Origin of the sequence: Streptomyces lacaronensis, assembly GCF_047337785.1 — a bacterium.
GTDB lineage: Bacteria > Actinomycetota > Actinomycetes > Streptomycetales > Streptomycetaceae > Streptomyces > Streptomyces lycopersici.
Genome location: NZ_JBLHDK010000003.1, coordinates 9,108,576 through 9,561,766 on the forward strand (window position 1 = coordinate 9,108,576; position 453,191 = coordinate 9,561,766).

Sequence of the window (453,191 nt, forward strand, 5' to 3'; positions counted from 1 at the left end):
CGGGCGAGAAAGTACAGGTGGGGTTCCCTGCCCTCCAGGTCTGCGATAATCGCGCCGGGTGTACATCGGATCTGGTGACGGAGGATGCCAAGCACCTGGTATCCAATTTCCGCCGACGTGCGGATCGCGTCCCACCACAGGCCTGTCGCGATGGCCTCGTGTTTTCCTCTCGGTGGAATCCATGCGGGTAGCCACTGGCGGAGGCCGTTCATCGGTCTGCACGGACGAGTTGGCCGAGTACGCCGGTGAGGTCGGCGTGAAGCCGCTGGGCCGACTCGGGCGACAGCACAAGTGAGCGGGGAGCGGAGGGGGTGGCCCGAAGGTAGCGGGCGAGCGGAATACACACGTCTCCGTCGGCCAGCCGGTGTACCTCATCGACTACCGGACTGCGCCCATGGTGGGACAATGCCGCTGGCGAGCCGGCGACGCAGGTCTGATTGCCTCCGCTGCGCTTGGCATCGCGCAATGCCACGTCACACTCCAGCAGCAACTCGGACAGGTCCCCGGGGATCAGGTCGGTGCAGGCGGCCACACCCATCGATACGGTCTGTCCGGTAATGGTTACTGCCGAGTCGCAGCTGGTCATGGCTTGGACCGACAGGCTGCTGATGTGGGTCTGGATTCTCTGGGCGACCGCCAGGGCGCCGTCCAGGTTGGTGTCGGGCAGCAGGATGAGGAACTCGTCACCGGTGTGTCCGCCGTAGCGGCCGACGATGCCTCGTTCGCCACTGTGTTGGCGTAGCGCTGTTGCCGCGGCGCGGAGTACGGCGTCTCCTGCGGGGTGACCGTAGAGGTCGTTGATGTCCTTGAAGCGGTCGAGATCGACCAGGATCAAGGCCAGGGGCCATGGCCTATGGCGGGCTTGGAGTAGTGCTTGCGAGGCGTCGTGGTTCCATCTGCGTCGGTCCAGGACACCGGTGAGCTCGTCGGTTAAAGGGGTCTGGCATGCCGGGCAGCGGGAGCCTCTTCCGGGCGAAGGTTCCTCCTGCTGCGTGTCACCTCTGGGTAAGCCGTTGGCCGGTGGAGGGGGCTGCGGCAGTGGGCGGGGGGTGGCAGTCATCGGTTTCTCCCCGCGCTGGAGCGCTGGGACCCACGGACGGCCGTTCACGCTGGATTTCAGCGGCCCCGCCCTGGGCGGGGCGGCCGTTTCGCATTGCGCTTTGACTGGTCCCCCGTGCTCAGCCAGAGACGCCAGCGGCTGACTCGGTCATCGACTGGTGACCGATTGCCCCAGTGTGGGTCCTCGGTGCTCCTGCGCATGACGTAGATCAATTGCAGGTTGACTGGCCGGATGATTCGTTCAACCAGTGGTTGATGCGTGGCGGTGCGTGAGTCTAGACTCTGATCCGTCGGGGCTGTCAACCGGTGGTTGAAAACTGGGAGTTCGCGACAGCTCCGGCCAACGCGGTGGAGGTGAGGGCCCATGTCCGATGCCGAGCCGAGTGCGACTCTGGCCGAACGACTGAACCGCCTGTTCGACAGCATCCGTCCGGATGGTCCGAAGGGGCGCGCATACACCAATGGTGAGGTAGCCGAAGCCGTCAAGCAGGCGAACCCCAGCATCCGGGTCGGAGGTGCGTACCTCTCGGCGCTGAGGACCGGAGCGAAGAAGAAGCCTTCCGTCGAGCTGCTCACGGCTCTGGCGCGTTTCTTCGGGGTCCCGACGGCTTACCTGCTCGAGGAAGCCACCGCTGCCCAGACCGACGCTGAGATCGAACTCGCCAAGGTCGCTCACAACCTGGGAGTCCGGCAACTCGCCCTTCGGGCCTTGGAGCTGACCCCCGAGGGCCTTGCGGCGGTGACGAAGATCGTCGAGCACGTGCTGGAGACCGACAGGACACCACCAAAGCCACCTGAAACGAAGGACTGAGCATGTGAACCGGGCGAGGCCGGGGGGCGTGGATGCTCGTCATGGTCTGGAACACGACCAACCAACAGCGGCACGGTGATCCGATGGACCTGAAGGCAATGCGCCGTAGTTGCAAGGCGCTCGTCCGGGATCTCGACCTTCCTGTCCCCGCCGAGCCTGACCAAGTGGTGGCCGCCTTGTGCGGGCGCATGAGGCAACGGCTCAACCGAGCCGTACATCATCGCCTTGTCTCTTTCCCCCCGGACACAGTCAGCGGCCTATGGGTGGCAACAGACAGCGCGCACTACATCCTTTGTGAACAGAACACCAGCCCCTGGCACCAACTACTCATCACCTGCCATGAGTTCTGGCACATGGAGGCAGACCATGAGGCCACTCCGGCTTCCGGAGAAGACTCCACCCGCCTGGTGTTCCCTTCCCTGGACCCTGACACCGTGGCCCGCATCGTCGCCTCTCGTACCCATTGCAGCAACGTGGCAGAGGAAGAAGCAGACTTCTTCGCCTCATTACTGATGGCGAAAGTAAGCCGCTGGTTACCAAACGAGACCTGGACTGTGCCCGATTCTCCCGCAACGGCAGCGGTTGTCCGTCGGCTTGAGACTTCCCTGGGACGATCCCCGGACCAGGGGGAACTGTGAACAACCCGAACACGATCTACTGGACCTGCTCCTTAGCCGGCTGGGTTGGAGTGTGCTTCAAGCTCCGTGACCTCCGCCACTCCCCTCGCAGCCCGCTGAAGAGGGCCGTGTGCATCACACTTGCCCTTGCATCGACTTCTATTTTCTGCGCCGCCCCTTCCTCCGTAGCCGTGATCAACAAGACCACTGGCGTACCGAACCTGGCGGCACTATTCGTGTACATCATCATCGTCATGATCAGCGCCTCCGCTCACGTCATGCTCGCCTACTGGCTGCACCCCCTGGACCGTGCACGGCAGGCCGCCCGCCGGTGGACGCTGACGTATGCAGTCCTGATTACAGTCATGATCGCTCTGTTCGCAGCAGGTGACGCTCCGGTCGAGCGCCGCCTGGACTTCGATACCTACTACGCCAGCGCCCCCTACCTTCGCGAATTCATCCTGCTCTACCTCGTCGCCCTGGCCGCCGCCACCGCCGCCATGATGGGACTCTGCTGGAAGTGGGCCACCCTGGCCGGACGACCCTGGCTGAGCCGCGGCCTTCGGATGAACGGGATCGGCGCGGCTGGCGGCCTCGCTTTCAGCCTCGCCAAACTCACAGCGGTGATTGCCCGCTGGTGCGGCACGGACTGGGACGGGCTCAGCTCCGACCTGGCCCCGCGATTCGCCGCACCCGCAACCATATTCACGGCCATCGGCGTCGCCTTGCCATCATGGGGCCCGTATCTGACCCGTATGCGTAACCAAGCCACCCGGCACACCGCCTATCGGGAGCTGTACCCGCTCTGGAACGCTCTGCGCCAGGCCTCACCAGCGATCGTGCCCGCGGCCCGGATCCCGCGCGGGGATTTCGAACTGCGCCTGATCCGCCGGCTGGCAGAGATCAACGATGGTCGCCTCGCCGTGCGCTCCTACATCGACCCACGAGTCAAGGGCCTTGCCTTGCGCCTCGGCCAAGAGGCCGGCCTGACGGGCTCCGCGCTCCACGCAGTGGTAGAAGCAGCCCGACTCAAATCCGCCGTGGCCGACAAAGCTCGAGCCATGAAGTTTCCCTCGGACGCAGCAGCCGACCGCCCGCAAGGCGGGACCGATGGGATCGGAGAACTCTCCTGGCTGGTGGAGCTGTCACGCGCCTTCGTGAACTCCCCAGTCGTCAGTGACGTACTCGTTCAACTCCAGAAGGACAGGGAGGAAGACGCCCTTGACTCGTCTCAGGAAGGGTAACGAGCCTGCTGCCAAAGACAGGGATACCGGCACCATGCGCCCCCTCACTCACGCTGTCGTCCTCGGCGGAGGATTGGCCGGGACACTGGCCGCCGCCGCGCTGGCCGGCCACGTGGACGAAGTAACAATCGTCGAGCGCTACCACCTTCCCATGGGCCCAGGCCCCCGCAGAGGAGTCCCGCAGGCTCGCCACGCCCATCTGATGTGGTCAGGAGGTGTCCGCGCCATCGAATCGCTCCTGCCCGGCATCACCAGCCGCTGGATCACCGCCGGCGCCCGAAAAGTCGGAGTACCCAACGAGCTGGTTTCCCTGTCCGCACAGGGCTGGATGCGACGTGGGCCGCAGATGCAATTCCTCATCATCTGTAGTCGCGACCTTCTGGACTGGGTCGTACGAGATCAGGTACTCGCCAATAACCGGATCACCCTTGCTCCGCCCGGCCGGGCCGTAGGACTCCTTGGAAGCGCCTCGCGTGTCACCGGCGTGCGGGTGCGCAACGAACAGAACGATCAGGAAACCCAACTGCACGCCGACTTCGTCGTTGACGCCACCGGCCGCACCTCACAGGCCAGCCAGTGGCTGGTCAGCCTTGGACTCACCACGCCGGCCGAGAAAACCGTCGACTCCGGCCTCACCTACGCGACCAGACTCTTCCACGTCCCGAAAGGCACGCCGACCGACTTCCCCCTCATCAATGTGCAGGCCGACCACCGAGCCGCCCGTCCCGGCCAAACCGCCACCCTCATCCCCATTGAAAACCACCGATGGTTGGTCACCCTCTCCGGGACCCGAGGCGGCGAGCCTTCCACCGACGCACCCCGCTTCGTCGACTTCGCGCGCAGCGTGCGACACCCCATCGTCGGTGACCTGATCGCCACTGCCCACCCTGACGGTCCCGTCTATGGTTCCCATAGCACCGCCAATCGCAGGTGGTACTTCGAACGCCTTCACCAGTGGCCGGACGGATTCATCGTTATTGGCGACGCCGTTGCTACGTACAACCCGATCTATGGCCATGGCATGTCAGTCGCCGCCCACGGCGCCGTGGCATTGCACCGCGAACTGGCACGGCACGCCATGCGCCCCGGAACTGCCCGCCGTATCCAACGCGCGATCGCCAACACCATCGAAGGCGCATGGACGACGGCAACCAGTCAGGACATGCTCTATCCCCTAGCCATTGGCGCACAGCCCACTGTGACGGCGCGCTTGCTACAGCGCTATGTGGACCGGCTCGTCAAGACTGCGAGCGACCGTCCAGCGGCCGCAGAAGCCCTCTACAGCGCCTTCACCCTTTCCAAGCCGATGGCGCATCTAGTGTCGCCGAAGGCGGTCCTCGCCACTTTCCTCGGCCCCATCCGGCCCACACTTTCTAACCCTCCCCTGAGTGACGAGTACTATTCTTCGGGTGACCTTCATCCCTGAGTGAATAGCGCAATCGGAAGTTGCTGGCTCGGTTGTTGAACGGCTGCGCTGTCACCGGGCCTGGTAGGGCGCCAGTCCCCGCCCACCTTGGCCGGGGATGAGTCACCCATCCGAGTGCGCGGTCAGAAGATGAACGCCGAGCCTGTGGCTCCGCCAACCGGCTTACCGAACGGCTTTCCAAACGGGGGACCTGCTAGGGCGGCAGCCCCGGCTCCCGCCTTGTCGCAGGTCTGAGCTTTAGCACCCCTACCTGGGCCGTCCGCGACTTTTATAGTGCCTAGGCCCTTGAACAATCATGTGGGGAGGAGATGGGCTGTGGGAGGAGTTCGGCAATTCGATTCTTGTTGCTAGAGATTGGTCAATTGCTTGGCGCTGGCCGGGTTTTGACGGTGCGGGTTGAATCCTCTTTTGGTGCGTCGCCTTCCCGCTGTGGCCCACGAAATCCTTAATAGCTGAAATGATCAGCTGCGGGTCGCGTGATTGCTGATGAACGCGGAAAAGGGGAATGGTCGGGTGGATCGTGGAGAAACTCGCCGCCGAACTGTTGTATTTCCGCCGGTATTTGGGAGAATGGAAAGGTGAGGACGTAGCGCATCAGGGCGCGCGTCGCAGGCGATCGGAGAACGATCGTGGCAAACCGGAATTCCGAGAACGAGAAGGCGAGTGCACCGCGCGGGGACGTTACCCGAGAGGACATGGCGCGCGTGACAGCGGGAGACTTCACGGACTTGAACGACTTGGCGCGGCGTTACTGCCGCGTGGTGGATTCTACGCGCTCACGCAAGCGCGCGAACGGCAGCGCAACCGTCATCAAGAACGGGTATGCCCCCTACGGCACGGATGACGTGAGCGACGATGTCACGCAGGACGCCGTTCTGATCTTCGCGAAGCGGCTGCGGAAGATCATTACCTCCTGCGCCGTTTCCGCTGTGTGGGTGGAAACGCGCGAGCCGTGCGCGTGGCAGTACATACGTAGGGACGGGGAGACGATCATTGTCACCCGTACGACGCTGCACCGGTGGGCCGTTCGTGATGCTGCTGCTCGCAACGGGTACCGGCTGGACGTGAAGCCGGAAGAAGTTGACACCATTCCGGGGGCTCAGGCCATGCGCGGCATGCCGCACGCGGAGACGCTCCCCGCACTCGCGGTGACCCCCTGTCTGGCCGGTTACAGCGGGGAAATCTTCCGGTCCGCATGGGGCGACGGGCGCGGCTACCCGACTCTCAAAGTGATCATGGACAACGCAAATTCTGTCGATGATCTCGGGCGCGGCGGAGTGCTCGGGAAAGCAGCGCAGGCCATCCATGGCGGACCCCGGAACTCCTCCTCGAAGGTACAGCGCACCCGGGATGCTGCGCGTGAGGAGTGGCGCAAGCTGACTGCGGAACTTGACGCCGTGCGCGATGAACTCGTGTACCAGTCCGCACGACCGTCTCATTCCGCCTAGCGCGGAGGAAACTCAGCAGGGGTCCCGGGTCGGTAGACCCGGGGCCCTGACTCATGTTCAAGTGGGCCAGTTCTTGAAACAGGATTCTCATGATCGGTATTTGGGCGTGCGCGGGCGCCGTATTGGTGTGAGGGCAGAAAGATGACCGCCCGCTCGTTGCTCGCATGTTGAGTGCCGGGCCGACCGCCGTGCCATGCGGATTGCAGGTGCGGCATACCGGCCGAGTGAACCGGCCCACGCGTGCACTTGAATGCGACCGGGCGCTTCCCGAAAAGATCTTGAAAGAGATTCGCTCAAGATCGGGAATCGGGAGATTCCGGGTTGCGTATTTGATCATGAAGAGATTCTTCCGTGATCGGTAATCGAGGGTGTCTCGCTGCCGTATTGAAGTGAGAGCGCGTGGACGCCAATTTGGTGCGGCGCGTGTTGCCTCGCTCATGAGGACTCAGCGGCTCGCCGTATGTGATGGCATGCCCGCAAGGGCTGTTGAAATCGCGCCGCGTGCGAGGAGTTCCGTGCTCCCCTGGAGGGAGGAGATCATGAACATCACAGGAGTTCCCCTGGGGGACTTCTGCGCGATCACAGATGATGTGTCATGCCGTAGGTACGGCGGAAACGTCGTCGTGGCCTCGGATGCGCACTCTGGGTATGGCAATTCCATCACCGCACGGTTACGGGTGATGGACAGCCGTGGTGCGGGGGCACGCACGGCCGCGACCGGGCGCCACGGACCGTATGCCTGCTGGCACGCGTATCGCGATGTGCTGTGGAGCATGTTCGCGGCCTATCCCGACGCTCGGGCCCGGACGGCACTGGAGACCTACCGGGGCATCTCAGGGTTCGAACGCGACTATCCGGCCACCGGTGATCACAATGTCGGTTCAGCCATGTACCCCGCGTGCATAGCTGACCTGTGCGTTATGGGCGGCTGCGGTGACCCGGAGCCGCTGGTCGCACCGACGGTTGGTGACCTGGCCGCCGTTGAAGAGGCCGTGCCAGTCACGGACGACGACAGCATCCTGGCACGCATCGAACGAGAGCTGCGGCGTGCGGATCGATACGCCCCTGAACCGCTGGTGTTCGAAGGGCCTGAGTCCCTGGCCGGTGTGCCAGATCTGGCCTACAGCGGACGCTGAACGGTCGCCGGACCTCTGCGGAGGCTGCGCAGGGTTCTGGCCGTAAGGCCAGGACCCTGCCTCCTCTCCCGGGCAACGTGCGTACACCGAACCGGTCGCATTCATCCATGCGACCACTGAACCGCTCTGCCGTGCGTCCGGCTGGCCCGGGCGTACCCACGGCTGTTCAGCGTGAACAGTCAGTTCGGTCAACTACGAGGGAGGAGTGTGCGATGTGTGAGCTGTGCGAGATCCTGGACGGCCGTAGTGGCGGGTCGGCCGTGCCGATGCAACCGCCGGAGGCGGGGCCCACTGCGTCGCCGCAGATTGTCGGCATCCCGGTCACCGAGAACGACGACGGCACCGTCACCCTGACCCTGGATCAGGAGCAGATCCCCAGCATGCAGCTCCAGCTGGCGGTCGGGGCCATGGTGCTGAGCGGGCGTGACCCGTTCATCGAGTGACAGCGTGTCCCGACCGGTCCCCGGCTGTGTCGGGGACCGGTTCGGGCTGCGGGCCTGAATCGATCAGATCGGAGAGTGACTGATCTTGACGGAGAACGATGACGCGATTGATGTGCTGACGGTTGCTCGGATTCAGGGGCAATGGCACGCATGGAGCGTGGCGCTGGATGAGTGGCTTCCCCTGCCGCTCACTGCCGAAGCCACCGACCACGACGTCGAGCAGTTCTACGCGGCGCGTGGCATCCCCATCCGGATCGCGGAGAGCCAGCACACAGGATGATCCCCGTTTCGCCCGGCCGCCCAAGGCTGGGCCGGGCTCTGAACGGGTCTTATGGACGAGTGCTCCACCGCGTGGGCCCGAGACCTGTCTCGGGCCCACGCCCATGTCCGGCGACCTTGGGAAGGGGGATACGGACATGAGCGCGGCAAGCAATATTTGGGGCGCCGCTCCCCAGACAGCGCTCTGGTATGGCGAGATCACCTTCGGCCGTGACATCACCGATGACGACGGCGCGCTGATCGGCACGGAGACCGACTATACCTACGGGTACAGCAACGACCCGCTCCCCGACCCCGCAGCCATGTGCCCGCAGGGCTTCGAGGTACTGGAGGAGAGGCTGACGCAACTGCATGAGCAGGTCGCGTTTAGCAGGAACAGCGCAGTCCAGGACAGCGGGGAGTGTGAGTTCCGCGTATGGCGTGAGAACGGCGACCTGATCGCCTCTCCTGGCACGTACGAAGAGGCTGCTGACGCGCTGCGCGAGGCCGTCCAGGCTGACATTGACCGTTATGGCACGCAGAACGCGGCGTGCGGCGTGCTGTCCACGTACGGCTACAGCATCGATGTCGTCGAGGGCGATCGGTGCGTCACGCAAGACTTCATGATTAACCACCCCGATTGCCCGTTGGACGATGCGGCCATCGTCGAGGCGGGAGAGTAAAAGAACAGACTGAATCGAGCGGGACGAGTGATGCCCGGAGAAAGGAGCATCTCATGCATATGAGCCGTGACGGTGAACCCTGCCATGTGGAGATCTTCCGGCGCGGGCAATGCGAGGTCATTGCTGATGGTGGCGACGATCAGGAGCCTTTGCCTGAAGGCGTGCAAGGGATCCTGAAGGCAAGCGGATTCGTTGAGGAGACAGTGCCGCCGCTCTACAGCTGGTTTCAACTGCCGCCGAATCTGGGTCGGAGAGAGGAGAACGCTCGCTCTGGTCGTGCGCTCACAGCACTAATGGAGGCAGGTTACTTGGTCGCCTTCGATCCGGACCTATCCGATGACGGCGACTGAGCTCGTTTGCTCCTTCTTCTAGTGCGCGTCGGCTTCGAGAGAGCAAACGGGCGGATGTCCCGCCCACGACTCAAAGTAGGTGTTCCTATGGGCGGTTCGAACCGCCCTTCGGCGGAGCAATCCAGCATGTGGCTGACCCGAAGAGGAACCGGGGTTACCACTATGTGGTGGCCTGGGGAGTAGACCTAGGATCGTACGCCTATTACATCGAGATGAGTTGTGCCGAGGCAGAAAACGATGATGCTCCCAAGAACGCCATCTACAAGGGGCGTGACGGACGTTGGCGCACAGTTGATGAGTTGCGCGACGCCCGACAAATCCAGCGGTACGAGGACTACGTGGCCGCGCTCACGCGGTACGCAGAAGATCTGGCTGCCGAACGCCGCCACCGTCGCTAGCGCTGCTGCATAGTGCGGGGTCCAGTCAGTGCAGGCTTCCAGCAGAGATGTTCACTCCGTCTTGGAGCAGGCGCCGCACCACGCCGAGGTGCTTCATTCGCCTGGACCGTCGCCTCTCAGCACACGCTCCGCCGCGGCTTTCATCGGTTCTCGTGCACGATGCCTCGCGCTCCCTGGACAAGGATCATGCCGATGGTCGATTCACAAGAACTGCTCAGGTTCCTTATCTGCGGCCAACTTGCACGCGATGACATCGCACGTGAGTACGGCCCGCCGAGCCAGCTCTCGGAGGAAGAGCGGAAGTGGCGGCACGACGACTTGCTCTCTGCGTTCTCCACCTACTTGGAGCACCGTGTCATGGGTGTCGGACGCACGTGGCAGGAAGCGCTGCGTGACGCTGCGGTTGCCGGACGACTCGGGTTTGACCTGCCTGCCGATGCCGGCGAGGTGGTATTGGCGGAGACGCGGGAGGTCCTGCGGCACGGCGCGATGACGGACTGGGTCGAAACCGAGGACGGCGTGGCCCTTCTCGATGGCTGCTGGTGATGCGAGATTGTCATGGCCATGCCTTGAAAGGAGCGGTGGTGATTCCTGTTCATCCGTCCGAGGAAATGCGCGACCGGTACGTGCAGAACATCATGGCGACATGGTGGTCCGCCAGCGCGGAGCAGCAGGAGCGTGGACATACTTGGTATCGCACCGCGCACGATTTGGCCGCACAGATCAGCGGAGGCGACGCGAGACGCGGAGCCGGTGTGATCGCAGCGCTGTCGGCCAACAAGTCCTGGCATCAGAATGTGCGATTAGCGCGCCAGGCGTGTGGTAGCGGTGTGCTCTCCGGCCACTTTTCGGACGCACTGGCCAAGGCTGCTGCGATCATGGCCGGAGCGGATCCGGCTGACGTACTTCCCATGGACCGCAAAACTGGCCACTTTTTCCAGTGCATCGCTGACCCGGACGATCCCGAGGCGGTAGTCATCGATCGTCACGCGCATGACATCGCCGTGGGTGAGAGATACGGCAATCGCGATCGCGGGCTGTCTTGTGCCAGTCGCTATGAGCTGATCGCGGACTGCTACCGTGAAGCCGCGCTGCGACTGGGTGAGCTGCCCTGCACGGTTCAGGCTGTCACATGGGTCGCCCACACTGAGCATGTAGCCGACACCGTTCCTCGTGGGCCACGTGCACGATTCTGATGACTCCAGACTCCGTCATCAGGCCCTGGCTCAGACCAATCACAGCTCCGGCAGCGTATTTCGTCTGCATTCCACGCTGCCGGGTCGCCCCGACCCAATGGGGCGCATGCCCATTTCCCTCTCATGGTTTACGCGGCACGAGAGGGAAATGGGCCCTTGTACGCAGTGCTTCACGCCCGCACGCCTTTCCCTATCCCTCCCTCGCCCTGCGGGTTGGGCGTGCGGGTCTGCGGCACTGTGTCAATTAATTCCCGACCCTGAGAAAGAAGGGAGAGCGCGCGTCCTGATGGTAAACGCCGACCTACTGCATGAGACTGTGCAGCATATCCGAAACCACCCAGACACATGGTGTCAGTTGGACTATCGCCGTGGCCCGGCAGGTTGTTTCGCTTACCACGCAGCTCTGCTTGCTGGAGCGGAGCTGGCCAGCCCAGAACCAAGTGTCTCGCAGGCAGATTGCCGCGCCTATTGGCCTAATCACGATGACCGCTTGGCCTTCAACGAGGCCGCTCGCAAGCTGGGCTTCACCGAGCGCGACTACATCAACATCTCTGATTTTGCTCGCCGCGCTCTCGGGATCGACAGTCACGCCGCTGACGAACTGTTCGAGGCCACCAACACGTTGGCGGACCTGGAGCGATTCGTCCAGGCGCTCACCGTCGACTCTGCCTCCAGGCGCCGGCAGTGAGGCGACGTTGCCTCGCCGACGGCGTCCTGCACACGCTGGGTCCGGGCCGCACCCAGAAGTAGGTAAGTCGGCGGGTCCAACTACTCCTCCCTTCTCTTCCCATTCATCAGGGGGCACCAAGACAGATTCATCCTTGTCCTCGGAAAGGAGCGTGATGGTATGTCCAGGGAAACACTGGAGTGGCTGAACAAGAACACGCTGATCGGGTTTACCGAGAAACGGGGGACGGCCTGGCATTACCGGCGCAGTTTGCAAGGCACTGAACCCAACCACTACTCCGGGGCGATTCCGGTTGAGGATGTCAAGCGACGTCTTTTCGGCTGGGAGGCTGTCTCCAGCCCGGTGTACGTGGAGAGCCCGCTCACCGGAGGCCTGGAACGGGCCTCCGATAGGCGGGCGTACGTGCGCAGCGACAATGGCTACATCCTGGGGTACTTCGGCGAGGGCTACGAACCTCACCCATACGACGAGTGGCTGATCGACAAGATCGCCAGCCTGCTGGACGCTGAGGTGTCGATCGGCTCGGCGGGGCTGCTGCGCGAAGGTGCGGTCGCGTGGGTATCGGTTGAGGTCCCCGAGACCATCACTACTCCGGAGGGGGTTGAGTTCCGCCCCAACCTCTTCGGCGCCACCTCGTTCGACGGGTCTCTCACGACCACCTTCAAGCGAGCCGTGACCAACATCGTGTGCGACAACACCATGGGCGCGGGCCTGGCCGAGTCCGGACAAGAGATCAAGATCAAGCACTCACGGAACTCGAAGCTGAGGCTTGCCGAGGCCCGCGAAGCGCTCAACCTCATCTACCAAACCGCAGACCGGTTCTCGGCAGAGGTCAAGCACCTGTGCGAGACCACTGTCACGGACCGGCAATGGGACGCTTTCCTGGACGCCCACACGCCCATGCCGGAAGACAAGGGGCAGGCGCACACCCTGGCGGAGAAGAAGCGCGACACACTGGCCAGACTGTGGAATCACGACGCCCGCGTCGTGCCCTGGCACGGGACCGCTTATGGAGTTGTACAGGCGGTCAATACCTACACCCACCATGAGCAGGCCGTACGTAACGCCCAGCGCGCCGAGCGCAACATGCTCAGGGCTATCACGGGGGATATCCACAAGGTGGACCACGCCACTCTGGCCACGCTGGCCACCGTGCTCGACGACACGGGCCTCATGACGACGACGTAGCACCGCTTGCTTGCGGGGCACCGGTACAGGCACGGCGGCGCAGAAGGAACGTCACATCCAAGCCTCCGCTCGGGGAGAGTCTGCTCTATGCACCTCCCCAGTCCGGCAACCCGCCAAGTCCTCGGAGCCCTTAGGAGCCACACGACAGCGTCGAGTCGGACAGGAGAGGAGAAATGGCAAAGACAGAGTTAGTTGACATCCCCTTCATCGGCATCATCAGGATCGAAGTCGAGCCGCTGCACCTTCCGGATGGGGCAGTCCAAGATGCGGTAATCGAAGGCATGCGTACGCATCTTTCGACGCATATGGCAGAGGCCTGGAAGTCAGGTGGATCCGGTGGGTTCACCCCTCCGGTAAAAGTCGAGGTGACCAAGCTGTTCGAAACCTACCCGCTGTACGTAGAGAGCGCGCCGGATCGGCGCGAGCGTCGGCACCAGCAGGTGGAATGGCAGCTTCAGTGGACGAGGGCCGGCCATCCGACCTCTGATGGGGTGGACGGGGCCGAGGAGGGCGACGACGTTCCTGCGCTCATTGAGGAGTTGGAGGAGTACGGCATCGAGGCCGCTCGCCAGCACTCAGGCGGCGAGTACATGGTCGCCGAGATCGAGCTGGAGGGCGGATACTTCCTGCGTTCATCACAGCCAGCTGGCTCGGACGAGGGCTACTTCTGGAGCATTGAAGACCACAGCGGGGAGCTCGTACTGCAGGGCCGTTGGCCGCAGAGCGATGCGGCCCAGGCCGCGCACTGGATCGCGCTGATGCTCCTGGCATTCGGCTCCATTACGCCCCGGTTCTGACCCACAGGTGCGCGCCAGATCGGACTCACCCACCGCGGCTCTCGCGATGGCCGATCATGAATGGCCGAGTGATCTGGTCATCGGCGAGAGCTGCGTGAGCTCTCGATGATGCCGCGCCGCCGCCGCAGGCTCGTCGACCGGTATGGACTCGCCCCATGGTGCTTCAGAAGCTGAGGATGAGTTCGTCCTCCTGGCCCAAGTGGCTCCGGGGCGACGCTGACGCTGCCGCCCCGGAGGCCGAGATGGCAGGTTGCGATCATCTGTCACCGCAGGACAGCGCCTGCTCGACCCACCAGCTGGCACACCGTGATCACAAGCGCTACTCCAGACGAAGGAAGGTGATCACCAACTCCTGTTAGGGACTACCTCCGTACATGCGGGACACTATCCGCACCTGTCGGAGGTGGAGCGCTGTGAACATCGACTTGAGCAAGGCGATCGGGACCGCTGAAGAACTGCTGGCGGAGTTGAAAAAGCTCGACGGCACTGAGGTCGACGAGGCGCCGACCCGTGCCGCCAAACGCCAGCACACCAAGCTGAACCGTACGTTGCTCCGCCTGTCCCACCTGGGGAACCGCGCGTCCGTGGAAATCATGGATACCTACCACGATTTCAAGCGTCGGGATGACCCAGTGGAGGAGAGTGACAAGGAGTGAACGACCTGACCGAAGCCTTGTTGCGTGATGTGGCCAGCCGCCTCCAGAAGGCCATCCAGGCCCGGGACTGTCCCGCGATGGTTGCCCTCCACGGTCGGCGCACCTTGTTCCTGTCCGACTACGACTACCTGCGAGACGAGGCCGCCGCCGTGGCCTTCGAGAACCGCGTCGCCGAGACGGCGCGGCAAATCAACACGACGCACTGGGTGATGGTCGTTCCGCAGGTGTGGCTGGTCACCGGCGGTACGGTGGCCGCCCGTGCCGTCTCCAACCACCCTCTGCGCGAGGGCGAGCAAGAAGTCATCACTCTCATGACCTTCGATGTCGACGACGGAGTGGACTACGGCTTCGTTCCCTACACCCGGCGCCCCAACGGCGCGCCGGTTTTCGACGAGCCGAAGCTATTCACCGACCCTATCCGGCCACGGCCCGAGATGCCCGGCTTCACGCTGCTCACCCGCCTGATGCACGACGACGGCCCCGAGACGTCCCTCGGCTGATTCCAGCGCAGCGGCATCTCCGGCAACTCGGTGTACCGCTCCGTAGTGCCCACAGCCATCAGGCGCGGCCGTGTCTGACCCCAGTGGGGGTCAGGCGCTTGGAACACCCGGCCCCTGCTGACAGCCAGCTCGGACGGCTCCCGTCCGTACGAGCTACTTGCCGTATGTCCGGGCGCGGCCAGCGATATGCCCTCCGGGTCTCTCACCTGGACGCCATGCCGCCGGACGCGCGCTGGATCGAGCCCATCTGCCCAGACGGTAGCGCGGCCTGCTCGACAGCAGTCCCCGTAGCGAGGTGCCGCCCGTTTCCGTGAACGTCGACTTCGACGCTGCCCGGACCCCGGAGCCGATATCCACTCCATCCTGTGCCCAGCGGCTGCGCATCTCCCTCACCACGTCGCAGAACAGCGGTGCCGTGGCACAGCGCCGGTGAATCAACAGAGTGACCAGGCACGAGCGCGTCGTTTCATCCGCTGTGCCTGCGTACGGGGTCGCTCGGCCGCCACGCATCGCTACCTGAACGAAAGGATTACTTGTCATGCCGCGTGCCCCCGCGCCGCTGGTCAGCTGCGTGCCGGCTTTTGCCCGGCACAACGCGTTTCCCCCACGGGTTGGATGGCCCGCCAAGGTCCACGCCGCGCTACGGGAAAGCCCTCAGGCTCTCTCCCGGCCCGACGCCGCCACGATGCTCGGCGTTGGCTCCTCGATGGTCAGGCCCATGCGTTTCTGGTCTCACTCATTTGGTCTCATCCGCTACGGAGAGAGACTCAGACCGCGACCGGTGTACCCGACAGCCCGCGGGCACTGGCTGCTTGACGAGGACGGGGCCGACCCCTACCTCGAGGATCCTGCCACTCTTTGGCTGCTGCACTGGTGGCTGTTGAGCGGACAGCCCTGCTATGTCCCGACGTTCTTTCACCTGTTCGCCAACTGGTGGAAGTCGCGCTTCATCCGGAGCGAACTGCGTGCCGCTGTGCAGCGTGCCGCTGTTGCCACCGGGTGGCCGCGGCCCGGTGACGCCCTCATCAGCCACGACATCACCGCACTGACATCGATGTACGGCACGACCAGCGTGGTCACGTACTCGGCCAGGTCGGTCGAGGAGTACGTGATCAATCCCTTCCGCCAACTCGGGATCTTGAATCTGGCCCCTGACAGTGGCTTCACCGAGTGGCCCGCTGCGGTGCGGCGCGACAGGGGGGAGCTGGTGGTGGACCGAACGCGGGGCAACATTGCGCCGCGCACGGTCCTGGCCTACGCCTGCCTGCAATACGCGCAGCAGAGTGGGCCGGACCAGCCCGGCGCCGTCGCACTGGCGCGACTGCATACCGACCCTCGGGGACCCGGTCGGCTGCTGCTGGCCGACGAGCACTCGCTGCGCACTGCACTGGAGGCTGCCGCAGAGCACCCCGCCGGCAGGGACATCGCGCTCGTGGACTCCGCCGGAGGAGATCTCCTGGCCCTTGATGACTCACCGCGCACGATCGCCGACAGGCTTCTGGCTTCCTACTACCACTGCCCGAGCGGACCGGAGACCTACTTCTGAACTTCTGGCGAACGCAGCATTCCAACTCCAATGAGCATCGCGTGGAGGTTGACATGAGATCGAAAACTGCGGTGGCGCCTGGCAGGAGACTCTGGATCATCACTTCGAGAGAGGACGTGGCCCTGAAAGTCACATACATCGAGCGTCCGACTGACCCCCTGCAACTGCTTCCCTTTATGGGACTTCACCTCATCGCATTGCGCGACGGTCTACCTGATTGGGGTGGCCAACTCATCGCCATCACCGACAAGGCTCACATCCGCAAATACTCCGGTGAGATCGCCGAGTTCTCTCTTACGGAGACCGTCTTCAAATGCGTACAAGCGAAATAGGACGTACAGAATCCCCTCATGGGGGCGTAAGAAGCGCCGCGCGACCCCCTGAGCCCCCTCACCGAGAATGGGGGATGTGCACGTGATGTGTTGCGTCCGTGTCTTATCCCTATACAGCTCTGGTGACTGTGGTTGCAGGCGCTGCAAAGAATCTGGGCCCCGCCGCTCTACGGTCATGCTTCGCTCTTGACCGACGGTCGCGGGCCAGGCACCCGGTTGCGTAGCTCAGTGGTAGAGCGCCGGTCTTATAAGCCGATGCGGTCGCGGGTTCGAATCCCGCCGCAACCACTTCCGCCTAGGCCATCAGAAGGAGTCCAGCGTCATCCTGGCTATGCACGGACCGCCGCTTGAGCTGGTCGGGTGGCACCAGCGTAGTCGTCTCCCTGGTGGCGATAGGGCGCGATCTTGATCTTTTGTCCGAAGTTCGGCGCGTTGATCATTTGCCCCTCGCCGATATAGAGGCCGACATGGTGGATTCCCTCATCGGGTGTTCCGTAGAAGACGAGGTCGCCAGGGACCAGTGGTTTCCCCTGAGGAACTCGGGGTCCAGTCTGGAACTGTTCTTCTGCGGTGCGCGGCAGGGGAATGCCTGCTGCGGCGTACGCCGCCTTGGTGAGTCCCGAGCAGTCGAATCCTGCGTCCCCGTCTGCGGGTCCGTTGCCTCCCCATATATACGGCAGTCCGAGCTGGCCTTCGGCGTAGTCGATCGCTTTTCTGGCGGCGGGACTTGCTTCCGTCGTGCCGCCGAGGCCCGAGGGGTTCTGGTAGTCGTGTGCTTGGGCGAGGACCTTGGCGACGTACCACTCGGCAGGGTTGTAGGTGAGGATTGCCTGGTGGAGGTTGCGTCCGCCACGGGCGCCCGAGTCGCACAGGTAGGCGACCGCGGTGTAGATCGCGTCCCGGGGATTGTACGGAGAGGGTGCCCGTGTCTCCTGCTGTGGTACCGGGTGTTTGGCGGTGACCGCGTCGAAGGTCGGCTGGAGGAATTGCATCGGGCCCTTCGCTCCTTTGGTGTTGGCTGCGCTGTGAACGCCGGGCAGGGTGGAGCGGCCGTGGTCGGTCTCGACCTTGCCGATGGCGGCCGGAATCGACCAGTCGAGACCGGGGCAGGTGGTTGCCGCCTGCTGGTAGAGCGTGAGGTAGTCCGGCGGGATGTCGGTAAGGGCGGTGTGGCTGGGCTGGCTGCCGGCACTTCCGCCGAAGACCGATAGGACACTGCTTGCCCCGGCGGCGGCCAGAGCGACCACGAGGAGCACCGCTCCGAGGATCGAGATCCCGATTTTGGCCATGGATCACCTCCGGGACTGAGCAGATGAGGGGGCCGGTGCCACTGGAGCAGGCGGTGGGCTGCTTGTGGTGGTGCCCGTATTGGCGAGGGTGATCGGGGCGAGATGTGGCCAGGCGTGGCCGAGCTGGGCGAGCTTGAGGCGGCGCTGAGGGGAGTTGGCGGTGTCCAGGGGCAGCCAGCGGGCCACGGCGGGGTCGCTTTGTTCAGGGTGGGCGACGAGGTCTGCGCTGGTGGTGGCCAGCGGGACGAGAGAGGGCTGGTCGAGGGCTGCCAAGGCCGCGGTGAGGGCGCGGCGCGCCCTGTTTTCGCGGCGGGTGCTGGGTAGCCAGAGCAGAACCGGTGTGGTGATTCCGGTGGTGGCGGCCAGCCGCGCGTAGCGGCTGACTTTGCGGGCTACCACGCTCAGCGGTTCGGTGCCGAAGTCGTATTCGAGGAACCATTCGATCTCGGTGGAGTGCTGGCGCCAGCGGCCGTAGGCGTCAGGGCGGACGATGTCGCCGAAGTGCTTGTGGCAGCGGGCCTCGGACCACCAGGCGGTCAGTTCACCGTCGGTGTCTGCTCGCCGGGTGCGTGCTGAGAGGGCGGTGAAGAAGGTGTTGACGCCGATGGTGTGGGCCAGGCGCAGGGAGTGGGCGATGCCGATGGCGCGGTCGTGCCGGTAGCCCAGTTCGTGAAGGTCGAGCCCGTCTTCGCGGGCGAGGAAGGTGGCCCCGACGGTGTCGAGGACGTAGTGCATGGGGGCGCTGCCGGCGGTGACGAAGGGCTGGAAGCGGTCGAGCACCCGCCACTTGTAGAGGCTGAGCAGGCGCAGGTTGGCCGCTCGGGTGGTGGGCCAGGCCAGGGCGGCGATCTGGTGGCTGGTGAAGACCTTGTGCTCGAACAGCATGCGCATGAGCCACCGGTCGCGGGGCGTGAGGTGCTTGGCGAGTCGGGCGAGGTGATCGCTGGTGGTGGCCGAACGCGGTGCGGGCCGCTGGGGCATGTGCCCGCGCAGGGAGCGCTGGGGAGTGGGATTGCTGATCACAGGATGGTTCACCTCCGGTAATGAGGGGTGAGAGGGAGCAGAGGGCGCGGTGGGGGCCACCGCGTCCGAGTGTGGGATCAGGCTGATGTGGGCGTGTCCGGTTGGCCGCGTCCGGGTGTTCGGCGTGGGTCGATCCGCGGTGGAGTGCTGTCGTCGTTCTTGCGCAGTGGCTCGGAAGAGGGCTGGGGGCGGGCGTTGCGGGCCGCTGCGGCACGGATCTGCTTGGCCCGCCCGGGAATGGGCGGCGGGAGTTTCTCGGTGACCGCGGTGAAAGCGGGGGCTTCGGCTCCCTGGAGTACGGGGCGGACCGCAGCGTGGAAGACATCCAGGTTGGACAGATCGTGTGCCGTCAGGCGCGGCTCGGTGTGGCGGGCCAGATGTCGGGCGTCTTCCGGGCTGGCGTTGAAGATGATCTTTGTACGGGCGTTGGTGCTGATGCCTTCTTCCAGTTCCTTGGGGAGCTGGCGCAGGTACTGGTGGGCGAGCGTCATCGACAGCCGGTACGCGCGGGCCTCGGCGAGCATGTCGCCGAGGGAGTAGGGCAGATGGAGGAAATTGTGCGCCTCGTCCATGTACAAGCTGGCGTCGTGGCGTCGGGCTTGGGGGATCCGAGCACGGGCGGTGGTGGCCTGCCAGGCGCGTGCGACGACGATGGAGCCGACCAGGTGAGCGGTCTCGGAGCCGAGTGCGTCCTGGGCGATACGCACCAGGCAGATCCCGCCGTCGAGCACCTGGTTCATGTCCACGGTTGAGGGCCCGCCGGCGAGGGCTTCACGGACGAACGGGCGCAGCAGGAAGGCACGTACTTTGTTGAGCAGCGGGGCGGTGACCTGAGCGCGGCCCGGATCGGACAGGTCGCCATACCAGGTCCAGAACCCTTTGAGCACTTCGTCGTGCAACTGGTCGATGGCACGCTGCCGGAAGGCGGGGTTCGACAGCAATTTGGGGAGGTCCGTCAAGACGGGCGTGCCGGGCAGCGCGCGCAGAGTCAGCAGCGAGGCGCGCAGGATGTCGTCGGTACGCGGGCCCCAGGACGCGGCGTAGACACGGGAGAAGATCGACACAAGGTTGTCGACCGTGCGCGGTCCGTCTGTTCCCTCCAGGGGATTGAGCACAGGCGGGCGGGCCCTGCTGTCGGCATCGAAGAGGACTACTTTCTCCCCCAGCTCGGTCGGCAGACGCATGAGTAAGTCGCTGACCAGATCGCCCTTGGGATCGATGACCACCAACCCGCGCCCGGCCTCGGCGTCGGTGAGGATCATCCGGGCCATCAGCTCGCTCTTGCCCGAGCCGGTGGCGCCCAGGATGTGCAGGTGGTGCCGAGCGTCGGGGACGCGCAGCCCGACAGGACGGAGGTGACCGCTGTCGGTCACCCCGATCGGCCGCACCGCCGCCCCGGCGTTCGCGACGCCCGGCGGAGGTGGCACCGCCCTCGCTCCGGCTCGTTGCAAACTCGGGATGGACTCGTCCCACGGCAGATGCGCCAGCGCGGCGAGTTCCGGGACGGACAGCAGATCGCCAGCGCCCAGGCGCCGTTCGGCCAGACGAGGCAGCACATGGCGGGGGCGTAGGCGGGTGCGGCGGTAGTAGTTGTACTCGGTGAACGTGGCGAATGCGGAGGCGATGGCATGGCTCCGGCCGCGCATCCGGTCTCGCGCCTTTGCTCGCTCCTCGGCATTTGCCGTATCGGGCACGGTGGAGGTGACCGCATAGCGGATACGGGTTTCGTACGGGACGCCGCGCTGCTTGGCCACAATCACCCGGTCCTCCGCAGCGATCTCTAGAGCCGTATGCGGATCCAGGACCGGAGCGCCTCGCGAGGGGCGGGGCCGGGGCTGGTGGCCGGGCGTGAGCAGATCCAGTAGACGGCTGACCGGCCGGGTCGACCGCCCGGCGCGGGCGTGTCGGGCGGCCCGGCGGGCCTTCTTCACCCGGCGTCCGGCCACCGGCCGGGCCAGTACTTGCACCGCTGCCCGCTCCTGAGGGCCGAGCCCGACCGGTGCGCCGAGCAGGGCGCGGACGGGGTCGGTGGGGAAGTCGGTGCGGATGGGCAGTGCCTCGCTGCGTGCCAGTTTCAGCTCGCCCCCGGTTGTGACCATGTGCCGCCCTGCTGGTGGTGTTGTGGGCAGCGGACTGGTGACGGGAGCGGTGCGGGTGTGGGTGCCGGGCCAGGCGGACTCGATCGCCCGCTCGATCATGCCCGGTGGGATCTGGCCGGGCACCCACACCTGGAGGCGGACGGTTTCGCGGTCGAAGAGGTACTCGAAGGCCAGGTGTGGCTGCCCGGTCAGCCACCGGCGCCAGGCTGGCCGCAATAGACCCACCAGGTTGGCCCACAAGGCCGGGGCTCCGGTGGCGTCCACCGTGGGCGGAGGGAGGATCTGGATGACCCGCGCGTCGGCGACCAGGCGCTGCTGGCAACGGCGTCGCCACCACCAGCGCGCCCACACCAGCACCACGGTTCCTGCGGTTGTGGAAGGCGCGGCAACCAGTCCCCAGGTGACCGCCCATTCCTGGAGATGAACCAGTACGGCGTGCACCGCTCCGGCAGGGTCGCGCAGATAGTCCCCGATCGGGGAATCCGGCACCTGCGAGCCGGAGAAGTTTGCGATGAACGACGAGGCCGGTGAGAGGAGGAGAACAGAGGGATGGAGCATGGCGCAGGACACCTTCCGTGAGCGAAGCATCAGGTGGGTCGGTGGCCATCAGGCGGCGCGCTCGTGCGGTTCGAGGACACTCGGCCCTTCGGACTGGCCCGGCAGGCGTGGTTGATCGCCGGGGATCACCCGCGGCGCCGGGCGCGTGCCCGAACGGATGTGGGCGTGGCGTTCGGCGTCGACCTCGGCCTGCCACGAGCGGAAGGTGCGGCCGTTGAGCCGCTTGAGAAAGTGCGGAATGCGGTTGGCAGGAATCCCGACGAGCCGCGGACCCAGCACGGCGAGGAGATCGTTTGCTTCCTGGGAGTGCCAGCCCGCGGCGGCGATGGATTCCTCATCGGGGAAGACATCCGCCACCCGGTCCCGCTCAGGATTTAAGGCGGTGTCCTGGGTGCCGCCGAAGCTGAACACCCACAGGAAGTTGTCCGGCGGGTCCGGCTCCACCAGGGCGCGGAACCTGGCTACTTCCTTGGTGTAGGCGTAGAAGTTGACTTCTGGCCGGGCGCGGATCACCCGCAGCCAGCTGAGGGTATAGGCGTCGGTGAAGAAGTCGCCCGAGTCGTGGATACGTATCCAGACCCCGCGGAACTTCTCGGCGCCGAGTTCGCTGATCATCGCCTGTTCCCAGGCGGGTAGATCGTCCAGGACGAAGCGCAGGTTCGCCTCGTGCTTGGCTTTGACCACCGGCCAGGTGTAGGTGCCGTGCCGGGCGTAGCAGACGTGGCGGCAGATTCCTGCGGAGGGGCAGGTGTTGTAGGTGCGGCCGTCCGGGAGCCGACCCGCCCAGGCCGGCAGTGTCCAGTTCCACGCGCCGATAGCGCGCATTTCCCGGTTCTGGGTCAGCAATGGCGACGGTGGCGATGGGGGCAGACGGGATGGCGTTGATGAAAGGAAAGGCATGAGAGAGCGCCCTTCGAGTGAAGAAGCAGGTTGAAGCGTCGCTGGCTCTGGAGAACTGCGGCATGGGGGACTGCACAACCGCATCCCCAGCGACCTGATCGTTCCGAGAAGGCTGGTCAGGCGATATCAAGATCGATCTGATCGCTGGGGTGGTCCGCGAAGCTGCCTGCTGCCTCGGCGTGGTCGAGGTCCAGGTACGGTTCTTCGCCCTCCGCGACAGCGCTGCTTTCGGCCAGGGCGGCGAGTTCGGCAGGATCGGTGGTCACCAGGCGGTGCTCGGTGGGTGAGGCGATCGCCTCGAAGGCCACTCGTTGGGTACCTGTGGAGAGCAGCCCTTGGCCGCGATCGGCTGAGAGCAGGAACTGGCGTTCGCCGTCGGACAGGTTGAACGTGGAGGTGATCTCGTCGATGGCCTGTGGGGCTTGGCGCAGCAGGATTTGGGTGGCGGCGTTGGCCACGATGGCCTTGCCGAGGTCGGAACTGAGGACATCGGCGCTGTCCTGGGTGGCGACCGTGAGCCCTGCCCAGCGTTTGCGGAAGGACTTGGCCATGCGGAACAGGAATTCCGCTCCGGCGGGCTCCTGCATCAGCAACCAGGCTTCGTCGACGACGACCAGCCCGGGGCGGCGCAGGGCCGGATTGGACACCCGCCGCCAGACCGAGTCCAGGGTCAGCAGTGTGCCGATCGGTTTGAGCTCGTCGGCCAGGTCACGCAGCGAGAAGGCCACGAGATGGCCTTCGGGCCTGCTGGTCGTCGGGCCGTCGAACAAACCGGAGAAGGCGCCGCGCACATACGGGTCCAGCCGAGCGGCCAGATCCTGCGCTGTGCGGTTCTTCGACTGTTCCAGGACGGCTGCCAGATCGGCGAGTAATGGAGCGGGGCGGGTCCAGGTCCGCGGGTCGGTCGTGATCCCGGCGCGCTGGTAGGTCGCGGCAATCGCCCGGTCCAGCACAGCGCGCTCCGTCGGCGTGAGCGTGCTGCCCAGCAGGACGCCGATGACCGTGTGCAGGAACAGAGCCCGGCGGATAACGGCATCTCTGGGCGCTGTGCGCCGCCCGTCCGGCCGGGTGTGCAGGGGCAGGTCGAAGGGGTTGAGGCGGACCTGCTCGGCGCCGAGGTGGACGTACGTGCCGCCGACTGCCTGGGTGAGGCGCGCGTATTCGTCTTCGGGGTCGATGACATGGATCTCGATGCCGCGGTAAAGCGACCGTAGAAGTTCGAGTTTGGCCAGGTAGGACTTGCCTGCGCCGGAGCGGCCGAGAATGACGGAGTTGTGGTTGTCCAGGGCGAAACGGTCCCAGTGCACCAGCCCCTGCGAGCCGATGTTGTACCCGTACAGCACCCCGGTGGGGGCGCCGGCAGAGGTGGGGTCGCTCGGGGGCAGGTCAGGACTGGTGAAGGGGAAGGCCGCCGAGAGCGCCGCAGTGTCGAAGGTACGGCGCATCCGTATCAAGTCCAGGCCCATGGGCAGGCAGGTGACCCACCCTTGCAGGCTGCGGTAGCTGGTCGGTTTGGCGTCCAACAGCAGGCTCGCCGCCAGCGAGCGGACGGCGGCGACCTCGTCCTCCAGTTCCTCGGTGTTGGCTGCATGCACGGTCAGGTAGAGCCCGACGCGGTAGAGCTTGCCTTCGCCCCGGGCGATGCGGGAGGACAGCTCGTAGGCGTCCTCAGTGGCGGCTTCCACGTGCGGGTCGCGCAGCCGGCCTTTCTGCTCCGTGTAGCGGCGGCCGGATTCGAGCTTGGCTAGCTGCCGCTTGAGGCGGGTGCTGGCGGTGACCGGGTCGATCGGCTCGATGTGCACGCTGACGTCCACCCGGCCCGGGTAGGTCAGCAGGGGTTGCAGCCATCCGGGGTAGACCTCGCGAGGGAAGCCGGTGACGGCGAAGGAAGCCACCTGTTCCCCGCCGATCTCCAGCTGCCGGGGGCTGACGGCCAGTGCATCGGGAGTGAAGGCACCAGCGCTCGTCATGGGCGCGTTCAGGCGTGAGGCGCGTGAACGGCCAGCACGCTTGCGGTTCATCGTGATTCCCTCCCCGCTGGCCGGTCGTGTTCGGCCTCGTCGCTCTCTGGGCCGGAGGTGCCCGGGCGTTCGAAGGTGCGCAGGGCGGTGTCGTCTTCGGGGACCGAGGCGATGGTGATTACGTCGTCGGCTCCGGCGAGGTGGGAGGAGACGGGGACGAGGCTGTGGGGGTTGCAGGCGGCGGCCAGCACCGCGGTGGCCTGCCCGGCATCCAGCGGAGTGACGACGATCCCGGTCGGGCCCAGCAGGTCGGCCGCCTCGCCGAGTCGCCGCACCAGGCGGGCTTCCGCCGCCCGGCGCGCCGCCTCCACCGAGGGCTGCGCGGAGTCTCGGGACCGCGCGCGGCGGGTGAAAGCCGCGAGTGGTGAGGCGCCACCGAGCCCGTCGACCGCACGCTGCGGCCCCAGCGGTTCGCGCAGAACGAGCAGCACTTGGCGGCGCAGCAGATCGCTCTGGGTGCCCAGCTGGGCCAGATAGTCGGCGTGTTCACGGGCTGCCTCCTCCAGCGCCGGGTGCGGCAGCCTGGGCGCCTGCTCGCGGAGCTCGCTGATCTGCCCCGTCAGGTCCAGACGCTCGGTACGTACCAGCACCTGGACCGGGGCGGTGAGGGAGTGCAGGTAGCGGCCAAAGGCGGCGGTCAGGGATTCCTGCTCGGCCGGGGTGCGCAAGGAGAAGTTGACGGTGGAGCACACCGCCACTGCCGCGACTCCGTCCGTGCCGAGGTCGACCACGCCGGTCTCAGTGATGCCTTCGGCGGGGAGCTCCAGCTCGGCCGGAGCAATGTCCCACTCGGCGCGCGTGTCTCCGGAGTTGCGGGTGACCCGGCTGGCCAGCCAGGCAGGGGCCGGGAGGATGCCTTCGGGAGCGGCGACTCGATAGCGGGGGCTCATGCGCTGGCGGATGGCAGCCAGTGCCAGCCGGTCCAGTGAGATGCCGTCCCGCCGCCCCAGGGCCAGCAGGACGGTGGCCACCGCGATGGGGATGGCCAGGACCGCGAACACCGCCAGCGGCACGAAGTCGCGGGTAGTTGTCCAGGTGCCGTAGAGCACGATGCCGGCCACCGTGAGGATGAGCAGCTGGCGGGCGGTCAGGCTGCCCAGGACGGTGTCCTCACGGTCGACGTCGGCGGGGATGCGTACCGGCTGGGTCATTGCCGTTCACCTCCTTCAGTTCCTGCGTCGTCCTCGACTGGGTGGCGAAGGGCGGTTGGGGGGTGGGGAGCTGAAGCGCGGTGGAGGTGGCGCGCTGGTGCGTTTCTGCGGGCGCGGAGTGGCGGGATCGGATATCGGTGGGCGGAAGGCCACTGGTGCGGGTTGATCACGGGTCCGTCGGGGCCGTGTGGGCGACGGATCAGTGGGCGGTTGGAACCGAGGTCGGCCCGGTGGCGTGGTGGGGCGGCCTGCTCGGGCGGGTGGGGGTGTGCCGGATCCGGGTGCGCGGAAGGAGGGCGAACCGGGTGGTGTCGTGGGCCGGGGCGTGGGTGTGGAGCGCGTGCTGGCCGGGCCGTCGTCGGATGGGCCGGTGGGGGTGCGGAAGGTGGGCATGCCCGGCGGGCCGATCTGCGGACCGAACCGCGGGGTTGCTCCGGGTACGGGTTCGCGGAACAGGGCCGGTCCGGGCGGGCGGCGCCGGATCACCGGCGGGCTGGCCGCCCGCGTGTCGCGGCGGGTCCGAGCGGGGATGGGTGTGCTGTTTCTGCCGGTGCGGGATCGCGGGACTGCACCGAAGGCGCTGGTTGAGTTCATGCCGCGCAGTGCTCCGAAGGTTCGGGCGGCGATGTAGGTGCGCACCAGGCTTCCGGTGATGGAACGCCGGTGGCTGCCGCGGAGAGAGCTGAGAATCCAGAAGGGGATCTTGAACAGGATGTACATCAGGGCCAGGGAGACGATGAGGTCGACCAGGCCTGACTTGTTGGGGCCGAGCAGGGTGAAGCCGTCGGGGTCCAGAAACACTCGCAGGGCGGTGACCAGGGTCAGGGACTGGGCGAGTTGGACCGCCAGCAGGCCGAAGAAGCAGCGCCACCACCAGCGGGCGATGCCGTCGGTCTGCGGCAGGGCGTGGCACATCAGGGCCAGCGGTGCCCCGGCGATCACGATCATGGTCAGAGCGACGCGTACGGCGTAGGTGACCAGGAGTGCCACCAGCATCCCGGCGATGAACACCTGCATGAAGATGATGAAGATGCCGCCGTTGATGGAGCTGAGGATCAGGTTGCGCAGCGTCTTCGCGGCGCTGTCCTCGTCCACGCCCTCACCGAGTACGGCTCGGGACAGGGCGTTGGCGATGGCGATGGCCTTGTTGGCGACGAACAGGGACAGGGCCGCGGCCAGGAAGCCCAGGACGATACGCGGGGCGATCTCCTTGATGGAGTAGTGGGTCTGGACGGACTGGTAGGCCATCACCACGATCCCGGCGATCATGATGAGCATGCCGTAGCAGGCCAGCATGATGTGCCAGGAGTTCGACCACAGCTCGCCGATGCGCGGTAGTTGGTCCAGGGTCGGGGTGGACAGCAGGGTGTTGCCGAGAAGGTCCAACAGCGGGTTGAGTGCCTTGGTGACCAGGCCCTTGAAGAAGACGGTGATGGCGGCGTTGATCCCGTCGACGATCCAGCCGACGACACCGCCAGGGTCGCCCCCGTCACCGTCGCTGCTGTCCGGTTCTTCGGTCGGCAGCGGAACGGAGCTGGCCCCGCTGCTGCCGGGCTGCGGAATGCAGTCCGACCGCGACGACCCGCCCGACGGAGAAGCACACGGATCCCCCTCGGTCGTCGAAGGCGCTGCGGTGGGAACGTGAGGAATCCCTGGCGACGAGCCCCAGGACGACGCACTCGGCGCCGGACTGCGGGGCGCGGCTGAGGCGGTGCCGGAAGGTTCAGGGGAAGGCCCGCCGGGTGCGGCCTGCGCACCCGACGCCAACAGCCAGCCAAGCAGCACCGCGATGACCACCACCGCGAAGCCCGAACCCAGGGCCCGCATCCGGACCACTGGCCGGCGAGAGCGCGCTCCGGAGGCTCTGTCGAGCGCGCCGTACCGGCGGGCCACGGGCGGAGAGGGCGGCGGGGCGGCGGGCATCAGGCACCCACGATCCCTTTGAAGATCTCCACCACCAGCGGCGCCAGAGTGGCCAGCCCGTACCCGAAGCCGGCGCTCTTGAACGAGGACTTGGCCTTCTCGACTTCACCCGGGTCACCTGCGGCCAGGATGTACCGCACGCCCCCGACGGTGAGGAACAGGGTGGCCAGACCTGCCAGGATGCCCATGATCCAGTTACGGAGGTTGTCCAGGACCGTGTTGATCGACTTGGCCAGCGCCTGGACCCGTACCGGCTCGGCCTGTGCAGCCGACGTCAGCAGGATCGACACCGCGACAACAAGGCAGACGATCAGCAGGAACCGCCCCGCCCACGCAGCCAGGCGTTGCGTGGAGCGTTGCTGGCCACCCTGATCGGCGCGGGCGGTGCGATCGCGTCGGCAGCGGCGGGACAGCGATGATGTCAGGCGCATCGAGGCACCTCCGGAGACGGCATGGACGATGCGGCGGGTGAACTCCCCCCGCACCCGAGAAGGCCGGTCCTGGGCCGCGGATTGGACAGCGGATCCCGAGCTTTCTGCGTGGTGCTCGGCACGGCATCATCTGGCGAATTACTAACGGAGCGTGACGAGCCTGAGCGGAGTTGTCGGGCGGGACGGTCGGGGTCGGCGAGCACGCTGGCGGCCACCGGGTCGTTCGAGTCGGTGTCCCGGGTTTGATCGCGTATGAAGGCGATCAGTCGGCGTTCGGCACGTTGGCGGGCCTTGTATGCGGCGTCGGTCGTGGTCCGATTCGCGACCGCCCAACCGGTAATAGAGGACTCCTCCAGTCGGGTTGCGCCGATCAGGTCGGCCTCGGTCCGAGTCAGGACCGACTGGCGGACTGCCTGGGCGAGGATGAGGTCCGGGTGTCCCCACGGGGGCCTGGGCGGAGAGGAATGGAAGCCGTGGGCCACTGGTGTGGGGGCGTCCAGGGCCTCGGACAGGGCGGCGTGCCCGGCACGATAGGCCGCCCATCGCAACCGCACGAGCACCCGCGGCCGGTTCAGATCGATATCCGCCAGGGCGGACAGAAAGCCGGAGAGGATCTCCGCGTGCACGTCGAACGCGTCGTCGGGATACCGGGCTGCCAGCCATCGCGAGGCGCTTGCCAGGGCGGGCAGCGCCATTCCGGTGCACGCCAGAGTCCAGGTGGCGCCTTCATCCCGGGAGCGCTGCACCAGGTGGGTCCACACGGCATCGCGGGTGTGGCGGGGGCAGCGGCGCTGCAACATGCGGCGCCGCAGCTCATTCAACGGGACTAGGCGGTTGGGCAGGCCGGAAAATTTCCGGCCGTCCACCGACAGGGGATCTGGCCCGGTTACCAGCCAGGTAAAGCACTGCCGAGCTGTGTCCAGGGGCAACTGCTGGGCTTGACGGCGATGCGAGCGACGGGCGTGGCGCCTGCCAGTCATGAAACTCCCTCCTTCACACAAGGAGCGAAAACGACGCATCCATGAATCCAGGCAGCCGACAAGAAATAGCCAAGAGGGCAACAAGGCGCTCACCTTGTGCGCCGTCGACATTGCTAAAGAATTCCTAATTATGGCCTGAAGACGATCACGTGGAGGCAGCTGGGCACGGCTTCGGATACCCGCCCTTAGCCGCCCCTTAAGCTGCTTTGACCTGCTGTTTTATGTGCTTGGCAGATGTTTCCTAGTAGTGCGGTAGGCCCCTGGGGCCGAGCGTTCCGGGTCCTGCATTCGACGCGGACGGGGGGCTCGGAGGCGGAAAATTTCTCGAAGAAAGCGCGGAGCGCTGCCGAGGTATTGCCTGGGGACCAGTGAAGAACCGGTTTTTCTATCTGTCGGCATCCTGGCGAAGAACCCCAAGAGAGCGTTCGGATCAGGCGCGACCTTAAGGGGCGGGAGGGAGTTCGGCCCGACGGTGTCCAAAACCGGACCGGATCCCGGTCTTCTCTGGTGTCCATGCAGCGCTACGGATCCCAGGAGTACGGGTATGACACGCAACCGACGAGCTACCAGGCCACTCCAAGGCGGAGAGAGGCGACACCAGGACGACCCCTCTGGCCGACGGAACAGCGGGGGCGCCCAGGCCAGTTCGCCCTGGGCCGCACTAAGGGGGCACGGGGCGCGCCCCGGATCGGTCTGGCCGGTCGCATTGGAGCAGAGCCCGGATGCAGACGTCCTCCCCGGGTGGCTTCTGGGGGCCATCGTCAAGATCATCGCCCTCTACAGCGAAGCCGGGCAGCAGGTGCTGCTCCTCGCCCCACCCACCCGCCACGGTGAATCCACAGATGACCCAGAACGTTCTTCAGGCCCGCCTGAGTCAGGACCCGGTCTGCTGACCGGACTGACCGACGCGGCCCAGACCGCGGCCCGACTCGGCCGTACCCTCCACGTGCGCACCGCTCTACCCGCCAAGAGCCGGCTGTCCGATCCCGGACTCACCCACCAGTCGGGGTTCGGACTGCCCCCGCAGCCGCCCGCCCCGACACCGACTCACACCGACTTTCCTACGGACCCGGGCTCGACCGCAGTCGGTCCGGATCGCTACGACGTTGTGATCACGTTCGTCGACCCACGAGACCCCAACTGGGTCCCCGACACACCCTGGCGCAATCTCCTGATGCCGAACGGGTCCGTGGCGTTCATCACCCACAGTGACCACCAGCAGGGGCGCCTGATCGACCCCAGCAGTCTGCTGACGCACACCGCGCACCGCGCGGGGCTCACCGCCCTCGATCACGTGGTCCTGCTGGAGACCCCTGTCCGTCGCAGCGGCCTGACCGCACCGCCGCCTCGCGCGTCGACAGCCCTGTTCCCGCAACGTCAGGCCGATTCTTCGGAGGCGCGCCACATGCGCATCCACTCTGACCTGTATCTGTTCGCGCATCCGCGGGCCGAGGTAGCTGCTGAAGCCGGGGAGGCGGGCTGATGGCTGACCAAGTCCCGCCGCTGTGCTGGGTAGGCCCGCCGCTGTCAGTGTGGGCCACCGGACAGCATGATGAGTCCCTCCAGCTCGCGCGTGGCCCCTACGTGCGTGCCACGGTCCAGGACACCGCCCGCATGCCCCCGGCCATCGCCGGCTACGCCATCGCCACATATACTCGCCCCGGCGACACCGTGCTCGACCCGGAGTGCGGAACCGGCACGGTCCTGGTCGAGGCCCTACGCGCCGGACGACATGCCATAGGGATCACCCGCCACCACCGGTGGCGGGCCATCGCCCGTGCCAACATCACCGCCACCAAACGTGATGGCGCTGTGCCGGATGGAATGGTCCTCGAGAGCCCACCCGACGCCACCGCCACGCGCCGTGCCGGGCTGGCCAGCCACAGCGACCTGCTCCTGACCACCTGGCGTCCCCCTCTGCGCTCGTGCGTGCACTCGGCGGATGAGTTCGGCACCGGCACGGCTGCCAAGGAGGCCGCGGCCACTGACCGTCTCCATGCGCTGCTGGCCTCCTTCCAGGCGCTGATCCGACCCGGCGGCCATGTGATCGTTGTGGTCCCGCGATACCGCAGCGGCGATGTTCTGCTTGACCTGCCGGGTCATGTAGTGCGTGCTGGGTGGGCGGGCGGACTGCTGCCGGTGGAGCGGTGCGTCGCGCTGCTGGGTGAGCTGCGCGGCTCCCACCTCGTAGCGCGCGCCTCGGTGGCCCAGCGCCGCAGCGTCGCTCGCCACGGGCGGGCCCACGGGAAGCCGATCATGCTGACCGCGCACCAGGATGTGCTGATCTTCCAGACCCCGCGGCGGACCGCCGCCGGAGCGTTCTCCGTTCCACCGCCTGGGCCTAGCACGCTTCGCCGTCGTGAGCGGGTGGCCGTCTCATAGAGGAGAGCCGCCGCATGATCCTCCGTATTACACGGACGGTTCGTCACCGCTACTGACTTTGTTGGCGTGATGTCGTCATGGTGAGTCCGGTTCCTGCGAGACATCCGTCGATGAGTTCGCTGCGGTACTGGATCTGGCGGAGACCGTGTCGAAGCGTGGTGATGAGGTGGTCGGGGTCGGTGAAGGCGGTGTTGGTCTGGCTGCTGCGTCGCAGCAGGGACCAGATGCCCTCGACGGGGTTGAGGTCCGGTGCGTAGGCTGGCAGGAAGTAGCAGGTGATCCAGTCGTGGGTGTCGATGAACTCCCGCAGTCGGCGGTCCTTGTGGACGTTGAGGTTGTCCCACACGAGCACAAGGGGTGCGGCGAGTTGCTGATGCGCGGCGATGAGCAGGTCGCGGTAGTCGGTCCAGGTGAAACTGCGTCTGCCGCCCCGCTTGTGATCGACATGCCGCTTGGGCCGGTAGATCAGCCGTGAGCGTTCACCCGGCTTGTAGCAGGCCAGGGCAGCGACGGAGAAGCGGCGCTGGGAGCGTCCCCGGACCCGGATGAGGGGTGTGCGTCCGCGCCGGGCCCAGGTCCGTGCGGTGGGCGGCGTCATCGAGAAGCCGGCCTCGTCTTCGAAGCACAGCCAGGCGTCGAGCGCCGCCACGGACCTTCCACCTGCGGCCAGGTCTCCTTCACCCATCCCGCCACGGCCTCCTCGTCGCGCTCGACCGCCCGGCGGGCCGGAACCTGGTGACTGAAGCCGTGCCGGTGCAGCATCTGCGCGATCGCCGACAGCGTCATGCTCTTGTGGAACCGGCGCCCGATCAGCGTCTTGATCCTTGCCAGTGTCCACGTCTGGTCCGGCCAGCCGTGCGCGACCGGCCCCTTGGCGAGCTCCTGCTCGAGCACGGTGAACAGGGCCTCACTCAGCTTGGGCCGTGAGACGGGCCCGGCAGACCGCAGCCCCTCGGTGCCGGCGTCGTGCCAGGCCCGGCGCCAGCGCTGCACCGAGCGCACACTCACCCGTAAGTCCTTGGCGACCTCGACGTTGGAGGTACCGGCGGCGAATCGTTCCGCGGCCTCCAGCCGGATCCGCTCTCGAAACGCCTGCCGTCCAGGCGTCAGCCCACCACCCTGCGGATATCTCATACAACCGGCATACCGCGACGATCACACATCGTCAGCCCCCAACGACATCACGCCGCAAAGGTCAGTAACACCGGAGACGCGGTCGAGGCGCTGGCCTTGGGCTGCTCGCGTCAGTGAAAACAGATGATCCGGGCATCCCGTGTCCAAGAACGCGTTGAACCTCGGTCTTTTGATGTGAGGGAGGACACCGACCCGGGAGTGCAGATGAGGCTGTTGAACCTGGACAAGATCACGTTGGGTGTGTCGGGGACCTGGGCAGGATTTCTGCGGGATTGGGACCGGACGCTGAGGGCGGGGAACTATCCCGAAACCACCCGCTACAACTACATTTTGGCCGTGGCCCAGTTGGCGCGATACCTGGATGGTATGGGCCTGGAAGGCGCAGAGGGAGCGCAAGATCCAACGAGGGTCAAGAAGCCGCACATCGAGGCATTCCAATCGTGGATGATCAGCAGCCGGTCAGCTGCGACCGCGCTGAACAAGCACAAGGCGCTGCAGCAGTTCTTCAAGTGGTTGACGGTCGACGAGGCAGAGATCGACCGCTCGCCGATGGAACATGTCAAGCAGCCTAGGACCGCCCAGAAGCTCATCCCGATCATGCAGGACGACGACACATCCAAGATCCTGGCCACCTGTAGAGGTAAATCCTTCATACAGGTCCGTGACGAGGCAATCATCCGGTTGCTGTGCAATACCGGTGCGCGCTTGTCCGAGGTCGGCTTCCTCAAGGTGGAGGACATCGATCTGAACACTGACTCGGTCCATTACCACGGGAAGGGCAGCAAGGACCGTCGCGTACGCTTCGGCCACCGAACCGCTCGAGCCCTCAGCCGCTACCTACGGGCTCGTGCCCAGCACAACGGCGCGATGCTGCCAGACCTATGGCTTGCCGACCGTGGCGGTCGGCCACTGGCCCCAAACGGCATCAAGATCATGATCAGGCGACGCGGGCTGGCCGCTGGACTGACCGGTATCCATGCCCACCGCTGGCGGCACACCTTCGCTCACGCGTGGAAGCGGGCCAGGGGTGACAGCGGTGACCTGATGCTGCTGATGGGGTGGACTTCCGATGACATGCCTCGCCATTACGGTGCCAGCGCGGCAGCGGAACGTGCCCAGGAAACCCAAGTCAGGATGGGAATCGGGGACCATGTCTGAACCTTCTCAAAGCCGAGTACCTAAGCCGGGTCTGACCGCACAGCAACGGAGGTACCGGGCGAGGACGGCTGCTCACGCGTCCTGGGCGAACACCAGCGACCGAACGGCTCGCACGGCGGCGGGTACAGCGGCGTTCCTCGAGCGGTTCGAACGCCAGGTGGACCCAGAGCACGCTCTCCCAGCCGAGGTCCGCCGACAGATGGCGGTGCATGCCCGAACGGCTTACATGTTGCGACTCGCGCGCCGCTCCGCTGAGGCGCGGCGTCGAAGGCGCAGCGAGGGATGATCGCGGGACGACGGGCCGCAGGCAGGACGTACGGTGACCGGGACGCGATCGGATAGAAGTCGGATGTGCGTGTCCCGGCCGCCTGGTGGTGGCGCCAGGGCGCCGCGTGTGGGCCTCGAATAATCGTCGCTCCTGGTCAAGCGGCATATCTGTACTCGTTGATTACGCCGCCGAGGATGCGGGTGTGCAGGGCTTTGCGGCTGGCCGGTTCCAGGACTGGAGGTGGTTGTCCGTGAGCTTGGGGAGGCAGTTGGTAGTTGGCATCGGGCCCGGTGGGGGCGGTGCGCTGGCCTGGAACACGGCGTCGAAGGCGTCGGTGTACTTGCTGTCGCGGTCCCGGATGAGGAAGCGCAGCGAGTCCGTGCGTATGTCCAGGTCGGTGGTGAGGTTGCGGGCTTGCTGGGTGGCCCAGGCAGCGGTCGGGTGTGCGGTGACGTCGGCGATGTGCAGGCGCCGGGTGCGGTGTTCGAGAAAGATCAGAGCGTAGAGACGTTGCGGGCTGATGGTGTCGATGTGGAGGAAGTCGCAGGCGATCGGGCTGGTGGCCTGCGTGGAGAGGAACTCGCGCCAGGTTGGGCCGGTGCGGCCTGGTGCGGGGTCGATTCCTGCGGTGTGGAGGATCTGCCAGGCGGTGGAGGCGGCGATCGGGTGTCCGGGCCGGGCCAGTTCACCTTGAATCCGGCGGTGGCCCCATCGGCGGTTCTCGTGGGCGAGGCGCGGTGGGAGGTTCTTGACGGCGGCCTGTGTGGGCGGCCGTCCGGGACCGCGGCGTCGTCGGGAGTAGTCCCATCGGCGGGCGACGAGGTTGCGGTGCCAGGCCAACAGCGTGCTGGGTGCGATGGGGAAATCCTTGGCCCAGCGGTGGCGGGGGATTGGTGAGGACAGGGAGGCGAACCACAGGCGGTTCCGCGGGTTCGTACCGTGCTCGTCCTTGTAGTTGGCGTCGTAGCACGGCGTTTTCATGGCGCAGGACCAGAAGTTCGGCCTCCTTCGAGGTGTCCCGCCGCAGAAACATCGTCGGGACGGAGAGAAGGCGTCGAGTCACCTGGTACAGGAGCGACACGATTCCCATCATGGTCGCAGCCCTCTGCACGCCGGGTGGGGCGTTTCACCAGCAGCGATGAATAACCGAGCCCCACAGGCACGGTCGCTGTCGGTGAAGCTCGGCTTGCCGACCTGACGCTGCAGGACCAGCAGTTGGTACCGGAGGACGAGGATCTCGGTGTCCTTTTCTCTGTCGCTCATCGGCAGGAGGCGTAGGAGCGCCAGGGCGTTGGTCGTGGCGAGGTAGGGCAGGCGCAGCGGCACGACAGATCATGATGCCGCCCCGGCCCTTTGCGGGTGAAGGCACTTGGGCGAATGTCGAGGAGAACCGAAGATCCGTGATCAGGCTACCGACCTGCGTGGATGATTTATCGGCACCCGCAGGCGCTACCAGGATCCACGCACGACCAGGCTCTGACGGACTCTCGTGCTGCCAGCGGAGCGAGTGGCGTCCGACGGGTGGACTGCGGTTGGGCGCCCGTCCGAGCGCGACTAGCCTGCGGCTATGGCCCTTGGAACACCTTCGACCCAAAAAGTGCGCACCCGCACAGTGCGCGAACTGCTCGCAACCGGCAATTCGTCGTATTCTTTCGAGTTCTGGGAGCCGAGGAACGAGAAGGGCGAGCGCAACCTCTGGAACGCGCTGCGCCGGGTCGAGGCGGTGGCCCCGAGCTTTGTCTCCGTGACCTATGGGGCCGGCGGTTCCACCCGGTCCGGGACGGTCAAGGCCACCCAGGAGATCGCGGCCGACACCACACTTACGCCCGTCGCGCACCTCACCGCGGTCAACCACACCATCGCTGAACTGCGCAACATGATCGGTCAATACGCCGATGCCGACATCAGGAACATCCTCGCGGTGCGCGGTGACCCGCCTGGCGACCCGATGGGTGAGTGGATTCCGCACCCGCAGGGTGTGCGGTACGCTGCCGACCTGGTCCGGCTGATCAAGGAGTCCGGGGACTTCTGCGTCGGCGTCGCCGCCTTCCCCGAGATGCACCCGCGCTCGACCGACTGGGACACGGACATCCGGCACTTCGTGGACAAGTGCCGCGCGGGCGCCGACTACGCGATCACCCAGATGTTCTTCGACCCGGAGCACTATCTGCGGCTGCGCGACAGAGTCGAGAAGGCGGGCTGCGACACCCCCATCATCCCCGAGTGCATGCCTGTTGTGGGCATCAAGCAGCTCGACCGGCTCCCGCAGCTCAGCAACGCAGTCTTCCCCGCAGCCGTGAAAGAGCGCATGCTCGCCGTCAAAGATGATCCGGCCACCGTACGCTCCATTGGCATCGAGTTCGCCACGGAGTTCTGCGCGCGGCTGCTGTCCGAGGGTGTCCCCGGACTGCACTTCATCACGCTCAACAACTCCACGGCGACACTCGAGATTTACAGGAGTCTCGGATTGCATCAGCAGTCGTGAGCAGGAGGGCAGTTGTAGAAGACCATCAGCCGCTGAACTTGGATGCGTGATGTCAGCTTCTGCTCCCGGCGTCCACGGAATGACCGGGGGATTCCGCCTTGATGGGAGCAGGTGCACCCTCCGCTCGACCTATAGCGATCCAGCCGTCACCGCACACAGTGAGGGTTTTCCGTCTTGATCAGTTGGCGAGTTCGAGGGCGACGACGGCTCGGACGACGGCGGTGATCCGGGTGGTGCTGCAGCGGAGCTTTCGCAGGATTCGCCAGCACTTAAGTTATCCCCGGGACCTCAGCCACTCTCATCTATGTCTGAGACGAGCGTTACTCGCGCCCTCTGCCTCTCGTTGAGTCAGCGCTATCAGCGGTAATTCTTCGACGAGAGTGAACGAGCGCAGTGGCATACAGCATCACGGCCAAGCCGCCTGGTGGGCAGGGCACCTGGACCGTCGTCGACCGCGCCTACCGCACCGTGGCCCCGGTCGAGGAGTGGTTGGAGGCCCACCGCACCGCGTGGTCCCCAAACACGGTCCGCTCCTACGCCACCGCGCTCGCGCAGTGGTGGAGCTTCCTGGAACAGCGCGACGCGGCTGACGAGTGGCGGGGGGTCGGTGTCCCGGCCGTGACCGCCTATCTGTCCTGGTTGCGCAACGGCCGTACGGTCGAGCACGCCCTGGTCTTCGGGGATGACGGCCCGCAGGCTGCGACGCTGGAGTCCCGGCTCGCCGCGCTGGTCTCCTTCTACCGCTGGCAGGCGGCGGTGCACGACGTGCCGGTCGCCGACCGGCTGCTGCGCGGCGCCCCGCGCCGGGCCCCGGGCCGGGCGACGCTCTCTCACCTGGACTCCGGCTCGGCTCCGGCCGCGTCTTCGCTGGTGCGGGTGCGCCGGACCGCTCACCGGGACCGGCCACCGGTACTGCTGCCGCGGCAGATCCAGGAGATCCTGGACGGCTGCGCGGTCTGGGACGACGAGCACGGCGAATGGCAGGGGAATCTCCGCGACCGCTTCCTGTTCGCGCTGCTGGCGGAGAGCGGCGTGTTCTCCGGGGTTCGAGCTCTGTCTTAGCGGCTCGTTCCTCGCGTTTGCGCAGCTCAAAGGCTGATGCAGGAACGCTATCGAGTGCGACAGGTGTAGTGCAACGCGGCTCGCGGGGGTTCACCTGTTGTGGTGAGCGGTGTTGAGCTCGGTCATGAGCTCGCGGTTGGTCGCGCGGGCGGCAGCCAGGTCGTCATCGCGTTCTTCGAGCTGGGCACGCAGATCGAGGACCTGCTGTTCGAGGTGGGTGATGCGCTGTTGGAGGGCGTCGATGTCGATGGGGGCGCCGAGGCCGGACTCGCGCCAGACCTGCGCGCCGAGGGCTTCGGACAGGCGTTGTTCCAGCAGCCGGTTGCGTGCGTCGAGGCGGACGGCGCGTTCGTGGGACGCGAGCAGGTCGGCTTGAAGCGAGGCGCGCGAGACGGCAGGCCCGATGGCGGCTGCGTCGGCTGGCGGCACGGCCTCGGCGGCGTGGACCTTCTCCAGCAGGTCGTGGTGCCGGTAGAGGAAGCTGCGATCGACTCCGGCGGCGCGGGCGATGCCGGAGACGGTGATCTCGATGCCTTCGGCCGCTGCTTGTTGGATCACGGCGGTGACGCGTTGGCGGCGGCGAGCGGAGTCCGCTTGGCGTCCCTTGCGCATGCTGTCGCTGCGTGGAGTTGCGGTCATGCGGTTTCCTCCAGAGGCGCGGTGGGCCCGACGCGGAGGGTGGGCATGCCCAACGACACAGCGCGGTGCTTTCGCACCACCGCGACAGCCTCGTCGATGCGGGCCTGCTCTGCGTCGTCGAGATCGGACAACCCGGTCTTGATCCTGCTGATCAGGCGTCGGATCCGCGCGATCTCCTGCTCGGTGGGGGTGGCATCAAGCCGGGCCCACTCGTCGACGCCGTCGACCGCAGCGGCCAGGCGTTCCCTGGTGCGTAGCAGATCGTCCAGATAGGCGGTCAGATCTGGCAGGAAGGAGACGTCGGTGCGGAAGTGGTCGCAGCCCACGCAGCGGAACCGGACCGGGCAGGCCCCGCCGCCGGCCTGGACGTTGGAGGGCTCGGTGCAGCGGCCGTAGGGGACGGCGACCTCGCCGAGGGCATAGCGGGCGTGTTCGGACTCAAGCAGTGCCGCCGCCTGGTGCCAGATCCGGTTGCCGTGGCGATCGAAGCTCAGCGCGGTGACCTTGTCGACGGCGTCGCGGCGGCGGTCTTCGCCAATGCGGTAGTACCCGCGTGTGACGTTGAGATTCCGGTGATCAAGCAGGTCGGCCAGGACGTCGATGGGCACTCCGGCATCGGCGTGGCGCTGGGCATAGGAGTGCCGATAGGCATAGGGCACCGCCCGTGCGCTGTCGAACGTCACGCCGTCGCGAGTGCGCAGCTCGCCCAGGCCGTCCACCCAGAGGCGGTGGCGGCCTTCCAGCATGGAGATCGTCATCGGTCTGCGGCCGTCGGGGTTGCGCCTGGGGGCCGGCAGCAGTTTGAGCTCGGCGATCGGGGTGTCGCCGAACTGATCGCGGACCCGCTGCTGTTGGCTGGTGATGACGGCGGCGGTGGCGGCGCTGATCGGCAGGCGGCGGCCCAGCCGGTCGGCCTTGGCGTTGTCGTAGACGAGCACGGGGCTGCCGTCCTTGTCGTGTCGCAGACAGTCGAACGGCAGGGCGACGATGTCCTCGGGGCGCCGTCCGGTGTCGATGGCGATCTGGACAGCGGCCTTGACCTCGGCGGGCTCCAGGCTGTTCAGGTTCGCGCAGAGCACCGTCATGATCTCGGCGGGCAGATCGCGGCCGGGTTCGCCGCGCTCGGGCTCGGCGGGGATGTCGCCGATGCCGACGGTGAATGCGCCGGAAAGCCCGGCCGCGACCTGCCCGGCCCGGGTCAGGCCGCGGGCGTGGATCCCGGCAAGGGCCGCGCGGGCTCCGCGGCAGATCACGTTGCGGCGGTATCGGCTGATCTGCCCGGTCGATTCCAGGAAAGCGAGCCGGTTCAGGAAGTTCTCGATGTCGGACCGGCCGAGGGCCGTCAGGTGTTCTCCCTGGTCGGGTCGCAGGTGCAGGACTTCGGACAGCCGCGCCAGTGCTTTGACCTTCTCCCGGACGTTGTTGGCGCCGGCGCCGCGGTGGCGGGGCAGTTCCTCAGCGGCCCACAGCTTCGCTGCGGCCCGCAGCCAGCTCTGGCGGATCCCGGTGAACGACAGCCGCCCGGGATGGCCGAAGACGCCCAGGTCCCAGTGGTCTTTCGTCTGCTCGCTGCCGGGGTCGGCCAGCGCCCGGCGGATGTCGCGGATCAGGCTCCGCGCCAGTGCGCGGGCGGGCCTGCCGGCGCGAACCCGGTCGACGTCGCACTGCGTGATCGATACGGCTTGCTGGTGGCGCAGCGAGTCGGCGACCGCGCGTAGGCTCACCTCGTTGACCTTGGCCCCGTTGCGGACCCGCTGCTGGAGGCCGAACAGCATCTCGACGACCACCAGGTCGGGCAGTCCGCGCAGGCTGACATGACCGCTCTCGGCAACCGCCGACGCGGTGAGACACCAGTTCTGCTGGTCGGTCCCCGGGACGCGACCGATGACCGCTCGCCATCTGACATAGTGCGTCGGGCACAGGCCGTGCTCGCTCTCGGCGCGGCGGACGCAGGCTGCGACGATGCACGGCCCCAGCGCCGGCAGCGGCTTGACACGGGGATCGGCCAGGAACCTCTCCACCGACAACCCTGGGGTGCGGCGCAGACGGCGCAGATGAGCCTGACACAGCCCGATCCGCGTCCGTGACCGGCCGCCCGCCGGCGACATGCGCAGGCAGCCGGTAACGGCGCACTGGGACGACACCGGCGGGGCTGGTGGCAGCTGCGTGGCGGCGTCGATGTCCTCCAGGCTCATCCCGGCCCTGGTCAGCCGGGTGAGGCACCGATGACACAAGCCGCCGCTCTTGGTGCCGTGGGCGGTGGCCTCGCATCCATCCACCCGACACAGCGTCCGCCCCAGCAGCGGGTGCCGCGCGGGAAGTGACAACAGCCGCACCGCCGGATCCCAGCCAGCCTCGGCCAGGAACGCCGGATCCAACAGCCCGGCCAGCGTGGCAGCCGTCCCGGACAGTACGGCACCGTGAAGCACATGCGTCATCGCATACGACGCCTCGGCTGACGGCGCCGCCGTCAGCGGCATCGCGGCGGTCATCGGATGGCTCCGGCCTGCTCGCGCGGGCTGGGCACCTGGTCGACCGCGGCCCGCAGCCGGGAGGAGTCAGGATGCACATATACCTGCGAGGAGGTGATGGAGGCGTGTCCGAGCAGTTCGGCGACCACGTCGACACCGCATCCGGCGTCGGCGATGTTGCTGCCGCAGGCGTGGCGCAGCTGGTGCGGCCGGACCTGAGTCGCCAAGCCGGCGCGGGCCGACAGTGCGGCCAGCAACTCGCCGATCCCATCCGGTCGCATGGGAGCGCCGATCTGCCCGGCGGACAGGTTCACCAGCACGAAGTCGCTGTCCGTGGCCTGCCGAACCCGCAGGCGTTCGAACTCGTAGGTGTCAAAGGCGCCGACGGTGACGAAGTCCAACGGGACCGGCCGCTGTCGTCGGGACTTCGCCCAGGCCCCGTTGGGGTTGTCCTCGCGCCGGACCACGTGCAGATGGGCCCGGGCGATCTCGCAGCCCAACGCGCGGGAGTCGAACAGCAGATGGACGTCGCTGCGGCGGAGCCCGCACAACTCGCCGCGGCGCAGCCCTGCCCGGGCCATCAGCAGCACGATCAGCCGGTCCCGGGCCGAGCGGCAGGCCCGCAGCAGCGCGACGATGTCCTCCTCACCGGCCCGGTCCACCGCCGTCTCCGGCTCGTGCAGCCGGTGGCGGGCCCGCATCCGCCACGTCATCGACCCGTCCTCGCTGCGGGCGGCCGCCGGCAGGTCGCAGTCGTCGGCGACCTCGTAAAGCAGCGACACCAGATCCGAAGGCCCATGGCCCTCGGCGACCGCGTGCACCACCATGCCCCGCACCGCGGTGAGCACGCCGTTGATCCGCGACGGCGAGCGAGCCGCCCGGACGCCGGGGCCGGCCAGCACCACGGACGCGCGGGCTGCCGAGCCCGAAACGCTCGGCCCGGCATGGGCCAGCCACGTCATAAACGACCCCAGCTGCCCGGCACCGGTCTGCCAGGACCGGCCCGTCCTGACACACCAGCGCAAGAACAGCGCGATCGCGTGCGCGTACGCCTTCGTCGTGGATTCCGCGCCGTCGCGTCCGAACCGCTGATGCCTCAGGAAACCGTCGGCGACGGCTACCACCTGCAGATCTTCATCCAGCACCGTCCAGTACCGCTGACCGGACGGCAACCTCACCGGAAAAGCCCGCACTTGTCTTCACTCACTCCCGGGTTGACAGCCTGAAGGACTATCAGCCACGAGCACCACACCCCCGGAGACGTGCCGCACCATCGCCTCGATCCATTCGATCAAGCGACATAGCGCAACAGGCTGCGAAACCCCGGAGAAGGGATGCGGATCGGCGAGGCCCTGGGCCTTCGGATCAGCGACTTCGTCATGGGTCGCGGCGGGACGCCGTACGTGGGGATCGTCCCCCGCGAGGGCAACGCCAACGGGGCCCGGGTGAAGATGATGCGCCCCCGCCGCGTCTACGTCGGCACCGATCTGGAACGCCTCTACGCGGACTACCTGACCCAACTCTCCTTGAAAGCTGCGGAGTTGGGGCTGCCGATCGGTGCCGACGACATACTGTTCGTCAACCTGCACCGGCCCCCGTTCCTCGCCGCCCTCCGGGAGGGAACGGTCCGCGACAAGATCGAGGCCCTGCGGCGCCACGGCATCGGCCCCGCAGGCTGGACCGCCCATTGGTTCAGGCACAGTCACGCCACCGCGCTTCTGCTGGCCGGCACCCCGGACTGGGTGGTCTCCCGCCGCCTCGGTCATGCCCACGTGCAGACCACGCTGGACCTTTACGGCTGGGTCAGCGAGGACGAGGCCTTGCGGGCGGCGGCGAACTGGAAGCAGTACACCGAAGGGTGGCGTGCCGACCATGACCGGTGACCGTCTGATCTCCCTCCGCGCCGGCCTCACCTGCGACGTCGATCCCCTCACCCGCCTCCTGGCCGACCTCCCGGCCGACTGGCGGGGCGAGGTGATCGGCCCCGGCATCGAGGACTGGGCCACGCGCATCGCCTGCGGTCGCGGCCGCCTCCTCAAGCTGCACGGCGTCCGTCCCGATCTGCGAACGGAGATCGCGTGGATGGCGCACTGGCAGTTCCGCGACGGCGTCCAGGTCTCCGTCCCTGCGCTCGGGCAGCTCGCCGAGGCCCTGGCCTGGGCCGATGTCACCGGGCGGCCCCTGCCCCCCCTCGCTGGCCGACACCCCGAGGGACGACCTCGTCAAGCTCTACAACACCTGGTTCCACGCTCGGAACAACCGCCTGCCGTCCCCGACCGGCGGCCGGGAACGCTTCGAGAACCTCCTGCGTTATCCGCGCCTGGCCCTGCAGGCGCGTCTCCACCCGGGAGCCTGGTGGGAGCTGGACACCTGGAACCCGCGTTGCGATCCCCGCATCCCACTGCGCGACCGCGAACCGCTGGCCACCACGGGGTGCTCGCCAGGATCGGCCCGGCTGCCCTGGGTGCGGGACGCGATCAAGTGGCACCTCGGGACCCAACTCCAGTCCGGGGCCCTGACTTGGACCACCATCGTCGCCAACCGCATCCTGTCGCTCCTGCGCTTCGACCGGTGGCTCGCCACGCTGGACGAGCCCGCCGCCGCGGTCGGCGACCTGTCACGCGCTGCCGGCTTCGCGGCAGCGTTCCGGCTGTGGGCCCAAGACCCGGCCAACCGCCCCGGCAGCCGCCGCGCAGAGCGCACCTCGGTGCGGCAGATCAACCAGGACCTGCGCGCCATCGCCGAGTTGATGGCCTTCCTGATCGACAACCGCCCCGAGGCGGTGCGGGCCCTGGGCCCGACGCCGTGGGACGAGCTGACCGACACGCACCCGGCGGTCTGGATGCGGCAGGTCGGCCGCCTGCGCAACCAGCCACCGCCGGTCGTCGAGGAACACTTCGTCGACGACCACGCCCTCGCCCAGATCACGGCCTGCCTCCCCCTGCTCGGGGAACCGGGCACGCACACCGCGACCGCGTCCACGGCGGACGGCGAGAAGACCCTCATGGGCGGCGGTGACCCGCAGGCGACGCGCATGCTCCTGCTGCAGATCCTTACCGGACGCCGGGCCAGCGAGATCTGTCTCTGCCTCTTCAACTGCCTCTCCCCGGCCACCGACCGCGCCATCGAGGCCGCCGAGGGTGAACAGGTCGCGCGTTTCCACTACGCCCAAAGCAAGATCGACGACGCGCCGGACACCATCCTGGTCGACGCCGAGGTCGTGGCCGTCATCGAGGAACAGCAGCAGTGGGTGCGCGAGCGCTTCCCCGCGCGGGAACCGCGCTTCCTCTTTCTCCAGCGTCTGGCGAACGTCCACGGCACCAAGCCCTACGGAAGAAGCAACTACGGAGCCGTGCTATGGAAGTTCAGCGCGCAGGCCAAGATCGTGGACTCCGCCGGACGGCTGGTCCGGCTCAGCCACACCCACCGGTTCCGGCACACCAAGCTCACCCGCCTCGCCGAGCTCGGGCTACCGGTCCACGTCCTGCAGCGGTATGCCGGGCACACCAACCCGACCATGTCGATGCACTACGTCGCCCGCCGCGAGGAACACGCCGAGCAGGCGTTCCTGGCGACCCTGAAGTTCAAAGCCGACGGCACCCGCGTGGTCTTCTCTCAGGAAGACCATGACAGAATGCACCTGTTCGACCGCGCGGACCGGTTCCTGCCCAACGGCTACTGCCTGTTGCCGCCCCTGCAAAGCTGCGAGAAGGGCAACGCGTGCTTGACCTGCGGGGTCTTCGTCACCGATGACAGCCACCTCGCCACCCTCCAAAGGCAGTTGGAGGAGACGAGTGCGCTGGTCGAGCGGACCTCCGCGCAGTTCCACCACCGTCATGGCCATCCGATGCCCGCCGACAACGTCTGGCTGATCCAGCGCGAGGCCGAATGCGATGCCCTGGTCAAGCTGCTGACGGCGATGCAGGCCAGCCCCGGCCGGGCCGTCCAGGGGGCCGGCAGCCCCGGCACTCCGGTCCCCGTGTCCATCGACCTCACCCGCCACCGGAAGCCGCAGCCATGACCGACCAGCGCCAACGCCGCATCGACACCCTCGGCCAGGCCGCCCGCCGCAAGTCCGAAGCCAAGACGAAGGCGGCCGAGATCGCCATCCGCTCCCTGATCAAGCGCGGCGAGCCGATCACCTTCCAGGCCGTCCAGCGCGAGGCCGGCGTCTCCCACTCCTTCCTCTACACCCATCCCACCCTGCGCGATCGCATCGAACAGCTCCGGCAGCAGAACCAGGCCGCATCCCCACGGCCCTCGGATGCCGCCAGCGAGAACAACATCGTCCTCGCGCTCACCACGGACATCGCAAGGCTGAAGAAGCGACTCCGCGACCAAGACAAGGAGCTGCGAGAGGCGCTCGCCCAGGCGCACGGCGAGAACCTCGAACTCCGACGCGAAGTCGCACGCCGCGACGGCTCCGTGCCTCCCGCGCAGACCAGCATCATCGGGCCCTGCTGACCACGTCGCAGCAATCTCAGGAACAGTGCAACCAGGAGAAATACGCCGACCTCAAGATCAAACCGGCGATAACTCAAGAATTGGCGTGTGCTGACCATGCTCCGCCTCGACGTGCGCTGGGCCACCCGGCTCGTGCGGGCGCTGCTGGCCCTCAACCAGCACGAGATCGCCCGCTGACAGCCGATCTTCACCGCAGACAGGCCCCGACGACCAGCACGAGCACGACTCATCCACCCATGCCACCCCCGTGACCTGCACGTTCAGGATGAACACAACTCAATGCCTCAAGCAGAAAACCACGACCCAGACGTAATCGAAGATCGTCAGTGGCACAAGATCGACGTTCTTCAGAAGGCATTCCTGTGCCGGTTCCGGCCGCCTCCGATTCCGCGTCCAGGCTGTCCAGGCAGGAGGTCAGACGCGGCCCTCCCGGCCTGGCTGACCAAGAGGTGTCGCTCGACACGCATCGAGCAGTGATCGAGCCCGTTGCAGGCGTGGCCAGTCGATCATCTGTCCGTCCACGCGCACTGCGGCGCCATCGGAGTCCCCGGCGGCCTGCACGACCCGCCGGGCCCATTCCAGCTCGGCGTTCGTCGGTAGCCATGCCTGGTGAACCACATCGACCTGTCGAGGGTGGACGCACATGCGACCGCCGAAGCCCAGCCCGCGACTGCGCTGTGAGACGGCGGCCAGACCAGCCTCGTCACCAAGGTGGGTGTACACACCGTCGAGCGGCGCGGGCAATCCGGCCGCCCGGGAAGCCCCCTGAGGTCTGGGGGCAGATCCGAACCAGCAGGTCAGCTTGGGTGACATAATTCCCGGCACCCACAGGGCTGATCAGTCGGGTAGCGGGGACGCATCCGCGTCCCCGCGCCCTAAAAACCGTTCCCGTCCGAGGCCGCTGTTCTTGACACCGCCGAACGGCGCGGTGGGCTCGTTGACATAGGCGTTGACTCCTACGGTGCCGGAACTGACCTTGCGGGCCAGCGCCTCACCACGATCGGGGTCGGCCGTCCACACCGTTCCGCCCAGTCCGTACTCGCTGCTGTTGGCGATGGCGATCGCTTCCTCCTCCGACCCATAGGGAATCACCGCCAGCACCGGCCCGAAGATCTCCTCCCGCGCGATGGTGCGCGCTGTCGATGTCGCAGAAGACCGTCGGCTCGACGAACCAGCCCTGATCGAGACCCTTGTGCCGGTCGCCCCCCCGTAGTGAGTCGTGGCCCCTCGCTGAGTCTGCTGGCGACATACCCCTCGACACGGTCGCGTTGGCGCGCCGACACCAGTGGTCTTATCCGGGTGGCGGGGTCCAGCGGGTCCCCCACAGATAGGGACGGAGTGACGGTGTTTTCCACCTCCGTGTACCGGGAGCGGGGGCGGGGACGGTGGTGACCTGAGCCACCTTCGAGGGCACCTTCAGCCAGACCGGACAGCCCGCCTCCTGCACGGTCTTGTGGTGGATGGCGCTGTGCCACGACTCCACCGGCGTACTCGACCTGATCCAGGCTCGTTCCGTCGAACAAGTGGTGCAGTCGGCGGTCGAGATGACCCAGGATGCCCAGGCTGCTGGCCACGACGAGCGCCGTCGCGAGCAGGGAACCTTTATCGCGGCCGCCGCTTCGTTGGGCTACACCCAGTCCGCGGTGTCCCGGCAGATCGCCGCGATCGATCAGGCTGCGGGTGCCGATTTGCTGGAGCGGCGGCGCGGCGGCGTGCGGCTCAGCCCGGCCGGGTCGTTATGCGCCGCGCGACGACCGTCCTCGATGAGATCGACGCAACCCGCGCGCGAGCTTTCTGGCCTGCCCGGGCAGGCCGGCACGGTCCGTCTGGGATGGTTCCTCAGCGCAGGCGCCTTCCTGCTTCCCCGCGCCCTGGCCGCCCTGCGCCACACGGACCCCGGCCTGCACGTCGTCGGCCGGGAGGGCAGCATCCCGTCGCTGGTGCGCCTGCGGGCTGGCAGCCCCGACCTCGCCCTCACGTAAGCCCCGCAGGCGACTCGTTCGTTCGGGCAACAGCCGGCGTCCCGGCTGAAGCGCGCTGCCCGTGCGGACGTGCGGGGACGTCCGGCGGTCGGGGTGGTCGGCCATGTTCCCGCCTCCTGCGGGCGGCCAGGATGGTGAGCGGATCGTCCCGGCCTGGCCGCAGGGACATGCGGCGGCCGTGGCGCGGCGTCGGCATAGCGATGAGGTGAGGCGATTGAGCAAGATTGTGGCCGTGGTCTCGGGCGGGATCGACTCCGTCACCATGGCGTACCACCTGAAGGCCCAGGGGCACTCCCTTCACGTTGTGGCCATCGATTACGGGCAGCGACACCGCAAGGAATTGGAGTTCGCGCGGTTGGCTGCGGGTCGGCTGGGGGCCCCGTACGAGGAGGTCGATCTCACCGGCGCGCGCAGTGTGTTCCGTGGCTCCTCGCTTACCGATTCCGCGGTGGATGTCCCGTCGGACCGGGGCCCTGCGCGTGGCGGCCCCAATATCGTGCCGAATCGGAACGCGCTCCTGCTGTCCGCGGCGTTCGCGCTGGCGGTGGTGGTGAAGGCGGAGGCGGTTGCGTTCGGGGTCATGGCCGACGACGTCGGGCCGTCGGACACCTCCGTGGAGTTCATGAGGTCGTTCATCGCGATGGAGCGCGTGGCCACCCGTGGTCACGCGCACCCCGATCTCGACCTGATCACTCCCCTGATCGAGTTGCACAAGAGCGAACTCATCGCCATGGGTCACAAGCTGGACGTGCCCTGGACGCAGACGTGGACCTGCTTCCGCGGCGAGGACCTTCACTGTGGCAGGTGCGCCGCTTGTTGGGAGCGGCGCGAGGCGTTTACGGCGGCCGGTGTCGAGGATCCGACGGTGTATGCACGGTAGAGAGCGGATGTGAGCGTGTCAGTCTTCGAAACACTGGAGTCCGAGGTCCGGTCCTACAGCCGGGCCTGGCCCACCGTGTTCAACCGCGCAGTCGGGAGCCGACTCTACTCCGAGGGCGGAAGACCGTACCTGGATTTCTTCGCCGGCGCCGGGGCTCTCAATTACGGCCACAACAACCCGTTCCTCAAGGAGGCGTTGGTCGAGTACGTGATGGGCGACGGCGTCACCCACTCGCTCGACATGTTCACCACCGCCCGGCGTGGTTTCCTCGAGGCCCTGCGCGACAGGATCCTCATCCCGCGCCGGCTCGACTACAAGGTGGTCTTCCCCGGGCCGGGTGGGGCGAATGCGGTTGAGGCCGCCCTCAAACTCGCCCGCCGGGTCACCGGCCGGGTGCCGGTGCTCAGCTTCACCAACTCCTTTCATGGGATGACGCTCGGCGCACTGGCGGTGAGCGGCAACGCGCGGAAACGGAGCGCCGCCGGGGTCCCCCTGGCCCATGCCACCACGCTGCCGTACGACTCCTATTTCGCGGATGGTCCGGACCGGTTCGGGGAGGTGATGCGTCTGCTGGCGGACCCCGGCAGCGGCCTCGACCTGCCGGCTGCGGTGATCGTGGAGACAGTGCAGGGCGAGGGCGGGATGAACGCCGCGAGCGCCGAGTGGCTCCGACACCTGTCCGAGCTGTGCCGGAGCGTGGGGGCCTTGCTGATCGTCGACGATGTGCAGATGGGCTGCGGACGCACCGGCCCCTTCTTCAGCTTCGAGGAAGCGGGCGTCTCCCCCGACATCGTCTGCCTGTCGAAGTCCATCGGTGGGTACGGTCTACCGCTCGCGCTCACCCTGATCAGGCCAGAGCTGGACGTGTGGTCACCTGGCGAGCACAACGGCACGTTCCGCGGCGTGAGCGCGGCGTTCGTGACCGGGGCGCGAGCTCTGCACACCTACTGGAGCGATGACGCGCTGGAGGAGCGCACCCAGGCGGCCGGTGAACAGATGGGCGCCGCTCTGGAGGACATCGCGGCGGACTATTCAGGGACCGGTCTGCGGGCCAAGGGCCGTGGCCTGGCGAGGGGGCTCGATTTCTCCGGGCTGGGGAACTCCGGAGAGGAGGTCGCCGCGCGAGTGTGCGCGGCCGCCTTCGAGCGCGGACTGCTCATGGAGACCTCGGGTGCCCGGGGCTACGTGGTCAAGCTCCTTCCCCCGCTGACCACCGACGAGAACGAACTCGAAGAGGGGCTGGCCATCGTCGCCGAAAGCGTGAAGGCCGTCGTGTCCCATCGTCATGAAGGAATGGCTCTGTGAAAACAGTGATACCCACCGTGAACATCGAGAAGTGGTGGCGGACCGGGTCGGCGGAGCGGCGAGAGACCATCGCACAGCTGGACGCCGCCCTGCGGGGCACGGGCATGTTCCTCCTGGAGGGACATGGCGTGCCGCAGGAGCTGATGCGCGAGCTGCGCGCCCGTGCCCGCGAGTTCTTCTCGCTGCCCCGGGAGGTCAAGGCCCGGTGCGGCATCGAGGCGGCCTACGACAGCGGGTGGCTGGAGATGCATCCGGCCGGCGGCGTGGGGGTCGAGCACGAGCCCGGCATGGAGCCGGATGCCGCGGCTCCCGATCTGCATGAGTCGTTCTACCTGGGCCCCGGCATCCGGACCGGGAATGCCGTTCTCGACCGGCTGTACTACCCGGCTAATCGCTGGCCCGAGGAGCTTCCCGCGCTGAGGGCCGTGGCGGATGCGTACACCGCCCACATGGTCCGGCTGGCGGGCGAGATCAATGTACTGCTCGCCACGGTGCTCGGGTTGCCGGAAGACTACTTCACCACCCGTGCCCGGCAGGCGACCTGGACGCAAAACCTGAGCTGGTACCCGTCGCTGAACTCGGTCGGGAGTGTCGCGAGCGGCCAGTTGCGCAACGGCCCGCACACTGACCTCGGCACGTTCACCCTGCTGAGTCGTCAGCAGGGGGTGGGCGGGCTGCAGGCGTGGAACGAGGCCGACGGCTGGTTCGCGCCTCCGTACAACCCGGATGCCTTTGTCGTCAATCTCGGCGACCTGATGGAGTTGTGGACTGATGGGCGGTGGCGGGCGCTGAAACACCGGGTGCTCGGTCCGAGTGCCGAGGCGCCCGACGAAGAGCTGCTGTCGTTGGTGTTCTTCTACGAGACCGATCCCGGGACACTGGTCCAGCCGCTTGCGCCACCGGTCGGCGGTGGGGCCGGTCACGCCCCTGTGGTGGCCCGTCACTCGATCCTGAAGAAACTCGGCGCGCGACAGGATTTGGCCGCGGCTCTCGGCTGACCCCGCTCGACACCCCAGACCGCTGCCGCCGGCCAACGAGCCCGGCGGCAGCGGTATGTCGTCGCTAGCTATCTGGTGCGTGCGGATGGCGCGTCGGTCAGGGTCGGCAACACGGCGACCGCGGTCGCGACGGGGAAGAGCAGGCACAACACGGCCGACGCGCCGTATGCTCCGCTCAGGGAGGCCCCAGCTGACGCGCCCACGGCGAAGCCGACGGTCATCATGCTGGACGCGAGGCTCTGCGCCTCGTTGTCGCAGCCCTTCGGTGTGAGTTCGCCGATCCGTGTGTAGAAGCCGGCGAAGGACGAGCCGACGGCGACACCCGCGCCCAAGCATCCGGCCAGCACCAGCGGCGGGTCGGCGCGCAGGGCGAGCCCGAGTACGAGGACGCCGACGGCGAAACCGCTCAGCAGCCCGGCGAGTCCGGGCATACGCCGCGCCCGGGTGGCTCCGAGAGTGAGCGAGCCCACGATGCTGCCCACCGAGAGTGCGCCGAGATACCAGCCGCTGCGCGCGGCCGCGTCATGCTGCTGAGCCGAGATGGGCAGAGCCACCTCGGTGGCGGCGAGCACCGCGCAGAACAGGAACTGCGCGGCGAAGACGACCAGCAGCGGACGGGCGCGTGCGATCCGCGCCCACTGGCCCGAGTGCGGCACGGGCCCTGGCGGCCGCAGCCGGTGTACGGCGGCCAACTGGACCACCGCACCGGCCATCAGGGCGCCGATCGCGGCGAGTGGCGCGGCGGGGGAGACCGCCGTACTCAGCAGGCTCGCGAGCACCGGGCCCACGATGAGCGCGATGTCCATCAAGGTGGCTTCGAGCGCGTTCGCGACGGGCAGGGAGCCCCGGCTGGTGACGGACATCCAATGGGTGCGCGTGAGGATGCCGACCGGCGGAAAGCACAGGCCGGTCAGCATGGCGGCCAAGAGAAGGGCGGCCAGCGGCAGATGGGCCGTCACCGACGCCGCCAGGCCGCCCAGACCCATCAGATAGCCGACGAGGCAGCCCATGAGGACCGTGTGCAGTGAGTGACGGGTGACGAGCCGGGCCCGCATCGGGTTGCTGGCGGCGCTCGCCAGCTGCATCGTTCCCAGCGTCAGCCCGGCCGCCGCGTAGGAGTAGCGGGGCGAGACCAGCAGCAGCGTGGTCACAGGGAACATGCTGACCGGAAACTTCGACGCGGCGCTCGCTGTCGCCAGCCGCCGGGCCTCGGCCGTCGACAGCAGTCCGCGATAGACGCCCGGGAATCCCGAGGCGCGCCGGGACGCGCGGTCGGTGTCCGTTGGCGGCGCTCCGGCGGCTCGCAGGTCCGGCCCCATCTCAGCTCCGCACGGGGCTGCGGTCGATCTCCAGTGTGACCAGGGACCTGATGGTGGCCAGGGTGCTCAGCACGCTGTCCTGGTCCGGGCCGGTGACATAGGCACTCACCGGGATGGCTGTGCTGTCCTTGGTGGTGGGGATGTGGTCGCCGGGTTCGGCATCGACCATGAGCTTGTCGATCCCGGGGACCCCGTCGAGCTTGTCCAGACCGTGTACGGCGACCAGGGTGCCCGGAGCGTCGTCGTTGCGGAGGATGAGGGAGCCGAGCGCGGCCGAGAAACGCGGACGCGCCTCCATGAGCGCCGGGCGTCGGCCGAGGTAGCACTCGATCGCGTCGTGGAACGGCCGGATGTCCGCACTGTGCCTGGACCACATCTCCATGGCGGGGCCGCCCGGCTGCCGGGCACCGATCTCCATGAGATAGACCCCGTCCTCGTTGTACTTGACCTCGGTGTGGCTGGGGCCGCGTCGCACGCCGTAGGCATCGAGAACACGGTGCACATAGCTCCGCAGCCGCTCCCACGCGGGATAGCCCTCGTCGAGCTGAAGCGTCTCCCAGACGGGGAAGTCGTAGTCACGGCCGTCCGGCTGCCGGTACTCCCACATGTCCACGACCTGGTGGGAGCCCTCGGAGCTGTAGCAGTTGACGGCGACTTCGCGACCCCGCACATACTGCTCGACCAGCCACTCGGTGACTGGCTGCCCGAACACGTCGTGGGTGACCGCCTCGTCGAGCCGGCTCAGCGCGGCCTCGTCCGACATCACCATCGTCCCCTGTGAGCAGGACCCCATGGTGGGCTTGACGATGACGGGGAAGCCGATCGCACGGGCGGCGTCAGGGATCTCCTCGACCTTGCTCACCAGCGTGAAACCCGGTACGGATATGCCTGCATCGACTGCGTGGGAGCGCATGGCGGCCTTGTTGCGCCGGGCCCAGGCGAGGTCGTGGTCATTGCCGGGCACGCGCAGGTCCGACGCCAGCATGTCAGCCAGATACACCGACGCCTCAATGGCTGGGATGACAGCCTGGACGTCGAGACCGGTGGCGGTTACCTTCCGTACGATGTCGGCGCGTTCCGAGGCGTACACGGACAGGTCGTCGCCCTCGGCGTGACCTGGCGACTCGGCGCTGTAGTCGAGGGTGTAGACGGACAGCACGGTGAATCCCAGCTCGCGGGCGGCGTCCTTGTACGCCGCTCCGTAACGAACGGGGTCGACCAACAGGACCGCCGGAGCGTTCTTCGTCATGCGGGGTTCTCCTCCACTGCTGCGACGCCCCTCGTCCGAGGGACCGGCTGCGAGCCTGCCGCCCCGCCCGGCCGGGATGGAGGTACTCCCGGGTCGGTCTGCGGTCGCCCACGTCTGGCCGGTTGGGTCGGCAGGCGTCCGTTCGGGCGCGTGAGGGTGTCCTCGTGGACGCCATGTGGTCGCTCTGGTCCGTGCGATATGGATGGAAGAACGGACCTACGGTCATCCTCCCGCGCTGCCGTGGGAGCCACGATGAGGTCATGAATCCCGAGTTCTATTCGAAGGTCGCCGACAAGTTCGGCGGGTACTCCAGCGGAGCGCGGCGGACCACCGAATTCCCCGACGGGGATCCCGAGGAGTGGTTTGACCGGGCCGCGGTGAGCGCCGCGGGCGCCGGAAAGAGGCTGCTGGACGTCGGGTGCGCCGACGGGCGCAATCTCCTCGCCATCGCGCCTGAGTTCGGTCAGGTCACGGCCATCGACCTGTCGGCGGAGATGCTGCGATCCGCGGCCTCGCACCAGGCGGAGTCCGGACTCGGCCATGTCTCCTTCGAACTGCGGGACGCCCTCGACACCGGCTACCCGGACGAGGCGTTCGATGCCGTCACCTCGCGCCGCGGCCCGCTGTTCCCCCAGGAGTTCCGGCGCGTTCTCAAGCACGGCGGCTCGCTGGTCTACCTGGGGATCGGCGAGCAGGACGCGCTGGAGCTGAAGACGGTTTTCGGGCGTGGCCAGTTGTACGGGCGATGGGATGACGCGCCGATACTGCGGGCGGAGCGACGGCGGCTGGAGGAGTCCGGTTTCGAGGTCGTGCGGGCGAAGACCTTCTTCTACGACGAGTACTTTCTCTCCCCGGACGAACTGAGCCGGTTCCTGGAGCTCGTGCCGATCTTCGAGGACTACAACAGGGATCATGACAAGGAGCTGTTCGACCGCTATGTCGCACGGGCGTCGAGCGAGCGCGGAGTCCATCTGGCCAGACACTGGTTCCTGTTGCACGCGCGCAAGTGCTGAGTCACAGAGAGAACGAATCGGCGGGCCGGCCCGGAGAGTCGTCTCCGGGCCGGCCCGCCGGTCTACGCCTGAGCATCGGGCAGCCGGAAGGGCAGGGTCATGCCCTCGAGAGCGGCGGCGCAGTGGCAGTCGCGTCGCCGGGGCAGATGCTCCACGGTGCGCAGCACCAGATCCCGTAGGTGCTCGGAGTTGGCGGCGAACACTCGGAGCACATCGTCCTGCTCGACGCTCTCCGAGGCGTCCATGCCCGCGTCGAAGTCCGTCACCAGAGCCAGGGACGTGTAGCAGAGCCCAAGTTCGCGGGCGAGCACGGCCTCGGGGTGGCCGGTCATGTTCACCAGCGACCAGCCCGCTCGGGCGTATGCCTGGGACTCCGCGCGGGTGGAGAACCGCGGGCCCTCCACCACGACCATGGTGCCGCCGTCGGCCACCTCCGCTGCAGCCGAGGTGGCCGCCTTCAGGACGCTCTTCCGTCCGTCCTCGCAATACGGGTCGGCGAACCGTACATGGACGGCTCCCTCGTCGTAGAAGGTCTGGGCCCGGCCGCTGGTCCGGTCCACGAGCTGGTCCGGGATGACAACCGTCCCCGGGGGCAGGTCCCGGCGCAGGGAGCCCACGGCGCAGGGCGCCAGCACCCGTCGGACACCAATCGATCGCAACGCCCATATATTGGCCCGGTAGTTGATGCGGTGCGGTGGGAAGCGGTGGTCGCCGCCGTGCCGGGGCAGAAAGGCCACCCGGCGGTTGGCCACGGTCCCGACCGCGGGGTCCTCCGACGGACGGCCGTACGGAGTGTCCATGGGGATCCGCCGCGCGTCGGACAGCAGTTGGTAGAAACCGCTGCCGCCGATCACCCCGATCTCCGCCACCGTGTCCGTCAGGGTGTTGCTCATGAGCGCCTCGCTTCCGGCGTGCTTCTTGGGACGGTTTCGGCCCCGTCGGCCGGCACGAGCACGAGCTGGTCTAGGGAGCGCGCTGTGGGGTAATGGGTGCTGCACACAGCGCACGGATCGTCGTCACGCCTGATGGCGACGGTCTGCCACCCTGCGGCCGAGGCCGCGTCGAGTTCGGCGCTGGTGTCGTTGAGGAAGACGAGAGACCGGGCGGGCATGCCGATGGAGTGGGCGATGTACCGGTAGGACGCGGGGTCCTGCTTGGGACCGGCGTCGGTGAGATCGAAGTAGCCGTCGAGCAGACCGGTCAGATCACCCGCGTCGCTGTGGGCGAACCAGTCGCGCTGTGCGGCCTTCGCTCCCGAGGAATAGACAAATGGAGCCAGGCCCGCGCCCCGCCAGCGTTCCAGCGCGGCGGGGACCTCGGGATACACATGCCCGTGCAGTGTCCCGTCCGCGTAGCCGTCGGCCCAGATCAGAGACTGGACGGCTTTCAGCGGCCTGGCTTTGACGTCGCCGTCCGACCAGGCCAGCAGGGTGCGGACGGCAGCGTCTTCGTCCAGCGATGGATCGTCTGCGCACTCCTGTACGTCCCGCAGAAGCTCGGCGTGTACGGCGGTGCCACGCCGCTGGGCGAACCAGGGGGCGATGCGGTCGCGGGCATAGGGGAAGAGCACCTCGCGTACGTGCCCCGCGGAGCCGACCGTCCCTTCGATGTCGAGGACCACCGCGCGGACCCCGTGGCGGCGGATTATCACATCAGGCATGGGGGTCTGCCAGCAGGTCGTCCAGAGTGGGAAACCTGCGGGCGAGGGGATCGCCGGTGAAGTCCCCGATCCACCCGTCCTCGGCCTGGAAGAAGCGGATGGCGCAGAAGTCGGGCTGCCGCCCCATGTCGAACCAGTGGGCCGTGCCGGCCGGTACGGACAGCAGGTCGCCCTCCTCGCACACCACCGCCAGGACCCGGTCCGCCAGGTGCAGGTAAAAGCAACCGGTGCCGTGGGCGAAGAAGCGCACCTCGTTCTCGCCGTGCCGGTGTTCGTCGAGGAATGCCTCGCGCGCCTTCGCCGCGCGTTCGCGCCACGCAGGGGTGTCCTCGGGGCGGAGTTGGACGACGTCGACCAGGCGCAGGCTCTCCTCGGCGCACAGCGTGTCCACCTCCGTCCGGTAATGGGAGAGGACTTCCCGCTCGGTGGCGTCGGGCGGCAGAGAGCCGCGGACGGACCAGTGGCGCAGGGCCACCGAGTGGTCCCGCAGGACGTCGGCGATACGGGGCCGGTCGCGGGTGCGGAGCAGGACGTCGCCGGGCCGAGAGTCCGGCATGACCTGGAGGAGTGTCATGGATTGTCTTCCGTTTCGTGGGTCAGAACTTCTGGACCGGGGGTGCTGCTCCGCCGTCGATCACCAGGAGCTGACAGATGGCCTCGATGCACTCCAGCCGGTTGCGGGCCTGCGCGAGGTCCTCGCCCCAGGCCGTCACGCCGTGGTCGGAGAGCAGCAGGCAGGGGGGTGCGTCGGGGGTGTCGGCGTAGTGGCGGGCGATGTCCGCGGCGATACGGGAGACATCGGGCCAGTTGGGGAAGACGGGCACGTCTGCCGTCGAGGGGTCGGCGAGGCCGAGGCCCTTCAGCAACTCGAACTGTTTCAGCCGCAGCAGTCCGGTGTGCGTGGTGATGTTCGTCCGGCAGGCGATCGCGGTGGAGTACGGCGCATGGACATGGATCACGGCGCCCGCGTGCGCGGTGCGGTACAGGGCTGTGTGGATCGCCGTTTCCGCGGAGGCGCGGAGGGCGTCGGGGGCGACGGGCCGATCGGTTCTGGTGGAGACGACCGTCATGTCGCGCGCCGTGAGCTCGCCCTTGTCACGGCCGCTCGCGGTGATGAGGATCAGGTCGTCGGCGCCCTGAAGACGCATCGAGAGATTGCCGGAGGTGCCCGGCATCCAGCCGCGTTGGTACAGCAGCGCGGCGAAACGGGCCAGCTCTTCACCCGTGCGCCGGAAGGTGTCCCCGGCGGTGGCGGTGCTCATGCGACCAGCTCACACAGAGTGTATAGGTGATAGCGGGACAGACACGTCCGGCCACCCAATCCCTTCAACTCCACGATGGTGACGAGCCGTTCGGCCCGTGCGCCGCTCATCGCGACCAGCCGGGCCGCAGCGAGCAGGGTGCCTCCGGTGGCGAGAACGTCATCGACGCAGAGCACCCGCTCACCGGGGAGTATGGCTCCCTTCTGTACCTGAAGGCGACTGGTGCCGTACTCCAGTCGGTACGAGACCTCATGGACCGGTCCGGGGAGCCTGCCCGGCTTGCGGGCCAGGGTCAGGGGCAGCCCGGTCTGCGCCGCGAGCGCGGCTCCGAGCACGAAGCCGCGGGCTTCGACGGCGAGGATGCGGTCGACGTGGCCGTGGCTTTCGCGGATGACGCGGGCGGCCAGGCCGCCGAGCATGCCGGGCTCCGCGTAGAGCCTGACCATGTCGCGGAAGGCCACCCCCGGGACCGGGTGGTCCGGGACGATGTCCAAGAGCGTCTCGATGTCCCGTGGACGCGGGCCGCTGTCGTGTTCGCCAGACGTCGGGGAGGCCGGGAGGTGTCGGGGGCGTCGGGTCGTCTTCTCGGACACCAGCGCGGTGATGAGCTCGGCGGGAGTGATGTCGAAGGCCGGGTTGTGGACCGTAGCGCCGACGGGGGCGAGGGCGGTTCCCGCCAGGTGCGTCACCTCGTCGGCGGCGCGGTCCTCCACCCGGATCCCCGAGCCGTCGGGCAGGGCGCGGTCCCAGGTGGACTCGGGGGCGACCACGATGAAGGGGATGCCGTGGTGCGCGGCGGCCACGGCTAGGCCGTAGGTGCCGATCTTGTTGGCCGTGTCGCCATTGGCGGCGATGCGGTCGGCGCCCACAAGAACGCAGTCCACCAGGCCGCGGCTCATCAAAGCGGCTGCGGCCGAGTCGACGCAGAGCCGGTGTGGCACTTTGGCCTGGGTCAGCTCCCAGGCCGTCAGTCGGGAGCCCTGCAGCAGCGGGCGCGTCTCGTCGACCAGCACCTCCTCGATCCGTCCACGCTCGGCGAGTTCGAGGATGGCGCCGAGAGCCGTGCCGACGGCGGCGGTGGCGAGGCGGCCCGTGTTGCAGTGGGTCAACACCCGCAGCGGCCGGTCGGGGAGCAGCGCCTCCACCACTTCGGCAGCGCGGCGCACCATAGCCTCATTGGTCGCGATGTCCTCCGACAGCATCGCCTTCGCCTCGGAGAGGACGGCCTCCGGGCCCGCCGCGACCCGGCCGAGAGCGCGCTGTACGCCCCGGGCCAGGTTGACCGCGGTAGGTCTGGCGCCGGCGAGGCGTGCCGCGTCCGCGCGCACCGCCTCCTCGTCGACACCGGTCGGGGAACGGTGGGCGTGCGCGGACAGGGCGACGCCGAGGGCGCCGGCGAGCCCGATGGCGGGGGCGCCGCGGATCGCGAGGGTCTTGACGGCGTCCACGACCTGGTCGACGCTCTCCAGGCGCAGCGTCCGGTGTTCACGGGGCAGGGAGCGCTGGTCGATGGCGATGACCATGCCGCCGTCCCAGGCCAGTGAGGGGGTGCTCGGGGTCACGCGCTTTCCTCCTTACGTCTGCCTGTCGCGCCCACGACGGGAATCAGTCCATGGCGGGCGGCGACCAGTAGGCGCGGACCCACAGCGGGTCCATGCCGAGGTGGTGCGGGCCATACCGGTCGGGTGTGCCGGCGATGGCGAAGGCCGAGCGGGCGGTCAGTTCCCGCGCGCGCCGGAGCCGGTGACGGGTGAGTGCGTCCCGTATCTCCCGGTCGTCGGGGGATACTTCGCCGCCTGTCTCGGGCAGCAGGGCGTACTGTCCCGCCACGAGCAGTGCCGCGTAGGCCGCTTTCTCGCCATCGACTACGGCTCGGAAGAGGTGAGTGCGCGCGGCGTTGCGGTCGGGGCCGAGCAGGTTCCGGACCATCCGGTCGGCCAGGGCCGGTGGTACATCGCCGGCTTTTGTCTCCAGGTCGGCATAGCGCCGGATGTCTTCCTCGGTGGGATCGAGGATCTCTCGGACGGAGAGGCTGGGTTCGTCGGGCGCGGCGCCCTCGAACGGCACGGCGGTGTCCTGGGCGCGGAGGTCCAACGCGTACCAATGCTCGTCGTACGAGGGAGTGCGGCGGTAGTGCGCGGTACGGAGCTGGGCCAACACCTCGGGCGGTGTGGCGGGGTCCTGGTACACGCCCAGACGGATGCCGGTCGAGCCTTCCAGTGCGCTCAGCTCCCGAAAGAGGCCCGGGCGCGTTCCGCCCACAGCGTGCGCGGCGTTGAGCGATGGGATGCCGGGGTCGTTGACGAAAGTGAGCTGGTAGTCGACGCCGTCGAGCAGCATGTCGAGACAGAGACCGAACAGCATGTCATTGCGCAGCCGGATCAGGGAGCGCACCAGGCGGGCAGTCGGTTCGGGTCCATGGCGCGGTACGGCGGTCGGAGTGATGGACGGAGTACCACTGCGCAAGGTCATGGAGGCGGCGGGCTTCCTGCGGCGGAGAATGGTTCCGCGCGGTAGTGGGCGACGGTCACCACGTCTCCCGCGAGTTCGCTCAAGTAGGTGAGACGCGTCGGACTCTTCGCGGCGGGTGCGGACCGAGCACGACTGAAAGGCATGGACGTCCGGGTAGCCGCGAGGGCGGCGACGCGCCTGTCGTAGCGCTCCCGTACGGCGCGTCCCCGTGCGGAGTCCGTCCAGGCCGAGACGAGGACGTGATCGCCGCGGGGGATCCGCAGCCCGGGTAGGTAGGAGTAGATGTTGAAGTGGAGGAGCCACAGCGAGGGCCCCGGGGGCAGTTCGGCGCCCTTGACCTCATGCAGCAGTCGCCTTCGGATGGCCCATCCACCGTGTGCCGTGGCCAGACCAGACCATCCGTGGACGCCCGCCTCAGGGTCGATGCACACATAGTTGAGGTGGTGTGCGTCGGCGACGGACCCGTAGATCAGCCGTGCGTCGCCGACAGCGATCAGATTGCTCACCTCCGTGATGTGCCTGGTGACCGTGTGCACAAGGCTGACCTCTTGGTCAACGAAGGGAGAGGCGAATTCCATGATCGAGGAGTCGAGCATGTAGGGGAAGAGAGCCGGGTCCATGATGGACGCGCCGTCGAGATGGGACACGGACGGATTCCTGTCGTGGGAAGGCGGAGCCGGCAAGGGCCGCGACCAGGAGCCACCGCCGGGGGCCGGCCGGTTCGGGCCGCCGGGCCCCTGCCGCCGGGCGCGGGTGTCAGAGCCTGATGAGAGACATCAACTCAGCGCGGAGCCCGCTGTCGTCACCGAATCCGCCACGGAAGGCCGTCGAGGTCATCTGTGCGCTGGCCTTGATACCGCGCATCGTCATGCACAGGTGCTCGCCCTTGCCCAGCACGGCGACATCCTCGGTGCCGCTGAGGTCGGAGATCTCCTGAGCAATGTCCGCGACGAGACGTTCCTGCACCTGCAGACGGTGGGCGTGCCGGTGCGCCACCCGGGCGAATTTTGACAGGCCGAGCAGGTAGTTGGTCGGCCGGTAGGCGATGGTCACCGAGCAGTTGAACGGCAGGAGGTGGTGCTCGCAGAGCGACCACACCTGGATGTCCGAGACGATCACCACCTGGCTGGTCGAGACGGTCTCGAAGAGCGTGCCGGTCGAACCGGGCTCGTAGTTGACGAACTCACGCCACCAGCGGGCAAACCTGTCGGGGGTGTCCCGGAGGCCGTCGCGGTCGGGGTCCTCCCCGATCTCCTTCAGCAGCCGCCTTCCTAGGTCGACCAGCGGATCCTCCTCGGGGACGCCGGTGAATCCTGACTGTTCGCCAGGGGGCTGGGTGTGCAGGGACATTCATACGCCTCTCTTTTGTCCCCATACCAGGGTGTGTAGCCTCGTGGTGATGTTCCAGCCGCGTTCGATCGCCGCGGCGGCGAGATTCTGCAGGTGCTCGCTGACATGCTCTGGATCCTGCCCTTCGGGCATGATCCAGACCGATTCAATGCCCATGTCGGATACCAGCCCGGCCACTTCGTCGAGGTCCGCCTCCTCACGGCAGACGAACTTGAACGCCGCCTGCGGAAGCCGGGCGAACCGGCGCAGGGCGGCTGGGACGATGCGCTTGCGCGCCGGATCACCGGAATGGGACAGCTTCGGCGACACGTTGAAGCGCACGCCGGCCTCGACGAGCCGTGGGTCCGGTATCCGAGTCCCGTTGGTCTCGATCTCCACCTCGACACCACTGCCGGTCAGAGTATCGATCAGCTGGAGCAATCGCGCTTGCTGGCTGAGGGGTTCCCCTCCAGAGATGACCACCAGGTCGACTCCGAAATCCATCAGTTCCCGGGCCACCGAGGTGACGGAGCGACGGTGCAACTCCACTTTGGGGTCGTACTTGATTCCCGCGTCGCTCGCCCCCTGCCAGTCCCAGGTGTAGGGGGTGTCACACCAGCGGCACGAGAGATTGCATCCGCCGAGCCGGAGAAACGCGCATCTCCGGCCCAGCGAAGGGCCTTCACCCTGTACGGTTTCAAGTGGGGCCGAATATCTCATTGACGACGAGTTCGGTTTCCACGGGCATCACCTCCTTTTGTCGGTCTCCACCCGGCGGCAACGGCGCCATGGGCTCAGGCGACATCAGGGCGGTATTCCGCCCAGGTTTTGGGCGTTTCGGAGACGCGTACGGCGGTCAGCTCGGGAAAGTCCCGCAACCACTGGTCATACAGCCAGATGGCCAGGTTCTCGGCGGTGGGGCTTCCGTTGATGATGTCATTCAAATGGCGGTGGTCGACGGTTCGGTCGAGCCAGGACTTGAAGGAGGACAGATCCCCGTAGTCACGGACGAAACCGGTCGGCGTCAGATTCTCCTGGGCAGCGGACAGCTCCAGTTCCACGACGTAGTTGTGACCGTGCAATCGGCTGCATTGATGGTCCTCGGCGAGGCCGGAGAGCTGATGGCTCGCGGAGAACTCGAACCGTTTCGTGATGCGCAGCGTCACGCTCTGAGTGCCTTTCATGTCGGCGTTTCTCTGCCATTGAGTCTCGGCAAGAGGAAGGCGCCGCGGGATGTCCTTCCGGTCAGTCTTCAGGACAGCGGGCGGCCCGTCCTGTCGCACATCGATGTCCGTCGGGCCGGGTGAGCCATGGTGGAAAGTTCCGTTGACCGACGTAGCGGCGCCCTTGGGTCGCCCGCTTCACCGTTGGCCCGCCGCGCGGCCCAGGTGTAGCCCTCCCGTATGGCGAACGCCACGGCATGGGCCCGGTTCTTCAGGTGCATGCGTGTCATGATGCCGTGGAGCACGCCCTTCACTGTGCGTTCCGAATAACTCAATTGGGCGGCGATTTCCCGGGTGCCCAGCCCTTTCGCCACAAGTTCGAGCAGGCTAAGTTCACGGGGACTGAGTTTTCTCACTTCCTCGGACGTGGATCCTTCGCGTCGCCGTATGCGCTCCATCTGGGTGAGAAGTCGAGTGAGCAGATCGGAGGGGATGTCCCCTTCATGCCTGGCCGCTGACTCGACTGCCCGCACTAATCGTTCGGCGGTTTGCGGGTGCCGATGAATCATCCGTGCAGTTCACGCCGCGTGCTGGTATTCGTGGAGGGTTCCGCCGAGTGGGTCTGTACGGTCTTCGGCCCTGTCGCACATTCGGTGGTGACGGAGCGTCCTGAGGGTCGTTGATATCCCGTGAAGGATGTCAACGAGCTTGTGCAGACGGTGTTTTCGGGGCTGTCCCCGCTGGTCATAGAGGAGGTCACCGACGAGGGCGAGCGGATCGTGGTGCGGGCCCGGACGCCGACGAGGCGGCGGTCTGCCCGACGTGCGGGGCGCCGTCCGGGCGGGTGCACGGCTATCAGCTGCGGACGGTGGCCGACGTGCCGGTCGACGGCCGGCGGGTGGTGGTCCGTGTGCGGGTGCGGCGCCTGGTGTGTCCCACGCGCGGCTGCCGTCACACCTTCCGCGAACAGGTGCCCGGAGTCCTGGAACGATACCAGCGCCGCACCGCCCGCCTGGCCAGGCAAGTCAAGGCCGTGGTCAAGGAGTTACTGACTTTGTTGGCGTGATGTCGTCATGGTGAGTCCGGTTCCTGCGAGACATCCGTCGATGAGTTCGCTGCGGTACTGGATCTGGCGGAGACCGTGTCGAAGCGTGGTGATGAGGTGGTCGGGGTCGGTGAAGGCGGTGTTGGTCTGGCTGCTGCGTCGCAGCAGGGACCAGATGCCCTCGACGGGGTTGAGGTCCGGTGCGTAGGCTGGCAGGAAGTAGCAGGTGATCCAGTCGTGGGTGTCGATGAACTCCCGCAGTCGGCGGTCCTTGTGGACGTTGAGGTTGTCCCACACGAGCACAAGGGGTGCGGCGAGTTGCTGATGCGCGGCGATGAGCAGGTCGCGGTAGTCGGTCCAGGTGAAACTGCGTCTGCCGCCCCGCTTGTGATCGACATGCCGCTTGGGCCGGTAGATCAGCCGTGAGCGTTCACCCGGCTTGTAGCAGGCCAGGGCAGCGACGGAGAAGCGGCGCTGGGAGCGTCCCCGGACCCGGATGAGGGGTGTGCGTCCGCGCCGGGCCCAGGTCCGTGCGGTGGGCGGCGTCATCGAGAAGCCGGCCTCGTCTTCGAAGCACAGCCAGGCGTCGAGCGCCGCCACGGACCTTCCACCTGCGGCCAGGTCTCCTTCACCCATCCCGCCACGGCCTCCTCGTCGCGCTCGACCGCCCGGCGGGCCGGAACCTGGTGACTGAAGCCGTGCCGGTGCAGCATCTGCGCGATCGCCGACAGCGTCATGCTCTTGTGGAACCGGCGCCCGATCAGCGTCTTGATCCTTGCCAGTGTCCACGTCTGGTCCGGCCAGCCGTGCGCGACCGGCCCCTTGGCGAGCTCCTGCTCGAGCACGGTGAACAGGGCCTCACTCAGCTTGGGCCGTGAGACGGGCCCGGCAGACCGCAGCCCCTCGGTGCCGGCGTCGTGCCAGGCCCGGCGCCAGCGCTGCACCGAGCGCACACTCACCCGTAAGTCCTTGGCGACCTCGACGTTGGAGGTACCGGCGGCGAATCGTTCCGCGGCCTCCAGCCGGATCCGCTCTCGAAACGCCTGCCGTCCAGGCGTCAGCCCACCACCCTGCGGATATCTCATACAACCGGCATACCGCGACGATCACACATCGTCAGCCCCCAACGACATCACGCCGCAAAGGTCAGTAACGGGCGCCGTGGTCGAGCGTGTCGTTGTCTGCCTGACGTCGGCATTCAGTGATCAGAAGGCCGAGCCCGCTCTTCGTCAGGTGGTCGCGGACGGGGCCGATCGCGGAACGCGCCCTTTCCATGACCGCGCCCCGGTCAGCGGCCTGGGGGATCGTCCTCAACGAGATCGACCATACCCAGGACTCGGAGGGCGTGATGGACCAGGTGCTGGATCTGCTGCCACAGGACCGCGCGAATACCGAGGCAGCGGCCGTGTGAGGACGGCCGTGAAAAGTGCGTCCGGCCACTGATGGCGAGACGGCTGCGTGGGCAGTGGCTGCCCGTCCTGTGCCGTGACGGTCCCACCTGGCACAGGCTGTAGGGACCGTCCAGGGCGCCTACACCGGTCCGGTGCGGGCGCGAGTTTGCAGGTCAGAGCCCCTTATCTGCCCGTCTCCCAGATGATGCCTCTGATGTGGACGGCGTCCGCCATCCTTTCTGACCTTGACCGGGGTCGTCGCCGCGTTCGTCCTGTGGTGGGGCAACAGGCGTCTGTACTGAGGCGGACACAACGGTGGGGTGAGGCGCGGGACCCTCACCGATCCGGCGGACGAGACACCCTCCTCGATACCCCATCCCACGCGTGACGTGTGCCGTGCCCGGCTCACGGTCAAGCCGGAGGTCCGTGGCCTGCGCGGTGACGACGTCGGGACCGGCGAGAGTCAAATGACAGATACCGGGACAGGGGTGCGACCCGCGACCTTGGAATGAGTGACATTGCCATTGTCGACCAGCCGTAGTACGTCGCCGCGCCGCGGACTCACCATGGCCCCGCGTACGGCTTGGAGGGTGTTTCTCATGGTCACCACCGTGAGTGTCTGGCTCGTAGGATTCCGCTTCCGTTCAGCTCAGGGCCGGCTGGTCCAACACTTCTACGTAGTCCCCGGGGCGGCCGACGCAGAGGCCGCCTGTGAGATCGCCACGTGCAGGGCGTACACGTCTCGCGAACGCGCCCTGCGCGGCGGACTCGACATCGAGGAGGCCTCCGCGGAGACACGCGAGGTCGTCCGCGACAGCCTGGGCATCTGGAGCCTGGCCGACCGGGATCTCTCTGTCGTGTGTTCCCCCGGGAGATCGGCCAGGACGCTGGAGCGAGCCCCATGGGCCGCCCTCACCCGTGCCGTCTGACCGCTGAGGGCCGCGAACCGTAGAGAGGAACAGGATCGCGTCGGCCCCGTGGCGACGTCCGCTCAGCGTAGTTTGCGGTAGGTGGCACGCAGGTCATGGATCCACGCCTCCGGGTTCTCGTAGGGACCGAAGTGACCGCCCTTCTCGTGGACGTACACGTCGCGGATGTCCGCGTAGAACTGGCCGCCGCCGGCCTTGAAGATCTCGACGCGCTCCTCGGCCGAGGCCGCCCCGGGGGAGGAGTCGCCCAGTAGAAAGGTGAAGCCGGCCGGGGCCTGTACATACGGTTTCAAGTCGTTGACCGGCTCCGGCGGATACAGGTTCGCGTTCTTGTAGGCGCGGATCGACGATCCGATGGCCTCGTTGGCCCAGTAGATGGTGGCGAACGTCAGGACGTCGTCGGCGGGCCACTCGGCGTCGAAGTCGGCGTTGCGGTCGCTCCAGGACTTCCACCTCTTGAGCACCCAGGCCAGCAGGCCGGCCGGGGAGTCGTTCAGGCCGTGAGTGAGAGTCTGCCCGTCGAGCAGATGTGCGGCCACGTGGGAGACGTAGGTCCTGTCGCGCCGCAGGAGCCGGGCGCGCGTGGCTTCGGGAAGGTCCTCGGTCCGCTGGCCGCCGGTGAGGTCCCAGAAACGGTCGCCCTGGAACATCGCGGGCGGCATCTCGTTGCCGAGGTGGATGCCGTAGAGCGTGTCGGCGTATTTGTGACCGAGCCGGGCGCCCACGAGCGCGCCGTAGTCGGCCGCGCCCACCCCGTACCTGTCGTACCCCAGCACGTCGGTCATCAGGGTGTGGAAGCGGTCCGCCATGCTCGCGTAGTTCTCCCTGTGATTGGTCAGCGGCGTGGAGAAGCCGAAGCCGGGCAGGGAGGGGACGACGACGTCGAAGGCGTCGGAGGGATCGCCGCCGTGTGCGGCCGGGTCGGTGAGCGGTTCGACCACCTTGTGCCAGTGGTGGTGGGTCCAGGGCCAGCCGTGCATGAGGAGCAGCGGGATTGGGGCGGGCCCCCGGCCCCGTTCGTGGATGAAGTGCACCGGAGTGCCCCCGACGTCCACGCGGTGCTGGTGGAAGGCGTTGAGCCGCGCTTCGGCGGCGCGCCAGTCGAAGCCGTCGGCCCAGTACTCGACCAGGGGCTTGAGGTAGGCGGTGCTCAGGCCGTAGGTCTCGTCCTCGTTCTCCGGGTCGGGTGCGAAACGGGTGGCCCTCAGACGGGAGCGCAAGTCGTCCAGGACGTCCTGGGCGATGTCGACGGTGAACGGTTCGAGGGGGCGGCCGGGGCCGGATGTGCTCATGGTCTCTGTTGTCCTTCGCTTGCCGAGGTGCCGGGGCGGGTCAGTAGGTCAGGTCCACGCGCACACGTGTGAGCACGAGTTCGGCGATCTTCCATTCGCCGTGCGTCTTCGTGAAGCGGGGCCGGTAGTGGCCGTATCCGTGCATCTCGGTGAACTGCGGTTCGCCGTCGGCGTCCGTGCGGGCGGGCCGCCTGATCAGGTCCTCCATCGCCCACACCCCGCGGGCCGATGTCGCCGACTCGACGTCGATCAGGTCGGAGAAGAGATGGTGTACGAGTTCGGCGCCGGGGCCGACGCTCCGCGGGATGGACCGGGCGATCTCCTAGGGGCTGTTCATCCGGCGCAGGACGGTCCCATCGGCGTTGTACGGGGTGAAGGTGCCCTCCGGAGTGAACAGGGAGGCCACCTCCTGCCATCGCTGGTGGTCCGCGGCGTATACGTAACGCGCCATCAGGCGGCGCAGGCTCTCGATGATGTTCAGGTGTTGTTCGATGCCATCCATCTGTGGTGCTCTCTCCTCGTCGGCCGCAGGCGCGTAAGCTTGACGGCCGCTTGAATGGACCCGATAGTCCATTCAGTCTGGCGCTCGAGAATGGACCGACAAGTCCAGAAGTTGGTGGCCCAGGGCGCGGCCGATGGTCGATTACGGTCGTTCTGTTCCCGGCCGGGGCGGCCCGAGAGCGGGGGCTTGCCGGGGAGGCAGACCCCCGCGCGCTCACCGGCCGAGGAGGTGACCCGTCCGCCCACCGTCTCTGCCGCCCCCGAGGCGGGAAGGAAGCTGCTCCCGCGCGCATCTCTCTTCGCGGACCGCGGTTCATCCGGCCGGCTGATGCGGCATGGCATTGTGCAGGGCGGTCCTTGGCCGGGCAGCGTGTGCGATCCGCCGACCCGGTTGGCCGGAATGCTGTCGCGCCGATCGCCGTCGTATGCCGTGGTTGGTGGGTCGTCTCCTCCAGTCGTCCGTGGGGGCTGGCCGGACCGGGTTCACCGGGATGGCCCGCTCGCGAGGTGATCGGCGCTTGCGTGCTCGCCGGCGAGCACGCAGCCCGAGGCTGGGATTCTCGTGGTGCGGGGGTCAGGGCAGCAGGAGCAGCTTGCCGGTGGTCGCCCGCGACTCCAGGTCGCGGTGGGCCTGGGCGGCGTCCTTCAGCGGGTAGTGCCGGACGTCGCTGGGCTTCAGCCGCCCTTCCTGGACCAGGTCGAACAGCTCCGAGCTGTGGCGCAGGAGCGCCTCGCGGGTGGGGATGTGGTCGCGGAAGACCGGATAGCACAGCTTGATGCTGTGGGGCAGCTCCCGCATGTCCACCACGGGGACCGCTCCGATGACGGCCCCGTAGTACATCAGCAGTCCGTGCGGGCGCAGCACCTTCATGGAGGCGCGGAAGGTGGTCTCGCCGCCGCCGTCGAACACGGTGTGCACGCCCTGGCCGCCTGTGATCTCCAGGACCGGCTCCACGAAGGCGTCCCCGGTGGAGACGACCGTGTGGTCCGCCCCGTCCCGCCGGGCGAGTTCCGCCTTCTCCGCGGTGGAGACCACGCCGATCACGCTCCCGCCGCGGGCCTTGATGAGCTGCGTCAGCTTCTGGCCCAGCCCGCCGGCTGCCGCATGTACGAGGGTCGCCTGGCCGGCCCGGACGTCCGCAGCCTCGGTGACGAAGTGATGGGCGGTGATGCCCTGCATCATCAGGCTCGCCGCCACCTCGTCGGAGATGGTGGCCGGTACGGGTACGGCGTCAGTGGCGGGCAGCACGATCCGCTCGGCGTAGGAGCCGTAGGCGTACACCCAGGCGACCCGGTCACCCACGGCGAAGTCGGTGACGCCGTCCCCGACCGCGCTGACCCGGCCCGCCCCTTCTACTCCCGGGACGAAGGGCAGCTCACCCGTCGCCGCGCCGAGCCGGCGCGCCCCGGTGTCCATGAAATTCACCCCGGCCGCGGCCACGTCGACTCGGATCTCACCGGCCCCGGGTTGCGGATCCGGGCGCTCGGACAAGCGCAGTTCCTCCGGCCCACCGAGGGTCTCCACGACGATTGCCTGCATGGCACAGCACCTCTCAGTCGTTCTTCGCTGTCGTGCGTCGTTGTCACGATGCTCCGGTTAAAGTGGACCTGCAAGTCCAAAAAAAATGGAAAGAGGGCGGTGTCATGACGACCGGCAGAGGGACTGTTTCGCGACTTACCGCGAAGGGGGCAGCCACCCGGCGCCGCATCGTGGAAGGGGCGGCGGAACAAATTCGTGAGGGAGGAGTGACGGGAACCACCCTGGACGACATCCGGGCCCGCACGGCGACCAGTAAGAGTCAGATCTTCCACTACTTTCCCGGCGGCAAGGACGAGCTGCTGTTGGCCGTCGCCGCGTGGGAGGCCGACCGTGTGCTGGAGGACCAGCAGCCCCATCTCGGCGATCTGAGCACGCTGGGCGACTGGCAGGCGTGGTGGGACTGGCGCGACGCGGTCGTGCGCCGATACGAACAGCAGGGGGTCAACTGCCCTCTCGGCGTGCTGATCACGGAGCTGGGTCGCGGCAGCAGTGCGGCGCAGGCGCTCACCGGACAGCTGCTCATGCAGTGGCAGGCCGCTTTGCGGGACGGCGTCCGGTGCATGCAAGCCGCCGGCCGTATGGATCCGGGGATCGACGCCGATCGGACCGCGGCCGCGCTGGTCGCCGCGGTGCAGGGCGGCGTGACCATCCTGATGTCGACCGGCGGCATCGGGCATCTGGAGGCTTCCCTGGACACCTTGCTGACCTTGCTTCAGGCGCCTTGAGCCGGTGAGGCGGCGGCTCGTGCCGTGGATCCGAGCAACCGGTTAACACGGCGTGCGGGTCGCCGGGGGCAACGCGTGGGACCATGTCGCCGCTGCTGACGGCATGCTCCTGAAGCGTCCGGTTGTACGCTTCACGCGGTTTCAGCGGTCGAGGACAGAGGGAAGAGGCCGCCATGAGTGAGTCCACAGGGGGTCCGCCCGCAGGGAGCGCAATCCCATCGCGGCGCTGGTCCGGGCGCTGGGGGCGCTGGCCGAGCTGGACCCGCCCGCGGTCGGTGTCCGCCAGTTGGCTCGCCTGCTCGACGCGGCGCCGAGTTCCGTACGGCGCACACTGGAAGCGGCCAAGGATGTCAGCCTCGTCTCGGTGACGCCGGCAGGGCAATGGGAACTCGGCTGGGAGATGTACCGTCTCGCCGCCATGGCGCAGCGGCGCAGGCCCTTCCAGGCGGCCGCTGAGGTGCTGGAGGAATTGACCGAGCGCACCGGCGAGACGGCGCTGCTCGCGGTGTACGACCCGCAGAAGAAGGCCAGGATGTTCGTCGCCGCCTCGCAGAGCTCGCACAGCGTGCGCTTCGTGCCCGACCTGTTCACCTGGCCGCCCGCGCACGCTGGCGATTCTCGCCCACCGGCCGGAGGAGGAGCGCCGGGCGCTGTACGCCGACGGACTGCCGACTCTCACCGGGACGACCCTGACCACCGCGGACGCTCTGGAGGAGGCTCTGGCCGAGGTCAGGAGGGAGGTGTGGCGGTGAGCCATGACGAGGTGAATCTCGGAGCCAGTGCGGTCGCCGCCCCGATCCGCACGGGCGCCGGAGTCGGCAGCAGTGTGGCCGTCATTGCGACCGCGCAGCGGTTCGACGACGCGATGCGGCGGGACGCCTCCCGCGACGTGCGGTGGGCCGCGGAACGTCTCGGCAGTCGGCTGGGTGATCCTCTCTCGGGTCTTGAGGCCCTCCAGTAGCCCGAGTGCTGGGTGCCCAGCGAACGGTAGACGAAGGGGCGCCGCCGACGGGCGGCGCCCCTTCGTCATGTCCGGACACCCCGTCGAAAGCGCAGTTCACGGCCATGGCGAAAAGCGGTACGACCTCTGGCCGCCCGCATCGTCTCCGAGGAAATCCTGTCGACTCCCAACCGTTGACGCATACATTCGTTCCCTTCTGGCGTCCATGGACGGACGTCTCGCTGGGCCGCCCGGGACGGGGCGATCCGCTTCCGCCACTGCGCAAAGGAGCGCATGCCATGCCCTCATCAGCCGCCGCACGAGAATTCCGTGCGCACAAGAGAGTCCTCGGCACCACCGTTGTCTGCGCGGCGCTCGGATCGTCGGGCGCCTGGTACTACAACCAACGGGATCTTCTACGGGCCGGTCAGCGACGCCTTCGGCGTCCGGGAGAGTTCCGTGGCCCTCGCCGGACTCCTGGGCACGGCGATAGCGCTCGCCATCGCCCTGCCCTTCGGCCAGATCGTCGACCGGGTCGGGCCCCGCCGGGTCGCCCTCGTCGGTATCCCCGTCCTCTCGGCCACCGTCCTCGCATTGGGTCTCTACCGCGGCCCGTTCGCCGGGTTCTTCGCGCTGTGGACCCTGGTCGAAGCCCTCGGGCTGGGCGCGGGGCCCACCACGTACACCCGCATCGTCAACGGCTGCTTCAGCGCCGCCCGCGGCAGAGCCGTCGGTATCACCCTCGCCGGGCTCAGTATCGCCGCGTTCTGCCTGCCCGCCCCGCTCGCCTGGGTGATGTCGGAGTGGGGATACCACACCGGCTACCTAGTGCTCGGGCTGCTCACCCTCCTCGCCTGGCCCCTGGTCTGGCTGCTGCCCAAGGACCACACGGCCGCCGCACGTCACCAGACGGCCGGCCCCGGGGAGCAGTCACCGGCCGCGGCACTCGGCACGACGGCCGGACCCGGCGGAGGACGACCGGCCCCGGCGCCTGTCCGGCTGCCCGGCTGGGACGCCGCGGCCGCCTTCAGGTCCCCGGTCTATCTCGGCATGACGATCGTCTTCGTCGTCGGCTCGATCGCGGTTACCTCGGTCTTCGTCCATCTGTCGCCCATCATGCAGAGCCGCGGCATGAGCGCGGTGGAGGCCGCCTCCCTCGTCTCCCTCGCCGGTATCGGCGTCATCGTCGGACGGGTCGGCATCGGCGCCCTCATGGACCGCTTCTTCCCCACCGGATGGCCGTGGGCATGTTCGCCCTCACCTCGGCCAGGGTCGCCCTGCTCCTGCTGCCCGCCGACCCCCTCGCACCTGTGGCCGCCGTGGCCCTCGCATCGCGCTGGGCCCAGAGGGCGACATGGTCTCCTTCCTGGTCGCCACCTACTTCGGCCTGCGCTCCTACGACACGCTGTACGCGATCTCCTACTCCAGCTTCGCCTTCAGCGCCCACCTCGGCCCCTACGTCGCCGGTGCCCTCCACGACGCCACCGGCACCTTCACCACCGGGCCGGTCGTCGCTCTCGTCCTGCTGCTGGCTGCAGCGGCGGCCGTGCTGTTCATCCCGCGCCGCAGCCTGGTCGAACCTCGGGCCCACGGAAGCCGAACACCGGCGGACGGGCGCCGCCGTCCAGCCGTCCTGACCACCCCGTCAGACCGGTGGCCGGGAGCCGCGGGCACACCCCGCCCCACCGGTGCCGTGCGAACGCGCGGCGCCACCGCGGCCCCGGACACCGGGACCGCCCCGTCCGCCCGCGGACGGCAGGCACGGAAGGAAGAAACATGGCGGGCCCCCTGTCCGGAATGCGGGTCGTCGACCTCACCTCGGTCATCATGGGCCCCTACGCCACCGCGATCCTGGGCGACCTCGGAGCCGAGGTCGTGAAGGTCGAGACGGCCTCCGGCGATGTCGGACGCCAGTGGGGACCTGCACGCCACGAGGGCATGAGCGCGATTACCCTCAACCTCCAGCGCAAGGTCGAGACGGCCTCCGGCGATGTCGGACGCCAGTGGGGACCTGCACGCCACGAGGGCATGAGCGCGATTACCCTCAACCTCCAGCGCAACAAGAAGAGCGTGCTGTTGGACCCCAAGAGCGACGAGGGCCAGGCCCGACTGCGCGACCTCGTCCGCGACTGCGACGCCGTCGTGACGAACCTGCGCCCCGCGTCGCGCGAACGCCTCGGTATCACCTACGACGACCTGCAAAGCGTAAATTCCGCTGTCGTCCTGTGCACGGCCCAGGCCTACAGCTCCACCTCACCCCAGAGGGACGAACCGGCCTATGACGACATCGTGCAGGCCGCCTCCGGCCTGTGCGACCTCTACCGGCGGATCGACGGCGAACCCCGCTACGCGCCCTATGTCATCGCGGACAAGGTGTGTGGGCTGATGATGGTGTACTCGCTGTTGGCCGCCCTGCTGCACCGGGCGCACACGGGGGAGGGCCAGTGGGCGGACGTGTCCATGGTCGACACCATGCTCGCGTTCAACCTCGTCGAGCGCCTGTCGGGGCACACCTTCGTCCCGCCCGAGGGCCCCTGGGATGGAACAGGGCCCTCGTCCCCGAACGCCGGCCAGCCGTGCCCGGGACGGCTGGATCTGCCTGATGCCGTACTCGGACCGCAACTGGCGGAACTTCTTCACTCTGATCGGCCGCGAGGAACTGGGCGCCGACCCGAGGTTCGCCACCAACGGCGCACGCCACGTGCACATGAACGACCTCCAGCTGGTCGTGGCCGAGGTCGCGCCGCAGCGCACGGTGGCGGAGTGGCTGAAGGCCTGCCGGGACCGGGGCATCCCGGCCCAGAAAGTGCTGGACCTCGACCGCCTCGACGAGTCCGAGTACTTGACGCGGCGCGACTTCCTCCAGCACCGCACGCACCCCACCGAGGGGGAGTACCTCGGCATCCGCTTCCCCGTCGACTTCTCCCGCACCCCGGCCGACACCTCGGGCCCCGCCCCCGCGCCGGTGAACACAACGACAGCGCCGGAAAACCGGCAGCGTCCTCATTCCTTCGCCGGATGGCGACCGGTGTACAGGGGGCGGTCACCGCGGCCCGTCAGCGGGACTTCGCCCACCTCGTGTCGAAGACTGTCGTCTTTCGGGCACATGGCGATCCCGAGGAATGCCAGATGTACCCGAAGAGCACTGAACAGTGACCTGACGGGCAGCATCACCCGGACACGGCCCAGTGGGGTGTGAGAAAGGCCGGAATTCGGGCGGACGTTCGCGCTATGACCCGGCGTTAGCCTGGATTGTGAGGAGCGGCAGCTCCCCTCATCGCACAGATGCCGGGGCCGCGGAAGTGTCCCGTGGAAACGTGTGAACAGTGACAACCGACCACGAGGAGAACTGGGTCGAGATGCTGCCCCGGGGGCACTTCGACCTCAGCGAGCAACTCGGGCGCTGGCGCGATATCCGCACCTCCAAATTCCCGGCCGAGGTCGTGGCGGACATGGACCGGCAGGTTGACGAACTGGTGGCGTCCCAACTGGCTGACAAGGTCGTTCAAGTCGGTGACGAAGCACCGTCGTTCACCCTCCCGAATTCCGTCGGAGAGGCCGTCGGTCTCGATGAGCTGACCGCGCGGGGGCCCGTCGTCATTTCTTTCTACCGCGGAACCTGGTGTCCTTTCTGCAACCTCGAACAGCGGGCGCTTCAGCAGCACCTGCCTCAGATCATCGAGTGGGGGGCGCCCCTCGTCGCGATCTCCGGGATGACGCCGGACAACTCGCCTGACCATGGCGGAACGGCTCGGCCTGACCTACGAGGTGCTCACGGACCACGGCCTCGCTGTCGCCCGTTCCTACGGCTTGGTGTTCCGGCTTCCCGGCCATCTCGGCGAGCTCTACGACAAGCTCGGACACCCCCCTGCCGCGCTGCAACAGCGCGGCCGACGACAGCCTGCCGATCCCGGGCACCTTCGTGACCGACAAGGACGGCTTAGTGAGGTTCTCCCACGCGACCCGAACTACATGTACCGAGCCAGTCCGGCGGACGTCATCGCAACCCTGCGCGAACTGGCTTGAGAACGGCTCGCGTCCGCGTCCGATCCTGGTGGAATCGCCAACAGGATCGCGTCCCTGCGGGGTGTGCACACGTGGTTATGCTCGATGCACCGAGAAACACCGGTGCATCGAGCGGCGACCGGTGACCGAACGAGGGCCTCGGCAGCGGAAACAGCCGAGATACCGAGAACCACCCGAGAGCAACGGAGAAACGCATGGACCGCCGGGCAGAACTCGACAAAGTGGCGGACGCGTTCGGCAAGGCGTGGACCGAGGGATTGTGGGACGAGTACTTCGCCCTGTACGCGGACGACTTCGTCTTCGAGTTCCCCTCGCCGCCGCACACCGGGCGCTGGTCCGGGGAGGAAGCGGTGGAACACCGTGACCAGTGGCGCGCGGCGTTCGAGAACAGCCGTTTGACCACCACGGGCGAGGACCTGCGCCTGTACGACGGATCCTGGGTCGTCACTTGCAACCACGGAGAGGGCGTCCTGCGCGGCAAGCCCTACAAGGGACTGCTCACCACCGTGCTGCACCGTATCGACGACGAGGGCCGAGTCGTGGAGTACCGCGAGTTCCTCGGCGGACTCACCAAGCCGGTCTCCTGACCCCGCACACCGCTCAGCCCAGGAGTGAGCGGAAGTCCTGTGGCAGCGCCGGTCCGTCGAGGCGGCCGAAGACCGGGTTGGGGAAGTGCCCGCCGGCGATGATCTGTCCCGGACCGGAGAAGTCACGGGCGAGACGGGCCTTGGTGCGCCGCGCGAGCGTCCCGTCCGCGTCGGCCATGAAGCTCATCTCCGGGTCGGTGAACTCGATCGGGCAGTGCACCGCGTCGCCGAGGATGATTGCCCGCTCGCTGCCGGAGCCGATCACGAAACTGGTGTGACCGGCCGTGTGCCCGGGAGTGGCGAACACCGTGACGCCGGGAACCGGGCTGTCACCGTCCTGGACAAGCCGCAGGTTGTCACCGAGCACCGAGAGCTGTGTCTCGCTGGGTGCGGTGCCGGTATCGTCCCATGGCGGGCTCTGCCAAAACGTCCACTCCTCCTCGCTCACCACGTGGACGGCGTTGGGGAACGCCGCATCCTGGGTGTCCCCGAGCGTCGCCCAGCCCACGTGGTCCACGTGCAGGTGTGAGTAGAGGACGGTATCGATGTCCGCGGGCTCGACGCCGACGGCCTTCAAACTGTCCAACAGTCCGCCGCCGAAGGCGGTGCCTTCCAGGGCGCCCCCGGACACCTCTGCCAGGTTGACGGAGTGCGGCCCCCAGGCCAGGTCGACGAGGGCCTTGCGGTTCTCCGACTCGATCAGGAAGGAGCCGAAGCTCATGACGAGCCACCCCTCCTCGTCGAGGAACTCGCCGTGCCGCTCCCACGCGTCCGGGGCGGCGCCGACGAACTGGGTCGCCGGGCGCTGCCTGGTGGCGCCGTCGGGAAGGTAGGTGACACGGACTGCTCCGACATCGAGCGTGCTGCGACGGGCGATCCGAGCGGGCATGGTGATGCGTCCTTCCGCGGTGGGGAGAGACAGCCGTATCGGGCCGCCAGGTGTGTGCCCGGCACGACGCTGCCGTGGACGACGTTAGGTGTTCGCTTCTCGGAAGGGGAGTACGCACAAAAAAGTAAGCATCCGCCGCGCTCGGCACACATGGGTGTGCGCCGTCGGCACGGACGGGACGCATGCTCAGCGGCGGCGACCGCCGGAACCGCGGTTGGTCAGCAGGCCGCTGAGAGTCTGCACCGCCGGCGAGGAGTCGGCGGCACGGGTGGTGATGTGGATGTCGCGTGCCAGGCCGGAGGGTTCGGACACCTCAAGGAAGGTGACGCCGTTCCTCGGCACGGCCGCCAGACCGGGTACGAGGGCCACCCCGAAGTCGGCGGCCACCGACAGCAGCAGCAACTCGTAGTGGTCGGAGCGGAAGGCGATGTCCGGCTCGAAACCCTCCGCGCGGCACAGCAGTTCGGTGACCGCCTGGAACCCCTCGCTGGGCAGCGTGGACAGCCAGGTGGTGTCCGCGTAGTCACGCAGCCTGGCCGTGGTCTGCCCGGCCCGGTGGAGGTGTGGGGGTACGGCCAGCAGGAGCCGGTCCCGGTGCAGCAAGGTCTGGCTCAGCCCGCGCAGATCAGGCCCCGGCAGATGCCCGTACTGGTGGGTGACCGCCAGATCCAGGTCGCCGGCCGCCACGGCGGGGATGGCGTCCTCGGGCTCGGCCTCGGTGAAGGAGAGCGACACCTCGCCGTGCCGCTGCCGGAAGGCCACCAGTGCTGGCATCACCAGGCTGGTCGCGGCACTGCTGAAGGCCGCCACGCGCAGCCTGCCGCCGCGCAGTCCTGAGACCGCCTGGACGGCCTCCTCGGCGGCGGCCAGCTCGGCCAGCACGCGGTGGGCGTGTTCGACCAGCACTCTGCCCGCGTCGGTGAGGCGCACACTACGGGCGGAGCGCTCCAGCAGGGCGATGCCCAGCTCCTGCTCCAGGGCGGAGAGCTGCTGCGAGGCGGCCGAGGCGGTGCATCCGGCCAGTTGGGCGGCACCGGCGATGGAGCCGGTGCGCGAGACGTCCCGCAGGAGGCTGAGCCGACGAGCATCGAGCATAAGGAGAACATACGCTCAGGCGAAGCAGATGGGTATTCTTCTGGCGCTCGTGGTGCAGAAGTGTGGGCGAACACCACGACGAAACGGGAGATCACATGCTTCCCTCCGCCGACGAGCCGACCCGGACGGCCACCCCCCAGCGCGCCGTGCGTTCCCCCTCGCTGACCGACCTGCGGCAGGCATGGGGTGTTGTGAGGGCCCTGTTGCTCCCCACTCCGGTCCATCCCGGCACCCTGGGGCCGCCCGGCAGCGATTTCGCCCTCAAACTCGAATCCCTGCAACCCACCGGCTCCTTCAAGGTGCGCGGTGCGCTCGCCGCGCTGTCCGCCCTGGAGGAGGGCACCCGGGTCGTCACGGCCTCCGCGGGCAACCACGGGCTGGGCGTGGCCTATGCGGCGCACCTCCTGAGCCGCCCCGCTACCGTCGTGGTCGCCGAGAACGCCTCGTCCGCCAAGGTCTCCCAACTGCGTCGCTTCGGCATCGACCTGGTCCGCACCGGCACCTCCTTCGACGAGGCCGAGGCTCATGCCCTGCACCTGGCGGAGCGGGACGGACACTACCTCTCCGCGTACAACGACCCGCACGTCATCGCCGGTCAGGCAACCATCGGCCTCGAACTCGACAACCAGCTCGACGAGGAGCTGACCGTCGTGTGCGGGGTGGGCGGCGGAGGACTCGCCTCCGGACTCGGCCTGTGGGCCTCCACACGTCCGGGGGCGCGGATCGTCGGCGTGGAGGCCGAGGCGTCCACGGCGGTGAGCGCGGCCGTCAGGGCCGGCGGACAGGTCACCGTCGACATCGGTGAGAGCCTGGCCGACGGCATGGCCGGCAACATCGAACCCGGCGCGGTGACCCCGCAGCTGATCGAGCGGTACGTCGACGACCTGGTGACCGTCAGCGAGCCCGAGATCCGTACGGCGATCCGTCATCTCGTCACCGAGCGGGGCTACGTCGCCGAGGGGGCCGGTGCCGTCGCCGTCGCCGCGCTGCTCGCCGGCAAGGTATCCGTGCGCGGGCGCGCCGTGGCCGTGGTCTCCGGCCGCAACATCACGCTGCCCGCGCTCACGGCCGCCCTTGGCTGAGAGCCCGCCCGGCCCCCGCCAGCGCAAGCGCAGCTTACGCAGAGGCGTAGCGTCACCGTCTGCTCGCCGCAACGACGAGACCTTACGCTCTTGCCACCGGCCGGGCGCCGGAGGCATACCTTCCGCCCGGCCCGGGCCGACGAGCTTGTCGGCCGTACACCTCAACAGACGCCCGGATGGAGACCCCACTCCGTCCCAGGCCCTCCCTGTATCCCGGTGCTCCGTCGCCGACCGTGACGGAGCACCGGTTCCCGCGAGAGTTTCCCCACGTCTCCCCCTCCCCGGCACCCGCTCCGGCTCCTTGCTTCCCCCGTCCCTCCGTGCCCCGCATCCAGGGAGAAACCATGATTCCCACCGCTCACTCGTCCCCTTCGCGGCGTTTCATCCCGTGTATCCGTGTAGTCCTGGCCACAGGGGTCTGCCTTGCTCTCGCCGCGGCCTGCGCCAATCCCCAGGACACGACTACCGCGACATCCGAATCCGACGCGACCGGGAAACCGGCCGCCGTGACGGCCGAACGCGACCCCGCCCTGTACGCCATGGTGCCGGAGGCCTACAAGAAGGCCGGGCGGATCCAGGTCGCGACCAACGCGCCCTTCGCACCCTTCGAGATGTTCTCCGCGGACGGACAGAAGAAGCTCACCGGGCTGGAAATCGACCTCGGTCACGTCCTCGGACAGCGTCTGGGCGTTCCGTTCGAGTTCTCCCAGCAGCCGTTCGACGGTCTGCTGCCCGGCCTGCAGGCCAAGAAGTACGACGTCCTGATGGCCGCCCTGTTCGACACCGCGGCACGCGAGAAGAGCATCGACTTCGTCAACTACGGCCGCTCCGGCTCCGTCCTGCTGGTCCGCAAGGGCGACCCCGGCGACGTCAAGACACTCGACGACCTGTGCGGCAAGCAGGCCGCAGCCCAGACCGGCGCACAGCAGATCTCCCTGCTCGACCAGCAGACGAAGAAGTGCGTAGCGGACGGCAAAAAGGGCGTCACGGTCAGGACCTATCCGCAATTCTCCGACGCGCTGCTGGCCCTGAAGACGAGCAAGACCGACCTGATCGCCGGTGACCTCGGCGCCCTGCGGTACGCGGCCAAGCGGGACACCTCCGTCGAGGCCGTCGAGGACCCGGCCGCGCCCAACGGCTACGACCCGCAGTCGATCGGCATCGGACTGCCCAAGGGCCAGCCGAAGTTCCGCGAGGCCGTCCGCCGGGCACTGGCCGACCTGATCGAGGACGGCAGCTATCGCAAGATCCTCGACACCTACGGCGTCGGCAACATCGCCGTGGACAAGCCCACCGTCAACCAGGTGAGGAGCTGATGGACATGGCCACCATCCCCTCCGCCGCGGCCACACGCGCCGCCGTCCACGACGATGACCTCCCCGTCCGCCGGCTGAGCAGGCCGGGCCGCACCGTCGCGGCCCTCGTCGTGGCCCTGTGCGTTCTCGGCATCGCCTGGAGCTTCGCCACCAACCCCGCCCTCGACTGGGGCACCGTCGGCGCTTATCTCTTCGCCCAGCTCACCGTCAAGGGCGTCTGGGTGACGTTCTACCTCACCGTGGTGAGCATGGTGATCGGCGTGGTGGGCGGCACCATCGTCGCGGTGATGGCCCTGTCCGACAACTACGTCCTGCGGTCCATCGCCGCCGTCTACACGGCGCTGTTCCGAGGAACACCTGTCCTCGTGCAGATCATCTTCTGGGGCTTCATCGGTGCGTTCTTCCCCAAGGTCACCCTCGGCATCCCCTTCACCGACGTGGTCTTCTACTCGGCTCAGACCAGCAGCCTCGTCTCCGCGACCACGGCGGCGATCCTGGCCCTGGGACTGAACGAGATCGCTTACGCGGCCGAGATCGTGCGCGGCGGCATCGACTCCGTCGACCACGGCCAGCGCGAGGCGGCCTCGGCCCTCGGCCTGCGGCCTGCGGTGACGATGCGCCGCATCGTGCTGCCCCAGGCGATGCGGGTGATCGTCCCGCCCATGGGCAACGAGGTCATCACCATGCTGAAGACCTCCGCGCTGGTGTCGGTGATCGCCGGCAACGACCTGATGACCAACCTCCAGCAGGTCTACTCACAGAACTACAAGGTCATCCCCCTGCTGGTGGTCGCCTCCATCTGGTACCTGGCGCTCACCGCTGTCTTCACCCTCGGCCAGCGCCAGCTGGAGAAGCACTACGGCCGGGGCATCGGTTCCAGGAGGGCACGATGAGCACGCTGATGGTCGACGCGGTCGACGTACGCAAGTCCTTCGGTCACCTGGAGGTACTCCAGGGAGTGGACCTCACCGTCGGCAGCGGAGAGGTCACCTGCCTGATCGGACCCAGCGGTTCCGGCAAGAGCACGTTCCTGCGCTGCATCAACCACCTGGAGCGCATCGACTCCGGACGGCTGTACGTCGCCGGCGAACTTATCGGCTACCGACGGGCCGGCAACCACCTGCAGGAACTCTCCGAGAAGGAGATCGCCGGCCAGCGCAGCCGGATCGGCATGGTCTTCCAGCGCTTCAACCTCTTCCCGCACATGACGGCGCTGCAGAACATCACCGAGGCGCCCCAGCGCGTCCTGCGCCGCACGAAGAACGAGGCCGAGCAGGAAGCCTGCGAACTCCTCGACCGCGTCGGGCTGTCCGGCCGGGAGGACCACTACCCGGCCCAGCTGTCCGGCGGGCAGCAGCAGCGGGTCGCCATCGCCCGCGCCCTGGCGATGCAGCCCGAACTGATGCTCTTCGACGAGCCCACCTCCGCGCTCGACCCCGAACTAGTGGGTGAGGTGCTACAGGTGATGCGAGACCTGGCGAGGTCCGGCATGACCATGGTCGTGGTCACCCACGAGATGGGGTTCGCCCGGGAGGTGGCCGACCAGGTCGCCTTCCTCGACGGCGGACGCGTCGTCGAGCGTGGATCGGCCAGTGACGTCCTCGGCTGCCCGAGCCACGAGCGCACCCGCTCCTTCCTCTCCCAGGTCCTGTAGGAGAACCGCCATGACCGCATCCGAACCTGGCCCCGCCGTCCCGCTCGGCGAGCAGGGGCTCGACGAGGTGGTGGAGCTGTGCCGGGACCTGATCCGCATCGACACCAGCAACCCCTTCGACGGAACCGGCCCCGGGGAGCGCCGCGCGGCCGAGTACGTCGCGCACCGGCTGGACGAGGTGGGCATCGGCAGCGTCATCCTGGAGGCGGCACCGGGCCGCGCCAGTGCGGTGGCCCGGATCGCCGGACGGGACCGTTCGCGCCCGGCGCTGCTGCTACACGGCCACCTCGACGTGGTGCCGGCCGACCCCCACGACTGGTCCGTCGACCCCTTCGCCGGCGAGATCCGCGACGGCTTCCTGTGGGGCCGCGGAGCCGTGGACATGAAGAACATGAACGCGATGATCCTGGCCGCCGTACGACGCCTCGCCCGCAGCGGCGAACTGCCGGCGCGGGACATCGTCCTGGCCTTCCTCGCTGACGAGGAGGCGGGCGGCGCCCTGGGATCACGCTGGCTGGCCGAGCACCACCGCGACCTGCTGGACGACTGCGACCAGGCGGTCAGCGAGATCGGCGGCTTCTCGGTCGACCTGTCCGACTCGGTCGCGGAACGGCGCGTCTACCTCGTCGAGACGGCCCGCAAGGGCGTGGCCTGGCTGCGCCTGCGGGCCCGCGGCACTCGCGGCCACGGCTCGATGATCACCAAGGACAACGCCACCGTACGGCTCGCCGCCGCCCTCACCAGGCTCGCCGACCACGACTGGCCGATCGACCTCACTCCGACCACCGCCCGCATGACCACCGAGCTGAAGAACCTGGCCAGCATCGACGCGGGCCTCGACGACCTGGACGGTACCCCGTTCGCCCCGGTCGCCGGGCTGGTCAGCTCCGCCCTGCGCAACGTGGCCAACCCGACCGTCCTGCGCGCCGGCGACACCGTCAACGTCATCCCCACCGAGGCGCAGGCGCTGGTGGACGGCCGCTTCGTACCGGGCCGTGGCCAGGAGTTCCTGCGCGAGGTCGCGAGCATCGTGGGGCCCGGCATCGAGATCGAGACGGTCGACTACACCGAGTCCGCCGAGTCGGCCCCGGAAGGGTCGCTGATCGACGCCATGCAGCGGGCCCTGAGCGCGGAGGACCCGGTGGCGACGGTCGTCCCGTACTGCTCCTCCGCGTCGACCGACAACGTTTCCTTCGCGTCGCTGGGCATCGAGGGGTACGGCTTCGCCCCGCTCCGGCTGCCCGCGGGCTTCGACTTCGCCCGGATGTTTCACGGCACCGACGAACGCGTGCCGCTGAGCAGCCTGCGCTTCGGCGCGCGGAGCCTCTACCGCTTCCTGACCGACCACTGAGATGCCGGTCCCGGAGACACCCGGCACACCCGGCACGCACCGGGCTCCGGTCCTCCGGCCACGACGAAAGAGCAGGGAACATGACCCTCCCCGATCTCCCGACCCCGGCCGAGTACGTTCTGGCGGCGATGTCGTGATCGAGTCACTGGCGGTGCTCGGCGTGCGTACCGTCTTCGGTATCCCAGGGCAGCACGCGCTCGGTCTCTTCGATGCGCTGGGGCGCAGTTCGCTGCGGTTTGTCTCCAACAGGATCGAGAACAACGCGGCCTTCGCCGCCGACGGACACGCCCGTGTCACCGGCGAGGTCACTCCGCTGCTGCTGTCCACCGGGCCCGGCGCCCTGACGGCGCTGGCCGGCCTCCAGGAGGCCGCGGCCGCCTCCGCCCCGATCCTGGTGATCAGCAGCCAGATACCGCGCGCCGGACTCGGCGGGGCGCGGCGTGGCTTCCTGCACGAGCTGCCCGACCGGGCCGCGGTCGTCCGCGGCGTCGTCAAGCACGCCAGGCTGGTCAGGTCCGCGTCCCAGATCCCGTCCGCGATCGCCGAGGCCTGGCGCGCGGCGGCGAGCGCACCGTGCAGTCCGGTCTGGGTGGAGATCCCGCAGGACGTGCTGCTGGAGCCCGCCGATGTGCCTCCCGTACGCGACCTGTCCGGGTCCGCCGCACCGCTGGAGCCCCGCGCCGAGCTCGTCGCCGAGGTGGCCCGGTTGCTGGAGGGAGCGGCCAGCCCCGTCGTCGTGGCCGGCGGCGGTGTCGTACGCTCCGGCGGCCGGCCCGCGCTGCTGGAGCTGGCCGAGAAACTGCACGCCCCGGTGGTCAGCACGTTCGGCGGCAAGGGCGCCTTCCCCTGGAACCATCCGCTGTCCCTGCAGTCCTGGCTGGAGGACCGGCACATGACGGCCTTCCTGGAGGACGCGGACGTCCTGCTGGTCGTGGGCTCCGGACTGGGCGAACTCTCCAGCAATTACCACACGTTCACCCCGCGCGGCCGGGTGATCCAGATCGAGGCCGATGCGGGGAAGCTGGAGTCCAATCATCCCGCGCTCGGCATCCACGCCGACGCCCGGTCCACCCTGCGGGCACTGACCGCCGCGGTGAGCACCCGCGCGGACGGAGCCTGGTCCCGGCGTGCCGTGGCCGAGGTGCTCGCCCGCGTCCACGACCGGCTGGACAAGCAGGAACACGGCGCAGGACGCTTTCCGCACCTTCCGGCGCACCACCCCCGCACAGCGGCAGGCGGCGCTGCTGCGCCTGGTGGACGCGCTGGAGGAGGCCGCCGAGGAGTTCGCGGACGCCGAGTGCCGGGAGACGGGCAAGCCCCGCCGCCAGGTGCTCGAGGAGGAGATCCCCCAGTGCGCCGACCAGTTGCGCTTCTTCGCGGGGGCCGCCCGGCTGCTGGACGGGGCCTCGGCCGGTGAGTACGCCGCGGGACAGACCTCGCTGGTGCGCCGTGAGCCGGTGGGGGTGTGCGCGCAGATCACTCCGTGGAACCACCCGCTGATGATGGCCGTGTGGAAGATCGCCCCCGCTGTCGCGGCCGGCAACACCACCGTCGTCAAGCCCGCCGGGACCACCCCGACCAGCACGGTGATGCTCGCCGAGCTCGCCGCTTGGTTCCTGCCTCCGGGGGTCGTCAACGTGGTCCTCGGTGACCGCGACACCGGACGCCTGTTGACCGAGAACCCGATCCCCGCCCTGGTCTCCATCACCGACCCCACCCGGGCCGGAGTGCAGGTGGCCCGGGCCGACGCCGACGGCCTGAAACTGACCCACCTCGAACTCGGCGGGAACGCCCCCGCGATCGTCTTCGCCGACACGGACGTGGAGAGCGCCGCGGACGGCATCGCCGAGGCCGTCTTCTACAACTCGGGCCAGGACTGCACCGCGGCCTCTCGCATACTCGTGCACGCCGACGTCCACGACGCCCTGCTGGCCGCCCTCATCCGGCGGGCCGAGGCGCTCCGGCTCGCGAACGAACAGTCCTACGGCCTGGCGGCGTCCATCTGGACCACCGACCACTCGCGTGCCCTGCGGGTCACCGCGGAGCTCGATTTCGGGGCGGTGTGGATCAACACCCACGGGCCGCTCACCGCGGAGATGCCGCACGGCGGGTTCAAGCGGTCCGGGCACGGAAAGGACCTGTCCGCCCACGGCCTGGCGGACTACACCCGTGTGAAACACGTCATGAGCGCCGTGGGCAGCGCGTCGTGACACGCGCTGGCCGGCCCGGCCCGCCCGCACCCCCGGAGAGAGAACATGACCTTCATCACCGTGGACACCACGCTGGCCCCCACTCCGGTGGGCGCCTACAGCCAGGGCCGCCGTGTCGGCCCGTTCCTTCAGGTGTGCGGCCAGCTCGCCGCGCACCCCACGACCGGGCAGCCGCTCGACGGCGATGTGGCCGCACAGACCCGCCGCGCCCTCGAACAGGTCACCGCCGTACTGTCCGAGGGCTGTGCGACCTGGGACGACGTGCTCATGGTGCGCGTCCATCTCGCCACGGACGACGACTTCGAGGCGATGGACAGCGCCTACCGAGAGATGGTGCGCGCGCCGTTCCCGCCCCGCACGACCGTCACCGCGGGTCTGGCGCCCGGGGCCCGTGTGGAGATCGACGTCCTCGCGGTCGTCGGCTGAACCGGTTCCGGCGGCGCCGTCAGAAAAAAGTTGCATCAGCCACGAACTTTTCGGCCTGGCGGGCATCGGTTCCTATGACGGCGCAGATGGCGCCGTGCGCACGTGTCTCATCGCGTGCGGGCACCAACCAGGAGCGAAGCACATGGCACACACCTCCCGATCGCTGCGTCACGCGGCCGCCCTCGCGGGCGCGGCCGCCGCACTGGGGCTGCTGACCGCCTGCGGTGGCGGCTCCGGCGCCGACGGCAGCGCGCAGGCGTCGTCCGGTTCCACCGCGGTCACCGGAGGTACGGCCGGTGGCTCGGGCGGCGGCTCGGCCGCGTCCTCGGGCGGCTCCGCCGCGTCCGCCGCCTCCGCGAGGAGCACGCGCTGCCACACGTCGGAACTGCGCGCCTCGGTGGGTTCCGAGGGCCCCGGCGCCGGGCAGGAGAACTTCGCCCTCGTGCTGACCAACGCCTCCGGCCACACCTGCACCGTGACCGGCTATCCCGGGGCGGCTTTCACAGACGCGAGCGGCCGGCAGCTGGGATCGGACCCGTAGCGCGCGCCGGCACGCCCACGACCATCGCCCTGAAGCCGGGGAAGAGCGCCTGGTCCGGGCTGAAGTTCGCCAACCCCGACATCAGCGGGGCGAAGACGGTGACCCCGGCATCGCTGCTATCACCCCGCCCAACGAGCGCGACCCGCTGAAGGTGAAGTGGACGGGGTCCGGTGCCGGTGTCCGGCAACTCGTTCGGCGACGTCGCTGACACTCCTGAGCCCCGGCACCGGAAGCTGAACGCGGTCGGCCCGGGTCCGGGGAGCGCGCCGCGCGCCCGGCGGACTGGCCCGGTCAGCCCGGTTTGCGGGCGATGACAACGGACCGGTCGCCGGCCGTCGGCCGCAGCGACGGTGCCTCGAAGCCGGCCTCGCCGAGCATGTCGGCCAGCTCGCGGACCGACCAGCACTTGCCCGGTGTGGCGTGCATCAGGAAGACGGAGTACTCCGCCGCGGGCAGCGGCCCGCTCTTGTCGGCGTTGATGTGCACGTCGTGATCGACCAGATACCCGCCCGCGGGCAAAGCCGCGTAGGAGGCGCTCAGCAACTGCCTGACCCGCCCGGCGCCCCAGTCGTGCAGGACGTGGGAGTACAGGTGGAGGTCGAAGCCGTCCGGAAGCGCACCGCCGAACATGTCGCCGACCAACACGTCCACACGTGACGCGTGGCCGCGGTCGTTCAGCAGGGCACGTGTGGCCACGTCCACCGGGGCCCGCTCCAGAACCGCGACGTCCAGCGCGGGGAACCGGTCCGCCAGAGCACCGGCGTAGATGCCGGAGCCCCCGCCCACGTCGAGCACCTGCCGCATGGGAACGTCGGCGAGAGCCTCGGCGAGCGCGGGACCGAGGAAGCGTCCCCGCGCGTCCATGGCCGCGGTGACACCCGCGGCGAAGGCCGGATCGGCGAGCCTGCTCTCCCAGTCCGCGTCGGCGGCTGCACTCGCCCAGCTCGCGGGCTCACCGGTGCGCAGCACGCGCAGAAGTTCCGCGCACCCCGGTCGCTCGGCCAGCGAGGCGTAGTACGGGCGCAGGTCGTAGGGCGAGCCGGCCGTCAGGTGGTCGCGGGAGGCCGCCGTCACCCTAACCTCGTCACCGGCACGTTCGAGCAGACCGAGAGCGACGAGGTAGGTCAGCATCACGTCGACCGCGCGTGGGTCGAGATCGAGCGCGGAACACAGGTGTTCCGCGGATGCGGGCCCGTGGCCGTCCAGCCAGGAGAAGAGGTCGAGTTCCGCGACGGCGACGATGAGGAGGTCCGGTGCGTAGGCACTGTCCCTCAGCCGGTACAGCGCGGTGGGGTCGGTGGTCATCGGTTCCATTCTCTCTGCTCGGCTAGGTCCTTCGGTCAGCGCGGTCGGCCGCCGCTCTCCGCCGCGTACCGCTCGGCCAGACGGCCGGCGATGGCAGCGTCCTGTGTGCCCAGGCCCGTCAGATCGGCCACCGTGATCGCGGTGTCACCGCACCGCCCGGGACGCCGGCCGGCCAGGACGTCACCCAGCGCCTCGATCCGGGGCGACGGGCCGGCGTCCCCTCGGCCGAGGTACTGCAGTTCGCCGATGCGCAGGCACTGCCCGGGATCGTCGGCGGCAACGAGTTCCGCGCGGCGCAACACCGAGGCGTCCAGTTCCCGCTTGCCCTCCATGTCCGCGCCCACAGAGGTGACATGGGTGCCCTCGGCGAGCCACTCGCCGCTGAGGACCGGCTCCCGGGACGGGGTGACGGTGACCACGATGTCCGCGCCCCGGACGGCGTCCTCGGCGCACTCGGTCGTCCGCACCGTCCAGGTGTGCAGGGCCCGCATCCGCTCGGCGAACGCCTCGCGCCCCAACGGACCACGGCCGTGGACGACGAGTTCACCGGGGCTGCGCACCTGGAGCAGGGCCCGCAGCTGATAGGCGGCCTGTGCGCCGGGCCCGATCACCGCGACGCGATGGGCGTCCGGCCGGGACAGCGCCTGCGCCGCCAGCGCGCCCGCCGCGCCGGTGCGGACGTCGGTCAGATAGCCGTTGTCGAGCGCGACCAGCGTGGGGAAGCCCGTGGTGGCGTCCGCGATCAGGCTGAGCCCGCCGGAGACCGGCAGACCGAGCGGACGGTTGCCGTAGAAACCCGTGGCCAGTTTGACGGCGTAGTGGCTCGCGCCGTGCAGGTGTGCTCCCTTGACGTGCACCTCGCCTCGCCGGCCCCCGTCCGGTGCGGTGACCTCCAGATGCCAGGGATCCGGCTGGTCGACGGCTTGGGAGGCGTGCGCGACAAGAGCCTGCCGGGTGACCTCCAAAGCTTCCTCGGCGGGCAGCAGCGTGCGAATGCGGCTCTCGTCCAGGACGTGCACGGTCGGGGGAGCGGTGGTCATCGAGGCTTCTTCCCTACGGCGGGACGGGCAAGGCGTCAGGGCGGGGCGACGGACGACGGCGCCGAGCCCGCAGCACCCCCGACGGAGGGCGGCGGACCGGCGCCGACGGGTCCGCGTCCAGCATGGCCGACGCGCGGCCACGGAAGAAGCCAACTTTCCTGATGCCGTGCGTAAGTGATTCCTGCGCTCACGCACGGCCGGGACGGTGCCGTACCGCTCCCGCTCGTCAGACCAGGCGCCGCCGCACCCACAAGACGCACAGCGCGGTGAGCGCCGCCGCGAGCACCAGGCACAGACCGGTCTCCACCCCCTGCATGGGCCACAGATGCGAGGCGGGGTGGTAGTCGGCCCAGTGGCCGGTCCGCCCGTGGACGGTGAGGCACTTGTCGAAGTTGCCCGACGAGTAGCAGCTGTTGACGTCCGAGACCGGGGCGCCGGAGGCGGAGAGCGTGCTGTCGGACATCACCCAGGCGTCGTCGGGGCCGGGGATCGCGCTGGTGTGCTGCTTGTTCACGGTCATGGTCGGCAGCAGGTGCCCGCGGATCCGGTCCAGCAGTACGAGCACCCCGGCGCCCACGACCAGCGTGGCCGCCATCGCGGCGACGGTACGCCGCAGCAGCAGGCCGAACGTCACGCCGACGACGAACAGCAGCACGGACAGGCCCACCACCACGGGACCGATGCCGTAGTACGGATACCACTGGTACCAGGGGAACTGGCTGCCCATCACGTCCGCCACCGGGTGCCACCACCAGGGCATGGCCAGGGCGAGGATCGCGCTGATCACCGCGGTCATGGCAGCCGGTACGGCGAGTTTCGTCAAGACCCAGCGCACCCGGGACACCGACTGGGAGCAGGCGGTCCAGTAGGTGTCGGTCTCCAGTTCCTGCGCCAGCTGCGGACCGCCGAAGAACAGACCGAAGAGCAACGGCAGGACGATCACGACCTGGAGCGGACGGCGCATCGGGTACTGGTAGTGGGAGCCGAAGTCGAGGATCTTGGTGAAGCACGGTGAGGAGGAATCGGTGATGCCGCGGCACGCGTCCAGGTGCCGCTGGTCGATGGCCGTCACCGCCTCCTGATGACGGACCGCGGCGTAGACGGCCACCGCGAGGGCGAAGACGAGACCGATCCAGAAGGCGACGCGGTTCTGGCGCCACACCAGCCAGGTGAGGCCGCGCAGCCGCAGGGCACGGGGCCGCGCGAGAGCGGAGGTGGTCACGCGGTCACCTCCGCGGCCCGGGTGCTGGCGGTGTCGACGCTCGCGCTGGCCGTGATCAGCGGGGACACGTCCGTGGTGCGCAGATGGGCGAGCAGGAGATCCTCCAGACCGGGTGGGCTGACTTGCCAGCCGTGAGGCAGCGGGCCACGGGGGCGGACGAGCGCGGTCAGCCGGCCATCGGGCGTCCGGCGGCTCTCGACGATCTCGTGCCCGGCCAGTTCCGACCGCCGACTGCTGTCGGCGTCGGGCGCGGACACTAGGCGGTGGGCGTTACTGATCGCGTCGATCTCACCCGCCAGCCGGACGGTTCCGTCGTTGACGAGGACCAGAAAGTCGCTAGCCCCTTCCAGTTCGGAGACCATGTGGGAGGACATCACCACGGTCGTGACGTTCTGGGCGGCGTCGTGCATGAGCATGTCCGTCATCTGACGCCGTAATACCAGCGGGTCGAGGTCGGCCATCGGCTCGTCGAGCGGGACCATCTCGGGCCGCTTGCCCAGCGTCAGCGCGAAGGCGACGCGGGTGCGCTGGCCTCCGGAGAGCGTGCCGACCCTCGCGGACAGCGGCACGTTGCCCTCGGCGATGATCCCCCATTCTGCGGCGCGGGACGTACCAAAGTATGTGTGTGTCTCTCGCGCCCGTAGGGGTCCACGTCTCCCGCGCCGCCGAGCCGGGGGACATGGACTTGGTCTGCGGTTCCCCAGGGACCTGGGACAGACAGGTGTCCGCCCGGGTATCGCGTCGTCCCTGGAGACGATCTGACCGCTGCCGGGCGACCACTGTCTGTGAGAAGGCATGATTGCCGCCGGTCCGCGCGTACTCGTAGAAGGGCAGCACCTCGGTGGTGTCCCGGTTCTGTTCGAGAAACTCGCCCGTGTTGGCCTGGTCGCACGTGCCCCACCAGACGGCGAAGGGCGTCCGCGTCACCGGATCGCCGTCCCAGGTGGCCGTCGAGGCGAGGGTGAAGGCGGGCTTGATGTCCACGCCCCCGCGGCCGGGCGGTGCGGTGGTGGCGAGGTGGACGAGGGGGCAAGGCTCTTGCCGGTCGGGGCAAGTGCCCGGGTAGCGGGAGCACTAGTTTGGATGCCACTGGCTAGAGCGATTGAATTCGCGTCCTCTTCGAGCAATCTTGAGTTGGGTACGGCAGTCGAAACGGATGGTGTTGCCCTTCGGCGCTCATTCCGTATTCCGGGTGCCTCTCGGAATTCTCCTGCTCGGAGTCGGGCCCATGGCGTTTTCCCGTCACCCGCTCGTGAGCCGCACGACCGTTCCCCTCGGTCACCTGTAGCGCCAGCCAGAAAGGCAACCGCATGGCCGTCACCAGCAAAGCCGCCCTCGCTGTACCGGGTGAGGAGGGTTTCCGCATAGCGGACATCGTCGTCGACGAACCCAGAGAGCACGAGGTCCTGGTCCGCGTCGTCGCGGTTGGACTCTGCCATACGGACACCCTGTACAAGCAGGTGTGGGAGGAGCCGTCGCTGCCGCCACTGGTCCTCGGCCACGAGGGCGCGGGCGTCGTGGAACGCGTCGGTTCCCAGGTCACGTCGGTCAAGCCGGGCGACCGGGTCCTCATGACGTTCGACTCCTGCGGACAGTGCGTCTCCTGCCTCACTGGTCACCCCGCCTACTGCGCCCGCTTCGGCGACCTCAACACCGGCCCGGCCCTCGGCCGGACCACGGGTGGCGCCCCGCGCCTGTCCACCCTGGACGGAAAGCCTTTGGTGGGCGGGTTCTTCGGACAGTCCTCACTGGCGGGCCACGCCCTCGCCAACGACCGCAACGTCATCCCCGTCGAGGCGGACAGCGATGACGAACTCGCCCTGCTCGCACCGCTGGGCTGCGGTTTCCAGACCGGAGCGGGAGCCGTCCTCAACCAGTTGCCGCCCGCCCCCGGCGCCACCGTGGCCATCTTCGGCACCGGGGCGGTCGGCTTCGGTGCCCTGCTGGCGGCGCGGCTGACCGCCGCCGCCCGCATCGTTGTGGTCGACATCGTCCCCGGGCGGCTTGCCCTGGCGCGCGAACTGGGTGCCACCCACACCGTCAACAGCGCCGAGACCGGCCCCGTCCAGGCGCTGGGCGACATCACTTCCGGCGGCGTACAGGTCGCTGTCGACACCACCGGTGTGCCGGAGGTCCAGGCCCAGGCCGTGCAGTCGCTCGCCCCGCGAGGCCGGCTGGGACTCATCGGACTGCGCCTGGGAGCCCACTTCAGCGTGCCGATCACCTCGCTGCTGCCCGGGGTGAGCGTGCAAGGCGTCATTGAGGGTGACAGTGACATCGTCACCTTTCTGCCCGCACTCGTCGAACTCGTACGCCAGGGCCGGCTGCCCCTGGAGAAGTTGGTGCGCGAGTACCCGCTGGACGAAATCGACCGGGCCATATCCGATTCCAGCTCAGGATCGGTCGTCAAGCCGGTCATCCGACTGTGAAGAATTGAAGGGTCACGTCATGTCGACAATCACTACGCGCATTCCGCATTACCCCATGCTCATCGACGGCAGGTCGGTACCGGCCGAAGGAACCCCGGCGGACGTACTCAATCCGGCGACGGAGGAAGTGGTCGGGACGGCACCGGACATCACCGACGCCCAGTACGAACAGGCCCTGGAATCCGCCGGACGCGCCTTTTCGACGTGGCGGGACACTCCCCTTGCGGAGCGCCGGAAGGTGCTCGTGTCGATGGCCCGGCTCATCGAGGAGAACCTCGACGAGCTGACCGCTCTGCACACCGCCGAGCAGGGCAAGCCGCTGCAGGCTGCCCGTCTCGAATGGGCGGGCTCGGCGCGCTGGTTGGCCACCATGGCCGAGTTCGAGTACCACGCGGACGAGACCCGAGAAGAAGGCGGCCGGACCGTGCGCGTACGCCACACCCCCTACGGTGTCGTCGTCGGCATCGTGCCCTGGAACTTCCCCGTCGCCCTGGCCGTGTGGAAGGTCGGCCCGGCGCTGCTGACCGGGAACACCCTGGTGCTCAAGCCGTCCCCCTACACTCCGCTGACGATGCTGCGCTTCGGGGAACTGGTCCGAGACGTGGTGCCGGCCGGAGTGCTGAACATCGTGTCGGGCACCAGCGGTCTCGGCAACAGGCTCACCTCCGACCCGCGGGTCGCGAAGATCTCACTGACCGGGTCGACGGCCACCGGCAAGGCGGTCATGGCGACCGCGTCACAGCGGCTGGCCCGGGTGACGCTCGAACTGGGCGGCAACGACGCCGCGATCGTGCTCCCGGACGTCGACCTCGACACGACGGTTGAGAAGGTGTTCTGGGCGGCCTTCATCAACTCGGCGCAGATCTGCATCGGCGCGAAGCGTGTCTATGTCCACGACTCGATCTACGACGCGTTCGCGGAGCGGTTTGCCAAGATCGCGGAGACGGCCGTGGTCGGCAACGGGGCCGAGGAGGGGGTGAAACTCGGCCCCGTCCAGAACCGGCGCCAGTACGAGCGGGTACGCGAGCTGATCGAGGCGACCGAGCAGGCCGGGCACCGGTTCCTGGTCAAGGGCGACATCCCCGAAGGCAGGGGTTACTTCATTCACCCGACGGTCGTGGACAACCCGCCGGACGACTCGCGGATCGTCCGTGAGGAGCCGTTCGGGCCGATCGTGCCCCTGCTGCGCTACACGTCCGTGGACGAGGTCGTGGCGCGGGCCAACGACTCCGAGTACGGCCTGGCGGGCTCGGTCTGGAGCAGCGACCCGGAAGCGGCCGCGGAGGTGGCGGCACGGCTGGACACCGGAGTGGTATGGGTGAACGCGGCGCAGGTGCTGGCGCCCGGCATCCCGTTCAGCGGCCACAAGGAGTCGGGCATCGGTCACGAGAACGGTGTGGAAGGCGTACAGGAGTACACCAACACCCAGGTCGTGAGCATGCCGCGGAACTGATCCGCGGCCGCCCGCCCCACGCCGCCGTCGAGGGGAACACCTCTGCCGTGTCCGACCTGCCGGACGCGGCAGCGGGCGTTTCCCGAGCCATGTTCAAGGCCCGGGCCGAGCCACATGCCGCGACCCGGCCGCCCGCCCCGTGACCCGGTGCGCCGCTCGGCCCTCCGTGGCCCGGCGGGCCGCGTGGTCAGTGGCCGGCGTGGCAGAGCAGCAGCCCTGCCCCGCGGGCGTGGAAGCGCAGTTCGTCCCGGTGGTCGGGGTGGGCGATGCCGATCAGCCGGCGTGCCCGCTCGTCCAGGCTCGCGCCCCGCAGTTCCGCGACGCCGTACTCGGTGACCACGTGGTCGATGGTGTTCTTCAGCGTCGTCACCACACTGCCCGGCGTGAGCTGGGAGCGGATGCGGCCGCGCCCGTCGTGGGTGGTGGAGTGCAGCACGATGAACGCCTTGCCGCCGGGGGAGTACATCGCCCCGCGCGCGAAGTCGGCCTGCCCGCCGGAGGAGGACCAGTAGCGGCCCGCGATGGTCTCGCTGGCAGCCTGCCCCATCAGATCGACTTCGGTGGTGGCGTTGATGGACATGAAGTTCGGCTCGGCGCCGACCGTCCGCAGGTCGTTCGTCCAGTCCCCCGGACCAACGGGGTGAGGAGGCGTCATGCGGGATGGCCCTTCGCGGCCCGGAGGCCGCGCAGGCGGTACGTCAGCCACAGCCAGGACGGGGACACGTGCGGGTGTCGGCCGTCACAGCAGCGACGGCATACTTACTTTTTTGTCTGTACTTCCAGTTCAGGGGGTGTCGACCTACGTTTGAAGCATGACGAACAACGCCAGCACCACGAAGTCCGGCCGCTCCCTCGAAGAACGCCTCCAGTACGTCGAGGACCGGCTGGCGATACAGGACCTGATCGTGCGCTACGGCCTGGGCCAGGACCTGCACGAGGACGGTGACAACAACGTCCTGGAGCAGTGGGACACCGTCTTCGCCCCGGGTGCCACCGTCGACTACTCCGTCACCGGTGACGCGTCTCTGAAGGGCCTCGACTACCGCAAGCTGGTCGAGGTGATGCGCGGTGCCGAGGGGTCGATGAGCACCCTGCAGAAGTGGCAGCACTTCCAGGGCTTCTCCACGGTCGTGATCGACGGCGACCACGCCACGGCCCGCACCCAGCACATGCACACCCACAAGGGCAGCACCGACGGAAACGGCTGGAACCTCATCCAGACCGGCTTCTTCGTGGACCAGTTGGAGCGCCGCCATGAGGGCTGGCGCATCACGCACCGCACGCTGGAGATCATCTGGATGGACACCTTTCCCACCGTGTGACGGTGCCGTACGACGAGAGGCGCCGCACATGTCCACCGTCCTGTCCCTGTCCGCGAGTCCCTCGCCGCAGTCCAGGACCGCGGCCGTACGGCGCCACGTCGACGGCCTCCTGACCGCCGCGGGACACGATGTCCTACCGGTCGACGTACGTGATCTGCCCGCCGCGCCACTGCTGTCCGGCCAGGTCTCCGACCCCCGCCTCGCGGCCGTCCTGGACGGCGTCGAGCGCGCCGACGGAGTCGTCGTCGCCACGCCCGTCTTCAAGGCCTCCTACTCGGGGCTGCTGAAGGCGCTCCTCGACGTGCTGCCGGAGAAGGCGCTGGCCGGCCGGGCGGTGCTTCCGCTCGCCACCGGCGGCACCCTCGCGCACGTCCTGATGCTCGACCATGCGTTGCGGCCCGTGCTCGCCGCACTGGGTGCCGACGAGATGGCCCCCGGACGCTTCGTGCTCGGCACCCAGGTGCCGCTCAAGGGCGGGCGGTACGCCCCGGACGCGGACGCCGAGAGCGCCCTCGGGCTGGCCACCCGCCCCTTCCTCGACGCCCTGGCACGGCGTACGCCCGTCACTCACGGCCCCGGTACCCGGCCGACGGCACCCGCTCTGGTGCCGGGCATCGCACAGGACCCGCAAGCACGGACATCCGCCCGCGCCTGAGGCCGGACCCCGGAGCCGGTAAGCCCGGACGTCCGCCCGCCCGGACCCGTGAACCCGGACGTCCGCCCGAGCCTGACGCCGGGCCCGGGACCCGCCGGGACAGCACTCGCCTCCTGCCCCGCGCCTTCTCCATCGATCCGACGACATACAAGGACACCGATGCCCACCACCCCGCCCCTGCCGGCGCTCTCCGTACTGGATCTTGCGTTCATCACCGACGAGACCACCCCCCGTGTCGCCCTCCGTCACACCCGTGACCTGGCCCGGCACGCCGAGGAGCTGGGCTACCGTCGGTTCTGGCTGGCCGAGCACCACAACGCACCCGGTGTCGCCAGTGCCGCGACCGCAGTACTGATCGGACACGTCGCCGACGGCACCTCCACGATCCGGGTCGGCGCCGGCGGCGTCATGCTGCCCAACCATGCCCCGCTGATCGTGGCTGAGCAGTTCGGCACCCTGGCAAGCCTGTATCCCGACCGCGTCGACCTGGGGCTCGGCCGTTCCTCCGGGACCGACGAGCCGACGCAGCTGGCTTTGCGCCGGGCGGGCGGTTCCTTCCCGCACGACATCGAGGAACTGCGGTCCTACCTGGCCGAACCCGAGCCGGACGCCCCGGTGCGTGCGTACCCCGGCGCGGGCGAACGAGTGCCCCTGTGGGTGCTCGGATCGAGCCCGTCCGGCGCCTCCGTGGCCGGCCGACTGGGGCTGCCGTTCGCCTTCGCCTCACACTTCGCGCCTGACAATCTGGCACCGGCACTGGCCACGTACCGCGCGGAGTTCCGGCCGTCGGCGCAGCTCGACCGGCCGTATGTGATGGTCAGCGCCAACACGGTCGTCGCGGACACCGACGGGGAGGCGTGGCACGCCTTCACCGCCTACCAGCAGTACATGGTCAACAACATCTTCCGCCGTCCCTGGCGCCCGCTGCCCGCACCCGTCGACGACATCGACGCCTACTGGCAGCCCCACGAGAGGCACACGGTCGGTCGGATACTGCGGTTGTCGCTGGTCGGTTCGACCGCCACGGTGCGGGACCGCCTCACGGATCTGGCGGAGATGTCACAGGCGGACGAGATCATCGTCACCCCCACCGACCACACCCACGAGGGCCGTCGCCGTTCGCTGGAACTGCTCGCCCTGGCCCGTCGCGAGGCCGGCCTGAGCCACGTGACGGGAGCGTGACATGTCCTCCCGTGTTTCCGGTGCCGCCGGGCATCCCGGCGCACCCGTCGCCCGCGCCGCTGCGCTCGCCCTGGTCGAGCGCATCGACCCGGACTTCGCCGTCGTCGCACGCCGTGCCTACGCGGCGGCCGAGGAACGCGAACTGACCGGCCGGGAAGCAGCCCTCATCGGCATGGTCGTCCAGGGCAACATCTCCTATTACGATCCCGTCCAGATGGAGAGCTGCATGCGGACCGCGCTGGAGGCCGGTGCGGACGTCCTGGAGCTGGCCAAGGTCATCGAGTTGACCGCCGTGATGGGCTACCACGGAGTGGCCGTGACCGTGCCGATCACTCTGGAGGCCCTCCAGTCGCAGGGCCGGCTGCCCGGTCCCGGCGCAGCGCCGCGTGACACCCTGCGCAACATCAGCCGCTCGATGGTCGCGGAGTGGGCGGGCGCCGCGGGACAGATGGCCGACTTCGCACGGGTGTCGCCCGAGCTGGCGGATCTCATGTCCGACTGGACCCGGGTGGCGTGGAACAACGACATACTCGACCGGAAACTGAAGGAGCTGATCTACCTCGCGTTCGACGCCACACCCACCCACATCTTCCTGCCGGGTGTGGCCGGGCATGTGCACCGCTGCCTTGACGCCGGGGCCACGGCCCGCGAGATCATGCAGGTCCTGGAGATTTCCGTGACCCCCGCCATGGACGTCGTGGGCCGGAGTCTGCACCTGCTGTCGGAGGTCACCGCCGGGCCGCGGGACCCGTCGAGTTCTTGAGGGCGCGCAGGGCGGCTCCGTCCGGACACGAGTGGGCGGCCCAGTCGTGGAGGGCGTTGAGGGCCGGGGTCAGCGCCGCCCCGGCGGGGGTCAGTTCATACTCCACATGCGGCGGGACCTCGGGGTAGACGATCCGGCGCACCACCCCGTCGGCCTCCAGGGCGCGCAGCTGCTGGATCAGCATCTTCTGTGTCACGCGCGGGATGGCCCGCTCCAGCTCGGAGAACCGCTGCGGCTGGCGGACGAGCAGGTGGTGCACGATGAGCAGCTTCCACCGGCCTTCCAGAATGCTCAGAGCCAGCTCGACCTTGTCGATGGAGCACTGCGACTCCGAGTCGGCCAGGGCGTCCGGGCGCTCACTCACTTTTTCACCAGTACTGGCCATGTCACCATACGTTAGGGCGATACGTGTGCCCGGGCAAGTGCGTACTGCATGGGATGCGCGACGGTGGACGAGGAGGCCGGGGCGTTCTGCCGGCCGTGCGACTTCCCCAGCCACGGCCCGGCCGACCGCCCGGCCGAGACGAGCGGGAGGCGACACGATCCCGGCAGGAACGGATCCGGGGGATCCGGAGATCATCATGGGCGATACGGCCGTCCTGCGGCCCGAGCCGGCCGGACAGGTGTCTGATGGGGCGTGGCGAGGGCCCGCAAGGGCAGGGCGTGTGACCGCCGCGGCCGGGGCCCATGTGCCTTATCCGGTCCGTCAGCCGTCGGGGAGACCCGCCGCGCGCTACCGCCCCCACCCCGGCGGCTCCCTTCGGAAACTCTCATGACCCGCGGAGATATCGCGTGTGGCCACGCCGGTGCGACGAGTGGTGGGTGCTGCTCGTCCCTGCCCGTTCGGGTCGATGGGCGGACCGACGCGGCACGGCTGGATGAAGTCGACACCCGGGCGAGCGGTGCCCGCGGACGGTGCGTGCTCGCGGCGGTGACGCGCGCGGTGTGCCGGCGCGACACGTTTTCCACGAGGGGAACCACCAACATGATCAGTCGCCACACCTTCTCAGGCGTCGTGACGGCGGGAGCGGCCGCGGCAGCGGCCGGGCTCGCCACGGGCCCGGCCTCGGCGGCGCAGCCGGCGCCGCGTCGACCGGCCGCCGCCTCCGGCTCCGCCGGGTGAAGAACGTCGTCCTCGTCCACGGCGCCTACGCCGACGGCTCGTCCTGGGCCGATGTCATCGAGCGGCTCCAGGCGGCGGGCCTGAACGTCACCGCCGTACAGAATCCGCTCAGCTCCCTGGCCGACGACGTGGCCGCCACCCGCCGTGCGCTGGATCTCCAGGGACGGCCCGACGGTGCTCGCAGCGCACTCCTGGGGCGGCGCCGTCATCACCGAGGCCGGACTCCATCCCGAGGTGACGGGCCTGGTCTGCGTCGCGGCCCGCGCGCCCGAGGCGGGCGAGGACTACACGGCCCTGGCCGGGACCTTCCCCACTCCGCCTGCCAGTGCCGAACTGGTGGAGTCCGGCGGATACAAACAGCACAGCGAGAAGGGCTTCCTGCGTGACTTCGCGGGAGGTGTGCCGCGACGGCGGGCCCTCGCCCTGTACGCCGCGCAGGGGCCGCATCACCGACTCGCTCTTCCCCACGTCGACGACCACGGTCGCCGCCTGGCGCACCAGGCCGACCTTGGTACGCGGTGTCGGGGAACGACCGCACGACCTCCCCCGAGCTGGAACGGTTCCTCGCCCGGCGGATGGGGGCGAAGACCATCGAGCTGGCGTGGCGCCACCTCTCGCTCGTCACCCACCCCGACGCCATCGTGCGTCTGATCCTGGACGCCACCGCGCACGGAGCCTGATCACGCAAGCCCGGCCGGTTTGTGGAGTCGGGTCAAGAGGGGTCTGCCCGGGGAGCCGGGACGTCGGCGGGGACCTCCGCGTTCGACGAGCGCAACGGGGTCTCCCGGATGAACAGGATCAGTACCAGTGCCAGCAGGGAACACGGCGCGACGCCGAGGAAGACGTCACCGATCCCATGACCGTAGGCCGTCTCGATCACCTCGCGGACCGGGGCGGGCAGGGACGCCAGACGGGGGATACCGGACCCGCCGGATGAGGGCGCGTCGCCAAAGGAAGCAAAGCCGGTGGCCTCGAAGTGGGCGACCCGGCTGCCCAGCAGGGCTCCCAGAGCGGACAGGCCCAGCGCGCCGCCCAGGGAGCGGAAGAAGGAGACCAGGGAGCTGGCGGAACCGAGATCACCGGCACTGACCTGGTTCTGCACGGCGAGCACGAGGTTCTGGAACAGAAGGCCGACACCCACTCCGAAGACGATCATGATGAGGGCGGACTGCCCGTATGGGGTGCCCGTACGCAGGGTGCCCAGCAGGAGGGCACCCGCGGTCAGGAACACACCGCCGACGACCAGGGACATCTTCCACTTGCCGGTCCGGGTGATGATCCGTCCCGACAGCATGGAGGCCACCAGCAGGCCGCCGACCAGCGGAGTGGTCATGAGGCCCGCCATGGTGGGCGTCCGGCCCTCGGAGAGCTGGAAGTACTGGCTCATGAAGATGGTGCCGGCGAACATGGCCACACCGACGAAGAGCCCGGCGAGCGAGGACAGCGTGATCGTCGCGTTGCGAAAGAGCCGCAGCGGCACGAGCGGCGCGCTCGCCCTGGACTCGGCCAGCACGAAGAGCAGGCCGAGGACGATGGCACCGGGCACCATCACGGCGCTCTGCCACGACAGCCAGTCGTACTGGGCCCCGGCGAGGGTGATCCACACCATCAGCAGGCAGGCGAAGGCGGTCACCAGCACCGCGCCCAGCCAGTCCACACGGGCTCCGGCCCGGACCACCGGCAGGTCGATCGTGCGGTGCAGCACCGCCATGGCGATCAGCGCGAAGGGGATCACCGCGTAGAAGCACCAGCGCCAGCCGAGCCAGCTGACATCGGTGATGACACCGCCTATCAGCGGGCCGCCGACCGTGGCGAGGGCGTAGGCGGCCCCGAGGTATCCGCTGTAGCGGCCCCGCTGCCGCGGCGGGACCATGGCCGCCATGATGATCTGTGCCAGCGCGGTCAGGCCGCCCGCACCGATGCCCTGCACGGCCCGGCACGCGATCAGAGTGCCCGCGTCCTGCGCGAGACCGGCGACGACGGAGGAGACGATGTAGAGCACCAGCGCGAACTGGACGAGGAACTTCTTGCTCATCAGGTCCGACAGCTTGCCCCAGATGGGTGTCGAGGCGGTCAGGGCCAGGAGCGGGGCGGTGACGACCCAGGTGTAGGCGTTCTGCCCGCCGCCGATGTCGGCGAGGATGGTCGGGAGCGCCGTGGAGACGATGGTGGACGACACGGTGGCGACGAACAGGCCGAGCAGGAGGCCCGACAGGGTCTGCAGGATCTTCCGGTGGGGGATCGGCGCCTCGGCGTCGCCGGAGGCGGCCGACGCGGCAGACGGATCGTCGGTCACCGGGGCAGCGTGAGACGGGGTCTTGGACATGATGGTCCTTCAGTGGTGCGAGATACTGCGGAGAACTGGATGACAGAAACCGGGGCGGGTGTCAGTGTCGGCTCAACGGCGGCCGGACTGCTCGGTGTCGAGCAGCGTGCGCAGCCGGCGCCGGGCCCTGATCAGACGTGATCCCACAGTGTTGACCGGTGTTCCTGTGAGCCTGGCGATCTCCTTGTACGTGTAGCCCTCGACGTCGGCCATGTAGAGCACGTGCTGATGGCTGCGCGGCAGCAGGGCGAAGGCGGCCTTGACGTCCTTGTCGATCAGCCGCCCGAAGGCCGCTGCCTCGGCGGACTGGCCCAGCCCACAGTGGTCGGGTGAAGGGCCCCAGCGCGCGTCGGTGGTCTCGTCGATCGACAGTCGGTGTGGTTCACGGGCCCGCTTGCGGTAGTCGTTGATGAAGGTGTTGACCAGGATGCGGTTGAGCCAGGCCCGGAGATTGGTGCCCTCGGCGAACGAGCCGAAGGATGTCCAGGCCCGCAGACAGGTCTCCTGGAGCAGGTCGTCACCGTCGACTGGGTTTCCGGTCAGGCGTATCGCGCCGGCGCGCAGATGCCCCAGGAGGGGCACCGCCTCCCTGTCGAAGCGCGCGGACAGGTGAGCGTCGGTGTGGCGGTGCCTTTCGGCACGCTGTGCGGGGGTCATCGTGCTCTCCCGGGGGACGGTGATCGAGTGGGAGGTGTGTCCACCCGGTGGAGCGGACCGCGGTCGGCGAAAGCCGGCCACCGGCCTCGCGGCCGGTGGCCGGATACTCAGTGGCGGATCTTCGGGGGCGTGTACAGCTCCGCGGGGCGCGGCCAGTCGAGTATCTTGCGGACCGTGCCGCCGAGGATCCACTCCTTGTCCTGCGCGCTGAGCCGGGTGCTCTCGCGGATGCTGAAGAGTTCGTCGGCCCAGCGGTGGTCGCCGCTGATCGCCGAGTAGTCGCTCGCCCACATGACCCGCTCGCGGCCGAAGGCGTCGAGGACGCGCAGCAGCTTGTCGACAGCGGGTTCGAAGGGGTAGGTGTCCGCGTGGAACAGCTCGGGGCCGTGACCCCACTTGATGGCGACGTTCGGCAGGTCGGCCAGCCGCAGTACGTCCTCGAACTCGGCGTCGTTCTCCGGCATGCCGACGTGGTCGACGACGATGGTGGTCTCCGGGTGGGCCTGTGCGTAAGGACGCAGCAGGGGAGCGACGCGCGGGACCATCGTGAAGACCGGCAGGCCGTTGTCGGCGGCGGCGTCGAAGACGGGTGTGTAGGCGCCGTCCGCCAGTTCCTTGACGTCCTCCTCCATCCGGGCCACGATCCGCACCGCTCGGGCGTGCGGCGCGTCGGCGACGGCCTTGACGCCGGCCGTGAGCTGCGGGTCGCGGTGGTGGATGCGTAGCAGGTAGGAGAAGCGCTCCGGGTTGCGGATGGAGGCGAGTTCGGCGCCGGGGGCGGTGGCGCGGAAGGCCCGGTGTTCCGGCAGCAGGATGCCGGGGTTGCCGCGGCCGGTCTTCTCGTCGAAGCCCCAGAACTCGTCGATCACCGCCGCCTGGATGCCCAGGGAGTTCATGGAGGCCAGGGTCTCCTCGGCGTTCAGCGTGATGTGGAGGTGGATCTGTGAGTCGACGATGTCCATGGGAGATGTTCCTTTCGGTGGTGCTGGAGAGGTAGGGACGTGGGCAGGCGGGGGCGGCCGGGGATTCAACGGGTGGTCTCGGGCGCCCAACGGGCGCGCAGCGCCTCCCGGTCGACGGCGCGGCCGGCGAAGTAGACGGCGTGGATGCGGCGGGTGTTGGCGATGCCGTCCAGCGGGCTGGCATCCAGGACGAGCAGGTCGGCACGCTTGCCGGGTTCGAGCGTGCCGCGGTCGGTCAGTCCCAGGACTTCGGCCGGCAGCTGTGTCGACGAGCGGATCACCTGGAGCACCGGCATGCCGGCCCGGGCCATCGACTCGATCTCACGGTGCTCGGCGATGCCGAAGAACTGGGTGCGCGCGCCGGTGTCGGCCGACAGCAGGACGCGGACGCCTCCTTCGACGTAGGCGCGCAGGCTGTCCTCCAGAACCCGGTAGCCGGTCATGCCCTTCTCCACGGCCGCGGGCGTGAGCGTGGCGAGGTGCTCGCCCACCTCCTTGCGGGCTTTGACGGAGACGGTGTCCGTCAGCGCCGGCTCGGTCAGCCAGCCGCTGGTGTCGTAGGCGGTGCGCTGGATGCCCATCGAGGTGAACGCGAAGGCATCGTCGCGCTGGAGGAGTTCGATCAGCTCCGCGTCGGGGCCGGGGGCGCGGACCATGTGGGCGATGCCGTTCACGCCGGCCCGCAGGACCCCCTTGGCGTCCTCCAGCTCGAAGATGTGCGCGATGGCGAGGTAGCCGAGGCGGTGTGCCTCCTCGATGATCGCGGTGTACACCTCGGGCGTCAGCTTGTTGCGCGTGCCCCAGCGGTCGTCCACCCAAAACTTGATCGCGTCGGGTCGCTTGCGGGCGAGTTCGCGGACGGTGACGCGGGCCTCGTCCGCGGTCGTGACCTCGTGTACGACGTCGGTGGCGAAGTAGGGACCACCGTTGATCTCGCCGGGAGTCGGCGCGACGAGCCCGGTCCCGGCCGTGAACAGCAGCGGCAGTTGCGGATCGCTGAGTTCCCCGGAGCGCTGCGCGTTGCGCAGGCTGATCTCCACGTCGTCGCGGTCGGTGCCCAGGGACTGGAAGACGCTGATGCCGTAGTACGCGAGTCGGTGCAGGTGGTCCAGCACGTTCTCCAGGGAATAGTTGTCCTTGGAGACGGTCGCGTCCCGCATGTAGCCGATGTGACCGTGCGGATTGACGATGGTGGGCATGACCGTCTTGCCGGTCAGGTCGACACGGGCGGCGCCTTCCGGCACGGTCAGCAGGTCCTGCGGACCGATGTCGACGATGACACCGTCGTCGACGACGATCCCGGCGTCCGCGATCACGGTCCGGCCGTCACCGGTGATGACGTGGGCGCCGTGGAAGTAGGTGGTGTTGGCTGAGGAAGGCATGGTGTGGCCTATCTGGTGCCGGAGGAGATGCGGGATGGGGCGGGGTCCGGCGGACCGCGGGCCGAAAGTCGCTTCGGCGTGCAGACGTCGGGCTGTCGCCTGTGGGGGCGTCGGGTGTTCCGCGGAGAGGTCCGCGTCGCGAGGCCGGCCGGTCCGGGGTATGTCAGTCGTCGAGCAGGCCGTAGGAGCGGGCGTCTTCACGTGCCTGTTCGATGCCGAGGAACGTGTCGAATTCCGGCAGGGTGCCGATGTCGGACTCGATGCTGATCGTGGATCCCTCGCGGAGCAGTGTCTGGAACGCCATACGCATGGCGTGGACCGCGGCCAAGGGGCCGAGCGCCCTGTACAGGACGACGTCGACACCCCACGAGCCGATCTCGGCGGCGGTGCGTCCGGGGAAGTCCACGGTGAAGACGGGCACCTTGGACTCGGACTTCAGCAGGGCCCAGCGCTCCTCGTCCAGACGTCCCGCGATGAACACCCCGTCGGCGCCCGCCTCCGCATAGGCGAGCACCCGCTCGATCGCGGTGAGCTGGATGTCCACCGGAGCGCCGCGCTTGGACGCGTCGGTCCGCCCGATGACCATGAAGTCCTCGGACTTCCGGGCGTCCACGGCGGCCTTGATCTTGTCGGCTGTCCGCTGCGTCGTCTCCAGGTCCGCGGTGGCCTTGATGTGCTTGCCGAAGAGCTGGTCGTCGATGTGGGTGGCGGCCGCGCCCGCCCGCTCCAGCACCCGCACGGCGTTAGCGGTGTGCAGTGGGTTGCCCCAGCCGCCTTCACCGTCGACGATGATCGGCACGTCCACGATCGGCGCGAGCCGGCGCACCTGGTCGGCCATGTCCTCCAGACCGATGTAGCCGATGTCCGGCAGGCCGTACTTGGTGGCGCCGGTCGCGTAGCTGCCCAGGTAGGCGGATTCGAAGCCCAGTTCACGGATGAGGAGGGCGGAGATGCCGTCGTGGACGCTGGGGACGACCAGGGGCTTGTTGGCCTCGATCACGTGCTTGAGCGTGGTTGCCATGATGCTTCCCTTCGGACGGATGGACGGGCGGAACCGGACGGGACCCAGGGAGTCGTCAGGCGGCAGGGCGCCAGGGAACCACCTGGCCGTCGCGCACCAACTCGCCGTACTGCTCGGGCTGTACGGGCTGCTTCACCATGTCCAGCAGGGCGACGGCGGCCTGGTCCGGAGTGGGGGCGTCGCTCACGTCCCACCACGCCTGTGAGGTGCGGGTGTTCATCATGCCCGGGCACACGGAGGCGACGAGGATGTCTCGCGCCAGGTCGTCCGCACGCCGCTGGGCGGCCAGGGTACGTACGGCCGCGACCTGGGCGATCTTGGAGGGGATGTTGACGAAGGCCGGCCAGGGCCCGCCGAAGGCGCTGCCGTCCTGCACGGCGTCCCGCCAGGCGGCGACCGAGGCGTCCACGTCGTCCAGCGTGCCGAGGTTGTCGAATCTGCCGTGCAGCACCGGCGCGAGGTACGACAGGGTGCCGAGCGAACTCGCGACGACGATCAGCCGTCCCCCGTCCCGCACCAGGGGGCCGAACGCACGCAGCACACGTGTGGTGGCGAAGTTGTTGACCTGTGTGTAGGCGTCCACGATGGCGCTGGCGTCGTCGCCGGGAGCGACACCCATCACGGCGTTGTTGAAGACGATGTCGACCCCGCCGTGTCGCTCCGCCAGGGTGTCGGCCAACTGCTGTGCGCGGTCGGGGTCGGCGACGTCGAAGAGCTCGTCGCGCACTTCGGCGGGTGCGACGGCCGCCAGTTCGGCGGCGACCTCCTTCAGACGGACGCCGTCCCGGCCCGTGGCGTACACGATGTCGCCTTCGTTGAGCTGCTGCGCCAGGGCCTTGACGAGCGCGAGGCCCAGGCCCTGGGTCGCTCCGGTGACCAGTGCGATACGGGGTGCCTTCGCCATATTTTCCTCCAAGGTTTTTCTGTTTACGGACAACAGAATGCATGGAAGAAAAGGCTGACACATCCCCTTGCTTGGGTGTCGCTTATGCTGGTGTTCGCACCACCCTGATCGCCGGATGGTCCAGTTGGAGGGTGTTGCAATTGGCACCCGGGTACCGACTTGTTGGCTACTGCGCCCGCTGTTTATCGTATTCGCATGAACAATCTCATCGACTCCATTTCCGCCCGCATCGAAGTGTCCAGCATCACGGAGGCTCTTCCCCTCTACCAGGCGCTGGCCGGCGTCGACGAGGCGCCGATCCTGGAGTTCCCGGGTCTCCGGCTCGCCGTTGTCGGTCCGTTCCTCGTCATCGAGGGGGACGCGGACACGCTGAAGAAGATGCACCGTGAGGCGACGCTGCACGTCAACGACCTCGAAGCGGCCGTCAACTCCTTCGTGAAGGAGGGCGGTTCGGTGATCGACGGCCCGACCGAGGCGGCCGGCGGGGTGCGCACCATCGTGGCCGACCGGGACGGCAACCTCTTTGAGTGCTTCCACCGCCCGTCTGCCTGACACCAGGGCCTCTCGCCGGGGCCGGGGTGAGAAAGAATTCAGAAAGGAAGTGCGCGGAGTCCGTGAGAACGGGCTCCGCGCCTTTTTGGCGGTGCCAGGTTCTTCTGGCGCTACGCCTGAGCGACCATGTCCGCTTCCACGGTCAATTCGGCTTCGAGAAAGACAATCAGCGACTGCTGCTCGTCGTGCGCGTCGGCCAGCTTGATGTAGTCGTGATCGACGCGTCCGAGGCGCGGATGGTGGATTTGTTTCCGGGATGAGCTGAATCCGCTGATGCCGCCCTCGTCCCACAGTTCGCAGAACGTCTCGGACGCCTTCTTCATGGTCTCCAGGAGTTCCGGTCCGCGCGGATCGTCGGGGTGTTGTGCCAACGCCACCCGGAACTGGCCCACCAGTGAGCGGGCCTCGCCCATCCAGTCCACGAACAGACCGGAGCCGCGCGATTCGGTGAAGGTCAGCCACAGGATGTTGCGCTCGCCCTCGGGCCGTTGGTCCAGCCCGCCGAGCAACTCGGCGTACTCCTCGTTGTAGGCGAGCAGATCCCACCAGGGGGTCATCACATAGGCCGGTCGCGGGGACAGCTCCTGCACCAGCCGGCTCAGCAGGGGGTCCACCGTGCGGGGGTGCGGGCCGCTCGGCGGCAGCGCGAGACCTGCCAGGGTGAACAGGTGGGCACGCTCGGGCTCGGAAAGCCGCAGTGCGGCGGCGAGACTCTCGATCACCTGCCTGCTGACGCTGATGTCCCGGCCCTGCTCGATCCACGTGTACCAGGTGACGCTCAGGCCGGCGAGCTGGGCGAGTTCCTCTCGTCTGAGTCCGGGCGTACGGCGCCGGGTGCTGGGCTGAAAGCCCGCTGACAGGGGGTCGGTCGCTTCGCGACGGGACCGTAGGAAGCCCCCGAGTTCTTCGCGCTGGACCAGGTCGGACATGAGGAACCTCGATTACCACGGCGATGGGCGGAGGGCGGACGGGCCGGACGAATCTCAGCGGATCTCGGCGAGCAGTTTCTCGGAGACAGTCCACAGTCGCCGTGCGTTGTCGGCGTCGACGGCGTAGCGGGCGACGCCATGGAGATTACCTGTCCGGCAGTCGACGACCTCGGCCTCGTTGCAGTCGGCGAAGTAGCGGCCGCCCACCCCTTCCAGCAGCGGGGAGACAGCGAGCAGGACGGACGTCGCGGCCCCCTGCCCCACCGACTTCAGCTGGTCGGCCGGCACCCGGCCGCTGCTGCCTCCGATGTGCCGCTGAAGGTTGGTCTTGATGGCGCCCGGCATCAGCGCGTTCACCGTGATGCCGTCGGCAGCCCAGCGGCGCGTCGCCTCCACCGCGAACAGGACGTTGGCCGTCTTCGACTGGGCGTACGCGGCCCACGGGTCGTAGCTCCGGAAGTCGAAATGCAGGTCGTCGAAGACGACCGGCGAGCGCTGGTGCCCGGTGGAACTCACCACCACGACGCGCGCGCCGCCGGCCTCGGCGAGTGCGTGATGCAGACCGGTCGCGAGTGCGAAGTGCCCCAGGTGGTTGGTGGCGAACTGCAGTTCCCAGCCCTGGGGCGTGTACTCCTCCGGGGAAGCCATGATCCCGGCGTTGTTCACGAGGATGTGGAGCGGCCCGTGCCAGGTGGCGCCGAAGGCGGCCACCGAGGCGGGGTCGGCGAGGTCGAGCCGTGCGGTACGGACGTCCTTGTTCCCGGTCGACCGGGTGATCTCCTCGGCGGTCCGGTCACCCGCCACTAGGTCGCGGACCGCCAGGGTGACCTCCGCCCCGCAGGAGGCCAGCGTCCGCGCGGTCTCGGCGCCCAGGCCGGAGGAGGCGCCGGTGACCACGACACGGCGTCCCGTGAGGTCGACGCCCGCCGCCACCTCGGCCGCGGTGCTGCTGAAACCGAAGGGGGTGGTCAGAAGGGGCATGCCGAACTCCTCGCTCGCTCGGTCTGAATCAGGTGCGCGCGCCCGGCGGCGCAGCTCCACGGCTTTCACCGTAGGTCTGCTCTCTCCATGAGACAAACGAGAGTTCAGCACATGTGGTATGCGTAAGTGTCATGGACTTCAGGGATGTGTCACTCACCGCCTTGCGGGTGTTCCGGGCCGTGGCCGAACAGGGGACGTTCACGGCTGCCGCGGAGTCGCTGGGCTACACCCAGTCGGGCGTCTCCCGCCAGATCGCCTCCATCGAACGGGTAGCCGACGCCAGGCTCCTGGAGCGCCGCCGCGAGGGCGTTCGCCTGACCGCCGCGGGCCACTTGGTTCTGCGGCGCGCCTCGGTGGCCCTCGACGAGATCGACCGCACCGCCCGCGAACTCTCCGGACTGCCGGATCAGGGCGGGACAGTGAGGGTCGGGTGGCTGCCCAGCGTGGGAGCAGTCCTGCTGCCGAAGGCGATCGCGGCGCTGCGCGTCTCGCACCCCGGCATCACTGTCATGACCCGCGAGGGCGGAACTCCCGCCCTCGTCCGGGCGCTGCGCACGGGCAGCATCGACTTGGCGCTGATCAGTTCCGCACCTCCGTTCCGTCCGCTGGACGCGGAGTCGCCCTCGCTGGTGTCCCAGACCCTCACCGAGCGGAGTCTGTACCTCGCGCTGCCGGTCGCCCACCCTTTGGCCCGCCGTGACTACGTCGACGTCGCCGACCTGCGGGGACAGCGGTGGATCGCCGCGCCGGGCTCGGGGGACGATCGGCTGATGGGGGTGTGGCCGGGGCTCGACGAGCGGCCCGAGATCGCGCATACCGCCCGGGACTGGCTGGCCAAGCTGCATCTGGTCGCAGCCGGCTGCGGCCTGACGACGGTCCCGGTCGCCCTCGCCGGAGCGGCACCCGAAGGGGTCGTCGTGCGGCCGGTGCGCGGGGGCGCGCAGGAGCAGCGCCGCCTGCTGCTCGCCCGGCTTCCGCATCCGCCCCAGGAGGCGACCGAGCGGGTCGCCGAGGCGCTGCGCGCCGCCGCCCTCGACACCGACATCGCCCCTTAGAACGGCCCCGGGACGGTTCAGCGACCTCATCAAACAATGATGAAATCGCATGGGGGGTGTGCCGAACTATCGTTGGACTCATGTTCTGCGCGTCCTTAGCGTGAAGTGCATGACAGATCCACGCATCGCCCTGGTCACTGGGGCGGACCAACCCCTCGGCCGGGCACTCGCCCAGGGGATGGCGGCCCGCATGGGAAGTGGCGATGTTGTCCTGGCGGCCGGGCGTGACGCCCAGCGGGTCTTCGACGCCACCGAGTCGATCGCCGGGGGGTCCGCTGCCGCAGCCGCGTCGAGGGATGGATCCTCGACGTCACCGACACCGCCATCGTCTTCCACCGCGCGCAGGAACTGCGCACCCGGTACGGCGATCTGGACGTCGTGATCTCGGGCGCCGTGGGCACGGTCGAGCCGCACACGCCCGAGGTGGACCAGGCCGACGCGTTCATCGACATCACCAACGTCGCCACCCACGCGATGCTCCGCGCCTTCGGACCGTTCCTGCGGCCAGGCGGCCGGCTCGTCGTGGTCGCCGGCGCGCACGGCACGCTCGGTCACCTCGACCCGCGTCTGCAGAACCTCTTCGACGGGGCCGCCCTGGAACAGGTCGAGCGCCGTGGAGTCGTGGCGCAGTGCCCTGCACCTGCGCATCCCGTCGAAGGTGGCCCAGGTCGCCGCGGTGCGTGCCGTCGCCACCGAACGGCGTACGCGGGACATGGCCGACGCGGCCCTGGTCGCGGCGGAGTGCCCCGGATCCCCGCCCCCCCGCGGCCCGTGGTCGCGCCGAGTGTCGGCGGGGACATCGGAGGAGGTCGCGGGCGCCGTGCTGGGCCTGGTCCTGTCGAAGCGCCCGGACCCCTTGATGTACGGCGAACCGGTCCACCGGGGCGAGATCCTGCCGTGGAACCGCGGCACCCCGCCGGAGGCACAGGACCGGTTCCCCACCCTGTGAGCAAGCGGCTCCGCCGGGTGGGAGACAACGGTGCCACCCGCCCGCAGAGCCATCGAGGGCGTCCCCTCCCGGCTGCGCGCGCTCCGGCACTCCTGGCCGGTCGCCGCGTCTCAGGGCCGTACCGCCGCGTCGTCACGAGTCGTCGGCGGCAGGGCACGCCCGCCAGGCATGAGGAAAAGCACGTGAACGCTCCGAACCCGTCCGCCGAGCTCAACCCGGCCGCGCCGGACACGCGGACCTCCCGCTCCGTCGCCGTGGTGGTCGTGGCGGACGATCCGATCACGGCGGAAGGCGTGGTGACCTACCTCCGGTCCACCCCTGCCACGACGGTCGTCCCCCGGGAACGGGCCGGCGAGGCCGACGTGGCGCTGTTCGTCGCGGTAGGGTCACCGGCCGGACCATCGCCGCCATGGAATGGAAGAGGTGGCTCACTGCTGCGACGACGGTGAGCTGCCCATCGCGCTGGTCGCCGACGGCATCAGCGGCGGTGCGCTCTTGGTCCGAGCCATCAGCCACGGCCTTGTCAGCTATCTGGTCCGTGGGCAGGTCGACCTGGAGGGGACGGTCGGCACGCTGGTGGCGGGCAGCCGGGGCCGCACCGAGATCCCGCCCCAGATGGTCAAGGAGCTGGTCGCCCGGGTGAGGGTGTGGCAGCGCGGCGGTTCGGACGGGGTGGACTCGCCCCTCGGCGAGCTTACCCGCAGGGAGACGGAGGTCCTCTCGCTGATCGCGGAGGGGCTGATCACGGCCGAGATCGCCTCCCGGCTCAACTATGCCGAGCGCACCATCAAGAACGTTCTGCACACGGTGATCGTGCGGCTGCATCTGTAGAACCGGGCTCATGCGGTGGCTTACGCCATGCGTGCCAGGGCGATTTGATCATTCGCTTATGTAAATAGTTTATTGGGGCGCCCCTGTGTCGACGGGGCCCGCGGCGCCTGCGCCGCCCATGGCCCAAGGGGCATTCGTGGTGACCGTTGGGGCTATGCGTCCGCATCCGGCTCGGCGGCTCCCCGGGAACGTCGTGGGGCGGTGCCGGAACGCGTCCGACACCGGCCCGAACGAACAGCCGATCGCACCAGGATGGCCCGTGACGTCGCGCTGACGCCGGAACTGGCGGCCACCGTCACTGTTTCGTCAGTCGTCCGGCTCGGTGGGACGCCAGCGTCTCGGCCGTATGGCGCAGCGCCTCGGCAGGATGCCGGGGCGGGAGCGCGGGGTGGACCGCGCGGGTTCACCTGGAGCTCTCCGTCGCGGAAGCGCTCGGGGAGGGCGGCGACCTGGGGCGCCCAGCGTGTGGTCGACAGAGACGGTCCTTCAGAGGTCACCGGCGCCAGCCACAGCCGGAGCACCTCGGTCGGCCGCTCGGCGGCCGCTTCGGCGCGGCCGGCTTCCAGCACCCGCCGCGCGTCCACCCGCAACCGCCGGAACCGCAGCGGTCAAGCGACTCCTCGCGTCGAGGAGTTCCATGCGGACCGAGGCTTCCGGTACCGCCGCGCGCACGCCGTCGACGGCGGCCCGGCCTCGGCCCCGGCGGCGGCCAGGTGTCTCGCCGCGGCCAGACTGACTCCCTGGCTGGCGCCGGTGACGACGGCCCTCTAGGGGACGGGCGCGTTCGGGCATCGAGCCTCTGAGGTCATCCGGGGGGGCCTTCGCCCGGTTCGCCGTTCCACTGGAGGAGGCAGCGCAGGGCGTCCTCCGAACGGGATCCCGGCTGCGCGGTGTACGTCACCAGCGTCAGTCCGAGCTGTCCCTCGACGGCCAGCATGTGGGCGTCCAGGGCCAGTTCCCCGACGAGCGGATGGCGGTAGATCTTGCGGCGCAGGTTGGGTGCGCTCACCGACGCGGCGCCCCACCAGTTGCGGAAGTCACCGTCCCGGATGACCAGTTCGCCCACCAGTGCCTGGAGAGAGGAGTCGTCGGGGTGGCGTCCGGCCTCCATGCGCAGCGCCGCCACGGCCTCCCGCGCCATCGCCTGCCACTGGTCGCCGAAGAGCGCGCGGTAGCCCTCGTGACAGAAGGCGAGCCGGACCAGGTTGCGGTGGCTGCGCGGCAGTGAGTCGAAGTCGAGGAGCAGGGAGACCGCGCCCTGGTTCCACCGGGCGTCGGAGGCCGCCAGTTCGCGGGGGCCACGTCGACGATCACCGAGGCGGCGCGTCCGGGGGCGCCCGGCTGCTCACCGTGGTGCTGGGCGAGGCGCGTCGCGACCGAGCCGACCAACTCCTCGTAGGCCGCGCTGCGCGGCAGCACCGTCATGGAGTCCGAGCCGAGGATGTCCGTCCGCAGGTCACCAGGTTCGACGAGCGTCACCTTCAGGCCCAGCGGACGTATCTCCTTGGCGAGCGACAGCGAGAAGGTGTTCACCGCCCGCTTCGCGGCCTGATACGCGGCCAGGGCCCGGTGTGCCCATACGGCCGCCGAGCGAGGAGACCTGGACGAAGTGACCGGACCCCTGCCGGCGCAGGACGGGCAGCGCGGCCCATGTCACATGCACGACACCCCAGAAGTTCGTCGCGATCTGCGCGGCGAACGACTCGGCGGGGTGTCCTCGACGGAGCCGAGGTCCGCCTGGCCGGCGTTATGGGTCCGCAGACCCAGCGGGCTCGGCAAGGAGCCGATTGCGCGGCGGACTTCGGCACGGGACCGGCTTCTCCCGGGCGGTGGGGGACCGGTCTCAGTTGGGTTGGACGACGACGAGCGGTCCGCCGGACTCGGCTGCCTTGTCCATAGCGGCGTCGAGCTGGTCGAGGGGGAAGGTGGCGATCTGGATTCCCTCCAGGTCGAGCAGGCCTCCCGCCGCGAGCTTGAGCAGCTGTGCGGGGGCGCCGGCCGGATACATGAAGTGCCCAATGATCTCGCGGTTGGTCATCATCAGCTGGGTGTAGTCGACCGGCAGGGGAGCCCGTGCGCTGCCCATCAGAACGAGGCGGCCGCCGCGGCGCAGCGCCACGAGGGTCGACTCGGTGGCAGCGGTGTCGGTCGCGCCTCCGATCATGTCGAAACCGAGGTCCGCACCGCCGCCAGCCGCGGCGCGCAGTGCCTGGGCATCGGCGTCCACGTCACCGGTGAGTCCGACCGGTACGACCCGGTCGAGTTTGCCGAGACGGTCGAGCACGGTCCGGTTGCGGCCGGCCGCGACGACCTTGCCGGCGCCCATGGCGAGCGCGACGTACACGGCGGCCTGGCCGAAGTCGCCGGTCGCCCCGTTGACCACCACGGTCTCGCCCGGTTCCAGCCGCCCGCGCCGGAGGCCGCCGTAGGGGACGAGGCACCGGGTGATGACCGCGAGCCGCTCGCTCGGTACGTCGTCGAGTTCCGCCGGAATCGGCGTCACGACGGACACCGGAGCCATCGCCACCTCCGCCAGTGTGCCTTCGGGCCAGTCGTTGAGCAGGGCGGCGTTCGCCGGTGCGGCGGTCATGGACAGCAGCGCGACCGCGGGCTCCGGCACGTTCTCTGCGGCGGTGACGCTGCCCGTGGTCAGCACGCGCTGGCCGGGCGTGAGGTCGTACACCTGCGCGCCGACCTCGGCGATGGTGCCGATGCCGTTGGTGCCCGGCGTGAACGTACCGTCAGGCGGGTTGTAGCCGGGCAGCTTTCCTTCGACGTACTGGCGCAGGTAGCTCACCACCGAGCATGCCTCGATCCGGATCGTCACCGAACCGGGCCGGGGGGTGAGGTCCGAAACGTCGAGCAACCGCAACGACGGGCCCGCCGTCTCCAGCCGCCATGCCTTCATGCCAGTCTCCCAGGAACTCTACGAAGGTTGCGGATCCATGCTGCCTCCGCCGTGGGCGAGCGGCCAGATAAGCAATCATGCTGGTGGCAGCAGCACCAGCCTCGGCGGACCGGCACAAGCGGCCGGCACCGCGCCCGCGGGGGTCGCCTCATCGGCTAGGGGCGTTGCCGGGTGAGTGCCGAGATCATCCGGAGGTTGGCCTGCTCCGCTGACATGCCCCAGTCCCACTCGTTCTTGTGCAGCCGCAGCGACACGATGCCGTGCCATACGGACCACAGCATGAGGGCGGCGGCGAAGGGGGCGTCGGAGTCGACGCGGCGGGCCAGCTCCACGACGCGCCGCTGGAGGCCGGGACCCTGATCGGCCCGCGTGGCGGGCAGTTCGTCATGGCTCTCGAAAAGGAGTTGGTAGGCGCCGGGATGGGCCAGCGCCCAGGCGATGTAGGTGTTTCCGGCCACCACCAGCGGCTCGTCCTGTTCCGCGGCGCTGTCCAGGGCCGCCTGGACGTTCTCGATCAGGGAGGTGTACTCCACGTCGAGCACGGCGGAGCGCAGGTCCCCCTCGGACGGGAAGTGCCAGTAGACCGCAGAGGGAGCCACGCCGCAGGAGCGGGCGATCCCGACCAGAGGGCCACGTGGAGTGGCCTGGCGTGGGTCACCGAGGAGAGCTCCACCCCATGAGGGCAGTTCGACCCAACCTCCCTATCAAGCGTCCGGATCCCGCTCCGGGTATCCCGCGCCTCCGGCCGCCCACCGGTCGGGGCACGGGCACAGTGCGGCAACGGGACAGCCGGAGCAGGTCGAATGGGGTGTCGACTGGTTCCAGCCGGGAGTCGACGAGGCCTTGACGGATGCCCTGCGCGGCATGAGCGTGGTGCCGCCGGATGTCGAGTGGCCGACAGCGGTCCGCGCCGAACTGTCGCGCCAGCTCGCGCGGGTGCTTCCCGCTGATCTCCTGACGCGCATCGGCGTGAGACAGCCTTGGACGGTGCCTGGCACCACACGTCCTGTCCAAGTGATCGTCACGCCGCGAGGTCGGCAGGACCTCACGGACGCATCGACCGATGCGGTGACGGGCGAGATCAGGATTCCTGAAGAGAATCTGCTCGGCGAGAGCGTGTCCACCGCGGATGGGGGCACCGACACCCAGGCCGACGAATACTCCTCCTCGATGCACGAACTGGCTCATGCCCTCTACTTCTTCGTCCTCGACGAGCCACGACAACGCCTCGTGGAGCAGGCATTCCGGCAGAAGCTGGCGATGGGAGCAGCGGCACAGTGGGCGGACGGCCCGCCACCTCGACCGGCGAGCGCAACTGGTCGGCACGCGACGCTGCGGAGTACTTCGCGCAGACGTTTAACGCCTTCCGGGTGCCAACGCCGGCCACGATCCTGTGACCGGGGCCGCGCGCAACAACGGCCCGGAGTGGGTCGAGCCCAACGAACCGGTCCTCCACGGCGTCCTCACCTCGCTGTACGGGAGGCAACCGCAGCAGGTGCGCTACAACCCGACATCGCGCGCCGCGGCGGAACACGGCACCTGGCGCGGCTTCCGGGACTTCTTCGAGTACGTCGGCGACCCACCCGAGCACAGCGCTGGTCCGTGGGCACGGTCGGATGCCTGGAGGCTTGGTGGGAACGAAGCGGCCGAGGTGTTCGAGGCCGAGCAGGGCACATGCTGTCCCGCGAGGAGTCAGGAGGCACCGAGGCGGCCGGTTCACCGGCACTCGCCGATGAGGGGCCCGAGCGGGACCCCGTCGACGTCGACGTCCCTGGAGCGTGGCTGGAGGAGCGTGCGCCTGAATTCGCGTCCGTGCTGGTCGAGTTGACGCGACAGTCCGGTGACCGCGAGTGTGTGCACTTGCTCGTCCGCCACCAACTGCGGCGGTGGGGGCTCACCGACGAGGCCCCTGGCCTCGCACAGGCGTCCGCAGCGTGAACGGCTTCGGAGGACGGAACAGGTCGCTGCCGGGGAGGTGCCCGCGGATCGCCCGGAAGAACGGGGCGGCCCCGCAAGGGCCGCCGCAGCCGCGGGCACGGTTCGCTGTCCTCGCGCGGGCAGGGCGCTGGTGCCACCTGGTCCGCGAACCCGACAGCGGTTCAGATGGCGCCGATACGTATGGCGTAGGCCACGGCGTGTGCGCGGTTGCGCAGCTGACGCCGGGTGATGAGGGTGTGAAGGGCCGCTTTGATGGTGCGCTCGGAGTAGTTGAGCTTCGCTGCCACGTCGGAGGTGGTCATGCCTTCGGCGATGAGGGCGAGGATGTCCACCTCGCGTCGGGACAGGGCGCCCGCGCGCAGTTGACAGAGGTCGTCCAGCTGTTCTCGAAGCCGGAGTTCCTGGACGACCGTGCGGGCCATCCCCTGGGGCAGGGCGGCATAGCCGGCGGTGCTCGCGAGCAGCGTGGTGATGAGGTCTTCCACGCTGGTGCGTGACCGGGGGAGGAAACTGACCAGACCGCCGCCGATGGCACGCAGCAGGTGTGCCTTGTCGATGGAGTCGGCCACCATGACCAGCGGTCGGTCGGGGCGGGCGAACTGGTCGGCGAGGCGTTCCAGCAGAGTGATGGCCCAACTGCCGGCCTCTGTGGCGAGTACGAGGCCGGCGTCGGCGTCGGCCGGTTCCTCGTCCGGGAGGACGACCACCTGAGGGTTGTCACTCAGGGCTGCGGTGACGCCCTGCCGGGTGATCGGGTCGGTGGCCGACAGGGCCAGTCGCAGGGGTCTCATGGCTTGCCTGCCTCGCTTCTCACACGGGTGTGTCTCGGGCGGCACGGTCTGCTCGCTCCCGCGAGGTCGTACCTGGACCCTCGCTGTGCGCGAGCGGTGGTCGGCCGGACTCCCCCTCCACCTCGGCGGCGGAAGACGGGAACCGGGTGCGGTCGGCCGCACGGCCGGCCGTGGCGGGGCGGCCGGCATTTGCGTTTCGCTCGGTCGTGTCTGCCTCATGACGTACGCCGTGTCCCTGCTGCTCGGAGGCTCTGTGTGCCTCGACGGAGTGGGTGCGTCGAGCATCTCGTGAGCTGGGCGTACGTGAATGAGTCATGTGACTCAAAGTGTTCCCCGGCTCCCGTGGCGTGGTCCGTCACTCCGCGTTTACCATCAAAAAACCATAGAAATTATCAAATACTGACAAGTCTAATTGTTTTTGAACATGTCGTTGCCCCGCGAGGACATGATCGGCCTGAAAGTCAGCCCTGAAAGTCAGCACGAACAGGAAGAGCTACTAGGTTTGAACTGGAACGAGTCTTGACGCTCGGAGCGGGAATCGCACAGGAATGATGCACACAAAGCCGACGCCGGAGCTCTTCGGCCGCGACACCGAGCTGGCATCGGTGCGCGCACTGATCGAGGAGACCACGAAAGGCGGCGCGTCCTTGGTGTTCTACGGCGATGCCGGGCTGGGCAAGTCGGCCCTCCTCGACGCGGCTGAGCGCGACGCGGCAGCCGAAGGCATACGCATCGTCCGGTCCGCGGGCATCGAGTTCGAGGCCGACATCAGCTTTGCCGGTCTCAACCAGATCCTGCTGCCGCTGCGCAGGCACATCGCCGATCTGGAGCCCGCGCTGCGCGACGGCCTTTGCGTCGCCCTGGGGCTCGCCGCCGGCTCGCCGCCGGCCCGCCTGCTGGTCTCGAACGCGGTGCTGGCACTGATGACGCTCGCCGCGTCGCACCGCCCGCTCCTGGCCGTGGTCGATGACATGCAGTGGCTGGACCGCGTGAGCGCGCAGGTCCTGGCGTTCGTCGCCCGTAGCTCGTCAGGCCGCCACTTCGGTTTCCTGGGTGCGGCCCGTACCGAGGATCCCGGGATGCTGCAGCTCGGTGACCTTCCCACCCAGGAGCTGCGCACCCTGTCCGACGGTGCCGCACGCACCGTGATCGACTCAGTGGCCCCGGGGCTGGCGCCCTCGGTGCGTGCCCGCGTTCTGGAGGAGGCGTGCGGCAATCCCCTGGCAATCGAGGAGCTCGCCGCCTCGCTGGACCCGGGGCAGCGATCGGGGAGCGCCGCGCTGCCCCCCGTCCTGCGGACGACCAGCCGACTCACCGATCTCTTCGCGGCACGTATCCGGAGACTGCCCGCGCCCTCACGCCGAGCGCTGCTGATCGCCGCGCTCAACAGCTCGAGCGACACCGGCGTGCTGCGCGCCGCGATCGGCGACTCGCTCGTCGCCCAGCTGGCGCCGGCCGAAGAAGCCCGGCTGATTTCCTGGTCGCAGACGGACGAAGAACTGATCTTCCGTCACCCGCTGATGCGCTCGGCGGTGGTCGAGCTGGCCACGCCGTCCGATCAGCGGGCGGCACACCGCTCGCTCGCCGCGGCCCTGCGGGCCGAGCCGGACCGCCGCGCGTGGCATCTGGCCGACGCCGCGGTGGGTACGAACGAAGGGGTGGCCACCCTGATGGAGGACGTGGCCCGTGGAGCCGCGCGCCGAGGCGACTCCGCGGCCTCGGTCAACGCGTTCATCAGAGCTGCGGCGCTCAGCCCCCACCCCGCGGACCGCAGCCGCCGTCTCGGCGAGGCCGCGTATCTCGGCGCCCACGCGGGGGAGCTGGCCACCGCGGGGGAGCTCCTCACGGCTGCCCGTGACGCCGATCCCGTACGTCACACCTCGCTGCGTGATGCCTCAACGGCCGCCTACCTGCTCATGGCAGGCGACGGCGACGTCGACGCCGCGCACCGGCTGCTCACCGCGTCGATCGCGGCGTGCCCCGATCCTGACGACTCCACGGACCCCGAGCTGCTCGAGGCGCTGCACACCCTGTTCATCGTCTGCCTGCTCAGCGGGCGCGCCGAACTGTGGACGGCACTGCACGAGGGACTGGACCGGCTGCGACCCGCCGCGCCCGAGGGGCTCGCCCTGCGTGCCCGCCTGTTCGGAGACCCCGCCCGCGCCACCGCGGCCGATTTGCGCCGGCTGGATGCTGAGATCGCGGAGCTGTCGGCGGAGACCGACCCCGTGACCATCTCGCGGGTCACGATCACCGCGACCTTCGTCGGCCGGCTGGCGGCCTGCCGCGAGTCGCTGTGGCGGGTCGTGCGGTATGCCCAGTCGGCCGGGGTGGCCATCGAGGCCAACGCGCTGCGCGACCTGGCGCTCGGCGGCTTCATGAGCGGCAGGTGGGAGGAGGCGGAACGGCTGGCGACGCTCGGTCTCGAGCGCGCTGACGAGCACGGCCCCGGTGTGATCGCCGGCCAGTTCGAATGGATCCTCGGCCTGCTGGCCGCGGTCCGCGGGGACCACCGACGCAGCCAGGCTTTCTCCGACCGGTTGATGCGGTGGAGCAGTCCGCGCCGGGCGTTCGGCTTCATGCACTTCGCCCATCAGCCCCGTGTCCTCTCCGCCATCGCCGACGGAGACTGGGAGCAGGCATACCGCGACGCTGACGCCATCAGCCCGGCGGGTGAACTCGCCTCCCATGTCGGTGCCGCGTTGTGGGTCTGCATGGATCTCGTGGAGGCAGCCGTCCGTACCGACCGCCTCGATGAGGCAAGAGCCCATGTAGCGGCGATCCAGAAGGCCGACATCGCCGCCATCTCCCCGCACCTCGCACTGCTCGCCGCAGGAGCGGCGGCCATGACAGCGGAGGAAGGCGCTGCTGCCGGGCTGTACGAGCAGGCACTGGCGATTCCCCATGCCGACCGCTGGCCCTTCGACCGGACCCGGGTCCAACTCGCCTACGGAGAACACCTCCGCCGGCTCAGAGCCCACGTCCTGTCCCGGACCCAGCTCAGCGCGGCGATGCGGACCTTCCAGTGGCTGGGCGCCGAGCCCTGGGCCGACCGGGCCGCGCGCGAGCTGCGCGTGGCGGGTGGGATGCCGACGACCGCACCGGTGCACCGGGAGCATGGCGTCGAGCGGGGGGTGCTGACTCCTCAGGAGCAGCAGATCGCTCAGCTCGCGGCCGCCGGCCTGACGAACAAACAGATCGCCGAACGTCTCTTCCTCTCCCACCGCACGGTCGGCAACCACCTGCACCGCATCTTCCCCAAACTGGGCATCACCTCGCGCGCCGGACTGCGCGACGCGCTCCCCGACGCCTTAGCCGGTGAGGTGCTAGCGGTGGTTTGTTGACATCGGGGCGGGACCGCAGTAGAAGGACGAGCAGGGGTGTGTGATGACCGCTCGTCGTCCGTGTCCGCCGGCTCCGGGACCGCTGGAGCAGTACGCCGCCGACTTTGATGATCTGTTCGACTCCCTGGCCCAGCGTCGGGGTTTTCGTCAGTACCTCACGGGGCTGCTGGCGCCGCGGGAACGCAACAAAACGCTGACATGCCTGGCCGGGGCCGAGCCGGTAGCGGGAGCCCAGCACCCCGCAGTGCAGCGGCTGCAGTTCTTCCTCTCCGAATCCCCCTGGGAGCACGAGCGGATCAACGCCCGTCGTCTTGAGCGGTTACTGGATGATCCGCGCACCGCTGCGCATGCCGGTGGAGTACTGGTCATCGACGACTCCGGCGACCGGAAGGACGGGACCGCGACCGCGAACGTGGGCCGACAGTGGCTGGGCCGATACGGCAAGACCGACAACGGTGTCGTCACCGTCACCACATTGTGGGCGGACGAGCGGCTGTACTATCTGCTGCACGCCGTGCCCTACACCCCCGCCCGATATTTCCCCCACGGTCGCAGCGATCCGGGCTTCGCGACGAAACTGCAGATCGCCGCCGCACTCGCCCGCCGGGCCACCCAGGCCGGAGTTCACTTCCGGGCGGTGGCGGCCGACTGTGCCTACGGCGACCAGGACGGTTTCCGCGGCGAACTGGCCGACGCCGGACTGCCGTTCGTGATGGCCCTCAAACGGCGCCGCGGCACCTGGGCCTACGGCCCCGATGCCCACACCCCGGTCGACGCCGCCCGGGAACTGGCCTGGCACGGCCCCGACCGGCCCGGCGACTGGACGGCGGTGACCCGCACCTTCCACGACGGGCACACCACCGCCTGGTGGGCCGCCGACGCGTCCCTGGGCTGGTGGGGACCGGACGGCACCACCCGGCTGGTGGTGGCCACCACCGACCCGGACACCCTGCCGGAGAAATCCACCTGGTATCTGGCCACCAACCTGCCCCGCCCCGGCTCACCACGCGAGGCCGACACCGTCCACCCGGCCGCCGACCTCGCCGAGATCGTGCGGATCTACGGCATCCGCAACTGGATCGAGCAGAGCTACAAGCAAGTCAAGGACGAACTGGGCTGGGCCGACTTCCAAGTCCGCACCGACCGCGCCATCCGCCGCCACCAGACCCTGGTCAACTGCGCGTTCTCCTTCTGCTGGGGAGCCGGACTGCCACCGACTCCCGCCAACCGCCCGGCCCGCCCGGACCGGCCAGAGAGGGGGCACCCGATCGCACCACCCGGCACGCTGGCCCCAGGCCCTACGCACCGTCCGCAGCTGGCTGACCCCCACCATCATGCTGCAACACTGGTGGAAAGCCTGGTCCAGCACGCCCCCACCAGCAGAGTTACAAAACCTGATCAACGCAGTCAGTACCGGCCGACCACTCAGCCACCACCTCCCACTCCCGCCTTAACAAACCACCGCTAGTGTCCTGCGCCAGTAGTTGATCGTTAGTAGTTGCATGACTTCTGCTGCTGGTGCGTCAGTTCCTCGTCGGGGCCCGAAGCTGGAACCGTTGCTGCTGTCCGATGACGAGCGGGCGGTGTTGGAGCGGTGGACGCGGCGGGCGACATCGGCCCAGGCGTTGGCCCTGCGCGCGCGGATCGTGCTGGCGTGCGCAGGGCCGGAGGTGCCGCCGATCGTCGCGGTCGCCCGGGATCTGCGGGTGGCCGCGGACACGGTCCGCAAGTGGCGGCGGCGGTTCCTGGCCGACCGGTTGGACGGCTTGGCCGACGAGCCCCGGCCGGGCCGGCCGCCCACGATCGACGTCGACCAGGTGGAGGCGGTCGTGGTCGCGACGTTGGAGGAGTTCCCGAAGAACGCCACCCACTGGTCGCGGAAGTCGATGGCGGACCGGAGTGGTCTGTCGAAGTCCACTGTCGGCCGGATCTGGCGGAAGTTCCAGCTCAAGCCGCACCTGACGGACACGTTCAAGCTGTCGACGGACCCGCTGTTCGTGGAGAAGGTCTACGACGTCGTCGGCCTGTACTTCAACCCGCCCGAGGGCGCGGTGGTTCTCTCGGTGGACGAGAAGTCCCAGATCCAGGCGCTGGACCGGTCCCAGCCGGTGCTGCCGATAATGCCGGGCATGCCCGAACGACGCACCCATGACTACGTCCGCAACGGACTGACCACCCTGTTCGCCGCATTCGATGTCGCAACCGGCGAGGTCATCAGTGCCCTGCACCGCAGGCACCGGGCAGCGGAGTTCAAGAAGTTCCTGATCCGCATCGACAAAGAGGTGCCCGCGCACCTGCAGGTCCACCTGATCGTGGACAACTACGGCACCCACAAAACCCCCGCGATCAAGGCGTGGCTTGGCAAACACCCGCGGTTCCAGCTCCACTTCACCCCGACCGGCTCCTCCTGGATCAACCAGGTCGAGCGATGGTTTGGCTTCCTGGCCGACCAGATGATCCGCCGTGGCGCACACAAGAACGTCCAGGCCCTCGAAGCTGACATCCGCGCCTGGGTCAAGAACTGGAACGAAGACCCCAAGCCGTTCATCTGGACCAAGACAGCCGAAGAAATCCTCGACTCCCTCGCCCGCTTCTGCCGACGGATCTCCGGCGCAGGACACTAGTACTCCAGCAGGATTTCGCTGTTTGACCTGTTGCTTTCGCTGGGTGGCGGGAGTGTAGGGGGACTCCGGGCGGTCAGGGGCGGTCTCAGGGAGACCGCCCCTCGAACGTGCGACGACGCCGCAGGTAGTGACAGCGGCGGGGCAGCCTCCCAGGGTGATCACCGAGTATGCCGCCGTGCAGTGGGACCTTGAACTTGACGATCTCTTCCTGGCTATCGGCCACCGCTTCGGCCGTGTGGAGCTTCGCCGCCGCATGCGTGACTACGTACGCGGGCTGCTCGCCCCAGTGCCCCGCAAAAACAGCTGGCAGCTGGCCGAACAGGCCGGCCATTCCACCCCTGATGGGCTGCAGCACCTGCTCGCCGGTGCGAAGTGGCAGCCCGACGACATCCGCGACGACCTGCAGCAATACGTCGCCGACAAGCTCGGCGAAGCCGACGGTGTCCTGATCATCGACGACACCGGTTTCATCAAGAAAGGCACCACGTCGGCCGGGGTCCAGCGGCAGTACTCCGGAACCGCCGGCCGCACCGAGAACTGCCAGATCGGCGTCTTCGCCGCCTACGCCACCACCCGCGGACGCGCGCTGGTCGACCGCGAGCTGTATCTGCCCAAGTCCTGGACCGAAGACCGAGAACGCTGTCGCGCCGCCAAGATTCCCGATGAGAGGGCCTTCGCCACCAAGGGTGAACTGGCCCGGCACATGGTGCTGCGGGACCTGGCCTCGCCGCTGCCCATCGCCTGGGTCACTGCGGATTCCGCCTACGGCCAGGACAACCGGTTCCGCCGGCTGCTCGAACAGTCGGGCTCCGGCTACGTGTTGGCCGTGCCCAAGTCCCAGTTCAGTGTGGGGTGTTCTCGCATCGAGGGTCTGTTCGCGCAGGCCCCCGACGAGGCGTGGGAGAAAATCTCGTGCGGTGATGGTGCGAAGGGGCCGCGCGTTTATCACTGGGCGGCGGTGCGGCTGTCGGCCGTCACCGAGTTCGACTACCAGGGCGAGGCCCCTTACCGGATGCGGTGGGCGCTGGCCCGGCGCAGCATCAGCAAGCCCGCTGAGATCGCCTACTACCTCGCCTACGCGCCCCTGGAGGCCACGGTCCAGGAACTGGTGCGGGTCGCCGGGGCACGCTGGGCGATCGAGGAGTGTTTGTGCGCCACGAGGCGCTCTGCCGTATCCCCGGTTCAGCCGGGAGGAATTGGAGGGAGGTTCCTGGGTTCGATGGCTTACCTGATGCCGAAAGGCTTATAGGGACAAGAGCATGCCAGAAAACCAGCGACCGGGCCCAGACGCCAGGGGCGGTGCGTTGGGGAACCCGCGCGACATGGTGAAAGCTGTATTGCCTGAATCCCAATCTCCAGGGATGGAACTTCGCATCCTCCGGAACGGCGTCTGGAACCGGTGCCCGTGCCCTGCGGCGGCGATGAAGCACAACTGCCGCACCCTCTGGGAACGGGACGATGCCCAGCGAGGGTATTGAAGGAGATGAGTGGGACACCTACATCGCGCTGCTACGTACGGCAGAGACGAACGTGGGATCGCCTAAGGGACGCGAGTCCTAAGGCGACGGAGGCCCCGTAGTAGTCGTGGGAGTCACGCCCCACCAAGGACGGCGGGAAAACCGTCGGCAGGGCGAAGGGGGCCAGGTGATCGGACATCGAGAGACCGAAAGGTATGCGAAATGCAGAGCGCCGAGACGGTGCTGGGTGTCCTGCGTGAACGCGGCAGGAAAGGGCTGCCGTGCACCGAACTGTATCGACAACTGTTCAACCCGCGTGCGCCGTGAGGCGCTTCACCGTATCCCCGACTCAATCGGGAGGAACTTGGAGGGAGGTTTCTGGGTCACCTGGCTTACCTGGACGCGAAAGCGCGAGGGGACAAGAGCATGCCAGGAAAGCGAGTGGTCACCTGGAGGCGTCCAAGGTGATGCGTCGCAAGGCCCGCGCGACATGGCTAAAGCTGGATTGCCTCAAGCCTAATCTCCAGCGGTGAAAGAACACGCCCGTCGGAAAGACGCCCGAAACCGACGCTATGCCATGCCTGATCATCTGCTGGTTGGTCAGGCAACCTCCATGGCATGGAGCGACGCCCAGCGAGGGCGTTCAAGGAGATGAGTGGGCAGCCTAAATCGCGCTCGATACGTACGGTGAAGACGTACCACGGGATCGCCTAAGGGGCGAGAGTCCTACGGTGACGGCGTTCTCATAGTAGTCACGGGAGTTACGCCCCGTCGAGGAACTCGGGAAAGCCGAAGTGCAGGGCGAAGGAGAACAGGCGATCAAGACGTCTGGTGATGAGAGGCATGCGTAATGCAGAGCGCTGAAACAGTGCTGGGCGTCATCCGAGAACGAGGCAGGCGTGGCCTGCCTCTCGAAAGGCTGTATAGGCAGCTGTTCAATAGGGGACTCTTCCTGATTGCTTACGGGCGTCTGTACCGGAACGACGGTGCCATGACACCCGGAGTCAACGGGGAGACCGTGGATGGCATGTCGTTGGAGAAGATCGACACGATCATCGGAGCATTACGCACCGAATCGTATCGATGGACACCAGTGAAGCGGGTTTACATCGAGAAGAAAGGAACGAAGAAGAAGCGCCCGCTTGGCCTTCCTCCGTGGTCGGATAAATTGGTAGCGGAAGTAGTTCGTCTTCTTCTTGAGGCGTACTACGATGTCCAGTTCTCTGACCGGTCTCATGGATTCCGGCCCGGACGGGGTTGCCACACCGCACTAACGGAAGTGGTCAACACCTGGAAAGGAACCCGATGGTTCGTCGAGGGTGACATCTCCGACTGCTTCGGGACGCTCGACCACGAGGTCATGCTCTCAATCATGTCCGAGAGGATCCACGACGGCCGGTTTCTGCAAATGATTGGCCGGATGCTCAAAGCCGGGTACTTGGAGGACTGGCGATGGCACCCCACATTCAGCGGTGCCCCGCAAGGTGGAGTGGCATCACCGATTTTGTCCAACATCTACCTGGACCGGCTCGATCAGTTCGTTGAACAGCGATTACTCCCTGAGTATAACCGGGGCGACAGACGCCGGGACAATCCCGCATATCGTAGCGTCATCAACCGGATCGCGAAGGCCAAACGGATCGGAGACAGGGAAACGGTGAAGGCCCTGCGGGCCCAAGCGCGTTCCCTCCCGAGCCAGGACCCAAACGACCCCGGATACCGACGTCTGAACTATTGCAGGTACGCCGACGACTGGTTACTCGGATTCGCGGGACCGAAGCACGAAGCCGAGGAGATCAAAGCACGGATCCGTGACTTCCTGCGGAATGAACTCCGCCTGGAACTCTCGGAATCCAAAACCCTGATCACCCACGCCGCCAGCCAGGCGGCGCGCTTCCTTGGCTATGAGATCCGGGTTCAACACGCCAATGACAAGATCGACCATCGCGGTCATCGGTCCATCAACGGCGCCGTCGGACTCTTCGTGCCCAGAACCGCTATTCAGGAGAGATGCGCGCGCTACATGCGCAACGGGAAGCCCCAACGGCGAGGCCATCTGCTGCACGACAGTGACTTCAGCATCGTCGCGCAGTTCGGAGCCGAGTTCCGCGGGGTCGTCCAGTACTACCTGCTGGCCCAGGACGTCTACCGCCTGAGCCACCTCCAGTGGGTCATGCTGGTCTCCATGCTGAAAACCCTGGCAGCAAAGCACCAAACCTCCGTAACGAAGATGGCCCGCAAGTACAAAGCGACCATCGACACACCAGGCGGACGGCTCAGGTGCTTTGAAGTCACGGTCCCACGCGACGGAGGAAGGAAACCACTGAAGGCCCGCTTCGGCGGGATCCCACTCAAGCGCCAGCGCGCTGCCAAGCTGACCGATCGCGACTTCGGCCAGGCACTTCCTCGGAACGAGCTGATTCACAAGCTGCTGACCGAGAGTTGCGCACTCTGCAATTCCCGGACGGACCTCCAGGTCCATCACATCCGGAAACTCGCGGACGTCAACAAGCCTGGCCGCCGCGAGAAACCTGAATGGATGCACCTGATGGCACGGCGGCGACGCAAAGCACTCGTCGTCTGCCGTCTCTGCCACGAACACATCCACGCAGGCAAGGCCACAGCAAAACTCGGAACTGACCACTGGAGAGCCGAGATGCGGTGAAAGCCGCCTGTCCGGTTCGGGAAGGGGCCGTCGGAAAAGGACCTCCGCCAGAGGCACCTCGCCGGCGGCCTACTTCACAGATATATCTGCTGGCCTATGGTCACATCTACTCCAACAAAGGGTCGATGACGCCAGGGGCCACGCGGGAGACCGTGGACGGCATGTCGCGGGCGAAGATCGACCGCATCATCGATGCGATGCGCCACGAGCGCTACCGGTTCAGCCCAGCCAAGCGGACCTACATCCCCAAGAAAAATGGGAAGTTGCGCCCGCTCAGCCTGCCAACGTGGTCGGACAAGCTCGTCGGTGAGGTGGTGCGCCTGTTGTTAGAGGCGTACTACGAGCCGAGGTTTTCCGACCGGTCTCACGGGTTCCGGCCCAACCGGGGATGCCACACCGCGCTGCGCGAGGTGGCCAACACCTGGGCCGGGACGACCTGGTTCATCGAGGGAGACATCGCCGACTGCTTCGGGTCTTTGGATCATCACCGGGTGATCGAGATCCTGTCGGGAAAGATCCGCGATAACCGGTTCCTGCGGCTGCTGCGCAACATGCTCCAAGCCGGATATCTGGAGGACTGGGTATTCAACGCCACCCTCAGCGGCGCGCCGCAGGGCGGCTGCGCATCCCCCGTCCTGTCCAACATCTATCTGCACCGCCTGGATGAATTCGTCGAGACGGTTCTGATCCCGGAATACACCCGAGGGGCACGCAGGGCCCGTAACCCTGCCTACCTAGAGGTGGCCAACGCACTCGCACGAGCCCGTCGCCGCGGGAACCGTGAGGAAGCCCGGCGGCTTCGCGCTCGGATGCGCACGCTGCCGAGCTCGGACACCCACGACCCCGAATATCGGCGGCTACGGTATGTGCGGTACTGCGATGACCACCTGCTTGGGTTCACCGGACCCAAGGCCGAGGCCGAGGAAATCAAACAGCGACTGGCGACGTTCCTGCGCGAAGACCTCAAGCTGGAACTGTCCCAGGACAAGACGCTGATCACCCACGCCCGCACCAATAGGGCGCGTTTCCTCGGCTACGAGATCAGCGTGCAGCACGACGACAAGCAGCGCACCAAACGCGGCCACCGCGCCGTGAACGGCGCGATCAGCTTGCACGTGCCGGCATCGGTGATCAAGGCCAAGATCGCTCTCTACTCCAAGCGCGGTAAACCCGCGCGCCGCTCCCAAGTGATCAACTTCAGCGACCACGACATCGTGCGGATCTACGGGGCCGAGTACCGAGGCGTCGTCCAGTACTATCTGCTCGCCGGTGATGTCCGACGACTACACCGGCTGCGGTGGGTCATGCTGACCTCCATGCTCAAAACGCTGGCCTCCAAGCACCACACGTCGGTCCGTAGGATCGCGGCCAACCACAAGGCCAAAATCCAGACCCCACACGGGCCGCGCACGTGCTTCGAAGCCATCGTTGAACGTGGGAAAGGCAGCACACCACTGGTCGCCAGGTTCGGCGGCATTCCGCTGCGACGGCAAAAGAATGCGGTCATCACCGACCGCCACCCGGGTCGGCTCACCTACCCCAGTCGGGAACTGATCGACCGGCTCCAACGGGGCAAATGCGAGCTCTGCCAGCACACGGGCGAGGTGGAAGTCCACCACGTCCGTAACCTGAAGGAACTCGACCGAGCCGAACCCGCCCAGTGGAGACGAGCCATGGCCAAGCGGCGCCGCAAGACCCTTGTGGTCTGCGCCGACTGCCACGACCACATCCACCACCGGGAATCCTCCCCGCTCACGCAGTAGTCACCGGAGAGCCGGATGCCCGGAAAGCGGGCCCGTCCGGTTCGGAGGGAGGCCGCGCGGAAAAGGACCAGCACACCTGGCACCTCGCTGCGCGGCCGACCCTACCCAGGCCGCGAAGAACGAGTGCGGCCTGGACCAGTACGAGGTCCGTCGCTACGTGGGCTGGTATCGGCACGTCACCCTGGCCATGCTCGCGCACGCCTTTCTGGCTGCCACGGCACACCATGCCGGGGGAAAGGGGGCACAACTGGTGGGACGGCCGGGGCCGTCGAGCTCACAGTGGCGGAGGTTCGGCGACTCCTGGCAGCTTGTCGTCCCCGGCCCCCGCACCTGCGCGGACGACGGGGCCGACACCACGCGCTGAGCTGGTCGAACTGGCGCCGACGACGCCAGGCGGTCGCCTGCCGCTGTCACTACCTGCGGCGTCGTCGCACGTTCGAGGGGCGGTCTCCCTGAGACCGCCCCTGACCGCCCGGAGTCCCGCTACACCCCCGCCACCCAGCGAAAGCAACAGGTCAAACAGCGAAATCCTGCTGGAGTACTAGGCGAGCGGTTGTCCGGGCCCGTCGCCTGTCGCCCGTCGACCGCACGACGTATCGGACGCCGCGCTATCAGGCCGTGGACGGGTCGAGGTAGATCGTCTTCAGGACCTGGTAGCCGTGCAGTCCCTCGGGCCCCAGCTCCCGACCGAGGCCGTTGCTCTTGACCGCCGAAAGGTGCGGTCGGCTCGTTGGCGTAAGCGTTGACCCCGATGGTGCCCGAAGTGACCTTGCGGGCCAGCGCCTCACCCCGTTCCGGATCGGCCGTCCATACCGTGCCTGTGCCGCTCGAAAAGTCATCGCCGCAGGTGAGCGGGGTGCCGTCAGTCCGCTGGGATCATGTCCTCCGTGAGCGTGTCCGTGTTGTACAAGGTGACCCGGAAGCTGCTGACTGTTCCATCGGTGCTCCTGCGTCGCGGGACGGCGAAGGAGGCGGAACTACTGGTGTTGCGGTACCAGAACGCGGTCCTGCGTCGCCAGTTGGCCGGATCGGTCCGCTATGAGCCTGCCGATCGGTTCTGGTTCGCCGCCCTGTCCGGGCTGATACCCCGACGCCACTGGCTCAAGATCTTCCCTGTCACCCCCGGCACCCTGCTTGCCTGGCACCGCAGGGTGCATCGCCGCGAAATGGGAACACCTCGCGCGGGGGCATCGGTCGCCCGCCGACCCCGACAGCGGTCAAGAAACTCGTCTTGCGGCTGGCGAGAGAGAATCCCACGTGGGGGCACCGGCGGATCCAGGGGGAACTGACCCGACTCGGGTATTGGATCACCGCCCCGACGGTGTGGGAGATCCTCAACGCGGCCGGCGTCGACCCCGCGCCGCATCGCTCAGGCCCCACCTGGCGCGAGTTCCTGACCGCGCAAGCCGAGGGCATCATCGCGGCAGGCTTCTTTCATATTGACACCGCACTCGGCAGGCGGTTGTACGCGCTGGTGTTCGTCGAGCACGGCACCCGGCGACTGCGCATCACCGGGGTCACCGCCCACCCGACCCGGGACTGGGCGGTGCAGCAGGCGTGGAACCTCACCGCCGACCTGGGCATACGCATCGGGACCCTGCGCTTCTTGTTACGCGACCGCGATGGCAGGTACGGCGAGGCCTTCGACGCCGTCTTCCAGGCCGAGGAGATGGAATGACTTTTCGAGCGGCACAGGTTCATGGCGGGAAGTTCCGTGGCCCAGCGGAGCGGCGCCCTTGGGCCGCCCGCTCCGCTGCTGGCCCGCCGCGCGGCTCAGATGTAGCCCTCCCGTATGGCGAACGCTACGGCATGAGCCCGGTTCTTCAGATACATGCGTGTCATGATGCCGTGGAGCACACCCTTTACCGTGCGTTCCGAGTAGCTTAATTGAGCGGCGATTTCCCGGGTGTCCAGGCCTTTCGCTACGAGTTCGAGCACGCTAAGTTCACGGGGGCTGAGTCTTCTCGCTTCCTCGGACGTGGATTCTTCGCGTCGCCGTATGCGCTCCATCTGGGTGAGAAGTCGAGTGAGCAGATCGGAGGGGAGGTCCCCTTCATGCCTGGCCGCTGACTCGACTGCCCGCACTAATCGTTCGGCGGTTGCCTGATGTCGCCAAACTATGGCTTGCACACCCGATTCAAGGACGGTTCTCAGCTGCATTTCATCGAGTGTGTTGGTCACCAGGACCACTCTCTTGTGCATCTCGGCAACCAGCCTTCTAAGCCGCGTCGCGGTGTGCGAGTCGACCTGGTCGATAATGGTGACCGCGACATCCGCTCCCTGGCTCTGCGGGGCGGATTCCGTCCCCTCGACCACAGAGAGATTTCTCTGGCTCCGTAAGCACCCGACGAGACCGGCTCGTGACAATGGATCTCCGTCGTGGACGGAAACCACTATTTCCCGCATGGGTCCTCACAGGTAAATCGAATGCTGAGTCGAAGATTTTTCGGTTTGCTAGCCGGGCCACCCCCAGCGGCAGACACCCCATGGCGAGCTTGCCTTAAAAGCAATGCAGCGTCGCAGGCTCTCGTGATCCGCCGACGTTGCCATGAGGACATCCATGCGGACGCAGTACCGCAGCCTCACGGAGGTGATCGCTGGAGAGCCGGATGCCTGGCAAGCGGGCCTGTCCGGTTCGGGAAAGGGCCGTCAAAAAAGGACCCGAGCCACGGGTATATCGTCGGCGGCCTACTTCACTCGGGAGGCGGTCCGGGTAACCCACCAGCAGCAATGCCGGCAAGGCGCCCTGAGCCGACCTCACCGATCCGAGGGGCTGTATCAGTCACGTCCCATTCGCTGGCCCTCGCCCGCCGCCGCATCGACGTCCTCTGGGCCGTGTTCCGCGTCCAACGCCCCTACACATTCATACCGCCCGCCACGGCAGATGACTGATGCGCTCGATAGGGCTTGACAAGTCATCGAGACTCAACGACGGCCAATCCAAACAGCAACGCGTTGTTTCGCAGCAGGCTCTACCTACACGGCCTTGGTAGTGGGGCTGTCGAGTTGGCATTGCCCGTGCCGTCAGTCACGCCCTGTTATTGCCGCCGACGTGGTGCGTGGCTATCTCAGGAGAGGAAGTCGAGCAGCACCCTCGCGAGGGTGTGTGGAGCCTCTTCGGGCAGGGAGCGACCGGCGTCCGGGATGACCAGTCCGGTGACATCGCTGGCCACGAGTCGCATCGTCTCTTCGACGGCAGAGCCGCTGCTGTGCTCCGCCGAACAAGTGGTGCAGTCGGCGGTCGAGATGGCCCAGGGTGCCCAGGCTGCTGGCCACGACGAGCAGTCGGCAGCCCGGGCGAAGGCCAGGGCCGAACGAGCGCAGGATCGCGTGGGTGGCAGTGTTGGAGACGTCGATGAACTCATCCGCCCGCTCGGCCTGTGACTCCTCGGGCAGCATGCGGACGACCGCGTTGGAGATGACGACGTCGACCCCTCCGTCCCAGGCCCGAAGGTCGTCGGCGATGCGGGCGATCGCGTCGGTGTCCGTGACGTCCAGGACCCGGTCCTCGACGCGGGTGCGCGTTTCGGGCAGCGCCGCGACCTCGCGGGCGGCGTCCGTCACTCGCTGGTGGCTGCGGCCGGTGAGCAGGACTAGGTCGTCCGGGTTCATGCGGGCCGCCAGCTCCTCCGACGAGTGCGCGGCCGAGTCCCTGGCTGGCCCGTGACGAGGGCATTACGTGAAGCGTGCATGCATGCCACGCTAGGAACCTCATGTTCATGAGTCCAACAAGAGTTCGGAACAAGCAGTATGCGTAAACGTCATGGACTTCTCGGATGTGTTACTTACCGTGTTGCGTGTCTCCCGCGCCGTCGCCGAGGAGGGAACCTTCACCACGGCCGCCGCTTCGTTGGGCTACATCCAGCCCGAGGTGTTCCGGCAGATCGCCGCGATCGAACGGGTGCGGGCGCCGATCTGCTGGAGCGACGGCGCGACGGCGTGCGGCTCACCCAGGCTGGCGGATCGTCATGCGCCACGTCACGACCGTCCTCGATGAGATCGACGCAACCCGCGCGCGAGCTTTCTGGCCTGCCCAGGCAGGCCGGCACGGTCCGTCTCGGATGGTTCCCCAGGGCAGGCGTCGTCCTGCACGTGTGAGCCGTCCCGTTCGGTGGGGCGGAGCGAGCGACGTCGACCGCGTAGGCGTCCTGCTCGGTCCGGGTGTCGGCCGGCTGACACCTCGCTCGGACAGTTATGTGCGCGGCCAGTGCTTCACCGCCCATGGCGATCGTCACACGTCCCGGATGCTGCCGGACGGCTCCCGTCCAGCGGCCACACGTGTGGAGGTTGGCGAACATCACGCCAGACGGTGTATCTGAACACGCTGTATGGTTCCCGCTCGCAGCGGTGGGCGCGTCAGAACGCACCCCCCCCGGCCCGACACGTGCGGCGAGAACGTCCGAGGTGTAAGGAACTGCCATGAGTGAAGGTGTGAGTCGTCCTACGTTCCTGCTGGTGCCGGGAGGCGTCACCACGGACCGTGGGTGTTCGGGAGGCTTCAGCACGTTCTGGCGACCGGCGGCTGGTCCACGCGCACGGTGCGGCTGCTCAGCGTGGTGGAGGACACGTCCGCGTCGGAACCGCTGCCCGGCATGTACGACGGCGCCAAGGTGATCTGGCAGGTCTTAGACGGGACGGACGGCGAGGCGATCGTGGTGGCGCACTCGTACGGCGGTGTGCCGGTCATTGGCTGGATCGCGCCGGCCGACGAGACATTGATGACCGCGCCGCGGCTGCGGGGGACCATCTCGGCAGGAATGCGTGGGTGAGGCCGACGACGACGGCCACGTTGACCGACACCTGCTCCAAGTCCGGGGCCGGGTCGAGGGTCTCGTAGCGGCCGTAGGCGGCGAAGGCCGCGTTGTCGACGAGGATGTCCATGGTGCCACCAGGTCCGCACTGCATCTCGGACGTGGGTCGCCGTACCGGGCCTGGGGAGGTCGGCCACCACCACGTGGGCGGTGACACTGTGCTCCTTGGTGAGTGCGGAGGCCAGGGCCTCCAGCCGGCCGCGGCGCCGGGCAACAAGGATCACGTCGCAGGACCGCGCCGCCAGTTCCCGGGCGAAGGCAGCCTCGAGCCCGGAGGAGACCCTGGTGACGAGGGCGGCTGCCGTGGTAGTTCATGAGCCAGCCTTGTTGTCCTGGGGATGTGACTCCAGGCTCCCGGCCGGGCGGCGCACGGGTGCCGCGATGCGGGGCAGGACCGCCCCTTTGGTACGGCGTGCTCGCGGCAAGGGGCAATCAGGCTGCCGACGTGACCCGGGCGGCCGGGTCAGTGCGATCGCAGGCCGTCGAGGAGGGTGGCAACGCTGCCGGTGACCAGTGCGTCGAGCGGTAGGTCGTCGTGCGTACCGGCGGTGGCGAGCAGGGTGAGTCCCTGGAGCAGCGCCAAGATCGTCATGTCGACCCGGCCGGTGGTGTCCGGGTCGATGTCGCCCTGGGCGCGGGCCTGCGCCAGCAGTCGCAGCGGGGCGGCGAACGCCCTGTCGTTGGCGATCCGGAGCCGGTCGTCGAACGCGCTCTTCGGCCGGTGCATCAGGCTCAGCAGCGCGCGGTGTTCGACGCCGAAGTCCACATATGCCCTGGCGAACACGGCCAACCGTGCGGCGAAGTCGCCCTCGGCTTCCTCCAAGGCCGTGTCCAGCCTGCGTCCCAGGCGCTCGAACCCCTCCATGGCGAGGGCGTCCAGCAGCGCGCCCTTGTCGGCGAAGTGCCGGCGCGGCGCGCCGTTGCTCACCCCCACCTCACGTGCCAGCTCACGCAGGGACAGCCCCTCGACGCCGCGCTCGGCCAGGACCTGCTCCGCCTGCCGCAGCAGGGCGCTGCGGAGGTTTCCGTGGTGATAGGGGCGTGCCGTGGTCATGCGAGCAGTGTAACTCAATGTATTCAATGGCCACAATGTATGCAATGGCTACAGTGTCGGGTCACTCCGCGGGAAAGTCCACCGACGCGCTGAGGTCGCGCCACCGTGCGTCGGAGGCGGCCAGTTCGCGGGCCGCCGCCTCGGCGAAGGCAAGGGCGTCGCTGCCCAGAACCAGCCGCTCGGGCGGTTCGGTCATGGCCGCCACGCGGACGATCGCGGCCGCGGCCCGTGCCGGGTCACCCGGCTGCCTGCCGTGGTGGCCCATCAGCCGCCCGGCGACGGCGCCGACGGCCTCCTCGTAGGGTTCGCTCCGCGGCAGCACCGTCATGGACTGCTTTCCGAGGATGCCCGTGCGCAGATCGCCCGGCTCGGCGAGCGTCACCTTGAGGCCCAGGGGGCGCACCTCCTTGGCCAGGGACAGGGAGAAGGTGTTCACCGCCGCCTTCGCCGCCTGGTAGGCAGCCAGCCCCGGCGTCCCCATCCGGCCGCCGAGTGACGACACCTGGACGAAGTGCCCGCTGCCCTGCCGGCGAAGGACGGGAAGCGCGGCGCGCGTCACGTGGACCACACCCCAGAAGTTGGTTGCCACCTGCGCGGCGAACGAGTCGAGCGGGGTGTCCTCGATGGCGCCGAGGTCCGCCTGTCCGGCGTTGTTGACCACGACGTCGAGCCTGCCGAAGACCTCACACGTGCGCTCGACGGCGCGCTGGGCGGCGTCCGGGTCGGTCACGTCCAGCGGCACCGGCAGCACCCGTTCGCCATGGGTTCTTTCCAGCTCACCGAAGCAGTCCGGGCGGCGCGCCGTGACGGCGACGCGGTGACCCGCCTCCAGCGCCGCAATGGCCGTGTGGCGGCCGAGGCCGCGGGAACTACCGGTGATCATCCACACCTGGGACATGAGCTTCTCTCCGTGTCGGTGCTCGGTGTCAGGGACGGTGCCGGGCGAGCGCCGAGACCAGCCGGGCGTTGGCCTCCTGCGCCGACATGCCCCAGTCCCACTCGTTCTTGTGCAGCCGCAAGGACACGATGCCGTGCCAGGCCGACCACAGCATGAGGGCGGCGGCGAAGGGCGTCGCGGGATCGACGCGCCGGGCCAGCTCCACGATGCGCCGCTGGAGGCGGGGCCCGTGTTCGGCCCGGGTGGCCGGGAGTTCGTCGTTGCTCTCGAACAGCAGCTGGTAGGCGCCCGGGTGGTCCAGGGCCCAGGCGATGTAAGCGTCACCGGCCACGACGAGCGGGTCGTCGTGTTCGCCGAGCCCGTCCAGGGCCTGCTGGACGGACTCGATCAGGGAGGTGTACTCCGCATCGAGCACGGCGGAGCGCAGGTCGGCCTCGGACGGGAAGTGCCAGTAGACCGCCGAGGGGGCGACCCCGCAGGAACGGGCGATCGAACGCAGCGACGGCACTCGCACCGGCTGCGGCTCGGCCAGCATGGCCGTGGCGGCGGCGATCAGCTCCGAGCGCAGGTCACGGGCGTCCTGGTCTTCTGTCTTCTTCCTCACCATCATATTGAACACCCGTTCATGGTAACGTGCAATGAACAGCTGTTCAGGAAAGGTGGCCACGGTGCACACACTCATGACGGTGATCCGCAAGAGGCCGGAGATCTCCACCGAGGACTTCCGCCGCTTCATGAAATCCGAGTACGGACCGACGTACGCCGCGCTGCCCCAGGTCCGCGAGTACGTCCAGTACTACCTGGGGGACCTGGCCGCGGACGGAGCCGAGGACGCCATCGACGCCATCGTCCGCATCAGCTTCGACTCGGAGGAAACGATGCGGGAGGCGCTGGCGACGGAGGAGTACCGCAAGGCGCACGAGCTGCGGCAGAAATACATGCGCGACACCTCGGCGGGCATCCGCTCGACCCTGGTCCAGCGGGAGGTTCGGCTGGTCTGAGCCGCGCTCAGTTGAACGTCGCCGGATCCGGGCCCACCCCCTCCCTGCGATCCAGTGCCTCCACCGCCCGCAGGTCCTCCTCCGGCAGCTCGGACGGGGCGGCGACCGCGAGATTGCCGCGCAGCCGGGCCGGGTCCTGGGATCGCGGGATCACCGAGTCCGCGTTGCGGATGCCAGCGCAGCACGACTTGCGCGGCGGTGACACCCTGTCGGGACGCGATGTTTGAGCAGGACCGGATCGCGCAGCAGCCGGCCCTGGGACAGCGGGGCCCACGCCTCGGTGACGATGCCCAGCTCCGCGTGGCGGGCCCGCAGACGCTGCTGCTGGTAGGGGTGCAGCTCGATTTGGTTGACGCCGGGGGCGGGTCCGCCCCCGGCGAGCAGTACCGCCAGATCCTCGCTGCGGAAGTTCGAGACGCTGATGGCGCGTGCCAGGCCCTCGGCGTGCAGCTCGCGCAGCACCTCCCACGTCTCGGCGAACAGCCCGCGCGCTGACGCGGGCCAGTGGATCAGATACAGGTCGACGTGGCCCAGGCCCAGTCGTTCCAGGATCGCCTCAACGCTGCCCGGGTGCGGTCACGGCCCTGGTCGGTGTTCCACACCTTCGTCGTGACGAACACTTCCTCGCGCGGCAGTCCCGACGCGGCGATCGCCCGCCCGACGCCGCCGGGAGGAGGGCCGTCATCGCGAACCTCCGCGGACCGCCGGAGCGGCGAGGAGGGCATCGGCGGGCCGGCCGTACGAGGTCAAAGAGGCGAAGGCGAGGAAGACGGCCTGGTAGAGCAGCCGGTCCGGACGGCGGGCGCGCCACGAGGTGTGCAGGGCCGCCCGGTGCGCGGCGAGATGCTCGGCGCGGACACCGTGCCCAAGATCGTGTGCGCGCTGGAAGCAGGCGTAGGCCGACGACCACTGCCCCTCCCGCAGCCGGGCCCGTCCGGCCCTCATCTCCTTGGCGAAGTCCATGCTTCTCGTCTCCTGACCGTCTGATCGTTTGACTCGATGTATTCGTTGACTACAATGTACCTCATGAATACATTCAAAGTCATGACCAGCTCACTCGACATCGCCCCCTGGGTGGCCGACGACCTTCCCCCGCAGACCGGACGCACGGTGATCGTCACCGGCGCCAACAGCGGCATCGGCCTGGAGACCACCCGCGCGTTCGCCGCAGCGGGAGCACACGTCGTGATGGCCGTGCGCAACGTCACGCGTGCCCGCCGCACCACGGCAGACCTGCCTGGCTCCCTCGAACTGCGCCGGCTCGACCTCGCCGACCTCGCCTCCGTACGGGAGTTCGCCGCCTCCGTCGACGGACCGGTCGACGTGCTGATCAACAACGCCGGTGTCGCCAACGTCCCCCTCGGCAGGACCGCGGACGGATTCGAGACCCACTTCGGCACCAACCACCTCGGGCACTTCGCCCTCACCAACTTGCTGCTGCCGCAGATCACCGACCGCGTTGTGACCATCGCCTCCAACGCCCACAAGAACGCCGTCCTGGACCTGGCCGACCCGAACTGGAAGCGCCGGAGCTACCGTTCCTCGGCCGCCTACGGCCAGTCCAAGCTTGCCAACCTCCTCTTCACACTGGAGCTACAGCGTCGCCTGACCGAGGCGGGCTCCTCGGTCAGGGCGCTCGCCGCCCACCCCGGCGCGGCGATGACCGGACTCAACCGGCACCTCGGCCCGGTCATGAAGGTCGTCGCGGCGACCGTGGGCCGCCTCATCTCCCAGAGCGAACGCCACGGAGCACAGCCGATACTCTTCGCGGCCACCCGCGACCTCCCCGGAGCGAGCTACGCCGGCCCCGACGGACGGGGCGGCCAGCGCGGCCGGCCCACGCTCGTGCCGCGCAGTGCCAGGGCCCAGGACCCGGCGCTGGCCGCCGGGTTGTGGGAGGTGTCGGAACGTCTGACGGACACCGCGTTCCCGCCGGGCCGACCGCACCGGCTTTCCGGCACCGCCGTGGACTGACGCGCATGCCACCCGGACTGGCACGTATTCATAGTCCACGTGTGCCGAGCGACGCTGGTGATGCGCGCCGCACAAGGGGTGCGCATCGCTCGCAATAATGCTCAGGGGGCATGACATGACACCTACGTCCCTGCGGGTCGTGGTGATCACCGGCGGAACCCGCGGCATCGGCCACGAGGTCGCTGACCGCTTCGCGGAGCGAGGTGACACCGTGGTGTTCAACTACGCCGGCAACAAGCGCGCGGCCGCCGACACGGTCGCGGCGCTCCGCGCATCGGGCGGTCCGGCGGTCTCGGTCCAGGGCGATGTCGCCGACGCACGATCCGGTCGCGGCTGTCCGACGAGGGCTGGACGGCGCCCGCCGCTCCCTGACTGCCGGGGCCCCGGCAGTCACCGCACCAGGACGCCCGCGTGGTACACCGACAGCACGCGGTGCAGGTCCCGTATGTCGCGGGCGGGATCTCCGGTGACGGCCAGCAGGTCGGCGCCGGCGCCTGGTGCGACACGTCCCTTCCTGGTGCGACGCCGCGGACCTCGGCCGCCAGCCGGGTCGCCGACGTCAGCGCCGCCTTCGGCGGAAGGCCGAGCTGGTCCGTCATCTGCGCCAGGCCGTGCGGGAGCGCGTCATGCGGTTTGAAGGGGGCGATGCCCGCGTCGGAGCCGACCACCAACCGGGTCCCGCGTCGCCACAGGTCCCGGTAGACGGCGCGCATCGTGGCCAGGTGCGGGGCGAGGGCGGGCGGCGGCTCGAGGGGGCCGGCGGCGGGATCAGCACAGTGGACGGACGCCCCGTCACCGGGACAGATCGGGAGGGGGACTTGGTCATGACGGGCCCTTCAGTGATCAGTTCGAGAGGCTGCTGAGAGCTGGATGTCTGAGACCGGGTGCGGACACCCCTGGTATGAGGCAAACGAGAGTTCGGCACATGTGATATGCGTATTGTTCATGGACTTCAGAGATGTGTCGCTCACCGCCTTACGAGTCTTCCGGGCGGTGGCCGAACAGGGCACGTTCACGGCCGCCGCCGAGTCGCTGGGTTACACACAGTCCGCCGTCTCAAGTCAGATCGCCTCCATCGAGCGGGTCGCCGACGCCAGGCTGCTCGATCGGCGCCGCGAAGGCGTCCGGCTGACCGCCGCTGGCCACCTCGTGCTGCGCCGTGCTTCGGTGGCCCTCGACGAGATCGACCGCGCCGCCCGCGAACTGTCCGGACTGCCGGACCAGGGCGGGACCGTGCGGGTGGGATGGCTGCCCAGTGTGGGAGCCGTCCTGATGCCGAAGGCGATAGCGGCACTACGTGTCTCTCACCCGGGCATCACTATGAGCACCCGGGAAGGCGGCACGCCCGCTCTGCTCCGGGCGCTGCGCACCGGCAGCATCGACCTGGCGCTCATCAGTTCGGCGCCCCCGTTCCGTCCCCTGGATGCCGAGTCGCCCTCGCTGGTGTTCCAGACCCTGACCGAGCGGAGCCTCTGTCTCGCCCTGCCCGCCGCCCACCCTCTGGCCCGCCATGACAACGTCCACGTCGCCGACCTGCGCGGGCAGCGCTGGATCGCCGCGCCGGGTTCCGGGGACGACCGGCTGATGGGCGTGTGGCCCGGGCTCGACGAGCGGCCCGAGATCGCTCACACCGCGCAGGACTGGCTGGCCAAGCTGCACCTCGTTGCGGCTGGCTGCGGCCTGACCACGGTGCCGGTCGCCCTGTCCGGCGCTGCTCCCGAGGGTGTCGTCATCCGGCCGGTCCGCGGGGGCGCGCAGGAGCAGCGGCGCCTGCTGCTGGCCCGGCGCCGGCATCCGCCGCAGGGGGCGACGGCACAGGTCGCCGAGGCGCTGCGGGCTGCTGTGCTGGAGACGGACATCATCCTGTGAGGCGGGTGCACGCCATCCGGGCGGTCCGTCCGTGTCTCCGGGGATGCTCGCTGGTCAGCGTGCTGCAGTACCCAGAACGGCTGACCGACCGGCAGGCCGCTGTGCAGTGCGCGGCCGGATCGACTGGAAATACGCCCTCGGCCTCCAACTCGCTGACCCTGGTTTCGATTTCTCGGTGCTCAGCGAGTTCCGGGACCGGCTGATCGCCCACGGCCTGGAACAGCAGATCCTGGACGCCATCCTCACGCAGTGCAACAAACGGGGCCTGCTGCGGGCCGGCGGCCGGGCCTGCACCGACTCCACCCACGTCATCGCCTGCATCCGTGACCTGAACCGGCTGGAGTTCGTCACCGAGACCATGCGCTGCGCCCTGGAGGCCCTGGCGGTGGCCGCCCCCGCCTGGCTGGCCGGCACCGACGCGGTCAACGCCAACTGGCTCGCGCGCTACCGGCAACGCGCTGACTCCTACCGGCTGCCCAAGGGCGAGGCCGAGCGAACCGCATTCGCCGAGAACGTCGGGGCGACGGCTACGAACTCCTCGCCACCCTCGACGATCCCACGGCCCCCGCCCACCTCGCCGGCCTCGAAGCAGTCGTGCACCTGCGCAGTGTGGGCCCAGGAGTACCAGCGCGACGCCCGCGGGGTGCGCTGGCGCGGACACAAACAACGCCCGCCGGGAGCAGCACGCATCGTCTCCCCACACGATGTGGACGCCCGCTGCGGGGTGAAGCGTGGATCCGCCTGGGACGGCTACAAGACCCCATCTCACCGAAAGCTGCGACGACGACCTCCCCCACCTGATCACGTGCACCGACACCACACCGGCCACCACGGACGACCACCAGCTCACCGCCGCCGTCCATCAGACCTTGACCGAGCGCGGCCTGAAGCCGGCCCGAACACTACGTGGACGGCGGCTACACCAGCGTGAAGATCATCCTTGAGGCCCGTGCACTGGGCATCGAGGTCATCGGGCCGGTCAAGCAAGCCGGCGGCCGACCAGCTCTGCACGGCAGCGGCTACGTCGCCGGCGACTTCCGCCTCGACTGGCGGGCCCGGCGGGCCACCTGCCCCCAGGGCCGGATCAGCACCCGCTGGACCGACACCACGGCGGCGAACCCCGCGTCCACATCGACTTCTCCGGCGCCGGATGCACCAGCTGCCCGGCCAAAGACACCTGCACCACGGCCGCCTACCGCGTCCTGACACTGCTGCCACGTGAAGAGCACGAACTCCTCCAACAACGCCGGGCGGCCCGAGTCACGTGGGACTGGCACGAGCCCGGCGGCGGAGGCGAGATGGCCGGCATCTGCGTAGGCCGCGAGAACACCTGCGGCGACGGTACGTGGTCGGCCGCGGTGTTGGGGACGGGAAGCCTTCGCGTGGCGGCGGTGGAGCAGGTCGTGGTGCCAGGGCGGGAGGGTGTCCGGAGAGACGATCAGGCGGAGCTGACGGAGCTGTTCTCGGGGGAGGCGGTGGAGTAGGGCCGCGAGGAGTGCCCGGTCGGCCCAGGTCAACCGCGGACGGTCTGCCGTGCGCTGCAGTACGGCGACTTGGTGGCGCAGCGCCAAAATCTCGAGGTTCTTGTCGCGGTCGCTCATCGGCACGAGCCGCACGAACTTGAACACGGTTGACAGGGCGAGGTAGAGGATTCGCAGCAGCACAGTCACGCATCTTGCTGGTCGGCGCGGGAGTGCTCCATCCGGTCTTCGCTCAGGCGAGGGAAGATGTAAGCGCGGTGAACTTTCTCCAAGCTCGTCGAGCTGGTGTCCTGCGCGGACGCATTATTCGGGGGGCGTACACCGTTCCCGGTACACAGACCCTCCTTCTCGACATCGCCGATGGCACATCAGTGGCCGCAGCCGCCGAGCACGCACCGGACGTGACCCTGTTGGTGAACAACGCCGGGGTCGCATTCGCGCAAGGTCCGTCACGATGCCTCCAAGCGATCCGCGCCGAGGTCGAGACCAACCTATCCCGACGGCGTAGAGCACCTTTGCTTCATGCACTGAACTCAATGGTAGGATCCGCACATGCCTCGCTCCGTCGGCGCACCCGGTTCGCTGAAGAGTCTCCGCCGTCTCAACGTCTCCCGGGTGCTCAGCGCCTTGCGGTACGGCCCGCGTGCCCAGGTCGACCTGGCCGAGCGGACTGGTCTGTCCGCGGCCCTGGTGTCCAGCATCGTCAAGGAGCTGGCCGCCGATGGCCTCGTCGAGATCGGCCCCGGGGTGCGCTCAGGCCGCAGGGCGAACGTCGTGAGGCTGTCGGCGAAGCCGTCGTCGTCACTTGTGGGCGTATCGATGACCCGCGAGGGATTCGAGACAGCCGTCTGGCACCCGGAGGGTGTGGAGCTGGCCGCCAAGCGCTGGCCGCACGGGAGCGTGTCCAGCGGGCGGGAGCTGGACCTGGTGATGGCCGCGGTACAGGAGGCCACGAGGGGACTGGCGGACATCGGAGCGATTGCCGTGAGCGCGCCCGGCTGGGTCTCCGGGCAGGTGCGGGCGGGAGGGACAGTGCCCGGGGTCGACGTGCAGCCCCGGATGTTCCGCGACGCGGACGTCGGCCGTTTCGCTGAGACCCTGGGGTGCGAAGTCCAGGTGCGCAACGACGCGAACATGGCCGCGTTGGGGGAGGCTCGGATGGGCGCCGGGCAGGACTGGGAGAACTTCGTCTACGTGGAGCTGTCGTCCGGGGTGGGCGGAGCTCTGGTCATCAAGGGCCGGGTGTTCGAGGGGGAGCGGGGGATGGCCGGGGAGATCGGCCATTTTTCCGGATCCGACCGAGGTCCGCGCTGCTGGTGCGGGAACCGCGGTTGTCTGGAGACACTCGTGGGAGAGGCCGCGCTGCTTGAACCGGTCCGGCGCCGACTGTCGCAGAACGCCGCGCCCACCCTGGCCACGTTGATCGAATCGGCTCTCGCCGGCGAGCAGTTCGCGGTCCGCACCATCACGGAGGCCGCCGCCGACATCGGCGAGGTTCTGGCCCAGGTGGTCCGCTTGCTCAACGTGGAACGTGTGGTGGTCGGCGGCGGGCTGGCGGCCGCCGGCGAGATGCTGTTGCGCCCGCTGACGGACACGCTCGCCCGGCACGCGTCCTTCGGACTGGAGGAGTTCCGTGTCGTCCCGTCGGAGCTGGGAGACCTGCGCATCATTGCGGGCTGTCTGCTCGTGGCGGCGGATACTACGGGGTTGAATTCACAGCCAGAATTCAAAATGGCGTTTTGAGTGATATTCCCTTCAGGTATTGACCTCAACTGTTGATGGCGTGTTTCATGTCGCCCAACGCCGAGCGAGTCGGCTGGGGACTGACATGCACAACAGCCACACACGGATTACGCCCTGACAGCGGTCTCCAGTCCGGTGAGCACGTACGAGCTGCGCGGAGTGTCTCCAGCCGGCACACCGCACACGACAGGCCGGGAAGCCTGAGCTCGATCTCGTCCTGCCCCACCCGTCTGCCAATTCCCTGACCTGGGCATTGGCAATGTTGCCATCACCGACCGCGGAGCACTGCCGCAGGCGTCGGTCCGTTCATCGCCAGTCATCCCGGAGGCCGAGGCAACCTTTTCGTCTTCAGTGGTGCCGCCCGCCGTGGCCAGCACCGTCGCGATCCAGCCGATCCGCAGCGTCAGGCAGGCAGGACACCATTTCAACCCGACAATAGGGACGCCGTATCGATGGGAAGGTACAAGGTCGTTGCCACCACGACCGGAGCGGTACGCGGGGTGGAGATCGGCGGGATGTCCGCGGACCGGGAAGGACTGCCCGAAGCGTTCCGGCGGCTGTTCGGCCAGGATGGCGGCGAAGTAGTTCTCAGCCTGTGCCGGGACCGCGTGCCGGAGGCGGTCCCGCAGTTCCTGTCGGCCCGCGCCTGCACCGGCGGCGCCTTCACCGCAGCCACTCAATTACTCGTCCATGCCAAGCTGCCTTAACCGGCCGACGTGTTCTGCTATCGCTTGGACTACCGTACGCCCGTCCTGGGCGGCATCATGGGCGCTCACCACAGCCTCGATCTGCTATTCCTCTTCGACAATGTGGACCGCTTGGCCGGTATCGCGTACATCACTCTTCTGGTCCCCCACGTCAGCCACGCCAATTGATGGCAAACCGCCCGGGCGGCAGAACTTAAAATATTTCAGAAACATGAGGGCCGGAGGTTCATATGACAAGGCCACGCTTCGCTCTCGCGGCTGCGGCGGGCACTCTCGCGTTTTCGCTTTTCCTGTCGGCCTGCGGTGGAATCGGGGCATCCACAGACGCGGCAAAGGCTCAGGATCCGGACGTGCTCACGGTCGCCTCATCGATCGCGGCCAATAGTTTGAATCCTGCCCTGGGAGGTTCGGCCGACCCGCAGCAGTTCTTCTTCGAGTTGGCTTACGACACGCTGATCGGCGTGGACGCGAACGGGAAGTATGTACCCGGCCTGGCGACGAAGTGGGGGTACGTCGGCAAGGACAATAGAACTTTCGACATCACCCTGCGTTCCGGTGTGAAGTTCAACGACGGCTCGAAGCTCACGGCCGAGGGTGTGAAAAACTCCCTGGAGTACTACGCGAAGGCCGGCGGCCCGCTCGCCTCGAACTTGAGCACCGTCGGATCGATCGAAGTGCTCTCCGGCCACAAGCTCCGGCTGCATCTGAAGACGGCTAACCCGATGATGCCGTTCTATCTGTCGAGGCATACGACCGGTGAGATCATCAGCCCTGCTGGACTCCGGAATCCCGAGGATCTCGGCACCACCACGCACGGGGCCGGGCAGTACATGATCGACAAATCGAAGACAGTCACCGGGAATACCTACACCTATGTACCCAACCCAGAGTACTTCGACAAATCCCGAGTGAAATGGAAGAAGGTGATCGTCAAGGTCATGAAGAATGAGAACGCGACACTCGCCGCCCTCCGCTCCGGTGAGGCCGACTACGCACTGGGCGATCCCACCACGGCGAAGGCGGCGAAGTCCGCGGGCTTCCAGGTCCACTCGACGCCCTACTCGGCGATGCAGCTCCAGATCCAGGACCGTAAGGGAAAGCTGGTCAAGGCGCTCGGCGACGTACGGGTCAGGCGTGCGATGCTGTACGCCATCAATCGCGACGCCGTCGCCTCGTCCCTGTTCGGGACGTACGCCAGGGGGTGGAGCGCATCCGTCTTGAAGGGGCAGAGCGGCTATTTCGATGCGCTCTCGACAAGGTACGGCTACGACGTCAAGAAGGCCAAGAGGATGCTGGCCGAGGCGGGTTATCCGAAGGGCTTCACCATGCCCATCATCGTCAACCTGACGGGCGTCGGCGAGACGCAGGCCGCTGAGGCGTTCGCGGCGGAGATGTCGAATATCGGGATCAACGTCAAGATCAATGTTCCGACGAATGTGAACGCGCTCTATGCCACGTATGCGAAGTATCCGGCCATGATGTTCAACTACGGCAGCGTCGTCGCCCCGCCGTACGCCCATGGGAACGACTGGCTCTACAGCTGGGGCAATCCTCTGAAGGTGAACGACCCCCAGCTCGACTCGCTCTACAGCAAAGCTGCCGGTGCGTCGACACAGAAGGCGCAGGAGAAGAGTTGGGAAGCATTCGAGGGCAGGATTTCCGAGCTCGCCTGGAACATCCCGATATTCACCATGGACAAGATCGTCTACGCGCGGCCGGGACTCGCCGGGATCAATCTTTCCGCGACCAACCCCAACCCCGACCTGACTCATCTCTACGCGGCCAACTGAGTCCCCTCTCAAGAAAGGCGCGACGTCATGTGGCGAACCAGTGGAGCGAGAATCGCGCAGGCAGTGCCACTGCTGCTTCTTGTCTCAGCGATCACCTTCGTTCTGCAGTTGTTCATTCCTGGTGACGCGGCCCGCAGTATCGGGGGGCTGAACGCTTCGCCGGAGGCGGTGGCCGCCCTGCGCCATCGCCTGCACCTGGACGACCCGGTCTGGGTACAGTACTGGGACTGGCTGAAAGGCGCCGCGCACGGCGATCTCGGACGATCGATCACCAATAACGAGTCAGTCGTGAGTGCGCTCAATATGCGGCTTGGCGCGACCCTCTCGATCGTGGTCGCCGCCACCCTGCTCTCCATGATCGTCGGTGTCGCGCTCGGTATGGTGAGCGCCCGCGGTGGGCGACGGATAGGCGCGGTCGCCGACGCCGCCTCGGTCGTCGGCATGACGATCCCCGCTTTCTGGATCGGGCTGCTCGGCATCTGGATTTTCAATACCAAGGCCGCCTGGCTTCCGGCGAACGGGTACGACTCCTTCGGGGACTCCGCCGAGGGCTGGGTGCGATCAATCGTGCTGCCGGCCTGTGCCCTGACGTTCATGGGAGTCACCGTGATCGCCAAGCAGACCCGCGAACAGCTGGTCGACATCATGAGCCGCGACTTCGTGAGAAACCTCCGGGCCAATGGTGTCAGCGAGAGGTCGATCTTGTTCAAACATTCTTTGCGCCACGTGTCCATCACGGTCCTGACAGTGGCCGGCAACAATTTGATCGGACTTCTCGGATCGGCCGTCGTCATCGAGGAGCTTTTCGGGCTGCCCGGTCTCGGCGGCGCCGCCGTCACCGCGGCGTCGAGCGGCGACATTCCGGTCATCCAAGGGGTAGCGGTGTACTTCACGCTCATCGTCATCACATTGAACCTCCTCCTCGACCTCGCGGTCGGCCGACTCAACCCGCAGGCGGTCGAGGCATGAACACCCGTAAGACATTGACGGCAGAACTGAACACCACCAGGAAGATCTCCATGCCGGGAATCCGCCGGGTCCTGCGTCGGCCACGGATCGTGATCCCCGCCCTGATCCTCGTACTTGAGCTGGTCGCGTCATTCGGCGCCACCTGGCTCGCGCCGTACTCGCCGGAGCGCGGGGACTTCCGTGCGCCACTCGAAGGGCCGGGTTCGCATCACCTCCTCGGAACCGACCGTCTCGGCCGCGACGTGCTGTCCCGTCTGATGTACGGCGGCGCGGACATGTTCAAGGAGATCGCCATCGCGATCCTGGTGACGATGGTGATCGCTGTTCCACTCGGACTGATCGCAGGATTGAAGCGCGGTCGCGTAGAGACCGTGCTCATGCGGCTCGCCGACGTCGTGATGTCGATTCCCGGCATCATCTTGCTGCTGATCGTGCTCGCGCTCTTCGCCCAGAGCATGACCGCTGTCATGATCGCGGTCGGGCTGCTCTCGGCGCCGGGGATGATGAGAGTCGTCCGATCGGCGTCCATTTCCGTCAGCCGCGAGACCTATGTGGCCGCGGCGCGCGTGTCCGGGCTCGGCAACTGGCGCATCGCGCAACGACATGTTCTGCTACGGATCAGTGGTCTCATCGTGGTGAACACGGCGCTGCTGGCCGCCAATGCTCTGCTGATCGCGGCGGGATTGAACTTCATCGGCCTTGGGGTGAAGCCTCCGGCACCATCGTGGGGCGGCATGATGTCCGACGCCTCGGAAGTCTTGGACCAGAGTCTGTGGTTGGCCATCCCGACCGGCGGCCTGGTCGCCCTGACGGCGGCGGCATTGATCGTCCTCGGTGACGGCGTCCGCGATTCACTGGCGGAGCGCTGGATGGGCACGGCGGAGACCCGGCCGCAGCGCGTCAAGGCGCGCAGTGCGCATGCGAAGCCTGCCATGCGGACTCCATCGGTTCAGGCAGAGGAGCCCGCGCTCTTTCAAGGGAGGGACCCGGTCGTCCGAATGACCGGCGTAACGGTTTCGGCGTCTGCGCCGAACGGCGAGATCGAGCTGATCCGCGATGTGAGCCTGACGGTCGGCCGTGGCGAGAGCGTCGGGCTGGTGGGGGAATCCGGGTGCGGAAAGTCCATGACCGGTCTGGCCCTGCTCGGCATGCTGCCCAGCGGAGTTCGAGTCTGTTCCGGGTCCGTCGAGATCGAGGGCGTCGACACAGGCTTGATCAGCGACGCGGAGCGGCGAGCGATGCGAGGCGGAGCCATCGCTTTCGTTTCGCAGGAGCCGATGGTGGCGCTCGACCCGCTGTTCACGATCGGTCAGCTCTTGCGCGAGGCGGTACGCGCACATGAGCGGGTGAGCCGGCGCGTGGCGTCGGATCGCTCCCGGGAGCTTCTCGCCCTGGTGCAGATCCCCGATCCGGACCGCGTCATGGGCTTGCGCCCGTCGCAGATCTCAGGCGGCATGGCGCAGCGCGTCTCGATCGCCGTCGCGCTCGCGGGCCGTCCACGAATCCTGGTCGCCGACGAGCCGACGACAGCGCTCGACGTCACCGTCCAGCGGGAGATTGTGCAACTTCTCCGCTCGATCCAGCGGGAGACAGGCATGGCGCTGCTGATCGTCAGCCATGATTGGGACGTCATCGCGGAGGCATGCGACACGGCCTTGGTGATGTACGCGGGCCAGGTGGTGGAAGGCGGGCGCTCCGCGCGAGTCATCGCGGAGCCGATCCACCCCTACACGCGCAAGCTGCTCGCGGCCAACCCACGTCTGGCGACCGTGGGTGAACCCATCCCGACCATTCCGGGTACGGTGCCGCCGCCAGGCCAGTGGCCGAACGGCTGCCACTTCGCGGACAGATGCCCGGACCGCATTGATACGTGTACGACGATGCCGATCCCGCTGACGCGGCGCGCCGACAGCGGCGTCGCGCGCTGCATCCGCGCGGACGAGGCAATGGAGGTGCTGTCGTGAGCACGCAGGACAAGCCCTTGCTCGACATCCGCGACCTGGCCGTGTCATACCACCGCCGAGGCAAGGGGACCCCGGCCATCCGCGACGTGTCGCTCGACATCATGCCTGGCGAGACCGTCGCTCTGGTAGGTGAGTCCGGGTCCGGAAAGTCGACCCTTGGCCGCGCGGTCCTCGGACTCGTCGCGTCGACTCGCGGGTCGATCCAGTTCGAGGGCGAGGACATCACACATGCGTCCAGGTCCCGGCGCTGCGGTCTGAGCAAAAGCATCCAGGCCGTGTTCCAGGACCCCAACGGCTCGCTGAACCCCGCGCTCACAGTGGGGCAGACGCTGGCCGAGCCGTTCCTCGTCCACCGAGGTTCCGAGCGTCGCTCCGCCTCGGCGCGCGTCAGCGAGGTACTGGGACACGTAGGGCTGCCGGACGAGGCGGCACAGAGGTACCCTCGGCAATTCTCGGGCGGACAGCGGCAGCGGATCGCCATCGCCCGTGCCCTGATGATGTCGCCGAAGCTCATCGTGTGCGACGAGCCGGTCAGCGCGCTGGACCTGTCCGTCCAGGCTCAGGTTCTCAACCTCTTCACGAGCCTGCAGCGGGAGACGGGTGTCAGCTACCTGTTCATCTCCCACGACCTCGCCGTGGTTCGTCATCTCGCGCACCGGATTGCCGTCCTGTACCGCGGAGATGTGGTCGAGAAGGGGCTGACCGAGGACGTCTACGCCAATCCGGCGCATCCCTACACCCGACGGCTGCTGTCCGCGGTCGGTATGGATGACAGCTCTGTTGCCACTGCGCCGTAGAACTCCTCTCATGGTGGGCCGCCGATCAGCGAGCAGCGGCCGCCGTCCACGTACGACTCGACATCCACGCCATGGAGCAGGGACATGAAGGCATTTGCCGACCCGTTCAACGTCACGAACACCCCGGAGCAGTTCGGCTTCGACGCGGAGCGGCTGGAGCGGATCACGAGCCACTTCGACCGGTACGTCGACCTCGGCGTGCTGCCGGGATGGTCAGCGCTCGTGGCGCGGCACGGAGAACCCGTGTTCGCGGGCGGCGGCGGTTTCAGAGACCTCGCGCTCGGACTGCCCGTCGAGCCGGAGACGATGTGGCGTCTGTACTCCATGACGAAGCCCGTGGCATCGGTAGCCGTCATGATGCTCGTCGAGCGGGGACTGCTCAGTCTTGACGACCGGGTCAGCGACTACATCCCCGAGTTCGCCGACCTGGTGGTGCACGACGGTGGGTCCCCGTCGAGCCACCGCGTTCGTGCTGCGGCGCGGCCGATGAAGATCTGGCACCTGCTGTCGCATACCGCGGGCCTCACGGTCGGGCTTGCCCACATGGACCCCGTGGATGCGCTGTATCGCGACGCCGGACACGACGTGCTCCCCCTGCCGGGTACGACGCTCGACCAGATGTGCAGGCAGGTGGCGCGACTTCCGCTCCTGTTCGAGCCCGGGACTTCGTGGAACTACTCCGTCGCCGTTGATGTCCTGGGCCGGATCATCGAGATCTGCTCCGGCGAGACTCTTGATCGGTTCATGGACAAGCACATGTTCGGCCCGCTAGGGATGGCCGACACCACGTTCACACTCGATCCAAAGCGTCTGGGAGATCTGGCGGAGATATACAGCCCCGATCCCGAGACCGGTCAGCTCGTCGTGAACGACGTGCTCAGGCAGACCTTCCGCCAGCCACCGGAATTTCCGTCCGGCAGCGGTGTTCCAGGACTTGTCTCCACGATGGGTGATTATCACCGGTTCGCGAGCATGCTCGTCCGAGGCGGTGAGCTGGGCGGCACACGGCTCCTGAGCCCCCGGGCGCTCGCCCTCATGGCAAGAAATCATCTTCCGGGCGCCACGGACCTGATGTCCTTCGCAATGTACCCCGACGAGGAACACCGCGGTTGCGGATTCGGGCTCGGGTTTTCCGTCGTCATCGACCCGGTGTCCGCGCGGTCGATGGGAAACAAAGGAGAGTTCGGCTGGTCCGGCGCAGCGAACACCCACTTCTTCGTCGACCCTGTCGACGGTGTGACCGCGCTCTTCTTCACGCAGGTGGTGACATGGGGGCAGCGCCGGATTCCGCTCCGCCGCCAACTGCGTTCACTGGTCTACCAGGCGCTGATTTCGTGAGCCTGCCGTACGTCTGACATACGTGGCTGCCCTGAAGGGCGTCTTTACTACCGTAGGGCGGCTGACCAGGGGCTTTGCGATGGCCCGGGTTTGGGCATGATCAGGGATCGTGGGAGTGCGATTGCTCTATCTGATCTTCTGCCGACTACTCGGCTGCTGTCTCCTGCTGGGTCGTTCGTCCGCCGCAAACAACACTGAGATCCTCGTGCTTCGCCATGAGGTCGCCGTGCTGCGCCGACAGGTCGACCGGCCGCAGCTCTCGTGGGCCGATCGTGCCGCGCTCTCCGCACTCGCACGGCACCTGTCACCCGCGTTACGTCGCCATCGGCTGGCCACTCCGGGGGTCACGTCCGCTTGCTCCTATGTCAAGCAGCTGCTGCGAGGGGGATTCGTGGCTCCTCGGCGGGGTGAGCGTCGCGGCGCAAGGCCCGGTAGACGACGTCGGAGAGCCTGCGCTTGAGGACGCGGATTGATTCGGTGCTGGTATCCCCGGCTTGGCGTCGGCGCTGTAGGTAGTCCCGTGCTTCGGGGAGGTAGTGGGCTTGCGTGATCGCGATGCGGTGTAGCGCGACGTTGAGCTGGCGGTTTCCCATGCGGCTGAGGCGGTGACGTTCGCGGTTGCCGGACCACACGGGCAGAGGCGCGGTCCCGTTGTGCCGTGCGTAGGCGCTCTTCGACTTGAAGCGTGTGATCCCGGCGGTCTCTCCAAGAATCTTCGCCGCGGTGAGAACTCCGCAGCCGGGAATCTCCAATAGAGCCGGAGCCAACCGGTTGATGAGGGCGGTGATCTCGGCTTCCAGTTCCCGGACGATCGTGGTGAGCTCTCGGCAGCGGGCCAGCAGTTGCCTGGCCAGGCGTGCGACGACGCCGTTTCGGCCGTCGAGGAATGCCGCCACGGTGAGTACCTGCTTGGGCTGAGTGAGACTGCGGGCTGGAGGGTCGAGTGCCGGGTCCAGTTCGTGCAAATGCCAGCGCAGCCGGTTGATCACACGGGTGCGTTCGGCAACCAGGTCGTCGCGGTGGTCCATGAGCAGGCGCACGTCCCTGCTCGCGTCGTCCAGGTGCGCGGTGGGCAGGTCCGGTTCCCGCAGTGCAGCTCGGGCTGCGGCCAGCGCGTCGATGGGGTCGGACTTGCCGTAGGTGCGGGCGGCGGTCCGGCAGTGGGCCATGAGCTTGGGCGGGACGCGCACGATCCGCTCGCCGGCGGCGAGGAGATCTGCCTCGAGACGGCGTGAGAGCCGGCGGCAGTCTTCCACCGCCCACGTGCGGTCTGCGCCGAAGCGACGGGCCCAGGCGAGCAAGCGCAGGTGGTCAGTGCTGGTGGTGCCGGTTGTGTGGCTGCCGAGCTCGCGTCCGTGTTCGTCAACAGCGACTGCCGTGTGGTTGCGCTTGTGGGTGTCGACGCCGAAGATCACCATTACCCGGGTCCTCCATGTCCAGTGGGAGCTGTAGGACCGGCTGACGGGCACCCATCAATTCGGACGATGTCGCGTGTCCGCGTACAAGTGAACGTGCACCACCTCGTACGGATGAGAGTGCACCAAAGTTGATGCGGTGATGGGTGGGTGCCGCGAGTCTTCTGCTGTCTGTTCGGGGTGGCAGAGGGGCGGCTGAGGTGGTCTTGGACCCGCATCGCTGGCTGGAGTTGAGGCGGTACCGCGGTCTGTACGAGTCCGGTGCGATGAGCCTGCGGGAGATCGCGAAGGAGACCGGGCTGAACCGCCGCACGGTCACGAAGTACTTGTCGGGCGAGGCTCCCGTCGCACCGCCGAAACGGACAGCCGATGGTCGGCAGCATCGACGGGCGGTCGACGAGGTCGCCCCGCTCATCGACGGGATACTCAGGTCGGAGATCCTGCTGAAGGCATCAGTGATCCACGAGCGCCTGGCGTCGGAGTACGGGGTCACCATCAACTACCAGCGGGTCAAGATCTACCTCCAGCAGGCCCGGCCCCGAATCGCCGAGGAACTCGGCATCAGCCCGGGCGAACTGGCCGGGCTGCACCGGCGGTTCGAGGTGGTCCCGGGCGCCCAGGCTCAAGTGGACTGGGGCGATGAGGGCAAGATCCTCGCCCACGTCGGGATCCCCAAGGTCTACTCGTTCCACATGACGCTGTCGTACTCACGCGACCCGTTCTGCTGCTTCACCACCAGCCAGGACCTGGCGAGCTTCTTCGACTGCCACCGGGCCGCGTTCGCGCACTTCGGCGGGGTGCCGATGACGATCGTCTACGACCGCACCAAGACCGTCGTGCGCCGGCACGTCGCGCCGGGCGAGGCGGTCCCGCTGCACCCGGAAGCCGTCGCGTTCGCTGGGCACTACGACTTCGACATTGACGTCCTGGCCGCCTACCGGCCCACCGGCAAGGGCCGGGTCGAGCGGCAAGTCCTGATCGTCCGCGACCATGTGCTGGCCGGACGGGCCTTCTCCTCGATCGACGAGATGAACGCCGCCTTCTCAGCTTGGGTGCTGCTGCGGCGGGCGAAGGTGCACGGCACCCACGGCGAGATCATCGGACACCGGGCAGTGCGGGATCACATGGCCCTGCGTCCACTGCCGAAGACTCCTTACGTGGTGGCCCAGCGGCATCTGCGGCACGTCGGGAAGGACTGCCTGGTCGCCTTCGACGCGAACCTCTACTCGGTGCCCGCCCGCAAGGTCCGCCCACGCCAGCTGGTCGAGATCCGGGCGACCAAGTCGCAGGTCACTCTGCACTCCACCGTCCCCGGCGCCGACGGGGGAACGCTGCTGGCTGCCCATCCAAGGGCGGTCGGCCGCGGTGCCAGGATCGTGGACGAGAGGCACTGGGACGGCCTGCCCACCGGAGCCGGACGTCGCGTCACCACCGGCGATGTCCCGCCACCGCCCCGCCGCGGGCAGCCGCTCGGGCCCGAGGCTGGCCCGCTGCAAGCCCTGCTGAACCGGGCCGCTGTCGCCAGCGTCGAGGTCGGTCGCCGCCCGCTGTCGGTCTACGACGAGCTCACCGGCACCCGTCCCTTCACCACCAACCGAGTGACAAAGGAACCCTCTTGAGCCAGCTGACCGGCAATCGCATCCGCACCACGGCCAGCAAGCTCGGCTTGCCTCATCTCGCGGAGACCATCAATGAGTTCACTCGCCGGGCCGACGAGGCGAAGATGGGCTACCTCGACTTCCTCGACCTGGTCCTGTCCGAGGAACTCGCGGTCCGTGAGGACCGCCGCTTCCGTCAGGGCCTGCGGTTGTCGAGGCTGCCACATCACAAGACACTCGACGAGTACGACTTCTCCTTCCAGCCCGACCTTGACCCGCGCAAGGTCAAGGACCTCGCCAGCCTGTCGTTCGTCGAGGCCAAAGCCAACGCGGCTCTGCTGGGGCCGCCGGGGGTCGGCAAGACGCATATCGCCGTCGCTCTCGCGGTCGCGGCCTGCCGGGCCGGTTACTCGATCTACTTCACCACCCTCGACGACATGGTCCGCAACCTCAAAACCGCCGAGGCCGCCGGGCGGCTGGTGAACAAGCTCGGCACCTACCTGCGGCCCAGCGTCCTCGTGGTCGATGAGGTCGGATACCAGCCCCTCGAACGCGCCGAGGCCAATCTGGTCTTTCAGGTGATCTCCAAGCGTTACGAGAAGGGCTCCATCATCCTGACCTCGAACAAGACCTTCGGAGAATGGGGACAGGTGTTCGGGGATGAGGTCCTCGCCACCGCGATCCTCGACCGCCTCCTGCACCACTGCGAGGTCGTCTCCATCAACGGCAACAGCTACCGGCTCAAGAACCGTCTTCAAGCTATCGAGCGGGACACCGACGTGGCCTGAGGAGTGGTGCACATATCTCTGTACTTGGTGGTGCACTCAGGCGAGTACGGGGACATCGCGCTCCTATCAAGCCACGCCATCCGGTCCGTGAGGGTCCCGCGAGTCGCAGAAGCGGACCTGGCCACCACAACGTGGGGCATGGAGTGGTCGAGCGAACTCGCGCGACCTATATAGAAGATGCCATTGATGGAGTGGTGTATGGACGGCCATTCGGTGATCCGTTGTTGAGGCTATGCGGTGAGTTCGGTGGGGAGGCTGGGTTCGTTGGCTTCTGACTCGATCGGGTGGAGGCGGGCTTTGGCGAGCAGTTCGCGGCCCATGTAGCGGCGGGCTTCGGTCCATTCGTCGTTCAGCTCGGCCAGGACCGCGCTGACCAGGCGGATCACGGCGGGGCGGTCGGGGAAGATCCCGACCACGTCAGTGCGCCGACGGATCTCCTTGTTCAAACGCCCCGGTGGTTGTTGGACCAGATCTGCCGCCAGATCTCGTCAGGGAAGGTGGTGAAGACCAGAGGTCGTACTGAGCGGCGTCGAGGTGCTCGGCGGCCTTGGGAAACGTGGCCTCCAGGGCGTCCAGCGCGTGTTTCATCTGCGCGCGGGCGGCGGTGTCGGGCTGTTCGAAGACGGTCCGCAGCAAGGTGGCCACCCAGGGCTGGGCGGATGTGGGGACCTGCGAGAGCAGAGCGTGGGCATAGTGAAGCCGTAAAGAATCAAGGTGCTGCTTTACAGGGACAGCCTCGTTGTCAGGGTATGGCGGTTCCGGAGGAGATCTGTTCCCAACTCCACTGCAGGTTCTCGGTGTTGTTGCCGCACTTGAACGAGCGGCAGCGGCGGCTGGCCCTGGCTACCGAGGCCCGGCTGCTCGGGCACGGCGGCGTACGGGCGGTCGCGCGGATCGCGCAGGTCAGCGAGACGACCGTGCGTCGTGGAATATCGGAGCTGGAAGCGGGGGCCGGGCCGCTGCCGGACGGCCGGGTGCGTGCACCAGGCGGAGGCCGCAAGCGGGCCGAAGCCAACGATCCTGCCCTGCTCAAAGCCTTGTTAGGCATGGTCGAGCCGGACGAGCGGGGAGATCCTCAGTCTCCGCTGCGGTGGACGACGAAGTCGCTGCGCAACCTGGCCGAGGAACTGACCCGGCAGGGGCACCCGGTGTCCGCACCGACGGTGGGTCGGCTGCTCAAGCAGGAGGGCTTCAGTCTGCAGGCGAACGTCAAGACCCTCGAGGGTGCCCAGCATCCCGACCGGGATGCCCAGTTCCGCTACATCAACGAGCAGGTCAAACAGCACCAGGCCGACGGCGAGCCGGTGATCAGCGTGGACACGAAGAAGCGGGAGCAGATTGGACGGCTGCCCATGGCCGGCCGCGAGTGGCGGCCCAGGGGCGAGCCGGTCGAGGTGGAGGACCATCACTTCTTCTTCAGCGGCCCGGACGTTCAGCAGGCGATCCCGTACGGGATCTACGACATCGCTCGCAACACCGGCTGGGTCAACGTCGGTGTCGACCACGACACGTCGGTCTTCGCGGTCGAGTCCATCCGCCGCTGGTGGCGCTGTCGCGGCAGCCTCGACTACTCGAAGGCGTCACGGCTGCTGATCACCTCGGACGCGGGCGGTTCCAATGGCTACCGCTACCGGGTCTGGAAGAGTGAACTGGCTGCCCTGGCCGCCGAGACGGGCCTGACGATCACGGTGTGTCACTTTCCTCCGGGCACAAGCAAGTGGAACAAAATCGAGCACCGGCTGTTCTCCCACATCACCCACAACTGGCGTGGCAGGCCGCTGACCAGCCACGAAGTCGTTATCGAGACGATCGTCGCCACCCGCACCCGGGCTGGTCTGCGCGTCGAGGCCCATCTTGATCGCGGTGACTACCCAACCGGCATCGCGATCAGCAAGGACCGCTTCGCCGCGCTGCCGCTGGTCCGGCATGAGGTTCACGGCCAGTGGAACTACACCCTGCTGCCCGAACCTACCGCGCCACAGGTGTCGCCTGTCGGCGAGGCACACGGCGTCGCCGACCGCCGCCGCGAGCTTCTCACCCGTCTCGCGGACCCGCGCCTGAGCGGGCTGAGTGGCACGGCACTCGCAGACCTGTGCGCCGAGTTGGCCCCTCTGCAAGCCGCCCGGGCCCAGGAACGCTACAGCGAGCAGCGCGGCGGACGCGCCCGGCGCGCAACCGGAAATCAGCGGGCCAAGCCGCTGTTCGACGACGCCACCCGGGTGATGCTCACCCTCCTCTACCAGCGCCAGGTCTGCTCGATGAAGCTGCTGGGCGACATGCTGGAGGTGACCCCCACCTGCATCGGCCACCTCATCGCCGAGACTCGCCGGGTCCTGGAGGACCACGGCCACCAGCCCGGTTACGCCCCCAGCCGGTTCACCACGGCGCACACGCTGATGGCCTTCCTCGACACCGACAAGACCCCGCCGCGCACCCGGATCATGGAGAGTCTGTCCCATCCGCGGCTTACCGGCATGTCCCGCGCGGAGCTGGATGCGCTCGCTCGCCGCCTCGCCCCACGCCAGGTGGCCCAGGTCGAACGTGCCTCCTACCAGCGCCGGGGCGCCGATCGCCAGCCGGGCAGCCGCGGCGGCGTCTTCCCGCAGAAACTCGGCGACAGAGAACGCGTCGTCGTCGCCATCCTCTACCTGCGGAAACTGTGCACGCTGGACGTCCTCGCCGACGTGCTGGGGACGTGAGCAGGTCCTCGATCGGGAACGTCGTCCGCGAGATCCGGCCTTTGCTTGCCGAAGGCGGACTTCTCCCACCTCCGGCCACCACCCGCTACCGCACCGCCACCGAACTCCTCGCCGTCGCGGATGAAGAAACCGACACACCGACAAGTTGATTCTTTACGGCTTCAGTGGGTGCGGCACCGCTGCCAGGACGCGCCGGGCAGGACAGCGCCGATCGCGTCGACGAGGCCTGCGTGCGCGTCGGAGATGACGTGCTGGACGCCGGACATGCCGCGGGCGATCAGGGAGCGCAGGAAGGCCAGCCAGCCGGCGCCGTCCTCGGCGGTGGCCACGTCCAGGCCGAGGATCTCGCGCTGGCCGTCGGCGTTGACGCCGACCGCGATCAGCTCCGGCTCTTCGAGGCCGGCCACGGACCCAAGCCTGTACTCGGGCCGTTCGGCTTCGACGAGGACCGTGGACGCGAGGTCGCCCGCGCCAAGCGGTGGGTGGTGCGGGCCGAGAACGAACTGGCAAGGGCGCGCTCGGCCCAAGACAACGCCATGGACCAGCGCACTACGACTACCGTGCAGGTCACACCCGGTGGCGGCAAACGTGGACCACGGGGCAACACTGTCAAAGACAAGCCGCCGCAGGTCCGGCGCAACGTCACCGATCCCGACAGCCGACAGATGCAAGGGGCCGACGGCGGCGCTCTGCAGGGTTACAACGCCCAGCTGGCCGTCGGGGCCGACGGATTGATCCTGGCCTGCGAACTTGTCCAGGACGGCAACGACCGGCGACAGCTCAAGCCGATGATGCCCGTGGCCGTCGCGGCAGCCCTCGCCGTCCATCAGGCCCGCTGCCTGCGTCAATGCCCGGATCTGGGCGGGTGCTGCATCGAAGCGTTCGCATCGCTCACAGGCGCTGGGGTCTTATCCGCAACCGGGTGCAGTCAGACGTCGTGCCCTTGCGTGACGGACTGGATCGGCACGTTCTTGTTCGACAGCGGCTACTGGAGCGAGGAAAACCTGAACGTCCCCGGGCCCGACCGCCTCATCGCGCCGGGAAAGGCCAGGGACCTGCCGCAGGTGGATCACAACGCGAAGCCCCCGCCCGAGGATGCCGACGCTGCAACCTGGATGCTCCACCGTCTCGCCACCGAAGACGGATCGGCGACCTACAAGCGCCGGGCTGCCACGGTCGAACCGGTCAACGGCCAGCTCAAGGACCGGACTCGCCTACGCCGGTTCGCCCGCCGAGGGCGGACGGCCTGCCAGTCCGACCTGGAACTCGCCGGGCTGGTGCTCAACCTCCGCAAGTTCTGCCGACTGGACCCCCGCCTTCGGGCAGCGGCCCTGACTGCCTGAGGGGAATCCAACCGATAGGAAGACCAGTTCCGGCGTCTGCATCCACCGGGACAGACAGCCATGCGCTGGAGACGCACAGGGCATCCAGGTTGGAAGCGGTGCTCCATCGTTGCTGCGCAGCCCGAACGAAAACGCAACAGGCTCGGTGCCGGCCCGGGTGTCCCACCCGCGTGGGCGGTACCCGTTGCGGTGGTTGACGCGCTCCTCGCTGACCTGGCCGTACTCGGCGCCGCACACGGCATCGGCCTCGGCGGCCATCAGGGCGTCGGCGAACGTCTTGATCATCGCCCGGAGCAGATCGGGACTCGCCGAAGCGAGGTTGTCCTCGGTCAGGGCATGCAGAGGCACACTGATGCCCCTATGGATGTCAACCGGTGGTCGTCGGCAGCTGTGTGCGGATGATGATTGGGTAGAGCTCGCGGGCGATGTAGCGCTTGAGGCACCGGATGACTTCGCGGCGGGTTTTACCTTGGGCGACGCGTTGCTGCATGTAGATCTGGGTGCGGGAATCCCAGCGCAAGCGGCTGAGCACGATGGTGTAGAGAGCGGCGTTGGCTTGTCGGTCGCCGCCCCGGTTGAGCCTGCGGCGCTGGGTTTTCCCAGATGAGGCGTCGACAGGACTGACGCCGGCCAGCGCGGCGAACGCGGCCTCGCTGTGGAGGCGCTCAGGGTTGTCGCCCGCGGCAATGAGCAGGGTGGCTGCGGTGTCGGGGCCCACACCGTGCTGGTCCAGCAGGGCAGGCGCCGCGGCTCGTACTACCTCCTTCATCCGGGTGTTGAGCTCCTCGATCTCTTCGCTGAGGGCGTGAATGCGGCGGGCAAGCAGCCGCAGCGTGTGCCGAGCCGCGTCGCAGGCAGTGGACACAGTGCCGGGGTCGAGCACGGCGCACTCGCGGATGAGGCGTGGGGTGCTCAGGGCGGACAAGTGCTCTCGCAGCGCGGGTTCAGTGGCGACGAGGACGGCCTTCAGCTGATTGATCGCTTGAGTGCGCGACTTGATGGCGGATGCCTTGGCCAGTTTGAACAGGCGGAGCATCTCCGCGGGACCGCCGCTGGTCTTCGCGGTGGCAGTCGCCCGGCCGGACAGGACGGCCTGTGCGGCCGCCTGGGCGTCGACAGCGTCGGACTTGCCATGACGGCGGCGGGCCTGCCGGTCTGGCCGATTGACTTCCGTGACCGTGATGCCTTCGGTGTGCAAGTAGCGGGTCAGGGCGGCGTCGTAGGAACCGGTGCATTCCACTCCTGCACGTTGCAAATCTCCGAACGAACGGGCCCAGGCGAGGAGCTGCCGGTAGCCTTCGGCCGTGGCCGGGAAGTCTCGAGTGGCCAGCACAGCCCCAAGGGCGGTAACGACGGCCGCGACATGGGCATCCTTATGGGTATCCACACCGAGCACGACCTCCTCCGAAGCCGAAGGGGCGCTGGTGAGGACGGGGTGATCGTGGGCCGTGCTGAGCACATTCGCCTGCCTTCACCACGGGGGCACAGGTGACTGCCGTCAAGCTGGAAGCGGTCAGGACTGTGACGGTGCCTGTTGCGAAAGCCCCTATTGGGACACGTCCACCAGTCCGGCGGCAGCAAGTCGCGCCCCGGTCAGCGGCCGACGGATCAGTGTCAGGACACGGAGCCAGTCAGGTGCCGGGTCAGGCCACCTTCCGGGATGCCGTCACATCCTCACAGTCAGGTGCGGTCATCGTGCTGATCTCCTTCAAGATCTTCGTCGTTCTCGAAGGATCAGCCGGTGGCCGTCTGTCTATCCGGGCCCTCGTCCCGACGCCGAGGAAAACCCCCGGATCAGGTAGAACCCGTACACCACTTCACGGGACGCAACCCGCGGGCAGTGGCGTCGACAGAGCGTTTACCCAGACCACGGGGACAGCCGGGAGCGAACCCGGATTCTCATCCCGCCACGGTGACGCCGCGCAGCGGCGCCATGAATACTTTTTTCAGGGTATCGATCGTCTTCTGCTGCTCGGCGTTCTGCCGACGCAGCCGTGTGAGCTCTTCACGCTCGGCGCTGGTCAGCTCGCCTGGCCCAGCCGCGCAGGCTCTCCGGACTCACCCCCAGATCCCGCGCGACCTCCGTAACCGTCTTGCTGGAGGAGCGGACCAACGCGATCGCGTCCCGCTTGAACTCTTCCGCATACCGCTTCGAGTACTGACTACCCACCTGGCACTACTTCCTCTGGAACCTCGTCCCAGTCTCCAGGTGTCCACGATCAAGGGGAAGCTTCACTTTCCCCTACCCCCACGGCTGACGCAGCAGGGGAGCCCTCGCCCGCTCCGCCAGACAGCTGCGCCTCGTGTCTCGGACCGCGAAGAGCCGCTGAAAGGCTGCGACAGACACCGGGGTCGTCCTGCTGCCTCTTGTCGGAGGTGCGGTATCAACCCGCGTGCTAGGCATGAGCAAGGTGACCCACTCGGCCAGGGCATGAGGCAGGTCCGTCCGGTTCGGCAAGGACAGGAGACCAACGAGGCTCCAATGCTGCTGAGTTGAGGCGGCAAACACCTCCCTCAACGGCACGGAGCCCTGTCCGTTGCGGACACCTGCGTCGTCACCCCATCAGTGGCCACACTGGAAGAGCTCGGTGCGTCAACCACACGCAGGCGTCTCGACCTGATCAGGGGGCAGCGGTCAGTTTGGCGACCAGGTGTCGGGTCAGCAGCATCGAGGCCAGGGAAGCAGAAGCAGAACCGCAACCCAGTGAAAAAGCCTGCAAGGCGTAGGAGCCCAGATTACCGCTGCTCGCGTGCCACATCCGTGGCGAAGTCCCCCCAATCGTTTTCGCACTGGAAGTTGCTCGCTTCCGAGGTCGACCCAGAACCGTCATAGCGAGCTACCCGAGGATAAGCGCACAACGGCCGCGTCATCGAGACGCCGTTTTCGGGTCGATCGTTGACGTATTTGGTTGCAACGATCTTCTCCGGAGCAGTCCCCCGCTCAACCCAGGCCCGGACAGCGGACAATGCGTCAAAGGAATTTGGGCCCGATCCCCCCGTTACATGCCCGCCGCCTGGAATCATGAACAGCCGGTAGAACTTCTGAACATTCCGGAGGGACGAGCGAACATCTGAGCCATGCGTGTCCTGCAGAACTCGATTGTAATATTCAATCGGTAGTGTCGCTGCCTGGTAGTCGTCGCTCCATCCCTGGGTCATGATGAGCTTGCCTCCTCGAGCCGCGAATGGCGCGAGATCCGTACTCGTCGCATCAATCTTGGGAGCCAGTTTCTTCTCAACCGATGCGACGTCCTTATCAAAGTCAAAGGTGCGCCAGTCCCAGTTCGGATCATTGAAGACGGCCCTCCCGAACAGCGCCTGTGGATAGGACGCCAAATCCGGGCGCTCTGCCGCGAAATGCCAGGCGGCTTCACTCCCGTAGGAGAACCCTGGATAGAGCTGCTCACCCGTCCGCTGGTTGGTGACCGGAGCGTACACTCGTTCAGCGGTCGCGATCTGTTTAGCAGTCAGGCACCCACTGGTCACTCCCGGGCGGCACTGCAACCGCTTAATGTTGAAATCGCAGTCGCGGGGATCATTAAGGAACGGGTCTCCGGGGGTTCCATCGCGGCCAGCACATGCCGCGAGCACCGCTTCGTTGAGCAGCTTGCGCTCGGGCTCACGGAGTACGCCGCTCGGACTCTCTGCGATTCGCTGCGAGGTCCAGAGGACTGCCATCATCACATGGCTGTAGTCCATCCCAGGACTTTTCGAGACGATTCCATCATAGTCTGCGGGATAGTCCTGCGCCTCGATCATGCCCTGCCGACCACCGGTGGATCCGCCTACGAAGTAGGAGTACTTCGGACCCACTCCATAGTGCGCCGCCAGGATCTCCTTGGTCCGCAGCGTCATCAAGTGAATCGATGTCCGGCCCCACATCTCGAGCTGAGTCGGGTTGCTTATCCACGCATTCTCCGAGTCGGACGCCGAGTGTCCGGTGTCCGTAGACGCGGTCGCGTAACCTTCAGCGAGAGCGGGAGCCATCGCTTGGTAGCTGATCGTCCCGGCAAAGCCACCGTTCCCAACTCCCTGAAGCCTTTGGTTCCACGAAGTCGACGGCATCCAGACCTCAAACTTGAGACTCGGAGCAATTGTCGCCGACACGCGGCAAAATTCGGGAAGATCCGGATACACCATGCCATCAGGAGCTTTGTAGTCGCCGCTAGGAACCAGCTCCGCAAATGTTATCTCAGTATCCGGCAGAGAGAGCTTTGCGAGAGCAGTGCATGAACTGCCATGCTTTTCGGCCGCGTTGGCCTCGGCGGCGCCGGAGATCGTGAGCATTTGAAGAACCAGCACAGCACTGCAAATAATTGCCATTCGCAGGCGTGGAACCCGCCCTGGCCTCGTCGGCCGTTGTGGAAGTAGCATTTCTCCCCTTTGTGATTGTCGTTCGCCTGACCGCAATGGCCGCCTTCTCAGATCCAATGCGCCATAATTGCGAACCTTTAAAATACTCGCCAGAGGCTTGGCCCGCTGAGCGGGTCGCGCGGATTGCTTGACCCGTGCCTCCATCCGGACCGGCACTACGTCCATGCCGAGGCCCGCGGCCATCGCCTGGCAGGTCAGCGGTCCTACACCGAGCCGGGACCGGTCGGCGAGGGTCTTGAGGGTGCGCACCGACCGCCTCCTCATCACCGGCGAACGACACCTGCGCACGGTCCTCACCGCCTATGCCGAGCACTACAACGCCGGACGAGCCCACCGCAGCCTCGGCCTACGAGTACCCGACGACGACCCGAACGTCATCCCCCTGCCCGTAGCCACGGTCAGGCACCGCCAGATACTTGGCGGACTGGTCAACGAGTACCCCACCCAGCCACCCCGGCTGCCCCGCCATCCACAGGAAACGCCCAGCTCAGCGGCCTGATCGGAATATTGAATTTCTTCAGCCATTGCGCATATAGAAATAAAGCCGACGAATTCTCCCAGGGATGGGCAAAGACTACGGGCACCAGACCAACTCGCCGACCCCGATCGACCACGCCAGGGACCATGCTCCGGTCTCGCCACGCGATAACTTGCCGTCCTTATCCGCGAAACCGCCCTGCCCGGGCGGCCTCCTCGAAGGCGTGGCCGAGCGCGAAGAGCCGGTCCAGCCGATCCGGATGGCCGATGAGTTGCAGGCCCAGCGGCATGCCCTGGCTGTCCCGGTGGCCCGGCATGGTCAGTACCGGCAGGCCCAGGAGTTGCCACGGCCGGCTCAGGACCGGTGACCCGGTGGCCGTCAGCCCCTTCGGCGCCGCACCTTGGGCGGCTGGGCCGAGCACGGCGTCCACGTCGGTGAGCAGTGTCAGCATCTCGGCGCGCTCCCGCTCGGCGACCGACAGCGCGTCGCGATACTCTCCGACAGAGGTGGCGCGTCCTCGGACCAGGAGTTCGACCAGCGGGGCGCTCAGCTGATCCGGGTGTGCGCCTTCTTCCGCGAGAGCACGGGCGGCCTCGTAGGCCATGACCGTGGCGTGCGCCTCGACCAGCCGGGGCGTACGGGCGGACCAGCCGACATCCACGCGTACCGCACCGTTTTCCACCGCGTGCTCGGCGGTCCGTGTGAGAGCGGCCCGCATGTCCGGTGTGACCTCGGCCAGTTCGGTGCCCGGCCACACCGCGAGCCTCGGTCGCACCGAGGGCGCGACGGGGCCGGGGAACAGGTCCGCGCTGGTCAGCGCGCCATACACCAGCCGTAGATCGGCGACGGTCGGGGTGAGCAGCCCGACCGCGTCGAGGCTGTGGGACAAGCCCACGAAGCCTGTGGTTTCGAGCGGTCCCCCGACAGGTGCCACAAAGCCCGCGACCCCGCAGTACGCGGCCGGCCGGGTCAGCGAGCCGGCGGTCTGGCTGCCGAGGGCAAGGGGGACTACGCCCGCTGCCACGGCGGCCGCGGATCCGCTGGAAGACCCACCGGGCGTATGCGCGAGGTCGTGCGGATTCCTGGTGGGGCCGGGGGCGAAGTACGCGAACTCGGTGGTGACCGTCTTGCCCAGGGGGATCGCGCCGAGCTGTCGTAGCCGGGCCACCAGCGGGGCGTCGGACGCGGCCATCCGGCCGCGTCGCAGCGGCGATCCGCATTCGGTCGGCAGGCCGCGGACGTCGATGATGTCCTTGACCCCGAGCGGAATTCCGTGCAGCGGTCGGCCGCCCGGCGTGGCGTCGAGCCGCCGGGCGGCACTCAGCGCTCCCTCCCGGTCGACGCGTACCCACGCCCGGACGTCGGGTTCGGACCTGTCCAGGCGCTCCAGCGCGCCGATGACCATTTCGCTCGCGCTCAGCTTGCCGTCGGCCACTCGCGCGGCCCAGGCGGAGAGGGACGTCGGCCGGTTCACAGCTCCACCACGAGTCGGGCCGTGCGGGCACGTGAGACACAGGCCGCGATCTGGTCACCGGCCGCTTTCTCCTTGCGGGTCAGGCAGTTGTCGCGGTGGTCCGGGACACCGTCGAGCACGGTGAGTACACAGGTGCCGCAAATGCCCTCGCGGCACGAGGTGTCGACGTCGATGCCGCCTTCCGCCAGCACCTCGACAATGCTCCGTCCGGGGGGAACGCGGAATACCTCGCCGGTGTCGAGTTCCACCTCAAACGCGTCCCCCGCCTCGGCCGTCGGCGGCAGGGCCTGGAAGTGTTCGACGTGGACGTGGTCCTCGGGCAGAGTGCGGGTCGCCACATCGACGACGCGTCGCATGAACTCCTTCGGCCCGCAGGTGTAGACGTGCGTTGCATCGTCCACGTCCGACAGCGCCTCGGCCAGTATCCCCAGCTGGTTGTCCCGGCCGACGGCGAAGTGGAACTCCACGTCGGCGGTGAACTCCGGGCTCTCCAGGAGGGGCACGAACGCCGCCTTCTCCCGGCTGGTGGCGAAGTAGTGCAACCGGAAGTGGCTGCCGGTCCTGCGCAGCCGATACGCCATGCTGAGCAGCGGTGTGATCCCGATACCGGCCGCCACCAGGACGTGCCGGGCCGCCCCCGGCTCGAGGCGGAAGAGGTTGCGCGGCTCGCTGATGGCGAGTTGGCCCCCGACCTCCAGTTGGTCGTGAAGCGCCGCGGAGCCGCCCCGGGAGCACTCCTCCCGTTTGACCGCGATCACATAGGAGTCGGGCTCGTCGGGTGGCCCGCACAGAGAGTACTGCCGCGTGACCCCGCTCGGGCCCAGGACGTCCACATGTGCCCCCGCCTCGTACGGCGCGAAGGGGAGGCCGTCACCGCGCCGGAGGCGGAAGCACTTCACCGCGTCGGTTTCGGCCGTTATCTCGCTGACCGTGACTGTGATCATCGTGTGCCTCGCCTACAGCAGGAAGCCCGACGCGTTGACGGCGTCCTCGGAGTTGATCAGTCGGACGACCTTCTCCTCGATCAGCGGCTCGGGCCCGTCCAGCCGGACGCGGTGGGTCACGTCCGCGCCGAGCACGAACGTCTGCTCCCGCCGGTGACCGACCAGCACCTGCGCCGAGCTCAGCCGAACGGACTGGTCATCGCCGTGCAGTACCACGAAGCGGGACAGGGTCCGCACGGTGCGCGCGGCGGCGGCCGCCGAGATCGAGTAGCCGGACGTCAGCCGTTCGATCCGCATCCGGCGCATGCGGTCGTCGTCGTAGACCATGTTGAGCGTGGACGCGAAGTCCTCGGTCTCGCGGTCGATCGGGATCACGTACAGGCCACCGGGGGCCCACAGCCGGTCCCACTCGGCGTACTCCTTGCGGTCCAGCAGGTGGGCCTCGCGCCAGATCAGTTCGAGGGCCGGAGCGATCCGGGGATCGGTGAGGGCCAGGGATTCAGTGGTTTCCAGGGTCTCAGCGGACATCGGTCATCATCGCCTTCCACATCGCGTACGCCTCGCGCATCCCGGTCTCGTCGGTGGCGTGCGAGACCCGTCCCTTCCGTTCATCCCGCTCGCGGGCCAGGCCGCGGTTCACCATGATCGGCAGACCGGGCCCCGCGGCGGCGCCGCGCTGCACCCGGTCCCATGCCTCGGAGTCGTCGGGGCTGCCGAATCCGAACGGGCCCTGGAAGTGCTCGTGGATCCGCAGCCGTTCGCGGTTGACGATCTCCGGCCCGCCGTCCAGACCCAGCGCCAGGTGCCGGATCTCCGTCTCGGTCACGGAGATGGGCCGCAGCACGCGGAAGAACGCCATGGACATGGCCACATTCGGGAACAGGTTCAGATTGAACCCGGCGCCGTGCATCGAGCGCACGATGCGCCGCACCGTCGCCGGTTCGAAGTCCTTCGACAGTTCCTCGATGATGTGGCTGAAGCGCTCCTGCAACTGCTCGGTGCCGTCGTCCTCGTCGAGGTCGACATGCTCGGGCACCATGATCATGACGCTGTGTCCATTGCCGAGCGAGTGCGTGACCGCCTTCTCGTCGGTCATGAACGACAGCATCTCCGCGGTCTCCGCGTCCACGGAGGACATCCAGGAGCGGTGCACGATCGGGAAGTGGTAGCCGTCGGTGGTGTTTTCCAGTTGGATCTTCCAGTTGCCCTGGAACCGGAACTTGTGCTCGCCCTGCACCTTGATGGGGTAACCGGCACCCTGCTTCATGAACAGGTCGATCCAGCGCCTGGCCGGTCCGAGGAAGTCCGCCAGGGGTTCCACGTCCGGGTTGAAGCTGGCGAAGATCATCCCTGCGTAGCTGTCCACCTTCAGCCGGTGCAGCGGGAAGTCCTTCTTCTCCAGGACGTCCTCGTAGCCGTCGGGGTACGGGATGCCCCGCAGCTTTCCGTCGAGGGCGTACGACCACGCGTGGTACGGGCAGGTGAAACCGTTCGCGTTGCCCTTGGGAGCCTCGCACAGGCTGGCGCCGCGGTGGCGGCAGCGGTTGATCAGGACATTGATCCCGCCGCGGCGGTCCCGGGTCACGATCACCGGCTGGCGGCCGACCATGGCGGTCCGGAAGTCACCGGCGTTCGGGATCTCGCTCTCGTGTGCCACCCACACCCAGGTGCGGTTGAAGATGCGGTCCATCTCCAACTCGAACAGCTCCGGGTCGGTGTAGAGCGAGACGTCCACTCGGTCGTGTTCGGCCAGGGCAGCGATGTCGCTGCCGGTGAGGCCGGGTTCAGTGGGTGTGTTCATTCCATCGTTTCCTGTGAGTCGTCGTGTTCGGCTTCTTCGTCCCACTTGGCGTCGGCGGTCCAGTAGTCGCTGCCGTCGGCCCGGACGCCGTGGCGCCACTCGGTGGTCCGTCGCAAGGTGGGTTCGACACGGGCGCAGGCAGCGTCCGCGCCCTCGGGGCCTTCCTCGGCGGCGCCCCAGTGCACCCAGTTCAGTTCCCTGCCGTTCCGGTCGTGCAGGAACAGGTCCACGTGGTACCAGCCGTAGTGGCGGATGTCGCGATAACAGGTGAGGAGCATCGTCCGGCCGTCAGGTGCCGTCATCGCGCCGCCACCTCAGCGGCTGGGAGGCCCGCCGCCATGGCCTGGCCCAGGTCCGCGTCGAAGACCCGCTCGGTGCGGAAGTGGCGGATCCGGGCCCGGACCTCCTCGATGCGGAAATCCACCTCCAGCCTCGCCACGAGGAGTTCGGCGCCGCCGGACTCGTACCGGGACAGCTGCTGCATCAGCCACCTGCCCCGGACCTGGTCTCCGTCCGTGTCCGTCGTACCGGGGTGGAGCAGATGCACATTCGCCTGGAAGTGCGGGTTCGGGGGCAGGTGGGCCGAGACCATCTCCGCGATCGCCCGCGCCCCGGTCGTGCGGCCGAACTTCGCGGCGTAGAGCGGTCCGACGCCCTCCCATACGGCGTCCGGGGTGAACAGGTCCTCCAGTCGGCCGGTCGCGCCCGGTGACCGGGGGACATCGCACAGCTCCAAGTAGCGGATCAGCACCTGCTGCGCCAGCTCGTCGGGGGCGACGGCACTGGTCGGGGGCATGTGTGAGCCTCCTTTCTACGGTGGTACGGGCAGTGGGATCGGTGACGCGGGCCGTTCAGGCGGTCGCGGCTCCGGCTGTCTCCTCCACCTTCTGCGGGGTCCCACTCTCATCGGCGGCCTTCGCCCGGGTCTCGGGAGCGGCCGCCACGGCGATGACAGTGACCAGACCCATGCCGATCAAGAACAGCGCGACCGGCCAGGACGCGCCCGCCCAGGCGAACAGCGCGGTGGCGATGATGGGTGAGAAGCCGCCGGCGACCATCGAGGCGAGCTCATGTCCGAAGGCGACGCCGCTGTAGCGCACCCGGCTGTCGAAGAGTTCGTGGAAGAACGCGGGCTGGGTACCGATCATCGCCCCGTGGCAGATCACGACCGCCACGAACACGGCCACGAACACCAGGATCGGATGGCGTGAGTCGAACATCGCGAAGAACGGGTAGGCCCAGAGGATCATCGCGATCGCGCCGCCGAGGTAGACGGGGCGGCGTCCGACCCGATCCGAGAGCGCACCCCACATCGGCATCGCGAACGATTCGACCAGCATGCCCACGACGACCGCGGCCAGTACGAGATCGCTGTCCAGCTTGATCCTGGCCGCGTAGGAGAGGCTGAAGGTGAGGAAGACGTACATCGCACCGTTCTCGGCGATGCGCGCGCCGAAGGCGATCAGCACCGCCTTGGGGTGGGTACGGAGTACGTCCACGATGGGCAGCCGGGTCTTCTTCGGGGCCGGGGCCGAGGACACCTGCCGGGCCACCGGCGTTTCCATGACCCGCATCCGGATCAGCAGTCCGACGGCGGTGAGCAGGATGCCGGCCAGGAACGGGATGCGCCATCCCCAGGTGAGGAAGGCGTCCTTGCTGGTCACGGCCTGGACCAGGGTGTAGACCGACGCGGAGAGGACGAACCCGAGCCCCACGCCCGTCTGGCTCCACGCCGAGTAGAAACCGCGGCGGCGCTCGGGTGCGTGTTCGCTGACTATCAGCACTCCTCCGCCCCATTCGCCGCCGACCGCGATGCCCTGCACGATCCGCAGGGCCACCAGCAGCACCGGGGCCCAGACGCCGATGGTGGTGTAGCTGGGCAGCGCGCCAATCAGGAAGGTCGAGATGCCCATGATCATCAGGGTGATGACCAGCATCGACTTACGGCCGAGCCGGTCACCGAAATGCCCGAAGACGACGCCGCCCAGCGGTCTGGCGACGAAGCCCGCCGCATTGGTGCCGAAGGCTGCGATCGTGCCCACCAGGGGATCGAAGGTGGGAAAGAACAAGTTGTTGAAGACGAGCGCGGCGGCCGTGCCGTAGAGGAAGAAGTCGTACCACTCGAGCGCACTGCCGACCAAGCTCGCGATCGCTGCCCTGCGCACCGCACGTGGCGTGCGATTCGTCTCTGCCATGCTCGTCCTCCATCGGCCGCTTCCGGAGATCGGGAACTGCGTTTTCGCTGTTCACGGATTGTTCGCCGCGGCGTGGTCGAGCGGAATGCCATTGGCCCGGTCATCGGACCGAAAAGTTTGCTCTGCTCAGTCTTTTACGCCCGCGAAATCCCGCGTCAAGGCGCGGCCGGCCGCCGCGACCACGGGAGCGAGCCGCGACACGTCCAGACGTTCCACGGGACCCACCACGGTCACCGTCGCCACGGCGACGTCCTCGGCGAACACCGGCGCGGCGACCGCCCCGTAGCCGACGACGAGTTCCTGACGATCGACGGCGTAGCCTTGCCGGCGCGTCTGCTCGAGCTCGGCCTGGAGCCGCTCAGGGTCCGCGATGGTCCACTGGGTACGGCGGCGCAGCGGAGAGGCCAGGACCCGCTCGCGGATCGCCGGGTCACCGAAGGCCAGCAGCGCCTTGCCAGACGCCCCGCAGTGGAACGGCACCCTGCCCTCCACCTGGGTGACGGCGACACCCCCGCCGCGCTGGCTGAAGTACTTCTCCACGAAGAGGACGTCCTGATCCCCGGGAAACGCCAGCACGACGGTTTCCCGGGTGGTGAGCGCCAGGTCTTCGAGGTAGCGGGCCGCGATCAAGCGCAGGGCCCTGGTCCGGGGGACACGTTGGCCCAGCTCGAACAGGAGCGAGCCCAGTTCGTAGCGGCGGCCGTGTCGTTTCAGCAGTCCCACGTCGACCATCTCGGTGGCCACCCGGTGGACCGTGGTTTTCGCGAGCCCGGTGCGCCGCGTCAACTCGGACAGGCCAAGCACCGGTGACCCGGTGTCGAAGGCGCCAAGGATCAACCGCACCTTCCGCAGCAGGGAGTCATTCTCCATCTCTGCGTGCACCGTATTCACCTCTCTCGCTCCCATCCCCGCCGCTCCGGACAGTGGCACCTCATGACCGTCTCCACTGCCCGGGCACGGAGGCGGTGCCCCAGCGGGCGCGGAGTCCTGCCACGTAGGCGCCGAACTCCTCGATCATGGACACCCGCTCCGGGTGCAGCAGCCACTGCTGCTGCAACCCGTCCAGCAGCCGATCGTACGGTGCACAAGCGCGTCGGAGTTGCCCGTGCCCAGCGCTTCCAGCGCATCGAACGTGTCCCGGCCGAGCGGGGCGTCCCCGTCCTCGGCGGTCAGCTCGATGCTCGCGGCCGACCGTAGCCAGGGGCTCTCCCGCGTGAAGACCTCGGTCCGGCCGACGTGCCGGGACTCGATCACCTCACCGTCGCCGTCGCGGGTCGTGACCCGCATACCGAACTCTCCCGTCTCCGGATCACGCAGGGAGCCGCCGCCGGCGGTGAGCGGATCCCTGCGGACCTCGACGCCGTCCACGACGGACACCCGGTCCGCGCCGAGCGCCTCCCTGAGACCGTTCGCGATGCTGACCATCTGGGGCGGCCGGGCCTCCGCGGAACCGGATGGATCCTCCTTCGGGCTCACGCGACCACGCGGGGGAGGGATGCCAGGCACGCGGCCGGACTTTTACCTGGCGGAAATGGGTTCGGCCGCGCGGAGGTGGGCGCTCAGTGCCTCTTCGACCGCTTGCGGGTCCTCCATGGCGAGATGTCCGGTGGCGACGGTCCGCAAGTCGGCTCCGGGGATCCCCGCCGCGAGCTCCTCGGCGTGCTCCAAGGGCGTGGCGGTGTCGTGGGAGCCGCCGATGACGAGCGTGGGAGCGGTGACCCGGGCCAGCTCGGACCGCAGGTCATAGGTGGCGAGGGCGTCGCAGCAGGCCGCGTAGCCGACCGGATCGGCGGTGGCGAGGTTTCGCAGCAGGGCGCTTCCGAGAGGCGTCCGGGCAGCCGTACCGGGATCGGCGAACCAGCGGTGCGGGGCGCTCTCCAGCAACGGTCCGGTCCCCTCGCGCCGTACGAGGGCGGCGCGCTCCCGCCAGGGGCCCGGCGGTCCGAAATGCGCGGAGGAGCAGACCAGAGCCAGGGAGGCGACACGTTCGGGGTGGCGGACGGCGAGGTGGGTCCCGAGGGCTCCGCCCAGGGAGATGCCCGCGTAGTGGAACCGGTCCCGGCCAAGGTGGTCCACCAGGCCGAGAACCAGCGACGCCAGGTGCCCGACCGTCGTACCACCGGACTCATGATCCTTGAGCGGCCCGGCGGACGATCCGCCGTGGCCGGGGAGGTCGAAGCGCAGCACCCGCCAGCGGCGGGCGAGGGCGGTCGCCTGTGGGTCCCAGACGGTGGTCGAGGTGCCCAGGGACGGGCCCAGGACCAGCAGCGGGGCGTCGGCCGCGCCCTGGACCCGATGATGCGGCAAGAAAGGGGACGTCACCGCGGCTCCTGCGGGGTTGTGGGGTCAGCGTTCGAGGACGACGGCGAGGCCCTGGCCGACGCCGACGCAGAGCGTGGCGACGCCGGTACCGGAGCCGCGGCGGGCGAGTTGGTGGGCGACGGTACCGGCGAGTCGGGCGCCGGAGGCGCCGAGGGGGTGGCCGAGGGCGATGGCGCCGCCCTGCGGGTTGAGGATCGCCGGGTCGCATCCGGGCCACTCGGCCAGACAGCCCAGGACCTGGGCGGCGAAGGCCTCGTTGAGTTCGAGGACCGACAGGTCGGCGAAGCTCCTGCCCGCCTTGGCGAGGGCGCGGTTCACGGCCTTGACGGGGGCGAGGCCGAAGTAGTGCGGGTCGATCGCGGACAAGCCGGTGGCGCTCACCCGGGCCAGCGGCTCCCGGCCGGTGGCCTTCAGCCCTTCCTCGTCGGCCAGCAACAGGGCGGCCGCGCCGTCGTTGAGCGGCGAGGCGTTGCCCGCGGTGACCGTGCCGTTCCCGGGGCGGAACGACGGCGTGAGCTTGGCCATCGCCGCGAGGGAGGCGTCGGCGCGTACGCACTCGTCGGTGCCGAAGACGACCGGGTCGCCCTTGCGGAGCGGGATCGTCACGGGCGCGATCTCGCGGTCGAACAGGCCGCCCGCCTGGGCGGCGGCGGCCTTGCGGTGGCCGGCGAGGGCGAACTCGTCCTGTTCCTCACGCGTGATCGCGTGCTTCTCGGCGATGAGCTCCGCCGATTCCCCCAGCGGGACGGTCCACTGCGGGTCCATCCTCGGGTTGACCATCCGCCAGCCCAGGGTGGTCGAGTACAGCTCGGTGTGGGAGGCGGGGAACGGCCGGTCGCTCTTGGGCAGCACATACGGGGCGCGGGTCATCGACTCGACCCCGCCGGCCAGGGCGATGGAGGCGTCGCCGACCGCGATGGCCCGTGCGGCCTGGATGACCGCTTCGAGCCCGGAGGCGCACAGGCGGTTGACGGTCACGCCCGGCACGGAGGTCGGTAGACCGGCCAGCAGCGCCGCCATGCGGCCCACATTGCGGTTCTCCTCGCCGGCTCCATTGGCGTTGCCGAGGTACACATCCTCGATCCTCGACGGGGCCAGGTCCGGTGTCCGGGCCAGGAGCGCGCGGATGGCACCGGCGGCCAGGTCGTCCGGGCGGACGCTCGCCAGCGCGCCGTTGTACTTGCCGAACGGCGTGCGGACGGCGTCGACGATGTAGACGTCACGCGTGCTCATGATCGAACCTCCTGGGGGTGCGGACCTCGGCGGCGGTCCGCACCACGATGTCGTCGGTGCTGACCCCCGGCGCGGTCTCCACCAGCACCAGACCGTCCCCGGTGATGTCGAGGACGCCCAGATCGGTGATGATCCGGTCGACGCAGCCGCGTCCGGTGAGTGGCAGCGCGCACTCGGGAAGAATCTTGGGGGAGCCGTCCTTGGCGGTGTGCGTCATCACCACGATGACCGTGCGGGCGCCGTGCACCAGGTCCATGGCGCCGCCGATCCCGGTGATCATCTTTCCGGGGATCGCCCAGTTCGCGAGGTCGCCGCGGGCGGACACCTGCATGGCACCCAGCACCGCGACGTCGATATGACCGCCGCGGATCATCCCGAAGGACAGCGCCGAGTCGAAGTAGGAGGCGCCCGGTAGGACCGTCACGGTCTCCTTGCCCGCGTTGATCAGGTCCGGGTCGACCTCGTCCTCGGCCGGGTAGGGGCCGGTGCCCAGGATCCCGTTCTCCGACTCCAGGATCACCTCGACGCCCGGCGGGAGGTAGTTGGGGATCAGCGTCGGCAGCCCGATGCCGAGGTTCACATACTGGCCGTCCCGCAGCTCGCGCGCGGCGCGGGCCGCCATCTCCTCGCGTGTCCAGGCCATTACGCGCTCACCGTCCGTGGTGCCGTAGGTGCGGAGACCGTACGCCGCTCTATCTTCTTGTCGGCCGCTTGCTCCGGCGTCAGCGCGACCACGCGCTGGACGAAGACCCCGGGCAGGTGCACCGCGTGCGGATCGATCCCGCCCGGCTCCACCAGTTCCTCCACCTCGGCGATGGCCACCCGTCCGGCCATCGCGGCCAGCGGGTTGAAGTTGCGCGAGGACTTGGCGAAGACGAGGTTCCCGTGCCGGTCGCCCTTCGCGGCCCGCACCAGCGCGAAGTCGGTGCGGATGCCGCGCTCCAGCACGTACTCCACCCCGTCGAACTCACGGATCTCCTTCGGCGGCGAGGCCAGGGTCACACCGCCCTGACCGTCGTAGCGCCACGGCAGCCCGCCCTCGGCGACCAGCGTGCCCACCCCCGCCGGGGTGTAGAACGCCGGGATCCCGGCACCGCCCGCCCGCAGCCGCTCCGCGAGCGTGCCCTGCGGGATCAGCTCGACCTCCAGCTCTCCGGCCAGGTACTGCCGCGCGAACTCCTTGTTCGCCCCGATGTACGACCCGGTCACCCGGGCGATCCGGCCCGCCGCCAGCAGCACGGCGAGGCCGGAGTCCATCGCCCCGCAGTTGTTCGACACCACGCTGAGCCCGGCCACGCCACGCTCGTACAGCGCCTGGATCAACACGTTCGGCACACCGCTCAGCCCGAAACCGCCCACCGCGAGCGTCGCGCCTTCGGCCACGTCAGCCACCGCGTCCGTGGCCGTGGTGACTACTTTGTCCATCACGCCACGACCTCGTCGGCCGCCAGGTCGGACGGGTGCTGGGCCAAGGGCGTGACGTCGATCTCCATGTACGGGAAGAGGGGCAGGTTCCACAGGATGCCGTGGAGTTCCTCGTTGTCCTCCACATCGAAGACGCTGAGGTTGGCGTACTGCCCGACGCAGCGCCAGATGTGCGCCCAGCGTCCCGACTTCTGCAGTTCCCGGCAGTACGCCTTCTCGCGGGCCACTAGGTCCGCGCGGACTTCGGGGTCGAGGTCGCGCGGGATGTCGACGTCCATCCGTACCGCGAACAGCATCCGCGTCACGCCTTGTCGAGGACGAAGTCGTAGGTGACCTGGTGGCCGTGGCCGTCCGCGGCCGGACCGGGGTCGAGGATCAGCTCGGGCTTCACGGCCTGGGCGATGTCGTCCTCGACATGGCTGCCGCCCCTGAAGTACAGCTGGGTGGTGACCGGCTGGTGGCCCGGGGCCGACACCTTCAGGTGCAGATGGGCGGGGCGCCACGCGTGCCAGCCGGCGGCGGCGATGAGCGAGCCGCAGGCGCCGTCGGTGGGGATCTGGTACGGCGCGGGCTCGATGGTGCGGACCTTGAAGTCGCCCCGCTCATCGGCGACGACGGTGCCGCGCAGGTTCCACTCGGGCAGGCCCGGGGCGAACTGCGAGTAGTAGCCCTCGTCGTCGGCGTGCCACATCTCGAGCACGGCGCCCGCCAGCGGGGTGCCGTCCACGGAGGTGATCCGGCCCTGGAAGAGCAGCGGGGTGCCTGCCTCGTCCTCGCGCATGGGCAAGGTGGCCTCGGCGGACATCCGCGGGGAGCCGGGGACGTAGTACGGACCCTCGATGGTGCCCTTGCTGCCCTCGCGGTTCTCGTTCGCCACCTCCTCGACGACATGCTCGACCCAGACATCCAGGAAGAGCGGCCACTCGCCGTCCTCACCGACCCGGATCAGCCACGCCTTGAGCGCGTCGTACTCGGCGTAGGTGAGCTTGTGGCGGCGGATGATGTCATGGGTGGCGGCGAGGAGCTCGGAGACCAGGGTGTCCACGCGCTTGGTGTCGGCGCCGGTGGCGCCGGTGCGCTCCTTGGTGCGGAACCGCTCGGTGGCGGCGGCACCGGACGCGGCCGCGGTGGCCTGCTCGGCGGGCTGGTCCGTGGTGAGGTCGGTCATTGTCTCGTCCCTTGTCTTGTCAGGCGGCCGGTCAGCGGTCCTGGCGGTAGCGGGCCAGCTTGTCGGGGTCGATGGTGAGGCCGAGTCCGGCGCCCTCGCGGATGCGCAGGGTGCCGTCCTCGATGGTCAGCGGCTCGGTGAGAAGGTCGTCGGTCATGTCGAGGAAGTTCGACAGCTCGCCCGCATGCCGGGCGGTCGTCCGGTGGGCGGCGCCGAAGGCGACCGCGCACAGGGTGCCGATCTGGCCGTCTATCTGATTGCCCATCACCACCTCGACGCCCAGCCCCTCGCACTCGTGCAGCACCCGCTGGGAGGCGGTGAAACCAGTGCGGGCGGTCTTGATGCTGATGGCGGTGGCGGATCCGCCGAGGAGTTCCCGGGTGACCTCGGCAGCGCGGGTGGCGCTCTCGTCGGCGATGAAGGGGACCGTGCTCTGAGCCACCAGCCAGCGGCGCCCGAGCACATCGTCGGCGGGGCAGAGCTCCTCGGCGAAGGTCAGCCCGAGGTCGGCCATCTCCCGCAGGGCGCGCGCCGACTCTGACGGGGTCCAGCCGCGGTTGCCGTCGATGTAGAGCTCCACGTCCGCGCCCAGCGCCTGGCGCAGTGCCCGGCAGGCCGTGACGTCGTCACCGTACGGCCGCCGGCCGACCTTCACCTTGAAGGTGGTGATGCCGTAGGTGTCCCGGACACTCTCCGCCTCGGCCACCATCCGGTCGGCGGGCGCGAACCCGACCATGTGGCTCACCCGCATCCGGTCGGTGTAGCCGCCGAGCAGGCCGGACACCGGCATGCCCGCCGCCTGCCCGAGGATGTCCCACAGAGCCATGTCGATCGCGGCCTTGGCGGTCGGGTTGCCGACCGTCCGGTCCAGCTTCTCGTGGACGGCCTCGCGCTCCAGCGGCGTCAGCCCCAGGATCTGCGGGGCGAAGATCTTCTGGATGACCGCGACGATCGACTCCTGGGTCTCGCCGTAGGTGTACGGACGGGGCGGCGCCTCGGCGGTCCCCGTCAGCCCCTGGTCGGTGTGCACCCGGACCAGGACGTGGTCGGCGGTGTGCACCTCGCCGCTGGCGAATCTCAGCGGTTTCGCGTAGGGAATGGCGAAGGGCACCGCCTCCACCTTGACGATCTTCATGCCACTCCTTCGAGAAACACGTCGTTCCGCTCCAGCGCCTTCAGCAGGGTCCGCAGCAGCGGTGAGTCGTCGTCCTCGCGCCAGGCGAGGTCCAGATGGACATGGAGCGCGTCCTCGATCCGTTTGCACAGCACGCCCTCGCGCGGCGCGGAGCGGATCGAGTCCGGCAGCACGGCGATCCCGAGGCCGGCGGCGACCAGTGCCAAGGCGGCCGAGGTCTCGGTGACCTCGTAGGCGCGGTGCGGATAGAAGCCGGAGGCCAGACAGCTGCGCACCACCGCGTCGTTGACGACGGAGCCGAGCGCGGCGGCGTACATGATGAAGTTCTCATGCCGCAGCCGCTCCACCGGCACGGACTCGGCCTTCCCGAGCCGGTGATGTCCCGGGACGGCCACGACCAGCGGTTCCGAGGCGATGCGGCGGTGGGCGATACCCTCCTGGCGCACCGGCGGACGCAGGACGCCGACATCGAGACGCCGCTCGATCAGCGCCGCTTCCTGGGCGGGTGTGAGCATCTCGGTGTGCACCTCCAGCATTACGTGCGGCATCTCGCGTTTCACCAGTTGGGCCAGCGCCGGCAACTGCCGGTACGAGGCGGTTCCCGTCAGCCCGATGCGGAGCACCCCTTCCGCCCCCGCCGCGAAGCGCCCCACTCGGGCCACCGCTTCGTCGACGGCCTTGAGGATGCGCTCCACATCGGTGCGGAACACCTCGCCGGCGCCGGTCAGGGCGACCTGCCGGGTGGTGCGGGCGAACAGTTCCACGCCCAGTTCCGTCTCCAGCCGGCGGATCGCCTGGGAGAGCGGGGGCTGGGCCATGTGCAGACGTTCTGCGGCTCTGCCGAAATGACGGGTCTCGGCGACGGCCGCGAAATACCGGAGCTGCCTGAGTTCCATCGGAAACTCCCCTCGAACACGCCTCAGACTAAGGAACGAATCCCATACACCACAAATACCTTGTTAGGGCCTATTGAGACGCTGGAGATATCAATATCTCGGCGGTACGACTCCCGCGCGCCTTCCGGACGCCGAGAACCGCGGCATCCCGATGATGTAGATCGCGACCGCCCGGCTGCCGCGAAACCCGTCGTGACCGACGCGGTCATCGGCGCCACCCGCGCCGAGCACCGCGCCGGCGCATTCGCCCCCCTTGACATCGACACCCTGACGAGCTCCTGGAAAGCCGGTACGCGCCCTGCACCCCGACCGGATACTGACGGCGCCAGACCGACCAGAGCGCGTCTGCTCAGCAGGAGTAGGTTCGGGCACGCCAGGCGTCAGCTGGACGCGGTGAACCAGCGCGTTTCCCGGCGAAACACTGCGCGGGCTTCCGGGCATCTCGCGTTTCACCTCCGGTACCCGGCTCTGCCGGCGGGCGGTGGTGAGTTATTAGGCGCGGTCGATGTGGTGGCGAGAGGGCGGGCGGGGCGGCGTGTTCGGACTGCGGTTGCTTTTCGGGCCGGGTGCGGATGTGCACCCGCAGAGCGGTCAGTCCTGTCCTTGGGTTGCCAGAAGCGGTTGTTGATGGATCCCGCCCGATTTCAGGTCCCATGCCTCGACAGCGAAGTCGGTGCTGCCGGTGCCTGTCGTGCGGGCTTGCAGTCGCCAGGGCGTATCGCCGAGCGGATAGAACCTGAGGGTGAGGACCTGGCCGGAGGCGAGATAGATTTCGGTGATCGAACAGTCGACGACAATGCGTAGTTCGACGGGTGTGCCGGGAGCCTTCGCGGCGGCCGGGCAGGGAAGCGTGTAGGTACCCGCTCGTGCTCGCGGGTCCGGTGACGCGTGGCTACGGTCGATGGCGAGCAGGTCGGCGGCAGGGTCGAGGGTGATGTCGAGGTACTCGCTGCCGTCCTCGGAGGTGACCAGGCGTAGCCCGCTGGTGCCTGACGGGTGGGGGATCAGGGTGGCGGTGAGGTCGAAGGTGCGACCGACCTGTCCTAGCTCGACCGTCTTTTCCTGGTCCGCGCGACCGGTGTGATGCAGTACGCGCTCGCCGCGCAGGGCGAGCAGTTCGCGGGCGGGGCGCTGGGCGACCGTGCCGTCGTCGGTCAGGGTCACCTCACGTGGGAGGGTAAGGACGCCGGCCCAGCTGGCTTCGTGCGTCCAGGTGTCGTCGCGGGCCTCCCACGCCCAGCCCCATAGCAGCCACCGGTCTTCCCCGGGGGCTTTGAGCAGGGCGGGGGCGTAGAAGTCCGGGCCGTGGTCCAGTCGTACGGGGGGTACGGTCGAGGTGAAGCGGCCGTGTTCCTCGTGGCCGGTGTGGACCGTGACGTGGGAGGGGCCGCCCTGCGGGGTCCAGTCGCTGACGATCAGGGCGCCTCGGTCGCCGAAGGTGGCGTACTGAGGGCATTCCCAGCCGGCCGGACCGGCGTCGGCGGCGGGGCCGCCTGTGGCGAAGGGGCCGTGGTAGGCCCAGTTCTCCAGGTCGTCGGATTCGTAGAGGAGTGCCGCCCCGCGGCCGTTGGAGAGTGCCGCGCCGACCAGCATCCGCCAGCGGCCGTCCTGCTGCCAGACGTAGGGGTCCCGGTACATGGTCGTGTCCGCAGGCGGCTTCGGGATGAGCGGCTTTGGCTGCTTGGCCCAGGTGTAACCGCCGTCGTACGACTCGGCGGTGGTGACCGGCTGCCACCAGCGGTCGGTGCGGTGGGCCGAGTAGAAGGCCACCAGCCGATCGTCGGCGGAGATGGCGTTGCCGGAGAAGCAGCCGTCGGCGTCGTCACCGCCGGGGGCGGGGGCGACCGGGAGCTGTTCCCATGTGATCAGGTCGGGGCTGCGGGCGTGGCCCCAGTGGATGTTCGCGTGCTGCGAGCCGTGTGGGTTGTACTGGAAGAAGACGTGGTAGTGGCCGTCGTGGAAGACCAGGCCGTTGCGGTCGTTGATCCAGTTGCGGGGCGGTCGCAGGTGTACGGCGGGCAGGTGGGGGTCTGCGGGCGGCGTGGGCACACAAGACCTTTCGAAAGGGTGCGCAAAGCGCAGCGGGGGTTGAGAAGGAGAGAGCCGAGGCCGGGGCGGGCGGCTACGGGGCAACGCGGTGGCGGCTATTCCCATCGACGCCCGGATGCAGTCCCGCCTCGCCGTGGCCGCGCTGGAGTCCGCCGTCGCCCGCCGCGGCCGGGTGGCCGGGTGCGTGGTGCATTGGGACCGCGGCTCGCAGTTTCGGTCACGGAAGTTCCTCGCCGCTCTCGTCCGTCACGGACTGGCCGGCTCGATGGGCCGGGTCGGTGCGGCGGGTGACAACACCGCGATGGAAAGCTTCTTCGCGTTGCTGCAGAAGAACGTCCTCGACCGCCGTACCTGGGCCACCCGCCAGGAGTTGCGGATCGCGATCGTGACCTGGACCGAGCGCACCTACCACCGGCGCCGACGCCAGAGACGCCTGGCCCGATTGACCCCGTCGAGTACGAGACCATCATGACCCCACCAGCAGCTCCGGCTGCATAAACCCCGGTGTCACCCGACTCTGCGGCAGTCCCCTGCCAGCTGGTCGTGGCCACCACCGACCCAGCCAGCCTGCCGGAGAAGGCCACCTGGTACGTGGCCGCCAATCTGCCTCGCCCCGACGCACCCCATGCCATCACCAGCCCGCACCCGTCGGCCGACCCAGCCGAGATCATCCGCCTCTACGGACTGCGGCCGTGGATCGAGCAGAGCTACAAGCAGATCAGGGACGAATTCGGCTGGGCCGACTTCCAAGTCCGCTCCGACCGCGCCATCCGCCGCCACCCAGACCCTGGTCAACTGCGCCTTCTCCCTTCTGCTGGTACCAGTGGTTCGCCCCACCCGGGCCCCTGGATGCCACCGCGCCGGACCCGTGCCCCGACGAGGGGCCAGAGAGAGGGACCGGCCCCGCCCCACCAGCCCCAACAGTCCTGCTGGCCCAGGGCTTTACGAGCCATCCGTTCCTGGCTCACTCCTGCCGTCACTCTCAACCGATGGTGGCGAGCCTGGACGGATAAGGACCCACCCTCCGAGCTCCAGGCCCTGATCGACGCGGTTACCACCGGACACGGCATCGACCTCTACCTCCGGATTTAACGAACCACCGGTAGTCCCGGCATTGCCGGGGCGAGTGAGCAGGAGGCGGGCCAGGCGCTTGGGGTGATCACGGGCCGGTCGCCCTCGGCCCTCCTTGGGTGATGATGTAGTGGTCCAGGAGATTGAGGCTGCCGATGTAGCCGAGTTCCTCGATCTCGCCGAACGGCTGCTTCACAGGGACGCCGGGTCGGCGGCACGGCGGGCGCGGAGCGGTCGCGGTGTGGAACACGCCGGGGATGACGGAGGATCGAAGCCGCGAACGACCTGGGTCCGTTGCGTTTCGGCGATGCTGGCTTCCTGCTGCGGGCGGTGGCCTGCCGCCAGTTTCGGGTGTCGTCGTAGTACCTCTACCACGGCCCCGACAATGTACCGACGCCCCGAGGGGCTACTCAGATGAGTGGGCGTTCGGACGGAAGCGGAATCGGTGTTAGACATAAGTCATGAAACCACCCTTGCGATACCGGAAGCGGCTGAAGCACCCATCCGTTGGCTCCGGGATGCAGGTGCGCTCGCTGCTGCCCCTGCGCAGTGCGGCCGGTCAGGTGTTCGTGCTGCAGGTCGCGCTGGTGCTGGTGCTGGTAGCGGCCGCGGTGACGGCTCAGGTGGTGCAGGCAGAGCAGGCCAGTAGGGATCGGGCCGGGCAGGTGTCGCTAGTGGTGGCCCAGGCGTTCGCGCATGAGCCGGGCATGGCGGAGGCGATGCAGGGCCCGCATCCCACGAAGGTGCTTCAGCCGCGAGCCGAGGCAGCCCGTAAGCAGGCGGGCGTTGACTTCATCGTGGCAATGAGCCGGAAGGGCATCCGCTATACCCAGCCCAACCCGTCCTTGATCGGGAAGAAATTCGTCGGCACGATCGAGCCCTCGCTGCATGGTCGCGTCACCGTGGAGAAGGTCCCCTCCACACCTGAGGGGACATACGCGGCGGTCCAGGCGGTGGTGCCCGTGAGAGGCTCCGACGACTCCATCATCGGCATGGTCGCCGCGGGGATCCGTGTTTACAACGTCAGCGACATGGTCACCCGGCAGCTACCGATCATCCTCGGCGCGGGAGCAGCAGCCATGGTGATGGCCACGGCCGGGGCGGCCCTGATGTCCAGACGGCTGCTGCGGCAAACGCACGGTCTCGGGCCAGCGGAGATGACACGGATGTACGAGCACCATAAAGCAGTACTGCACGCGGTGCGGGAGGGCGTGCTCATCCTCGGCTCCGATGGGCTGCTGGTGCTGGCCAACGACGAGGCATGCCGCCTGCTGGACCTGCCCACCGGTACCGAGGGCCGGCACGTGCGCGAGCTGGGCCTGGACGAGGGGATGGCGCGGCTGCTGGCGTCGGAGGAGACGGTCACCGACGCAGTACTCCTGGCCGGGGATCGGCTGCTGGCAGTGAACACGCGGCCCACCGCTCCCTATGGCGGGGAGTCGGGCAGTGTGGTGACGCTACGCGACACCACCGAGCTGTCGGCCGTCTCGGGCCATGCGCAGGTGGCGCGGAAGCGGCTGAGATTGCTGTACGAAGCAGGGGTGCGGATCGGCACCACGCTGGACGTGACACGTACGGCTGCGGAGCTGGTGGAGATGGCCGTACCGCGGTTCGCCGACGTGGCTGCGGTCGACCTAATGGACGAGGTCGTACGCGGTCAGGAGCCCAGCCCGCACACTCGGCGTCGGGTGCGGCGGGTAGTGGCCAGTGACCGGCCCGCTGGCCTGCCGCTCTACGAAGTCGGTGAGGCGATTGCGTTCCGGCCCGATTCACCGCAAGGACGGGCCCTCGATGCGGTACGGGCTGTGCTGGAGCCGGACCTGAGCCGTGCGGAGGAGCGGTGGCATCAGGACTCCGACCATGCGCGGCGGATTGCGGAGTACGGGGCGCACTCGCTGATCACTGTCCCGTTGCGGGCCAGGGGCGTGGTCCTGGGCATCGCACACTTCTGGCGTACTGGCGACTCACCGGCCTTCGACGAGGAGGATGTGTCCTTCTCGGAGGAATTGGCGGTGCGGGCCGCGGTGGGCATCGACAACGCGCGCCGGTTTACCCGTGAACACGCGATGGCGGTCACACTGCAACGCAGTTTGCTGCCGCGGGGACTGCCCGAGCACGCCGCGTTGGAGGCGGCCTGGCGCTACTTGCCGGCCGAGGCAGGCGTGGGCGGCGACTGGTTCGACATCATCCCCCTTTCCGGAGCGCGGGTCGCCCTCGTCGTCGGCGACGTGGTCGGGCACGGCCTGCACGCGGCCGCCACCATGGGCCGGCTGCGCACCGCCGTACACAACTTCTCCTCCCTCGACCTGCCCCCCGACGAACTGCTCGCCCGGCTGGACGAACTCGTCATCCGTATCGACGAAGCGGAAAGCTTCGCTGGCCTTCCGGCCGAACAGCAGCATGAGGAGGTAACCGGGGCGACGTGCCTGTACGCCGTCTACGACCCCGTCACCGGCTCCTGCATCCTGGCCCGCGCCGGCCACCACTGCCCAGCTGTGGCGTACCCGGATGGGACCGTCAGCTACGCGGACGTCCCCGCTTCCCCGCCCCTCGGCGTGGGCAGCTACCCCTTCGAGACCACGGAAGTCCACCTGCCCGAAGGGGCCCGCCTTGTCCTGTACACCGACGGCCTCGTCGAGCGGCGGCACCACGACATCGGTGCCGGTCTGGACACCCTCCGCAGGGTGTTGGAAGAAACGGCGGGCAGCAGCCCGGAGGAAACCTGCAGCAGAGTCGCGGACGCCCTCATGCCCGCGCACCCGTCCGACGACGTCGCACTGCTGGTGGCCCGTACGCGGCTGCTCGACCCGTCCAAGGTCGCCGAGTGGCACGTCCCGCCGGACCCCGCGGCCGTGGCCGCGGTACGCGCGGAATGTGTCACACACCTGTGCGGGTGGGACCTGGAAGAGATCGGCCCCGCCACCGAACTGATCCTCAGTGAACTCATCACCAACGCCATCCGCTACGGCAGACCGCCGATCCGAGTCCGGCTCCTGCACGACGACCACACACTCATCTGCGAAGTGTCGGACGGCAGCAGCACCGCACCGCACTTGCGCCGCGCGTCCACCATGGACGAAGGCGGGCGCGGCCTCTACCTCGTCGCCCAGTTCGCACAACGCTGGGGCACCCGCTACACACCACATGGCAAGATCATCTGGACCGAACAGCATCCGTCCGACGCCGCATCCACCTGGGCCGCCGAGCAACTACCGCCCGACATGATCCTGGAACAGTTCGACGACACGGACTGGTGAGGGATCGGTCGATTGAAGTTCCCCCTTGGTAATGGACAGCGGGAGCTTATGCTGCGGGGGGTAGTCGTATTGCAGTCGGGCCCGGATTTCCAATGGGGTGATGTACCCGAACTCGGGGTATCTGCGGAGTGCCGGTCACCGCACACCCGCCGGGTTGCAGCATCTGCTGAGCCGGGCCTGCTGGAACCCCGACGAGATACGCGATGACCTGCTGCGGCAACAGGGTGGTCAGCCCGTTGCGGACGTAGTCATGGGTGCGCCGTTCGGGATGCCCGGCACTATCGGCAGCACCGGCTGGGACCGGTCCAGCGCCTGGATCTGGGACTTCTCGTCCACCGAGAGAACCACCGCGACCTCGGGCGGGTTGAAGTACAGGCCGACGACGTCGTCGACCTTCTCCACGAACAGCGGGTCCGTCGACAGCTTGAACGTGTCCGTCAGGTGCGGCTTGAGCTGGCACTTCCGCCAGATCCGGCCGACGGTGGACTTCGACAGACCACTCCGGTCCGCCATCGACTTCCGCGACCAGTGGGTGGGGTTCTTCGGGATCTCCTCCAACGTCGCGACCACGACCGCCTCCACCTGGTCGACGTCGATCGTGGGCGGCCGGCCCGGCCGGGGCCCGTCGACCAGGCCGGGCCGGCCGGTCGGCCAGGAACCGCCGCCGCCACTTGCGGACCGTGTCCGCGGCCACTCGCAGATCCCGGGCGACCGCGACGATCGGGGCGGCACCTCCGGCCTTGCGCACGCCGGCACGATCCGCGTGCGCAGGGCCGGGGCCGATGCCGCCCGCCGCGTCCACCGCTCCAACACCGCCCGCTCATCATCGGACAGCAGCAACGGTTCCAGCTTCGGGCCCCGACGAGGAACGGACGCACCAGCAGCAGAAGTTGCGCAACTGCTAACGATCAACTATTGGCGCAGCTAGAAGCTCTTACTCAACAGCCTTTGGCGCCGCCTCAAGGTTCCGGGTGTTGCGGTCGTATTCAGTGACGAAGTCGATGCAGAAGCCGATCACCCGTTCGATCCAGACACGTCCGGTCTTCTCACTGGCCAGCGTCACATCACCGGTGACTCCGGACGGGCTGACGTCGGAGAAGTCCCAGTAGACGGTGCCAGGTACGGAGTGGTCGCCGATGCGGGCCGAGACATAGCTGGTCGGATGCCAGCCCTGGAACGATTCGAGTTTCCCGCCCTCGGCGGCATCCATGCGCACCTGCTCGGGAAACATCGCCAGCATGGCCGACAGCTCGGGCTCAGCGCCGTGGCCGAAAGCCTTGTCCGGGTGGTCGTACTCGTCACGCATCAATTGATAGCCGATCGACCACGGATACACGGTTCCGATGAGCACACCGTGCTTGGCGCGCAGTTCGGTGGCGGCAGTCGCGACCGGGGAGGTGTTCCCGCCATTGTTGTTGACCACGACGATGCGCCGGAAGCCGTGGCGGATCAGTTCCTCGCAGATGTCGGTGATGACCGAGGTGAGGGTTTCATGGCGCAGGTTGATGGTCCCGGCGTAGCCGCGGAAGGTGGGCGAGTGGCCGTACATCATGGTCGGCGCTACCAGCGCATCGGTCGCCTCGGCGACCGCTTTGGCCACGAACTCTGCCACGATCGAGTCCTCGTGCAGCGGCAGGTGCGGGCCGTGCTGCTCAATGGTGCCGACGGGAAGCAGCACGACCGGATCGCTCTGCGCCGCATCGAGTGCTTCGGTCCAGCTCATTTCACCAAGATTGCGGGTGCGCCAGTTTGACATACCTATCCTTACGGGCTTGTTGTCCAACGAGGGTGGTTGTGACTTTGAGCGGGTCGCGAACGAAGAACTCTGCCGGTCGACTATCAGGTGTGCATCAGCTGGATCTCCGGCTGGTGCCTCAACGAGCCGCAACCTGGTGCGAAGCTCGGACCCCGGTTGGTTCCTGCGGCGACATACCTGAAAAAGTGAAGCGGCGGTTGGCCAGAGACGGGTTCTTTACCCGCACCTGGGCGACACGTTGGGGATCGATGTCGTAGACGCCGACCGCGGGCACCTCACCTAGTTCACCAACCACGATTCCCATCGGATCAACGAGCAGGCTGCCGCCGGTCGAGAGCGGCGGAGCCTGACAGACCGACGCCAGGAAGTACGTGTTCTCGATCGCACGGGCCCGGGTCAGCACCTGCAGATGATCCTCCTTTCGGGACCCGGGAGTCCACGCGGCGGGAAGCAGCGTGAGCTCGGACCCGGCGTCGGCGAGCGCCCGTGCGATCTCGGGAAACCGCAGGTCATAGCAGGTCATGACGCCGACATTCACTCCGTTGACCAGGAAGGTGACCGGTTCGAGGTCGTCCCCGGGCCGGATGATGTCTGATTCGCGAGTCCCGAAGGCGTCATAGAGATGGAGCTTGCGGTACTGCGTGACAAGCTCACCGGAGGGATCCATCACAACGACGGTGTTATAGGCGCGGCTCTCGCCCGGAACGCTCTCCAGCATCCCAGCAACGAGGTGCCTGCCATGCTCCTTCGCGATCTCCGCAAGAGCGGTGCAGAAGGGACCATCCAGCGGCTCGGCTGCTTCGCCGTACCAGGGTCCGACCTGCGCGTGCTTGTACATGGCGAACTCGGGAAAGACGATCAGCTCCGCCCCCGCCGAAGCGGCATTCGCGGTCATCCTCCGAATCTTCTCGAGGTTGTCCTGCTTGTCGTCGGTCGAGTCCACCTGCGCCATCGCCAGTTTCATCAAGTTGCTCCTCAGAAAATTTTGGATTCCGGAACGGAAAGGGAGGTGATTCGGCGTGTGCCGATGTCACACGCGGCTCACCGAGGCCGCACCGATCATCTGCGATTGCCGGATGAGTGCCAGCACATGCGATCGGACCTCGGAGAACCGGGCTGTTTCCCGGGTGGTGATCTGGTCGCGTTCCTCGCCCAGTCCGACCTCGACGATCTCCTGGACTCGGGCGGGGTTCTTGGACAGCACGACGATTCGGTGGGAGAGGTAGACGGCCTCGTCGATGTCGTGGGTGACAAGCACGACCGTCATCCCGCGCTCACGCTGGAGGGCAAGGGTCAGGTCCTCGAGCTCAAGCCGGGTTTGCGCGTCGATCGAGGCGAAGGGCTCGTCCATGATCAAGACGTCGGGGCTGGTGATGAGTGCCCGGGCGATCGCGACTCGCTGTTGCATCCCGCCGGACAGCTGCCAGGGGTGCTTGCGACCGCTGCCGGCCAGGCCGACGCTGGCCAGGGCGTTCTCGACCAGCTCGGCGATCACCGCTTTGTCCGTGCCGCGGGCGCGCAGGGGCAGGCCGACGTTCTTCGTGACGGTCATCCATGGCATGAGGGAGCGCGTGTACTCCTGGAAGACGACGGAGATCGACGCGTTCGGGCCGTGCAGGGGCTCGCCATTGAGGTACACGGCGCCGGCGGACGGGGGCATGAGGCTGGTCAGACAGCGCAACAGAGTGGTCTTGCCGGCGCCTGACGGGCCAACTACACACACGAACTCGCCCTCATGGACCTCAAGCGAGATGTCGGACAGCACTTCGTGGGCGTCAGACGCGCCGCCGTAGGTCTTGCTCAGACCCTCGACGCGCAGCCGGGGGACAGGGTGTGTGTTCGACGGCATGGGGCCTCCTAGCGGGCCTTCGAGGTGGCCCGCAACCCGATGTGCCAGGCCAGGACACGGTTGCGGACCACGGTGAACAGTGCATTGAGGAAGAAGCCGATGATGGCCAGCAGCAGCATTCCTGCCCACACGCTGGGGGCGTTGAAGGTGACCTGAGCCTGCATGGTGATGAAGCCAAGGCCGCGCACGGCGGCAAGCATCTCGCTCGACACCATCAAGACGAGCGCGAAATGCATCCCGATCTGGATACCGCCGAGGATGGCCGGGGCCGCCGACGGCACATACAGCCGAAGCACTGTGTCCAGCGGGCCGAGCTGGATCGAGCGGGCGACGTCGAGGAGCGCCGGATCGGTGCGCCGCAGACCGTCCAGCGTCGATACGACGATGGGAAAGAACGCCCCGATGAAGATGATGACGATCTTGGAGGTGTCACCCACACCCAGAACCAGAACGAAGGGAGGGATCAGCATGATCGGCGGCACGGACCGCGCGAAGTCCATGAGCGGCAGCGCCATCTCGCCCAGCCAGCCGACCCGCCCGAGCAGGACACCGACGGGCACCCCGACGACCACGGCCAGCAGGAACCCGGCACCGAAGTTCACCAGACTGGGCACGACGTCACTGGAGACACGGCTGAACAGCCACAAGTCGGCGAACCGGTTCAAGATGACCGGGAGCCGCGGGAAGAACGGGTCAGGGCGGAGCGTGGTCACGATCCCGTAGCAGACGACAATGGCGATCGGTGCGGCTGCGCCGAGAGCGACACGGAATCCGATTCTCATGCGCTCACCTCTGTAGGTTGGTGCCCACGGGTCAGGGCTTTCTCCACCGTCCCGAGTACCTGCGCGAACAGCACCCCGATCACGCCGCTCCACAGGATCAATCCGAAGACGGTGGGGGCGTCGCCACCCTGCTCGGCCAGGAGGATCAGACGCCCCAGACCCGGCGCCCCGGCGAGGAGTCCCACGCCGATGGACAGCAGCAGGGCGACCGTGGCGCCGACACGGATCCCGGAAGCGAGATAGGGAAGCGCGCTCGGCAACACAACTGTCCGTTGGGTGAGCCCCCAGCTGAGCTGCATCGCCCGCGCCGTGTCGAGTGCGACGGGATCGACGTCACGGACCCCGACGAGTACCTGAACGAGGATCGGCCACAGCGCGGCGAGGGAGGCCAGGACGACGCCCAGCTCGCGCGTCGGCCCGAGCACCAGGAGCACGAGGGGCAAGATCACCACAGGTGGCAGCGGGCGGAGGAGTTGGATGAGCGGGTCGAGGATGGCATGGACAACCGGAACCAGTCCCATCACGACGCCCAGCAGCACACCGAGGACGATGGCGATGCCAAGGCCCGACAGCGACATCACCAGTGTCTGGCTGAGCGCGTCCCAGAAATCGGGGTCCCCAGCGTTCCGCCAGAACGCGGCGAGGGTCTCCGACGCCGGCGCCAGTCCGGCCACACCGGCCAATGGCCCGGCAGTGGTGCACCACTGCCACACCCCGAGCCAGAGCACCACGCCGGCGACGCCCCGCACCGTTTTGCGTTTCATGGTCGATGGGCTCATGTCACTTGCCCGCAGAATGGTCATCCGGGCGTACGGCTTCCGGGACGACTACGTCGTCGATCGCGAAATCCTGATCCAAGAACTTGTAGTCGAGCATGATCTTCTTGAAGCGGTTGAGGCCCGCGATATCGGCGTAGTCGTAGAAGTGGGCGACAACCGCGTTGGCCAGTGTCGCCGGATCGACCTTCTGCTCCGCCGCGACCACAGCGCGGATCTCTTTGTGGTGAGCGTTGGCATAGGCCGCTGACTGGCGAACACCGCAGTTGAAGCGTGCGACGGTCTCGCGGTTCGCAGTTATATACGACGCCGACGACACGATGGCCGAGGTCGGACCCTCGTGGAACGTCTCCACGCCAGGCCAGCTGATCACTTTCGCACCGGCGGTCTGAAGTTTCGACAGGAACGGGTCCGCGGTGTACGCGGCGTCGACCTTCCGAGCCGATAGCGCGTTTGCGCCGTCGGCAAGACTGAGGTTGACGAACTTGACCTTGGACGAGTCGCCCCCGTCGTGGTCGATCACATACCTGGTAGTGAGCTCGGACTGGCCCTGAACGTCGATCAAAGCGACGGTCTTTCCGGTGAGATCCTTCGGGCGGGTTATCCCGCTGTTGCCGTTGACGACGATCGCGGAGATCTCGGTCTGGTAGCCGGGGACGCCCGCCTTCATCTTGTCGTAGTAGCCGGGTGCGATTCCGGCAAAGGGCGCGACGATCCGCAACGGCACCCCATTGCCGATGGCCTGGAACAGCGCGACGGAGTTGGTGAAGGCGAAGTTGCTGGTGCCGCCCTGCACGGCGGCCAGACTGGCCGCATGTGACGCGACAGGCTGAATCTTGACGTCCAGGCCGTTGGCAGCGAAAAAGCCCTTCTTTACCCCGGCATAAAGCGCTCCATTACTGACGGTTGGAAGAGCCGAAACCGACACCTTGGTCGGCGAGCTGCCCCTGTTCGGCTTGGTGCAGTCGTAGGAGGCATGGCCGATGGGCTGTTCGGCGGAGGAGCCGCACGCAGTGAGCAGCGCGGTGGCGAGGGCCAGGACTGGCATGAGCAAGGTACGGGCTGTGCGCGACATGATGCTCCGTTCGCGGGTGGGGCAATCAGACCGCGTACTCACGGCACCTGAACCATCCGGTCGGCCATCCGGTCGGCGGCTCCGGACAGCTGTGACAAGGGAGTTCCGGCCCGCACCTTCTGCTTGACCTCGGCCTCCCAGTCCTGCTTGTCGATCGCGTGGTCAGCCAGTGCGAGCAGGTCGGGAGCGGTTATGAAGAGGACTCCATCGGAGTCGCCGAGGACCAGCTGGCCGGGCACGGCAGTGGCGCCGGCGATGGAAACCGGCACGTTGACGTCGCCTTCCAGACCGAGGACGCGAGTGGTGAGCGCGCTGGTGCCACGCGCGAACACGGGAAGGTCGAACTCGATGAGATCGACGAGATCGGTGGCCATGCCATCGACGATGATCCCAGCGGCGCCGCGCTCCTTCGCTGTGAACGCGACCATCGCGCCCACGCAGGCACGCTCGACATCTCCACCCATGTCGATCACGACAACGTGGCCGGGCTCGATGTGGTCGACCGCGTAGTGCACGGCCGAGGAGTCCAGATCCCCGATTCGCACCGTGTAGGCGGTACCGACGAGGTGCTTGGTCGGGGTGAGCGGGTTCAAGCCGAACGCGAACCCGCGATCTTGCATGTGACCGACCGTCGATGGCATGACACGTCGTGCTGTCGCCATTGTATCCGTGTCGTGCACAGCCGGGTGGGGGCCGATTTTGAACATCGCCATCTCCTTGGATCAGAATTGAGGGGTTCCGCGATTCCTGGACAACGTTCTTGTGGCTGATTTATGTCGCGCCGTCAACAACAGCCACGGCAGCGACCGGGTAGCCCGTGACCGGGTTGTAAATGAGGATCGTTACCCCGTCCCCAACTTTGCGGCCGCCACTGATCCAAGGTGGAATGATGCGTATACAACCCGTCTCCTTGACAGATGTTCCGGGAGCACTACCTACTGACGTAGTTGCGATCTGCCACCGTGAGCGCCTCATCGAGCGCTGCAAGCCCCTCGCGGATCTCCTCGGCGCTCGCCGTGCAGGGCGGTACCACATGCGTGCTTCGCGGCCACGGTGTGCGGCCCTTCCACCGTGATCGTGTCTCGCAGGTGCTGCAGCGCCCGCTCGCACTCCTCCGCCTCGGTGGTCGCGTGGAAAGCCGAACGGTAGAGGTAGGGACCCCAGTAGCGCACGACACCGGGCATCGCCGGCTCCAGCCTGCTCCTGAACGGCCGCGACGACCTTGGGGTGCTGGTGACCGATGTTGACGTTGACAAGTTGCGCCGTGAAGTCCAGGTACCGATTGCCGTCGTGATCCCAGAAGTACGAGCCTTTGGCACCGGGCAACTGCGATCGGTGCGATCTGTTTCTGCGCGGACCAGGGGTGGAGGACGTGTGCGTTGTCGTCAGCGAGGATCCGCTCGACGTCAGCCGAGCTGACATCCACGAGTGAGGTCACAGCAGGACTCCTTGCCGGATGAGGCACGCGCGGAGCTCGGCTTGCGGGCTCACCGTGTCCGGCCGATGCGAGGTGCCGAGCGTGGCTCGAGTACCGAAATCGATGGCTTCGGGTCCGTCGATACAGGTGCTCCTGGCGAGAGCGGCCTGGCGGCGCGGAACGGGAGTCGTCATGCGGAGACGGTACGACTGGTTTGTTGGCAATACAATCAGGAATTGCTACGTTACAAACGTGGACGGAATCCTATCCCCGATCGAAGAACGACTCGACGAGCCCAGCGCGAAAGGCTTGGCGCATGCCGTGAGCCAGGCAATTCGCGATGGATTGCTCAGCCCAGGCACGCGACTACCGCCGATCCGCGAGGTGGCCCATGAGCTGGCGCTGTCGCCCACGACGGTCAGCGCGGCGTGGGCGCTGCTCCGCCGATCGGGCATGATCCACACCGACGGCCGCAGAGGCACCAAGGTCGCGCGGACTGATGTGTCGGTCACTGGTCGCTACCAGACGGTGCTGGAGCGCCAGGCCCCGTTCGAGCTCGACTTGTCGGCCGGTGGCCCCGACCCAGCCCTGCTGCCGAGCCTGTCACGTGCCATCGCGGGTCTCGATAGGGCTGGCGCGCAGGGCAGCTATCTGGACCAACCGGACCTGCCTGAGCTGGTCGAGGTGCTCGGCAACGACTGGCCGTACCGACCGGAGAACCTGACCATGGTGGACGGTGCGATGGACGCGATGCAGATGATCGTTCATGCCTGTCTCCGTTTCGGAGACAGGGTCGTCGTCGAGCACCCCGCGTTCACGCAGCTGCTCGACCTGCTCGAGACCGCCGGCGTGCGGATAATCGGTGTGCCGCTGGACGATGAAGGCGTCCGCCTCGATGAGCTGCGTGCGGCCTTCAGGACTCCGGTCGCTGCGGTCTTTCTGCAGCCGCGCGCACAGAACCCGACCGGGGTCTCGCTGTCGCAGCGCCGCGCTCGGGCCATCGCGAAGGTCGTCCGAGGCACCAGTACGGTCGTCGTCGAGGACGACTCCAGCGGCATGATCTCGCTCAGCGAACCCACTAGTCTGGGCCGGTGGCTGCCCGACCAGACGTTGCACATACGCAGCTTCTCGAAGTCGCACGGTCCCGACATTCGGCTCGCCGCACTGAGCGCACCTGCCGGACTGCTGGAACAAGTCACCGCCCGGCGCCAGTTGGGTCAAGGCTGGAGCAGCAGATTGCTCCAGCGAATCCTGCTGAACCTACTGACCGACCCGGCGTCGATTCGCGAGGTCTCGGCCGCCCGCACGGAGCACGCCCGTCGGCGGACGGCAATTGTCACCGCGCTTCACGAACACGGCGTACGTGTCGGCGGCTGCGACGGAATGAACATCTGGGTCCCGGTGCACGACGAATCGGCGGCAATCATGCGGCTTGCGAGCCAGGGCATCTGCGTCACGCCGGGCGCACCTTTCGCGGTCCTGCCGGACAATGCGCCGCATATCCGAGTGACGAGCGGTCTGATCAAGGATCACCACGCCGAGCTCGCCGAGCGCCTCGCGGTCGCCGCGAGAACTGACGGCCGCCGGTCCCGGGGCCGCTGACCGGTCCCGCCTCTGCGGGGCGGCACCCGTCCGCAACCTGATGAGCTGCTGACGGTTGGGGGTCGTGAGAAGCCGTATCTCAACCGATCTTGAAACGTGTGGATCGAACGGAGTTCCTGGTCGGGTGATCTTCCGGCGGTACGCGCATGAAGACAGGGCCTCCTGGTAGCTCGGGGGTGCGACCCCATTTCGAGCGGTTCCCGGAGGCCCTGTTGTCGTTGTTGTACGCGCCCGAGCCCGTTGACTTCAACTCGCCCGCCGTGTCGTGAGATTGCCTCGCGCACGTGTACGGCAACGCGACCGATCATCCCGATCGGGTGCGCCGGTACCCGTCGCACATGACGGACGCGGAGTGGGCGGAGGTCCGGCCGTTGTTGCCGGTCGCCGGCACCACCGCCCCGAGCTGACCACCGTGCCGCCGCCCGTCGGAAGCGGGCGGCAACCCTCTCCCGAAGCGACGCACATGTGCTGCTCGTGGAGTTGTCGTCGGTGCACCGCGCATGAGCGGGCGTGTCAGCTGCCCTGACCGCTCTCCGGGCTCCGTACGGGTGAGCCCCAGAACGGGCTTCTGGACGGAGACGCGAAACCGCAACGCGCAGGCGCTTGGCGAGGCCGTCGACGCCGAGAGGAACAAGCGCGTGGTACTGCTCGGCGACCTGAACGACGCCATGGACGACCGCGTGTTCGCCGGGCTCACCGCGCGGCTGCAGTCGGCCCAGGACGCGGCCAGGGACGGCTTCGGCTTCACCTTGCCGGCGAAGTTCCCGGTGGTACGGATCGACCAGTTCCTGGTCCGCGGCGTCGATGCGGCCAGCTCGCGGTCGCTGTCGGCGACCGGCAGCGACCGCCTGCCGGTGGCGCCGGAATCAGCTGGTGAACAGACTCAGGGTTGTTCTGCTCCGACGACATGGGCATCAGCTACTTCGAGGGTCCGGTCGATGATGTCGAGACCACGATGTGCGTCTTCTTCGGAAATGTTGCAGGGAGGCATGACGTACAGCCGATTCGAGTTGATAAGCGGGAGCATGCCGCCAGCCTTGAGTGCCTGCCCGAGAGCGGCCATCGCCTCGCTCGTCCCGCCAAGGGGAGCCAGTGGTGTGCGGGCAGCGGGGTCGGAGACCAGGTCAAGAACCCACATGGCGCCAATACCGCGGACCTCGCCGACCGAGGGGTGTCGGTCGGCGATCGTGGACAGGCATGGCCCGAACAGCTCCTCCCCCAGGCGATGGGCGTGCTCGATCACGCCTTCGTCCTGCAGGACGTTGATGGTGGCCACAGCGGCGGCCGTCGCGAGGGGGTGGCCCGAGTAGGTGAGTCCTCCGGGGTAGGGGCGTGCGCTGAAGAAGTCGGCGATCCGATCCGAGATTGCCACTCCACCCAGGGGTACGGCCCCGGAGTTGACGCCCTTGGCGAAGGTGAGCAGGTCGGGAACCACGTCCATGGCACCGATGGCGAACCAGGCACCGGTTCGTCCGAAGCCGGTCATGACCTCGTCGGTGATCATGACGATCCCGTAGTGGTTGCAGAGGTCACGGACTCCGGCCATGTATCCGGCCGGTGGCACCATGACGCCGGCGGTGCCGGGAACGGATTCGAGGACGATGGCGGCGATGGTGTCCGGGCCTTCGAGCTCGACGGTGGTGCGGAGGTGCTCGAGGGCACGTTCGCACTCCTCCTGCTCACTTTGCGCGTAGAAGACGGAGCGGTAGAGGAAGGGGGTGTGGAAGTGCACGACGCCGGCCACGCCCAAGTCGTTGGCCCACCGTCGTGGATCGCCGGTCATGTTGACAGCAGTGGTGGTTCCGCCGTGGTACGAGCGGTAACCGGCCATGACCTTGTTCCGTCCGGTGACCTGGCGAGCCATGCGCACCGCGTGTTCATTCGCGTCCGCTCCCCCGTTCGTGAAGAACACCCGGTTGAGATCGCCAGGAGTCCGTTGCGCGATGAGGTGAGCGGCCTCGGACCGTGCACGGTTCGCGTACGGCGGCGCCACGGTCGCCAGGTGCTTGGCCTCGCGGCAGATCGCCTCGATCACCTTGGGGTGCTGGTGACCGACGTTGGTGTAGACCAGCTGCGAGGAGAAGTCCAGGTAGCGCCGGCCCGCTCCGTCCCAGACGTGGCTGCCCTGTGCGCGATCGAGGACCATGGGGTCCAGTGCGCCTTGTGCTGACCACGAATGGAAGACGTGCCGGCGGTCGAGCTGGTAGGTTCGCTCGGCACCGCGCTCGACGAGAGGCCCGGCTTGAGTGGTTTGCGTCATGGGTGCACTCCTTGGGTCATTCACGAACCTTCGTCGCCGGCTGCCCACACGGGTGTTCCGGCGGTCCATGTGGAGAGAACGGAAGTTTGCCGGGCCCAGTCCGTCCCCGCCTTGAAGATGTCTCGGTCGAGGACGACGAAATCGGCTGCGAACCCGGGGGTGAGGCGCCCTTTGAAGTGGGCCTCGCCGGTCGCGTACGCAGACCCGGCGGTGTAGACCCACAGGGCCTCTCGAAGTGAGATGCGCTCCTGGGCGCCGATCACCCGCCCATCGGCCGTTTCACGCCGGGTGAGTGACTCGAGGCCATCCAGCACGCTGATCGGCGCGCAAGGATAGTCCGAGGACCCGGCCACGTGCACCCCCGCGGCGATGAGAGACCCGTGCCGGGCGAGCTGCTCGACACGATCGTGGGTGTAGCGAGCGACCAAGGCAGGGCCGTGGTAGCGGATGAATCCGGCGAACGGGACCGGCGTCACGCCGAGGTTGCGAACCTTGGCCAGCTGAGCGTCAGGCAGCAGGCTGCAGTGTTCGATGCGGTGGTTGAGCTTGATCTCGGGGTGTTCCGCCTGCGCGGACTGAACCGCGGTGAGCACGTCGTCGATCGCGGCGTCACCGTTGGCGTGCACGCACGCGCGAATGCCGTGCGCGTGCAGGTCGGTGACAATCTCGGTGAGTTCCTCACGGCTGAGGACCTGCAGGCCGTTGCCGGTTCCTGTGGCGCTGTCATAAGGGTCGGCGCACATGCACGTCCCACCGGTGATGGCGCCGTCGTACATCAACTTGACCCCGGCCAGTCGCAGCCACTCGTCACCGAACCCCGATGAGAGACCGAGACCTTGGACGAGATCGCGGTACCGGTGCCACACGGCGACGTTGACTCGAGCGGTGAGGGCGTGCTGACGCCTGAGCAGGTCGTACGCCTCGAGGCCGGCAGGCGTCACCAGGGCATCGGTGAACGAGGTGGTCCCGTGCGAATTCAGCAGCCGCAGCTGCCTGCGAAGTGAGTCGGCAAGCACCTGCCGTGGGAGGAGAGGCAGGATCGGGGGTCGCTGCGTGGCGCCCCACACCGCCTCCATGTGGACCGACTCGTAGATCCAGCCGTCGAGGTCACCGTGTTCGTCGCGGTCGGCGTGACCTCCGGGAAGGCCGAGGACTCCTTCGCGGTCGAGGAGGCGGAGGCCGGCCGAGTTGACTACTGCGGCGTGCCAGTTCGACGCAATGACGTAGATCGGGTTGTTCGTTGAGACCTGGTCGAGGACGGTGCGATCCAGGCGGCGGCTTGGATCGTTCGGAACGGAATAGCCAGCGGCGACCACCCATTCCCCGTCATCCGCCTTCGTCGCGGCTTGACGCAGGGCGGCGATGGCACCGTCGGGAGTCGTCGTGCCGCTGAGGTCGACGCGGGCCGCGGTCTCGGCGGCGAACCACGGGTGGATGTGCGCGTCGTTGAAGCCGGGAACGATCAGCTCGCCCTCGACGCGGCGAACCTCGGCCCGCGGGAACCGGAGCAGTAGCGCATCCTCGGATCCATGTGCAAGGATCCGCCCGTCGGCGATCGCGAGGGCGTCCGGGCGCGCCGCGGTCAGGGTCTCGATGCGTGGGCCGTGGACGATCGTGACGGGCGTCCCTCCGCTGCCGTCACGGGGAGTTCGGCCGTCGTCAAATGCGGCAAGGCGGTCAGGCTGCACGATGACGCGTCTCCTGAATCTTTGTGACGTGGATGACCAGAAGGGCGACGGCTGCGGTGGCGGCGACGTAGTAGCCCGGAGCTGCCGGCACGCCGGTGATGTCGACGAGCCAGGTGCCCATGAGCGGGGCCGTTCCGCCGAACACGGCGTAGCTGACGTTGTACGCGATGGCGGCGGACGTGAAACGGGTATCGGTGGAGAAGATCTCGACGTAGAAGGTGTAGCAGCCGCCACCGTACACACACAGCACCAGGACGAAACCGAGCTGGCCGACGATGGCCAGGACCATGTCGCCGCTCGTGGCCAGGGAGAAACACGGGATTGCGAACACCGCCACCAGTGCGGAACCCCACACGAGCATGGGACGACGTCCGACCGAGTCGCTCACCCGACCCATGACCGGCAGCACCACGGTGAAGAGTCCCAGTGCCACGGCGTTGGCTGCCAGCGCCTGAGCCGAGCTCAGATCGCCGGCCGTTTGCACATAGGTCACGAAGAAACCTGACAGGAAGTAGAAGCCCATGGCCGTCAGCGCGATGACTGCCACCACCTGGCCCATGCGGGTCTTGTTCTCGCGAAGGCTGATTCGCAGGGGCGCGCGCTCAGTGCTCTGTGTCTGCTGTGCCTCGATCACCTGCCGGAAGGCGGGGCTTTCTTCGGTCTTCAGACGAATCCACAGACCGATCGCGGCCAACGGGAGCGCGGCGACGAAGGGCAGGCGCCATCCCCAGCTCATGTAGTCGCCCTCACCCAGTGAGGTCGAGAGGATCAGCATCGCGCTGGCGGCAACCACGGACGAGAGCGCGGTCGCGGCAAGGGTGATGTTGAGCCAGAGTCCGCGCCGGTCGACGGGTGCGTGCTCGAACACGAACGCCGAGGCCCCGACCGATTCTCCACCGGCGGAAAAGCCTTGCAGGAAGCGCAGCAGGAGCAGACCGATGGGCGCCGCCGCACCGATGTGGTCATAGGTCGGCAGCAGGCCGATGCCTGTGGTGGCCAGCCCGATGAGCACCAGCGTGATCGTCAGGACGCGCCGTCGGCCGATCTTGTCACCGAGCGTGCCGAACACCAGGCCGCCCAGCGGCCTGGCGACGAAGGCGACGCCAAAGGTGGCGAAGACTGAGATCAGGCCGGCCGTGTCCGAGGCGTCGGGGTAGAACACCTTGGCCAAGACGACCGCGGTGGCTCCGTAGAGCGCGAAGTCGTAGAACTCGATGAACTGGCCGATCGCTCCCCCCGCCAGCGCCCTGCGTGACATCGGGCGCTCTGCATCCTGGATTGTGCGCATCGAGCGCTCAGTTGAGCTCGTCATGGTTGTCTCCGTTCGAGAGCCGGGGGACATCGGCACCCTTCGCCGGCCGTTGCCGGGGACGGATGCTGCGATGTGGCTAGTTCGGACGGAAGCCGAAGTCCGACCCCGCGGGAGCGTCCCAGCGTGAGGTCACGTACTTGGGGCGCGTGTAGAACGACCATGAGGCGTTGTTGAGGCCAGTGTCTCCGAACGCGGAGGACTTCCAGCCCTGGACGGCGTAGGCCGCGACCGGCACAGGGATGGCAACGTTGACGCCAACCATGCCTGCTGAGGCTTCACGCTCGAACTTGTTTGCAGCCGCTCCGTTCTGAGTGAAGATCGAGGCGCCGTTGCCGTAAGGGTGCTCACGAATCAGCTCAAGTGCGTCGTCGAGGGTGTCCACACGCAGGACGGTCAGCACCGGGCCGAAGATCTCCTCGCGGTACGCCGCAGAGGCCACGGGGACATCAGCGAGGACGGTGGGGCCGACGAAGTATCCGTTCTCGGCTCCGTCGACCTTCTCGTGGCTTCGGTCGACGACGGCGCGTGCGCCGTCGTCGATGGCGGCGGCGACGATGCCCCTGATCCGCGCCTGAGCGGCGCGGCTCACGACCGGGCCCAGGTCAGCACCCGGAACGGTGCCGGCGTTGAGGTTGGTCTCCCTGGCGCGCTTGCCGATCTTCTCCAGCAGTGGCTCCTGGTCGGATCCGACCACCACGGCGACGGAAATGGCCATGCAGCGCTGGCCTGCGGCGCCGAAGGCCGCGGCGGCGAGGTGATCCGCCACCAGGTCGAGGTCGGCGTCCGGCATGACGACGAGGTGGTTCTTGGCACCGCCGAACGCCTGTACCCGCTTTCCGGCCGCGGCGGCACGGGCGTAGATGGCTTGCGCGACCGCACTTGAACCGACGAACGAGATGGCCTGAGTGGCGGGGTGGTCGATCAACTCGTTCACGGCCTCCTGCTGCCCGTGGACGACGTTAAGGACGCCGTCGGGCAGGCCGGCCTCGGCGAACAACTCTGCGATCTTGATCGCCGCCCCGGGGGCTTGCTCGCTCGGCTTCCAGATGAAGGTGTTTCCCGCCGCGAGCGAGACCGACAGCATCATCAGTCCCATCATGACCGGAAAGTTGAACGGGGTGACTCCGACACAGACGCCGAGCGGGTGCATGACGGACTTGGTGTCGATGCCGGGCCCCGTACCCAGGGACGTGCCTCCCCGGGCCAGTGCCGGGCCGCCGGTTGCGAGCTCCACCGAGTCGACCGCTCGAAGGACCTCGCCGGCCGCGTCGTCGATGGTCTTGCCGTGCTCCTGGGTGATGAGGGTGGCGAGCTCTTCCCGGGACGCGAGCAGGAGGTCACGGAAGCGGAACAGGACCTGGGCGCGCTTGGAGAGCGTCAGGTCTGCCCAGGCCGACGCGGCGTTCCTGGCGGCGGTGACCGCCTGCTGGACCGTGGCGGAATCCGCGATGCCGACACGTGCGACGCAGGTGTCGGTAGCCGGGTCGCGGACTTCGATCGTGTGGTCACCGGGCGCGATCGCCTTGCCATTGATCCAGTGCGGGATGTGGCGCATAACCGGTACTCCTGAGGCGTTGTTGCCAGCGCTGTGTTCGCGGGCGAATGGAGCGGTCTGGCGCCGACGATATGTTCGGCCGACAAGGCCACACAATGCTTTTTCGCTACGGTACAAACTATGGACGACCTCGTGGCGGCGATCGAGCAGCGCATGGACAGCCCGAGTTCAAGCGGGCTCGCGAAGGCAGTCGGCGCCGCGGTCAGGGACGGCGAGCTGAAGCCGGGCACCAAGTTGCCGCCCGTCAGGCGAGTCGCGCACGAGTGGCGCTGTCGCCGACCACGGTCAGTGCGGCTTGGTCGATTCTGGCGAAGTCGGGAGTGATCCTCACCGATGGGCGACGAGGCACCACCGTCGCGCAGCGCAGCGAGCCGATGGTTGACCTGTATCAGGCGGGACGGGAGGGCGGAGGCGGCCGAGCCGATAGCGCCGCCGATCACCGGGCGGGCGTACCCGGTCTCTCCCCGGTGCCCCACCGGGGGAGGACACCGACCACCGACCGCCGTGTCGTACTGCTGGCCTCGTGGGTAACGCCGATGCGCACCGGTTCGACCCCGAGGCTCGGGCGAGCGGCGGAGGCGGGGAAGCAGCGGTCAGATGGTGGAGGCGTCGATGACGAAGCGGTAGCGCACTGTCCCGTCACCTGCGGGTCGAGCCCGGCGCGATGAAAGTGCGCGTGGCGGTGATCGAGCCGAGCGTCGTCGGCACCGAGCTGCAGAGCCACGTCACCGACGAGGGCGCGCTTCAGTCGCTGGAGGGTGTCAAGGAGACGATGGAGTGGCTCACGCTGCAGGACATCGCCCAGACTGTCGGGTTCCTCGCGAGCCTGCCACCGCGGGCCAACCTTCAGCAGGTCACCATCATGCCCATGGTTCAGTCCAGCTGACCGGCACAGGCCCCTTCGTGTGGACCTCGCAAGAGGCGGGCAACCTGCCGCCGGCGTCGAATGGACCCCTGTCGGCGGCAGGCGGGGCGGAGAAGGGAGCTGCGGATATCCGCTCGCGGCGGAAGGCGCTCGCCTGGATGCTGACGCGCCGCGTGTCAGCTCGGGGCGCGGTCTTTGGCGACCACGTCGACGGCGTGGCGGCGGTGGGCGCTGAACAGGTCGAGTGAACCCTGAACGTCGCCGGAACGCAGCGCGGCGACGAGTTCGCGGTGCTCGCCCGGGATGCAGTCGAGGTAGCCCTCGGTGCTGCGGCTGATCCGGGTCAGTAGGAACAGGTGCACCTGGCACCGGATGCCGTCCCACGCGTCCGCGAGACGCTGGTGGCCGGCGGCGGCGAACACCGCGTCATGGAAGGCGATGTCCCAGCGCACCATCTCGTGCGCGTCCGCGGCACGCTCCATCATCTCGGCCGTCTTCGCGACGGACGCCAGGTCCTCGTCCGAGGCGTGCGCGATCACCTGTCGGACGGCGAGGTCCTCCAGCGCGCCGCGCAGGCTGTCGAGCTCGGCGACGTCCTCGGGGGACAGCGTCGTCACCGTCGTACCACGGTGCCACGCGCAGCGGACCAGGCCCTCACGTTCCAGCAGGCGCAGCGCTTCGCGCACCGGGCCGCGGCTCACGTCCATCTCGCCGGACAGTTCCACCTCGCGCAGCTGTGCGCCAGGGGCGTAGGCCCCGCTGAAGATCGCGTCGCGGATCCGGTCCGCGACCTCGTCGGCCAGGCCCCGGCGTCGGGCTGGAGCCACTTTCCCCGTGCCACTCATGATTTGCGCCTCCTCCAGGTCGTGATGTTAACATCCAGGCATTGAAACTAATGTCTACATTAGGACAATGAGTCAGATGCCCTCAAGGGCGCCCCGGCTCATCCCCTCGCGGAAAGGCACGGCTATGACCGTTCTCGACTCCCCGATCCCGCGGTTCCACCTGGCCATGCCGGTCGACGACCTGGCCGCCGCGCGCCATTTCTACGGCGAGGTGCTGGGCCTGGAGCAGGGCCGCAGCGCGGACACCTGGGTGGACTGGAACCTGTACGGCCACCAGTTCGTCACCCACCTCGCGCCGGAGCGCGCACAGCACATACACAACCCGGTCGACGGCCACGACGTCCCGGTGCCGCACTTCGGACTGATCGTGACGATCCCCGAGTTCCGCGAGCTCGCGGAGCGGCTGCGCGAGGCGGGAACGGAGTTCGTCATCGAGCCCTATGTCCGCTTCGAGGGGCAGAAGGGCGAGCAGTGGACGATGTTCCTCCTCGACCCGGCCGGCAACGCCCTGGAGTTCAAGGCGTTCGCCGACGACTCCCAGGTCTTCGCCGTCTGACACCGCCGTTCTGCCGACTCGTACGACCCCACGCGTGCGAAGAGAGACGAGAAGATCATGAAGGTGTTCCAGATCGGTGCCGCCGGCGGAGTCGGCCGCCGCCTCACCCAGCTGCTGACCACCCGCGGGGATGAGGTGACCGGCATGCACCGCGGGCCGGCCCAGGGCGAGACCGTGCGGGCGGCCGGTGCGACGCCCCTGATCGGGAACCTCATCGGCGACTCGGTGGAGGAGCTCGCGCAGATGATGCGCGGGCACGACGCCGTGGTGTTCTCGGCCGGTGCGCACGGCACCGGCATGGACAAGACAACGCTGATCGACGGCAAGGGTCTGGAGAAGGCCGCCGACGCGGCCGCGCTCGCCGGGGTGTCGCGGTTCGTGCTCGTCTCGGTCTTCCCCGACGCCCTGCGCAACGGCGAGCGCAGCGAGCGCTTCGAGCACTACATCAAGGTCAAGAAGACCTCGGACGTGTACCTGACCCGTACCGGCCTGGACTGGCTGATCGTCCGCCCCGGCACGCTCCTGGACACTCCCGGCAGCGGTCGCGTCACGGCCGGTCCGGCGGTCGAGTACGGCGACGTGCACCGCGACGACGTCGCCGCGTTCATCGACGCCGCCCTGCATGAGCCCCGACTGAACCGGGTCATTGTCGAGCTGACCTCGGGTGACACGCCGGTCGCGGAGGCGGTCGCCCGCCTCACGGGGACGACGACCTGAGGGCTTACCTCTCCTTGAGACCACCACAGAAACAGCTCTGCCAGCAAGGAGATTCCCAATGGTGAAGTCAAGTCCTCAGGGTGACGGGCCGTGAGGGATTCATGCCGCTACGGCAACGGTGTGGGACGCGCCGACCTCGAAGGTCCGGTGGTCGCGTATGAGGGCCCAGAGCACGTTGAGACGGCGCCTGGCCAGCGCGAGGAGGGCCTGCTTGTGGGACTTCCCCTCGGATCGTTTGCGCTGGTAGAAGGCTTTGGACTCCGGGCAGCTGTAGGCAGCGACCTGGGCGGAGAGGTAGAACATCCGCAGGAGCCTGCGGCTGTAGCGCCGCGGCCGACGCAGGTTGCCGCTGATCTTCCCGGAGTCGCGGGGGACAGGGGCGAGCCCGGCGACGCCGGCGAGCCGGTCGGGGCTGCCGAAGGCGGTCATGTCGCCGCCGGTGGCGGCGATGAACTCCGCTCCCAGCATGTTGCCGATGCCGGGCAGGCTGGTGATCACTTTGGCGTCGGGATGCTCGCGAAACCGGCCCTCGATCAGGGCTTCGATCTCCGCGATCTCCTGGTCGAGGGCCATCACCTCCCTGGCCAGGGTGTGGACCATCTTCGCGGCGGTCTTCTCCCCGGGGACAGCGGTGAACTGGGCCTCGGCGGCGGTGACGGCGGCTTCTGCGGCCCCTCTGGCGTGGTTGCCCACGCGGACGCCGTGGTTCTTCAGCCAGGTGGCCAGCCGGGCCCGGCCGATCCGGCGCAGGGCGGCGGGGGTCTGGTAGCCGGTCAGCAAGATGAGCGCGGTCTTGGAGACGCTGTAGTCGAAGGCGCGCTCCAGGGCGGGGAAGTACTCAAGCATCTGCGCGCGGAGCCGGTTGACCGCTCTCGTGCGGTCGGCCGAAAGGTCCATGCGCCGGGCGGTGAGGATCTTCAGGTCGATGGCGATCTCGCTGGTCTCCATCAACGGTTGCAGATCGCGCCGCATGCGCGCCTGGTCAGCGATGACGAAGGCGTCCTTCGCGTCCGTCTTACCGCTGCCGCGGTAGGCGGCGGAGGCATGGTGCACGGTCCGGCCGGGGATGTAGAGCAGCTTCTGCCCGTGGTTGACCAGCAGGGCGATCCACAATGCGGCCCCGCCAGCGTTCAGGTCGACCGCCCATGTGACCAGGCCGCCGTCAGCCAGCTCCAGGACGTCCCCGAGCAGTTCCAGCAGTTCGGTTTCGTTGTTCGGCACCCGGCGCGAGAGCACCTTCGTGCCGTCGGCGTTGATCACGGTGCAGTGGTGCTCGGCCTTGCCCGCGTCCGTCCCCGCCCACAGTTCCGGCACTGGGTCTCCCTTCGTCGTGCTTACGTGCTCTCCCAGCAGACGACCTCGCCGACGTGTCCATACAAGCGATTCAGTTCGCGCATCCCAATCAGCGGCCGAGTCGTCGCGGGGCACCGGGCGGCCAATCTCCTTCAGCCACGAGAGCGGCAACAGCATGACAGCCACACCCGGCGCCCCTGGGTGTCCGGATCTTACGAGTGACCCGAATCAACCCACGAAGAAAGGTATGGAAAGGTATGGAACTGGCATGTCCTCCATCGACTCCTACAGCCACAACGTCTCCGGTGAGGACGAGTTCGGCTTCGTCCAAGCCATCAAGGTCGGCGAGACGATCTACGTATCCGGGCAGCTGTCGCACGACGCGGAGGGCAACTTCCTCTACCCGGACGACTTCGATGCCCAGCTCAAGCAGGTGTACGCCAACTTCGACAAGGTCCTGGCGCACTACGGCGTCACGCGCAACCAGGTCATCTCGGAGACCCAGTTCATCGTGGATCTGCCGAAGTACAACATGAAGATGGCTGCAGCGAACCTGGCCTACTTCGGCGCCCACCGGCCCACCAGCAGCACCATCGGCGTCGCCTCACTGTTCTTCCCGGGACAGCTCATTGAGGTCAGCTTCGTCATCGACACCCGCCTGCCCGCCTGACCGCGGTCACTGACCTCTGAAGCCGCTCACGTAAGGGGAAGGAACATGCGGGTCGTCATAGCCGGAGGACACGGCAAGATCGCGCTGATCCTGGAGAAGCTCCTGTCGGACCGTGGTGACGCCGTCGCGGGCTTCATCCGTGACCCGGCCCAGGCCGCCGATCTCGCCGAGGTGGGGGCCGAAGCCCTGGTCGTGGACCAGGAGAAGGCCACGTCCGACGAGGTCGCCGTCCAGCTGACGGGCGCCGACGCCGTGGTGTTCGCCGCGGGCGCGGTCCCGGGCGGCGGTTCGGCCCGTAAGGAGACTGTCGACCGTGACGCCGCCGTCCTGCTCACGGACTCCGCCGAGGCCGCCGGAGCCGGACGCTATCTGCTGATCTCCGCCATGGGTGACAACCTGCGGGCGGAGCCGGCGAACTTCGACGAGGAGTTCGGCGTCTACATCCGGGCCAAGGCCGCCGCCGAGGACGCGATCCGCGCCCGGACCGCGCTCAAGGCGACGATCGTCCGCCCCGGGATCCTCGGCAATGAGCCAGGCACCGGCGGGGTGTACCTCGGCGATCGTGCCGGCACCGGCCCCATCCCGCGGGCGGACGTCGCCGCAGTGCTGCTCGCGCTGCTCGACGAGCCTCGACTGGATGGCCGGATTCTTGAGGTCATTGGCGGCGGCGACACCCGCATTGCTGATGCCGTCACGGCGCTTGCCGCCAGCTGATGCCACTGCCCAGCCCCACCCCGGTCCTCATACCCACCAGAACCATCGGAAAGAGAACCACTCGTGAGCACCCTATTCACCCCCCTCAAGCTGCGTTCCCTCCAGATACCCAACCGCATCTGGATGTCCCCGATGTGCATGTACTCCGCCGCCCCCAAGGGCCCGGAGACCGGCGCGCCGACCGACTTCCACCTCGCCCACCTGGCCTCCCGCGCCGCCGGAGGCGCGGGCCTGGTGATGGCTGAGGCCACCGGCGTACGCCCCGACGGGCGCATCAGCTCCTGGGACCTGGGCCTGTGGAACGACCGGCAGCAGGAGGCGTTCACCCGGATCACCGAGGCCATCAAGGCCCACGGCGCCGTCCCGGCCATCCAGCTCGCGCACGCCGGCCGCAAGGCGTCCGTGGACAAGCCCTGGCTGTCCGACCGCCACGTTCCTGAGGGCGAAGGCGGCTGGCAGCCGGTGGCGCCCAGCCCGGTCGCATACGACGGCCTGCCCGTCCCGCACGAGCTGACCACGGACGAAATCCAGCAGCTCGTATGTGACTTCGCCGACTCCGCACGGCGCGCGCTGGCCGCCGGATTCGAAGTCGCCGAGATGCACGGCGCCCACGGCTACCTGATCAACTCCTTCCTCTCCCCGGCCTCCAACCACCGCACCGACCTCTACGGCGGCAGCTTCGAGAACCGGATCCGCTTCGCCCTGGAGGTCGTCGACGCCGTACGTGAGGTGTGGCCCGAGGAGCTGCCGGTCTTCTTCCGTACCTCGGCCACCGACTGGCTGACCGAGAACCCCGAGGACGACCGCGAGGGCTGGACCAGCGAGGACACCGTCCGACTCGCCAAGGAACTCCAGGCTCACGGCGTCGACCTGCTCGACGTCTCCACCGGCGGCATGGTCCGCGACGCCAAGATCGTCGCTGGACCGAACTACCAGGTGCCCTTCGCCGCCCAGGCCCGCGAGGCCACCGGCATCCCGACCGCCGCCGTCGGCATCATCACCGAGCCGCAGCAGGCGGAGGAGATCCTCACCAGCGGGCAGGCCGACGCTGTCTTCCTCGGCCGTGAACTGCTGCGCAATCCCTACTGGGCGCAGCATGCCGCCCTCAAACTCGGCACCGAGCCCCGCTGGCCCGACCAGTACTCCTACGCGGTCCAGCGTCGCAAGCGCTGAGCCCGCCCTCATCTTCCCCTTCCACGCATAGCCGTTCCGCTCGCCACAGGGCGACGTGCTGAACCACTTCACTGGGAGATCCCATGAACCATCTGCAGGACAAGGTCGTCGTGATCACCGGCGCCTCTTCCGGCATCGGCGCCGTCAGCGCCAAGGCCCTCGCTGCCCGCGGCGCCAAGATTGTCGCCGCCGCCCGCGGGCAGGAGGCCCTCGATCAGCTGGTCGCCGACATCGAGAAGGCCGGCGGCAGTGCCGTCGCCAGGCTCACCGATGTCACCGACGCTGCGGATATGCAGGCGCTGGCCGACTTCGCCGTCGACACTTATGGACGCATCGACGTGCTTGTCAACAACGCGGGCCTGATGCTCTTCTCGTACTGGAAGGACGTGGCACTCGACGACTGGAACCAGATGCTCGACGTGAACATCCGCGGCTATCTCAACGGCGTGCACGCCGTCCTGCCGGTGATGCTGCGCCAGAGGTCCGGCCACATCCTGAACATGGACTCGGTGGCTGGCCACCAGGTCGGCGACGGGGCAGGCGTCTACAGCTCGACGAAGTTCTTCGTGCAGGCTATGACCGAGTCGATGCGCAGGGAACTCGGCGTCCGTGAGGGCGTCAAGGCGTCCACGATCAGCCCCGGCGTGATCGACACCGGCTGGGCCGACAAGGTCACCGACCCCACGGGCCGTAAGGCCGCTCAGGAGCTCAACGCCATCGCGATCAGCCCCGAGGCCATCACCGACGCCGTCGTCTACGCCCTCGACCAGCCCGCCGACGTCACCGTCAACGACCTTGTCATTTCCCCGACCCGTCAGAACTGGTGAGATGCGGGGCTTCTGCCAACGCCCCGGTGACGGGCGGCGACCTCTACCGAGGCCACCCGCCGTCGAATCCTGATATGCGGTTGTGGCCGGTGTGCGCCTGGGCGCCCTCACGCGCTTCGCTTTTGGCGGCCGAAGCGCGGGCTCCGTCGATGCCGAGAGTTCCGGCAACTCCGGCCGCGAAATCCCCAGCCTCCGCCCCGGGCGGACTCCATCCATGCAGCCAATAGATGGTGCGCAGCACCCGATACACCAAGTAGTGCATCCAGGAGCTCTGGACGTGACATCCCCGGTTCACCACACCCAGGGCTCAGGGCCTCACCCGGCCAAGTCTCCTCCGCACGACCTCAGCCCGTACCGGCACGCTACCCCGGCATGCGCAGGTCCCAAGCTCGTGGCCATGATGACGGCGTTGGGCCTCGCCTCGCTGCGCTGGCCGCCCTGATCTATCTCGCCGACCACGTCGACCCTGGGCGCCGCGGCGGAGTCGCTGGGCCCGGCGCCGAGAGGTACTTAGAATCCATAACGCTCCGCAGGACGGAGCCAGTCGTGCTGTGAGGTCACGGCGAGGCGTGCTCGCGCCGCAGTCGCACGGTCTCCGCCAGCGAGGTGTCGCGCAGGCAGGCCTCCAGCAGCGCCGTGGTGGGGGCCAGATCATGGCCGGTCAACTGCTCGCGGACCCACGCACGGAATGGCTGCTTGCACTCACGGGCGGCCTCGGCGAGTTCGTGGCCGCGCGGGGTGCACGAGATCTCGATGCGGCGACGGTCGTCATTGGCGGGTTCGCGACGCAGGAGCCCAGAGGCGACCATCCGGTTCACCAGCCGACTGGGATGGCCGCCCTCGGCGATCAGGAGGGTGCCCAGCTCGCCGAGCGACAGGGGCCCGCTCTGATCGATCAGTTGCAGTGCCTCGGCCTGGGGCGCGGTGATGCCAAGAGGCCGGACCAGGTCGTTGATCCGGCGCTCCGACTCCCGGGCCAGCGCCTTCAGCAGCAGGCCGAACTCCTCTATGGCATCCATGCCCGTACACTACATGCTGTGCGAATAGATGCTGTGTGATATTTTTGCATTATATGGAACCCTAGAGAGGGCTGATCGTGTCGAACTCCCCCCAGACCGTGGTCGTCACCGGTGCCAACAGCCGCACCGGCCGCGACCTGCTGACCCGCTTCGCCGACCAGGGCGTGCGTGTCGTCGCGCTCGTCCGGTCCAAGGATGCACTGCCTGCCGACGAGGTCATCGACGACTGGATGAACTCACCGCGTGCCGCCGAGGCCCTCCGGGACGCATCCGCCGTCGTCCATCTCAGCGGGGTTTTCGCGGCCGACGACTGGGCCGGTTACAAGGCCGGCACCGTCGCCACCGCCCGCAGGGTCGTCGAGACGGTCAACTCGAAGGCGCGGCTCGTCTACCTGTCGTACGTCGGAGCGGACTCCACCGATGCCAACTGGTACACCAAGGCCAAGGGGCAGGCCGAGGAAGCGCTGCGCACCGTCACGGGCAGCGTGATCTTCCGAATCGACGCACTCGCGGGCGGACGCGACAACCCGGCCCCGTTCGAGCTGATGTTCCGCCAGACGGCTCCGGACGCGCCGGTACGGATCATCGGGGACGGCACCCAGCGCTTCCGTCCTATCTACTCCGCCGACGCCGTCGACGCGCTCGCCAAGGCCGCTCTGGGGCATGGAGCCCCCGGCACCTACGACCTCGTCGGGCCTCGCGAGTTCGTTGTCGCGGACCTGCCCGAGCTGATCAACGGCCACCCCGTACCTGTCACCCACGTGTCCGCTCAGCAGGCGGCAACCGTGCCGGGGCCGCCGAAGACCGTCGTTGACCTCCTCGCGAACCATCCGACGCCCCCCGGTCCCGACGCGGTGATCGAGGCCTTCGAGCTGTCACTGACCTCTCTTGAGACGACCTGGCCGATCGCGGCCCCGCGCCCATGACCGCGGCAGCGTCGGCATGTCGATGGGGTGCCCGACGGAGGAGTGCGGTTCGGGGGAAGCGCAAGTTCAAAGGGGAACGGCTGGTGATCCGGGCGGGGACGCACTCCTGGGCGGGTGACCTTCAGGGGGCCGAGGCTTCGGCGGTGCGCAGGTGTGGGCTTGCCGCCCGCCCGAGCGTGCTGCCGGACCAGGCGATCCTCGACGGTCGCCGTTACCTATATGCCGTAGCCATGAGCGACGCCATGCCTGCGCGCGCTCGCCTCTTGAGCGGATGCGACTGCTTCCGCTCACACACTCCAACCAGCCAGTTTCTCCCCCCGCTCATTCCCAAGGAGTCCCCAGTGATCGTCGTAACCGGAGCCACCGGCCAGCTCGGCCGCCGTGTTGTCGAGGAACTGCTGACCACCACCCCGCCGAGCAGATCATCGCTGCCGTACGCAGACCCGAGAAGGCGAACGACTTGGCGGGCAAGGGCATTCACGTCCGCGAGGCCGACTATGAGCGGCCTGAGACCCTCGATACCGCATTTCAGGGCGCCCAGCGAGTACTACTGATCTCCAGCGATGCCGTCGGGCGGCGTGCCGGGCACCACCGGGCCGTCGTCGACGCCGCCAGGGAGGCCGGTGTCGGGCTCATCGCGTACACCAGCGTCCTGCGAGCGGACACCACACCCTCAACCTCGCCCCCGATCCCAAGGCCACCGAGGAGTACATCCGCGCCTCCGGAGTCCCGTTCACCTTCCTCCGCAACGGCTGGTACACCGAGAACTACGACAACCCCGTGCGCCAGGCCCTCGCGATGGGTCGGATCTTCGGCGCGGTCGGTTGAAGGCCGCGTCTCCGCCGCCACGCGAGCCGACTACGCTGCGGCGGCAGCCACCCTCCTGACCGGCTCCGGCCACGAGAACAGCGTCTACGAGCTGGCCGGGGACACCGCGTGGACCATGCCGGAGCTGGCCGCCGCCGTCTCCGAGATCTCCGACGAACCCGTCGTCTACCGCGACCTCTGCGCCGACGACTACAGCAAGGTCCTGCTCGACGCGGGCCTGCCTGAGCCGAAGGCCCGGATGATCGCCCAGACCGACCTCGACATCGCCGCCGACCTCCTTGAGGAGCACTCCGGCGACCTGTCCCGCCTCATCGGCCGTCCCACCACGCCCTTGCGTGACAGCCTGACCACTCTGCTCCGGGGCTGACACACCCGAGACCAGGGGCGGCGGCGGACGTGGTTGAGGAGAGCTCGGCATGGAAGCAGGGCTTTGACACGATCGTCATCCGCGTCGCCGGGTGATCACAGCGCACGGTCGGGCGGGCGACGCAGGCCTGTACTCGCCACCGGGGTAGTCCGGTCGCATGCCCCGTACCTGCGGTCCGGAACCGCACCGGACCCGAACAACCCCACCACCGACCCAGGGGACAGGTACCACCCATGAACGCATCCGCATCCATCGGCATCACCGGTCTGGGCGTGATGGGCCGCAACCTGGCGCGCAACTTCGCCCGGCACGGCTACAGCGTCGCCGTCCACAACCGCACCCCCTCACGCACCCGAACCCTGATCGAGGAATTCGGTCACGGGGGCACCTTCGTCTCTGTCGAGACGGCCGAGGAGTTCGTCGCGGCGCTGGAACGCCCCCGCCGCGTGATGCTCATGGTCCAGGCGGGCGCCGCCACCGACGCCGTCATCGACGAGTTCGGCCCGCTGTTGGAGCCCGGGGACATGACCATCGACGGCGGCAACGCCCACTTCGCCGACACTCGCCGCCGCGAGGCCGCACTGCGCGAGCGCGGCCTGCACTTCGTCGGTGCCGGAGTCTCGGGCGGGGAGGAGGACGCGTTGAACGGCCCGTCGATCATGCCCGGCGGTTCGAAGGAGTCGTACACAGTGGTCGGCCCGATAATCGAGACGATCAGCGCCAAGGTGGACGGCGAGCCGTGCGCCACGCACATTGGCACTGATGGCGCCGGACACTTCGACAAGATGGTCCACAACGGCATCGAATACGCCGACATTCAGCTCATCGCCGAGGCGTATGACCTCCTGCGCCAGGTCTCGGCGCGACACTTCGGAGCCCACACTGACAAACGAACCGACCGCCCGGGTTCCCGTCCACACCCACTGGGCCGCCCCGGACCGCCGGGAGACGACGACCTGAGGCCGGCCCGATCAGTGACTGCCCCGCCTGTCCGGGAACTGGCGTTTGGCGTCGAACCAATGCTTTGCCGGGCCATTTGCCTGACGGCGGCTGGTCGGTTCCGGTAAGCACCATCGGCGTGAGATACGCGCAGGGCGGCGGGTTGACCGACGCTGGGAGGGCCACACGGGAGCGGATCAGGCTGCAGGCTGTCGGACGCTTCGAGCGTGGGGAGAAGAACCGACAGATCGCGGCTGCACTGCGGGTGAGGGAACGGTCGGTGGAGCGGTGGCGCGGGCCTGGCGCGAGCAGGGAGCTGAGTGACCCCAGGAGGGCGCGTCAGAGGATGGTCTGGCCGCCGTCGAGCGGTAGGAACAGGCCGGTTGCCTTGCGGGCCAGGTCGCTGGCCAGGAGTGTGACGGTCCTGGCGACGTCCTCGGCGAGGATGGGTTCGGCCAAGGTCCGGTTCGCTGCCGCCCGTTCGGCGAGTTTCGCCTGGTGCGGACCTGCGTTGGCGTCGGTGGGCACGAAACCCGGAGCGACGGTGTTGACCCTGATGTTGTCGGGTCCCAGCTGAAGGGAGAGGCACCGTGCCGCGGCGTCCTGGGCGCTCTTGGCGATCACGATCTCCGGCAGTCCCGGGCGCGAACTGCGCGAGGCTGATGCGCCGATGAGGATGATCGATCCGCCGCCACGGCGACGCATTCCAGGCACGACTGCGTGACAGCATCCCAGGACCGTCGCCAGCTGCGAGGACACGGCTTGCTGCACGTCGTCGATGCCCTCACGGGTGTCGATGAAGCTACCGCCGGACTTTCCGAGCTTCACACCCATGCGATCGGTTCCGAGCATGACGTTGCAGACAAGCACGTTCGGTTCTCCCAACGTCTCCTCGGTCTCCGTCACGATCCGCTCAACCTGGTCGATGTCGCTGACATCGCCACGCACGGCGAGGGCTTTCGCGCCGGATGCCTCGATATCGGCGACGACCGCCGCTGCTTGATCGGCACTGCGGTGGTAGTTGACCGCCACCGAAGCACCGTGCTCTCCCAAGTTGCGGGCGATCGCGGCTCCGATACCCCGGCTTGCCCCTGTCACCAGAGCCGTGCGCCCCGAAAGCGAGGACGAGTTCATGCTGCGCTCCAACCTGTCTCGGGAGGTTCCGGCCCACCGCGCGAGCCGGGAAGACGCTGCTCACGCTACTCAACATAGGAAGGTAGCTTCTACTGAGGTCTTCGTTAGTTCTGTGGGTGCAGGGCGCTTTGCGGTGTGAGTATCTTGGTACCTTTCGAGTCTCAGTCCGTTGTTTCCGACGTCTCCGCTCTGCCGCTGACGCGACCGCAGTTGGCCGAGGCCCGACGCATGCGGGCGGTGGAGTTGTTCGAGCAGGGATGTCCCCATGCGCAGATCGCGGGAATGCTGGCGGCACGACCAGGCCGGACTTCGGGTTGGTCGCCTCCGTGGCGGAGATGTCGAGCGAGACATGGAACTGATCGAGGTCATGGCCCTTCGGAGATCAGTCATGTACTCCCACACCTGATTGCTCGGTAGGTTGAACTCGACACGGCGTTCCATGAACAACTGGCCTATTGCGGACCGGGCTGCCGGCAGGTCCGGCAGGCGGTCCGACCTCCGCACACAGCTTGCAGCCTCGACGCACTCGTCACCGCAAACCGTCGTCGCCCAACCGCAACCTGCCGCGCCGATCGGTTGACAACAGCGTTGCTGCTCAGAGCCACCTGAGCAGCAACGCTGTTGCTTGCGTCCGGCAGTCGACTACGCCACGGAATTCGTCAGCTCACCGATTTCGTCAACGGCTATGCTGACGACATCACCGTGCCGCAAGTAGACCGGGGGCTGTCGCCCTGCCCCGACTCCCGCTGGTGTGCCCGTACTGATCACGTCGCCCGGCTCGAAGGGAAAGTACCGGGAGAACTGCTCGATCAGCTCGGGCACCCCGACGACGAGATCCGACACCAGAGCGTCCTGGACGGTCTCACCATTGACCGTGGTGACCAGGCGCAGTGCGCTGACGTCGTCGATCTCATCCGCGGTGACCACCACCGGCCCGATGGGGCCGAAGGTGGGGAACTGCTTGCCCAGCAGCATGTCCGTCCAGGCCCAACGGCCATCGGTCGGTGTACGGGCCGCCGCGATTCCCGGAAGGGCGTCCCGCGCCGAGACATCGTTGAGCAGCGTGTACCCGGCGACATATTCCCAGGCGTTCTCGGCTCGGACGGCGTGGCATCGCTTGCCGATCACCACGCACAATTCGCCTTCGTAGTCGACATGGTAAGGGAACTCCGCCGGCAACTCGATCGGGGCGCCGGGGCCGACGACCGAGCGGGAGTTCTTGACGAACCACGCCGCCTTGTCAGGCAGCTCCGTTTCGCCCATCTCCTTCAGGTGTGAGCGGTAGTTGGCCCCTGCACAGACGACGAGTTCCCGCTCGCCCAGCGGCGCACGCAATCGAACTCGCTTCGCCGATACGGTGACAGACAGGTCCGCCTGGGCCACCGCCTTCGCGAGTCGATCGAGCAACTCCCGGCCGCCCGCGATGACCCCGGCGACTGTGTCCGGGGCATCCTCGCCAAGGACGCCCCGGACCGGTGCGACGTCGCCCGATGGTAGCTGCACCCCGGCTGCGGTCCGGCCGTCATGTTCAATCATCACCAGGCGCATCGTCGTTCTCCTCTTCGTGTGCTCACCACTCGGTGTCCCTGACCGTCGCCCAGTCCGCGCCCGCCTCCAGGAGCCGACGCCCTTTGCGGAACTGCTTCGGCCGGTCGAACGCGATCAGGCCTGTCACGCGCTGAGGACCGCCGACGAACGCGAGGTATCCGTCGTTCTTGCCGTCGGCGGTGTCCACGAACCGGACCTGCTCGCCCGATCCCTCCCCGACGATCTGGATCCGCCGTCCGTGCTGGTTGGACCAGATGAAGGGCAGCCCGGACACCGGTCGCGCGTGCACGGGATCGAGCAGGTTGGCTGCGGCGAGCACCCCATGCTCGCGTGCGCTGGTCCAGTGCTCGACCCGCCGCCCAGCCGATGTCACCCCGTCCCGATGCCGTACAACGTCCCCGACGGCGTATACGCCGGGGGCTGCACTCAGCGTGGCGTCGGCACAGACGCCGTCCTGGAGCTCGATTCCCGAGGAGGCGAGCCAGCCTGTGGCCGGCCGGGCTCCCAGTCCGACAACGACCAGGTCGGCCTCGATGCGGGTTCCGTCACCGAGCTCGACTGCCTCGACCCGGCCGGAGCCCGATAGCCCCGCGACGCGCGTGCCGCAGCGGACGGATACGCCCGAGTTCTTGTGAAGTCTGGCGATGGGCGCTGATGTCCGCGGGTCGAGGACGCGGGACATGAGAGTGGGCGCCGCCTCGACGATGGTCACCTCGGCGCTCTCCTGCCGTACCGATGCGGCGATCTCGCAGCCGATGAACCCGCCGCCGATGACGACCACACTGGGTTTCCCGCCCAGCGCGGCACGGATGGTCCGGGCGTCATCGAGAGTGCGCAGCGCGGTGACTCCCTCCAGCGTGGCCCAAGGCTCGGGGAGGACCGGGACGGCACCCGTCGCGATCACGAGGCCGTCGAAGCTCAGGGCCCCGCCGCTCGTGTCGAGGATCTTCTCCTCGAGCGTCAGCCCTCGGGCCCAGGTACCGAGCTGAAGCTCGATGTCCAGCTCGTTGACCATCTCCGGCGTGAGCAGCCGGATGTCCTCTTCGTCGAGTTCGCCGGTGATCAGCTCTTTGGACAGCGGGGGCCGGTTGTAGGGAAACTCCTTGTCACCGTCGATGACGACGAGCTCCCCATCGTACCCCAACTGGCGCAGTGACTCCGCGGTTTGCACCCCGGCGACGCTGGCGCCCACGACGACGACGCGGCGGAAGCGCTCCACGAAATCAGGCCTTCCCGCCGCGCAGACGCTCGGCGAACTCGTGGTCGAAGACGTGCTCCATGAGCTCCGGGTCGACGTCGGTGCGACCGGTGATGTCGCGTGCCGGGTCCTCGTACGCCCAGCCGTACCCGCGCGGGTGGTACGAGGTGATCTCCCACCAGTTTGCGTCGAGGTCCTGGAAGTAGAACGAGAAGACTCCGTGCTGGTCCATCACCGGGTTGATGCGGCGGATGCCGTACTCCGCCTTCACTTCGTGCAGGGTGCGGTGGGCTTCGTCGACCTCTTCCCGGGTGGATACTTCCAGTCCGTTGTGGTCCAGGACGCCCATGCGGCCGGGCTCACCGGTCTCGACGACGACGTAGGTGTGATCCGTCCCACGGCGCAGGAGCATCGACACAGGGCTGAGCTGAATGACCTCGAATCCGAGCAGTTCCTCGTAGAAGCGGCGTGACTCCTGTATGTCGATCGAGGCGAGGGTGCCGTGCGAAATCATGGTGATCGGAATCAGTGGCTTCTCGGTCCGCTGGCTGGTCGTGATCTTGGGCATGACGAGATGCTCCTTCTTCGCTGAAGGGTGCTAGGGACTGTCTCCGGTTGTGATCAAGCCCCGGGGTGGGGGCCGGTCCGATAAGACTGTGCTGTGACGCGTGCGCAACTCACCGACCTTGAGTGGGAGTTCATCGAGCCGTTCCTGCCGGTCGGCAGGTTCGGCCCGTACCCCGAGCGGCTGCGTGAGCAGTTCGAGGGGGTGATCTGGCGGTTCCGCACCGGCAGCCAGTGGAGAGAGATGCCCGAGCGGTTCGGCGCCTGGCAGACCGTCTACAACCGCTTCATGCGATGGCGGGACGCGGGCGTCTTCCAGACCCTGCTGGACGAAGCGATCGCCGAGGCCGCCCGCAGGGACGAGATCGACATGTCCCTGGTCAGCGTGGACTCCACCACCGCGCGGGCCCATCACGACGCCGCCGGCATGCGGGTCAGCGAACAGACTCTGGCCGCACTCGAGGAGGCAGCCTCGCAAAAGGGGGAGCATCGCAGGGACAAGGCGGGCAGGACGGCGAAAGCGATCCGGTCCGGGCCGAACGCCGGCGCATCCGCTTGCGACGGCGGGCCCGGCTGAAGGCCGCCCTGCTCGGACGGTCGCGCGGCGGGCTGACCAGCAAGATCCACCTGGCTGCCGACCGGCGGTGCCGGCCGATGGCGCTCCTTCTGACCGCCGGACAGGCCGCCGACAGCCCGCAGTTCATCCCGGTTCTGAGCAAGGTACGGGTCCGTCTGCCGGTCGGCCGTCCCCGCACCCGGCCGGCTGCCGTGGCCGGTGATAAGGCCTACTCCTCCCGCGCCAACCGAGCCCATCTGCGCAAACGCCGCATCAAGGCAGTCATCCCGGAGAAGAGGGACCAGGCCGCCAACCGCAGGAAGAAAGGCAGCCGGGGCGGCAGGCCCGTCACCCACAATGCCGATCTCTACCGCGACCGCAACACGGTCGAGCGGGCCATCAACAGGATGAAGGACTGGCGAGGCATCGCGACCCGCTACGACAAGACGCCCGAGAGCTACCTCGCCGGACTCCATCTCCGCGCAGCGACCATCTGGATCAGCAGCATCCTGAAAGCCCAATGATCACAACTGGAGACAGTCCCTAGCGCGGGGCAACCGTGAGGGTCAGATCGGCCATGGACGGCTCATAGACGAGCTGACATGCGAGACGGGAGTTCTGCTCGCGCCTGGGGAGTTCGGCGAGCATCTCCTCCTCGTACTCGTCGGGCTCCGGGAGGTCGGGGAGGCGGTCTTCTTCGACGTACACGTGGCAGGTGCCGCACGCCGCGTTCCCGTTACAGAATCCGATGACCCCGATCTTGAGGGGCCGGAGCTGGTGCATGAGCGGTTTGCCGACCTGCGCGTCGAGTTCCCTGGACACTCCCGCGCGATCCACGATCTTCATGGGTTTCGTGCCTCCTAGCCGTCCCTGGTTACACATGTGTTTCGAGTTCAAGTGAAACGCGGCTCGCCAGAGAACTCGATCGAGCAGGTGACCCGAGACGTTTGACGTAGCCCGAGCAGGGTGGCAGGAGGCGTCGTCAGCAGGAAGCCCGATTTACGGTCGGCGTGGCAGTTGCCGACCGTCACGAGCCGCCCACAGTGCGGCCTGAGTTCTGGAGGACAGGCCCAACTTGCGGAGCACGTTGCTGACATGGGTCCGCGCGGTGCGTTCGGTGATGAAGAGGGCGGTGGCGATCTGCTGGTTCGACTTGCCCTCGCCCACCAGTGCCAGGACCTCTTGTTCGCGAGCGGTCAGCCGAGAGCTGTCCACAGGGGGCGGCTCCGCGAGCTTCAGTGCGAGCGAGACGTCGATGTGCTGTTCGCCGCGGGCCGCGGAGCGCACAGTCGAGAGAACACTGTCCGGGCTGCCGTCCTTGAGGACGTAGCCTACCGCGCCGGCCCGCAACGCGGAGCGGACGTAGTCCGCGTCCTCGAAACTCGTCAACGCGACTACTGCGACACCGGGATGGCGGCGGCGGAGGACGGCCGTCGTCGCGATGCCGTCCCCCTCGGGCATCAGGATGTCCATGAGTACGACGTCCGGCGGCTGCCCCCGTCGCACCAGCTCGTCGAGGACACCCTCTGTCTCCGCTCCACTGCCCGCCTCACCGACCACCTCGATTCCGTCGACCGGTTCGAAAAACGAGCGGAGGCCGAGCCGGACCAGTGGATGGTCGTCCACCACAACGACGCTGATCGTCGCCCGGTCCGGGGTGGTCACTTCTCCGCCCTGGTGCTGTGCGACCGCAGTGGAAGGGTCACGCGGACGGCGGTGCCGGTCACCGAAGTGTCGATGTCCAGCTGACCACCCAGGCGCGCCGTGCGGCGGGTCATGCTCTGCAGACCGAGATGGCCGGGCGAGTGCGAGACCTTGCGGAAGCCGACGCCGTTGTCCTCGACGACGGCGACGAGAAAGTCGTCGGCGGCGGTCAGCCTGATCGTGATCTCCGTGGCTGCAGCGTGGCGCACGCTATTGGTACCAGCCTCCTGGAGTACCCGCAGAAGTTCCTGCCGGGTCGCCCCCTCGACCGGAGGCAAGTCCCCTTCGGGCAGCTCAAGCCGCAGCTCCGGCGAGTCACCCTGCGTGAGCTGCGCGAGTCGGTCGCGCAGGGCGGCGAGATCCTCGCCGAAACCTTGTGATCGGGGATTCTCCGGTTGCATCTGCCGCAGGAGTGCCCGGATCTCGCGCTGCAGCTCCTCGGCGGTGGACTCCAGCCGACTGATCGCGTCGAGCAGGCCTGCTTCTCCACCCGGTTCGTGGCCGCGGGCCCGCATGGCCAGCGCCCGACTCTGGATGATCAAGGAGAACAGGGCCTGCGACACCGAGTCGTGGAGATCGATGGCGAGATTCTGGCGCTCCGCCGCCGCGGCCGCCAGCTGCAGCTCCGCGACAAGGTTGGCGTTGTCGACCGCAGTCGCGGTCTGATCGGCGAGTGCGACGAGGAAGGTGATGTCATCCTCGGTGGGTCGCTCGTCCTCGCTGAAGAAGGAGGTGAGGACGCCCACGCTGCGCCCTTGGACGACCGTCGGCACAGCAACGACATCGTCCCAGCCATGCTGCTCGATCACGGACACGAACGGCGCGTAACGGGGGTCTCGCTCAGCCAACTCGTGCAGCCGATCACGGCGCGCCGGGCGCCCGGTCCGGAACGCGTCGAACGACGCCAGCGGGGCGCCGAGCTCCACGGAGCGCGTCAGCCGATCGATGTAGTCGTCGGTATGACCGGCGGTGCCGACAAGGCGCACACGGAATCCGTCCGGCTCCAGGAGGATGATCGAGCACGCCAGGGCACCCGTCGCGTTGCGCGCTTCCACCGCGACGCGGTCCAGTACTTCCTGCAGTGGCCCACGACAAGCGATCCGCGCGGCGGTGCGTGCGAACGCCGCCACCTTGTGGAGCTGGCGCTCCACTCGTTCGGCGTCGTGAAACAGGAAAGCGGTAAGGCTTCGCCCCGCGCTGACGAACGGCAACCGGGTCACATGCAGGGATGCGTCCCTGAGCAGCCTGGTGAGATCCCCGGGGTCCTGGGCCGCGAGCAGGTGCCGCGCGGTCTCGTTCGCATAGATACAGGAGCCCTCGGCGTCGATGACGGCGACGCCTTCGGTGCTTGCACCGACGAGGTCGTCCAGCATTCGGTACGCCGCAGCGTCCGCCACAAAAGTTCCCATGCTGCCTCCATTGCCAGCGTGACGCAGGCACGACACTGACCAAAGAACGCCGGCAGACCGAGGGGGCGAGGACTGATTCCCGGTCAGCCGGCAAGGTTCCACTCAGGCCCACGATTTCCGCTGTGCGCGACGACTCTCCGTGACCAGATGGCATCCTGGCCATTCACGTCAGCCAGAATGTCAGACCAGGGCGAATATGCGGAACGGTCTCGTCCTCGCCGAGAAGAACCGGGCGCATGAGCCCCTTTCCCTCTCATTGATCACGATCTTGGCGACCCTAAGGAGCTGGCCGCGGTGGGGCTCTTCCTGGACGGCGTCGCCCTGGCAGATGGAGCGCTGCTGTTGCCGCCGCGGATGGACGAAGAGTTCGCGCACATCCATCCCGACGGCAGCCTGCACCCGATGCTGACCCTCGAGGACGAGGGCGAACCGATCGGTAAGGGTTGGGGAGAGCGGCACCCCCCCCGGTACTCCGACCAAACTCCATCTCGTCATGGTCTACGGCCCGCGTACCGAGGCGGAGCTGGACGTCGCTCGGACCGTGATTCAGGCGTCGTATCGCTACGCCACCGGGCGGGACGAGGCGACCGTCGGCGACACCGGTGGCGACAAGCCGGTGCGTGATCGTCACCACCGGCAGGCACAGTGCAACGTGCTGCGCAGGCCACTCGCCAGCAAAGCAGGCTGATGTCAAATGCGCATGTACTCTTAATTCGTGTATGTGGTGATATTCGCGTATACATTCGCTCGCGGGTAGCCCACGGTGGTCGGGCGGCGCCCATCCAAAGCAAAGGAAGTTCTCAACGGTGTGAGGATCTCGAAGATCTCAACGAGAGCGAGATGAGCGACCATGGAGCGGCGTGATACTCCCGGTCAGGAAACGAGCCCCCTCGATGACAGCGACGTGGTTGGTGAGGCGCTGACCGCACAGGCCATTGTCGACGAGCACGGCACCGTCACCGGGTGGAACGAAGGCGCCGAACACCTGCTGGGGTACTCACCGGCCCAGATCCTGGGCCGGGTGGCGTCCGCCCTACTCGCCGAAGATCCCCCGGCAGACGGCCTGCCGCCGCTCGCCACGCTTCCACGATGGCACGGGAAGCTCGCGCTGAGGCATCGGGACGGCCGGCGCCTGGACAGGAGAGTGGTCGCCCACCACCGATTGACGGAGCCCGGCGACGGCGAATGGCTGGTGCTCTGTGCCCCGCCCGTGCTCCTTCCTCAGCCGGACGACAAGGCGTTGGTGGGCTGGAGTTTCGCGCAATCCCCCTGCTGTGCTCTGGCGCTGTACGACACCGGGCGCCGTTTGCAGGTGGCCAACGACTACATGGAACAGGCACTTGCCCTCACCGAGGACTACCTTCGCGGGTTGCGTCCGGCCGAGATTCTGGGGAACGAGGAGGGGGAGGTGGGGGACGAGGACATGAAGCGGGTGCTGGATACGGGCGAGCCCTCCTATCGCGAACACTTTCTGCGGACTCCGGGTGAAATCCGTGAGCACGCATGGGCGGTCTTCCAGGGACCATTGCGGGACGACAACGGCCGAATCCGCGGTGTCTGTCTCTCCGCGCGCGACATCACCGAGCAGTACTGGGCCCGCAAACGACTCCAGCTGATCACCGAGGCCAGCAAGCGCATCGGCAGCACGCTCGACGTGACGCGGACAGCGCAGGAACTGGCGGACATCGCAGTCCCGGAACTCGCCGACTTCGTCGGCGTCGACCTGCTGGCGTTTCCCGATACCGTGCACGAGCCGTTCGCAGATACGCCGGGAACCAGCGGGCCGCTCGCACTTCGGCGTATCGCCCATCAGTCCGTCCATCCGGGCATCCCCAAGGTGGTCGTGGCTCCGGGAGAGGTGGATGCCTACCCGGAAGGCTCCCCACCGGTGGAGAGTCTTCGATCAGGGCGTGCGGCCCTGCACCAGATGACCGATACCGGGCTCGCCGAGTGGATCGCACGGGACCCCGTCCGATCCGCCAGAGTCCGCGAGCTCGGAGTCCACTCGGCGATGACGGTGCCTCTGTCCGCGCGCGGAACGACCCTGGGCGTGGCCGTCTTCGTCCGTCACCGGCACACCGAACCGTTCCAGCAGGACGACCTGGTCCTAGCCGAGGAGCTGGCGTCCAGGGCCGCCGTCTGTATCGACAATGCCCAGCGTTATACGCAGCAACGCGACACGGCGGTGACCTTGCAGCGCAGTCTGCTGCCGCAGAGGTTGGCCGAACAGGCTGCTGTGGACGTGGCCTCGCGCTACCTGCCGGCCGGTGGCCGAGCCGGGGTGGGCGGGGACTGGTTCGATGCGATCCCGCTGTCCGGGGCCAGGGTGGCGCTGGTCGTGGGCGATGTCGTGGGCCACGGCATCCACGCCTCGGCGACGATGGGGCGTCTGCGCACCGCCGTGCGGACCTTGGCCGACATCGATCTACCCCCTGATGAATTGCTCACTCACCTCGACGACCTGGTGGGCCGACTCTCGACCGAGGTGGAAGGGTCGGGCGGGGAGCCGCCTGCGGGGGGCACGGAATCCGCAGGGGATGTCGGGGCGACATGCCTTTACGCCGTGTACGACCCCGCCTCACGCCGTTGCTCTCTCGCCCGCGCCGGGCATCCGCTCCCGCTGATGGTGAGTTCCGACGGAGGCGCGGAACTGCTCGATGTTCCCGCGGGACCCCCGTTGGGCCTGGGTGGCCTGCCTTTCGAGGCGGTGGAGGTCGACGTACCGGAAGGCAGTCTGCTCGCGCTCTACACCGATGGCCTTGTCGAATCGCGGGACCTCGACATCGATAAAGGCATCTCTAGACTACGCCAAGTCCTGAACCGTCCGGCGCCCTCGCTGGACGCTCTGTGCGACACGATTCTGAGCAGCATGCTGCCTGAGCGGCCGACCGACGATGTCGCCCTGCTCATCGCCCGCACCCGGGCGCTGGACGCCTCACAAGTCGCCACCTGGGGAGTGAACCCTGACCCGGCCGCCGTTGCCGGCATCCGCAAGCAAGCCGGACGCCAGGTGGAGGCATGGGGGTTGGCAAGCGCCGTCTTCGTCACCGAACTGGTCGTCAGCGAGTTGATCACCAACGCCATCCGCTATGCGGAACCGCCCATCCAACTGCGCCTCATCAACGACAGGAGCCTCATCTGCGAGGTCTCGGACGGCAGCAGCACGGCACCTCACATGCGCCGGGCCCGCATCTACGACGAGGGCGGCCGCGGTCTGCTCCTGGTCGCCCAACTCAGCGAACGCTGGGGAACACGCCAGACCACCAAGGGCAAGACGATCTGGGCGGAGCAGAGCCTGCAGACGCGGCCGTCCGGCGGTCGGGGACAGGAGACTCCGGCCCCCTTCGGGAACTGGCTGGCCTCGGCCCACGATTTCTGACCTGAGTGCTCCACCAGCCTCCCCCTCCATCTCGACAGAGATCCTGTCCGCCGCCACGGTCAGTGCCGACACGATCTCCTTCACCCGGCCCGCCGAATGCCGCACACTCGGCATGGAGACCGACAGGCCGCGATCGTGGCCCCGCTCGCATCGGTCACTCCGCGCCCGATGGCGACGAGTCCTCGCTCGGAGCGTTCGCGGTTGACGGCGATCCGCTGTTCCGGACGGCTCTGAGCTCGGCGCGCAGCTCGGCCAATTCCGGGCCGCTCCTCGGCTCCGTCGGTCGGGGCGTGCGCGTAGAGCATGGTCAGGTCGTCGTCGGTGAGTTCCGCCAGCGTGATCAGGCCACCGGTCACCTGGTGTGCGGGGAAGACCATGCCCTCGCGGCTTCCGATTCTCAGGGCCTGTGAGCACTCGACCGAGGCGACAAACCTCACGGTGTGGCCGGTGCGGATGCTGAGATTCGCGGTCTCGTTGAGGGTGTCGACGAGGGTGCACAGCGGGCCGAGGGCGGCGGCGCGGATGGCCGAGACGTCCGACTGCGCCTTGTCTGCGATCTCCAGGACCGGGCCGACCCCGTAGCTGCGGTCGTCGTTCTGCACAGCGAAATCGCGGTGGACGAGGGTGGACAAGAGGCGGTGGGCGCTGGATCGGGCCACGCCGATGCGCCGAGCCGCCTCGGAGACGGTAAGAGATCCCTCGGCCTGCAGGATGACTGCCAGCTGCAGCGCGTGGTCCACGCTGGTCACGCCGTACGTCGGCGGGTTCTTCATCGACTTGGCCACGACGCCACTCACGTTGTTCTGATAGGCAGAATATCCTGTTCCAGATTGCACCTGACACCTCGTACATGTACTTCCGATTCATCCGTCGCCTGAATGTCCGGCTACAGACCGGCGTTGGACCACCTTTAACGCCCGGAATGCCCGGATCTGTTGTATGGACAGCAGACAGGGATGACAATACGCGGACCCGAATTCGACCCGGATGCTTTGTTTGGCGAGAAAACATGGCCTCTGACCTGCGAAAATAAAGAGCGGCAGGCGAGTCAGGCTATATGTCGAGTCTTGGCGCAAGCAGTCAGGGTCAGCTGCCGCTTACCGAAGTAATTCGCAATGCCGATACGACCCCACTCACCCTGTGCTTGCCGAATACTTCATCCGTGCAGGTCACGCGGCATGCTTGTATTCGTGGAGGATGCCGCCAAGGCGGTCGTGGCGTCGTATGTCGAGGTTGCTTAACTTGTCCGGATCGTCGATTGGTGAGGGCAGCGGGTGTAGCGGTCGGGCGTTCGCGATGCCTTGGTGTGGTCGGTGGAAGTTGTAGAACTGCTCGAACTCTCGCAGGGCGTGGAGGAGGTGCCGCTGGTTCCAGATCAAGGTCCGGTCCAGGAGTTCGTGTCTGCAGGTCTGCACCCACCTTTCCATGACCGAGTTCATTCTCGGCATCTGGATGCCAGTGAGGACGACCTCGATCCCTGCGTCCTTGAGGACGGCATCGAACAGCTGGGGGAACTTCCCGTCCCGATCGCGGATCATGAATCGCGCCCGGCAGCCGACGTCCTCGAGGTCCATGACCAGGTTCTTCGCAGCTTGCGTTACCCAGGAGGTGGTCGGGTGTGCGGTGGCGCCCAGGATCCGGAGGCGGCGACTGCTGTGTTCGATTACCGCGAGTACGTACATCCGCGTGCCGGACAAGGTGACCGTCTCAAAGAAGTCGCCGGCCAGGAGGGCGTCGGCTTGGGAGCGCAGGAAGTCGGCCCACGTGCTGGAAATCCGGTCGGGCGCTGGATCGACGCCCGCGTCCTTGAGGATCTTCCAGACGGTCGAGGCGGACACCTTCACGCCGAGCACGAGCAGCTCACCGTGCAGACGCCTGTAGCCCCAGTTTGGATTCTCCCTCGCCAGACGCAGTACCAGAATCCGGATAGAGCGCACCGTACGAGGTCGGCCGGGTCGGTTGGGCCGGGATAAGGCGGCATGCCGGCGCCTGGCGAGGTCGCGATGCCAGCGCAGCACCGTGTCAGGACGCACGAGCAGCCGCACCCGCCGCAGGGCGGGTAACGGCAGCCGGTGCAGCAGCGCCGCCAGGAACGCCCGGTCGCTTGAGCTGAACCGGACTTTGCCCTTGCCGAGTTGGCGTTCCAGGACCGCGATCTGATGGCGCAGGGCCAGGATCTCTACATCCTTGTCCCGGCCACTCATCGGCAGCAAACGCAGCACCGCGAAGGTATTCGTCACACCGAGGTAGGCCAGTCGTAGCAGCACGATCGATCATCATGACGCGTGGACAACGGCTACGCGAGAGCGCCGACTCGAGCGACCGCGGCTGGCGAGTGTGGGGTCCGGTGCAGGCCTCCGACCAGGGAGGATGACATTCTCGGCAAGCGCACCGCCTATGGGACCTGGGCGATGACATGTTCGGCGATTGGGGCGCTCCTACGCGTAGCCTGCGCGACGAGATCGAGCGCCACGTGATCAGGTGCCCGGATGACTGGTCGACCGTGTGGGTGCGAAACGGTGTCACTCTATGCGACCTGCGTGTACTCGTGGGTGAGGCCGCCGAGTCGATCGCGTCGATGGATGCGAGTGTTGTCGGTGGCGGTGGGTGGTCCGGGTTCGTGCCGTCGATGATCACATGGGCCAGTCCGTCACGCTTCGCCTTCCGCAATGCCGCCCGCAGCTTCGGTGCTCGTCTGGCCAGCAACTCGACTGTCTCGTTCACATACCGCCGGCACGTCGTGGTCGACACGCCGAACCCGGCGCCGACCTCGGCGAACGGCTCGCCCTTATGTAGATAGACCAGCACCAGTAGAGCCTGCTGGCCGACGGCTCCAGTCCGACGATACGTACGGATGGCCGCGGCCGGATCTCGCGACCCGCTCTCCAGCCCGAGTCCCGGCAGCTACCGCTCCGGCCGCGCCGAACTCGACGTCGTCTTCCTGCCGAGGAGGCGCGATCGGGCCGTCATTGGCCTCCCAGCGGAACGGGAGCAGACCCGGTAGTTCCGCGGTCATCGCTGGGCTGCCGAGGAGATGACGCGGGGATGGCGTTGTCGATGAGGACGGCGGCGATGGCGGCGGCGGTGGGGAAGGCGTCGGCGTTGAGGACCCGGGTGCGGGCCGCGGCGCCGTCGATGAGCAGCGCGAGCTGCTCGCCGAGCTGTTCAGGGTCGGCGGCGCCGGCTTCGCGGGCGGTGTCGGCGAGCCGCGCGGCGACGGCTTTCTTGTAGTCGCGCGCGTACTGGGATGCGGGGTGCTGGGGGTCGTGGAGTTCGACGGCGGCGCCGATGTAGGGGCACATGGGCGTGGTGGGGGGGATGTCGAAGGCGGCGAGGAGCCGTTCGCGGGGCGTGAGGTCGGTGCGGTCGAACACGCCGGACAGAACAGAGGGGTCGAACCGGCGCAGGTACTCGGCGACGAGTTCGTCCTTGCCGGTGAAGTGCTGGTAGGCCGTGCGCTTGGACACCTGGGCCGCCGCGCAGAGCTCGTTCATGCCGGTGCGGTTGATGCCCTGCTCGCGGAACAGTTGCTGGGACACGCTGAGGATGCGCTCGCGGGCGCCCCGGCCGCGGCGGCGGCCCGTGGGGCCCTTCTCCAACTCCGTCATGGGTCCATGGTACCCCAGCTGGATAACGACCGGTGTACATAGTTTGCATCCCTGTCGCCCGCCCCGTACCGTAAGCACACAGGGCGGTGTACTTAACATCGTCACCCCAGGTGCACACGGCACCACCGACCCAAGGGAATGACTATGGGAAAGCTCGAGGGCAAGGTAGCGGTCATCACCGGCGGCACCACCGGCATGGCACTGGCCGGCGCGAAGCTGTTCGTCGACGAGGGAGCGCACGTCTTCATCACCGGCCGCCGCCAGGACGCCCTGGACGAGGCCGTGAAGCAGATCGGCCGCAACGTCACCGGCGTCCAGGGCGACGCCGCCGACCTGGACGACCTGGACCGCCTGTACGACACCGTCAAGCGGGAGAAGGGAAGCCTCGACGTGCTGTGGGCCAGCGCCGGAGGGGGCGAGCCCGCCCCGCTCGGCGAGATCACCGAGGCCCACTTCGACGCCGCGTTCCACCTCAACGCCCGCGGCACCCTGTTCACCGTCCAAAAGGCCCTCCCGCTCTTCAACGACGGCGGCTCCATCCTCATGACCGGCTCCAACGCCTCCCTCGGCGCCTTCCCCGGCTGGAGCGTCTACGCCGGCAGCAAGGCCGTCCAGCAGGCCTGGGCCCGCGTATGGCTCAACGAACTCAAGGACCGCCGCATCCGCGTCAACGTCCTGACCCCCGGCCAGGTCGCCACCGCCAAGCAGGAAGAACTCTTCGACGAGGCCACCAAGCGCCAGTTCGAGTCCCTCATCCCTCGCGGCCAGATGGGCCGCCCCGACGAAATCGCCACCGCCGCCCTCTTCCTCGCCTCCGACGACTCCAGCTACGTCAACGGCATGGAACTCGTCGCCGACGGCGGCACCACCGCCATCTAAACCGAACAACCACAACCAGGGCAGGACATCTCATGAGCAACATCAGCATCATCGGCACCGGGAACATGGCCCGCACCATCGCAGCGCGGGCGATAGCGGGCGGCAACACCGTCGAGGTCATGGGCCGCGATCAGTCCAAGGCCGCTGACCTGGCCAAGGCTCTCGGCGGCGGCGCCACGACGGGAGACTGGGGCACCGCCCCGGCCGGGGACATCGTCATCGTGGCCCTGTTGTACGACGGTGTCGTGCCGGTCGTCGCGCAGTACGGAGACGCTCTCGCGGGCAAGGTCATCGTCGACATCAGCAATCCCTTCAATTCCACGTTCGACGGGCTGGCCCACCGTGAGGAGACCTCGATCGCGCAGGAAGTCGCCAAGGCGGCCCCGGCCGGCGCCAGTGTGGTGAAGGCGTTCAACACCATCTTCCGCCATGTCCTGGAGAAGGGTCGGCCGGACGTCTTCATCGCCGGCGATAACGCGCAGGCCAAGGCAAGTGTGGAGGCGTTCGTCGAGAGCCTCGGGCTGCGCCCGCTGGACGTCGGCGGCCTGAAAATGGCGCACTGGCTGGAAGGAGCGGGCGTGGTCACGGTGGGCCTCGCCAACCACGGGGTGGGGAACCTGGACTTCGCCCTCAGCATCACCGAATTCACCGGCTGAGCCCCCGGGGCCGAGCAGTCGGCGAACAGGGCGGCGCGCGCCCTGACAATGGTTGATGGATCACCGACTCGCTGATGTCGGATATCAAAGTTGGCGAATGATCCTGCTTGAGGAGACTCCCGCGATGAAGCTCGGTCTAGTGATTCCCATTGTCGGGCCCGCCATCAGCGGCGCCCCCGGCCTGAGCGCGTTCTGCCGCGGACTCGAGGACCTTGGCTACGACACCCTGTGGATCGGCGATCGTCTGGTCACGCCGGTTGATGTGGACAGCAGCTATCTGGGCCAGGGGCCGCAGATGACCCGCTCCCTCGATCCGGTGCTGCTGTTGACCGTCGCCGCGGCGGCGACCAGCCGGATACGCCTGAACACCAGCACGCTCAGCACGTTCTACTACGAGCCGCCGCACCTGGCCCGACTGCTGACCACGCTCGACGTGCTCAGCGACGGCCGCCTAGGCGTTGGTGTGGGGCTGGGGTGGATGAAGCAGGAGTACGACATCGCCCGCAACGCGGACTGGCACCGGCGCGGCAAGATGCTCGATGACATGCTGGCGTTCCTGCACGCGTGGTGGACGACCAATCCCGTGTCCTGGGACAGCGAGTTCTTCACCTTGCCACCGGTCCACGCCGACCTGCGTCCGGTCCAGGCGGGCGGGCCACCCATCTGGGTCGGCGGTGCCAGCGAGGCCGCGATGCGCCGGGTCGGCCGCAGCGGGGTCGGCTGGCTCGGGTTCGACGGGCCGGTGCCGGCCGCCGCGTCGGTCAACGGTCGGGACGAGGGCGCCGACCGCCTGTGGTCGATCGCGCGCCGAGCGGCGCAGGACGCCGGCCGCGATCCCGACGCGCTGAAGACGGCCATGCGGATCAACCTCGAACCGGGCACGTCCGTCGGCTCGCTCGCGGACACGTTGCAGCGGTACGCCGAGTCCGGCGTTGATGAGGCGTACTTCGATGCCTTCGCGATGTTCACCAGCCTTGACCAGATGCTCGACTTCGCCAGCCAGGTGATCGCGCGTACCGGCCGGTTGTGACCACCGAAGAAACGACGGAATCGGCTGCCACGGAACGCATCGGCCCGCGTGGTGTGCGATCCGACTTGACAGACAGTAACTGTTGATCGAGTGCTGGAGGCGCGTGGAGAGATCCTTCGGCCTGCGCTGGCAGGAGACGTGCTTCGTGTCGCCAGAGGTCTCGAACGGGGGATCACGTGCGTGGCAGTGTTCGAGGCCAGAGCATCACAACACGCTCAGTTGTAGTTCCGGTGGCAGCGGGTATGGGCCCGGGCCTTTGAGGGTTCGGTGGATGGGCGTGGTCACCGTGTGCCGCAGTCCGGGCAGTCCGGACACAGTCTGGGTCAGGTAGCGGTACAAGAGTTGCGCCGACTCCACCTGGATGCTCGCGTACAGGTTCGTCGCGCCGGTCACCGCCGCGGCGAAGGACACCTCGGGATGCGCCGCCAGGGCCGCGCCTGCCTCGGCCAGGCGCGCGGGGTCGATCTCCAGCCAGAGCGCGATCCTGAGCTTTCGGTGCAGGACGTCGGGGTGGTAGTCCACGTCGAAGTACAGCACGCCTTCGGCGCGTAGATCGTTGATGCGGCGGCGCACTGTGGACTCGGACAGCTCGGTGACCGCGGCCAGTTCGCCCACCGGGGCCCTTCCGTCGCGGGCCAGCAGGTCGAGCAGCAGTCGGTCGCGGTCGTCCAGCACGACGGGTTCCGAGCCGGCTGTCCGCCCTCCGTCCGGCGGCCGCGGGGTCAGTGCGGCGACCTGTGCGTCGGTCAGCGGTCCGCTCTTGTTGATGAAGCCGAGGTCCTGGCCGAAGAACACATGCAGGACGCAGTGCGCGGAGACGTCGACCACTCGGGGGGTGCGGGGCAGCTTCTGCACCAGGAAGGGCTCCTCCAGGCCGGGCCCGCGGGCGCGAATCGCGGCCATCGTCTCCGTTCCCCCCGAGGTGAGGTTGACCCAGGTGGTGTCCGTGCGCCGGGCCAGCGCCGAGCCGATGGAGGCGGATGCGTCCGGAGTGCACCGCACGCGCACGAACCACGACAGGTCCCCCAGCCGGAACGGGTCGGTCAGACCCAGCACGCGCAGTTTCCCGGTGGTGCGCAGGCGGGCGAAGCGGCGAGCCGCGGTCTGGTCGGAGACGCCGAGCACGGCCGCGATCTCGGTGAAGGAGGCGCGGCCGTTGAGCTGGAGGGCGTGTGCCAGGGCCAGGTCTTCATCGGTGAGGTGAAGCCCCACACGGTCGGGACTGTCGAGATACGTCTTCACGACATCGATTCTAGGGAATACGTGCAAATTTGGCCGTGCGAGTTTCCTGATCGCGTGCACGCCGTCAACAGTTGTCGAGGACCGGGGCTTCGGTCCGTTCCCCGATCCCTGAATGGAAATGACGACATGCGTAAGTGGGGACCGCTCATGGCGGTCTGTCTCGGCGCGTGCATCCTGCTGGTGGACGTCACCATCGTGAACGTGGCGCTGCCCAGCATGGCCCGTGACCTCGGCGCGTCCTTCGCGTCGCTGCAGTGGGTCATCGACGCCTACGCGCTGGCTCTGGCGGCGCTGATGCTCGCTGCCGGCGCTTTCGCCGACCGCTATGGGCACCGGCGAGCCCATGTGGGCGGGGCTCGCACTGTTCGCCATCGCCTCGCTCGTGTGCGGCTTCGCTCCCGATGCAGGCGTGCTCATCGCCGCCCGGGCTGTGCAGGGCATCGGCGGAGCCGCCATGTTCGCCACCGCTCCCACTCGGCTGCTCGCCTCTTACCAGGGGCGGGACCGCGGTACGGCCTCCGGGCTGTGGTGTGCGACCAACGGGGCCGCAGCGGCGGCGGGTCCGCTGCTGGGCGGCGTCCTGACGCGGCACATCAGCTGGCCCGTAATCCTCTGGATCAACCTGCCCGTCGCGGTCGTAGCCATCGTTCTGACCCGGCGCTTCATGGCTGCCGACCGGCGGGCCGCGGGCGGCCGGAAGAACCGCATCGACCTCTTCGGGGCCGCGACCTTCAGCGTGGCCGCCGGCGCCCTCGTTTACGGGCTCATCCGAGGTCCGACGGCGGCTGGGGCTCGCCCGGCACTCTTGTCTCCTACCCTGTCGCCGCGCTCGCCCTCGTGGCCTTCGTGGTGGTGGAACACCGCATCGCCCGCCGCGGCGAAACCCGAATGCTGGACTTGGCGCTGCTGCGCAACGCCTCCTTCACCGGGCTGTTGACCGGCGCGCTTCTCCTGCAGGCCAGCGCCTTCGGCTGCCTCGCGCTCGTGTCGCTGTGGCCGCAGTGCTCCGGAACTGGTGGGAGACAGGACGGCGAACAGGGCGCGGGCGCGGCCGCCGCCCGCGAGCTGCCGGGCTCCGGCGACGGGCTGACCCCACGGCGCTCTGAGATCGGCCTGCAGGCGGACACGCCGAGCGGCTGACGGCCACCGGGAAGGTCACGGATGCGTTGCGCGAAGTCGTCTGGCGCACTCACAAGTTGCGCTGTGAGTCGATCTTCGTCACCTCACCCGTTCAACGTCGAGACATTGAAAGAACACCACCGTCTCGTACGTGATCGCGGCGTGTACCGGTCTCATGTCGGAGGAACTCAAACCTCCGAACCTCCGCCGGGCCGGCAGGAATCACTCAAGACAGTCATGACAAAAGGACGTGCGAAATGGGAAATGTAGTGCTGGTCCACGGTGCTTGGAGTGACGGCTCGATCTGGCAGGAGGTCATAGGCCACCTGCACGAACAGGGCCACCAAGCACTGGCCGTCCAATTGCCGATGACCTCACTCGCGGACGACATCGCCTGGACCCGTCGGCACATCGACGCGCTGGAAGGACCGGTCACCCTCGTCGGACACTCCTACGGCGGCACCGTCATCTCCGGCGCGGCACTTGAGCATCCCAAGGTCAACTCCTTGGTCTTCGTGGCCGCCTACGTGCCTGTCGAGGGGGAGACCATCGGCATGCTGAGCGACAAGGGTGCCGAGATGCCAGGCCGCGTGGCCTTGCGGTTCGCTGCGGACGGCTGGTCGGACGTGGACCCGGAACTGTTCGGTGACGCACTCGCCCACGACCTTCCGCCCCGCCTTGCCCGGAGCCTGGCCGCCGTGCAGAAGCCTACCCATGGAGCCTGCCTGACGGCCCCGGCCTCTGCGGGCGCCTGGCACCACCTCCCCTGCGGCTACGTCCTCTCCGCCCACGACCGGATTCTCGATCCCCAACTGCAGCGCTGGTTCGCCACACGCGCCGGAGCCGTCGTCACCGAGCTCCCCAGCAGTCACCTCTCGCCACTGTCACATCCCGAGGAAGTGGCCGCGGCAATCTCGGCGATGCTGCGGCCCGAAGAGGATCCCGCATGCTGATCCGAGCTGCGGCCCAGCCCCTCAATTCCCGGCGTGCCAGCCCGGGTCATGTCCGGTCCCGCGCGGCCGAAGCGGTCTGAGCGCGGCGGCGTACGCCGCGCTCAGACCGGCGGCATCGGCGAGATCCGCCAGCAGCCGTGCCCCGCCTGGCCCTACGTCACCGGCCTGGATCAACTGGACGGCCCTGCAGGGTCCTTACGACCTGTGCCAGGTGGGACCCTCATGGCTCAGAGCGGGAGGCGACCGCCCTGTGGCTACGGCCCGCGGATGGTCGCCCTGCGCCAGCGGCGAGCGGGGACGGTCGGGAGCGAACGGGCAGCAACGGACTTTCACGTGGCCGCGCGAACTCCCGCGTGACCCAGTCGCGGCTACCTGCAGAACCTCGATTCCAGAGCCCGGCCGAGCCCATCCGGACGTCATCCCCCTACCCGCTACCACGGTCAGGCGTCACCAGGTACTTGGCGGACTGCTCAACGAGTACCACACCACGTCACCCCGGCTGCCTCACCATCCACACGAAACACCCAGCTCAGCAGCCTGATCGGAATATTGGCACCCTTCAGGGCGGATCCGTCTGGGGAAATGAGCGGCGGAGTCCGCCTGCTATGGTGCGCCGATGTCAGCGATCAAGAAGTTCCAAGTCACGATCTTCCATGCTTCCATCCGCGCGAAGGCGTGCTCGACGCGGGCCCGGACCTTGCGGTGGCAGGTGTTGTGCTCCTCTTTCCAAGCCGGCAGTTCGGTCTGGCCGCGTTCACGGCGGTGCGGGATGAGCAGGCCAGTGCCCCGATAGCCGCCGTCCGCGATGACCGTGGCCCGGCCGACGGCGGCCTTCGCACCGGAAAGTTCCCACGCCTTGCAATCGTTGCGGTTGCCCGTGACCGGTCGGCCGACGGCGACGACGAGTCGGGTATCGGCGTCGATGACGACCTGGTGGTTGGTCGAGTACCGGTAGTTCTTCGACTGCTCGGCAACCGTATGATCCCGCGTGGGCACTGGGGGGCCGTCGACGATCAGCACGGCAAGGGCAGGTCCGCCGTCCTGGACGCGCTGCTCGCCGCGTACCGGGGACAGGGCGGCACGGTACGGGAGGGAATGCGCGAGCACATCGTGGAACTGGCGACTTCCTCTGGGTCCGGGTGGCCCTGCTGGGCCTGCGCACGGACCGCCCGCATCTGGTGACGACGGCCAGGGCCCGGCTCCGGGAGCTCGGGACGGTGTCCTGATGGACCCGCCGCGGGACCCGCGTGCTCCGGGGTGCCCAGCCACAGTAGCGGCCTGACAACATCGTGAGAGGCAAAGGCGCTCAGCGAAGCGTTGTCGCAGATCGCAGGCACGGAGCGGGGAAGGACAACCGGCATGGCGGAAGAGGTGGTGACGGCTTCCGGCGGCGGACCACAAAGTAGATCACCGTCCACGCGGTCCAGGCCGCCTCCTTCTCGCCGATGCCCGCCTCGAGCAGTGCCTGACGACGTACTCCGCGAAGCGCGAGATGTGCGGCTCGGCCGGATAGGTGCCGGTGACCAGGGCAGCGCCGTCACGGTGGGCCGGCAACGCCTGCCGGTATCGGTGTGCCAATTCCCTTACCCGCTCCTGTGTCACGGTTGGTAGGCCGCCGTAGTCGATCTCGCCGACGATGGCGTCCGCCATGAGAGCCAGTATCCGTGCCTTGGTCTTGACATGCCACAGCACGGTGTTCACACGGACGCCGAGGCGGTCGGCGACAACCCGGACGGACAGGCCCTCCAGCCCCTTCATTTCCAGCGCGTCCAGGGCGGCCTGAACCACGTTGGCACGGGTGAGCTGGCTCACGGCCGCTTCCTTCCCTCGGGTATTGGTGACTGACCTACGTTGGGCGCACCGCACTTCTTGGCCATTTTTGAGCAGGAGTTGGAAGGATGGCTGACGCACCACCACGGCAGGCCCAGGGCTCGGGGTGACCGTCCGGCGCGGGTATGGGATCACCGGGCTGGACCTGGACGCGGATGGCGCCCGCGTCCATCTCCGAGGACTCGGCGGTCCTCATCAGCTGGAGGCCGGGCGATCGCGATACCGGTCGGCCTGTACTGCCTGGTCGGCGTCAGTCAGCCCGCCCAAGCTTCCGGCTCTCCCCCGTGGGCGTGAGGTCGGACCAGGGAGTGACCGCGGGTCGCCGGATCACGATCTGCCCCTGCGGGGTGTCAACGGCGACGGCGTACAGGCCAGGGCGTTCGCCGTTGTAGGTCAGTGGCAGGTCCTTGGCCTCGTCGCCCAGCCAGGACACCATGTCCTCCTGTGTGCCGCCCACCTCCATCCAAGCGATGCCCTGGGGGCTCACCCGCTGTTCGCAGGGCTGGCGGGCGGGGTGTGTCGCCATCTCCGGGAGGTGGAAGACGTTGGGCAGGCCACGCCGCCAGCAGTAGACGGTGTCGGGGGTGCGTGCCGGGGCTGACATGGTGCCGTCGGTCCGCTTGCGGATCCCGGTCTCGAGGATCTCGGTTCCGCGCCGGGCGGCGATGGCTTCCAGCTCCTCGCGCGTGTCCACCCGCAGGCACCAGCCGATGTACACGTCGCCGTCGGCTATCTGGTCGTAGAACCACCTGTCGACGGGGTTGTGCTGGGGCGAGTACGCGTCGATGACGCTCTCGACCTCGATGTACTGGTCCCCGCCGAGGGGAACGATGCGGTTGGCGATGCCGAGGCCCGGGAACCATCCGCCTTCGTACTGCCCGAGCCCGGTTTCATCGCAGAGCCGTTCCGTACCCTCGTACAGGTTCTGGGTGCCGAGTGAGATGTGGTCGATGATGAGCATGAATCACGAACCTTCCGCCGAGTGACTGAGGGTGGACGGGGTGGGGGTGGCCTCGACGAGGTCGGTCGCGGGGGCTGCCGCCGACCGGGGCGGAGGGACACGGTTGGCGAGGAGGGTGAGCACGGCGCATGCGACGAGGGCTGCGGCCACGAAGTACAGACCGCTGTCGTAGTTACCGCTGGTGTCCCGCAGCCAGCCGACGATGTAGGGGCTGGCGAAGCTGGCCAGATTGCCGAGGGTTGTGGTGAAGGCGATGCCGACGGCCATGGCGACGCCGGAGACCAGGTGTCCGATGGGCAGCTGCCACATCAGATTGAGGCTGGCGTAGATACCCGCGGCCAGCATGATGGTGCCGAGCAGGGTGACCGGAAGGCTGTCGCTGTTGATGGCGATCACCGTGCCGAGAGCGGAGAGCAGGGCGCCGGCCGCCGAGTGCACGACCCGTTCGCCGCGGCGGTCGGAGCTGCGGGCCCACAGCAGGGCCACGGCGACGGCCGGGACGTAGACCACGGAGGCGAGCAGCCCGGTCTGCACCAGGCTGAGGTGGGTGTTGAAGCGGTCCGCGAACCCGGCGATGATGAGGGGCAGGAAGGCGGTCAGGGCCGCGAATCCCACCCAGAGGAATCCGACGGCCACCGCGAAGGTAAGCAGCCGCGCGTCGCGGAGGCGTTCGGTGAGATCGGCCAGCTTGATGCGGGTCCGCTCCGAGGTGGTGGGGACGGTGCCGACGGCCTCCTGGACAGCGGCGCGTTCCTCGTCTGTCAGCCACCGGGCCTGGGCGGGGGAGTCGGTGAGCCAGGCCAGGACCATCAGGCCGATGAGGATGGACGGGATGCCTTCCAGGATGAACATCCAGCGCCAGCCGGCCAGACCCCACAGGTTGTGGGTGTGCTGCAGGATGATTGCGGACAGCGGGGTGCCGATGATGCCGTAGAGGGGCAGGCTGGCCAGGACGCTGATCATGCCGCGGCGGGACGGCGCGAACCAGAAGGTGAGGTAGAGGAGCATGCCCGGGAGGAAGCCGGATTCGGCGGCCCCCAAGAGAATTCTCGCGATGATCAGGGAGCCCTCACCCTGGATGAAGCCGGTGCAGGTGGCGATGGCGCCCCAGCACACCATGAGCAGGGCCAGCCAGCGGCGGGGGCCGAACCGGTGCAGCGCCAGGTTGCTGGGTATCTGAAGGGCGATGTAGCCGGCGGAGAAGATGCCCGTGGCGAATCCGAAGGCAGCGCCGGTCAGTCCCAGGTCGGCGTTCATGGTCAGGGCGGCGGTGCCCATGTTGACGCGGTCCAGGAAGGCGGCCGTGTACATGAGCAGTACCAGGGGCACAAGGCGCCAGGTGACCTTGCGCAGGGCGCGTCGGCGCAGCGCCTCGTCGGAGGCCGACGCGTTTGTTCTCTGTGTCATGACTCATCCTTGGTCGGTGAGGTGTCGAAGACGTCGAGGGAGGGGGTCCAGCGGGGGATGTCGCTTTGGCCGGAGGGGAGGCGCAGGCTTTTGCTGTAGCCGAATTCGTGGAGGGTTTCGAGGGCGTGTTCGCGGCCGTAGCCGCTGTGGCCGACGCCGCCGAAGGGGGTTCCGGTGAAGGCGCGGTTGTAGTTGTTGATGAAGATCATTCCGGCGGAGATGTTGCGGCTGACGCGTAGGGCGCGTTCAAAGTCGCGGGTGAAGATGCCGGCGACGAGTCCGAAGTCGGTGGCGTTGGCGATGTTGATCGCTTCTTCTTCGGTGTCGAAGGGGATGAGGGTGACGACGGGGCCGAAGATTTCTTCGTTGGCGATGCGCATGTCGGGTGTGACGTTGGTGAAGAGGGTGGGTGGTACGTAGTAGCCGTTTGTGAGGGTGGGGTCGGTGGGCAGGTCGGCCTGGGCGGCCAGGGTGGCGCCTTCGGCGATGCCGATGTTGATGTAGTCCTGGACGCGCTGTTGCTGGGTGGGGGTGACCAGCGGGCCGATGTGGGTGGAGGGGTCGGTGCCGTTGCCGACGCGCAGGCGGGTGACGGCCTGGGCGAGGCGTTGGGCGACTTGGTCGTGGATGCTGTGGTGCACCAGGACGCGGGAGGCTGCTGTGCAGGCTTCGCCCTGGTTGAAGTAGCCGCCTTCGATGGCCCACCGGAGGGTGGATTCGAGGTCGGCGTCCTCGAAGATGAGGAAGGGGTTTTTGCCGCCGAGTTCCATGAGGGTGGGGGTGAGGTTGTCGGCGGCGGTCTTCAGGACGGCGGAGCCGGTGGTGGGGGCGCCGGTGAAGGAGATCTTGCCTATGAGTTTGTGGGCGGCGAGGTGGGCTCCGACGGGGCCGAGGCCGGGGAGGATGTGGATGACGTCGTCGGGGAGGATGGACTGGGCGATTTCCACCACGCGCATTACTGACAGTGGGGCCTGCTCCGGGGGTTTGATGACGATGGCGTTGCCTGTGGCGAGGGCGGGGGCGAGCTTGCCGGCGGTGTGCAGGGGTGGCCAGTTGAAGGGGACGATGGCGGCGATGACGCCGTAGGGTTCCAGGGTGGTGATGTCCAGGGTCGAGCCGGCGTCGCGTACCTGGTTGGGCATGACTTCGCAGAGGCTGGCGAAGAGTTCGAAGATGGCGATGCAGGCTTCGAGGTCGAAGCCGCGGGCTTGGGTGTAGGGCTTGCCGTTGTCGCTGGACTCCAGTGCGGCGATCTCGTCCGCGTGCTCGCGCACTGCCTGGGCGATCTGGTGGAGATAGCGGCCCCGCTCTCGCGGGGTGCGGGCCTTCCAGGAGAAGTGGGCCTGGTAAGCGGTGGTGACGGCTTGGTCCACCTCCTTGCCCCCGGCTCCCTGGATGGTGACGATCGGGGCACCGGTCGCGGGATTGTCGACAGTGAAACGATCAGCCTCCTCATCCGAGGACCAGCGCGTGCGGAGGATTTCAGCGGGGTCCGAAGCGGTTGACATGTCGCTCTCTTTCATTCGGGGTTATGCGCAGCCATAGAGGTTCAGTGCTGGGTGGGAAGGAGGATTTTTCGAGCCTGCCCGACATCGGCGACAGACCGGTCCAGGGCCTTCGCCAGGCGCACGGTGCGCTGGACCAGGGGCCGGTTGTCGGGGGCCAGTTCGCCTCTGCGCAGGTGGAGGGTGTCCTCCAGCCCCGCGCGGGCGTTGCCACCGAGGGCCAGGCCGATGCCCGTGAGGGACAGGTTGCGGCGGCCGATGGCGATGATCTGCCAGATGGCGTCATCGGGCAGGCGCTGGGCCATCAGGGTCAGGTTGGCGGGGGTGGCTGCCATGCCCCCGCGTACACCGAGGACGATGCTGAACTGGAGACGTCCGGTGAGCAGTTCCTTGTCACGCAGTCGCAGACATGCCTCGAGGTGACCGGTGTCGTAGATCTCCAGTTCCGGCTTGACACCCAGCTCCCGCATGCGGGCCGCAAGGCGCTCCACCCCGGCGGGCGGGTTGCGGAACTCCCCGGCGCCGAAGGACATGCTGCACGGGTTGAGAGTGGCCATCTCCGGGCGCAGCTCGACCAGCTTGGCACGCTCCTCGAACGGCACGCTCAAGCCGACACCGGTGGACAGCTGGATGAGGATAGGGCAACGCTCCTGGATCAGGTTCATGGTCCGGCGCGCGATGGACAGGTCGGCGGTAGGGCGGTCCTGTGGGTCGCGCAGGTGGATGTGGGCGACCGAGGCACCGTCCTCATAGGCCCGGTGAACGGCCTCGGCGATCTCCTCGGGTTGGGTGGGCAATCCAGGGTTGTCGGCCTTGGTGGCGATGGGACCTGTCGGTGCGACGGTGATGATGGCGCTCACGGTCGCCTCCTCTCCTCGTTCGGCTGTGGCACCAGGCCGAGCTCAGCCGCATTGGCGAAGGTGATCCGGGCGGTGTCGTCAGCACTCAGCCGCGCAGCCTGCAGGCGGTCGAGAGGGTCGGTCACGCCCATGTCGAAGGGGTAGTCCGAGCCCAGCAGAACCCTTTCCGCGCCTGCTGCGGCCACGAGATTGCGCAGGCCCTGGGCGGTGTAGACGAGGGAGTCGAACCACAGCCGTTTCACATAGGCGCTGGGCTGCTGGGCGCAGGAGTGGGCTTCAGGACGATGCGCCCACGCATGGTCGGCGCGGCCCAGGACGGTGGGAAGATAGCCGCCGCCGTGGGCGGCGATCAGTCGCAGTCGTGGGAAACGGTCCAGCACCCCACCGAAGATCAGATGGGAGAGGGCCACCGCGTGCTCAACCGGCTGGCCTACGGAGTTGGACAGATACCAGCGGTTCAGACGTTCATCCAGGGTGCACCCCCACGGGTGCAGGAAGATGACCGCTCCGAGTTCTTCGGCTCGCCGCCACAGGGAGTCCAGGCGCGGGTCGGACAGCTCCACGGTGGCTGATGTGTGCGCATCCAGGGTGTGGGACGGTATCTGGATACCGCGCAGGCCACAGGTCAGGACGGCGTGCTCCAGGCAGTCCGTGGCCCGCTCCGGGTGCTGCAGCGGCACCGCGCCCAGGCCGACCAGCCGCTTCGGCTGCTGTGCACAGTGTCGTGCGACACCTTCATTGGTAGCCTGCGCGATCTCCACGGCCAGTGCTGCCGGGGCCCAGGTGTGGTATTGGGTCGGCACTACGGAAACGACCTGCACGTCGATTCCAGCACTGTCCATGACGGTCAGCCGCTCACTGAGCTCGGTGAGCTGCGGCCAGCGCTCGGCGACAGCTTTTTCGCTCACCGCGGCAGAATCCAGGCCCGACCGCAATAGTTCCAGGTCTGTAAAGGTGAGGAATCCAGGATGGCTTTCGGCCAGGTGGTGAACCTCGGGAAGCCATACATGGGCATGCACATCCGTTGGGGATGTGCGGCTCGTGGTGACCATCAAGCGTGCCTCTCACATCGGTGATGACACGAAATATCCTGAGCCGCCCACCAAGCGAAAGGAAGCCAATAATGACGATGCCGGATATAGATGCGCTCTATTCAGAAGCAGAGAGATCTCGCGCGAGGTCACGCAGTGTGTCCCGCAGCCAGAGGTGTCCGCTGTCGCTGTCATGCATCGGGTGCCACCAGAAAGCCTCGACCAGCGGGACGACGTCGAAAGGACATTCCAGTGCCCGCAGATTCAAAGCGTCGACGAAAGGCGCCACCAGTCGCTCCTGAACCAGCGCGATCCCTCGTGTGTCGCGCACCAGTTGGGGCATGGCCAGGAAGGAGTCAGCGATCCCGCACACCCGTGGAGTGACACCCAGTAATTCCATCTGGCGCCACGCCGGCGCCCGGCCCAGCGGGTCGTGGAATGTCGTCACCCAGGGCAGTGTGTTCAGGTTCTCCATCGTCAGGTGGTCCCCGACGAGTGGGTTGTCGGCTGCCACCACACAGACCCAGCGGTCACGGTGCAGGTCGATCTGTCGGGGCAAATCGATGTAGCCCTGGGGCATGAGAACCCCATCGAGGGTGCGGTAGAAGTCGGGGTTGCGGCTGAGAGATTCGGGTGTCACCGGCTCGAAACGTACGCACGCGCGAGGAGCCTGTTCCTGAAGGCGTGCCACCAGCGCAGCGCCGACCACACTGATGCCGTAGTCGGAGGAGACGATGGTGAACACCCGGTCGGATGTGGCCGGGTCGAACTCGGACTGGGCCGCGAATACCCGCTCGACGGCGGCCACGGCCACGGCCACCAGCGGACGCAGTTGCTCGGCGAACGGTGTGAGCTGGTAGTGGTTGCCCACCCGGGTCAGCAGTTCGTCAGAGAAGTGCCGGCGCAGTCGGGCCAGAGCCGCGGACAGTGTGGGCTGGGTGCGGCCAAGTCGTTGGGCGGCGCCGGTGACGGACCGCTCGCTCAGCAAGGCGTACAGGGCGTGAACATGACTGATGTCCAAACCGTGCAGATGCGCGGCCGCCGCAGGATCCTTCGCCTCCATGAGGACCTTCTATCGTGCTGAGTGGCGCAGCGCGCCGTCTTGCGTGGCGCCTGAACGGCGCAGTAGAGCATGCGCAAGCTCCCCGGGCAGTATGCCCGGGGGCCGCACGGCAGGGGGCGGCGGCCCGCCGCGGAGTACGGAAGCCGCCGGGTGCCGCGGGCCCGTCCAGTCAGGCCAGGCACGTCAGAGGGCGGCCACCGTTGTAGGCGACCATGTCGTGCAGGGCGGCACGGACATCGAGAGGGCCACCCATCGGGCCGCCGTCGAGCTCGGCATAGGCGCGATGAAGATTGCCGACCAGGCGTTCGCTGTCGCTCAGGGCGGCAAACCGGCCCAGGTCGGTTTCACGCGCTGCTTGCAGAGGCGTCAGCCCGGCAGCGTGGGCGCTTTGCGCGACTTCCCGCACAAAGCGCAGGTAGTCCAGTACCTCATCGATGATCTCCGGCCCGCCGACCGGACCGTGGCCGGGCACGATCACATCGGCGCTGAACCGCTTGAGCATCTCGACCACCTCGAGCGCACCGTGCAGGGAACCGGCCAGCAAGAACGGCGTCCCGCCATTGAACAGAAGGTCCCCGGCAAAGAGGACCTTGCGCTCGGGAATCCACACCACGGCGTCGTTGGTCGTGTGAGCGGGCATGCCCAGATGCCGGACCTCGCACAGCAAGTCGTCGGCGTACACGTTCACACTCTCGGTGAACGTGACGAAGGGCGGGGCCAGACGGACCGCGCCCCATTCCCGCTCACCCCACGTCCCGCTGCCCGCCACAGGGGCCGTTTCCGGCGGCCCTTCGTTGATCAATGCCTTGCGGCATTCCTCGTGCGCGACTACGGTCGCTTCGCTGAAAACGTAATTACCGTGCGTATGGTCTCCGTGATGGTGGGTATTGATAAGCGTTCGGACCGGCTTTTTGGTGAGCTTGTCGATCGTGGCGTGCAGCCTCCTGCTGCGTTTTTCGGTGGCGCAGGAATCGATTGCGACAACCCGGTCGCCTGCAACGACGAAACCGGTGTTGTTGATCCACCAGGTCCCGTCCGGCTGCACGTAGGCGAAGACGCCGTCGCTGATTTCGGACACATGCGCGGCGTCCCCGTCAGCGTGGCTGTCGAGTAGTGGGCTGTTGCTCATGGCGTTGGTTTTCTCCTGCGGCTCATCAGGAGAACGCGTCCACCGGTACCTGCCGTGCGGTACCCGACACACACGTTCCGGGTCGAAAGCGCATCCCGGTGGCATGGTAAGCGGGCGCGCAATGCCGTACCCGGCATTGCGATAGCCACCCGACGTCCTTGTCACGTCGATGTGGAAGACATTGTGGTGTCACCCGTACACCGAAGGAACCCAATAAAGCCGATGGCGGACATCGATGCCGTCAATGCGGGTTGGGGCGGATGGCCGCTGGACATAACGGAACCCGTGCTGGGGGTCACCTGCGCGACCTCGTTTTTCGGGTTCGGCGGGGTGTGCTTGCCGAATACTTCATCCGTGCAGGTCACGCGGCATGCTTGTATTCGTGGAGGATGCCGCCGAGGTGGTCGTGGCGGCGTATGTCCAGGCGGCTCAACTTGTCTGGATCGTTGATCGGTGTGGGCAGTGGGTGTAGCGGTCGGGCGTTCGCGATGCCTTGGTGTGGTCGGTGGAAGTTGTAGAACTGCTCGAACTCTCGCAGGGCGTGGAGGAGGTGCCGCTGGTTCCAGATCAAGGTCCGGTCCAGGAGTTCGTGTCTGCAGGTCTGCACCCACCTTTCCATGACCGAGTTCATTCTCGGCATCTGGATGCCGCTGAGAACGACTGTGCTCCCCGCTTCCGCGAGGACGCCATCGAACAGGGCGGGGAACTTCCCGTCCCGATCGCGGATCATGAATCGCGCCCGGCAGCCGACGTCTTCGAGGTCCATGACCAGGTTCTTCGCAGCTTGTGTTACCCAGGAGGTGGTCGGGTGTGCGGTGGCGCCCAGGATCCGGAGGCGGCGACTGCTGTGTTCGATTACCGCGAGTACGTACATCCGCGTGCCGGACACGGTGACCGTCTCGAAGAAGTCGCAGGCCAGGAGGGCGTCGGCTTGGGAGCGCAGGAAGTCGGCCCACGTGCTGGAAATCCGGTCGGGCGCTGGATCGACGCCCGCGTCCTTGAGGATCTTCCAGACGGTCGAGGCGGACACCTTCACGCCGAGCACGAGCAGCTCACCGTGCAGACGCCTGTAGCCCCAGTTTGGATTCTCCCTCGCCAGACGCAGTACCAGAATCCGGATAGAGCGCACCGTACGAGGTCGGCCGGGTCGGTTGGGCCGGGATAAGGCGGCATGCCGGCGCCTGGCGAGGTCGCGATGCCAGCGCAGCACCGTGTCAGGACGCACGAGCAGCCGCACCCGCCGCAGGGCGGGTAACGGCAGCCGGTGCAGCAGCGCCGCCAGGAACGCCCGGTCGCTTGAGCTGAACCGGACTTTGCCCTTGCCGAGTTGGCGTTCCAGGACCGCGATCTGATGGCGCAGGGCCAGGATCTCTACATCCTTGTCCCGGCCACTCATCGGCAGCAAACGCAGCACCGCGAAGGTATTCGTCACACCGAGGTAGGCCAGTCGTAGCAGCACGATCGATCATCATGACGCGTGGACCACCGGCTACGCGAGAGCGCCGACTCGAGCGACCGCGGCTGGCGAGTGTGGGGTCCGGTGCAGGCCTCCGACCAGGGAGGATGACATTCTCGGCAAGCGCAGGTGCGGGATCCCGGTACGGCGTGTCCCGAGAACGGATCCGCCAGATCGAGGCCAGGACGATGTCCAAGCTGAAGCACCCCTCGCGACAGCATGCGCTCGCCGACTACCTCGACGCGCTCTGAGCCATCTACGCGAACCTGCCGAGCGCCACATGTGCCACCGCTGCGAGCCGGACGCTTGAGTACCTGGCATCTGAGCGCACCGACGCTTCTTCTCCGAACCCACGTGGTCCGGAGGAGAAACGTCGTTGTCGGGGCCGGGTGTCAGATGGTGGTCGGCGTGCCGTGATCGAGCACCTGCACAGTGCACTGCGCGGGTGCGAGATTGCGGAACAGGTGCAGGTGCAGCTGCTGGTGAACCGCGGCGAGGCCCGCCTGGTGGATGGGGATGGCAGTATCCGGGGCCACGGCCTGCAGGTAGTCGATCGCCTCGCTCACCTTCATCCATGGCCCGCCGGTCGGCAGCAGCAACACGCTCACCGGCTGCGGTGGGACGGCGAAGGCGTCCCCGGGGTGAAGGACCTGACCGTCGATTAGGTAGCCGTTGTTGTGTACGCAGGGGATCCGCGGGTGAATGACCTCGTGGTCGCCGGCGAGCACCTGCACGTTCAGTCCGCCGAGGACGACAGTGTCCCCCTTGGAGACGGTCTCGTGTTGCAGCCCGCTCTCCCGCAGTACCTTGCTGCTGCCAGGGTCCACGATCACCCGGGCCGTGGAATTGTTCGCCAGGAGCGGTCCGAGGCGGCTGACGTCGAGGTGGTCGGGGTGCTCGTGGGTGATTAGTACGGCATCGAGATCGCGTACATCCTCGAAATCCGTCGAGTACGTGCCGGGGTCGAGAAGCAGCCGGACGGTGTTGCCGTCCCGCTCGATTTCGACGAGCACGCAGGCGTGTCCGTAATGGGTGATCTTCATGGTGTACTCCGTGCGTTCCGGTGGCCAGGAGGGACCGTCAGAGCCAGGCGGGCAGTTTGGGCAGGGCTGGTGGTGAGCAGGTGAGGTGGTCACCGGGTGCTCGGCCGGTGATCCAGCCCAGCAAATCCGCGGTGGTTCCCTCCACTTCGGTGGCTTGCCCGGAAGCGCCGGCAGGCGCGGTCGTGAGGGTGGGACCTCCTGCGCGTGAACGTATGACCAAGGGCGGGCAGTCCTCGCGTCCGGCCAGGGTGGCGATGACGTCGGGCAGCAGCGTGGTGGCCAGGTCGTCGGGCAGCGCGGCGAAGGTGATGCCGGTGTCCAGGTCGACAAGGTGGATCCACACTTCCCTGATCCGGAGCCAGGGGATGAGGGAGGCGGGTACGAGTCGGCCCTGGGCGGTGCGGACCTTGCGGGACCACGCGCTGTCCGGCAACTCGTCCAGGGACCGCTGGAGGCGGATCGCCGTGTCGTGGACGTCTTTGAGGATCACCTCTGGTGACCGGTGAGCGCCTTGCTCGATGTCGGCCAGGCGCCCTTCGATGCCGTGCGGATACATGGGGGTCTCCACGCCGGTGGCGGCCCATGTGGCCAGGTTGTTCAGGGCTTCGGCGTTGCGTGCCAGGTGCGTCAGCAGGTGAGCCGTGGTCCAGCCGGGGAGGGTGGAGGGGCCGGTCACCCATGCCGCGTCGGCCTTACCGAGTTCTGTACGCAGCACGCTCGTGCCCTCGTCGAGCCATCGCAGCAGCTGCGGGCGAGGCGCGGGCTCAGGCGTCATGGGGCTTCTCCTGGACGCAGTGGTTGCGGCACTGGCCGAGGCCTTCGATGCGGGTGGTGAGGACCGTGCCGTCGCCGAGGTACCGCTTGGGGGTGCGGGCGTGGCCCACACCTCCAGGAGTCCCGGTGGCGATGACGTCCCCGGGTTCGAGGGTGATGATCGTCGAGAGGTACGAGACCAGTGATGCGGCGTCGAAGACCAGGTCACCGGTGTCGGCCTGCTGCACCGTCTCACCGTCGACCTCGGTGCTGAGCCGTCGAGCACCGTCGCCCGCCTCGTCCGAGGTCACGAGGACCGGCCCGAACGGTGTGGTGGCCTCGAAGTTCTTGCCCTGCAGCCATTCCTTGGTGCGGTACTGCCAGTCCCGGGCCGTGACGTCGTTGAGCACCGAGTACCCGGCGATGTGGTCGGCGGCCTCCCCGGCGGAGACGTTGCGGGCCCGGGCTCCGATGACGACCGCCATCTCGCCCTCCCAGTCCATGGCCTGTGAAGCCGCGGGCAGCACGATGTCGTCGTATGCGCCGACGAGAACGGCGGGGAACTTGGCGAAGAGAGTGGGGTATTGGGGGATCTCCCGGCCCATCTCCATGATGTGGGAACGGTAGTTGAGTCCGACGCAGAAGATCTTCTGGGGGCGGGGGACGACCGGCGCGTAGTCGAGTCCGGCCACGGTGTGCCGGAGGCCGTCGGCATCAGCGGCGAGCTCACGCCAGCCGGGCTCGGCGAGCAGCGCGCCGACATCCGCGTGCCCGGTCTCCACCGCGTGGGCGGCGTCGATGCGGACGGCAGCGGTGCCTGCGGCGGTTCGGATGGTGGCGAGCTTCACGAGTGCTCCCTGCGCGCGAGGTTGAGGCGTTCGAAGATCGGGGCGTCACTGAATCGGAACAGGTCAAGGTCGGTACGGGCCTCGATGGCGAGCTCGCACCAGGACGGCACGGCGATCACGTCACCGCGGACGAGCTCGGTCCGGCGGCCATCAAGGGTGATCGCCCCGGCGCCGTCGAAGACCTGCCACACACTGGAGCCGGTCTCACGTACGGCCGCGGTCCGCTGGCCGGCCGCGACGCGGTGCATTTCGGTTCGTATCGTCGGCAGCGCGTCGGACCCGGTGGTCGGGTTGGTGAAGCGCACCGCGGCGTGACCGGGCTCCACGGCACCCGGGAATCCTTCGGCGGCGACTTCGAGCTGCGCGGTGAGGGCCGCGTCCGTGTGTTCCCAACGGTAGGCCGCCAGTGGAGAGTTGGGGGAGTCCTGCTCCGTCGCCGAGACCGGGCGCAGGCCGGCGTGGCCCCACAGGCGCTCCGAGCGTGAGCGGTGTGGAGTGGACCGGTCACTCACCCCGTCCTCGCCGAACTCGAAGAAGCCTGAGTCGAGGGACGTGGCGAACGGCACGTCCAGACCGTCCAGCCAGGCCATCGGCCGGGCGTGCGGGTTGTGGTGGCCGTGGAAGTGCCAGCCCGGTGTGAGCAGAAGGTCGCCTCGGCGCATCGCCACGGGATCGCCGTTGACTACGGTCCACACGCCCTCGCCCTCCAGGACGAAGCGGAAGGCGTTCTGGCTGTGCCGGTGCGCGGGCGCCACCTCGTTCGGACCGAGGTATTGGATCGCCGCCCACAAGGTGGGCGTCGCATACGGGAGCCCGGGCAGGCCCGGGTTGGCCATCGAAATAGCCCGCCGCTCGCCGCCGCGCCCGACCGGGATGAGGTCGCCCGCGCGGGCCGCCAGGGGGTAGAGGTCGCCCCAGTGCCAGATGTGAGGAACTGCCTGCGGGTTGGGCGTGAGCGGCATGAGGCCTTCGCGCTGGGTCCACAGCGGCATCAGGCCGAACTTGTCGAAGTCCTCGTACAGCTGCTTCTCGGCGGCGGTGAGTTCTGTCTCCGCCGTGGGTGCTCCTGTCATCGGGCAGTCCTTTCCGACAGCCGCTGCAGGTAGTTCCAGCCGGCGTCGCGCTGAGTGGGATTCCAGACCTGATCGCGTTTGAAGACCGCTTCCTCGTCGTCGGACCACACCTTCGGTCCTCCGGCGGCCATGGCCATGAGCTGCGTACGGCAGGCTCGTTCGAGCAGCACGGCGTACATCACGGCGGCCGCGGCATCCGGTCCCGCGGTGACGGCCCCGTGCTGCGGCATCAGGCAAGCAGTGCCGTCGCCGAGCGTCTCGGCGAGCGCCGCACCAAGTTCGGGGGTCGCGATGAGCGCGCCGGTACCGGTGAAGCGCGGCACCTGAGGCTCGCAGAACAGCACGCCGTCGTGGGAGATTGGCCGCAGGGGCACGTCGAGGGAGGCGAAGGCGCTCAGGGCGGGCGCGTGCGTGTGCACGACGCAGCCGACGTCCGGACGCCGCGCCATGATCTCCGTATGGATCGGGTACTCGATGTGCCGTTTGCCTTCGCCGTGCAGGACTTCGCCGTCACGGCCGACGAGTAGCACGCGCCCCTCGTCGATCTCCTCAAAGCCCCAGCCGGCGGCTTTCATCCAGACGCCGTCGCTGTCCGGGTCGCGGATCGCCGCGTGGCCCCACACCATGTCGGTCAGACCGGCAGCGGCCAGGGCGCGGCTGGCCCGTACGGTGTCGTCGATCTCTTCCTTCATCAGACTCCTTGTCTGCTCCTGGTAGGTCATCAGCCGGTGAACGGCTGATACAGCCAGTCCAGATCGGTGTAGTTGTCGGGGCTGCGCCGCCCGAACACGCGGTCACGCAGGGCCGGGATCACCTCGCCGTCGTCGTGCCAGACCTGGCCCCAGCCACGCGCGACGCGCTGCACGAGTGAGGTGCGCGGGATGCGTTCCGCCTGGTACGCGGAGAACGCCTCGTCGACGTCGCCGCTGTGCTTGGCCATCTGACGGGCCAGGCACTCGGCGTCCTCGATGGCCTGGCAGGCGCCCTGCGCGAGGTACTGGACCATGGGGTGCGCTGCGTCGCCGAGCAGGGTGATGCGGCCACGCGTCCAGTTGGCCAGCGGCTCCCGGTCGTACATGACCCAGCGCCGGTCCTTGTTGAACATCCCTATGGATGCCCGGACTTGATCGCAGGAGTCGGCGAAGGCCTGGTCGAGTTCGTCCGGCAGTCCCCATTGGTCGGTGGCTTCGAGCTCGGGGGTGTAGCGCGGGCTGCGGAAGACGGCGACCTGGTTGTAGAGCTCGCCGCGCCTGATCGGGTACTGGACCAGGTGCTTGTGCGGTCCGATCCAGATGATCTCGTCGTCCGGCTCCACGGGCAGGGTGATCTCGCTCATCGGCAGCGCGCCGCGATAGGCGACGTACGTGTCCGTGATCGGCCGGTCGTCGGAGAGGAGCCCCCGAGTGCGGGACCACAGCCCGTCTGCGCCGATCAGGGCATCGGTCCGATAGGTGTCGCCGTCGGCGAACCGCACCACGGCGCTCGAGGTGTGGTCCTCGACGGCGACGACCTGGCGGTTGTTCTCCAGGGTCACTTGGGGGTGCTCGCGGCAGGCGGCGAGCAGTACGTCGAGCAAGTCGCCGCGGTGCAGCACGCTGTACGGCTGTCCGTAGCGCTCGCGGAACGCGGCACCGAAGTCGATGGTCGTCAGGTGCCGGCCGGTATCGGCGTGCAGGAACACCAGGTTGCGCGGGCGTACCGCCACCTCATGCACTGCCCCGAGCACACCGAGGGAGTCGAGGACGCGCAGGGCGTTCGGCGCGAGTTGGATGCCGGCGCCGATCTCACTGAACTCCGGTGCCTGCTCGACGATGTGGGCGTCGTAGCCCGCCTGCGCGAGGGCCAGACCGGCGGCCATGCCGCCGATGCCGCCTCCGATGATGAGCAGCGGTATGTGTTGCACAGTCATTCTCCTTGCTCCGGTCGCAACGTCACTGCTTGCTCCACTCGGCGACGAACGGGGTGTCCACGCCGATGGGGCCGGTGCCGTAGGCGCCGCCGGGGCTTTCGAGCGGGGCGTCCTTGCCGGGCAGCACCGTCGCGAAGAAGGCGACGTTGTCCGCCGCCCAGGCGGGGTCGGCCTTCGGGCCGGGGGCGGCGATGGCGTCGACCGGGCATTCGGGCAGGCAGGCCCCGCAGTCGATGCATTCGTCAGGGTTGATGTAGCGCTTGGTGAGGCCCTCGTAGATGCAGTCCACGGGGCACACGTCGACGCAGGAGCCGTCGAGTTCGCCAATGCACTTCTCGTTGATCACGTACGCCATGAGGTGTCCTCCTTCAGGGAGTTGGGACGAATGGCGTCGAAGGAGACGGGGGCGGTGGGCGTTCGCTGGAGTGGCCGGGGAAGAGGTCCTCGTCAGGGCGCAGTCGTACGGCGATGTTGTTGACGGCGGTCGCGGCTTCGCCGAACCCGACGGCCATCAGGCGGACCTTGCCTGGATAGGCGGTGATGTCTCCGGCCGCGTAGACACGGTCCCGGCTGGTGGCCATAGCTGTATCCACCTGGATGTGTTGTCGGTCGAGCGCGAGCCCCCACTTGGTGAGCGCGCCCAGCGAGGCGATGTGCCCGAGCGCCGGGATCAGGACGTCGGCGTCGACCAACTCCAGGTCCTGGGTGCCGCAGTCGCGTACGGTCACGGCCTTGAGGGACTCGGCGCCGTGCACTTCGGTGATCTCGCTGTTGGTCAGGATCCGCACCGGCGACTCCATGAGCAGGTTCACCGAGTGTTCATGGGCGCGGAATCGGGTCCGACGATGTACGAGGGTCACCTGACGGGCGTACGGGGCGAGGGTGTTGGCCCAGTCCACTGCGCTGTCGCCGCCGCCGACGACGACCACGTCACGGTCGGTGTACTCGTTCGGCGCCGCGACCAGGTGATGCACGCCGGCACCGGCGTATCCCTCCAGGGCGGGCAGCGGTCGTGGCGTGAAGCGGCCGATGCCGGCAGTGACGAGCACGGCGCCGGCATGGATGACTCGGCCGGTGTCGGTGGTGACCGTGACGGCGTCCGCGTCGCTGTGCAGTTCCACGGCGCCCTCGCCCAGCACGACGGACGGTGACGCTGACTCGGCCTGCTGCGTCAGCCGTTCCACCAACTCACGGCCACGAACGGCCGGGAACCCGGCGACGTCGAAGATCTCCTTGTCCGGGTAGAGCGCGGCCACCTGCCCGCCGAGGTGGGGAAGGCTGTCCAGGAGCGTCACGTCCAGGCCGCGCATTCCCGCGTAGTAGCAGGCGAAGAGTCCAGCGGGACCTGCGCCGACGATCAGAAGCTCGGTCTCGGCCGGTTCCCCGGCGGGTTCGGGCGTCATCGGATCTCCGTAGGCGCGTTGTCGGATGTGAACGCGGCATAGGCGCGGGCGGCTCCCGGATGCAGCGGCAGCGGCGTGAGCTCCGCCTCGGTGAGAGCGTGCTGCCGGAGCAGGAACCAAGCCGTGCGGCGAGCGATTTCGTCGTCCAGATCCGCGCGGCACAGCACCGCGAAGTCGGAGAAGTCCAGGGCCCCCAAGTCCTCGTGAAGGCCGGGGAGTTGACCGCGATGCAGCGTGTGTGTCGCCCATCCCTGCCTGTTGAAGGCGTGCAGGACGCGCTCACCCCAGGCCAGGTACTTCACGGGCCGCGTGGAGGCCGGGCTCTGCCACATCGAGTCATGGATCACCACGTCCGCCTGGCCCTCGGCGAACCGCGCCCAGGGGTGCTCGTCGTACACGAAGTCCACGTGGGCGGTGCCAACCCCGGCCAGGCGCAGCGCCCGGTGGGCGGCGAAACCGAGCAGGCTCACTCCGTCGTCCGCGCCCGTGGCGACCGTGACGCGGCGCCCACAGGTGGCGAGGTCGGTGACGGCACCGACCGGCAACGCGGCGTCGGTGGTGACGACAAGGCTCCCGGGGCGAGGGATCACGCCCAGACCCGACAACTCCTGCAGGTCTCCGAACTGGTGCAGCAGACGCAGAGCAGAGGTCGGTGTGACGACAGCCAGGTCGATCTCTCCGGCGAGGAGCCCAGCGGTCTGATCGAGACCGCCCCGCCCGGCCCGGATCCTGAACCGCTTGCCGCCCCCGGAGGCGAATTGACGCAGCTCCTGATCCAGGAGATCGCAGATTCGGTCCAGGCCGGGCTGGTACAGCGACGCAGACGGCCCTCGTGCATGGGGTGAGTGCGGACGCGGAAGCAAGGCGGCTCCTCCAGGACATCAGCTATGACGCATCATGCGAAACACTGTTCCGTAGTGTGGCGCTCTATGGAAGACGAGGCAAGACTGGAAATCGCTCGTCTAACGTGCTCCGCATGGATGGAGAAGGCGGCCCCCGCGAGGATTCGGGCAAGGCGAACGCCCCTGCAGGGCTCATCGGGGCGGTCGACAATGTGCTGCGGCTGCTGCGCCTGTTCGAGGACCACGAGATGATCCGCGTCAATCAGGTGGCCCGCGACATGGGCCTGTCGCGCTCGACCGTGCACCGGATGCTGGCGACGCTCAGCCATCACGGCTTCGTGGACCAGGACGAGGTGTCCCGGGCCTACAGGCCGGGCCCGAAGCTCGTCGATATCGGTCTGTCCGTCGTGGCGAACATCGACATTCGTGCGATCTCCCAGGACGCTCTGGTGCGACTGCGCGACGAAATCGGAAAGACCGCCCACCTGGCCTGCCTGCGCGGGGCCGGCGTCCTCTACCTCGGCAGCGTAGAAAGCACCCGTTCCGTACGCACGAGAAGCCGCATCGGCTGGACCCTGCCCGCGCACGCCACGGCGATCGGCAAGGCGCTGCTCGCCGAACTGTCGGACAAGGACCTGGCCGCGCTCTATCCGCCGGGCGAGCTTCTCGCGCCGACCTCGCGGACGATTCGCCAACTCGACGCTCTGTGCACCGAACTGGCGACTGTCCGCGCGCGCGGATATGCGATCAACGACGGCGAGAGCGAATCGGACGTCTGCGCGGTGGGCGCGCTCGTGCGGGACCGGCGCGGCCGCCCACGCGCCGCCCTGGCCGTCACGGCCCCCGTGTCTCGTGCGGATGCCGGGTGGACCGAGAGGGCTGCGGTGACGGTGGCGCGCATCGCGAAGGAGCTGAGTGAGTGCGTGAGCTGACATGGGGACCTCGCGACCTCCCACCTCGACGGCCGGACCCTCCACGGGGCCCGGCCGCTTCGCGTGCCCGCCCGCTGGAACTCCATCGCGCCCGATGGGTTGCCAACCTGTCATTGCGGTATCACACTTACGGCCGCTGTTCCGTATGACGACACATTCAACTGCCGTGTAGACGCTTCGTGACCACTCAGGGAGAGCCGTGTCTGCCCAAGAGCCCAGCGTTGACGAGGTCGAGAAGGCCGTGAGGGAACTGCTGCGAGACGAGCCCGTCACCGCGCTGGCGACGCTCGACGGTGACGGCAGTCCCGCCGCGTCGTTCATGCACTACGGAGCCGACGGCCTGAAGATCTACATGCACACCTTCACGTACACGCGGAAGTATGCCGCGATCCTCGAGGACCCCAGGGTCAGCTACACAGTGGCGTACGAACCGCCGGGCGGTTATGAGGAGCGCCTGCAGAGCTGCTCCCTCCAAGTGAGGGGCCGCGGCTACCTCGTCCGGGAAGCCGAGGAGATCACACACGCGACCGATGTGCTCCGCGCGCAGCTCAAGGAGCCGGGATTCGATGCGATGCTGGCCAACGTCAAGCCGCCCGAATTCGGCGGCCAGCAGGTCCTGTTGCGCATCGACCCCGTCGAAGCGCTGTGGGCGGACAATCGGGTGCGGTTGCTCTGGCGGATGATGCTCGACTTCAGCGAGGACGGGACGCGGATCGCCGGTATGCGCTCGTACGACTCGGTAATCGAACGGAAGCGGGGGCGCTGAAGTGCCGATCAGATAGTCGAGAGACGAAGGACCAGGGCTGCGATGGACAGTAGCGACAGGGCGACCGCGCCGATCATCGACTGGTCAGCACGCCGGGACTTGAGGTGGAAGACGAGTGCACCCGTGAAGGAGGCGAGGCTGCTAGTCGCAGCTGCGACGCCGAGGGGCCACCAGAAGAGTCCGGCGAAGAGTCCGATGCCGGCTGCCGCGGTGCAGATGCCGAGCATCCACATTCGGTCCGCCGGGAAGCCCACTTCTGCCATCAACTTGGCCTGGCCGGCGCTGCCGGTCAGTTTCGCGAAGCCGCTGCCCAGCAAGGCGACGGCGAGCACGCAGGTGGCAAGGACCGCGGCGATGAACATGAAGGGCCTCCAGGGCGGACTTGCTCACCAGACGTGGGATCGGCATCGGTACACAGCGAGGAATCACATATCTAAATGTTCCATGATGTGGAACGGTGACACGCATGATGCGATATCAGGGAGCCTGCGTGGGCGTGTGAGTGCCTCTGATCGGCCCATCGGGGCTATGGATTGCTCTATTTGTGGCTATGGGCGCCCCTAGCGACCTCACGGAGGACGCAACGTGGCCAAACTTGGGAAGCTCCGTTCACCCAATCAGCCTCGTCGCCTGGGGAGTGGGTCGCGGGCGCCGCCACCAAATCGAGGTACCGCGCCGGGCGGCCTTACAGGCGGCGGTGAACCACCTCTCCAACTGAGCTGCCGCTGACGAGTCGTCGCCAAGATCGAGGCGGACGGCGGCAGAGCCTTGCAGAGCAGGGACGTCCGGGGCGAGGGTCAGGCCGGTGAGCCGATGCCGCAGGCCGCGCAATTGCTGTACTGCCTGGTCGAGGAGCTGAACTCCGATGCCGTCGAGGACGCCGGTTCTTCTGGTCCGAAGGGATGGGCCAGGCTAGGAGATCAGCGGGCCTGGGGTGGCACCGGGCCCTTCCGTGAGCCCCGGGTTGGGCAGGGGACTGCTCCTTCGGCCGAGACCTGGACGGTGAGTCGGCCGATGCGCTGCACGGTCAGTTCGACGGTGTCACCGTCTTGGACCGGGGCCACACCGGCGGGAGTACCGGTGGTGATGATGTCGCCGGGTTCGAGCACGGTGACCGTCGAGGCATAGGCCAGGAACCGGGCGGCCGACCAGATGAGATCCCGGGTGTTGGCCTTCTGCCGAGGCTCCCCGTCGACCGTCAGCTCCAGCTCGACGTCGTCCGGCGATCCGAACTCGTCCGGAGTGACGAGCCAGGGGCCGAGCGGCGTGAACGTATCGAAGGACTTCCGTGTCGAGCGGTCCTCACCGCCGCGCATGGTGATGTCCATGAGCCCCGTGTACCCGAAGACATGATCCAACGCCTGCTCGGGAGCGATGTGACTGGCGCGGCGGCCGACGACCAGGGCGAGCTCGGCTTCGTGGTCGAAACGCCGGTCAGAGTATGGAAGCCGGACCGTGCCGCCCGGGTCAAGCAGTGAGGACGGCGACTTGAGGAAGAAGCCGAGCGCGCTGATATGGAAGGCCTCGCTCATCTCGGCTTGGTGATCGCGGTAGTTGACCGGCGCGGCCACGATCTTCGTGGGGTCGGGTATGGGGGACCGCAACTGCACAGCGTCGAGCGGTAGTCCGGTTGACGGATCAGCTTTGGCCTCGAGTGACTCAAGCAGCGGTCGGCCAGTGGCGAAGTCGGCGACCAGACGGCGGGCGAGACTGTACGGCCCCTGGGTGAGGCGGTCGGTGAGCTGGTCAGTGACGTCCAGGATTCGCCCGCCCCGTACGAGGCCGAGGCGGTCATTGTCGAAACGGGCGATGCGCATGGAGTCTCCAAGTGAGAGCGCCGAGAGGCCGGAACGTGCCGTGGCAATGCCGCACAGCCCATTCCTTCGCGCGGGGCTGCAGCGCCCCCCTGGGCGCCTGCTGCGAGTGCCTCGCGGTGAATGCTGAATGTATCGCGATACGGAACACTGTTTCTCTTAGTGGCGCGACCGTAGCAAGGGGCGGGAGATCCGCGCAAGCAGTGCAGAAGGGCCGAGGGGGAGGCAGTCGGTGTTCGACTCCGCAGAGGCCTATGTGCGCCGTCGCAGGCGGGGCGCTCATCGTCCTCATTCGGGACTCGGAGTGGCGGATGCTTGATTGCGCGTTCCGCGGTCAGATCCTTTGGCTACTCGGCGGCTCGGCGGAACCTAGCAGGGTGTGATCGGGCGCTGAGCAGGGGGGACCACTGCCGATATCCCGCACTAGCCGACTTGTCGGTTGTTGTCAGCGTGCGGTCACGGGCTCAGCCCCGGGCACGGTCCGGCCACGGAAACGGCCGCGGTCACTCAGATGCTCGGCCGCACGCAAGGCCAGCGCGACGGTCGTCAGGGTCGGGTTGCACGAGTTGCGGCTGCCCAGGACACCGTTGCCGACGAGGTAGATGTTGTCACTGCCGCGCAGTCGCCCGTACATGTCGGCGACGGAGGTGTTCTCGTCGGATCCCAGCCGGTGCGTGCCCATGACGTGGAGGCTGGAACCCGGTGGACGCAGCAGGGCGGTCGTGTTCCGCCACGGATCGCCGATCGTGCGCGCCACCTCGTACTCGAAGGCGAGCGCCTGCACAGCGCGCGCATGGTCCCCCTCGGTGAGGTGCACCTCGGCGTCCACCGCCGGCAGTCCGAAGGCGTCGGTACGTGAGTCGTGGAACAAGAGCCGGTTGTGCGCGACCGGTTCGGTACCGACGAATGCCCCGAGGGTGGTCGCCCGACGGGGATCGCCGCCGACGAGCCAGCCTTGGTGCGCGACGCTCGGCAGGTCGAGGATGCCCGTGTGGAAGGGGCGCGATCGGCTCACCGGCAGGTGCAGCGCGATGGGGGAGTCCGCTGTGGCGGGCGGCACGCCGTCCTCGAGCGGGACGGTCAGGACGACGTTGAGGTGGTCGGTCAAATACCGGCCGAGAGCCGGGTGGCGTAGTCCGGAGGCGTGGAGGAGCTGGGGACCGCCGAAGGCCCCGCCGCCAATGACGAACGCATCGGCGGTGACGGTGACAATGGAGCCCCTGCCGTCGTAAGCCTCGACAGCGAGGCCGCGAGCATCTCGATGCCGCACCTTCCGAGCTACGAATCCACTCAGGATGGTGACCTTCCCAGCATCATCCCCGGCAGACAGGAGCGCGTCGGAGCCGGACCATTCGACCGTGCCGCCCGCGGTTCGTTTGGCAGCCAGCGGAGTGCTCCGCGGTGCTTCGACGAGGCGCTCGGCGATCCGCTGTGCCACCCACTGCTGCCGTGGGTTCCCGGAGCCGTAGAGGTCGTCGGTCGCACCAAGGAGAGCCTCGGCATCCGCCAGGTGCCTCTCGAGTTCGTCTTTCGGGAAGGTTCCGTCCCACTCGACGTCCACGTGCGGGCGTGGCACGGCGTGAGACCACGCGATCATCATCCCGCCGACCGCGTGGATCCCGCCGACGCCGGGCAGACCTCGCATTGGCTCGCCGGATCCAGCGTGGGGAGCCAGCATCCCGAAGGCCTTGCTGTAGAAATCGTCGTCCGGCAGGTCGTTACGTAGATGCCGTCCCGCGTGCTGGCTGTGGGCGTTGCCCGCTTCGATCATAAGGATGTCTGCGCCCTGCCGGCGGAGAGCGCCGGCGGCGGCGGAGCCTCCTGCGCCGGTGCCGATCACGACGACGTCGGCGCTGAGCTGAGAGCTCGCCGCCTCGGCGAGGATCTGGATGTCGCTCACGCCTGCTCCCGATGGTCTACGGCACTGACCCGGGACTCGCTGGTCATGGGGCGGACCTCATTCGATGGGACCGCAGCCCGGATCAGCTCGGCCGTACGCTTGATCGCATCCTCGGCGGCCGCACCGGAAAAGCCTGCGTACTCGATGGTGAGCGGGCCTTCGTATCCACTGCCGGCGATGATGGCCAGGACCCGGTCGAGGTCATACACCTTCGAGCGGCCATCTGGATGGAATCCGTACGTCTTGACGTGCACCACCTCGGCGCGTGGCAGCAAGGCCTCGATCGCCTCGTACACGGCGGTCGCATCCGCGAGATCGCCTGGTTCGCGCCCCGCCAAGAAGCCTTCGACCACCGCGCTCATGACGGGCTCGAGGTTGCCCGTGTCGAGGACCAAGCCGAGGTCGGAGCCCACCGCGTCGAGCAAAGGGACGAGTTGCGCCGGATCCGCGGTGAACGGATCGTCGTTCTCGATCACCAACCGCACGCCCGCCGCCTTCGCAGTGGAGATGAGCCGCCGCAGGGTGGCGATGATGATCTCGAAGGAAGCGCGTTCCACCGGCGGGACGATGGGCGGCGGCATGAGGACCACCCGGACCTGCTCCGCCCGGGCCTCCGCGGACATCGCGATGAGGCGCTCGGCCCACTCCAGGTCTTCGGCCCGGTGGCTGTCCACCGCGTCCGCCACGCATCGGCTGAGACCGACCATGGCGACCGACACGTCCTCGCGGACGAGTGCCTCCAGCAATGCCGCGCGTTCCTGCGCCGTGGCGGCTGTGAGTTGCTGCTCCATGAGCTCGACCGCGTGCATGCCGAATCCGTGTTTGGTGCGTTGCGGAATCTGGTCCAGCGACAACGACTTCGGGCTGTGGACTACCTGCATCGCCGTGATCTCACCGGTCGGCGAGCGGAAGTCGAGCCACATCGGACCCAGTTCGTCCCTGATTCCGAAGGTGGCCAGTCGGAGTTCGTTCTTCATCTCAGTCCTCATCTTCTGAGTTGGGTCTGTTCTGGCCAGGCCCCGCAGGGCTGGCGCCCGTGCGGTGGCGTGCAGCCCGTGACCGCATCGCGGCGGCTTTCTTCGTGCTCCGAAGTTGTGTGGGAACTGGGTCTATTGCCCGGCTGGCGCGGCTTTTGCGGCCGCGTTCAGCTCATTCCGGATCGCCGCCGCCTCCTGGTCGGTCAGTCGGTAGGCGAGCAGGACCAGCATCGCGGCTATGCCCACGAGCGCAGGCAGAAGGTTGACGACGAAGTTGATACCGTTCAGCGCCTCGGTGGTCTGCGTGGCGTTCGGCGTGTATCCGAAGGCTCCGATAAGGCCCAGGGCGGTGGCGCTGATCCCGCTGGCGAATTTCATGGAGAAACTGAAGATCGCGTAGGTCGTACCATCGGCTCGGATGCCGGTCTTGTGCTCGCCGTAGTCGACCACGTCGCTGACCATGGAGAGCGTCATCACGAGGCTGAAGCCCGCCAGTCCATGGATCGCTGTGAGCGCGATGACGACCGCGATGTTGTTGGCTCCAGCGAAGTACAGGGCGATGAGTGCGACGGCCTGGACGCCGAGCCCGATCATGAGCAGGTTGCGCTTGCCGACGTATTGTGCGAACCGGGTGAACACCAGCGTGCCGACTATTCCGCAGACCTGGGTGAGGCCGAGCAGGACCGGGATCAGTGCGGTGTTGCCGACGTTGTACTCGTAGTAGTAGATCAACACACCAAGGCGGCCGAAGTTGGCGACCACCGCCAGCACCGTGAAGACGAGGAACACCGTCAGGTACCTGTTCCCTGCCAAGGCACCCAGCGTGGCTCGCAACGAAACCGGCTCACGCCTGACGGGCGTGATTGTCTCCCGTGAGGTCTTGAACACGGCGAACAACATCGGCAGGGAGATGACCGCGAACACTGCCATGGTGATGGTGTATCCGCCGACTGTCGCCGTTTGTCCGCCTTCCGCCCCGCTGAAGAGCCTGACGAGGGGCACTGTCACGAGTGCGATCAGGACCCCGTTGAGCATGATGCCCAGGAAGCGGAAAGTCCCGAGGGAGATACGGTCGGCCGGGGTCTCTGCCATCACACTCGCGAGCGCACCGTACGGCAGGTTGACCGCTGAGTACAGGATCCCGAGGATGCCGTACGTGATGACGGCGTAGACGACGGCGGCAGCCGAGTCACCGGGGAACGGTGCGGTGAAGGTGAGCACCGCGAAGCCCGCCAGGGGAAGCATGCCGTACAGGATCCACGGGCGGAACCTGCCGTGGCGGCTCCGCGTGCGTTCGGCCAGCGACCCGATCACCGGGTCGATGAGGGCGTCGAACACGCGGGCTCCCAGCATGAGAACGCCCACGACTCCTACACCGATACCCACGGCATCGGTGTAGAAGATGGCGAGGTAACTGACTGTCGTGCTCCACACGAATCCGCCGGCGAAGTCTCCGAGGCCATAGGTGGCCCGGGTCGACAGGGGAAGGCGGGGACGGCTGTCTGCGCTGATAGTGCTTTCCGTCGCCGTGGATGCAGCGGGATCGGTGGCGGTCATCAGTGCTCCCTGAAGTTGACACATCCTTGTGCCACATGGTCTTTGCAGCTCTTTGAAGTGCGATGTCGTCATTCGCCGGTATGCGGGGTAGGCGCAGGTCCGCACAACAATGCGCATGACGTTGCCGACACGCTCGGGGTATTCACCGGCGGTGCCGGAGCGGTCGTCCTGCTGGGGCGCAGGCGCTGTGGGTTGTGGCCATCAGCTCAGTGGAGTGGCAGGGGAAGACGGTCCTGCTGGGGCGTATCTCGGTGGCGAGGTTGTTGACGGCGTTCGCGGTTTCGCCGAAGCCGACGGCCATTGTCCGGATTTTGCCGGGGTGTGTGGTCACGTCTCCGATCGTGAAGGCGCCCGGGATGTTCGTGGCCATGCGCTCGTCGAAGACGATCTGGCGTGCGTCGAGCTGGAGTCCACAATTCGCGAGCGGGCCGGGCTGGGCAGTGGGCCCGAGCGCGGCGATCAGGGCATCAGCGGGGAGTTACTGTTCGGCGCCGTCAAGCGCAACAGGTGTCGACGCTGTACCGCAGGAGTCGGCACCGCACCGGTCCGCCCATCGATGCCTGTTCTGTCCACGCCGGCCTGGTCGGCGTTCTCGACGCCGGTGCGCGTTGACTCCGCGCGTCGAGAACGCCGGTGCCCGTGTCTCAGACTCGGTGGACTCGCGTCGAGAGCGAGTTCAGTTCCTCGTAGCCGTCACTGGTCACCAGCACGGCGCCTCCGACCATCCCCTTGCGGTAGCCGCGAGCAGGGCAGGGTTCCAGGGCGAGGGTCATGCCCTCTCGAAGGATGAGATCCTCTCCGCCGTCGCCCGGGATGAAGGCGGGCGTCTTGAGGCGGGCATCGATGTCTGCCTCCTCCATCCCGCTGTGGAGCTCACCGACATGGAGCACCGGCGACAGTGTGTGCAGATGGGGGCTCGCGCTCCAGCACCCCGCATCGAGGATGACCTGGCGCATCGCCTTCCAGACGTCGGAGAATCGATTGCCCGGCCGGATCTCGGGCAGCGCCGCCTCGTACGACCGGCGAGCGACCTCACTGAGTTCGAGCTGAACAGGATCCTGCTCGCCGACCAGGATCGTGACCTGGGCTTGGCTGTCCAGGCCGCCGAACCAGCAGAATATCTCCACCTGGATGACGTCACCGGACTGCAGCAGGCGCCTCTGGCGGTGGGGGAAGAACCAGTGGGGCCCTGCGAGGAAGTCCATGGTCGCCGGCTCGACCGTCATGAGTACCTGTGGCTCGGTCGCGTGTGCGCCGGCCTTCGCGAGCTCGTTGATCACTGCCCGGTAGACCTCGCTTTCCGGTGTGCCCTCCTTCGCAACCTCCAGCAGGGCCGCCGCCGCGTTCTCGCACGCCTGTGCCGCATGCCGGACGAACGGCACCTCCTCCGCACTGCGCTGGAGGATGGCGGCACCGAACTCCTCTGAGACGTCGACCAGTTCGCTGTCACTGAACAGCTCTACCAGGCGAGCGCCCTGCGCATAAGGCATGGTGCCGCCCATGGGGATGCCCGAGGGGCTGAATCCGAGCACGCCGAGGCGCTTGCCGGCCAGTCCGCGCTCTTGGGTGATCTCGCGGAGGGTGGCCAACTGGTCCTGCACGATGCGCGTGTCCGAGATCCAGGGCTTGATACCCCGCCGCTCGTTCTCGAAAGACCTGCCAGCGTCGAACATCCAGCCGATCCACGTGGGTTCCGAGTCGACGGGGAACAGGATTGTCCCGGTCGAGGTATTGGCGAAGTAGGGCTGCATCCGGAACGGGCCGTCGGGAGCGACGACGAGCATTGCGGCCAGGTCGCGGTCCCGCAGGAACTGTCGCGCCAGCGACCATCGGCGGTCACGTTCAGCGGTCGTAAGGATCGGCAGCTCATAGAGGTCGGACATAGTTTCCTCCTGGATCGAGATTGCTTCATCAAGGATGATACGAATTTTTGCCACGTCAAGTCATTGAGCAGTCAGGTCCTCAGCGACGACGGTCCGCGGACCATGCTGCGGCACGCGATGAGCGCGATCATGCCCCGACGCGAGCTGTGCGGCGTCGACACCGCACAGCCGCAACGGCTCATGTCGCGCAGATTCCCGGGACCGCCACCGCGCTGACGAGGTGCCGGGTGCAGACGGTGCCGGGTGGGTAGTCGACAGCGATCGCCGCGAACTCCGGTGTGGAGATGGCGGCGCGCAGGGCGGCCGGGGACTCCCACACGGCGAGATTGACGATGGTGGTTCCGCCGCCGACGGTCTGATGCAGTTGTACCTTGATCAGCCCGGGCTGGGTATGCATGTAGTCGGCGTGTCGCCGCCACTGTTCGACCACTTCCTCCTGCTTGCCCGGTGGGGCGACGACGATGTCGAGGAGGGTGCAGCCGGTCGCGTCGAGCCCCAGCTGGGTGGCGAAGTCCTGGCTGGGATCGAACTCGAAGAAGGTGACGCCCGTATGGTCCGTGGAGTCGATGGTCATCCGAGGCACACCCCAGGCACGGCCCGCTTGCGCACGACAACCGGGTGCGCGACCGAGCCGTCCGGGTACCGTGCCAGCGTGCTCTGGAACTGCTCGGTCATGAAGGCCTTGCGAAGCGAGGAGAGATTCTCCCAGACCGCCACGTTCGTCAGTACGTTGCTGTCGCCGATGCCGCGGTACAACTGGGAGGAGATGAAGCCGGGCTGGCTCTTCATGACCAGGGCGTCCTCGCGCCAGACGTCGAGGACCTTGTCGATCTGCCCTTCGGGCGCGACGAACGTGTTGATCAGGGTGATGGGCTGTCCGTCGTCCGGGCCCTGCAACTGCTGCGGGAACGGATTTGAGGGATCCATGTCATTGAGCTCGATCACGCTTGCTCCTCTACTTCCTCAGGAATGTCTGTGCGTGACAGGTAAGGTGTCGTAATCCACCCGAGGCTCTTTGCGGTCGTGCTGAGGTGTCATTTCCAGAGCGGGGCACCGTCGGACAGCTCGGAGTTCCCCAGCGCGGCGTACGTACGCGCTGCGGCCGGGTGCAGCGGCAGCGGCGAGCGCGCCATGTCGGCGGGGACGAGTGGATAGGTGACCGGCGAGCGATCGGCCGGCAGGTGTACGTACTGTGCCTCCAGGGCGCGGCGTGTCATCACCATGCACCAGGTGGCGAGGGCGGCCACATCGTCGTCCATGTCCTGCCTGCACAGGATCGCGAAGTCCGAGAAGTCGAGCGTGTGCAGATCCTCGGCGAGGCCGGGGAAGTAGCCTGCCTCCACCACGGCGCCCTGCCACCCCTCGGCCGCGAAGGCCCGCAGTACGTCGTCTCCCCAAGGCAGGTACTTGACCGGGCGTACGCGGTCGAGCTGCTGCCATCGCGGGGTCATCACCGCTTCGTTGATGAGGACGTTCGCCTTGCCCTCGATGAAGTGCTCCAGCAGTGGGAACGGACGCTCGTCGTAAAGGAACGTCAGCTTCTCGGGGGCGACGCCGGCCACGCGTAGTGCCTTGTGTGCGGCGAGACCGATGAGGTTCACACCATCGTCCGGTGAAGTCGCCACGGTCAACTGGTCGGTGATGGAAGCGAGATCGGCCACCGTGGTGACGGGCAGGGACGCGTCGACCGCGACAACGAGCCGGTCCCGTTGGCCGATCACGCCCAATGAGGCCAGCCCCTCCGTCTTTCCCGCGTGGTCCAGCGCCCGTACGGCGGCCGTCGGTGTGACGAGGGCGATGTCGACCTCACCGGCGCGCAACGCCTCGATCTGATCGGCGCCTCCCCGCCCGTTCCAGATGGCGAAGCGAGAGCCCGCTGGGGCGCGGTCTCCCATCTCCTGCGCTATCCAGCCGCAGATCCGGTGGAGGTTGGCCTGCCCCCAGTCGCCTCGGAAGTGAAGAGTGATCGGGTGTTTCAGGACGGGTGCCTCAGACATGACCACCACCCCCCTGCACCATCTCGGCCAGCTCCGCGGCGTTCTGCGTGAAGTCGACTTCATTGATGGCATCGAAGGGGAAGCCGATCCGCTCGAACTCCTCCTCCAGGGCCTTGGCGTTGTCGGCCTCGTAGACCGAGACGATGAACCCGGTGTCCGTGTTCACGTACAGCTGCCTAAAGGTGGCGTGCACCTGCTGGGCGACTTCAGGCGCGTTCCCCGCGATCTCCTCCACGGAGAGGCCCGGGGCCTGGTGAAGGCTCAGGTACAGAGGCATGGCAAGACTCCTTCGTCAGCTCTATGTGTCACCCTACAGAACACTGTCCCGCTTGTGGCGACGTAGTGGCAAGGCTATGGAGGCTGGAAATCTCTGCGCTACTGTGCTCTGTGTGGATCGAAGAACGGGGAACACCAGTGACGAGCCCGACTCCGCCCAACGGCCGTCGGGCCTGATCGGGGCCGTCGACAACGTCCTGCGCTTGCTGCGCATGTTCCAGGACCACGAGATGATCCGGGTGAACCAAGTCGCGCGAGACATGGGCTTGTCAAGGTCTACTGTTCACCGCATGCTCGCCACGCTCAGCCACCACGGCTTCGTGACGCAGGACGACTTTTCGCGCGCATACAAGCCGGGCCCCGCGCTCGTCGACATTGGCCTGTCGGTCGTCGCGAACATGGACATCCGTTCGCTCGCCCACGGCGCCCTGGTGGTCTTGCGCGACGAAACCGACGAGACCGTTCACCTGGCTACCCTGCGCGGTGCCCAGGTGCTTTATGTCGACAGCGTCGAGAGCAATCGGGTCGTACGTACCGGCAGCCGGACCGGCTGGACGCTGCCCGCACACGCGACAGCGGCCGGCAAGGCACTGCTGGCCGAGCTCGACGACGACGCCCTCGTGGCCCGATTCCCCGAGGAAGATCTGCAGGCGCCGACGTCCCGCGCTCCGCAGACCCGCGAGGAACTCCAGAAGCAACTGACGGACGTCCGGCGGCTGGGCTACGCGGTCAACAATGCCGAGAGTGAGGACGACGTCAGCGCGGTCGCGGCCGTTGTCCGCGACAGGCATGGTCGCGCACGGGCGGCCATAGCCACCACGGCCCCCAAGTCCCGTGTCGACGACGACTGGATCTCCAGGGCAGGGGCCGCCACGATCCGGGTCGCCCGCGAACTCGGCGAGCGCATCAACTGACGCCCCCGCTTCCATCCGGCTCACGCCTCTGCGTCAACTGGCTTGTCGCGTAACGACCTGGGGGCGGTGCGCAGCCGACCACTGCACCTATCCAGCGACAGCGAGGTCGTACAGGCGGGCGATGCCGAGCATCACGTAGTGGACCCCGTCGCCCTGTCGACGGTCGCGGAGGACCTTCCAGACTGTTCACGGGGCGACGCGAATCAACGCCCAAAGAGTGCCGGAAGCGGGCGCTCCCGAGTCTGGCCGGACACGTGGGCGCGCGGCGGAAGGGTGTCCGCAGTCCAGTCAGATATCGGTGTTGCCGCCACTGGGCTTCGTTTCTGTTCTGGCCTGGGCAGTTTTGGCTGCGGACTGCTGTTCACGGCCGCGATCAGTTATCTGCCGACCTTCTACACGAATGTGGTCGGCATCGAATTGAACGCGGCCGCGGGAATCCAGCCGACGACGGAAGCGAGCTGAGATGAGTGCTGAGGCAGAGGGCATCGACCTCGACCACGTGTACGAGGTCGCTGAGTTTCAGAAGCTCGCCGAAGAGCGAATGCCTGACGTGGTCCGTTCCTTCGTCAATTGCGACGGGGGTGGAATCACGCTCCGGCAGAACGTGGAGGCCTGGCAGCAGTGGTCACTCCGGAACCGCGCGCTGGTCGACGTAAGCGCTCTGGACACGGCGACAACAGTGCTGGGGGACCCGGTCGCGCTGCCGGTTCTGATTGCCCCCTTCTGTTGTTCGACCTTCTGCCACCCCGATGCCGAACTGGGACTGGCCGTCGCCAGTGCTCGCGCTCGGACCGTGTTCACGCTGAGCATGGCTGCGACGCGCACGCCAGAGGAGATCGGCTCCGCGGCAGGCCGCTTCTGGATGCAGTTGTACTGGCCGAAGGATCGCGGCGTTCTCAAGGACGTCGTGCACCGTGCTGCGGCCGCAGGAGCTACCGCGCTCTGCCTCACCGTCGATCTTCCCGTAACACCATCGTTCCCGCCCGGAATGCGACGCGCGGCCGCGTCGCTCGCCCCGCAGTCCAGCACTGGTGAGCACGCCTCGTTTGTGAGTAGAGACTACGGCCAGCGATTCGGGGTCGACACCGTCATTGATCCCAGGATCAGCTGGAAGGACCTCGAATGGCTGGCAGGGCTCACCTCGCTGCCTTTGGTTCTTAAGGGCGTCACCACTGCTACCGACGCGCGCCTCGCGGCCGAGCACGGCGCCGCGGGGGTGATCGTCTCCAATCATGGCGGTCACGGGCTCGATCGGTCTGTCGCGACAGCTGACGTGTTGTCCGATGTGGTGGAGGGCGCCGACGGGCGGATCGAGGTCTTCGTCGACGGCGGGATCCGAACGGGGACGGATGTGCTGTGCGCGCTCGCCCTGGGAGCCCGAGCCGTGCTGGTCGGTCGGCCGGCGATGTGGGGGCTGACGATTGGGGGCGCCGATGGCGCAACCCGTGTGCTGACCGTGCTGCGGGAGGAATTGGGAGTCGCGATGGCCGTCACCGGAGCTACGCGCATCTCCGAGATCAGCCCCGCGATACTTCGGAGCCGCTGGCCCGAGCGACTCGACCTTGCGTGAGGCCGGGGACAGGGCGCAGTGGGGGACTAGTCCCGCGACCCCGCGGTTGTGACAGGGCAGCGCACGCGTTGGTCGTCGGGTTGCGTGTCGGTGCATGTGGTACCGGTCGAAGTGCACGATCGCGAGTTTGTCCAGCGGACGATGTAGCACGAGAACCGGACGAGTAGTCCGCGAAACCGGGCGCGCCAGCGTGTGGTCACGCCTCGGCGTCACCGATGATCTAGTGCGAATCGTCCGGGGTCAGCCGCCACTTCGGACACCAGGCGAATCCTCGGTTCGATGGACGAGGGCGGGGCGTGACACGCCCTGGAAAGGACGGCTAGGGACTGTCTCCAGTTGTGATCATTGGGCTTTCAGGATGCTGCTGATCCAGATGGTCGCTGCGCGGAGATGGAGTCCGGCGAGGTAGCTCTCGGGCGTCTTGTCGTAGCGGGTCGCGATGCCTCGCCAGTCCTTCATCCTGTTGATGGCCCGCTCGACCGTGTTGCGGTCGCGGTAGAGATCGGCATTGTGGGTGACGGGCCTGCCGCCCCGGCTGCCTTTCTTCCTGCGGTTGGCGGCCTGGTCCCTCTTCTCCGGGATGACTGCCTTGATGCGGCGTTTGCGCAGATTGGCTCGGTTGGCGCGGGAGGAGTAGGCCTTATCACCGGCCACGGCAGCCGGCCGGGTGCGGGGACGGCCGACCGGCAGACGGACCCGTACCTTGCTCAGAACCGGGATGAACTGCGGGCTGTCGGCGGCCTGTCCGGCGGTCAGAAGGAGCGCCATCGGCCGGCACCGCCGGTCGGCAGCCAGGTGGATCTTGCTGGTCAGCCCGCCGCGCGACCGTCCGAGCAGGGCGGCCTTCAGCCGGGCCCGCCGTCGTAAGCGGATGCGCCGGCGTTCGGCCCGGACCGGATCGCTTTCGCCGTCCTGCCCGCCTTGTCCCTGCGATGCTCCCCCTTTTGCGAGGCTGCCTCCTCGAGTGCGGCCAGAGTCTGTTCGCTGACCCGCATGCCGGCGGCGTCGTGATGGGCCCGCGTGGTGGTGGAGTCCACGCTGACCAGGGACATGTCGATCTCGTCCCTGCGGGCGGCCTCGGCGATCGCTTCGTCCAGCAGGGTCTGGAAGACGCCCGCGTCCCGCCATCGCATGAAGCGGTTGTAGACGGTCTGCCAGGCGCCGAACCGCTCGGGCATCTCTCTCCACTGGCTGCCGGTGCGGAACCGCCAGATCACCCCCTCGAACTGCTCACGCAGCCGCTCGGGGTACGGGCCGAACCTGCCGACCGGCAGGAACGGCTCGATGAACTCCCACTCAAGGTCGGTGAGTTGCGCACGCGTCACAGCACAGTCTTATCGGACCGGCCCCCACCCCGGGGCTTGATCACAACCGGAGACAGTCCCTAAGGCGGGCGGGTTGTGAGCTGGAGTCCGTAGCACCGTAACAGCCGAGAACGGCCCGCCTCATGGGAGCCGGGAGCCTGCAACGAGGTGTGAACGGACTGGGTCCGCCGCTGGTCGCTATGGTCGGACAGCGCGCTCGACCACGCCCAGTAGTTCCTCGAGGTTCGTCGCGGGCGGCTCAGTGGTGTCGTCGACGTACGGCGACGCCAGCGCCGGCGGGGAGGGGGCGCCGGGTACCTCGTCTGGTAGCCGGCTCCGGCGAATCCCGTCGAGGCGCCGAACACGGGGGTGCGGGCGCTGGTGATGGCGGGGCCGCACACCGTGTTCCGGGTTTTCCGGGGTGACCGTCGCCGTCTCCATACCCCGTGTGACCTGCATTTTTGGTCCTCGCCATGACACGACTCATGCGCACCTGCGAAGTGATTCGGTGCTACTCGACGCTTGCCACGCACTAGATTTTGGTAACAAAATAGCGATCACTGTTCCGCATGCTGAAACACTCTCGAAGAGAGGGGCAGCCATGAGCGAGCCCACCACAGAGGCGGTCCTGCTGGAACGGACCCAGCAGATCTCTCCGCCGGATCCCGACCGTGAACCTCTCAAGACCAACGTTTTTGAGCATATGGCCAGGTCCGCGGGACAGCTGATGCCGCTGTTCCCGTACGACCATGCTGGTGCGATCGTGCCCTGCGGCGCAGTTCTCATCGGAGGCCCGGACGCCGACTACGGCCACTTCTTCCACTGGAACACCGTCAACGAGGTCGTCGTCGTGTATGGCGCACACCGGTCGGTGATGGCCACCGGACAGATCATGGCGACGCAGAACCTGCACGGCGTCAACTCCTATCTCCGTGACGAGAAGGAGGAGGGCGCCTACGGCCTCATGGTGATCACCCAGCACCAGGCGGAGGAGGGGGACCAATCCGAGGCGATGATCGCACGCTGCCAGGAATGCAAGGCGGAGATCGTGCGGCACGAGTACGACGCCACTCCGGTCGGCCTGCCCGGCTACGACGCGACTTGGCACAGCGGAGCCGACGACGACCGGGTCTCGCAGTTCCCGACGACGGTCGGCTCGGCCAGGTTCGCAGACATCCGCAACTCCGCGGCCGGACGCACCTGCAAGGAGTGCGGACACGTCAACAGGCCGTTCGCCGAGGCTCCTTGGGGCTGGCGCCGCACGGTCTCCCAAACCACCGTCGCCAATGCCGCATACCGCGCACTGCAGGAAGCGGGACAACCCGCCGTCCAGGAGGTCTCCCCATGACAAACCGCCGACGGATGCTCCATGCGCTGAAGGTCGCTCCTGAGTTGGGTGACTACGCCGAGGCGGCAGTACTTCCCGCCGACACCGATCCTCAGCTCTACCTTTCGCACAACACGTTGCCGCAGCCGTTTCACCTGGTCTGCGAGAAGGACACGGTCCTGAGTCAGATGTCCGGCAGCAGTGACGTATTCCTGCGAGACAGTTCAGTGAACCGATTCCGGATGACCATCGGCGATCACGTCTACGTCCCGGCCGGCACACCGCACCAGATCGTCCCCGTCGAAGCAGGCACTGTGATCCGCTTCATGGCCCTCAAGGCGGGGCGTCAGGGCACGATCTGGTACTGCGCGGAGTGCCGTACCGAGCTCTACCGGTACGAGTGGGAGCACGACAACGACGTGGCACCGTCCCGGTTCTACGCATCCGCGTGTGCGAGGTTCTCAGCTGACGAGGCCGCCCGCACCTGCGGCTCGTGCAAGGCCGTGCACCCCGAGATCGATGTTGCCGCGTTCGGCTGGTCGAGCCTGGTGCCCGCCTGAGGCAGAGCGGGCCTATGCGACCCTCCGCGTGTGGACCGCCACCCCAAGGGCGCGGTCCACACGCGTCGCACAGCGACCCGGCGGCTCCCCCTGGGTCTCCAACATTCCAGGCGCGCAAGGTGTTCCCTTGGGGATCGTTCCGGAAGTCGTCACCGTCATCGGCTCCGACCAGCCATCCAGGATCGTCGAACGTGACGAGCATCTGCTGCTGTCGGAACCACATCCTGGTCCCGCCCCTGTCAAACCACGGGAAGGCGACACGTTGCTGTCGGTCGTACACCATCCGCAGGAGTATGCGGCCCAGCCGCCCGCTCCACCTCACGGTGTGTACGAGAGCGCGCAGGTCCGCGTTGAGTGGCAGATGACGGACGGCCGTCAGCCGTTCTACCGTCGCAACTGCGACGTGGATGAGATCTCGTACCAAATAACCCATCAGCGTACGTTGATGTCGGAGATCGGCATTGTCGAGCACCAGCCAGGCGAGTTCTCCCGCATCCCTCGCGGTGTTGCCCACGACAGCCGCGGCCGCCGTGAGAGCCATCTGCTCTTCTACGCACCTGCCCCCGTGTCCGAGGAGCAGACCCCGGTCCGCACCTCGCAGGAGATCATCCCGCCCTTCCCTGGTTGGCAGCCTGGGCAGGTCAACGAGGCTGTGACGCAGCGCATGGGAACGTCCGGACACGACATGTGTGTGTTCTCGGTGGACGAATTGAAACTCCTGGAACAGGTGCACGCAGACAAGGAGCGCTTGTGCCTCCTGCGTGGATCCGGGGAGCCCGGCATGACCTGGCGGTACGGCTCGGCGGGCTTCCACCTGGGCATCGTGCGACTGGCTGCCTCCAAGCAGCGCGTTTATCGCCGCGTCCTGGACGCGGACCAGATTCAGTACCAGGTCTCAGGCCACCGCACTCTGATCTCTCAGCGTGGCATCGTCGAGCTTGGTCCCGGTGACTTCGTCCGCATCCCGCTCGGCATCGCCCACATGAGCCTGTGCGGGGAGCAGAGCGAGCACATCGCTCTGTACGTGAACCGCGAACTGCGCCAGATCGCCGAAACGGCCAGGATCGCGGAGCCCTACACGCCAGGGCGGCACGTCGCCTTCTTCCCTGGCGTCTATAGGAGCTGTCCGGCATGAAACGCCGTGCTCGGACCGCAGGGCTGCTGCTGCGGACGGAACCTTCCCTGCCTGCAACTACTGACTTTGCGGTGGCGTTTTTGTGATGGCGAGACCAGAGGCGGCGGGTGCCCGTCGTTGTCGAGGTTCGTGGCTTCGCGAATGTGACGACAAGCTCACCCTCGCAGTAGTTCCTTCAGGGCTTGCTGAGTCGTGATCGCGTGGCGCAGCCAAGTGCCCGCCGATGACGGTGATTTCGTGCGAGGCCGTGCGTCAGCCGATGCGCTCACTCAGTTCCTTCGCGATGCGTGTCACGGTCGGTGCGACGTCCTCGGCCCACCCTGTGCCCGCACGTGAGCTGGGTGCCGTCACCGCAATCGCGGCGCGCCTGCTGCCATGCCCGTCACGTACGACGGCGGCCACCGAGCGGACTTCGAGCTCGCTCTCGCCGTCGTTGGTGGCGTAGCCGCGCTCCCGGACCGCCGCCAGCTCGGGGAGCAGTCTGTCGAGTGTGCTGATCGTGCGCTCGGTGACAGTTGCGAGCTTGCCCGTCGGGTGGAGCGCGGCCAGCTCTGCGTCCGGCAGTTCGGCGAGGATAGCCTTGCCGATCGCCGTCGAGTGGGCTGGCAGAGACCAGCCGACGCGGCTGCTCGCCCGCACCGCCTGGGTGCTCTCGACGGCGTCCAGGTACACCACATCGGAACCGCGCAGGCAGGCGAGGTGGGTGGTCTCATCCGTCTCATCGCGCAGCCGGGTCAAGGCGTCGCGGGAGATCGCCTGGATGTCGATGTTCACCACGACGGACAAGCCGATGTCGATCAGTGCCGGGCCCGGCCGGTAGGCGCGCGACCCCTCGTCCTGTTCCACGAATTGATGATGGCTGAGAGTGGCCAACAGGCGATGCACCGTAGAGCGCGACAGCCGCATCTGCTGTGCCACCTGGTTGACGCGGATCGTTTCGTGCTCTTCGAACATGTGCAGCAGGTGCAGCACGTTGTCGACTGCGCCGATGAGCCCCGAAGAGCTCTTCGTCTGGCTCGACCTGTCGGGGGTGTCATCTTCTTTGGCCACGTGGAGCACGTTATCCCACGGATATCCAGCCTTTCCTTACCGTTGGCGACGGTGCCTGCTGGGGGAGGTGCGGCACGGCCGTCGGGACCGACTGGTCGGCTGACTGGTCGGGACGGGGCGCGGATGTCTGGACGAGACCTGGGGGAACCTCAGGCGGTCCTTCAGCCGGTCACCGTGGTCCGGGGGCGAGAGCCACTCGTGTGCGCTCGAGCGCTGGCGTCTTCGGCAGGGACACAACCGCCACCGCCCCGAACACGGCCGGCACGGTGAAGGCGTAGAACCCGGCCTTGGGGGAGGCGACCCAGGTGGTGACGGCCGCGAGATAGCTCGGGCCCACGATGGCGCCGAACCGCCCCACCGCAAGACCGAACCCCATGCCGACGCCCATGAGCTGGGGCGGATAGCTCGCAGCCATGCAACCCACCACGAGGCTCTGGGTGCCCAGGGAGCCGACTCCTGCCAGCGCTGAGAGCAGCAGCAGCACAAGACGCGGCGGGGGGGTGCTCAACGCGAGGAGCGCACACATGGCCAGGAGGAATCCCCCCAGCGTCACCAGGCGCAGGTGGCCACGGTCGGCGAGCAGCGACAGTGCCATGCTCCCCACACTCGCGCCCACCGTGAACGCGGTGGAGAACTCCAGTGCCGAGTTAAGGTCGTACCCCGCCTTCAGCATGACGGACGGCAACCAGTTGCTCGTGGAGTAGATCAGGGCGATGGACATGAAGGACGCCACCCACAGCAGCACCGTGACCCGGCGGCGGTCCTTGTCCAGTAGAGCCCGGGAGCGGTAGGCCGGGTCCGTGGACCGAGGCGCGTTCGCCGCTGAAGGTTCCTGCTGCGGCAGCAACCGCAGCAGGAACGGGACGAGGAGTAGGGGCAGCACGCCGGGAACGAACATCCATCGGAAGTCTGTCTCGGGCAGCAGTGCGCGGCCGAGATAGGCGGAGGCGGCTCCACCGAGGCCGAGGGCCGCCATGGCGACTGCGATGTACAGCGTCCGGCGGCGCTGCGGGGCGTGGGCGGTGACGAAGGACCCCGCCAGCGGGGCCAGGGCGCCGATCCCGAGGCCTGTGAGGGCGCGGGCGACGACGAACATTGGCAGGCCCGGGGCGAGGGCCGACAGCAGCATGGAAGCCGAGATCAGAGCCAGGGCCAGGGACAAGGGGAGCCGGACGCCGAACCGGTCGCCGGCACGGCCGGCCGCCGCGGATCCAAGGATCATGCCGATACCGGTGACACTGCCGAGCATGCCGAGCATACCCACGGTGATCTCGTCGCCCCAGGCGCCGTGTCGCAGGAGCGTGGGACCGACCGTGCCGAGGGTGAAAAGGTCATAACCGTCGATGAACAGGATGAGGAAAGCCAGTACCAGTACACCTTGCGGCTTGGCCGGGAGGGGAGAGCCACTCCACGAGGGCCGACCGGGGTCGGCGGAAAGCGAATGCACGCGCGGCTCCTAACGGAAAGGGGCGTGGCGGGACGAGGGCGTCAGGGATGCCGCCGTGGGCATCCGGGGCGCGCGACAGTGGTGACGCGGCCCGGACCCCGGCACGGCGGCGCCTCGCCCGTGCGGGACCGCCGCAGTCGGCACGTTCCCCAGGTGGCGTAGCGGCTACTGCTCTCCGGCGGCGATCAGTTTGCCGGGGGCCTGAGTGTCACGGTCGGCGGCGGGCCAGCGCAGCAGTGCGCGCAACTGGCCCACCAGGCCGTGCAGTCCGGCGTCGTCGGCAGCCGCGCCGAACAGGTAGAAGTCGGGCCGGATCACTGCCGCGACGTGGCCATGCTCGCGCATGTGCGGCAGATAGCCGCCTGGGGCATCGGTGTAGCCGTCCTCGGGTGCGGCGGTCTCGTACAGCGGGACGAGGTGCGCCCCGATGTCGGACAGGAACGTACGGTCCGTCTCGTCGAGAGCCTTCAGCGGCGCGTCGCCGTCGGTGAGGACGGTGAAGCCGCCACCCGTGAGGTCATCGAGGAGTGCGGTATGCCCGCGGTGTGTCAGCCGGAACTGCGGAGTGAGGTGGCCGACGTCGGCAGCGCGGGTGCCGTCGGCCGCGCGTTGGAGGACTCCGTCGCCCAGCACCGGCGGCGGCGTAGGTGGCAGCGCTCGCTCCGGGTCGGCGCCCGCTGCGATCATCCGCTCGTCGCGGGCCGCGGCCTCGTCGGCGTCCAGGACGCAGATGACCCGGCCCAGCGCCATCGACATGCCGATGGCGTGCTGGACATGCTCGCTGCGTTCGGAGGTGTAGGTGTCCAGGAGGTCTTCGTGGACCCGGCCGGTCAGGACGAGGTCCAGCTTCCACGCCAGGTTGGCCGCGTCGCGCATCCCGGAACACATGCCCTGCCCCGCGAAGGGCGGCATCTGGTGGGCCGCGTCCCCTGCCAGCAGCAGTCGGCCCTCCCGCCAGGTGTCCACCCAGCGGGCCTGGAAGGTATAGACGACGTGCCGTTCGAGGGTGGTGTTCTCCGGTGTGCGTTCCCACGGCTCCAGGAGTCGCCAGGCGGTCTCCTCGGTGTTGAGTTCGTCGACGCTCTCGTGGGCCAGGCGGAGGAATTCCCACCGTCGGCGACCGGGGCCGCCGGAGACGATCGTTGTGGGCCGCTCGGGGTCACACAGCTGCCAGTTCATCGGCGACCATGTCTCCTCCTCGTGGGGGACGGTGTCGACGATCAGCCAGTCGTAGAAGAACCCGAGGTCGGTGACGGAGGTGTCCATCGCGGAACGGACGAAGCTGTTGGCGCCGTCCGCGCCGATCACGTACCGGGCCCGCACGGCGCCGGGGCCGTCGGCGCCGGAGACGCTCAACCGCACGCCGTCCGCGTCGGCTTGTACGTCCACGACCTGGCAGCCGCGGCGTACCGTGACCGTGGGCTGTTTCTCGGCGGCCTCGGCGAGCACCGCCTCCAGCCGGGGCTGGGAGAAGAAGTTGGCGGTGGGCCAGCCGGAGGGACCGTTGCCGGACCAGTCGATGCGTACCAGCGGCTCACCTGCGGCGTTGCGCCACTCGTAGTGGTCCGGGACCGGGTCGGTGACCGTGCGCACCTCCTCCGCCACTCCGGCGGACTGGAAGATCCGGCCGATCTCGTGGTCGAAGTGGACGGCGCGGGGCAGGTCGTACGCGTTGGGCCAGCGTTCCAGGGCGATGACGTCGTGGCCTGCCCGGCCCAGCAGCAGCGCCAGCATCTGGCCGATCGGACCGAAGCCGACGATCGCGACGTCGTGCACCCTCGACGAGTCGTGCACGTGGGAAGACACCTCTGTCATGGTTCTACCTCTCACTGTGCGTGCCCGTCATGATGGCGGCCAGGTCTTCGGGGGCGAGGAAAGAGGGCGGGGGCGGCGGTCCCCAGTTGAACAGTCCCTTGGCGCCTTCCAGGGCCTCCGGCGTCCACAGTTGGTCGTCGACGATGCAGTCCATGTCGGAGTAGTACTCGGAGAAGTTTCCGGCCGGATCCTTCAGGTACCAGAAGAAGTTGGACCCGGCATGGTGCCGTCCCAGGCCCCACACGTGCCGCTCGGGGTGGTCCTCCAGCATGGCGGTGGCGCCGCGGCCCACCTCGTCGATGTCGTCGACCTGCCAGGAGGTGTGGTGCAGGAACGTGACGGGGGCCGCCATGACGAGGATGTTGTGGTGGTCGGTGGAGCAGCGCAGGAACGCGCCGTGGTCCTTGATGTAGTCGGACGCCTTGAAACCGAGGCCCTCGCGGAAGAACGCGGTCGTGGCCTCCAGATCGGTGGTGCCGACGACGGCGTGCCCGAGCTTGCGCGGCCGGACGCCGCCGGTGCGCAGGACGCCGGGTGCGCGTGTGTCCTTGCGCTCGACGCGGCCGGGTCCGTTGTAGGGGGTGGCCGCGATCGGGTCCTGGACGAGTCGGGGGACCACCTCCATGATGGCCCGGACGCCGGTCGCCTTGTCGTGGGCGGTCAGACGCGTACCTTCGAGTCGGCTGTCGGTGCCGAGGCAGTGCAGTCGGGAGGCGGCGGCCGCCAGGTCGTCCGGGGAGTCGGCGCCTATGCGGACTTCGACGAGCCGACGGGTAGGGGCGTGCACGATGCGCAGTTGGCGGCCGCCGTCCCGGGTAGCGAACCAGCCGTCGCCCTCGGGGGCGAGGCCGAAGTCCGCGTAGTAGGCGGCCGTTTCGGCGACCTGGGGCACGCCCATGGTGATCGAGGTCAGACGGTGCAGTGCCATGGGAGGACTCCTTTGTCCGTCCGGTCGGTCAGGCGACGAAGGTCTGTCGCAGCTCGCCGATGCCTTCGATGGTGCTGACAAGTTCGTCGCCGGCGACGAGGAAGCGCTTCGGGTCACGGCCCATGCCGACGCCCGCGGGTGTTCCGGTGAACAGGATGTCGCCGGGCAGCAGCGGCAGCGTGGCGGACAGCCGGGCGATGAGGGCGGGTACGGAGAAGATCAGCTCGCGGGTGCGGCCCTTCTGCATCTCCTCGCCGTTGATCGAGCAGCGCAGCTCCAGGTCGTCCGGGTTGTCGAACTCGTCGGGGGTGACCAGCCACGGGCCGATCGGCGCGAACCCGGGGTAGGACTTCCCGAGGCTGAACTGCGGTGCGGGGCCAGCCAGTTGGGAGACTCGCTCGGAGATGTCCTGGCCCACGGCCAGTCCGGCCACATGGCTCCAGGCATCCGCATCGGACACGCCTTCGGCACGGCGCCCGATGACGGCCACCAACTCGACCTCCCAGTCGGTGTTGCCGCCCTCGGGAAGCTTCACCTCGGTGACCGGGCCGGTGATGGCGGAGACGAACTTGGTGAAGACCGGCGGCAGCTTGTCCGGCACCTCGAATCCGGACTCGGCCGCGTGCTCGCTGTAGTTGAGCCCGATGGCCAGGGTCTGGCGCGGCGCAGGAACGGGCGAGCCGAGCGCGGACTCCGCGAACGCCTCTCCCGCGGGCAGCTCCGCGCGGGCGGCCCAGGCCCGGAACTCCTCCCAGCGCTCGTACACGGCCTGCGGGTCTGCGGAGAAGAGGCCACGACTGGCCTGCTGAACGTCGATGGCCCGGCCGTCGACGAGCAGGGCCAGGCGGCCGGCGAGATTGGCGATACGCACGATGGGTCTCCTGAAGCGGGTAGAGAGGGCTCGGGTTCCGCGGCGATCACCGCTCGTAGGGTGAGTGCCGTGAGCCCGCCTGCTGGTGGTTCGAGGCGAGGGCACGCCAGCGTCAACGGCTCTTGCCGATCCAGCAGCCATTCAGCATGATGATTATCCTGATGTTGCGCTCGAGTAATTTCGGACGTCAAGAGCTGTAGCGAAAAAATCACCATGATGAATAAGAACGAATCCATGTGCCGACGTGAGGAGCAGCCGTGAGCGCCGCCGACCGCGGGATGCGGACAACGAAGCGAACATCCGCCCAGAACGCCGCGGGCAACGCTGCAGCGGGACGTGCCCGGCCGGCGGCCGTTGGCCGCGCCGAGCGGGCGGCGGAACGCGTCGTCGCTCTCCTTGAGACACTCTCCCCTGGCTCCCGCCTGGGCACCAAGGAGGAACTGCGGATCCTGTGCGAGGTGTCGGTCGGCACCTTCAACGAGGCGCTGCGCCTGCTCCAGTCCCGCGGGCTTGTCACCGTCAAGCCGGGGCCCGGCGGGGGGCTCTTCAGCGCCGAGCAGACCCCCATGGTCCGCCTCGGCAACTCCGTGCTCGCCCTTGACGCACAGGAGACCGATGTCGCCAACGCCGTCCGCATCCGTGACGCCCTCGACCCGCTGCTCATCGAAGATGCCCTCTGGCACGCCTCCCCCGCCGACATCGCCGGACTGCGCGAGCACATCGGCGCGATGGAACGGGCCCTCGACGAGGAGGACGCCACCGCCTTCGTGCACGCCAACTGGGCACTGCACGCGGGCATCGCCGCCATCACGCCGAACGCCCTGCTCGGCTCCCTGTACAGCAGCCTGTTGGACCTCATCGAAGCCCACACCCTGTCCGTCCTTCCGGCCAGCGACGTACCGCTGGGCGATTACATCGCCCAGCGGTACGGTCTGCACCGCGACCTCATCGAGGCGCTCGACCGCCGGGACCGTGGGGAGGCCCTGCGTCTGATCCACGAGCACAACACGACCCTCACCGCCGAAGAGGCCTCGGACGAGGTGGCCGAAGGGACTGCCGTACCGGTCAACGCACCTCGCTGACCGGTACGTTCGCCCTCGCATGACTGCCGCGCACTCCGCACAGGCGATCGGGGCGACACACCCGAAGGTCCGCAGCGGACCGGCGGAGCCGGCCAGGGTGGCGGTTACGTGGACTGATCAGTCAGGAGCTTTCGCTGTCGATCGCCTTGAGCAGCGTGAGCAGTTCGGAACGTTCGGCGGCGCTTAGTTCGAGGAATGGCTCGGCGTAACCGCTGGTCACTGTGGGCAGGACAGCCTGGAGGCGCTCCTGCCCAAGGCTGGTCAGGACGGCCCGGATCCGTCGGCGGTCTTCCGCGTCTTCGGAGCGCTCGATGAGCTGACGTTCCTCAAGCTCCCTCAGTGTGCGTCCGACGCCTGGGCGGCTGCCTCCCGTCGCGGCTACGAGCGCGGCGAGTTGCAGGGGTGCTCCATCCAGGTAGCTGACGAGGATCAGGGCGTTGTAGTGCCGCAGCGTCAGAGCTGTTCCGGCGAGGGCCCGCTCAAGATGGTTCCGGACGGCGTCGCTGGCTCGCCCGAGAGTGAGGGCGGCGCTCATCTTCAACATGTCTACGTCCGGATAGAGCCTCTGCACTTCGAGCGCGCGCGCGACGCTGATCTCGTCCCGCTCGCGCGCCTTGCCGAATTTGCCGACGACGGCGGTGAGGTCGGCCAGCCTCTCGAGGGCCTGGCCGTCCAACGGGCTGAGCAGTGAGGCAACGGCGGTGCTGCCCATGCGCAACCACTCGCCGAGCTGAACTTTGCCTCGGGAAGTGACGGAAGCCCGGATGCGGCGCCGGTCCTGCGGGTCGATGCTGCGCGAGATGAGCCCTTCGGCTTCGAGCCGGACGAGTTCCGCGCTGACGTTCGAGCGAGTGACGGCGATCTGGTCCGCCAGTTCCTGCAGCGCCAGCGGCCCCTTGCCTGCGAGTCGCACCTCCAGCAGCATGCGCACAGCCACAGTGCTCACGCGCTGCCTGGCGACTCCCGCGGTAAGGGCGCGCTGGACCGCTTCCGAAGCGCGGGTGACCGCCCAACCCAGTTCGAGGGTCGCGTCTATCGAGTTGAGTCGCAACGGTTCATTGAGGGGGTTCAGAGTGATCGCTTACTCCAAGTTGTCGTGGCTCGGACCCTGCCGCCAGGCTGCGCCTTGTCGTGACCACGTGCTGCTGTGGGACAATTATACCGGTGGGTAGCAATCATGTCGTGCCGGATGACATGAAATACGTCGTTGAGTAGGGGACTGTAGTCGACGCCAGGTAGCGCCGCGTGTGAATGATCTCGGGATCACAACCGGCAGGGGGCCGTAGCCGCCACGCTTGACGGGCCGGTGCTCCCGTGAGCGCTCCACGGTCACGCGGGCGCTCGTGGGCTCGAATCCTGACCACTGTCCGACTTGCTCACGCGGTTCACCGCCAGCGTCCTGCGGATGAGCTCGTCGCCCCTGATCGGTCGCCGCTCTTTACCGGCTTCGGGCGGGCCGACACAACGCCTTAAGCGGGCGCTGTTACGGCGTCCAGCAGAACGCTCCGCGAGCCGTGCGGTCGGTACGCGTGGAGCGAGCGAGGTACTCCGCGCCTCCAGCGGGCGAGTTGTGGTGACCGCCCGTCGAAGGGAGTTCAGCCCCGCGGCGGTTCCACCCGAATCAGCCCGGACCGGTAGGCGATGGCGACGAGTTGAGCCCGGTGCCGCGCCCCCAGCTTCGTCATCATGCGCTGCACATGGGTACGCACCGTTAGGAGCGAGAGGTACATCTTCTCCGCGATCTCGTCGTTCGACAGGCCTTCGGCGACCTGGATGAGAACTTCGCGCTCGCGGGTAGTGAGGTCGGACAGGGAAGCGGGTGTGACGGCGCTGTCCGTGTGCGGGCGGGCGAGGAAGTGGGTGACCAGGACCCGGGTCGCCGCTGGGGACAGCGTGGTTTCCCCAGCCGCCACCGCGCGGATGGCGGCAAGGAATCCTTCGGGGCGGACGTCCTTGCCGAGGAATCCGTCGGCACCCGCGCGCAGCGCCTCGGCCACGTACTCGTCGGTCTCGAACGTTGTGAGGATCATGACGCGGGTGTTCTTGAGGTTCTCGTCGCGGCAGATCTCCCGGGTCGCGGCGAGTCCGTCGAGGACTGGCATGCGGATGTCCATTGCGACGACATCGGGGAGGGTGGCGCGGGCAAGTTCGACCGCCTCAGCGCCGTCGCCCGCGATACCGACCACCTCCATGTCGTCGCAGGAGTCGATCAGCAGCCGGAAGGCGGATGTGAGAAGGGCCTGGTCGTCGGCGAGCAGTACTCGCAAGGTCATGGCCGAGTCCTTTCACCGTCCTCGAGACCTCGTGGGCCCAGGGGTAGTTCGGCGCGCACCTCGAATCCGCCGCCGGGCCGACCGCCAGCAGTGATGCGCCCTCCGACGGAGGTGGCGCGTTCCCGCATGCCGATCAGGCCGTACCCGGAGCCGTTCCTGGTCTGCCGCTGGGCCCGCCCGTTGTCGTTGACCGTGATCGTTACGAGTGTGCGGGTGTACTCCAGGCACACGGTGGCCTCGGCGGTGTCCGCATGCTTGGTGACGTTGGTCAGTGCTTCCTGCACGATTCGGTAGGCCGTCAGGTCTACGCCTGGCGACAGCGGACGCTCCTCCCCACGCCGGACGAGGTGGACTGTCAACCCAGCCCGCTCGAGCGAGGCAATCAGCTCTGGGAGCCGGTACAGCCCCGGAGCGGGCTCTCGGGGGGCTTCCTGATCATCTTTCGAGCGTAGCAGGCCGATGGTCGCCTTGAGTTCGCGCAGCGCGTCGGACGTCGTGTCGGCGAGACGGTCGATCACCTTCTGTGCCTCCTCAGGTTTGGTCCGTAGCAGGTAGGACGCAGTGCCCGCCTCGATGTGCGCGAGGGCGATGTGGTGGGCGACGATGTCGTGGAGTTCGCGGGCGATGCGGGTGCGTTCCTCACCGACGCGGTGGCGGGCCTCTTCCTCGCGGGTACGTTCTGCCAGTTCGGCGCGTGCCTCGACGGCGGCGATGTAGTCGCGGCGGGTCCGGATTCCATAGGCGACGGCGCCCGCAAGCAGGAGGGTGGCGACGACCCCAATCTGGCTGGGCCGGACCGGGGACCCCGTTTGCTCAATCATGGAGGCTGCGAACGCTACGGCTGCGGTCCCGACGGTGTAGCGCATGCCGGTCCGCTGGTCGGTCCGCAGGCCGAGGGAGAAGACGGCGACCAGGACGTTGCTCAGGATCAGGGGGGAGAAGTCGAAGCCCACGAGGTTGCCGACCACTGCGAGGACTGTCCCGCACAAGGTGGTCACCGCCACGACGGCCCGTGGGTGCCTGCGGCGACACAGGAGCGCTGCGGAGGACACGGCCGCGACGAGCCCGACGGCTGGGGGCGGGGACCCGATGAATGTCGCCTCCGAGTCGAGGGCGCTGCCGAGCAAGACCAGCCCCCAGGTCGCCACGGCCAGCGTGGCGTCGACGATCAGTGTGCGGTGGCGTGTCCGGATCGGCTTGTCGAGGGACATGTGCGTTTCTCCTGTTGGGTGCCCAGGTGGTTGAGGGGCAGGCTGTCCGCGCGGACAGCCTGCCCCTCAACACTCCTCTCAGACGCGCGTGGGTTCGGGCGTGTTCATCTCTGAGGCGGTTTCAAGGCTGCAAGTCAGCTTCTCGCCCTCGATGTCAACGTCGGGCACGATCCGGTCGAGCCACCTGGGCAGCTTCCATGCCCGGTCGCCGAGGAGTGCGAGGACCGCCGGCACAAGGGTCATTCGAACCACGAAGGCGTCGAGGAAGACGGCGGAGGCGAGTCCGAGACCGATCGTCTTGATGAACGATTCTGTCATACCGATGAAGCCGGCGAACACGGCGATCATGATGACCGCGGCTGCGCCGACGACCCGCGCGCTGTGCCGGAACCCGGTTACGACGGCCTGCCGGGGCCGCTCCCCATGGACGTATGCCTCCCTGATTCGCGTCACGAGGAAGACCTCGTAGTCCATCGCGAGGCCGAACACCACCCCGATCAGGAAGATCGGCATCAGGCTCATGACCGGGCCCGTCTGCTCGACGCCGATCAGTCCTGCAAGCCAGCCCCACTGGAAGACCGCGACGATCACGCCGAAAGAGGCGCCCACTGAGAACAGGAAGCCGAGGGCCGCCTTGAGAGGTACCAGGACGGAGCGGAACACGATCATCAAGAGGAGGACGGCGAGCCCGACGACGACGGCGAGGTAGGGCAGCAGGGAGTCGGTGACCTTCTGCGACACGTCGATGTTCATGGCGGTCGTGCCGGTGACGAGCATTGTCGCGCCGGTCTCGGACTTGAGCCCGGCCGCCTCGCCGCGAATCGTGTGGACGAGGTCCTTGGTCTCGGTGGAGGTCGGGGCGGTGGTGGGCACGACGCTGATGAGCGCGGTGTCGCCGCCCTTGTTGAACATGGCGGGCGACACGGACACGACACCGTCGGTCTTGGCGATGTCGGCTGCCGCCCGCTGAGCCGCGACCTTGGGGTCTGCGGCATTCTCGGCGTCGACGACGATGGTGAGTGGCCCGTTGAAGCCAGGGCCGAAGCCGTCGGCGAGCGCGTCGTAGGCACGGCGCTGGGTGGTGGAAGTGGGCTGGGCTTCATCACCCGGAATGCCGAGTTCCAGGGAGAAGGTGGGGACAGCCATCACCCCCAGGCCGAGCACGCTGAAGATCAGTACGGCGAGCGGCCGGCGGGTGACGAAGGACGCCCAGCGGGTGCCCATGTTGGGCTTCCCGGCCTTGTTGTCGCGCTCCTGTTCGTTAACTTCCTTTCCACTGCGCTTCTTACCCTTGCGCTGGCTGCGCGGCAGGACCGCTTTCGGTGCGAAGCCGAGGAGTGCGGGCAGCAGAGTGACCGCTATGACGACGGCGATGAGGACGGTACCGGCCCCGGCGAGCCCCATCTTGGTGAGCTGAGGGATGCCGACCACGGACAGGCCGGCGAGCGCGATGATCACGGTCAGGCCGGCGAAGACGACGGCTGAACCCGCTGTGCCGATGGCTCGCCCGGTCGCGTCCTCGGCGCTGAGGCCCCCAGCACGTTCCGAGCGGTAGCGGGAGACGATGAACAGGGCGTAGTCGATGCCAACCGCGAGGCCCAGCATCAAGGCGAGGGTCGTGGTCGTCGTAGAGAAGCCGATGGCGATGATCGCGGCGATGCCGACGCCGATCCCGATGAGCGCGGTGAGCAGTGGAAGCCCTGCAGCGACCAGTGAGCCAAACGTGATAACGAGCACGACCGCGGCGGCGGCGATGCCGATGATCTCGGTGGTACCGCCCAACTCAGCGGCGGGCTCCAGGGCGGAGCCGCCAATGTTGACCGTGAGCCCGGCGTCCCTCCCGTCCTGGATCGTGTCCTCCAGCGCGTCCTTGGTGGCGTCCGTGAGGTCGGCGCTCTTCTCCTTGTAACTTACGGTGGAGTAGGCAGTCGTGCCGTCCTTGCTCACGGCGCCGGGCGTCCTGAACGGGTCGATCGCGCTCTTGACCTGGCTTCCGTCCCCGACCTTCGTGACGATCCTTTCGACGGCCGCCTTGTTGGCGCCCGCGGTGACCTTCTGCCCGTCGGGAGCGACAAACACGATGCGCGCCTCGGCGCCGTTGGAGCTGGTTCCGGGGAAACGCTGGTCGAGCAGGTCGAAGGCCTTTTGCGACTCCGTTCCCGGCATCGAGAAGCCGTCCTCCTCCGCGGCCGGGGCCTTGGCCGCCGCGAAGGCACAAGCGGCAAGAACAGCCACCCACAGCAGGGCGACGAGTCGGCGTTTCCGGAAGGAGAAACGTCCTAGTCGGTATAGGAAGGTAGCCACAGGTCAGGCACTCCAGTCGTGAACGTCAAAGGGTGGCGGATCACCTCCTATGCTTCGCGATCAGGCGCGTCATCGTCGTCGCGCGCCTGCAGACACCTCTCCGTACTGTTCATGCAGTACGGAGAGGGTGCGGCGTCCACCTTCCGGCGGAGCGAGTGGGCCTCGCGCCGTGTATCGGAGGCGAGGCACGGCCACGCCGGGCAACTCGCTGCAGCCGAGTGATGACCGCATCCCGGAGGCACCGTCAACTGGTCGAGGCCCTGGGCTCCCGTGACACGAACCGTCACTGGTGTGGTGGCGTGAGGATGCCTCGCGCGAGAGCGACGGTGACGGCTGCCGTGCGGTCGTTGACGCCCAGCTTGACGAACGTTCGCAGCAGGTGCGTCTTCACTGTCGCTTCGCCGATGTACAGCTGTCGACCGATCTCGCTGTTGGACAGACCTCGCGCGACGAGACCGAGTACCTGAACCTCGCGGGGGGTCAACTGCTCCTCGGCCGGCGCCTGCATATGAGTCACCAGCCGGGCGGCCACCGGCGGAGCCAGGACGGTTTCCCCGCGGGCTGCCGCCCGGATCGCGTCGGTCAGGACGCCGATCGGCGTGTCCTTGAGCAGGTAACCGGTGGCGCCGGCCTCGATCGCCGGCAGGATGTCGGCGTCGCCTTCGTAGGTGGTCAGCACGAGCACGCGAATGCCGGGGTGCTGCTGTCGGATGCGCGCGGTCGCAGTGGCGCCGTCGGTACCCGGCATCCGCAGGTCCATCAAGACGACGTGCGGGCGAGTCGCCGAGGCGAGGGCGATCGCCTCGTCACCGGAGCCGGCTTCGCCCACGACCAGCAGGTCGTCGTACGCGTCGAGCATGCCGCGGAGGCCGAAGCGTACGACGGGATGGTCATCGACGATCAGGATGTTGACAGTCATCGAGCCGGTTCCGCCTGCTCAGTGGTCGGTTGTGGGGCTGAGATCAAGCCCAGACTGCAGGGTACGCGCCGTATGGTCGGCCGTCGGCAGTTCCACCTGCACCGTGGTGCCCTGACCGGGAGCCGACCGCACTGTGCAGGTTCCGCCAAGAGTGCTGGCCCGGCTGCGGATGCCGAGCAGGCCGTATCCTCCCCGGACAGTGGCCGGGTCGAAGCCCTGGCCGTCATCGGTCACGGCCAGCGTCGTCAGGCCGTTTTCGTGGCGTAGTTCGATCCGCACTGTGGTGGCGTCGGCGTGCTTGCCGACGTTGGCCAGGGCCTCCTGCGCGGTGCGCAGCAGGGCGATGTCGGTGCCGGCAGGTGCGCCGGACCGCTCGCCGACGATCGCCACCTCGACGCGCGTGCCTGTGTCGCGGGTATGTCGGGCGGCGAGCCGGTCCAGCGCATCCGCGAGGCTGCGGCCGGTCAGGTCGACCGGGGCCAACGCGGCGATCAGCGAGCGTGCCTCCGCGAGGTTTTCACGGGCGGTCTTTTCGAGGATGTCGAGCTGGCCGTCAGCGGCCGTCGGATCACGGTGCAGGGTCGTCCGTGCGGCCTGGGCGAGCATGAGGACGCTCGTGAAGCCCTGTGCGAGGGTGTCGTGGATCTCGGCGGCCAGGCGTTCACGTTCGGCATGGACGCCTGCCTGGTGCCCCGCGCGCTCCAGCGCGGCCCGTGTCCGGGTCAGTTCTTCGATCAGCGCGGCCCGTTTGCGGTTCTGCTCGCGGATGCCGGTCAGATAGGCGCCCACGAGAATCGTCACGGTCATGGGTACCAGAACGGTCACGCCGGCCATCGCCAGCGTGTAGCGGCTGACTCCGGCCTGCGCGATCATGGCCCAGGCGAGTTCGGCGTAGAGGATCAACAGCAGCGGTATACGTACGCGCCACCTCGCGACCATCACGAACAGCTGTGGGCAGAGCGCGAACAGCAGTGCGCCGCCCATCGGGGCGATGGCGAGCAGAAGCGGGAACGCGACCGCCAGGGCGGCGAAGTAGGCCACCCCCCAACGCTCGTCACGGTTTTCCATGGCCTGCGGCGCGACAAAGGCGTACCAGGCGACGATGACGGCGAGCGTAGTGAGGGCAAGCACGCGTTGTCCGAGTGCCACGGTGACGTCGCCCGCTATGGCGACGGCAAGTGGTATGGCGACGGCGCCGACGAGGACATGCCATCCGACGCGGTAGCGGTATCCGAAGTCGACGGTGCTGCGTACTGCCACGCCCTGCCCACTTTCGCCCGCCGAGATCTGGCCGCCAGTTTACGGGCGCCCACGTCCAGGGTGCCCGGCTCGGCGCCGAGGAATGTCCACGTACCGGTGGAGCCGTGCGTACGTCGATCGGTTGACGACAGGGTCCAACCAACCGTTGTTTCCGTCGCGGCCACAGAACGTCACGCTCGTTGTCGAGAACCTCGGCTCCGCACCTGGAGGTACCCCATGAAGAAGAACTGGCTCGTCCTCGCCTTCGGCGCACTGCTGATCTTTGGCGGTGTGACCTGGACCTTGCAGGGCCTCGATGTCATGGAGGGCTCAGCGATGAGCGGCGTGACGTTGTGGGCGGTCATCGGACCGATCGTGGTGATCGTCGGCCTCGTCCTGATGGGCGTCGGATTCGCCCGACTACGCCGGGTCAGCCGATAAGCGCCTGCCAACTGTCCGATACCGACATGGAGACTCACATGGCAGGACGGCCCGCACCGGTAAAACCGCCCAAGCAGTGGTACGGCGAGCTTGCCGGCGTCGCGGCCACCGCCCTCGCGCTGGGCGTCGGTGAGCTGGTGGCAGCCGCGACGGGCGGGCCCTCAGCGCCCCTGGTGGCGGTGGGTGGTGTCGCCGTGGACGCCGCGCCGACTCCGGTCAAGGAGTTCGCGGTCACGCTGTTCTACACGTACGACAAGCTGGCGCTGCAGGCCGGAATCGTGCTGGTGTTGGCGGTCTTCGCCGCGTTCATCGGTGCACTGGCCATGCGTCGGCTCGTATACGGGCTGGCCGGAGTGGCCGTGTTCGGGATGGTCGGCGTACTGGCGTCAGCCACCCGGGCCAGTGCCACGTGGGCGTACCCGCTGCCGACGGTGGTCGGTGCACTGGCTGCCGCAGGTCTTTTGGTGCTGCTGCGTGGCACCTTGCCACGCCGCGCGGCGGTGTTGGCACAAGACCAGGGGGACCACACCGGCCCGGACACGGACGTGGCGTCGCAGGAAGCCCCCACCCCTGTGCAGGGCGCCCCTTCGCCGTCGCCGGATGCCGGCATGTCGGTGGCCGACGGCGCGGGACAGCCACCGGGCCGGCGACGGTTTCTCGCGCTGGCGGTCGGGGCCATCGGTGCGGCCGCGGTGGCCGTACCGGGAGGGCGCCGGCTCTGGGCACAGCGTGTGGCTGCGGCCCGGGCCGCAGTGGTACTTCCGCCCGCATCGAGTCCGGCAGCACCGTTGCCTGTCAAGGTCTCCGCTGGGGTGCCTGGAGTGGAGCCGTTCGTGACCAGGAACGCGGACCTCTACCGGATCGACACCGCTTTGACGGTGCCGCAGATGGAACCGAAGGACTGGCGGCTGAGGATTCATGGCCGGGTGAAACGGCCGCTGACGCTGACGTACGAGCAATTGCTGGCACGGCCGATGGTGGAGCGGTACATCACGCTGGCGTGTGTATCCAATGAGGTCGGTGGTGAGTTGGTCGGTAACGCCCGATGGTTGGGAGTATCGGTCAAGGATCTGCTGGATGAGGTCGAGCCGGACGGTGGGGCGGATCAGGTGGTGAGCCGTTCCGTGGACGGCTACACGGCCGGAACGCCGACGGCAGCGTTGCGTGACGGGCGGGACGCATTGCTGGCGGTCGGAATGAACGGGGAGCCACTGCCGGTCGAGCACGGGTTCCCGGTCCGGATGGTGGTGCCCGGGCTGTACGGATACGTATCTGCGACGAAGTGGTTGACGGAGCTGGAGCTGAGTCGCTTCTCGGACTTCAGCGCCTATTGGGTACGGCGGGATTACGCGGCACTGGCTCCGGTGAAGACACAGTCGCGGATCGACACACCGGCGGCGGGCAAGCGTCTGGAGCAAGGTCTGGTGATGGTGGCCGGGGTGGCCTGGGCGCAACATCGGGGGGTGTCCGCGGTGGAGGTCCGCGTGGACGACGGACCATGGCAGCAGGCACGGCTCGCGGCGGTGCCGTCGGTGGACACATGGCGGCAGTGGAGCTGGCCGTGGGAGGCGACGCCCGGCAAGCATCGGCTGCAAGTGCGCGCCACTGACAAGACCGGCCAGGTACAGACAGGACGGGTGCACAAGCCGTTGCCTGACGGGGCAACAGGCTGGCACACGATAACGGTCACGGTTACCTGAGCATTTCCCGGCTTCGGCATGCCCGGCGAATGCTGCTTCACCATGTCAACCTCAGCACGGAAGTCTCTACGAGGAGCCGCGTCGCGCAGGCGTGGGAGTGAGGGTTTCTGGGCCCTTCGGGCCGTGGCCGACACCGCCAGTCGGACAAGGCACCGCATCCTTCTCGGTTGCAGAGACCTCTAGTGTGCCAACCCGGTCGATCGTGACTCTGATCGTGTCGCCATCGCTGACCGTGTCCACGCTGGCCGGGTGCCGGTGGTGACCAGGCACCCCCCGTTGAGCTCGGTCACGGAGGAGACGTAGCTGAGGAATTGATCCACGTTCCAGATCAGGGCCGACAGGTCGGCGTCCTGACGGATTGAACCGTCCCAGGTGCGCAAAATGACGTCGGATCTGTCGCGCACCTCGTCCGGAGTGACCAGCCACGGGCCGATCGGGGTGAAGGTGTCGAAGGGCTTGCGGGTGGAGCGGTACTCGCCGCCGCGCATGGTCATGTCGATCAGACAGGTGTAGCCCGCGATGTAGTCGAGCACCTCGTCGGGATCGATGTTCTTGCCGTCCTTGCCGATCAGCAAGGCCGACTCGCCTTCCTGATCGGAGCGGCGGTCCGTGTACGGCAGCCGCACGACGCCGCCGTAGGCGGTCAGCGACGGCGGCGACATGAGGAAAAAGCCGAGTGCGGAGACATCGCCGATCTGCCGCATCTCCTCGTGGTGGTCATGTAGTTGACGGGTGCGGCCACCATCTTGCTCGGCTGGGAGACGAGCGGTGCCCAGGTCGGTCCGGGGATGACTGGCTGCGCCAGGGCGGTGACCTCGTCGGGTAGGCCGCCGCGCAGCAGTTCGACCATCGGATCGAGGGTGATGCGCTCACTCGGGAGGAGTGCGGACAGATCGTGCACTCGATCGGCGGTGAGAGCGACCGCGATGGTGCGGCCGACGTGGACCACGCTGGCGAAGCGCATTGGAGGCCCCTCGTCTCGGTTGGCTCAGGCGACGGTTGGCTGCGGGACCCCGTGGCCGACGTGGTCCGCATAGAGCCTGTCGAGCTCGGTGCAGTCGTCGGCGCGAAGCTGGAAGTACCGGTCGCGCACCGCGTCGGCCCGTCGGCGGTGCCCAGCAACACCAGGCGCGTGCGGGCGGCCGGATCCCCGATCGTCGTCACCGTGGCGCCAGGCGCAGGCGCCGGACTGTACGCGTCGCTACCGGCGGTGCACCCCGCCACCGTGACGAGCCCGGCGGTGGCGGCTGTCGCGGTCACAGCGCGGAGAAAGGAACGGCAGTCGGGCCCGGGCGGCACATCGAGCGCGGACTGAACGGCGTCGCACACGGAAGTTCTACACATCGCATTGGTGTGTTCGTTGGACAGTCTGAGTCAGGCGACTGCTGTGGCGGCCTGGGTCGGGACAGGCTCGCCGGACGACGCGAGGTGACGAGGAAACATCGCGACGATGATCGCGCCCAGGACGGCGAGCACGGTGAACGCGATGAAGCCCGCCCGAGGTGAGACGACGGAGCCGGTGACGACGGCGAGATACGCCGGGCCGAAGATGGCGCCGAGACGGCCGACGCCGAGGCCGACACCGAGTCCGGTGCCGCGCAGGTGTGGTGGGTAGAACGCGCTCATGCAGGAGATGAGCATATTCTGGCAGCCCAGCGAGCCGAGTCCCGCGAGCGCCGAGACCCCGAGCAGCACCGGGCGCGGCTGAGGGGTGCTGAGTACGAACAGCGCGATGGCCGCGAGCAGGAACGTGCCGAACGTAACCAGCCGGAGGTGACCACGGTCAGCGATCGGTGACAGGACGAGACCGCCGATGACGGCGCCCGCGGTGAAGGTCGTCAGGAACTCCAGTGACGAACTGAGGTCGTATCCGGCCTTCATCATCACAGTGGGTAGCCACGAAGTGGTGCTGAAGAGAAGGGCCAAACTCATGAAGGCCGCGCCCCAGAACAGGATCGTGGTTCGCCGGATCTCAGGTGCGAAGAGCAGGGACATGCGGTTACGTGGCACCGTGGCCTCCACCGGAACCTCTGCTGCCACCATGACTTGTGCTGGCACCATCCGCGCGATCAGCGGGGCGAGGAGGATGGGCGCTACTCCGGGGAGGAACAGCCACTGGAAATGCACGTCGGGCAGGAGCAGCCTGCCGAGCAACGCCGACGCGACACCGCCCACACCGATGGATACCAGCGCGATCGTGAGGTGCAGCGTCCTGCGACGCGGCGGGGCGTTGTCGGCGACGAACGCGCTCACGAGCGGAGCCAGCGCGCCGATGCCGATGCCGGTGCAGAATCGGACCGCGACGAAGAACCCGAAGCCCGGCGCGAACGCCGCCGCCAGCATCGATGCGGAGATCCAGACGACCATCGTGATCATCGGGGTGCGGCGTCCCCAGCGGTCAGCGGACCAGCCCGCGAGCATCGAACCCAACGGCATGCCGAGTGCGGTGGCGCTGCCGAGCAGACCGATGGCGGAGGTGGTCGCGCCCCACGGCTGGTAGTGAACCAAACTCGGTCCAACGGTGCCCAGAGTGAAGAGGTCGTAGCCGTCCACGAAGAGGATGAGGCAGGCAAGTGAAAGAACGCCGGTGTGCCGTCTCCCGGTTGCGGTCATTGTCGTCGAGCTCATCGGCTCTCCTTGGGGTTGTCAATCTGACGTCAATGCCAGTCCCTCCCCGGTGGGACAGAGCACGTAGCGATGTCGCCGGATGCGTGAGAGTGACGGAGGGTCAGTCCGCGACGGTGTCGGCCCAGCCGTAGGCGGGCAGTTCGATTTCCGGGTGCAGCGCACCGCACTTGTCGCAAGTCCGTGCCGCGACGTCGGCGGTGAAGCGGGCGCAGGCGGCCGCATAGAACCGGACTGCTGGTTCGTCGTTGTCGTGTTCCCGCTCGTACCGGTGGACTTCGGTCCCGCACTCGGGGCAGTACCAGGCGGCGCCCTGCCTGCCGACTCGCAGAGGCAGGTAGCGCAGCGTCACACCCTCTTCGATGGGCGCGATCCGGTGCGGTGTTCCCGCGGGGATGTAGATGTGGTCACCGAGTTCCAAACGGAACCAGTTGACCGAGCTGTCGCGCAGGTGAACGCGGGCCGAGCCGGAGAGCTGGCTGAGCACTGTGTCTGTGGCACTGATTAGGTGGAACGGCTGGGGAAGCCAGTTGCGTGACAGATAGATCTGCGGATCGGTCTCGCTGGGCAGGATCGCGGCGTCCTCGTAGTTGCCGAGGGAGGCCGCGGCCTTGAGCGGGTGGGTGGAACGAGCGCGCGTCATGACGAGCTGACCTCCGGTGTGGGCTCCGGATCGGAGTGGGCGGCGTGGCGCAGAGCGCGATACGCGGCGTTGGCCACGCGGGTCTGAGAGACCTGGCGTGCCCAGCCCCAGACCTCGAGCGGGAAGGGTTCGTTCACGTGTCCGCATTCCGAGCAGCTGCGGCCCTCGTCGGTGCTGCGCAGTTCGGCGAACTCGACTGATCCCACCGCGGTCGCGAACTGGTGCACCGGGTGCGTGCCTGGGCCGTAGCGTTCCTCGTCGTAGCCCGGCAACCCGTACGGAGTGGTGTCGTAATCGTGCCGGACGATCACGGCCTTGCAGTTGGCGCACCGGGCGATCATCGCTTCGGACTGATCACCCTCCTCCGCCTGGTGCTGGGTGATCACATCGATGGCGTACGCGTCAGGGTCTGTCTCCTCTTGTAGGAAAGAGTTGACCCCGTGCAGGTTCTGCGTCGCGATGATCTGGCCGGGCGCCTTCACCGACTTGTTCGAGCCGTAGTTCACCACGACTTCGGACACGGTGTTCCAGTGGAAGAAATGACCGTAGGTCCGGCCGGGTCCGCCGACGAGGACCGCACCACAGGGCACGATCGCCCCGGCATGGTCATAAGGGAACAACGGCACCAGCTGCGCCGCGGCCTTGGCCATCCGCTCGTACACGTTCACCTTGAGCGGCTCGAAATCCGGATCAGGAGACGGAATCTGCCGGGTCTCCTCCAATCGCACCGGCTCGCCGTTGAGCTGCGTCACGATACCTCCAGAGATTGTGTTGTCCTGCGACAGGTTGAACCAGTTGTTATGTCTTTGGTTCACCCTTCGCGTGTCCAAGCGACGGAGAGTCTGCCGTCCCCGCATGGTCCATAGTGGACGTACATGTCATGGTTGGCGGCCAAGCGCTCTGCCCAGCACCATTGCGAGGTCGGCGTCCTGTGGCGAGGTGCCACTCCAGGCGATGTGCTGATCCGGCCGGACGATGAGGTGCTGCCCTTGGTGCGGAAAGCTGCGTGGCATACGGAGAACTGTCAACGGAATGCCCGTGCCGCTAGCACGCCGCTGGAGTTCGGATATCGCCGAGGAGTCCCCCGTGTCCGGGCTGATGAGCGTGAGCCCCGGGCCGAGGTGGTCATAGAGGGATGACCCATCACCGAGCCATATGTGGGGCAGTCGGCAGCCCGGCTCAGCTGAAGGGATGTAGGTGGAGACATCAGTGGCCGGTGTCGGCCTTGGCGTGCCGTCGATGACGGGTGAGTGCCCGTAGGTGTAGCCCAGGACGAGTCCTAGGCTGTAGAACTCGCTGCGCTTGAGCTGTTGTATCGACGCGGCCCGGTCGGCCAGGTCACCGGCCAGCGTAGCCATGTTGCTCGCCGCGGAGTCAACGGTCGACTGCACCACCGGCCGGCGCTCGGGCTCGTAACTGGCCAACAGCGCGGGCGCTCCCCATCCGTGCTCGACAGCCGCGATCTTCCATCCGATGTTGACCGCATCACCGACGCACGTGTTGAACCCGTGCCCACCCCAGGGCGGATTCAGATGAGCGCTTTCACCCACGAGGAAGATCCGGTCAGTCTGGAACAGGTCGGCGACGAGCATCCGTGCGGACCACGGATCGGCCGCGACAATGTCCACTTCGACCGGAGCACCGACCAGGTTCTCGATGAGCCGGGCCGCATGCCGGGTGCCGAAGTTCTCCTCGATTCCGGGAAAGATGGCCCACCACGTCCCGTGCAGGTCCAACCTCCCGATGAGCCCTGGCGTCGGACCGCCGACGATCCAGTACTGCACCGCAGGCGGGAGAGCGGGCGCCAGGGTGGGCGCCCGGAACACCAGGTTGAAGTTGGGCCGGGGATCGGACCGGCCGATGTAGCGAGCCCCGATCTGCTGACGCACAACGCTGTTCGGACCGTCGCACCCAAGCACATACCGGGCCTCAACGTCGCGGGTCGTTCCGTCCGGCTCGAGGACGGTGACGAGTACTCGCTCGTCGTCCTCCCGAACCGCCGTGACCGACGATCCCACTTCGAGGGTCACGCCCGGCTGCCCGCGAAGGTGCTCGCGCAGAGTTTCCTCGACGACCGGCTGCGGAACCACCTGACTGCTCTCGGCGTATGCGTCCACTCGCGCCGAGGAGAGAGCAAACGCTCCGGGGAAGCGAGTGATTTCCCGCCCCAGCAGGGAATCGCAGAAAACGACCATATCGGACCATTCAGTCGAGAGTGGGGCGGCCGCCCTAATCGCCGCAGCGATCCCCCAGCGGCGAAAGTGCTCCATGGTCCGGACGCTGGTGGTCTTCGCCCGCGGGCGACTGTGGGAAACAGTGGTTCTGGGCTCGATCACCAGGCACGACACTCCGTGATGAGCCAGTTCGGCGGCAGCCGACAGGCCGGCTGGCCCGCCCCCGGCGATCAGCACGGTGACCTGGCGCAGCCGCTTGGCTGTCGATCCGGCACCGTCGACGGATGGATTCGTCACGACCATGATGATGGCGACGCCCCGGGCAGGCGTGACCCCGCATTTCATTCAATGGCACAACAGTGCACACTGAACCACATGACGGAGCCCTCGACTGCTCGCGCCCGTGGCCGGAAGCCCGCGCACGGCGAACCGGTCCTCAATCGAGCCCTCCGGCTGCTGTCCACATTCGAGGGTCACGACGGCGCGTTGTCACTGACCTCGCTGAGCGCGCGGGCCGGCCTGCCTAAGAGCACCGCTCTGCGCATAGTCCGTCAGCTCGCGAGCTGGGGTGCTCTCGAGCGAACCGGCGACGGGGAGTTCGTCATCGGTCTGCGCCTGCTCGAACTCGCCTCGCTGGCTCCGAGGGGCCACGGTCTACGTGCCATAGCGATGCCGTTCCTGGAAGACCTGCACCACGCCACCGGTCAGCACGTCCTGCTCGCGGTCCTCGACCAGCACGACGCCGTCCTCGTCGAACGGTTGTCGGCACACCGAGCGGGCCGAGTCGCCTACCGCGTGGGCGGTCGTATGCCGCTGCACTGCACAGGAGTCGGCCTCGTCCTGTTGGCCCATGCACCAGCAGAGAAACAACGCGCCGTGTTCGACGGCGAACTCGTTGTCCCGGACACCGGTTCGCGGCTGCTTCCTGCCGACCTCCGGCGAACGCTGGCAGAGATCCGGCGGGAAGGCGTGGCAGTCAACGCCAGAACGCTCCCCGAGCCGATGGTTTCCGTGGCAGCACCGGTGTTCGGCCAACCGCGGGAAGTGATCGCCGCGCTGTCGGTGATCGCCCCAGCGGGGGTCACCCAGCCCGCTGCCTTGAAGCCAGCCGTGGTGGCCGTCGCTAGGGCCGTCTCCCGTGCCATGCGGACAACCGCGTCCCAGGCCGATGAGTCATTCGGTAACGGGTGATCGTCGCGCAGATGGGTGAAAGGGCCCGTTCAGGCGATTTTGCGAGGTGAACGCGCCTTTCAGGACGGGCCGGAGTGAGCTGCGGATCGACAGCGACGTTTGGACGTCTGCTGTCCACCTTGTTCGAGGATATCGAGCATCAACTGCCGCAGCTGGAAGCCTCATTCGAGATGCTTTGAAGCCACTTGAACGTCGTTGCCAAGGAAGACGGCAGCGAGTCGGACGATCGGCTCCGGGAAGTGTGCGAGATCGAATCGCTGGTCCAGCGCAACCTTCAGGAGTCCTTCCCTCGGGCGAGCCTTCGATGAAGATTCCTCTGCCGCGCCTCCGTAGCTTGTTGGAGGAGGAACAGATCGCTGTCAACGAGGGCATCAGCGGCACGTTCAAGACCAAAGGCGACGGGTTGCGCCAGCTTGTAGCCTTCGCCCTCTTGCGTGCCTACGTGGATTTGAAGCCCGCGATACCGACCCAGCCCGACCGCACTCAACAACCCTAACGGAGTCCTACTAGAGCCCCCGGTGTCGGGGACGGTACGTATGCGAAGTCGTCGTCGAGCTGTCACACGTGCCAGGGGCCCGGAGTCGCAACCTCGGCGCGCTCCTCGATCTTGGTCAGTTCTTCGTTGGCCAGCGGATCGAGGATGTTCATCAGGCGGCCAGTTCCTCGAGCTGGATCAGCCGGCCGCGTTCGAAGCGGGCTCCGGCGCGGACGAGGGCGACGAGGTGGGGCGCGTTCACGGCCCGCCAGTGGCGCGGATGCTGAAAATCGCGTCCAGCCTGGTGAGAGGCATGTTTCTGTCTGGTGAGCTGCAGCGCGTACGGTTGAGAGTTTGGGCCTGTGCTGGGTGTGGCTTCGGGCGTATACTGTACATATGCGACGCCCGGTCACGATGTCAGCTTCCAGGCAACTCGGGACGCAGGGGCCGAAAAAGGTGGACTCCTTTACTCGGCTGATTGTGCGTCAACGTGACCTGGGGAAACGGGCCGGAGCACGCTGCTCGGCTTCTGGGGGTCAAGGGGTCGCAGGTTCAAATCCTGTCGTCCCGACCAGCGTTTCCGCAGGTCGGAGGCCGTTTTCTCAGAGATGGGAAAGCGGCCTTTTTCGTGTTGCTGAGGTGGGTGGTCGCATTGTGGTCGCAGCCGCGTGCTGGAGCCGGGAAGCAGTGGGTGAAGTAGCGGTGATGGTGGGGGAGTAGGTCCGTTTCGCGGGGCGGTGGGGCCGGTTTCGGTGGTCGCGATGTGGTCGCCGCCGGGGTGGCCAGTGTCGGCGGTTGTCACCCGTGTGGCCGGTGTCGGCTTTGGTGAGTGCTTTGTCGATGGCTTCTACGGCGTCGCGGGCGGCTTGCCGGGTGAGATGGGAGTAGATGTTCGCGGTAGTGGAGACGGTGGAGTGCCGCAGGGTCTTGGAGACGGTGAGGAGGGGGATGCCTGCGGTGATGGGGACGGTGGCGGCGACGTGGCGCAGGTCGTGCAGGGTGATGATGGGGACTTTGGCCTGGGCCGCGAGTCGTTTGAAGTGGTCCAGGAGCGTCTGCGGTCGCAGTGGTTGGCCGTTGGGCCGGGTGAACACCAGGCCGGAGTACGGATCGTCGGGGCGGGGTGTGGCAGGGCCGGGTGGGGTCTGGTGTTGGAGGGCGGCTGCGACGCGTGGGGAGATGGCGACCCAGTTTTTGCTGCTGCGGGTTTTGGGGGTGGTGATGACGAGGCGGCTGTTGTTGATGGCGGAGAGGGTGTAGCGGACGTAGAGGACTTGTTCGTCGAGGTGGACGTCGGCCCAGTGGAGGCCGAGGGCTTCGCCTTTGCGCATGCCGGTGCCGATGAGGACTTCGACGAAATCGGCCATCAGGGGGTCGGCGTGGTGGCAGTGGCGCAGGAAGCGGGCGGCTTCCTCGGGTGTCCAGATGGTGCGCTCAGCAGCCGGCGGGCGGGGGAGGACGGAGGGCTTTGCGGGGTTGTGGGCGAGGCGGCGCTGGCGGACGGCGTCGCCGAGGGCGCTGGAGAGTGTGGCGAGGCAGCGGTGGAGGGTGACGCGGCCGCGGCCGGTGGCGAGCTGGGCGCGGGCGAAGCCGGCGATGTGGCGGTAGGCGAGATCGTCGAGTCTGAGTGTGCCCAGGGCCGGGATGAGGTCGTGGGTGACGTAGTCGCGGTAGCGGACCAGAGTGGTCGGTTTGAGGGTGAGGGCTTTGGCTTCGAGCCAGGTGGTGAGGTAGTCGGCCACGGTCTGGTTCGGATCGGCGTTGAAGCCGCCGGCCTCGCCCTCGAGCATCCGCCGCAGCGCGGATCGGGCGGCGTCCTGGGTGGGGAAGCCGCCGCGGCGGATGGTGGTGCGTTTGCCGGCGGGTGCGGGCAGGTCTACGGCGAAGGTCCAGGTGCCGTGATCATGATCGTCGGCGAGCTGGGGACAGCGCGTGCCGAGCTGGTGATGCTGGGCATCCCGGCAGCCGCAGCGCCGGTAGACACGGCCTCGGTCGGCAGAGGAGCGCATGGTGATCGCCTCCCGTATGTGGAGCAAAGTGCCGACACACCGAGTTTGAACCGGGTGAGCTCACACATGCGACCACTCGACCTGCAGGGCACGTCTGACCTGCGGTGATCCCTTGTCGTGGCGACAAGGGCGAGGCAACGGCGGTCGAGGTTTCGATGATCGATGTTTGCTGGTGCTGCTCAAAAATAGTGTGCCAAGTGGTTCGCTCACACTCCGGCGGTCCCAGGGGAGCCCTGTGCGTGCCGGAATCTGTGTCTCCCAATGCGCCCTGTGAGTATTCGTGGATGAGGCCGCTGAGTCGATCGCGTCGGGAGATGCGGGTTTTGCCAGTGGGGATATTTGGTTCGGACTCGGTGAGTCGGCTTAGCGCCCGTTGTCCGAGGGATCGATGCGGCCGGTGACTGTTGTAGTGCTCCGTGTGCTCGTCGAGGACGAGGCGGAGGTGGCGCTCTCCCGTGATCAGGATGCGGTCGGTGGCCTCGCGTCGGCGTGATCCGATCCAGCGTTTGGGCGATCGCGTTCATCCGTGGCACAGCGGGCAGTGTGGGGATGACGCGTACGTCGGCTGCTTGGAAGACGGCGTCGAAGCTGTCGGTGAAGTAGGCGCCGCGGTCCCGGGTGAGGAACTTGATCGACTCTGCGCGGTCGCCCAGGTCCATGAGGTAGTTCCGCGCTTGCTGGGTGATCCAGGGGCCGGTCGGGTGTCGAGTGATGCCGGCGATGTGCACGCGGCGGGCGCCATGGTCGATGAAGAACAGCACGAACCGGCGCCGCAAGAGGATGGTGTCGATGTGGAAGAGGTCGGTGGCCACGATGTATCTCCCAGACGGTGGAGGCGCCGACCTTGCGTCCCAGACCAAGCAGTTCGCCGTGGATCCGTCGATATCCCCACCCCGGGTTCTCCCGCGCGAGGCGCAGGACCAGGTGCCGCAGTGCTTCCGGCTTCGGAGGTCGGCCCGGGCGGCGGTGTGGATAGGTCCACTTCCGGGCGACGAGGCGTGCGTGCCAGCGTAGGACCGACCGCGGTGTGACCAGCAACGCCAGCCGTGCACGCTGCTTCTTGTTCACCATCCGGAGCAGCGCTGCCATGACAGCCCGATCGCTCCAAGAAAACCGAGGCCGTGGCTGGATGCGTTGCGCGACAGCGAGCTGGTGCCGGAGCGTCAAGATCTCGACGTCCTTCGCCGCACTCGACCGGGCAAGCGGCACAAGCCACCCGAAGAGCTGGCACGTTAGTTGATAGATCAGACGTATCGCCACGACCCAGCATGATGCCGCACAGCACCCGCCAGCCTCCCGCGCTCGGGTAGATCCGAACCCGCAGGTCACCTCGGGTGACGCAGTTTCCGGCACCCACAGGGTGGTACGACGTCGCCCGCAAGCGCCTGCTGGCGGGGAAGTCCCTCCACCCCACCCAGCACGCCGAGGTCACCGAGGCCGTTCTGGCCGGGCGGCGCGAACCGCTGTGGAGCCCGGCGGCAAGCGGGAACGCAAGGTGCAGGACCCCGACCAAGTTCGCCGACTGGTTCGGCCTGAAGCTGGCCACCGGCGGCCTCGCTCAGGCGGTGCTGTTCCCCCGAATCGAGCGCGACGCCGCCCCGGCCGTCGGGGGCTGCCGCCGCACGCTCAGCGAGGCTGACTTCATGCACGGCGTGACCGAGGACCGCTACCCCGACATCCTCGGCCTCGCTCCGCCCGGCGGCAGTGGCAGCAGCGACGCCCGGCGGAGCGTTGCCTACCACCTGGACAAACTGCCCCAGCACACCGTGGTCCTCGGCCACGACCTGGCGGCCAACTCTGCCTTCCTCCACCAGCTGCTCAGCGAGTAGCCCCGAGGCCCCCGCCGGGCGCTGACCTCCCCGCGCCCGGCGGGACGCACTCCGCCATCTCCCGGTCTTTACGAAGAAGGGCAGCGGGAGACAGCCGAGACACGAGTGACGGGCGGCGGAGCCTCCCTCCGACTCTCCGCCCACCCACGCATACACATGCTGGACGTCCACCGTCCTCCATACGCCGCACAGCGTGAGAGTGGCTCGATACCTTCGGAATCTCTCCTGGATTTCCCTGCGACGCCAGTACTGGATGTCACAGGATGAGGGACATTGTTGCTGGCCCCATGGCTGGGGGCTGGCCGAGCGCAAGGGGGCACTGTGGCGGAACTCGTCATGATGACGGTGGACGGTGATGGCGAAGGCACTGCCGTCTTCGAGGTTGACGGCGGCTTGGTGGGCTCTGACCTGGAACTTGCAGCGGACGACGGCGTGGTAGCCCGAGCCCAAACCTCGCTCCGCCAAGCGCTGGACCGCGTGAGGCCAGCTCTGTCGCAGGTCTCTGAAACGATGCGAGAGCTTAAGCCGGATGAGATGGAGATTGAGTTCGGGCTAAAGATCGGTGGCGAAAGCGGCGTGATCATCGCTAAGGGGACGGCAGAGGTGAACTTCGCCGTCCGGGTGGTCTGGAAGCGCGCTTGACCCACATGCATGCTCGACGGGAAGGATTCATCGTAAAGATCCGGTCAGCGGTCTCGGGCGCTCCCATCGGCCTCGGGTTCGTCGTCGGAGACCGGCACATCGTCACATGCGCGCATGTCGTCAATGCAGCGCTCGGACGCGACAAGCACCACCTTGAACGCCCCAATGACGACGCACGAGTTCAGGTTGAGTTCGTGTTGCTCGGCGACACCGACGGCGCACCACTTCGTATCTGTCGGGTGGAGGCGTGGGATCCGCCCTCCGGGCCAAGCGGCTCTGGGCGTGATGTAGCCGGCTTGGTCATTGTGGGTGGGGACACTCTGCCCGTTGGAGCCGGGCCAGCGCGGTTAGTCGATGCGCGTATTGGCCTGACCCCCGATTCGCAGGTATCAGTGTTCGGCTATCCAAGTGCCCCCGACCGAAAGGACAAGGGGGCTTGGGCAAGTTGCTCCATACGGGGAGCAGTCGGTGGTGGTTTGATCCAGCTCGATGCCCGCGTCGAGGCCGCCTTGCGAGCTCAGCCCGGATACAGCGGCACGCCAGTTGTGGCGACGGATCGCTGGGGCGATGCAGCCGTGGGAATGCTCGCAATCGCCAGCAAAGGAGGCGCAGCGCAAGATGCGTATGCTGTGCCCCTGTCGGAGGTAGCGGCCGCATGGCCCGAGGTCCTGGGTCGGTTGGTACTTCCTCCGTGTCCGTACCGAGGGCTGCAGGCGTTCACAGCCGCAGACGCGCAGGCGGGCATCTTCGTGGGGCGTGAGCGCGAGGTCAAGCGGCTCCGGGAGATGGTGAGGGCGCAGCCGCTCGTTGTCGTCACCGGCCCTTCCGGTGTCGGCAAGTCGTCCCTTGTTGCGGCTGGACTGCAGCCCGCGCTCTCGACTGACGGATGGTCCGTGGCGTCCTTCCGGCCCGGAGTGACCCCCTATGAATCAGTTGCTCGGGCCCTGCTTGATCTTGAGCATCCGGGAGCGAACCACTCCCTTGAACAGTTGGACCATCGAGCCCGGGCACTGCGCGAGGACGGATTTTGGCCCGTAGCCTCGAAGGTTGCCCTGCTAACCGGTAAACGCCTAGCCCTCATTGGAGATCAGTTCGAGGAGGTGCTCAGCGGGAGTCCGGAAACGGAGAAGGCGCTGGAGTTTCTGCAGCATCTGCTACCGCCCCCAGACACAGTGCAAGACGCAAACGTACGCCTGGTGTGCACACTGCGCGCAGACTTTCTTCCCGACTTGCTGGAACTACCCAATATCGGTTCCCGGCTACAGGATCGGCAGTTGAACGTCTCCCCGCTGGACGAGGCAGCACTGACACGGGTGATCGTGGAACCGGCACAGCTTGCTGGCGTGGCCTTCAGCCCGGGACTGGCGGAGACGATCGCGGGTGAAGCCAGCAGGGCGGCAGGTAGTCTGCCGCTGCTGGAGTTCACTCTGACCGAACTATGGCCCTTACAGCGTAAACGCCAGATCAGTTTCGACAGCTATCACGGCCTCGGAGGCGTTGCCGGAGCCCTGAACCAGCACGCGGAGAAGGCCTACTACTGGCTGCACGACCAACTCCGACTGGATGAGCAACGCATCCGTCGCGCCCTGCTTTCCATGATCCGTGCCCGCGGCGGGGCGGCCAGCGCCGTTCGCGTCACCGCCGACCGCTCCCATCTCGACACTGATTGGTACATCGCCCAGCTACTTGCCGAACCGGACCGACGTCTTGTCATCTTGGGACCTGATGGACCCGAGACAGCCGAGATCGCACACGAGGCTCTGATTCGGGAATGGGACAGACTCTCTGTCTGGGTCGAGGAAGACGCCGATTTCCAGCAGTGGCTCATCATCATGGAAGAACGCGCCCGAGATGAAGACCTGCTCTCTGCCACCCGAGTGGCCGAGGCACAACGCTGGCTGGGTGAACGCCGCCCTGACATCCCGCATAAAGTCGCCAATCTCATCCAGCTCAGCAGCGCAGCGATCCTGGAACAACAGCAAACCCAACAGTTGTTAAGTAAATCTCAGGAGATAGCCGCACAACTGCGTCATCAGACGGCGGAGCTGGAGAAACGGCAGAGAGCCCTCCAGGATTCCAATGCTCAATTGGAACAGAGGGCCCATCTACTGACACAGCAAAACCACGACGTCGAGGTTAAGAACACCGAGATCGAGGAAGCCAGGCAGGTCCTGGAGGAACGGGCCGAGCAACTCATAGTCTCCATGCGCTACAAAACCGAGTTCCTGGCGAACATGTCGCACGAGTTGCGTACACCGCTCAACTCGCTGCTGATCCTGGCCAAGCTACTCGCCGACAACGACGAAAAGAACCTGTCGCAGAGGCAGGTCGAGTTCGCCGAGACCATCCACGGTGCTGGCTCCGACCTGCTCCAGCTGATCAATGACATCCTCGACCTGTCGACGGTTGAGGCGGGCAAGATGAAGATCTCCACCAATCCCGTCACGCTCGCAGAGCTCGCCGACTACCTGAAGGCCCTCTTCAGTCCATTGGCAGCGGAAAAGGACCTCAACTTCTCCGTACATGTGTCTGCCGAACTAGCCCCCACGCTACTCACCGACGAACACCGGCTGCTGCAAGTGCTGCGCAATCTGGTGTCCAACTCGATCAAGTTCACCGACTCCGGAGAAATCGGGGTGACCATTCGCCCTGCCGGCACAGAGGTGCCGCTAACTATCCGGCAGCAGCTTCTTGAGGCCGGGTCGCTGTCAGGCCCAGACGCCGACGTCGTCGCGTTCACCGTGATGGACACGGGAATCGGTATCGCGGCCAGCAAGATGGAAGTCATCTTCGACGCGTTCAAGCAAGTGGACAGAATCAAGAGCCGAAGGTACGGAGGTACGGGCCTCGGACTCAGCATTTCACGAGAGATCGCGAGGCTGCTCGGCGGTGAGATCCATGCGCGGAGCGAACCAGGTCACGGCTCGACGTTCACGCTGTACTTGCCGCTGCATCCGAGCGAGCTATCGCAGGACGACGAAAAGACAGTAAAGGAACAGAACGAATTCGCTGCGCTCATCAGTCGCCGTCACAGGGCTGCAGCCCTACCTCATCAGCAGACGGCACTGCCTGACCTGCCTGACGCCCGAGGGCAGTCAGGGGGCTTGACCCAGCATCGGAAATTTGCGGAGTTAGAACGGGACATCCGCTTTAACGGTGAGAAGGTGTTAATCGTCGACCACGATATACGCAGCATCTTCGCACTCGCCAGCCTCTTGGAACGCCACGGTCTGGACGTGAACTATGCCGAGAACGGCGACGCGGCCCTCGATGCTTTGGAGCAGGACGACGACATCAAGGTTCTCGTAATCGACGTCATGCCGCCGGCGGCAGATGGACCGACGACAATCGCGAAGATTCGCCGCACGCCGGGGCGCAGTGCAATGCCCATCATCGCGATGGCTTCGAGGGGTCCGCTCGGCGGCCAGGAGTTGGCTGTCGAGGCAGGCGCGTCCGACTGCGTGGCCAAGCCGGTCAACCCTGGCGTTCTGCTGCCCCTCTTGCGTCAATGGGTTGAAGAACCCGCAGACGCCCCTGAGGCTGCCCCAAGAGAAGGCGCCTGATGTGATCAAAGGACAGTGCCCAACACATCAGCGAGCTCGGACACCTTGGGCGGCCTCGTGTGCGCGGCGGAGTTGGTCGATGAGGTTCGTGGCGGAAGTGGCGGCCTCGCCGATGATGCGGGCCACCGTGGTGGCGTCGTCGCGATCGCGAGCCATCCGGTCCACCGCAGCGGAGGTCTGAAGCAGGATCTGAGGTAGGTGCTCGGCGAGCGCAGGACGAGCGCCGCGCTGCGGGGGCGGTCGTACTCGGCCTTACCGCTGTCAAGGTCCTCCGCGATCTGGCGCAGGGTCTTCGCAGCGTCCCGTGACAGAGGGCTGGGATCGTACGGCACCGGCTGATTCCTCCCGATCACGGTGGGCAGAGCTCCCAGTCTGTCTAAAGGGTGTCTATATTGCCGTAAGGTGATTGACCTGGAGCTTTGCGATCGTCCAAGTATGGGCACGATCGGTGATCGTGGGTATGCGACTGCTCTACCTGATCCTCTGCTGGCTGCTGGGCTGCCTCCTCCTCGGCGACGGGGCTGGGCGCTTCCGATTCCTCATCCGTGACCGGGACAGTAAGTTCACCGCCGCGTTCGACGCCGTCTTCGCTGGCAACGGCACAGCCGTCATCCCAACACCGCCGCAGAGTCCCCGGTCAAACGCGTTCGCCGAATGATGGATACGTACAGCCCGCGCCGAGTGCACCGTCCGACTCCTGATCACCGGCGAACGACATCTGCGCACTGTCCTCACCACGTATGCCGAGCACTACAACGCGGGACGGCCCCACCGCAGCCTGAACCTACGAGCCCCGGACGACGACCCGAACATCATCCCCCTACCTGCTGGCACAATCAGGCGCCGCCAGGTACTCGGTGGACTGTTCAACGAGTACCACACCACGCCACTCCGATTGACTCACCATCGACAGAGAACGCCCAGCTCGGCAGCCTCATCGGAATATTGACACCCTTAAGGACTCTGTTGGTCGATGTGATCTGGGGTTTTGTCGGTCAGGCCGCGTGGCTGAGGGCAAGTTGTTCGTAGTGGGAGACTCGTGTCGTACCCAGGGGGGTTTCGGTCCACCAGGCGTCGAGACGGTAGAGGTTGAGTGCGGCCGCGGTCAGGACCTGGGCCAGTGAGGTCTTGGCGAGGCCACGGTAGCGAGTACGCCGGGTGCCGGCGCGCCGCACCGCCTGCGAGATACTGCCCTCCACCCCGGCCCTGGTGTGATATCGCTGCTTCCACTCCTGGGTCTGTTGTTCTGCCCGGCGTTGTTGGAGGAGTTCGTGCTCTTCGCGCGGGAGCAGTGTCAGGACGCGGTAGGCGGCCGTGGTGCAGGTGTCCTTGGCCGGGCAGCTGGTGCATCCGGCGCGGGAGAAGTCGATGTGGGTGCGGGGTTCGCCGCCGATGACGGTGTCGCTCCAGCGGGTGCTGATCCGGCCCTGCGGGCAGGTTGCTTGGCGGGCCTGCCAGTCGATGTGGAAGTCGGTGGCGGCGTAGCCGCTGTCGTGTAGGGCCGGTCGTCCGCTGGCCTGTTTGACCGGCCCGATGACCTCGATGCCCTGTGCACGGGCCTGAAGGATGATTTTCGCGCTGGTGTAGCCGCTGTCCACGTAGTGTTCGGCCGGCTTCAGGCCGCGCTCGGTCAAGGTCTGGTGGACGGTGGCGGTGAGCTGGTGGTCGTCCGTCGTGGCCGGTGTGGTGGCCGTGCATGTGATCAGGTGGGGGAGGTCGTCGTCGCAGCTTTCGGTGAGATGGGTCTTGTAGCCGTCCCAGGCGGATCCCCGCTTCACTCCGCAGCGCGCCTCCGGATCGTGTGGGGAGACGATGCGTGCCGCTCCCGGAGGGCGTTGTCTGTTCCCGCGCCAGCGCACTCCGTGGGCGTCGCGCTGGTACTCCTGGGCCCACACGGTGCGCAGGACCACGACTGCCTCGAGGCGGGCGAGGTGGGCGGGGGCCGTGGGATCATCGAGGGTGTCGAGGAGTTCGTAGCCGTCGCCCCCGACGTTCTCGGCGAACGCGGTGCGCTCGGTCTCGCCTTTGGGCAGCCGGTAGGAGTCGGCGCGCTGCTGGTAGCGTGCGAGCCAGTCCGCGTTGACCGCGTCGGTGCCGGCCAGCCAGGCGGGAGCGGCCACCGCCAGCGCCTCAAGGGCGCAGCGCATGGTCTCGGTGACGAACTCCAGCCGGTTCAGGTCACGGATGCAGGCGATGACGTGGGTGGAGTCGGTGCGGGCCCGGCCGCCGGCCCGCAGCAGGCCCTGCTTGTTGCACTGCGCGAGGATGGCGTCCAGGATCTGCTGTTCCAGGCCGTGGGTAATCAGCCGGTCGCGGAACTCGCTGAGCACCGAGAAATCAAAGCCAGGGTCGGCGAGTTGGAGGCCGAGGGCGTATTTCCAGTCGATCCGGCCGCGCACCGCATCAGCGGCCTGCCGGTCGGTCAGACGCTCTGCGTACTGCATCACGCTGACCAACGCCAGCATCCCCGGAGACATGGACGGACCGCCCCGATGCGCGAACGCCGCCACGAACCTCTCGCTTTCAAACACCACCCCGAACTCGTCCCTGATCCGCATGGCCAGACACCCGCGCGGAAACGCAGCACAGGCAACCCTGGCCGTGGACTCAGGCACCGCGGGTGCAGGCAACGGACGCATCGACATGATCTCCCCCCTCGGCCCCAGGAAACAGACCCAACAACGAGCAGTGTCCAACCCACTCGTAGGTCATTTCAGGTGAACCATCACATCGACCAACAGAGTCCTTAAGGTCAGAACTCCACGCGGGGTCGTTCGCTGATATCCCGACTGAGCAGGGTTCGAACGTCGGCTTCCGGAAGGCCGGAACGATTGATGAAATCGGCGAAGGAGATACCCGTTGTTTCCATGAGTTCTAGTGCGCGCTGCAGGAGTACGGGTGCCTCTGGATTCCCCAGGGGACCAGGCTCTACTTTTCTCCATCCTCGGACGGACAACGCCTTCCATCCTTGAGCGTAGGTGTGTTCGCTTGTGACGCCGAGCGTTTTTGCCCTGACCAAAAGGGCGGCCAGCGAGACGTGCCATTTTGCCTTCAAGTGGAGAAATGCAGGCCAGTCGAGCCGCTCCGGAAGTTCGGATCTGATGTCGTCGGCTGGCATGAGGAACGCGGCGGCGAACTCGTGTGCCTGGCTCTCAGTGACCTTGTCGCCAATTTTTCCAGCGAGGCCGTGCAAGACCAGATGGCCTAGTTCGTGGGCCGCGTCGAAGCGGGAACGGTCACGCAGGCCCTTGTCGGCCCCGAGAGCAACAACGGGCCTGTCGGCGAAGTCGACGCAGAATGCGTCAACCTTTTCGATGCTGACACGGAAGCGGACAACGACAATCCCGTTCATTTCCAAAAGTCGCACGACATCTTGAACTGGCCCGCGTGGGACGTTCCAGTGGTCACGGACCTGGGCTGCCGCTTGTTCGATATCGGCGGACTGAAGAGGCTGTCCTTTGTCGATTGGGACGCGCGGCAGATTGAGGTCGGGCAACGCAACGTGTTTTTCAAGCTCAAGTGCGAGTTCCCGCGCGAGGTGCACGTAGGCGAGCGCTTGTTGGCGATCTCGGGGGGAGGTTGATCGAAGGCTGCGGAAGAACCCGGTGACCTGATCCTGAGCAGGCGGACGGGCTGGAGCGGCGAAGAACGATGGCGGTACCCGCAGGGCGACCGCAAGCCGGCGAAGCGTCGATGCGGCGGGCTTGGTGTGTCCGTTCTCGAACTGACTGATCGAAGCCGCGGTGACGGAGCCGACTTCCCGGGCCAGCTGCACCTGGGTGAGCCCGCGGAGTTCGCGCGCCATTCGCAGTCTGGCGCGATCGAACAGGGCCGCGATGTCGCCGGGGTCCAGTTGCGGGTCGTTCACGTTCGCTCGTCTCCGCGCCAGTCGACGTCCACCGATCAGCGGACGAATCTCGATCTTGATTGCTCCGCTCGCATCTTAGGCACACCTTGGTTACCGGGCGGTCAAATTACCCGGCTTCAGCGGAACACGCTTGAGTGAAGTGTGTCGAGTTGCATCTCCGCCATGTCGTGTACTCTACCTAAAACTCGGAAAATGATGTTCAGATCTGAGGTGACCCTGCCGTGCGTGGGGGGATGGAGCTGAGGGGATGAGGGTTCAGGAGTGCGTGCTGTCGGACGAGGTGATCACCACCGACTCGGAGGAGGCCGCGTTGTGGGACGCCATCGTGGTGCCGGAGAGGATCAAGGAGCGGTTGCGCAACCAGACGGTGTTGTCGCTGCTTGTGCGGCCTGACCTGCCGTTTGCGGTGACGGCGTTGCACGGTTTGTGTACGCTCTACGGTCCCCCTGGTACCGGCAAGACGACCCTGGCGCGGGGTCTGCCGGCGCAGGTCGCCCGCTACGTCGGCGGAGGCGCGGTCCGGCGGATCGAGATCAACCCGCACGGGTTGATGAGCGCTGAGCACGGGCAGTCGCAGCAGCGGGTCAGCGAGCTGCTCGGCGAGTACGTGCCGGGTCTCGCGTCGGATGGCGTGCCGACCGTGGTGATCCTCGATGAGGTCGAGTCGATGGCGGTCGCTCGTTCGGCGGCGTCGCTGGCCGCCAACCCGGCCGATGTCCACCGTGCCACTGACGCGGTGCTCACTGCCTTGGATCTGAACGCCTCCGAGCACCCGCACCTGTTCTTCGTCGCGACCAGCAACTTCACCACCGCACTGGACGAGGCGTTCCTCTCCCGCTCCGACGCAGCCATCCTCGTCCCGCTTCCCGAGCCGGAGGCGCTGCGGAAGATCCTGGCCTCCACGCTGCTGACGCTGGCCGACAAGTACCCGGCCTTGGGTGAGCTGGCGCGCTCCTCGGCGATGGACCGCATGGCCGAGGCGGCTCACGGGCTGGACGGCCGCCGTACGCGCAAGGTGGTCTTCGAAGCCCTGGCTCAGCGACTGGACACGGTGCTGGACCCCGGCCGCCTCACCGAAGCCGACCTGGCCGCAGCGGTACACAACGCCGTCGCGGAGACAGGCCGGTCGGAGGTGTCCCGTGCAGCGTACTAGGCAGGTGGCGGCCTCTCCCGTGCGCAGTGCCAGCGGAACTTGGGCGGTGATCTCGGATCTCGTGGCGGACACCGTGGCGCAGTCCTCCGCGCTGTCTCGCGACGAGGCGTTGCAGGCGATGTCGGCTGCCGAGGCGGTCGGGCGGATGCTGGTCGCGGCAGGGCACCTGCAGCGGCAGTCGATCACGCTGGTGGCTGGCAAGGTGCACTGCGAGATCACGACGGTGTGCGGCACGGGGGCGCTGACGTTGGAGGAGAACCTCAACCCCGTCCCCGGCGCGGCGGGAGCCGATGATTTCATGATCCACCTGCCGTCGTCGGCCCCGCTCCAGGAGCAGGTGAAGGCAGCCGCCGACGGTCACGCCCGGTTGTCCGACGCTGTCCCGCCCGCTCCGGAGACGAAGGTTGCCAACTCCGGTCTGCTGATCGACCGTGAGGCTCTGCGGCGGGCGGTGACTCAACGATGACCTCCACCTACACCTACAGCTACACCCGCACTCACACCGCCACGCACCTGACCGACGTCATCCTCGGCACCATCACCGACATCTTCGCCGACCTGGGGATCAACATGGACCGGCTGCACCGCGACTGGGTGCAGAACGAGAATGCGATCAAGGCGTGGATCGAGGAGAGCTCTCTCGACACGGTCGTCCTCGAGTGTCACCAGCCCTCGGGCGCCGTGGCACCGGTGATCGAGTTCCCGGTGTCCTACACGACCTCCGGCGACGGCAACGCCGAGTTCACCGCCTCCCGTGCCCGAGCCGCTCGGTTCCGAGCCAAGTTCGACCGGGTGCCCACGGGCACCACCTACCGGCTGTTCTGCACGTTCAACGGGCCCCGCACCCCGCAACCAGGTTGGGGCCCCGGCCATCGGGCAAGCACCGACGGCTTGCGCGGCATCACCTTCGGCACCCTCGGATCCGCCCCGCACGCCTCGACCGGCATGCGGTACTACCACACCTGAGACCACGAGCAGGAACACACCGCTATGGGATACATCGACGACGCCTTCATCAAGCTCAAGCACAGCCTGGAGATCACCCAGACCGAGCAGAACCTGGCGAAGGCACGGCACGAGGCCATCCGCGATTTCGTCCGGTCGCACTGGGATCTCGCCGACGACTTCCTCACCGGCAGCTACCGTCGCGACACCAAGACGAAGAAGCTCAAGGACATCGACATCTTCGTGGTCCTCGACACCGAGGGCTCCGAGGCAGGCTTCCGCGATCAGGCGCCCATCGAAGTGATCAATGCCTTGGAGACGCTGCTTCGTGAGAAGTGGAGTTCCGCCGCCCGCGACGGCATGGCCGTCGTCATCCCCTACGGCGCCGACGACGAAGTGATGTCGATCGACGTGGTGCCCGCCTTCAAGCGAGACGGCGGCGGCTACTACATCCCCAATCCGTCGGCAGGCGATTGGATCGCGACCAACCCCAAGCGCCACCACGAGTTGAGCATCGACAAGAACGCCGACTGCGACGGCAAGTACGTTCCCTTCGTCAAGATGGTCAAGGGCATCAACCGCGAACTCGGCGAGCCTGTGTCGCCCTCCTTCCTGCTGGAGGTCATGGCCCAGTCGCTGGTGAAGCCGCCGATCGGGCGCTATCAGGACGAGATCGTGCTGTTCCTGGCTACCGCCGCCGAACGCATCGGCGACGAATGGCCCGACCCCGCCGGCCTGGGCGGTGACGTCAACGCCGTCATGAACGCGACCCAGAAAGTCGCCGCGGCCAACGCGCTCAACCAGGCCCGCGCCATCGCAGAACGGGCGGTCGATTTGGAGGAAGAGGGCCAGGAACGCGCCGCCTACGACGAGTGGAAGAAGCTGTTCGGGAACCGGATGACCAGGCCATGAATCTCTCCAGCGATCCCGGCGGCGTCCAGGGGATCCCGCTTCGGGCCATCCACGAGCGGCAGCTCGACGACGACATGCTGCTCGTCCAGCGCGCTGCGGCGGCGAGCCACCAACGTGGCCAGTTCCTCGAAGCCGTGCGCGTCACCGCCGCAGTCGTGCTCGCCGCCGCCGGTGTCCTGATCACGCTGATCGGCCACGGCCGGACAGCCGTCTCGATCGTCGGGTTCTTCTGGTTCGTCGTCTCCGCGTTCCTGCTCAAGGGCCTCGCCGGGAACACCGCGCGCCAGGGCGCCCTGCTCCAGGAAATGTTCGACATCGCGCTGTTCCACTTGCCGTGGCGCGCCACCGTTGCAGGCGATCCCATCCCCGAGCCCGACGTCCGCCGTCTCGCGCGCAAGCTCCCCCGAGGCTCGGCGAAGGACAAGCGCATCACCGACGGCTGGTACGACCCCACCAACGACGTCCACCATCCCTACGACGTGTTCATCGCCCAGGAACAGAACCTCGCCTGGGACGCCCGCCTCCGCCGCCGCTACAGCCACCTCATCGCCGCCACCGCGATCCTGTGGACCACCATCGGTCTCGTCGCCGGTCTGGTGGTCGCGGACGCCACTCTGGGCGACACCCTCCTCAGCTTCTTTGTCCCGTCCCTGGCGGCCTACCAGATCGCCTACGAGATCTGGTCCGGCCAACGCAAGGTGGCCGACGAACGCGACCGACTCACCAAGGTCGTCAACACCGAGCTACACAACGGACGCCCCGGCCCCGTCCCTGACGACGAATGGCACCGCCTACGGAACGTCGCACGGGACGTGCAGGACGGCGTACTCCGCACCCGCCTGGACACCACCCGAGTACCCGAGTGGTTCTACACACGCTTCCGCGACGACGACGAACGCGACTTCGGCGACACCGCAGAAGGCCACCGCTTCCGCCTCGCCCAAAACACACCCCCACCCACATAGGTCGCTGGCGGGATGCTCCAATCCCACCCAGCGAACTGCCTCAACCCTAGATAGCAGTACGTTCCCGAAGACGCGATTCCGTGCGGAGTGTGTCCCCACCCACACGCGCTCGGCCCTCAACACCGGGGTCGTGTCTGGAAGATGCTCTGATCCAAGCCCTCCGCAACACGCGTTAGGGTAGAAGCCACGACAAGGTCGTCGACGACATCGGGCCGTGCTGGGACAGCCGCAGGCGAGCGCACCGCTGGTCAGTTCCTCCAGCGCAGTGTTGCGTATCCCGTAGGGCCCGCGATGGGCAGCAGGGTTCCGCCATTCGTGGCGCGCGTCCACGCGATGTCGGTGACTGGGGCCGCGGTGAGCAACGAGTGCACCAGGCGGCCGGTCCGGGCGTCCCCCAGGCGCATACCGTTGCCGTTGCCTGTTGCGAGGAGGGCGGAGCCGTCGCACTGAGGGACCGCCGCAAGCGCGCTGGTCCGCCGGGTGTCGAGGCTGCTGATCGAGGTCCAGCCGTTGGTGTCCAGCAGGACGACTTCCTGGGCGGTCGCGAACGCCCAGCCGTGCGACCGTCGGGCAGCGAGACCGTGCACGCCGCGCGCGCAGGGGCGTGACGCTTCAACATCATGAACCGTGCGCGGCAGCCCAGGTCTTCGAGGCCCATGACGAGGTTCTTCGCCGCTTGCGCTGCCCAGGATGCGGATCCGGCGACTGCCGTGTTCGATCACCACGAGCACGTACATCCGTGCTCCCGACAGGGTGACTGTTTCCATGAAGCCGCAGGCCAGCAGGGCATCAGCCTGAGTGCGAAGGAAAGTGGCCCAGGTACTGGAGTTCCGCTCGGGCATAGGCTCGATGCCTGCCTCCTTTAGGATCTCCCAGACGGTCAACGCGCCCACCCTGACCCCCAGCACGAGCAATTCGCCGTGCAGGCGTCGGTACACCAGGGTGCGGATGGAGCGCACGGTGCGTGGTCGTCCCGGGTGTTTGGGCCGGCAGGAGACGGCATGGCGGCGTGCGACGAGGTCGCGGTGCCAACGCAGCACCGTGTCCGGGCGGACGAGCAGCCGTAACCTTCGCAGCACGTGCAGCGGCAGCCGATGCAGCAGCGCCGCGAGGAACGCCCGATGGCTTGGCATGAACCGGATCTTGTCCTTGGCAAGTTGGCGTTGGAGCACGGTGATTTGGTGGCGCAGAGCGTGGATCTCCGCGTCCTTGTCCTGGTCACTCATCGGCAGCAGGCGCAGCATCGCGAATCATGACGCGCTGACAGCAGCTGCGCCAGAGTGTCAGCTCAAGCGACCGCGGCCAGATTTCGGGAAACCAGATGAACCTGCCCCCACCAGGGCGGATGAGATTTCCGGCAAGGGCAGTGCTCGATCTTCCTCACGGCCGGCGTGCGTTCCCGCATCCGGTCCCGGGTCTGCTCGGAGTGGTCGAACTGAGCCCGGTTGACCAGTATCCGGGTCGTGTCGTCCTGCATGGCTCCCCGCCCGACGGTCGGCAGCCGCAGCTGATCCGACGTGACCCTGGTGGCGACTTCCTCATCCTGGGGCAGATCGGTGACGGCCTGCACCTTTTCCAGCGACCGGCCGGTCCACCCGCTGCCCCACCAAGCGCTTGGCACTGTCATGAGTCCACCGACGCTGACTGGTGCGCTGGTTGAACGGGGGCGGCGCGCGACCAGGGATCTCGCTTCACCCGCCTCAAGCGCCACGCCCAGTGGGGGCTCTCTCGCTGACGGTTCTCAGCCGAAGATTGCGTACAGGTCCTTCATCAGGGCGGCGGGACCGCTCCGCGGGACCTCTGGTGGCTCCAGGGCGACCGGAGGACCGGTGTCGACATAACGTGCCGGGGCCAGCGCGTACGCATGCTCGCGCACAGTCGCCATGTCCGCCGAGAAGCAGAAGCCGGACTCGTCTTGGTAGGACAGGTTTGCTTCCCTCGCCGATGCCGTGCCTCGCCAGGCGTGGTACGTGTCGGCGATTTTCGTGAGGTCAGCTTCTGTCAGAGCCCGCTCGGTTCGGCCAACCATCTCGCCCATTCCGTGGGCGTCGATGAAGAGAGTTTTGCCGCGCCGATCGTCCAGGCGTTTCGCGCCCTGGGGGGACTTGTCTTTAGTCAGGAGCCACAGGCAGACCGGGATCTGGGTCGTCCGGAAGAGTTGGGGCGGCAGTGCAACCATGCAGGCGACCAGGTCCGCTTCCACCATCGCCCGGCGGATCTCGGCCTCGATTCTGGGCGAGGAGTGCGAGCTGTTGGCGAGGACGATGGCGGCCGTCCCGCGGTCGGCTAGTTTCGACACGGCGTGCTGGAGCCACGCGAAGTTGGCGTTGTTCCTCGGGGGGACCCCGTACCGCCAGCGGACGTCGCTCTCGTCTCGTGGCCAGTCACTGATGTTGAACGGTGGGTTGGCCATGACGAAGTCGGCCTTGAGGTCTGGGTGCATGTCGTCGGTCAAAGTGTCGCCCCAACGGCCTGCCAGATTGCCGTCGATGCCGTGGATAGCGAGGTTCATTTTGGCCAGTCGCCAGGTGCGCTGGTTGATCTCCTGGCCGTAGACCGCGATGTCAGGATTGTGGCCGCGACCCCTGTGCGTTTCGATGAACTTGCTCGCCTGGACGAACATACCGCCCGAGCCGCACGCCGGGTCGTACACGCGCCCGTTGTACGGCTCCAGGATCTCCACGATCAGCCGGACCACCGACTGCGGCGTGTAGAACTCACCACCCCCCTTGCCCTCCGCCCGCGCAAAATTGACAAGGAAGTACTCGTATACCTCGCTCAGCACGTCCTGCGTCGGCTTCTCCTCATTGCCACCAAAGCGGGCATCGCTGATGAGGTCGACGAGTTCAGCCAGGCGCTTCTGGTCGACGTTGTCGCGGTTGAAGATCACGGGGAGGACGCCAGTCAGCGCCGCGTTCTCCCGCATGACCGCGTCCATCGCCTCGTCGAGGAGCTTGCCCACGCCCTGGCTCTTGGCGTTCGCGGCGATCCACGACCAGCGGGCGGTCTCCGGTACCCAGAAGATGTGGGCACCGGTGTACTCGTCGCGGTCCTCCAGGAAGTCAACGATCCGGTCGTCCGAGACGCCGTCCTCGGCAAGCTCCTTGGCGAGCTTGTTTCGGTGTTCGTCGAACGCGTCGGAGACGTACTTCAGGAAGATCAGCCCGAGCACGAACTCCTTATACTGGGCGGAGTCGACGGAGCCGCGCAGCTTGTCGGCTGCTTTCCAGAGGATCGCCTGGATCTCCTCGGGGGTGGAGGAGCTCAACGTTTCCTCCTGCTCGGTGGACTTCTTCTCGCGCGGTGGCATGCGGTGGACGACTCCTTCCACAGGTCATTGTCCATGACCGAGTTTGCGGTGGCTCGCCAGCGTTGTACCGTACCGGCAACGTACTGTTTTCTGACTGTCTTGAACCGGGGGCGGGACGAAGGTGTCGACTATCGGTCTTGCCGCAGCCATCGAGGAGCTGCGCCAAGAGCTGTACGGGGCGCAGCGGCTTGGCGCCAACCAGCAGTTCGCCTTCGGCGTCGAAGAGGCGGAGCTGGAGCTGCAGCTCGAACTGCGCAAGTCCGCCAAGGGAGACGGCAAGCTTTCCTTCGGCGTGGTTGCCGTCGGCGCGGGGGGCGAGCAATCCACCATCCGTACCCACAAGCTGGTGCTGAAGCTGTCGGTCAAGGACCGGGCCCTCGACGGCGCGTGCCCCGAGATCGGCGACGACGAGTTCGGGTCGCTGGACGAGGAGTGACGTGGATCCGCGCAGACTGGCGCTGATCCGCAGCGGAGGCATCGGTGAGGGGCGCTTCACCATCGGCTCCGGCTATCTGATCTCCCCGCAGCTCGTGCTGACCGCCCGCCATGTGCTGGAGGACCGCGGCACGGGAGCGCTGTGGCCGATCATCACCGTACGCGTAGGCCACCACCTCGACGGCGAGACGACGCGTACGGACGCGGAGCTGCTCTGGACCCACCCGGACGGACTGGACGTCGCTCTGCTGCGAATTGACCGCAAGATTGATCCGCCCGGCTCCGTTTGCTGGGGCTGCCCCGTGGGCACCGCGCCGCTGCCGTACGAGGGCCTCGGTTACCCCTGGGCTGCCAAAGGGGAGACCCGGGCGCCGGAGCACTTGCGCGGCATCCTGCCGATCCTCTCCGGAGGCAAGGACCGCTACGTCCTCGACCAGGGACCGGCGCCCACCGCCCGCACCGACGGCGGGAACGCCTGGGGCGGGGCATCGGGGGCGGCGATCTTCTGCGGCGGCTACCTCGTCGGCGTCGTGACCGAGGAAGACCAAGCCTACGGAGCCCGCCGGCTGATCGCCCTGCCGGTGTCCTCCTTCGCCGGGGACGGCGACTTCGTATCCCACATCGAGGAGCAAACCGGTCGGTTTCCCGAGCTGAGTGCGATCGGCGCGTCCCTGCCCGAGGCCGGGCCCGTCGCCGAGCGCACGCCCGCCGAGCGCGAACTGGAGAAGCTGATCGCGCCGTTGTTCTCGTACCCCGGCGTTCGTGTCGATCACGCCCGGGCCCTAGCGCGCGAGCTGGGTTACGAGGCCAAGGGCTATGAGCCCACTGTGGCCGACCTCGTGGCACTCCTCATGGCGCATCCGCGGGCGCTCGCGTCGCTCGGCGAAGCCCTCGCGAGCAGCGCACAGGGGACGGCCCGCGCCGCTCTGACCCATCTGTTCTCGTGGGCCAGGGCACTCGACTGCGGGTCGTTGCTCTCCGTGAATGAGTACGACGCCCTGATCGGCCTGCTGCGCAGGGTCTGCGAGAAGCAGCCGGCGCTGCTACCCCGAACAGCCAGTGAGGCGCTGCGATACCTCGTTCTTCCGGAGATCCTCACCCGTCCGCAGCTCGGCGAGAACGACGTTTGCGGCGTAGTCGAGGGCTTGGAGGATCTGTCTGACGGTGTGAGCGGCCCCGAGGGCGCCCCGCCGGTGCCGGCGCTGCTGCGGCTCGTCGAGTACGTGGCGGCGGCCGCAGGCGACGGGCTGGGCGACGACCTGCGCGCGTGGTCGGGGACGACCGCCCGACGGCTCGGCATCCACGCCGGGGCCTTGGCCGAGCGGCGTGCAGACGCCGCCCGGTGGGCCAAGCGCGCGGCGTCGCCGGTGTCGCGGGTCGTGATGGAGCTGGCACACGACCCCGCCGCGGGGGACGACCGGTACCGGGTCCGGATTCTGCTCGTCCGCGACGACGGTTCTCACCGAGTGTTGAAGGAAACGGAGTCGGAGCCCAAGACCCCGCGAGAGGTGGCGAGCAGCCTCAGCGAGGCGGTCTTCACCGCGACCCAGGAGCCGGGGCAGGGCGACCATGTGCCGTGGGTGACCGTCGTGGTCGACCGGGCAGGGCTCGATTTGGCCGTCGACGAATGGGAGCCCGGATCGCTCGACGACATCGTTCCGGCATGGCCGATCGGAGCGGACTACCGTGTCTCCCTGAGCTGCCCGGAACTCAGTGATCAGAGGCCGGAACGCGACGGTGACCAGGAACGACGGTGGAAGAACGGACGCGCGTCGGTGCTCGTCACCGGCCGGGCGTCCGGCGACGCCAGGCAGCTCGTGAATCTACTGAAGACCAAGCATCGTGATACCGCGCGGGTGGTCCTCCACGGCCCCGCCCATGAGCGCCGGTCCTGGCTGCTGACCTGTCTCGCCTTGGGCGTCCCGGTCGTGCTGTGGGACCGTGAGGCCAACGGCTACGAGGACGCAGGAAGACTGGAGATTCTGGATCCCGTCGGCGACCTGGAGGGACTTCCCGAGCGGGTCCGGGATTTTCGGAGCGACTCGGCGGCCTGCCCGGCGGAGCGGCGGGCCCGGCCCTCCCTCGCATGGGAACCGGAAGGCAGTCTCCCACGGACCGAGTCGCTTCAACTGAGTGACCCTTGGAGAGGATCGCGCGCGTCATGACCACCTCAGAACCCCCGGCCGGTACAAGCCCTGTGCTTTCGTCCTCCAACGGCGGAGGCGACGACTGGTGGCTGTTCCGCGGAGACGGCGAGCGCCGTGAGGTGTCGTTCCCCGCCGCGCCCCCGTGGCGCCGGTTCGACCAACAGGAGACCACGACCGGCGAACGGGTTCCCTATCCGCGGCCCTACCTCATCGGCCCCGATGAGGTGGAGGTGGTGAACGCGGCGCTGCACCTGCGTCGGCCCCTCCTGGTGACCGGGCAGCCAGGCACGGGCAAGTCCTCGCTGGCCCACGCCATCGCTCACGAACTCGCTCTCGGCTGCGTCCTGCAGTGGCCAGTGAACAGCCGTTCAACCCTTCAGGACGCCCTTTACCACTACGACGCCGTCGGCCGGCTGCGCGAGGCGACCCTGCAGCGAGACGCCGACGGCACAGAACCAGACATTGGCCAGTACATCCGACTCGCCCCCCTGGGTAACGCGCTTGTGTCCCGGGAGCGCCCCCGCGTGCTGCTCATCGACGAGCTGGACAAGGGCGACGTCGACCTACCCAACGACCTGCTGACCGTCTTCGAGGAGGGTGAGTTCGTCATCTCTGAACTCACCCGGCTGCCCGCGAGCCATGCACCGGTACACGTTCGGACCGACGACCCGGATGAGACCGTCCCGGTCACGCGCGGGCGCGTCCGCTGCAGTGAGTTCCCGGTCGTGGTCATCACCAGCAATGGCGAACGGGAATTCCCGCCCGCCTTCCTGCGGCGCTGTGTCCGCCTCGATCTCCCCGAGCCCAACGAGCGGCGGCTTCGGGAGATCGTCGCCGCGCACCTCGGTCCCGACGCTCTGGACGACACCGACGATCTGCTGCGGGAGTTTCTCGAGCGCCGTGCCGAGGGCGAACTGGCCACCGATCAGCTGCTCAACGCCGTCTTCCTCCGCAAGGGCGGCGTGAACCTCGACGCGGCTTCCCTCCTCCAGGGTGTCCTGCACCGTCTCGGCGGAGCCGTGTGACGCCGTGATCGCGCGCGTGACGAAGGTTCTGGCCGAGAGCGGGGTGGAGCTCTCCCATGAGGAACTCCTCGACGCCATGTGGCTCGCCGGGAAGCTGCCTCCGGACTCCGGGCCCCTGGCGCGCTCCACCAGCGTGTCTGCTGCGACCTCGGAGCGGCACAGCGAGCCCCACCACGACGGGCCGAAGGCGTCGTCGAAGGCCGAGACTGCGGAGCCCGCGCCAGAGCCGGCCGCTGCGGAGTCCATGGGGGAGCCGTCCGCGCGCCCGCTTCTGGCCTCGGCGCAGCCCAGTTCCGACGAAGATGCGCAGGCGCCCGCGGGCCTGTTGCCAGCGGTTGCAGTTCGCGCCCCGGACAGCAGTACTCTCGGCGCCGGGCAGCTCCGGCTCGGCAAGTCCCTCCGGCCGCTGCGGCAGCGCTTCCCCGACCGGCGCCAGCAGGAACTCGACGTCACACGGACCGTCGCTGCCATCGCTGATACGGGCGTGCCCGAGACCGTCACCCGTGCGGTGCGTACCCGCTGGCTGTCCCTGGCCCTCGTGGTTGACGACGGCGTCTCCATGGTGCTCTGGCAGCGGCTCGCCGCCGATGTCCGGGCGCTGATGGAACGTGCGGGGGCCTTCCGAGACGTGCGTGTGTACGGACTCGACACGCGCAGCGGCACTCCGTCCCTGCGGACCAGCCCGTACAACCACCGCGGCCGGATCTTGACGCCGGAGGCCCTGTGCGACCCGACCGGCAACACCCTCGTCCTGGTCGTCAGCGACGGTGTGGGCGAAGCCTGGCGGGACGGCGGGATGCGCCGGGTGACGGACCGCTGGGGACGTTGCGGTCCCACTGCGATCATCCAGCCACTGCCGTCCCGGCTCTGGGCGAGCACCGGCATCGGCGCACGGCGCTGGCAGGTCACCACCCATCGTCGCGGTGGCCCCACCCGCGACTGGCACGTCACCGACCCGGACCTGCCGCCGGACCTCGTCCGCTTCGACTCCGTACCCGTCCCGGTCCTCGCACCGACCCCTGCGGCCGTCGCCGACTGGGCGTGGCTCGTCGCCTCACCCGGCGGCACCGCGCTCCTCCCTCTGTGGGACGCTGGCCGGCCCGGCTCCAGCCGGACCGTCGTCGACGCCCGGGACGGCGACGCTGCCGAAGCGGTACTCCGCTTTAGGGAGGCCGCGTCCGCCGAAGCCTATCGGCTCGCGGCCCACGTGGCGGCCGTCGCCCCCGTCACGCCGCCCGTGATGCGCCTGGTGCAGGCCGCCCTTGGGCCACCAACAGACCTCGGTCACCTCATGGAGGTGTTCCTGGGGGGCTTGATGCACGAGCTCGACGCCGACGGAGCGGACCGGCTGCCACACCATTGGCGGTTCGACTTCACGGACGACGCCCGGAGCGTTCTCCTCAGCGCAGTCTCCCCGAGGGAACTGCTGCGGACCGCCGAGGCCGTGACGCGTCGCATCGAGGCCGCCGTCGGCCGCGCCCCTGTCTTCCCGGCGTGGGTCGGGCACCCGGACGGCGCGGCCGTCATCGATGACACCGGACGCTCCTTCGCCTGGCTTCGGGAGCAGGTGCTGACGCGGCTAGGCATCCCGTCCACCGATGCCAGGCCGGCGGTGCCTGTGCTGGATCGGACCCGTGCTCACGAGGGCCAGACTAGGGACTCCATCGGGGCTGGGGATTCCGCCGGATTCCGGGATTCTGCAGCTGCCCGGACTGACGAGGTGTACGACGACGCGCCGGGTGAGAACCAGCCAGCTGGCTGGGTGGAGCTCCTACCGGAGGATCCGGTACAGCTCGGTCGGTTCCGGCTCCGCGCACGTAGCGCCCGGGGCTGGCCCCATCTGACGATGTACCTGGCCGAGGACGAGGACGGCACCGTCGCCACGGTCCGGGCGCCGGCCCCCCTGTATTCCCGCGATCCCGAGACAGCACGGGCCCTCGTCCGCACGGAGGCCGAGTGCTTGACGCGCATGCGGGGCACGGGTGCCCCCGCACTCCTCGGTGTGGCTGCGCCCACCACCGGGGAGCTGCCGTGGGTCGCGGCGCGCTGCGTCCACCGCCGCGGAGACGATCCGTCCTCACCACCTGCGCCGAACCTGCGCACCATCCTCGATGAACACGAGGGAACGGTCCCCGAGGAGCTCTTCTTGCGGATCGGCCTCGGCCTGACGGAGGCCGTCGCACTCGCCCACGCCCGGGGGCTCGTGCACGGCTCGCTAGCACCACGGGCCGTTCTCGTGACCGACCGCGACGTCCGGCTGATCGGCTGGGCGACGGCGACGGTCGACCGAGTGGACAGCGCTCACCGCGACGTGCTCCCCCTCAGCGACACTTACCTGGAGGCGAGCGACAGCGGGCGGTCGCTCACCCCTCAGAGCGATGTGTACGCCGTCGGGGCGCTGCTGCTGGCCTTCCTCTCGGGACAGTGGAGCGACCCGAGGGCTGACAACTCGGAACAAGGCCCATTGACCAACCCCGGGATCGCCCCGGTGCTCCTGCGGACTCTTTGGCGTTGTCTGGAGAACGACCCTGCCCGCAGACCGTCCGCCGCTTTCCTGGTCGGGGCGTTCGCCCACGCATCCGGAGACCCGGCGCCCGACCCGACGTCGGTGGAACTCGTCGCCGAGGACGTCCGGCGGATGCGGAATGCAGCACGGCAGAACATGAGCACCTACGGGCTGGAATTCGCCCGCCTTCTCCATACGTTCTCGAACCAACTGGCCTCCCAGGGGCGGCGGGAGGAATCGCTCGCCGCAGCTCGGGAGAGCGTGGAGGTGAACCAGGAGCTGCTGTCGGCGGAGGACGACGCCTACTCCATGCCCTTCTCGGCTGACCTCGCAGCGTCTCTCAGTAATCTTTCCGTGCGGCTGGGCGAAGCCGGCAGAGCACGGGAGAGTCTCGACGCGGTCTCCGAAGCGGAGAGGCTGTACCGGGAGCTGAAGCGCCGGGACTTCGGCGACTTCGCCCTCGGCCACTCCATGACCTTGAATAACCTGTCCAACCGTCTGGCGGCGGCAGGTCGGCACAGCGAGGCACTCCAGGCTATCGAGGAGGCTGTCCTCATCGGACGCCGAAGGGCGGAGTTGGATACGTCGGCGGTCGGGGACGATCTGGCGAGGAGCCTCACGAACCTGGGCAGCCGCCTGGGCGACTTGCGACGGTGGGGTGAGGCTCGGAGAGCCGTCGCTGAGGCAGTCCAGATCTATGGGGCCTTGCCTTCGGAGGAGGCGCGGCGTGTCTGGATGGACCACGCCATGAGCCTGAACAACCTCGCCGTCCTGCTCGCTGACGCAGGAGACCACGACGACGCCCTGCGGTTGGTCAACGCGAGCTTCGCGGTGCTGGACCAAAACGGAGGCGAAGGATCGCGGGCTGCGCTCGAGATACAGGAGCGGTCTCGGCGCATCCGGAGCTGGCTGGAGGACCTCGCTGCAAGGGCCCGCGGCCAGTAGTCGGCGACCTGCCGGATATATGGGTGCTCATCACTGCACCATGGATCGCCTTGCGGAAGGATTAGCGCACCATCATCCCCTCATGTGTGATCATTTCCGCCTGCCCACCGACTAACTCCGCTCCTAGCAGGAGCATCATTTCGACTTTGCGAGCGTTACGTTCGACGGCCGAGACTTCCCCGAAGCGGTGTTCTCCAGCGGCATGGTCGACTTCTGCGGCGCGAAGTTCTCCAGAGGCAGAGTCAACTTCGGCCACACGAAGTTCTCCGACGACATGGTTTTGGCAGCACGAGGTTCTTTCATGGCACGGTCGACTTCTCTGGTGCATGTGGGGTCACGCCGCCGGGCAGGGCGCCATCAGCAGACAACCTCCTTGTGCCGTTCAGAAAGGCGTCGCTCCAGGTCGTAGGCGGTCTGGCGGGATCTGCGTGCGCGTTGGGACCATGTGCAGGTGATCGTCTCTTTGGTGTATCAGGCCACACGTAAGCTTCTGCCGGTCCCAGCGGTGTTGCTGCGTCGGCAGACGACCAGAGCGCGAGTTGCTCGTTCTGACCGCACGTTGAGCCGCCTGGAAGCCGGCCTCGCCAAGGCCGTGGGCCCGGATGGTGACGCAGGCGCAGTGGTGAATCCGCACGAGTTGAGGCGGCGGTCGGGCCTAAGAGGCTGCAGCATGCGTTGATGTCCAGGGCATGCCCGCCGAAGCCTTCATCGGCTAGCCGATGGGGCGTCGGGCGTTGCGGATGCCGAAAATCGCGTCCAGCCTGGTGAGAGGCATGCTTCTGTCTGGTGAGCTGCAGTGCGTGCGGTGGGGAGTTTGGGCCTGTGCCGGGTGGGGCTTCAGGCGTATACTGTACATATGCGACGTCCGGTCACGATTCCAAATCCCAGGCAACTCGGGGCGCAGGAGCCGAAAAAGGTGGACTCCTTTACTCGGCTGATTGTGCGTCAGCGTGACCTGGGAGAACGGACCGGAGCACGCCGCTCAGCCTCGACGCAACTGGGGGTCAAGGGGTCGCAGGTTCAAATCCTGTCGTCCCGACCAGCGTTTTCGCAGGTCGGAGGCCGTTTCCGCAGGTAGCGGAGGCGGCCTTTGTCGTGTCTGGGCAGGGAGCGATGGGGAGCCCTCTGGGGGCCCTCGTGCTCCCAATTCGCGGACGTGTCAACGGTGTCCGATTCGTCCGTCACCCGATCCGGTAGACCTACGGCGCCGTACCGAGCCCCTGCGTGCCGTCGTCAACCGTAGACCCCTGAGATCACCCCATCGATCTGGATGCTCTCTGCATCGAGAGGCATAAGAACCCCTTGTCGGCTCCTGGCCTCTTTCTGGGTGGGAGCACGGCATCGGGCTCCCCATGCGACAGGGGTGGGGTGGGTCACTGGTGATCTCTCCGGGCCGGTTTCCGCAGGCAGCTAGCGCGCGGGTGTCCTGGTCGCCGTGGATAGCCTGCGTCAAGGCGCGGCAAAGCCCCTTGGCGTCTGCCGGCAGATAGGGCACTCCCAGGGCGTGAGCGCTGTATCCGGCTCTGGAGCGCCGTAGGGAGACTGTTTGCGGAGGCCGGGACGGAAGAAAAAGTGTGCCAAGCGAGCGAAGATGAGGTCCCCGCTGGTGTGAGCGCTTGGCGTGGTGGTCGACGACCACTGCTTACCTGCGTATCGCTCGAGTGCGGTGCTCTTGTCGTTGATGTATCCAGCCTGAGTGGCACGGGAGGCCGGACGGCCTGGGCGGCATCTGGCCCGTGGGTTGGTTTGACGGGCACTGGCGGTGCTCAATCGCAGGCGGTTTGGACCTGGCGCAGGAAGTGCGGCCAGTGCTCCGGTGGGTTGGCGCTGTGCCGCATGCTGCGGAGGCTGAGCTGGAGGGTTTTCCTGAGCGGGTGGGGTGAGTGCATGATCGCCTCGTTGCGCTGGGCGAGCCGGTGGAGTTCTTCGGGGGTGGGGAACCGGTCGCTCTTCGCGCTGTTGCACGCTTGGTGTGCGGGCGCGAGGTTCCAGATGAGATCCAGGTCCGGTCCGTCCCAGCCGGATACGCCGCCGAAGCGCTGCATCAGGGAGTAGGGGAAGACGTGGTCGACAGCGGTGCTGTCACCTGGCGCGATGGGCTGAGCGCAGATGAGGCAGCGGCCGTGCTGGAATCCGATCAGGGCGTCGGTGACTCCGGTGACCGAGCGGCGGCGGCGCTTGTCCGTGAGCTGCAGCGTCGTCCAGTCCAGCGAGAATCCCTCGTCGATGAGGCTGCGGCCGATGCCCGCGGCGAAGGAGCTTTCCACGATGTCCCACCGAGCGCCCAGCTCGGCACGCAGCCCCGGAGCCTGCTCGCCCTGGGCGACGGTGCGCAGTTCGGGAGTCAGGCGCACGATCCGCTGGTGCGAGTTGCCGGTCAGCTCGTAGAAGCGGTGCGCTGTCCGGGTGTTACCGCGCAGGTTGTGGAACTTCTGCATCACCATCCCCGGCATGGACCGCACCGCGGCGTGCAGGAGCCGGTCGGTGGGGTGGCCGAGCGCGGAGGACTCCGTGGCCTCACCCTTGGCCACGGCCAGAAAGTCCGACTCCTGGACCTGGAGCCCTGACGGTGCCTGAGGGGCTTCGGCCAGGTGCGCCACCAGGCCCATGGCGTACGGAACGGCGAGTTCCTCCAGCGTCACCTCAGTCCTGTCCTGCGCGGCGAACTCCAGCAGCGCTGCTCCGAGGGCGAATTTGTAGGTACGGGAGTTGGCGCCCATCAAGATGGCCAGCCGCCAGGACGTGCGGGCGCTCGGCTCGCTCCGGTAGAAGTCCACGGTCATCGGCTCACCCCTGCGATCGTGGGCGGCTCCGGGCGGAAGACCAGCGTGCTCCAGCCCACGTCCTCCCGGCTGAGGCAATCCGATCCGTGCCCGCGGTGTACTGCGGACAGCCCGAACCGCTCTGCCAGCGCCACGGTCTCGACCGCGGAGACCGCGAACATACGGCGTCCCGTGGGAACCGGACCGTGCCGAAGCGACAGAGCCACATGCCCTCCCGGTGCCACCAGCTCGGCCAGCCGCCGCATGGCATCGATACGCTCTGGCTCGTCCAGGTGCATCCACACTGCGGAGAGCAGCACGAAGTCGAAAGTCCCGCGGAGCCCGGTCAGCGAGGGAAGGGCATCGTCGATCCAGTCGATCGCCGCGTCCGCGTGAAGGCGCTGCCCGATCCGCCGCAGCTGTGGTGTGGGCTCCACGGCCACGACCTGATGCCCACGGGCAGCCAGTGCGGCAGCGTCACGCCCGCTGCCAGCACCGATGTCAACGACCCTTCCCGGAACGGGCGGCAACCACGGCAGGAACTCCTCATGCACGACCTCGAACGCCACCCCCTCGTACCGGCGGGCAATCTCCTCAGCGTCCACCCCGTAGCCTGCAGCACTCGGCACTCGCGGCTGCATCTCCGTACGCCCTTCCCATCCCAAGCACACCAGACCCTCGTCTACCTGCACGTTAGGGCATCACAAGACAGGTCGGAATAATGGCACCCTTCAGGACTCGCCGCCGGGTCAGGGCGGTGGTTCGCCCCAAGAAGGAAGCTTTCTCCGCCTCAGTCGTCTACCACTGCGACGGGGAAGAAGCCATGTCTGCCCGGTCCCGTGGCGGTGAACCGGTAGACAGAGGTTCTGTGACACCGCAGGTTACGGCCCAGATTGTCAGTACAGCCCGTCATCATGTGCCCATGAGGCTTGTGGGGTACATCCGCGTCAGCACCGGGCGCCAACTCGACGGGTACGGGGATTCGACGTTCAGGAGAAGCACGTGCGCCGGTGGTGCCGCGAGGCTGGCCACCGGCTTGGCCGCACCATCTACCGCGATGAAGGACGCTCCGGAACGCTGGAGAGAGCCGAACGCCCCGGGCTTGCCGACGCGCTGACCGAGATCGAGGAAGGTACCGCGGACGGCATCATCGCGCCGAACCTCGACAGGTTCGCCCGCACCCTTGTCGTCCAGGAAGCCATCCTGGCCCAGATCTGGAAGCACGGCGGACGCGCATTCATCGCAGACTCCGGGGGAGTCCACCCGGACGACCCGATGCGCACCGCCATGCGCCAGATGATGGGCGTCTTTGCCCAGTTGGAGCGGTCGGTGATCGCCGCCCGACTCCGTCACGGACGGCGCGAGAAGGCCGAACAGGGCGGATACGCCTACGGTGCCCGCCGTACGGATGGCGGGCCCACCAGAAGGAGCTGACCGAGGAGGAGATGGAGCAGGCCGGCCGCGCCCGCGCCCGCCAGCTCCGCGACGAGGACGAGCTGTCCTTCCGTGAAATCGCCGCGGTGCTAGAGGCCGAAGGCATCCGGCCGAAGCGCGGAGACCGCTGGCACCCGGAAATCGTCCGCCGGATGCTTGCCAACCCGACCGACAAGCCACCGACCCTGTACCCGCGTCAGCGCACCTCGTAGCAGAAACCCGCAGCGGAAGACGGTCCATTGCCGGTGTTCGGGAACCGACCGCTACCTGGAGCGGGTGATGGCCGACAACGAGAGAGAAGCCCGCATGACGAGCAACCAGCCGGAGCCCTCGGACGTGAGCACGGAAGCCGCTGTCCACATCAACGCACTGATGGACCTGTTTCGTCAGGCATGCCGGCGGCAGGCGTGGACGTTAGATGAGGAGCGCGGCCTGGTCGGCTGGACGGATGTCACATGCAGTGTCGGTCACGAATTTGCAGTCCGTGCGTGGGACGTCTTGTCCACCCCCAGACCCTTCGGGATGGGCCCGAATAAGCCGTGGTGTAAGAAGTGCCGCAACGTCGGCTGGGTTGCGGAGTGTTTGGCCGTTCTGAAGTCGGTGGCTAAGACCGAGGGTATAGAACTGACCGCCACGGACGAGCAAGACGAGTCCGGGGACGGCCATGTTGTGTTCGCGGCGAAGTGCTCGAAGGGACACGACTTCAAGACGACCGGGGCCGACGCGAGGACCTGGCGGGATGAGCCCGTCGACACCCTGTGCCCAGACTGTCGGAAAGCTGCTGAGTACGCGGAAGGGTTCGCCAAAGTCGAGGCGGTCGTCCGTGAGACTCGATCCACCGTCGTGAAGGAGTACCGCAACGCCGTCGACGTCAGGTGCCGTCGCGGCCACTCGCACTCGTTCTACGTGGACAGCTGGGATGGGCGTCAGGCCATCCGCCCAGACTTCTGCGGCACCTGCAACAAGCTGGCCAAGTTCGAGGAGCTCTCCGAGAGAGCCAAGGACCTCGGCATCACCGTGCTCGAGTCGCAGTGGATAGCAGCGTCACGCCCCCACCGGGCGGTCTGTTTCGCCGGGCACGAGTTCGGCCTGATCCCGAACAAGATGAAGCGTGGGTGCCCCCAATGTCCCCCGGGGATGTACGGCGGTGCTGTCCCACCCCAGGACGTGTACTACGTCGTGAGCGGATTGGACACTGCGACCGGCGAGAACACAGTGAAGCCCGGCATCAGCTCCGGGAGCGGCTATAACAGGCTCCGGCAGCACGCCGAGGACGGACTGACCGCGCAGCATCTACGAATCACAGGGTTGCCCGTCGGTATGGCGAGAGCGCTGGAGAGGTTCGTCCTGGACGGACTCGACACGGAAGGATGGCTGTCCACCCGGGGGGTTGAGTACTTTCCGCGGGCGGCTCTGCACGACGTCGTGGACCTGGTGGGCGAATGGTTCACGGATCAGCCCGGGCTTTCCTCCCGTCCGGTCGTCGTTGACGTTGACGATGTGTGCGGCGCTGTCGAAGCGCCCGCGGTGCATGATGTTGTGGACGTAGACGTTGATACCGCCGTGATATTCGACTCCGATGACGTGGGAGCTAATGCGGCATCGACGCGCTGAGCGGCTGCGGGATGCCGGCGATACCCCGGGCATCCGCATGTCGAAGACCGACATGGGTCGGAAGGATCTTGTGCTGGTGCGGGAGGACTACGACCGGGAGATCGTCACAGCGCTGGAGAAAGCACTCGCCGGCGAGTGACGAAGTGTCCGGGTGGCGAGTGCCGCGCTGGACGCCAGTCAAGGGCGACACCGTAGCGGTAGGCATGGTGGGCAGGGAAGCCGTCGCCCGCTATCCCTCCAGGTAGCCGAGCGCATCGTGCGCCGCTGGACGCGCGCACGGCCGCCGCCTCGTGAAGCTGTTCGTGGAGAAGGCGCAGTCCGGCACCATCGCAGGGAACGAGCGGCCCGACCTGGCCACAGTGTGCCGCTCGAAAATTCATCGCTGCAGGTGAGCGGGGTGTGGTCGGGCCGCTGGGATGATGCCTTCCGTGATCGTGTGCTTGCTGTACAAGGTGCCCCGGAAGCTGCTCACTGTTCCGTCGGTGCTCGTGCGTCGCGGGACGGCGAAGGACGCGGAACTGCTGGTGCTGCGGCACGAGAACGCGGTCCTGCGCCGCCAGTTGACCGGACCGGTCCGCTATGAGCCCTGCGCCTGCCGAAAACCCGTCCGCCCTGGTGGGAGGCGGTGTGCGAGGGTGTAGGAGTCTCGTTGGAAGGCGCTCGCCCCCGTGCCCTCGCGCGGCTGTCGATCGTCGCGGGATGATGGTCGACCGTGCTACTGCGACTGGGCTACCTGGCTGTGACCCACGCGTTTGCCATGTTGCGCCTGCTCCCGATGAGCGACCGCGACAAGGACGCGGAGATCCTTGCTCTGCGCCACCAGCTGATGGTGCTGGAGCGGCAACTCGGCAAGGAGAGGGGTGCGGTTTACTCCAATCGACCGGGCGTTCCTGGCGGCGCTGCTGCACCGGCTGCCACGGAACGTGCTCGGCAGCATACAACTGCTGGTGCACCCGGATACGGTACTTCGCTGGCACCGCAGCTTGGTCGCACGCCGCCACGCGGCTGCCTCCCGGCCCAAGCGTCCCGGAAGACCCTGTAGGTGCCAAGAAATACGTCCGTACTGGTCAGGCAGCATGTCGGTACTCGTGCAGGATGCCGCCGAGGCGATCATGCCGATGGACATGGAGATCGGCGAGCTGGTCGGGGTGGTGACAGGTTCGGGCAGTGGGTGGAGCGGTGCGGCGCTTGCGAGAGTGCGGTGGGGTCTCTGCTCGTTGTAGAACGCCTCGTACTCGCGCAGTGCGCGGAGGAGGTGGGTCTGGTTCCAGATGAGGGTGCGGTCGAGGAGCTCGGTCCGGCATGACCGGACCCAACGCTCCATGATCGCGTTCATGCGCGGCATCTGGACACCGGTCTGAATGACCTTGATGCCCTCGGCTTGCAGGACGGTGTCGAAGGGTGCGGATAGCGCATGTCTCGGTCCCGGATCAGGAACTTTGCTCTGATGCCTGTGTTTTGGAGGTCCATGGCCATGTTTCGGGCGAGCTGGGTGACCTCAGTCGGCGGTGGGATGTGCGGTCGCGCCGAGGACTCGCACGCGGCGGGTGGCGTGCTCGATCACCGCGAGGACGTACAGCCTGGCCCGTGCCAGGGTCTTGGTCTCGAAGAAGTCTACGGCGAGGATGGCCCGGGCCTGGGAGCGAAAGAACGTCGCCCACGTGGTGTGGTCTCGTTCGGGTGCGGGGTCGATCCCGTGCTCCTTGAGGATGTTCCATACGGTGCTGGCGGCGACCTTGATGCCGAGGGAGGCGAGTTTGCCGTGGATGCGCCGGTAGCCCCAGCTGGAATTCTCCTGCGCGAGCCGCAACACCAGGGCGCGGATGGAACGTACGGTGCGGGCCGTCCGGGCCGTTTGGGGCAGGATGCCTTCGCGTGACGGTGTCGCAGTAGCTCACGGTGCCATCGCAGCACCATGTCAGGTGTGACGATCAGCGGTAGTTGGCGAAGACGTGCCCGGGGGAGGCGATGCAGGAGAGCGGCCAGCAGGGCGCGGTCTGGCCAGGTGAACTTTGGTTTATCGGTCTGTCGCTGCAGCACGGCGAGTTGGTGGCGCAGCGCCAGAATCTCTGACTCCTTGTCGCGGTCACTCTTCGGTAGGAGCCGTATCAGGGTGAGCATGCTCGTCAAGGTCATGTAGAGCAGTCGCAGCAGCACTCCACAATGCTGGTGTGGGGAGGCTAGGCCGGCAACGGGGGGCCTCTACGGTCACGGTTGACCGGCGGACCCACCGCAGCGCTCGCCTGTCGTGACCAGCACGGATGAGGTTTCTGGCACGTACAACGTCAGCCTGGCGGCGAAGGAAGCTGGCCCAGGTACTGGAGTTCCGCTCGGGCGCCGGGTCGATGCCGGCCTCCTGCAGGATCTCCCAGACGGTGGATGCGCCCACCTTCACCCCCAGCACGAGCAGCTCGCCGTGCAGGCGTCGGTACCCCCAGCTTGGGTTCTCCCTCGCCAGCCGCAGCACCAGAATGCGGATCGAGCGCACGGTGCGCGGCCGTCCCGAGCGCCTGGGCCGCGAGGCGGCAGCATGGCGGCGGGCGAGAAGGTCGCGATGCCAGCGCAGCACCGTGTCCGGACGCACCAGCAGCCGCACCCCGCGGAGCACGTTCACGGGAAGCCGGTGCAGCAGCGCCGCCAGAAATGCCCGGTCGCTCGGCGTGAACCGCCCCCGATCCTTGCCGAGTTGGCGCTCCAGCACCACGACCTGATGGCGCAAGGGGAGTATCTCGACCTTGTCCCGATCGCCCATCGGTAACAGGCGCAGCATGGCGAACGCATTCGTCACGCCCCAGTAAGCCAGTCGCAGCAGCACAGTCGATCATCTTGCCGCCGCGAGCGCCAGCCTCGCGAGAGCACCCGCTCGGGCGACTCCGCCGGTCGACCTCCCGTACACCGCGCACACCACCTCTCACCAGGGCGGATGATATTTTCGGCAAGCGCAGTGTCACCGCGTTCTGGTTTTGGATATCTCTTGTGCCAGCGGTCGAACGGCTCGATTGGTTTCCTCATGTGTCCTGCCCACGAAACTGAGCTGCGTGCTGGACCGTCGGCAGCCCTTCGTGCTGGCTTTCCGACGTGCGGTGGTGACCTACCTGCTGCCCGCCGAGGCGATACTCTCCGCTACAGCGCGTAGTTATGCACAGCTGTTCATGGTGCACGCAAAGGTGTGACGGTCGAGTCACCGTGTGCCAGTACGTGAACCGTCACCGGACCCACGGCTCCTGTCTCTGGGTATGCAAATTTGCCGCCTCAGAGAGGAGCGGGAATACAGCCTGGAGGAACTCGCAGAACGCAGCGGGCTGAGCTTCCGCGGTCTCATCTATATCGAGCACGGGCAGCGTAGCCCCAGCGTTCTTACGCTCCTGGACATCGCGGCAGGACTCGATGTCGAACCGGGGGAGCTCGTCAATCAAATCGGTCAGGAAAGACCAGATAAGTCTGCCTCTCCATAGTTTCGGATGCGCGGTCCAGGGATTGTGAATTCCCTCGGCTCGCGGCGCGTCCGTGAGTCTGCGGTTGTCAGGGATCGCCCTGAGTCGCGCTGGAGGTGTTCTGGTGTCGGCGGCACCCGACCAACGCCGCGTTGAGGCTTCGGGTGTGCAGAAGCGGGGCTATCCGTCACGTCGGCTGGTGCTCGAGTCACGCTTCACGGATGGACGGTGCCCGAAGCGAACCAGTCGCGAGCTGTTGCCGCCGCTCCATCTGGGAGGTCGTCTACGAAGACCACGGCCAGGCCTCGGCGGGCTCGTGAGCAGCAGACGTAGAAGAGGTTGCGTGAGCGCTCGGTACGCTCAGGTTTGTCGGTGCCGGCAAGCATCTTGCCGATGTTGTACATGGTCCAGACGGAGTCGTCGATCACTACGACGACATTCTCGAACTCGTCTCCTTTGACGCCATGTTGGGTTGAAAAGGGCGTGAGTTCATCTATGAATTGGGTGACGCTGATGACTTCCCGGTAGGGGACGCCACGGATGTTGTTGGAGAAATCTGCTTGCCGCCTGTGTCGCTCGTCAAGGTCGACTGCGGTTCTGCGGCGCTCGCGGTCTTTCACCCTTCCGGGCACGGCCAGGAGGGGGCTGTCGGCCATGAGGTCCAGAACATCGCCCACGGTCCCGGTCGCGCGCACCATGTCGAGTTCACGAATTGCTTCGCTGATGATCCTCTTGTGGGTGTGTCGGGTGATGCGTCTCCTTCCCTGGCCCAGCAGGTCTGTCAGTTCCACGAAGTCCCGGGCCTGGTACGCCGCGCACAGGGCTTCGATCTGCGTCAGGTACTGGATGTAGGGCTCGTTGCGTGCCATGAGGTCATCGGGGCCGTGGCTGCCGAGCTGCCGGTACTGCTCCAGCAGGTTGGCGTATTCGAGTGTGCCCGCGATGCCACGATGGGTCAGCAAGAGGTACTTCGAGTTCTCAAGTGACCAGCCCCTGCTCGCGAGGGTGGCTTTAGCGGCATCCAGCCGTCGCGGGCCGGGCGGCACGTCGGTGCTGAGGAAGAGGTGTACCTCGCCCTCCTGCTGCTTCCCGGAGGCCTGCTGGCAGAGTTCGGGCCGCATCTTGTTGAGAACGTCGACTACAGGGCGCGAACACCGGTAGTTCTCGATTTTGGTGATGGGCGTGAGCTTGTCGTGCCGGACTGCACCGACGCCGGATCGGTAGATCTTCTGCATGGAGTCGCCGAAAAGGCCGATCACACAGGGGTCCTTGCCTGCTCCTGCCAGGTGGTTCAGCAGCAGGTCGATCGTCTTCGGCGAGGTGTCCTGGTACTCATCGACGAAGATGACCGGATATCTGCTGGTGATGATGCGTATGAGTTTGGGGTGGCTAGCGGCGAGCCACAGGGACAGAGCGATGACATCATCGTGGGATATGCGACCCTCGCTCAGCTTCCGCCCGCGGTCAGAGTACTCGATCACCGAGGGAGCGGCTACCGCAGTGAGGTCTTCGGGCTTTGACAGGGTCTCGTTGTAGTCGAGGATCTGCCGCCAAAGCTCGCGCGGGTAGGCCTGGATGACGCTCCAGAGGAACTCGTGGATGGTGCCGACGGCGACGAGAGGGTCCGACGAGATGCGTTCGAGGATTTTCTTCTTGGCGACGTTCGTGTATGTGATGCAGGCGATCTTCCGGCCATGCGCCTCAAGTTCCGAACGCCGGCGGTTAAGGAGGTACTGAAGGGCGTGGACAAGATCGGTCGTCTTGCCGGCGCCTGCTCCTGCTTCCACGAGGAAGCTGCGCCGGGCGTCCAGCTCTTCGACCACGGCTTCGAGGGTGTTCAGGCGAGCCACTGGAGTCCTTCGGCGATGTAGCGGGGAACAGCCCAGTCCTCCAGGAGCATGACGTCGAACGCGAAGTCGGTCTTGTGCTTGGAGAGCCGTTTGGCGATGGCGAACGCGTTACCTTCGATGTCTTCAGGGGCGGGGTCGGCCCCGACTTCCTGAACGAAGGCTCTCTTCAGCTCCAGGTGCCGCAGGTCTCGGGCGAGGACTGCGGCGTTGGCGATGATGAAGGCGTCCTCGAAGCTGCGTGCACAGACGCCTGCCTGCTTCTCCGGAACCTGGTAGGCCACGCGCACGTGACCGTGCTCCTTCGTGTCCGCGCCGACGTCGAGGAGCTTCGCGATGCTGGAATGACCCGGAAGCCAGTTCTTCAGCGTGGAGTTCGAGGTGACCGCCTGCGCGGCGCTCGGCGGGCAGGCCTTCTGATCTATGGGGCTGACGGAGTCGATATCGGTGATGACCAAGGTCTTCACGTTGAGGAAGTCGAGCAGTTCACGGAATCGGACCGCGTAGGCGTCACCGACTTCGATGACCGACACGTACTGGTGCAGGAGGCCTTTGGCGCACCGACGGACCATCTCCGGCAGCAGCAGTCGCTCCGCGGTGCCCTCGATGAGGATCACCTTGTCGGCGAAGAACATGTCGCAACGGTGCAGGACCATGTACTGGCGCAGGAACCGCAGCGTCTCGTCACCGTCAGGAGTGGCCTTGACCTTCGCCTGGAAGGTGGAGAGGTCCTTGACCTTGCCGTCTGGCTCGGAGCGGTCGAAGTACCGCACTGAGTGAAACCCGCCGCTGGCGACGATGTGCGAAGAGTGCGTGGTGATGACCACCTGCACCTTCCACGGGGCCTTGCGCTTGATGAAGTCCTGAATGTTCTTGATGAAGACCTCCTGCATCTGGGGATGCAGGTGGGCCTCGGGCTCCTCGATGAACAACACCTGGAGCGCTGGCTTCGGTGCAGCACGCTCGTACGCCTGGTGAAAGCTGATGACCTGCAGAATCGTGAAGATCAGCTTGCTGTAGCCGAGCCCATTGTGACCCTCGGGAAGGTGGTAGTCGCCGTCTCCAGACGGATACTGGAGCCGTGTGCTGCCCCTGAGGATGCCCGAGCCCTCCATGAAAGACACAATGCGGGGCTTCTCGACGGGTGTGATCGTCCCAACCCCGAAGCTACGGAGGTCTTCGAAGACCGGGTCGAACAGCGATTTGTAGCTGGTGTCGAGCTCGAGTGACGCTGCGGCCAGGGCATCCTCGATCTGCTCGATGCTCTGATGACGCCCCTGAGGCCCGCTCTTGACCTTGTAGTAGGTCTCGAACGTCTTGGACAGCGTGCGGGCTTTGTCTCCTGGGGTGTCGTCGACCTTGGTCTGCGCGTAGACGAACTTGACCGAGACGATCGCCTGCGCGGCACTGCGCTTGATCTCCTTTGTCACCTTCTCGTCGAGCGGGCTCACTGCTCGGAAGACGGGGACGAAGTAGTCCGTGAAGTTCTTGCGCAGCCACTTGATGGGCTCGAATTTCGGCCTCTGACTCGCCGTCCAGAAGTCCTTGAGCAGGTCGTGCGGCCGTGCTGCCTCCAGCGCCGCGTCGATCTTGACCGTGAAACAGGAGTCGTCGAGGTCCAGGATCACGTCCGTGAGCGGAGCGAGGTCGTCGTCCTCGGCGTACTCGATCGTGAGTCCCAGCCGGATGGACGGCACGAGCTCGTATGCCTTGGCCAGCAGGCCTTCCCGCGTCTCCTGATCGCCTTCGGCCGCATGCCTCTGTGCTTCACCGAAGATCTGAAGTGCCTGCTCGATGTCGGGGATCCGGCAGGTGGAGAAGTCCTCCAGCACGAAGCGTGTGTCGTCGTCGCCGAAGAACTTCTCGAAGAGGTTGACGAACGATGTCTTGCCGCTGTTGTTGCGTCCCACGACGAGCGTGGTTTGATGATCGATCCGCACGTCCGCCTTGTCCAGGGCGCGGAAATTGATCACGTTGGCATGGGTCAGCTGCATCGCACTCCCGACATCGTTTCAACCCCCTCACGGGCGGACGCACGCCTGCGGCCACCGTGAGCCAAAGCAGTATCTGATACTGAAGGGACAGAGGTGTTTCCTTGACTGAAAGTGGCCGATGGCGTCTCAGATCCTTTCTGTTTCGGTCGGATTCCGACGTTTGGGTAGAACAACTGGTGCGCGGGCAGCAGTTCGAGGGGTATCCGTGCACAACGCGCTTGGAGTCGGGCTCCGGCGAGGGGCGGTGACGGTTCTGCGCAGGTGGTGACTTGCTGGGGACATCGCCTCCCGGCCTTCCGCACGAGGATGAGCCTGGGCCGCCCGGAGAGCGGCTGCTTCGATAACCGGGCTGTCCCTGGAACTTCGAAGCGGGGTGTGCTTGAAGCGGCAGTTGGCCCGGCTACTCGGTCAGCCGCGCCAACCCCGACCCACTCCGCGAAGCACTGCGCGCACTCCAGGACGCCTACGTCGCGGTCGAACTCGAAGGGTCGCCCTCCGTCCTCACCGCAGCCGACGCCGTCGTGGGTACCGGAGGGGCCGTCGCCCAGTTCGTCTACAACGACGCTGAGCTGTTGGAGACGTGGCAGTTCCTGCACAGCTCAGCCCGAGCCCAGGAGTCTGCCGCCACCGCCCTCCAAGCACTCCGCGACGTACAGCACGTCTTCGCCCAGACCCCTGAAGGGTGTCATTATTCCGATCAGGCTGCTGAGCTGGGCGTTCTCTGTCGATGGTGAGGCAGTCGGAGCGGCGTGGTGTGGTACTCGTTGAGCAGTCCACCGGGCACCTGCCGACGCCTGACCGTGCCAGCAGGTAGGGGGATGATGTTCGGGTCGTCGTCGGGGGCACGAAGGTCCAGGCTGCGATGGGCTCGTCCGGTGTTGTAGTGCTTGGCATACGTGGTGAGGACGGTGTGCAGGTGTCGTTCGCCGGTGATGAGGAGTCGGTCGGTGCATTCGGCGCGGGCTGTGCGTATCCATCGTTCGACAAACGCGTTTGACCGGGGGCTTTGTGGCGGGGTCGGGATGACGGCTGTGCCGTTGCCGGCGAAGACGGCGTCGAACGCGGCGGTGAACTTGCTGTCCCGGTCACGGATGATGGGGCTCCTTGAATTCGGCCACCCCGTGATCGGCTCCGCCTCAGAGTTGCTCGGCTTTATTCCCCTGAAGGGTGTCTTTATTGCCGTACGGTAGTTGACCTGGATCTTTTCGATCGCCCAAGGTCGGTGATCGGGGTGTCGGCTGGCAGGCTGGGCAGCCAGTATTCCGGTGGGAGCCTCGGCCTCTTCTGGCCACTCGACCAGCAGCCAGCAGTCGGGCAGGGCCCCGTCCCACCAGCCCTGCTCGGACGAAGCAGGGGCCTTGATCGGACGCTCGACGGCCTTGCCGGCGGGGCGGACGCGCATGGCGGCGAAGCGGGACCGTAACGCCCCGCGTGTGCCCTGCCGCCAGGAAACGGTGGTGAACGCCTGCGGCTCAAGACCGGCGGCCAGGGTCGCCGCCGACAGTGCGGGCTGTCGATAGCGAGGCTGGGGCCAGCAGCCGACCGGCCCGTTGCGGTCCGGCGCCTCGGGCACTGTGTCGAACGGGTAGGCGGTCACACCACCGCGGACGGCCAGCACGTAGTCGATGCCGCGATCCGCCAGGGCGGCCCGCAGGTGTGCATTGGTGCCGTAGGCGGCGTCGGCCACGACGACCGGCGGCCGCATTCCCCAGTCGGCCAGCGTGTCGAGCATGTCCAAAGCCAGCCGCCACTTCTCGCGGTGCCCGGCCTCGGGCGGGACGCGCGTGGCAGTCCTGCGGCCGCCCTCCGCTTCCCATTCCCGAGGCAGGAACAGCCGCCACTGCAGCGGGCAGGAGGCGGTGTCGGTCGCGGCGTGGACACTGACCGCCACCTGGCAGTTGGCGCGCTTGCCCAGCGCCCCGCAGTACTGCGGGGCCACAGCGACCGACATTCGTCCGTCCTTGGGCACCGACACGTCGTCGATCACCCAGGCCCTCGGGGCGATGAGCGGCAGCACACGTTCGCAGATCCGACGCTGAGCCGGTACAGGATCCCCGGCGGACTGGTTCACGAACTGCTGAAGGTTCTGCTCGTTGCCGTCCGGCAGCCGATCGGCCATGGCCTGGATCGACTTACGGCGGCCGTCCAGCATCAGCCCCCGCAGATAGCAGTCACCCTTGGCCCGCTGGTCCTTGCGCGGCACCGAGGCGAACACATCAGCCACATATAACGCCAACCTGGCCCGTACACGGTTCACTTTGTGTGCATCCACACATCCAACATGCCCAGGAACAGCCCGAACCGGAAGACCTAACGGAGTCCTATTAGTACTCCAGCCGTAGATCGTGATCTTGTGAGTGGGGGCGCCGCTGATATGGCGCGGCCACCATTGACCATCTCGACGAGACCGGCCGCGCCATCGGCGGCGTCCATCCCTCTCTGCCTACTTGAGTCCACCGAGACGAAGGGCATCCTCGATCTCGCTGAGCTTCGCGGACGGCAGGACGCCCGCCTGCCCGATCAGGTCTTCCCTGGCCAGGGTGACCAGCCAAGTGCAAGGGATGAAGTCGGGACGTGGAAGTGCGACTCTCAGGACGCCTTCGAGAGGCAGTCCTTCGGGGGCACCTACTGCCACCTCAACGGCCACGCCGCTGAGATCGGTGCCCGCCGGAGCGACGACCTGCATCGCCAAGAAACCGGACGTCTCTTCTCCCGACAGCAGTACGACTGCCCGCTGCTCGTTGAAATCTGCCCACCAGACTTCGCCACGTCGCATATGTCCTCCTGATACGGGACGGCGCGCCTGCGTCGCCCCTTCGACCGCCGCCTACTCCAGGCACAGATCGTAATGTTGGCTGGTCAGGGCCGACGATAAGACGGCTGCGGCCACCGTTGATCATCGTGAGTTGTGTGGACTGACGAAGAGACGGTGGCCGCAGGTCACAGCATAGAACCCGCCCGTTGGCGGGACGCGTTCGAGGGTCTGATGGGCCGGATCGCGGGGCGCTTCGCGCGGGTCGAACCCCGGCGCAGGGCGGCGCGGTTGGTGCTCGGTCTATTGGACGACCTGCCACGCAAGAACTGCTGGACAATCGCGGAGTGGGCCGGCGAGACCACTCCGGACGGTATGCAGCACCTGTTGGGCCGGGCCAAGTGGGATGCCGATGCGGTACGCGATGACGTACGGGAGTACGTGGTGGAGCATCTGCACGACGACCGGGCGGTACTGGTGGTCGACGAGACCGGGGACGTGAAGAAGGGCACCAGCACGGTCGGGGTGCAGCGCCAGTACACCGGCACCGCCGGCAGGATTGAGAACTCCCAAGTCGCTGTCTATCTGGTCTACGCAGGTCAGCGCGGCCACGCCGCCGTGGACCGGGAACTCTACGTTCCGCGCTCCTGGACCTTGGACCCCGACCGCTGCCGAGCTGCGGGCCTGGACGAGGACACCGTCTTCGCGACCAAGCCGGAGCTGGCCACTCGTATGGTCGCCCGGTTCCTGGACGCCGGCCATCAGGCTGCCTGGGTGGCGGGGGACGAGGTCTACGGCGGCAACCCGAAGCTGCGAACCGCACTGGAGGAACGCGGCACCGGCTACGTCCTCGCGGTGGCCTGCTCGCACGAAGTCACCACCGGTGCGGGGAAGTTCCGTGCGGACATCTTGTCCAAGAAGGTGCCCAAGCGGGCCTGGCAGAAGCTATCGGCAGGGGCCGGGGCCAAGGGGCACCGCTTCTACAACTGGGCAGTCATCGACCTCGCCGACCCCCGCCCCGGGAGTCGTCAGCTGCTGATCCGCCGTAACCGCAGCACCGGTGAACTCGCCTACTACCGCTGCTACTCGCCCGCGTCCGTGCCGTTGGCCGTGCTGGTCAGAGTCGCTGGATCAAGATGGCGGGTGGAGGAGTTCTTCCAATCCGGAAAGGGCCTGGCCGCACTCGACGAGCACCAGGTTCGCCGCTATACCTCCTGGTCCCGCTGGGTCACCCTCGCCATGCTCGCTCACGCCTTCCTCGCCGTCGTCCGCGCCGACGAACACGCCCGCCATCCCGCCCCGGACGAGCTGATCCCGCTCACCTGCAACGAGATCCAGCGACTGTTCACGACGCTGATCGTCCGGCCCGTGCACGATGCAGCCCACCGGCTCCGCTGGTCCGCCTGGCGCCGCCGCCACCGGGCCCGAGCCCAGGCCAGCCATTACCACCGACAAGCCGCGAATCAGACATGAAGATCACGATCTACGGCTGGAGTATTAGCTGTTCCGCAGGCCGAATGGGTCAGGTCGTGACCTATGCAGGGGGCAGGACATCCTGCGCAGGATGGGGCTGAGGACGTCGATGCTAGGGCTGTCGTTGAGCGCCCATGCCTTGCGTATGTGGGTGATGAGGGTGCGTGCGCTGTACGGGGAGATGACCAGTTCGAGGCGGGCTTCTGCTAGTCGCTCGTGAGCACCGTAGGCACTTTGCGCGCGGGCGTGTTCGCTGCGTCGGTCGAGTCCTGGGGCGGTGAATATTTCCAGCAGGGTGAGGGAGAAGTAGCTGTAGGCTGAGGCTTCGTCGATGAGCTGGCGGGCGGTGTCGGTGATGTCTCCGTGAGTCGGCTGGCTGCCGACGGGGTGGTGGGCGAAGTGTTCGAGGGCGTGGATCAGCGTCCCGTCGGAGCAGGCGCACTGTGAGGACTTGAGGTGTCCGCAGAGCGTGCGGAAGTCGCTCAAGATTCCGCTGGAGTCTTGTGTCCATTGCTGCTTGCTCAGCAGGGTGCGGAATCCTGCCAGTGTTTCGGAGAGTTCTTCGAGGATGAGTTGACGGGCGAGGTGGGCGAGTTCGTGGGTCTCGGTTTTGGCTTGTATCTCTTCGATCTGCAGGCCGTAGCGCAACATGTCGCGCAGGAGGCCACCGGAGAGGCTGTGGGTCAGGAGCGCGGTGTGGGGTGTGTGGTGCTCTGACCGTTTTTCTAGGATGGCATTGGCTTCTTTGAGGGTGCATGCCTCGACGTGGATGATGTCGTCGAGTGAGCTGTCCGTGACGTCCCGGTGGGGCAGGCCGCGGCGAACGAACGCAGCGCCGACGTCTTCGGCCACGGAGATCAGGTAGTAGACGTGGCGGACGCCAAGGATGGCTTTGATCTCGGCGAGGAAGGCCAGCGCCTGTGCGTCGGAGCTGAGGCGGTCGACTTCGTCGATGGCGATGAGGACGCGATGCCTGCTGGCGGCCAGCGTGTCGGCGATGCTGGTCAGGAGGCTGCGGAATTCTTGGACCAGCGCGGGGAAGTTCGGCGGCATGGTCGAGATGGATGTGGCGTGAGAGCCGCCCAGCGTCATGACCTGGGCGCTGCTGTTGGAGAGCGTGTTGGTCGTCGTCTGGATGGTCTGCAGCCGGTAGAGGTGGTTGCGGCAGCGGGTGACGAGATGGGGTTCTGCGGGGGTGGGCCGCCATCCGGCGGCGCGGGCGAGCAAGGTGCCTGTCACCAGGCCAGCGAGCCGCAGAGGGTTTTGCTCATCCGCGAGGAGCGCGTAGGTCGAGGGTGTGCGGATGAGGAAGTAGAGGAGGTAGGCGCCCAGGAAGGTGGCGAGAAGCTTGCAGACGTCGCTGGCGTACAGCGTCCATCTTCCGAGATCCAGATGCGCCTTCTGTACTCGCTCCGAGAGGCTTGCCGTGAAGGCGTAGAACCATCCGGCGGCCAGCAGCGCGGTCGAGAAGACGGTGTCGAAGTGCACGTCGTGTGCGAGCTGGCGTAGCTGGGGGTCGAAGAAGGCACTGGCCAGGCTGCCGATAGCGATGAGGATGCCCACGTTGGCTCCGAGCCTGGTCCATAGCCGCCCCAGTGCTTGGGGGAGCCAGGGATCGTGGCGGGAGCGCCACCAGGCGATAGCGAGGATGCTGATCGTGACGCTGGTGACGACGGCGTGCCCGCTCCATACCTCGTGGATCCAGTTTTGGACGGCGGCCGCCCAGGTGTGGGCGTAGTCGGATGTGGAGGCTTCGTACCGGGTGTACAGAGAGCGGGCGGCCGAGGAGATTCCCAGGACGAGCAGGGCGGTTGCTGGCAGTGCGAATGACGACCAGCGGCCCAGCGCCCTGATTCGGCGGCGCGTACTTCTCAGCATCCGGTGGAAGGGGGAAAGGCGCGCGAATTCTGGTGCGGGGTAGCCCTCATGCTGCATGTAGTCCTGGCACAGGCGCACCGAGAGCGACATCAGGAAGTCGTGGGGGGCGTAGGTGGCCGGCGCCTGTATCAGGACGCCGAAGGCTGCTTGCTCTGTGGCGTTTTCCAGCAGGGTGGACTTTCCTACTCCACGAGGGCCACAGACCGCGATGGTGCCCTCGTCCAAGTGGTTGAGCTTGCGGTGCAACTGCTCCATGGCTTCGGTCTGGACGACGAAGCCCGGTGCGCGTGGTGCGCGCAGGCCCTTCGACGTCCCCTGCGGGACGAAGAGGGAGTCGGGGTCTTCGCCCATGAGGTGACGGATCATGCCGTCCATTACGGGGACGATGCCCTTGTCGAAGAGGACCACGCCCCACACCACGGCGCGATAGCTGAGCTCGGCGCGTGCAGCAGCGCACGAGATGCTCAGGACGGCGGCGAGCAGGCAGTACCGGAGGTTGAACCAGACGGCGGTGCCGCGCCAGAACAGGATGAAGATCAGCAGTGCGGTGCTGAAGAGGGCTACCAGCAGGGCCATGAGGCCGCCGGTGATGAGCACGGTCAGGCCAGCTGCGGACAGGAGCACGCAGACGACTTTCCAGTTCCACTCAGGCTCGTCTGCGGCCGCCTGCTGTTTGGCCCGTGCCCGCTCCAGGTCGACGACGGCTTTGTCGTAGGCGGCCCGTTCCGGGCCATCAGCCTGGGTGTATGCCGCATTTCTGTACATGGAGCGGTGCATCTCGTCAAAGACGTCGCGTCGCGAGGTTCCCGGCCTCTTTCCCAGCTTGCGTGCCCGTGGAGGCTCATCCAGCGCGGCCCAAACGCACTGCTCATAGACATCGTCTCGATTGGGTGCCACGAAGAGCTGAACGAGCTGCACCACCGAATGCAGCCAAGGCTTGTTCAGTAATGACCACGGCATCTGTCCTGGCCTCCCCCGAGTTTTCAGTCCGCAGATGCTAACGCCACGCGGGTCCGGGCAGCAGGCGTCCATCGGGGCGTGGCTGAAACACATCGCCGCGCCGTCAGAGGTCGTCCAAGACCACTTCAAGACCGTGCGTGCAGGGGAGGATGCGCCCATGACCTTCTCCTGGAAGATTCCCCCGTGGAAGCGCCACGAGGACTGCACGTACTTGGCTGTGACCTTGATAGATCAGGGTGGCGGGCACTCCGGTTCCATCACAGAAGGCGTGCGGGGCGACGACGCGATCGAGGCGCTAGCCGATCTCGTGATGACCCCCGGTTCCCCGCTCGGCCCCGGGCCGACGCATCCGGCACTCATAGGCGTGGTCGTACGGCGCGGCATCGACTCAACGTGGCTGGTGCAACCACCCATTCAAGTTGCCCGGGACGAGCGAGGCCGGTGGCAGGTCGCTGTCGGAAACGCCACGGACGAGGACGTCACAGTGTTTTCCCCTACTGAGATAAGTGGTCTCGTCAGCAGGCTGCGTTCCCAGTACGGCCGCACCGGCTGAACCCGCACCGGAACCTGTGGGTGCCGAATATTACGTCCGCCCTGGTTAGGTGTCAGGCGTTCCTACGGGGCTGGTACGGTCTCATAGGTTTCGAAACCTGAGTAGTTGTGTTGTTCGGTGAGTCGCGATGCACCGCGTCGAAGTTGCTCCATGTGCCACTTGACCGCTTCCGCGTACGGCGTCGTACAGACCTTGACGGCGCGGCAGATCCGCGAGAGTCTTAAAGTAGAGCATAAAGGGAGAATTGCCGCGCCGCTGGGGGTCAAGGGGTCGCAGGTTCAGATCCTGTCGTCCCGACCAGCGTTTTCGCAGGTCGAAGGCCGTTTCCGCAGGTAGCGGGGGCGGCCTTAACCATTTCCGGGCTGGGAGCAAGTGGGAGCCCTCTGGGAGCCCTCGTGCTCCCAACTCGCAGACGTGTCAATGGTGCCCGATTCGTCCATCACTCGATCCGGTACACCTACAGCGCAGTACCGCGTCCCTGTGCCCCGCCGTCAACCGGTGGGCCCCCGCGGTCACCCCATCGATTCGGATGCTCTGTGCATCAAGAGGCATAAGGACCCTTGTCGGCTCCCGACCCCCTTCCGGGGTGGGAGTACGGAGTCGCGCTCCCCATGCGACAGGGGAACGGGGGACTGCTCGTGATCTCTCCGGGTCGGTTTCTGCAGGCAGTGGGCACGCAGGCATCCTGGTCGCCGTGGGCGGCCTGCACCAAGAAGCGGTAAAGCCCCTTGATATCTGCCGGTAGACGGGTCACTCCCAGGGCGTGAGTGCCGTATCCGGCTCTGGAGCGCCGTAGCGGGACAATTGTGGGGGACTCTGCGGTCAAAAATAGTGTGCCAAGCAATGCGTCGCATGAGCGCGGTGTCGTCGTGGCAGGGTCTCTTGGGTGACCTGGCGGATTATGGTCTGTTCGGCTGCGGCGGGCTGCTCGGACAAGCGGCTGATCTGCTCGCGCAGCTGTTCCGCTGTCTCACGGGCGGCCTGTCCTGCGGTGGTCGGGTGTGCGGTGGCGCCCAGGATCCGGATGCGGCGGCTGCGTTGTTCGATTACCGCGAGTACGTATATCCGCGCGCCGGACAGGGTGACCGTCTCAAAGAAGTGGCAGGCCAGGAGTGCGTCGGCTTGGGAGTGCAGGAGGCCGACCCGCGTGCGGGAGCTCCGGCCGGGCGCCGGATCGACGCCGGACTCCTTGAGGATCTTCCAGACGGTCGAGGCGGCCACCTTCACTCCCAGCATGAGCAGTTCGCCGTGTAGACGTCTGTAGCCCCACTTCGGATTCTCTCTCGCCAGGCGCAGTACCAGAATCCGGATGGAGCGCACGGTACAGGCCGACCGGGTCGCTTGGGCCGTGATAGGGCGGCATGCCGGTGTCTTGCGAGGTCGCGATGCCAGCGCATCACCGTGTCAGGACGTACGAGCAGTCGCAGACGCCGCAGGGTGGGCAACGGCATCCGGTGCAGCAGCGCAGCCAGGAGCGCCCGATCGCTCGGAGTGAACCGTAGTCGGGCACCGTCGAGTTGGCGTTCGAACACCGTGATCTGATGACGGAGAGCCAGGATCTCCGCATCCTTTCCCGGTCGCTCATCGGCAGGAGACGCAGCAGCGCGAACGCGTTGGTCACGGTCAGGTAGGTCAGTCGCAGCAGCACGGTCGATCATCATGACGTGTGGCCCACCGACTACGCGAGAGCGCCTACCCGAGCGGCGAGGCCGACGACCGCCGGTCCCGATACAGGCCTCCGACCAGGGCGGATGACATTCTCGGCAAGCACAGGGCGCACGATGGTGGAGTCCACGGAGACGGCCCAGTTGAGGTTCTCGTCGGCATCGGCCTGGGCCATCAGCGCGGTGAAGACCCGTTCCCACGTGCCGTCGATGGCCCACATCCGCAGCCGGTTGTAGACGTCTCGCCGCTAGCCGTACCGCTCCGGCAGGTGAACCCACTGCGTGCCGGTCTGGAACTTGAAGGCGATCGCGTCGATCACCTCGCGATGGTCTCGCCATCGGCCATCGGCCATCGGCCATCGGCCATCGGCGTCCGGTCCGGAAGTAACGGCTCGATCCGCGTCCACTGCGCGTCAGTCGGCGACACACCCGGACCAACGACCGACTGATCTACACGACCGCCTAGTCATGCCAACTCCGAAGGCCGGTAACCCTGTTGTGGAGCTACGGCGAAGGCAATGAGGGGCAGCGAAGATGTGGCGCGGGCCGCGGCCCTGTTATGGGGCCGCGGCCCGTGTGCTCAGCGGTGGGCGGAGCGGTTCAGTTCGAGGAGCTGCTCCCGCGTGGGCGTGGAGGTGAACTCGAGGACGCGCTCCAGCATGCGGTCCCGGACGCGCGGGGCCGCGTCCCGGTCGGCCGCGTTGAGGGCCTTCTCCAGGTCCTTAAGACCCAGTTCGGTGCAGTAGGCAGGCGTCATCGGCTGCTGGCGCCAGGAGTCGGCCAGAGTGCCGGCGTCGAAGGGGTCGAAGCCGGATTCGTCCACCAGGCGCATGCCCACACGCCGCGCCTCCTCGGAGTCTGCCGCGACCGGCAGCGCGATGCGGTCCGGGGTGCCCGCCGGAGCGTCCATGACCTCGAGCGTTTGAGACAGTACAGCGTTCCACGCCTTGACCACGGGCCGCCCCAACTGCTCGGTGACCCACAGGCTCTCCACTTGTCCGTTGTCCACCGCTTCGATGGCGCCGTCCCGGCGGGGAAAGTAGTTGGAGGTGTCGATGACCACGGTCTGGTCGGGTACGGAGGCGAACAGCGGGGCCACCGCCGGGATCCGCCCGAACGGGATGGACAGAACGATGACGTCCTTGCCCTGAACGGCGTCGGCCGCGGTCACCGCATGCGCCCCGAATTCCAGTGCCGCGGCCTCGATGGTCTCGGGTCCCCGCGAGTTGGCGACCGCGACGTCGTGTCCGCCGGCGCTGAACCTGCGCGTCAACGTCGTCCCGATCGGCCCGGCTCCAATAATGCCAATTTTCACTATTTATCCCTTTCAGAGTTGTGCCAGTCCCGGGGAGAGGTGGATTGTCATGGACGGCTCCGCGGGGAGGGTCTCCGGGCGCTCTTTAGGGCACCGACGGACGTCTGTGAAGAAGGCGGCCGGTGGCCTACTCCGCGTTGTCCTGTTCGCGGTTTCCGCTCTTGGTGAGTCCACGCAGGCGGCCGAATGATTCCTCGCCGGGGGCTCGGGTGTCACTGATCCGGGCGGTGGGGATCGTCGCGAGGGAGAGCGTGTGCCCTTTACTGACTGCCGTGCATGGCCCGCAAGTTGAGCGGCCCACGTGCTTTTCGGTGGTGACGATGAGGTCGTCGCACGGGAGCGTGAGCGGGTTGTCCGGCTCTCGCTCTCTGGCCGCGACCATGAGGGGTTCCGGCAGTCCACTTAAGGCGCTGAAGTGCTCCTCCATAGCCTGGAGCTGCTGTCGCAGGACCTAAGGCGTCCCCGAGCCGCGCGATGTCCGCCCGGCGGGCCGGGCGCCCGCCTCCTTGGCCACCGCTTCCGCGGAGGCGCCGAGCCTTTCCCTCGGGGAGTGCTGCTGTGCCGCTTGGAGGGGCTGCACGGTTGCACTGGACGCCTGTACGAGGCTTGCGCCTCTGCCGTCCCTCGGCGCTCATGCGCCCTCCCATTGCTTGCGTTGCCGCGATCACAACAAAACGGAACCTGTCTCCGTATGAAGTCGAGCGTAAAACGGATGCAGCCTCCGGTCAAACTCGTCACCGCCTCCCTAAACCTCCGCCCTACCGGACGAGCTGACGGGGCGAGGCTGTGACGGCCCGTGCGTCGCGCCTACTTGGCGTCGATCGACTACGTGTCGATGAGCTCCCGGAACTTCGCGCCGTGCCAAACGAGCGGCTCGTTCTGGCCGACGCCGAGCTGTTTCACCTCGAGTAGGGCCATCCAGTGGTCGCCTGCCTCGGAAACCTCATGGATCGAGCACTCGAGCCACAGCGCTGCGTCTTCGATGAAGATGGCGCCTTCGTCGCCGACTTCGATCGCGACCTGCTCGAAGCGAGCAGCGCGGTCCTTGCTTGCCAGCTTGCGCAGCAGATCGCCTTGGCCTTTGCCGAATATGGATACGCCGAGCGAGTTGGCAGCCTTGATCAGGCCCCATGTTTCAGAAGACTTCTGCACAGCGACCGCGACGAGGCACGGTTCGAGCGACGCGCCCACCATAAAAGACGACGCGACGAGCGCGTGCCTCTCGCCGCCGATGTCGACCGCCAGCACCGCCACGCCGGACGGGAACTGCGCGAACGCGTTTCGGACGATCATCGGGTCGTCGCTGGACGTGCGCACCTTGGACTGGGTCATGAGTCCTCCTCCTTTCGCGGGGCACATGCACGGACCCCACTGTCCGCCCCGTCGCTTGCTTGATCACGTCAATGTGATCGAGATGGGAATATTGCAACGCTCTGGGTGGGCCAGAGCTGAAGGAACATCCGTTGGCCAGCCCATCGGCATCGCGCCGCGGGGCACCAGTTTCATGGCGTAGTCGCGGCGCCTTCCTGGACCTGTTCCGGGAACGACTGCAACTTGTCCACCAAAGTCGAGCGGGCCGAAAGCGTCGTCAGCTCGACTTCGTCGGGCCGACGGCATGATGCGGAGACGTCGACGGGGAGCGCCGTGTATCTGCCGCGAAGAGGCAAGCGGACGTCATGCTGCGGCTGAGTCCGACTCGCCGTGCGAGCAGACCGACGTCGATTCGTGCGCACCCTGCGCGACGCTGCGCCTCAACAGCGTCCACAACGCGCAGAATTGCCCACCGAGGCGGCGGTCGACGTGAGGTCATCGCGCGCCAGCTTCGGGTGAAGTTGATGTCGCCCACTTGCGGACGTCCTCAACATCTGTCGAGAGCTGCTCCACAAGATCCTCGACGTCACGAAACTGTCGCTGGGGGCGGAGGCGGGTCACGAGATGAACTGATATTTGCCGGTCGTACAGATCGATCTCCACGTCGAGAAGATGGGCTTCGAGGAGTCGTTGGCCGTGGCGGCCGTAGAAGGTGGTCCTCCGGCCGACGGAGACCGCAGCGGGCCAGTGTCGGCCGTCATCCTCGGTGACGACTACTGCGGACCAGACACCGTCCAGGTGAGTGCTGGCCTCCATGGTGAGGTTGGCGGTGGGAAATCCCAGCAATCGACCGCGGGCATCGCCGTGTTGGACGACGCCGGTGACAACCTGGTCTTGGGGCTGAACGCTTTCGATCGCGAACGGTCGGTTCGGGGCGAGGTGCTGGGCACGGCTCTGCCGAGTCATCTGCCGCACTGGGATCCTCCTCGCTGCGGTCAGGGGCCACATCAGTTCACAAGCCGCGTCGTCAGTAGTGTTCTCCGACGAGGTCGTTGTTGTCGTAGTCACGCTGGGCCTGCCGACGACGCCACCCGACTTCTTCGGGGCGCACTGGTCCTTGATGTGGATGCCTTCGATACCAGCCTTGATGAAGTCGGCCACCGTAAGTTGCACATTGATCGGCGCCCCGAAACCGGTGTCGGCACCGCAGTAGATCGGGGTGTCTGCAGCGCACGCCGTGTGCTTCGCGTGATGGACGACCTCGGGCGGGGTGAGCCACCCCGTATCCGAAATAGCCTGCCCCCAAGCCGACATCCCGCCCGAGAGCTGGAACGCCTCGCCGGGCGAGTGCGCAGGGAAGCCTGCGGACGCTCCAGAGAAGTCGAACTCGGCGACAGGGGCCACGTCGAGGAAGTCGGCATCGCCGGATTCGGTTCGTCCCGTGACGGCGAGCCTGAGCTGTTGAGGGTCAGGGAATGCCATCTGCCTTCATTCTCATGAATGGTAGGACGTCAGGCGCGCAGACCCGCGTCGCGCATGAGCGGGAAGATCTGCTCGTTCATCCGGTCGAGCCCCTCGTCGTAGTCGACGAGTCCGGTGCAGATGCCCGTGATGCCCGAGTCGTGCAGCTTCTGGAGCCCGTCGACGATCATCTCGGGTGTGCCGACGAGCGGAACGAGACCGGCCCGGAAGAACGTCCTGATGGTCTCGTCCTGCTTCGGGTCCTCGGACTTCTTGTAGTGATCCCAGCTCCACCCGCGGGCGTCGCCGTTCTGGATGATGTGCTTGTAGCGGAGGGCGCTCTCGTAATCGCCCTTCTCCTCGATGTACTCGAGGTACTCCTTGGCTTCCTTCTCCGTGTCCTTGCAGATGATGTGCACACCGGACCACAGGCCGAGGTCCTCACGCCCGGCCGCGTCGGCGTTCTCGCGCAGCTTGGGTGTCACCGACTGGCTGTGCTCGACGCTGCCGATCGCCGCGAACAAGATGTTGGCGTGCTTGAACGCGAAGTGCTGGCCGGCAGGGCTGGATCCCGCGCTCATCACCATCGGCCCGGGCGTCTGAACGGGCTTGGGCCACGACTGGGCACCCTGAAGGTGGAAGAAGTCCCCGTCGAAGTCGAACTGGTAGTCGTCTTCGACCGCCCAGAGTCGCTCGACGATGGTCATCCACTCGTCGGCCAGCTCATAGCGCTTGTCGTGCTCGGGCACCTCGACGCCGAACATGTGGTACTCGGGCTTGAAGTAGCCGGCTGTGGCGTTCAGGCCCATGCGGCCGCCGCTGATGTGGTCGACGGTGGCCATCATCTTCGCCGCCATCACCGGGTGGATGAAAGGAACGAGGCAGGTGGCGAAGATCTGCATGTTCTGCGTCGCTGCTGCCAGACCTGCTGCCCACGTGAACGTCTCGTACTGCCGGCCCCACGGGCGGTCGGGGCCCGAGAGCCCCTGCCAGCGGGCGATGGGGATGAACCCGTCGACACCGTAGCGGTCGGCCTTCTGCGCGAGACCCTGGATCTCGCCCCAGTTGCCGAGCTTGATCGTGTTCTCGGCGAGGTTGAGACCGCCCTGGCCGGTCGTCACGTTCGCGCCGAAAACCGCGACCTTGAACTTGTTCGGGCCGCCAATCATGGGGCGCTGAGAACGTGCGACGGTGTGATCGGCCACGAAGTCTCGTGGTGCGACATTTTGCGTCATGGATTTTCTCCATACTGTTGCGACTCTGGATACCAAAGGGCGTCCGGCCCATATTGGTTCCTGTAAATAGGAATTCGACTACTGCGATCGCGAGTGGCGATGTCCACCCTGCCGCTAGGGGCGACTTCGAACGGTGGGAGTGCTCACTGATCTCCTGTGGTGTCGCTGCGTCGGCTTCTCTGCCCCGTTGATGAATGACGCTAAGAGCGCCAGTACCGGACCACCATGGCAAGGGACGCCATCAACGCAGGAAAACGCGCCAAGGCGTCACTACTTGCCGGTTGGTGGCGTGAGATGTAAGGCTTGTGGCGTTACTTCCGACGCCAGACGGTGCTCCTGTCGCCGCGGCGCCTCCGGAGCGGCACCCCATCGCCTCAACGAAGAGGAGAGAGAGATGGATTCTCCGACCGTTCCCCCCGGCATTCCAGCGAACATGCCATGCAGTGAAACGACATCCGTGTCGGCTTCGTCGGCCCCCCTTGGCCGGCCGGCTCCCCACCGCGGCGAAAGTGCCCAGCGATGAAGCTGAACTCGTACCAGAACTTGCGCGTGCCGAACTTCAGTGTGCACACGCTGTGCCGGCTGCTCGAGGAAGCGGATCTCGACTGGCGAACCGCGCTCGCGAATGCAGAGATCGACCCCGGCGCGCTGAATCGACCGGGAAGCACCATTCCTGCAAAGAAGGAGCTGGCATTCCAGCTTCAGTTCGTCGCTCTCACAAGAGATCGCGTCGATCTTTGGGTGCGGGCAATGCGTGCTTACACGACGAGCACCTACGGCGTTCGCGGAATGGCCCTGGCAACCGCCCCGACCGTTGCGGCGTGGGTGGAAGTTGCCAGCGCAACCGACAATGCCCCTGGGCTCCTCGAAATCAGGCCTCTCCGAGTATCAGATGGGACAGTGGTGGGAATTGAATACGCCTACCCTGACGCCCCGGACGAGTTGATCCCGTTCAGCGTGTACCGTGATCTATTTGCCAGCACCCGATCACTCGCATGGCTGTACGGAGACACCTTCCCTTTCACTCAGGTCGAAGTGCCTATCGCGGAAATATCGCCCGAGGTTTTGGCGTACATTTCCTGCGAAATCGAATGCGGCGCAGAGGCGTTGCGGCTGCGGTGGAGTCCTGCTACATCGAAGGTGGAACTCCCCTTCGGTAACGCCTTCCAGCACGAGGCATGGGTCAGAGCGGATACCCAGATCGTCGACTCGTTCAGGGCGACTGGCGACTGGCCTCACACTGTCGCGAAAGCCATAAGGGCCGCGCCCAATCTCTACCGCACATTGGCAAATGTGGCCGCGGCGCTGCAAGTCTCCCCACGTACCCTGCAACGCAAGCTTGAACTCACGGGCAAAGACTTCGGCCGGGTGCGAGACGAGACTCTGAGTGAACTGGCCTGCGATCTGCTCTCGAATACAGATCACTCCGTATCGGAAATATCCCGCAAGCTGGGCTATACGGATCCGGCCAGCTTCACTATGGCCTTCAAGCGGTGGAGAGGGATGCCTCCGACGGCGTTCAGGGAGGCTGCTCGGTACAGCGCCTAAGGGCTGCCCCGCAATCGGCCTTTGGCTTCGATCGACCGCAGGGCCGCGGGCTGTCGGGCATGCCTCCATCGCGAAGGCGGCAGTTCCAAGGAGCTCTGGCGCTGTGTGTGAGCGACTGTGTACTCGATGGGGTGTCGCCCTGCCTGGGCGGGAGGTGTCGGGTGGTTACGCAGAGTGGTGGGGCACCTGGTGTCTCAGACGCCATGAGTCCCCGGCGCGCCGTATCGGGCGAGCATGGTCAGCACCGCTTGGTCGACCGCGTTGGTGATGGCAGAGTCCTTGGGCTCCCAGCGTGCGAGCAGCATCCGCGGCCAGAACACGTAGTTGGAGATCATCCCGAGGAATTGGGTCGCCGCCATCTCCGCATCGTCAAGCCGGGCCGCACCAGCGGCGTTCTCCGCTTCGAGGTAGCGGCGGACCGTTTCGAAGTAGGGTATCTTGCCGAGCTTGAACTGCGTCTCGCCGAGCTCCGGGAAGCGCGGTACCTCGGCGATGACGATGCGGAAGAGGGCGGCCATGCCTGGCTGGGTGAGAAGGGCCGAGTATCGGCGTCCGATGGTTTCAAGCCCTTCGCGGAGGTTCCCTGGCTCGGGGAGGGGTCCCTCCTCGCTGTCGACCTTCCAGTATTCGGTGACTATCGCCTCAAACAGGGCCGCCTTGGTGGTGAACTGCTTGAACAGAGTCGCCCTCGACACCCCGGCAGCCTCGGCGATGCGGGCCAGCGAAGTGCCACTGCGGGTCGTCGAGCGCGCCGACATCGGAGTGGCACAGGCCGGCGGCCTTGACGACGACGACGACCTCGCCCGGCCCCGCGTGCGGGTCCGGTACCTCTTCCAGAGTCAGCGGCTGGCCGGTTCCGTGGAATCGCCATGACTTCATCGGTCTTACTTCTCCTTTGCTGCGGGAGACACGCACGGCCGGCACATCGCCCGTGCCGCACCGGATATGTCGTGTGGTGTTCTGCTGTACTCAGGGGTGGCCGGGGGTGCTTACCACCCTGAACCCCCGCCCCCGCCGACCGCTAATGGGCGTGATTGGTGCGTGCGCGAGCGAGGGACGGCACCGGTGTCAGCGGTGGGCACAGCGCGCTTCGTGGTCCGATCACGCGGTTGCAGGGTCGAACACGACGACGCCGGGCTCGATCAGCCGCGCGTCGGTGTTGGTCAGGGTGCCGTACGGCTGCAGGCGGTCGCGGAACATCTCGTCGAAGGCCCGCTCGACGTCCTGCACAGTCCACGAGTCGCGCGTCAGCGGCCGGTCCAGGACCTGGGGGTGGGTCATCAGGTGCAGCTCGCGCCCGTTTGCGAGGCGTACGACCTGACCGTTGACGCCCTTGCTCAGATCGGACAGCAGGTAGAGAACGACGGGCGCGTTCGTCGCGGGCGGCGGCGCGACCGCCTGCCCGCCGAAGTACTTCGTGTAAGCGGCCGTTCCAGTGTCCATCATGGGGGTGGAGGCATGCGGGGCCATGGCATTGACCCGGATGTCCCCGCCCTGGGCGCCGAACTCGTTGGCCCAGGCGTACGTGAGCGAGGCGACCGCACCCTTGGCCGCCGCGTACGCGCTCATCATCCGCAGACCGACCTGCGCGCCCGAGGTTACGTTGACGATGGACCCACTGCCCTGCATCGCGGCGAGCCCATGAACCGACATGAAGTAGGTCCCGTAAACGCCGATGTCGATGTGTCGGCGGATGTCGGCCTCGGTTTCGGTGCCCGCGACCGCGGGGTTCAGGTAACCGGCGTTGTTCACCAGGCCGTCGAGCTTGCCAAAGCGTTCCACGGCTGCCGCGACGAGCTTCTCGCAGCTGTCCCAGTCGGTGACGTCGGAGACGACCGCGAGCGCCTCTCCGCCCGCCTCGTTGATCGACGCGGCGACTGCCGCGACAGGCTCCGCGTTGATGTCCGAGATGACGACGCGCGCCCCCTCGGTGACGGCCGCGCGCGCGTACGCCTCGCCGAGACCGCGGCCTGCGCCGGTTATGAGGACGTGCTTGCCCTGGAGGACTCCCGTGCTGGGCATGGTTCAAACTCCCTTGTCTGAGCTGGACTGGTCTGAGCTGGACTGGTCTGAGCTGGACTGGTCTGAGCTGGACTGGTCTGAGCGGCAGGCCGCTCGGGCCGGTGCGGGCGGTGGACATCGGTCACCACCGTGTCGGTGCAGGCCCGGTTGCAGCGGGGTTACTCGACCTTGTGGCCGCGGTCGTGACCTCGACCGGGCCTTGGCCGCCGTGATGTTTTCGAGCTCAGTCACGTCCGGGCCTCTCTGCGTCCTCTTCTGCGCATCGCTCTCACCTTCCGCATGCGACCGAACCCGTGTCAGACCAGCAGCAACATCGGGTTTTCGATCCGCTCGACGAACGCCGTGAGCCACCGTGCGGCGAGCGCGCCGTCGATCACGCGGTGGTCGGCGGAGAGCGTCACCGTCATCACCGCGCCCACGGCCAGCTCTCCGTCGTCCACGACGGGCACTTGTCGGACCGCGCCGACCGCCAGGATCCCCGCCTGCGGCGGGTTGATGATCGCGGAGAACTCCTGGCTTCCGTACATGCCGAGGTTCGACACGGAGAAGGCGCCGCCCTCGAGTTCGTGCTGCCTGATGCGCCCGGCCCGGGCGCGCTCGGCGAGGTCCCGTACGGTAAGCGCTATCTCGCTGACGGCCAACCGGTCCGCGTTGCGCACGACGGGGGTGACGAGCCCGCCCTCGATCGCGACGGCCACTGCGACGTCGACCGTGAGGTGGCGGTACAGGACGGTCTCGCCCCAGGTGGCGTTCGCCTCCGGGATCGCACGCAGGACTCCCGCGACGGCCTTGAGTACGAGGTCGTTGACCGACACCTTGACGTCCGCGACCGCGTTGACCTGCTTGCGCAGGGCAAGCAGTTCGTCGACCCGTGCGTCCGCGACGAGGTAGAAGTGCGGCACCGAGGTCTTGCTCTCGGTGAGACGGCGCGCAATCGCGCGCCGCATGGGGGTCAGCGGGACCTCCTCCACGCCGTGCGCGGCGGAGGCGCCAGGGGTCGGCGCCGCAGGCGCTCCAGGCTCGGCGCCGGACGCCGTCGGCGGCATGGGAACATCACGTCCCTCGCGGACCGCGCCCTCGATGTCACGACGCACGATCCGGCCGTTCGGTCCTGTCCCCGTGATCGTGGCGAGGTCGATGCCGTGCTCCTTCGCCAACCTGCGCACGAGCGGGCTGGTGAAGCGTCGGCCAGAGGGCTCGGCCGGCCCACGGGCGACGGAGCGGGACTGGGGCACGGCGCTCGAAGACGCAGACGCAGACGCAGTGGCCGCGGGGGAGGAGGCGGCCGGTGTCGCCCCGCCGGACATCCCCTCCACGGCCTCGCCCGGCGCGCCGACCGCGACGATCGGGTCTCCGACCGCGACCGTGGCGCCCTCGTCGGCGAACAGGCGCAGTACAGTGCCCTCGACCTCGGAGGCGTACTCCACGACCGCTTTGTCGGTCTCGATCTCGGCGAGGGCGGTGCCGACGGTGACCTCCTGGCCGAGTGCGACCAGCCAGGTGGTGATCGCGGCCTCGGTGGTGTCGGCGAGCACCTCGGGCATGCGCACGATAGTGGCCATCAGACACCCCCCATTCCGGCGCGGACCTGCCCGATTCCCACGACGACCTCTTCGGTGCGGGCGATGGCGGCGCGCTCGAGCACCTTGGAGATGCTGGGACTGGCCTCCGAGCCGGCGACCCGCTGGACGGGCTGGTCGAGCCAGTCGAACAGGCGGCGGTGGAGTTCGTCGGCGAGCCACCCGCCGTACGAGGTGCCCTTGGCACCTTGCTCGACGATCAGCACGGCGTTGGTCTTCCGCACCGACGTCTCGATGGTCTCCCAGTCGACTGAGGCGCGGTCGAGCCAGCGCAGGTCGACAACGTCGGCGTCGAGACCGGTCTTCTCGACTGCCTCCAGGACGTGGTGGACCATCGACAGGTAGCTGATGATCGTGACGTCGGAGCCCTCGTGCCGCAGCGCGGCCTTCCCGAACGGCAGCTGGTAGTCAAGGTCTTCGGGGACCTCGTCGGCCCGGGCGTACAGGTCGACGTGTTCGATCACGAGCACCGGGTCCTCCAGAGCGAGCGCGGCGTTCATCAGGCCGACGTAGTCGGCGGCCGTCGACGGTGCGACGATCCGCCAGCCGGGGCTGGTCGCGAAGACGCCTGCGGGGTCCATGAGGTGCTGGGAGCCGTACCCGGAGCCCATCGCGACCTTGGTGCGCAGCACGAGCGGCACGGGGTTGACGCCGCCGAACATGTGGCGGGCCTTGCCGATCTGGTTGAAAACCTGGTCGGCGGCGACCCACATGAAGTCGGGGTACATGAACTCGACCACGGGGCGGAAGCGACCGTCGAGGGCAAGGCCGCCCCCGAGTCCGACGAAGGCGTTCTCGCTGATCGGGGTGGGGAGGACGCGCTCGGGGAAGCGCTTGGCCAGGCCTTTGGTGGCACCGTTGGTGCCACCACCGAGGCGGTGCACGTCCTCGCCCATGACGACGATCCGGTCGTCCTGCTCCATGCGGCGGCCCATCACGGCCGAGACGGCGTCGATGAACTTGCCGCGCCTACCGACGACCGGAGTGGTCGCCGGGTCGAGCGTGCGCGCGCCGTCCAGCTCGCTGGTGTCCCCACGCAGACCCACGTCGACGAACTCCGGCTCGGGCCACAGCTCGGGGCGGATGCGCCGCTTGCCATCGGCATCGGGGTCGGCCTCGAGCAGCTGCGCGGTGACTTCGCGCATCGCCTGCCGTGCCTGATCGCGCACCGAGTCGACCTGGGCCTGGCTCACCAGGCCCAGGCCTTGCATCTCCGTGGCGACGCGCAGCAGCGGGTCGCGCTCGCGCCACGCCGCCTCCTCTTGCTTGGTGCGGTAGCCGAAGGCGCTGCCGGGATAGGGCCCGTTCTGGTGGAAGAAGCGGTACACCTCGGCCTCGATGACGGCTGGGCCCTCGCCTGCACGCATCCGCTCGGCGGCCTCGGCCGTCGCGAGGTGCACGGCGAGGGGGTCCATGCCGTCGACGCGCCAGCCCGGCACGCCGAACCCTTGGCCGCGAACCGACAGGCGGGTGTCGGCGGTGATCTCGGAGACGTGCGTGGAGACGCCGTAGAGATTGTTCTCGATGAAGAACCCGGTGGGCAGCTTCCACACGGCCGCGAGGTTGATGCTCTCGAGCACGGAGCCGATCTGGCCGGCTCCGTCGCCGAAGTAGTTGATCGTCAGATCGGTGGTGCCCGCATGCTTCTGCGCCCACGCGTTGCCGGTGGCCATCGGGGCGCCGCCGCCCACGATCGCGTTGGTGCCGAGTGCCCCCGCCTCGAACCACTGCAGGTGCATCGACCCGCCACGCCCACGGCAGTACCCCTGCGCGAGACCGAGGATCTCGGCGAGGGTCTTCTGCAGGACGTCACGGATCTCGGGCGTGACGAGGGTGGTGAGGTCGGAGCGGACACCGCCCACGTGGGTCAGCGCCTTCGAGAGGAACTGGTGGTGCCCGCGATGGGACCCGTTGACGGCGTCCGACGAGCGCAGGCCGATGATCGAGCCGACCGCCCCGCCCTCCTGTCCGATGCTCGAGTGGGCAGGCCCGTGGACGAGCCCCTCGCCGGCGAGCTCGAGGACGGTCTCCTCGAAAGAGCGGATCAGATGCAGCTGGGCCAGTATGCCCGCGAGGAGCGCGGGGTCGGCACGCTTCCAGTCCGCAGGGGTAGTACTCAGCTCGACCCACGGGGTCTGCGTGTCCAGTCGCCGATGCTTCGGCATGGTCGTCCCTTCAGCACACGCCGGCGTGCGCGTCGTTCTCGTGGAAGTGGTGTGGGGCGCGGGATGGAAGACGGTGCCCTGCCGTGTCAGGCGGCGGTCCGGATCATCTCGTCGCGCTTGTAGTGGTCGAGCAGCTCGGCGCCGGTGGCGGTGATCACGACGAGGTCCTCGAGCCGGACGCCGCCCACGCGGTGTTGCCCTTCGATGCCCTCGATCGCGATGACCATGCCTTCCTTGATCTCCTCCGGGTGGTCGAAGGACCACTCACGGGTGATCACCGGCGGGTTGTAGTGGATGGCGCGCGAACCGGCGTTGACCAGGCCGACCCCGTGTCCGAGCTCAAGGCTGAAGCACTCGGTCTCCGACCCGAAGCCCAGCTCTTCGGCGGGGGCGAGCACGGCCGCGACGTCCGCGGTGCTCGCGCCGGGGCGCATCAGGGAGATCGCGTGGTCGAGGCGATCGGTGAGCTTTGCGTACGACGAACTCTCGGTTGCGGTCGGCGCGCGGCCGACAATGAACTGGCGGTACAGGCACGCGGTGTAGCCCATGTAGGACGTCCCGCAGGTCAACAGGTAGGCGAGGTCGCCGTACTCGACGATGCGGTCACCGCCGCTGATCCCCCGCGGGAAGGACAGCGGGCCCGACAGCAGACGGGCCGCGCCGGCCTCGGCGCCCGCGTCCTCGATGGCGCGCCGGGCTGCGGTCGAGAGCGGCGCCTGGCGGACGCCTGGGCGCAGGTTCGCACGGACGGTCTCGTAGCCGGAGGTCGCCAGGCTGGCGGCCATGGAGATGCAGGCGATCTCGTCGGCCGTTTTGACGGTCCCGCACTCGAGCAGCAGCGGCAGGCCGGGGACCGTGTCGATGCCTGCGGCGTGCAGAGCACGCATCCCCGCCTCGTCGATCTCGCTCACGGCAAGCTGCTCGCCGGTCAGGGACCGCCCGGCAAGCTCGTCACGGATCTGCGCGGCGAAGGCGACGGACAACTCCGCGACCGCCGACGCAGGGGCCACCCCGCCCAGCCAGGAGATGGCCGGACGCCACTCGGGCACCCACGGCGCCTGGTCGGGCATCTGCTGCAGGGAGCCCGCGGGGGAGAACACGACGGGGTCGCCCTCGGCGAAGAACAGGGCGTAGCCGGTCTGCAGCTGGAACTCCCCCCAGTGGAACCCCGTGAGATAGCGGACGTTGTCGGCCCCGGCCAGCAGGAGCGCCGGCACACCCTTCTCGCGCATCAGGGCGCGCATCCGGTCCGCGCGCTCGCGGCGCATCCGGTCGACGTCCACGCCGACGTGGAGCTCGGAGCGGGCAGGGCCGAAGTGCAGCTTCTGGTGGTGTCGAGGGTGCATCGGGTGCCTTTCTTCGCGTACTGGTACCGCGCGGGGCGGGAAGGCGGGCTCAGGCGCCGCTGAGCGTGTGCCGGGTCCGGTCGAACGGGACGACCCGGTCGAGCCTGTCGTCGCGGACCTTCTCGACCCAGGCGGGGTCGGCGATCAGGGCACGGCCGAGGGCGACCACGTCGAACTCACCGGCGTCGAACTGCTCGGCGAGCAGCTCCAGGCGTTCCTCGAGCGACTCGCGGATCACGACGGGCACCTTCTCGGCAGCGGCCCCGGCGCCGCGGAACTCGGTGTCGACCCCGACGGACCCGACGGTGATGACGTGCGCTTCGGTGAGGCGCTTCGCCCACCCGGCCAGGCTGAGCGTCGGGTCATCCTCGGGGAACTCGGGCAGCCAGTGGCGCCGGGTGGAGGCGTGGAGGACGTCCACCCCGGCATCGACCAGCGGTACGAGGAGGCTCTCGAGATCGCGCGGAGTCTCGGCGATGCGTTCCGTGTAGTGGTCGGCCTTCCACTGCGAGAAGCGGAAGACGATCGCGAGGTCGTCGCCCACGGCACCCCGCACGGCCTTCACGACCTCCGTCGGCAGGACGGTGCGGTTGCCGTAGCGGTCCTCGCGCTGGTTCGTGCGGTGCCAGAGGAACTCGTCGAGCAGGTAGCCGTGCGCACCGTGCAGCTCGACGCCGTCGAATCCGATCCTGCGGGCGAGCGCGGCCGCCTCGGCGAAGCTCGCGACGACCGCGTCGATTTCGGCGGTCCTCAGGGGCTCGCCGAGCGGTCTCCCGTCGAGGTCGAGGCCGGACGGCGACTGCGGTGGCACCCCCGGGTTGAGAGGGGAGGCGGTGCCACGCAGCGCCCCCACGTGCCACAGCTGCGGGACGATCGCGGAGCCCTCGGCGTGCACGGCGTCGACGACCTGCCGCCAGCCGTCGGCCGCGGGTTCGGTGAGGTGCGGCACTGTCACCTTGTGCCCCGACGCCTCCCCGCCGACGTAGGTGCCCTCGGTGATGATCAGCGCCACTCCGCCCGCGGCACGGGCCCGGTAGTGCTCGGCGTTCTCGGCCACGGGGATCCCGCCCGGTGACATTTCGCGGGTCATCGGGGCGAGCGCGAACCGGTTGCGCAGATGGAGCGACCGGACGTCCAGGGGCGAGTGCAGCGCGTCCAGGAGACCGCGGGTGGGCGCGCCCATCACTTGCCGCCCGCCTGGATCTGCTCCCATCGGACGGTGGACGGGTGGACGACCAGCGGCGTCACCGTGATGTCGAGGTACTGGAAGAGCGGCAGGCCGCTGATCAGCGTGTGCAGCTCGTCGTTGTCCTCGACGTCCCAGACCGCGAGCGTGGCGTATGCCCCGGCCTTGCGCCAGACGTGCAGCTGCTTGCCGGCGCGCCGGGCCTCCATCCCGTAGTTGCTCTCGGCCTGCGTCAGTGCCTCCCACGCTTCGGCGTCGAGCGTCTCGGGCTTGCGGACTTGGATGTCCACCAGGAAGAGCATGTCTGTTCTCCTCTCTCACGCGGGCTGGACCACCGGCGTACCGGTGATCGCGGCCAGCGCCTTCGCGACTGTGGCAGGGGCGTCGTCGGTGACGCGGGCCAGGACGTGGCCGTCCGGGCGCACGAGTACGGCGCCGTCGGCATTGATCCCGTAGGTGGCCAGCGCCCCCGGGTGCAGGTCCACGGACGTGGCGGGCACGCCGTGGTCGGCGGCCGCACGGACCGCCTCGTCCGCGGCGCGCGCCCCGATGGCCGCGAAGACCGTCACCCCGGACCCGAGCACGTCGAGCGTCGAGGTGGTGCGCGCCTCGTCGAGCCACACGTGCGGGGTCCGCTCGCCGGGGGCGGCGCTCGGGGTGTAAGTGCTGACCGGCCACGGGCCGCGGGGCTGGTCGGACTCCAGGACGACCGCGCCTTGGTCGTAGCGGTAGCCGATGTCCAGGCCAAGGTGGTGGAAGTTCTCGGTGCGGAACGTGCGCGGGCCGTTGTGCTCGGCCCCCACGTGCGACCGGAAGTTCAGGACCGCCTCCTCGCGGTCGAACAGCGCGACTGGGCGCCGCTCCGGGCCGTAGGTCTCAAGCAGCGTGGGGGTGGCCCAGCCCCGCAGGACGGCGGCGAGCTTCCAGGTGAGGTTGTGGACGTCCTGGATGCCGACGTTCTGGTTGAACCCGCCGTAAGGAGGCATGACGTGCGTCGCGTCGCCCGCGAGGAAGATCCGGCCCTTCTGGTAGTCGTTCGCCACCCAGGCGCCGACCTCCCATGTGCGGTAGTCGATGATCTCGACGTCCAGGTCAGGGTCCCCGGCGGCCAGGCGGATCTGCTCCTGCCAGTCGACTTGATGGACCGGCAGGCGGTCGAGGACCGGAGGCCGGCCCAGCATCGCCACACGTCCCTCGGTGTCGACCGGTGCGAACACCACGGTGCCGACGGTGTCGGGGTTGTCGATGTAGATGAAGGCGGACTCGCTGTCCGTGCGCGACGTGATGAGGTCCGAGCGGAAGAGCACGCTCACCGACTGCTGCAGCGAGGGCTCGCCGTCGCGCTCGATGCCGAGCTGCTCGCGGATGCCGCTCTGCGCACCGTCGGCGCCGATCACGTAGGCCGCCTCGACCGTCTCGGTGCTGCCGTCTGGTCGGGAGCGCAGCTCGAGCCGCACACCGTCCTCGATCTCGGTCGCCGAGAGGACCTCCGTCGACAGGCGGACGTCGACGGGAGGCCGCAGCGCGGCCTCGCGCAGTACCGGCTCCAGGAGGTCCTGCGAGCACAAGAACACCTCGAGAGGGAGCGGGGAGAGATCGTTGTCGCCACCGCCGGCGATCACTGAGGACTCGACGACGTCGCTCCAGGGGGAGACAACGTCCTTGCCGAGATAACGGATGGGAGGTGTTGCGAGCCCGGCGGCGCGCACCCGCTCCTCGATGCCCCACGAGCGGAAGATCTCCATGGTGCGGACGTTCACGGCGCGGGACTTCGGATGGAGCGCGGGCTCGGCATGCTTGTCGATCACCATGACGCTGATGCCCCGGCGGGCCAGGTCGATCGTCGCGCTCAGCCCGACGGGCCCGGCGCCGACCACCGCAACATCGATGCGGGTCATAGAAGTGTCCTAACGCGAAATCGCCGTCACATTGTGTGAGTTGAGTCGTTGGATGGGTTCACCAGTCGGCGTCGTAGATCGGGTCGTCCGGGTACAGGCCACCGAAGACCGAGGTGGACGGGATCTTGAACAGCTCGGTGTAGTCCGCCTCCGGTCCCAGGCGCTGCGCCCAGTCCCACACGCAGGTGCGCGACAGCACCTTCCATACGCCCTGGCGGTGCTCGCAGAGGTCCCGGTAGCGCCCGCAGAGCACGTCCGAGGGGCCGCCGTCCGGGCGCACCCGCAGGTAAATGAAGGCCGTCTCCCGGCGTGCGCGGTCGCCGGCCAGGTCGACCAGCATGTTCGTCACGTAGTGGCTTGACCGGTGGCCGAGCTGCTCCTGGAGCTCCATCGTCCAGTCGCAGAAGTCGTGTGAGGCGCCCACGAACATGCCGTGGTTCTCGGTCGACTCGGGCCAGTAGGTCGACTTCATGAGATCGAGCTCCTTGCGGTCCATGCCGCGGCAGTAGCGCGCCATGTTCTCCGAGAGCTCCTGCTTGGCGAGCAGGGTGCGCAGTTGCTCCCGCTCGGTGCCCGTGAGGGGGCCTGTGGCGCTCGTCGATGGTGTGTCGGCCATCTTCGATGCCTCCTTGCATGTGTGCTTTCGGGGCGGCCCGGAGCCACGTCTGGCCCCGGGCCGGGCAGCCAGGTGGCGAGAGCGCTCTCCGGGTGCGGTCGCGGGTCGGGCTCGCACGAGCACCTCTCCGCGCGACGTATACACGCCGGACGGGAACGGGGCTGCATCGGGAAGGCCATCGGCACCTTCGGGGACAGCGGGAGGACACCGGCGTGTCCTGGCAGGGGCGGCTCAGGCTGACTCCTCCACCTTCGTGGGCTGCCAGCCCGTGCCGATGGCGACGAGGCCCTCGGTCATCATGCCGTGGCTGACACCATGGAGCATGGCCTTCTTGAGCTCGGTGAGCATGAGCATGCGCGTGGTGCGCAGCGTCAGCTGGGGCTGCTTGGCGATCTGGCGGGCCAGTTCGTAGGCGCGCGACACCACCTGGTCCTTGGGGACGACCTCGTTGACAGCACCCCACTCGAGGGCCTTCTGCGCGTCGATCTCCACGCCGGTGAGAAGCATGTAGCGGGCGCGGTTGAGGCCGATCACGGCCGGCCAGATGACCTGCATGCCGTCACCGGGGACGACGCCCACCGAGAAGTGCGGGTGGTCGCCGAACACGGTGTCCTCCGACGCGATCGAGATGTCACACAGCAGCGCCTGCTCGCTGTGGACGCGCGCGGGGCCGTTGATCGCCGCGATCATGGGCACCTCGATCTCGAGGTGGTCGAGCACGAGACGCTTCGCGTCGGCATGGAGCTTGATCCAGATCTCCGGGGTGATCCAGCCCTTGTCCGGGATCGGGACCTCCCGGTCGATGAAGGTCTCGCCCGCGCCGGTGAGGATGACGACCTTGTTCTCCGGGTCCTTGCCGATGTCGCTCCAGACCGAGGACAGGTTGTCGTGAACGTCCACGCCCCAGTAGACCTCGGCGCCGTCGGTGTGGATCGTGACGAGGAGGATGCCGTCCTCGTCACGCTCCAGCTTGAGGTGCTTGTACTTGTCCTTGTAGTCGGCGAAGCGAGTCACAGCCATGGTGCCTTCTCCTTAATGGTGGGGTACTGCTCCGGGATGGAGGTCCGGACGACGTCGAGGTGGAGCGCCGGGGCCTGTTCGAGCACGGTGAAGCCCGCGCGGGGCCCGTCCTCGAGACGCGGGAAGTCCGACGCGGCGACGGTCAGCGACAGGCGCTTTCCCCGGTCGAGCCGCACGGCGGTCGGCCCGAGATCCACGCTGATCGTCTCGCTCTGCCTGGCGCTGGCGGTGGTGCGGCTGGAGCCCTCGGCCAGCAGTACCGCCTCGCCGTCGCGGTCGGTCGTCGACAGCTTCACGACGACCGCGGTCGGTGCATCGCTCGCCACGGCGAGCGTGCAGGTGATGCCCCCGAGGATGTCGGTGTCCTCAGGCAGCGGGTCGGAGACGAGCGCGACGACGTCGTCGCGCTTCCCCAGGGATCCCTGGGGACGGGGGCCGGCGTTCGCGGCGACCTTGTACCCGGGGAAGAACGTGCGCCCGCCGATCGTCGGTACGGGCTCGGTCGACGCGAGAGCGTGCGGGGAGCCGTCCACGCGCAGCGGGACCTCGACTGGGCGGGCCTCCTGCGGAGGCCAGGTCGAGAAGGACCGCCACTCATCGGCACCCATGACGAACACGGTGACGGGGTCGGCGGGCGCCGGGCCGCCGTCGCGCAGCGTCTCGAACCAGCCGAGCTGAAGCCCGGTCGGGTCGAGCGCGTCGAATGACGCCGCCGGGCCGTAGGTGCGCCCGGGGAACCAGCCGCCCATCACCCCGTGCGCCCAGGGACCGGCGAGCAGCCGGTCGTGCGGCTGCCGGGTGCCGGCGGCGTCGCGGCGGGTGTAACTGGCGATGGATCCCGGGCCGAAGATGTCGAACCACCCGGCGATCACGAGCGCGGGCACTCGGACGCGCCCGGCCGCCTCGGGGTCCACGATCTCCCCGCTCCGGTCTCGCCAGTCCGGCAAGTAGGGGGCGAGGTCGCCTGCGGCCTTGATGAGGTCGTCGAATGTGCGGTATTGGCTGTCCGTCACGCCCTGCACAAGCGCGGCGGCACGGGCGCGGTCCTCGGGAGAGAGGTCCTTGCTGCTGGCTGCGAGCACGGACACCCAGTGCGCGAGGAACCCGAACGTCAGGTTCTGCTCCTCGTGCGTCCAGCCGGTGGTGACGTCGTCCGCGGTGCTCCCAGGCACGATGCCGAGGAGCCCCTCGGGCGCGCGGGTGGCGGCCAGCCACTGGGTGATGCCCACGTACGAGCCGCCGACCATGCCGACGTGCCCGTCGGACCACGGCTGCTCGCGGACCCACGCGATCGTGTCGGCTCCGTCGTCGGCCTCGTGAGCGAAGGGGACGAAGGTTCCGCCGCTGCGGAACCGGCCGCGCACGTCCTGAACGACGACGGCCCACCCGCTCTCGGCGGCGCGCAGCACGTTGATCCAGGTGTTGGCGTGCGCGGGGTCGTCCTTGCTGTAGGGGGTGCGGATCAGCACGGTGGAGCGGGGCTCCGCCCCCTCGGGCCGGTAGACGTCGGCCGCGAGGACCGTGCCGTCCCGCATGGTGACGGGGACGTGCTTGTCGACGACGAGACTCATGGCCACCTCCTCGTGGTGTCTCTGGTGCCGGTCGGCGGACCGGTCCGCCGACCGGCAGGTCCGGGTCAGCTGGTGAACTCGAGCCCGTCGTACTTCTCACCGAGGCGCTCGTCGACGTCAGCGACATAGCGGTCGAACCCGCCCGCGTACGGCAGGAAGAAGCGCGACCCGTCGTACCGGTTGACGTGCACCATGTAGTTGTCCACAGCCCGGCGGAGCATCGGCTCGGCGATCTCGTTGCAGTGGTCGCCCCACTTCTTCTCGGCCTCGAGGGTCGGCTCGACGCGCTCGGCCCTCGCCTCCTGGGCGTAATCGATGATCTTGCCGACGAGGTCGACGTGATAGTTGTTCAGCGTGAAGAAGTTCGCCAGCACGCTGGGGCTCTGGATCCCCGTGAGGGTGAACAGGTTGGGGAAGCCGTTCGACATGAGCCCCAGGTAGGTCTGCGGCTTGTACGTCCACCGGTCGCTGGGCTGCTGCCCGTGCTCGTTGCGGACGTTGGCCTGGTCCAGGGCGCCGGTGAACGCCTCGAACCCGAGGGCGAACACGATGACATCGACCTCGTACTCGGCCTCCCGGGTCTTGATGCCGGTCGCCGTGATGCGCTCGATCGGGTCGTCGCGCATGTCGACGAGCGAGACGTTGTCCTGGTTGAAGATCGGGTAGTAGCCGGTGTCGATGACCAGTCGGCGGGTGCCGAGGGGGTACGACGTCGGCATCAGCTTCGCCACGGTCTTCGGGTCGTCGACCTGCTGAGCGACCTTGCTGCGCACGAACTGCGAGACCACCTCGTTGATCTCGATGTTCGTTCCCTGGTCGGTGAACGTGCTGAGCAGGCACTGCCCGCCGAACGCCCACCGGGTCTCCAGGATCTGCAGGCGCTGCTCGGGCGAGTAGTCGACGCCACGGCCCGCGGGTGGCGGCAGCACATACCCGACCGGGGTCGCGTAGCTCTCGTCGCGGAACTCCAGGACCTTCCGCGACAGGCGCTCCTTCTTCACCGGGTCGGCCGGGCGGTTGTGCGCCGGGACGACGTAGTGCGGGGTGCGCTGCATGACGTAGAGGTGCCCGGCGGTCTTCGCGATCTCGGTCGCCGCCTGGACGCCCGAGGAACCCGTGCCAACGACGGCAACCCGCTTGCCCGCGTAGTCGACAGGCGTCTGCGGCCAGTGGGACGTCTGGTACCACTCGCCCTCGAAGTCGCCCAGGCCCTCGAACTCAGGGTCCCTGGGACGGGACAGATTGCCCGTCGCCATGACCAGGTAGCGCGCTCGCACCGCGCGGCCGGTGTCGGTCGTGATCAGGTACCTGTTCTCCTCCGGCTTCCACTCCGCCGACGTCACCCGGGTGCTGAGCGAGAGGTTGCGGCGCACGTCGAGCCGGTCGGCGACATAGTTCAGGTAGCGAAGGATCTCGGGCTGGGCGGCATACCGCTCGCTCCAGTCCCAGCCGGTGTAGAGCTCCTCGTCGAACATGTACGAGTAGCTGTCGCTCTCGAGGTCGACGCGGGCGCCCGGGTATGCGTTGTGGTACCAGACGCCGCCCACACCGGGCGCCCCCTCGAAGCCGTGCACGGAGTGCCCCAGCTCGGCGAAGCGGTGCAGGGCGTAGATGCCGCCCATCCCCGCGCCGACCACGACGACCGAATACTCCTCAACCTGACGGTTCACTGGACACTCCTTCTTCAGCGCACGTCCTCGGGCACTGGGGGTACCGGCCGCTCAGGCCTCGGGCAGGGAGACGATCGCGACGGCGGTCGTGGTCTCGACGCCCAGCTGGTTGACGGCCTTGAGCGTGAGCTCGGCGCAGGCGCCGTGCGTCTTGTCCTCGAATACGCGGGTGACCTCGCCGCCGATCCACTGGGTGTCACCGAAGACACCGGGCTGCTTGATGCGCACGGAGATCTTCAGGAGGTCGGCGTCGTCGCCCATCCAGTTGGTCACGCAGTGCGCCATCCAGGACACCCGCTGGTTGCCGTTGTCGTAGGCGCCGGGCATTCCGATGGCGCGGGCCATCGCGGCGTCCTGGTGACCGAGGCTCGGGAACGGCTCGGACAGGAAGTGCTCGGGACCGAGGTTGGTCGGCGCCAGCGGGTGGCCGTTGCGCACACGCTCCTGCTGGCGCACGCGCGTCTCGACGCCGCGGTAGCCGGCGGTGCCGATGGCACCCGCGTAGTAGGCGGTCATGGTGATCAGGTCCAGGGGACCCTTGACGACCTTGGGGATCACGTCACCGACGTGCACCGTGTCGGCGAAGCGGGCACGCGGTCCGCGGACCTCTTCGGCGAGGATCTCGGTACGGATCTCGGCCAACTCTTCGTCGGTGTACAGGTGCGGGTCGCGGGGCTCGTGCATGCGTGTGCTCTCGGTGCTGCGAGCGACGCACACGATCGTGTTGCGCACGGTGCCGACGAGCTCCTCGCCGACGAAGTAGTCGGTGCGGCCGACCTGTTCGACCAGGCGGCCGGAGCGGCGGCCCTCACGCTCGCGCACATCCTCGACGAAGGAGCGGGCCCTGATGCGCTCGCCCAGGCGGATCGGGCGGTGGAACTCGACGTCGGCGCCGAGGTGGAGCGCCTGCAGCCCCTCGGACATACCCATCGCGAGCTCGGCGTCGCAGATCGAGTACAGGAAGGTCGGCGGGGCGACACGGGTGGCGAAGCGCGTGTTCCTCGCGTACGTCTCATCGAGCCACAGAGGGTTCTCGTCACCGATACCCCACGCGTAGTGGCGGATCGTGTCGGCGCTCGCCTCCTCGTTCCACTGGACGACCACGGCCGACTGGCCGATGAAGCTCTTCATGTAGGCGACGTCCTCGTCACTGATCTGCTTGCTGGGGACGGCCTTGCCGGTGGGGGCGGTGGTGGTCATCAGTTGGTTCCTTCCGGAGTGAGGTGGACAGACACGACGGCGTCGACGACCGAGACGGTCGCCGTCTCGGGGTCTGCCAGGATCGGGTTGAACTCGAACTCGTGGACGTCCCCTCGCTGCTCCGCCCACGCGATGAGGTCCATCACCGCGTCGGTCAGGGCGTCGAGGGTCTGTGCCCCGGGGGCTTTGCGCAGTCCGGCGGCGACGACGCGCACTGCGGCGATCGCGTCGCGTACCTCGGGGCGCGAGGTGGGCAGCGGCAGGATGCTGATGTCGTCGATCGCCTCCGTCATGCCGCCGCCGGCGCCCAGGACCAGCACGGGGCCGAACTCGGGGTCGCGGCGCAGGCCCACGAGCACCTCGGTCTTGCCGGGAGCCATGGTCTGTACGGAGATCGTGGCGCTCTCGGACTGGATGGCGGTGAGGCGGGCTGCCGCATGACGCGCGGCCTCGGTGCCGTCGACGCCGATGAAAACGCCCCCTGCGTCGGCCTTGTGGAGGATGTCGGGGTCGTCGATCTTGATCGCGACTGGGAAGCCGATCTCCTCGGCGGCGCGGACGACGGACTCGACGTCGCGCACGGCACGGCTGACCGGCACGGGGACCCCTGCCGCGGCGAGCTCCTCGGCGATCTCGCGGAACGTGAGGTGCTCGGTGCCGCCGGCAGCGGCCACCGAGCGCAGGGACGTGCCGACGAGCCGACCGCGCGTGGCACGTGTGCGCTGGACCTTCGACCACGAGGCAGCGGACGCGATCGCGTCGAGGGCGCGGGTGGCGGTCGGCAACGCGATTGCTCCTGCGGCGCGCAACACCTGCGCCTGCTCGTTCGTGACGCGGTCGTCCTCGGATAGTGGGACGATGGCGAGCCGCACACCCTCCGGGACGTCCATCGCCGCGATGCCGGCGACGAGCTCGTCGAAGTCGTGCGCCAGGCGCGTCGCGGTGACGATGACCCACCCGCCCGTCGAGGTCGTGACCACGCTGTTGACGATGCGTACGTAGTCGGCGGTGGTCAGCTGCACGCCGACGTCGACGGGGTTGCCCACGTGGTCGCTGCCCACGGCCTCGGCGATCCTGGCGGCCGCCTCGGTACCGAGGTCGCGGAAGACGAGGTCGCGGTCCTCGGCGAGGTCGTTCCAGAGGACGGCCTGTGCTCCGGAGGTGGTGACGACCGTGAGCTCGTGGTCGTCTCCGGCGAGCCTGCCGGCGAAGACATCGAACGTCTCGGTCAGATCGAGGAGCTGCTCGGGCGAGGTGCACACCGTCCCGAAGCGGTGGCGCAGGACGCTCTGGGCGACCCGGCCGCTGCCCGCGAGCTTCCCGGTGTGCGACTGCGCGCCGAGCGCACCGCGGGCGGAGCGCCCGAGCTTGAGCACCGCCACGGGGACGCCGCGCTCGCCGGCTGCCGCGGCCGCGGCCTCGAGGTCGTCGCCCGGGCGGAAGCTCTCGACGATGGAGGCCAGGACGTGCGTGTCCTCCTCGGCGGTGAGCCAGTCGACCCAGTCGGTGAAGCCCAGCGAGATCTCGTTGCCGGAGCTGCTCCAGGCGCTCAGCCCGCTGACGCCGCGAGCGACCAGGGACTGCATCAGCGCGTTGCCCAGCCCGCCGCTCTGGCTGAACAGCGCCACGTGCCCGGCCGGAAGAGGGGTGCGCTGCAGGGCTGACGAGAACGTCGCGGTCAGGGACCGGCCGACGTGCATGAAGCCGATGCAGTTGGGGCCGATCAGGCGGGTGCTGCCCCCGGCGAGCACCGAACGAATCTGCTCGTCGCGGTCGTGCCGGCCGGTCTCGCCGAACCCGCTGGCGAAGACGACGGCGAAGGGGACGCCCATGGCCACGGTCTCGCGCAGGTCCGCGATCACGCGGTCTGCGGGGCCGACGAGCACCGCGACGTCCGGGACCTCGGGCAGGGCGGAAAGCGATGGGTACGTGGGGATCCCGAGCACCTCGTCGTGGAGGGGGCTGACCGCGTAGTACCTCCCGTCGAACCGGAGCCGGGACAGGTAGTCGAGTGTGCGGCCCGACGTCTTCCACGGGTCGCGGGAGGGGCCGACGACGGCCACACTCTCGGCGCGGAGGGGGTTGTCGATCCGGGGCGTCCGCGGGCCGGCCCGGTCGGGCTCCCTGGCCCCGGCGGTCCGGCGGACCTCGCCGGGGCGGCGCACGTTGGGAACCTCGATCGCCTCGATCACGGCACCGAGATCCTTCTCAGTGTCGAAGTAGGCGAATCCGCCATCCCCGTTCAGGCCGTAGCCCCGGGCCGTCTGGGTCACGTGGTACCCCGACTCGGCCATGCGGGCGATCGCTCCGTCCAGGTCGTCCACGAAGACCCCGAGGTGGTGCAGGCCGACGTGGCCCTCATCGAGGAAGTCCTGGTAAATGCTCGGGCCGGCGAGCGGCTGGATGAGCTCGACCTGTGGGCTGGAGCCGCCCATGGCGAGCAGCATTTCGAACCTGCCCTCGGCGTCGCCGTAGCGGGACCAGCGCAAGAACTCAGGTGTGTAGTGGTAGCAGGTCCACTCCTCGATCCCGAACATGCGGCCATAGAGGTCGAGCGCGGCGTCGAAGTCATTGACGAGGATTCCGATCTGCCCGACGTCACCGATCGGCGTCGATGCGATGGGAGGGACTGCCAGCGGCGGCGTAGCCGTCATGGTGTCTCCAGTTCCGCCTGGAAAACTATCGCAATGCGATAGAGGCTTTCGCGATGAGGCATTCCTAGTGGGCGGCGGAGCGTGGTGTCAACGGATGTGACAACCGTATTGCGAATCGATGTCGCCCAAACTTTCACCATGTGAGTGATATTCTGGCGGGGTGATGGCCAGAAACTCTGAATCTGACCCTGCGGCACCTCGCGACCTGGTCCAGTCGGTCGTCCGGGCCCTCGACATCGTCGACATCGTCGCCGAGAGCGACACGCCGCTGCGTGCGCAGGTCATCGCGCAGCGCGCGGGCCTGCACCTGGCCACGGTGTCCCACCTGCTGTCCACCCTCGTGTACACCGGCTATCTGCAGCGCCAGGAGCGCGAATACAGCCTGGGGGGCGGCAAGATCCTCTCCCTGAGCTCACGTGTCGAGGCGGACTGGCGGCCCAGCCGGCAGGCCTACGACATGCTGGAAACCGTCGTCAGCGCGACCGGGGAGACGGCCTACCTGTCGGCGTGGCACGACGGAGACGTGACGATCGTGGCGATCCAGGAGGGGTCACATTCGGTGCGCGTGGCCGACCTGCGCGTGGGGGTGTCGGGAGACATCCATGCGCGTGCGTCGGGCAAGGCACTCCTCGCGTACGGCGCGCCCGCAGCCGTCGACAGGCTCGGGGATGCCGACGGGAAGCTGCCGGCACGCACCGAGAACACGGTGACATCCCGCGAGGCACTCGTCGCCGAACTCGAAAGGACGCGCGAGCGCGGGTACGCGATCGACGAGCAGGAGTACGTGACTGGTGCGTGCGGGCTCGCGGTCCCGATCTTCGAGGGCGCGCGGTGGCCGCAGACGGCCCTCTCGATCACGACGCCCCTGCACCGCTACGAGGACCCTGAGCACCGCGAGCTGTACGTCAAGGCCCTGCGCAGGGTGCGGGAGCTGGACGCGTCGATGGGCTGAACTTGCTCATTGGGCGAATTCGGTGGGGGCGCTCTTGATCCAGTCCTTGTAGACCGGGTCGTCCTCACGCCAGGCGTCCCAGTACGAGACCCGGGGGACACCCACGATGCCCCAGTCGGTGTTGGTCTCCCTCACGTCGATCCAGTCCCAGACGCAGGTGCGATGGAGGATCTTCCACTCTCCGTCGCGCTTCTCGCACAGGTCGCGGTAGCGGCCCGCCTGATACATCGTCATGCCGGTCTCCTTGAAGGGCACGACGCAGATGAACATCGACTCGCGCTTGGCACGGTTGCCGTCGATCTCGGACGTCACCGCCCAGTTCGTCCGCGAGTTTCTTGCCGCTCTCGACGTCCAGGTCGGCGACGACAACCTTCGCGCCCTCTTCGACGAACTTCCGGACGTGTGCCTCGCCGATTCCCTTCGCGCCGCCGGTGATGATGGCGACCTTGCTGTCCAGGATGCCCATGGCTCTCCTCCTTCCGTCTGCGTTGCACCTGCTGGCTCTCGCTCCACCGTCAGGGCGTCGGCGCCGCACCTTGCTCACCGGGCCGACCTACTTTTCGGCAACGGCCACCGGACTCACACCCTCTCGACGTTCGCCGCGTCCTCCGGCAGCACCGAGTCCAGCTCGGGAGCGAGGTGCACCATCTGGTCACGGAACGACTCGCTCGCGTTGTGGAACACGCGCAGCTCGCCGTTCTTCGTCAGGGCCTCGGCCTGTTCGACCCACGCCTCGGGCGTGGCCGCCGCGGCATCGACGCGTTCCATGCCCGCGATGGCCACACGGCCCGCCGCGACACCCGCGATCTCAAACGTGTCGGCGTACGTGGTGGTGTCCTGGTGGGCGAGGTAGGTCACGAAGGCTGACACCGCCTCCGGCGGGACGTTCTTCTTCATGGCCTCCTGCACCACGGGATTCGGGAACGCGTCCTGCGTCATCGGCGTCCAGGCCACGGGCATGAGCGTTGTCACCTGCACGCCGACCTCGCGTGCCTCGACCGCGAGACCGATGCTTAGGCCCCACACCGCGGCCTTGGCCGCGGAGTAGGCCGAGTCGAGCGGCACACCCATGAGGCCGTTCGAGGAGATGTTGATCAGACGACCCGTGCCCGAGGCTATGAGGTGCGGCATCGCGGCGCGCGACACCTCGACGACGCCCTTCACCGCGACGTCGAAGACGCGCCACCACGTGTCGCGGTCCATCTCCCAGAACGCGCCGAACGCGTTGATGCCCGCGTTGTTCACGACGATGTCGAGCCGGCCGTAGGCGTCGATCGCGGTCTGCACGATGGCCTCCGCGCCGGTGACGACGTTGTTGGTTTCGACCACGGCGGTTCCGCCGTCAGCGGTGATCTCGGCGACGGCCGAGGTTGCGTTGTCCGCGTTGAGGTCGTTCACGACGACGCGCGCGCCGCGCGAGGCGAGCATCTTGGCGTGCGCGCGACCCATGCCCTGGCCGGCGCCGGTGACGAGCGCGACTCGGCCGCCGAAGTCGAGGTTCTGTGCAGTCATGTCCCTGCTGCTCCTGAGGAGTTCTACTGTGTCTGGGCGGGGCCGCTACTGCGGCCCCGCAGCGGGCCGTCTACTTGCCCGCGACGTAGCCGCCGTCGACCGGCAGCGTCACGCCCGTGACCATCCGCGCCTGGTCGGAGCAGAGCCACACGACGGCGTTGGCCTGGTCCTCCGGCTCCGCCAGCACCCCCATTGGGATGCCCGCCAGGATGCTGTTCCTGAACTCCTCGCCGGGGTTCTGCTCGAAGGCGTTCATCATCATCGGGGTGGCCGTGGAGCCAGGGGCGAGTGCGTTGACCCGGATCCCCTTGGCCCCGTAGTCCATGGCGACGTTCCGAGTCATGCCGACCACGCCGAACTTGGCTGCGGTGTAGGGCGCGTTGTAAGCGATGCCGATCAGCCCGGCGCCGGAGGCGGTGTTGACGATCGCCCCGCCCCCGTTCTCCTCCATCGCGCGCACCTCGTGCTTCAGACAGTAGAAGACGCTGTAGAGGCTGACCTTCATCACGCGGTCCCAGACCGCGCTGTCCATGTCGCCGATCGGCGCGAAGACGCCGTTGGTGCCCGCGTTGTTGAACGCGAAGTCCAGTTTCCCGAAAGTGGACACCGTCGCGTCGACGAGCGCCTCGACCTGCGCCTCGTCACTGACGTCGCAACGCATGAACGCCGCGGTGCCACCCTCCTTCTCGATCATCGCGACCGTCTCGGCACCGGCCTTCTCGTCGATGTCGGAGACCATCACGGAGGCTTGGGACCGGGCCAGGGCGACCGCGGCCGCCTGTCCGATCCCAGACCCCGCGCCGGTCACCAGACCGGCCTTGCCACTCATCGAACTCGTCATGACTCAGACTCCCTTTTCGGATGGGCTGCGGCGACGCGGGTGGGACGCCGGGGGGCTCGTCAGTACGTCTCTCCTGCGTGCAGGCTGCTCTGGTAGTCGCGCTGCGCGTCCTGCGGGAGGTACTTCTCCTCGATGCGACGCACCTCGTCGGAGGAGGGACGGCCGAACATGGCTCCCCAGCCGATGTCGTACTTCGTCCCGGCGTCGCCGGTCACCTTCTGGAGGTACTCGGGGAAGCCCGTTGCCTCGCCGCTCTCGATGGCGTCGACCATGAAGTGGTAGACCTCGCGGACCCCGGGCAGGAAGACGGGCAGTGACTGCACCGCCTGCCCCATCGCCGTCATCTCGGCGACCGTCCGGGTCCCGATCAGCGGGACACCGACGACGTACGCGGGGCCAGGTGTCTCCTTGAGGGCGATCTCGGCCTGCTCCCACGTGTGGAAGCCCTCGTAGAAGATGACGTCGGCGCCGGTCTCGGCCTTGTAGAGCTGCGCGCGGCGGATCGCCTCATCGAGGCCGCCGCCGGCCGCCCCGTACCCATCGGTGCGCGCGACGATGACGAAGTCCTCGTCGGACTTGTCACGCGCGTCGCACGCGGCGTTCAGCCGACCGATCGCCTCGACGTCGGAGACGAGTTCGACGCCTGCGACACCGCCCGACTTCTTCGGCTCGCGCTGGTCCTCGATGTGGATGCCCGCGACACCGGCGTCGATGAACTCCAGCACCGTGCGCTGCACGTTGAGGGGTGCACCGTAGCCGGTGTCGCCGTCACAGTAGATGGGGATGTCGGCAGCGCGTGCCGTGCGGCGCGCGAGGTCGACGACCTCGGTCATGGTGAGCCAGCCGACGTCGGAGATGCCCTGCCACCAGGCCGACGCACCGCCGGAGAGCTGGAACGCACCGAAGCCCGCGTGCTGCGCCATCTGCGCGTGGATCGGGACCGAACCGAGCGGCAGCAGCTCGGTCTTCTCGCTCTCGAAGACCGCGCGCAGCGCCTTGCCGGGTGAGGTCGGGCTCATGCTGCGGCCCCCTCGGCGGTGTTGAAGCCGACGGTGACGACGACGTAGACGCAGTCCTCGTCGTAGGGGTTCTTCCAGGCGTGGGGCACGCCCGCCATGACGAGCAGGTCGCCGGGCACGAGGGTGCGCTTCTTGCCGCCGGGGAGCACCAGGTCGACCTTGCCGGAGATGACGACCTCGTAGTCGATGGTGTCGCTGGCATGCATCCCGGCGTCGCTGTCGTCGCCGGTCGCGGACATGCTCTCGTCGAGGGTCGAGGCGTCGACCTCGCCCGACGAGTGCGCCGGGAAGCTGCTGATGCCGAACGTGGACCCGTTCGGCCCGGCCAGGGCGACCTTGGCGGGCGGCGCCCCGAAGGAGGTCCTGCTGTGGCCACCCTCGACGGCCCAGTAGAAGGCGCCGGAGGACACACCGGGGAAGTCGAACTCGGCGGCAGGGCCCGGGGCAAGGAAGTCTGCCTCGCCGGCCTCGTTCTGGCCGGCGACGACCAGGCGAAACTTCTTGGGGTCGGGGAACGTGCTCATGTCTCTGCGCTCCTCTGTTGAAGGACGGGGAAGGGGTGGGCCGTCATGGTGTCTCGGCGCCGGGCCAGGGGGAGGTGTTAGGCGTGCAGGACGATCCCACGCATCAGGGGGGACGGTGTCGCAGAGTCTCTACAGGGCCTCGGCGATCACCTCGGGGGGCCGCCCAGCGGGGGCAGGCCGAGGCCCTGGGGGATGTGAACGGACTCGTCCGGCCGGGTCGTTGCTCTGCTTGTAGATGTCCCGGCCCGGCTGCGGGCGTCGCCCTTCACGGAGATCCGCTGCCAATGCACGGCTCTCTCCCCGTCGCCCATGCCTCGACAGACACGTACTCCCAGGCTTCCTGCTGGTGTCCTGGCACGCGAGGTGGACGCCTGCCCACAGGGCGGCCCCTGCCAGGATGGGGTGTATGTCACGCTGGGCGGTGTGGTTCGTCCCCAGGGATGCGACAGCAGTCATCCTTCTCTCCACTCCGTCGTGGTGTCCTGGCAGGAAAAGCGGGGCTGACGGCCACGCCTGGCCCTCCTTGGCACGACGGTAGGCGCTGTCCATGGGCACCCAGTCACGGTCAAAGGCGCCATCAGAGCGGGAAATTGCGCCACCTATTCGCGTACTCGTTTCTGAGTGGCTGCGGCAAGATTTGCCCAGATGGAGAACACCTCGGTGTCATGGCCTGCACGTCCGCTGAGCAGCGGCGGAGCAGTCGGGTGTCGGCGCACAAGTGAACGTGGCCCTGGCAAGATTCTCGTGAAACGCCACCGCGCCGGTGACGCTCCGTTACGATTGGCGGCAGTCTCGGTGAGTGTGATGACGTCGTATACCGTTTTCGCCTCTGGCAGGGGCTGCCGAATACGGCCCGCTGGATCGTCACCGCGCCCTCCCGGCGTGGCCTGCACTTCGGCGAGTCACTCAAGGGACTCCTTGATCACTGCCCGGATGTGGACCGCGCCCACGGCCTGGTGCCAAGGCCATCCGCGGGGCGATCTCGTCGATGCCCACTCCGCGCGGGCAGGGCTGTGAAGGTCTTCCGGACAATCGCCGTTCCGAAAGCGATCTGACCCACGGGCATCGTCCCGCGCTCACGCAGGTTGTAGCACTGCGGGAAGCCGCAGGACCCTTTCGCGTCTTACGGGCGGCGAACCTGTGCCACTGCCAGATCTCCACTCACTCTATGACAATGCAGAGCGCACACCGGGCCGAATGCGCTTCCGAGTCACGCGGCGGTGAAGCCACCGTCCACGATGAACTCGGCACCGGTCGAGAAGCTGGATTCGTCCGAGGCCAGGTAGAGCACCATCGCCGTGACCTCCTCGGGCTGGGCCGCGCGATGCATCGGGGTGCCCAGGATCATGGGGTGGTCGTCCTCGAAGCCGAAGCCCTGGGTCATCGGGGTCGCGATGACGCCCGGGTGGACGGAGTTGACGCGAATTCTGTCGGGGGCCAGCTCGATTGCGCCGGCCTTGGTCATGCCCCGCACGGCGAACTTCGACGCGCTGTACGCGAGGCCGCCGGAAGCTGCCACGATTCCGGCCAACGACGAGATGTTGACGATCGAGCCGCCACCCGCCCGCCGCATGGAGGGAACGACTGTCTTCATCCCCAGGAACACGCTGACCTGGTTGATGTCTATGACCTTGCGGTACTCCGCCTCCGACATCTCCACCAGCGGGGTGACATGGCCTATGCCGGCGTTGTTGACGAGGATGTCGACCGGCCCGAAGGACTCCTCTGCGGCCGCGACGACCCAGTCCCAGCCGGCGGCGTCGGTGACGTCGTGGGCCAGGAAGCGCGCCTTGTCGCCCAGCTCGGTGGCGAGGGCCTCGCCCTCGTCCTTGAGCAGGTCCGTGATTACCACGGACGCGCCTTCGTGTACGAAACGCCAGGCATGCGCGGCACCCATGCCGCGTGCCCCACCGGTGACGATGGCGACCTTGCCCATCAGACGTCCCATTGCTGCTCACTCCTTCGTGCGGGGCTCAAGACCCCTGGTGCGGTCGGACTCCTGTATGCCGAGCGATCGCGTGCCACCGTACTCCTACTATTGAGCACATGCGCAATAGTGCTCGGATAGGCTACTGAGCAGCACACAGGGCATGGAGACGCAAGTGGATCCACGAGCACGCAGAACGCGGAACAAGCTGCGCGAGGCAGTGACCAGCCTCGCCGCCGAGCGCGCCATCGGAGAGATCACTGTGGCCGACGTGGCCCGCCGCGCCGGAGTGACGCGCAACACCGTCTACAATCATGCCCCCACCCCCACGGCACTGCTCTGCCAGTTCCTGGGCGAGGAGATCGACGATCTCTCGAACGTCTTCCTCGACAAGGTCGAGAGCAACTCCGCAGTGGACGTTCGCGCGGCCCTGCACTCGGACATCGAGGCTCTACTGCGCCATGTCGCCCAGTACGCGACGATCTATGAACAGGCCTTCGCCGGCGCGACAGCTCCGGTCATGAGTGATCTTCTGGCACAGCATTGCGCCCACGGGATGCGTGTGTACATCACCCGGCACCCGGAGCTGATGCCCGAGTACGAGAAGCTCGCCGACAACCCCGAGGGGCTGGCTCTCGCGGCCGAGATCCATGTTGCTTTCGTGTCCCGCGGCGCGGTCGGCGCCATTTCGGCCTGGCTCCGAAGCCCGCCTCCGCACAGTGTCGAAGCGGGTGCCGTCGCGCTGCTGAATTCCCTGCCCGGGTGGTGGTATGGCCGGCCCGGACAGGCCCGCGAACGGGGCCCCTCCGAGTCTGGGGCGGCCTAGAGTTCGTCCGCTGGCGGGTCGGAAGACACCGTCTCCGCGGGCGTCAGCGGTGACCGCCGCGGGTGGTCGCTGTGACCGCCGCGGTCGTGCCGCCGACGGCGGATCAACTCCACCGCGAAGGCAGTGGTTGAGCGGTCGGTGCCGATGTTGACCCCGGCTGCCCGTCGGCGAGGAAGGCGTCGCGCCGACAGGGTGCCCCGTGGCGGTCAGATGCTCGGCCAGGTCACGAAGCGAGGCGGTGGTCCAGCGCAGCACAGATGCCGGATCGCCGAGCACGCTCGGCTCGATCAACGCGTTCAACGCCGCCTGTAGTCCGGGATCGGTCGTGGTCAGTTCCTCGCCGCCGCGCGTGCAGGCGCTGCAGGGCCGCCTCGCACTTGACACATGACGCTGCGTCGGTTCCCGGCGGAACCTTCACACCGTGCCCCTACCCGCACACCGGTCCACAACCAGCAGACCGCTGCCTCCTTGCATGAAGTCGGCGGCCGCCGCTCAGTAGCGCTGCTGAGACGGAAGCCCCGCAAGCATCAGAAGTCCCGCCCGTACCTCTGTCCTGCGCCATCAGCGGCAGTGGGAGGCGTTCGACGCCTTTTCCGGCCTTGTTGGCGTCGAATACCGTGCCGGTCCGATGCGGACGGCGGGTAACCTGAGCCGTGGCGAATGTGGGCAAGGACAGCGGCGCACTGGCACTGAGGATCATTCGGCTAGGTTTCCGCGACGCCACACATCCGTTGCGGACGACCCTGCCGATCACCCCCGCTTCTTAGCCCGACAATCCCAGATCAGGACCACCCCCACATCCCTGCCCGGCCGGTCCCACGTGCAGGCTGGGCGTGACCTCAGGAGCTCGAGATCTTCGCCCGCTCCACGTTAAATGCCTGGTAGAGCACAGGCTGGCCAGAGTCACGACATGGGTAGCCACGCCGAACTGCGACCATCTCGAGGCGATGTCAGCAGCTCCCAGCTCGCCGCTTGTGTCCACCACGCGCTCGTCCAGCAAGGAGTTGCACCGTTTTGGAGCCCACCGAATCGGCCGACCCGCAGTTTCCCCCCGCAGATTGGACTGGCATATCCGACCGGGACCGTCTTGCCTACGCACATAGCTGCTCAGGTGATGAACCCTATGAACTCGGCGAAGAGTCCCAGCACCAGACCGGAATCCCTCGAGGGCAGATTCACGAGGACCGGCTCCGCGACTGCACTGTCTACCCCGGGGTGCCGCACCGCTACTGGGTCTACGTTCCCGTCCAGTACGACGGCAGCGCCGACGCCTCACTGCTGGTCTTCCTGGACGGCCAGATCTACCTCAGTCCGACAGTCAACACACCAGCCGTGCTGGACAACCTCATCGCCGCCGGCGACATACCCGTCACGATCGCCGTCGTCGTCGAGCCCGGCCCCAACGGTCCCGGCCTACCGGTGTACGGCGGATCCGACAACAGGAGCAGGGAGTACGACTCGCTCGGTGGCGACCACGCGAGATTCCTCCTGGAGGACCTGCTCCCCGGCATCGAGCAGAGCTACCGCGTCACCGCCGAGCCGGGGCGCCGCGGGATCTGCGGGATCAGCTCGGGCGGGATCTGCGCATTCACTGTGGCATGGGAGCGCCCCGACGCGTTCGGCAACGTCATCAGCCACTGCGGCAGTTTCACCAACATCCGAGGCGGTCACGCCTACCCGTCCCTGATCCGGCGAAGCGAAAAGAGGCCACTGCGGGTGTTCCTTCAGACCGGACACAAGGACCTCAACATCGTGTTCGGCGACTGGGAGATCGCCAACCGTGATATGGCCGCAGCCCTCCAGTACCGCGGCTACGACTGCAAGCTGGAAGTCGGCCAGGGTGGGCACACACCCCTGCATGGCGCCGCGATCCTCCCCGACACCCTCCGATGGCTCTGGCGCGACGACGACGGCGCCCGAAACGACGTGCGGGAGGCAAGAAGGCCACCAACTGACCGTTACTGAAGGGCAGGGGGGCGCTCGCCCATCCCTTGCGCGCTGGGTTTGCATCGGCCCGCTCAACTCCCCGGATGTGAGTACGCCCGGGTCTGTACGCTCGCCGGGTCTTCCAAGGGTTTCGTAGCCGGTTCGGGACCAGCCTCGTGAACGGGTAGTCCGCGATCTTCGGCTTCGCGGCGGAGAGCACCGAGATCAGCGAGGAATTGCCGACGCTCGTCGCCCGGCACACCGAGCAGCGCGAAGCCGGGCGCCTTGCGGAGGGCCGAGGCGAGCGTCGCGTTGCCGAGGCCGCCCTGCGCGGCGACGAACGTGGTGCCCTGACCGACCAGGTCGGCCAGCACATTGCCCTGCTTGTCGAGGACGACGGTGCCGTCGGGGACCGGCAGGACCAAGTCCTGGCCGTCCTTGCCGGAGCGGTGGTCGCCCGCGCCGGGCGCGCCGTCGGTCGCCTTGCGGTGCGGCGAGTGGTGGTAGTCGAGCAGCGTCGTGACGTCCTGGTCGACGACCAGGATCACGTCACCGCCACGGCCGCCGTTGCCGCCGTCCAGGCCGCCGAGCGGCTTGAATTTCTCACGGTGGACGGAGGCACAGCCGTGGCCCCCGCTACCCGTGGGGACATTGCGGGTGCCGATAAATCATCCGCGCAGCTCAGGCGGCGTGCTGGTACTGGTGGAGCGTTCCGCCGAGCCGGTCTCGTCTGTGGACTTCCAGGTGGGTGAGCTGGGCTTGTTGGGGGATGGGTGCGGGTAGTGGGCGGCATGGGGCGGCGTTTTTCAGTGCCCGGTGCGGGCGGTGTTCGTTGTAGAAGGCCTCGTACTCGCGCAGAGCGTGGAGGAGGTGGCTCTGGTTCCAGATCAGGGTCCGGTCCAGGAGTTCGCTGCGGCAGGTTTGTATCCAGCGCTCGATCAGGGAGTTCATCCGGGGTATCCGAATACCGGTGGTGACGACCTTGAGACCGGCATCGGTCATCAGGGCGTCGAAGGCGGTTGTGAACTTCGAGTCGCGGTCGCGGATCAGGAACCGTGCCCTGCTGCCCGCGTCCTCGAGGTCCATGAGGAAGTTGCGTCCGAGCTGCACGATCCAGTTCCCGGTCGGATGTGCGCTGGCGCCCAGGATCCGGATGCGCCTGGTGGTGTGCTCGATGACGGCGAAAACGTACAGGCGCGCGCCCATCAGCGTGCGGACTTCGAAGAGATCGCAGGCGAGAAGGGCCTCGGCCTGGCTGCGGAGGAAGTCGGCCCAGGTGGTGTTCCGCCGTTCGGGTGCGGGTGGGATGCCGTGCTCGCGGAGGATCTCCCAGACGGTGGAGGCGGCGACCTTGATACCCAGTGCGGCGAGTTCGCCGTGGATCCGGCGATATCCCCACGAGGCATTTTCCCTGGCCAGACGCAGGACGAGGGCACGGATCGAGCGGATGGTGCGGGGGCGTCCACGCCGCTTGGACACGCAGGTCGCGGCATGGCACCGCCTGAGCAGCTCCCGATGCCAGCGCAAGACCGTCTCGGGGCGGACCAGCAGCAGAAGGTGCCGCAGTCTGTCTTTGGGCAGGTGGTGCAGAAGGCCGGCGAGGACAGCGCGATCACTGTCATTGAAGGCATTGCTTGCCGACCTGACGCTGCAGGACCAGCAGTTGATGCCGGAGCACCAGGATCTCGATGTCCTTGTCTCTGTCGCTCATCGGCAGGAGACGTGGGAACGCCAGGGTGTTGGTCGCGGCGAGGTAGGCCAGGCGCAGCAGCACGAGAGATCATGATGCCGTCGGGGCCTTGTACAGGTGAAGACCTCGGGGCGAGCGTCGGCCAAAGTCGAAGATCTCTGAACAAGCTCTCACCTGCGTGGATGATTTACCGGCACCCGCAAGGCCACCTGACTCGGGATCAGCCCGTCAGGCCCGGCCAGTCGGCCCAGGCGGGGCGGTGACCAGGGTGTTGCTCCTCTGGCGCGGAGCCCAGAGCCGCGCTGGATCAGATGTCGCGAAAGGGATTTGGCGGCCGAGTGACCGGAGGGATGCGTGGCCGCAGGGCCCTGACCAGCAGTGATGACCGCATCGTCGGTCATCGGTGTCCTGCGCCTGTGGGACGAAGCGGCGTTGGTGGAGCTGGATGGGATCGCGGTGCTGTCGTAACGATCCCCTTGCTCTGTTATTCCGTAATAACGTAACCTCGGCCCATGGCCGATGAGTCCCTCGATGAGCGGGTCGCCGCGCTCGAAGAGCGGGTGACGCGACTGGAGTCCGCGCCGCCGGAGGCAGACCGGGACGAGGTGTTCTGGGCGCTCGAGGGGCTGCGCCGACGGCTCACGGGGCAGGGGCAGGTGCTGTTCACCGGCGCGGTCGACCTGCCCAACGGCGAGCACTACGAATGGCAGCAGGGCGCGGCGGCGGACGGGCTGCTCGACGCGGACTGGTCCGAACACGCCGCGCCGTACGCCGCGCTGGGCCACCCGGTGCGGCTCACCCTGCTGCGGGCGGTGCTGCGCGGCACCCGCTCCGCGGCCGAGCTGCAGGAGACCGCCGGGCTGAACACCACCGGCCAGCTCTACCACCACCTCAAGCAGCTCACGGCGGCCGGCTGGCTCCAGGCCGAGGGACGCGGCCACTACCAGGTGCCTCCGGGCAGGGTGGTGCCGCTGCTCGTGCTGCTGTCCGCCGTGGTGCCGACAGGAAACCGAACGACGGGGGAGTGACCCATGGACCGACGGAAATTTCTTACCGTGGCGACGGCGGCGACGGGCGTATCGCTGTTGCCCGGGACCGCCGCCGCGGCCGACGGGACCCTGCCCGCGCGGATACGGCGTCAACTGGGCCGGGCGCTCGCCGCCGGCAGTCCGAGCGCGGTCTGCGGGGTCATCCACGGCGGACGTACCTACGTGGCGGGCGCGGCCAAGGACGGGGAGGCACCGGCACCGGACGGCCGGACCGTGTTCCAGCTCGGCTCGATCGGCAAGACGCTCACCGCCACCGCCCTGGCCCGCGCCGTCTGCGCGGGCGAGACCCGCCTCGACGCACCGCTCGTCCTGCCCGCCCGCTTCCCCGTCCCGCGCAAGGGCCCCCGGCGGATCACCCTGGCCGATCTGGCGACCCACACCTCCGGTCTGCCCTCGCTGCCGCCCAACCTCCTCGCCGGAGCGGATCCCTACGATCCGTACGCCCGCTACACGCTGGACGACCTGGCCGCCGGGCTCGGCGAGACAACCCTGGACACCGAGCCGGGCAGCACATACGCCTACGCGAATCTCGGCTTCGGACTGCTGGGCCAGGCGCTGGCCTTCGACGCCGTGGACGCGATGCTGTGGCGCCGGGTGGCCGCGCCGCTCCGTCTGTCGGACACCACGACGACCCTGCGGCCGGACATGGCCTCCCGCAAGGCCGTCGGGCATCTCGACGGGGAGGCCGTTCCCGACTGGCACGACCGGGTGCTCAGCGCGGCGGGCACCTCGATCTACAGCACCGCCGATGACATGCTGCGCTTCCTGGGCGCCCAACTCCGCCCGGAGCGCTCGCCCTTGCGGGCCGCCATCGAGCTGACCCAGCGGCCTCACTTCACCGTCGACCGCGACCTGCGGCTCGGCCTCGGCTGGCATCTCAGCCCGCTGCCCAGCGGCCGGACCATGACCTGGCACAACGGCAGCACCGGCGGATTCAGCACCTGCGCGGCGTTCAGCCGGGAGAGCGGGACGGCGGTGGTGATGATGGTGAACACCTTCAGCCAGGAGACCGGGTCCGGGGCCCGCCCGGTCGACGAGCTCACCATCGCCCTGCTCGGCGAGCTCGACGCGGACTGAGCCGGATCCCCGCCCCCGACGCCGTGACGCCGGGGGCGGTGGATGCGGGAAGGTGGCCCCACTCGCCGAGTGAACACGTCGTACCGCTTCTCGCTCCGCCCCGGCGCCCGGCGCCGTACCGCCGCCTCGGAGCTGAGGCGAGCACGAGGACAACGGTCCGGAGCACCGGTCACAGCGGCGGTAGAGACCTGGTTCGTGGTGGTCGGCCGCGACCGGACGGCACGAGGCTACGGGTTCGCACGCGATGCGCACCCGGCTGATGGTGCCCGCGTACAAGTGAACGTGGCCCTGGCAAGATTTCCGTGAAGCTGGGGTGTGCCACCGTGCGCCGGTGACGCTCCGTCACGGGTAGCGGCGTCGGAGCAGGGCCACGGTGTTATCTGGACGGTTCCCTCTTCTCGGTGACTGTGCGTGTGGGTAGTTGGGCATATGGTTCCGGCCGTGCGTGTCGTGAAAGTGGTGGATTCGGGACCTGGCAAGCCGCAGGTACGTCTGGTCGACGCGTCCGGCGAGCCGGTGCGTGAGGTTGATGAGTTCCTGCGGCTGCTGGCTGTTCGTGCGTACTCTCCGCACACGGTGCGGGCCTACGCCTATGACCTGCAGAAGCTGTTCCTGTTCTTGAGCGAAGCGGGGCTGAGTGCGCAGGAGTTCACGCCGTCTCGGGCGATGGACTTCCCGCATTGGCTGCGGCTGGTCTCCTCCGCACGGCGGGCTCAGCGCCTGGAGCTGGGCGTCGCCAATGCCGAGGGTCGGGTTCTGTCGGCGAAGACGTGCAACCGGGTCATGGCGGCGGTGTCCTCGTTCTACGAGTTCCTGATCGCCAGCGAGTGCTACTCGGGTCGGGACAATCCGATCGTGAAGGTCGTCGATCAGGCGGCTGCCCGGGTGCCGGGACGGCATCGGCCTGCGCTGGACAACGCTGCTCGGCAGCAGCCGGTCCGCCGGGTGCTGCGGGTCAAGACCGTCGAGGCGATGCCGCGGCCGATGTCTGCCGAGGTCTACGCCGTGCTGCAGGGTGAGCTGCGTACCAGCCGTGACCTGGCCTTGCTGGAGGTGATGTGGGAAGGGGGTCTTCGTCCCGGCGAGGTGCTGGGGCTGCAGTTGGGGGATATCTCCTACGGCCGGCGCCGAGTCACGGTGCGAAAGCGGCCCGATCACCCGCGGGGAGTGCAGCAGAAGTCCCGGCGGGAACGGGTCGTGGACCTGCTGGAAGGACGAGCACTGCCGGCGTTGAACGCGTACGTGATGCATGAGCGTCCTGCCGATATCGACAGTCCGTGGGTCTTTCTCGTGGGCGGGCGGGGGCAAGCGCCGCGGCGAGGCGCTCAGCTATGACGGGCTGGTGCGGATGTTCGCCCGGACAGCGACGCGGGCCGACGTCCGCGATGCCTGGCTGACTCCGCACAGCCTGCGCCACATTGTCTCCGCTTAGTTTCCGTGTGGCGATTGACTCCGGCTGAGCAGTTGACCAGGGTGTTTGGGCTTTGCGTTGAGGCGTGTGGTGTTTCTACTGTCAGCGCTCATGATCCTGAACTTCTTCTCGTCCCGGGGCTGGCAGTCCTGGGACGTCGAGCATCGGCCGTTGATCCCGGAGGGGATGCCCGTGCTCATCGACGACGACCTGCGCTTCGAGGACGGTCCGGCTGCGCCACGTCCGGCAGCGGTGGTGAACCGGTGGCTGCGTGAGCTCCCGGCCAGCGGGGCGCCGGCGCCGAGCTCGTGGGAGAACTACGCACGGGTGGTCAAGGGGTGGATGGAGTTCCTGGCCGTACACGGCGTGGGTCTGTTCGACTCGCGGGAGCGGTTGAAGGCGGGTCTAAGCCGGTACGCCGAGCACCGGGCGGCGGGGCCGTTGAAGGCCCGGTTCGCGGCGACGACGTGGGGCCAGCACATGAGCATCCTGTCGTTGTTCTACCGGTGGGCGATCGCCGAGGGGTACGCGACGGCCGAGCCGTTCACCTACCGGGCCGCGCGGGCTCTGTTCGCCGGGACCGGCCGGGAGGTGAGGGTGAATCTGGCGGTCCGCCGCACCCCGAAGCCGCATGTGACGATCAAGTATCTGGAGCCGGACTTCACCGAGCTGTTCCGCAACGGCCTGCGCGGGCTCGCCCCGGACGGCTCCCAGGACACCGGCTTTCATGGGCGGGAGTTGACCCGCAACGCGGCGGTCGGGGACCTGGCGCTGGCCACCGGGATGCGGCTGCAGGAGTTCACCTACCTTCTGCCCTGGGAGATCCCCGCCCTGCCGCCGGAGCCGACCGAGGTTCCCATCCCGTTCCCGGTGCCGGCCGGGATCACCAAGGGCAAGAAGTTCCGCACCACGTGGACCTCTTACGAGGTCCTGGCCGGGTTGCACGACTATCTCGAACTGGACCGGGCGGCGAACTTCTGCTGGTTCATCGACGCGTCCCGCGCTCTCTGCCTCAAGCTGGCCGGCACCCCTACCGCGGACCGGCCGCTGGTCGGGATGTGTGACTCAGCCCGCTGCCCGCAGGCCACCCACCACCCCTGCCACCGGCCCGTCTGGGCCGAGCACGCCGAACGCACCAACGTCTTCCTCGGCCAGCTCGGCACTACCCGCAAGACCGAACGCACCCGACTTCAGGCCGACTACGACCGGGCCCTCCGCGTCGTCTCAGAGATCGACGCTGCAAGACAACTCCCACCAGAATAAGGAAGATCGAGAACTAAATTGGGGGCAATATCATGACAAAAGCATTGAATCTATGGCAGCGCGGTCTCGGAGAGGTGCCGGAGTCGGTCTGGCTGCGGACCGACCTGGAGGTCTTGATCCTCGCGGACAACAGACTGACGACGATCTCACCCAAGATCGGGTCTCTACATCGCCTGCACACGCTGGACCTGGGGCACAACGCGCTCACCGCGGTGCCCAACGAACTGGGTGAGTTGGCAGCACTCACCAACTTCCTCTACCTGCACGACAACCGCTTGACAGAGCTCCCCGAGACGCTGGGACGACTGACGCGGCTGCGCTACCTCAACGTCGGCGAGAACAGCCTCACCGAACTCCCGGAAACCATCGGCGACATGCGCTACCTCGTCGAGTTGCGATCCCAGCACAACCACCTGACCAGGCTCCCCGACACGATCGGCGGCCTGTCTCAGCTGCGTGAGCTGTGGCTCCGCGGAAACGCCCTGCAGCGGCTACCGGAATCCGCCGCCGAACTGACGCAACTGCGTCACCTGGACCTCCGCGAGAACGCGCTGACTGAGATCCCCGAGTCCTTGGTCGAGCTCCCTCTCCTCCGGCACCTCGATCTACGCGCCAATCACGTCAAGAAGCTGCCCGGCTGGCTCGTCCGGATGCCCTCACTGGAGAAGCTGGACCTGCGCTGGAACGACATCGAGCCCGCCCCGCGACTCCTCGACGACCTGGCCCAACGTGGGTGCGTTGTCCTGAAATGACCCAGCACCACATCTCAGCACCACCTTCACAAAGGCACCACGGCGATGCCCCAACTCTGCAGGCAGGTGGCGCCGCCAGTGTCCCACCCGGCCGCGACAGGAGTCACCATGAGGATCAGCGCAACCCAGCGGGCCGAGAACGAGAACCGCGTCCGGGCCGCCATGGACCCTCTCCTGCGCGGCGAGATCCCTTCCGGCGGAAAGTGCGACGTCAAGACCCTCGCCCGCGAAGCAGGCGTCGACCGCACTGCCTTCTATGGCACCCGCCCCTACGCCCACCTCCGCGTCGAGTTCGAACTCCGCCAGAAGGCGCTGCAGCAGGCCGGCGAGATCCCCGACCCGCGCGAAGCCCAGATCGCTCGCCTCAAGGCAGCAAACGCCAAGCTCAACGAGCGGCTGGCCCAGTCAGAGCGGACGATCGACGAGCTCATTGACTTCCGCACCCAGGCCCTCGCTCGACTCGCCGCCCAGCACGAGGAGATCGTCCGACTCCGCGAAGCTACCGCTGGGACGAGCCGAGTCAGCCGCCTTCCGGCACCGCGAACCACCGTGATCGGGACCTGCAGTTGAGACACCCACACGAGTGTGATCCCCATCACCGCCGCGACGGCGGAATGCAACACATCCGGTCGTCTGCGTCGCGAAGGCAGTCACGACGACCGGCCTGCTCAATCGCCACACGAAGTCATCCGCACACGGCCTCTGCGGACACAAGCCATACCCTGGGCACCCAGCTCGCCGAGAAGGGCGCACGCATGCAGACCATCATGAAGGTCCTCGGGCACAAAAGCCCTGGCATGTCGATGACCTACACCCACATCTCGGACCCCAGCGTCCTGGCCGACTACCAGTCCGTCCTTCAACCCGGCGCCGTCATCGCCGGACCGCTCGCCGAAACCCTGCGCGCCGGCCAGATCGATCAGGACGCGCTGGACTGGCTGAAGACCAACTTCTACAAGACCGAACTTGAGCTGGGCCGTTGCCTGCGCCTGCCGCAGGAAGGTCCCTGCGAGTGCGACCTCTACCTGACCTGCGCGAAGTTCGTCACCACACCTCAGTACGCGCCAAGGTTGCGCGAACGTCTCTGCACCGAACGGGAATTGATCGCGGACGCCGAGGCCCGCGGCTGGGCACGCGAGATCGAACGACACCAGCGGATCGCCGACCGCATCTCCAGACTTCTCGACGACCTCGGTGAGCCCTCGGGTGATGCGTACGAGAATCCGTGACCTGGGAACCCACTGGACCGGCCCGTCCGCCGCAGCCAGGATGCGTCCATGCCCTTCCCTGAGCCGATGCCCGACCCGGGAACCGACACCCTCCGCCACTACGTGATGGCCACGCCGAGCCCCAAGACCGGCCGCTACCTGGACCTGCTCCACGGCAACTTCGTCAGGCTGCCCGCCGAGGAACGCGCACAGTTCCTCCAGGCCCTCGGCCTCGACTCGCGGAGCGTCACTGACGCCCAACTCGAATTCATGCTCCAACCAAACTGGCGCTCCCGCATCACCGCGGCATGGTTGATCGGGCTGGACCGCCGTGAGCAGTTCCGCGAGCGCATTGGTGACCTCCTGCTCGCCAGCGAACTCACCTACGCAGGCCAGGGTTACTGCATCGCACTCGCTCTGCTCGGCACCACCGAAGACGCGGTCCTGCTTACCACCTACCTGGACCACTACCTCGGGCGGCCCGAGTGCCGTTACGACCAGGAATGGGCGCTGGGCGCGCTCCTGCACCTCGACGGAACCCTCGGCTCCACGCACGCCGCCGAGTTCCTGGAACCGGACGGACTTTGGAGCCAATGGGCCAACGACCGAAACAGGCTCCCTGAAAAGTTGAGGCAGTACATCGGTGAAATGTGCGCCCTCGCCGACGAGTACGCTCAGCCCGATGCCCCTCCCGGGCACCCCTGACCGAGGGCACTCGATCGGGCGAAATTGCCAGTCTTCTGAGGCGAAACTGTCCAGATAAATGAGGATGACGCGGTGGCGGAGCAGCGGGACTCCCGCGCGTCCGGCCTTGATCCGCTTTTGGAGTTTCAGGTCGGTGATGCGGCCTTCGTTGACGCCGGAGTTGAACGGGGTTACGCCACGGTGGACGTCGCCAAGAACGGCAAGCACGTGCCCGTCTCCGTCTCGTCCATCAAGAACGCGAAGGTAACCGACATGTGCCAGTCCGTCCCGGTGGACATTCCCGTCCTCGGGACCTACACGATGTCACTCAAGGCTGGCGGGTCGGGTACGCCGGTCAAGGCCAAGGATCTGTACATCGACATGACCGACCTCCAGGCCAAGCGCGGCACCTTCAATAACGTCGACATCGGTGTCGCCACCGGATCGATGACCAAGGGTCAGGTCAACCCGAAGGACCACATCGATCGCAACGGCTACGCCCAGCAGGCGGACGCGGTCGAGATCATCGATGCCCACCAGACGGTCTGGGCCACGACTGCGGGAACGTTCGAACTGGCGGGCCTGCACATGGACATCGCGGCCGGCCGCCACGACTGCTTCTGACCTTGCTCCCGCCCCTCCGCCTCCCGCACGCGGAAGCGACCGGCGACTGCGCAGGGGGGGCGGCAGTGCCCCACCGTCCTCGCGGACACCCTCACTCAATTACGACTTGGGAGCTGTCACATGACGAGTTCCGGCGCACCCGCACATCCCCACAGTGACAGCGGCCTCGCCCGCGCTCGCCGGGACTTCCGGGCCTGGCGGCGCACCCGCCCCTTCTGGGCGGGTCTGCTGGTGCTCCTTGCCGCTGCGCCCATCATCTGCTTCCCCTACTTCAACCTTTCCCTGGGCGCCTTGTCCGTGGCGATGTCCACCACCGCGGGGGCCGGATCCCTGATCATCGGCCTGACTTTGATCGTCCTTGGCGGACTCCTCTGGTTCCAGCCGATCATCAGGTTCTTCGGGGGCTGCGTCGCGGTGTTCCTCGGCGTGCTGTCGCTTCCCATTTCCAATTTCGGCGGATTCTTCGTCGGCACGCTGCTCGCGGCGGCGGGCGGACTCCTGGCTCTGGCATGGGGCCCGGTGGACGGGGCCGTGCATCCGGAGGACACACCCGACGGCGCTGAGCGGCTGTCAGTCGCCGTCAGCCGAGAGGGAGGACAGGGGAGTGAGTGACCAGTCGCCCGACACCCACGGCGAGGCCGCAGAACCCCGCTTCGCTCGACCGCCGAGAGGCCGGCACGCCATCCCTTGTACGTCCGCGCTGACACGCCTGCGTCTGCCGGTCGGGAGGGCTCTCGCGCTGACCGCGCTGCCGGCCGCCCTCATCCTGGGCAGTCAACGCATGCCCGAGTCAGCCGACACGAGCGCCACCGCGGCGCTCTCCGTTTCCGAAGAGGGGCCGAGCGGACCTGGAAACCACGGTGTCGACTGTGCCCGTCCCGACGGCACATCAGCCTCTGCGACGGAGACTCCCGCAAGCCCCACCCCCTCCGCTGATCCCCGCACGTCCAGCGCTCACCCGAGCGGGGAGCCCGTCAGGCCTCCGGAGCACACGGACGACGAAGGAGCGGGCAGGCCCCCAGCACCGGCCGTCACTCCCACCCCTTCTCCCAGCACAACCTCCGCCACAACAAGCCTTGCGGACATCCTCGGTCCCCTCTTCCGCGACGACGCCGAGCAGCAAAGCCCGTCACCTGACGCGAGCCCTTCACCCCACGCGAGCCCCTCACCAAGTTCCGCCACTTCGGGGCCCGAGGCCACAGCACCGTCCGGGCTACCCCTGTCCACGACGCCCGCATCACCTGCCCCCCGCCACCGGACCGCCCATACGGCGCCCCGGCCGCAGCCCACCCGAGGAACCGCTCGCACCTGCGACATCAGTGACCTCAAGGCCCCCGAGGACCATCAGGCTGGCCGATTCTCCGCCGAGCCATGGAACATGAAGGGGAGCCGCCTCGAACTGCACGACCTCGTCTTCCATGGCGTGGTGACCGTGAACACGGCCGACGGACCGAAGCGGGTACTCAAGTTCTCCGCGGCGGCTGTCACGGTCCGTGACCTGAAGATGGCGGTACCCGCCGGCCCGCAAATCCAGCACATCGATGGAGCGCCCGGTTCCACGTCCACCCTCCGGGGCGACGACATCACCATGTACGTCGAAAGCCTGACAGGCGCCGTCTCCAGCGTCGAAAACCTTCCCGCACCACCCGTCCTCCGCCTGCACCTCACCCCGGACACCGTCCCGGAGTGGCTCTACGAAACGATCGGCAAACTCGGTCTCAAGCTCCAACTCGGCCTGGACGACGCCGACATCGACCAGGCCGGACAGACAGGCGGAAAACTCGCCATCCCGGGGATCCACGGGTACGGAACGCCTCACTGAAGCCGGGCGCAAGCGGCTGTGGCTGGTCGTGGTCATGGATCACGACACGTGGCCGCGGGGCTGTGTCGCGCGCAACGGTGGTCTGCTGGTGCAGCGGTGCAACCGCGGCCATGGTCTGTTTGTCGGGGGCGGGTCGCGGCACTGGCAGCGGATGCGGCGGGCGATGTGCTCGGTCCCGGCGACGGGGCTGTCTTTCATGCGCGAGGCGTGTTCCAGGGGCGGGGCGGAGGGCACCAGGCCATGCAGCGAGGCAGCCGACACGAGTGCCGGGTGCGGGACGCGCCACTTCGGCCACGGTGCCATCCGCGACACCGGCGCGGGAAGCGTCGGAGATTGGGGTGAGGATCAGCCAAGTGATGTCCCGGCCACCGTTCGCGCTGCGCCCGGTGGCCGGGCTGGTGGCTCGACTTGCCGCGGATCTGGCCGGTGTCCCAGATGGGCCGTCTCACCGTTCAGGCAGTGCGTCGCGCCTGGGTCGGGTATCAACCCTGCCGCTGAGGTTCCTCGCGGCGACGGCCGCGCTCTACGGGCGCTCGGCCTTCGTCACACCTCCAGCACCAACCGCTCTCCTTCCGGTGCACGTGAGACGCAGGGCAGCATGGCGCCGGCCGCACGTTCGGTGGCGGTGAGCCGGCGGTCACGATGATCGACACGGCCATGGGCCACCCGTACCCGGCAGGTGCCGCAGAACCCCTGGCGGCAGGAGAACGGCAGGTCCGGCAGGGCCTCGTGGAGAACATCCAGGGCGGAGCGGTCATACGGCACTGGCAGAACCCGTCCGGTGTCGCTCAGTTGGAGTTCGAAGGGACGGCCGTCCGCGATCGGGGCCGGGGCGAAACGCTCGAAGTGCAGGGCCGGCGCGCGGCTGTCACCCAACGCGCGCCGAATGCCGTCGATCATGGGTGCGGGACCGCAGCAGTACACCGCATCCGCCACCGGGATCGAGCTCAAGAGATCGGCTGCTTCGGGTACGCCGGACTCGTCGTCGGGACGGATGGAGACCCGGCCAGGGGCCGCGGCCGCGAGTTCGGCCAACTCTGCCGCGAAGGGCATCGAGCCGCGGCTGCGGCCGGTGTGCACGAGCCTCCAGTCCAGCCCGCGTCGGGCGGCTTCCCGGGCCATGGGCAGGATCGGGGTGATTCCGATGCCGCCCGCGATGAGCAGGATGGATGCTTCGGCGGCGAAGGGGAAGGCGTTCCGGGGCCTGGTGATGGCGACCCGCATACCCTCCCCGAGGGCGTCGTGTACCTCGGCGGAACCGCCTGCGCCGTTGGCGATGCGGCGCACCGCGATGCGGTACCGGTACCGGTCGGCGGGGTCGCCGCACAGGGAGTACTGCCGCTTGCGGCCGGAGGGCAGGTGCAGTTCGATGTGGGCGCCGGGCTGCCAGGGCGGGAGTATTCCCCGGTCGGGTGCTGCCAGCCGCAGGGAGACGACATCCTCGGCCTCTTGGCGCTTGGTGGCGACCACCAGTTCCCGGATCACGGGCATCTCGGTGGCCGACGGGCGCCCAGGCGGAGTGCTGCGCCGCGCGAGGCGCGTGACCGCGTGGTCGCTGAAAGCCGCCAGCTTCTGCATGAAGGAGTCGATGCGCGATCTGCCGTACAGGTCCGGCGGCCGAGTGACGGGTGTGCTGATGTCCATGGGGTGCCTTGCTGGTTGCCGGGTCATCGGGCAGCGGCTCGGGCAGCGGGGGACGCCGCCAGGTAGGCGACCGCCTGCTGGGTCGAGCCCTCCTGGGCCGGGTGGTAGCCGGGGCGGAAGTAGCGCAGCACCGAGCGGGCGAACGCGCCCGGCGGGGGCAACAGGTCCTTGCGGGCCGCGGCCAGGTAGTCGCGGAAGCGGACCTTGACCCGCTCGTCGAGTTCGGGGTCCGCGCTCATCAGGAAGCGGACTCCGCGGATCCACAGCCGGGTCAGTATCGGAGCGGTGACGAGCATGCCGACCACGCGGCGCCGGTAGCGGGGATCGAGGTGCACCAGCAGGTCGAACGCGACCGAACGGTGTTCGACCTCCTCCGCGCCGTGCCAGCGGAACAGATCGAGCATCGTGGGGTCCGCGCCGGACTGGTCCAGGTGCCCGTTGTTGAGAATCCAGTGACCCATGTACGCGGTGAAGTGCTCGAAGGCTGCTATGAGGGCGAGCCGTTGGAGGAGGTGCGCGTGGGTGGCGGCCGGTGTCAGCTCCGGCCGGTCTCCGAGCACCCTGCGGAAGATCCATTCGGACTGCAGGGTGTATGGAGTCGGGTCCAGCCCCTTGGTGAGCAGGTGCTCCAGGACCTCCTGGTGCGCCTCGGCGTGCATCGCTTCCTGGCCGATGAAGCCGCGTACGTCCTCGCGCAGCCGGTCATCGGTGATCAGTGGCAGTGCCTGCTCGAAGGTGCGCACGAACCAGCGTTCGAGTTCGGGGAGCATGAGGTGGAGCACATCGAAGGTGTGGGTCGCGAAGGGCTCACCCGGCAGCCAGTGCAGCGGGGTGGTGCCCCAGTCGAAGGTGACGTCCCGTGGTTGCAGTACCAGGTCGTGGTGGTCGATGGGCTCGGACGGACGCTCCGGGTGGGCATGTGCGGCTCGGAACATGGCAGGTTCCTTCTTCAGCGATCGGTGTGTGCGCGAGGGGCGGTCAGGCAGTCGTCCAGTACTGCCGGCCTGTTGGGCTGCTGGGCTGTCAGATCGGGTGCGCGGTGTGGTCCGGAGTGCGGCGGGAGCCGTCTTCGACGCGGTGAGCGAATTCCGCGATCCTGGACGCGATCTCCTCGGGGTGGCTGAGCTGTACCCAGTGCCCGGCGTCGATGGGGCGCCGTTGTATCTGGCGCGTCCAGTGCTCCACTCCGTACGACAGCACCGGGGTGACGCAGAAGTCGCGGGTGGGGATGATGAGTTGAACCGGGACGGTGGTCGGGCGGTCCCGGGGGCGCAGCAGGCGGGGCAGCATGTTGGCGCGGTACAGCGCAGTGCCGGACACGGCGTCGCGGGTCAGCGTCGGCGCGGGGTAGGGGGTGTTGCCGGGTACGCCTTGGGAGCCGGTGAGGAAGGTGCGCCAGCGGTGTCCCAGTGCTCTCCAGGTCAGGGCGGGCAGGAGCGGAAGATGGAAGTAGGCGATGTACCAGGACCGTGCGGCCTGCCGCAGCATCTTCGGCAGATCCGGATGCCGCGGCCGGAGGCGGGCACGGATCAGGTGGCCGACGTGGTCCAGGCAGGGTCCGGAGATGGAGGTGAACGAGGCGATCCGCCCGGCCAGGCGGGTGCCGGTGACCGACTCCCAGGAGTGGATCGATCCCCAGTCGTGTCCGACCAGGTGCACCGGACGGTCGGGGCTCACGGCGTCGAGAACCGCCTCCAGGTCGGCTTCCAGGCGGGACATCCGGTAGGCGCGCAGACCCCTGGGCCGGTGGGAGGCACCGGCTCCCCGCACGTCGAAGGCGGTGACGTGGAAGCGGTCGGCCAGGCGCTCGGCGACGGGGCGCCACACCGCGCTGGTGTCCGGATAGCCGTGGATCAGCACCACCGCAGGAGCCGTGGACGCTCCCCAATGGTAGGCGGCCAACTCCACGCCGTCCGCGGCGATCCGGCGGGCGGCCGGGCCGGTCATCGGCCGCCACCGGCAGGGGTCAGTTCGCCGTAGTTCAGACCGCCGTGGAAGAAGCTGGGCAGCACCGGCCAGTGCCGCTTGAAGGGGGCAAGCTCCGAGGAGGGCAGGATCTGCAGCCAGCGCGGATCGCGCCGGCTGGGGTCGGCGAGGGTCTTCTCCTTGACCATGGAGTCGTACTGGTCGAGAGAGTCCTCCAGAGTGTTGGCGTTGGGCACCACCTCATGGCCGTAGAACGCGGCGTGGCGGCGCACCCCGGGGATGCGGGAGAGCTCGGGCTGCCAGTTGTCGGCCGAGATGCCGTTCTCGGAGGAGACCCACACCCCGTCGGGGGTGTTCAGCACCAGGGAGTGGTTGCCGTCCGTGTGACCGGGGGTCCACAGCAGGCTGACGCCGACACCGAGTTCGACATCGCCGTCGAAGGCGGTGACGCGCTCGTCCGGCACCCCGTCCATGCCTCCGTCGACGTACCAGGCCCACTGCATCGGATGCGTCGATTCGAAGGTGCCCAGCTCCCTGCGGTGCACCAACAGCCTGGCGCGCGGGAACAGCGCATCGCGGGGCGCCCGTTCGCCCGGAATCGTGCTGGTACTCCCCATGATCATGCGCACGTCCTGGACGTGCAGGTGGTCGAAGCTGACGAAGTCCACGTCCTCGGGTCGCAGGCCGCAGGAGGGCAGGACGGTGTTCGGGTCCTGGTAGAAGCGGGCGAAGACGTGCTCGGTGAGAAAGTCCCCTGCCAGCCGCTTGAGCTGGGCGTAGAACGGCGCTTGAGCCGTTCCGGCGGCGACGGTCGGCTCCCACACGAGTGTTTTCGGCTCACCGTCGAAGCCGTCGAACTGCACGACAAGCATCCGGTTGACGATGCTCACGAACGGGTTGACGGCGAGTGCGGCGCCGTGGAAGCCGAACCGGGTCGGGTACGGAGCGGCGGCGATGTCAAAACTGCGGACGGCGTGGATCCGGCCCTGCTGGACGAACCGCTCACGGTAGGAGGCCGCCGCACTGCGCACGGCGCGCAGCCGGTCACCGCGGGGCCATACGTCGTGGACACCTTCGAATTCGGGGATGGGACGCAAAGCGGCGGCGTCCGGGGCCTTCTTCGCGCTGGGCGCCGGCTTGGGCGTGGTGGTCACGGGCTCATCCTTCGGGCAGGCGGGCGGTCCGGGTGCGCTGCTCGTAGGCCGCGCGGACCGACCGGTCGGACAGGGCGGCGCGCTGGTCGGGGACAAGGAGGTGATGCAGGGCGTCGCGGGCACGGCCCGGCAGCAGCGCGGCCAACCGGGTCAGGGCGGCAACCTGGCGTGGAACGAAGACCTCGAACCGCGGGCGCAGCACGACGTCGAGCACCGCGTCGGCCACCTGGTCAGTCGTCAGGCGCCGGGTAGGGCCGGTCGTGGTGCCCATGGCCAGCTCGGTCTCCACGACGCCGGGCATCACCAGGGACACGTGCACGCCGGTGCCGCGCAGTTCGGAGCGGACGGCTGTGCTGTAGCCGTGGAGGGCGTGCTTCGTCGCCGCGTAGGTCGCCTCGCCGGCCGGGGCGACCTTGCTGGCGGCGGAGGCGATGTTCACCACGTGGCCGCGACCGCGTTTCCGCATCCCCGGGATCACGAGTTTCATCCCACGCAGTACGCCGTGGACGTTGACGTCGAACTGGCGCAGGGCGGCTTCCTCCGGTTCCTCCTCGAAGGGGCCCACCCACATGATTCCGGCGTTGTTGATCAGTACGTCGATCGGCCCCAGCTCGGTCTCGACCGTGCGCAGGAAGTCATCGAAGGAATGGGTGTCGGTGACGTCGAGAGACAGCCCGAGCAGCCGGCCACCGGGACGTGCGCCGATGGCGCCGGCCGTCTCCCTGGCAAGCTCCGCGTCGAGATCGCCGATCGCTGTCGCGGCTCCGGCCGCGGCGAGCCGTGCTGCGACGGCACGCCCGATCCCGCGGCCCGCCCCGGTGACCGCGATCACTCGGCCGGTCAGCGGTTGTGTGCGGGAGAGCTCCTCGCCGTCTCTCCGGCCGAACCTGTACGGGTGTTTGGGCGGTGCTGCCACGGTCGAGCCCCTTCCTTGCCCTGAGCACGAGCGGACCGCTGAGCGGCAAGCCGGCCCCCGCACGCTTCTGACACGTTGGCGTGTCAGATGAACTGACACGCTAGAGTGTCAGTTCGGAGCAGACCGATGTCAACACCTCTGTGAAGGGGAAAAATGACCGGCATACAGACCGCCGGGCGGCGCTACGGCGGGCGTGAAGCGGCGCAACGGCAACAGGAGCGCCGCACCCGCCTCATCCAGGCGGGCCTTGACCTGTTCGGCACGTCCGGATACGCCTCGGTCTCCGTCAAGCAGGTGTGCTCGCATGCCGGACTGACCAAGCGCTACTTCTACGAGTCGTTCCGCGACCGCGAAGACCTTCTCGCCGGGGTCTACAACGAGCTGATCTCTACGATCCAAGCAGAAACCGCGCAGGCCGCAGCCGCTGCCGCACCCGATGTCGACGCCCAACTGCGCGCCGGCCTCGAGGTGTTCATCCGCACACTGGCCGGCGACGCCCGCATGGCCCGCCTGGTGCTCATCGAGGTCGTGGGCGCCAGCCCCCGCCTCGAAGTGCGCCGCCGTGAGGTCCTGCACGAATTCGCCGCAATGGTCGCCGCCGTCGTCGGACCGCTCCCCGCCCCGGAAGCCTCCTCCAACCTGGTCACCATGACCGCGATGAGCCTCGTCGGCGGAGTCAACGAACTCCTCGTGGACTGGACACTCGGCCACCAGAACGCCACCGTCGAAGAACTGCTCGACCTGTGCCACACCCTGTTCACCGCGGCCTACCGAACCATCAGCGATCAGCGCTGATCACGCAGGCCCGGATTCCTTCAGGAGCTTTCCGCACCGGACGGCAGCCCACGGCCCCTGTTTCAGCGGCCCGGCGCACTCGGCGGCCCCGTTTCGATCAGGCAGGCTGGCGAGAACCATTGCGCAATGAACGCAGGTGCGGCGCACCTGCGGGCTATCGACTGTCGGCGCGGGTTGTGCGCATCCACCGTTCGGCGGACGTCGTTTGACCGCGGGCTTTGTGACGGAGCCGGGATGACGGCTGTGTCATTGTCGGCGAAGACGGCCTTGAGACGCCCTTCAGGGACAGCCGAGGTCGTCGCGCTCACCGTGGCTGCCCCCGTACTCGACTGAGTGGCCCTGGCAAGATTTCCGTGAAGCTGGGGTGTGCCACCGTGCGCCGGTGACGCTCCGTCACAGGGACCACGGCGTCGCTGCCACCCCCAAGCACTACGTCGCCAACGACTACGAGACCGAGCGCTTCACCGCCAGCACCGAGGTCTCCCAACGCGCCCTCCGCGAGCTCTGTCACGTTGGTTCTCGGTACTGCCTGATCGTCGTCGAGGGGAGGCCGCTGCTGTCGGGCTCGGTGCGGGCGATGGTTGTTGTAGTGGCAGGCGTATGTGCCGAGCACCCGTCGAGCGTGGGCTTCGTTCAAGATCAGCAGATGATCGAGGACCTTGCGTCGGAGCGTCCCGATGAGCCTTTCGCGGTGCGCGTTCATGCGCGGGGACTGCCGTGCTGTCGTTCCCGCACCGCAGCTCCGGATGTCCAGCGTGTCCAGAACTGTAGGTTCACGCGCCCCGCGGCGTCGGCGCTTGGGGGCGTCGCGGTGTGGTCGGGAACTGTCCCCCGCTTGGGCTTGCGTGCCGAAACTGATCGGTTTACGGTGGTGGAAACTGATCGGTTTCTCGCCGTGGGGGCGAGTGTGAAAACCAGACTCACCAGGAGATCGGATGACTACCGCGCGCGACGCCGATCGGCAAAGGCCGGATCCGGCGCTTCCGGCGAAGCTGGCCGCGCACCCGTCGGTGCAGGCCGTACTCGCCCGGCGCAGGGTCGGTGAGGACGCAAACCCGCCCGCGGTGATCGACGCGGCCTGGCTGCGCGAACTCTGCCTGGCGGCCGGTGCGGACGACGCGGCCGCGGTCAGCTTGGACCACGCCGACCTTGTCGGCGAGCGGGAGCACGCGCTGGCCGCGTTGCCCGGCACGCGCACCCTGATCGCGATGGTGGTCCGGATGAACCGCGACAACTGCCGCTCCCCGGCCCGCAGCGTGGCCAACCAGGAGTTCCACCAGGCCGACGAGCAGGCCAACCACGCCGCTCGCAGTGTCACCCAAGCATTGCAAGACGCCGGCTACCGCGCGCTCAATCCGTCGGTCGGCTTCCCCCAGGAGATGGACCGCTTCCCCAATGAGCGGATCTGGGTGGTGGCGCACAAGACGGTCGCGGTGGCCGCGGGGCTCGGCGTGATGGGTCTGCACCGCAACGTCATCCACCCCACGTTCGGCAACTTCATACTGCTGGCCACCGTCCTGGTGGACGCCCAGGTGAGCGAGTACGGGCAGGCGCTGGACTACAACCCCTGCATCGACTGCAAGTTGTGCGTCGCCTCCTGTCCGGTCGGCGCCATCAGCAAGGACGGAGACTTCGACTTCCTCGCCTGCACCACGCATAACTACCGTGAGTTCATGAGCGGGTTCACCGACTGGGCGCAGACCGTGGCCGACAGCCAGGACGCCGCCGACTACCGCTCCCGGGTCACCGATTCCGAGAGTGCCTCCATGTGGCAGAGCCTGGCCTCTCCGCCCGGCTACAAGTCCGGTTACTGCCTGGCCGTCTGTCCCGGCGGCGAGGACGTCCTGGGCCCGTACCTGGAGGACCGCCGGACCTTCATGGACACCGTTCTGCGACCGCTCCAGGAGAAGAAGGAAACCCTCTACGTCCTGCCGGGCTCACACGCGCAGGAATACGCCCAGCGCCGCTTCCCCCACAAACCGGTCAAGGAAGTCACCGGCGGCTGGCAGCCCCCGGCGAAACGCCCCGCATCCTCCTGACCCGGTGCACTGCGTCCACGCCCGTACTCGGTCGCTCCGGCGTTCTGCGGCGGTCGCATGCGCCGAGGGTCGAACATTCCAAGGGGCGTCGGCCTGCAAGGACGCAGTCCGGCCTCCTCCCGGTGTAGCCGTGTTGTCCAGACCGGAGTAAGTCATGAATGGAATGCACCCCTTCCGCGTCCTGCGAGCCAAACCCCTGTGGATCGTCAACGCCGTCATCACGGGTGTCCTCGCGCTGCTGTTCACTGTGTTCTACGTCGGCGCCAACATCGATCCGGCCGATCATGCGAAGAAGCTGCCCGTGGGTCTGGTCAACGCCGACGCGGGGGCCGCTGTCGGTGGCAAGCAGGTCAACCTGGGAGCGCGGATCACCGGGTCCATCAAGAAGTCCCCTACGGACGAAGGCAAGATCGACTGGAAGGTGATGGACGAGAAGGAGGTGAAGGAGGAACTCGGCGAGGGCAAGCTGTATGGCGCGCTCGTCGTGCCCGGCAACTTCACCTCCTCCGTCACCGCACTGACCAGCACCGCAGGCGCCAAGAGCCCGGTTCGCCCGACGCTGACGGTGCTGACCAACCAGTCCGCCGGCAGCATGGGCTCCAGCCTGGCTCGGACGGCTTCGACTGCGGCGGCCGAGAGCGCCTCGCTCCAGGTGGGCAAGGAACTGACCGCGCAGAGCGGGGCGGGGCAGGCGAAGCTGCCCGCCGCGGCACGCGTCCTGCTGGCCGACCCGGCCGCCGTCACGGTTGAGGACGGCCATCCGCTCGACTCGCACAGCGGCCTGGGCCTGACCGCGTTCTACTACGCGCTCGTCCTGGTGGTCTGCGGCATGCTCTCCGCCAATGTCATCAGCGGCCAGGCGGACCACGCCCTCGGCTACACCCACAACGACATGGGCCCCGTGCGCCTGCACCGTCCGCTGATCCGGGCGACCAGGGCGCAGACCCTGGCCATCAGCAGCACGCTCATGATCGGTCTGTCGCTGCTGATGGGCACCATGGTCATGGTGGGCGCGGTCGGCATCATGGGCATGGACGCCTCCCACCTGCCGCTGCTGTGGCTGTACTCGGTGTGCGCCATCGCGGTTTCCGGGATCGGTGCGCTCGCCCTCCTTGCCGTGTTCGGCACGCCCGGCATGCTGGTGGTCACGCTGGTCTTCATCGGGATGGCGGTGCCGACGGCCGGTGCCACCACTCCCATCGAGGCGCTGCCGGGCTTCTACCGTTTCCTCGCGGAGTTCGAGCCGCTGCGGCAGATCACCGGCGGTGTCCGCTCGATCCTCTACTACGACGCCCAGGCCGACGCCGGCCTGGCCCGGGGTTGGGTGATGATGGCTGCCGGTCTCGGGGTGGCCGGGCTGTTCGGCTTCGGTGTGACGGGCTGGTACGACCGCAAGGGGCTGCACCGCATCCCCGCCGAGACGAAGCCTGATGGGACCGCCGTCCCGGTGTAGCGGAACGTCGCCCCGGGCGGGTTCGGCTGTGCGTGGCGCGGGACATCGCCCCGACACACCTTGGAAACCGATCGGTTTTTAATTCAATGAAATCGAGTTACCCTCCCAGTATGACCACCGAGGTGAAGTCAAGTTCCCGAGAGCGGCTGCTGGAGGCGGCGGCCACGCTCACCTACCGAGACGGTGTCGGCATCGGTGTCGAGGCGCTGTGCAAGGCGGCGGGGGTGTCGAAGCGCTCCCTGTACCAGCTGTTCGACAGCAAGGACGAACTGCTGGCGGCGAGCCTGGAGGAGCGCGCCTCCGCCTTCGTGGCGAAGCTCTTGCCCGCGGCGGACGATGGCAGCTCACCCCGCGATCGGATCCTGCGAGTCTTCGAGAACGTGGAATCACAGGCGGGTGCTCCCGAGTTCCGAGGCTGTCGGTACTTGGCGGTGCAGATCGAGCTCAAGGATCAGAGCCACCCTGCGAGCCAGGTGGCGCACCGGATCAAGGGAAACCTGACGGCCTTTTTCCGTGCCGAGGCCGAAGAGGGTGGCGCGAGCGATCCGGACCTGCTGGCCCGGCAGCTCAGCCTGGTCTTCGACGGCGCCAGTGCCCGTGCGGGGATCGGGGCCGACAACCTCACGGGGCTCATCGCGCCCACTGTGGTCACCTTGCTCGATGCGGCAGGCATGCGGTGACGCATCGGCTCATCGAGCAGGCCCGGTGACTGCTGTGCGCTGCGAGTGAATGCCTGTCCCCGGCAGCCGGAGCAGCTCTCACGGCCTCACCTTCCCGGCGCTCGGGGGAAGCCCGAGAGGCCGTAACAGTGTGGATCGCCCTGCACCTCGGCGGTTGCCGCGATGGCATATCCGGTGCGTAAGCATTCGCGTTGGAGGGTGGGTCTACTCGCGGCCCTTCCGCCTCCGGCCGGCGATGCGGCCCGGTATCGTGTGGGGCTCGAATAATCATCGCTCCTGGTCAAGCGGCATGTCTGTACTCGTTGATTACGCCGCCGAGGATGCGGGTGCGCAGGACTCTGCGGCTGGCCGGCTGCAGTGCCGGAGGTGGTTGTCCGTGAGCTTGGGGAGGTAGTTGGCATCGGGCCCGGTTGGGGGCGGTGCGCGTTGTAGTGCCTCTGGTATGTGGCCAGGACATGGCGCGCGTGAGCTTCGTCGAGAATGAGTATGTGGTCCAGGAGTTCTCGGCGGAGGGTGCCGACCACGCGTTCGCAGTGGGCGTTGGCCTTCGGTGCGCGGACCGGTGTCTTGATGATCTCGGTGTCCTCGGCCTGGAACACGGCGTCGAAGGCGTCGGTGTACTTGCTGTCGCGGTCTCGGATGAGGAAGCGCGGCGAGTCCATGCGTATGCCCAGGTCGGTGGCGAGGTTGCGGGCTTGCTGGGTGGTCCAGGCCGCGGTCGGGTGTGCGGTGACGCCGGCGATGTGCAGGCGTCGGGTGTGGTGCTCGAGGAAGATCAGGGCGTACAGGCGTTGCGGGCTGATGGTGTCGATGTGGAGGAAGTCGCAGGCGATCAGGCTGGTGGCCTGCGCTGAGAGGAACTCGCGCCAGGTTGGGCCGGTGCGGCGTGGTGCGGGGTCGATTCCTGCGGTGTGGAGGATCTGCCAGACGGTCGAGGCGGCGATCGGGTGTCCGAGCCGGGCCAGTTCACCTTGAATCCGGCGGTGGCCCCATCGGCTGTTCTCGCGGGCGAGGCGCGGTACGAGGTCCTTGACGGCGGCCTGCGTGGGCGGCCGTCCGGGACCGCGGCGTCGTCGGGAGTAGTCCCATCGGCGGGCGACGAGGTTGCGGTGCCAGGCCAATAGCGTGCTGGGCGCGATGGGGAGAACCTTGGCCCAGCGGTGGCGGGGGAAGAGTGAGGACAGGGAGGCGAACCACAGGCGGTCAGCGGGTTCGTACCGTACTCGACCTTGTATCTGCCGTCGTAGCACGGCGTTTTCATGGCGCAGGACGAGAAGTTCGGCCTCCTTCGAGGTGTCCCGCCGCAGAAGCACCGCCGGGACGGCGAGAAGGCGTCGAGTCACCTGGTACAGAAGCGACACGATCACCCCATCATGGTCGCAGCTCTCTGCACGCTGGGTGGGGCGTTTGACCAGCAGTGATGAATAACCGAGCCCCACACGCCACCGCGTTCCGTGTCCGGCTCCCTCTCCCTGCCGCGGCGCCTCATCCAGCCTGATGCGACGCTGGCTTGGTGGCGGCATTTCCGGTTCCGGAGTCCGTGTCGACCACGGCGATCACGGCACTGCGAGAACGCGCGGTGCGTCGCGACGGTCCGCCGCGGCCCGCCACAGCATGTCGCCGATCCGCTCCACGGCGCCCACACCGGCACCCCGGCGCCACACGAACAAGAGCGGGGACGTGGCACCGCCACCCGCGAGCGGAACGAACCGCACGCCGGGCCGCGGCGAGCGGGCCACCGCCGAGGAGACCAGAGCCACCCCGTCACCGGCCGCCACCAGGCCCAGCAACAGTTCCGTCGCGGTGGCCTGGTAACGGATGCGCGGGGTGAAACCGGCCCGCGCGCAGCCGTCGAGGAGTACCGGAAGCAGACCTTGCCTGACGTCCCGCCGGTACACCACGAAATCCTCGTCGGCGAGGGCGGACCACGCGATGGGTGATCCACCGTGCGGATGCGCGGACGGCAACGCCATGACCAGCGGGTCGTCGAACAACGGCCGCACCAGGACATCGGCATCGGCGGTGACCGGGCCCCGCACCACGGCGCAGTCCAGCTCGCGGGCGCGCAGCCCCGCCAACAAGTCGGATGTGTCACCCTCCCGCAGTTCCCACTCGTCCTGTGGATGTGTATGGCGGATCTCGTTGACGACCGAGGGGAGCAGATCGAGGGCGACCGCCTCGACGCAGCCGAGCACCAGGGCGCGGCGGAGCCCGCGGGCCACATCAGCCGCCTCCTGGACCGCGCGGCCCCAGGACGCCAGCGTCCGGGCCGCCTCGGCGCGCAGCACCTCGCCCGCGGGAGTGAGCGCGACGTGGCGCGAGGTGCGGTCGAACAGGGGGACGCCGACGACCTTCTCCAGCGCCCGCACCTGCCGGCTCACCGGTGGCTGGGTCATGGCCAGCCGCTCGGCGGCGCGGCCGAAATGCAGTTCCTCGGCAACTGTGAGGAACACTCTGAGCTGCTGGAACGTCGGATCCATTCCCATTCGGGAATGAATAGCACGCCAAGAGGAATTGGACAACGGTTTCCGCCGGTCCGAAAGTGGAGCAACCTTCGGACCGCAACACGACGGGGTGTACGGCGAAGGGGATCCCGCTCTCTCCTCGATCTTCGGCAACCGTGGAGCACCCATGCCATCCTCAGCCCCCACCACACCGCCCGGTACGCCTCCGAGCGTCCGGCGCCCCCTGCTGGCCGGAGCCGCCGGCAACTTCGTCGAGTGGTTCGACTTCGGTGTCTACGGCTTCCAGGCCACCGTCATCGCCACCGCGTTCTTCCCCGGTCACGATCCGACCGCCGGGCTGCTGGCGACCTTCGGCATCTTCGCCGTCGCCTTCTTCATCCGCCCCGTGGGCGCCATCGTCCTCGGCCGACTCGGCGACCGAGTTGGCCGTCGCGCCACGCTCTCCCTGGTGGTGCTGATGATGTCGGGCTCCACCGCTTTGGTCGGGGTACTGCCCACCCACGCGTCCGTCGGGACACTCGCCCCGGTGCTCCTGCTCGTCCTGCGGCTCGTGCAGGGCTTTTCCGCGGGCGGCGAGTACTCGGGTGCCTCCGCCTTCGTGGTGGAGTACGCACCGCGCGAGCGCCGGGGGCTGTACGCCAGCGTCCTGTCGATGTCCACCAACGCGGCGTCGCTGTGCGGTCTCGGCCTGGCCGCGCTGCTGACGCAAGCGCTGGGCGACACGGCGATGCAGTCGTGGGGATGGCGTATCCCGTTCCTGCTCGCGCTGCCGCTCGGCCTGGTCGGGCTGTATCTGCGGCTCCGGGTCGACGACACTCCCGAGTTCCTGGCCCTGCGGCGTGATGCCGAGGTCGAGTCCGCCCCGCTGAAGGCGACGTGGCACGGTCAGCGGCGGGCTATCGGCGTGGTGTTCGGCGTGGTGACGTTCAACGCGGTCGCCTTCTACGTGCTCGGCAGCTACTGGCCCACCTACCTGACGAGCGTCGTCGGGCTTCCCCGGACCACCGCGCTGTGGTCGTCGGCCGCCACCTATCTGGTGCTCATCGCTCTGGTGCCGGTATTCGGCCACCTGTCGGACCGGTACGGGCGGCGTCCGCTGATGACGTACGCGGCGTGCGGCCTGACGCTCCTGGCCGTACCCGCCTTCCTGCTCTCCTCGGTCGGCGGATTCTGGCCCGCCTTCGCCGGTCAGCTGCTGTTCGTGTCCGTCGCGGGCGCGACCGGGCCGGTGGTGACGGTGTTGCTGGTGGAGATGTTCCCGACCAATGTCCGCTACACGGCCTCGTCCATCGGCTACAACCTGTCGTATCTGGTGTTCGGCGGCACCGCCCCCTACGTGGCGACGTTCTTGATCTCCCGTACCGGTTCGAATCTGTCCCCTGCCGTGTACATCACCGTGATCGCCCTGGTCTCGCTGCTGGTCATCCGGTTCTGCCTGCCGGAGACCGCGCCTCGCGCGGTGGAGCCGGCGGCGGAGACCGCCGGCTCCGGGGCGGTGACCACGGCGTGAACGAACTGCTTGTGGCCGGGGCCTCGGTCGTGGACGGCACCGGCGCGCCGCCCTTCGCCGCCGACGTGCTGGTACGTGGCGAGCGGATCGAGGCCGTCGAACCGCCCGGCAGCGTCGAGCCGGCCGGGCGGCAGGTACTGCGGGCCGGCCCGGGGCAGGTCCTCACGCCGGGGTTCGTGGACGTCCACTCGCACAGCGACAACGCTCCCCTGCACCCCACCGTCGATCCATCCAAGATCGTCCAAGGGGTGACGACGGAGGTGGTCGGCAACTGCGGCTTCTCGCTCGCCCCGATCGGCGACCCCGGCGCCTTCGCCGGTCTCGCCGAGCAGGTGTGGCCACCGCTGTCGCCCTCCTGGCGTGACCACCAGGGGCTGTTCGCGGCCGCCGAGGCGGGCGGCCACGTCACCAACCAGGTCCCGCTCGTCGGACACGGCACCCTGTGGACCGCCGCCCAAGGCGACCCCACCGTCATGCGCCGGATGCTGCGCGAGGCGCTGGCGGCGGGCTGTTTCGGGATGTCCACGGGGCTGGCCTACGCACCGGGTGCCGCCGCGGACACCGGACACCTCCTGGAAGTGTCCGCCGAACTCGGCGAGGACGACGTGTACGCCACGCATCTGCGCAGCGAGGGCGCCGGACTCGACACCGCGGTGGAAGAGGCGTTGACGGTTGGCCGCACGGTGGGCTGCCGAGTGCAGATCTCGCACATCAAGGCGTCGGGCCCGCGGCGCTGGGGACGGCTGCCCGCCGTCCTGGAGCGGCTGGACGCGGCCCGCGAGAGCGGCCTCCGCGTGGGCCAGGACGTGTATCCGTACACCGCGTCCTCCACCATGCTCTCCGCCGCCCTGCCGCCCTGGGCCCATGAGGGAGGCTCCGAAGGGCTCCTCGCCCGGCTGGCGGACCCGGCCGGCCGGGCGGCGATCCGCGCCGCGGTCGAGGGTGGCGAGGACGGCTGGGACAACCACGTGGCCGCCGTGGGGTACGAGGGGATCACGGTCGCCAGCACGGCCTCGGGAACCCACGACGGACTGCCGCTGCCGGAGGTCGCCGACCGCCTGGGCTGCGATCCCTTCGAAGCGCTGGTCCGCGTAGTGGCCGGTGAGCGCAACCGCGCCAACATGATCGTGGAGTGCATGGATCCGTCGGACGTGGCCGCGGCGCTGCGCCACCCGCACACCACCATCGGCACGGACGCCGCCCCGCCCGGGTTCGGCGGCCATCCGCATCCGCGGGCGTACGGCACCTTCCCGCGGGTCCTCGGCCGGTACGTCCGGGAGGAGCGCCTGCTGACGCTCCCCGAGGCGGTGGCCGCCATGACCTCCCGCGCCGCCGACGCGTTCGGCCTCGGCGGGCGCGGCCGCGTCGTCCCCGGAGCCTTCGCCGACCTGGTGCTCCTCGACCCGGCCATGGTCGCCGATCTGGCCACGTACCGCACCCCTGTCGTGTCCCCGGCCGGTGTGCACACCGTGCTGATCGCGGGCCGCGAAGCGGTCCGGGCCGGCATGCCGACCGGACTCCGGGCAGGCCGCCGACTGGAGCCGCTCCGCTGACAGTCGGCACACCCCCCGTTCCACCATCCACCGCAACCGAAGGACACCCCGTCACACCATGAGCAGCACCCTCCACCCCGACCCGCACAGCGCCCTCGACCTGCTGCGGGACATGATCCAAGTCGACAGCCGAACCGAGACGCCCGGGGAAGGCGAACTCGCCCGGCGCCTGGTGGACCGCATGAGCGACGCCGGCCTGGAAACAGAGTTGATCCCGGTCTCACCCGGCCGCTTCAACGCGGTCGGACGGCTGCGCGGCACCGGCGGCGGGGAAAGCCTGATGTTCAACGGACACCTGGACACCAACCCGCTCACAGAGGGCTGGACCGTCGACCCCTGGGGCGGGGTGACCGATGACCGCTTCGTGTACGGGCTGGGCGTGTCGAACATGAAGGCGGGGTGTGCCTCATACCTCGCCGCCGTGGAGACGCTCCTGGCCCACGGGACACGGCTGCGCGGCGATGTCGTCCTGACCTTCGTCGTGGGCGAGCTCCAAGGCGGCGTCGGAACGCTGAAGCTCATCGACGAGGGACTGAGGGCCGACCACTTCGTCAACTGCGAGCCGACGGATCTCAACGCCCTGACCCTGCACGCAGGTTCGGTGGACTTCAGCGTCGAACTCACCGGTGCTACCCGCCATCTGTCCAAGCGGGAGGAGGCGGTGGACGCCATCATGGCCGCCTGCGAGCTGATACCCCGGATCAACGCCATGACGTTCGCTGGCGCGGCGAACGCCGAGCACCGCTCGGTGAACCGGGCCAACGTCGGTGTTATCCGCGGCGCCCTGTCCCGGGAGTTCAATGAGACCAGGCCCCCGCAAGTCGCCGACATCGTACGCCTGTCGGGGGCCGCCCGGTTCGCCCCCAGCCAGAACCCGGAGGATGTCTTGGGAGACATCCGAAGCCTGATCGAGACCGAGCTGCTCCCCCGCTTCCCCGGCCTCGGAGCCGAGGTCGGGCGGCACGGCCCGGAATCCGCAAAGCCCGACTTCCCACCCTTCGCCGCCGACCTGGACTCAGCGGTGGTCCGCGCCGTCGCCGCCGCCCACCACGAGGTACGCGGAACCGATCAGGCCAACGGCCCGCTGGCGCCCTACTGCTTCTACGGCAGCGACGCGGGACATCTGATGCACTCGGCCGGCATGTCCGGAGTCGTCTGCGGTCCGGGCGGACGCTACAACACGATGCCGGACGAGCGTGTCGACATCGCCGACTACCTGGACGCGGTCCGCATGCACCTCGCCACCATGCTGCGCCTCTGCGGACCCGCGGACACCTCCAACGGCCACAGCGGAGCGGCACGGCGGTGAGGAGGGGCCCGCCGCCCTGGTGGCGTTTCGTCCTCGGCGGTCAGGCTTCAGGGCAGGTGATGTAGTTCAGCGGCTCCGCAAACCGTTGACGCACCCGGCTACGAGCAGGTCCATCCGCCCCGCAGGCGGTCGTGGTACCGCCTGCTCGCGACCCATCACGCGCTCATGCTGAACAGCCCAACCGTCACCGATGCGGGAACTCCTCGGACGTCGGCGCAGGACAGGTGGCGGGACATCAGTGCTGGTGCGGGTCGGCGCTGTCCCCACCCTGCTCGCCCCCGCGCGGTGGCCGCCCTCTGGCGGGCCGCCCATCGTGCGGAGCATGGCGAGTCCGCCGGTCCGTATGAACCGTATGACCAGGGTTGCGGCCAGGAGCAGGAACGCGATGTTGAGCCAGCCTCCCTTCCACAGCACCACCGCCATTGGCACATTGCCGATGGAGCACACGAACGACGCGATGGCCACGAGCGGTCCGACCAGCGGGCCCACAGCTTCGCGGTGAGCGGGTGGCCCGCCGCGTGCGGCCTTCACCTTTCCCGCGGGATCATCGCTCCGGTCCGCCGACCCGACGACTATCCACCGAGAGGCAGAACATTCCTCACACCGTGTGGGCCGGACGTCCTGTGTCTCGGCTGCACAGGGGCAGCTGGTAGCCCGCGATAAAGTAGCGCAGCTGGCCGATGAAGTAGGTCCATGCACCGGTGGCTCGCCGACGTAGGCCGCGTCTGCACCACATGCCGGTCATGCCGTGACGGATACCTGACCACCTGTGAAAGTTTCTGCTTCACCGGCTACTTCGGGTTCACGCCGTCCTCACCCCAACTGCTCGACCGCTACCCCGGTGGCCTCGCCGAGTACATGATCGCCCCGCAGTACGCCCTGGTCAGGCTGCCCGACGATCTCGCATTCGAATCAGCCGCCCGGTTCGGCTACCTCGGCACCATGTACGCCGCCCTGCGCAAGCTGGCCCCGGAACCGGGCAGCCCCCTGCTGATCAACGGCATCAACGGCATCCTTGGAATCGGCGCGCTGCTCGCCCCGCACATGGGAGTGACCAAGATGTACGGCACCGGACGCGATCGCGCCCTGCTCGACCGTGTCCAGGCCCTCTGTCCGTGCCGCATCGAGACCCACTCCCTGCACGACGGTCCCGTCGACGAGTGGATCGCGGAGGAGACCGGCGGCCGAGGCGTCGACATGTACATCGACACCCTCGGCCCCGGGGCGTCCCACAGTACCTTCCTCGGCGGAATACGGTCTCTGGCCCGCGGAGGGCGCGCGGTCAACATCGGAGCGATCGCCGGCGACGTGCCCATCGACGTCCACTCCATGATGGACCAGGAACAGTCCCTCATCGGCTCATGCTGGTTCACGCCCAGCGAGGGACAGGCCATGTCGGACCTGACCGCGGTCCACGCGCTCGACCTGCCTGTGTTCGAACACCGCCAGTACCCCCTCGACGCGGTCAACGAGGCGATCTCCCAAGTCGACAACAGCGGAGCGGGCGGCTTTACCAACTTCGTCGTCTGCCCAGCGAGCTAGCGCCCCAGTCACGCTTCTCCATTTGCCCTGGTCAGGGGCCCTGTTTTGGGACACATGCCGACCTCCGGTCTGGTGGCCATGACCTGCCGGTCCGGGGACGGGGAATATCCAGAAGTCGCCGCGCTTCTCCCACGATGAGGAGAACGAGGGTGGTCGGACGTTTCTCCGGCCCCCCTTTCGATGGGCTGGGCTGCCACCGCGGCCAGGAACGCGTGGGCAAGCATGGCCATACTGATCCAGGCCGTACTCGTGCCGCACTCGTTCTTCACGGTCTGGTCGAGTAGGACCGCCGCATTGCTGCGGCGGTCCCCCTCAGAGGGTGGGGCCCATTGTCCGAGCACACCGCTCAAGCAAGCCCCGAGGGCTCGCAGGCGTGCGAAGGTGCTGGCTTGTGTCTGACGTCGCCCGGCCCAGTAGTCGGTGAGGGCTGACCTGGCGGTACGCCGCCGACGGCGGCGTCGCCCCGGCTTCGCTAGCCATCGAGATCCGTGCCTTCGACGGCCGCGAGTACGTGCTGGAGTGCGGTTTCACCACCGACTACGCGCTGGTCCGGGCCGCCCTCGGTTAACGCCATGGCAACCTCGTTCGACTCAGTCGGCACATCCGCCTCCCCACCATGACGAGATCCGTGCACTGGTCAGCTACTGTTGGTTCGGAAAGGCCCGACGGTGGGAAGCCCACCGGGTGGCGATGTGGCATCTGAGGATGCGACCGCATGAGGGATTCGGACCGCGACACGCAGCAAGGGCGGGCAGGTCATCAGCAGCCGACCCTGCCGGGGGCGCACCTACGAACGCTCCGCGCCATGAGCGACGGATTCCTGACCGTCGACGGTGACTGGAGGATCACCTTCGCCAACGACGCGGCCGAACGTCTCCTGGGTAAGGGCCGGTCCGTCGTCGGGACCGTCCTGTGGGAGGTCGCCGGGAGCCGGTTGTCTTCCTTGGAAACACAGTGCCGGCGGACCCGCGCCGAAGGCAGACCGACTGGTTTTCACCTGCGCTGGCCGGTCGGCCGGCGCCTGTACCACGTACGGCTCGCGCCCGCCCCCGGCGATGGGCTGGCGGTTTCCTTCGCCGATGTCACCGACGAGAGTCCGCCGGACGGGCTGATGGCGGACGTACGTACGGACCGGATGAGCGAACTGACGTTGGCGCTCGCTGAAGCGGTGGCATCCGCGGACGTGGTCCGGGCCGTCGCGGAGCACGTCCTGCCGCCGTTCGGCGCCGCTGGTCTGATCGTGGAGTCCCTTGAGGAGGGTTATCTCCGCGTGGTCGGTTCCGTGGGATACACCCAAGATTTCCTGCGCCGCGTCGATGGACTGCCACTTGCGGCCAACAGCGCGGTCACCGATGCCCTCCGCACCCGTATCCCCCGGTTCATCGAGTCGCCCGCCGACTTCGTCAGTCTGTACCCCGAACTCAAGGCCGTGGTGATGGCGTCACCGAAGCAGGCGTGGGTATTCCTGCCCCTCATCGCCTCCGGGCACGCCGCCGGGTGCTGCGTCGTCTCTTTTTCCCGCCCCCGGTCCTTCAGCGAGGACGAACGCACTCTGCTCACCGCCGTCAGCGGGCTGGTCGCCCAGGCGCTGGAGCGGGCCCGTTTGTACGATCTGGAGCATGCCCGTGCGCGGGAACTCCAGCGTGGCCTGCTTCCTACGGCTCTGCCCTCTGCTGCCGCGGTGTCCGCTGTTGCCCGCTACCTGCCCGCAGGCAGGGGTGACGCCGTCGGAGGGGACTGGTATGACCTCATCCAGCTCTCGGGAGACAGGGTGGCCCTGGTGGTCGGTGATGTCATGGGGCACGGCATCACCGAAGCCGCCACCATGGGGCGACTGCGCACGGCGGTGCGCACGCTCGCCGATCTGGACATGGAGTCGGACGAACTGCTCGGCCGCCTGAACGAGCTCATCCGCGATCTCGGCCCCGACGTCTTCGCCACCTGCCTGTACGCCGTGTTCGACCCGGTCACCAGGGTCTGCTCCTACACACTGGCCGGGCATCCTCCGCCGGTCGTTGTCCATCCCGACGGCACGGTCCACTGCCCCGTCGGGACTGTCGACCCGCCGCTGGGTGCCGCCGAGCCGCCCTTCACCCTTCACGACCTGCACCTGCCGGAACAGAGCCTGCTGGTGCTCTGCACCGACGGCCTTGTCGAGTCCGCGGCCCGGGACATCGATCAGGGGCTGGCGCAACTCCAGCAGATCCTGGCCTCCGCCGTAGCCGGCGCCTCATATTTCTCCACCCCTCAGAACGACGACGACACCTGTCGTCTCGACCAGCTGTGCGACACAGTGGTCTCCGCGCTCCTGCCGAACGGTGAGCAGACGAACGACGACGCCGCCCTGCTCATCGCCCACACCTGGGGAACGCCCGCCGGCCATGTCGCCTCCTGCCCCCTGCCCGAGGATCCCCGCGCAGCGGGTCAGGCCCGTGACTACGTCCGCGAGCAGCTCACCGCCTGGGGACTGGACGACCTGACGATGACCACCGAGCTGCTGGTCAGCGAATTGATCAGCAACGTCGTCCGGCACGCCACGGGCCCGTTGCGCCTGCGCCTCCTGCTGAGTCGGTCACTCATCTGCGAGGTCTACGACGGGAGCCTCACCACACCCCGCATCCGCCGCGCCGGGTACGCCGACGAAGGCGGCCGGGGCCTGCAACTGGTAGCCGCACTCTCACAGCGGTGGGGGACTCGCTACCTCCGCGACGGCAAGTGCATCTGGGTGGAGCAGGACCTTGTGGATGGCGAAAAATACGTCCAGCCTGCTGAGAAGTGTGTTTCTGCCTGGTGAGCTGCAGCGCGTGCGGTGGGGAGTTTGGGCCTGTGCTGGGTGTGACTTCGGGCGTATACTGTGCATATGTGACGCCCGGTCATGATGCCAGATCCCAGGCACCTCGGGACGCAGAGGCCGAAAAGGGCGGATTCCTTTACTCGGCTGATTGCGCGTCAGCGTGACCTGGGAGGACGGACCGGAGTACGCCGCTCAGGCTGGGGGTCAAGGGGTCGCAGGTTCAAATCCTGTCGTCCCGACCAGCGTTTTCGCAGGTCGAAGCCGTTTCTGCGGGTAGCGGGGGCGGCCTTAACCGTTTCCGGGCAGGGAGCGACGGGGAGCCCTCTGGGAGCCCTCGTGCTCCCACCTCGCAGACGTGTCAACGACGCCCGATTCGTCCGTCACCCGATCCGGTCGACCTACAGCGCCGTACCGAGTCCCTGCGCGCCGTCGTCAACCGAATGCCCCCGAGATCACCCCATCGATCCGGATGCTCTCTGCATCGAGAGGCATAAGGGCCCCTTGACAGCTCTCGACCCCCTGTCGTATGGGGAGCACGGTCTCGTGCTCCCCATACGACAGGGGCGAGGCGCCCGGTGGGCGACCCCGGCGGGCCCGTTTCCCTGCTGGCCTGGCACCGCCGTCTGGTGCGCTGGAAGTGGCGCCAGTCGGCGGTCGGACCCGGTCGGCCACCGCTGGCGGAAGAGACGGTCGCGCTCATCCAGCGCCTGGCGAGAGAGAACCCGAGCTGGGGATACGTCAGAATCCAGGGCGAACTTCGACGGATTGGCCATCGGGTCGCCGCCGCCACGGTCCGGCGCGTCCTGCGCCGCCCCGGCCTGCCACCCGCACCGCAGCGCGCCTCCGAGCAGACCTGGCGCTCCTTCCTCCGTTCACAGGCTCACACGCTGCTCGCTTGCGATTTCATGCACGTGGAGACTGTCTTCCTCAGACGTCTCTATGTCTTCTTCGTCATGGTGATCTCCACCCGGCGCGTTCACGTCCTGGGTGTCACCGCCCACCCGACCAGCACATGGGTCACCCAACTTGCCCGCAACCTGCTCATGGACCTCAAGGAGAGGGCTGGGCGCTTCCGGTTCCTCATCCGCGACCGGGACAGCAAGTTCACCGCCGCATTCGACACCGTCTTCACCGGCAACGGCACAGCCGTCATCCCGACACCGCCGCAAAGCCCACGGTCCAACGCCTTCGCCGAACGATGGATACGCACAGCCCGTGCAGAATGCACCGACCGCCTCCTCATCACCGGCGAACGGCACCTGCGTACAGTCCTGACCAGGTACGCCGAGCACTACAACACCGGACGAGCCCACCGCAGCCTCGACCTACGAGCCCCAGACGACCACCCGAACATCATCCCCCTGCCCGCCGTCACGGTCAGGCGCAAGCAGGTACTCGGCGCACTGCTCAACGAATACCACACCACGCCACCCCGACCGCCTCACCATCCACAGGAAACGCCCAGCTCAGCAGCCTGATCGGAATATTGACACCCTTCAGGGATGCCGTGCTCGCGGAGGATCTCCCAGACGGTGGAGGCGGCGACCTTGATCCCCAGTGCTGCGAGTTCGCCGTGGATCCGGCGATACCCCCACAGGCATTCTCCCTGGCCAGGCGCAGGACCAGGGCGCGGATCGACCGTAGGGTGCGCGGGCGTCCGCGTCGCCTGGGTACGCAGGTTGCGGCATGGCGTCGTCTGAGCAGTTCGCGATGCCAGTGCAAGATGGTCTCGGGGCGGACCAGCAGCAGAAGGTGCCGCAGTCTGTCTTTGGGGAGGTGATGGAGCAGGCCGGCGAGGATGGCACGGTCGCTTCGGTGAAGCTCGGCTTGCTGACGCTGCAGGACAAGCAGTTGGTGCTGGAGGACGAGGATCTCGATGTCCTTGTCTCGGTCGCTCGTCGGCAGGAGGCGTAGGAACGCCAGGGCGTTGGTCGTGGCGAGGTGGTCCAGGCGCAGCAGCACGACAGATCATGATGCCGCCCCGGCCCTTTGCGGGTGAAGGCACTTGGGCGAATGTCGAGGAGAACCGAAGATCCGTGATCAGGCTCCCGACCTGCGTGGATGATTTGTCGGCACCCGCAATCCTTCGCCGCTCTGTGCGGTGTCAGCCCGGTCGAGCAGTCCTCCGGAAAGACCCGCCGTCGGCGATTGAACCGCGGTGGCAACCGCCAGGCCAACGCTGCCCTTTACCGGATCGTCGTGACACGCATCCGCTGTGATGCGCGCACTTGTCGCCCGCGAGATCTTCCGGCAGATCCACCCGACGGCGACCTCCGTTGCCGCATCTTCTGCCACTTGACGCGACATAGGGGCATCCTCAACACCCACCTGACCGCCGGTATGCGTCATTACGTCGCCGACCGTGACTGGCTCACCGTCTTCCAAATGCCGCCCTACGCACCCGACCTCAACCCAGTCGAGGGCCTCTGGTCCGTCCTGCGACGCACCAGCCTGGCGAACCGAGCCTTCGCCGACCCCGACGACCTGATCACCGCCGTCCGGCGAAGTCTACGCCAACTCCAGTACCGCCACGACGTCCTCGACGGCTGCCTCACCGGAACCGGCCTGCGCAAACCACCATGACGACATCACGCATTCAAGGTCAGTAGGTATCCGTAAGAGCGCGGTCCCCAGCGACGCTCTAATCCTGGTCTCAGGTTGATCGGGGACAATGAGCGGCAAAAGCACCGACTGGAAGGGGGCGGGCCGGCGTGCGGATCATGATCGCGGATGATGAAGCGGCCATCCGTGGGTCGCTGGAGCGGGTGCTCCAGGTCGAGGGTTACGACACCAGCACCGTCGCCAACGGTTTCGCCGTGCTCGACGGGGTCGGTGGGGCCGACGGTGACACGCTGGATCTGCTGATCCTCGACGTGATGATGCCCCGCCTCGGCGGGTTGGAGACCTGCCGGCGGTTGCGGGCCGCGGGTCGGGATCTGCCGGTGCTGATGCTGACCGCCCGTGACCAGGTCTCCGACCGGGTCACGGGGCTGGACGCGGGCGCCGACGACTACCTGCCCAAGCCGTTCGCCACCGAGGAGTTGCTGGCCCGGGTGCGGGCCCTGCTGCGCCGGCGCACACCGACCGACGAGGAGTCGCAGATCCTGTCGTTCGCCGACGTCCGGCTCGATCCCGACAGGTTCCAGGCGTGGCGGGGCGGGCGGCCGCTGCGCCTGACCCGGACCGAGTTCTCCCTCCTACAGGTCCTCGTGTGCAACGCGACCCGGGTCTTGACCCGCGACGCGCTGTTCGAGGCGGTCTGGGGCTTCGACATGAGCGCCACCGCCAACAACCTCCAGGTATACGTGAGCTACCTGCGCCGCAAGATGGAGGCCGAGGGTGAGCCGCGATTGATCTACACGCTGCGCGGCCTGGGATACACGTTGCGGGAGACTCCTCCGTGAGCAGGCCCGCCGGCCGGGAACCGCGCCGGCTGACCCGATGGTGGCGCCGGCGGTCCCTGCGGAGCAGGCTGACGGTGATCGCGGCGACGGCCATCGCGGTCAGCGTGTTCGTGGCCTTCCAGGTGGCCAGCGAACTACTGGGCTGGGAGCTGCAGGACACCGCCGAGAATCAGCTGCGCGCCGACTCCCGCGTCCTGGCGACGAACGCACAGCGCGCCGGTCTGGCGCAGGTCCAGCTACCGCCGTATCCCGGATCCGGTCGGCTGGTGCGGGTCATCCTGCCCGACGGCTCGACCCGGACGCCGGCCGGCCAACCCGCGCTGCCCCCGGTCAGCGAGCACGCCGGGCGCGTGGCGCAGGGCGCGTCGGCCGACCTGATGGAGTCGAACGACAGCGACGAGGACGGCTACCGCATCTACACTCTGCGGGCGGGCGACGGCGCGGTCCAGGTGGCTCAGGTCGCCGATGACAGCCCGATCAACCAGTTCGGGTTCGGCATGCTGCTGATCGGGCTGCTCTGCGTGGTCGGCGGCACCCTTGTCGGGCGGACCGTGGCGCGGACCGGACTGGCACCGGTCGACCGGCTGACCGCGGCAGCGGTACGTGTCGCGCACACCCGGGATCTCGACGCCGACATCCCGGATGAGGGCGGTGGGGAGATCCGGCGGCTGATCCAGTCGATCAACGACATGCTCGCCGCACTCCGGGACTCCCGGCAGGCCCAGCGGCTGCTCGCCGAGGACGCCGCCCACGAGCTCAAGACCCCGCTCACCAGCCTGCGCCTCAACGTCGAGCTGCTGATCCGGCTCGATCGGCGCGGCACCCTGGACAGCGCACTGCCGGCGGAGAGCCGGACCCGGCTGCTCAACGATCTCGGCGCCCAGGTGGCCGAGTTGAGCACCCTTGCCGCCGAGCTGACCGACCTGGCGCGCGGTGACGTCAGCGACGAGAGCACCGAGCTGCTCGACCTCGCCGACGTGGTGGTGGCCGCCGCGACGCGGGCGCGTTCCCGCGCACCCGACGTCGAGGTCGCGCTCGACGTGACCTCCGTGTGGGTGAGCGGGCGTCCCGCTGCGCTCCAGCGGGCGGTGCTCAACCTCATCGACAACGCCGGCAAGTGGTCCCCCGCGGACCAGCCGGTCCAGGTCCGGCTCCGTGCCGAGGGCGCATCGGCGGTGCTCGAGGTCGACGACGCCGGGCCGGGCATCGACGCCGCCGACGTACCGCGGGTATTCGACCGGTTCTACCGTGCCGACAGCGCCCGGGCGTTGCCGGGATCCGGTCTGGGGCTGTCGATCGTGCAGCGGGTCGTCGACGCCCACGGCGGCCGGGCCACCGTCGCCCGCTCCGCACGCGGTGGCGCGCTGCTTCGGGTCGACCTTCCGGCCGCGGCCCCGCCCGCCCCGATCGCGCGGCTCACCGCCGGGGATGACACCGCGGTGCACTGACCCGCCCCGGCGGCGCGGCGCAGGACAAGGGACGGCGGCCCTCGGGCATGGCCCCGCACGGCTCACCGTCGGGGCAGGACACGGCGCGCCGACCCCAGCCCCGGCCGCACGGCGCAGGACCAAAGGGCGGCGGCCGTCGGGCCCATGAAAAAGATCCGGGACGGGCCTGGGTCCCCGTCCCGGATCTCGTCCGTGCCGCCGCGCTCACCGTTGCAGCGCGGGCTCCTCGTCGTCGCCGAGCGACTGTTGACCGTCCGGCAGCTCCGCCGCTGGACGGGACAGCCGGCTCGGCCACCAGATCCGCCGGCCGATCAGCAGGGTGAGGGCGGGCACCAGGACCGACCGCACCAGCAGGGCGTCGAGCAGCACGCCGAAGGCGACCAGGAACCCGACCTCGATCAGCATCACCAGCGGAAGTGTGGCGAGGACCGCGAACGTGGCCGCCAGGACCAGGCCTGCCGAGGTGATGACGCCACCGGTGGCGGAGAGGGCTTTGAGCATGCCCTCTCTGGTGCCGAGACGCACGGTCTCCTCCCGGGCCCGGCTGGCCAGGAAGATGTTGTAGTCGACGCCGAGCGCCACCAGGAACAGGAATGCCAGCAGCGGCACCGAGTAGTCGACGCCCTTGAACCCGAGGATCGTGTCGAAGACGAACACGCTGCCGCCGAAGGCTGCGGCGAATGAGACGATCACGGTGGCCATCAGGACCAGCGGGGCCAGGATCGCGCGCAGCAGCAGCCCGAGGACGACCAGGACGACGGCGAGCACCAGCGGGATCACCAGCTTCTCATCGCGGCTGGTGGTCACCTCGGTGTCGAGGTTCTCCGCACTCGGCCCGCCGACGATCGCCTCCGCCCCGCTCACCGCGTGCACGGCGGTGCGCACCCGCTTGATCGTGTCGTACTCTGCGACGGTGTCCGGCGCGTCCGTCGGGAACACGGAGATGTCGGCCCAGCCACGGCTGGTCTGCTCCGGGATGGCCAGGGCCACACCGCGAGTGTCCTTGACGATGTCGAGCACCCGCTCCTGGTGCGCCGGCCGCGTGAAGATCGTCATCGGCTGGCCGCCGAGCTCCGGGAAGTGCTGGCGGAGAACGGTGAAGCCGGTGACCGACTCCGGCGCGGACAGGAACTGGTCCTGCTCCCGCAGGGCGCCGGTGTTGCCCGCCAGCCCGATGGCGAGCACGCCGAGGACTCCGAGCGAGCCGAGCGTCGCCACCCACCGGCGGCGGCTGATGGCGGTGCCGAGCCGTCCCCACAGCCCCGGCTTCTCCTCCACGGCCGTGCTGAACCGCGGGATGGCCGGCCAGAAGATCCGCCTGCCGAGCACCACGAGCACCGCCGGGAACAGCGTCAGCATGGCCACCAGCGCGCACAGGATGCCGGCCGCACCGATCGGGCCCAACCCGCTGGTGCTGTTCAGGTCCGCGACGAGCAGGCAGAGCAGGCCGGCGACCACAGTGGCCGCGGACGCGACGATGGCCGGCGCCGCGCCGCGTAGCGCGTGGACCATCGCGACCCGGACGTTCTCATGGTGGTGCAGTGCCTCCCGATATCGAGCGATGAGCAACAGCGCGTAGTCCGTGCCGACGCCGAATACCAGGATCGTCAGCAGCGCCGAGTTCTGGTCGTTGACCACGATGCCGAAGCCCTTGACGAGCAGGTAGACGGTCCCCATCGAGGTCAGTGCGGCCGCGCCAACGGCCACCAGCGGGATGATCCACAACACCGGGCTGCGGTAGGTGAGGATGAGCAGGAGCGTGACGACGACGATGGTGGTGAGGAGGACCTGCACGTCGATGCCGTCGAAGACGGCATCCATGTCGCCGTCGATCGCGCCCGGGCCGGTCACGTCGAGTTCCAGGCCGGCGGGGCGGTCCTTCGCGGCGTCACGCAACGGGCCGACGATGGCCTCCGGTTCGCCGTAAGCCGTGCTCACCTCGAGGGTGAACATCATCGCCTTGCCGTCGGTGGAGCGTCTCGTCGGTGAGCCCTCGTCGTCCTCGCCGGCCGCCGCCGTCGCCTTCGGCGGATACCGCTTGGCAAGGGTGTTGTAGTGGCGCTCGACCGTCGCGCGGTCGGCGTCGGTCATGCCGCCGGCGCGGTGGTACACGAAGACGAACGTGTTGTTGTCACCGTCGGGGAGACTGTCCTCCAGCACCGCCACCTTGGTGGACTCGGCACTGGCCGGCAGGGTGTCCACGGCGCTGTCGGTGGTGACCGAGCTCAACTTTCCACTCAGCGGCACCATGCCCGCCGCCAGCACCAACCACAAGCCAATCACCAACCACGGCACCCACCGGCCTGCCAACCGACCGGCCGGCGCTTCGCCGGACGGTGCTGCGTTGACTGCCATCACTAGCCTCCTACATACGGGTTACATCGCTTATCTGGATGCCGACTTCGTACCGAGCGAACCTGAGACGACTGTTAATGCGGTGCTCAGGCCGGTTGGCCGAACCATGTGTTCAGCGCACGCACCAGCGTGGTGGCGTCGAGGTCCCGCCCGGTAGGCAAGGCCCAGGCGACGAGGCCGTCGGGCCGGATGAGCAACGCGTCGACGTCCACCCGGTCCGTGTGGGCGGTGACGGTGTTGACCCGTCCGGTCCCCGCGGCCGCGGCGTCGCCGGCCTCCGCGCGGTCGACGAGGTCGAGCAGGAGCCCACGACCCTCACGCAGCAGGTCCGCCGACCGGGTCACCGCGGTGACGACGTCCGGGCTGGGCCGCTCCAGCGTCAACTCATGTCCGGGCACAAGGTGCCGACGAGCCGGTGGTCGTCGCCCAGGTCGTACCGGACGTCCATGCCGGCGAGCATGTCGGCGACGTACCGGTGGGCGTCGTCGAGGTCCATCAGGTCGGAGAACAACGGACCGCCGTCACGTGCGGAGCTGGAGCGGTATTTCTTCCTGGATGACTCGGATCTGGAGAAAGTGCAGGCCAAACGGCGCTCGCACAACCGGCTCGGGTTCGCCGTCCAGTTGACGAGCGTGCGCTACCTGGGCCGGTTCATGCCGGACCCGCGGCAGGTGCCGGCGGAGGTTGCCGAGTACCTCGCTGAGCAACTGGGGATCGAGGATGCGTCGTGCCTGTAGGAGTACGGCGAGCGGGACGGGACGGCCCGTACACACGCTGGAGAGATCCAGGAAGCCGGAGGCTGGCGTGACTTTGCCGTGGTGCGCGACGAGCTTAGCGAGTGGCTGGATGCGCGGGCCTGGACGACCGGCGACGGGCCGAAGTCGCTGTTCGACGCGGCGGCCGGGTGGCTGCGTGAGCGCCGGGTGCTGCTGCCCGGGGCGAGCCGTCTGGCCCGGTTGGTGGGCACGGTTCGGGAGGCGGCGAACAACCGGCTGTGGGACACCCTGTACGGCCTGCTGAGCATGGGCCAGCAGGCGGTGCTGGACTCGCTGTTGTCCGTTCCGCAGGGTGCCCGGATCTCGGAGCTGGACCGGTTGCGCCGGGGGCCGGTGCGGATCTCCGGGCCCAGATGAAGTGGGCGCTGGAGCGAGCACAGGAGATTGCAGCCTTCGGGATGAGCGAGGTGGACGTGTCCGCGATACCGCCGCGGCGGCTGGCGGAGCTGTCGCGGTACGGGCCCGATGGCAAGGCGTCGCTGCTCAGGCGGCACGGTGACTCCCGGCGTCTGGCCACGCTGCTGGCCACTGCGGTCTACCTGACGTCCCGGGCGGTCGATGACGCCCTGGACCTCCTGGAGGTGCTGATCGCGACGAAGCTGCTGTCCAGGGCGGAGCGGGAGACAGCGAAGGAGAAGCTGAAGACCCTGCCACGCGTGGAGAGGGCGTCGGCGAAGCTGGCCGCCGCGTTCCAGATCGTGTTCGACAGCACCAGCGAGCAAGTCGACACCGCCACCGGGGAGATCACCCCGCCCGAGGTCGAGACGCTGGAGGCGATGTGGGAGCGGATCGAGCAGGTGGTGCCCCGGCACGAGTTGGCGGCGGCAATCGCTGCGCTGTTCGAGCTGACTCCGCCGCTCGACTCGGATGCGGACGAGGCACGGCGGACCCAGTTGGTCACGCGGTTCGCCGTCGTACGGCTGTTCCTGAAGCTCCTGGTGACAGTGGTCGACTTCGACGCTACACCGGAGGGCCTACCGGTCCTGAAGGCATTGAAGTCGCTGCCGGACCTGATGGGGCGCAAGAAGGTCGGGCCCGCCGAGATCGACACGGGCCTGCTCACGGGCTCCTGGCGGCGTCTGATGCTGTCCGCGCCGCACCTGGAGCCGGGCACGGTGGACTGGAAGGCCTACGCGTTCTCCGTGCTGGAGCAGGTGCACCGGATGCTGCGCCGACGGGAGGTGTTCGCGAAGAACTCCTCCAAGTGGGGCGATCCTCGCGCGAAGCCGCTGGAGGGGGACGCGTGGGAGCAGGCCAAGCCCAGCGTGCTCGCCTCGCTCGGGCTGCCCGCCGGGGCGGCGAGCACCTGGCGGCACGGGCCGCGCTGCTGGACGGCACCTACCGCGAGGTCGCCGCACGGGTGCCGGCGAACTCGCAGATCGTGTTCGACGACGACGGCCGCCCTGCACTTCGCCGCGCTGGAGCCGGAGCCGGAACCCGCCTCCCTACGCCAGCTGCGGGAGGCGGTGGAGGCGATGCTGCCCCGTGTCGACCTGCCGGAGGCATTGCTGGAGGTGTTCTTGTGGACCGGCGCCGACCAGGCGTTCACCTCGGTCACCGGCGGTGAGGCCCGGCTGAAGGACCTGCACATGACGATCGCCGCGCTGCTGGTCGCGCACAGCTGCAACGTCGGCTACACCCCGGTCATCGGGGCCGCGGACGCCCTGAAGTACGGCCGCTTGTCCCACGTCGACCAGACGTATCTGCGGCTGGCGACGTATCGGGCCGCGAACGTCACGCTGATCGACTGCCAGGCGTCGATCCCGCTCGCGCAGGCGTGGGGCGGCGGCCTGGTCGCCTCCATGGACGGCATGCGGTTCGTCGTGCCCGTGACGTCGGTCTACGCCCGGCCGAACCCGAAGTACTTCGGGCGCCGGGGCGGCGCCACCTGGCTGAACATGATCAACGACCAGGCGGCGGGGCTGGGCGGGAAAGTGGTGGCCGGCACCCTGCGCGACTCCCCGTACGTGCTGGACGTCCTCTACGACCGCGACGGCGGCAAGCGCCCCGAGATGATCGTCACCGACACCGCGAGCTACAGCGACATTGTCTTCGGCCTGCTCACCCTGGCGGGATTCGCGTATGCGCCGCAGCTAGCTGACCTGCCGGATCAGAAGATGTGGCGCACCGACCGCACGGCCGACTACGGCGCCTTCCAGGACGCGGCCCGTGGCCGGGTCGACCTTGCCAGGATCGAACGGCACTGGGAGGACATCCTGCGGATCATCGGCTCCATCCACACCGGCGCCGTGCGCGCGCTCGGCGACGCGATCGCCCACTCCGGGCGGATCGCCAAGACCCTGCACATCCTGCGCCTGGCCGACGAGCCCGGCTACCGGCGGCGGATCAAGAGCCAGGCGAACCTCCAAGAGGGCCGACACTCCCTCGCCCGGAAGATCTTCCACGGTCGCTCCGGGCAGCTCTACCAGCGCTACCAGGACGGCATGGAGGACCTGTTGACCGAACTACTGAGAAGTGAGCCGACGAGGCCCCGCAGCTCGACGCACGGTGACGATAGCGACCCGCAGCCCGGCCAGGCTGCTGCCGAGGCCGCCCCGCATCGCCGTCCTGATGTGCTGTCATCACGAGTCGTAGAGACCACGGTGACTCACGGAGGATCAGGTGCAGGAGAGTGCAGAGTTACGGGACGTCACGGCCCTTGCGGTGCCAAGGGTCGGCCGGGTCGAGGAGACCGGCAACCCACCCCTTCCGTACCGATTGCTCGACGCGGACGGGGCCGAGGTAGCGGCAGTCAGCGAGTTCCTGCGCGACATGCTCGCCAACGACGACAGCCCGACCTCTCTCCGCTCGTACGCGTACGAGTTGCTCGCCTGGTTGCGATTCCTGTGGGCTGTCGATGTGCCGTGGGAACGGGCAGGCCGGGCAGAGGCCAGGCACTTTGCCCTGTGGCTGAAGAAGGTCAAGAAGCCGCCGCGACCACGTCGCCCGGACGCTCCGGCGCCCGGGTCGGTCAACCCGGTGACCGGCAAGCGGTACGCGGGCGAGAACTACGCTCCCCGCACACGGCGCCACGGGAGGGCGGTCGTCCGCAGCTTCTACGAGTACCACCGCGAGATGCACGGACGCCCGCTGCTGAACCCGTTCCCGAAGACGAAGCGTGCCGAGGACGAGCATCTCAACGCCCACCACAACCCGATGCACGCCTTCAAGCGCCCGGCCCCCTACCAGCCCAGAGAGCCCAGGCGAACCCCGCGCGGCATCCCTGACCAGGCGTTCAACGAACTGTTCGCGGCTCTGCCCTCCCACCGCGACCGCGCACTGGTCGCCTTCTACATCTCGGCCGGCCCGCGCGCGCCGCAAAGCCCCACGGGCCAACGCGTTCGCCGAACGATGGATACGCACAGCCCGGGCAGAGTGCACCGACCGGCTCCTCATCTCCTCCGGCGAACGCCACCTGCGCACGGTCCTCACCACGTACGCGGAGCACTACAGAGCGGGTACCACGCCATGGCACCCCGGCTGCCTCATCATCCACAGGAAACGCCCAGCTCATCAGCCCAAATGGAATATTGACACCCTTCAGGCGCGGTCAGTTCGCTGGGATGATGCCTTCCGTGATCGTGTCCTTGTTGTACCAGGTGACCCGGAAGCTGTTGACTGTTCCATTGGTGCTCCTCCGTTGCGAGACGGTGAAGGACGCGGAACTGCTGGTGCTGCGGCACGAGAACGCTGTCCTGCGCCGCCAGTTGGTCGGACCGGTCCGCTATGAGCCGCCGACCGGTTCTGGTTTGCAGCCTTGTCCGGGCTGATACCCCGACGCCACTGGAGTGAGATCTTCCCTGTCGCCCCCGGCACCCTGCTTGCCCGGCATCGCAGGTTCCTCGCCGCGAAGTGGGACTACACCGCGCGCCGGCATACCGGACGCCCACCCATTGCCCTCGGCAGGCGGTTGTACGCGCTGGCGTTCCTCGAGAGCACGGCACCCGGCGGCTACACGAACGAGGCTCACGCCCGCCGGAGCCCGGGAACCTGGCACCCACCAGGCGCGACAGCCGGGCCTCCAACCTGCCCGCGGCCAGGCCGGACAGCCGAAACGGCCCGCCGGGCAATCCGACGGGCCGTCACGAAAGGGTCAACGGCCAGGCCAAACGAGCGAAATCAACGGTGTTGACGCTGGACCCGCTCCGCAGGTGAGTCAGGCCGTTGCGGCGTCGCGCTCGACGAGCTGAAACTGAATCCCCTCCGAGGTGTCGGGCCGGGAAAAAGCATTGAGGTTGCCGTCGATCGCCACGGGCTGAGGAGCGACGAATTCGACGCCGAGGCCACGAAGCGTCTGCATGATCTTGGTGATGCTGTCGTCGACCTCGACTGCGATGTGCTCGATGCGAGCCTTGTCGCCGACGCGGTCGCCGAGACGGCGTCGACGGGCCTCGCTGGTGGTGGGTTCGATGAGCTCGATACGAGCCCCGTCACCCACCCGGTAGAACGCGGCTTTTACATTGCGTTCGGGCAGCTCGCGTTCGAACTCGAGGTTGAGACCGAGGCTTTCAAGGAATTTCTTCGCACGGAGCAGGTCGTGGACCACGACACCGATATGGTCAATGCGCTTGAGCATGAGCGTATGGGTCCCTTCAGGAGGTCTGCGAAGCGATGGGGTTCGGGGCGGCCTGAGTGCGGTGCAGTTGGGTAGCCGTCAGAATCAGAATGACCACCAGGAAGAGCCAGCCGACCGTGTAGCCGGTGGCGCCGACGAGCGCGCCGAACAACGGTGGCATGGTGGCGGCGATGACCTGATTCAGGGTGATCGCGAAGCTGATGGTGGAGGCGACCGCATGCTGGGGGGCGATATCGGTGATCTGTACGAGGTAGAGCGGGTACCAGCCGACGCTGAGCAGGCCCAGCAGCGTGCAGAGCGTGTAAGCAAGCACGCGAGGCGAGCCGGGGGTCAACGTGCTGAGCGCGGTGATCGGGATCGTGGAGAAGGCGAGAAGCCACTTCAGCGAGCGCATCCGCATGCCGGGCCAGAAACGGTCACTGATCCAGGCGAGACCGATCCGGCCGGCGATCCCGGCAGCCTGGGCCACCGAGTACATGAAGCCGGCCGTGACAATCGGGATGCGTAGGTGATCGTTGAGGAAGATCAAGATCTGCACGGAGAACACGTACTGGAACGCGGCCAAGGCGAGTCCGGCGATGAGAAGCGAGCGGACAGCCCTGTCGCGCACGAGGCCGAGGATCAAGCGGCGCAGGTTCACCGGCGTCTTTCGCGCACTCGTCGTGGCGTCACCCGTCTGGCGGTAGAAGGTGGCGAAGACCACGCCGCCGAGGATGCCGGCCGCTCCCTGGACGATCATGGCTGCGGTCCAGCTGCGGTGCAGGGCGACGGCGGGCAGGATCGCCCCGGCGATGGAGGCGCCGATGGGCAGACCGGCTTGGCGTATACCGGTGGCCATACCTCGTAGGCCGGGTTCGAACCATCGGGTGATGGCTCGCTGCCCGCCAGGCAGAATAGATCCGTAGAAGGCGCCCATCACCAGGATGCACAGCAGCAGCACAGGGTAATGGCGACCCGCGGCCGCGGCGATGAACGCCGTGACGCCCATGGCGATCATTGTAAGAGAGACGACCCAGCGCTCTCCGTAGCGGTCGATGGCCCGCCCGATGATCAGCATCGAGGCGATCGGCCCGGCCTGGATCGCCGTGGCTGCGAGAGCGGCGGTGGCCGCGGACAGGTGGTAGGTGTTCTTCCAGAACGGCAGCAGGACACTGACGCCGGAGTAGACGATCGAGCCGGAAGTCAGCGCGGTAACGGCGACGGCGAGCACGACCCACTTGTACGAGCCCGCTGAGTGGGCAGCTCGCTCGGCGGGCGCCACCTCGCCGACCTCTTGCGCGGTCACGCGCCGGGCTCCGACTGCCTGGAGGCCAGGTTCCCCAGCTCGGCCAGCAGCGGGATGTTCATCAGGTTCAGCAGGACGAGGTTCTGGCTCGTGGGGTTGTCGAAGTGGTGCAGCGACCAGGCCGGGACGAGCAGAAGGTCCCCGAGGCTCAGATCGGTTGTCTCGCTGGTGTCGTGGAAGGTGACCGTGCCGGTGCCGGCTTGCACGACGAACAGGTGATACCAGGTATGCGCGTGCGGGGTGGTGTTCTTCCCGGCGGGGATGACCTGGTAGGCGACGGCGACATCACGGATGATTTCGGCGCTGCCGTTCGGCAGAGACAGGGCGAGCGTGCCGCGTTCGGGGTGCTCTGTGTCGCTGAGCCGGCCGGCGGTGTCCGCCCACCGCCACATCACCGGCTCGGGCAGCAGGGTGTCGTAGCGCTTTTTGAAGTCAGGGTATGGAAACTGACTGCCGCTGCCGATCGGCACGGGAATCATCCTCCTCGAGGATCGTGAGTTGCTGCCACATGTCGCACACGGCGGCGTTCGCCTCGTCCGTGAATCGCGACTTCTGCCCGTCCCTGGGCAGGTAGTACGTGTAGTACCGCGGCCCTTCGACGGGGTATCCGACAGCCCATACACCTGTGAGCGGCGTCCCGGCCTTGGCGATGACGCGGCCGCTGGGCGTAATGTCCACACCGCCCGGCTCGTAGGAGCCGTTGCGATAGGGACGGATCAAACCGCGTGCCAGCAGGCGGGCGGTCAGCGGGGAACTGTCCGTCTCGGGGTGGAACAAGTCCAGGCGCGCCGCCACTAAGGCGTCGGCGTATCGGACGGTAGGGCCGTCGGTGAAATGGGTTTCAACGGTGAACCGGGCCGTCTCAGGGTCGGGGATGATACGGCAGCCCGGTCCTCCGGCCAGATCGACCACACCAGCGTTCATCAGGGCGAGAAGTTCGTAGTTACGGCGGCGGGGTGGCCCGAACGAGATCCTGTTCATGAGCGGCACCCATCGGGTGTTGAACACCCGATGCGAATCCGGTGTCAGGCCGGAGAACTCGACGGCCTCGCGCAGGCTGGCGCGGATGTCCCGGATGGCGTCGGTGGCAGCTTTGACAGGGCTCGTCCGGTTGCCTTCCTCGGCGTGCTCCAGGTCCTCGGTGACGAACGCCGTGAAGAAGGCGCGGAAGGCGTCCAGATCCCTGAAGCTCTTGCCGGCCAGCGGGTCGACGATGGCGTCGACGGCGGCCTGATCGGCCGCTGTGAATTCGTACTGGGTGGGCCGGATATGACCTTGCTCCAGCGTGGAGCGGTAAACGTAGCCCATTTCCCGACGTAGGAGCGGCACGGCTTCCGCCTCGAAGTCGATCTGCGCGCTGCCGCGCTTCCGCCTCGCGTGCTCACGCAATCTGCGTATGGCCTCGAGGGTGAAGAAGTGCGGCTGGTAGGCGCCGGCGAGGCCCTTCTGGTTGATGCCGCGTGCGGCGGCGGGCAGGCACTGACGGGAGAACAACAGGATGCTCGGCTCACGCCCGCACGGTATGTAGCGCATGTCGTGGCCGTCGCCCTCGAAACGTCCGCCCCTGCCGACGGTGAGGTGAGCGATGACGTCGTGGGCGGTCAGCCCGAAACCCTGCACGGCCACCGTGGCCCCGGGAGCGATGCGCCCAAGCTTGTCGACCGGGTAGCAGTCCGCCAGGTAGGCGAGGCGGTCATTGCGGCCTTGGTGTTCGCTGACGAAATTCTCGAACCGGATGTCCTCGTCGGTGGGGGTGCGTCGGGAGTGCCCGGTGGCGAGGAACAGGAAATCGGAGGGAATCTCGTAGCCGTTCTCGGTCCGCACCACGTACCTGCCGGACGGGGAGAGCTCCTCCATGTCGATGGCGCGAGCCCGGTGGTGCACCACTCGCACGCTCGTGGGCAGCGAGCTGAGGGTGTGGTCGGACGCGAAGGAGAGATACTCACCGAGCAAGCTGCGCGGCAGGTAGTCGTGTGGCCCGATCGGCTCCCCGCCTGCCTCGCCCGTGCGGTAGTAGCCACCTGCGAAGCGGCGGTAGCCAACCTGCTGGGCCCAATCGGTGAACGACGGGCCGCCACCGCCGGGGAACATGGTGAGCTGGCTGGCGAGCGTGTTGGTGAGCAGATGGTCGGGCTGCCGGTTGGAGTGTGCTCCTTGCCCGGTGTCGCCGGGGTCGACAAGGTGGACGTTCAGCTCAACGCCCTCGGGGAGCTGGTGGGCTCGCTGGGCGATGTGCTGGAGGATGCCGAGGCCGCGCGGCCCCAGCCCGACGATCGTGACCTGAACAGCCCTCAAGGGATCACCCGCTCGCGCAGTTCCAGCGCCGCCGGGTCGGTGTACGGGGCTATGGGTTCCTCGTGCAACCGCACCCAGCGGGTGTCGTCCTCTACCTGGGGGAAGCGGGTGGCGACCTGAGGATCATGACCGGGGATGATGTGGTCGACGCCGTCCGCCAGATCTTCGACGGTCTCGTACGCCTCGACCATGGAGGCGAGGTGGTCGAGAATCGGGAACGGGGCCCGGCGACGGATGTTTGCCCACAGGTGCGACGAATCGCTCGCCAACACGACCCAGCCGCGCTTCGTGTGAACGCGTACTACTTGAAGGCCGGGGGTATGTCCAGGGGCCGGGTGCACCTCGACGCCGGGCACAATCGTAGCCGGGCCCTGGTGCAGGGTGAGGCGCTCGTCGAACAGCAGCCGAATCGCCGCGTTCACATCTTCTGCCTCGAAGGGGCGGCGGGGTGCGGCTTGGCGCATGGCGCGGCTGGTGCAGAACGCGAGTTCCGGCTCCTGGAGATGAACGCGAGCCGTGGGGAAGGCGGCGAGGTGACCGGCATGGTCCCAGTGCATGTGCGTGATCAGCAGATGCGACACGTCGGTGGGATCGATGCCGAGACCGGCCAGGGCCTCGACGGGGTGGTGAAGTTGCTCGCGGCCACGCCGCGCACCCGTGTGCGCGGTAAACCCGGTATCGACGACGATCACCTGATCCTGACCTCGGATGACCCAGATGTAGAAGTCGAAGCCGGCCGGAGTGTCCGTGGCGCAGGGGTCGTCGGCGAACAGGAAGTTCTCCCGAGCGAGTCGCCCCGTCTGAGTCCCGAACCTGAGCGCGAGAAGTTCGTGGGTTGGCGGCCGGTTCATGCGCCCACCACCGTCAGTTCGCGAGCCTCGGGGGCCGGGAGCGGCAGTTCGTCCTCGAAGAAGAACTTCTCCGCCCCGAACGCCGGGACGAGCTGGTCGAACCAGGTCGCGTCCGGATCGTACGCGGCGTAGAACGGCCGACGCGCCCAGTCCGCGTGACGTCCCTGAAGGAGCTGAAGGGCGAACACCTTCTCGCCGCGGATGGTGGGGGTGCCGTCGATGAGAACCTTGCCCGGAAACGCGCTCATCGACGGGCCGCGCACGGTGCGGGCGAGGCCGGAGACCCTCTGGTATGCGTCGCGGAAGACCTCGTACGCCCTCACCAGGGGAATCTCGAAGTAGGAGCGGGCGCCGGTATCGCGTTCGACGAACATGTAGTACGGGATGGCGCCCAGCCGCACCCCGGTCGTCCACAGCTCCCGCCACGCCTCGGCGTTGTCGTTGATGTGCCTCAGCATCGGCGACTGGAGGCGCATGTTCGCACCTGTGGCGATGATCCGTTTCAGGGCGGTCTGTGCGATGTCAGGGCGCAGCTCGGCGGGGTGGTTGTAGTGGCCCATGATCGCCAGGTGCTTACCAGCGGTGACGACCCGCTCGAACAGCCGGATGAGTTCGTCGGCATCCCGGTCGGTGACGAACCTTTGGGGCCAATAGGCGACCGATTTGGTGCCGATCCGGATGTTCTGGATGTGTTCGAACTCCGGTGTCAGGAGTGGTTCGATATAGCGGGCGAGAGTGTTTGTCCGCATGATCAGCGGGTCGCCGCCGGTGATCAGGACGTCGGTGACCTCCCGGTGGCGAGCGAGGTAGGCGGTCAGGCCCTGGGCATCCTTGGCGGCGAAGGCGAGTTCGCCGTCGCCGACGAACTGCGGCCAGCGGAAGCAGAACGTGCAGTAGGCATGGCAGGTCTGCCCGTGTTGAGGGAATAACAGTACTGTCTGGGAGTATTTGTGCTGCATCCCTGACATTTCCTTGCCGTCCAACTCAGGTACGTTGTGGGTTTGCTGGCCGGCCGGGTGGGGGTTCATCTGCTGGCGGAGCTTCCCCGCGTGAAGCGCGATCTGCCCCTTGTCGCCAGCGGCGATGACATCCCGCAGGGTGGCGTAGTCGGTGTCGTCCAGCATGGCCCGGTGGGGGAAGTTCAGCCGGAAGATGGGGTCGTCCGGGATGTTGTCCCAGTTGATGAGTTCGTCGAGCACGTACTGATTGGTGCGGAACGGAAGAACCTGGGAGACCACAGTGACGGCCTCGCGGAGTTCCCCAGGCACCCGCGCCCATTGCGGGGCGCGTTGAATAGTTTTTTCATTGTAGGGCGTGAACTTGCCGACACTCAATTCGAGTCCCTTTCCCTGTTCGAAACCGAGCGGTGTGGGCGAGCATCAATCCGAACCCTCCACTCCCGGCCGAGATCATCCTCCGCGGTTCCGGAAGCGTGCGCTGCTTGAGGGTTCACCACGTCGGGAGCAGTGGCGGCAACTCAGGTCACAGCTACTGCCGCACATGCCATGCCGACGATTGCTATTGCGGTTTTATGCACGACCATCCTCAGGTCGCACTTATGGGCGAAGTTGGTCACCAGGCATACCGTCCGGTGCACCACGATCCTGCTTGAACAATGAGACACCTGTCGCGGTCGCAGGTGATCGTGCGTGCGACTGGCGTAAGCCCGCCATAGGGCAAAAGCAGTAATTCGGTACCAATCGGTCCACCGCCCTCAACGTAAATACAACAAGGTCGGGCGTGGCCCGGCCTTGTTGCGCTCGTTGTCGAATGTGATCGCTGGTTCAGCGGTAAGTGGGGCCGATGCGGATCACGGTGTCGTTCGGATCGCTGCCATAGGGGGAGTGGCCCTGGCCGGCGCGACGGCGATGCCGGCTTCGGTGGTCAGGCGCACCACGGCGCGGGCGCTGCCGTCGAGGACGCCGAGAGCGAGGAGGTAGCCGCCATTCGGCCGTGTCCACGTGGCGAGCCGGTGCCATCGAGTCGCTCGCCGAAGACGCGGGCCACGGTCTCGAACTTCGACGCATTGCGATCTGGTCGACGCTAACAGGCAACTACCGTGCGAATCGCCGAATTTACTGTTGGGCGCGCTTCTCGTGGAGGATGCCGAGATCGCGTAGCAGGTAGCCGGCGTGGAGCCGGTTGTGGGCCCCGATACGGCGCAGAACTGCGGCCAGGTGGCGCTGGAAGGTGCGTAGGGAGATACCGAGACGCTTGGCGACAACCTTGTCGTCGTAGCCCTCGACGAGCAGTTCCACGATCGCCGTCTTCATCTCCTCCGAGCTGAACAGCATCTGTTCCCGCTCATAGGCGAGCGGGAATGGCAGGGCTTTGTCCCAAGCCCGCTCGAAGGCGCCGATCAGGAAGTGGATGACGCTCAGGTCACGTATGAGCAAGGCACCTTTGGGGTTTCCAACCAGCTCGACGAGGGCGACTTCGCGGTCGAAGACGATGAGCTGCATGAACACTTGTGTAACAACGCGGACTTCGGCGCCGTGCTCGACAAGCAGCGAGACGTGGTCGACAGTGGGCTGATGAAACTGCGCCGCGTACGGATAGAGCGTACGCGTGCGTACACCACGCTCAAGCACGCCTACGGCACGGTCCGTTGCCTCCTTGAGAACGGGTTCGGGGCGAGGGCCGCCAGGTTGAGAGACGAGGATCTCCCTGGTAGCGCGGGCCGAGAGTTCGGACACGGTCAGGCGGACGGCATCCACATTGTCGAGACGGTGCAATGAGTGTTCCCTTACGTCTTTCATGACGCTTTTCTCGTAGACGGGAAGCAGATCCACCAGTTGCGCGCTCACTTCGTTGATCGTCGTCTGCCGTTCGCGCAGTTCCCGGATCGCCGGCAAAAGAAGTTGGGTGAAGGCGGTGGCTGGCGCCACGGGTACGAGGCGAACGGGGTCTCCGGGCTTGCCGGTGAGCACCTTGAGCTGGAGCAGCCTGTCGATCGCCTGTCCGGCCTCATCGGGCGAAGCGTCCGCAAGTTGCAAGAGTTCGTTGCGGGAGACGCTTTCCCGGGCGGCCGCGAGGGCATACAGGGCGACCATCAGACGACTGTCAGCGTTGGTGGTTTTGTCGGCTTCCAGGTTTATGGGGCACGTGGACATGACTATGTTCCCCTTTCGGGAATTGAAGACCGTCCTAATAAGCCAACAAGATCACCAACAGCCACTAACGGCGCAAGAGCGCGAAACCGTCACTTACAAAACGGGCTCATCGCATTTGAGGGTGTAGGTGGGGTCTGAATCCTCCGGCTTCGAGAATGCTTCTCGCGATGTAGTGCGTCAGGTTCCGGAAGCCCAACGCTGAGCGAGCAATGCTCATGACCTGTGGATCGACCTCGGGCGGACGCGAAGGGCGTACCTTCCCGAGTGATCGACTTCTGGTCATCGAGTAGGCCGACGTTGCACCGTCGGTCGGGAAGGCACGCCCGTGCTGAGCGTAGTGAATGCCGATGGATCGACCGAGACCGGCTCCCTGATCGACGACATCGTCCGCGAGGGTGCAAGGCGGATGCTGGCCGCAGCCCTGGAAGCTGAAGTCAACGCCTATATAGCCGAGTTGGCCGACGAACGGGACGAGTGCGGACGCCGCTTGGTGGTCCGCGACGGCTACCACCAGCCGAGGGAAGTGACGACCGCGGCCGGGGTGGTCGAGGTGAAGGCCCCGCGGGTGAACGACAAGCGCATCGACGAGGCGACCGGCGAGCGCAAGCGGTTCTCCTCGGCGATCCTGCCACCGTGGTGCCGCAAGTCCCCGAAGATCAGCGAGGCGCTGCCCCTGCTCTATCTGCACGGCCTGTCCTCCGGCGACTTCGTGCCCGCACTCGAGCAGTTCCTCGGCTCGGCGGCTGGCCTGTCCCCGGCCACCGTCACCCGGCTCACCACGCAGTGGCAGGCTGACCACGCCGCGTTCAGCGAGCGCGACCTGTCCGGCAGCGACTATGTCTATGTCTGGGCCGACGGCATCCACCTGCGTATACGCCTGCGCGAGGCGAAGTCGTGCGTGCTCGTGCTGATGGGCGTGCGTGCGGATGGCACCAAGGAGCTGATCGCTATGAGTGACGGCTACCATGAATCAGCCGACTCCTGGGCGGATCTGCTGCGCGACTGTGCTCGGCGTGGGATGCGTGCTCCCGTCCTCGCGGTCGGCGATGGGGCGCTCGGCTTCTGGAAGGCCCTGGCCGAGGTGTTCCCCGAGGCACGGCATCAGAGGTGCTGGGTTCACAAGATCGCCAACGTCGCGAACGCTCTGCCGAAGTCTGCCCAGCCCAGCGCGAAGAAGGCCCTGCAGGAGATCTACAACGCCGAAGACCGCGACCACGCCCTCCAGGCCGTTGCCGAGTTCACCAAGACGTACGGGGCGAAGTTCCCCAAGGCCGTCAAGAAGATCACCGACGACACGGACGAGCTGCTCGCGTTCTACGACTTTCCCGCCGAGCACTGGATCCACCTGCGCACCACGAATCCCATCGAGTCCACCTTCGCCACGGTCCGGCTCCGCACGAAGGTCACCCGGGGTGCCGGCAGTGCGGCCGCTGCGCTCGCCATGGTCTTCAAGCTCGTGGAGTCCGCCCAACAGCGGTGGCGGGCCGTGAACGCACCCCACCTCGTCGCTCTCGTCCGCGCCGGAGCCCGATTCGAACGCGGACACCTCGTCGAGCGCCCCGAAGCTCAGGCAGCCTGAACTGCCCCCTTGATCCACAGGATTTGAACTGTTGCTCGCGCTACGCTGCTGCGTCGTGCAGAAGACGCGCCTCGACACTGCTCGGATCCGGGCGGCCCGCCGGGTGATTGACCCGGTTTTCCTCGACACTCCGCTGTACCGCTGCGAGGCGCTGGAGCCCGGCCTCGGGTGCACGGTGAGCATCAAGCTCGAAACAGCGAACCCGGTCCGCAGCTTCAAGGCCCGCGGCACCGAGGTAGTCGCGAGCCTACTCGCCGAGAATGGCTCGCGAGACGTGGTGTGCGCCAGCGCGGGCAATCTTGGCCAGGCCCTCGCGTGGTCCGGTCGCGGTCGGGGGCTTGAGGTGACTGTCGTGGCGTCCCGCTTTGCGACTGTGGCCAAGCTTGACCGCATCCGCGCGTTGGGCGCCAGGTTGGAGCTGGTGGACGGCGACCACGAGATGGCGCGCGAGCGGGCGGCGGCCATCGCGCGCTGCGACGGCATCCGGCTGCTCGAAGACAGCCTGGACATCGAGACCTGCGAGGGCGCGGCAACCATCGGCCTGGAACTGGCCGACACCGTGCCGTCGTTCGACGCCGTCCTGATCGCTCTCGGCGGCGGGGCGCTGGCCACCGGTGTGGGGCATGTGGTGAAGGCCATGGCGCCCGAGGTCGAGGTGATCTGCGTCCAGCCGCTGGGCGCACCGGCGATGACACACTCGTGGCGCGGGCGGCGCGTCGTCACCACCGACTCGACCAACACGATCGCTGACGGCGTCGCCGGCCGGCGTCCCATCCCGGCCGTCCTGGACGACCTCCTCCTGGTCGCTGACGACGCCGTCCTGGTCAAGGAGGCGTCGATCATCGCCGGTATGCGGATGCTCCTCGACCACGCCGGCCTCGTCGTCGAACCGTCGGCCGCGCTCGGCATCGCGGCCATCCTCGAAGACCGCGACCGCTTCGCCGGCCGGCATGTGGTCACCATCGTGTGCGGCAGCAACGTCGACGTAGACGCCTATCACCACTGGGTCGGTGCGGCTCCCGTCCACAGGTCTTGACAATTACTCCCGCTGAGCCGCGGAGGTGCTCGAGGCGACCATTGATCGCCTCCGTCGGTCCGTTCGAGGTCGTAGGTGCCAAGAAATGCGTTCGTACTGGTCACGCAGTATGTCGGTACTCGTGCAGGATGCCGCCGAGGCGATCATGCCGATGGACATGGAGATCGGCGAGCTGGTCGGGGGTGGTGACAGGTTCGGGCAGTGGGTGGAGCGGTGCGGCGCTTGCGAGAGTGCGGTGGGGCCTGTGCTCGTTGTGGAACGCCTCGTACTCACGCAGCGTGCGGAGGAGGTGGGTCTGGTTCCAGATGAGGGTGCGGTCGAGGAGCTCAGTTCGGCAGGACCGGACCCAACGCTCCATGATCGCGTTCATGCGCGGCATCTGGACACCGGTCTGAATGACCATGATGCCCTCGGCTTGCAGGACGGTGTCGAAGGGTGCCGGATAGCGCATGTCTCGGTCCCGGATCAGGAACTTTGCTCTGATGCCTGTGTTTTGGAGGTCCATGGCCATGTTCCGGGCGAGCTGGGTGACCTAGCGAGGATGGCCTGGGCCTGGGCCTGGGAGCGAAGGAACGTCGCCCACGTGGTGTGGTCCCGTTCGGGTGCTGGGTCTGCGCCGTGCTCCTTGAGGATGTTCCACACGGTGCCGGCGGCGACCTTGATGCCGAGGGAGGCGAGCTCGCCGTGAATGCGCCGGTAGCCCCAGCTGCAACTTTCCTGCGCGAGCCGCAACACCAGGGCGCGGATGGAACGTACGGTCCGGGCCGTCCGGGCCGTCCGGGCCGTTTGGGGCGGGATGCCTTCGCGTGACGGTGGCGCAGTAGCTCACGGTGCCATCGCAGCACCGTGTCAGGCGTGACGATCAGCGGTAGTTGGCGAAGACGTGCCGGGGGAGACGATGCGGGAGAGCGGCCAGCAGGGCGCGGTCTGGCCAGGTGAACTTTGGTCTGTCGGTCTGCCGCTGCAGCACGGCGAGTTGGTGGCGCAGCGCCAGAATCTCTGTAGGCTAGGTCGGCAACGGGGGCCTCTACGGTCACGGTTGACCGGCGGACCCACCGCAGCGCTCGCTCGTCGTGACCAGCACGGATGAGGCTTCTGGCACGTACACGGCTACAACAAGCGCCTGCGCAAGGCCACCGAGCTGCTCCGCCGAATCACCTGGCTGCTGGCCACCGACACATCCGTGTGGAGCGACGACGTATGGATCGTGGACTCCACGCCCGTGGAATGCGGCCGCTCCCGCGAGACCGTCAAACGCTCCGAGCCGGCCGGATGGACCGAGTACGGCTACTGCGCCAGCCACAGCCGCTTCTTTTGGGGCCTGCGCCTGCACCTGGTGTGCACGCTCCAAGGACCGCCCGTCGCCTTCGCTCTGACCGGAGCGAAAGCCGACGAGCGCGAGACGCTGCTGGACCTGCTCGACGCCGAACCGGAACTCGTCGCCTGTGGGGCTCGAATAATCATTGCTCCTGGTCAAGCGGCTGTTCGTGTGCCTGGGGGGTAGTTGGCATCGGGCCCGGTGGGGGCGGTGCGCGTTGTAATGCCTCTGGTATTCGGCCAGGACGTGGCGGGTGTGAGCTTCGCCAAGGATGAGTATGTGGGCAGCGCTGCCATGACAGCCCGATCGCTCCAGGAAGACCGAGGCCGTGGCTGGATGCGTTGCGCGACAGCGAGCTGTGCCGGAGCGTCAAGATCTCGACGTCCTTCGCCGCACTCGACCGGGCAAGCAGCACAAGCCATCCGAAGAGTGGCACGTTGGTTGAGAGATCAGACGTATCGCCACGACCCAGCAGGATGCCGCACAGCACCCGCCGGCCTCCCGCGCTCGGGTAGATCCGAACCCGCAGGTCACCTCGGGTGACGCAGTTTCCGGCCCCCACAGGGGAACTGCGCAGCCAGATCGAACACCTCACTACCGCCTTGGTCGAAACCGGGGCCCGACTCGCGGAGCTGGCCACCGCCCAAAAGGTCATCTCGGAGGCCGTACCGGCAGGAACCGAACCGGACCCGCCCGAGGCGGGCACCGCCCTCCAGGCCATCGTGAACGCCTTCAACCAGCACTCCGGCCGGGCATTCAGGGCCCGTGCGCTGCACGAACTCCTCGGCATGCCCACCGACGAAGCGACCGTCAACATCACCCGCAGCCGCCTCGGGCGACTCACCCGCCAAGGTTTCCTCACCCAGCCTGGACGAGGCCGCTACCAGAAACGAACTTAACGTTCACTCAGGAGGTGGTGTTGGTCAGGTCCTGGATGCGGGCTTGTATCAGGGGAAGGATCTCGCTCGTGGCTCGTTCGACGGAGGTGGCGAGTACTTCGGCGTTGAGCTTGCGGTGTGGGACGTGAGCGAGTTTGTCGCGCAGTGCGATGGGGCCGCTGTATGCCTGTGTCACGGTGCCGTGAGATGCCTGTTTGAGCATTTCGCCGAAGGTGAGCATGCAGTAGGCCAGGGCGAGGAGGCGCTCATTCCCCGGCTTGGGTGTTCCGTCGCGGAGGATTGAGCGCGCTTGGTCGAGTGCTGCCGTTGCATCGGTCAGGCGTAGCAGCTCCCGGTTCTCCCGGTCCGTGCGTGTGTTGGTCACGCCGCCCCGCGCAGGTCGTTCAGAGGTTCGGTTTCTTCGACTTCCACTCCGGGGCCGCGTGGGACGACTTCCACGAGGGCGCCGAGGATGCTGGACAGGTCTGATTCGAAGCTGGTGATGTCGAAGTAGGAGCGGTCGGCGTCCAGGGTGGCGACAAGTTCCCCGGGCTCGGTGCTCAAGGCGAAGGAGTGCAGGCCATGGCGACGTCCGAGCTGGCGAATGGTCGTGGCGTTGGCGCGGAGCTTTGCGGTGGTGGCCGGCCTCACGGCTCATCCTCCCTAGCGCTTTCGGGCACCCGGAATCGACAGGAGCCAGAATATAGGAGTGGCAGCAGGATGGGCCTGCTCGGGAGGGGCGCAGGGAGCGGTGTCCTCTTGCTCCGTACGGCGGTGTACGACCCCGAGTACTCTGCTACAGAGTGGTACGGCTCGTCGCGGAGAGTTGCCGCGTGGCTGGGGGTCAAGGGGTCGCAGGTTCAAATCCTGTCGTCCCGACGGTGCAGAGGGTCTTCGCAGGTCAACACCCGTGAGGGCCCTCTTTTCGCGCTCCCGTTTCCGGCGTCGAGGTCGAGCACGCCGCTCACCGACACCTTGACTCGGAGGGTTTCTCTCCATGCCGCTTCTGGTGAAGGGTGTCTTTATTGCCGCACGGTGGCTGACCTGGGGCTTTTCGATCGCTCAAGTATGGGCATGATCAGTGATCGTGGGTCTGAGACTGCTCTACTTGATCTTCTGCCGACTGCTGGGCTGCTTCCTTTTGCTGGGCCGATCGACCGCCGCGAACAACGCCGAGATCCTTACCCTTCGTCATGAGGTCGCTGTGCTTCGCCGGCGGGTAGAGCGGCCGCGGCTCTCATGGGCTGATCGCGCCGTGCTCTCCGGTCTCGCGCGGCACCTGCCACCCGTCTTACGTCGCCATCGGCTGGTCACCCCCGGCACGCTGCTGGCCTGGCACCGTCGTCTGGTGCGCTGGAAGTGGCGCCAGACGGCGGTCGGATCGGTCGTCCACCATTGCCGGAAGAGACGGTCGCACTCATCCAGCGCCTGGCGAGAGAGAACCCGACCTGGGGATACGTCAGGATCCAAGGTGAACTGCTTCGGCTCGGTCATCGGGTCGCCGCCGCCACTATCCGGCGCGTCTGCGCCGCTCCGGTCTACCGCCCGCACCACAGCGAGCAAGCCAGCAGACCTGGCGCTCCTTCCTCCGCGCCCAGGCCCACACGCTGCTCGCTTGCGACTTCATGCACGTGGAGACCGTCTTCCTCAGACGTCTCTATGTCTTCTTCGTCATGGAGATCAAGACCCGGCGCGTTCACGTCCTGGGCGTCACCGCCCACCCGACCGGCGCATGGGTCACCCAGCTCGCCCGCAACCTGCTCATGGACCTCGGCGACAGGGCAGGACGCTTCCGGTTCCTCATCCGAGACCGGGACAGCAAGTTCACCGCCGCATTCGACGCCGTCTTCGCCGGCAACGGCACAGCCGTCATCCCGACTCCGCTGCAAAGCCCCCGGTCCAACGCGTTCGCCGAACGATGGATACGCACAGCCCGGGCCGAATGCACCGACCGCCTTCTCATCACCGGCGAACGACACCTGCGTACGGTCCTCACCAGGTACACCGAGCACTACAACGACGGACGAGCTCACCGCAGCCTCGACCTACGTGCTCCAGACGACGACCCGAACATCATCCCCCTGCCCGCCGCCATGGTCAGGCGCAAGCAGGTACTCGGCGGACTGCTCAACGAGTACCACACCACGCCACCCCGACCGCCACATCATCCACAGGAAACGCCCAGCTCAGCAGCCTGATCGGAATATTGACACCCTTCACCGTTCAGCGTGCGGCCGATCCGGTCGAGCGGGCATATTCGGTGGGCGTTTGACCGTAGTGTTTCTTGAAGGAGCGGATGAAGTGGCTGCTGTCGACGAAGTGCCAGTGGGCGGCCAGTTCCGAGACGCTCCACCGGCCGGATGGCGATGTGAGGGCGAGCCGGGCTTCTTCCAGCCGCCGGTGGCGGATGTAGGCGGTCACCGACTCGCCCGCCGTGGCGAACGCCCGTTGCAGGGTGCGTACGGAGACGTTGAGCTCGCGCGCCAGCATCGCCGGGGACAGCTCGCGATCGGCGAGATGGCTGTTGGCGAGGTCCTTCGCGGCCCGGACGAGCGCGGGAGCCAACTGTGGTTCCACGTCGTCGAAGCGGCGCACCGCCACGGCTTTGGCCAGTTCGATCAGGGTGCTGTGGGCGGCGTGCACACCGGCCGGGCCGAGGTCGGTGGCCGTCTTCTGGATCATGTTCGTGTGGGCCGTCAGCAGGCGCATCTCGGCCGAGTCCGCCGGCCCGATGACAGTCCGGTTCCCGAGTAGGGATCTGAGCGTCGCGGAGGGCACGAAAAGGAACTGCGCCGTGGTGTGCGGCGCCGTCTCGAAGGGCATCCGCCGCCCGAAGTGCCGGAGGAGGAACTGCCCGGTCGGTACGGTGTGCTCGTCGCGGTCGGGCAGGCCGCCCAACGTCCATGCGCCGCGCCGTAATACGTGGATCACCACCAGGTCCCGATCGCCGCCCGCGGGGTCCGCGACCCGGGTGGCCGACGCCATGTGGAGATCAGCGATCACCACATCGCGCACCCTGGCGACGCGTCCCTTGAGCCGGAAGTCGGCGATCGTGGCCGGGCTGAAGGCCGGCAGGGGGAAGACATCGCCGATCTGCGTCTGCCATCTACGACGGAAGGCATCGAATCCTCGCGGTACGGCACCCGGGACCCTGGAATCCACGACGAACGCCCCGGGCACCAGGTCGGTCTGCGATCCAGTGCTGTTCATCTCCGGTGATCCACTTCGTGTTCGATGTTCCGACGCCTTCTTGTGGCGTACATGTTCTGTCCCGACGCCGCTGCGGTTCAAGTGCCTGCCGTGCCGAGTTCCTAATGCCGTGACCGCGAACGTTCACGGTGTCGGCGGGCATGCCGTCGGCCTGCAGGTGTGGCGGTGGGAGTTCAGCTGACCTCGTTGCGGACGGCGGTGTCGAGGTCGGTGGCGGTCAGGCGGAAGGTGTCGGCGGTCTCCGTCGCGTCCATGTGGAACGGCGCGTACCACTGGTAGTCCATCTCGGCCATCTCGCGGGCGATCGGCACGATCAGCCCGGCCGTACGCGTCACGGAGCGCGGTATCTGGATTAGCTTGACCGGTGGTCGGCCCGCCGCGACGGCGTAGCGCCGCGCCAGCTCGCGAATGGTGACGGCCGGCGGCGACGGCACGTGCCAGGGTCGGCCCCACGCGCGTTCTTCTGAGGCCAGCGTGATGAGGGCCTGTGCCATGTCGCCGTTGAAGGTGAAGGTGTGCGGCATGTCCAGGTGGCCGGTGATCCAGGCCGCTTTTCCCTTCTGCAGGGCCGACTTGATGAGCAGGGAGTAGATGCCGTTGGCGTGCTTGCCGATGTAGTCGGAGCCGCGGACCTCGACGGTGCGGATCCCCCCGGCGAGGGCCTGTTCCCACATGCGTCTGCGCAGGCGGCCCTTGTGACCGACGGCGGCCATGGGGGTGTGTTCGTTCATCCGGCCACCGGGCTGCGGACCGTAGGCGTAAAGGCTGCCGGTCAGTGCGAGGACGGCGTCGTTCGCCTTGGCGGCGGTGATGGCCGCCGTCTGCAGGGGCGGCAACAGGCGCTCCCACATCGTGTACGAGGGTGGATTGGCGCAGTGGTAGATCACTTCCGCGCCGCGGGACAGCTCGGTCAGGCGGGAGGGGTCGGACGCGTCCGCGGCGACCCGGTCGATCAGCCGGTGCTCGGGGCCGGAGCCGCTGCGGGTGACGATCCGGACGCTCTGGCCGCGCTCGGTGAGCAGACGGGCGACGTTGGTACCGATGGAACCGGCGCCGATGACGACGTGCTTGCCCATGCTGGTTTCTCCTTCTCCGGGGTCTCGGTCAGTCGTTCACGCCGGAGCCGGCGTAGGTGGGCACGTCGGCGAGCATGTCGGCGATCTGCGGGTTGAGCTCGTTGCGGCGACGGTGCAGTTCCTGGATCTTGGCGTTCAGGTCGGGGTCGTCGTCGTCACTGACGTCGAAGATCTCCAGCCGTTCGACCAGGTGCAGCCCCAGGTGGTCGGTCTGGTAGGTGGTTGGGTGGGTCAGGTAGGCGAAAAGCCCGTCGAGGTCCTCGACGACGAACACCGCGCTGTACGTGTAGTCGCCGCCGTGGTCGCGGCCGATGATGAAGGACTTGATGGCAGGGTTTGACCGGCCCTGGTTGCGCCAGCTCTCCAGCGCCGTCTCGATCTGCTCGGGTGTCACGGTGGCCTTCATCGTGACCCTGTTGATGTGGTAAATCATGACTTACTACTCGTTCCTAACGTCGTTATAATTCCTAACGAGGTTAACTATGGCGGGCGTCGTCGGCGCGGTCAAGGCGGTGACTAGTGTTCGAGGACACCATCGAAGCGAAGTGACGGACCATGCCGACCAACACGAGACGGGCCCGCGAACGGGCGAACACCCGGGAGCGGATCATCGAGGCCGCGCTGCACGTCCTCGAGGCCGAGGGCGTCGCGGCTCTGACGATCCGGCGCATCGCCACCGACGTCGAATATTCCGCACCCGTCGTCTACCAGCACTTCGCCAACAAGGACGCGCTCGTACTGGAGCTGGTCGCGCACGGCCACCGCCTGATGCTGACCGAGTTCCGCCAAGCCGCGCAGGAGCCCGACACGGACCGGCGCATGATGCGCACCGCGTCGGAGTACGTCAGGTTCGCCGGCGAGCACCCCCACCTCTACCAGGTCATGAACGACCCGGTCGTCGACGCGGACGAACGTCGGCGCGTCGCGGAACCGGCCATCGACGTCCTCAGGGAGTTGCTCACCACCTGGTCGGCTGCACACGACGTGGTCCTGGCCGATCCGGACCAGGCCTGCGAGATCCTCTGGGGCACGCTGTACGGCATCGCGTCGCTCAGTTACCTCGGCAATGTAGGCAACGATCGCGCCCGCCGCCTCGCCGAAGACGCGCTCCGCGCGATCCTTCTCGGCTGGCGAACCGAGGCGCTGGCGAACGGTCGACCGGCGAGCAGCTAATGCCAGACCCCAGGCGGAGACGTCACGCCGTTTCGCACGGTGCGGCAAGGCGTCCACTGCCTCGTGCGCTGCCCCGAACAGGGCCATTGAATTTTCACAGTCCCGTCAAAGCAAAAGGGGGACGCTGTGATGAGTCATCCGACGGTCTCCGAGGCCGGTCATAGCCGGGTGGCTGTGCGGATCAGCCCCGCGAGGGCGAGGGAGCGGCTGTGCGCGGGCCAGGCGATGTGTGTGACGACGGGGGGCGCGTCGGTCAGGGGGACGGCGGTGTGCTCGGCCCACAGCCAGGAGCGGGCGGAGTCGGGGAAGACGGCCACGGTGCGACCGAGGGCGATCAACTGGGCCAGCTGCGTCTGGTCGCGGATCTCGGGGCCCGGGCCGGGGGGGTAGGCACCGTCGTGGGCCCAGCGGGCGAGCGGAAGATCGGGGATGTTGTCTATGTCGGCGAGGGACAGTGTCCTGTGCGTGGCGAGGGGGTGCCCGGCGGGCAAGATGGCGATCTGCCCTTCGGTCATCAGTTCCTCGCTGTCGAACCCGGTGAGGGAGTTGAACGGCGCGTGCATGAGCGCCACATCGGCGCGGCCGTCACGCAGCATCTCGCCCTGCTCGCACGTGCCGCTCGGCAGTACCTCGATCTCGGCGGCGTCGGGCTCGACCGCGTAGGCGTCGAGGAGCTTGTGCAACAGTTCGTGGGATGAGCCGGCCTTCACCGCCAGCACCAGGCGGTTGCGGGAGCTGCCCGGACGGTCGGCGCCGCCGGCGCGGCGGGTGCGGCGCGCGGCGGCGGTGGTCGCGTCGAGGGCCGCGCGGCCCTCGTGCAGCAGCATCTCTCCGGCGTTGGTCAAGGCGACGCCGCGGCGGTTGCGCTGCAGCAGGGCGACGCCGAGGCGCCGCTCGAGTTGCTGAATAGCCCGGGACAGCGGAGGCTGCGCCATGCCAAGGCGCTGGGCGGCACGGCCGAAGTGCAGTTCCTCGGCGACGGCCAGAAAGTACCTCAGCTCGCGGGTCTCCAAGGTGTCCATGACCCCAGCATACGTCGGTGATACCCACTGGGTATGACAGGGCACCGTATCGGTATTGGATGCGACTCCTGTCCGGGAGTGACCATCGACGGCATGAGCGACACCACGAACACACTCTCCCCGTCACTGCCCGGCGGCACCTGGACCCTGGGCGACCTGACCGTCAACCGCTTCGGGTACGGCGCTATGCAGCTCGCCGGCCCGGGCGTCATGGGCATGCCCGCCGATCACGCCGGCGCGCTCGCCGTCCTGCGGGAGGCCGCCGCCCTGGGCATCACCCACATCGACACCTCCGGCGCCTACGGTCCACGCGTCACCAACCAGCTGATCCGTGAAGCGCTGCACCCCTATGCCGCATCCCTTCACATCGTGACGAAGGTCGGCGCGGTCCGCGATGAGCAGGGCGGCTGGCCCCCTGCCCGGCGGCCCGAGGATCTGCGCCGCGCCGTACACGAGAACCTTGAGGACCTCGGAGTCGACGCTCTCGACGTGGTCAATCTCCGGCTCGGCGACGCCCAGGGCCCCCGGCCCGGCTCACTCGCCGAGCCGTTCGAGACCCTTGTCGAACTCCAGCAGGAGGGCCTGGTCCGGCACCTGGGAGTGAGCAACACGACGGCGGAGCAAGTTGCCGAGGCGCAGGCGATCGCGCCGATCGTGTGCGTGCAGAACATGTACAACCTCGCCTACCGCCAGGATGACGAACTGATCGACGACCTTGCCGCCAAGGGCATCGCCTACGTTCCGTTCTTCCCGCTCGGCGGCTTCACCCCTCTGCAGTCCGCGGCGCTGACCGCGGTCTCCGCCCGGATGGATGCGACGCCGATGTCGGTCGCCCTGGCCTGGCTGCTGCAGCGGTCACCGAACATTCTGCTCATTCCCGGCACCTCGTCGGTGGCCCACCTGCGCGAGAACGTCACCGGCGCGGGACTCTCGCTCTCCGAGGAGGAACTCGCCGAGCTGGACAAGATCGGCCGCTGAACCTGCCCGGGGCGAGTCCGCCGTGAGGTCGAGCTGCGGATCCAGAGCAGGAGCCGCGAAACGCCATGCCGGCCGGGACGACAGTGACTTCGTTGCGCGTCCCGGCCGGCATGGTCGGCACCCGCCACCACTGCGCCCTTTCCACGCGTGGTCCACGACGACCAGCGCTGACGTCGGGCCTGCTCGCGTGCTGGGGCCGCGATACCACGACTCCCCGTCAACGAAGACAGATCGCGTCATTGCAGAAGCCGGTGGCCGGCCATCGCCCAGGCACCGAGATCGGCGCGCGCGGTCCGCCACTACCGGTACGTGACCGCCGCCCCACCCCTTCCAGGCCGCTCCTGCGGCCGCTCCGATGACAGGCCGACCTGCCTACCGGTGGCTACGGCTCGACCAACAACCCACTCGCCATCAGCCGCGACGCCTGCTGAGGCCTCATCCGAGACCGCGCTCGGCCAAGACAGCAAGGATTCTCCATGTCCTCGACCAAGCCCCGAAACCCAGTGACCCTTTTCACCGTGGGCGCTGCGTCCGCCGCGCTGCTCCTCACCGCCGCCACGGTCGCGCCCCACAACGCGTCGGCCGCCTCCGAGCGCGCACCGGGCGTCACCCGCCACACGATCACCGAAAAGGTCTCACTGACCGGCAGCGGACCGGCTGACCAGACGGTGAGTGCCGTGGAATACCGGCCGACCCGCGCCCGCGTGCGGGGCATCCAGGTGATGATCCCGGGCGTCACCTATGACCACAGGTATTTCGATCTCGTGACAGACCGCGGCAGGATCTCGCAGGCCCGCGAGGCGGCTGAGGACGGCTGGATCACCGTCGCCGTGGACCGCCTGGGAACTGGCAACTCCAGCAGACCGGCCGCGGACGAGCTGAACGGCACGACTCACTCCGCCACCATCCACCAACTGGTCACCAAGCTGAAGGCCGCCCATAAGGGGCTGCCGGTCGCACTGGTCGGCCACTCCATGGGCAGCGTGGTCGCCATCCAGGAAGCCGCGACCTACAAAGACGTCGACGCTGTCGTCGTCACGGGATTCATGCACCACGCCGGCGCCGGTCAGCTGCTGTTCAATGCTGCGATGCACCCCGCCGCCGAAGACGCCGCCTTCACCGACCGTGCGATACCGGACGGCTCCCTCACCACCCGGGACGGCATGCGCCAGCTGCTCTACTGGCCGTTCAACGCCGACCTGAGCACCGTCAAGGCCGACGATGCGGCCAAGCAGACCGCCACCATCGGGGAATTCACTTCCTTCGGCGACGAGCAGAGCAACGACGCGTACGGCAAAAGCGTCGACGTTCCCCTCCTGTCACTCGTGGGCCAGCACGATGGCCTGTACTTCGACCCCTCTGACCTGGACAAGACCCTCACAGCGGAGACCGCCGCCTACCCGGCCAGCCCCGACGTCGACGTGAAGGCCATTCCCGGAGCCGGCCACGACCTGGCCCTCCAGCGCAACGCCGACAGCACCACCAACACCATCGACACATGGCTGTCCCGCAAGCTCTGACAGGACGTGGCACGGCTCCCAGCAAGACTGGGTAACAGGAGTTCGCCCACCGTCCACTTCTGCGTCGGCTGTGTCGACAAGGACAGCAGCGCAAGCGGGCGGTCGCGGGACGCTGACCTCGCAGAAACTGAGAACCAGTCAGGTCAGGTAACTGCGTTGCCCATGCGCGTTGGGTGAGCAGACTCACCGGTGGCCCTGATACACCGTACGAGGCCGACGCGACGCCGAAATTGAGCGTCTTCAGCCAACCGGAGTCAGGCGACGATCCACGAGCGGGTCTACCCCCAAAAAACCCGACTGGGGTCACCGCCGCCGGCTGGTGCGCTACTTCACCGTGGTGGCGGCGCACCAGCACTTCGGCCGGGGGTAGGGGTCGGCGTGCCAGTCCGGTCCCATGTCCGTGAAGTGCCGGGTGTGGTCCTTGTCGCCAGCGACGACCAGCGCGGGTGTGGTCATGGCGGAGAAGTCGACGGCGCCGATGACACGAAGTACGCGGCAGGGTCTTCACCGCCGAACTCACGACACGAAATAGACGTCACTCACGACCACGACCTCAAGCGCTACCCGCACCCCGAACTCGGCGAGCTCGAGATGTACGCACAACGGCTGGTGGACCCCGACGCGGCACAGGAACTGCTTGTCTTCTCCGCGACGCCCGGTTCCCCGAGCCATGAGAAACTCCAGCTCCTTACCGCCGTGCGGAAGTAGCCCGTCGGGCTTCCCGGATGCCGCGGCGCTCGGTGGTCCGCCGTCTCGCCGCCCCCTGTCCATCTCTGCCGCATCGCACGCTTAACCACGGACAACTTGTCCGGGGTCAAGCCAAACCTTCATCCGGATTCCGGTCGACGACATGCTTGATCAGTCGAACGCGGCGACGCCGAGCAGCTGTCGCGGCTGGTGGCGCTGATCGACTCCGGTGAGCTGCGCGTTGATGTGGCGCAGCGAGTGCCGCTGGCGGTGGCCCGCGACTGCTCGGCCAGCCATCAGCCCGTTCTGCCACTCACCCCACGCAGGCGAAAGGCCGAGATCATGACACTCAAATTCGACCCGGAAGTAGCCGACGTTCTGGCCCAGATGGGCGGAACCGACGCATTCCAGCCCCCACGTGATGACGTCGAGGGGCGGCGAGCCTTCTGGGAGCCGATCCTCGCAGCCTCCAGCACCGCCCAGCCCTTCCCCGAAGACGTCCGGATGAGCGACAGCTACGCCACCACAGACGACGCCGCCCGGATCCAGATGCGCTGGTACACCAAGGAGGGCGCGACCCCGGGTCCGGCGGTGGTGTACTTCCACGGTGGCGGATACTTCTTCGGCCACATCGACCACTTCGACGGCACTCTCGCTCGCTACGTCTCCGCCAGCGGCGTGCCGATGCTGTCGGTCGAGTACCGCCGCGCCCCCGAGCACCCTTTCCCGACCCCGATCGAAGACGGCTACGCGGCGCTGCGCTGGCTGCACGAGCACGCCGCGGAGCTCGGCGTCGACCCCGGCCGGATCGGCGTGATGGGCGACAGCGCCGGCGGCGGCCTGGCCGCAGCCGTGGCAATCCTGACGCGAGAGCGCGGCGGCCCGAAGATCGCCCGCCAGATCCTCATCATGCCGATGCTCGACGACCGCACCGGCGCCCCCGACCCCCACCTTGCGCCCTTCATCTACAACTACGGCGACCTTGTCACCGGATGGCGGGCTTTCCTCGGCGACGCCGTCGGAGGGTCCGACGTCCCGGCCACGGCGGCCCCGGCCCGGCTCGAAGACGCCACCGGCCTGCCGCCGGCCTACATCGAGGTCGGCCAGCTCGACCTGTTCCGCGACGAGGACACCGCCTACGCCACCAAGCTCAGCCGCGCAGGCGTACCGGTCGAATTCCACCTGCACCCCGGCGTCCCGCACGAGTTCGACTCCCTCGCCTTCACCTCCGACGTCGCGCGGCGTGCCCTCGCCGACCGCGTCCGGGTGCTGAAGTCGATCTGAGCCGCGACCACCGAGCCATCCACTGCACGGAAAGAATGCAATGACTCTCCGGACCCCCGTCACTGTCGGCGCCATCGAGCTGCCGCACCGCCTCGCCATGGCTCCGATGACGCGTGACCGCTCCCGGCCGGACGGCGTCCCCACCGACCTCAACCGCGCGTACCCGTCAGCGCGCGTCGATGGCCCTCATCATCACCGAAGGCACCCAGCCCTCCGCCGACGGCCAGGGCTACCTGCTGACCCCCGGGATCTACACCGAGGCGCACATCGCCGGCTGGCAGGAGATCACCAGCGCCGTGCACGCCGCCGGCGGGCGCATCGTCGCCAGCTCATGCACACGGGCCGCATCTCCCACCCCGACAACACCCCCCACCACCGCCGGCCCGTCGCCCCCTCGGCCATCCAGCCCAAGGGCGCGATGTTCACCACCTCCGGCCTGCAGGACATGCCCATCCCCCGGGCCCTGGCCACCGAGGAAGTCGCCGACGTGGTCGCCGAATTCCGCCACGCGGCCTCGGCCGCCATCGCAGCCGGCTTCGACGGCGTCGAGATCCACGGAGCCAACGGCTACCTCGTCCACCAGTTCCTCGCCGGCAACACCAACCAGCGCACCGACCGCTACGGGGGCCCGCTCGAAAACCGCATCCGCTTCGCGGTCGAGGTCGCCTCCGCGGTGGCCGACGAGATCGGCGCCGAACGCACCGGTCTGCGCCTCTCCCCGGGCAACCCCTACAACGCATCGCCGAACACGACACCCGCGACCTGTACCCGGCACTCGTCACGGCCCTGGCACCACTGAACCTCGCCTACCTCCACCTGATCCACGGCGACGACGAGCCACTCCTGCGCGAGCTGCGCCAGCTGTGGCCGACGGCCCTGCTCCTCAACCGCGCGGGAACCGACATCGACACGCGCGTCGCCGACCTCGACGCCGGCCCGGCCGACGTCATCACGGTCGGCACTACCGCCCGCCCAGCCACGACCAGTTCCGCGGCCTCGGCTTCCCCGGCGCCGACGAGCTGGGAAACATGTTCCAGTACTACGCCGAGTTCTCCGGGTCCTACCGCGGCCTGCGTGAGCGCGAAGCGACGCGCGCGTTCAACCCGGATCCGTTGAGCCTGACCGACTTCCTGGCCGCACATCGTGCCGAACTCGAAGCCTGACCGGCTGCTCGGCGACTCAGAGAAGTATTCATGACCAGCGACGACAGCAGCCTGTTCAGTCCACCCGGAACCCCCGGCCACGCGGAAACGGACTCCTCCTTCCAGCTCGCGGCCCCGGTCGATCCGGCCGCGTTCACCGCCCGCTCGATCGACGACGTCGTCCGCGCCGCCGCACGCCGGGCGGGCCGGCCGCTGCTGCTGAACACCGCCGGCCACGCGATGGGCCGGACTGCCGCGCTGAACGGCTCGCTGGTGCTGCGTCCTCTCATGGACGCACCGGTCCGCGTCGACCCGGAAACCCGGACGGCCCGCGTGCCCGCCGGCAAGACCCGGGGCGACATCCTGCCATCGGGATGAACGGTTTCGTCATCTGGCCCGAATGAGACCACACCCGACAGATCAGCGCGTTTGCCGCCGAAGTCGTACCCGCGGTCCGCGAAGCCCTCGCACGGAAGACCTGACCACTCCGTGCGCTCGGGCTGGGCAGCACCCCCGGCACAACGGCACCAGCTGTACCCGTCAGAGTCCTTCCTTCCCCAGAGCAGCGTCTTGCTTCTCACCGGCCACAAGGGCGGCACGGTGAACTGCCCCTGCCCACTGCGCCCTCAGCAACGCCGACCACCCAACAATGCCCGCATCCGCCGTGTCGCCGCGCGCACCGGAGCCCGCGTCACGTCCACCGACCAGGTACTGGCCGAGCTCGCCGCCGGCTCCGCCGGCCCTCACGGACAGACGTTCCTGGTCTTTCCCTTCGACCCAGCCCCAGGTGATCCCATGAGCGACGAAACGCCCCTCCCCGACGGATTCGAGAGCATCACTGTCACGGCGAACGGCACCCGGCTGCATGCCGTGGTCGGCGGGTCCGGTGCACCCGTACTTCTTCTGCCCGGCTGGCCCCAGACATGGCGGGCCTGGCGACACCTCATGCCGGCCCTCGCCGCGCACGGTTACCGCGTCGTCGCGCCCGACCTGCGCGGCATGGGTGCCTCCAGCCGTCCCCCGAGCGGATACGACAAGGACACACAGGCGGAGGACATGCGTGAGCTCCTCGCGCAGCTCGGCATCCATGGCGGCGTGCGCGTCGTCGGGCACGACATCGGTGGCATGGTGGCCTTCGCCTACGCCCGTCGCCACCCCGAGGAGGTCGAACTCCTCGTCCTCGTCGAACTCGCCCTACCCGGCTTCGGCCTGGAGCAGGCGATGGACGTGGCCTCCGGCGGTCTGTTCCACTTCGGCCTCTTCATGACCGAAGAACTGCCCGAGCTGCTCCTCGAAGGCCGGGAGAGCGAATTCCTTACCTGGTGGTTCAACTGGTTGTCCGCGGTACCCGAAGCCTTCCCGCCGGAAGAGGTCGCCACCGTCGCCTCCTCCTACCGCGGATACGAGGCACTGCGCGCCGGCTTCGGGCACTACCGCACCCTCCTTGAGGACGGCCGCGTCAACCGGGCGTGGCGCGAAACCGGAGCAACCCTTCCCATGCCCGTACTCGCCGTCGGCGGCGAGCACAGCACAGGCAGCCGACTCGCCGACAGTCTGAACACGGCCGCGCCGCACCTGACCGGCGCGGTGATTCCGGGCAGTGGCCACTTCGTGCCCGAGGAACGCCCCGACACCTTCGCCCGCGAGCTGCTCCCCTTCCTATCTGCCCCACGTCACCAGGCTGGCGGTGCTCACCGGTAGTCGGACAGTCCCCCTGTCGACGACGGCGAGTAGGCGCCGGTCGTCGGCATGGTGGTTTCGCCAGATGATGTAGCGGCGGATCATGCTGCCCTGTTCCTTGTGTGTGGCGTGGTCCGTGCCGTCGAGGGTGAAGTAGCGTAGGGCGGTGAACTGGGCTTCGATGCGGTCGAGCCAGGAATCGTTGGTCGGGGTGTAGGCGATCTCGACGTTGTTCGCGGCCGCCCATGTGCCGACCCGCCGGCATTTCTTCGGTCCCGCGTACGTCTGACGCCGCTCGGCCGCGGTGCAGGAGCTACGAGAAGGAGGTCATCCGGCTGCCGACGTCAGTGCGGTCACCCGACCTGGGCCTTCGGGGCGGTCGTGGTGGATCGGGGTGGGTGCGCCGGTCAGCGGTGTGCCGGACCCGCCCCGGCGCGCCGCGACGATCTCGGCCGCGATGGACAGGGCGGTCTCCTCCGGCGTACGGGCACCCGGGTCGAGGCCGATCGGGGAGTGCAGACGGGCCAGTTCCTCCTCGGTGACACCCGCTTCGCGCAGCCGCCGGTTGCGGTCCTCGTGGGTGCGGCGCGAGCCCATGGCGCCGACGAACGCGACCGGCAGCCGCAGCGCCTCCTCCAGCAGCGGGACGTCGAACCTGGCGTCCTTGCCCGTCCGCACGAGCGCCGCCGCGAAGTCGATCGCCCCGAAGACGATCATACGGGGCGGTTCCACACTGGACTGGACGAACAGCGTCACACCGCCCGGGCAGTGTGAGCCGTCCTCCGAGAAGTCGACCGTGCCGGTGCGACCGGTGGCCAGCAGCGCTCGGGTCTCGGCGGCCGCCGTCCGGTCCAGCTGCGGATCGCCGCCGAGACCGCCCTCGTACGCCCCGTCGGCGCGGACCAGCAGCGCGCGGCCGAGCAGTTCGTCCGGGCCCCGGACCACGCGGGCGGCCGCGGCCGTCTTCCCGCTGGCGGCGGCCGAGAGGGCCGCCTCGAACACCCGCCGGTACGGCGCGTCCCCATGGACCGGGGTGACCAGGACGTCGATCACCCCGCCGCAGGCCAGGCCTACCGCGAAGGCGTCCTCGTCGCTGTAGCCGAACTGTTCCCGTACTACGCGGCCGTCCTGGAGCGCTTGGACGCACAGGTCGTACACAGCGCCCTCCACACAGCCGCCGGAGACCGAGCCGACGGCCGTGCCGTCGGCGTCGACGGCGAGCGCCGCGCCCGGCGGGCGGGGAGCGCTGCCGCCGACGGCCACCACCGTGGCCACGGCGAAGTCGCGGCCCTCCGCCGCCCACCGGAGCAGTTCCGTTGCGATTTCAAGCATCTCGGCCGGCCATCAGGGCGCGGTCGGGGCGGATGGGCAGGTGCCGGTGGCGTACGCCGGTCGCGTGCCAGACCGCGTTGGCGATCGGCGCCGCGGCTCCTACGATCCCGATCTCGCCGATGCCCTTGATGCCGACTGGGTCGTCCGGGCCGGGGTCGTCTCCCCAGTCCGCCTCGATGACGAGGACGTCCGCGTTCGCGGCGAAGTGGTGGCTCGCGAGGTCCGCGCCGACGTGTCCACCCGTAGCCCGTCCCGGACCGCCTCCTCGTGGAGTGCCATGGACAGGCCCCAGATCATGCCGTCGACGAACTGGCTGCGCGCGGTCAGCGGGTTGACGATCCGGCCCGCCGCGGACATCCCGAGCATCCGCCGTACCCGGACCTCGCCGGTGGTGACGTCGACGGTGACTTCGGCGAACTGCGCGCCGAAGGAGTACCGCTCCTTGCTCGTCAGCCTGCCGATGGCCTCGGCGGTGCTCGAGCGGCTTTTTTGGCAGCTCTTCAACACCACCGCCATGACCATCAGCCGTGGGGTCAAGGACGTCCGCCCGCTCGTCAAAGCACACGGCATGTGCATTCCTTCCTCAACTGGTCGTTTTCGTACACCAGTCGGCAGCGCCAGATTCCTGGACTCAGACAACACCAAGATCAAACCAGCGTGGTGATTCCCGGCAAGCCTTAAGCGCC

Annotated in this window: 403 protein-coding genes, 1 tRNA gene and 65 pseudogenes (1 of these 469 only partly in view); 213 read left to right on the forward strand and 256 right to left on the reverse strand. The window is 67.7% G+C overall.

Annotated features, from left to right (window positions below; all coding sequences use genetic code 11):
• Positions 1–208: 208 nt before the first annotated feature.
• Positions 209–1,060, reverse strand: coding sequence for a GGDEF domain-containing protein (locus tag ACMTAK_RS39355; RefSeq protein WP_413810564.1), 852 nt, complete (start codon positions 1,058–1,060; stop codon positions 209–211).
• A 363-nt stretch (positions 1,061–1,423) separates the two neighbouring features.
• Between ACMTAK_RS39355 and ACMTAK_RS39360 the strand changes: the two genes are divergently transcribed.
• The 21 genes from ACMTAK_RS39360 (at position 1,424) to ACMTAK_RS39460 (ending at position 17,064) form a co-directional block, all read left to right on the forward strand.
• On the forward strand, positions 1,424–1,870 hold the full coding sequence (locus ACMTAK_RS39360) for an XRE family transcriptional regulator (protein ID WP_275560551.1): 447 nt from the start codon (positions 1,424–1,426) through the stop codon (positions 1,868–1,870).
• Positions 1,871–1,902: 32 nt separating this feature from the next.
• Positions 1,903–2,508 (forward strand): hypothetical protein, encoded by a 606-nt coding sequence (locus ACMTAK_RS39365; protein ID WP_413810565.1) that lies wholly within the window; start codon positions 1,903–1,905, stop codon positions 2,506–2,508.
• Complete coding sequence (locus ACMTAK_RS39370; protein ID WP_413810566.1) at positions 2,505–3,731, forward strand: MAB_1171c family putative transporter; 1,227 nt, start codon at positions 2,505–2,507, stop codon at positions 3,729–3,731. The genes ACMTAK_RS39365 and ACMTAK_RS39370 overlap by 4 nt, the downstream gene beginning before the upstream one ends.
• The gene (locus tag ACMTAK_RS39375; protein ID WP_413810567.1) at positions 3,709–5,157 is read left to right on the forward strand and encodes an NAD(P)/FAD-dependent oxidoreductase; all 1,449 of its coding nucleotides are present in this window, start codon (positions 3,709–3,711) and stop codon (positions 5,155–5,157) included. Before ACMTAK_RS39370 ends, ACMTAK_RS39375 begins: the two co-directional genes overlap by 23 nt.
• Before the next feature lie 695 nt (positions 5,158–5,852).
• On the forward strand, positions 5,853–6,605 hold the full coding sequence (locus tag ACMTAK_RS39380) for a hypothetical protein (protein ID WP_413810568.1): 753 nt from the start codon (positions 5,853–5,855) through the stop codon (positions 6,603–6,605).
• A gap of 539 nt (positions 6,606–7,144) precedes the next feature.
• Entirely contained in the window at positions 7,145–7,741 is a 597-nt protein-coding gene (locus tag ACMTAK_RS39385) for a hypothetical protein (RefSeq protein ID WP_413810569.1), read from the forward strand.
• Positions 7,742–7,953: 212 nt separating this feature from the next.
• Positions 7,954–8,184 (forward strand): hypothetical protein, encoded by a 231-nt coding sequence (locus tag ACMTAK_RS39390; protein WP_413810570.1) that lies wholly within the window; start codon positions 7,954–7,956, stop codon positions 8,182–8,184.
• 85 nt (positions 8,185–8,269) lie between these two features.
• Entirely contained in the window at positions 8,270–8,464 is a 195-nt protein-coding gene (locus ACMTAK_RS39395) for a hypothetical protein (RefSeq protein ID WP_413810571.1), read from the forward strand.
• 136 nt (positions 8,465–8,600) lie between these two features.
• The gene (locus ACMTAK_RS39400; protein WP_413810572.1) at positions 8,601–9,125 is read left to right on the forward strand and encodes a hypothetical protein; all 525 of its coding nucleotides are present in this window, start codon (positions 8,601–8,603) and stop codon (positions 9,123–9,125) included.
• 53 nt (positions 9,126–9,178) lie between these two features.
• On the forward strand, positions 9,179–9,475 hold the full coding sequence (locus ACMTAK_RS39405) for a hypothetical protein (protein WP_413810573.1): 297 nt from the start codon (positions 9,179–9,181) through the stop codon (positions 9,473–9,475).
• A 128-nt stretch (positions 9,476–9,603) separates the two neighbouring features.
• Complete coding sequence (locus ACMTAK_RS39410; RefSeq protein WP_413810574.1) at positions 9,604–9,873, forward strand: hypothetical protein; 270 nt, start codon at positions 9,604–9,606, stop codon at positions 9,871–9,873.
• Positions 9,874–10,065: 192 nt separating this feature from the next.
• Positions 10,066–10,419, forward strand: coding sequence for a hypothetical protein (locus ACMTAK_RS39415; protein ID WP_413810575.1), 354 nt, complete (start codon positions 10,066–10,068; stop codon positions 10,417–10,419).
• Positions 10,420–10,454: 35 nt separating this feature from the next.
• The gene (locus tag ACMTAK_RS39420; RefSeq protein WP_413810576.1) at positions 10,455–11,069 is read left to right on the forward strand and encodes a DUF7178 family protein; all 615 of its coding nucleotides are present in this window, start codon (positions 10,455–10,457) and stop codon (positions 11,067–11,069) included.
• A 490-nt stretch (positions 11,070–11,559) separates the two neighbouring features.
• Positions 11,560–11,757, forward strand: coding sequence for a hypothetical protein (locus ACMTAK_RS39425; RefSeq protein WP_413810577.1), 198 nt, complete (start codon positions 11,560–11,562; stop codon positions 11,755–11,757).
• Between the two features lie 159 nt (positions 11,758–11,916).
• Positions 11,917–12,945, forward strand: a complete 1,029-nt coding sequence (locus ACMTAK_RS39430; RefSeq protein ID WP_413810578.1) for a DUF932 domain-containing protein — start codon at positions 11,917–11,919, stop codon at positions 12,943–12,945.
• Between the two features lie 173 nt (positions 12,946–13,118).
• A complete protein-coding gene (locus ACMTAK_RS39435; RefSeq protein ID WP_413810579.1) occupies positions 13,119–13,742 on the forward strand; it encodes a hypothetical protein in 624 nt (207 codons plus the stop codon).
• Positions 13,743–14,155: 413 nt separating this feature from the next.
• Positions 14,156–14,398 (forward strand): hypothetical protein, encoded by a 243-nt coding sequence (locus ACMTAK_RS39440; RefSeq protein WP_137981795.1) that lies wholly within the window; start codon positions 14,156–14,158, stop codon positions 14,396–14,398.
• Positions 14,395–14,898, forward strand: a complete 504-nt coding sequence (locus tag ACMTAK_RS39445) for a hypothetical protein (RefSeq protein ID WP_413810580.1) — start codon at positions 14,395–14,397, stop codon at positions 14,896–14,898. Before ACMTAK_RS39440 ends, ACMTAK_RS39445 begins: the two co-directional genes overlap by 4 nt.
• Before the next feature lie 538 nt (positions 14,899–15,436).
• The gene (locus tag ACMTAK_RS39450; RefSeq protein ID WP_413810581.1) at positions 15,437–16,444 is read left to right on the forward strand and encodes a DUF4007 family protein; all 1,008 of its coding nucleotides are present in this window, start codon (positions 15,437–15,439) and stop codon (positions 16,442–16,444) included.
• 41 nt (positions 16,445–16,485) lie between these two features.
• Positions 16,486–16,776 carry a hypothetical protein gene (locus ACMTAK_RS39455; RefSeq protein WP_413810582.1) on the forward strand — a complete coding sequence of 97 codons (291 nt, stop codon included), beginning with the start codon at positions 16,486–16,488 and terminating at the stop codon, positions 16,774–16,776.
• Positions 16,777–16,990: 214 nt separating this feature from the next.
• Positions 16,991–17,064 (forward strand) — tRNA-Ile (locus ACMTAK_RS39460).
• Between the two features lie 41 nt (positions 17,065–17,105).
• Here ACMTAK_RS39460 and ACMTAK_RS39465 read toward each other — a convergent pair.
• The 9 genes from ACMTAK_RS39465 to ACMTAK_RS39505 form a co-directional block, all read right to left on the reverse strand.
• Positions 17,106–18,065 (reverse strand): C40 family peptidase, encoded by a 960-nt coding sequence (locus tag ACMTAK_RS39465; protein ID WP_413810583.1) that lies wholly within the window; start codon positions 18,063–18,065, stop codon positions 17,106–17,108.
• Between the two features lie 3 nt (positions 18,066–18,068).
• Complete coding sequence (locus tag ACMTAK_RS39470; protein WP_413810584.1) at positions 18,069–19,088, reverse strand: replication-relaxation family protein; 1,020 nt, start codon at positions 19,086–19,088, stop codon at positions 18,069–18,071.
• 77 nt (positions 19,089–19,165) lie between these two features.
• A complete protein-coding gene (locus ACMTAK_RS39475; RefSeq protein WP_413810585.1) occupies positions 19,166–21,745 on the reverse strand; it encodes a type IV secretory system conjugative DNA transfer family protein in 2,580 nt (859 codons plus the stop codon).
• 48 nt (positions 21,746–21,793) lie between these two features.
• Positions 21,794–22,645 (reverse strand): GP88 family protein, encoded by an 852-nt coding sequence (locus ACMTAK_RS39480; RefSeq protein WP_413813140.1) that lies wholly within the window; start codon positions 22,643–22,645, stop codon positions 21,794–21,796.
• A gap of 116 nt (positions 22,646–22,761) precedes the next feature.
• Positions 22,762–24,615: a VirB4 family type IV secretion system protein gene (locus ACMTAK_RS39485; RefSeq protein WP_413810586.1), complete on the reverse strand. Its 1,854-nt coding sequence runs from the start codon at positions 24,613–24,615 to the stop codon at positions 22,762–22,764.
• 47 nt (positions 24,616–24,662) lie between these two features.
• Entirely contained in the window at positions 24,663–25,817 is a 1,155-nt protein-coding gene (locus ACMTAK_RS39490; protein ID WP_413810587.1) for a PrgI family protein, read from the reverse strand.
• Between the two features lie 15 nt (positions 25,818–25,832).
• On the reverse strand, positions 25,833–27,644 hold the full coding sequence (locus ACMTAK_RS39495; protein ID WP_413810588.1) for a hypothetical protein: 1,812 nt from the start codon (positions 27,642–27,644) through the stop codon (positions 25,833–25,835).
• A gap of 95 nt (positions 27,645–27,739) precedes the next feature.
• Positions 27,740–28,171 (reverse strand): pilin, encoded by a 432-nt coding sequence (locus ACMTAK_RS39500; protein ID WP_413810589.1) that lies wholly within the window; start codon positions 28,169–28,171, stop codon positions 27,740–27,742.
• A complete protein-coding gene (locus ACMTAK_RS39505) occupies positions 28,162–29,151 on the reverse strand; it encodes a hypothetical protein (RefSeq protein ID WP_413810590.1) in 990 nt (329 codons plus the stop codon). Before ACMTAK_RS39505 ends, ACMTAK_RS39500 begins: the two co-directional genes overlap by 10 nt.
• Positions 29,152–29,857: 706 nt before the next feature.
• On the opposite strand from ACMTAK_RS39505, the gene ACMTAK_RS39510 reads away from it, so the two are divergent.
• On the forward strand, positions 29,858–30,634 hold the full coding sequence (locus ACMTAK_RS39510; RefSeq protein WP_413810591.1) for a hypothetical protein: 777 nt from the start codon (positions 29,858–29,860) through the stop codon (positions 30,632–30,634).
• Positions 30,634–31,533 (forward strand): DNA methyltransferase, encoded by a 900-nt coding sequence (locus tag ACMTAK_RS39515; protein ID WP_413810592.1) that lies wholly within the window; start codon positions 30,634–30,636, stop codon positions 31,531–31,533. The genes ACMTAK_RS39510 and ACMTAK_RS39515 overlap by 1 nt, the downstream gene beginning before the upstream one ends.
• Before the next feature lie 49 nt (positions 31,534–31,582).
• Here the strand turns inward: ACMTAK_RS39515 and ACMTAK_RS52715 are convergent.
• Positions 31,583–32,667, reverse strand: a protein-coding gene (locus tag ACMTAK_RS52715; RefSeq protein WP_461773830.1) for an IS630 family transposase whose coding sequence is annotated in 2 segments (ribosomal slippage) — positions 31,583–32,142 and positions 32,142–32,667 — 1,086 coding nt in all. Because the reading frame shifts where the segments join, the coding sequence is not laid out codon by codon here.
• A 204-nt stretch (positions 32,668–32,871) separates the two neighbouring features.
• Here ACMTAK_RS52715 and ACMTAK_RS39530 point away from each other — a divergent pair.
• Positions 32,872–33,825 carry a tyrosine-type recombinase/integrase gene (locus ACMTAK_RS39530; protein ID WP_413810594.1) on the forward strand — a complete coding sequence of 318 codons (954 nt, stop codon included), beginning with the start codon at positions 32,872–32,874 and terminating at the stop codon, positions 33,823–33,825.
• A 448-nt stretch (positions 33,826–34,273) separates the two neighbouring features.
• Here the strand turns inward: ACMTAK_RS39530 and ACMTAK_RS39535 are convergent, their stop codons facing one another.
• Both ACMTAK_RS39535 and ACMTAK_RS39540 read right to left on the reverse strand, forming a co-directional pair.
• Entirely contained in the window at positions 34,274–35,074 is an 801-nt protein-coding gene (locus ACMTAK_RS39535) for an integrase (protein WP_413810595.1), read from the reverse strand.
• A 108-nt stretch (positions 35,075–35,182) separates the two neighbouring features.
• Complete coding sequence (locus tag ACMTAK_RS39540) at positions 35,183–35,419, reverse strand: hypothetical protein (protein WP_413810596.1); 237 nt, start codon at positions 35,417–35,419, stop codon at positions 35,183–35,185.
• Positions 35,420–35,660: 241 nt separating this feature from the next.
• Between ACMTAK_RS39540 and metF the strand changes: the two genes are divergently transcribed.
• Positions 35,661–36,578, forward strand: coding sequence for a methylenetetrahydrofolate reductase [NAD(P)H] (metF, locus tag ACMTAK_RS39545; protein WP_413810597.1), 918 nt, complete (start codon positions 35,661–35,663; stop codon positions 36,576–36,578).
• Between the two features lie 178 nt (positions 36,579–36,756).
• Here the strand turns inward: metF and ACMTAK_RS39550 are convergent.
• Positions 36,757–36,852 (reverse strand): annotated as a pseudogene (locus tag ACMTAK_RS39550) (IS5/IS1182 family transposase); the annotation flags it as partial.
• Between the two features lie 119 nt (positions 36,853–36,971).
• On the opposite strand from ACMTAK_RS39550, the gene ACMTAK_RS39555 reads away from it, so the two are divergent.
• Entirely contained in the window at positions 36,972–37,640 is a 669-nt protein-coding gene (locus ACMTAK_RS39555) for a site-specific integrase (protein WP_413810598.1), read from the forward strand.
• Between the two features lie 90 nt (positions 37,641–37,730).
• Here ACMTAK_RS39555 and ACMTAK_RS39560 read toward each other — a convergent pair whose 3' ends face one another.
• The 3 genes from ACMTAK_RS39560 to ACMTAK_RS39570 are packed head-to-tail and all read right to left on the reverse strand — an operon-like array spanning position 37,731 to position 41,895.
• On the reverse strand, positions 37,731–38,252 hold the full coding sequence (locus ACMTAK_RS39560) for a DUF6262 family protein (RefSeq protein WP_413810599.1): 522 nt from the start codon (positions 38,250–38,252) through the stop codon (positions 37,731–37,733).
• A gap of 23 nt (positions 38,253–38,275) precedes the next feature.
• On the reverse strand, positions 38,276–40,771 hold the full coding sequence (locus ACMTAK_RS39565; RefSeq protein WP_413810600.1) for a tyrosine-type recombinase/integrase: 2,496 nt from the start codon (positions 40,769–40,771) through the stop codon (positions 38,276–38,278).
• A complete protein-coding gene (locus ACMTAK_RS39570) occupies positions 40,768–41,895 on the reverse strand; it encodes a tyrosine-type recombinase/integrase (RefSeq protein WP_413810601.1) in 1,128 nt (375 codons plus the stop codon). Before ACMTAK_RS39570 ends, ACMTAK_RS39565 begins: the two co-directional genes overlap by 4 nt.
• 189 nt (positions 41,896–42,084) lie before the next feature.
• Between ACMTAK_RS39570 and ACMTAK_RS39575 the strand changes: the two genes are divergently transcribed.
• From ACMTAK_RS39575 to ACMTAK_RS39585, 3 genes are all read left to right on the forward strand, one after another.
• Positions 42,085–42,633 (forward strand): tyrosine-type recombinase/integrase, encoded by a 549-nt coding sequence (locus tag ACMTAK_RS39575; RefSeq protein ID WP_413810602.1) that lies wholly within the window; start codon positions 42,085–42,087, stop codon positions 42,631–42,633.
• Between the two features lie 281 nt (positions 42,634–42,914).
• Positions 42,915–44,771 carry a tyrosine-type recombinase/integrase gene (locus tag ACMTAK_RS39580; protein ID WP_413810603.1) on the forward strand — a complete coding sequence of 619 codons (1,857 nt, stop codon included), beginning with the start codon at positions 42,915–42,917 and terminating at the stop codon, positions 44,769–44,771.
• Positions 44,768–45,214 (forward strand): DUF6262 family protein, encoded by a 447-nt coding sequence (locus ACMTAK_RS39585; RefSeq protein WP_413810604.1) that lies wholly within the window; start codon positions 44,768–44,770, stop codon positions 45,212–45,214. Before ACMTAK_RS39580 ends, ACMTAK_RS39585 begins: the two co-directional genes overlap by 4 nt.
• An 837-nt stretch (positions 45,215–46,051) precedes the next feature.
• Here ACMTAK_RS39585 and ACMTAK_RS39590 read toward each other — a convergent pair.
• The 3 genes and pseudogenes from ACMTAK_RS39590 to ACMTAK_RS39600 form a co-directional block, all read right to left on the reverse strand.
• Positions 46,052–46,315, reverse strand: coding sequence for an aldehyde dehydrogenase family protein (locus tag ACMTAK_RS39590; RefSeq protein ID WP_413810605.1), 264 nt, complete (start codon positions 46,313–46,315; stop codon positions 46,052–46,054).
• Positions 46,303–46,689 (reverse strand): aldehyde dehydrogenase family protein, encoded by a 387-nt coding sequence (locus ACMTAK_RS39595; protein WP_413810606.1) that lies wholly within the window; start codon positions 46,687–46,689, stop codon positions 46,303–46,305. Before ACMTAK_RS39595 ends, ACMTAK_RS39590 begins: the two co-directional genes overlap by 13 nt.
• Positions 46,572–46,857: pseudogene (locus ACMTAK_RS39600) on the reverse strand (carbonyl reductase); the annotation flags it as partial. The pseudogene ACMTAK_RS39600 and the gene ACMTAK_RS39595, both read right to left, overlap by 118 nt.
• Between ACMTAK_RS39600 and ACMTAK_RS39605 the strand changes: the two are divergent.
• The 4 genes and pseudogenes from ACMTAK_RS39605 to ACMTAK_RS39620 all read left to right on the forward strand — a co-directional run.
• Positions 46,759–47,190 (forward strand): annotated as a pseudogene (locus ACMTAK_RS39605) (LysR family transcriptional regulator); the annotation flags it as partial. The pseudogenes ACMTAK_RS39600 and ACMTAK_RS39605 overlap by 99 nt on opposite strands.
• 220 nt (positions 47,191–47,410) lie before the next feature.
• A complete protein-coding gene (locus ACMTAK_RS39610) occupies positions 47,411–48,076 on the forward strand; it encodes a 7-cyano-7-deazaguanine synthase (protein WP_413810607.1) in 666 nt (221 codons plus the stop codon).
• A gap of 9 nt (positions 48,077–48,085) precedes the next feature.
• Complete coding sequence (gene ectB / locus ACMTAK_RS39615; protein ID WP_461773831.1) at positions 48,086–49,381, forward strand: diaminobutyrate--2-oxoglutarate transaminase; 1,296 nt, start codon at positions 48,086–48,088, stop codon at positions 49,379–49,381.
• Entirely contained in the window at positions 49,378–50,379 is a 1,002-nt protein-coding gene (locus ACMTAK_RS39620) for an isopenicillin N synthase family dioxygenase (protein ID WP_413810608.1), read from the forward strand. Before ectB ends, ACMTAK_RS39620 begins: the two co-directional genes overlap by 4 nt.
• Before the next feature lie 68 nt (positions 50,380–50,447).
• Here ACMTAK_RS39620 and ACMTAK_RS39625 read toward each other — a convergent pair whose 3' ends face one another.
• Together ACMTAK_RS39625 and ACMTAK_RS39630 are read right to left on the reverse strand one after the other, a co-directional pair.
• Positions 50,448–51,698: an MFS transporter gene (locus ACMTAK_RS39625; RefSeq protein ID WP_413810609.1), complete on the reverse strand. Its 1,251-nt coding sequence runs from the start codon at positions 51,696–51,698 to the stop codon at positions 50,448–50,450.
• Position 51,699: 1 nt separating this feature from the next.
• Entirely contained in the window at positions 51,700–52,947 is a 1,248-nt protein-coding gene (locus tag ACMTAK_RS39630; RefSeq protein ID WP_413810610.1) for an ATP-grasp domain-containing protein, read from the reverse strand.
• A gap of 260 nt (positions 52,948–53,207) precedes the next feature.
• On the opposite strand from ACMTAK_RS39630, the gene ACMTAK_RS39635 reads away from it, so the two are divergent.
• Positions 53,208–53,960 carry a class I SAM-dependent methyltransferase gene (locus tag ACMTAK_RS39635; protein ID WP_413810611.1) on the forward strand — a complete coding sequence of 251 codons (753 nt, stop codon included), beginning with the start codon at positions 53,208–53,210 and terminating at the stop codon, positions 53,958–53,960.
• 62 nt (positions 53,961–54,022) lie between these two features.
• On the opposite strand, the gene ACMTAK_RS39640 is transcribed toward ACMTAK_RS39635, so the two are convergent.
• The 11 genes from ACMTAK_RS39640 to ACMTAK_RS39690 all read right to left on the reverse strand — a co-directional run bounded on the left by ACMTAK_RS39640 (position 54,023) and on the right by ACMTAK_RS39690 (position 62,415).
• Positions 54,023–54,853 carry an S-methyl-5'-thioadenosine phosphorylase gene (locus ACMTAK_RS39640; RefSeq protein ID WP_413810612.1) on the reverse strand — a complete coding sequence of 277 codons (831 nt, stop codon included), beginning with the start codon at positions 54,851–54,853 and terminating at the stop codon, positions 54,023–54,025.
• A complete protein-coding gene (gene mtnC / locus ACMTAK_RS39645; RefSeq protein ID WP_413810613.1) occupies positions 54,850–55,620 on the reverse strand; it encodes an acireductone synthase in 771 nt (256 codons plus the stop codon). The genes ACMTAK_RS39640 and mtnC overlap by 4 nt, the downstream gene beginning before the upstream one ends.
• Positions 55,613–56,194 (reverse strand): 1,2-dihydroxy-3-keto-5-methylthiopentene dioxygenase, encoded by a 582-nt coding sequence (locus ACMTAK_RS39650; protein ID WP_413810614.1) that lies wholly within the window; start codon positions 56,192–56,194, stop codon positions 55,613–55,615. Before ACMTAK_RS39650 ends, mtnC begins: the two co-directional genes overlap by 8 nt.
• 22 nt (positions 56,195–56,216) lie before the next feature.
• The gene (gene mtnB / locus ACMTAK_RS39655) at positions 56,217–56,882 is read right to left on the reverse strand and encodes a methylthioribulose 1-phosphate dehydratase (protein ID WP_413810615.1); all 666 of its coding nucleotides are present in this window, start codon (positions 56,880–56,882) and stop codon (positions 56,217–56,219) included.
• Positions 56,879–58,444 (reverse strand): S-methyl-5-thioribose-1-phosphate isomerase, encoded by a 1,566-nt coding sequence (gene mtnA / locus ACMTAK_RS39660; protein WP_413810616.1) that lies wholly within the window; start codon positions 58,442–58,444, stop codon positions 56,879–56,881. Before mtnA ends, mtnB begins: the two co-directional genes overlap by 4 nt.
• Positions 58,445–58,487: 43 nt before the next feature.
• Positions 58,488–59,354 carry a hypothetical protein gene (locus tag ACMTAK_RS39665; RefSeq protein WP_413810617.1) on the reverse strand — a complete coding sequence of 289 codons (867 nt, stop codon included), beginning with the start codon at positions 59,352–59,354 and terminating at the stop codon, positions 58,488–58,490.
• Entirely contained in the window at positions 59,351–60,001 is a 651-nt protein-coding gene (locus ACMTAK_RS39670) for a hypothetical protein (RefSeq protein WP_413810618.1), read from the reverse strand. Before ACMTAK_RS39670 ends, ACMTAK_RS39665 begins: the two co-directional genes overlap by 4 nt.
• Before the next feature lie 109 nt (positions 60,002–60,110).
• The gene (gene folE / locus ACMTAK_RS39675) at positions 60,111–60,704 is read right to left on the reverse strand and encodes a GTP cyclohydrolase I (RefSeq protein WP_413810619.1); all 594 of its coding nucleotides are present in this window, start codon (positions 60,702–60,704) and stop codon (positions 60,111–60,113) included.
• The gene (locus ACMTAK_RS39680; protein ID WP_413810620.1) at positions 60,705–61,403 is read right to left on the reverse strand and encodes a 7-carboxy-7-deazaguanine synthase QueE; all 699 of its coding nucleotides are present in this window, start codon (positions 61,401–61,403) and stop codon (positions 60,705–60,707) included.
• A gap of 74 nt (positions 61,404–61,477) precedes the next feature.
• A complete protein-coding gene (locus tag ACMTAK_RS39685; RefSeq protein WP_413810621.1) occupies positions 61,478–61,849 on the reverse strand; it encodes a 6-pyruvoyl trahydropterin synthase family protein in 372 nt (123 codons plus the stop codon).
• 86 nt (positions 61,850–61,935) lie between these two features.
• The gene (locus tag ACMTAK_RS39690) at positions 61,936–62,415 is read right to left on the reverse strand and encodes a response regulator transcription factor (protein WP_413810622.1); all 480 of its coding nucleotides are present in this window, start codon (positions 62,413–62,415) and stop codon (positions 61,936–61,938) included.
• Positions 62,416–62,535: 120 nt separating this feature from the next.
• On the opposite strand from ACMTAK_RS39690, the pseudogene ACMTAK_RS39695 reads away from it, so the two are divergent.
• Positions 62,536–62,894: pseudogene (locus ACMTAK_RS39695) on the forward strand (transposase family protein); the annotation flags it as partial.
• Here the strand turns inward: ACMTAK_RS39695 and ACMTAK_RS52720 are convergent.
• A protein-coding gene (locus ACMTAK_RS52720; RefSeq protein WP_461773830.1) for an IS630 family transposase occupies positions 62,892–63,976 on the reverse strand; the annotation gives its coding sequence in 2 pieces (ribosomal slippage) (positions 62,892–63,451 and positions 63,451–63,976; 1,086 coding nt in all). The pseudogene ACMTAK_RS39695 and the gene ACMTAK_RS52720 sit on opposite strands and share 3 nt — an antisense overlap.
• A 188-nt stretch (positions 63,977–64,164) precedes the next feature.
• Here ACMTAK_RS52720 and ACMTAK_RS39710 point away from each other — a divergent pair.
• Both ACMTAK_RS39710 and ACMTAK_RS39715 read left to right on the forward strand, forming a co-directional pair.
• Positions 64,165–64,302: a hypothetical protein gene (locus ACMTAK_RS39710; RefSeq protein ID WP_413810623.1), complete on the forward strand. Its 138-nt coding sequence runs from the start codon at positions 64,165–64,167 to the stop codon at positions 64,300–64,302.
• Positions 64,303–64,881: 579 nt separating this feature from the next.
• Complete coding sequence (locus tag ACMTAK_RS39715) at positions 64,882–65,211, forward strand: hypothetical protein (RefSeq protein ID WP_413810624.1); 330 nt, start codon at positions 64,882–64,884, stop codon at positions 65,209–65,211.
• Positions 65,212–65,273: 62 nt separating this feature from the next.
• Here ACMTAK_RS39715 and ACMTAK_RS39720 read toward each other — a convergent pair whose 3' ends face one another.
• The 3 genes and pseudogenes from ACMTAK_RS39720 to ACMTAK_RS39730 form a co-directional block, all read right to left on the reverse strand.
• Complete coding sequence (locus tag ACMTAK_RS39720) at positions 65,274–66,503, reverse strand: epoxide hydrolase family protein (RefSeq protein WP_413810625.1); 1,230 nt, start codon at positions 66,501–66,503, stop codon at positions 65,274–65,276.
• Positions 66,504–66,543: 40 nt separating this feature from the next.
• Positions 66,544–67,077: pseudogene (locus tag ACMTAK_RS39725) on the reverse strand (nuclear transport factor 2 family protein).
• Positions 67,078–67,578: 501 nt separating this feature from the next.
• Complete coding sequence (locus tag ACMTAK_RS39730) at positions 67,579–68,544, reverse strand: quinone oxidoreductase family protein (protein ID WP_413810626.1); 966 nt, start codon at positions 68,542–68,544, stop codon at positions 67,579–67,581.
• Between the two features lie 104 nt (positions 68,545–68,648).
• On the opposite strand from ACMTAK_RS39730, the gene ACMTAK_RS39735 reads away from it, so the two are divergent.
• The 9 genes and pseudogenes from ACMTAK_RS39735 (at position 68,649) to ACMTAK_RS39775 (ending at position 74,822) form a co-directional block, all read left to right on the forward strand.
• Complete coding sequence (locus ACMTAK_RS39735) at positions 68,649–69,269, forward strand: TetR/AcrR family transcriptional regulator (protein ID WP_413813143.1); 621 nt, start codon at positions 68,649–68,651, stop codon at positions 69,267–69,269.
• A 364-nt stretch (positions 69,270–69,633) separates the two neighbouring features.
• On the forward strand, positions 69,634–70,230 hold the full coding sequence (locus tag ACMTAK_RS39740) for an IclR family transcriptional regulator (protein WP_413810627.1): 597 nt from the start codon (positions 69,634–69,636) through the stop codon (positions 70,228–70,230).
• A 273-nt stretch (positions 70,231–70,503) separates the two neighbouring features.
• Positions 70,504–71,427 (forward strand): annotated as a pseudogene (locus ACMTAK_RS39745) (MFS transporter); the annotation flags it as partial.
• A gap of 136 nt (positions 71,428–71,563) precedes the next feature.
• On the forward strand, positions 71,564–72,088 hold the full coding sequence (locus ACMTAK_RS39750; RefSeq protein WP_413810628.1) for a hypothetical protein: 525 nt from the start codon (positions 71,564–71,566) through the stop codon (positions 72,086–72,088).
• Positions 72,037–72,633: pseudogene (locus ACMTAK_RS39755) on the forward strand (CoA transferase); the annotation flags it as partial. The gene ACMTAK_RS39750 and the pseudogene ACMTAK_RS39755, both read left to right, overlap by 52 nt.
• Positions 72,634–72,811: 178 nt before the next feature.
• Positions 72,812–73,408 (forward strand): CoA transferase, encoded by a 597-nt coding sequence (locus ACMTAK_RS39760; protein WP_413810629.1) that lies wholly within the window; start codon positions 72,812–72,814, stop codon positions 73,406–73,408.
• Between the two features lie 253 nt (positions 73,409–73,661).
• Positions 73,662–73,922 (forward strand): annotated as a pseudogene (locus tag ACMTAK_RS39765) (redoxin domain-containing protein); the annotation flags it as partial.
• Positions 73,923–73,947: 25 nt separating this feature from the next.
• Positions 73,948–74,235 carry a hypothetical protein gene (locus tag ACMTAK_RS39770; RefSeq protein WP_413813284.1) on the forward strand — a complete coding sequence of 96 codons (288 nt, stop codon included), beginning with the start codon at positions 73,948–73,950 and terminating at the stop codon, positions 74,233–74,235.
• A 194-nt stretch (positions 74,236–74,429) separates the two neighbouring features.
• Positions 74,430–74,822 carry a nuclear transport factor 2 family protein gene (locus ACMTAK_RS39775; protein WP_413810630.1) on the forward strand — a complete coding sequence of 131 codons (393 nt, stop codon included), beginning with the start codon at positions 74,430–74,432 and terminating at the stop codon, positions 74,820–74,822.
• Between the two features lie 13 nt (positions 74,823–74,835).
• Here the strand turns inward: ACMTAK_RS39775 and ACMTAK_RS39780 are convergent, their stop codons facing one another.
• Together ACMTAK_RS39780 and ACMTAK_RS39785 are read right to left on the reverse strand one after the other, a co-directional pair.
• Positions 74,836–75,711 (reverse strand): MBL fold metallo-hydrolase, encoded by an 876-nt coding sequence (locus tag ACMTAK_RS39780; protein ID WP_413810631.1) that lies wholly within the window; start codon positions 75,709–75,711, stop codon positions 74,836–74,838.
• Positions 75,712–75,897: 186 nt separating this feature from the next.
• Positions 75,898–76,806, reverse strand: coding sequence for a LysR family transcriptional regulator (locus ACMTAK_RS39785; RefSeq protein ID WP_413810632.1), 909 nt, complete (start codon positions 76,804–76,806; stop codon positions 75,898–75,900).
• A 95-nt stretch (positions 76,807–76,901) separates the two neighbouring features.
• Between ACMTAK_RS39785 and ACMTAK_RS39790 the strand changes: the two genes are divergently transcribed.
• The 9 genes and pseudogenes from ACMTAK_RS39790 to ACMTAK_RS39830 all read left to right on the forward strand — a co-directional run bounded on the left by ACMTAK_RS39790 (position 76,902) and on the right by ACMTAK_RS39830 (position 85,386).
• A complete protein-coding gene (locus ACMTAK_RS39790) occupies positions 76,902–77,888 on the forward strand; it encodes a pyridoxal-phosphate dependent enzyme (RefSeq protein WP_413810633.1) in 987 nt (328 codons plus the stop codon).
• Positions 77,889–78,394: 506 nt separating this feature from the next.
• Complete coding sequence (locus tag ACMTAK_RS39795; RefSeq protein WP_413810634.1) at positions 78,395–79,204, forward strand: ABC transporter substrate-binding protein; 810 nt, start codon at positions 78,395–78,397, stop codon at positions 79,202–79,204.
• A 5-nt stretch (positions 79,205–79,209) separates the two neighbouring features.
• Positions 79,210–80,097, forward strand: coding sequence for an amino acid ABC transporter permease (locus ACMTAK_RS39800; RefSeq protein WP_413810635.1), 888 nt, complete (start codon positions 79,210–79,212; stop codon positions 80,095–80,097).
• Positions 80,094–80,858 (forward strand): amino acid ABC transporter ATP-binding protein, encoded by a 765-nt coding sequence (locus ACMTAK_RS39805; RefSeq protein WP_413810636.1) that lies wholly within the window; start codon positions 80,094–80,096, stop codon positions 80,856–80,858. Before ACMTAK_RS39800 ends, ACMTAK_RS39805 begins: the two co-directional genes overlap by 4 nt.
• Positions 80,859–80,868: 10 nt before the next feature.
• Positions 80,869–82,209: a M20/M25/M40 family metallo-hydrolase gene (locus ACMTAK_RS39810; protein ID WP_413810637.1), complete on the forward strand. Its 1,341-nt coding sequence runs from the start codon at positions 80,869–80,871 to the stop codon at positions 82,207–82,209.
• A gap of 1 nt (position 82,210) precedes the next feature.
• A pseudogene (locus tag ACMTAK_RS39815) lies at positions 82,211–83,389 on the forward strand (thiamine pyrophosphate-binding protein); the annotation flags it as partial.
• Entirely contained in the window at positions 83,337–84,419 is a 1,083-nt protein-coding gene (locus ACMTAK_RS39820) for an aldehyde dehydrogenase family protein (protein ID WP_413810638.1), read from the forward strand. The pseudogene ACMTAK_RS39815 and the gene ACMTAK_RS39820, both read left to right, overlap by 53 nt.
• 45 nt (positions 84,420–84,464) lie before the next feature.
• A complete protein-coding gene (locus ACMTAK_RS39825; RefSeq protein ID WP_413810639.1) occupies positions 84,465–84,845 on the forward strand; it encodes a RidA family protein in 381 nt (126 codons plus the stop codon).
• 142 nt (positions 84,846–84,987) lie between these two features.
• Positions 84,988–85,386 carry a DUF4232 domain-containing protein gene (locus ACMTAK_RS39830; protein WP_413810640.1) on the forward strand — a complete coding sequence of 133 codons (399 nt, stop codon included), beginning with the start codon at positions 84,988–84,990 and terminating at the stop codon, positions 85,384–85,386.
• A gap of 291 nt (positions 85,387–85,677) precedes the next feature.
• Here the strand turns inward: ACMTAK_RS39830 and ACMTAK_RS39835 are convergent, their stop codons facing one another.
• The 4 genes from ACMTAK_RS39835 to ACMTAK_RS39850 all read right to left on the reverse strand — a co-directional run bounded on the left by ACMTAK_RS39835 (position 85,678) and on the right by ACMTAK_RS39850 (position 89,522).
• Complete coding sequence (locus ACMTAK_RS39835; RefSeq protein WP_413810641.1) at positions 85,678–86,691, reverse strand: methyltransferase; 1,014 nt, start codon at positions 86,689–86,691, stop codon at positions 85,678–85,680.
• A 35-nt stretch (positions 86,692–86,726) separates the two neighbouring features.
• Positions 86,727–87,731, reverse strand: coding sequence for an ornithine cyclodeaminase family protein (locus ACMTAK_RS39840; RefSeq protein ID WP_413810642.1), 1,005 nt, complete (start codon positions 87,729–87,731; stop codon positions 86,727–86,729).
• Positions 87,732–87,957: 226 nt separating this feature from the next.
• Positions 87,958–88,953 carry an ABC transporter permease gene (locus ACMTAK_RS39845; RefSeq protein WP_413810643.1) on the reverse strand — a complete coding sequence of 332 codons (996 nt, stop codon included), beginning with the start codon at positions 88,951–88,953 and terminating at the stop codon, positions 87,958–87,960.
• Entirely contained in the window at positions 88,950–89,522 is a 573-nt protein-coding gene (locus tag ACMTAK_RS39850; RefSeq protein WP_413810644.1) for an ATP-binding cassette domain-containing protein, read from the reverse strand. Before ACMTAK_RS39850 ends, ACMTAK_RS39845 begins: the two co-directional genes overlap by 4 nt.
• A gap of 741 nt (positions 89,523–90,263) precedes the next feature.
• Here ACMTAK_RS39850 and ACMTAK_RS39855 point away from each other — a divergent pair.
• Complete coding sequence (locus ACMTAK_RS39855; RefSeq protein WP_413810645.1) at positions 90,264–91,382, forward strand: NAD(P)-dependent alcohol dehydrogenase; 1,119 nt, start codon at positions 90,264–90,266, stop codon at positions 91,380–91,382.
• 19 nt (positions 91,383–91,401) lie between these two features.
• On the forward strand, positions 91,402–92,835 hold the full coding sequence (locus ACMTAK_RS39860; protein WP_413810646.1) for an aldehyde dehydrogenase family protein: 1,434 nt from the start codon (positions 91,402–91,404) through the stop codon (positions 92,833–92,835).
• A gap of 187 nt (positions 92,836–93,022) precedes the next feature.
• Here ACMTAK_RS39860 and ACMTAK_RS39865 read toward each other — a convergent pair whose 3' ends face one another.
• Entirely contained in the window at positions 93,023–93,490 is a 468-nt protein-coding gene (locus tag ACMTAK_RS39865) for an acetyl-CoA hydrolase/transferase C-terminal domain-containing protein (protein WP_413810647.1), read from the reverse strand.
• Between the two features lie 157 nt (positions 93,491–93,647).
• On the opposite strand from ACMTAK_RS39865, the gene ACMTAK_RS39870 reads away from it, so the two are divergent.
• The 4 genes from ACMTAK_RS39870 (at position 93,648) to ACMTAK_RS39885 (ending at position 96,757) form a co-directional block, all read left to right on the forward strand.
• Positions 93,648–94,157, forward strand: coding sequence for a nuclear transport factor 2 family protein (locus ACMTAK_RS39870; RefSeq protein WP_413810648.1), 510 nt, complete (start codon positions 93,648–93,650; stop codon positions 94,155–94,157).
• 28 nt (positions 94,158–94,185) lie between these two features.
• Entirely contained in the window at positions 94,186–94,812 is a 627-nt protein-coding gene (gene ssuE, locus ACMTAK_RS39875) for an NADPH-dependent FMN reductase (protein WP_413810649.1), read from the forward strand.
• Positions 94,813–94,971: 159 nt separating this feature from the next.
• Positions 94,972–95,994: an LLM class flavin-dependent oxidoreductase gene (locus ACMTAK_RS39880; protein ID WP_413810650.1), complete on the forward strand. Its 1,023-nt coding sequence runs from the start codon at positions 94,972–94,974 to the stop codon at positions 95,992–95,994.
• Position 95,995: 1 nt separating this feature from the next.
• Complete coding sequence (locus tag ACMTAK_RS39885) at positions 95,996–96,757, forward strand: carboxymuconolactone decarboxylase family protein (protein ID WP_413810651.1); 762 nt, start codon at positions 95,996–95,998, stop codon at positions 96,755–96,757.
• On the opposite strand, the gene ACMTAK_RS39890 is transcribed toward ACMTAK_RS39885, so the two are convergent.
• Complete coding sequence (locus ACMTAK_RS39890) at positions 96,723–97,121, reverse strand: winged helix-turn-helix transcriptional regulator (RefSeq protein ID WP_413810652.1); 399 nt, start codon at positions 97,119–97,121, stop codon at positions 96,723–96,725. The two genes, ACMTAK_RS39885 and ACMTAK_RS39890, sit on opposite strands and share 35 nt — an antisense overlap.
• A gap of 1,277 nt (positions 97,122–98,398) precedes the next feature.
• Here ACMTAK_RS39890 and ACMTAK_RS39895 point away from each other — a divergent pair.
• Positions 98,399–98,560 (forward strand): hypothetical protein, encoded by a 162-nt coding sequence (locus tag ACMTAK_RS39895; RefSeq protein ID WP_413810653.1) that lies wholly within the window; start codon positions 98,399–98,401, stop codon positions 98,558–98,560.
• A gap of 32 nt (positions 98,561–98,592) precedes the next feature.
• Here ACMTAK_RS39895 and ACMTAK_RS39900 read toward each other — a convergent pair whose 3' ends face one another.
• From ACMTAK_RS39900 to ACMTAK_RS39925, 6 genes are all read right to left on the reverse strand, one after another.
• A complete protein-coding gene (locus tag ACMTAK_RS39900; protein WP_461773846.1) occupies positions 98,593–100,122 on the reverse strand; it encodes an MDR family MFS transporter in 1,530 nt (509 codons plus the stop codon).
• 156 nt (positions 100,123–100,278) lie between these two features.
• A complete protein-coding gene (locus tag ACMTAK_RS39905) occupies positions 100,279–100,863 on the reverse strand; it encodes a sigma-70 family RNA polymerase sigma factor (RefSeq protein WP_413810655.1) in 585 nt (194 codons plus the stop codon).
• Positions 100,864–100,970: 107 nt separating this feature from the next.
• Complete coding sequence (locus tag ACMTAK_RS39910; RefSeq protein WP_413810656.1) at positions 100,971–101,825, reverse strand: amidohydrolase family protein; 855 nt, start codon at positions 101,823–101,825, stop codon at positions 100,971–100,973.
• Positions 101,826–101,890: 65 nt separating this feature from the next.
• Positions 101,891–103,207: an amidohydrolase family protein gene (locus ACMTAK_RS39915; RefSeq protein ID WP_413810657.1), complete on the reverse strand. Its 1,317-nt coding sequence runs from the start codon at positions 103,205–103,207 to the stop codon at positions 101,891–101,893.
• Positions 103,208–103,370: 163 nt separating this feature from the next.
• Positions 103,371–104,228, reverse strand: coding sequence for an isocitrate lyase/PEP mutase family protein (locus tag ACMTAK_RS39920; RefSeq protein ID WP_413810658.1), 858 nt, complete (start codon positions 104,226–104,228; stop codon positions 103,371–103,373).
• 55 nt (positions 104,229–104,283) lie between these two features.
• A complete protein-coding gene (locus ACMTAK_RS39925; RefSeq protein WP_413810659.1) occupies positions 104,284–105,132 on the reverse strand; it encodes an SDR family NAD(P)-dependent oxidoreductase in 849 nt (282 codons plus the stop codon).
• Positions 105,133–105,327: 195 nt separating this feature from the next.
• Between ACMTAK_RS39925 and ACMTAK_RS39930 the strand changes: the two genes are divergently transcribed.
• Complete coding sequence (locus ACMTAK_RS39930) at positions 105,328–105,684, forward strand: VOC family protein (RefSeq protein ID WP_413810660.1); 357 nt, start codon at positions 105,328–105,330, stop codon at positions 105,682–105,684.
• Between the two features lie 110 nt (positions 105,685–105,794).
• Here ACMTAK_RS39930 and ACMTAK_RS39935 read toward each other — a convergent pair whose 3' ends face one another.
• Positions 105,795–106,613, reverse strand: coding sequence for a helix-turn-helix transcriptional regulator (locus tag ACMTAK_RS39935; RefSeq protein WP_413810661.1), 819 nt, complete (start codon positions 106,611–106,613; stop codon positions 105,795–105,797).
• A gap of 54 nt (positions 106,614–106,667) precedes the next feature.
• Positions 106,668–107,594 carry an SDR family NAD(P)-dependent oxidoreductase gene (locus ACMTAK_RS39940; RefSeq protein WP_413810662.1) on the reverse strand — a complete coding sequence of 309 codons (927 nt, stop codon included), beginning with the start codon at positions 107,592–107,594 and terminating at the stop codon, positions 106,668–106,670.
• A gap of 131 nt (positions 107,595–107,725) precedes the next feature.
• On the opposite strand from ACMTAK_RS39940, the gene ACMTAK_RS39945 reads away from it, so the two are divergent.
• Positions 107,726–108,649, forward strand: coding sequence for a LysR family transcriptional regulator (locus tag ACMTAK_RS39945; protein ID WP_413810663.1), 924 nt, complete (start codon positions 107,726–107,728; stop codon positions 108,647–108,649).
• Positions 108,650–108,727: 78 nt separating this feature from the next.
• On the opposite strand, the gene ACMTAK_RS39950 is transcribed toward ACMTAK_RS39945, so the two are convergent.
• Positions 108,728–109,297 carry a hypothetical protein gene (locus ACMTAK_RS39950; RefSeq protein WP_413810664.1) on the reverse strand — a complete coding sequence of 190 codons (570 nt, stop codon included), beginning with the start codon at positions 109,295–109,297 and terminating at the stop codon, positions 108,728–108,730.
• A gap of 10 nt (positions 109,298–109,307) precedes the next feature.
• On the opposite strand from ACMTAK_RS39950, the gene ACMTAK_RS39955 reads away from it, so the two are divergent.
• The 3 genes from ACMTAK_RS39955 (at position 109,308) to ACMTAK_RS39965 (ending at position 110,429) form a co-directional block, all read left to right on the forward strand.
• Positions 109,308–109,598, forward strand: coding sequence for a hypothetical protein (locus tag ACMTAK_RS39955; protein WP_413810665.1), 291 nt, complete (start codon positions 109,308–109,310; stop codon positions 109,596–109,598).
• 182 nt (positions 109,599–109,780) lie between these two features.
• Complete coding sequence (locus tag ACMTAK_RS39960; RefSeq protein WP_413810666.1) at positions 109,781–110,047, forward strand: hypothetical protein; 267 nt, start codon at positions 109,781–109,783, stop codon at positions 110,045–110,047.
• Entirely contained in the window at positions 110,022–110,429 is a 408-nt protein-coding gene (locus ACMTAK_RS39965) for a response regulator transcription factor (protein WP_413810667.1), read from the forward strand. Before ACMTAK_RS39960 ends, ACMTAK_RS39965 begins: the two co-directional genes overlap by 26 nt.
• Positions 110,430–111,234: 805 nt before the next feature.
• Here ACMTAK_RS39965 and ACMTAK_RS39970 read toward each other — a convergent pair.
• From ACMTAK_RS39970 to ACMTAK_RS39990, 5 genes and pseudogenes are all read right to left on the reverse strand, one after another.
• On the reverse strand, positions 111,235–111,717 hold the full coding sequence (locus ACMTAK_RS39970) for an MmyB family transcriptional regulator (RefSeq protein WP_413813144.1): 483 nt from the start codon (positions 111,715–111,717) through the stop codon (positions 111,235–111,237).
• 155 nt (positions 111,718–111,872) lie between these two features.
• Positions 111,873–111,992: pseudogene (locus ACMTAK_RS39975) on the reverse strand (SDR family NAD(P)-dependent oxidoreductase); the annotation flags it as partial.
• Between the two features lie 13 nt (positions 111,993–112,005).
• A pseudogene (locus tag ACMTAK_RS39980) lies at positions 112,006–112,125 on the reverse strand (short-chain dehydrogenase/reductase); the annotation flags it as partial.
• Between the two features lie 147 nt (positions 112,126–112,272).
• The gene (locus ACMTAK_RS39985) at positions 112,273–113,337 is read right to left on the reverse strand and encodes a zinc-binding dehydrogenase (RefSeq protein WP_413810668.1); all 1,065 of its coding nucleotides are present in this window, start codon (positions 113,335–113,337) and stop codon (positions 112,273–112,275) included.
• 155 nt (positions 113,338–113,492) lie between these two features.
• The gene (locus tag ACMTAK_RS39990) at positions 113,493–113,936 is read right to left on the reverse strand and encodes a TetR-like C-terminal domain-containing protein (protein WP_413810669.1); all 444 of its coding nucleotides are present in this window, start codon (positions 113,934–113,936) and stop codon (positions 113,493–113,495) included.
• 1,075 nt (positions 113,937–115,011) lie between these two features.
• On the opposite strand from ACMTAK_RS39990, the gene ACMTAK_RS39995 reads away from it, so the two are divergent.
• Entirely contained in the window at positions 115,012–115,275 is a 264-nt protein-coding gene (locus tag ACMTAK_RS39995; protein ID WP_413810670.1) for a hypothetical protein, read from the forward strand.
• 161 nt (positions 115,276–115,436) lie between these two features.
• On the opposite strand, the gene ACMTAK_RS40000 is transcribed toward ACMTAK_RS39995, so the two are convergent.
• Positions 115,437–116,066: a helix-turn-helix transcriptional regulator gene (locus tag ACMTAK_RS40000; protein ID WP_413810671.1), complete on the reverse strand. Its 630-nt coding sequence runs from the start codon at positions 116,064–116,066 to the stop codon at positions 115,437–115,439.
• A 548-nt stretch (positions 116,067–116,614) separates the two neighbouring features.
• Between ACMTAK_RS40000 and ACMTAK_RS40005 the strand changes: the two genes are divergently transcribed.
• The 9 genes and pseudogenes from ACMTAK_RS40005 to ACMTAK_RS40045 all read left to right on the forward strand — a co-directional run bounded on the left by ACMTAK_RS40005 (position 116,615) and on the right by ACMTAK_RS40045 (position 129,597).
• Positions 116,615–119,410, forward strand: coding sequence for an AAA family ATPase (locus ACMTAK_RS40005; RefSeq protein ID WP_413810672.1), 2,796 nt, complete (start codon positions 116,615–116,617; stop codon positions 119,408–119,410).
• A gap of 43 nt (positions 119,411–119,453) precedes the next feature.
• Entirely contained in the window at positions 119,454–120,878 is a 1,425-nt protein-coding gene (locus ACMTAK_RS40010) for an IS701 family transposase (protein ID WP_413810673.1), read from the forward strand.
• A 34-nt stretch (positions 120,879–120,912) separates the two neighbouring features.
• Positions 120,913–122,034 carry an IS630 family transposase gene (locus ACMTAK_RS40015; RefSeq protein ID WP_413810674.1) on the forward strand — a complete coding sequence of 374 codons (1,122 nt, stop codon included), beginning with the start codon at positions 120,913–120,915 and terminating at the stop codon, positions 122,032–122,034.
• A 154-nt stretch (positions 122,035–122,188) separates the two neighbouring features.
• A pseudogene (locus tag ACMTAK_RS40020) lies at positions 122,189–123,196 on the forward strand (IS701 family transposase); the annotation flags it as partial.
• Positions 123,197–123,713: 517 nt separating this feature from the next.
• Positions 123,714–123,809 (forward strand): annotated as a pseudogene (locus ACMTAK_RS40025) (reverse transcriptase/maturase family protein); the annotation flags it as partial.
• A 532-nt stretch (positions 123,810–124,341) separates the two neighbouring features.
• The gene (locus ACMTAK_RS40030; RefSeq protein WP_413804374.1) at positions 124,342–126,156 is read left to right on the forward strand and encodes a reverse transcriptase/maturase family protein; all 1,815 of its coding nucleotides are present in this window, start codon (positions 124,342–124,344) and stop codon (positions 126,154–126,156) included.
• On the forward strand, positions 126,153–127,919 hold the full coding sequence (locus ACMTAK_RS40035) for a reverse transcriptase/maturase family protein (RefSeq protein ID WP_413804375.1): 1,767 nt from the start codon (positions 126,153–126,155) through the stop codon (positions 127,917–127,919). Before ACMTAK_RS40030 ends, ACMTAK_RS40035 begins: the two co-directional genes overlap by 4 nt.
• A 106-nt stretch (positions 127,920–128,025) precedes the next feature.
• Positions 128,026–128,283: pseudogene (locus tag ACMTAK_RS40040) on the forward strand (IS701 family transposase); the annotation flags it as partial.
• An 867-nt stretch (positions 128,284–129,150) separates the two neighbouring features.
• On the forward strand, positions 129,151–129,597 hold the full coding sequence (locus tag ACMTAK_RS40045) for a hypothetical protein (RefSeq protein WP_413810676.1): 447 nt from the start codon (positions 129,151–129,153) through the stop codon (positions 129,595–129,597).
• 95 nt (positions 129,598–129,692) lie between these two features.
• Here the strand turns inward: ACMTAK_RS40045 and ACMTAK_RS40050 are convergent, their stop codons facing one another.
• Both ACMTAK_RS40050 and ACMTAK_RS40055 read right to left on the reverse strand, forming a co-directional pair.
• Positions 129,693–130,325: a helix-turn-helix transcriptional regulator gene (locus ACMTAK_RS40050; RefSeq protein ID WP_413810677.1), complete on the reverse strand. Its 633-nt coding sequence runs from the start codon at positions 130,323–130,325 to the stop codon at positions 129,693–129,695.
• Between the two features lie 804 nt (positions 130,326–131,129).
• Positions 131,130–131,611 (reverse strand): annotated as a pseudogene (locus ACMTAK_RS40055) (SDR family NAD(P)-dependent oxidoreductase); the annotation flags it as partial.
• Between the two features lie 71 nt (positions 131,612–131,682).
• Here ACMTAK_RS40055 and ACMTAK_RS40060 point away from each other — a divergent pair.
• Both ACMTAK_RS40060 and ACMTAK_RS40065 read left to right on the forward strand, forming a co-directional pair.
• Positions 131,683–132,008 (forward strand): annotated as a pseudogene (locus ACMTAK_RS40060) (LysR family transcriptional regulator); the annotation flags it as partial.
• Positions 132,009–132,403: 395 nt separating this feature from the next.
• Positions 132,404–132,688, forward strand: coding sequence for a hypothetical protein (locus tag ACMTAK_RS40065; protein ID WP_413810678.1), 285 nt, complete (start codon positions 132,404–132,406; stop codon positions 132,686–132,688).
• Between the two features lie 164 nt (positions 132,689–132,852).
• Here ACMTAK_RS40065 and ACMTAK_RS40070 read toward each other — a convergent pair.
• From ACMTAK_RS40070 to ACMTAK_RS40085, 4 genes and pseudogenes are all read right to left on the reverse strand, one after another.
• Positions 132,853–133,017, reverse strand: a pseudogene (locus ACMTAK_RS40070) (SDR family NAD(P)-dependent oxidoreductase); the annotation flags it as partial.
• 176 nt (positions 133,018–133,193) lie between these two features.
• A complete protein-coding gene (locus ACMTAK_RS40075) occupies positions 133,194–133,784 on the reverse strand; it encodes a TetR/AcrR family transcriptional regulator (protein WP_413810679.1) in 591 nt (196 codons plus the stop codon).
• Between the two features lie 61 nt (positions 133,785–133,845).
• On the reverse strand, positions 133,846–134,682 hold the full coding sequence (locus tag ACMTAK_RS40080) for an SDR family NAD(P)-dependent oxidoreductase (protein WP_413810680.1): 837 nt from the start codon (positions 134,680–134,682) through the stop codon (positions 133,846–133,848).
• 28 nt (positions 134,683–134,710) lie between these two features.
• Positions 134,711–135,292 (reverse strand): TetR/AcrR family transcriptional regulator, encoded by a 582-nt coding sequence (locus ACMTAK_RS40085; protein WP_413813145.1) that lies wholly within the window; start codon positions 135,290–135,292, stop codon positions 134,711–134,713.
• A 58-nt stretch (positions 135,293–135,350) separates the two neighbouring features.
• Here ACMTAK_RS40085 and ACMTAK_RS40090 point away from each other — a divergent pair, with 58 nt between their 5' ends.
• On the forward strand, positions 135,351–135,683 hold the full coding sequence (locus tag ACMTAK_RS40090; RefSeq protein ID WP_413810681.1) for an EthD domain-containing protein: 333 nt from the start codon (positions 135,351–135,353) through the stop codon (positions 135,681–135,683).
• Positions 135,684–135,690: 7 nt separating this feature from the next.
• On the opposite strand, the gene ACMTAK_RS40095 is transcribed toward ACMTAK_RS40090, so the two are convergent.
• The 3 genes from ACMTAK_RS40095 to ACMTAK_RS40105 all read right to left on the reverse strand — a co-directional run bounded on the left by ACMTAK_RS40095 (position 135,691) and on the right by ACMTAK_RS40105 (position 136,646).
• Positions 135,691–135,837 carry a hypothetical protein gene (locus ACMTAK_RS40095; protein ID WP_413810682.1) on the reverse strand — a complete coding sequence of 49 codons (147 nt, stop codon included), beginning with the start codon at positions 135,835–135,837 and terminating at the stop codon, positions 135,691–135,693.
• The gene (locus tag ACMTAK_RS40100) at positions 135,834–136,235 is read right to left on the reverse strand and encodes an aldo/keto reductase (RefSeq protein ID WP_413813146.1); all 402 of its coding nucleotides are present in this window, start codon (positions 136,233–136,235) and stop codon (positions 135,834–135,836) included. Before ACMTAK_RS40100 ends, ACMTAK_RS40095 begins: the two co-directional genes overlap by 4 nt.
• A 129-nt stretch (positions 136,236–136,364) precedes the next feature.
• The gene (locus ACMTAK_RS40105) at positions 136,365–136,646 is read right to left on the reverse strand and encodes a DUF3703 domain-containing protein (protein WP_413810683.1); all 282 of its coding nucleotides are present in this window, start codon (positions 136,644–136,646) and stop codon (positions 136,365–136,367) included.
• 54 nt (positions 136,647–136,700) lie between these two features.
• Between ACMTAK_RS40105 and ACMTAK_RS40110 the strand changes: the two genes are divergently transcribed.
• From ACMTAK_RS40110 to ACMTAK_RS40125, 4 genes are all read left to right on the forward strand, one after another.
• Positions 136,701–137,657 (forward strand): oxidoreductase, encoded by a 957-nt coding sequence (locus ACMTAK_RS40110; RefSeq protein ID WP_413810684.1) that lies wholly within the window; start codon positions 136,701–136,703, stop codon positions 137,655–137,657.
• A 115-nt stretch (positions 137,658–137,772) separates the two neighbouring features.
• The gene (locus ACMTAK_RS40115) at positions 137,773–138,294 is read left to right on the forward strand and encodes an SDR family NAD(P)-dependent oxidoreductase (RefSeq protein ID WP_413810685.1); all 522 of its coding nucleotides are present in this window, start codon (positions 137,773–137,775) and stop codon (positions 138,292–138,294) included.
• A gap of 308 nt (positions 138,295–138,602) precedes the next feature.
• Positions 138,603–139,526 carry a LysR family transcriptional regulator gene (locus tag ACMTAK_RS40120; protein ID WP_413810686.1) on the forward strand — a complete coding sequence of 308 codons (924 nt, stop codon included), beginning with the start codon at positions 138,603–138,605 and terminating at the stop codon, positions 139,524–139,526.
• A gap of 43 nt (positions 139,527–139,569) precedes the next feature.
• Positions 139,570–140,457, forward strand: a complete 888-nt coding sequence (locus ACMTAK_RS40125; RefSeq protein WP_413810687.1) for a transposase — start codon at positions 139,570–139,572, stop codon at positions 140,455–140,457.
• An 88-nt stretch (positions 140,458–140,545) separates the two neighbouring features.
• On the opposite strand, the gene ACMTAK_RS40130 is transcribed toward ACMTAK_RS40125, so the two are convergent.
• Positions 140,546–141,190, reverse strand: coding sequence for a hypothetical protein (locus tag ACMTAK_RS40130; RefSeq protein WP_413813285.1), 645 nt, complete (start codon positions 141,188–141,190; stop codon positions 140,546–140,548).
• 369 nt (positions 141,191–141,559) lie between these two features.
• On the opposite strand from ACMTAK_RS40130, the gene ACMTAK_RS40135 reads away from it, so the two are divergent.
• From ACMTAK_RS40135 to ACMTAK_RS40170, 8 genes are all read left to right on the forward strand, one after another.
• Positions 141,560–142,750 carry an ROK family transcriptional regulator gene (locus tag ACMTAK_RS40135; RefSeq protein WP_413810688.1) on the forward strand — a complete coding sequence of 397 codons (1,191 nt, stop codon included), beginning with the start codon at positions 141,560–141,562 and terminating at the stop codon, positions 142,748–142,750.
• 452 nt (positions 142,751–143,202) lie between these two features.
• Complete coding sequence (locus tag ACMTAK_RS40140) at positions 143,203–143,457, forward strand: hypothetical protein (protein ID WP_413810689.1); 255 nt, start codon at positions 143,203–143,205, stop codon at positions 143,455–143,457.
• Between the two features lie 9 nt (positions 143,458–143,466).
• The gene (locus ACMTAK_RS40145; protein ID WP_413810690.1) at positions 143,467–143,625 is read left to right on the forward strand and encodes a hypothetical protein; all 159 of its coding nucleotides are present in this window, start codon (positions 143,467–143,469) and stop codon (positions 143,623–143,625) included.
• Positions 143,626–143,807: 182 nt separating this feature from the next.
• Positions 143,808–145,247: an ABC transporter substrate-binding protein gene (locus tag ACMTAK_RS40150; protein WP_413810691.1), complete on the forward strand. Its 1,440-nt coding sequence runs from the start codon at positions 143,808–143,810 to the stop codon at positions 145,245–145,247.
• A gap of 27 nt (positions 145,248–145,274) precedes the next feature.
• Positions 145,275–146,216 (forward strand): ABC transporter permease, encoded by a 942-nt coding sequence (locus tag ACMTAK_RS40155; protein WP_413810692.1) that lies wholly within the window; start codon positions 145,275–145,277, stop codon positions 146,214–146,216.
• Entirely contained in the window at positions 146,213–148,180 is a 1,968-nt protein-coding gene (locus tag ACMTAK_RS40160) for a dipeptide/oligopeptide/nickel ABC transporter permease/ATP-binding protein (RefSeq protein WP_413810693.1), read from the forward strand. The genes ACMTAK_RS40155 and ACMTAK_RS40160 overlap by 4 nt, the downstream gene beginning before the upstream one ends.
• Positions 148,177–148,977, forward strand: a complete 801-nt coding sequence (locus ACMTAK_RS40165; RefSeq protein WP_413810694.1) for an ATP-binding cassette domain-containing protein — start codon at positions 148,177–148,179, stop codon at positions 148,975–148,977. Before ACMTAK_RS40160 ends, ACMTAK_RS40165 begins: the two co-directional genes overlap by 4 nt.
• Positions 148,978–149,061: 84 nt before the next feature.
• Positions 149,062–150,315, forward strand: a complete 1,254-nt coding sequence (locus tag ACMTAK_RS40170) for a serine hydrolase domain-containing protein (RefSeq protein ID WP_413810695.1) — start codon at positions 149,062–149,064, stop codon at positions 150,313–150,315.
• Positions 150,316–150,680: 365 nt separating this feature from the next.
• Here the strand turns inward: ACMTAK_RS40170 and ACMTAK_RS40175 are convergent, their stop codons facing one another.
• Entirely contained in the window at positions 150,681–151,733 is a 1,053-nt protein-coding gene (locus tag ACMTAK_RS40175) for an IS110 family RNA-guided transposase (protein ID WP_413810696.1), read from the reverse strand.
• 197 nt (positions 151,734–151,930) lie between these two features.
• Between ACMTAK_RS40175 and istA the strand changes: the two genes are divergently transcribed.
• Positions 151,931–153,349: an IS21 family transposase gene (istA, locus tag ACMTAK_RS40180; RefSeq protein ID WP_413810697.1), complete on the forward strand. Its 1,419-nt coding sequence runs from the start codon at positions 151,931–151,933 to the stop codon at positions 153,347–153,349.
• Complete coding sequence (gene istB, locus ACMTAK_RS40185; RefSeq protein ID WP_413810698.1) at positions 153,346–154,116, forward strand: IS21-like element helper ATPase IstB; 771 nt, start codon at positions 153,346–153,348, stop codon at positions 154,114–154,116. Before istA ends, istB begins: the two co-directional genes overlap by 4 nt.
• A gap of 230 nt (positions 154,117–154,346) precedes the next feature.
• Here the strand turns inward: istB and ACMTAK_RS40190 are convergent.
• Positions 154,347–154,818: pseudogene (locus tag ACMTAK_RS40190) on the reverse strand (transposase); the annotation flags it as partial.
• Positions 154,819–154,865: 47 nt separating this feature from the next.
• On the opposite strand from ACMTAK_RS40190, the pseudogene ACMTAK_RS40195 reads away from it, so the two are divergent.
• Positions 154,866–156,964 (forward strand): annotated as a pseudogene (locus ACMTAK_RS40195) (ISAzo13 family transposase).
• 15 nt (positions 156,965–156,979) lie between these two features.
• On the opposite strand, the pseudogene ACMTAK_RS40200 reads toward ACMTAK_RS40195, so the two are convergent.
• Positions 156,980–157,294, reverse strand: a pseudogene (locus ACMTAK_RS40200) (transposase); the annotation flags it as partial.
• A gap of 57 nt (positions 157,295–157,351) precedes the next feature.
• On the opposite strand from ACMTAK_RS40200, the gene ACMTAK_RS40205 reads away from it, so the two are divergent.
• Complete coding sequence (locus tag ACMTAK_RS40205) at positions 157,352–158,158, forward strand: transposase (RefSeq protein ID WP_413810699.1); 807 nt, start codon at positions 157,352–157,354, stop codon at positions 158,156–158,158.
• 81 nt (positions 158,159–158,239) lie between these two features.
• Here ACMTAK_RS40205 and ACMTAK_RS40210 read toward each other — a convergent pair.
• From ACMTAK_RS40210 to ACMTAK_RS40225, 4 genes and pseudogenes are all read right to left on the reverse strand, one after another.
• A pseudogene (locus tag ACMTAK_RS40210) lies at positions 158,240–158,524 on the reverse strand (transposase); the annotation flags it as partial.
• 1 nt (position 158,525) lies between these two features.
• On the reverse strand, positions 158,526–159,617 hold the full coding sequence (locus ACMTAK_RS40215; RefSeq protein WP_413810700.1) for an IS110 family RNA-guided transposase: 1,092 nt from the start codon (positions 159,615–159,617) through the stop codon (positions 158,526–158,528).
• Positions 159,618–160,163: 546 nt separating this feature from the next.
• Positions 160,164–160,328 (reverse strand): transposase, encoded by a 165-nt coding sequence (locus ACMTAK_RS40220; protein WP_413810701.1) that lies wholly within the window; start codon positions 160,326–160,328, stop codon positions 160,164–160,166.
• A 566-nt stretch (positions 160,329–160,894) separates the two neighbouring features.
• Positions 160,895–162,781 carry a tannase/feruloyl esterase family alpha/beta hydrolase gene (locus ACMTAK_RS40225; RefSeq protein ID WP_413810702.1) on the reverse strand — a complete coding sequence of 629 codons (1,887 nt, stop codon included), beginning with the start codon at positions 162,779–162,781 and terminating at the stop codon, positions 160,895–160,897.
• Between ACMTAK_RS40225 and ACMTAK_RS40230 the strand changes: the two genes are divergently transcribed.
• Positions 162,774–163,031 carry a hypothetical protein gene (locus tag ACMTAK_RS40230; protein WP_413810703.1) on the forward strand — a complete coding sequence of 86 codons (258 nt, stop codon included), beginning with the start codon at positions 162,774–162,776 and terminating at the stop codon, positions 163,029–163,031. The genes ACMTAK_RS40225 and ACMTAK_RS40230 overlap by 8 nt on opposite strands.
• 160 nt (positions 163,032–163,191) lie before the next feature.
• Here the strand turns inward: ACMTAK_RS40230 and ACMTAK_RS40235 are convergent, their stop codons facing one another.
• The 18 genes from ACMTAK_RS40235 to ACMTAK_RS40320 all read right to left on the reverse strand — a co-directional run bounded on the left by ACMTAK_RS40235 (position 163,192) and on the right by ACMTAK_RS40320 (position 179,652).
• Entirely contained in the window at positions 163,192–164,484 is a 1,293-nt protein-coding gene (locus tag ACMTAK_RS40235; protein ID WP_413810704.1) for an amidase, read from the reverse strand.
• Positions 164,481–165,428 carry a PDR/VanB family oxidoreductase gene (locus tag ACMTAK_RS40240; RefSeq protein WP_413810705.1) on the reverse strand — a complete coding sequence of 316 codons (948 nt, stop codon included), beginning with the start codon at positions 165,426–165,428 and terminating at the stop codon, positions 164,481–164,483. The genes ACMTAK_RS40235 and ACMTAK_RS40240 overlap by 4 nt, the downstream gene beginning before the upstream one ends.
• Positions 165,429–165,440: 12 nt before the next feature.
• Entirely contained in the window at positions 165,441–165,956 is a 516-nt protein-coding gene (locus ACMTAK_RS40245) for an aromatic-ring-hydroxylating dioxygenase subunit beta (protein ID WP_413810706.1), read from the reverse strand.
• Positions 165,946–167,229, reverse strand: a complete 1,284-nt coding sequence (locus ACMTAK_RS40250; RefSeq protein WP_413810707.1) for an aromatic ring-hydroxylating oxygenase subunit alpha — start codon at positions 167,227–167,229, stop codon at positions 165,946–165,948. The genes ACMTAK_RS40245 and ACMTAK_RS40250 overlap by 11 nt, the downstream gene beginning before the upstream one ends.
• Positions 167,226–167,531, reverse strand: coding sequence for a hypothetical protein (locus ACMTAK_RS40255; protein ID WP_413810708.1), 306 nt, complete (start codon positions 167,529–167,531; stop codon positions 167,226–167,228). The genes ACMTAK_RS40250 and ACMTAK_RS40255 overlap by 4 nt, the downstream gene beginning before the upstream one ends.
• Positions 167,528–168,025, reverse strand: coding sequence for a nuclear transport factor 2 family protein (locus tag ACMTAK_RS40260; protein ID WP_413810709.1), 498 nt, complete (start codon positions 168,023–168,025; stop codon positions 167,528–167,530). The genes ACMTAK_RS40255 and ACMTAK_RS40260 overlap by 4 nt, the downstream gene beginning before the upstream one ends.
• Positions 168,026–168,080: 55 nt before the next feature.
• Positions 168,081–169,424, reverse strand: a complete 1,344-nt coding sequence (locus ACMTAK_RS40265) for an MFS transporter (RefSeq protein WP_413810710.1) — start codon at positions 169,422–169,424, stop codon at positions 168,081–168,083.
• 126 nt (positions 169,425–169,550) lie between these two features.
• The gene (locus tag ACMTAK_RS40270) at positions 169,551–170,294 is read right to left on the reverse strand and encodes an IclR family transcriptional regulator (RefSeq protein ID WP_413810711.1); all 744 of its coding nucleotides are present in this window, start codon (positions 170,292–170,294) and stop codon (positions 169,551–169,553) included.
• A 144-nt stretch (positions 170,295–170,438) separates the two neighbouring features.
• A complete protein-coding gene (locus tag ACMTAK_RS40275; RefSeq protein WP_413810712.1) occupies positions 170,439–170,900 on the reverse strand; it encodes a hypothetical protein in 462 nt (153 codons plus the stop codon).
• A 42-nt stretch (positions 170,901–170,942) separates the two neighbouring features.
• On the reverse strand, positions 170,943–171,746 hold the full coding sequence (locus ACMTAK_RS40280) for an alpha/beta fold hydrolase (RefSeq protein WP_413810713.1): 804 nt from the start codon (positions 171,744–171,746) through the stop codon (positions 170,943–170,945).
• Between the two features lie 24 nt (positions 171,747–171,770).
• Positions 171,771–172,979 carry a thiolase family protein gene (locus ACMTAK_RS40285; RefSeq protein ID WP_413810714.1) on the reverse strand — a complete coding sequence of 403 codons (1,209 nt, stop codon included), beginning with the start codon at positions 172,977–172,979 and terminating at the stop codon, positions 171,771–171,773.
• On the reverse strand, positions 172,966–173,622 hold the full coding sequence (locus ACMTAK_RS40290) for a CoA transferase subunit B (protein WP_413810715.1): 657 nt from the start codon (positions 173,620–173,622) through the stop codon (positions 172,966–172,968). The genes ACMTAK_RS40285 and ACMTAK_RS40290 overlap by 14 nt, the downstream gene beginning before the upstream one ends.
• The gene (locus ACMTAK_RS40295; RefSeq protein WP_413810716.1) at positions 173,622–174,404 is read right to left on the reverse strand and encodes a CoA transferase subunit A; all 783 of its coding nucleotides are present in this window, start codon (positions 174,402–174,404) and stop codon (positions 173,622–173,624) included. Before ACMTAK_RS40295 ends, ACMTAK_RS40290 begins: the two co-directional genes overlap by 1 nt.
• Positions 174,404–174,700 carry a muconolactone Delta-isomerase gene (catC, locus tag ACMTAK_RS40300; RefSeq protein ID WP_413810717.1) on the reverse strand — a complete coding sequence of 99 codons (297 nt, stop codon included), beginning with the start codon at positions 174,698–174,700 and terminating at the stop codon, positions 174,404–174,406. The genes ACMTAK_RS40295 and catC overlap by 1 nt, the downstream gene beginning before the upstream one ends.
• A 5-nt stretch (positions 174,701–174,705) precedes the next feature.
• On the reverse strand, positions 174,706–175,572 hold the full coding sequence (gene catA / locus ACMTAK_RS40305) for a catechol 1,2-dioxygenase (RefSeq protein WP_413810718.1): 867 nt from the start codon (positions 175,570–175,572) through the stop codon (positions 174,706–174,708).
• 31 nt (positions 175,573–175,603) lie between these two features.
• Complete coding sequence (locus tag ACMTAK_RS40310) at positions 175,604–176,707, reverse strand: mandelate racemase/muconate lactonizing enzyme family protein (RefSeq protein WP_413810719.1); 1,104 nt, start codon at positions 176,705–176,707, stop codon at positions 175,604–175,606.
• Positions 176,704–177,603, reverse strand: coding sequence for a LysR substrate-binding domain-containing protein (locus tag ACMTAK_RS40315; protein WP_413810720.1), 900 nt, complete (start codon positions 177,601–177,603; stop codon positions 176,704–176,706). The genes ACMTAK_RS40310 and ACMTAK_RS40315 overlap by 4 nt, the downstream gene beginning before the upstream one ends.
• 591 nt (positions 177,604–178,194) lie before the next feature.
• Positions 178,195–179,652, reverse strand: coding sequence for a glycoside hydrolase family 32 protein (locus ACMTAK_RS40320; RefSeq protein WP_413810721.1), 1,458 nt, complete (start codon positions 179,650–179,652; stop codon positions 178,195–178,197).
• A gap of 103 nt (positions 179,653–179,755) precedes the next feature.
• On the opposite strand from ACMTAK_RS40320, the pseudogene ACMTAK_RS40325 reads away from it, so the two are divergent.
• The 3 genes and pseudogenes from ACMTAK_RS40325 to ACMTAK_RS40335 form a co-directional block, all read left to right on the forward strand.
• Positions 179,756–180,150 (forward strand): annotated as a pseudogene (locus ACMTAK_RS40325) (DDE-type integrase/transposase/recombinase); the annotation flags it as partial.
• A 12-nt stretch (positions 180,151–180,162) separates the two neighbouring features.
• Positions 180,163–180,758 (forward strand): annotated as a pseudogene (locus ACMTAK_RS40330) (IS701 family transposase); the annotation flags it as partial.
• A 483-nt stretch (positions 180,759–181,241) separates the two neighbouring features.
• Positions 181,242–183,980: a SpoIIE family protein phosphatase gene (locus ACMTAK_RS40335; RefSeq protein ID WP_413813147.1), complete on the forward strand. Its 2,739-nt coding sequence runs from the start codon at positions 181,242–181,244 to the stop codon at positions 183,978–183,980.
• A gap of 220 nt (positions 183,981–184,200) precedes the next feature.
• Here ACMTAK_RS40335 and ACMTAK_RS40340 read toward each other — a convergent pair.
• From ACMTAK_RS40340 to ACMTAK_RS40385, 10 genes and pseudogenes are all read right to left on the reverse strand, one after another.
• Positions 184,201–184,829 (reverse strand): annotated as a pseudogene (locus ACMTAK_RS40340) (IS630 family transposase); the annotation flags it as partial.
• 85 nt (positions 184,830–184,914) lie between these two features.
• Positions 184,915–185,736, reverse strand: coding sequence for a creatininase family protein (locus ACMTAK_RS40345; RefSeq protein ID WP_413810722.1), 822 nt, complete (start codon positions 185,734–185,736; stop codon positions 184,915–184,917).
• Positions 185,737–185,854: 118 nt separating this feature from the next.
• On the reverse strand, positions 185,855–186,700 hold the full coding sequence (locus ACMTAK_RS40350) for a carbon-nitrogen hydrolase family protein (RefSeq protein WP_413810723.1): 846 nt from the start codon (positions 186,698–186,700) through the stop codon (positions 185,855–185,857).
• A gap of 66 nt (positions 186,701–186,766) precedes the next feature.
• Entirely contained in the window at positions 186,767–187,585 is an 819-nt protein-coding gene (locus tag ACMTAK_RS40355; protein ID WP_413810724.1) for an ABC transporter ATP-binding protein, read from the reverse strand.
• Positions 187,586–187,593: 8 nt separating this feature from the next.
• Entirely contained in the window at positions 187,594–188,298 is a 705-nt protein-coding gene (locus ACMTAK_RS40360; protein ID WP_413810725.1) for an ABC transporter permease, read from the reverse strand.
• A gap of 65 nt (positions 188,299–188,363) precedes the next feature.
• A complete protein-coding gene (locus tag ACMTAK_RS40365; protein ID WP_413810726.1) occupies positions 188,364–189,170 on the reverse strand; it encodes an ABC transporter permease in 807 nt (268 codons plus the stop codon).
• The gene (locus ACMTAK_RS40370) at positions 189,148–190,218 is read right to left on the reverse strand and encodes an ABC transporter substrate-binding protein (RefSeq protein WP_413810727.1); all 1,071 of its coding nucleotides are present in this window, start codon (positions 190,216–190,218) and stop codon (positions 189,148–189,150) included. Before ACMTAK_RS40370 ends, ACMTAK_RS40365 begins: the two co-directional genes overlap by 23 nt.
• Before the next feature lie 38 nt (positions 190,219–190,256).
• The gene (locus ACMTAK_RS40375; protein WP_413810728.1) at positions 190,257–190,925 is read right to left on the reverse strand and encodes an RraA family protein; all 669 of its coding nucleotides are present in this window, start codon (positions 190,923–190,925) and stop codon (positions 190,257–190,259) included.
• A 336-nt stretch (positions 190,926–191,261) separates the two neighbouring features.
• Positions 191,262–191,656: pseudogene (locus tag ACMTAK_RS40380) on the reverse strand (aminotransferase class III-fold pyridoxal phosphate-dependent enzyme); the annotation flags it as partial.
• On the reverse strand, positions 191,653–191,829 hold the full coding sequence (locus tag ACMTAK_RS40385; protein WP_413810729.1) for a hypothetical protein: 177 nt from the start codon (positions 191,827–191,829) through the stop codon (positions 191,653–191,655). The gene ACMTAK_RS40385 and the pseudogene ACMTAK_RS40380, both read right to left, overlap by 4 nt.
• 58 nt (positions 191,830–191,887) lie before the next feature.
• On the opposite strand from ACMTAK_RS40385, the gene ACMTAK_RS40390 reads away from it, so the two are divergent.
• Positions 191,888–193,237, forward strand: coding sequence for an aminotransferase-like domain-containing protein (locus tag ACMTAK_RS40390; protein ID WP_413810730.1), 1,350 nt, complete (start codon positions 191,888–191,890; stop codon positions 193,235–193,237).
• A 536-nt stretch (positions 193,238–193,773) separates the two neighbouring features.
• A pseudogene (locus ACMTAK_RS40395) lies at positions 193,774–194,114 on the forward strand (endonuclease/exonuclease/phosphatase family protein); the annotation flags it as partial.
• Positions 194,115–194,120: 6 nt separating this feature from the next.
• Here ACMTAK_RS40395 and ACMTAK_RS40400 read toward each other — a convergent pair.
• The 4 genes from ACMTAK_RS40400 to mmsA form a co-directional block, all read right to left on the reverse strand.
• Positions 194,121–195,497 (reverse strand): aspartate aminotransferase family protein, encoded by a 1,377-nt coding sequence (locus ACMTAK_RS40400; protein WP_413810731.1) that lies wholly within the window; start codon positions 195,495–195,497, stop codon positions 194,121–194,123.
• 20 nt (positions 195,498–195,517) lie between these two features.
• Positions 195,518–197,185, reverse strand: coding sequence for an amidohydrolase (locus tag ACMTAK_RS40405; protein WP_413810732.1), 1,668 nt, complete (start codon positions 197,183–197,185; stop codon positions 195,518–195,520).
• Positions 197,175–198,497 carry an MFS transporter gene (locus ACMTAK_RS40410; protein ID WP_413810733.1) on the reverse strand — a complete coding sequence of 441 codons (1,323 nt, stop codon included), beginning with the start codon at positions 198,495–198,497 and terminating at the stop codon, positions 197,175–197,177. Before ACMTAK_RS40410 ends, ACMTAK_RS40405 begins: the two co-directional genes overlap by 11 nt.
• A 76-nt stretch (positions 198,498–198,573) precedes the next feature.
• Positions 198,574–200,169 carry a CoA-acylating methylmalonate-semialdehyde dehydrogenase gene (gene mmsA / locus ACMTAK_RS40415; protein WP_413810734.1) on the reverse strand — a complete coding sequence of 532 codons (1,596 nt, stop codon included), beginning with the start codon at positions 200,167–200,169 and terminating at the stop codon, positions 198,574–198,576.
• 559 nt (positions 200,170–200,728) lie between these two features.
• Here mmsA and ACMTAK_RS40420 point away from each other — a divergent pair.
• Complete coding sequence (locus ACMTAK_RS40420) at positions 200,729–200,938, forward strand: hypothetical protein (protein ID WP_413810735.1); 210 nt, start codon at positions 200,729–200,731, stop codon at positions 200,936–200,938.
• Positions 200,939–201,093: 155 nt separating this feature from the next.
• On the opposite strand, the gene ACMTAK_RS40425 is transcribed toward ACMTAK_RS40420, so the two are convergent.
• Positions 201,094–201,762 carry a GntR family transcriptional regulator gene (locus ACMTAK_RS40425; protein ID WP_413810736.1) on the reverse strand — a complete coding sequence of 223 codons (669 nt, stop codon included), beginning with the start codon at positions 201,760–201,762 and terminating at the stop codon, positions 201,094–201,096.
• Positions 201,763–201,886: 124 nt separating this feature from the next.
• Here ACMTAK_RS40425 and ACMTAK_RS40430 point away from each other — a divergent pair, with 124 nt between their 5' ends.
• Together ACMTAK_RS40430 and ACMTAK_RS40435 are read left to right on the forward strand one after the other, a co-directional pair.
• Complete coding sequence (locus tag ACMTAK_RS40430) at positions 201,887–202,318, forward strand: VOC family protein (RefSeq protein ID WP_413810737.1); 432 nt, start codon at positions 201,887–201,889, stop codon at positions 202,316–202,318.
• A 57-nt stretch (positions 202,319–202,375) separates the two neighbouring features.
• Positions 202,376–203,035, forward strand: a complete 660-nt coding sequence (locus tag ACMTAK_RS40435; protein WP_413810738.1) for an NAD(P)H-binding protein — start codon at positions 202,376–202,378, stop codon at positions 203,033–203,035.
• Between the two features lie 99 nt (positions 203,036–203,134).
• Here ACMTAK_RS40435 and ACMTAK_RS40440 read toward each other — a convergent pair whose 3' ends face one another.
• A complete protein-coding gene (locus ACMTAK_RS40440; RefSeq protein WP_413810739.1) occupies positions 203,135–204,349 on the reverse strand; it encodes an IS110 family RNA-guided transposase in 1,215 nt (404 codons plus the stop codon).
• Positions 204,350–204,596: 247 nt separating this feature from the next.
• Here ACMTAK_RS40440 and ACMTAK_RS40445 point away from each other — a divergent pair, with 247 nt between their 5' ends.
• The 4 genes from ACMTAK_RS40445 (at position 204,597) to ACMTAK_RS40460 (ending at position 207,712) form a co-directional block, all read left to right on the forward strand.
• Positions 204,597–204,998 (forward strand): RidA family protein, encoded by a 402-nt coding sequence (locus ACMTAK_RS40445; protein WP_413810740.1) that lies wholly within the window; start codon positions 204,597–204,599, stop codon positions 204,996–204,998.
• A 45-nt stretch (positions 204,999–205,043) separates the two neighbouring features.
• Positions 205,044–205,712, forward strand: coding sequence for an SDR family oxidoreductase (locus tag ACMTAK_RS40450; RefSeq protein WP_413810741.1), 669 nt, complete (start codon positions 205,044–205,046; stop codon positions 205,710–205,712).
• 63 nt (positions 205,713–205,775) lie between these two features.
• Positions 205,776–206,885: an NADH:flavin oxidoreductase/NADH oxidase gene (locus tag ACMTAK_RS40455; protein ID WP_413810742.1), complete on the forward strand. Its 1,110-nt coding sequence runs from the start codon at positions 205,776–205,778 to the stop codon at positions 206,883–206,885.
• Positions 206,886–206,968: 83 nt separating this feature from the next.
• Complete coding sequence (locus tag ACMTAK_RS40460; RefSeq protein WP_413810743.1) at positions 206,969–207,712, forward strand: SDR family oxidoreductase; 744 nt, start codon at positions 206,969–206,971, stop codon at positions 207,710–207,712.
• Positions 207,713–208,269: 557 nt separating this feature from the next.
• Here ACMTAK_RS40460 and ACMTAK_RS40465 read toward each other — a convergent pair.
• A complete protein-coding gene (locus ACMTAK_RS40465) occupies positions 208,270–208,731 on the reverse strand; it encodes a MarR family winged helix-turn-helix transcriptional regulator (RefSeq protein WP_413810744.1) in 462 nt (153 codons plus the stop codon).
• A 77-nt stretch (positions 208,732–208,808) separates the two neighbouring features.
• Between ACMTAK_RS40465 and ACMTAK_RS40470 the strand changes: the two genes are divergently transcribed.
• The 5 genes and pseudogenes from ACMTAK_RS40470 to ACMTAK_RS52725 form a co-directional block, all read left to right on the forward strand.
• Complete coding sequence (locus ACMTAK_RS40470; protein ID WP_413810745.1) at positions 208,809–209,657, forward strand: SDR family oxidoreductase; 849 nt, start codon at positions 208,809–208,811, stop codon at positions 209,655–209,657.
• A 271-nt stretch (positions 209,658–209,928) separates the two neighbouring features.
• A pseudogene (locus tag ACMTAK_RS40475) lies at positions 209,929–210,270 on the forward strand (hypothetical protein); the annotation flags it as partial.
• 330 nt (positions 210,271–210,600) lie between these two features.
• A complete protein-coding gene (locus ACMTAK_RS40480) occupies positions 210,601–210,852 on the forward strand; it encodes a Rossmann-fold NAD(P)-binding domain-containing protein (RefSeq protein WP_413813286.1) in 252 nt (83 codons plus the stop codon).
• 233 nt (positions 210,853–211,085) lie between these two features.
• Positions 211,086–211,712: pseudogene (locus ACMTAK_RS40485) on the forward strand (NAD(P)-binding domain-containing protein); the annotation flags it as partial.
• Positions 211,713–211,930: 218 nt separating this feature from the next.
• Positions 211,931–212,106 (forward strand): annotated as a pseudogene (locus ACMTAK_RS52725) (helix-turn-helix domain-containing protein); the annotation flags it as partial.
• Between the two features lie 24 nt (positions 212,107–212,130).
• Here the strand turns inward: ACMTAK_RS52725 and ACMTAK_RS40495 are convergent.
• The 4 genes from ACMTAK_RS40495 to ACMTAK_RS40510 all read right to left on the reverse strand — a co-directional run bounded on the left by ACMTAK_RS40495 (position 212,131) and on the right by ACMTAK_RS40510 (position 216,239).
• Positions 212,131–212,925: an SDR family NAD(P)-dependent oxidoreductase gene (locus ACMTAK_RS40495; RefSeq protein WP_413810746.1), complete on the reverse strand. Its 795-nt coding sequence runs from the start codon at positions 212,923–212,925 to the stop codon at positions 212,131–212,133.
• A 642-nt stretch (positions 212,926–213,567) separates the two neighbouring features.
• Positions 213,568–214,473: a fumarylacetoacetate hydrolase family protein gene (locus ACMTAK_RS40500; RefSeq protein WP_413810747.1), complete on the reverse strand. Its 906-nt coding sequence runs from the start codon at positions 214,471–214,473 to the stop codon at positions 213,568–213,570.
• Between the two features lie 22 nt (positions 214,474–214,495).
• The gene (locus ACMTAK_RS40505; protein WP_413810748.1) at positions 214,496–215,692 is read right to left on the reverse strand and encodes an NAD(P)/FAD-dependent oxidoreductase; all 1,197 of its coding nucleotides are present in this window, start codon (positions 215,690–215,692) and stop codon (positions 214,496–214,498) included.
• 4 nt (positions 215,693–215,696) lie between these two features.
• A complete protein-coding gene (locus tag ACMTAK_RS40510; RefSeq protein WP_413810749.1) occupies positions 215,697–216,239 on the reverse strand; it encodes a VOC family protein in 543 nt (180 codons plus the stop codon).
• 93 nt (positions 216,240–216,332) lie between these two features.
• On the opposite strand from ACMTAK_RS40510, the pseudogene ACMTAK_RS40515 reads away from it, so the two are divergent.
• Positions 216,333–217,315 (forward strand): annotated as a pseudogene (locus tag ACMTAK_RS40515) (IS5 family transposase).
• A gap of 19 nt (positions 217,316–217,334) precedes the next feature.
• Here ACMTAK_RS40515 and ACMTAK_RS40520 read toward each other — a convergent pair.
• The 3 genes from ACMTAK_RS40520 to ACMTAK_RS40530 all read right to left on the reverse strand — a co-directional run bounded on the left by ACMTAK_RS40520 (position 217,335) and on the right by ACMTAK_RS40530 (position 219,868).
• A complete protein-coding gene (locus ACMTAK_RS40520) occupies positions 217,335–217,637 on the reverse strand; it encodes a 2Fe-2S iron-sulfur cluster-binding protein (RefSeq protein WP_413810750.1) in 303 nt (100 codons plus the stop codon).
• A 153-nt stretch (positions 217,638–217,790) separates the two neighbouring features.
• Positions 217,791–218,456, reverse strand: coding sequence for a response regulator (locus tag ACMTAK_RS40525; protein ID WP_413810751.1), 666 nt, complete (start codon positions 218,454–218,456; stop codon positions 217,791–217,793).
• Positions 218,453–219,868 (reverse strand): GAF domain-containing sensor histidine kinase, encoded by a 1,416-nt coding sequence (locus ACMTAK_RS40530; protein WP_413810752.1) that lies wholly within the window; start codon positions 219,866–219,868, stop codon positions 218,453–218,455. The genes ACMTAK_RS40525 and ACMTAK_RS40530 overlap by 4 nt, the downstream gene beginning before the upstream one ends.
• 390 nt (positions 219,869–220,258) lie before the next feature.
• On the opposite strand from ACMTAK_RS40530, the pseudogene ACMTAK_RS52730 reads away from it, so the two are divergent.
• From ACMTAK_RS52730 to ACMTAK_RS40540, 3 genes and pseudogenes are all read left to right on the forward strand, one after another.
• Positions 220,259–220,357 (forward strand): annotated as a pseudogene (locus ACMTAK_RS52730) (luciferase domain-containing protein); the annotation flags it as partial.
• A gap of 40 nt (positions 220,358–220,397) precedes the next feature.
• Positions 220,398–220,592, forward strand: coding sequence for a hypothetical protein (locus ACMTAK_RS40535; protein WP_413810753.1), 195 nt, complete (start codon positions 220,398–220,400; stop codon positions 220,590–220,592).
• Between the two features lie 162 nt (positions 220,593–220,754).
• A complete protein-coding gene (locus ACMTAK_RS40540; protein WP_413810754.1) occupies positions 220,755–223,283 on the forward strand; it encodes a SpoIIE family protein phosphatase in 2,529 nt (842 codons plus the stop codon).
• An 80-nt stretch (positions 223,284–223,363) separates the two neighbouring features.
• Here ACMTAK_RS40540 and ACMTAK_RS40545 read toward each other — a convergent pair whose 3' ends face one another.
• The 4 genes and pseudogenes from ACMTAK_RS40545 to ACMTAK_RS40560 all read right to left on the reverse strand — a co-directional run bounded on the left by ACMTAK_RS40545 (position 223,364) and on the right by ACMTAK_RS40560 (position 226,891).
• Positions 223,364–224,080 (reverse strand): IclR family transcriptional regulator, encoded by a 717-nt coding sequence (locus ACMTAK_RS40545; RefSeq protein ID WP_413810755.1) that lies wholly within the window; start codon positions 224,078–224,080, stop codon positions 223,364–223,366.
• Positions 224,081–224,452: 372 nt separating this feature from the next.
• A complete protein-coding gene (locus ACMTAK_RS40550) occupies positions 224,453–225,550 on the reverse strand; it encodes a helix-turn-helix domain-containing protein (RefSeq protein ID WP_413810756.1) in 1,098 nt (365 codons plus the stop codon).
• A gap of 352 nt (positions 225,551–225,902) precedes the next feature.
• Positions 225,903–226,109, reverse strand: a pseudogene (locus tag ACMTAK_RS40555) (helix-turn-helix domain-containing protein); the annotation flags it as partial.
• 140 nt (positions 226,110–226,249) lie between these two features.
• Complete coding sequence (locus tag ACMTAK_RS40560) at positions 226,250–226,891, reverse strand: TetR/AcrR family transcriptional regulator (RefSeq protein ID WP_413810757.1); 642 nt, start codon at positions 226,889–226,891, stop codon at positions 226,250–226,252.
• Positions 226,892–227,035: 144 nt separating this feature from the next.
• Here ACMTAK_RS40560 and ACMTAK_RS40565 point away from each other — a divergent pair, with 144 nt between their 5' ends.
• The 3 genes from ACMTAK_RS40565 to ACMTAK_RS40575 are packed head-to-tail and all read left to right on the forward strand — an operon-like array spanning position 227,036 to position 229,456.
• Positions 227,036–227,770, forward strand: coding sequence for an SDR family NAD(P)-dependent oxidoreductase (locus ACMTAK_RS40565; RefSeq protein WP_413810758.1), 735 nt, complete (start codon positions 227,036–227,038; stop codon positions 227,768–227,770).
• Positions 227,771–227,802: 32 nt separating this feature from the next.
• Entirely contained in the window at positions 227,803–228,426 is a 624-nt protein-coding gene (locus tag ACMTAK_RS40570; RefSeq protein WP_413810759.1) for an NADPH-dependent F420 reductase, read from the forward strand.
• A gap of 55 nt (positions 228,427–228,481) precedes the next feature.
• Positions 228,482–229,456, forward strand: a complete 975-nt coding sequence (locus tag ACMTAK_RS40575; protein ID WP_413810760.1) for a TIGR03619 family F420-dependent LLM class oxidoreductase — start codon at positions 228,482–228,484, stop codon at positions 229,454–229,456.
• Between the two features lie 204 nt (positions 229,457–229,660).
• Here ACMTAK_RS40575 and ACMTAK_RS40580 read toward each other — a convergent pair whose 3' ends face one another.
• Positions 229,661–230,698, reverse strand: coding sequence for an Lrp/AsnC family transcriptional regulator (locus ACMTAK_RS40580; protein ID WP_413810761.1), 1,038 nt, complete (start codon positions 230,696–230,698; stop codon positions 229,661–229,663).
• A gap of 147 nt (positions 230,699–230,845) precedes the next feature.
• Here ACMTAK_RS40580 and ACMTAK_RS40585 point away from each other — a divergent pair.
• The 4 genes and pseudogenes from ACMTAK_RS40585 to ACMTAK_RS40600 form a co-directional block, all read left to right on the forward strand.
• Positions 230,846–231,028: pseudogene (locus tag ACMTAK_RS40585) on the forward strand (MFS transporter); the annotation flags it as partial.
• 13 nt (positions 231,029–231,041) lie between these two features.
• On the forward strand, positions 231,042–231,635 hold the full coding sequence (locus tag ACMTAK_RS40590) for an MFS transporter (RefSeq protein WP_413813148.1): 594 nt from the start codon (positions 231,042–231,044) through the stop codon (positions 231,633–231,635).
• Positions 231,536–231,838 carry a hypothetical protein gene (locus tag ACMTAK_RS40595; RefSeq protein WP_413813287.1) on the forward strand — a complete coding sequence of 101 codons (303 nt, stop codon included), beginning with the start codon at positions 231,536–231,538 and terminating at the stop codon, positions 231,836–231,838. Before ACMTAK_RS40590 ends, ACMTAK_RS40595 begins: the two co-directional genes overlap by 100 nt.
• A gap of 236 nt (positions 231,839–232,074) precedes the next feature.
• Positions 232,075–232,770, forward strand: coding sequence for an alpha/beta fold hydrolase (locus ACMTAK_RS40600; protein WP_413810762.1), 696 nt, complete (start codon positions 232,075–232,077; stop codon positions 232,768–232,770).
• A gap of 642 nt (positions 232,771–233,412) precedes the next feature.
• Here the strand turns inward: ACMTAK_RS40600 and ACMTAK_RS40605 are convergent.
• The 10 genes and pseudogenes from ACMTAK_RS40605 to ACMTAK_RS40650 all read right to left on the reverse strand — a co-directional run.
• A pseudogene (locus ACMTAK_RS40605) lies at positions 233,413–233,790 on the reverse strand (transposase); the annotation flags it as partial.
• 387 nt (positions 233,791–234,177) lie between these two features.
• Positions 234,178–234,582: a TetR/AcrR family transcriptional regulator C-terminal domain-containing protein gene (locus ACMTAK_RS40610; protein ID WP_413810763.1), complete on the reverse strand. Its 405-nt coding sequence runs from the start codon at positions 234,580–234,582 to the stop codon at positions 234,178–234,180.
• 268 nt (positions 234,583–234,850) lie between these two features.
• Entirely contained in the window at positions 234,851–235,561 is a 711-nt protein-coding gene (locus tag ACMTAK_RS40615; protein WP_413810764.1) for a VOC family protein, read from the reverse strand.
• Between the two features lie 3 nt (positions 235,562–235,564).
• Entirely contained in the window at positions 235,565–236,968 is a 1,404-nt protein-coding gene (locus tag ACMTAK_RS40620) for an MFS transporter (protein WP_413810765.1), read from the reverse strand.
• Positions 236,965–238,476, reverse strand: a complete 1,512-nt coding sequence (locus tag ACMTAK_RS40625) for an aldehyde dehydrogenase family protein (RefSeq protein WP_413810766.1) — start codon at positions 238,474–238,476, stop codon at positions 236,965–236,967. Before ACMTAK_RS40625 ends, ACMTAK_RS40620 begins: the two co-directional genes overlap by 4 nt.
• A 41-nt stretch (positions 238,477–238,517) precedes the next feature.
• Positions 238,518–239,333, reverse strand: a complete 816-nt coding sequence (locus ACMTAK_RS40630; protein ID WP_413810767.1) for a beta-keto acid cleavage family enzyme — start codon at positions 239,331–239,333, stop codon at positions 238,518–238,520.
• The gene (locus tag ACMTAK_RS40635) at positions 239,330–240,385 is read right to left on the reverse strand and encodes an amidohydrolase family protein (RefSeq protein ID WP_413810768.1); all 1,056 of its coding nucleotides are present in this window, start codon (positions 240,383–240,385) and stop codon (positions 239,330–239,332) included. Before ACMTAK_RS40635 ends, ACMTAK_RS40630 begins: the two co-directional genes overlap by 4 nt.
• A 97-nt stretch (positions 240,386–240,482) precedes the next feature.
• Entirely contained in the window at positions 240,483–241,427 is a 945-nt protein-coding gene (locus ACMTAK_RS40640) for a LysR family transcriptional regulator (RefSeq protein WP_413810769.1), read from the reverse strand.
• 169 nt (positions 241,428–241,596) lie between these two features.
• Entirely contained in the window at positions 241,597–242,556 is a 960-nt protein-coding gene (locus ACMTAK_RS40645; protein ID WP_413810770.1) for an MBL fold metallo-hydrolase, read from the reverse strand.
• Positions 242,557–242,917: 361 nt separating this feature from the next.
• On the reverse strand, positions 242,918–244,015 hold the full coding sequence (locus ACMTAK_RS40650; RefSeq protein ID WP_413810771.1) for a helix-turn-helix domain-containing protein: 1,098 nt from the start codon (positions 244,013–244,015) through the stop codon (positions 242,918–242,920).
• Between the two features lie 131 nt (positions 244,016–244,146).
• Here ACMTAK_RS40650 and ACMTAK_RS40655 point away from each other — a divergent pair.
• Positions 244,147–244,263: pseudogene (locus ACMTAK_RS40655) on the forward strand (sigma factor-like helix-turn-helix DNA-binding protein); the annotation flags it as partial.
• A gap of 141 nt (positions 244,264–244,404) precedes the next feature.
• Here the strand turns inward: ACMTAK_RS40655 and ACMTAK_RS40660 are convergent.
• The 9 genes from ACMTAK_RS40660 to ACMTAK_RS40700 are packed head-to-tail and all read right to left on the reverse strand — an operon-like array spanning position 244,405 to position 251,904.
• On the reverse strand, positions 244,405–245,055 hold the full coding sequence (locus ACMTAK_RS40660; protein WP_413810772.1) for an MBL fold metallo-hydrolase: 651 nt from the start codon (positions 245,053–245,055) through the stop codon (positions 244,405–244,407).
• A 37-nt stretch (positions 245,056–245,092) separates the two neighbouring features.
• Positions 245,093–245,830 carry a maleylpyruvate isomerase family mycothiol-dependent enzyme gene (locus ACMTAK_RS40665; RefSeq protein ID WP_413810773.1) on the reverse strand — a complete coding sequence of 246 codons (738 nt, stop codon included), beginning with the start codon at positions 245,828–245,830 and terminating at the stop codon, positions 245,093–245,095.
• The gene (locus ACMTAK_RS40670; RefSeq protein ID WP_413810774.1) at positions 245,820–246,656 is read right to left on the reverse strand and encodes a fumarylacetoacetate hydrolase family protein; all 837 of its coding nucleotides are present in this window, start codon (positions 246,654–246,656) and stop codon (positions 245,820–245,822) included. The genes ACMTAK_RS40665 and ACMTAK_RS40670 overlap by 11 nt, the downstream gene beginning before the upstream one ends.
• Positions 246,653–247,729: a cupin domain-containing protein gene (locus ACMTAK_RS40675; protein WP_413810775.1), complete on the reverse strand. Its 1,077-nt coding sequence runs from the start codon at positions 247,727–247,729 to the stop codon at positions 246,653–246,655. The genes ACMTAK_RS40670 and ACMTAK_RS40675 overlap by 4 nt, the downstream gene beginning before the upstream one ends.
• Positions 247,726–248,421, reverse strand: a complete 696-nt coding sequence (locus ACMTAK_RS40680) for a class II aldolase/adducin family protein (protein WP_413810776.1) — start codon at positions 248,419–248,421, stop codon at positions 247,726–247,728. Before ACMTAK_RS40680 ends, ACMTAK_RS40675 begins: the two co-directional genes overlap by 4 nt.
• 29 nt (positions 248,422–248,450) lie before the next feature.
• Entirely contained in the window at positions 248,451–249,632 is a 1,182-nt protein-coding gene (locus tag ACMTAK_RS40685) for an FAD-dependent monooxygenase (RefSeq protein ID WP_413810777.1), read from the reverse strand.
• Positions 249,633–249,660: 28 nt separating this feature from the next.
• Positions 249,661–249,993, reverse strand: coding sequence for an indolepyruvate ferredoxin oxidoreductase subunit alpha (locus ACMTAK_RS40690; protein WP_413810778.1), 333 nt, complete (start codon positions 249,991–249,993; stop codon positions 249,661–249,663).
• Between the two features lie 13 nt (positions 249,994–250,006).
• Entirely contained in the window at positions 250,007–251,041 is a 1,035-nt protein-coding gene (locus tag ACMTAK_RS40695) for an NAD(P)/FAD-dependent oxidoreductase (RefSeq protein WP_413810779.1), read from the reverse strand.
• Positions 251,038–251,904, reverse strand: a complete 867-nt coding sequence (locus tag ACMTAK_RS40700; RefSeq protein ID WP_413810780.1) for a TAXI family TRAP transporter solute-binding subunit — start codon at positions 251,902–251,904, stop codon at positions 251,038–251,040. Before ACMTAK_RS40700 ends, ACMTAK_RS40695 begins: the two co-directional genes overlap by 4 nt.
• Positions 251,905–252,017: 113 nt before the next feature.
• Between ACMTAK_RS40700 and ACMTAK_RS40705 the strand changes: the two genes are divergently transcribed.
• Positions 252,018–252,815: an IclR family transcriptional regulator gene (locus ACMTAK_RS40705; protein WP_413810781.1), complete on the forward strand. Its 798-nt coding sequence runs from the start codon at positions 252,018–252,020 to the stop codon at positions 252,813–252,815.
• A 199-nt stretch (positions 252,816–253,014) separates the two neighbouring features.
• Positions 253,015–253,581 carry a pyridoxamine 5'-phosphate oxidase family protein gene (locus ACMTAK_RS40710; RefSeq protein WP_413810782.1) on the forward strand — a complete coding sequence of 189 codons (567 nt, stop codon included), beginning with the start codon at positions 253,015–253,017 and terminating at the stop codon, positions 253,579–253,581.
• Positions 253,582–253,589: 8 nt separating this feature from the next.
• Here ACMTAK_RS40710 and ACMTAK_RS40715 read toward each other — a convergent pair whose 3' ends face one another.
• From ACMTAK_RS40715 to ACMTAK_RS40765, 11 genes are all read right to left on the reverse strand, one after another.
• Entirely contained in the window at positions 253,590–253,943 is a 354-nt protein-coding gene (locus ACMTAK_RS40715) for a DoxX family protein (protein WP_413810783.1), read from the reverse strand.
• A gap of 558 nt (positions 253,944–254,501) precedes the next feature.
• On the reverse strand, positions 254,502–255,398 hold the full coding sequence (locus ACMTAK_RS40720; RefSeq protein ID WP_413810784.1) for a fumarylacetoacetate hydrolase family protein: 897 nt from the start codon (positions 255,396–255,398) through the stop codon (positions 254,502–254,504).
• A gap of 442 nt (positions 255,399–255,840) precedes the next feature.
• Entirely contained in the window at positions 255,841–257,295 is a 1,455-nt protein-coding gene (locus tag ACMTAK_RS40725; protein WP_413810785.1) for a GMC oxidoreductase, read from the reverse strand.
• Positions 257,292–258,218 carry a sugar phosphate isomerase/epimerase family protein gene (locus ACMTAK_RS40730; RefSeq protein WP_413810786.1) on the reverse strand — a complete coding sequence of 309 codons (927 nt, stop codon included), beginning with the start codon at positions 258,216–258,218 and terminating at the stop codon, positions 257,292–257,294. The genes ACMTAK_RS40725 and ACMTAK_RS40730 overlap by 4 nt, the downstream gene beginning before the upstream one ends.
• A gap of 186 nt (positions 258,219–258,404) precedes the next feature.
• Complete coding sequence (locus tag ACMTAK_RS40735) at positions 258,405–259,829, reverse strand: MFS transporter (RefSeq protein WP_413810787.1); 1,425 nt, start codon at positions 259,827–259,829, stop codon at positions 258,405–258,407.
• Between the two features lie 142 nt (positions 259,830–259,971).
• The gene (locus ACMTAK_RS40740; RefSeq protein WP_413813149.1) at positions 259,972–260,292 is read right to left on the reverse strand and encodes an FAD-dependent oxidoreductase; all 321 of its coding nucleotides are present in this window, start codon (positions 260,290–260,292) and stop codon (positions 259,972–259,974) included.
• 181 nt (positions 260,293–260,473) lie between these two features.
• Entirely contained in the window at positions 260,474–261,712 is a 1,239-nt protein-coding gene (locus tag ACMTAK_RS40745; RefSeq protein ID WP_413810788.1) for a M24 family metallopeptidase, read from the reverse strand.
• 178 nt (positions 261,713–261,890) lie between these two features.
• Complete coding sequence (locus ACMTAK_RS40750) at positions 261,891–262,286, reverse strand: antibiotic biosynthesis monooxygenase family protein (RefSeq protein ID WP_413810789.1); 396 nt, start codon at positions 262,284–262,286, stop codon at positions 261,891–261,893.
• Entirely contained in the window at positions 262,283–262,657 is a 375-nt protein-coding gene (locus ACMTAK_RS40755) for an antibiotic biosynthesis monooxygenase family protein (protein WP_413810790.1), read from the reverse strand. The genes ACMTAK_RS40750 and ACMTAK_RS40755 overlap by 4 nt, the downstream gene beginning before the upstream one ends.
• A gap of 89 nt (positions 262,658–262,746) precedes the next feature.
• Complete coding sequence (locus ACMTAK_RS40760; protein ID WP_413810791.1) at positions 262,747–263,709, reverse strand: TAXI family TRAP transporter solute-binding subunit; 963 nt, start codon at positions 263,707–263,709, stop codon at positions 262,747–262,749.
• Positions 263,702–263,986, reverse strand: a complete 285-nt coding sequence (locus tag ACMTAK_RS40765; RefSeq protein ID WP_413810792.1) for a nickel-binding protein — start codon at positions 263,984–263,986, stop codon at positions 263,702–263,704. The genes ACMTAK_RS40760 and ACMTAK_RS40765 overlap by 8 nt, the downstream gene beginning before the upstream one ends.
• A gap of 112 nt (positions 263,987–264,098) precedes the next feature.
• Between ACMTAK_RS40765 and ACMTAK_RS40770 the strand changes: the two genes are divergently transcribed.
• Positions 264,099–264,899, forward strand: a complete 801-nt coding sequence (locus ACMTAK_RS40770) for an IclR family transcriptional regulator (RefSeq protein WP_413810793.1) — start codon at positions 264,099–264,101, stop codon at positions 264,897–264,899.
• Between the two features lie 87 nt (positions 264,900–264,986).
• Here the strand turns inward: ACMTAK_RS40770 and ACMTAK_RS40775 are convergent.
• Positions 264,987–265,079 (reverse strand): annotated as a pseudogene (locus ACMTAK_RS40775) (IS5/IS1182 family transposase); the annotation flags it as partial.
• A gap of 93 nt (positions 265,080–265,172) precedes the next feature.
• Here ACMTAK_RS40775 and ACMTAK_RS40780 point away from each other — a divergent pair.
• Positions 265,173–265,361: a hypothetical protein gene (locus ACMTAK_RS40780; protein ID WP_413810794.1), complete on the forward strand. Its 189-nt coding sequence runs from the start codon at positions 265,173–265,175 to the stop codon at positions 265,359–265,361.
• Position 265,362: 1 nt separating this feature from the next.
• Positions 265,363–266,469, forward strand: a complete 1,107-nt coding sequence (locus ACMTAK_RS40785; protein ID WP_413810795.1) for an alpha-hydroxy acid oxidase — start codon at positions 265,363–265,365, stop codon at positions 266,467–266,469.
• Between the two features lie 342 nt (positions 266,470–266,811).
• Here the strand turns inward: ACMTAK_RS40785 and ACMTAK_RS40790 are convergent.
• A pseudogene (locus ACMTAK_RS40790) lies at positions 266,812–267,794 on the reverse strand (IS5 family transposase).
• Between the two features lie 580 nt (positions 267,795–268,374).
• Between ACMTAK_RS40790 and ACMTAK_RS40795 the strand changes: the two are divergent.
• The 3 genes from ACMTAK_RS40795 to ACMTAK_RS40805 all read left to right on the forward strand — a co-directional run bounded on the left by ACMTAK_RS40795 (position 268,375) and on the right by ACMTAK_RS40805 (position 270,795).
• Positions 268,375–269,121: a hypothetical protein gene (locus tag ACMTAK_RS40795; RefSeq protein ID WP_413810796.1), complete on the forward strand. Its 747-nt coding sequence runs from the start codon at positions 268,375–268,377 to the stop codon at positions 269,119–269,121.
• A complete protein-coding gene (locus tag ACMTAK_RS40800; RefSeq protein ID WP_413810797.1) occupies positions 269,118–269,660 on the forward strand; it encodes a cupin domain-containing protein in 543 nt (180 codons plus the stop codon). Before ACMTAK_RS40795 ends, ACMTAK_RS40800 begins: the two co-directional genes overlap by 4 nt.
• 127 nt (positions 269,661–269,787) lie before the next feature.
• Positions 269,788–270,795, forward strand: coding sequence for a hypothetical protein (locus ACMTAK_RS40805; RefSeq protein ID WP_413810798.1), 1,008 nt, complete (start codon positions 269,788–269,790; stop codon positions 270,793–270,795).
• A 252-nt stretch (positions 270,796–271,047) separates the two neighbouring features.
• Here the strand turns inward: ACMTAK_RS40805 and ACMTAK_RS40810 are convergent, their stop codons facing one another.
• From ACMTAK_RS40810 to ACMTAK_RS40830, 5 genes are all read right to left on the reverse strand, one after another.
• Complete coding sequence (locus ACMTAK_RS40810) at positions 271,048–271,845, reverse strand: IclR family transcriptional regulator (protein ID WP_413810799.1); 798 nt, start codon at positions 271,843–271,845, stop codon at positions 271,048–271,050.
• Between the two features lie 169 nt (positions 271,846–272,014).
• Positions 272,015–273,292: an MFS transporter gene (locus ACMTAK_RS40815; protein ID WP_413810800.1), complete on the reverse strand. Its 1,278-nt coding sequence runs from the start codon at positions 273,290–273,292 to the stop codon at positions 272,015–272,017.
• A 165-nt stretch (positions 273,293–273,457) separates the two neighbouring features.
• The gene (mhpA, locus tag ACMTAK_RS40820; protein ID WP_413810801.1) at positions 273,458–275,107 is read right to left on the reverse strand and encodes a bifunctional 3-(3-hydroxy-phenyl)propionate/3-hydroxycinnamic acid hydroxylase MhpA; all 1,650 of its coding nucleotides are present in this window, start codon (positions 275,105–275,107) and stop codon (positions 273,458–273,460) included.
• A 4-nt stretch (positions 275,108–275,111) separates the two neighbouring features.
• The gene (locus tag ACMTAK_RS40825; RefSeq protein WP_413810802.1) at positions 275,112–276,035 is read right to left on the reverse strand and encodes a VOC family protein; all 924 of its coding nucleotides are present in this window, start codon (positions 276,033–276,035) and stop codon (positions 275,112–275,114) included.
• Positions 276,036–276,063: 28 nt separating this feature from the next.
• Complete coding sequence (locus ACMTAK_RS40830; RefSeq protein ID WP_413810803.1) at positions 276,064–276,906, reverse strand: fumarylacetoacetate hydrolase family protein; 843 nt, start codon at positions 276,904–276,906, stop codon at positions 276,064–276,066.
• Between the two features lie 257 nt (positions 276,907–277,163).
• On the opposite strand from ACMTAK_RS40830, the gene ACMTAK_RS40835 reads away from it, so the two are divergent.
• Entirely contained in the window at positions 277,164–277,988 is an 825-nt protein-coding gene (locus tag ACMTAK_RS40835; RefSeq protein WP_413810804.1) for a FadR/GntR family transcriptional regulator, read from the forward strand.
• A gap of 121 nt (positions 277,989–278,109) precedes the next feature.
• On the opposite strand, the gene ACMTAK_RS40840 is transcribed toward ACMTAK_RS40835, so the two are convergent.
• From ACMTAK_RS40840 to ACMTAK_RS40865, 6 genes are all read right to left on the reverse strand, one after another.
• The gene (locus tag ACMTAK_RS40840) at positions 278,110–278,913 is read right to left on the reverse strand and encodes a MarR family winged helix-turn-helix transcriptional regulator (protein WP_413810805.1); all 804 of its coding nucleotides are present in this window, start codon (positions 278,911–278,913) and stop codon (positions 278,110–278,112) included.
• 670 nt (positions 278,914–279,583) lie between these two features.
• Positions 279,584–280,261: a response regulator gene (locus ACMTAK_RS40845; RefSeq protein WP_413810806.1), complete on the reverse strand. Its 678-nt coding sequence runs from the start codon at positions 280,259–280,261 to the stop codon at positions 279,584–279,586.
• The gene (locus tag ACMTAK_RS40850) at positions 280,258–281,472 is read right to left on the reverse strand and encodes a sensor histidine kinase (protein ID WP_461773832.1); all 1,215 of its coding nucleotides are present in this window, start codon (positions 281,470–281,472) and stop codon (positions 280,258–280,260) included. The genes ACMTAK_RS40845 and ACMTAK_RS40850 overlap by 4 nt, the downstream gene beginning before the upstream one ends.
• Positions 281,473–281,550: 78 nt before the next feature.
• A complete protein-coding gene (locus ACMTAK_RS40855) occupies positions 281,551–283,776 on the reverse strand; it encodes an MMPL family transporter (RefSeq protein ID WP_413810808.1) in 2,226 nt (741 codons plus the stop codon).
• Between the two features lie 283 nt (positions 283,777–284,059).
• Positions 284,060–284,695 carry a response regulator transcription factor gene (locus tag ACMTAK_RS40860; RefSeq protein WP_413810809.1) on the reverse strand — a complete coding sequence of 212 codons (636 nt, stop codon included), beginning with the start codon at positions 284,693–284,695 and terminating at the stop codon, positions 284,060–284,062.
• Positions 284,696–284,713: 18 nt separating this feature from the next.
• A complete protein-coding gene (locus ACMTAK_RS40865; RefSeq protein ID WP_413810810.1) occupies positions 284,714–285,955 on the reverse strand; it encodes a sensor histidine kinase in 1,242 nt (413 codons plus the stop codon).
• A gap of 216 nt (positions 285,956–286,171) precedes the next feature.
• Here ACMTAK_RS40865 and ACMTAK_RS40870 point away from each other — a divergent pair, with 216 nt between their 5' ends.
• Together ACMTAK_RS40870 and ACMTAK_RS40875 are read left to right on the forward strand one after the other, a co-directional pair.
• Positions 286,172–286,375: a hypothetical protein gene (locus ACMTAK_RS40870; protein ID WP_413810811.1), complete on the forward strand. Its 204-nt coding sequence runs from the start codon at positions 286,172–286,174 to the stop codon at positions 286,373–286,375.
• Between the two features lie 38 nt (positions 286,376–286,413).
• The gene (locus tag ACMTAK_RS40875) at positions 286,414–288,075 is read left to right on the forward strand and encodes a molybdopterin-dependent oxidoreductase (RefSeq protein ID WP_413810812.1); all 1,662 of its coding nucleotides are present in this window, start codon (positions 286,414–286,416) and stop codon (positions 288,073–288,075) included.
• A 179-nt stretch (positions 288,076–288,254) separates the two neighbouring features.
• Here ACMTAK_RS40875 and ACMTAK_RS40880 read toward each other — a convergent pair whose 3' ends face one another.
• Positions 288,255–288,779: a fumarylacetoacetate hydrolase family protein gene (locus tag ACMTAK_RS40880; RefSeq protein ID WP_413810813.1), complete on the reverse strand. Its 525-nt coding sequence runs from the start codon at positions 288,777–288,779 to the stop codon at positions 288,255–288,257.
• Positions 288,719–289,039 carry a hypothetical protein gene (locus ACMTAK_RS40885; protein ID WP_413810814.1) on the reverse strand — a complete coding sequence of 107 codons (321 nt, stop codon included), beginning with the start codon at positions 289,037–289,039 and terminating at the stop codon, positions 288,719–288,721. Before ACMTAK_RS40885 ends, ACMTAK_RS40880 begins: the two co-directional genes overlap by 61 nt.
• A gap of 51 nt (positions 289,040–289,090) precedes the next feature.
• Between ACMTAK_RS40885 and ACMTAK_RS40890 the strand changes: the two genes are divergently transcribed.
• A complete protein-coding gene (locus ACMTAK_RS40890) occupies positions 289,091–289,390 on the forward strand; it encodes a hypothetical protein (RefSeq protein ID WP_413810815.1) in 300 nt (99 codons plus the stop codon).
• A 59-nt stretch (positions 289,391–289,449) separates the two neighbouring features.
• Here the strand turns inward: ACMTAK_RS40890 and ACMTAK_RS40895 are convergent, their stop codons facing one another.
• From ACMTAK_RS40895 to ACMTAK_RS40910, 4 genes are all read right to left on the reverse strand, one after another.
• Entirely contained in the window at positions 289,450–290,703 is a 1,254-nt protein-coding gene (locus tag ACMTAK_RS40895; protein WP_413810816.1) for an MFS transporter, read from the reverse strand.
• A gap of 100 nt (positions 290,704–290,803) precedes the next feature.
• Complete coding sequence (locus ACMTAK_RS40900; protein ID WP_413810817.1) at positions 290,804–291,343, reverse strand: cupin domain-containing protein; 540 nt, start codon at positions 291,341–291,343, stop codon at positions 290,804–290,806.
• A complete protein-coding gene (locus ACMTAK_RS40905; protein WP_413810818.1) occupies positions 291,340–292,095 on the reverse strand; it encodes a hypothetical protein in 756 nt (251 codons plus the stop codon). Before ACMTAK_RS40905 ends, ACMTAK_RS40900 begins: the two co-directional genes overlap by 4 nt.
• A gap of 126 nt (positions 292,096–292,221) precedes the next feature.
• Positions 292,222–293,814 (reverse strand): FAD-dependent monooxygenase, encoded by a 1,593-nt coding sequence (locus tag ACMTAK_RS40910; RefSeq protein WP_413810819.1) that lies wholly within the window; start codon positions 293,812–293,814, stop codon positions 292,222–292,224.
• Positions 293,815–293,892: 78 nt separating this feature from the next.
• Here ACMTAK_RS40910 and ACMTAK_RS40915 point away from each other — a divergent pair, with 78 nt between their 5' ends.
• Together ACMTAK_RS40915 and ACMTAK_RS40920 are read left to right on the forward strand one after the other, a co-directional pair.
• Positions 293,893–294,708: an IclR family transcriptional regulator gene (locus tag ACMTAK_RS40915; RefSeq protein WP_413810820.1), complete on the forward strand. Its 816-nt coding sequence runs from the start codon at positions 293,893–293,895 to the stop codon at positions 294,706–294,708.
• A 304-nt stretch (positions 294,709–295,012) separates the two neighbouring features.
• Positions 295,013–295,204, forward strand: a complete 192-nt coding sequence (locus ACMTAK_RS40920; RefSeq protein WP_413810821.1) for a hypothetical protein — start codon at positions 295,013–295,015, stop codon at positions 295,202–295,204.
• A 581-nt stretch (positions 295,205–295,785) separates the two neighbouring features.
• On the opposite strand, the gene ACMTAK_RS40925 is transcribed toward ACMTAK_RS40920, so the two are convergent.
• Both ACMTAK_RS40925 and ACMTAK_RS40930 read right to left on the reverse strand, forming a co-directional pair.
• Positions 295,786–297,192: a tyrosine-type recombinase/integrase gene (locus ACMTAK_RS40925; protein ID WP_413810822.1), complete on the reverse strand. Its 1,407-nt coding sequence runs from the start codon at positions 297,190–297,192 to the stop codon at positions 295,786–295,788.
• The gene (locus tag ACMTAK_RS40930) at positions 297,086–297,691 is read right to left on the reverse strand and encodes an integrase core domain-containing protein (protein WP_413813150.1); all 606 of its coding nucleotides are present in this window, start codon (positions 297,689–297,691) and stop codon (positions 297,086–297,088) included. Before ACMTAK_RS40930 ends, ACMTAK_RS40925 begins: the two co-directional genes overlap by 107 nt.
• An 835-nt stretch (positions 297,692–298,526) precedes the next feature.
• Here ACMTAK_RS40930 and ACMTAK_RS40935 point away from each other — a divergent pair.
• The 4 genes and pseudogenes from ACMTAK_RS40935 to ACMTAK_RS40950 form a co-directional block, all read left to right on the forward strand.
• The gene (locus tag ACMTAK_RS40935) at positions 298,527–299,021 is read left to right on the forward strand and encodes a hypothetical protein (RefSeq protein WP_413810823.1); all 495 of its coding nucleotides are present in this window, start codon (positions 298,527–298,529) and stop codon (positions 299,019–299,021) included.
• 321 nt (positions 299,022–299,342) lie between these two features.
• Positions 299,343–299,663 (forward strand): CU044_2847 family protein, encoded by a 321-nt coding sequence (locus ACMTAK_RS40940; protein WP_413810824.1) that lies wholly within the window; start codon positions 299,343–299,345, stop codon positions 299,661–299,663.
• Between the two features lie 5 nt (positions 299,664–299,668).
• A pseudogene (locus ACMTAK_RS40945) lies at positions 299,669–301,453 on the forward strand (serine protease); the annotation flags it as partial.
• 126 nt (positions 301,454–301,579) lie between these two features.
• Positions 301,580–303,226: pseudogene (locus tag ACMTAK_RS40950) on the forward strand (ATP-binding response regulator); the annotation flags it as partial.
• A gap of 27 nt (positions 303,227–303,253) precedes the next feature.
• Here the strand turns inward: ACMTAK_RS40950 and ACMTAK_RS40955 are convergent.
• A complete protein-coding gene (locus tag ACMTAK_RS40955; protein ID WP_413810825.1) occupies positions 303,254–303,382 on the reverse strand; it encodes a hypothetical protein in 129 nt (42 codons plus the stop codon).
• A 298-nt stretch (positions 303,383–303,680) separates the two neighbouring features.
• Between ACMTAK_RS40955 and ACMTAK_RS40960 the strand changes: the two genes are divergently transcribed.
• The gene (locus ACMTAK_RS40960) at positions 303,681–303,884 is read left to right on the forward strand and encodes a hypothetical protein (protein WP_413810826.1); all 204 of its coding nucleotides are present in this window, start codon (positions 303,681–303,683) and stop codon (positions 303,882–303,884) included.
• Between the two features lie 3 nt (positions 303,885–303,887).
• Positions 303,888–304,175, forward strand: a complete 288-nt coding sequence (locus ACMTAK_RS40965; RefSeq protein WP_413813151.1) for an integrase core domain-containing protein — start codon at positions 303,888–303,890, stop codon at positions 304,173–304,175.
• Positions 304,176–304,221: 46 nt separating this feature from the next.
• Here the strand turns inward: ACMTAK_RS40965 and ACMTAK_RS40970 are convergent, their stop codons facing one another.
• The gene (locus ACMTAK_RS40970) at positions 304,222–305,871 is read right to left on the reverse strand and encodes an IS1182 family transposase (RefSeq protein WP_413810827.1); all 1,650 of its coding nucleotides are present in this window, start codon (positions 305,869–305,871) and stop codon (positions 304,222–304,224) included.
• 107 nt (positions 305,872–305,978) lie between these two features.
• The gene (locus tag ACMTAK_RS40975) at positions 305,979–307,094 is read right to left on the reverse strand and encodes a helix-turn-helix domain-containing protein (protein WP_413810828.1); all 1,116 of its coding nucleotides are present in this window, start codon (positions 307,092–307,094) and stop codon (positions 305,979–305,981) included.
• A 247-nt stretch (positions 307,095–307,341) separates the two neighbouring features.
• Here ACMTAK_RS40975 and ACMTAK_RS40980 point away from each other — a divergent pair, with 247 nt between their 5' ends.
• From ACMTAK_RS40980 to ACMTAK_RS41000, 5 genes are all read left to right on the forward strand, one after another.
• Entirely contained in the window at positions 307,342–308,247 is a 906-nt protein-coding gene (locus ACMTAK_RS40980) for an AAA family ATPase (RefSeq protein WP_413810829.1), read from the forward strand.
• A 61-nt stretch (positions 308,248–308,308) separates the two neighbouring features.
• Entirely contained in the window at positions 308,309–308,713 is a 405-nt protein-coding gene (locus tag ACMTAK_RS40985; RefSeq protein ID WP_413810830.1) for a hypothetical protein, read from the forward strand.
• A complete protein-coding gene (locus ACMTAK_RS40990) occupies positions 308,710–309,213 on the forward strand; it encodes a hypothetical protein (protein WP_413810831.1) in 504 nt (167 codons plus the stop codon). The genes ACMTAK_RS40985 and ACMTAK_RS40990 overlap by 4 nt, the downstream gene beginning before the upstream one ends.
• 24 nt (positions 309,214–309,237) lie before the next feature.
• The gene (locus ACMTAK_RS40995; protein ID WP_413810832.1) at positions 309,238–310,104 is read left to right on the forward strand and encodes a CBASS oligonucleotide cyclase; all 867 of its coding nucleotides are present in this window, start codon (positions 309,238–309,240) and stop codon (positions 310,102–310,104) included.
• Complete coding sequence (locus ACMTAK_RS41000) at positions 310,101–311,069, forward strand: S-4TM family putative pore-forming effector (RefSeq protein WP_413810833.1); 969 nt, start codon at positions 310,101–310,103, stop codon at positions 311,067–311,069. The genes ACMTAK_RS40995 and ACMTAK_RS41000 overlap by 4 nt, the downstream gene beginning before the upstream one ends.
• Positions 311,070–311,676: 607 nt before the next feature.
• Here the strand turns inward: ACMTAK_RS41000 and ACMTAK_RS41005 are convergent.
• From ACMTAK_RS41005 to ACMTAK_RS41020, 4 genes and pseudogenes are all read right to left on the reverse strand, one after another.
• Positions 311,677–312,313 (reverse strand): annotated as a pseudogene (locus tag ACMTAK_RS41005) (integrase); the annotation flags it as partial.
• Positions 312,314–312,357: 44 nt separating this feature from the next.
• The gene (locus ACMTAK_RS41010; RefSeq protein WP_413813152.1) at positions 312,358–312,639 is read right to left on the reverse strand and encodes a DUF6192 family protein; all 282 of its coding nucleotides are present in this window, start codon (positions 312,637–312,639) and stop codon (positions 312,358–312,360) included.
• On the reverse strand, positions 312,608–312,754 hold the full coding sequence (locus ACMTAK_RS41015; protein ID WP_413813153.1) for a DUF6192 family protein: 147 nt from the start codon (positions 312,752–312,754) through the stop codon (positions 312,608–312,610). The genes ACMTAK_RS41010 and ACMTAK_RS41015 overlap by 32 nt, the downstream gene beginning before the upstream one ends.
• Positions 312,755–312,810: 56 nt before the next feature.
• On the reverse strand, positions 312,811–314,379 hold the full coding sequence (locus ACMTAK_RS41020; protein ID WP_413810834.1) for a class I SAM-dependent DNA methyltransferase: 1,569 nt from the start codon (positions 314,377–314,379) through the stop codon (positions 312,811–312,813).
• Positions 314,380–314,500: 121 nt separating this feature from the next.
• Here ACMTAK_RS41020 and ACMTAK_RS41025 point away from each other — a divergent pair, with 121 nt between their 5' ends.
• The 4 genes from ACMTAK_RS41025 to ACMTAK_RS41040 are packed head-to-tail and all read left to right on the forward strand — an operon-like array spanning position 314,501 to position 321,437.
• Positions 314,501–314,815 carry a trypco2 family protein gene (locus tag ACMTAK_RS41025; RefSeq protein ID WP_413810835.1) on the forward strand — a complete coding sequence of 105 codons (315 nt, stop codon included), beginning with the start codon at positions 314,501–314,503 and terminating at the stop codon, positions 314,813–314,815.
• A gap of 1 nt (position 314,816) precedes the next feature.
• The gene (locus ACMTAK_RS41030) at positions 314,817–316,979 is read left to right on the forward strand and encodes a VMAP-C domain-containing protein (protein WP_413810836.1); all 2,163 of its coding nucleotides are present in this window, start codon (positions 314,817–314,819) and stop codon (positions 316,977–316,979) included.
• Complete coding sequence (locus tag ACMTAK_RS41035; RefSeq protein ID WP_413810837.1) at positions 316,976–317,986, forward strand: AAA family ATPase; 1,011 nt, start codon at positions 316,976–316,978, stop codon at positions 317,984–317,986. Before ACMTAK_RS41030 ends, ACMTAK_RS41035 begins: the two co-directional genes overlap by 4 nt.
• A gap of 16 nt (positions 317,987–318,002) precedes the next feature.
• Positions 318,003–321,437 carry an SAV_2336 N-terminal domain-related protein gene (locus tag ACMTAK_RS41040; RefSeq protein WP_413810838.1) on the forward strand — a complete coding sequence of 1,145 codons (3,435 nt, stop codon included), beginning with the start codon at positions 318,003–318,005 and terminating at the stop codon, positions 321,435–321,437.
• Positions 321,438–323,203: 1,766 nt separating this feature from the next.
• Here ACMTAK_RS41040 and ACMTAK_RS41045 read toward each other — a convergent pair.
• Together ACMTAK_RS41045 and ACMTAK_RS41050 are read right to left on the reverse strand one after the other, a co-directional pair.
• Positions 323,204–324,220, reverse strand: coding sequence for an HNH endonuclease (locus ACMTAK_RS41045; protein WP_413810839.1), 1,017 nt, complete (start codon positions 324,218–324,220; stop codon positions 323,204–323,206).
• Positions 324,217–324,828 (reverse strand): class I SAM-dependent methyltransferase, encoded by a 612-nt coding sequence (locus ACMTAK_RS41050; protein WP_413810840.1) that lies wholly within the window; start codon positions 324,826–324,828, stop codon positions 324,217–324,219. Before ACMTAK_RS41050 ends, ACMTAK_RS41045 begins: the two co-directional genes overlap by 4 nt.
• Positions 324,829–325,192: 364 nt before the next feature.
• Between ACMTAK_RS41050 and ACMTAK_RS41055 the strand changes: the two are divergent.
• The 5 genes and pseudogenes from ACMTAK_RS41055 to ACMTAK_RS41075 form a co-directional block, all read left to right on the forward strand.
• Positions 325,193–325,633, forward strand: a pseudogene (locus ACMTAK_RS41055) (recombinase family protein); the annotation flags it as partial.
• Between the two features lie 11 nt (positions 325,634–325,644).
• Entirely contained in the window at positions 325,645–325,845 is a 201-nt protein-coding gene (locus ACMTAK_RS41060) for a recombinase family protein (protein ID WP_413810841.1), read from the forward strand.
• A gap of 67 nt (positions 325,846–325,912) precedes the next feature.
• Entirely contained in the window at positions 325,913–327,247 is a 1,335-nt protein-coding gene (locus ACMTAK_RS41065; RefSeq protein ID WP_413810842.1) for a hypothetical protein, read from the forward strand.
• 428 nt (positions 327,248–327,675) lie between these two features.
• Positions 327,676–327,888 (forward strand): hypothetical protein, encoded by a 213-nt coding sequence (locus tag ACMTAK_RS41070; protein WP_413810843.1) that lies wholly within the window; start codon positions 327,676–327,678, stop codon positions 327,886–327,888.
• Positions 327,889–327,959: 71 nt separating this feature from the next.
• Positions 327,960–328,305, forward strand: a pseudogene (locus tag ACMTAK_RS41075) (integrase); the annotation flags it as partial.
• A 9-nt stretch (positions 328,306–328,314) separates the two neighbouring features.
• On the opposite strand, the pseudogene ACMTAK_RS41080 reads toward ACMTAK_RS41075, so the two are convergent.
• A pseudogene (locus tag ACMTAK_RS41080) lies at positions 328,315–329,236 on the reverse strand (integrase core domain-containing protein).
• Positions 329,237–329,510: 274 nt separating this feature from the next.
• Positions 329,511–330,062, reverse strand: a pseudogene (locus tag ACMTAK_RS41085) (helix-turn-helix domain-containing protein); the annotation flags it as partial.
• Positions 330,063–330,483: 421 nt separating this feature from the next.
• Between ACMTAK_RS41085 and ACMTAK_RS41090 the strand changes: the two are divergent.
• Complete coding sequence (locus ACMTAK_RS41090; protein ID WP_413813154.1) at positions 330,484–330,702, forward strand: helix-turn-helix domain-containing protein; 219 nt, start codon at positions 330,484–330,486, stop codon at positions 330,700–330,702.
• Positions 330,703–330,896: 194 nt separating this feature from the next.
• Here the strand turns inward: ACMTAK_RS41090 and ACMTAK_RS41095 are convergent, their stop codons facing one another.
• The 5 genes and pseudogenes from ACMTAK_RS41095 to ACMTAK_RS41115 all read right to left on the reverse strand — a co-directional run bounded on the left by ACMTAK_RS41095 (position 330,897) and on the right by ACMTAK_RS41115 (position 337,298).
• Positions 330,897–332,504 (reverse strand): UvrD-helicase domain-containing protein, encoded by a 1,608-nt coding sequence (locus tag ACMTAK_RS41095; protein ID WP_413810844.1) that lies wholly within the window; start codon positions 332,502–332,504, stop codon positions 330,897–330,899.
• Between the two features lie 14 nt (positions 332,505–332,518).
• Positions 332,519–334,522, reverse strand: a complete 2,004-nt coding sequence (locus tag ACMTAK_RS41100) for an AAA family ATPase (protein WP_413810845.1) — start codon at positions 334,520–334,522, stop codon at positions 332,519–332,521.
• 697 nt (positions 334,523–335,219) lie between these two features.
• Entirely contained in the window at positions 335,220–335,780 is a 561-nt protein-coding gene (locus ACMTAK_RS41105) for an integrase core domain-containing protein (protein WP_461773847.1), read from the reverse strand.
• Positions 335,717–336,794, reverse strand: a pseudogene (locus ACMTAK_RS41110) (IS701 family transposase); the annotation flags it as partial. The pseudogene ACMTAK_RS41110 and the gene ACMTAK_RS41105, both read right to left, overlap by 64 nt.
• Positions 336,795–336,965: 171 nt before the next feature.
• On the reverse strand, positions 336,966–337,298 hold the full coding sequence (locus ACMTAK_RS41115; protein WP_405614621.1) for a type II toxin-antitoxin system PemK/MazF family toxin: 333 nt from the start codon (positions 337,296–337,298) through the stop codon (positions 336,966–336,968).
• A gap of 210 nt (positions 337,299–337,508) precedes the next feature.
• Here ACMTAK_RS41115 and ACMTAK_RS41120 point away from each other — a divergent pair, with 210 nt between their 5' ends.
• Positions 337,509–338,747 carry an IS701 family transposase gene (locus ACMTAK_RS41120; protein WP_413813156.1) on the forward strand — a complete coding sequence of 413 codons (1,239 nt, stop codon included), beginning with the start codon at positions 337,509–337,511 and terminating at the stop codon, positions 338,745–338,747.
• 24 nt (positions 338,748–338,771) lie between these two features.
• On the opposite strand, the gene ACMTAK_RS41125 is transcribed toward ACMTAK_RS41120, so the two are convergent.
• Positions 338,772–341,585, reverse strand: a complete 2,814-nt coding sequence (locus tag ACMTAK_RS41125; protein WP_413810846.1) for a P-loop NTPase fold protein — start codon at positions 341,583–341,585, stop codon at positions 338,772–338,774.
• 157 nt (positions 341,586–341,742) lie between these two features.
• Between ACMTAK_RS41125 and ACMTAK_RS41130 the strand changes: the two genes are divergently transcribed.
• Complete coding sequence (locus tag ACMTAK_RS41130; protein WP_413810847.1) at positions 341,743–342,138, forward strand: hypothetical protein; 396 nt, start codon at positions 341,743–341,745, stop codon at positions 342,136–342,138.
• A gap of 948 nt (positions 342,139–343,086) precedes the next feature.
• Here the strand turns inward: ACMTAK_RS41130 and ACMTAK_RS41135 are convergent.
• The 6 genes and pseudogenes from ACMTAK_RS41135 to ACMTAK_RS41160 all read right to left on the reverse strand — a co-directional run.
• A pseudogene (locus ACMTAK_RS41135) lies at positions 343,087–343,786 on the reverse strand (helix-turn-helix domain-containing protein); the annotation flags it as partial.
• A 30-nt stretch (positions 343,787–343,816) separates the two neighbouring features.
• The gene (locus ACMTAK_RS41140) at positions 343,817–344,023 is read right to left on the reverse strand and encodes a hypothetical protein (protein ID WP_413810848.1); all 207 of its coding nucleotides are present in this window, start codon (positions 344,021–344,023) and stop codon (positions 343,817–343,819) included.
• 359 nt (positions 344,024–344,382) lie between these two features.
• Positions 344,383–345,117, reverse strand: a complete 735-nt coding sequence (locus ACMTAK_RS41145; RefSeq protein WP_413810849.1) for an NADPH-dependent F420 reductase — start codon at positions 345,115–345,117, stop codon at positions 344,383–344,385.
• A gap of 825 nt (positions 345,118–345,942) precedes the next feature.
• A complete protein-coding gene (locus ACMTAK_RS41150; RefSeq protein WP_413810850.1) occupies positions 345,943–346,449 on the reverse strand; it encodes a flavin reductase family protein in 507 nt (168 codons plus the stop codon).
• Positions 346,450–346,923: 474 nt separating this feature from the next.
• On the reverse strand, positions 346,924–347,910 hold the full coding sequence (locus tag ACMTAK_RS41155) for a riboflavin kinase (RefSeq protein WP_413810851.1): 987 nt from the start codon (positions 347,908–347,910) through the stop codon (positions 346,924–346,926).
• Between the two features lie 29 nt (positions 347,911–347,939).
• Positions 347,940–349,124 carry an LLM class flavin-dependent oxidoreductase gene (locus ACMTAK_RS41160; RefSeq protein WP_413810852.1) on the reverse strand — a complete coding sequence of 395 codons (1,185 nt, stop codon included), beginning with the start codon at positions 349,122–349,124 and terminating at the stop codon, positions 347,940–347,942.
• A gap of 519 nt (positions 349,125–349,643) precedes the next feature.
• Here ACMTAK_RS41160 and ACMTAK_RS41165 point away from each other — a divergent pair.
• Entirely contained in the window at positions 349,644–350,672 is a 1,029-nt protein-coding gene (locus tag ACMTAK_RS41165; protein ID WP_413810853.1) for a helix-turn-helix domain-containing protein, read from the forward strand.
• Between the two features lie 194 nt (positions 350,673–350,866).
• Here ACMTAK_RS41165 and ACMTAK_RS41170 read toward each other — a convergent pair.
• A pseudogene (locus ACMTAK_RS41170) lies at positions 350,867–351,403 on the reverse strand (TetR/AcrR family transcriptional regulator); the annotation flags it as partial.
• On the opposite strand from ACMTAK_RS41170, the gene ACMTAK_RS41175 reads away from it, so the two are divergent.
• Entirely contained in the window at positions 351,345–351,545 is a 201-nt protein-coding gene (locus ACMTAK_RS41175; protein ID WP_413813288.1) for a hypothetical protein, read from the forward strand. The pseudogene ACMTAK_RS41170 and the gene ACMTAK_RS41175 sit on opposite strands and share 59 nt — an antisense overlap.
• Before the next feature lie 228 nt (positions 351,546–351,773).
• On the opposite strand, the gene ACMTAK_RS41180 is transcribed toward ACMTAK_RS41175, so the two are convergent.
• The 13 genes from ACMTAK_RS41180 to ACMTAK_RS41240 all read right to left on the reverse strand — a co-directional run bounded on the left by ACMTAK_RS41180 (position 351,774) and on the right by ACMTAK_RS41240 (position 369,600).
• On the reverse strand, positions 351,774–352,694 hold the full coding sequence (locus tag ACMTAK_RS41180; protein WP_413810854.1) for an SDR family NAD(P)-dependent oxidoreductase: 921 nt from the start codon (positions 352,692–352,694) through the stop codon (positions 351,774–351,776).
• 296 nt (positions 352,695–352,990) lie between these two features.
• Complete coding sequence (locus ACMTAK_RS41185) at positions 352,991–354,256, reverse strand: dihydrolipoamide acetyltransferase family protein (RefSeq protein ID WP_413810855.1); 1,266 nt, start codon at positions 354,254–354,256, stop codon at positions 352,991–352,993.
• A complete protein-coding gene (locus tag ACMTAK_RS41190) occupies positions 354,256–356,439 on the reverse strand; it encodes an alpha-ketoacid dehydrogenase subunit alpha/beta (protein ID WP_413810856.1) in 2,184 nt (727 codons plus the stop codon). The genes ACMTAK_RS41185 and ACMTAK_RS41190 overlap by 1 nt, the downstream gene beginning before the upstream one ends.
• A gap of 86 nt (positions 356,440–356,525) precedes the next feature.
• On the reverse strand, positions 356,526–357,785 hold the full coding sequence (locus ACMTAK_RS41195; protein ID WP_413810857.1) for a M24 family metallopeptidase: 1,260 nt from the start codon (positions 357,783–357,785) through the stop codon (positions 356,526–356,528).
• A 49-nt stretch (positions 357,786–357,834) separates the two neighbouring features.
• Positions 357,835–358,968 (reverse strand): oxidoreductase, encoded by a 1,134-nt coding sequence (locus tag ACMTAK_RS41200; protein ID WP_413810858.1) that lies wholly within the window; start codon positions 358,966–358,968, stop codon positions 357,835–357,837.
• Entirely contained in the window at positions 358,968–359,273 is a 306-nt protein-coding gene (locus ACMTAK_RS41205; protein WP_413810859.1) for a muconolactone Delta-isomerase family protein, read from the reverse strand. Before ACMTAK_RS41205 ends, ACMTAK_RS41200 begins: the two co-directional genes overlap by 1 nt.
• A gap of 15 nt (positions 359,274–359,288) precedes the next feature.
• Complete coding sequence (locus ACMTAK_RS41210; protein WP_413810860.1) at positions 359,289–360,869, reverse strand: FAD-dependent oxidoreductase; 1,581 nt, start codon at positions 360,867–360,869, stop codon at positions 359,289–359,291.
• Positions 360,870–360,927: 58 nt separating this feature from the next.
• On the reverse strand, positions 360,928–361,485 hold the full coding sequence (locus tag ACMTAK_RS41215; protein WP_413810861.1) for a nuclear transport factor 2 family protein: 558 nt from the start codon (positions 361,483–361,485) through the stop codon (positions 360,928–360,930).
• A 231-nt stretch (positions 361,486–361,716) separates the two neighbouring features.
• Entirely contained in the window at positions 361,717–362,505 is a 789-nt protein-coding gene (locus ACMTAK_RS41220; RefSeq protein ID WP_413810862.1) for an enoyl-CoA hydratase/isomerase family protein, read from the reverse strand.
• Positions 362,496–364,076: a CocE/NonD family hydrolase gene (locus ACMTAK_RS41225; RefSeq protein WP_413810863.1), complete on the reverse strand. Its 1,581-nt coding sequence runs from the start codon at positions 364,074–364,076 to the stop codon at positions 362,496–362,498. Before ACMTAK_RS41225 ends, ACMTAK_RS41220 begins: the two co-directional genes overlap by 10 nt.
• Positions 364,077–364,141: 65 nt before the next feature.
• On the reverse strand, positions 364,142–365,746 hold the full coding sequence (locus ACMTAK_RS41230) for a flavin-containing monooxygenase (protein ID WP_413810864.1): 1,605 nt from the start codon (positions 365,744–365,746) through the stop codon (positions 364,142–364,144).
• Positions 365,747–365,797: 51 nt separating this feature from the next.
• Entirely contained in the window at positions 365,798–366,946 is a 1,149-nt protein-coding gene (locus tag ACMTAK_RS41235) for an FAS1-like dehydratase domain-containing protein (protein WP_413810865.1), read from the reverse strand.
• The gene (locus ACMTAK_RS41240) at positions 366,946–369,600 is read right to left on the reverse strand and encodes an acetate--CoA ligase family protein (protein ID WP_413810866.1); all 2,655 of its coding nucleotides are present in this window, start codon (positions 369,598–369,600) and stop codon (positions 366,946–366,948) included. The genes ACMTAK_RS41235 and ACMTAK_RS41240 overlap by 1 nt, the downstream gene beginning before the upstream one ends.
• A 163-nt stretch (positions 369,601–369,763) precedes the next feature.
• Here ACMTAK_RS41240 and ACMTAK_RS41245 point away from each other — a divergent pair, with 163 nt between their 5' ends.
• Complete coding sequence (locus tag ACMTAK_RS41245; protein ID WP_413813157.1) at positions 369,764–370,552, forward strand: IclR family transcriptional regulator; 789 nt, start codon at positions 369,764–369,766, stop codon at positions 370,550–370,552.
• A gap of 6 nt (positions 370,553–370,558) precedes the next feature.
• Here the strand turns inward: ACMTAK_RS41245 and ACMTAK_RS41250 are convergent, their stop codons facing one another.
• The 7 genes and pseudogenes from ACMTAK_RS41250 to ACMTAK_RS41280 form a co-directional block, all read right to left on the reverse strand.
• Positions 370,559–370,864, reverse strand: a complete 306-nt coding sequence (locus ACMTAK_RS41250; RefSeq protein WP_413810867.1) for a nuclear transport factor 2 family protein — start codon at positions 370,862–370,864, stop codon at positions 370,559–370,561.
• 37 nt (positions 370,865–370,901) lie between these two features.
• Positions 370,902–371,018, reverse strand: a pseudogene (locus tag ACMTAK_RS41255) (SDR family NAD(P)-dependent oxidoreductase); the annotation flags it as partial.
• A gap of 113 nt (positions 371,019–371,131) precedes the next feature.
• Positions 371,132–372,064 carry an SDR family NAD(P)-dependent oxidoreductase gene (locus ACMTAK_RS41260; protein WP_413810868.1) on the reverse strand — a complete coding sequence of 311 codons (933 nt, stop codon included), beginning with the start codon at positions 372,062–372,064 and terminating at the stop codon, positions 371,132–371,134.
• Positions 372,065–372,134: 70 nt separating this feature from the next.
• Positions 372,135–372,905 (reverse strand): SDR family NAD(P)-dependent oxidoreductase, encoded by a 771-nt coding sequence (locus ACMTAK_RS41265; protein WP_413810869.1) that lies wholly within the window; start codon positions 372,903–372,905, stop codon positions 372,135–372,137.
• 59 nt (positions 372,906–372,964) lie between these two features.
• Positions 372,965–373,924 (reverse strand): isocitrate lyase/PEP mutase family protein, encoded by a 960-nt coding sequence (locus ACMTAK_RS41270; protein WP_413810870.1) that lies wholly within the window; start codon positions 373,922–373,924, stop codon positions 372,965–372,967.
• Positions 373,921–374,448 carry a cupin domain-containing protein gene (locus ACMTAK_RS41275; RefSeq protein ID WP_413810871.1) on the reverse strand — a complete coding sequence of 176 codons (528 nt, stop codon included), beginning with the start codon at positions 374,446–374,448 and terminating at the stop codon, positions 373,921–373,923. The genes ACMTAK_RS41270 and ACMTAK_RS41275 overlap by 4 nt, the downstream gene beginning before the upstream one ends.
• Positions 374,449–375,658: 1,210 nt before the next feature.
• Positions 375,659–376,396 (reverse strand): glucose 1-dehydrogenase, encoded by a 738-nt coding sequence (locus ACMTAK_RS41280; RefSeq protein ID WP_413810872.1) that lies wholly within the window; start codon positions 376,394–376,396, stop codon positions 375,659–375,661.
• 199 nt (positions 376,397–376,595) lie between these two features.
• On the opposite strand from ACMTAK_RS41280, the gene ACMTAK_RS41285 reads away from it, so the two are divergent.
• Entirely contained in the window at positions 376,596–377,201 is a 606-nt protein-coding gene (locus ACMTAK_RS41285; RefSeq protein ID WP_413810873.1) for a TetR/AcrR family transcriptional regulator, read from the forward strand.
• A gap of 180 nt (positions 377,202–377,381) precedes the next feature.
• Here ACMTAK_RS41285 and ACMTAK_RS41290 read toward each other — a convergent pair.
• Positions 377,382–377,525: pseudogene (locus ACMTAK_RS41290) on the reverse strand (ISAzo13-like element transposase-related protein); the annotation flags it as partial.
• 690 nt (positions 377,526–378,215) lie between these two features.
• Here ACMTAK_RS41290 and ACMTAK_RS41295 point away from each other — a divergent pair.
• Complete coding sequence (locus tag ACMTAK_RS41295; protein ID WP_413810874.1) at positions 378,216–379,166, forward strand: alpha/beta hydrolase; 951 nt, start codon at positions 378,216–378,218, stop codon at positions 379,164–379,166.
• Between the two features lie 121 nt (positions 379,167–379,287).
• On the opposite strand, the pseudogene obgE reads toward ACMTAK_RS41295, so the two are convergent.
• Positions 379,288–379,792, reverse strand: a pseudogene (obgE, locus tag ACMTAK_RS41300) (GTPase ObgE); the annotation flags it as partial.
• Between the two features lie 16 nt (positions 379,793–379,808).
• Positions 379,809–380,901: pseudogene (locus ACMTAK_RS41305) on the reverse strand (integrase core domain-containing protein).
• A 428-nt stretch (positions 380,902–381,329) separates the two neighbouring features.
• Between ACMTAK_RS41305 and ACMTAK_RS41310 the strand changes: the two are divergent.
• The 11 genes from ACMTAK_RS41310 (at position 381,330) to ACMTAK_RS41360 (ending at position 390,707) form a co-directional block, all read left to right on the forward strand.
• Entirely contained in the window at positions 381,330–381,845 is a 516-nt protein-coding gene (locus tag ACMTAK_RS41310) for an ArsR/SmtB family transcription factor (RefSeq protein ID WP_413810875.1), read from the forward strand.
• Positions 381,846–381,848: 3 nt separating this feature from the next.
• Positions 381,849–382,943, forward strand: a complete 1,095-nt coding sequence (locus ACMTAK_RS41315; protein ID WP_413810876.1) for a serine hydrolase domain-containing protein — start codon at positions 381,849–381,851, stop codon at positions 382,941–382,943.
• 441 nt (positions 382,944–383,384) lie between these two features.
• Complete coding sequence (locus tag ACMTAK_RS41320; RefSeq protein WP_413810877.1) at positions 383,385–384,278, forward strand: tyrosine-type recombinase/integrase; 894 nt, start codon at positions 383,385–383,387, stop codon at positions 384,276–384,278.
• Between the two features lie 187 nt (positions 384,279–384,465).
• Entirely contained in the window at positions 384,466–385,617 is a 1,152-nt protein-coding gene (locus ACMTAK_RS41325; RefSeq protein ID WP_413810878.1) for a site-specific integrase, read from the forward strand.
• A 32-nt stretch (positions 385,618–385,649) separates the two neighbouring features.
• Positions 385,650–386,369: a leucine-rich repeat domain-containing protein gene (locus ACMTAK_RS41330; RefSeq protein WP_413810879.1), complete on the forward strand. Its 720-nt coding sequence runs from the start codon at positions 385,650–385,652 to the stop codon at positions 386,367–386,369.
• A gap of 108 nt (positions 386,370–386,477) precedes the next feature.
• The gene (locus tag ACMTAK_RS41335; protein WP_413810880.1) at positions 386,478–386,939 is read left to right on the forward strand and encodes a hypothetical protein; all 462 of its coding nucleotides are present in this window, start codon (positions 386,478–386,480) and stop codon (positions 386,937–386,939) included.
• 44 nt (positions 386,940–386,983) lie between these two features.
• Positions 386,984–387,598 (forward strand): tyrosine-type recombinase/integrase, encoded by a 615-nt coding sequence (locus tag ACMTAK_RS41340; RefSeq protein ID WP_413810881.1) that lies wholly within the window; start codon positions 386,984–386,986, stop codon positions 387,596–387,598.
• Between the two features lie 48 nt (positions 387,599–387,646).
• The gene (locus ACMTAK_RS41345) at positions 387,647–388,282 is read left to right on the forward strand and encodes a DUF6000 family protein (protein WP_413810882.1); all 636 of its coding nucleotides are present in this window, start codon (positions 387,647–387,649) and stop codon (positions 388,280–388,282) included.
• A gap of 72 nt (positions 388,283–388,354) precedes the next feature.
• A complete protein-coding gene (locus ACMTAK_RS41350) occupies positions 388,355–388,885 on the forward strand; it encodes a DUF6230 family protein (RefSeq protein ID WP_413810883.1) in 531 nt (176 codons plus the stop codon).
• Between the two features lie 120 nt (positions 388,886–389,005).
• On the forward strand, positions 389,006–389,497 hold the full coding sequence (locus ACMTAK_RS41355) for a DUF6114 domain-containing protein (protein WP_413810884.1): 492 nt from the start codon (positions 389,006–389,008) through the stop codon (positions 389,495–389,497).
• Between the two features lie 766 nt (positions 389,498–390,263).
• Entirely contained in the window at positions 390,264–390,707 is a 444-nt protein-coding gene (locus ACMTAK_RS41360) for a hypothetical protein (RefSeq protein ID WP_413810885.1), read from the forward strand.
• Between the two features lie 543 nt (positions 390,708–391,250).
• On the opposite strand, the gene ACMTAK_RS41365 is transcribed toward ACMTAK_RS41360, so the two are convergent.
• The 5 genes from ACMTAK_RS41365 to ACMTAK_RS41385 all read right to left on the reverse strand — a co-directional run bounded on the left by ACMTAK_RS41365 (position 391,251) and on the right by ACMTAK_RS41385 (position 396,347).
• On the reverse strand, positions 391,251–392,351 hold the full coding sequence (locus ACMTAK_RS41365) for a PDR/VanB family oxidoreductase (RefSeq protein WP_413810886.1): 1,101 nt from the start codon (positions 392,349–392,351) through the stop codon (positions 391,251–391,253).
• Between the two features lie 23 nt (positions 392,352–392,374).
• Positions 392,375–393,286, reverse strand: a complete 912-nt coding sequence (locus ACMTAK_RS41370) for a metal-dependent hydrolase (RefSeq protein WP_413810887.1) — start codon at positions 393,284–393,286, stop codon at positions 392,375–392,377.
• Between the two features lie 88 nt (positions 393,287–393,374).
• Entirely contained in the window at positions 393,375–394,298 is a 924-nt protein-coding gene (locus tag ACMTAK_RS41375) for an alpha/beta fold hydrolase (protein WP_413810888.1), read from the reverse strand.
• The gene (locus ACMTAK_RS41380; RefSeq protein ID WP_413810889.1) at positions 394,295–395,431 is read right to left on the reverse strand and encodes an MBL fold metallo-hydrolase; all 1,137 of its coding nucleotides are present in this window, start codon (positions 395,429–395,431) and stop codon (positions 394,295–394,297) included. The genes ACMTAK_RS41375 and ACMTAK_RS41380 overlap by 4 nt, the downstream gene beginning before the upstream one ends.
• A 4-nt stretch (positions 395,432–395,435) precedes the next feature.
• Complete coding sequence (locus tag ACMTAK_RS41385; RefSeq protein ID WP_413810890.1) at positions 395,436–396,347, reverse strand: SDR family oxidoreductase; 912 nt, start codon at positions 396,345–396,347, stop codon at positions 395,436–395,438.
• 153 nt (positions 396,348–396,500) lie between these two features.
• Between ACMTAK_RS41385 and ACMTAK_RS41390 the strand changes: the two genes are divergently transcribed.
• Positions 396,501–397,142 carry a TetR/AcrR family transcriptional regulator gene (locus tag ACMTAK_RS41390; RefSeq protein WP_413810891.1) on the forward strand — a complete coding sequence of 214 codons (642 nt, stop codon included), beginning with the start codon at positions 396,501–396,503 and terminating at the stop codon, positions 397,140–397,142.
• Between the two features lie 304 nt (positions 397,143–397,446).
• Here ACMTAK_RS41390 and ACMTAK_RS41395 read toward each other — a convergent pair whose 3' ends face one another.
• Positions 397,447–397,845, reverse strand: coding sequence for an integrase core domain-containing protein (locus ACMTAK_RS41395; RefSeq protein WP_413810892.1), 399 nt, complete (start codon positions 397,843–397,845; stop codon positions 397,447–397,449).
• Between the two features lie 232 nt (positions 397,846–398,077).
• Here ACMTAK_RS41395 and ACMTAK_RS41400 point away from each other — a divergent pair, with 232 nt between their 5' ends.
• The 3 genes from ACMTAK_RS41400 to ACMTAK_RS41410 all read left to right on the forward strand — a co-directional run bounded on the left by ACMTAK_RS41400 (position 398,078) and on the right by ACMTAK_RS41410 (position 401,314).
• Entirely contained in the window at positions 398,078–399,181 is a 1,104-nt protein-coding gene (locus ACMTAK_RS41400) for a 4Fe-4S binding protein (RefSeq protein WP_413810893.1), read from the forward strand.
• 154 nt (positions 399,182–399,335) lie between these two features.
• A complete protein-coding gene (locus tag ACMTAK_RS41405; RefSeq protein WP_413810894.1) occupies positions 399,336–400,634 on the forward strand; it encodes an SNG1 family protein in 1,299 nt (432 codons plus the stop codon).
• Between the two features lie 110 nt (positions 400,635–400,744).
• Positions 400,745–401,314 carry a TetR/AcrR family transcriptional regulator gene (locus tag ACMTAK_RS41410; protein ID WP_413810895.1) on the forward strand — a complete coding sequence of 190 codons (570 nt, stop codon included), beginning with the start codon at positions 400,745–400,747 and terminating at the stop codon, positions 401,312–401,314.
• A gap of 280 nt (positions 401,315–401,594) precedes the next feature.
• Here ACMTAK_RS41410 and ACMTAK_RS41415 read toward each other — a convergent pair.
• Both ACMTAK_RS41415 and ACMTAK_RS41420 read right to left on the reverse strand, forming a co-directional pair.
• Positions 401,595–402,681, reverse strand: a pseudogene (locus ACMTAK_RS41415) (integrase core domain-containing protein).
• Between the two features lie 189 nt (positions 402,682–402,870).
• Complete coding sequence (locus ACMTAK_RS41420; protein WP_413810896.1) at positions 402,871–403,800, reverse strand: LysR family transcriptional regulator; 930 nt, start codon at positions 403,798–403,800, stop codon at positions 402,871–402,873.
• Between the two features lie 145 nt (positions 403,801–403,945).
• On the opposite strand from ACMTAK_RS41420, the gene ACMTAK_RS41425 reads away from it, so the two are divergent.
• From ACMTAK_RS41425 to ACMTAK_RS41435, 3 genes are read left to right on the forward strand one after another with little or no spacing between them, the layout of a single operon-like run.
• Positions 403,946–405,289, forward strand: coding sequence for an MFS transporter (locus ACMTAK_RS41425; protein WP_413810897.1), 1,344 nt, complete (start codon positions 403,946–403,948; stop codon positions 405,287–405,289).
• Positions 405,286–406,842: an N-acyl-D-amino-acid deacylase family protein gene (locus ACMTAK_RS41430; protein ID WP_413810898.1), complete on the forward strand. Its 1,557-nt coding sequence runs from the start codon at positions 405,286–405,288 to the stop codon at positions 406,840–406,842. The genes ACMTAK_RS41425 and ACMTAK_RS41430 overlap by 4 nt, the downstream gene beginning before the upstream one ends.
• Positions 406,843–406,900: 58 nt before the next feature.
• Entirely contained in the window at positions 406,901–408,151 is a 1,251-nt protein-coding gene (locus ACMTAK_RS41435) for a M20 family metallopeptidase (protein WP_413810899.1), read from the forward strand.
• 282 nt (positions 408,152–408,433) lie between these two features.
• Here the strand turns inward: ACMTAK_RS41435 and ACMTAK_RS41440 are convergent.
• Positions 408,434–408,663: pseudogene (locus tag ACMTAK_RS41440) on the reverse strand (hypothetical protein); the annotation flags it as partial.
• A gap of 181 nt (positions 408,664–408,844) precedes the next feature.
• Here ACMTAK_RS41440 and ACMTAK_RS41445 point away from each other — a divergent pair.
• From ACMTAK_RS41445 to ACMTAK_RS41460, 4 genes and pseudogenes are all read left to right on the forward strand, one after another.
• Entirely contained in the window at positions 408,845–409,693 is an 849-nt protein-coding gene (locus ACMTAK_RS41445) for a zinc-binding dehydrogenase (RefSeq protein ID WP_413810900.1), read from the forward strand.
• 424 nt (positions 409,694–410,117) lie between these two features.
• Positions 410,118–410,258 (forward strand): annotated as a pseudogene (locus tag ACMTAK_RS41450) (succinyl-CoA--3-ketoacid-CoA transferase); the annotation flags it as partial.
• Between the two features lie 240 nt (positions 410,259–410,498).
• Entirely contained in the window at positions 410,499–412,487 is a 1,989-nt protein-coding gene (locus tag ACMTAK_RS41455) for a SpoIIE family protein phosphatase (RefSeq protein ID WP_413810901.1), read from the forward strand.
• 575 nt (positions 412,488–413,062) lie between these two features.
• Positions 413,063–413,965 carry an integrase core domain-containing protein gene (locus tag ACMTAK_RS41460; protein ID WP_413810902.1) on the forward strand — a complete coding sequence of 301 codons (903 nt, stop codon included), beginning with the start codon at positions 413,063–413,065 and terminating at the stop codon, positions 413,963–413,965.
• A gap of 20 nt (positions 413,966–413,985) precedes the next feature.
• On the opposite strand, the pseudogene ACMTAK_RS41465 reads toward ACMTAK_RS41460, so the two are convergent.
• Positions 413,986–414,449, reverse strand: a pseudogene (locus ACMTAK_RS41465) (integrase); the annotation flags it as partial.
• Positions 414,450–414,557: 108 nt separating this feature from the next.
• Between ACMTAK_RS41465 and ACMTAK_RS41470 the strand changes: the two are divergent.
• The 4 genes and pseudogenes from ACMTAK_RS41470 to ACMTAK_RS41485 all read left to right on the forward strand — a co-directional run.
• Positions 414,558–414,716 (forward strand): annotated as a pseudogene (locus ACMTAK_RS41470) (transposase); the annotation flags it as partial.
• Positions 414,717–414,782: 66 nt separating this feature from the next.
• The gene (locus tag ACMTAK_RS41475; protein ID WP_461773848.1) at positions 414,783–415,070 is read left to right on the forward strand and encodes a transposase; all 288 of its coding nucleotides are present in this window, start codon (positions 414,783–414,785) and stop codon (positions 415,068–415,070) included.
• 128 nt (positions 415,071–415,198) lie between these two features.
• Positions 415,199–415,891 carry a response regulator transcription factor gene (locus tag ACMTAK_RS41480; RefSeq protein ID WP_413810903.1) on the forward strand — a complete coding sequence of 231 codons (693 nt, stop codon included), beginning with the start codon at positions 415,199–415,201 and terminating at the stop codon, positions 415,889–415,891.
• Positions 415,888–417,339 (forward strand): HAMP domain-containing sensor histidine kinase, encoded by a 1,452-nt coding sequence (locus ACMTAK_RS41485; protein WP_413810904.1) that lies wholly within the window; start codon positions 415,888–415,890, stop codon positions 417,337–417,339. The genes ACMTAK_RS41480 and ACMTAK_RS41485 overlap by 4 nt, the downstream gene beginning before the upstream one ends.
• Before the next feature lie 204 nt (positions 417,340–417,543).
• Here ACMTAK_RS41485 and ACMTAK_RS41490 read toward each other — a convergent pair whose 3' ends face one another.
• The 3 genes from ACMTAK_RS41490 to ACMTAK_RS41500 all read right to left on the reverse strand — a co-directional run bounded on the left by ACMTAK_RS41490 (position 417,544) and on the right by ACMTAK_RS41500 (position 420,205).
• On the reverse strand, positions 417,544–419,694 hold the full coding sequence (locus ACMTAK_RS41490) for an MMPL family transporter (protein WP_413810905.1): 2,151 nt from the start codon (positions 419,692–419,694) through the stop codon (positions 417,544–417,546).
• 86 nt (positions 419,695–419,780) lie between these two features.
• Positions 419,781–420,077 (reverse strand): aromatic-ring hydroxylase C-terminal domain-containing protein, encoded by a 297-nt coding sequence (locus tag ACMTAK_RS41495; RefSeq protein ID WP_413810906.1) that lies wholly within the window; start codon positions 420,075–420,077, stop codon positions 419,781–419,783.
• Complete coding sequence (locus ACMTAK_RS41500) at positions 420,074–420,205, reverse strand: hypothetical protein (protein ID WP_413810907.1); 132 nt, start codon at positions 420,203–420,205, stop codon at positions 420,074–420,076. The genes ACMTAK_RS41495 and ACMTAK_RS41500 overlap by 4 nt, the downstream gene beginning before the upstream one ends.
• Positions 420,206–420,269: 64 nt before the next feature.
• On the opposite strand from ACMTAK_RS41500, the pseudogene ACMTAK_RS41505 reads away from it, so the two are divergent.
• The 3 genes and pseudogenes from ACMTAK_RS41505 to ACMTAK_RS41515 all read left to right on the forward strand — a co-directional run bounded on the left by ACMTAK_RS41505 (position 420,270) and on the right by ACMTAK_RS41515 (position 424,240).
• A pseudogene (locus ACMTAK_RS41505) lies at positions 420,270–420,827 on the forward strand (DUF4158 domain-containing protein).
• Positions 420,828–420,868: 41 nt separating this feature from the next.
• A complete protein-coding gene (locus ACMTAK_RS41510; RefSeq protein ID WP_413810908.1) occupies positions 420,869–423,697 on the forward strand; it encodes a Tn3 family transposase in 2,829 nt (942 codons plus the stop codon).
• Between the two features lie 348 nt (positions 423,698–424,045).
• Positions 424,046–424,240, forward strand: a complete 195-nt coding sequence (locus ACMTAK_RS41515) for a hypothetical protein (protein WP_413810909.1) — start codon at positions 424,046–424,048, stop codon at positions 424,238–424,240.
• Between the two features lie 386 nt (positions 424,241–424,626).
• Here the strand turns inward: ACMTAK_RS41515 and ACMTAK_RS41520 are convergent, their stop codons facing one another.
• From ACMTAK_RS41520 to ACMTAK_RS41555, 8 genes are all read right to left on the reverse strand, one after another.
• A complete protein-coding gene (locus ACMTAK_RS41520; protein WP_137977003.1) occupies positions 424,627–425,046 on the reverse strand; it encodes a VOC family protein in 420 nt (139 codons plus the stop codon).
• 16 nt (positions 425,047–425,062) lie between these two features.
• Positions 425,063–426,331, reverse strand: coding sequence for an MFS transporter (locus tag ACMTAK_RS41525; RefSeq protein WP_413810910.1), 1,269 nt, complete (start codon positions 426,329–426,331; stop codon positions 425,063–425,065).
• Positions 426,328–426,801 carry a cupin domain-containing protein gene (locus ACMTAK_RS41530; protein ID WP_413810911.1) on the reverse strand — a complete coding sequence of 158 codons (474 nt, stop codon included), beginning with the start codon at positions 426,799–426,801 and terminating at the stop codon, positions 426,328–426,330. Before ACMTAK_RS41530 ends, ACMTAK_RS41525 begins: the two co-directional genes overlap by 4 nt.
• Positions 426,764–428,626, reverse strand: a complete 1,863-nt coding sequence (locus ACMTAK_RS41535; protein ID WP_413810912.1) for an FAD/NAD(P)-binding protein — start codon at positions 428,624–428,626, stop codon at positions 426,764–426,766. The genes ACMTAK_RS41530 and ACMTAK_RS41535 overlap by 38 nt, the downstream gene beginning before the upstream one ends.
• Positions 428,623–429,477, reverse strand: coding sequence for an N-acyl homoserine lactonase family protein (locus ACMTAK_RS41540; RefSeq protein WP_413810913.1), 855 nt, complete (start codon positions 429,475–429,477; stop codon positions 428,623–428,625). Before ACMTAK_RS41540 ends, ACMTAK_RS41535 begins: the two co-directional genes overlap by 4 nt.
• Positions 429,474–430,811, reverse strand: a complete 1,338-nt coding sequence (locus ACMTAK_RS41545; protein ID WP_413810914.1) for a KamA family radical SAM protein — start codon at positions 430,809–430,811, stop codon at positions 429,474–429,476. Before ACMTAK_RS41545 ends, ACMTAK_RS41540 begins: the two co-directional genes overlap by 4 nt.
• A 476-nt stretch (positions 430,812–431,287) precedes the next feature.
• Positions 431,288–431,590, reverse strand: coding sequence for a hypothetical protein (locus ACMTAK_RS41550; protein ID WP_413813158.1), 303 nt, complete (start codon positions 431,588–431,590; stop codon positions 431,288–431,290).
• Positions 431,553–432,590 (reverse strand): LuxR C-terminal-related transcriptional regulator, encoded by a 1,038-nt coding sequence (locus ACMTAK_RS41555; RefSeq protein ID WP_413810915.1) that lies wholly within the window; start codon positions 432,588–432,590, stop codon positions 431,553–431,555. Before ACMTAK_RS41555 ends, ACMTAK_RS41550 begins: the two co-directional genes overlap by 38 nt.
• 325 nt (positions 432,591–432,915) lie before the next feature.
• Between ACMTAK_RS41555 and ACMTAK_RS41560 the strand changes: the two genes are divergently transcribed.
• Positions 432,916–434,169, forward strand: a complete 1,254-nt coding sequence (locus ACMTAK_RS41560; protein ID WP_413810916.1) for an IS256 family transposase — start codon at positions 432,916–432,918, stop codon at positions 434,167–434,169.
• A 55-nt stretch (positions 434,170–434,224) separates the two neighbouring features.
• Positions 434,225–435,205: a threonine ammonia-lyase gene (locus tag ACMTAK_RS41565; RefSeq protein ID WP_413810917.1), complete on the forward strand. Its 981-nt coding sequence runs from the start codon at positions 434,225–434,227 to the stop codon at positions 435,203–435,205.
• Positions 435,206–435,305: 100 nt separating this feature from the next.
• On the opposite strand, the pseudogene ACMTAK_RS41570 reads toward ACMTAK_RS41565, so the two are convergent.
• A pseudogene (locus ACMTAK_RS41570) lies at positions 435,306–436,202 on the reverse strand (integrase core domain-containing protein).
• Between the two features lie 111 nt (positions 436,203–436,313).
• On the opposite strand from ACMTAK_RS41570, the pseudogene ACMTAK_RS41575 reads away from it, so the two are divergent.
• Positions 436,314–436,649, forward strand: a pseudogene (locus tag ACMTAK_RS41575) (transposase); the annotation flags it as partial.
• A gap of 413 nt (positions 436,650–437,062) precedes the next feature.
• On the forward strand, positions 437,063–437,422 hold the full coding sequence (locus ACMTAK_RS41580) for a hypothetical protein (RefSeq protein WP_413810918.1): 360 nt from the start codon (positions 437,063–437,065) through the stop codon (positions 437,420–437,422).
• A gap of 7 nt (positions 437,423–437,429) precedes the next feature.
• Here the strand turns inward: ACMTAK_RS41580 and ACMTAK_RS41585 are convergent, their stop codons facing one another.
• A complete protein-coding gene (locus tag ACMTAK_RS41585) occupies positions 437,430–437,786 on the reverse strand; it encodes a hypothetical protein (RefSeq protein WP_413810919.1) in 357 nt (118 codons plus the stop codon).
• On the reverse strand, positions 437,783–438,052 hold the full coding sequence (locus tag ACMTAK_RS41590; protein ID WP_055558216.1) for a hypothetical protein: 270 nt from the start codon (positions 438,050–438,052) through the stop codon (positions 437,783–437,785). The genes ACMTAK_RS41585 and ACMTAK_RS41590 overlap by 4 nt, the downstream gene beginning before the upstream one ends.
• A gap of 436 nt (positions 438,053–438,488) precedes the next feature.
• Here ACMTAK_RS41590 and ACMTAK_RS41595 point away from each other — a divergent pair.
• Positions 438,489–439,599 (forward strand): annotated as a pseudogene (locus tag ACMTAK_RS41595) (integrase core domain-containing protein).
• 25 nt (positions 439,600–439,624) lie between these two features.
• Here ACMTAK_RS41595 and ACMTAK_RS41600 read toward each other — a convergent pair.
• The 3 genes from ACMTAK_RS41600 to ACMTAK_RS41610 all read right to left on the reverse strand — a co-directional run bounded on the left by ACMTAK_RS41600 (position 439,625) and on the right by ACMTAK_RS41610 (position 442,120).
• Positions 439,625–440,611, reverse strand: a complete 987-nt coding sequence (locus ACMTAK_RS41600; RefSeq protein WP_413810920.1) for a helix-turn-helix domain-containing protein — start codon at positions 440,609–440,611, stop codon at positions 439,625–439,627.
• Between the two features lie 173 nt (positions 440,612–440,784).
• Entirely contained in the window at positions 440,785–441,687 is a 903-nt protein-coding gene (locus ACMTAK_RS41605; RefSeq protein WP_413810921.1) for an NAD-dependent epimerase/dehydratase family protein, read from the reverse strand.
• A gap of 28 nt (positions 441,688–441,715) precedes the next feature.
• Positions 441,716–442,120 carry a Dabb family protein gene (locus ACMTAK_RS41610; protein ID WP_413810922.1) on the reverse strand — a complete coding sequence of 135 codons (405 nt, stop codon included), beginning with the start codon at positions 442,118–442,120 and terminating at the stop codon, positions 441,716–441,718.
• A 122-nt stretch (positions 442,121–442,242) separates the two neighbouring features.
• On the opposite strand from ACMTAK_RS41610, the gene ACMTAK_RS41615 reads away from it, so the two are divergent.
• Complete coding sequence (locus ACMTAK_RS41615) at positions 442,243–442,860, forward strand: TetR/AcrR family transcriptional regulator (RefSeq protein WP_413810923.1); 618 nt, start codon at positions 442,243–442,245, stop codon at positions 442,858–442,860.
• Positions 442,861–443,018: 158 nt separating this feature from the next.
• Here the strand turns inward: ACMTAK_RS41615 and ACMTAK_RS41620 are convergent, their stop codons facing one another.
• Positions 443,019–443,882: a LysR family transcriptional regulator gene (locus ACMTAK_RS41620; protein ID WP_413810924.1), complete on the reverse strand. Its 864-nt coding sequence runs from the start codon at positions 443,880–443,882 to the stop codon at positions 443,019–443,021.
• Positions 443,883–443,975: 93 nt separating this feature from the next.
• Between ACMTAK_RS41620 and ACMTAK_RS41625 the strand changes: the two genes are divergently transcribed.
• Both ACMTAK_RS41625 and ACMTAK_RS41630 read left to right on the forward strand, forming a co-directional pair.
• Positions 443,976–444,860, forward strand: coding sequence for an aldo/keto reductase family oxidoreductase (locus tag ACMTAK_RS41625; protein ID WP_413810925.1), 885 nt, complete (start codon positions 443,976–443,978; stop codon positions 444,858–444,860).
• A gap of 518 nt (positions 444,861–445,378) precedes the next feature.
• Positions 445,379–446,380 (forward strand): alpha/beta hydrolase, encoded by a 1,002-nt coding sequence (locus tag ACMTAK_RS41630; RefSeq protein ID WP_413810926.1) that lies wholly within the window; start codon positions 445,379–445,381, stop codon positions 446,378–446,380.
• 354 nt (positions 446,381–446,734) lie between these two features.
• Here ACMTAK_RS41630 and ACMTAK_RS41635 read toward each other — a convergent pair.
• Positions 446,735–446,863, reverse strand: a pseudogene (locus tag ACMTAK_RS41635) (chlorophyllase); the annotation flags it as partial.
• Between the two features lie 45 nt (positions 446,864–446,908).
• Between ACMTAK_RS41635 and ACMTAK_RS41640 the strand changes: the two are divergent.
• Complete coding sequence (locus tag ACMTAK_RS41640; protein ID WP_413813159.1) at positions 446,909–447,088, forward strand: MmyB family transcriptional regulator; 180 nt, start codon at positions 446,909–446,911, stop codon at positions 447,086–447,088.
• A 150-nt stretch (positions 447,089–447,238) separates the two neighbouring features.
• Here ACMTAK_RS41640 and ACMTAK_RS41645 read toward each other — a convergent pair whose 3' ends face one another.
• Positions 447,239–447,364 carry a hypothetical protein gene (locus ACMTAK_RS41645; RefSeq protein WP_382155457.1) on the reverse strand — a complete coding sequence of 42 codons (126 nt, stop codon included), beginning with the start codon at positions 447,362–447,364 and terminating at the stop codon, positions 447,239–447,241.
• Positions 447,365–447,409: 45 nt separating this feature from the next.
• Between ACMTAK_RS41645 and ACMTAK_RS41650 the strand changes: the two genes are divergently transcribed.
• The 6 genes and pseudogenes from ACMTAK_RS41650 (at position 447,410) to ACMTAK_RS41675 (ending at position 451,194) form a co-directional block, all read left to right on the forward strand.
• Positions 447,410–448,351 carry an alpha/beta hydrolase gene (locus tag ACMTAK_RS41650; RefSeq protein WP_413810927.1) on the forward strand — a complete coding sequence of 314 codons (942 nt, stop codon included), beginning with the start codon at positions 447,410–447,412 and terminating at the stop codon, positions 448,349–448,351.
• Positions 448,352–448,530: 179 nt separating this feature from the next.
• Positions 448,531–448,614, forward strand: a pseudogene (locus ACMTAK_RS41655) (hypothetical protein); the annotation flags it as partial.
• Between the two features lie 68 nt (positions 448,615–448,682).
• Positions 448,683–449,150: an oxidoreductase gene (locus ACMTAK_RS41660; protein WP_413810928.1), complete on the forward strand. Its 468-nt coding sequence runs from the start codon at positions 448,683–448,685 to the stop codon at positions 449,148–449,150.
• A gap of 229 nt (positions 449,151–449,379) precedes the next feature.
• Positions 449,380–449,514 carry a hypothetical protein gene (locus ACMTAK_RS41665; protein WP_413813289.1) on the forward strand — a complete coding sequence of 45 codons (135 nt, stop codon included), beginning with the start codon at positions 449,380–449,382 and terminating at the stop codon, positions 449,512–449,514.
• A 30-nt stretch (positions 449,515–449,544) separates the two neighbouring features.
• Complete coding sequence (locus ACMTAK_RS41670; RefSeq protein WP_413810929.1) at positions 449,545–449,871, forward strand: hypothetical protein; 327 nt, start codon at positions 449,545–449,547, stop codon at positions 449,869–449,871.
• 417 nt (positions 449,872–450,288) lie between these two features.
• Complete coding sequence (locus ACMTAK_RS41675; protein ID WP_413810930.1) at positions 450,289–451,194, forward strand: alpha/beta fold hydrolase; 906 nt, start codon at positions 450,289–450,291, stop codon at positions 451,192–451,194.
• Here the strand turns inward: ACMTAK_RS41675 and ACMTAK_RS41680 are convergent.
• From ACMTAK_RS41680 to ACMTAK_RS41690, 3 genes and pseudogenes are all read right to left on the reverse strand, one after another.
• Positions 451,153–451,443, reverse strand: a pseudogene (locus ACMTAK_RS41680) (hypothetical protein); the annotation flags it as partial. The gene ACMTAK_RS41675 and the pseudogene ACMTAK_RS41680 sit on opposite strands and share 42 nt — an antisense overlap.
• Positions 451,444–451,500: 57 nt before the next feature.
• Positions 451,501–452,505: an XdhC family protein gene (locus ACMTAK_RS41685; protein ID WP_413810931.1), complete on the reverse strand. Its 1,005-nt coding sequence runs from the start codon at positions 452,503–452,505 to the stop codon at positions 451,501–451,503.
• A pseudogene (locus ACMTAK_RS41690) lies at positions 452,498–452,988 on the reverse strand (molybdopterin cofactor-binding domain-containing protein); the annotation flags it as partial. The pseudogene ACMTAK_RS41690 and the gene ACMTAK_RS41685, both read right to left, overlap by 8 nt.
• Position 452,989: 1 nt before the next feature.
• Between ACMTAK_RS41690 and ACMTAK_RS52735 the strand changes: the two are divergent.
• Positions 452,990–453,169, forward strand: a pseudogene (locus ACMTAK_RS52735) (ISAzo13 family transposase); the annotation flags it as partial.
• 13 nt (positions 453,170–453,182) lie between these two features.
• Here the strand turns inward: ACMTAK_RS52735 and ACMTAK_RS41695 are convergent.
• On the reverse strand, positions 453,183–453,191 hold the 3' end of the coding sequence (locus tag ACMTAK_RS41695; protein ID WP_413810932.1) for a helix-turn-helix transcriptional regulator. It continues 816 nt past the right edge of the window; 9 of the gene's 825 nt are visible here — the last part of the coding sequence; its start codon lies beyond the right edge, outside the window; its stop codon occupies positions 453,183–453,185.

What these genes read in the sequence shown, in the direction of transcription:
- ACMTAK_RS39355 (WP_413810564.1), bottom strand. Translation starts at nt 1,060, where the DNA reads ATGACTGCCACCCCCCGCCCACTGCCGCAGCCCCCTCCACCGGCCAAC.
- ACMTAK_RS39360 (WP_275560551.1), top strand. Translation starts at nt 1,424, where the DNA reads ATGTCCGATGCCGAGCCGAGTGCGACTCTGGCCGAACGACTGAACCGC.
- ACMTAK_RS39365 (WP_413810565.1), top strand. Translation starts at nt 1,903, where the DNA reads ATGCTCGTCATGGTCTGGAACACGACCAACCAACAGCGGCACGGTGAT.
- ACMTAK_RS39380 (WP_413810568.1), top strand. Translation starts at nt 5,853, where the DNA reads ATGGCGCGCGTGACAGCGGGAGACTTCACGGACTTGAACGACTTGGCG.
- ACMTAK_RS39385 (WP_413810569.1), top strand. Translation starts at nt 7,145, where the DNA reads ATGAACATCACAGGAGTTCCCCTGGGGGACTTCTGCGCGATCACAGAT.
- ACMTAK_RS39390 (WP_413810570.1), top strand. Translation starts at nt 7,954, where the DNA reads ATGTGTGAGCTGTGCGAGATCCTGGACGGCCGTAGTGGCGGGTCGGCC.
- ACMTAK_RS39400 (WP_413810572.1), top strand. Translation starts at nt 8,601, where the DNA reads ATGAGCGCGGCAAGCAATATTTGGGGCGCCGCTCCCCAGACAGCGCTC.
- ACMTAK_RS39405 (WP_413810573.1), top strand. Translation starts at nt 9,179, where the DNA reads ATGCATATGAGCCGTGACGGTGAACCCTGCCATGTGGAGATCTTCCGG.
- ACMTAK_RS39415 (WP_413810575.1), top strand. Translation starts at nt 10,066, where the DNA reads ATGGTCGATTCACAAGAACTGCTCAGGTTCCTTATCTGCGGCCAACTT.
- ACMTAK_RS39430 (WP_413810578.1), top strand. Translation starts at nt 11,917, where the DNA reads ATGTCCAGGGAAACACTGGAGTGGCTGAACAAGAACACGCTGATCGGG.
- ACMTAK_RS39435 (WP_413810579.1), top strand. Translation starts at nt 13,119, where the DNA reads ATGGCAAAGACAGAGTTAGTTGACATCCCCTTCATCGGCATCATCAGG.
- ACMTAK_RS39450 (WP_413810581.1), top strand. Translation starts at nt 15,437, where the DNA reads ATGCCGCGTGCCCCCGCGCCGCTGGTCAGCTGCGTGCCGGCTTTTGCC.
- ACMTAK_RS39465 (WP_413810583.1), bottom strand. Translation starts at nt 18,065, where the DNA reads ATGGCCAAAATCGGGATCTCGATCCTCGGAGCGGTGCTCCTCGTGGTC.
- ACMTAK_RS39475 (WP_413810585.1), bottom strand. Translation starts at nt 21,745, where the DNA reads ATGCTCCATCCCTCTGTTCTCCTCCTCTCACCGGCCTCGTCGTTCATC.
- ACMTAK_RS39480 (WP_413813140.1), bottom strand. Translation starts at nt 22,645, where the DNA reads ATGCCTTTCCTTTCATCAACGCCATCCCGTCTGCCCCCATCGCCACCG.
- ACMTAK_RS39485 (WP_413810586.1), bottom strand. Translation starts at nt 24,615, where the DNA reads ATGACGAGCGCTGGTGCCTTCACTCCCGATGCACTGGCCGTCAGCCCC.
- ACMTAK_RS39490 (WP_413810587.1), bottom strand. Translation starts at nt 25,817, where the DNA reads ATGACCCAGCCGGTACGCATCCCCGCCGACGTCGACCGTGAGGACACC.
- ACMTAK_RS39495 (WP_413810588.1), bottom strand. Translation starts at nt 27,644, where the DNA reads ATGCGGGCCCTGGGTTCGGGCTTCGCGGTGGTGGTCATCGCGGTGCTG.
- ACMTAK_RS39500 (WP_413810589.1), bottom strand. Translation starts at nt 28,171, where the DNA reads ATGCGCCTGACATCATCGCTGTCCCGCCGCTGCCGACGCGATCGCACC.
- ACMTAK_RS39505 (WP_413810590.1), bottom strand. Translation starts at nt 29,151, where the DNA reads ATGACTGGCAGGCGCCACGCCCGTCGCTCGCATCGCCGTCAAGCCCAG.
- ACMTAK_RS39515 (WP_413810592.1), top strand. Translation starts at nt 30,634, where the DNA reads ATGGCTGACCAAGTCCCGCCGCTGTGCTGGGTAGGCCCGCCGCTGTCA.
- ACMTAK_RS39530 (WP_413810594.1), top strand. Translation starts at nt 32,872, where the DNA reads ATGAGGCTGTTGAACCTGGACAAGATCACGTTGGGTGTGTCGGGGACC.
- ACMTAK_RS39535 (WP_413810595.1), bottom strand. Translation starts at nt 35,074, where the DNA reads ATGAAAACGCCGTGCTACGACGCCAACTACAAGGACGAGCACGGTACG.
- metF (WP_413810597.1), top strand. Translation starts at nt 35,661, where the DNA reads ATGGCCCTTGGAACACCTTCGACCCAAAAAGTGCGCACCCGCACAGTG.
- ACMTAK_RS39560 (WP_413810599.1), bottom strand. Translation starts at nt 38,252, where the DNA reads ATGCGCAAGGGACGCCAAGCGGACTCCGCTCGCCGCCGCCAACGCGTC.
- ACMTAK_RS39565 (WP_413810600.1), bottom strand. Translation starts at nt 40,771, where the DNA reads ATGACCGCCGCGATGCCGCTGACGGCGGCGCCGTCAGCCGAGGCGTCG.
- ACMTAK_RS39575 (WP_413810602.1), top strand. Translation starts at nt 42,085, where the DNA reads ATGCGGATCGGCGAGGCCCTGGGCCTTCGGATCAGCGACTTCGTCATG.
- ACMTAK_RS39580 (WP_413810603.1), top strand. Translation starts at nt 42,915, where the DNA reads ATGTCACCGGGCGGCCCCTGCCCCCCCTCGCTGGCCGACACCCCGAGG.
- ACMTAK_RS39585 (WP_413810604.1), top strand. Translation starts at nt 44,768, where the DNA reads ATGACCGACCAGCGCCAACGCCGCATCGACACCCTCGGCCAGGCCGCC.
- ACMTAK_RS39625 (WP_413810609.1), bottom strand. Translation starts at nt 51,698, where the DNA reads ATGGGGCCGGACCTGCGAGCCGCCGGAGCGCCGCCAACGGACACCGAC.
- ACMTAK_RS39630 (WP_413810610.1), bottom strand. Translation starts at nt 52,947, where the DNA reads ATGACGAAGAACGCTCCGGCGGTCCTGTTGGTCGACCCCGTTCGTTAC.
- ACMTAK_RS39635 (WP_413810611.1), top strand. Translation starts at nt 53,208, where the DNA reads ATGAATCCCGAGTTCTATTCGAAGGTCGCCGACAAGTTCGGCGGGTAC.
- ACMTAK_RS39640 (WP_413810612.1), bottom strand. Translation starts at nt 54,853, where the DNA reads ATGAGCAACACCCTGACGGACACGGTGGCGGAGATCGGGGTGATCGGC.
- mtnC (WP_413810613.1), bottom strand. Translation starts at nt 55,620, where the DNA reads ATGCCTGATGTGATAATCCGCCGCCACGGGGTCCGCGCGGTGGTCCTC.
- ACMTAK_RS39650 (WP_413810614.1), bottom strand. Translation starts at nt 56,194, where the DNA reads ATGACACTCCTCCAGGTCATGCCGGACTCTCGGCCCGGCGACGTCCTG.
- mtnB (WP_413810615.1), bottom strand. Translation starts at nt 56,882, where the DNA reads ATGAGCACCGCCACCGCCGGGGACACCTTCCGGCGCACGGGTGAAGAG.
- ACMTAK_RS39665 (WP_413810617.1), bottom strand. Translation starts at nt 59,354, where the DNA reads ATGACCTTGCGCAGTGGTACTCCGTCCATCACTCCGACCGCCGTACCG.
- folE (WP_413810619.1), bottom strand. Translation starts at nt 60,704, where the DNA reads ATGTCCCTGCACACCCAGCCCCCTGGCGAACAGTCAGGATTCACCGGC.
- ACMTAK_RS39680 (WP_413810620.1), bottom strand. Translation starts at nt 61,403, where the DNA reads ATGAGATATTCGGCCCCACTTGAAACCGTACAGGGTGAAGGCCCTTCG.
- ACMTAK_RS39690 (WP_413810622.1), bottom strand. Translation starts at nt 62,415, where the DNA reads ATGATTCATCGGCACCCGCAAACCGCCGAACGATTAGTGCGGGCAGTC.
- ACMTAK_RS39710 (WP_413810623.1), top strand. Translation starts at nt 64,165, where the DNA reads ATGACCGCGCCCCGGTCAGCGGCCTGGGGGATCGTCCTCAACGAGATC.
- ACMTAK_RS39715 (WP_413810624.1), top strand. Translation starts at nt 64,882, where the DNA reads ATGGTCACCACCGTGAGTGTCTGGCTCGTAGGATTCCGCTTCCGTTCA.
- ACMTAK_RS39720 (WP_413810625.1), bottom strand. Translation starts at nt 66,503, where the DNA reads ATGAGCACATCCGGCCCCGGCCGCCCCCTCGAACCGTTCACCGTCGAC.
- ACMTAK_RS39730 (WP_413810626.1), bottom strand. Translation starts at nt 68,544, where the DNA reads ATGCAGGCAATCGTCGTGGAGACCCTCGGTGGGCCGGAGGAACTGCGC.
- ACMTAK_RS39735 (WP_413813143.1), top strand. Translation starts at nt 68,649, where the DNA reads ATGACGACCGGCAGAGGGACTGTTTCGCGACTTACCGCGAAGGGGGCA.
- ACMTAK_RS39750 (WP_413810628.1), top strand. Translation starts at nt 71,564, where the DNA reads ATGGTCTCCTTCCTGGTCGCCACCTACTTCGGCCTGCGCTCCTACGAC.
- ACMTAK_RS39760 (WP_413810629.1), top strand. Translation starts at nt 72,812, where the DNA reads ATGCCGTACTCGGACCGCAACTGGCGGAACTTCTTCACTCTGATCGGC.
- ACMTAK_RS39770 (WP_413813284.1), top strand. Translation starts at nt 73,948, where the DNA reads ATGGCGGAACGGCTCGGCCTGACCTACGAGGTGCTCACGGACCACGGC.
- ACMTAK_RS39775 (WP_413810630.1), top strand. Translation starts at nt 74,430, where the DNA reads ATGGACCGCCGGGCAGAACTCGACAAAGTGGCGGACGCGTTCGGCAAG.
- ACMTAK_RS39780 (WP_413810631.1), bottom strand. Translation starts at nt 75,711, where the DNA reads ATGCCCGCTCGGATCGCCCGTCGCAGCACGCTCGATGTCGGAGCAGTC.
- ACMTAK_RS39785 (WP_413810632.1), bottom strand. Translation starts at nt 76,806, where the DNA reads ATGCTCGATGCTCGTCGGCTCAGCCTCCTGCGGGACGTCTCGCGCACC.
- ACMTAK_RS39790 (WP_413810633.1), top strand. Translation starts at nt 76,902, where the DNA reads ATGCTTCCCTCCGCCGACGAGCCGACCCGGACGGCCACCCCCCAGCGC.
- ACMTAK_RS39800 (WP_413810635.1), top strand. Translation starts at nt 79,210, where the DNA reads ATGGCCACCATCCCCTCCGCCGCGGCCACACGCGCCGCCGTCCACGAC.
- ACMTAK_RS39805 (WP_413810636.1), top strand. Translation starts at nt 80,094, where the DNA reads ATGAGCACGCTGATGGTCGACGCGGTCGACGTACGCAAGTCCTTCGGT.
- ACMTAK_RS39810 (WP_413810637.1), top strand. Translation starts at nt 80,869, where the DNA reads ATGACCGCATCCGAACCTGGCCCCGCCGTCCCGCTCGGCGAGCAGGGG.
- ACMTAK_RS39825 (WP_413810639.1), top strand. Translation starts at nt 84,465, where the DNA reads ATGACCTTCATCACCGTGGACACCACGCTGGCCCCCACTCCGGTGGGC.
- ACMTAK_RS39830 (WP_413810640.1), top strand. Translation starts at nt 84,988, where the DNA reads ATGGCACACACCTCCCGATCGCTGCGTCACGCGGCCGCCCTCGCGGGC.
- ACMTAK_RS39835 (WP_413810641.1), bottom strand. Translation starts at nt 86,691, where the DNA reads ATGACCACCGACCCCACCGCGCTGTACCGGCTGAGGGACAGTGCCTAC.
- ACMTAK_RS39840 (WP_413810642.1), bottom strand. Translation starts at nt 87,731, where the DNA reads ATGACCACCGCTCCCCCGACCGTGCACGTCCTGGACGAGAGCCGCATT.
- ACMTAK_RS39855 (WP_413810645.1), top strand. Translation starts at nt 90,264, where the DNA reads ATGGCCGTCACCAGCAAAGCCGCCCTCGCTGTACCGGGTGAGGAGGGT.
- ACMTAK_RS39860 (WP_413810646.1), top strand. Translation starts at nt 91,402, where the DNA reads ATGTCGACAATCACTACGCGCATTCCGCATTACCCCATGCTCATCGAC.
- ACMTAK_RS39865 (WP_413810647.1), bottom strand. Translation starts at nt 93,490, where the DNA reads ATGACGCCTCCTCACCCCGTTGGTCCGGGGGACTGGACGAACGACCTG.
- ACMTAK_RS39870 (WP_413810648.1), top strand. Translation starts at nt 93,648, where the DNA reads ATGACGAACAACGCCAGCACCACGAAGTCCGGCCGCTCCCTCGAAGAA.
- ssuE (WP_413810649.1), top strand. Translation starts at nt 94,186, where the DNA reads ATGTCCACCGTCCTGTCCCTGTCCGCGAGTCCCTCGCCGCAGTCCAGG.
- ACMTAK_RS39880 (WP_413810650.1), top strand. Translation starts at nt 94,972, where the DNA reads ATGCCCACCACCCCGCCCCTGCCGGCGCTCTCCGTACTGGATCTTGCG.
- ACMTAK_RS39885 (WP_413810651.1), top strand. Translation starts at nt 95,996, where the DNA reads ATGTCCTCCCGTGTTTCCGGTGCCGCCGGGCATCCCGGCGCACCCGTC.
- ACMTAK_RS39905 (WP_413810655.1), bottom strand. Translation starts at nt 100,863, where the DNA reads ATGACCCCCGCACAGCGTGCCGAAAGGCACCGCCACACCGACGCTCAC.
- ACMTAK_RS39910 (WP_413810656.1), bottom strand. Translation starts at nt 101,825, where the DNA reads ATGGACATCGTCGACTCACAGATCCACCTCCACATCACGCTGAACGCC.
- ACMTAK_RS39915 (WP_413810657.1), bottom strand. Translation starts at nt 103,207, where the DNA reads ATGCCTTCCTCAGCCAACACCACCTACTTCCACGGCGCCCACGTCATC.
- ACMTAK_RS39920 (WP_413810658.1), bottom strand. Translation starts at nt 104,228, where the DNA reads ATGGCAACCACGCTCAAGCACGTGATCGAGGCCAACAAGCCCCTGGTC.
- ACMTAK_RS39925 (WP_413810659.1), bottom strand. Translation starts at nt 105,132, where the DNA reads ATGGCGAAGGCACCCCGTATCGCACTGGTCACCGGAGCGACCCAGGGC.
- ACMTAK_RS39930 (WP_413810660.1), top strand. Translation starts at nt 105,328, where the DNA reads ATGAACAATCTCATCGACTCCATTTCCGCCCGCATCGAAGTGTCCAGC.
- ACMTAK_RS39935 (WP_413810661.1), bottom strand. Translation starts at nt 106,613, where the DNA reads ATGTCCGACCTGGTCCAGCGCGAAGAACTCGGGGGCTTCCTACGGTCC.
- ACMTAK_RS39940 (WP_413810662.1), bottom strand. Translation starts at nt 107,594, where the DNA reads ATGCCCCTTCTGACCACCCCCTTCGGTTTCAGCAGCACCGCGGCCGAG.
- ACMTAK_RS39945 (WP_413810663.1), top strand. Translation starts at nt 107,726, where the DNA reads ATGGACTTCAGGGATGTGTCACTCACCGCCTTGCGGGTGTTCCGGGCC.
- ACMTAK_RS39950 (WP_413810664.1), bottom strand. Translation starts at nt 109,297, where the DNA reads ATGCGCAGGTGCAGGGCACTGCGCCACGACTCCACGGCGCTCGACCTG.
- ACMTAK_RS39985 (WP_413810668.1), bottom strand. Translation starts at nt 113,337, where the DNA reads ATGAAGGCATGGCGGCTGGAGACGGCGGGCCCGTCGTTGCGGTTGCTC.
- ACMTAK_RS39995 (WP_413810670.1), top strand. Translation starts at nt 115,012, where the DNA reads ATGCTGTCCCGCGAGGAGTCAGGAGGCACCGAGGCGGCCGGTTCACCG.
- ACMTAK_RS40000 (WP_413810671.1), bottom strand. Translation starts at nt 116,066, where the DNA reads ATGAGACCCCTGCGACTGGCCCTGTCGGCCACCGACCCGATCACCCGG.
- ACMTAK_RS40005 (WP_413810672.1), top strand. Translation starts at nt 116,615, where the DNA reads ATGATGCACACAAAGCCGACGCCGGAGCTCTTCGGCCGCGACACCGAG.
- ACMTAK_RS40010 (WP_413810673.1), top strand. Translation starts at nt 119,454, where the DNA reads ATGACCGCTCGTCGTCCGTGTCCGCCGGCTCCGGGACCGCTGGAGCAG.
- ACMTAK_RS40015 (WP_413810674.1), top strand. Translation starts at nt 120,913, where the DNA reads ATGACTTCTGCTGCTGGTGCGTCAGTTCCTCGTCGGGGCCCGAAGCTG.
- ACMTAK_RS40030 (WP_413804374.1), top strand. Translation starts at nt 124,342, where the DNA reads ATGCAGAGCGCTGAAACAGTGCTGGGCGTCATCCGAGAACGAGGCAGG.
- ACMTAK_RS40050 (WP_413810677.1), bottom strand. Translation starts at nt 130,325, where the DNA reads ATGCGGGAAATAGTGGTTTCCGTCCACGACGGAGATCCATTGTCACGA.
- ACMTAK_RS40075 (WP_413810679.1), bottom strand. Translation starts at nt 133,784, where the DNA reads ATGACCACGGCACGCCCCTATCACCACGGAAACCTCCGCAGCGCCCTG.
- ACMTAK_RS40080 (WP_413810680.1), bottom strand. Translation starts at nt 134,682, where the DNA reads ATGTCCCAGGTGTGGATGATCACCGGTAGTTCCCGCGGCCTCGGCCGC.
- ACMTAK_RS40085 (WP_413813145.1), bottom strand. Translation starts at nt 135,292, where the DNA reads ATGATGGTGAGGAAGAAGACAGAAGACCAGGACGCCCGTGACCTGCGC.
- ACMTAK_RS40105 (WP_413810683.1), bottom strand. Translation starts at nt 136,646, where the DNA reads ATGGACTTCGCCAAGGAGATGAGGGCCGGACGGGCCCGGCTGCGGGAG.
- ACMTAK_RS40110 (WP_413810684.1), top strand. Translation starts at nt 136,701, where the DNA reads ATGTACCTCATGAATACATTCAAAGTCATGACCAGCTCACTCGACATC.
- ACMTAK_RS40115 (WP_413810685.1), top strand. Translation starts at nt 137,773, where the DNA reads ATGACACCTACGTCCCTGCGGGTCGTGGTGATCACCGGCGGAACCCGC.
- ACMTAK_RS40120 (WP_413810686.1), top strand. Translation starts at nt 138,603, where the DNA reads ATGGACTTCAGAGATGTGTCGCTCACCGCCTTACGAGTCTTCCGGGCG.
- ACMTAK_RS40125 (WP_413810687.1), top strand. Translation starts at nt 139,570, where the DNA reads ATGCTCGCTGGTCAGCGTGCTGCAGTACCCAGAACGGCTGACCGACCG.
- ACMTAK_RS40135 (WP_413810688.1), top strand. Translation starts at nt 141,560, where the DNA reads ATGCCTCGCTCCGTCGGCGCACCCGGTTCGCTGAAGAGTCTCCGCCGT.
- ACMTAK_RS40140 (WP_413810689.1), top strand. Translation starts at nt 143,203, where the DNA reads ATGGGAAGGTACAAGGTCGTTGCCACCACGACCGGAGCGGTACGCGGG.
- ACMTAK_RS40155 (WP_413810692.1), top strand. Translation starts at nt 145,275, where the DNA reads ATGTGGCGAACCAGTGGAGCGAGAATCGCGCAGGCAGTGCCACTGCTG.
- ACMTAK_RS40160 (WP_413810693.1), top strand. Translation starts at nt 146,213, where the DNA reads ATGAACACCCGTAAGACATTGACGGCAGAACTGAACACCACCAGGAAG.
- ACMTAK_RS40170 (WP_413810695.1), top strand. Translation starts at nt 149,062, where the DNA reads ATGAAGGCATTTGCCGACCCGTTCAACGTCACGAACACCCCGGAGCAG.
- ACMTAK_RS40175 (WP_413810696.1), bottom strand. Translation starts at nt 151,733, where the DNA reads ATGGTGATCTTCGGCGTCGACACCCACAAGCGCAACCACACGGCAGTC.
- ACMTAK_RS40205 (WP_413810699.1), top strand. Translation starts at nt 157,352, where the DNA reads ATGGACCAGCGCACTACGACTACCGTGCAGGTCACACCCGGTGGCGGC.
- ACMTAK_RS40240 (WP_413810705.1), bottom strand. Translation starts at nt 165,428, where the DNA reads ATGATCACAGTCACGGTCAGCGAGATAACGGCCGAAACCGACGCGGTG.
- ACMTAK_RS40245 (WP_413810706.1), bottom strand. Translation starts at nt 165,956, where the DNA reads ATGTCCGCTGAGACCCTGGAAACCACTGAATCCCTGGCCCTCACCGAT.
- ACMTAK_RS40250 (WP_413810707.1), bottom strand. Translation starts at nt 167,229, where the DNA reads ATGAACACACCCACTGAACCCGGCCTCACCGGCAGCGACATCGCTGCC.
- ACMTAK_RS40255 (WP_413810708.1), bottom strand. Translation starts at nt 167,531, where the DNA reads ATGACGGCACCTGACGGCCGGACGATGCTCCTCACCTGTTATCGCGAC.
- ACMTAK_RS40260 (WP_413810709.1), bottom strand. Translation starts at nt 168,025, where the DNA reads ATGCCCCCGACCAGTGCCGTCGCCCCCGACGAGCTGGCGCAGCAGGTG.
- ACMTAK_RS40265 (WP_413810710.1), bottom strand. Translation starts at nt 169,424, where the DNA reads ATGGCAGAGACGAATCGCACGCCACGTGCGGTGCGCAGGGCAGCGATC.
- ACMTAK_RS40270 (WP_413810711.1), bottom strand. Translation starts at nt 170,294, where the DNA reads ATGGAGAATGACTCCCTGCTGCGGAAGGTGCGGTTGATCCTTGGCGCC.
- ACMTAK_RS40285 (WP_413810714.1), bottom strand. Translation starts at nt 172,979, where the DNA reads ATGAGCACGCGTGACGTCTACATCGTCGACGCCGTCCGCACGCCGTTC.
- ACMTAK_RS40290 (WP_413810715.1), bottom strand. Translation starts at nt 173,622, where the DNA reads ATGGCCTGGACACGCGAGGAGATGGCGGCCCGCGCCGCGCGCGAGCTG.
- ACMTAK_RS40295 (WP_413810716.1), bottom strand. Translation starts at nt 174,404, where the DNA reads ATGGACAAAGTAGTCACCACGGCCACGGACGCGGTGGCTGACGTGGCC.
- catC (WP_413810717.1), bottom strand. Translation starts at nt 174,700, where the DNA reads ATGCTGTTCGCGGTACGGATGGACGTCGACATCCCGCGCGACCTCGAC.
- catA (WP_413810718.1), bottom strand. Translation starts at nt 175,572, where the DNA reads ATGACCGACCTCACCACGGACCAGCCCGCCGAGCAGGCCACCGCGGCC.
- ACMTAK_RS40310 (WP_413810719.1), bottom strand. Translation starts at nt 176,707, where the DNA reads ATGAAGATCGTCAAGGTGGAGGCGGTGCCCTTCGCCATTCCCTACGCG.
- ACMTAK_RS40315 (WP_413810720.1), bottom strand. Translation starts at nt 177,603, where the DNA reads ATGGAACTCAGGCAGCTCCGGTATTTCGCGGCCGTCGCCGAGACCCGT.
- ACMTAK_RS40335 (WP_413813147.1), top strand. Translation starts at nt 181,242, where the DNA reads ATGCAGGTGCGCTCGCTGCTGCCCCTGCGCAGTGCGGCCGGTCAGGTG.
- ACMTAK_RS40345 (WP_413810722.1), bottom strand. Translation starts at nt 185,736, where the DNA reads ATGTCAAACTGGCGCACCCGCAATCTTGGTGAAATGAGCTGGACCGAA.
- ACMTAK_RS40350 (WP_413810723.1), bottom strand. Translation starts at nt 186,700, where the DNA reads ATGAAACTGGCGATGGCGCAGGTGGACTCGACCGACGACAAGCAGGAC.
- ACMTAK_RS40355 (WP_413810724.1), bottom strand. Translation starts at nt 187,585, where the DNA reads ATGCCGTCGAACACACACCCTGTCCCCCGGCTGCGCGTCGAGGGTCTG.
- ACMTAK_RS40365 (WP_413810726.1), bottom strand. Translation starts at nt 189,170, where the DNA reads ATGACCATTCTGCGGGCAAGTGACATGAGCCCATCGACCATGAAACGC.
- ACMTAK_RS40370 (WP_413810727.1), bottom strand. Translation starts at nt 190,218, where the DNA reads ATGTCGCGCACAGCCCGTACCTTGCTCATGCCAGTCCTGGCCCTCGCC.
- ACMTAK_RS40375 (WP_413810728.1), bottom strand. Translation starts at nt 190,925, where the DNA reads ATGTTCAAAATCGGCCCCCACCCGGCTGTGCACGACACGGATACAATG.
- ACMTAK_RS40385 (WP_413810729.1), bottom strand. Translation starts at nt 191,829, where the DNA reads ATGACGACTCCCGTTCCGCGCCGCCAGGCCGCTCTCGCCAGGAGCACC.
- ACMTAK_RS40400 (WP_413810731.1), bottom strand. Translation starts at nt 195,497, where the DNA reads ATGACGCAAACCACTCAAGCCGGGCCTCTCGTCGAGCGCGGTGCCGAG.
- ACMTAK_RS40410 (WP_413810733.1), bottom strand. Translation starts at nt 198,497, where the DNA reads ATGACGAGCTCAACTGAGCGCTCGATGCGCACAATCCAGGATGCAGAG.
- ACMTAK_RS40425 (WP_413810736.1), bottom strand. Translation starts at nt 201,762, where the DNA reads ATGAGTGGCACGGGGAAAGTGGCTCCAGCCCGACGCCGGGGCCTGGCC.
- ACMTAK_RS40430 (WP_413810737.1), top strand. Translation starts at nt 201,887, where the DNA reads ATGACCGTTCTCGACTCCCCGATCCCGCGGTTCCACCTGGCCATGCCG.
- ACMTAK_RS40435 (WP_413810738.1), top strand. Translation starts at nt 202,376, where the DNA reads ATGAAGGTGTTCCAGATCGGTGCCGCCGGCGGAGTCGGCCGCCGCCTC.
- ACMTAK_RS40445 (WP_413810740.1), top strand. Translation starts at nt 204,597, where the DNA reads ATGTCCTCCATCGACTCCTACAGCCACAACGTCTCCGGTGAGGACGAG.
- ACMTAK_RS40450 (WP_413810741.1), top strand. Translation starts at nt 205,044, where the DNA reads ATGCGGGTCGTCATAGCCGGAGGACACGGCAAGATCGCGCTGATCCTG.
- ACMTAK_RS40460 (WP_413810743.1), top strand. Translation starts at nt 206,969, where the DNA reads ATGAACCATCTGCAGGACAAGGTCGTCGTGATCACCGGCGCCTCTTCC.
- ACMTAK_RS40465 (WP_413810744.1), bottom strand. Translation starts at nt 208,731, where the DNA reads ATGGATGCCATAGAGGAGTTCGGCCTGCTGCTGAAGGCGCTGGCCCGG.
- ACMTAK_RS40480 (WP_413813286.1), top strand. Translation starts at nt 210,601, where the DNA reads ATGCCGGAGCTGGCCGCCGCCGTCTCCGAGATCTCCGACGAACCCGTC.
- ACMTAK_RS40495 (WP_413810746.1), bottom strand. Translation starts at nt 212,925, where the DNA reads ATGAACTCGTCCTCGCTTTCGGGGCGCACGGCTCTGGTGACAGGGGCA.
- ACMTAK_RS40500 (WP_413810747.1), bottom strand. Translation starts at nt 214,473, where the DNA reads ATGCGCCTGGTGATGATTGAACATGACGGCCGGACCGCAGCCGGGGTG.
- ACMTAK_RS40510 (WP_413810749.1), bottom strand. Translation starts at nt 216,239, where the DNA reads ATGCCCAAGATCACGACCAGCCAGCGGACCGAGAAGCCACTGATTCCG.
- ACMTAK_RS40520 (WP_413810750.1), bottom strand. Translation starts at nt 217,637, where the DNA reads ATGAAGATCGTGGATCGCGCGGGAGTGTCCAGGGAACTCGACGCGCAG.
- ACMTAK_RS40530 (WP_413810752.1), bottom strand. Translation starts at nt 219,868, where the DNA reads ATGCTGGACGACCTCGTCGGTGCAAGCACCGAAGGCGTCGCCGTCATC.
- ACMTAK_RS40535 (WP_413810753.1), top strand. Translation starts at nt 220,398, where the DNA reads ATGGTCTACGGCCCGCGTACCGAGGCGGAGCTGGACGTCGCTCGGACC.
- ACMTAK_RS40540 (WP_413810754.1), top strand. Translation starts at nt 220,755, where the DNA reads ATGGAGCGGCGTGATACTCCCGGTCAGGAAACGAGCCCCCTCGATGAC.
- ACMTAK_RS40560 (WP_413810757.1), bottom strand. Translation starts at nt 226,891, where the DNA reads ATGACGGAGTTGGAGAAGGGCCCCACGGGCCGCCGCCGCGGCCGGGGC.
- ACMTAK_RS40565 (WP_413810758.1), top strand. Translation starts at nt 227,036, where the DNA reads ATGGGAAAGCTCGAGGGCAAGGTAGCGGTCATCACCGGCGGCACCACC.
- ACMTAK_RS40570 (WP_413810759.1), top strand. Translation starts at nt 227,803, where the DNA reads ATGAGCAACATCAGCATCATCGGCACCGGGAACATGGCCCGCACCATC.
- ACMTAK_RS40575 (WP_413810760.1), top strand. Translation starts at nt 228,482, where the DNA reads ATGGATCACCGACTCGCTGATGTCGGATATCAAAGTTGGCGAATGATC.
- ACMTAK_RS40590 (WP_413813148.1), top strand. Translation starts at nt 231,042, where the DNA reads ATGTGGGCGGGGCTCGCACTGTTCGCCATCGCCTCGCTCGTGTGCGGC.
- ACMTAK_RS40600 (WP_413810762.1), top strand. Translation starts at nt 232,075, where the DNA reads ATGGGAAATGTAGTGCTGGTCCACGGTGCTTGGAGTGACGGCTCGATC.
- ACMTAK_RS40615 (WP_413810764.1), bottom strand. Translation starts at nt 235,561, where the DNA reads ATGCTCATCATCGACCACATCTCACTCGGCACCCAGAACCTGTACGAG.
- ACMTAK_RS40620 (WP_413810765.1), bottom strand. Translation starts at nt 236,968, where the DNA reads ATGACACAGAGAACAAACGCGTCGGCCTCCGACGAGGCGCTGCGCCGA.
- ACMTAK_RS40625 (WP_413810766.1), bottom strand. Translation starts at nt 238,476, where the DNA reads ATGTCAACCGCTTCGGACCCCGCTGAAATCCTCCGCACGCGCTGGTCC.
- ACMTAK_RS40635 (WP_413810768.1), bottom strand. Translation starts at nt 240,385, where the DNA reads ATGGTCACCACGAGCCGCACATCCCCAACGGATGTGCATGCCCATGTA.
- ACMTAK_RS40640 (WP_413810769.1), bottom strand. Translation starts at nt 241,427, where the DNA reads ATGGAGGCGAAGGATCCTGCGGCGGCCGCGCATCTGCACGGTTTGGAC.
- ACMTAK_RS40645 (WP_413810770.1), bottom strand. Translation starts at nt 242,556, where the DNA reads ATGAGCAACAGCCCACTACTCGACAGCCACGCTGACGGGGACGCCGCG.
- ACMTAK_RS40660 (WP_413810772.1), bottom strand. Translation starts at nt 245,055, where the DNA reads ATGAAGATCACCCATTACGGACACGCCTGCGTGCTCGTCGAAATCGAG.
- ACMTAK_RS40665 (WP_413810773.1), bottom strand. Translation starts at nt 245,830, where the DNA reads ATGACGCCTGAGCCCGCGCCTCGCCCGCAGCTGCTGCGATGGCTCGAC.
- ACMTAK_RS40675 (WP_413810775.1), bottom strand. Translation starts at nt 247,729, where the DNA reads ATGACAGGAGCACCCACGGCGGAGACAGAACTCACCGCCGCCGAGAAG.
- ACMTAK_RS40680 (WP_413810776.1), bottom strand. Translation starts at nt 248,421, where the DNA reads ATGAAGGAAGAGATCGACGACACCGTACGGGCCAGCCGCGCCCTGGCC.
- ACMTAK_RS40690 (WP_413810778.1), bottom strand. Translation starts at nt 249,993, where the DNA reads ATGGCGTACGTGATCAACGAGAAGTGCATTGGCGAACTCGACGGCTCC.
- ACMTAK_RS40695 (WP_413810779.1), bottom strand. Translation starts at nt 251,041, where the DNA reads ATGACGCCCGAACCCGCCGGGGAACCGGCCGAGACCGAGCTTCTGATC.
- ACMTAK_RS40705 (WP_413810781.1), top strand. Translation starts at nt 252,018, where the DNA reads ATGGATGGAGAAGGCGGCCCCCGCGAGGATTCGGGCAAGGCGAACGCC.
- ACMTAK_RS40715 (WP_413810783.1), bottom strand. Translation starts at nt 253,943, where the DNA reads ATGTTCATCGCCGCGGTCCTTGCCACCTGCGTGCTCGCCGTCGCCTTG.
- ACMTAK_RS40720 (WP_413810784.1), bottom strand. Translation starts at nt 255,398, where the DNA reads ATGCGCATCGCCCGTTTCGACAATGACCGCCTCGGCCTCGTACGGGGC.
- ACMTAK_RS40730 (WP_413810786.1), bottom strand. Translation starts at nt 258,218, where the DNA reads ATGTGGCTCGACTTCCGCTCGCCGACCGGTGAGATCACGGCGATGCAG.
- ACMTAK_RS40735 (WP_413810787.1), bottom strand. Translation starts at nt 259,829, where the DNA reads ATGACCGCCACCGATCCCGCTGCATCCACGGCGACGGAAAGCACTATC.
- ACMTAK_RS40745 (WP_413810788.1), bottom strand. Translation starts at nt 261,712, where the DNA reads ATGTCCGACCTCTATGAGCTGCCGATCCTTACGACCGCTGAACGTGAC.
- ACMTAK_RS40750 (WP_413810789.1), bottom strand. Translation starts at nt 262,286, where the DNA reads ATGACCATCGACTCCACGGACCATACGGGCGTCACCTTCTTCGAGTTC.
- ACMTAK_RS40760 (WP_413810791.1), bottom strand. Translation starts at nt 263,709, where the DNA reads ATGTCTGAGGCACCCGTCCTGAAACACCCGATCACTCTTCACTTCCGA.
- ACMTAK_RS40765 (WP_413810792.1), bottom strand. Translation starts at nt 263,986, where the DNA reads ATGCCTCTGTACCTGAGCCTTCACCAGGCCCCGGGCCTCTCCGTGGAG.
- ACMTAK_RS40785 (WP_413810795.1), top strand. Translation starts at nt 265,363, where the DNA reads ATGAGTGCTGAGGCAGAGGGCATCGACCTCGACCACGTGTACGAGGTC.
- ACMTAK_RS40795 (WP_413810796.1), top strand. Translation starts at nt 268,375, where the DNA reads ATGAGCGAGCCCACCACAGAGGCGGTCCTGCTGGAACGGACCCAGCAG.
- ACMTAK_RS40800 (WP_413810797.1), top strand. Translation starts at nt 269,118, where the DNA reads ATGACAAACCGCCGACGGATGCTCCATGCGCTGAAGGTCGCTCCTGAG.
- mhpA (WP_413810801.1), bottom strand. Translation starts at nt 275,107, where the DNA reads ATGACAGAGGTGTCTTCCCACGTGCACGACTCGTCGAGGGTGCACGAC.
- ACMTAK_RS40825 (WP_413810802.1), bottom strand. Translation starts at nt 276,035, where the DNA reads ATGGCACTGCACCGTCTGACCTCGATCACCATGGGCGTGCCCCAGGTC.
- ACMTAK_RS40840 (WP_413810805.1), bottom strand. Translation starts at nt 278,913, where the DNA reads ATGCTGCTGGAGGTGCGACTCGCAGGCAAGGGGCCGCTGGCGCTGCAG.
- ACMTAK_RS40845 (WP_413810806.1), bottom strand. Translation starts at nt 280,261, where the DNA reads ATGACCTTGCGAGTACTGCTCGCCGACGACCAGGCCCTTCTCACATCC.
- ACMTAK_RS40850 (WP_461773832.1), bottom strand. Translation starts at nt 281,472, where the DNA reads ATGTCCCTCGACAAGCCGATCCGGACACGCCACCGCACACTGATCGTC.
- ACMTAK_RS40860 (WP_413810809.1), bottom strand. Translation starts at nt 284,695, where the DNA reads ATGACTGTCAACATCCTGATCGTCGATGACCATCCCGTCGTACGCTTC.
- ACMTAK_RS40870 (WP_413810811.1), top strand. Translation starts at nt 286,172, where the DNA reads ATGAAGAAGAACTGGCTCGTCCTCGCCTTCGGCGCACTGCTGATCTTT.
- ACMTAK_RS40875 (WP_413810812.1), top strand. Translation starts at nt 286,414, where the DNA reads ATGGCAGGACGGCCCGCACCGGTAAAACCGCCCAAGCAGTGGTACGGC.
- ACMTAK_RS40880 (WP_413810813.1), bottom strand. Translation starts at nt 288,779, where the DNA reads ATGCGGCAGATCGGCGATGTCTCCGCACTCGGCTTTTTCCTCATGTCG.
- ACMTAK_RS40885 (WP_413810814.1), bottom strand. Translation starts at nt 289,039, where the DNA reads ATGCGCTTCGCCAGCGTGGTCCACGTCGGCCGCACCATCGCGGTCGCT.
- ACMTAK_RS40895 (WP_413810816.1), bottom strand. Translation starts at nt 290,703, where the DNA reads ATGAGCTCGACGACAATGACCGCAACCGGGAGACGGCACACCGGCGTT.
- ACMTAK_RS40900 (WP_413810817.1), bottom strand. Translation starts at nt 291,343, where the DNA reads ATGACGCGCGCTCGTTCCACCCACCCGCTCAAGGCCGCGGCCTCCCTC.
- ACMTAK_RS40915 (WP_413810820.1), top strand. Translation starts at nt 293,893, where the DNA reads ATGACGGAGCCCTCGACTGCTCGCGCCCGTGGCCGGAAGCCCGCGCAC.
- ACMTAK_RS40920 (WP_413810821.1), top strand. Translation starts at nt 295,013, where the DNA reads ATGAAGATTCCTCTGCCGCGCCTCCGTAGCTTGTTGGAGGAGGAACAG.
- ACMTAK_RS40925 (WP_413810822.1), bottom strand. Translation starts at nt 297,192, where the DNA reads ATGCGCTCCTCTGCCGACCGAGGCCGTGTCTACCGGCGCTGCGGCTGC.
- ACMTAK_RS40955 (WP_413810825.1), bottom strand. Translation starts at nt 303,382, where the DNA reads ATGGCTCGCGATCGCGACGACGCCACCACGGTGGCCCGCATCATCGGC.
- ACMTAK_RS40970 (WP_413810827.1), bottom strand. Translation starts at nt 305,871, where the DNA reads ATGTCGATGCGTCCGTTGCCTGCACCCGCGGTGCCTGAGTCCACGGCC.
- ACMTAK_RS40980 (WP_413810829.1), top strand. Translation starts at nt 307,342, where the DNA reads ATGAGGGTTCAGGAGTGCGTGCTGTCGGACGAGGTGATCACCACCGAC.
- ACMTAK_RS40990 (WP_413810831.1), top strand. Translation starts at nt 308,710, where the DNA reads ATGACCTCCACCTACACCTACAGCTACACCCGCACTCACACCGCCACG.
- ACMTAK_RS40995 (WP_413810832.1), top strand. Translation starts at nt 309,238, where the DNA reads ATGGGATACATCGACGACGCCTTCATCAAGCTCAAGCACAGCCTGGAG.
- ACMTAK_RS41000 (WP_413810833.1), top strand. Translation starts at nt 310,101, where the DNA reads ATGAATCTCTCCAGCGATCCCGGCGGCGTCCAGGGGATCCCGCTTCGG.
- ACMTAK_RS41020 (WP_413810834.1), bottom strand. Translation starts at nt 314,379, where the DNA reads ATGCCACCGCGCGAGAAGAAGTCCACCGAGCAGGAGGAAACGTTGAGC.
- ACMTAK_RS41035 (WP_413810837.1), top strand. Translation starts at nt 316,976, where the DNA reads ATGACCACCTCAGAACCCCCGGCCGGTACAAGCCCTGTGCTTTCGTCC.
- ACMTAK_RS41045 (WP_413810839.1), bottom strand. Translation starts at nt 324,220, where the DNA reads ATGACCGTGGACTTCTACCGGAGCGAGCCGAGCGCCCGCACGTCCTGG.
- ACMTAK_RS41060 (WP_413810841.1), top strand. Translation starts at nt 325,645, where the DNA reads ATGGAGCAGGCCGGCCGCGCCCGCGCCCGCCAGCTCCGCGACGAGGAC.
- ACMTAK_RS41065 (WP_413810842.1), top strand. Translation starts at nt 325,913, where the DNA reads ATGGCCGACAACGAGAGAGAAGCCCGCATGACGAGCAACCAGCCGGAG.
- ACMTAK_RS41090 (WP_413813154.1), top strand. Translation starts at nt 330,484, where the DNA reads ATGCAAATTTGCCGCCTCAGAGAGGAGCGGGAATACAGCCTGGAGGAA.
- ACMTAK_RS41100 (WP_413810845.1), bottom strand. Translation starts at nt 334,522, where the DNA reads ATGCAGCTGACCCATGCCAACGTGATCAATTTCCGCGCCCTGGACAAG.
- ACMTAK_RS41115 (WP_405614621.1), bottom strand. Translation starts at nt 337,298, where the DNA reads ATGCGACGTGGCGAAGTCTGGTGGGCAGATTTCAACGAGCAGCGGGCA.
- ACMTAK_RS41120 (WP_413813156.1), top strand. Translation starts at nt 337,509, where the DNA reads ATGGGCCGGATCGCGGGGCGCTTCGCGCGGGTCGAACCCCGGCGCAGG.
- ACMTAK_RS41125 (WP_413810846.1), bottom strand. Translation starts at nt 341,585, where the DNA reads ATGCCGTGGTCATTACTGAACAAGCCTTGGCTGCATTCGGTGGTGCAG.
- ACMTAK_RS41130 (WP_413810847.1), top strand. Translation starts at nt 341,743, where the DNA reads ATGACCTTCTCCTGGAAGATTCCCCCGTGGAAGCGCCACGAGGACTGC.
- ACMTAK_RS41140 (WP_413810848.1), bottom strand. Translation starts at nt 344,023, where the DNA reads ATGTGGGCCATCGACGGCACGTGGGAACGGGTCTTCACCGCGCTGATG.
- ACMTAK_RS41150 (WP_413810850.1), bottom strand. Translation starts at nt 346,449, where the DNA reads ATGACCCAGTCCAAGGTGCGCACGTCCAGCGACGACCCGATGATCGTC.
- ACMTAK_RS41155 (WP_413810851.1), bottom strand. Translation starts at nt 347,910, where the DNA reads ATGGCATTCCCTGACCCTCAACAGCTCAGGCTCGCCGTCACGGGACGA.
- ACMTAK_RS41160 (WP_413810852.1), bottom strand. Translation starts at nt 349,124, where the DNA reads ATGACGCAAAATGTCGCACCACGAGACTTCGTGGCCGATCACACCGTC.
- ACMTAK_RS41165 (WP_413810853.1), top strand. Translation starts at nt 349,644, where the DNA reads ATGAAGCTGAACTCGTACCAGAACTTGCGCGTGCCGAACTTCAGTGTG.
- ACMTAK_RS41180 (WP_413810854.1), bottom strand. Translation starts at nt 352,694, where the DNA reads ATGCCCAGCACGGGAGTCCTCCAGGGCAAGCACGTCCTCATAACCGGC.
- ACMTAK_RS41185 (WP_413810855.1), bottom strand. Translation starts at nt 354,256, where the DNA reads ATGGCCACTATCGTGCGCATGCCCGAGGTGCTCGCCGACACCACCGAG.
- ACMTAK_RS41190 (WP_413810856.1), bottom strand. Translation starts at nt 356,439, where the DNA reads ATGCCGAAGCATCGGCGACTGGACACGCAGACCCCGTGGGTCGAGCTG.
- ACMTAK_RS41195 (WP_413810857.1), bottom strand. Translation starts at nt 357,785, where the DNA reads ATGCACCCTCGACACCACCAGAAGCTGCACTTCGGCCCTGCCCGCTCC.
- ACMTAK_RS41200 (WP_413810858.1), bottom strand. Translation starts at nt 358,968, where the DNA reads ATGGGCGCGCCCACCCGCGGTCTCCTGGACGCGCTGCACTCGCCCCTG.
- ACMTAK_RS41205 (WP_413810859.1), bottom strand. Translation starts at nt 359,273, where the DNA reads ATGCTCTTCCTGGTGGACATCCAAGTCCGCAAGCCCGAGACGCTCGAC.
- ACMTAK_RS41210 (WP_413810860.1), bottom strand. Translation starts at nt 360,869, where the DNA reads ATGACCCGCATCGATGTTGCGGTGGTCGGCGCCGGGCCCGTCGGGCTG.
- ACMTAK_RS41215 (WP_413810861.1), bottom strand. Translation starts at nt 361,485, where the DNA reads ATGGCCGACACACCATCGACGAGCGCCACAGGCCCCCTCACGGGCACC.
- ACMTAK_RS41220 (WP_413810862.1), bottom strand. Translation starts at nt 362,505, where the DNA reads ATGGCTGTGACTCGCTTCGCCGACTACAAGGACAAGTACAAGCACCTC.
- ACMTAK_RS41225 (WP_413810863.1), bottom strand. Translation starts at nt 364,076, where the DNA reads ATGAGTCTCGTCGTCGACAAGCACGTCCCCGTCACCATGCGGGACGGC.
- ACMTAK_RS41235 (WP_413810865.1), bottom strand. Translation starts at nt 366,946, where the DNA reads ATGACCACCACCGCCCCCACCGGCAAGGCCGTCCCCAGCAAGCAGATC.
- ACMTAK_RS41240 (WP_413810866.1), bottom strand. Translation starts at nt 369,600, where the DNA reads ATGACGGCTACGCCGCCGCTGGCAGTCCCTCCCATCGCATCGACGCCG.
- ACMTAK_RS41245 (WP_413813157.1), top strand. Translation starts at nt 369,764, where the DNA reads ATGGCCAGAAACTCTGAATCTGACCCTGCGGCACCTCGCGACCTGGTC.
- ACMTAK_RS41260 (WP_413810868.1), bottom strand. Translation starts at nt 372,064, where the DNA reads ATGACTGCACAGAACCTCGACTTCGGCGGCCGAGTCGCGCTCGTCACC.
- ACMTAK_RS41265 (WP_413810869.1), bottom strand. Translation starts at nt 372,905, where the DNA reads ATGACGAGTTCGATGAGTGGCAAGGCCGGTCTGGTGACCGGCGCGGGG.
- ACMTAK_RS41270 (WP_413810870.1), bottom strand. Translation starts at nt 373,924, where the DNA reads ATGAGCCCGACCTCACCCGGCAAGGCGCTGCGCGCGGTCTTCGAGAGC.
- ACMTAK_RS41275 (WP_413810871.1), bottom strand. Translation starts at nt 374,448, where the DNA reads ATGAGCACGTTCCCCGACCCCAAGAAGTTTCGCCTGGTCGTCGCCGGC.
- ACMTAK_RS41280 (WP_413810872.1), bottom strand. Translation starts at nt 376,396, where the DNA reads ATGGGACGTCTGATGGGCAAGGTCGCCATCGTCACCGGTGGGGCACGC.
- ACMTAK_RS41310 (WP_413810875.1), top strand. Translation starts at nt 381,330, where the DNA reads ATGGCCGATGAGTCCCTCGATGAGCGGGTCGCCGCGCTCGAAGAGCGG.
- ACMTAK_RS41315 (WP_413810876.1), top strand. Translation starts at nt 381,849, where the DNA reads ATGGACCGACGGAAATTTCTTACCGTGGCGACGGCGGCGACGGGCGTA.
- ACMTAK_RS41325 (WP_413810878.1), top strand. Translation starts at nt 384,466, where the DNA reads ATGATCCTGAACTTCTTCTCGTCCCGGGGCTGGCAGTCCTGGGACGTC.
- ACMTAK_RS41330 (WP_413810879.1), top strand. Translation starts at nt 385,650, where the DNA reads ATGACAAAAGCATTGAATCTATGGCAGCGCGGTCTCGGAGAGGTGCCG.
- ACMTAK_RS41335 (WP_413810880.1), top strand. Translation starts at nt 386,478, where the DNA reads ATGAGGATCAGCGCAACCCAGCGGGCCGAGAACGAGAACCGCGTCCGG.
- ACMTAK_RS41340 (WP_413810881.1), top strand. Translation starts at nt 386,984, where the DNA reads ATGCAACACATCCGGTCGTCTGCGTCGCGAAGGCAGTCACGACGACCG.
- ACMTAK_RS41345 (WP_413810882.1), top strand. Translation starts at nt 387,647, where the DNA reads ATGCCCTTCCCTGAGCCGATGCCCGACCCGGGAACCGACACCCTCCGC.
- ACMTAK_RS41355 (WP_413810884.1), top strand. Translation starts at nt 389,006, where the DNA reads ATGACGAGTTCCGGCGCACCCGCACATCCCCACAGTGACAGCGGCCTC.
- ACMTAK_RS41360 (WP_413810885.1), top strand. Translation starts at nt 390,264, where the DNA reads ATGAAGGGGAGCCGCCTCGAACTGCACGACCTCGTCTTCCATGGCGTG.
- ACMTAK_RS41365 (WP_413810886.1), bottom strand. Translation starts at nt 392,351, where the DNA reads ATGGACATCAGCACACCCGTCACTCGGCCGCCGGACCTGTACGGCAGA.
- ACMTAK_RS41370 (WP_413810887.1), bottom strand. Translation starts at nt 393,286, where the DNA reads ATGTTCCGAGCCGCACATGCCCACCCGGAGCGTCCGTCCGAGCCCATC.
- ACMTAK_RS41375 (WP_413810888.1), bottom strand. Translation starts at nt 394,298, where the DNA reads ATGACCGGCCCGGCCGCCCGCCGGATCGCCGCGGACGGCGTGGAGTTG.
- ACMTAK_RS41390 (WP_413810891.1), top strand. Translation starts at nt 396,501, where the DNA reads ATGACCGGCATACAGACCGCCGGGCGGCGCTACGGCGGGCGTGAAGCG.
- ACMTAK_RS41395 (WP_413810892.1), bottom strand. Translation starts at nt 397,845, where the DNA reads ATGAACGCGCACCGCGAAAGGCTCATCGGGACGCTCCGACGCAAGGTC.
- ACMTAK_RS41400 (WP_413810893.1), top strand. Translation starts at nt 398,078, where the DNA reads ATGACTACCGCGCGCGACGCCGATCGGCAAAGGCCGGATCCGGCGCTT.
- ACMTAK_RS41405 (WP_413810894.1), top strand. Translation starts at nt 399,336, where the DNA reads ATGAATGGAATGCACCCCTTCCGCGTCCTGCGAGCCAAACCCCTGTGG.
- ACMTAK_RS41410 (WP_413810895.1), top strand. Translation starts at nt 400,745, where the DNA reads ATGACCACCGAGGTGAAGTCAAGTTCCCGAGAGCGGCTGCTGGAGGCG.
- ACMTAK_RS41420 (WP_413810896.1), bottom strand. Translation starts at nt 403,800, where the DNA reads ATGGGAATGGATCCGACGTTCCAGCAGCTCAGAGTGTTCCTCACAGTT.
- ACMTAK_RS41425 (WP_413810897.1), top strand. Translation starts at nt 403,946, where the DNA reads ATGCCATCCTCAGCCCCCACCACACCGCCCGGTACGCCTCCGAGCGTC.
- ACMTAK_RS41435 (WP_413810899.1), top strand. Translation starts at nt 406,901, where the DNA reads ATGAGCAGCACCCTCCACCCCGACCCGCACAGCGCCCTCGACCTGCTG.
- ACMTAK_RS41445 (WP_413810900.1), top strand. Translation starts at nt 408,845, where the DNA reads ATGCACCGGTGGCTCGCCGACGTAGGCCGCGTCTGCACCACATGCCGG.
- ACMTAK_RS41455 (WP_413810901.1), top strand. Translation starts at nt 410,499, where the DNA reads ATGAGCGACGGATTCCTGACCGTCGACGGTGACTGGAGGATCACCTTC.
- ACMTAK_RS41490 (WP_413810905.1), bottom strand. Translation starts at nt 419,694, where the DNA reads ATGGCAGTCAACGCAGCACCGTCCGGCGAAGCGCCGGCCGGTCGGTTG.
- ACMTAK_RS41510 (WP_413810908.1), top strand. Translation starts at nt 420,869, where the DNA reads ATGAGCGAGGTGGACGTGTCCGCGATACCGCCGCGGCGGCTGGCGGAG.
- ACMTAK_RS41520 (WP_137977003.1), bottom strand. Translation starts at nt 425,046, where the DNA reads ATGCTCAAGCGCATTGACCATATCGGTGTCGTGGTCCACGACCTGCTC.
- ACMTAK_RS41540 (WP_413810913.1), bottom strand. Translation starts at nt 429,477, where the DNA reads ATGAACCGGCCGCCAACCCACGAACTTCTCGCGCTCAGGTTCGGGACT.
- ACMTAK_RS41555 (WP_413810915.1), bottom strand. Translation starts at nt 432,590, where the DNA reads ATGTCCACGTGCCCCATAAACCTGGAAGCCGACAAAACCACCAACGCT.
- ACMTAK_RS41600 (WP_413810920.1), bottom strand. Translation starts at nt 440,611, where the DNA reads ATGAACAGCACTGGATCGCAGACCGACCTGGTGCCCGGGGCGTTCGTC.
- ACMTAK_RS41605 (WP_413810921.1), bottom strand. Translation starts at nt 441,687, where the DNA reads ATGGGCAAGCACGTCGTCATCGGCGCCGGTTCCATCGGTACCAACGTC.
- ACMTAK_RS41610 (WP_413810922.1), bottom strand. Translation starts at nt 442,120, where the DNA reads ATGATTTACCACATCAACAGGGTCACGATGAAGGCCACCGTGACACCC.
- ACMTAK_RS41615 (WP_413810923.1), top strand. Translation starts at nt 442,243, where the DNA reads ATGCCGACCAACACGAGACGGGCCCGCGAACGGGCGAACACCCGGGAG.
- ACMTAK_RS41620 (WP_413810924.1), bottom strand. Translation starts at nt 443,882, where the DNA reads ATGGACACCTTGGAGACCCGCGAGCTGAGGTACTTTCTGGCCGTCGCC.
- ACMTAK_RS41625 (WP_413810925.1), top strand. Translation starts at nt 443,976, where the DNA reads ATGAGCGACACCACGAACACACTCTCCCCGTCACTGCCCGGCGGCACC.
- ACMTAK_RS41645 (WP_382155457.1), bottom strand. Translation starts at nt 447,364, where the DNA reads ATGGCTGGCCGAGCAGTCGCGGGCCACCGCCAGCGGCACTCGCTGCGC.
- ACMTAK_RS41650 (WP_413810927.1), top strand. Translation starts at nt 447,410, where the DNA reads ATGACACTCAAATTCGACCCGGAAGTAGCCGACGTTCTGGCCCAGATG.
- ACMTAK_RS41660 (WP_413810928.1), top strand. Translation starts at nt 448,683, where the DNA reads ATGCACACGGGCCGCATCTCCCACCCCGACAACACCCCCCACCACCGC.
- ACMTAK_RS41665 (WP_413813289.1), top strand. Translation starts at nt 449,380, where the DNA reads ATGTTCCAGTACTACGCCGAGTTCTCCGGGTCCTACCGCGGCCTGCGT.
- ACMTAK_RS41670 (WP_413810929.1), top strand. Translation starts at nt 449,545, where the DNA reads ATGACCAGCGACGACAGCAGCCTGTTCAGTCCACCCGGAACCCCCGGC.
- ACMTAK_RS41675 (WP_413810930.1), top strand. Translation starts at nt 450,289, where the DNA reads ATGAGCGACGAAACGCCCCTCCCCGACGGATTCGAGAGCATCACTGTC.
- ACMTAK_RS41685 (WP_413810931.1), bottom strand. Translation starts at nt 452,505, where the DNA reads ATGCTTGAAATCGCAACGGAACTGCTCCGGTGGGCGGCGGAGGGCCGC.